Raw genomic sequence first — 461,373 nt, forward strand, 5'->3', positions numbered from 1 at the left:
TCTGTCCAGTTTTCTTCTACTTCTTCAGTCTGAACATCTTCTATTTCTGCTGTTTTCGCTTCGATAGATTCCCGTATCACTTCATTTATACGCGTGAAATTATTAGCTTTATATAGAGCATAAACAAATCTACCAATCCAATTGGGGCTTTTCCAAACTTCTTTGTATCCCCTTTCGAACCATTCAATTGCTTCTTTATAGCAATTCAACTCGACATATAAATCTGCTACATGAATTTCTCCTATAAGATCATCAGATTCCCTGTTAAAAGTATCTAACTTCTCTTTCGCTTCTGTCGTTCTCCCTAAATCAATTAAACATTTTACATAGCTATACATGATATAGTCCGAATCCCCTGCAACTCGCAAGAAAAATTCCGAAGTTTTTTCCAGCTCTCCAAGGTTATAATGAGCTACAGCTACATTGTGATATGCTTCATTGGATGGTTGAATGGAAATAGACTTTTGTAATACTTCTTTCGCTTCTTCCCACTTTTTTTATTTTATGTAAATTTCCCCTAAGATGTTATAAGGAAAGTATGAGGAAGGATTCAACTTAACAACTTCTTTTATTAATTCAAGAGCTCTAGCATCATCCTCTTCCTCATAAAAGTACATCCAAGCAAGATTATTGAGAGATTGCACACCTCTAGATTCATGTACCGCTCGTTGAAATAGTTCCATTGCTTTCTCATATTCATTTTGTTCAAACATTTCAATTGCCTTCTCGTTAATGTTCAAGTAACTACCTCCGAAGTGAATGAATTCATCTATTCCATATTATTATTTTAAAATGTAACAATTTTAATTTCCATAAAAAATAAGTTCACTTCGTATTAAGTTCTTTCTCCTATCTACATTTCATCATATATTTGGATATCCAATTCGTAATGATTTTAACAACACCGCTTTCGAAAGAAAATATATATCTACTGTAAAAATACTGATTTACAACAATAAGTAAACTTTTCAATCTCTCTTAAACTGGATATACACCCTGTTACATTTTACATATTATGGTACAATTGAAATGAGTACTAGCTAAACATTTACGCTCCACACTAGCAGTTTAGCAATGCCAAAATCAAAAATCACTTGAAATTGGGGGATGTTATGAAAAAGAAATTAATTGTTCTTCTATTCATCGGAATCATATTATCAGGATGTTCAACTATAGCAGAAAATTCTTTAGAAACCGGAAACGGAAGTATGGAATTATTAACACCAACGATTACAACAAAAGATAATGAATTAGAAATTAAGACGGAAGGTATTGATGAAAATAAAGTAACTTTTATTTATGTCGCTAATAAAAAAGTATTGGAACAAAAAATAAAGAATAGTGAATCCTACAAACTTGATATTACAGGTATCAATGATGCTCATAGGACAGACTATAAGCCAAAAGTTCAACTTTTGCAGACTAAGGATGATAATAAAGATGGAGAGATGATAACTTTTAAGCAAGTTAGATATACAGTTAAAAAAAATTAATTTTAGAGTTATTTCATTATAAATGTAACGTATGAAAATATACTTTTAACAGAGGGTAAATGTAAGGGGTGCTAACATGAAAAAACGATGGATTTCTTGGTGGATTGGTAACATATTTTGGATTATCCTTTTTGGAGTGTGGGCAGCTATTATTTGGCTACGAGATGTCGATGGTGCTGGTGTTACTCAAACATCCGAAATTAAATCAATATCACTTATTGTTTTATTAATCGCGTTTATCATACCGATATTTATTCAAGTTATATGGCTAATCATTAATTTGAGGGTTAGTAGAAAAAACAATTATACGATTTAGTTTTTTAAATTAACAGATACATACTTTTTATAAAAAAGAGAGGAATCTAATTCGATTCCTCTCTTTTACATATGTGATTATGCCGTGCTTTTAAAGCGGCACTATTCCCTTTTTACGATGCATGATCGTCTTTCTTCTTCTTCAACAACGCTCTCTTCTTCATCGCCTTCGTTAAATATCCGCCTTTAAACGAACGGATTTCATAAGAAGACATAAACGCTTTCGGTGCAATTTCATTAATAATTTCTAAAAGTTCTTTCTCTCTAGAGCGCTTTGCAACGATATCTAAGCGATAACGTATAGAATTAATTCCTTCACCTTCAAATACTGTAACGCCAAATCCACAGTGACGTAATTCATCTACTAATTCATTACAACGGTCTAGTAAACTAACTTGATACGTAATATATCCAATTGCTAATTTATTCTCTATATAACCGCCTAATAATAGTCCCGCACTAAAGCCGATGACATAGGCAACGATGTTCATCCAATTTGATAAATCTTGAAACACAATCCCTAAACTGACAATGTAAATAGCTCCTTCTAACAATCCTACACCAGCAGCGGATCTTGTTTGATTCTTTACAAGCAAAATCGTTCGGATTGTTAATACTGGAACATATATAATTTGAAGCACAAAAATAAGTAACGCTTGTAACATTGGTATCCACCTCTTTCAAAAAGTCTTTTGTCATGATAACATACATAAGCTTTAGAAATCGATGGGTTTTTAAATTTTTTAAAATTATTTTTCGTACTATTGAAAAACCGAAAAAAGAAGCGTATTATATTTGTCGTGAATTTGATTCCTGTCATTCACTCGCTTAAATAAAAAAAGGAACCCCCATTAGGCCCCTTTTATTATAGCTCTATGTTATTAGAAGCCTTTTCTCTTCGCTTCTCTTCTTCTTTTACTAACTGTATATTTGCATAAGCTAAATTCGCAATCATTAAAAAGTGACCACCTAAAATACCTGTACCAAATGCCCACATTTCCATTTCATGCTCAATTTCATACATAATGATAGCTCCTAAAATTGCAGCTGCAAATCGGTTTAAAACCCCTAATCCAGGAGCCTTTTCTTTCATTACAATACTTCTTCCTAGTTTCTCCACCCTGCGAGCTAATAACCAAAGACAGTATGCACTTACAGCTAATCCAATACCGAATCCTGTCACTTGTTTTCCAAACGGAGTAATCGTCCACATAAGTAGTAAACCACTAAAGATCGCATACAATTGTAATCGATATACACGTAAGGCTTCTTGAATCAAAATATCCGCTCCTAATTCCTCATTTTTTATGCTTTAGAAGAAAAGCAGCAACTTACACAGTTGCTGCTTTCTCTTCTTCTTGTTCTTGTTCCATTTTACGAATTTCAACACGTTTAATTTGGTAAGCGTCTTTTTCTAACACTTTAAATTCATAACCTTCTGCTTCAACATGTTGTCCTTCTTCAATTTCATGATTTTGCATCATAATCCATCCACCGATTGTATCCACATCTTCTTCTTCAATGTGTAATCCAAACAGATCTTTTACTTCTGAAATAAGCACTTTTCCATCAACAATTTTATGGTACTCGTTCACATGTTGAATTGGTGGTGCTTCATCTTCATCATATTCGTCACGAATTTCGCCGACGATTTCCTCCAAAATGTCTTCAAGCGTTACAATTCCAGCTGTTCCTCCGTACTCATCATATAAAACAGCCATCGGAATTCGCTTCTTCTGCATTTGCAGTAATAAATCGTGAATTGGAGTTGTTTCCATCACTTCAATAATCGGACGCATATACGAGCGAATTGACGATAAATCTTTTTGATCCTCGGTCATATATCGAATAAAGAAATCTTTTACATTGACCATACCGATAATATCATCTTTATCTTCTCCAAAAATCGGATAACGTGTATATCGCTCATTTTGGATTACTTTCATGTGTTGTTCTACTGAATCTTCAAGGTAGAAACCAACGATTTCTGTTCGCGGTACCATAATCTCTTTTGCAATGCGATTATCAAATTCAAATATATTATTTACATACTTGTATTCAGCTTGATTAATTTCGCCACTTTCATAGCTATCTGAAAGAATAAGACGCAATTCTTCTTCTGTATGAGCTACTTCATGTTCAGAAGCTGGTTTCAAACCGAATAAACCAGTTATAATACGAGCTGAACCGTTCAATACCCAAATAAATGGATACATGATTTTATAGAACATCATTAACGGCGTTGCCAATAACAACGTTACTTTTTCAGCCTTTTGAATTGCCAACGTTTTCGGAGCTAACTCCCCAACTACAACGTGTAAATATGTCATTAGCATAAAAGCAAGACCAAAAGTTAATACTGATGAGATAGAAGGGTTTATGTTCCATTTCTCAAATAACGGGTGTAATAACTTTTCGATTGTCGGTTCACCTAACCAACCTAATCCCATAGCTGTAACTGTAATACCTAATTGACAAGCAGATAAATATTCATCTAAATTTGTTGTTACCTTTTTCGCTGCTAAAGCACCGCGTTTCCCTTCCGCAACAAGCTGATCAATACGACTTGAACGTACTTTTACAATCGCAAACTCTGCTGCTACGAAAAATCCAGTAAATGCGATTAAAATCGCAACCATGACTAAATTAAATATTTCCAATGAATCCCCTTAGTTAAAAAACTAAGGTGTCCACCTCCTGTATACTATAATGTTTTCTTATTTGTTCGTTAGAAAACATAGCCCGATACAAAAATTAAAGAGGTCGGATTTCACTTATTCTATAATAATAGAGCAAGTGTCTGTATTAAAGCTGTCGTTTGACATGATAAAGATTTCGATATTTTTTCACGTTGTGAATCAGTCAATCCATCTAAAAGCGGCTTTAACTCTGTTAACTCTGCTTCTAATCGATGAATATGGTCTGTCACTTCATTCACTTGTTTCGAAACGTGTTCATTGATACCGAGCAGCTTCTTGTTCTCCTCGATTTTCTCTTTAATCTCACAAAGCGGCATATGCATTTCTTTGCACTTCTCAATAAATTGTAATGTCTCAAATGCTGTTTCGTCGTAATAGCGATAATTAGATTGAGATCGCTCCGCTTTCAAGATACCTAGATTCGTATAATAATCAATCGTTCGTTTCGACACGTGAGCCATGAGAGCCAACTGTCCGATTCGATACACCTTCCCAACGATCTTCCCCCCCTTGTTTATATTACTACCATCATACAACACATAAACTGTACAGTCAAACGTGATGGTTTGTTGTTCACAATTTATACAAACTTACAAGATCAACCTACTATTACACCCGTAATTTACGGCTATACAATAAAATTACTAAACTATTACCTAATCAATATATAGCCCACACCTTTTAACCTTTCTTATTTAAAAGCATATCCTACTAATAACGATTGCCTGTATAGGAGGAGATTGACATAAAAAGGACTATCATTTCTCATTTTTATAACGAAGAGTATTTACTCCCATGGTGGCTTATGCATCACACAAAAATATTCGATCACGGTATTTTAATTAATAGAGGTTCTACTGATCGTTCCGTAGAGATTTGTAAACTACTCGCACCCCACTGGGAAGTGCGAGACTCCAGATTTCTTGAGTTTGATCCAACTAATACTGATATTGAAGTGATGGAAATTGAAAGAGAAGTTTCAGGTTGGAAAATCGTTTTAAATACTACAGAGTTCTTTTGTTGTAATAATAAAGAAGAGTTTTTCTCATCTCTTCATACACTAGGACAAAACATGTATGCGATTAGAATGATTTTAATGATAGATAGTCATATTTACAATTATTCAAAGCCAAGATATTCTATCCCATTAGTAGAACAACGATACCACGGTGTCTTCCCTTATAACCCAAAACTCGGGTGTGCTTGGAGATTTATTCATAATCATCTAGATGGTGCATATTTACCTGGTAGACATTATTCACGGCACGGGAATATAGTTTATGACTACCCTTCATTTATTTTTAAATTTTATTTTAGCCCTTGGAATGAACAGTCCAAGGCAAGAAAATTACAAATTACACCTACCCTTTCAAAAATGGGTATTCAAATGGGACTTCAAACACATTACGGTCAATCTCCTGAAGAATTGGAAACCCGTTTTTTAGAACTTAGTAACGTAACACAAGACCTCCGTAATAATCCTGAATATCAAGAATTATTTCCAAAGTTCAAACCTTAATGTTTTCTGCCTTGCCATCACCTCACACAATTTCATCCGTTTAATCAAAAACAATCTCATTTGCATAAAATATGAATACTGTATATATAATAAATTTTTATTTTAGGAGGAAAAAATGAAAGCTGTTATTCTTGCTGGTGGGTACGGTACAAGAATTGGGGAAGAAACACATTTAAAACCAAAACCTATGATTGAAATTGGAACGAAACCTATTCTATGGCACATTATGAGTTTGTATAGTCATTACGGGATTACTGAGTTTATTATTTGCTTAGGCTATAAAGGATATGCAATTAAAGAGTTCTTTCTAAATTACAACTTACACATGTCCGATTTCACAATACATTTAAGCGATAACACAATTACTAGCCACTCTCATCGTGTAGAACCATGGAAAGTTACATTAATCGATACTGGTCTTAATACCGAAACGGGTGGACGAGTGAAAAAGATTCAAAACTATGTCGGAGATGAACCTTTCTGCCTCACTTATGGCGATGGATTAAGTAATGTAAATATAAAAGAACTGATTGCATTTCATAAAAAACATGGAAAAATGGCTACTGTTACTGCCGTACAACCTCCTGGTAGATTTGGTTCTCTCATATTAGATAAACAGTCTGTAACATCTTTTCAAGAGAAACCACTAGGTGATGGTGGATGGGTTAACGGTGGGTTTTTTGTTTTAAATCATGATATTTTCAATTACATTAGTGGAGATAAGTCTGTTTTTGAAACCGAAACTTTAGTTCAGTTAGTCAACAAAAATGAACTGGCAGCATTTCAACATACTGGTTTTTGGCATCCAATGGATACATTACGTGATAAGAATAAATTAGTCGAGTTATGGGAAAATAATAACGCTCCATGGAAGGTCTGGTAATATGACTTCATCATCTTTTTGGAATAAGAAAAAAGTATTTATTACAGGACATACTGGCTTTAAAGGCTCATGGCTCACCCTTTTTTTAACTTCTTTAGGCGCAGAAGTAATCGGCTATTCTTCTCATCCTCCATCCATCCCTAACCTTTTTGAACAATGTAACGTAGCGAAAGAGTGCACAACAATGAAAGGAGATATTACAGATTACGATTCTTTATTACATGCCATTGGGCACCATAAACCCGACATTATATTTCATTTAGCAGCTCAACCAATCGTCACCACTTCATACAAAGATCCTATTGAAACATTTAAAACGAATGTTTTAGGTACTGTTCATGTACTAGAAGTAGCAAAGTACGTCGAAAGCGTACGTCTCATTATTAATGTGACAAGCGATAAATGTTATGAGAATGATGGGAGCGGTAATCAAGCATTTGTAGAATCCGACCGTTTAGGGGGCTATGATCCATACAGTGCTAGTAAAGCTTGTGCTGAATTAGTTGCAACATCGTATCAAAAATCTTTTTTTCACACGAACACCCTTTCACTCGCCTCAGTAAGGGCAGGCAATGTCATCGGTGGTGGTGATTGGGCAGAAAATCGCTTATTCCCAGATATCATTCGTGCATATTTACAAGACCATCCTTTAAGTATTCGAAACAAAAATGCTATCCGACCGTGGCAACATGTTTTGGATCCTTTACATGGATATATCCTTTTAGCTGAGAAACTTTGGAAGCATAAAGAGTATGCAGAAGCATGGAATTTCGGACCAATTAACGAGGCTAACAGAACCGTCCATGATGTCATTCAATCTGTAATAAAATTATGGAATAAACCATTAACAATACTTTCTCCCACTATAAATACTCCTTATGAATCACCTATTTTAACACTCGATAGTACAAAAGCAGTAAATAAACTAGGCTGGACTCCTAAGCTATCAACAGAAACTGCTATCGCTTGGACCGTTGAATGGTACGAAAAACATGCATCCGGTGAAAATATAGAATCGTTCACACGACAACAAATCGAAGCATTCAAAAATTTATAAGGGGGCTATAAAATGGAACAGAAAAAATGCCGTTTTTGCCACTCATTACTAACAAATTCGTTTTTAGATTTAGGCGTCTCCCCTCTCGCCAACTCATTTATAGCTCCAAAAAACTCATATAAAATGGAACCTTTTTATCCGCTGCACACATTTGTTTGTAATTCTTGTTTACTTGTGCAATTAGATGAATTTGAATCACCTAATAATATTTTCCATGATTATTTATACTTCAGTTCTTATTCCTCAAGTTGGCTACAGCATGCCAAACAATACGTAGAAATGGCAATTGAGCGATTCCATTTAACGAAAAATTCGCAGGTAATTGAAATCGCAAGTAACGATGGGTATTTATTGCAATACTTTCTTAAAGAAAACATCAATACGTTAGGAATTGAGCCAGCAAAAAATGTAGCAGAAATCGCAATTCAAAAAGGAATTCCTACTGAAGTGAATTTTTTCAGTAACGACTTAGCAAACAATCTTCCACAAGCGGATTTAATCATTGCAAATAACGTATTAGCACACGTTCCGAACTTGCATGATTTTGTCGCTGGCCTAAAAACATTATTAAAACGAGATGGTACGATAACAATTGAATTCCCCCACCTATTAAACCTTATATCTTGTAAGCAGTTCGATACTATCTATCATGAGCACTTTTCCTACTTCTCACTTATAAGCCTTCAAAAAATTTTAGCTCATCATCATTTACAAATTGTTGATGTAGAAGAACTTTCAACTCACGGTGGTTCATTGCGTATTTTCATAAAACATCTAAGCGCCCAATCAACTATCCATTCCAATGTTACAAATTTAATCCAAAAAGAAATAGATCACGGGCTAGATACATTAGATTGCTATCTCCTTTTTTCTAAACGAGTGGAACAATTGAAAATAAATATTTTAAAGTTTTTTATTGAAGCGAAAGCTTTAAACAAACAAATTATCGGCTACGGCGCTCCAGCTAAAGGAAACACCCTTTTGAATTATTGCGGGATAGGTAAAGAATTTCTAGCATATACAGTAGATAAAAATCCTCACAAACAAAATCTCCTTTTACCAGGAACTCGTATTCCAATAAAGTCTCCAGAAGAAATTAAACGTACAAAACCAGATTACATTCTCATACTTCCTTGGAATTTGAAAGACGAAATTATGAAGGAATGCTCTTTCATTCGTGAATGGGGTGGCAAATTTTTAGTAACTGTTCCAGAAGTTGAGGTGATTGAACCATGAAGAAGATCCTTGTAACAGGTGGTAGTGGATGGATAGGTAAATATGTTGTACATTCCCTTATACAAAAAGGGTATGAAGTTCACGCCACATACAATAGAAATAAACCGTCTCACCTTTCCTGCCATTGGCATAAAGTAAACTTGCTTTGTGATGACGAAGTAAAACAATTTATTTCAGACATTAAGCCTAGCGACCTCATTCATTTAGCTTGGGAAGCGGTTCCTCCTGCATGCTACGTATCCATTAATAATTTCTATTGGCTAAAGTCCAGTATCTCATTGATTCAACACTTTACAGCATGCGGTGGAAAACGTATCGTTGTAGCAGGTACTGGCGCAGAGTACGAGTGGTTTAACGGTATTCTATTTGAAGATTCTCCGCTCCTTTCCTATAAAACCCCGTATTCATTATGTAAAAATGCACTACATTCCTGGTTACAGTCGTATGCACAACAAACCAGCCTCAGCGTATGTTGGGGACGAATTTTTCATATGTATGGCCCTCATGAGCACGGCAATCGACTCATTTCTAACATTATCACTTCTTTATTAAAAAACGAGGAAGCTCTATGTACACATGGAAAACAATCAAGAGATTTCCTCCATGTGGGTGACGTCGCTAACGCTCTTGTCACATTATTAAACTGCAACGTTACAGGCACAATCAATATCGCTTCTGGTCACTCTGTACAAATTAAAGAATTAGCTTCTATCATTGCTAAAAAAATAGGAAAAGAAAATTTAATTAAACTAGGCGCTATCCCTTTTCCTAAAGATGAACCTTTATTCGTCGGCGTGAATGTGGAACGTTTAACAACTGAAGTAAACTGGAAACCAACATACGATTTAAATACAGGAATTGAAGAAACAATTTTATGGTGGGAATCATCTATACAAAAACATACCGATATGCAGCACTAAAACGTAAATCTTGCGCTCCTCTCGCTAAATCCTTATACCATTCTTCTAATTTTTCCGGCGTAATAATATGGTGCGTACCCATTCCTCCATGCTTACTAGCTTCAGAAAGCGTCGGACCAATTTGTAACTTTCTCTTTCTCATCGCATCGTTCCACGGACTAAACCCAAACCATAATATACAAGCAAGAGGCGGATAGATCATAGATTCATGCGCTGATAAATGTCTTCCAACCGTATAACTTCCGTGTTCATGATTATGAATAAATCTACCTCTTCTCCATAACGGCCAATCTTCTGGTAAATAACCGTGAAATCGCTGTTTCATTAAAGGGATTCCAAAGTTAAGGTCCGGATAATTATAGTTAGGATCATCAACCATAATAAGCCCTTCCAGCCAATACATCCTCCCTCCCAATTCATTTAGCGATTTCCAAAACTGATTTTTATCTTGCACACAAAGAAACTCAGTCGTATTTAAAATCATTTTCCATCCTTTTACTTCTTGTTCTACCCTCATCACTTCATGATCTGTCGCAAATGCATCAAACTCTGGATTTACAGAATCTCGTACTTCCCAATGCGGTGCGAACTTCTTACAAATTTCGACTGAACGATCTGTAGAACCTTTATTAATTAAAATGCCATGATCAAACAGTTTCGTATGATGAATAAGCCACCATGGTAATAAATACTCTTCATTATAAAAATGAGAGATAACGGTTGTAGTAATGTAAATCTCCTCCTCTTTCTCTATCAATCTATTTTTTCATACTACTCTTAATATACTTACCAGTTATGTAATTGGTTTCTTTTATTTTAAAAATATGTTTTTCTACCATATACTATGCTTTCTTAGACAACCACCGTTTCCATTCTCTAAAGATTCCACTCCGTACAACAATAAACATCCAAATAAACTGAAAATTAAGTTATAATATCATTATAAAATATGAAGGAGGAATGCACTCATGTACTACAACACTTCATTCGAAAACGATCAACCTGTAGGCCGTCTATAAACTAAGACGGGCATTCATTTAACACATACACTTTGCCTCGTCTTAGGGAACTCATAATGCCCTAAAAATAGACGGAGGTACTTCAAATGAAACAAACAATTTTAGGAGCTATATGCTTATCACTAGCAGCAAGTATATGGGGCGGTATGTATGTTGTTAGCAAATACGTACTCGATTATATCCCACCGCTTACACTCGTTTGGCTACGCTTTATTATCGCTTTTGTTGTTTTGTATGGCATTTTGAAAATAGCAGAGAAAAAACAAAAGAAAAAAGTAACCATTCGCAAAAAAGATTGGCTATTATTCGCTTGGATTGGATTTATCGGATATTTCATTTCAATCACATGTCAATTCATCGGAACAAAATTATCCGACGCCCATACAGGCTCTTTAGTAACATCCGCAACACCTGCATTTATGGTTATATTTGCAGCAATTATTTTAAAAGAAAAGCTAACCGCTCGTAGACTTTTATCTACTATAATAGCGACAATCGGTGTCATTATCGTAATCGGATGGGATATTGAAATTGGCTCCTATTTTATCGGTACCATCATATTAGTGGGAGCCGCTATTACGTGGGCTTTACTATCCATTTATGTAAAAATTGCTTCAGCTCGGTTTTCATCTTTAGTTATTACAACGTACGCCATATTCTTTTCACTCTTTTTTATTACACCTTTTATGATATGGGAACTACAAGTAGCCTCTATCGGAACCGTAAATACGTACGTAATACTAGGCGTATTATATTTAGGAGTCATATCAACGGCAGGTGCCTTTTTCCTTTGGAATAAAGGATTAGAACTAATGGATGCAAGCATCGGTTCCTTATTTTTCTTCTTCCAACCTATCGTCGGATCATTACTTGGCTGGCTCTTATTAAATGAGACATTAAATAATAATTTTTTTATTGGTGGTATTCTTATTATATGTAGCGTTTTAATTACTACTTTTGAAAAGAAATAAAAAAACAGGCAGAGATTCTTAGTCTCTGCCTGTTCGTATAATTGGATCTTGGTCGTGAAAACCAATACAAATCGGTATATTACTTTTCACTTCACTACATACACTCATAAAACTACATACCGTTCTTGCAATTAAATATAAAGTTATGCCGATTGCTTTTTCGTTTGTATCAAAACCATTTTCAGCATACATATCCGCTAATTCTACAGACCTCGGTCCCTCTATATTATATGTCCATTCAGATGCCCAATCATCATCCTCTTCTTCAAGCGGAACATACTCCTCACAAATGTAAAACTGACTATCCCATTCATTATCGAGATTGTACTCAAAATAAATTGCCTTCGCTTCTTCACATTCAACAACTTCTAATGCTTCTCTCACACCTATTCTCATACTCTCTTCATATGTATCTAATGGAATTAATTTAATTCGCTCGGCGTGCATACCTGATGCTAACATGCTACACATATCATAATACTTCACTTCTATTTGCCCTACTGCTAACGAAAATATATCCTCTTGCATTTCATCTAAATACTGAAAAATATCCAAACTATTTCACTCCATACTCTTTACGCACTCCAATGCGCGGGACGGGATAACAATTCCGGCAATTTCGTATGTTTATCCCCTTTCGCCGCATTAATTTGAACTTGCGTAAGAAAAATACTATTTGTAAAGTCTGCACCGCGAATATCTGCATCTCTTAAATCTGCTCCGATGAGATCTGCTCCTCTTAAGTCTGCACCATTTAAGTTCGCTGCAATTAAATAAGCACCCCTTAAATTCGCGCCTTGTAAATTTTTCTTTTTCAGGTTTGCTCCCATAAGATCTGCTCCGCGGTGAATGATTCGTTTCTTACGTGCAGCATTCATTTCCTTCCAAACTAGCTCACTCGTTTCTAAAAGTAAAACATTTACTTCTGCACGGTGTAATGGAATATTTACTTTCATTAACTCGTCCGCATTTAAATTCGAAAGTCGCTCTGTCTCTTCAATCGCTTTACTTAGTTCTTTATGAATTGGCTGCGTCGCCTTTAATAGAATCGCCTCATTCAAATACCAAAGCATTTCATGGAGCTGATGCATAACCGGAAAAGCATCATACATTTTTCTCGCATGCTTAGCATCTTTCCGCCAATCAATCCCTTTAAAGATAACTTGAGAAATCTTCTGCCCAGCACCGAAACATTCAAATACTGTACAACCTTTATAACCTTTTCCTCTAAGATTTTTATGTATACTACATTTAAAATCTGATTGTAAATTGGAACATGGTTTACCACCATCTTTATTCACTGCAAAATCTACCGATGCTGCGAACGGTAACGCCACGCAACATAGACCGAAGCATTTTTCGCAGTTTGCTTTTAAATGATCGTTATGATTAGTCAAAATGTATACCCCCTGTTGTCTTTTGACTATTTCATAATATTCCAACTGCACAAAATAATCAATTTTAAAATAAATTGGCATCTTTCATTTCAAATCACAACTTTATCATTCGATTTCCTTTCAATTGAAAAAGACTAATTCTATCTAATGAATTATAATTAAATTATAAATTTTCAAACAAAAAGGAGAATTACTATGGCACTAGAAATGAAAACAAACTGTCAAATTTGTGATCAATTGCTGGAGCAAGATTCTGAAGCTTACATTTGCGTGTATGAATGTACGTTTTGTGCACCATGTACAGAAGAAAGACATAACGTTTGTCCAAATTGCGGCGGCGAGTTAGTACGTAGACCGAAAAAGAAACAGTAAAAAGCAAAGCGATATCGCTTTGCTTTTTTTATTTTCTTGATATATAAAATTATATCAGCGATTTTTCAAATATATCGAACATAACTTAAACATTTAAAAATTTAACACAAACAGGCTCTGGCACAACAGCATCAGATTGTAAAAGAGTTAACTTTCCTGTAGATTCATTTCTTGAAAATAACACAAGATTATGCGACTTTTCATTTGTAGCAACAAGGAACTTTTCAGTAGGATCTAATACAAAGTCTCTTGGCCAATTTCCTTCTGTAGATGTATGTTCAACAAATGTAAGCTCACCTGAATTTTGATCCACACTGAAAACAGCAATACTATTATGACCACGATTACCTGCATATACAAAGCTGCCGTCAGAAGAAATATGAATCGCACTTCCTTGACTATTTTCATCAAACTCTGCTGGAATAGTAGAAATATACTGTAATTCTGTAAAGGTCCCTTCTTCCGTATTATATGTTAATACGATAACCTCTGAACTCAGCTCAGTCATCACATACGCATACTTTCCATTCGGATGAAAAGTAATATGTCTCGGCCCACTTCCTGGATTTACAGATAAGCTATTCACTTCTGTTAATGCACTACCTTTTATTTCATACGTAATTATTTTATCTATCCCTAAATCAACGCCCACTACATATTTTTCATCAGGAGTATATCCCGCGTAATGTGCATGTGGTTTTTCTTGTCTTTCTTTATTCGGACCTGAACCTTCATGCGCCATAATAGATGAAGCAGGATTTACAGTTCCATTTTCTTCATTTATTTCAAAAGACTCAATCGTTCCTTTATGGTAATTTGCTGTAACTACCGTATGATTCCCACTATCAACGCTCACATGACAAGGAGAAGCCCCTTCTACTACTTGTCTGTTTTCTGCCTTTAACTCTCCAGTTTTACTATCAATTGAATAAGCAGCTACACCACCAGATTCTCCTTCCTTAACAACGGAATAGAGATATTCATTATTTCGGTTAATCGTTACATATGTAGGGTTATCCAGCTTAGCCGCAAGTGTTACATTACTAATTTTTTTTGCTTCTGTGTCTAAAGTAAACTTATATATTCCCTCACTATTTTCTTTCGTATAAGTTCCAACATATCCAATAAACTCTTTGTTATCCTTCATTTTCATAACCCTCTCTCCCTATATTTTTCATTCATCATACTTCTTAAAATATTTTATGTTGAAAGAGTATCCTAAAAAATCGGAGTATCTCTTTATACGTTACCATATTTTCTTAGTAAATAGCTTTTAAACCCACTTTTTTTGATACGCTGCTATACTTTCATATTCTTCTTCCAAGTGACGGGACAGACGAATATAGATTGGTGTTAAATCTTTATATTTTTCCACACTTTCAATGTTTGGTTCATGGTGGAAATTCGCACCTACCATTTCAGAAACTACATGTAACGTATCTACTTCACCTAAACTATATAAACCGAGGATTGCAGCTCCTAAGCAAGAGCTTTCAAAACTTTCAGGAACATATACGTCTTGATGAAAAATATCCGCCATCATCTGTCTCCAAAGTTCTGACCTTGCAAAACCGCCTGTTGCTTGAATTTTTTTCGGTTCGCCAATTAGCTCTTTTAAAGCGAGAAGAACGGTATATAAGTTATAAATTACTCCTTCTAATACAGCACGAATAAGATGTTCTTTCTTATGATGTAATCCGAGTCCAAAAAAAGATCCTCGCGCATTCGCATTCCATAAAGGAGCTCTTTCCCCTGCTAAATACGGATGAAATAATAAACCGTCAGATCCAGGATTTACTTTTGCTGCTATTTCAGTAAGCACTTCATATGGATCTTTCCCTAAACGCTTCGCAAGTTCAATCTCTGAAGTGCCTAATTGGTCACGAGCCCACCTAAAAATCATACCACCGTTATTAACTGGTCCACCGATTACCCAATGGTCTTCAGTTAAGGCATAACAAAAAATTCTACCTTTTGGATCTGTCACAGGACAATTTGTTACAGCACGTATCGCACCGCTTGTACCAATTGTAACAGCCACAACCCCAGGATCTATTGCATTTACGCCTAAATTCGATAGCACTCCATCACTCGCTCCTACTACAAAGGGCGTAGAAACAAGTACATTCATCTCTTTTGCAAGTTCTTCATCTAATCCTATTAAGCTGTGCGTCGTTGGAACAAGTTTAGAAAGCTTTTCATCTGAAATCCCTGCAACACGAAGAGCTTCCTCATCCCATTTTAAAGATTTCAAATTGAACATTCCTGTTGCTGATGCTATAGAATAATCAATTACATATTCTTTATATAACTTATAAAACACATATTCTTTAATAGAAATGAATTTATAACTTTTTGCAAACAATTCTGCCTGCTCATTCTGTAACCAAACTAATTTCGAAAGTGGTGACATCGGATGAATTGGTGTTCCAGTACGCAAATAAATTTCATGACCATTCATATCACTCTTTATTTTCTCTGCCCAGCTTGCACTTCTATTATCTGCCCAAGTGATACATCTCGTTAACGGTTTTCCCTTCTCATCTACAGCAATGATACTATGCATTGCCGAACTAAAAGAGACACAAAGAATATCATTTGGCTGTACACTACTTGATCGTACAGTTTCTTTAATCGTATTTATTACTGCATGAAAAATTTCTTCTGGGTCTTGTTCTGCTATTTCAGGCGTAGGAGAATATAAAGGATATTCAATTCCATGACTTGCAATAACAGATCCATCAGTAGAAAATAGAACTGATTTTGTACTAGTTGTCCCAATGTCTACACCAATCATATATTTTGAGCTCACCATTTCTTCCTCCTAACAAAAAATTGCGACAGTATCCCACCATAAAAATACATTCCTTTTATCTACTGATAACGTTGTATGCCACAATTATCTAAATAGAAACATCTTTATTTTAAACAAACATATCGAGTAGTAAAACGCCTCCAAAAGCGATAAATGAAAGTAACGTTTCTAATACCGTCCATGTTTTAAATGTTTCTTTCACTGTTAAACCTAGGTATTCTTTTACCATCCAGAACCCAGCATCGTTTACGTGTGAAAACATGAGTGCTCCTGCACCTGTTGCAATGACGAGTAACTCTAAATTTACACCTGTCGTATTTTCAACGATTGGCGAGACTATGCCCGCTGCTGTTGTTAAGGCGACTGTCGCTGACCCTGTCGCAATTCGAATTAATCCAGCTACTATAAATGCTAATACAATTGGAGATAGAGCTAAATGTTCAGACATTTGAGCAATAGCATTCCCTACGCCACTATCGATAAGAATTTGCTTAAATCCGCCGCCAGCACCAATAATCGCAACAATAGAACCGATTGGTAATAAGCTATCTTCTGTTACCTTCTTAATAGCCTTTTTATCGATACCTTGACGAAATCCAAGAAAATAGAAAGCTGCAAAACATGCAATCAAAAGCGCAATGATAGGACTACCGATTAATGTGACAATCTTCATTAGAGTATTAGAAAGCGGAACATAAGGAGCTGCTGCTGCTAACACCATTAACATAACGGGTAACAATATAACTAAAAATGAAACTCCTATTCCTGGTAATTTCGTTGATTTTGTATTTACACGTATCAATTCTGGTTCATTTTCAGGAATTACACGTTTGTGAATCCATTTAGCGAATATAGGACCTGCAATAAGCGCTGCAAAAAATGTAATAATGAGTGAATAAAGAAGTACCTTCCCAAGGTTCGCTTTATAAATACCAATTGCAACGATTGCCCCTGGATGCGGAGGAACAAGGCCGTGTACGACAGATAACCCAGCAATTGCTGGTAATGCTATCAATAAAATATTTTGTCTCGTTGTTTTATGAATAGAAATTACTAACGGCAATAATATTAAAATGCCTACTTCAAAAAACACCGGAATTCCAATAATAAAACCTGCAATTAACATCGCCCATGGTAAGTTTTTTATTTCAAAGGATTTAATAAAGAACTCTGCCACCTGCATTCCAGCACCTGACTCTGCCATCATTTTCCCTAGAATTAATTGTACCTAATACTAAAATACCTACTAAATGCCCGAGAACACTTCCGACTCCCGTTTCATAAGCGCTCACTATTTTATCCATTGGCATTCCAGACATAATTGCTAAAAACAAACTTGCAATCGTTAAACTAATAAACGCATGCCATCTCCACCACGATACTCCTAAAATAACAATTACAATTGATAATAATGTAATCATTAAAAGGTACATATTCATACTCAGTTCCACCCTTTTATGTAAACCCTTTCAAAATTACTATACAATTAAGAGAACTTATATAGTTCTTTCTTGAGTAAGAGATATTTTCACATAATAATGATTTATATAAAAAGAATCTCCCTTATCAGAGATACACGTTAACTACTCTCTCTAATAAGGGGATTTCTCTTTAATAATTATAATGTTATTATGATAAACGCTTCGTGCGAGCAATTTGTCCTTTTTTTAAAGTGCATGACGCTTTCTTCTCTTGCTGTATTCACGTAGTAAGACTCCAAAAAGTTAAACGATGAAGTTACCTAGGAATCTGTCCTCTCATGAAAAGTAATTTTCGGAAAGTCTCCTCCACTTTCATATATTATAATTTAGGCGCTTTCGCCCAATCTGCAGCAAACTTTTCCATACCTTGATCTGTTAATGGATGCATAGCAAGTTGTTCAATTACTTTATAAGGGATTGTAGCAATGTGAGCACCTGCCATCGCTACACGAGTTACATGATCTGGGTGTCTGACAGAAGCTGCAATAATTTGTGTATCTAATTGATGAATATCGAATAGCTCAGCAATTTTCGCAACTAAGAGCACACCATCTTCAGAAATATCATCTAAACGTCCTAAAAATGGAGAAACGTACGTTGCACCTGCTCGAGCAGCTAAAAGTGCTTGGTTCACCGTGAAGATAAGTGTAACGTTCGTTTTCACACCTTTTTCAGTAAGATAGCGACAAGCTTCTAATCCTGCTAGCGTCATTGGAAGTTTTATCGTGACGTTTTTATCGCCACCGTTAATTTTAATTAATTCTTCTGCTTGAGCAATCATTTCTTCAGCTGTAACAGCATCTGGCGTTACTTCTGCCGAAACAGACTCAACTTTAGGTACTGTCTGACAAATTTCTGCGATACGGTCTTCAAACTTAACACCCTCTTTTGCTACTAAAGAAGGATTCGTTGTAACACCAGCTAAAACTCCAAGTTTATATGCTTTTTTTATGTCCTCAAGATTTGCAGTATCAATAAAAAATTTCATGATCAATTCCCTCCAGTTTTTAAACGTTGATGAGTTACATGTTTAGGATGTTTATCCCGCTATTTGCCGGGCAGTAAGACCCCACCTCAACATTCAGCGAAGCAAAGAAGTTAAGTTGGGGGGCGTGCTTCCCGTAAAAGCCCGATTGGTAAAGGCTAATGTGGAGGATGAAGAACCCCCACTAATTAAAGTTTCACTTTATTTCTTTTCTACTGCATGTCCGCCAAATTCATTACGCAGAGCTGCTACAACTTTTCCTGTAAATGTATCATTGTCTAATGAGCGGTAGCGCATTAATAGAGACATTGCGATAACAGGAGTTGCTGTTTGAAGGTCTAATGCTGTTTCTACTGTCCATTTTCCTTCACCAGAAGAATGCATTACTCCCTTAATTTCATCTAGTTTCGCATCTTTAGAAAATGCATTTTCAGTTAATTCCATTAACCAAGAGCGAATGACTGAACCGTTATTCCATACTCTTGATACTTTTTCATAATCGTAGTCAAATTCACTTTTCTCTAGAATCTCAAATCCTTCACCAATAGCAGCCATCATACCGTATTCAATTCCGTTGTGAACCATTTTTAAGAAGTGACCACTACCAGCTTTTCCGGCATATAAGAATCCATTTTCTACAGCTGTATCCCGGAAGATAGGTTCAACGATGTCCCAAGCTTCTGGATCTCCTCCGATCATGTAACAAGCACCATTACGAGCGCCTTCCATTCCGCCAGAAGTTCCTGCATCCATAAAGTGAATGCCATCTTTCTTTAGTTGCTCATATCGGCGAATAGACTCTTTATAATGTGAATTACCCGCTTCAATTAAAATATCTCCTTTTGAAAGCAATGGTGTAACCTCATCAATAACAGAATCAACAACAGCGTGTGGTACCATTACCCAAAGAATTCTTGGTGATTGTAATGACTGAACAAGATCATTTAAACTAGATACACCTGTAGCCCCGTACTCTTTCATTTCTTCCACTGCGCTCGTATTTAAATCAAATGCTACTACTTCATGTTTATGATCCATTAAATTTTTCCCTAAATTTAATCCCATTTTACCTAAACCAATTAATCCTACTCGCATAATATAATTCCTCCTCAAATCATCTTTTATTAAAAATCCATATCACTAGAATCTGGAATACCTTTCAGCACCGATAAATTAGTATGTACAGAAAGGTATTCACAGTCATAACTTAAGAATTCAACACATTTTTTGTAATTTGAACAACGTTTTCTGTCGTAAATCCAAATAGATTCATGACTTCAGCTCCAGTTCCTGAAGCTCCAAATGTTTCAATTGATAGTACTTTTCCTTCTTGTCCTACATAACGTTCCCAACCGAGAGATACACCCATCTCAAGCGATACTCGTTTCGTTACAGAAGACGGAAGAACCGATTCTTTATATTCTTTCGATTGGCGATCGAATAATTCCCAGCTCGGCATTGCAACGATGCGAACAGAAACATGATCCTCTTCTAATTTTGCTTTCGCACTAGCAGCTAAGGATACTTCAGAACCTGTCGCAATTAAAATCACATCCGGATTTTCATTTGTTTGCGTTAATACGTAAGCTCCTTTAGAAAGATTCTCTATGTTCGCTTTCGTTTCCTCAAATACCGGTAAATTTTGACGACTAAGTACTAAAACGACTGGACCATCCGCTTGCTGTAAAGCATAAGCCCATGCACTCGCTGTTTCATTCGCATCTGACGGGCGGATAACTGTTAAACCAGGAATTGCCCGAAGAGCTGCTAAATGTTCAACTGGTTCATGCGTTGGACCATCTTCTCCTACAGCGATCGAATCATGCGTAAATACGTAAGTAACTGGTAACTTTTGCAATGCAGCCAGTCGAATAGATGGACGAAGGTAATCATTAAATACAAAGAATGTACTAACGAAAGGTTTTACTCCTCCATGAAGTGCCAGTCCATTCGCTGCGGCGCCCATTGCATGTTCACGTACACCGAAGTATATATTTCGGCCAGCATACGATTCTACTGCATACACTGCTTCACCTTTTATATCTGTCATCGTAGAATGAGAAAGATCTGCACTTCCACCGAAAATAGAAGGAATCGATTTCACATAATGGTTAATAGCTTCCCCACTTGCAACACGAGTTGAAATCGTTTTTTCAGTATCGAAGGATAAAATGTCTTTCTCTTCGATTAAAACTTCACCTGTAATCGCTTTTTCTAATTCATCTGCTAGTGCAGGGTTTGACTCTCTGTATAAGTTGAACTGCTCATTCCAGCCATGTTCTTTTTCAATGCCTTTTTGTTTCAGTTCATTAAAATGAGCTGTTACTTCTTCAGGTACAAAAAAGTCTTCTTCATAATGCCAACCATACACTTGTTTTGTCGCTGTCGCTTCTTCTAATCCAAGCGGGTTACCATGTGCTTTGTTCGTTCCAGCAACTTTTGGACTTCCGTAACCTATAATGGTTCTAATTTCTATAAGAGTAGGTTGGTCCGTATTGTTTTTCGCTAATTGAATCGCTTTTGTAATCGCATCAACATCGTTTCCATCTTCAACTCTTACATATTGCCAATGTGCAGATTCTACCCTTTTCTGCATATCTTCAGAGAAAGCAATGTTTAATTCACCATCAAGTGAAATTTCATTTGAATCATACAGCACAATTAACTTGCCAAGTTTCATATGTCCTGCCATTGACATCGCTTCATAAGCGACACCTTCCATTAAATCACCGTCTCCAACTAAAGCGTACGTATTGTGATCTATAATAGAGTGACCATCCTTATTAAACTTCGCTGCTAAATGCGCTTCTGCCATTGCCATTCCGACAGCATTGGCAATCCCTTGCCCTAACGGTCCTGTAGTTGCTTCAACTCCTGAAGTGTGACCAAACTCAGGATGTCCTGGCGTTTCACTATTTAATTTTCTGAAGTTTTTCAAGTCATCAATTGAAACGTCATATCCAGCTAAATGAAGTAGGCTATATAATAAGCTAGATCCATGTCCCGCCGATAAAACGAATCGATCACGGTTAAACCATTTTGGATGATTAGGATTATGATTTAAATGATTCGCCCATAATGCATAAGCCATTGGCGCTGCTCCCATCGGAAGACCTGGATGACCTGAATTTGCCGCATTAATAGCATCAATTGATAACGTACGAATTGTATTCACTGCTAATTGATTTATGTTTTGTGTCATAGTAATCGTCCCCCTAAATGCTTTCATGAAAGAAAGTACCTATTTTTTCGTTTCTTGATCTAACCACCATTTAAATTCACTTTCTTGCAATAGTTCATTAGACGCATCTGGACCATATGAACCCGACTCATATTCATGAAGTGGTAATAAGTTTTCTTCGAATGCTTCAAGAATTGGTTGTACCCATTCCCATGACAATTCAACTTCTCTCCAATGTGCAAAGAATGTAGCGTCTCCACTCACAGCATCATGAATGAGTCTTTCATACGCTTCAGGTACTCCCACATCCGCTTGCTCACAAGTAAAGTTAATACGCATCGGTTCAATTTCTCCATTTTTCAATGGATTTTTACTATTTAACTGTAATGAAACGTTCTCACCTGGGCTAATTTCAATTATTAACAAGTTAGGTGCTGCATTTGGATTACTATCTTGATATTGCTGTTTTAACGTATTTTTAAATTCGATTACGATACGAGTAGACTTTTCTTTCATTCGTTTGCCTGTTCGTATATAAAAGGGAACGCCAGTCCAAAATGGATTATCGATCCATAATCGAGCAGCAACAAATGTGTCTATGTTAGAAGAAGGATTTACTCCTGGCTCCTCTTTATATGCTACAACTTGTTGACCGTTTATGTCACCTGCACCATATTGTCCGCGAATGATATGGTTTTGAACGTCTTCTTTTTTCACTTTACGAAGCGTCTCCATTACCTTTCGCTTTTCCTCTCGAATTTCACATGCGTTAATTTTTTCCGGCAGATTCATAGCAGTCATCATTAATATTTGTAACATATGATTTTGAACCATATCACGAATGGCTCCTGCCTGATCATAATATCCTGCTCTTTCTTCAACCCCAACTGTTTCACTCGCTGTAATTTGTACATTCGCTATATGTTCTTTATTCCAAATCGATTGGAGAACAGGATTTGCAAATTCTAATGCTTCAAGGTTTTGAATCATCGGCTTCCCTAAATAATGATCAATACGGTATATCTCATCTTCTTCAAACGTGCGACTAAGCTTATCATTAAGCTCACGAGCAGATGTAAGATCGTGCCCGAACGGTTTCTCAATCATCAAACGTTTCCATCCATCCGTTTTATCGAGTCCGCTTTCCTTAATATTTAAAGCAATTGTCTCGAAAAATTCAGGAGCAACTGAAAGATAGAACATTCTATTACCTTTTATATGTAGTTCTTCTTCCCTTTCACGAACGACTTTTAATAACCTCTCATAGTCTTCCGGCTTACTCACATCTAATGGACAATAGCGAAAATTATCTAAAAAACCTTCGAGTTCCGGAGTACCTTCCTCTCTATGACGTGAAAACGTCTCTATTGATTCTTTTATTCTTTTTTGAAAATCTTCATGAGGTACTTGACGTCTCCCAAGTCCGATAACGGATATTTGCTTTGGAAGCTTTTGATCTCTATATAAGTTATATAGTGCGGGGTAAATTTTGCGTTTCGCTAAGTCCCCTGTCGCTCCAAATAAAACAAAGGTCATTGATTCCAATTTTAGTCCCCCTCTTGTTGTATAATCCTGGTCAATATATTCAAAATGAATTGTACAGAAGCTCATGTTTTATAAAAAACAAAGAGTTATCAAATTCCAATTCTTTTTATACCTTTCGCTTTCTAATTGTCCCCAATATTAATAGTGGCAATTCAAAGCATTTCTACCACAACTTACTTATTTATCGAATTTAACGAAATAATGTATATTTAATTACTTTTAGTAATTAAATAATCTTATGTTTATTATATTAACCACATAAATTATTATCGTCAATAAAAATGTCTTGAATTAAATACTATTTATTTCGTAATACTTTTCTAAGTGTATTCCTAGTTACCATTCATTTTCAAAGATAATGATCAATACAATAAATATCATTTTTATCGAAATATTCAATTAATCTTCCGTTAAACTCGCGAGCAGACGTTACATTATAATCAAAAGGCTTCTCTATAATAAGACGGTTCAATCCTTGTGTAGCCCACAATCCACTCTCCTTAATATTTAAAGCAATCACATCAAATACTTCTGGTACAACAGATAGATAAAACATACGGTTTCCAGAAATGTTTAATTCTGTTTCACGCTTTTTTACAAGGCTCAGTAAATCTTGATAGCCCACTATATTCGCTGTATCTAATTGACAATAACGAAATGTGCTAATAAATTCTTCTACTCCTGATTGGTCATCAGTAGATATTCTAGAAAATGTAGCAAGGGATTGTTCTACCTTTGTTTGAAATTCCACATCTGACATTACCCTTCTGCCAATACCGATAATCGAAATAGATTGCGGTATATGTTGATTACTAAATAGTTTGTATAAAGCAGGGTAAATTTTGCGTTTCGCTAAATCCCCTGTCGCTCCGAATAAAGTGAAACTTTAATCAGCCCTCACCAATCGGGCTTTTACGAGCAGCCCAACTCCCACCTAACTTCTTTGCTTTCGCTGAATTTTGAGGTGGGGGTCTTACTGCCTGTGAATGCGGGATAAACGTAATGAATAAATCATGCTGCAAAAATAACATCTACCCTTTCTTCAAAAAGCTTTACAGTAGTTTTTAGAAGTACGTTACATTATTTCATTTCATGCACTTTCCTCTTCTTTATATAAAATTCTCACTAACCAAATTCAAAATATTATACTTATTTTTCGTACTTTGCTATGCTATAACCACAAACAGGAGGTATAAACTATGAAAGCACAAATTATCCATTCTTTTGGGGATTCATCTGTATTTCAATTAGAAGAAGTTTCAAAACCAAAACTTTTACCAGGTCATGTTCTAATCGATGTAAAAGCAACAAGTGTAAATCCAATCGATACAAAAATGCGTAGTGGTGCCGTTTCAGCAGTCGCTCCTGAGTTTCCAGCTATATTACACGGCGATGTAGCTGGTATTGTTATTGAAGTAGGAGAAGGTGTTTCGAAATTCAAATCAGGGGATGAAGTATACGGATGTGCCGGAGGTTTTAAAGAAACTGGAGGTGCACTTGCAGAATTTATGCTTGCTGATGCACGATTAATTGCTCACAAACCTAACAATTTAACAATGGAAGAAGCTGCTGCTCTACCATTAGTTGCAATTACAGCTTGGGAATCTTTATTTGATCGTGCAAATATTAAACCTGGTCAAAATGTTCTCATTCATGGAGCTACTGGTGGCGTAGGACACGTAGCCATTCAACTAGCTAAATGGGCAGGCGCTAAAATTTTTACAACCGCTTCTCAGCAGAGCAAATTGGAAATAGCCCATCGTCTAGGAGCCGATATAGCTATTAATTATAAAGAAGTATCTGTTCAAGAATATGTGCAAAAACATACGAATGGAAACGGATTTGAAGTTATATTTGATACAGTAGGTGGCAAGAATCTTGATCATTCTTTTGAAGCTGCTGCGGTCAATGGCACTGTCGTAACAATTGCAGCTCGTTCAACCCATGACCTCTCTCCTTTACACGCAAAAGGACTCTCTCTGCACGTTACTTTTATGGCATTAAAAATATTACATACTGATAAGCGTAATGATTGCGGAGAAATCTTAACGAAAATAACGCAAATTGTAGAAGAAGGAAAACTTCGCCCATTGCTAGATTCGAAAACTTTCACGTTTGATGAAGTTGCCCAAGCACATGAATATTTGGAATCGAATAAAGCAATAGGAAAAATAGTGTTAAAAAACGTTTGGTAATTTTGACTCGATAAAAACAACTTATTAGTTATCCTAATTACCAATTAACATGAGATAATGATACATAAAATAAAATGCCATGCGTAACAAAAACCTTGCAGAGAAATTCTACAAGGTTTTTGTCTATATATTTAAATAAAGAATCATATTAAAATAAAAGGTTTACAATTCATCATAGTAGTCTTAAATATAAGCTGCTTTAAAGGCTTGTTGGACAGCTTGTACTTCTAATGAGTCTTTACCATATAAGTTCGTTGCTACACGAATACAAGCTTCTTTTAATTCTTTAAAGTCAGAAGTCATATTTAATTCATCCGTATTTGCATAATAGAAAATATCAAACATTTTATCTTCTCCAATGCCATGTACGTTTACTCCATTATGGTTTCCACCACTAGCAATCAAGTAAGCTACTTTATTAATAATGCTAGAGTTCGTGTGTACACCACCATGATCGTGGTCAGCATCAATAGGTAAGTTATTATAATGTCTATAGTCCTCCGGATATCTAGAAGAGATAGATGATGGGTTTTTCATATCTCTAAAAATAAGACCTGATTGTTCTCCCATTGTCCAATTGAACTTTCCGTTATTGGCATACTTTTCAACTGCTACTCCTAAAATATCAGATAGAGCCTCATTAATTGCACCAGCTTCTCCTGCATACTCAAGTCCAGACTCATTTCTTGTAACCGCGTGTGTAAATTCATGTCCTGCCACATCAAATGCTCTAACAATTGGATCTCCGTATACTAGCATAGCTCCATTACTAAATGCATTAAACCACTGCTCAGGATTTCCTTTATTCGTACCATTTGTGTTCCAACCATGAACGACAGAAATTACTTTTTGTCCGTTATTATCAAAGCTGTTACGGCCATATTTTTCTTGATAAAAATCATATACTTTCGTTGCTAAATAATGGGCACTAACTGCTTTAGGATCAGTAAAATTTGTAGAATTACTTGTTACTAAATCATCGAGATAACCCCATACATTTCTTCTATAATTATTATAATCTTTATAATTAGCAGTATATGTTTCAATTCCCTTACCACGAGAATAATCTGCAAGCATGTACGTTCCATCACTTCGCTGCGTAATTCCAAACGTACGATTAATACCTAAGTCATCTTTTCCTGTACCTGTTAATTTCGAAGGATCTTGTGATTTATTTGCTGTCGCAGATTGGACAATACTACTATCTACTTGTATACCAAATTTTTGAACGAGTTCTTTTAATAGATTCCCCCCAAAAGCATCAATTAATACCGTACCAGATACATATTCAGGTGTAGATGCACTAAAAGTAATTTGATATGCGTTTGTAGCTTTATTTGTATTTTCATCTACATATACCACTTGTTTAATTTCTGGTTCTTCAATAAATATAAGATCATTTCCATAGATGTTGAAAAGCTGTTTCTTTGCATCCTCTTCTGATAAAGTAATAGGTTGTTTCAAATCTTCCTGTTGTTGTAGATCTTGGGCACTATCCCCCGAAACGCTCGTAAGTACACCATCATCATTTATATGTGCTGTTAGTTGATATCCGTATACATCACGTCCTTCATACGTTTGTTGAAGACGTACCAATGTAGTACCATCATAAGATTTACGACTTTGCGTAACATTATAATTAACTTTGGATTCCGTATTAACTTGCTTTGATGATAATGCTTGTTCTGTTTTTCCTTTTAGTGCATCCTTTGCTACATTTTCTACCGAATTTTGAGAAGGTGCTGTTAAATTACCTGTTCGGAACGTATCTTCCTTTGTTTCCACTTTTAAATCTTCTGTTTCCGCATGCACTCCTCCATAGGGCATAATCGCCGATAACACCACTCCTGTAGTTAAACCTACCTTTACGAAATTATTCATATTCTTACCCCTTTATAATCTTATTATTAAGTTAAATAAATGTTTTTTCAGAATTGGAAACATAGATATTTCAAACTATCTATGTTTATCTACTGTTTATGAATTGTGCTTCCTCATAATATGGATAGATTCCATTCATTTCTCAAAAATTACTCATTATATAAACTATCTTTATATTTATTCATATACAGTATTTTTTGTGGTTCTGATAACATATTTATTGCCATCCACACATTCTTTTTCATTTCTAATTTTTGCATTGGTATCTCTTTTAAAACAGGATTACTTATAATTGCTTCCATTTCTTCATCAATTCTTTGCATAAGATTTTCTTCCGGATTATTTTGCAAATAAGTATTTTTCAATCCCCATTTTGTCATTATAAATTCATTTGTTTTATTCATAGGATTCATAATAGTAGCTTTACTAGTTAATCGTTTTTTAATTTCATCATGATAGATTTTAATTCTATATCCTTCTTTTAGTGGAACTGTATCTTTTACAATCGTTACATTTGTTCCTTCCATTTCCTTCGTATAAATTTTTCCCCCCTTATTATTAAACACCTCTATTGATGCGTATTTTTCACCTGCATAATAGCTATGAGGCGTTTTAGTAGTAACCGTAAAAACAGCTTGATCTTGCTCTAAGTCTGTATTTAATTCGGCAAACTGGTCATCTCCTAATCCTAGGAATTGAATCGTTTCATTTACCAACTTACTCACTTTCATTTCGTTAATATCAATGGTTAGACTATTATCTTTTTCCTTTATATAGGTATAATACGAACTGAAATGGTACATACTATCCGTTTTTCCACCTGAAATCTCAACTGTATAAACTCCATTTGGTACGTCTTGTAAATTGATATCTGTTGTTTCAATTGTTTTCTCTTGAATAACTTTATTCCCTTCTTTTAATTTAATTTTTCCTCCTTTCAATGTATCTATTTCATTTGTATTTAAATGGATATGCAAATTCCCTTTTAGCCCAAGTGAAGCAATTTGCTGATTTGTAACTATTTCAAAGTTGGAGTTTATCGGAATCTCAGGATCAACTAGTGCTCTTGCTTTAACTAATTGTGATTCAGGCACTATATAAGCTAAAGAAGTAACAGCCGGATAACCTTTCGCCCTATTAATCTCTATTTGTTTATTATTAAGTTTAAAGCCCCATCTTTCAAAGACAGGTGTAAAATCAACTTGTCCATTCTCACTATAATACTGATTCATTAAATCTGGTAAAGAATGGTCACCTTTTTTGAAAGCTGTATTGCTAGCTAGTTTTCGATAACCTTGATACATTTTCGCAAAAGCTTCATCGCCAGCTTTTTGTTTCGCCATCGTTAAAAGAATAAGTTTTTGTCGTAAATCTAAGTCATCATAATTTTTATTTTCTTTCATTAAAGAATTGTATAAATTCCGTTCTACTTGTTCCTTCTTCCCAAAATTAAACAACCAACCAACTTGATCTGCTTTTTTGCTGTATTTACTATATTGATATTGAACACCAAATAGATTATTAGAAACTTCTCCTGTAAATATTCCTTGATTATCAAAACCAGCTTGGTATCCATGAGCGATTTCATGTAAAGTTCCCCAACTTAGTTTATCTAACCACATCTTTGTACTATCTGTACTATTGGCTGTCCAATTTGCGCCATAATAGGCACCGCCAGCACCGGATATATCTGCTTTTAAGAAATAACGATTTTGACTTTTTTTATTTTCAACCGTTGAGCCATCTAAACCAATAATTGAATCATACATCGCAAAAATATCCTCATAATATGCAATTAACTCATCCAACGATTGAAAATCTTTTAAAGATCTTACTAACTCTTTATCTTTTTTAGGTACAAATAATTGAAAACTCTCCCCTTGAATTAACGCATACTCCCCATCAAATTGATCCCATGTACTAAAAAATTGAGATACACTTCCTTGTTGTTTATAAATGGGAAGAGGCTTAGTAGAACTTTCATTTCCTATTTGGTACTCAAGTGTAGCGTGCTCTTCACCATACGGAGTATCTATGAAAGGAACTAAAGGCGTATCGCCTTGAATCGTAATCCATTCATTTCCTACTTGTATGGATTTTTCATTTTTTGAGTCATTAGACAATAAACGTACTGTTAATTTGTCTTTAAAATTAGGATTCGTTTGTCTTACCTTTAATGGTGTATTTCTCTGCAAAATAAATCCTAAATCATGTCGATCATGATATTTCCCCTTACTTATGCCCGCCTGAAATATCCAAGTAGGCTCTTCTAAACTAGTAATTTCTTTTACATTTGTTCGTTCATCAGCATGTAAGTGTATATTTCCTATGAGGAAAAACATTGTATACATTATGCCTATAACAAGTAATCTTTTCATTTACATATCTCCTTTTCTATTTTTTATATACAAAATACAATAAAACAAATTCCTCCTTCGTTACTTAAAACTGTAGTCCATAAGTTATTTCCCAGTGTAATTATTATAGTTACATTAATTCATGATTATCAATCATTAGATATATGTAATTTTACATATACAAATATTTAACATTTAATAATAAAATATCTTTGCCTATACTCCTTTATCACTTTCAAAAATTAATCAAAAAAACACGAAGACTTAAATGTCTTCGTGTTTTTTTTAATATATATCGTTACACTTGTGATTGAATTAATAACTAGAATCTTTTTACTCATTCCTTATGAATAATGTTTATTATTTATGAAATTTCACACGCTCTTCAAGCGGTTGGAATTCTTTTTCACCTGGTGTAGCTGTTGGATTACCAAATGGCATTTGTGCAATTAGTTTCCAATTAGCAAGAACATTCCATTCTTGTTTTACCTCATCATCAATTAATGGATTATAATGTTGCAAAGATGCCCCTAATCCCTCAGCTTCTAAACCTGTCCACACGACTAATTGGTGCATACCTGATGCTTGGTGTGACCAAATTGGGAAGTTTTCAGCATATGCAGCAAATTTTTCTTGAAGCGATTTAACGATAGCCTCATCTTCAAAGAATAATACTGTTCCATAACCAGCTTTAAAAGAATCCATTTTTTGTTGCGTTCCTGAAAAATCTCCATCTCCAACTACTTTTCTTAATGTTTCAGTTGTAATATCCCATAATTTATCATGAGCTTCACCAAATAATACAACTAATCGCGCAGTTTGAGAATTGAAAGCTGATGGAGTATGTTTCACAGTAAACTCCACGATTTCTTTAATTTTTTCATCTGATACTTGTACCTCTTTATTAATTCCATAGTAAGTACGTCTTTCTTTCAGTGCGGTATAGAAATCTTTTGTCATAATTCATTTCCTCCTAATTTTTAATATTCTTCAAAATGATATATTGCGAAGATAATATGGGTTAAAATGAGTTCATTTTTGAATCATTGAACTCCATAACACCAATTGCTAGTCATTCTGAATCTAACTAAACTGCTTCATTTAAACCACTTTAGTTTACTAAAAAAACATTTTATAACATCGTTGAGACAATCTAGTGATCATTCGGTACTATTTTACCCATTCTCTATTCATGTATCCTGCTTGTTTCATATTTACACAAATATGAAAATAACCTTAAATTGCTGGTCAAAAAAGCCAGGTAGCATGAATAACACATTACCTGGCTTTTTACAGTTTTAATTTAAATTCAGCTAAACATTACCAATGAATAGTATTAAAAACTATACCCGTCACTTATTTAATGATTAACATCTTATAAATTACATGTCAAACTTTAATACTGTTTTAACATCCATACTCTTACAGCAAACAAACAATAAAAAACACAAAAACGAACAGGAATGTGTTCGTTTTTGTCTCTATATTTAACAATTGAATTTACTTTTATTATTGATTCAAATGATGTTTAACTGCTCTTATTACCAATTCGTGATCTTCTTCTGGCGGCAATCCTGAAACTGTTATCATTCCAATAACTCCTACGTTTTTTACTCTGATAGGAAAGCACCCACCAAACGCAGCATATTCCGAAGTATCTAAAAGATATTTTTCATTATATGAGATTCCAGTTATTTCACTTTGTATCTGCATATAATAAGAGCTATGATCATGCAGGGAAACAACTCGTTTTTTACGCTCAATCCATTTCGTATTTTCCGCATTTGTCCCTGTCATCTTAAAATGAAATAATTGCACACCGTTTTTTGTTATATCAACAGCAATCAATTTCCCCTCTCGCTTTGCTGTTTCAACGATAAATAAACCTAGTTGCAAGGCATCTTCATTTGTAAAAGAGGAAAATTGAAGTGTTTCCTCCTCTTTTAAAATTTGTTTACTAATTTCATTCAAATTTGAAGTACTCATATCTTTAACCTCCATAATCGTTTTATGCCACTCTGGCATTTTTTCGAAATTATTAGGCCATATAGTACAACCTTTTAATCAATCTGATTCTAAATAAACTGCTGTAACATCGTTGGTAAATAGTAGTACCGTAAAGCTTGTTTTCTTCTTACTGGTGCTATTATGAATGATATTCAAAGTTATAAAAAGTACTATTCTACTTATCCCTATCTTACAGAGACTATTATGAAATATATTTAACATCTTAAAAATGTATGTACTAAAGAATAATATTTTTAATCACTAACTTTTTTGATCAATCGTTAAAATCCAATTTCATCAAAATTTTTATCAATTATTACACTATCCAACAATAGGAGGAAACAAAGATGGATGAAAATGTATCCAAAAGCTGAAAAGCAGTTGAGTCCCTTGAGGGAATAGTTATAATTCACTACATATAGAAATAGACATACAAAAACGCCATCCTTTCCTATGATTCTACAGAAAGAATAGCGTATTTTTCAAAAATGAGTTCTTTTATTGAGAAACTTTGATTCTATATTATAGATAAAAGAGCAACTAGTGCTAAAACAGCTGGAAGTCCTTGTTTCACAATAATTGATTTATTAGATGTGAAACCTCCGAAAATAGCTGCTATCACCACACAAATCACGAAAAATAATTGGACCATATAACCAATTGGATTGAGCCCAAGTACAAGTCCCCAAATGAGACCAGCCGCTAAAAATCCATTATATAAGCCTTGGTTTGCAAACATAATGGCTACGTTTCGATCTCCTTCTAAATGCTTCCGTAATTTGAAAGCACGTTTCGCTACTTTTGAATCAATAAAAAACATTTCAAGGATCATGATAAACAAATGTTCTAATGCTACGATCCCGACTAAAATAGCTGCGATTATTTCCACACTATTCTGCCCCCTACACTCTCTATTCTTTAATATTCTCTACATTTTTTTGCATCTGTAATAGAACATGAATAAGTATTTTGCGTTCTTCTCCACTGATATTTACGAACATTTCCTTCATAAAATGTTCCTTTTCTTTCTTGTCAAAATATTAATTGATATATCAATTATTGATACATCAACTAATATACATCTCTCTTTTTATTTTTGCAAGTTCTTTTGTTCAATTGGTTTTATTTTGTTCCAGCAACTTTAAACCAATTCAAAACATCAGTTCGCATTTCTAGAAATCATAATTACTTTAAGTTCATTCTAACAATCATATTTAACTAAATATATAAAAGAATTGAGTTATATCTCCATCAATTTATAAAAATTAATTTTTTCTAAAAACAGATACTTTACGTTTTTTATAGTAATAAAAATCATTTTTTTTCAGAGGCAATCCATTTTGTTAGCTTGATGGGCATAGGATAGCACCATATGACGAACCAATTATCTTTCAAGAAGACGGCTAGAAATCTGGATTTGGTACAGGAGTTGCCTACTTCCCCGATCCAGATGGTACTAATTTAGAGCTAATTGCTCCAAAAGGGCCATTCAGACGTGAATAGTTAAAATAAATTAATACCGAAACAAGCCATCTTCTGCCTGGAAGATGGCTGTTTGTCGGCAAGTTGATGGAATTACTAAAAAAGGACAAACTCTCCAATGCGAGAAGTTTGTCCAAAAAGTTTTTCGTGTCCACTATTTTCACACTAAAATTAACAATCGTGAATTAGAATAATGACTTAATACTTGCTAAAACAGTAAGTACACCTACAATAATAACAAATACGTTACTCATTTTCCCTTTGTATTTAGCTAGTACTGGTACTTTATTGATTGCATACATCGGTAATAGACATAAGATAGCAGCAACTAATGGACCGCTTAGAGAATCAATAAGTCCAAGAATACTTGGATTTGTATAAGCAACAAACCAGCATGATAATACAACAAAAGTAAGGACGATTGTCTTAATTGTTTTTTCTTCTATATCTTTTCCACGTGATTTACCGAACTTAATAATCATGTCACGCATTACTTCAAATGCTCCGATATAATGGCCAAGGAAAGATTTTGTAATAGCCACAAAAGCAATGATTGGAGCTGCAATAGTGATTACAGGTGAATTAAGCTCATTAGCAAGATATGAAAGGATTGATAAGTTTTGCTCTTTTGCCATTTTTAAATCCTCTGGAGTCAAGCTTAATGTACTACTCCAAACGAAGAACATAACTACAGCGAATGTCATGATATAACAAACTTTTTGTATTTGCGCACATTTAGCATCAGTAGCTTCTATTCCATACGTAGCTCTCTGTTTCACAACAAATGATGAAATCATAGGTGAATGATTAAATGAGAATACGATGATTGGTAGAATCATTAATATCGTTCCAAAATAGCCTGTACCTGTTGAAGCAGTAGAAACAGCTGAAAAACTAAGCATTGACGTATTCCACTGTGGAATTAAAGATATTGCGATAAAAAGTAGAGAAGCTATGAAAGGATACACTAGCATACTCATTACCTTTACAGTAATATCTTGACCAAAATTCAGTATAGCGATAAGACCAAGAACTAATACAAGTGATAAAATAGCCCTTGGAGGTTCTGGCATGTGCAATTGATGCACGATAAAACTACTTGCAGTATTTGTAAGCGCAACCGAATACATTAGTACGATTGTATAAATTGAACCGAAATATACGATGTTAAAAATGATACTCGCTTTATTTCCGAAATACTCTCTAATTGTACCTGTGATCCCCTCATCAGCAGAATTAGAAGCGTATATCATTTTAGCAAGTGCCCTATGTGAGTAATACATAACTGGATATGCAAGCAATGTAATTAGTAGTAATGATAATAAACCACCTGAACCTGCATTAATCGGTAAAAAGAGCACCCCCGCTCCAATTGCAGTTCCAAATAGGCTCAATGCCCATGTAGTATCCTGCTTATGCCACTTTTTCGGATCTGCATATTGCTCATTTTTTAGTGCGGTATTTTCAGCTTGAACTTCTATTTTCTTTGCAGTATTCCCGTTCATATAATAACTCCCCCTTGTATCCTATTCTTACGTCTCTCTTTATAGCTAACGAATATCTTCCTTTTTTGGAAAATGAATTCCTTACAAGTTGCCCCACATTGCATGTCCTTCATCATAATGAATCCAAATTGAAACATTCGCTAGTTAGCGTCCTAATATAATTGTTAGCGTTAACAAAAAAGTTTACTCGTAGTATCCGCTCTTTATATAAAGAACCCTTAAGAGAACAATATAGAATAGACTTCATAAATACGTTGCAACATTTCTAATAACGGTGTATTACTTTAGTGGTTTCTCTTTTTTTACTTATAACAGTAATTTCAGCTAAACCGGCCTCTCTTCATTTATGAGGCATTTCTTTCTCAATTCTACACATCACTTTAATAACTTCGGCAGCATTTATGGTATTGATTACACAAGCCACTGAAGCACTTTACATACATTTCCGCCTCTAATCACACACCTTTCTTACTAGTAATCGCATTTTTTATATTTTCTCCAGAGATAATAAATTTTCTCTCGACGCCCTCATTATAACGTGTATATTTATAAAATTAATATTTTTATATTTTCAGATTTTTTTACCAGGAAAAATTTTCAATATATAATGAATTTCAGCCATAATGCAGTAATTTTTTCCATTATTTTAAGATATACCAGTTATTTAATGCATTCCACCTCATACGCTAAAACTATTGTAATAAATAATTAATGAATATATTTCCAAAATAGAAAAATAAATTTTCGGGATATATATTATTAATACCGAATTTATATACATTTATTGGAAAGTGATATCTCTTTTCCACCAAAGTTTTCTATAAGAATTGAACTCATTTTTCGGACAATACGTTTTTTAACTTGATGACAATAAGGAAACCCGCTAGCATTTTACAAAAACTACGCTAAGCCGAAAAATATAATAAGCCCCCCATATGGAAGGCTTATTTACAAAATAATCATTGTCTATTTTTATTGATTCTCTTCGTCTCTTTTATACTCCAAAATATCACCTGGTTGACAATTCAAAGTCTTACATATCGCTTCTAATGTTGAAAAACGAACCGCTTTTGCTTTCCCGTTTTTCAAAATAGAAAGATTTGCCATCGTAATCCCAACCCTCTCTGAAAGCTCCGTTACGCTCATTTTTCGTTTTGCTAACATCACATCAATATTAATAATGATTGCCATATCCTCCACCTCAGACCGTTAAATCATTTTCTGATTTTATATTAATAGCTTCTTGTAAAAGTCTTTGTAGAACAGCAGCAAAAACGGCAATTACCATAGAGGCGAAAATAATAACCAATCCAATTGGTATAAAACTTGGAGGGTCAACTCTTGCCGCCATAAGATAGTAGAGTGGCATACCTAGCAAGTACAAGGTACTAATCGTGATGGCACTGTATTTAATATTCTTTAAAGCCTTTACCGATAATTCCGAGAACGCTTCGTTCTTATCAATATAGCTTAAAAGTTTAAATGCTTGATACAGAGCAAGGTAAAAAGGTATCGCTGCCGCGTACATATCGATTAAAACGAGAGATTTCATATAAGCAATATTTGGATACAATTCTCCAGCAAAATCCCCAATCTTAGGCACTAAAAATATGCACAATACAAGGACTAGGATTCCTATAAAAATAATAGCTAGCTTTAAAAAGAGTGTCGTAACTTGTTTCATAAAAGCACCTCGCTTATTTAATAACAAAATGATTTTATCACACCATTTATTGTTTAACAATAAATATTAGTTGTTTTTTATTATATTATTATTGTTAATATAATATCCTTTTCATTTCAACAAAAATAAAAAGCATTTCTCATTACAAAGAAATGCTTTTACTTTAAAATATTAATTTTATAAATCATGTTATTGAATTTCTCCTGAACTCCCTGATTTAATGGGTTTTTTTCACACAAAACAATTGATTTTATCACAACTAAAGATTCCAAAAAAAATTATATTTAATATAATTTTTAAACTCCCCCATTCACTAGCTCGTTTATCGAATTTAATTTTGAAGAAAGCTTGATAAACCATTCTTCATCCCCTGTTAATAATGCAAGATCTATAAGATAAAGGATTTGTTCCTTGTTTATTGCTTTTGATTCAGGGAGTTTTTTTACGTGTTTACTTAAAAAGGACATTGTTCTACTTATTGTATCTCTGTTGTCACATTTAACAACATTAACCTTAACTACTTCCCCTACATGATCAAATGATTCAATATAACCAAGTATTAATTCACCCTCTACTGATATTCCTCGAACCCAATCTCCTACTTTTAAAACAGGATTATTTGACATCATACTTTTTCACCTTCCTACAAATGATTTTAGAATTAATTTATTAGGATTCGTTCCTCGTTTTTTAGAGACGACAAACAAGATAGACAAAACAACTCGAACTGTAATATTTTCCATTACATTTAGATATTAAGAACTCCACGGCCATATAGAAATTAAGCCGTTTATCGTTCTTGATTGATTAGATCGACTACTTCTTTCATCGTATAGTTCTTTAAATATTCACCTAGATGTTCTTCAGCACCTAAGAAAATAGTGAAAAGAACTTTTCGCATATTCGAACCTACAATACACTGGTCATTCGATTCTGGACATTTAGGTTGCAAAGCACCTTCTGAGGTTATTTGATAAATATGCCAGAGATTAACTTCACTTAAATCTCGAGCGAAAATAAAACCTCCACCAATTCCCTCTTTTGATTGTATAAACTTATGTTTTTTTAACAAACTTAGCACTTTACGAATGCGTACTGGATGAACACCTGCACTTTCTGAAATAGCATTGCTTGTTGACATCCGGTCTGGCTGTAGTGCTAAATAAGTTAAACTGTGAATGGCCAAGGTAAAGTCACTGTTCATGGTCTTCCTCCTACGATATAAATTGCTAATCACTTTCCAACTTACTGTAACTATAAATATTACAGATAGGTTTGTCAAACGTTAAGATTTATAAATAATTTTTACTATGAAGAAATACATTCATTTATATTCTATACGAGCTCACCGATGTCTATTAGTTACATTTATCTTTTTGAACTACCTATTATCATTTATGTTTTTTAAGTCTAAAAATAATTTTAAAAATCCCACTGTTTCTTGACTTGTTCTTCTGCCAACTGTTTAATTTTTGTCCAGATTGTATCTTTGCTCACAATAACATTTGTTTGATAATTTCTATTTTTATAATTCACTGTAACGCATACTTCAATCATCTCTTGCTTCCTCCTTTCAAAAAAATTTCACTTATTTATATTTAATCCCTGAAAAGTTTTGGATTTAGCTAGAATCTCTAACCTATAACTTCATTTTTTAAATAATCAAACTTAAAAACCCCACTGTTTCTTAACTTGATCTTCTGCCAATTGTTTAATTTTTGTCCAGATCGTATCTTTGCTCACAATAACATTTGTTTGATAGTTTCTATTTTTATAATTCACTGTAACGCATACTTCAATCATCTCTTGCTTCCTCCTTCCAAAAATTCCCTTTAAGAAATATTACTTATTAATTAGCCAACTTTTGCAATTCTATGTTCAGAACTGTTCGAACGCTACGTGGTAAAAATTTACGAATTTCTTCCTCGTTAAAACCAATCTGCAATCTTTTTTCATCCAACATTATTGGGCGGCGCAACATTTGAGGATACTCAATTATTAATTTATAAAATTCATTAAGCGATAGCGCCTCGATATTTATATTTAATTCCTGAAAAATTTTGGATCTAGTTGAAATAATTTCAGTAGCCCCTTCTTCAGTTAAACGAAGAATTGATTTAAGTTCATCGACTGTAAGAGAGTTTGATACGATATTTTTTTCGGTATAATCAATTTGATTCTCTTCAAGCCATGCTTTTGCTTTTCGGCATGAACCACAGCTTGCTGTCGTATATAAAATCACCATATTTTATTCACTCCTTTAATGTTCTTTATCAAACGTACAATTATTTTAAATATGGATTATTGAAATGTATTAAAAAAAATTACAGTTTAGAATCAAATTCACGTAATGTTATTTATTCGACAATGTTTAATTTATCTCAACTATCCGTTTCCTTTTAAAATGATGCTTTCATACAATTACTGTATCTACATTTTACAGACGATGACAACTTACTTCTTAAAACTATACTGTAATTTTAAACTTTACAGTTAGATTAATTAACTGTTAAGTCTTGGATTAAATCTATCAACGTAACAAATCGTTTTCTTTTGTGTGAATGTCCCCATAGTTATTATTCTCACCAATTTCAAATGCACTTCAAAGTATATTATACTCATTTCTTGCTTACATGTGCTATTATGGAATATATTTAGCACAATAAATAGTACGCACTTTAAAGTGTTATAGGCACTAAAAAGAAATAATTTTAGTATTCAAACGTATGTAGGCCCAAAACTGTCATCTAAATTCATCAAAGGAGTTTTTTTATGAAAACATATAATATTCCTGTAGAAGCGACTTTAGAAGTTATTGGTGGAAAGTGGAAAGTTGTTATCCTTTGTCATTTAAAAAAAGGAACAAAAAGAACGAGTGAATTAAAACGTTTAATGCCTGGTATTACACAAAAAATGTTAACACAGCAATTACGTGAACTGGAAGAAGACGATGTAATCCAAAGAAAAGTATATGATCAAGTACCACCGAAAGTAGAGTATTCTTTAACAGATTACGGTTCATCTTTAGGAGCCATACTCGATTCCCTCTGCGCTTGGGGAGAAGGTCATCTTGAAAAAAACGGGAACACATCCATGCTTATTACAGCTGATGAATAATAAAGTGAAACTTTAATCAGTGGGGGGTGTTCACCCCCCACTGATTATTAGCCTTCACCAATCGGGCTTTTATGGGCAGTGAGACTCCCACCTAACCTCTTTGCTTTCGCTGAATTTTGAGGTGGGAGTCTCACTGCCCTCAAATAGCGGGATACCTATTCCTCTATTTGTGTAAATTCTACCGAAGACATAAAAAAAGGTTGAGACACTACTTGCCTCAACCTTTTTTATGTCTCTTTATAACTTTTTGCGGTAATAACTGTTTCAAATTCAAAGGTTTCTGGTAGATGATCGGCATAAGAGTACTCGAATGTGCGTCCATCCGTTAAGTAGGCCACTTGTTCAACTCTCATTAGGAAATCTTGATTTGTTAAGTTCATAAACTGCTTTTCTCGATCATCTGGTCGAACTCCTTTAACCCTGACAACGGATGTCCCTACTTCAAAACCAAGTTTATTTTGAATGTGTGAGTATATCGATTCCTCTAAAACGGAAGCTTCAACACCTGGGATGACCGAAATCGGCATCCACGTATGCTCCATAATCGTCGGAATGCCGTGGATGATTCGAAGGCGGATGATTTTATAGACGAAATCACCGATTAAAACTCCCAATTTTTCAGCAACAATTTCATCGGCACCGACAATCGTAAACTCGATAATTTTACTTTCTACCTCACTGCCGTAAACAGCTTTCGTACCTGTTAAAGTTTGAATCATTCGTGCCTTTTCCTGTTGACGCCAATCTTGAACCACGGTTCCACTTCCACGCCTGCGGATGATGTAGCCATCTCTGACTAACAAATCCAGCGCTTTTTTAATAGTAAGTGCTGAAACGCTAAATTCTTCAGCAAGGACGGGGCTACTCGGGATTTTTTCGTTAATTTTATATTCGCTGTCTAAAATTTGCTGTTTAATTTTTTGGTAAATGCCGAGGTATTTTACTTGTGTTGATCCACTTGCCATTTCCATACCTCCTTTATACTGTATTCCCTCTTCTATTCATTCAAATGTAAAGCCTCAAGTTTGTAAACAGAAGGTGATGGAGCAGCAAATCCGTTTTCCAAGATTTCAATATTCGTTACTGCTTCTTCGTCTTTCACAAGTTTTGGTGCACCATTTACGATTGTTTCATACGCTGCATCATAGAAACGACCGTAATCACCAAGCGGCGTTTTAATTTGTTTTTCAATCCAATCACCGTTTGCGTTACGATATTTAGCAATTCCATAGTACATCGGCGAATCTTCACCAAATCCTGCACTCTCAGGCATAATACCCGCTTTCAGATCATTTTCCTGCTGATCTTCACCGTATTTAATAAATGAACCATTTGTTCCATGAACGATAAAGCGTGGATAATCTTTCGCTACGACATGGTTCGTTTTCAGCTTAATCTTCAACTGATTTCCGTAATGTAGACCAACATCGAAATAGTTATCAACCGCACCTTCCACTTCATTATTACGAATATCGTATGTCACCGTATTTGGACGGCCGAATAGTGAAATCATGCGGTCCATCGTATGAATACCTAAACTGTAAAATGAACCTTCTTCTTGTGGAGCTTCATGAGTGATTGAACCAGGACGGAAATAATCAATATGTGATTCAATCTCAATAATATCACCAAGGAATCCTTGTTCAACTACTTGCTTCACAGCTAAAAAATCACCATCAAAACGGCGGTTTTGATAAGGCATAACGACTACGCCTTTCTCTCGTCCTAATGCTAATAATTCTTTGGCGTGTTCTACTGTATCGCAAAATGGTTTTTCAACGATAACTGATTTTCCAGCTAATATAACTTTTTTTGCTAATTCATAATGCGTATGTGCTGGCGTACAAATTGTCACAACTTGAATTTCTTTGTCATTCAACAATTCGTCTAAATCAGTAGTGAAGTAAACACCTTTTTCCTCATATGGAGCCGCTAATTTTTCATTTATTTGACGTACAAAAATTGTTTTTACTTTTATATTATTACGTGTCTTTAGATAAGGTAGGTGATAACGGTTAGCTGATTTTCCAAATCCAATAAAGCCCATTGTTAATGTCATGTTCTTCAACTTCCTTGCTCATAAATTTTCGTTTCTATATTTATTATATATTTTTATGATAAAAAGTATATAGTTTTATTTTTGAAATTATATATTAAATAAAAAGTCAGGATAAAAATCATTTCGATTTTCATCCTGACTTTTTACTATTTTTGTGTAATACCAAACATTAATTTTTTTAATTCGCACGTTCTCTATTTGTCTTTCTTTAAATGACAAAGAATAACTACTTTCCACGAATAATTTCTAAAGTTTCCTCCACAGGAATAGTGTGTGTCTTCATGTAAAAACCCCTTTAATAATTTTATAAAACAAATAAGCTAAAATATTTTAATATTACTTTTAAGTATCTATAGCACTTTAAAGTACGTACTTTTCATTATGTAAAATACATTTCATAATAGCATTTGTAAGAGTTGCATAAGTAATTCAGTAGTAAATATTACCTATGTTATCTTTTAGGTATCCATCGTACTTTAAAGTACTTACTTTTTTAACTGTTTCAATACTTTTATCATGCATTTTGCCGGACGATGAAATGGCATGTTTTAATTTTCACATCCATTCACAATGATTAATTAATTTTTAAATACATTTTAGGAGGATATCTATAATGAGTAAATTACTAAAAGAAAAAATCGGTTTTGGTACAGCTCCACTAGGGAATATGTACCGTAATATCCCAGAAGAAGAAGCAATCGCTACAGTGGATGCTGCTTGGGAGAATGGCGTTCGTTACTTTGATACAGCTCCACTTTATGGATCTGGATTAGCGGAAATCCGTCTTGGTGAAGCACTATCAAAAAGAAATCGTGATGATTACTTTTTAAGCACGAAAGTGGGTCGAACTATTTCGGATGAGCTAGAAGATCCATCTGCACGTGATTTAGGTGAAAAAGGCGGACTTTTCGAATTTGGTCGTAAAAATAAAATGATCAATGATTATAGCGCAGATGCAACACTTCGTTCTATCGAGCAAAGTTTGAAACGTTTAAAAACAGATCGTCTAGACTTTGTTTTCATTCATGATTTAGCACAAGACTTTTATGGCGACGAGTGGATTTCACAATTTGAAACGGCTCGAACAGGGGCATTCCGTGCGCTAACACGTTTACGTGAAGAAGGAGTCATTAAAGGTTGGGGACTTGGAGTAAACAAAGTAGAATCAATTGAACTTATGCTTGATTTGGAAGAAGCGAAGCCAAATATCTCCTTGTTAGCTGGTCGTTATTCACTATTAGACCACGGGCGTGCCTTGCAACGAGTAATGCCTGCAGCTGTTAAGCATAATATGGATATTGTTGTTGGTGGCCCATACAGCTCAGGTATTCTTGCTGGAGGTGCTCACTTCGAATATCAAAAAGCATCACCAGAAATTATTGCAAAAGTTGAGAAAATCAAAGCTCTTGCAAATCGTCATGAAATCAGCATTAAAGCTGCTGCTTTACAGTTTTCATTGGCTAACCCAGCGGTTGCTGCCGTTGTTCCTGGTGCAAGTAAACCGGAACGAATTGTAGAAGACCAAAATGCATTAAACACAGTAATTCCCGCAGCATTCTGGGAAGAAATGCGCGAACAAAAACTAGTAGCACCTAATGCACCACTACCAATCAACGTAAAATAAAGTGAAACTTTAATCAGTGGGAGCATCCCCCACTGATTATTTCCCCGCAAATAGCGAGTTAAAAAGGAGCATAATAAATATGGCACATACTACTACATCTATGACAATTTTCGGTTCCCTTGAACAAGTATGGCAATTAATCGGAGGTTTCAACTCCCTTCCAGACTGGTTACCTTATATACCTAGCAGTAAATTAACTGAAGGCGGTCGTGTACGTCACCTAGCTAATCCAGATGGTGATACGATTATAGAACGCTTAGAAGTATTCAATGAGAAAGAACGCTACTACACGTATTCAATCATGAATGCACCATTCCCAGTCACTAATTATCTATCTACAATCCAGGTGAAAGAAGGTACTGAAAGTAACACATCGTTAGTAGAGTGGTCTGGCACTTTCACCCCTGTAGAGGTTAGTGATGAAGAGGCAATAAATCTGTTTCATAGCATCTACAGCGATGGACTGAAAGCATTGCAGCAAGCATTTCTAGATTGAGCTACTAAAAACAATGAAAAGCAAAGCGATATCGCTTTGCTTTTTTATAAAATCCCTTTTAACTTTTCACCAATCAACTTCGCTACATACTCATACCCTTCTGGTCCAAAGTGTAGCCCATCTCTTTCATCATTTTCTACAAATGTTTTATAATTCCGTTCTTGAATCATTTCAGCATACAAATTTAGAAAATAGCTTCCTGTTTCTTTCGCCACTTCCTCTACCACGTCTGCATACTGACCGAGCACTTTATTTGTTCTATTATGCTGTCTTTCTTCATCAACTGGTGCAGGACTAATAAGCAGTACTTTACCTGACGAAATATGGTTCACAATCTTCTCTAAATTTTCTTTGTATGTTTGTAATGACCCTTGTGAAAAAGAAACTGCATCATTCGTGCCAAGAAAAACTGTTACGAAATCTGGTTTATGTGATAATACATCTTCTTCAATCCTATTTAACGCATCGAATGTATTATCACCTGGAACACCTGCATTCACCACTTCCCAATTTGAGAATATCCTTTGTAACCTTGGTGTTAATCTAGGTGTACCATCAAAAAATACATCATCAGCTGTAATACTATCACCGAAGCATACTAACGTTTTCATTAGACTTGCTCTCCTTTTACGTATGAAATAACTTTCCTTCTACCGCCCTAATATATCTTTCAGCAGAACGTTCCACTGCCTCATTTGCATTCTCTTTTACTACGCGATGAAAAGCGTTGTATAAACGATTAAACTGTAACGGCTTCACTCGATTCACCATTTCTTCCACTTTTCTCGCTGGTAATGGAATTAAGTTTGGATAGCTGTACATAAAACTTACCCATCGCTCATCCGCTACAACTTGAATAATATCACCTGTTAACAAAATTCCTTTTCCATCATTACCTTCTTCCCAATGTAAGACAGATCCACCTTTAAAATGACCTCCTAGACGATGAATGACCAATCCATCAGCTAATTGTAAAGACTCACCAGACCAATAAATAATACGACTACTCGGGCGCATCACCCACTCTTTATCATCTTCGTGTATATAAATTGGTACATCAAATGTCTCTGCCCATTCTACTTGCGTTGAATAATAATGAGGATGAGACAATGCAATTGCATCTAATCCGCCAAGCTCTTTTATTTTCGCAATTGTCATTTCATCTAAATAAGTAATGCAGTCCCATAGTAATCGATATGATTCTATTTTCACTACAAATGCTGTTTGACCGATCGCAAACCCTGGTTTGGTCGTAATACTATAAAGCCCGTTTTCTTCTTCGATTATTTCATTTTTATATGTATCACTTATTTGCAAGTTTTCTAAAGTCGTCCAAGACTGCCCTTTCGGATTCACATATTGCCTTTCTTCATCACAAATATGACAACTCACCGGTTCCTCTACACTCGCTGCATACTGCACACCACACGTTGTACAAACGAAATTTTTCATCATAATTCCCCCTATCCCTATATTTTTATTAAGCTGATTTTTGTTGATACTGATCTGCTTTTTTATTTTCAATTAATAAACTTATATAAGTAAGTAAATAAACAGCTGTAACCGACAATGGAATCACCGTAAATCCTTTTTCTGCAAACAGAATCCCGCAAACTGACGTCACGAATACAGTCCCTACTGACAATAGACCATAACTTTTGCTTTCATAAATCCATACGTACGGGATAAAATGAACACCTATTAACATTGCTACTACAAAAGGTAACCATTCTGGAAATTGAAAATAGGCAAGTAATACAAGCGGAATATTCAATACATTTATCCCACCAATTAATCCTGCCAAAATCCCTAACGGATTTCCTTTCGCAAACATATCAATTTTCAATATAGCAGCTATCATTAAGCCGAAAGGAAACACACATCCCATACCGATTAAATATACCCACACCACTTGTTTTTCAGAAAGAACAAAGCCCGTTATACTCATAACCATCCAAAATAAAACACCAGCTAATATAATCGGTAATCCTCTCTTCGTTTTGATTGCTAAATCCTTTTTCGCTTCTGCAATATTCATCTCACCATCTCCCCAAAAATATTTGTGCTATAAAGTAGTCTCAACCTCGCCCATCCAATAACGCCAAGCTGCTAAATAATCTTCTAAATCTTTCGGGTGGTGTCTTAAACACGTATCTATCCGCAAATATAAACCTATGACCATTTCTTCATATAAATTACGGTCTTCTCTATGAAATACACTTTGTTTCATCACATAATCAATTGCTTCTTTCGTTAAATCTTCCGGAGTTGAACAAAACGCGTAAATTAAATCGTATATAGGATCTCCTAATACTGGTAAAGGATCAATTACTCCATGTAACCTATTCTCTTGAACTATAAAATTATGGAATCCGAAATCGCCATGTAATAAAAATGGCTCATCTATTCCAGCCCCTCTATTCGGACTATTTGCTAACTTAAAAACAAGTCTACATTCTTCATCACTTATGTACGACTTTACATTTTCGTGAGCTTCCATCACAGTTACTGTTAAAAATTCATTCCAAGATTGAACCGTACTGTCCTTCCATCCCCAGCCACTCACCTTTGGAACTTTTTCATACTTATTGATAACGTCCTTTACAAGTTTGCACAGTATACTTCGTTTATGGCCAGATTTGCACGAAGTAGTCCCCTCAAGAAATGAATAAACAATATATCGACTTAACGGATCCTTATATAAAAGCTTTGGAAACGCATCATTCTTTTTATAAAACTGAAGAAAATAAGCTTCTTCACGTATTACATCCGATTCATTCAGTTTTACAACGTATTGTTCATCCAACAAATATATTGTACTTGTCGTTCCCCCGTTCAAACCTTTCATGTTTTTTGGATAATGTAAAATAACCTTCTCTTTAACTAGTTGTGCAGCGATTATTGAAATGTCCATTCCCTCACCCTTACACTCTGAATATTCCCTTAATTCAAAAGGAAACTTTACTATTATTTGACAGACATAAGGGGATTCCTCCCACCCATCTTAATATAACAAATTACACTTTCATTACTTCATCATATAATTCATTCCATTTATGATATTGCGATGCGATTTCTTTATTCCAAATGATCTTCATTTAATCTAGTAATTTCTATTGCACGATCTCTCTCTTGTAATTTACGAGCCAAACTTTCTACACCAAACACTTCTGTAAATGTGTGGCTACCTACTATTAAGTTGATACCTTTAAATTTTGCATGTTGCACTGTATATAATGTTTTTTCTCCTGTTATATACGTATCACAACCTTTTTCTAATGCTCGCTCAATCAAATTTGTATTGTTACCTGCACCAGTTAAAATCGCAATCCGTTTTATTGGTTTATCGTGATTCCTCCAGCTCTTCACTTTCTCTTCCATTCTTTCTTCAAGTTTTTCAACCAAGTTTGAAAATGCAATCGCTTCTTCAAATTCTCCTATTCCAGGTAATTCCTCTTCCTCATACGTAGAGTATTCTAGAATTGTATCTATCCCCATTTCATTAAATAATGACGTACACGTACCAAATTCAATAAAATCTAACGGCAAATGAATCCAAAAATGATTCATTTCATATTGTTTTAATTTCTCAATACAAGCCTCTTCCATGCCAAACAAAAAATTCCAAGGAGCATGATGTGTAACTATCATATCGACTCCATTTTTATACGCTTCCTCAATCGTCTCTAGTGTCAAATTTGTTGTGTAACCGATTTTGTGAAACTCCTCTTTACTTATATGAGTATAACCATATTCATCATCGCCGTATTTATGAAGATGCTCTCCAAATAGCGATTTTATATGTTCGTTAAACTGCGTTATATTCATTTTCATTTCTCCTTTCATTTACTTTTATATTTCATAAATAAGGAAATACTAAATAACAACGTTACATACATATAGGAGGACAATATGAAACCTGAATTTTTAAAAGCTGTACATGATGCGATTGGAAATGTCGAACACATTCATATAGAAGAAAGCGGCGCAGACAGTTTACTTATTCACCACGATGATGCGCAGCAATTAAAACAAGTTGCTGAGACTTTAGAAAATAATAATTTTCGCTCCGCTTTAAGAACAACGGGAAATGCTTCATATATTGAAGTGTTGAATAGATAAGGAGAAGTCCCGGTTATATGCCGGGCTTTTTCTAACCCTCATTAAAAATTTTATAATAAAGCTCTATCTCCGTTTTAAACAAACAATTATTTCTCCAAAATATCCTCTGCATCTTTTCATTCGACGTATGTGTGCTCCCAATATAATAGGTAGCACCCATTTCCTTTAACATATGTAGAGATTGAAGATGCAGTTGGGAAGCAATTCCTTTCCCGCGACAATAAGGCATTACCCCAAAATAAAATAATCGTCCTTCACTTTCTGTTCCAGATTCTATATGCGGTATGGACATACCAATTGGCTCATTTTTATCATAAAAAACAATACATGACTTTTCCCTGCCCTTACCTAACTCTGTTTGCACTGAATAAAAATGCTCATCGATAGTTAAAATTGAAGTTTGATTTCCTGAATTCAACATACATTGCTTCCAAATGTATTTAAATTCTTTTTCTGATAAGGTTTCTTCTATTGAACAATATGTATATTGTTTTTCAAGCGCCTCTACATTGTTTAACCCTCTACACACTTCTATTTTTGCTGCGTGCAAAGAAAAACCTGCATCAAGTAACACTCTCGTACTTGAGTTATAACCATTAAACCTTTTGTTTAATACAATACTCGCTCTTTTTAACTCCCAGTTAAAACAAACCTCTTCAAATCTACATATCTTCTCTGTATAAGTTTGTACATCATAAAATACATCCTCTTCTATTTCTTCAATTGTGACTGCATTTGGTAAGCCATTTAATATTTTTTTAGAAGAGCCAAATAAATTTTTGATAACTGTAAGATCGTTCTTCACCACTTCGTTTCCCCTACCCCTGGTTCAATACATTCACCTGAAGTTTCATTTATATCTCACTCTCGGTTATTGATTGAATATTCTTTATTATCTTACACAAAATACAAAATTTAGTAAATTATTATGTTTTTTATAAACAAAAATCCAGTTATACATACTGCATAACTGGATTTCTCATTATTTAATACCCTTTTTATTTTGCAAAAAAAGCATCCCTTAATTCCCTCTTCAACACTTTCCCTAAAGCATTTTTCGGTAAGTCTTCCATAAATACAACTTCTGGTATTTTATAGCTTGCCAATTTTTCTTTACAATGCTGCATAATCTCTTCTTCTGTTAAAGATGTTTGAATGTCTTTTACAATATACGCTGTTGGAACCTCTCCCCAAAAATCATTGGGAACTCCAACTACTGCAACTTCTAAAACACCATTGATTTCATGAATAACATCTTCTACTTGATCTGGATATACGTTGTCACCACCGCGTACGATAACATCTTTATATCTTCCCATAATATGTAGGAATCCATCATCATCTATCATGCCAGCATCACCCATGTTAAACCAATTATCTTTTACTACCTTTTTCGTCGCCATTTCATTATTCCAATATCCTTTAAACATGTACGGGCTTCTTACGTGAATCTCTCCAACTTCATTTGTTGTTAGTTCATGTCCTGTTTCTGGGTGAACAATTTTTAACTCTACATGTTTTAGTGTTTTCCCTACAGAAGACATCTTTTCATTTCCCATCATTGGATGCCATGAAGTTACAACCCAACCTTCTGTACTACCATAGCCTTGCACCATATAGATTCCTATTTCCAAATATTTTTGAATGAGCGTTTCTGGCACTTTTGTTCCACCGCTTTGTGCTACTTTAAAGGTTGAAATATTACGTTCTTTTTTATTTAGTTCATCAAGCATGTAGCTATAAACAGCCGGGAATGCAAGCATCGTAGTAATTTTCTCTTCTTCAATCTTATCCCAAATAAGAGTAGGATTCGAATCAGCTAAGAAAATCATCGTAACACCATGATAAATGCAATTTAAAATAGAAAGCACGCCACTCATATGAAACAATGGATGCACGGATAAAAAGCGTTCACCTGCTGGAATTTCTCTTTGCCCCGCAATCTCAGTAAAATAGTGATGTAAGTTTTTATGACCAATTACACATGCTTTTGCCTGTCCAGTCGTTCCTGAAGTAAATAAGTAAATTGCATCATCATCTTCATGAACGTCTACGGTCGGCTCTGTAATTGGCTGTTCTTGTAATTTTAATTCAAATGAACCAAAGCCTTCTTTTGTCGTTTCAATTACATAAGGAATTTCTTTAACAGCATCAACCTTTAATAAAACTTCACTAAACTCTTCATCAATAACTAGCACTTTTAATTTCGCTTCTTTTACAATAATTTCCAATTCATAAACAGTAAGCTGATGATTTAGCGGGATAAATATCGCTCCAATTTTTAAGCTTGCCATCATAACGCTTGGAAACGGGTGATTATTTTTGCATAAGATTCCTATACGATCCCCTCTTTGCACACCGTTATGTAACAAATAATGCGCAAACTGATTTACTCGTTCATTATACTGCTGAAATGAATATCTTTTTTCTCCGCCTACAAGCGCTTCCAAATTTGGTGATTGCATTGCTCTCTTTTGTAATAATTGTCGCATCGTTCTCAAATAAAACTCCCCTTTATATATGTTAGGGTTTTTATTTTACCAGATTAACTATTAATTTACTAAAGATTACACTTAGTGAATTTAAAATGAATAAAGTGAAACTTTAATCAGCCCTCACCAATCGGGCTTTTACAGGCAGCCCAAATCTCACCTAACTCCCTCGTATTCGCTGATTTTTGAGGTAGGAGTCCTGCTGTCCACAAATAGCGGGATTTAAAAATAGCCATCTACTTATCAAGTAAATGGCTATTTCTCCTTATATATTAGAATACTTCTTATTCATCACATATTGCACATACTCAGGCGCACTATTATTAATCTCTTCATCACTTAGCTTATATTCTGCACCATATAAATAAAACGAAGGTATAAACTCCATTCCCGTGTATAAGCTTGTAGCGTGAAATGGTTTCGTCAACTCAGCCATTGTGATCCCGCTATTTTCATAGTCTATTTCTAATCCACCTATAGAAATAGCTACACCAAACTCTTTTCCCTTCACTTTATCCCCTTTAGATCCGTAAGCAAATCCATATGTTAATACATCATCGAACCATTTTTTTAATAATGGTGGTGAGCTATACCAGTAAAGTGGAAATTGGAATATATATCGGTCGTGCTCTACTAACAGCTTTTGTTCTTCTTCAATATTAAACTCCCAATTTGGTGCCACTTTATATAATTCATGCACCGTAATTTCATCCGAATATTTCTCAAGTTCTTCTACCCATCTTTTATTAATTCGAGACTTTTCAATATCAGGATGTGCTACAATTACAAGTGTTTTCATATATTTTCTTCCCCCTTATAAATAATTCAAACGCTTTAGTATTAGTATGAATGAGTCACATATAATTGAAAAGTACGTACTTTCAGGTACTATAGGAACCTTGAGGTACCTTTGGAGGTGTTATATGAATCAAAATGATGACTGCCCAATTGCAACGACACTCGATGTAATTGGCGGAAAGTGGAAAGTTTATATTTTATGTGTTTTGATGGATGGAAAAATGCGAACAAATGAAATTAAACGAGAAATTCCAAACCTTACACAAAAAGTTCTTACACAGCAACTTCGGCAACTTGAAGCTGATGGGATTATCCATCGTACCGTATATCAAGAAGTACCACCAAAGGTTGAGTACACGATAAGTGAACACGGAAAATCTTTAATGCATATTATGAATGAACTATTTGAATGGGGAAAAGATCATCAGATGAAAAGATTAAATGACTAAAAGAACACTATCAATTTTGTTCAATCTTCTATGTCAAGAATTTTTCTAAAATTTCATAATAGGGTACCGTAACATGTGATTAACCTAAGGTTGAAAATTCCCCCAAAAATGGTAATTTTGTATTTTTATCGTTTTTTTGGGATAACTTGTTTTCTTAAGTTAATGGACATGGGACGTACCCACCATCTATCAATCCAAGAAGATTTAATTAGGAAAATGAAATTTTATAAAGTTTCGTATATACTTACTACATTTCCCTTATTAAACGCTCGCTCTATTTTTTCTAATCTCAATTGTACGTAAGCTATAAAGGAGCACCCCTAAACCAAGAATTTTTTCATTATTAGACGCATTAGAACCTAATGTAATAGTAGGTACATTTAAACCCATAAACCTTTCACTCCATTCTATAGGCATATATCCTTGTTTACCGATTGCTAATGTACGTCCTTCTATTGTACGGAGAGTGCTTTGAATAAAATCAAACTCAACTTCTACATCTGACAATTTTGTAGCTTTATCAGTCATCAAAGTACCACGTATCATAGTAAATCCTTGTATCATTTTTTCTTTAAACATACCAATCTGGTTATAATTCGAATCATAAGTTACCCAATCATATCCGTCCACTTCAGTATGAAAATATGCTATAATTTCCCCGCTACTTGTTTCTAATCCATAAACATCTTTATTATGTAAAAAAGGTATCACTGAAAAAAGAATATTAGATGAAACTATCTTTGTTCCTGCAATATATCCACCATCAGGATGATATAAACCAAATTGCTTGTTTCGTTTAGGTAATTCTAATACGACAAAAGTATCAACATCCCAAAATGTTGCATTACTTTTTATAGTATTTTTTTGTATCAGCTTCCCTTTTCTTAACTGCCAAAATCCAATTCCAAAAAAGATAGAAGAAGCGATAACAAAAAAGATAATCTGCCCCCAATTAACATGTCCCCAATCGTCATATACAGCGCATAACGCAAGAATAAAAATACCCGTTCCAATTAACAGTTTAAACTTCCCTTTTCTCTTATAGTAATCAAATAATTCCATTTCTATATTTCCACCCCTTATTTGTGTTCCCTGACTATTAATATATCAAAAATACAGAATGCCCTCTATCCAAAAATATGGGTTCCACTGCCCATGTCATTTGTTACTCTTCATAATTATCAACTTAATAAATTTTATTGCTGTCAATTGAGTTTTCATAAACTTTGTACATAAAGAACAGATAACTTAATGAACATGAAAGCCTTTTACCAACAAACTAAGATGAAATGTTATAATATATGTAAAAATCAAATATTCTTTAAAAATTACGTAAAGTGCTGCTTAAGATTATTAGTATGTTAGAGATTCCAAATAATTATAACGTTACCAGTTCAAATATTAATAGAGGTGAAATCATTGAAGAATCAATATATAGCAACACTTGTCGAAATCGTGTTAAAGCATATACCCAATGCAGCTGAGAAATCGATGTTATTTGCATTTTACAATGGGGTCGTCACGACGTATAGTTACTTTCATTATGAATCTATGAAAGTATTTGAACATGGCTCAGAAGGACTTCCATCTAATGAAATTATGGACAATATTCAAAGAGTACGTCATACCGGGGAATCGAACTGGACTGCATTTGTTTTAACTGTCAAAACAAATGGTTTATATGAAGTTGATTATTATGACGATTTAAATCCTACTTTAGAGTGCAGTTCTGCACTACTTTTACTTGCATACAGCCATTATCATATTGAACCAACCTCTGATTTTGGTAAATCACAACTACAAAGCGCTATTAAAGCCGAAAGTTTTAAGAAAACGTTAAACTACGCGTGTATGAGAAATGACATAGAAACAGTTAAAGAAAAGTTAGTAAACATTAAATTATCTACATTAAATAAAAAAGGACCTGATAGAAAAACGCCACTTCACATCGCTTGTCTAAATGGCAATATTAAGATTGTTACATTACTAGTAGAAGCAGGAGCAGATTTGAAAATTAAATATCATGGAGAAACACCTTTTGCCCTAGCATGCGGAAAAGGTAACGTAGAAATTATTAAATATTTAATTTCTAAAGGTGAAAATGCAAATGATATCATGGTCGGAAAAGTCACTCCTCTTCATTTAATTAGTAGTTCTGGTAATCAAGAAATTGTTCAATATATTTTAGAGCGTATTACAAATATAAATGCGGTGACAAACAGGAAACGTTCAGCTCTCCACTACGCAGTGGAGGATAACAATCTTGAAGCAGCAAAGGTTTTAATAGACAACGGTATTGATATGGAATTACTAGAAGAATACAAAAGGGGTGCATTAAGCCTTGCTTGCGGCCGCAATAAACCAGAGATGGCAGCGCTGTTGTTAGAAAATGGAGCTAATATCCATAGTACAGGACAAGGAAAAATCACACCGTTACATAGTGCATGTGAACAAGGCTTTATTGAAGTAGTTCGAGTGTTACTACAACATCAACCGAACTTGCATGAGAAAGCAACATTATACAGTATGCCAAAGAATGAAAAATTAAAAGAAACCCCCATCGAAACAGCCGAACGCCTTGGATACGATGAGATAGTCGAACTTTTGAGCTCAAAATTATGAGAAAGAATGAAAGTAAAATCAATATTTTTGTATTTTAGAGATAATACCATATCACTATCAAGCTAATTAAAAAGATACTCCTTAAAAGTAAAAAACGCTATTCTCTCTGTAAAATCATAGAAAAGAATAGCGTTTTTCATTTTGAAATCGTTTCATTTTGCTACTTGCTAGCTTCACGTTAAGAGTAGCAAAAAAATTGTCCAACAGGATGCCTATATCATTTAAATAAATAGTGTTATGGATAGTTATATAATTTGTTACTGCGAAGTCTAGCAAGTCATCATTTATACTAAACATGCCAATATTGATTTTGTGCGATTGTCCGTTACCTCATAATAAATTTCTAATCCTTTTCGAGTACCTGTTACGATTTTAGCAGCCTTTAGTTTGGATAAATGTTGACTAATTGTACTTTGGGGCATTTGTAAATTTCCATACATTGTTGTTACATTTGTAGCGCCTTTTGCAAGCATTATTTTTACTAAGGATAAACGGACAGGATGTGCCAATACCTTTAATACTTCAGCGATTTCTACATACATTTCTTTTTTTTCTTTCATGTTTCTTTCTCCCCTTTTATATAAATATTAATGATATCCATATATATAATTCGTAAGCATATATGTTTTTGTGTCCGTCATTTTAAAAAAATATAAAAAAACTTTACCCCGAAAACAAAGGAGTGCCTTAACATAACGTTTCACTATCAGTAATGAATAGAAATTTCGTTATGGAAGCAGAAGGTTTTATGTTACTACTCTATATTCAACTAGCTAAAATCAATGAAAAAGAGAGCAGATAATCTGTTCTCTTATGATGCCTCCTTATGTTCCGTGGAATGTTTAACACTCCCCATTCTCTTTAGTTTATTCCACCCTACTGCTACTCCTCGAATCGATGAGAATATAGATTTAATGACAACATACGTCATAAATTGACGATAAATAAAGCGTTGTAAAATTAACCATGCTAATGGTTTTGGATTCTCTTTCTCTAATTTAAATGCAAATAGTGAAGCGAGAAGGTCTATGACAAAGAATACAAGATAAAATCCTAATACTTTTAGCGGATTGCTACCAAAAAGCCCCATAATCATTAATATATCTGCTAAAGGTGCAATAAATTGCAGAACATATTGGAATAACCACATATTGGGCAATGCAATAAATCCTAATGCTTTATGTTTGGAATGAAACAGCGCTTTTCGATGTTTCCAAAGACATTGGAGTGTACCGTATGACCAACGATATCGTTGTTTAATGAGACTTTTCACATCTTCAGGTGACTCCGTAAAAGCATATGCTTTTTCTTCATATACAATTCTATGTCCTTGACGTAAAAATGTAATAGTAAGATCCGTATCTTCTGCCAATGTGTCTTCGCTTAAATAACCAGATTCAACTACATTCTTTTTACGCCATGCTCCAATCGCTCCAGGAACAACTGTAATACAATTTAACTCATCAAAAGCTCTACGTTCTAAGTTAAATCCTGTAATATACTCAACATGTTGCCAAGTAGTCAATAAATTCCGTCTATTCCCAACTTTAACATTCCCTGAAACTGCCGCTACATTATGATCTTCAAAGTGTCTAATCATTAAAGAAATAGCATCTTGTGCAATAATAGTATCCGCATCTAACGTAACAATGATTTCTCCTCGTGATTGCTGAAACCCTAAATTCATTGCCGATGATTTTCCGCCGTTTTCTTTCTGAATTAAACGAACTTTAGGATGCTTATAAAATGTTTCTTCCATTACTTTTGACGTACCATCTTTCGATCCGTCATCCACAACAATAACTTCAAACTCTCTATAATCACTATCCAAAATGGAGCGAATCGTCTTAGCTATCACCTTTTCTTCATTATATGCTGCTATGACAACAGTAACGAAAGATTGATAAGAAGAATTAGTAAATAAGCGGGCGCTTACTGTCTTTTTCTGCTTGTATGCAAAATAAATTAAAAATAGGAATCGAAAAATACCTAATCCAATAGCAATATAAAAAATCGTTGTTAATATATGCTTTGCATATCCCGCTCCTGAAAAGACAGCTTTATTGTAAAGTAAATATTGCTTACCCTCAGAAGAAACAGGTGGCATAATTTCATCTCGTTCTTTATTCATTAAATCTGAAATTGTTACAAAACTATATCCATGCTTTTTTAGGTCTTTAATAATGATCGGGAGCGCCTCTACTGTATGGGTACGATTCCCTCCCGCATCATGGAGAAGAATAATATTTCCCTCTCCCTTATAAATAGGATTAAGAGCACGTCTTACTAATTCATTTGTTGATGGTGTTGCCCAGTCTTCGGGATCAACTTTTTCCCCTACCATTGTATAGTTCATATTTTGTGCACGTAAAATAGGCAATATTTCATTTGATGAATCCGGGTTAGCATCCGCTTCATATGGTGGTCTAAATAAAACCGTAGAATGTCCAGTTACTTCCTGAATTAAACGTTGCGTCGTATTAAGTTCTACTTTCGTTCGTAGTAAAGACGTATCAGCTATGTTAGGATGCTTGAAAGTATGATTGCCAATTTCATGCCCTTCATCGTATATTCTTTTTACAATATTAGTATTTAGTTGCGCGTTTTCACCAAGTACAAAAAAAGCAGCATTTATTTTATTCTCTTTTAATATATCTAATATTTCTGGCGTATATTTCGGGTCTGGTCCATCATCAAATGTTAATACTACTTGTTTTCCATTTGGTTTTCCATATCGTTGCACTTCATACGCAGATGGTAAGGAGTGATATACTTCATCTGTAAGGTAACCATCTTTGCCTACTTTAAAATCTCTCATTCCATTTTTTCTTTCATTCTCAATCTGTAACATTTCACCTTGTCCAGAATAATTTACTTCATCTAAACTATTGATTTTATGTAATACATTAGGACTTTTTTGTACCTCAATAGGATTTTTTAAAACCTTCCATATTGTAGGGTCTTCTGCTCCTAGTCTCCATAATGCAAACCCCTTTGCATTGTTGTCCATTGCGATTTTTACTTGATTATAGAGAGTAACACCGTCTAAGAACCAAGCAGTATGTTCTTTCTCTCCTGTTTTATATCTAAAATAAGGGTTTCCACTCATCTTATCCCATTGTATTTTCATATTTGAATCATGAGCCATTGCCATAACTTCTGAGAAAGTTAAAGACTTCGCAGCTACTTTACTATTTACTTCCCAATCATATCCATAGTTACCGAAAGCAACTATAAGCTTATTAGACGGAATATTCAGTTCTTTCAATGTATGTTGGAACCATTTATTTGAAGCAATTGGTCCTGGTTCCCCAGCTCCATAGTGCTCATCGTACATCATTACAATCATTCGATCTATTATTTTTGCTAACGCACTATAATCAAAAGCCTTATCATTAGCTGGAACATCTTGTGTAACGAGTAAATCATGTTCATGAAATTCCGTAGTAAGTTCTTTCATAAAATTTGTTAAGTTTTCTCTATCACTTTCAGGTACAGCCTCAAAGTCAATATTAATACCTGAAAACTGATTCTTTTTAACTTGGCTTACTAAATCATTAATAAACTTTGTCTTTACATCGTTTGAAGAATTCAGTAACTTATGAATTAGCCCACTATCAGGACCAGAAGCTTCCTCAGTATAGTTAGTAAGCAAAGGCATAATCTTCACTTGATTTTTTTCTGCCAACTTTACTATCTCAGGTTTTATCTCACTTCTAATCGTTAAATCTGCTTTTAAATGATACCACTCTGGTACTAACGTAGTTAATGAATCGATATTTTCTTTTAAAGAAGCGGTACTATTTTCATCCCAGTTTACATAAAAACCATACACTTCTTTAGGTTGTTTACTATCCTTCGGCGAATTCACCAAATTTTTATTATCCTTCGTTTCGGTATTTAGTTTAAATTCTTCCTTCTTTAACTGCTGATCACTAAGTTTTTGATTAATTGGTACAAGTTTAGTATCTTGTTGTACAGCGGTATTCATATTTGGAATTTCTGGTGTTGAAAAAATACTTTGAAAGAAAAAATAAAATACAACACTTACACTAACTATTGAGATACATAGAAACCAAATAAAGGCTATGTTTCTCCTTCCTTTCGGATCATAAAAAACAGGTTTTTCTTTATCTTTCTCTTGTTGAATGTTTTTCTCCATTATATTTTTCACATACTCCTTCTTAATAGAACTATAAAATAATAAAGTGCAACTTTAATCAGCCCTCACCAATTGTGCATTTACAAGCAGCCCAACTCCCACCTAACTTCTTTGCCCCAGCCAAATTTTGAGATGGGAGTTTTACTGCCCACAATAGCGAGATACATCCTTTTAGCTTTGAAATGACTCTCTCACTTCCAGATTCTATTGATTCTTCTTTTCATTCCCTTGCTGGTGGCCTCTATTTTCTTGTTGAGACCCCCTACTATTGTTCCCTTTCTCGTTTCCATCATTTTCTTTCTGGGATCCTCTTCCATTGTTCCCTTGCTGATTCTCATTATTTCCTTGTTGAGGATTTCTTCCATTGTTCCCTTGCTGATTTCCATTATTCTCTTGTTGAGATCCTCTTCCGTTGTTCCCTTGCTCATTTCCATTATCCCCTTGTTGGGATCCTCTTCCGTTGTTCCCTTGCTCATTCCCATTATTTCCTTGTTGAGATCCTCTTCCGTTGTTCCCTTGCCCATTTCCATTATTCCCTTGTTGTGATCCTCTTCCGTTGTTCCCTTGCCCATTTCCATTATTCCCTTGTTGTGACCCTCTTCCGTTGTTCCCTTGCTGATTCCCATTATTTCCTTGTTGAGATTTTCTACTGTTATTCTCCTGCTGATTCCCTCTATTTTCTTGCTGAGATCCTCTTCCATTGTTTTCTTTTATTTGCTTCGATGGCTGTTCCTCTGTTTTCTTTTGTTCTTTCTGCTCTTGCTTTTCATATTTTTTTTCGTCTACAGGAGACAAATCCAGTGATGCATTAGGAGATGACTCCGGCTGTGATTGCACCTCTTCTTCATTTTCCACCGGATTAGACGGCATGGCAGGGGGAGTAAGCGATTTGTTCTTTTCATTCTCTTGCTTTATATAGACACCTGTGCCAATTCCAGCTTTTCTAGCATTCTCTCGTACTTGCATCGTGCTACTTTGATATTCAACTGTAATATGTTTTAGCTCATATTCTTTCTTTAATTCTTTCATTGCCTTTTCCAACTGTGGTTCTAGTGCCTTGTCCTTTGCAACAGCTGTTAGCATAACTTGCTTATCATTCGTTAAATACTTATCCTCTTGGCTTTGCTTTATAATAGTACGTATTACTTCTTGCAATTGTTTATTTTCCCATTGCTTCAATTCTTTTAAAATACGCCTTCCATCATCATTACAAGCCTGTAAATCTATAACACGAAAATCCCTCGTTACGCTCACCTCTAAACTTGGATTTATATCAACTGAGACGTAAGCAAATACTTTTTCTTCTGGTTGGTTGTAGAAAAACAACACTGCAAATAGAAAACAAGCAACAAGTATTGATGCAGGCTTTAAAAAGGAAGGAATCGAAAAATGCGATGCTTTTTGTTCTTGCTCATCAAATGAGATTTCCTCCCCGATCATGCAAGAATCCCCTTTTCTTTTACACGTAATAAACTCTCCATTTGGTGTTAAAACAACTACGCTATGCTTTTTTATATCCATCACAATTCCTTTATTCATCATGCTTTTCCCCTCTTATGTAATCCAGAATATATGTATAGTTGTTTGCAAAAATAATACACATTGCAATAATGTATTTTCTATGTCGTTCCAACGTTTTACGACTTACCCTAACACGCGGTTCAATATGTTTAAGCGGTAACTTTTTCTTTCGGAACAGCTCTTCCATCATTTCCTCTTCTTTTATAATAATTTTCACAATTTCTATTAAGTGCTCACGCGTATCACGATGCTTAGGAGATTCTTTAGCAAGCTCTGAGAATGTGATTTTAAACTCAGCTAGCACACTTTGAAAATGAAGAATTTCCTCCTTACGGTTACTATTTTCCATCTCTTTCATATACTCCGTAAGCGACACTTGCATTTCTAACATTTCCTCTTGCTCATCTTCTTTTAAAAAGACAAAGTTATGTTTAGACTCTTTACGTATATAGTCAATTACATCTCTTTTTATAAGAAGATCAGCAAACGCTAAAAAGGATTTTCCTTTTGTATATGAATACTGTTCAATTGCTTCGTTAAACGCAAACAATCCAATGCTATATTCATCATCCTGTTCTGTAATATATCGGCGGCAGACAGATGAAATTGATTTTCTAATAAAAGGCTGATACTGTACGATAAATGCTTCTTTATCTGCTTCGTTGTTTTGTATGTTACATACGATATCTTCTATTTTCGGTTTTCTTAAGATCTTCATTACTAAACTCAACACTTGTAATCTCCCAGCCTCCTTCAAATAGCAAAATGGCCACTACACAAGTGACCATTTAACCAGATTTTCTTGGTACTTTTCTTCGGTCTTGTTTTCTTGCTGTTAGTTATATTTTTAGAGTCTAACTTTTTCCAACGTTTTCTTAATGATTTTCCTTTTCTCTCGGCACTAAAGTTAAGTTTGTATTTTTATCTACTTTCTTATTTTCTACCGTTCGTTTTGCTTATTCTTTTTCTATTTTATCTGCAATCCTTGAATAACTCTCCTCTATACCATTGGTAATTTCATCCTTTTATTTTAGATGCCCACCTAATCTAGTAATTTTATTAATACTTCTATATTCTTTCATAGTCATTTTTCTTCTAATTATTTTCTTCACTATACATATTCGGAGGAATACATAGTTTTATGGGGGTCAAAAAATATTTTTATAAAAAATACATATTTATTTCAAAAATAAAAAACCATCAATTTGAAAAAGGATAATCAAATTGATGGTTTTCTTATAATATCTATTAAATTAAGTTGGATTCTCATTATATCTAAAAAAGTACTAGCTATCCTCTGCCGATTTTCTCCATTTTTATCTTTCTTGGTTATCATAATATGTCTTATCTGCGTATTTTCTATCATTTCCTTTTAGATAAGCTAAAATTACTTTTGGATTTTTAAGTAAAGTCCAGTCTCCATATGTATCAAATCTTCTGCATGAAGTTATCATTCCATTTTTAATAGTACCGAATTTCTTATTATTTTTCTTTCCCCATTCTTTTAACCGTTTAGCGAAATCTGCATCTTCTGCCATAAGCATGTTTTCATTAAATCCGTTGATTGCCATAAAGTCTTTTCTATAGCACCAAAAAATCCCTACAGATATAGCTCCGTACTTAAAAAGTAAGGGAATTATTATTAACATTGCGGAGAGAAATATTCCTAAAGATATTCTTTCAAACTTCCCATTTACCCCACCACCAATGTATTTACCTGAAGTTAAATATTTATCTACATTAGACAACATAGACTCTGTCATTATGGTATCAGCGTCTATAGTGACGATTATTTCTCCATTAGCTATTTTAGCCCCTGCATTTCGAATTTTAGATAAGTTTTTATCGTTATTTTTCAATGTAACACAATTATAAGATTTTGCTATTTCCTCTGTTTTATCTGTGCAACGATTTAAAACAACTATAACTTCCGTTTGCTCTTTATATGCCTCTGATGCCTTTGCAATTGAATCTAAACATTTTCTAATGTACTTTTCTTCATTATGTGCAGGAATTATAATAGAAAATTTCACATCTTTTTTCAAATTGACTCCTGAAAATTCGTTTGTCTCAGTCATAATATTCCCCCCTTATTTTATAAGGTAAATATCTGCTATACATAACTTATATTAATATTTATTAGGTTATATTATAGAAACTGCAGATAAAGAGGCTCTTACTGTCGACGTTCAAAAGCAAGACGTACAGCAAGCCCCGTTAAAACACTTGCCATAAGCCAACGCTGTACTCGTAGCCACGTTGGGCGTGTGCCAAACCATTTTGCAATTTTACTTGCTGTACATACAATTACAAGGTTAACTATAAAGCTAACAGTGATTTGCGTAAGCCCCAAAACTGCACCTTGAAAAAGCAACGATCCCTTCTCTGGATCTTCAAATTGAGGTAGAAGTGATACATACAAAATAGCAATCTTTGGATTCAGAAGATTCGTCATGAGTCCCATCAGAAATAATTTCCTTGGTGGCTCATTAGAAATCATACGAGGTTCCATAATAGATGTAGCACCCGGTTTTATCGAATTCCAGGCGAGCCAGAGCAAGTAAGCAGCACCTGCCCACTTTACTGCTTCATATACAGCGGGAACAGCAACGAATAGAACTGTAAGTCCAAACATAGTTGCGATTATATAGATTACAAATCCGAGCATGATGCCCAATAAAGAAATAAATCCCGCCATACGTCCCTGCGTAACGGAACGGGAAATGAGGTAAATCATATTAGGCCCAGGTGAACAAACCATGCTAAGCGAAACAATTGCAAAAGCTACCAAGGTACTCAAGCTGACCATAAACCTTCCCCCTTTATGTTACATAAAATTTCCTATTGTACATTTTATCATGATTGAGGAGAGAAAAGATTCATACTTCTCGCTCCCTTAAGTAAAACTTTAAAATCTCCTTGAATAAATCTATTTTTTAAAATGAAATATCAACGGCATTTTATGTCTAATTCGTATAGGTGTTAGCAAGTTCGTTTGCAAACTTGTTAGCACTTTTTATTTGATCGAATACCAATGGTTATTTACTACACCGTTTAACTCATCCGCTAATGCATCCAATCTTCCCCCTTCCCCTTCACCAAGTTCTTTCAAATAATTTCCATGGTAATTTCTTTAAATCATTTTATTACATCCTATTCTTGTAAATCTAATTATTTGAATGTAAAATTATAAATAAGTTTTAACATTTTGAATCGAGGTGAAAATCATGAGAAGTTTTGGCTCATTAATGATCTCTACTGTTTGTTCAGTACTTCTTATAATTTGGAATGTCTATTCCTTCTATAACGGATTCACAACAGGACGCACATACTACTGGATTAATGGCATCGCAGCTGTTATCTTCCTTTTATTCTTTTTCCTCAACATGCGTGATTTTAAAAAGAAAAACTACAGAGCCTCATGACAATAAGAGTTGATACATATGTGGAAAAGAATTAAGAATTATAGATTGAGCTTAAAAGATTTAAAGTTCATGTTATGGTTGTTCAGTATAACTTGTTTTATATACAGCTACAATTTCATTACAGGATTAGCTTTTGACCACAAATTCCAAGTCTATTATTTAGGTGGTGCTATAGCTACATACGCCGCATTTATAGATACTAAAAATAGGATTAAAAATAAAATTTATAAGACAGCGTAATTTAAAAGGAATCCTTTATGGTTTCCTTTTTTCTATGCAAAATAAAAAAGAAGCGGATTCGCTACTTTTACTTGTTCCAATCTTTAAAATCGGTATATTTACTATAAGCTGTTTCGGTTGCATTTCCTTGCCAACGATTCTTAGCGTTTTCTCTTTTATCTTTCACATTAAGTTCGCTTATATCTTCATTTTCGCTTAGCCATTCTGGATTATCATAGCGTATTTATTGTTGAACATCCCTGTTTTAACGTTTTGAATCGTTCGCCTAAAATTTATTATACAAAATAAAAATAGCTACTCTTGAAAAGTTTCACATTTTATTTTAAATTAAATGCAATTTAATAAAATACACCTCTCATACATCACTGTTTTTTCGTTTATTGAGTCCGTTTGTTTTGTACAAAAAAAGCACCTAAATGGGCGCTTTTCACCGAATCATCTTTTTTTATATCTTTTTCTTCTGCTTCTTTTTACTTCCTTCATTTCTTCTTGCATAACTAGTTTTTCAAGGTATAAACGTACTAGCTTATAATCACTCTCTTTTCGCTGCTTTTCTTTCTCTTCTTTTTCTCTCTGCTCTCTTCTCTTTTCCTGCTCTTCCTGCTCTTCCTGTTCTTTCTCTTTCTGCTCTCTTCTCTTTTCTTCTTGCTCTTTTTTCTGTTCTTTCTCTTCAATACATATGTCAACCAGTTTACTAAAGAAAATAATCTTACTATGCTTCTTTTTACCAGGTCTCAATACGAAAAGAATAAAAGTTATGATTGTAAAAATCCAGAAACCTGTTACGGTAAATCCACTAATCTGCATAGAATTAGTGGATCCATTAATCATCTTTGCATTAACGAAAAATCCAGTCGCAAGTACAGAAAATAAAACCGTAACAGCTGGTAGAATCATTGAATCCATTTTAAGTGGATCATGGTACTCAGATAAACTTTCTATTCTTGCTTTCACATACTTTAAATCATTTTTTTCTAACTCCATTAATTTATCCTTATTAGATAAACTATCAGTATCATTAGAAAACTCCTTGGTATGTACATAACTATCCACGATAAATTCAACAAATTTCTTATCTTTTTTATAAAGCAGATTTTTTTTAAAATCCTCTTGGTCCTGTTGTGTAAATTTAGACACTAGCATTCACCCTCAATTTCGACATTTAAAATTAATCAAAAGTAATACTATCTTTTTATCTAAATTTTAAAGTAATATTCAAAAAATGAATAGCAAAATCTTCACTATTACACTATCCTTGTATCTAAAGTTAATGAGAAGTAACCTTTTTTATAAATTCCTTTATATCACTTATGAATCTAGTATAGAAAACACTAAACTCAATAAGAAACACAAAAGCCACGACACTCACGCACCGTGGCTAAATATTTAAATGTAATTGGTCTTTTAGTCCTTATTGCGGATTCTTACCGCCCATGCCAGTTCTCCAGTAACATTTTGATAAAGCGGCTATGATCATTGATTATGAGCGCATAGATACGTTATCCCCACGTTATGCTCTTTTCAAAGAACGAGTAACTGTAGGAATATCGTATCATCGATTCCAATGTAAAAAGGCACCTGATTTAGTGCCCAAAATAGTGCCCTAAAGGGCGATACTGGGCCGCCTGGCATTATTTCACTGACATTTAACCAAAGTGATAATACTGCAACTAGCCCAACTACCCTCGTATTACCAGCTATTAGTGTAGGCGTTAATGAAATAGTAAAGTTAGAAGGGGTTTTCCGAACTAATTATACTTCTCTAATTCCTCTCACAGAATTTAGTGTATCTTCAATTCTTATTCTGAAAAGAGATGCCTTTATTATTACGGTTCAGTCAGAATCTCAAGATAATATTCAAAAACCAGCGAATGTTTCAACTAATTGAACACACAATGTTTCAGTAGTCTGGATAGATACCCCTCCCCCGGCACTTATATATACAGTCTAAATCTGAATGCCTCGGGAATTGGTACATCAACTAACACTATTAATGAAAGTAATTTAACTGCTACAGTAATTAACATTTAAAGTTTAATTACAACGTTAATTTATTTTATCTTTTACGACTTTAAGTTGTACCCTTATGCTAGAAGAACTCCTAGCTTTTTTGTTCACCCAACACAATCTTACAGTAATTCCCTTTTATCAGAATATAGTGTGTAGCTGACTATAAATATTATGTTCACAGAAAAAAGGCCAACAATACAAGATCGTTAGCCTCTACTTTCCATATTCGCACCTTTTATCACTTTACTTCCTAACAACCGGAATCCACATTTCACCAAATAATAAGCCATTTCTCTGCCCCATCTCAACCGTTGTATTCGGTCCACCAACATAGGCAAAATCCTTTGCTTCTGGTAAAGCTTGACCGAAGGCGATGCCAGTAAGCTTATTACTTAGCTCTTCAGCCGTCTTACCTTCACCTTTCACTACTACATATTCCCCCTTAGGAAACTGAATCACTCTAGATTCTTCTTCTATTTGTGCTTCTGTCATGACACCCGCATAATACATCATTTTGTTATTCACCGCTTCGCTCACGGAAAAAATGTATTCATTTGTAGCTAAAGCTTTTAAAGTGTCCAGCCTTCCATCTTCTTTAACAGCCGACCAAAAGTCTTCCTTTTCTTTATTTATTCCAGCAAAGTCTGTGTATTCACTCTTAATTTCAGTTCCAATACCTAACACGATAAAGCTATCTTTTTCTTCTATAGTATAATTTTTCATATACAAAACCTGCCTCTTTTTTTATTAATCAAACGATTTATCTTTTCATCTGATACGTTTATAATACCTTTAAACCATGTCAAAAAATGATACTGTTTAGGAGACCAAAATGAAAAAAGTCGAACGGATTAATACAATTATGCGGTATATCAACAACCGCTCCCACTTTACAATTTCTGAAATCATACGAGAATTTAACATCTCACGATCGACAGCTATTAGAGACATTAGAGAAATTGAAGCTATGGGGATGCCACTTGTCGCTGAAGTTGGAAGGACCGGAGGATATTTTGTTATGCATAACTCTATCCTGCCCGTTGTTCGCTTTACTGATAATGAAGTGAAAGCTCTTTTTATTGCCTTTATGGCTACGAGGAATCAACAACTTCCCTATCTAAAAAGTCGTCAGTCATTAGCAGAAAAACTACTAGGACTCATTTCAGAAACCCAGCAAGATGACCTTGTTCTTTTAAATCAACTCTTGCTGTTTGAAGGGACTAACCCTCATAATCCCGATCTACTTGAGCTTTCTGACCTCCCCCATCCTATGTTAGAAAAACTCATTCAACTCCTTCTTTTGGATAACCATTTATTGATTACCATCAAAGAAGAAAAGGAAATCAAATCTTATCCAATTTATCTACTACACCTTTATCAAGAAAAAAGCCATTGGATCATTGAAGGGTTTGACTTAAAAGAAGAAAAGAAGATAATGTTTCCTGTCGATGACCTCACCAATATCGAACCATACACGACGAAAAAAAGGCTAAATAAGAAAAAGATTTTAGAAAAACTAAGTAAGAAGGACGAAATAATCAACTTGGTACTTGAACTTGGACCAAAAGCGATTGCCCAGTTCAAAAAATACCATCCTTTAAAAGGATCAATATCTTATACAAATCCTTACCAGTCTACAGCCATTTTAAAAACTTTTATCAATGTTAACAATCCCGATGAAGTGACGGAAATAACAAATTGGCTACTTTTCCTAGGGAAGGATATTAAAATCAGGGAAATACCCGATGAAGTATTAGCAGATTTACAAAAACGAGTGTGCTTATATATTCCATAAGCAGTGAGCCTCAAATATTAAGCTTTATCACTGGACAATCATCCTATTTTTAAATACCATTTCATTTACTACAATGAGAGCATGAAAAATAATAAAAGCACGGAAAATCTCCCGTGCTTTTCTAAACGTATATATTATTCCTGAAGGTTTCGTTTATCTCGTTTCTTACCCTAACTGACGTTTAAATGCTTTACTAGCAAAGAAGTAAGCAATAACCATGATTCCGACGCACCAAGCGAGGGCAATCCAAATATCGTTTCCAACAGTTCCTTCATATAATAGAGCACGAATCGCATTCACAATTGAAGTCACAGGCTGGTTCTCAGCGAACGCACGAACAATTTTTGGCATCGTTTCGGTAGGGACAAAGGCCGAACTAATAAATGGAAGAAAAACTAGCGGGTACGAGTAAGCAGTCGCCCCTTCCATAGACTTCGCTTTCAATCCTGGAATGATAGCTAGCCATGTTAGCGCCAACGTAAACATCCCTAGTATCCCAGCTACTGCAAGCCAATCTAGAATATTAGCGCTGGAACGAAAGCCCATTAAGAGTGCAACAAGAATAACCACCACGATAGTAAGTACATTAGCAACAAGAGAGGTTAAAACGTGGGCCCACAATATAGATGAGCGCTTAATAGGCATCGTAATGAAACGTGCCATCAGCCCACTCTTTACATCCGTAAATAGTCGCACGGAAGTGTAAGCTACACCGGATGCGATAGCCATTAGCAAAATTCCCGGCAATAAATAATTGACGTAATTTTCCGTTCCTGTTTTTATTGCGCCGCCAAACACGTAGACAAATAATAGCATCATCATAATCGGTGTAATCGCTACCGTAATAATTGTATCCGGACTGCGCATAATGTTACGCATTAAACGACCTAGTAATACACCAGTTTTACTTTTCATTTACATCTCCTCCTTTTTACCGATAATCGCAAGGAAGATTTCTTCCAATGTCGGTTGCTTTTCGATATACTCCACTTTTGCCGGTGGGAACATCTCTTTTAGTTCAGCAAGAGTACCTGTCGTAATAATTTTTCCGCCATGCAAAATAGCGATACGGTCTGCCAGTTGTTCTGCTTCCTCCAAGTACTGAGTCGTAAGCAAAATAGTTGTACCGCTACTGGCAAGTTCCTTAACTGTATCCCACACTTCGATTCGCGCTTCAGGATCAAGTCCAGTCGTTGGTTCGTCAAGAAAAATAATTGCTGGCGCTCCAATCAAACTCATCGCGATATCAAGCCGGCGCTTCATTCCGCCTGAATACTGATCTGCCCTTTGGTTTGCCGCATCAGTCAGGCTAAATCTTGCAAGTAGATTGTCAGCAACTTGAGCGGGATTGGAAACACCACGTAACTTGGCGATCATTATCAAGTTTTCCCTCCCAGTAAGCATACCGTCTAAAGCTGCGAACTGCCCTGTCAAACTGATACTTTGACGAACATGATCTGGTTGACGCTGTACATCAAATCCGCAAATGCTTACTTCACCGCCATCTTGCTTCATTAGCGTCGAAAGGATGTTGACCGTTGTTGTCTTTCCCGCTCCATTTGAGCCTAGCAGCGCGAAAATTTCTCCACGCTGCACCTCAAAATCTACCCCTTTTAAAACTTCCTTGTCTTTAAAGGATTTTTTCAAGCCTTTTATAGAAATCGCTGCATTACTCATACTTTTTTCCTCCCTATAAAGTGAAACTTTAATCAGTGGGGGTTTTGTTCATCCCCCACTGATTATTAGTTGAATCAATCGGGCTTTTACGGACAATTGATCCCCGACCTAACTTCTTTGCTTACGCTGAATTTTGAGGTGGGGGTCTTACTGCCCGTTAATGCGGGATAAAAATGTTTTGCGAAGATAATTTATTTACCTCTACCTATTTAGTATCACTGATATTCTGTATTACTTAGTACTGAGTTAAAAATATAACTGAATAGCTATGGTGGCAATTCATATGTGTAACCAGCTAATCAGTCGGTATTACTTATTCCATTTATTTTTTTCTCAATTTCGTCATAATACTTTCATTCAAATCTTCACGATACTTGGAGACGTAAGTTTTAGCGTTTGCCACTAGTTCGTCAGCAAAGGATGCCACGTCATCCCCAGTAATGTCAAGCACTTGTCTTCCTTCCGCTGCACCCGCTTCGAACAAATCGATTAATTCATACTGTATGTGTAACATATCCATCCCGTTACCCGCTGAGAAATTCCACATGTAGTTTTGAATTTTCTTAAATACAAATTGGTAGTCCTCTGGCAGAGCCTCAACTCGTGCCATCATCATTTTGTACTCTTTTTTATCACCAATTAACTTTTTAAACATTTCTAACATCTTATTTTCCTCCTTTTTTATAAAACCGAGCAAGAAATTCCCAAAGTATCGGCCGGAACATTTTATCTTATGAACCTATTTTGACTTCAAGACGTTAATTTTTGACGATACAAAATCCCATTTTTTCCAAAACAATTCAAGCTCCTGGCGGCCTTCTTCATTTAATGAATAAAACTTACGAGGCGGTCCCATATCTGATGGTTTCTTTTCAATATTCACAAGCTTTTTCTTCTCTAATCGTACGAGGATGGTATACACCGTACCTTCCACAACTTCGGTAAACCCAAGATCATTCAGGTGGCGGGTAATCTCATAGCCATACGTTTCACGGCGACTAATGATTTCCAGTACACACCCTTCCAGTGAACCTTTCAGCATTTCAGTTAAATTTTCCATGTCCTGATCCTCCTTTACCCCCTATTCTGTCTGACTTATATTCAGTATTACAGAGTACTAAGGCGAATTTTTTACTGAGTGGTTTTTTTGAATTCATACTATTCAGTATCACTTATTACATCTACATTGTATGACTAAGTAGTGATAGATGTCAACTGATTTTCAAATTTTTTCTAAAATCCGCTATTACCTATTGTCTACTGCAAATATTTTGAGAAACAACACTACTCAGTATTGCTTATTACAAGTACATTGTATGACTAAGTAGCGATGAATGTCAACTCGATTTTTATATTTTTTCTAAAATCAACTATTACCTATTCGATACAGCCTATTTTCTTTTTTTATTTTGCCCCATACCTATCCCACTAAGAAAAGAAAATACCCCAAAACAAAAATTCTACATTTTTATTTTGGGGCGCTATACTATACCAAAGTTAATGAATATGGCTAGCTCTTCTTATTAATAAGACAGATCATTTTTTATTACGATAACATCATAGCCATATCTTCTGCTGCATTTGTAATCAGTTTTAAACCGAATGTTTCTTGTAATACATCAAGTACGCCAGGTGAAATAAATTCAGGAGCCTTTGGACCGATGCGAATATCTTGAATTCCAAGACTAAATAGCCCGAGCAAAATGGCAACTGCTTTTTGTTCAAACCATGATAGGACAATACTTACTGGCAATTCGTTCACTTCACATTGAAAAGCATCTGCTAAAGCAGCCGCTATTTTCACTGTAGAAATGGAGTTGTTACATTGTCCTAAGTCAATGTAACGCGGAATTTCCGTGCCAGGTACAACACCGTAATCCACATCATTAAAGCGGAATTTCCCACAAGAAGTTGTTAAAATAACCGTTTCTGGCGGAAGTGACGTTGCTAATTCACGATAATATTCTCCGCCTTTTCCCGGTGCATCACAACCGGCGATAACAAAGAAACGCTTTATTTTCCCTTCTTTTACTGCATCAATAATTTCTGGAGCTAATGATAATACTGTATTATGATGAAACCCTGTAACTAACTGTTCATCCGACTCCATATGTACTTCTGGAAGTTCTAGCGTTTTTTGAATTAATGGTGTAAAATCATCATTTTCAATTTTTTGTATACCCTCTAAGCCTGCAATGTCATATGAAAAGAATCGATCAGAGTACGAGCCTTTAATTGGCATAACACAGTTCGTTGTAGCTAATATGGCACCAGTAAATTTTTCAAAAAGGCGTCTTTGATCATACCATGCCTTACCGATGTTTCCTTTTAAATGTTTATATTTTTTCAGCTGCGGGTATCCGTGTGCTGGTAGCATTTCAGAATGCGTATAAATATTAATGTCTTTTCCTTCTGTTTGCTTTAATAGTTCTTCTAATGCAAATAAATTATGACCCGTAACTACAATTGCTTTACCTTCTACACGATTTTGTGTAATTTGTACAGGCTCTGGCACACCAAAATGATTCGTATGTGCCTCATCCAATAACTCCATCACCCGTAAAGCTGATTTCCCAACTTTCATAGCCATATCAATATGCTCTTGTTCGTTAAAATTAGAATTTGTTAATGTCATATATAAAGCTTCTTGTGTTGTAGCATCTACAAATGCATCCGTATACCCTAGCTGAGCAGCATGAGTACGATAAGCCGCAATTCCTTTTAGCCCAAACACAATCGTGTCTTGTAAACTAGCAATCGTTTCATTCTTTCCACAAACACCCATTACTTTACATCCACCTGTTGGCGTTTGTTCACATTGATAACAAAACATATCATCCCACCCTCTCCCAATCATTCATTACACCTTAAGCATAATACCCATTGAAAAAAAGTGATGTGATATCAATCACAATAATATATAAAGATTTGTGACAGTTCATATTGTTGACATAATATTTTTATTGACACTAAAAAATATACATTAGTGTGTCCACATCTTTCGATACTTTTAAATAGCTAAATAATTAATTTGGAGAAATATATACAACGAAAAAAATTTTTGAATCCCTTGTACAAATAGTTGCAATTCATCACATATGAAAATAGATATAAAAATACGCTCTTCTTTCTATCATTCAATAGAAAGAAGAGCGTATTTTTAATTTTAAGGAACTGTCATTTTTTATTAAAGTCTTTATTGTAAACCTTTTTATTTACAATACATTTACACTATCTTAACATTATTTACATTATTTATATGATATATTTAAATAGAACCTACTTAAGAAATTTCATGTATATTGTATCTTTGTGATCTCTTATCTGATTGATAAAAAGATCATGTTATATTTTTATAGCAGGGGTGAATTAGGATGACTGAAACTTTAAAAACACTTATAATGCTTGATGCTACTTACGTTGTTATTGCAATTATGACGGTACTAGTATTTGTATACTTGGAATTAAAATCTCAGTAATATATGCTGGCATAATCGACAAATTCAGCATTTAAATATAGTTAGAAGAAAGAGAGGAGAAAATTATTTCTCCTCTCTTTCTTCTAACAATGTCTTATTTTAGTAAATCCAATGTATGTAAAAGTAACCCTTTGTCCCCTACATCACCATGACCAGGTACGACAGAATTCATATTTTTATATCGTTTCAATACATTTCCAATCGATACAGACCATTCATTTACGTACGCATCCGCCACATTTCCTAAATCTTTTGCTTCCGCAGATTTTACTAAACAGCCTCCAGCTAAAATTTGATATTGTGGCAACCAAACAACAATATTATCTTCTGTATGTCCTTTCCCTGGATAGAACGTTTCTACTTTTGTATTGCCAAACTTCAAACTCGTAATTGTTTGTAAATCTCCAAGTGGCTCTTCATATCCACTTTTCTTTGCTAGTTCCGCAGTTAATGCTGTACTATGTGCTTTAATGCCTCTTTCTTTCAACGTTGTTATTCCGCCAATTCGATCAGCGTGCGCATGTGTAATAATGACATCCGTTACCCGCTTCTTAAATTTCTTTTCTACCATCTCGATCAATTCCTTCGTTAATTTGTCATCCCAAGAAGAATCAACAAGTACTAATCCTTTAGAAGTAGTAAGAACTAGACCGTTCGAAGGAACCGCTTCTCCATTAAAATAACCTAACTCCGTATGAACCCATACATTTTTGTTTAACTGAGATATTGAAATAGTTCCCGTCTCATTTTTTATTACTTTTTGCTCTAGCTTTTGTTCTGCTTTCACAGAAGAAATTGTACTAATAAATTGAGTTATTCCTAGTAAACTAACACATACCCCTAATTTTAATAATGTATTCTTTTTCATTTTCTCCATCCTTCCTTTCAAACTAAATAGTTATTACCTATATGAGACAATTCATCTCCAATCTTTGTTCCATCATGTCTTACATATTTTTTTAGAAATAATAAAAAAGCGTACAAAATGTTGTACGCTTTAAAACTTAACCTTTCACTCCATAATTCTCAAACTCTTCCTCATTCCCATAAAATACATTCAAATCAATATACTTTTCTTTTCCATTATAACCGCTTAATTTCCCACGATTCGTGTATTGCCAAAACGTCCATTTTCTCTCATCAGATAAACTTGTTTTTGTAAGAACACTACGAATCCATATATCACATTTGGGATACCCATCCTTTATATACAAATCATATGCCTCTTGAGTTGCATACAATATTACTTTCTTACCGTAATGTTTTTCTAGCATTTCAATCATGACCGACAACTCTTTCGCAACATCTTCACGCTTAGGCGGATTATCTTTTTTGTTAGCGTAAAACTCAACATCAATTACGGGTGGCAGTGCTTGTTTATATTTTGGAACAGTTCGTATAAATTGCTCTGCTTGTGTTTCACCCTTACTATCGAAACTAAAAAAATGATACGCTCCGATGCGCATATCTGTCTTATTCGCATTCGTCCAATTTTTCGAAAAGTACTCATCCACAAACGAGCTTCCTTCAGTCGCCTTTATAAACGCAAACTTCATATTTTGCTTTTCCAACTCTCTCCAATCTATATCCCCTTGATACGATGCGACATCTACACCTTTTATTTCATACTTATCAGCACTTATTTGATTCGGAATGAATATGCCTTGAAAAACTAAGTAAACGACAACACTTATTACACTAATTAAAGTAAAGATTCCTCCTATAAAAAGATTCTTTTTCATTCATATCACCCATCTTTACAAATTAAAATTCTACTTACCATTCACGCTTTTTATTAATTTTCATTTTTTCTTCAAACGCCTTCTCTAAATCAACATTTAATTTATTTGCTAAATCACATACATTCCAAATTACATCAAACATTTCTAAACCGATCTCTCTTTTCGCATCTTGTATTGTATCACGCTTTAATATGACTTCCGCTAATTCACCTAATTCCGCCATCGTATATATGGTGCGCTCTTCAATTGTTGTATCTTGAAATCCTTTTTCTTTACTGAAATTTGATACATACCTCTGAAACTCCACAATATTCATACTTAATCTCCCCTCATTACCAATACTCCATTTTTCTATTACACTTAAAACCAAAATTATATTTTGTTAAATTATAACATTCGGACTATAATTTATTTATAGCCCATTAACGGAGGTGTTTGCAATGACTCTCTTCGCTTCCCCATCATTATTCATAGTGGCAATCCTTTCATTTGCACTAGCTTATTTCATTGGAGTAAAACAATACACTTGGCTCTTATCAGGATTCAACGAACGCCGCGTGCCTGATAAAGTGAAGTTATCAAAAATAGTTGGTCTTTATAATTTAGTTGCTGGTGTCATTGCCACAATCGGTAGTGTCTTCACTACTCCTAATGTCACGATCGTTATTCCTATCATTATAATTGGACACTTTATTATCGCCGCTTATGTAAATACACGCATGGTGCAGTGAAAAAAGATCACCCAAATGGATGATCTTTTTTATAATTTATCAACATATTGCTTCGCTTCTAGTAAGGAAAAACCAAAAGCTTCTCTTACTCTCTTAACTGCTGTAATTTTTTTGCCTTCTTCTACAAGCTGGCGTAGTTCTTTATTAATTTCAGGTTCTCTTTCTATAATTCCCATTTCTTTCGTAATTAATTGTAATCTATCTTCAATTCTCTTTAAACGCGCATCATTTTTCTTTTCAATTGTAGTTAATTTTTCAGCGATATAAATGAAACCAAAGGCTACTATCGGTATAACCATCCAGAATTCCATGAATGTTCCCCCTTACTAACTTTCATTTGTTTTATTTCACTAAATTATGTAAATTTTACCATATCAAACATTTAATGTATAATACTACTATATCAAACTGTTAATAAAACCTATTATTTTAGGGGGACACTTTATGAAAAGATTTTTAAATACGTTACTTCAATTTGTAGTTCTTTCAATCGTGCTACATTTATTATTTGATATAGTTGGTTGGCTTGTTTTCAATGCACCAATTAAAAACAAACAAATCATTATTTTTTTAATAACAATCTCATGGGTTATGTACATGTACCGAGACAAATTTTTTCAAAAGTTCACTTCAAACTAACTAAAAAAGAAAACACTTCATTGGTGAATGACGAAGTGTTTTCTTTTTTTTACTACTGTATAATAAAAATAATATTCTGTCTTTAAAGAAAGGAGTCACCATGAACTTAAAAAGTAGCAATATATACGAAAAAATGAATCAATATTCCGTTGCAGGTTTAAGCCTCGCTGTTATACGTAATGGCAAACTAGATGAAGCGACTGCCTTTGGAACACTTGAAGCTGGAACAACTAGAGCTGTTACTACAAATTCTCTCTTTAATTCTTGCTCTATCAGCAAATTCATCACTACAATGCTCGTACTAACATTATCAGAGCAAGGTATCGTATATTTAGATGAAGACGTAAATGATAAACTCACATCTTGGAACATTCCTACCAATCTATTTACTTCACAAAAAAGCATCACTTCGAGAAACTTATTAAGCCATCAATCTGGACTCATTGATCCACCTAATAGTTTTGAACATTATACACCTGCAAAAGGATTACCTAATATGTCTGAGCTCCTTTCCGGTAAAACACTATATTGCCCCGTACCTATAGAAGTAGCTTATAAACCAGAAAGTGAATTTCATTACTCGGACGCAAACTTTTGTATAATCGAGCTACTACTAGAAGATATTACAGGAAAATCATTTAATCAGTTATTAGAAGAACATATCTTCCAGCCACTACAAATGAAAAATAGTACACTCTTCTCTCCAAAAGACATAGATAAAACCGATGTTTTTGCTTGCGGCCATAATAAAGATGGAACTGTAGCAAATGAGAGATTTCCATTTTATCCATTCGCAGCTGCTTCAGGCATTTGGACAACACCAACTGACTTATCAGCTTTAGTTATTGAAATCATTCATTCCTTACAAGGAAAGGGCAAACTAAAACTTTCTCAAAAATTAGTAATAGACATGATTTCTCCTCAAGGTTGCTCAAAATGGACTGGATTAGGTGTTTTTCTAGATGATTCTAATGGAAAATTACAGGTTTATTCACTCGGATGGGGCGTTGGATTTCAATGTATGATGGTTTGTTATCCATACTGCGGGAATGGTGCTGTTATTATGACTAATTCCGATTTAGGTGTTCATCAAATGGAAGGGATCATTGGTGAGGTTGTAAAAACGTTATCCTTATAATGAAAATAAAGAAGCTGTTCCTTCCAGCTTCTTTATCTATATAACATTTTTCGCAACAATTTTTATATGTTCTGGTGCGATAATCTCCGTTATACTTTCTTGGAAATCTTCCCGCAACATTTCTTCCAAATGTTCTAACTGCACTTCAACATGTGTGCATTCTAAATTATGTATATTTAACAGTGCATAATGATCTTTTTTCTTAATTACTAAATATTGATTTTCCTCTGTCACAAGTACAGAACCTAATCGGACTCCTAGTAAGCGTTGATCATCAAACTTCATAATTACTTCTCCTTCCCTCATATAAACAAAACTACAATGAAAATAATTACATTTATGGAAAAACACGCTTATTTAGACTATATCATAATTTACTAAAATAGAAATATCTTTTTCTGTTTTAATAAAAATCCCTATTTTTTCATATATTTCGATACAAAAAACTTTCTCAACATTAAATTTGAATTTTCAGTTTTTAATTCTATGAAAATCTATTATAATAAAGTTAATAAATGTTTGACCTCTCCTAATTCATGTACATATGGATGATCAGTAGTTGCTGCTACTGATCTATTTTTTTGATTTCAGAAAGTACATACGCTGCATCCTTTCCTACACCACAAATAAGTGCGGACCCCCTTTGAGATTGCCATGGTAAACCGATATAATACAATCCTTTTACTGGACTGATTCCCTTTATATGATTAGGAAATCCTTTCTCATTCACTGCCTGTTCAATTTCAATCCAATTATAATTTTGTACAAAACCAGTTGACCATATAACGCTTTCTGCACTATAAGTATCACCATTCTGAAACATAATGTTATTTCCTGATGCACTTACTACTTTTTCTTGCAGTTTGATTGCTCCATTACGAATAAGTTTCTTACCTTCAAAACCGAAAATAGGGTCCTTTCTCTTCTGAAACCATCTTCCCCTCTTTGTATTTATTTCAGCGTACAATAAACCCACTTTTTCTAGCAGATTAAAAATACTTTTTCCAAAAAGTTGTAACGGTAAAAACGTTATAGGATGACTAATAGATACCGTAACTTCATGCGTTTTTGCAAGTTCTACTGCTATTTGCATTCCTGAATTTCCGCCACCTACTACAAGTGCCTTCCCCTGTGGAATTTGCGATGATGATCTATATTGTGATGAATGTATTTGAAAAATATGTGATGATAGATTTGCTGAAACTGAGGGAATAAATGGTTGCTGAAAACCACCTGATGCAATAATAACTTTTTTCGTTTGTAAAATTTCTGTAGGAGTATGTAATTCAAATATTTCTTTTTCTTTCTTTATTTTTAGAACTTCCGTTTGTAATTGTACCGGTAATTGAAAATGTCTTGCATATTCTTCTAAATAAGTTGCAATTTCATCTTTACATGGAAATTCATTTTTTTCACCTATTAACGTCATGCCCGGCAAGCTGCTGTAAGACCTTGAGGTAAAAAGCTGCAAAGAATCATATCGATTTCTCCATGAATCACCAACTCGTTTTCCTGCCTCAAGTAATAAAAAATTATACCCTTCTTGCTTCAAGTAATATCCCATTGTTAATCCAGCTTGACCCGCCCCAATAATAATTAGATCTTTCATTCTAATCCCTCCTCTTCTTAAACATATGAATACTTGTTCATATATTCATACGTTTCCATAATCATAACATTTTCTTTTTATATGATTCAATATCTACTCAAAATAAAAAAGAGCAGTTCACTGCTCTATGAACTACTCTTCATTCCATTTCTACAATTTTTCCTCGTACAGTGTAATTCTATTTGAAAACGGATCAATTACAGTTAATTCAATTGTACCCCAAGGTGTTTTTTCTATATTCGGCTTCGAATAAGCATATTCTTTACTTAATAATACAGAATGATAATCCTTTACATCATCTATTTTGATCCGAATCGCACCACCTGGTGAGGCATCACCATGATGTTCTGATAAATGTATCACAGCATCCTGTAACGAAATTTGCAAATATAATGGCCTATTTTCCTCATACCGATGTTCCCAATCCAGTTTAAATCCTAAAAAACCTAAGTAAAATAGTTTTGCTTTTTCAATATCAAAAATTCTAAATATAGGTGTTATCATTTATACTCTCCTCCTATTTATAAACATCTGCTGCCAATTCTCTCAAAACATCCACGTTTACTACTTCATAGCATCCATCGTTCTTCTTTATTATCTCTTTATCACAAAAAATATTTAATGTTCGCAACAAATGCCGATAGCTCGTTCCTAACAATTCCGCTATTTCCGTTAAATTCCCACTAAATACAATTCTATTTTCATGCTGAACTGCTCGTTCCCCTGCTGCTAACATGTAACTCGCAAGTCTATTTTCAAGCGGATACAATAAATTAATTGTACTGTTTTTTGAAAGTCGGTTTAATTTATGTGCTAATGATCCGCAAATACATCTTAAAAATTTCGCATCATGAAATAGCTTATTTCTCACTTTTCCTAAAGGTAACCCCACACAATACGAATCTGCCATCACTTGTACGTTTGAAGTGATTCTTTGAGAATGAATTAACTCCACATCTCCAAGTAACTGCAAACTATCGTAAAAACATAATAATACCGATTTCCCGTTACTTAATGTGTTAAACGCTTTTGCTTTTCCTTCAACAAAGAAATATAAATAATCTATCTCTTCATTTTCTCTACAAATAAACTCATTCTTTTTAAAAAATATAAGTTCCATATATGGCTTCATATCATGACTAAAAAATGAATCAATATTATTTTGCTTCATATACTCTGCTAATTTAATAGAATTACATACTTTCTTCATAGTCCCCCACCTTTACAACTCATCCCCATTGTAATCAAAATTTTCTTCTTCCACTATGACATATGTCATAACAATACACAATTTCAGCATGATACAGTCATTACAAATATGAAAATTAAAGGGGATATTACATTGTATAACTTTCTTTCTGTCTTTATTGGTGTGCTCATCGCCGTTATGCTTCCACTGAACGGGATTTTATCTGAATTAATTGGCAAGTACACAGCGAGCGTTGTCATTCACCTTGTCGGTTTAATTGCAGTTATCTTCATTTTAATCATAAACAAAAATAAAATTCATTTTAATAAAAGTATTCCACTTTTTTTATATAGTGCTGGAGCGATTGGGGTATTCACTGTTCTTTTTAATAATATAAGTTTCTCCGTCCTTGGTGCCTCTATTACGATCGCATTAAGTTTACTCGGTCAATCTATTGCTTCCATCGTTATTGACCATTTCGGTTTATTAGGAATGAAGGTTGCAAAGTTTGAAAAGAAAAAACTAATTGGATTATGCTTCATCTCTTCCGGAATTATAATCATGACAATTTATTAATGGAGGCAAGAAAATGTTATATATTACTATCGCTATTTTAGCTGGTGTTTCTATCGTTGTTGCTAGAATTATTAACGCGAATTTAGCAAAGGAAATTGGCAATTGGGAAGGCACGTTTTTTAATTATATTACTGGATTATTTTTCTCCGCTCTATTTTTAATTTTCAGTTCAGATTCATTTTATATTCCAATTCATACGTTGCAATCCATTCCTATCGCTGTATACTTAGGCGGATTAGTAGGCGTTATCGTTATTTCATTATCCAACTATATTACTCCTAAAATATCAGCCTTTTATTTAACATTACTCATCTTTATCGGACAATTATTTGCGGGGACTATTATTGATTTCTTCCTGACAAATGAACTCTCAATCGGTAAAGTTATCGGTGGCATTTTCGTATTAATTGGGCTCACTTACAATTTACTCATAGATCGCCCGATAAAAACTGTGAAGCATAACCAAGTTCAACTATAATACTTTACGCTTACCTATCATATATTAATAGAAAAGCTCTTCACACGAAATAATAGAGAGGAGAAAACCCTATTAAAAAAATTATTTTATTGCTAGGTAGCGTATTAATTATTTGTGGAATTGTATGGTTTATAAACTCGGGGAAATCTATTCAAGATCTCTATACTGCAAATAAACCGAAAAAGAAAGCTACTATCATTTCAACTCAAAGGGACCCAAATGAGCCCCCTGTCTTTTTAGGAAAACAGGAAATAAAAGATATACATGTCGAGTCAATTAAAACAAAAAAGGATATCTTTCTCACAAAAACAGATGAATTAAAAACGTTTATTAACAGTATGAATACCGCAAAAAAAGGCAAATTAACATTAGATGAAGAAGGATCAGACTTAATAGATTGTGATATGTGGATTACTTTCGAAGATGGAACTTATAAAAAATATTTCATATGGGTAGTTGATCATCACAGCAGCGAAGTGATGATTGCTCAGCAAGATACTCCTGATGATGTAAACCTTACGTACTATCAGTTAAACGAAGATAGTTCAAAAAAAGTTTATAATTTATTTAAAAAAATTATTTAAACGAAAAAGTCATGAGCACGCGAACTCATGACTTTTTGCACTATATATATTCCGGGAACACTTTACAGCTCTTTTCCTGCTCTATATCATGTCCAAAGAAAACAATTGGGTTCTCTTTCCTAACAATTTCTTTTAAACGCTTAATTGAAGATAAAGCTAATTCCGAATCAACCCCCGCGAACGGCACTTCATCTTCAAAATTCTCTTTCGTATACGATGCATCGATCGTTAATAACACTGGGCCAGAGTTTTCCGTCTCAATGAATAGTGACTGATGTCCTGGAGTATGTCCTGGTGTATACAATAATTGAACACCTGGTACGACTTCATAATCCCCTTCAATGATTTTGTAGTTTAAATTCGGCAATATACATTCTTTCAAATATTCTTCACTATGTTGTGCCGTCTCATATTCAGCACGCTGCACAAGAATCGGTGTATTTGTAAAAGTACCATTTCCCCCTGCATGATCAAAATGCAAGTGAGAACTAATAATATAAAGAAGGTCTTCCGGCTCATAACCAACGCGTTTTAAAATATTTACGATCCTATCTTCTTCAGTCATTTTCGGTAAAATCTGCCCTTCAACAAATGTACCGTCAAATAAATTTTCATTATTAACCGCACTTTCTGGCATACCTGTATCTACTAAAATTGGCCCTTCTTCTGTCTCCAATAAATAACACCATACTGGTAAGTTTAATAAATTCCCCGGTGCGAGCGTACTATTAACAGAAGAATGATCTAACATACAACGACCAGCTGGCACGAAATAAAGCTTCTTTACCGTCATTATGTATCCACCTTTACATTTCGTTTTGAATAAAACAATACAGTAAAAAATTCTACTTTTTAGAAATAAACTCCTTCTACTCTTTCATTCCAGCATACAAAAAAATGTACTTTTTACATAACAGCATTTCACCATCTATAATAAAGGAGTAAATGATTCTTACTTTAATGGAGGGACTACAAATGAAAGCAATTGGTTTACATGAATACTTACCTATTGAAGAAGAAAACAGTTTAATTGATATTGAAGTTGAAAGACCTGTTGCCGTAGGAAGAGATATACTTGTTAAAATTAACGCGATTTCCGTTAATCCAGTTGATGCAAAAGTTCGCTCTCCGAAAGATAAAAAAGAAGATGTAGCGAAAATACTTGGCTGGGATGCTAGTGGTGTTGTCGTACAAACTGGCGAAAGTTGTACGTTATTTAAAGAAGGCGATGAAGTGTTTTACGCTGGAAGTATTACGAGACAAGGTACATATAGTGAATACCACCTAGTTGATGAAAGAATCGTTGGTAAAAAATCTAAAACTTTAAGTGATACTGAATCTGCAGCAATTCCTTTAACAGCTATTACGGCGTGGGAAGGTTTATTCGAGCGTTTAGGCATTAATTACGCTAAGAAAAGCGAAAATACATTTAAAAACATTTTAATTATCGGCGGAGCTGGTGGTGTCGGTTCAATCGCAATTCAGCTTGCGAAATGGGCTGGATTAAATGTAATCGCAACTGCGTCTCGCGATGAAACGATAGCATGGGTGAAAAACTTTGGAGCTGACCATACAATTAACCATCATAAACCTTTAAAAGAGCAACTACAAAGCCTTGGATTCAACGATGTAGATTATATTTTCTGCTTAAATAATACAGATCAGCATTGGCATGGTATAGGTGAAGTAATTAAACCACAAGGTAAAATTTGCTCTATCGTAGAAAATGAACATCCTCTTGAAATGGGCATTCTAAAAAGTAAAAGTGCGACCTTTGTTTGGGAGTTTATGTTCACAAAGCCGATGTATGAAACTGGTGATATGATTACGCAGCATGAACTATTAAATAAAGTGAGCGAATTATTAGATGAAGGTATTTTAAAGACCACTTTAAATGAAACATTAGCACCAATTAACGCTGAAAACTTAAAGAAAGCACATGCATTACTTGAGAGTGGACGTACAATTGGGAAGATTGTATTAGAGAAGTTTTAATAAAAAAGTCCGATTTCTAAAGAAGAAATCGGACTTTTTTTACCTTTATTTACTTGAAATCTCTTGATCATTTTGAGTATCTAATGGCGCTCGCTTCCCTATTCCGAAAGCATAGAAACTAATTGTAACGATAGCTAAGAAAACAATACCTACAACTAGTGAGATACGAGTATCATCGTTAAACCACATTCCGATTAATACCATAATTAAAAAGGCAATCGTTAAATAGTTTGTAACAGGAGCAAATGGCATTTTGAACGGATGATCTTTCATCTCTGCCCCTTTTTCTTTTCTAAAACGAATTTGACTAATTAAAATGACGAACCATGGTACCATACCTGGAAGTACACTCGCACTATACACATATACAAATAAGTTTTTTGGCGCAATATAACTTAAAACTACACCAACCGCTAAACCAATTATTACACCAACTGTACCAAATAATGGAACACCGTTACTAGAAATTTTCGTAAAGTATTTCGGTGCTTGTCCATTTACACCTAACGTATACAGCATACGTCCAGCACTATAAATACCACTATTACAGCCAGACATCGCCGCTGTAATAACAACGAAGTTAATAAGTCCAGCCGCTGCCGTAATACCAACCTTCGCAAAAGTTGCCACGAACGGACTACCAATTGTACTTAATTGATCCCACGGATACACAGTTACAATAACGAAAATAGCACCAATATAGAATATTAAAATACGCCAAATTGTACTTTGAATCGCTCTTGTAAGTGTCTTCTTCGGATCTTTCGCTTCACCAGCAGTGATCCCAATTAATTCCACACCTTGATATGCTCCAACTACAAGTGATAATGCAAAGAAGAATCCTGAAAAACCACCTGTAAAGAAACCGCCATTTGACCAAAGATTAGATATGCCAATCGCTTCTCCGCCGTTACCAATTCCGAAGAAAATAAGGCCAAATCCAGCAATAATCATTAATAAAATCGTAACGATTTTAATCATCGCAAACCAAAATTCAAATTCACCAAATGACTTAACAGAAATTAAGTTAGCTGCACCAAGAATAACCATTGCAATCACACCTGGTATCCAAGCCGGTAGACCTGGGAACCAATATTGCATATACGCTCCAACTGCGATAATCTCTGACATCCCAACGATAACCCACTGGAACCAGTTACTCCACGCTGTCATATAACCAGCTAACGGGTGAATATACTTATGACCGAACGTCGCAAATGAACCTGTACTTGGCTCCATATACAACATTTCTCCCATGGCACGCATGATGAAGAAGATAAAAATACCTGCAATTGCATAGGCAAGCATTACTGACGGACCTGTCCACTTAATCGTGCTAGCTGAACCCATAAACAAACCAACACCAATTGTTCCGCCTAAAGCAATCATTTGAATATGACGTGCTTCTAAACCTCTTTTCAATTCTTTGTTTGCCACTTCACTTCCCCCTCTTAGATGATTCATAGCCGCATTTTAAAATAAGATGCTTTCCCCTAATTCCTTTTGGCCTGAAAATGATGAAGCAAACGTCATTTTACACTAGCTTTAAAGCTATCCTAAAATCGTTTTTTGCCTCTTACAAAATTCTCAAAACCTTTCATCTTCCAATATTCTATAAATCTTAAAATTACTTATTTTATATTAATTCATTTATCTGAAAAATTCAATTATTTTTTCAATAAATTAATATGCATAATTATGTTTAATTTTTAACTGAATTAGCAATAAAATACATCTATTCAAAATGGTTCCGATATGAATATTATTACAATATAAATAACCGAGGAGAGCATATCTTCCTCGGTTTCACATCTCATGTACTTCAATCTTTATAGTTGATAACGTATTTTAAAAGAATTTCATTCCTATTGCTACTACCATTTTCAAAATTTATTTTCATACTTTTTAAACACTCTATTAACATCTCAAACAAGAATATAATATATTAGTAAAGTTACATACCATATACACCCTTAGCAAGGATCTCCTTATCAAAGCGAACAAATTTACTCTGTACTTCCATTCCAGCTGCTTCATATACGCGAGGTGCGCCTGTAATATTTTCAGAATCTACATTCAGTTGAACTTTTAAAGTCCCTTCTTCGTACAATTGACTATATGCATGGTTTAATAGTGATAATCCTAACCCTTGTTTCCGCTTAGAACATCTTACACCTAGATGCGTAATTTCAGTTTTATTATCAGTACCCTTTTTACTAAATATAAAACCAACTACCTCATCCCCAGCCATTGCTAGTGACCATAATGTAGGATGAAACCCATCTCTTTCAGTACGTTGCAAAAACTCTTCTAACGTAGAAGGTTGCGAATTCCAGTGCTCCGCAAAGGCTTCATTAAAAGCTTGATGTAATCTCCCATCATCCACACCCGGTATGTAATGTCGCACTGTAACCCCATTTGGCCATATTGGTGATGGAACATTCCCCTGCAATTCAATCCCCATCCTCCACCAAATACGAGTTGGAATAAAACCAGCTTCTTCTAACATTTTTTCCTCATAGAAATTATTTGCTTGTGTTACAATCGTGCCATTCGAGCAAGACGAATTACTAACAAGCTCCTTAGCCCACCCTTCAAGCTTTGACCATATTATTTGTTCAATACCTTGATTCATATAATTAGAATGAATAAGTACAGCAGATGGAAACTGTCTTTCACTCCCTGTCAAAATACCATAAGCAATTATTTCTTCTTCTTTCATAACAACGTAAGAACTTTTACTAACATCAATACCTTTCCATGAGTTCGTAATATCCTCTACCGTTGTATCAACTTCACCGTAAATGGCTTGATCATAAATTGTACATAGTTTTAAAATTTGTTGTAAATCTTCTTGTGTAGTTGCTTTAACATTTAGACCGTTCATATTGTACCTTCTTTCTTTTTAATTAACTTAATTTCAAAACTATTCTAATGATTTATTAAAAAATAATAAAAAAGAGCCTCATTTTCCAATGAGACTCTTTTTCTAATACATAATTAAACTGCTTTTTCAACTCGTTTACCAACAATAAACACCTTAGTAAACACCAACATGATAGCTACAATAGCTAGAAAATAAAGTGGCATCACCAGTAACGAGCCCGTATGAAGTTGACTCATTCCCCAAATTGTCACCGTCACTATTATATAGTACCCTAAGCTAAACAATGCTCCAGCTGTACCAATGACATCTTGAAAATCTACTAATGCTAAACTTAAACAGTTAGGTAATGCTACCCCAATTCCTAATAGCAATATAAACATCGCTACTAAAAATCCAATCATATATATTATGTTTGGATTTGATCCAACTGAAGTAATAATAGATAAAGCGACTGCTCCACCTGTCATTACAAAACAACCGATATATATAATTTTCTCTGGTTTATAAGTGGTAAGTAACCGCTTTGAAAATTTCGCCCCAATAATAGAAGCGGAAGCAACAACAATTCCTAGAAATCCGTACATACTAGGCGATAACTTAAAGTATTCAATAAAGATAAACGGCGCTTCTGCATAATAGCTAAATAAAACGCCATTCGCTCCTCCAATTAATAGCCCATATGTTACTACTTTCGGATTTGTAATCAACCGTTTTAAAACAGAAAACACATTTATTTTATCCGTTACTGCACCCGTTTTTGTTTCTGGAAGAGAAACAAACGTATACAGCAAAATTCCGATACTCATAACTACTAAACTTAAAAATACTATTTTAAATCCAAACATTTGATCAAGAAAGCCACCAATTAACGGTCCTATTGCTGGTGTAAAAGCAATGACTGCCGAAATTTGAGCAAACATAACGTGACGTTTATGCCCTTCTACACTTTCACGAAGAATCGTTTGCGTCACAACTGATCCTGCACTTGCTCCAAACGCCTGAATAAAACGACTTAACAATAAAAATTCAATGGAACTTGCAATAAAGCATAAGAAGCTCCCCGCGCCATATATGACAATTCCAAGTAACATCGCCGGGCGACGACCAATTATATCGGATAACCATCCAATAAAAAATACACCTAAAGCAAATCCAGCAAAATAAACACTAAGCGTTAACTGCACCTCATTATTACTTACATGTAACGCCTTTGAAATGTCTGGTAAAGACGGTGTATAAATTGTTTCACTAATTTGCGGAAATGCCACAAGAATAATCATTAACCAAAGTGATGGTACTGAGACTTTTTTCATTTTTCATACCCTCCTATAACTTTGAAAATCTCAGAAATAAAAAGACTTTCCTAAGCTACGGAACAGGAGGGGCCATTATAGAAATTCGATCATAAAACAACAAAGAAAACACCTCAATTACGTATGTTAATACTTATAGGAGGGTAATATTAACATTGATTTTTAAATATACTTTTTCAATTATATTACATATTATCTCTACTTTTCTAGTGTTGATGCCTTGATTATTTGTTAGAAGATTATCATTTTTATATTATCTGAAAACTAATTCATTTCAAAAAACAGTAAAAAGAGCTGATTCAAAATATAGTTTAAGTCAGCTCTTTTCTCACTTTTTTAGTACTTTTATGCTGATCTATTTTGTTTTTCTCGTGTTGCAAATTGTTTTTCACTACGATTCCCCATAAATCTAAAACATAAAGATAGGTGCAATCAGAGAAAATTTAACAAAAATAATTTATGAAGCATTTGAAGATAAACTTTTATCTGGAGTAAGATCTTTCCGTTAAATATAGCGTTTATAAAAGGGATTAGCCGTACATAAGACGAGCGCCTAAAATACAATTCTGTTAGAAAATTTTGCGCTATATTCTCTTTTATTTTATTTATGATAGCTGATTAATAACACATTCTAAAAATTTGTCTACCTTTTCTTTTGATGTATCCGGCGCATGATAACCAATCGTAAATGTAAGTCTTCCATTATAAGTGCTTGCTCCCATTGAAAAGAATGGTGCATACATAATGGGTGATGTCATATACCCGTCCTCAGCTTGAATTTCACCAAACTGAATAGGTTCATCAGCGATCACCCCGAAATTTGTCATTAATGGCAATGCCATCCCCATCTGTACAGCCTGCTCGTATTGCTGATTATACATTTCCTTCACCGTAGATAGCTTCATACCTGCCAGTATCTCCATTCCTGCCGCTGAAGAAAGACCTGGATTTTGGCCCTTTATTTTATCCATTGATTGTTTAACTCGAACAAGAGTCTGATTAAATGATTCACCATCTTCCATTTTAATCACTGGCATTTCCATTCCGGATAAGTTGCAAATAGCACCAGTCGTATAATTAGGCAGATATCGACGTAAATCAATTGTCAAACCGATCATTTTTTCTGCGGTGCGAGGTTCTGCATACACAGTGAAATGTGATAAAGCACGGAAGTATGCAGTCATGATTACATCATTCAAGGTAGCCTGTTGTGCTTTTGTCCATTTGGTTAGACATAGAGTTTGTTCACGGCTCAACCGCCCTACAGACATTTTGGGGGATTTATTTTTGTTGGGTTGAGATGGAAAAGACCATAACGATGCCTGCTGTTCTTGGTTAGGACGATACGCACTTTTTACGTCCGATATTCCAGCATATTTGAATACATGTGATTGATCTCGAAAACTCTCATTTCCCTCACCAAATTCCTTTATAATTTGATCCTTAGATCCTCCTAAGGAAAGGTGCGTATAAATCGCTCCAAGCAAATTAATATATTCCTTGACTCCTGCACCATCTGAACATAGATGAGATAATTTCACAACTAACATATCTGTTGTAGTGCCTCGTAATAATATTGTTTGAACCATAGGCCCCTGAATACGATCACCAGGTTCCTTAATAAAATCTATTGCCATTATTTCAAGTTCTTGATCATTTCCTTCTGCAAAAAAGCAAATAGATGAGTTAGTGCCAGATGAATGTTCCTCCCAGTAAGGAGTATCATTTTCTACAAATCGACTATTCAAAACTGGCTGCAATTGTAATGTTATCCTTACTGATTGTTCAAGTATTTCCTTTGATAGACCTACAGGAAAATAAAGAACCGCATTAATTTGTTGATCTGCAGAATAAAGACCTAATAAATAATTCATTCGATCTTGAGGTGTTACTGAATACTTTCCTTGTTCCATAATTTTGTCCCCCTTTTAAGATTTTTTGTATAACCTTATGCTCCATCTAGTTGTAACTTTTCTAGTCATTTTTCTTCAAGAGCTAATACTGCTTATTTTTCGAATTTTTTCACGAAAGCACCTTTTCCATACTGCTTCCATTCCTTTTGCAGCTTTTTGTAGGTGATATACCCATTATTTTATTGTTATCGATATCCCCCATCTTTTAATATAATCAAACAAAAACACTTTTAGTCTACTCATATACAAACATATTATAATAATGTTTACGAATTATCAATAAAACAAATAAATCATTTTTTATATCTGTTAATTAAAAACAATAATATAATACGTTTAGGGATTACTTCATAAACAACAAACAAGACGCCACCCAAATCATGGGAACGCCTAGAATAATGCTACAAACTTAATGAAATCTATTTATCCTCACGTCATTTATTTCTTTGCTTCCATACCCCATTCTCTTTACGATAAGTATGCTTTCCATTCATGAATCCAGCTGTATTACCAGGAATGCTATATTTCTTATTTTTAGCCTTCTTCTTCATCCTCTTCTCTTCTTGAATAGCCTGTAAATCCACCTTCCATTGTTTCAACAAATCCTTTTTACGTCGCATCGAATTTGTACCCCTCAGATTCAAATATAAATCTATTAATTATATTATATACATTTTATTATTCCTTCGATAAAAAGAGAGCACCCTCGCCCAGGTGCCAAGAGATACATATATATTGAGATAACTAACACGCTAGAAAAGACTTCAACCGAATCACACGGCAACACCTATTGATAATTGCTATTAATTTAATCATTAACAAATATATCTGGCCCCTTCTTCAACATGTACGAGAAGCCCGAAATAAATACAACACTAAATATAATAATAGAAGACCACATATTAAAATGATACTCTTTACCTGCAACCAAATTATATATGTTATGGACCAAGAAATTAGCACCTATAATAATTCCACCTAACATTGAACTAATTAAAATGCTCATTAAATAAAACTTAAGCTTTTGAAACATTTCCCCTCTACCTCTTTTCTAAAATAAACTTTATTTAGGTTATCCTAGAAAATTATACCATTTAATTCCCAAATGTTATTAAAGCTATATTTTAATTAAGGTTATTTTAAGGAAGGCATCATTTATTCCAATATCTAGTTTGTTCAAATTTTCGTTTAACATGTACCAAATTATGTTTTTCCTTCTAAATAGACCAACAATATATTAAAATACTTTATATATCAAGGAGGTTTATCATGATCAACTTTCATAAAACATTCCCCATCTTAGGATTCTTTTTATTTTTATACAGTTTTATCAGCATCATTTTTTTATTACTATTCCTTAGCGTTTAGTAACAACACGTATAAATATATGTTTAATGTGTAATTTCTATATTAAAAAAGAAAAAACAATAGTTTTGGATGCTTTTCTAGTTTTATTTTAAGATACCTCTTTGTAATCTGTAATAATTTGCTGACTCTCATCATCATCATCATTATCAATTTCTTTTCTTAAGTATTCAAAGGTAATTTCGATTTCTTCCTTACTCTCATAATAAATCCCTTTTGTACTTTTAATTTCTTGGTCTAGTTGTTTTCCTCTGTCTTGAAGCGGGTTTATTTCTGCTCTTACGAAAAGGCTTTTTAGAATTTCAAAAGCCAGAAAAAAAGTTTTAGATTACACTCAAATCTTTAATTCTAATCGGAATAGCCTGAATGTTAATAGGACTTTTTATGTAACCTACATAATCAGTAAATCCCCTGAATAAAACTCCATATTCCGTCAACACTGTAGATGACATTAGATTTTTCTCCTTGCTCCCCCTTGGAGATGAGCAGTTAGCTTTTGCTAACTGCTCCTTTATTTATAACAAAAAGTAAGGTAAAAGTTACTCTTTACCATTTTAATTAAACAACTTACTATCAATCCCCCTTTCTTTAAACCCTTGTTGCTAATGTAGTCATTCTTTTCTTATAAATTAAGCTTGCCACTGTTAAGTAATATTTGGTCATTGAGAAAAAATAAAAAGATGATGAATCGTAATTTTTTTACAAATCATCATCTTTTATTTTCCGTATTTTAACATTCTGTAAATGCATTAGCCCCAAAATAACGTACTTTTATAATTTGCCGATGATGAAGCTCATGACCAGCAATAATGTTTGCTAATGCACGAACCGTGACTTCAGAATTGTTCGCAATTCCCCTTTGCAACCAGGCATCTTTATCTAAACTTTTAAGTAAATACACAGTAGATTGGCGAACAACTGTTAAATTCGTAAGAAGATCTTGCATAGATTGCTTATCAAAAGCTGCTCTAAGAACATACATATCGTCATTATAGCCAGGAAGTTCTGCTGTCTCACCTCTTGCTCTGGACAGCAAACGATATGCCATAATACGTTCAGTATCTGCAATATGACCGATTACTTCTTTTATACTCCATTTATTAGGGGCATATCGAAAATGTCCTTCACTATCAGAAATATCCTTCAATAAAAGATTCGTTTCCTTCATTTGTTGCTCTAGAATATGTATGATATCTCCATCTGGTACTAATTTTATGTACGTTGAGTAGTATGAATTATATTCATTTGTTCCTGGTCTCTTTTGCATACTTATCCTCCTCAGTATTTCATTTACACCCTACCTCAAAATGTTATCACATTAATCTAATTATTTAAATTACAAAACAAACGGTCTCCATATATGTTCATCAACTTAAGGTAAGCGGTTTGATTCTATTACAAAGTTTTCTACATGAGGCTACAATCTAGAACATTTTTCAATAGATCCATATTGTTCTAGTAGTAATTAAAAATTTTAAAACTAAAAAAGGACTCTATTTATGTAGGTCTATTTTTCAGTATTTATAATTGATTTGTATCTAAAAATAAACATTTTATACGTATACATGCATAGTATGTTTTATCTAACTGCTATATGCTTTGTGCCAAGTATAATGTGAAGGACCTAAATACTCTTTTCGTTGACAAATAATGCTCGGTTCTTATAGTATCCATTCCTAATTGGATTCAGTTTATAAAACTCGTTTAGCACATTGTTTCAGTTTTTTTGCAAAAAATAGGTTCGTCCTCCACCTTCATTTAACGCTTGGAGGAAAGCCATTTCTCATTCGTATAATAAAAAGAGGGAGAATTGCCCCTCTTTCGTTTATATTGAGCCATTTTACAAGGTTAAATAATCCCTTTTAATATCAATCCTAAAACTGACATTACTATCGCACTAATAATAATTCGCAAAATCCAAGTTGTGTTTGTACTTATTTTCTCTAATTGCTTATTGATTGTTGCTATGTCTTTCTCATTAATAGTGGTACGCGTTTCTAAAGTACGAATGTCTCTCATAATTTCTTTTTGCTCTGCTTTTAGGCTGTCAATTTTCGCGTAAACATCTTCCATATATTCACACCCTCTGTTCATCTTAATAGAAAAATCTATATATATATTATGAGACAACTCTTTTACCCGTGAATACATTCCGTATATTCGCGCACCAAATTATTTGTACAATCTAATTGAATTATTTACACATTTCCATTTTTCTGTATAAACAAGCATTTAAATAACATGCGATATGAATAAGCATTGAATTATTCTACTTTCATAACGTATCCTGAACACTCTTTATATGCCGTTTCATAAAGACTTTCATCTTATTTAAAGGCTTTTTTATTTCTTTAATAACAAACAAGGTGCAATCCAACATACGGGAGCACCTACAATAATTACTATTATTTAAATCACCATTCTCATATTTACAACTCATTATAGTCAGTATAATTTTCTGAAGAAATTCTCTTTTTTAGCTGCTTAATGTAAACTAATATTAATTTGAAATAACTGTAATGATAAACTTTCTAGAACAATAAATATACTAGCTGAAACGGACCTATAGCCGATATTTTTTCCAGTAACATTAATGGTGATTTCAGCTAAATTCGTTTGAATATTATTTCCCTCAAAAATCTTATCTTCAACCTTTACAATATCTGCTTCAAAATCTACTTCTTTAAAGGTTTTCAATAATTTTGTTTCTAATAAACTAAAATCAAAGTTTTCATCTTTTATTACGGCAAATTTAATCTTCATATTGATTTCCTCATTTTTAATAAATTAAAATCATTAAATCAATATAAATATATATTATTCTATTAGTTAATTCAAAATATACGCTTCATATGTATCATTACTAGATATCATTTCTAATGAATTAAGTGAAAAAGAAACGAAATAAACAAAGTCTCTCTTTCAACCACTTAACCAATTAATATAGAATCCCCCTTGTGTCCAATGACTAAAATTTTTTCATTTTAAACCCGTAAATTCTGAGAATTTCTTGTTTTAACATTACTAAACCACTTCACGCATTCTGTAGCATTGGTAATAACAATATAATGAAGCAGATTAATATTAGAAGTACCACTTATGTTTAATATAATGCGGCTCTAAATTATTTTGCTCATTGCTGCTTTTTTATTTCTCACTTGAAAATTATGTAATATATTTCAAATAAATTATCATCTTCCCCGTATTTTTATGATTGATTTTTTGTTCATAAATTCGTAACACATATACATGAGTTATCATGCTAAAATTAGTTTATTCGAAAAAGTTATTCTTAATGAATCGATAATTTTTAATACCCTGTTTAAAGCCTCGCCCCCCTGCGAGGCTTTTCCTATTTAACTAGAGTAGTAGTTGTGCTGTTACGCATTCCTATCTTTAGCTATATACTATAAATAACACTGCATGTTCATTTTAACTTTTCAGCATCAGCACACGTAAAATTCTCTCCTGCATCATTTGATTTACAAATTTTATTTATCGATTTTTCGGTTATTTTTTCATTTTCATTAGAAACTCGGTCTAAATCCATTCGAAATACTTGTTCCGGATTCTCCTTTGAATTTCCTTCAATATGAATTGTACGATCGAACATCTCAGCCGTGAAGCTGCTAGATGTATTTATCATTTCCACTCCATTATTTTCACCTACATAGCGTTCAACTACTTTTTCGGCTGCCTTTAATTGCTGAAATGTAGGATACGGTATAGATTCCGCTAAAATAACTACACCTACTAAATAAGTAATATACAAACCACCTGCAAACAAGATAACTTTTTTTACTGTTTTATTAATCATGCTCTAACTCCTTTTTCTTCTTTTGCTATTAAGATATATAACTTTCCTAATTTCTATCAATTTCTTTTTAGTACATAACATTCGTTTTACATTTTATAAAAAGCACCTCTCTTACTAATTTTCAATTTGATATTAACACGATATTTATCGTTTTTCAATAAATAATTATTATATAACATTTTATTTTTACTGTTTTTTTAGTTTTAGTTAATCTAAAAACAACCCATTTATTTAATTGCACTACATCATCAGCAAGTTTAAAAATTTGTTAATTACTAAAATAAAAAAGAGAAACTATATGTAAATACCCCTCGTTATATCTATGTAGGTTAGTCGTTAAACTTCAGCAGTCACTTTATTCGAGAATGCTTTACCGAATATTCAATCTAATGATAAAATTGACCCAATTAATATTTTCGTTCATCACTGTATAAAAAAGTACAATAAAGAAAAATTCAGTACTTTCACAGTTAAGTAAACGCGAACTTTTTCTTCTATCTACTTACTATTTAAGGTTAATAGTGACATAACCAGCTCAAAAAATTCGACTTAAATTCATTAATGAATGGAGAGGTTTATATGAAATTAAAAGACAAAGTAGCAATCATAACTGGTGGTGCAAGCGGGATTGGCGAATCCACCGTTCGTCTTTTTATTGAAGAAGGTGCAAAAGTAGTTATCGCTGACTTTTCTGAACGTGGAAAAGACCTATCAGATGAATTGAACGCAAATGGATATGATACGTTATTTATTAAAACTGATGTAACAAAAGAGGCAGATATTAAACAGCTCATTCATGAGACAGTAAGTACATACGGTAAATTAGATATTATGTATGCAAATGCCGGCGTTGCTGATGATGCACCGGCAAACGAATTATCCTATGAAAAGTGGAAAAGAACTATTGATATTAATTTGTCTGGGGTATTCCTTTCTGATAAATATTCGATTGAACAATTTCTTAAACAAGGTACAGGTGGTGTCATCGTTAACGCTGGTTCGATTCATAGTTTTGTTTCATTACCTACCCCAACAGCATACTCCTCTGCAAAAGGTGGTGTGAAACTATTAACTCAAAATTTATGTACTGCCTACGCTAAATATGGAATACGTATTAATGCGGTGTGCCCTGGTTATATTGACACCCCTTTACTAGGTAGTGTTAATCCTCAACAGAAAGAATATTTAGCTTCCCTTCATCCACAAGGCAGACTTGGAACACCAGAAGAAGTGGCTAAAGCTGTCTTATTTTTAGCAAGTGATGATGCTAGTTTTGTTAATGGTACAACACTTCTTGTTGACGGAGGCTATACTGCACGTTAATGAAAAAATTTCAATGCACATCTCTAAGAAATATAGTCTTTAACAAGAAAAAGCGCCATCACAAGTGACGGCGCTTTTTCTATGTAAGAGCAACTAGAAGATATACTTCTAGCCTACTCCCATTTATAGGTCCAAAATTGTTCAAGTTGCAGCCATTTCAATGTTGCTGCATCTTTGTTTTTTATTTTTGCATGTGTTTCTTCAAGCATTGCTTCTGTTTGTGAACGATGCGCGCCTAGTGCAGCTAATTTATGTTCAAATACTTCACTAATATTATTTACAACATCCGGTTCACCGAGCACTGCTTCACGATTTCTCGTAATCGCAACCGCATGAATAACTGGACGTTCTTCTTTTGGCATACGTGATACAGCGCGAACGACAGCGCGGCCAAATGCATCATGATCTGGATGTACGCCGTGTTCTGGATAAAATGTAATAATTCGAGATGGATTTACTTCTTGAATTATCGCTTCGATTTTATCTGCAACGAAATCAACATCTTCAAATTCTAACGTTTTATCATGGAAACCGAGCATTCTTAAATCTTGAATCCCCATCGCTTCACATGCATCTTTTAATTCTTTTTCACGGATATTTGGAATCGTTTCACGGTTAGCGAATACATTCTTCCCCATGTTACGTCCCATTTGTCCAAGAGTACCACATGCATACGTTACAGGTACTCCTTGATCTGTTAATAAGCGAATTGTCCCTCCCGCAGCAAATGCTTCATCATCTGGATGCGGAAATACAACAAGTACATGTCTCTCCATAAGTTTCCCTCCTTCTTACTTAAATGGCGTTAAGCTTAACTCAAGTGCTACCGCTAAGCGACCTTGGTTATCATGCCCTGCTAGTAATAAACGCTCTTTATCGTCTACTTCCCAGTGCGTAATACCTTCTGCATATACCCAGCCATGATCCATTTTCAAACCAACTCGGTATGGGTTTGTTCCAGTTATTTTCCCGCGCTCAAAGCGAATAATTGCATTTCGAATGAATGCTCCAACTGTCATCATCTTTTCATTAAAGTGTGACGCATACGCTCCGTTCGTTGTTTCTAAATGAATATATACATCTTTATTTACAAAACGTTCAATTTCATTTTGAATAAGAGAACTATCTTTTACTATTTCCATCGGAATTCACCTCTTTAAACCATTTTACGCAAAAATAATGTAAATTGCTATCTCTATATTAGAGGACAACGCTCACTTTTCCTAATAATTTGCACTGTGTTTTGTTATTTTTTTTATCATATGTGGAATTCAGAACTTTTCCTTCACTTCGTTAAATAGTTTTCTTTCTTTTTTGAATTTGCTACAATATATTTTATCCCGTATGAATGCATCGGGATACGTTTTGACGATTGAATACATATTTTAAAGAAGGTGACTCGCTTGGAACAATCAGCACATGAAGTAGCAAATTGGCAATATTATTTTGCAATTGCCGTATTTTTAGTCACGTATGGTTTTATTATTTCTGAAAAATTGAATCGTGCTGTAATTGCACTATTCGGTGCTGCTATTATGATTATTTTTGGAATTGTAGATTTACACACTGCTTTCACATCACATATTCAATGGGAAACGATCACCCTTTTAATCGGGATGATGATTCTCGTACATATTACGAGTCAATCAGGCGTATTTGAATTTGTAGCTATTAAAGCAGCAAAAGCAGCTGACGGAAAACCGATTCGCATTTTATTATTACTATCCTTATTAACCGCCGTCGGTTCTGCATTTTTGGATAATGTAACGACTGTTTTATTAATCGTTCCTGTTACACTATCCATTACACGTATTTTAAAAGTTAACCCTGTTCCTTATTTGATTTCAGAAGTACTGTTTTCAAATATAGGTGGAACAGCAACTTTAATCGGTGATCCACCTAACATTATGATTGGATCAGCTAATAAGCATTTAGACTTTAATGCCTTTTTACTAAATTTAGCTCCAATCGTAATTATTATTTCTATCGTTACACTTGGCATTATTTACTTCATGTATCGTAACAAACTAAAAACAACGCCTGAACAAATCGAAAAACTAATGGCGTTAAACGAAAAAGATTATATTAAAGATCAAAGCCTCCTTTTAAAATCGATTACAATTTTAGGACTAACTATTTTAGGCTTTGTACTTCATTCTATTATTCATGTAGATGCTGCCGTTATCGCAATGACAGGCGCTACACTTCTTATGTTAATCGGCGTAAAAGAACATGAAATAGAAGATATATTTGCCCACGTTGAATGGGTAACCATTTTCTTCTTCGCCGGACTATTCGTTCTCGTTGGCGGATTAATTGATATCGGACTTATTTCTTCACTCGCAAAAGAAGTAATCGACGTAACAAATGGTGATATCGGTTTCGCTGCGATACTTATTTTATGGGTATCTGGCATCGCATCTGCGACAATTGACAATATTCCATTTGTCGCAACGATGATTCCTCTTATTCAAGATTTAGCTACTGGCCTCGGATTATCTGTTGATTCGCCGCAAATCGAAGTGCTATGGTGGGCGTTATCTCTTGGAGCTTGCTTAGGAGGAAACGGAACATTAATCGGAGCATCAGCAAACGTAGTTGTTGCTGGTATTGCAAAACGTGAAGGACATGGATTTTCTTATATGGACTTCTTAAAAATCGGTTTACCGTTAACAATCATTGCACTATTGTTATCACATGCTTACATTTATTTACGTTATTTAATGTAGAAGTTGTACTGTATGAAATTCTATCGTCAAATACAAAAGGTTTGCAGCATAGTGCTGCAAACCTTTTTTCATCACCAAAATATACCGATAATTGCTAATCCACCTAAAATCATACCACCAATTTGCCCGACAATTGTCGGTGATAGTTGAACACCTTTTCTCACTTCAACAACTGGTCTTTCGTGCCTTAGTTGCTGCACCTCACTTTCAAGTTGGTGCACACTTCCGTGTAACTCTTTAATAAGTTCTTTTAATTCGGCGACCTCTTCATTTACTGGTTTTGCCTTTTCCAAATTCATTTTGCATGACTCCTTATAAATTCAATCAGTACACTGTAAATTTTCGCCAATTACAATTATATCTCCTGCATACTACATATATAATTTCGAATGTACTTTCTAACCTTGCAGCTCTATCCATTCATCCCGCAATATCCCCATAATGATACGATCAAAATACTTTCCATCTCTTTGAACCGCTTCTCTCATACAGCCTTCCATTTGAAAACCTATCTTTTTATACAATGCAATGGCAGGTTTATTATACGAAATAACATCGAGACCGATGCGGTGTAAATTCAATTCATAGAAAGCATACTTTAGAATAAGATGTATTGTTTCTTTTCCATATCCTTTTCCTCTATCATTCGCATCTCCTATACCAATAGCTAATACACCTGTTCTGTTATTCCACTCTATACCATGAATCGCCACAAAACCAATTAAGCGATCTTCTTGAACTGTCCTTACCATGAAAGAAACACTATTCGATCTCCGTCCTTTTAATAGCCCATCACTTGCTATTTCATTTAAAGATTGCGGGAATGCTACATCTGTATCTACATTTCTTAAATACTCACTATCTTCTTGCCACATAGCCATTACTTCAACATCTTTTTCTCTACTAGCTGATAATTTGATCGTTTTATTTTGAAAAAGATTCATTGTCATTTCAAACTCCCCCTTTTTAAGTAACGGGGATACTTATTTTAGCCTATTTATCCCCTTGTTCCATAAACAGCTTTATAAACGGGATACTTACAATAAGCGCTGACATTGGCACATCTCCTCTATACTAAATTAACTTCATTGTATAATTTTTCATTTATTCTAACAATAAGAATTACAAAAAGACCCTCCAAATTTAGAGGGTCTTCCCTAATAGCAAAACTGTATTATTTCGTAAACATTTCCTCCGCTTCATCCATCGCCATTTTGTTTCCTAAAGCAGAATAGTCAAGCCATGGTTGGTCATTAATAGTATATACGTGCTTACCTTTAACAGCTTTTAAGTCTTTCCAAATTGGTGTTTCTTGAAGTTGTTTAAATGCTTCTTTCGCTTTATCGTCTCTATTTACAACAACGAAAATAGCATCTGCATCAAAGTCAGGTAATACTTCTTGTGAAATCACTTCGAAAGGACGGTTTCCATCAATTTTCTCTACACCATTTGCAGGTTGTAATCCTAAGTCTTCGAATAAAATTGGTCCCATCGGTCTTTTCGTACTAAATACACGTAATTCTTTTGCAGTAACGCGAATTGCCATTACTTTTTCGTTATTACCCAGCTCTTTATCTATTAAATTTTTCACTCGTTTTGATTGTTCTTCATAGTCTTGAATATATTTATCTGCTTCTTTCTCACGGTTTACAAGTTTACCTACTTCTTTTAAATGATCTCTCCACGTACCTTCATCTAAATTAAAAGTATGTGTTTTTGCAATTTTTTCGTATTTCGCTAAATCTTTGCCAGCATATTTTTCATCCACATAAATTTCAGATGGCTTTAATTGTAGTAATGCTTCCATATTCGGATCTGTTACAACCCCAAGTTTCTTCGTATCTTTCAACTGCTCTTTTGCGTGTGGTAAGAAATCTTTTAAATCTCCACCAATTACAGAACCTACTGGTGTAATTCCTAATGCAAGTAAATTATTCGTTAAGTGAATAGACATAGAGGCGATTTTTGGCTCATTACTTTTTTTCGTTGCCTCTTCATTAGCTTTCGTTTGACCACATGCTGCTAGTACTAAAATACACATGATGCTAAATAAAATAGTAAGTTTCTTTTTCATATGTTCTCCTCTTTGAAGTAGTTATTTTGTTTTTGTAAGTAAATAAAGAAAATACGGTGCTCCTAAAGCCGCTACTACTACACCAGCCGGAATAGAATTCGGCTCAAATATAGAGCGTCCTATCGTATCTGCGAGCACTAAAATAATCATTCCGATTATGCCAGCTAACGGAAGGAAGTGTTGATAGGTAGTACCTACTAACTTTCTTGCGATATGCGGAGCAACTAAGCCGATAAAGCCAATCCCCCCTGCCATCGATACACTTGCGCAAGATAATCCAACCGCTGTAGCTAAAAGTAATAACCGTTCTTTTTGCACAGAAACACCAAGTCCTGCTGCTACACTATCACCTAGTGACAATGCATTTAACGTTTTAGATTTTAGCCACGCATAAGGGGTTAGTATGAAAATCCAAGGTAATAATGCCAGGACATGAATCCAATCCCTTCCCCACACGTTACCAACTAGCCATCTAGAAGCGAATGTATACGTCTCATCATTTAACTTGAGAGAGAAAAATAGCGAAATTGCACTAAAGCCAGCTGAAACTGCAATACCAATGAGAATAAGTCTAATGGGAAGTAAACCTTTTGACCGATCACTCGCAAGTAAAATAATAAGAAATGCAGCTAATACTCCTCCGCCAAATGTAAATAACGGTATTAAAATGGATGCACTCTCATTAATAGAATGAAAGAGAGTAACAAATACGATAAGACCGAAAGATGCACCTGAATGCAACCCTAAAATACCAGGATCTGCAAGTGCATTACGGGATAACCCTTGCAAAATCGCACCGGAAATACCAAGACCAATACCGGCTAACATCGTGATTATTATTCTTGGCATACGATAATCATATAGCACGGTTGCACTCTCAAAATCACCATAACCCAAAAGTGTTTCAATTACTCTAAGTGGCGCTATACTCAGTGTCCCTGTATTTAAACTAATTAAAATTACAGCGATACTTATACATCCGAAGATTGTAGTTACAGTAATAGCTCTCTTTTTATCCGTGTTAAAAAGATCCTTCACTTATAATTCCCTCCCAACTTTACGTGCTATATAGAGGAAGAACGGAACTCCAACAAGAGCTACCATAATCCCTATCGCAAGTTCCTTAGGAGGATTTACTGTTCTTGCCCCTAAATCAGCTACAACTAATAACATAGCTCCTAATAATGCTGACATAGGAATAATGAGTCTATAATTAACACCAACTAATTTTCTAGCAATGTGCGGGATAACTAGTCCTACAAATCCAATAGAACCAACAGCTGAAACAGAAACACCTGCCAGAATAACTACTATAATCATCCCTAGTATTCTCGTTCGGTTCGTTTTCACTCCTAAATTTGTAGCAACATCATCTCCCATTGATATGAGTGAAATAGATCTTCCTAACACTATCGCAAAAATAATCGTTATAAGAATAATAGGGACTAAAAATTTCAAGTGTTCCCACTTAACCCCTGCAACACCACCAGCATACCAAAACGCTAAATCTTGGCTTAAATCATAATAAATCGCAACACCTGAACTTAATGAATGTAAAAGCGCTGCCATAACCGCTCCAGCAATCGTTAACCTCATTGGTGTTAACCCGCCTGATGTTGCTGATCCAATAACAAAAATAAGTACTGTACTTAAGACAGCTCCAATAAAGGAAACAATCATTAAATAGGAATACGGCATATGTGGGAAAAAAGCAAAACTAAGTGCTACTACAAACATCGCACCTGCATTTATTCCGAGTACACCTGCATCAGCTAAAGGATTTCGTGTTACACCTTGCATAACAGCACCAGCAACCGCAAAAGCTGCCCCTACAACTGCTGCACCAATTACTCTCGGGAGCCTTAATTCATAAATAATTTGGTGCTGTGTTAGTTTCGGATTGTAATCCAAAACCGCTACCCACACCGTTTGTAAATGAATATCCTTTGCACCAAATGAAATGGCTAAAAATATAGATCCAATTAAACATAAAATTGTTAAGCTCATGAAACATATGAACTTAATATGTATCCAGCGGTTATTACCAGCATGTACAGTAGACTTATGTAACATGTTTCATTTCATCCTTTATATTCAGTTGTTTTTTATAATTATTTTTTATTTATAATTAATATTGATAATAATTATCATTTTCATTTAGATATTATATCCCCACTTTTTTTAAATAGCAAACTATTTTTTACTTTGTTAAAATATTAAAATACTTATTACAATTCCCTTCTAAAACTTACAAATACATGCAAAATAGACTACTAGCTTATTTTTAAAATCGTAGTATACTTAGTCATTATTTCGAGTTTTCTAACAAACTTATCAAAGGAGACCCAATGTTCTATATAAAACAATTACTACATTTCACTTACGAACAAGCATTATCTTGTTTATTCCCAGTCACTATTTTTTTAACACTAGCCCTTTCAAAAATCATTTCTATCCCAGGGTTATATCGCTATGATTTCATACTCATCGTATGCCTTCTTATGCAGTGGATTATGTACAAGACTGGTCTTGAAACAAAAGACGAACTAAAAGTAATTACCATCTTCCACCTCATCGGCCTTTTACTAGAAATATATAAAGTACATTTCGGTTCATGGAGTTATCCCGAAGAGGCATATTCGAAGGTTTTTGGAGTTCCGCTTTACAGCGGTTTTATGTATGCGAGTGTCGCGAGTTACATATGTCAAGCGTGGAGAAGGTTGCATTTAAAAATGCATCATTGGCCGAAAGCTATTTTTGCCGTGCCGTTAGGAGCTATGATTTACTTCAATTTTTTCACACACCACTTTACATACGATTTTAGATGGATATTAACTTTACTACTATTCATTGTTTTCTCTCGCACATTTGTACAATTTTCATTACAAGGCGTTACATATAAAATGCCACTCGTTCTCTCCTTTTTCCTTATCGGATTTTTCATTTGGATTGCAGAGAACATCGCAACATTTTTCGGAGCATGGCAATATCCAAATCAACGGGAAGCATGGAGTCTCGTTCACTTAAGCAAAATTAGTTCATGGTTTTTACTCGTTGTTATTAGCATTATGATTGTCACGCAGCTCAAACATTTGAAGGAATCAAAAAGATAATGCTGATTATGTAAAAACAGTTAGCCCATCACTCATTAGAGAGTGATGAGCTAACTGTTTTTAGTAATATTTTTTAAACCGTCCTTATCAAGGAAGTTATAATTTACAAGAGTATAAGCAATTACACATTATGAACTGCTACTAGCAGAAGATGTTGCTACAGATGAAGCGGCAATCGTTGCCATCATGGCTGCCTGTTGTGCTTGTATGAGGACTTCTATCATTGTTTGTAAACCTGTGTTAGTAGCTTTACTTTCCTCACCTTTCTGACTTACGAACAGTTGAATAGCAATAAGAATAGTTGTATCTGTATGCCAACGGAACAATTTATCCCCCTGCAATTTTTCAATAAATGCTCGAATAGAATGAATCTCTTTTTCTCCGTCCTCGAGTAACGCTAGTAGCCCGATAGCTGGGTAATGCATCTGTTTTACTTTTACCTTTTCTTGCTTTAACAAATTCCATATATTTGTACATTTTGCAACTAATAGTTCTTCCCTGACATCCTTCTTTAGTGAAAGAATATGACTCAAAAATTGAAGATCATTCCCTTTACGCAAACCAGCTGTCGCTAGTTTCTGATAAAGACGTTCCACTCGGTCCATAAGTGTTTCTACATGCTCTGATTGTCCTGCTAATAAAACTGCGAGCGGATAATCATTTGTACTTGTAAGAAAGAGGTGATCCTTTTTCATGCGTTTATATACTTGCATCGAACGCTGAATATGTGTGCCATGCTGTTCATTTTCTTCTGTTAAAAGCACAGCTGCTGCGAGATAAGTAAATATACTCCGGCTAAAGCCACCAGTGACCAATTGTTCATATAAATCTAAAAACTTCTGAAAAGCTTTCTTATAATCTGTAAAGTGAATATCTAATGTTGCGGCCACTACAAAACGATGATAAGACTTTAAGTATGAAAACATCCCTACCTGATTCTTAATATAACTACTAATTTCTAAAAAACGTCCGAGATCAAACAACTTATCACTACCTGCATACATAGCAGCAATCATCATTGCTGTTCGAGAATCACTCGTTTTCCATTTTAGTTCTCCCTTTAACTGTACATATGTATGTTTATATTGCTCCAACTTTTGCTCTAATGTAATCATAGTATTCACCCCTATTTCTAGTTCTTCTCTATCATTATACGTATATTCCATATTTAGGAATACTATAATTAATAATCACACTATAAAAATTATAAAATTCTCTTATCCTTCTTCATCAGCATCACGATGATAATCCCTAATCCTTCAAGAAGTTATACAAAAAAGGTAGATAATAATTTATCTACCTTTTTTGTATATATTATTTAACATTACACCTGTATTGCTTGTTATATGCAATTAAGACTAAAGAGCTTTAATAATACGTTCCATCGCTTTCATTTGCCCAATATGATCAGCTTCATGATAAAGCATCATACCGTAAAGCTCCCCTACTGTTTCCAATCCTAGGAATGGCTCTGGCAGTTTATTTTCAAATGCTTCTGCTGGAATTTCGTTAATACGTTTTGCTTGTTCTTTTAATTGAGCCGTTAACACTTCTAACGATGGTCCTTCTGTTTTCCATTTAGATGGTCGTGATCCATACCCAAACATACCTGGATATTCAGTTGGTAATTGTTTGAATTCTTTTCCAAACATGAAAACTTCTGCTGCTGTTAACACGTGACCGATATGCCAACGAATTGTATTGTTAAAACCCTCTGGCTGCGTATCCGCAGTTTTATCATCTAACGTTTCCATAAATTTAAGTAACGCCCCGCGCGTTATTTCAAATTGTTTTAAACCCACTAGTCTATTCATTTTATCGTTCTCCTTCTTGATGTACAATTTATTATGAACTAAGAATGTTCAACTTATTAATGTTTCACCTTGTTTAATCTATCAGAAACAAATAAGAAATACATCTAATATGCTTATTAAAAATAATAAAAAGGTTCACTCCTCGTAAATATAGAATTACTTACTATGTAAATAAAAGAGGAGTGTACTTGCATGTTGCATATTTTAAAACAACAATATAATCTTATTAGCTCTACAAGAGAAACTCTATTTTCGTTTTTGGAAGAAATCCCAGTAGAAAAATTACATAGCACAGTTCCTAATTTCGGAAGCGGTAGCATTATAAAGACTCATATTCATGTAGCCGATTGCTATCGATACTGGCTTGGATCATTCGCATTCAAGCAAAAAAGAGCAGATTTTTTATTTGCTAGCGATTACGAAATTGAGCATGCAGATGTGGAAAAAGTCCGTGCTAGATTTAAATTAGTAGATGAGACTGTACAACGTTTTTTAGATGAATACAATGATCGTTGGCTTGAAAACATAGCAAATGAAGTGAAATGGCAAAAAGAACCTTGGAGCACAACACCGCTATGGCTTTTAACTCATACGGAGACTCATGAGTTTCATCATAAAGGACAAATTGTATCAATGGCTCGTCACCTTGGATATACTCCTCCTGATACAGACCTTAGTTAATTCAATGGTTCATGATTACCAAAAAAATTAGAATGAATACAAATCGAGCATGTTTTGAAATCCAATCAAAACATGCTCTTAAAATATTCTATCTTACAATCTCTATATCCTCATCAATACCAAATAGTCTCAGCATAATTATATGCATCACTATTTGGTATTGCATGTTTCCCCTGCGCTTGCGCCTTTCTTGGATCTAAATCATATACCATTGGCGTATAGCATGATGTTTGCCCTTTATTTACAACACCATTTCCTCCAGCACTTCCGCAAGTGTAGGCCTTTCCATCTGTTTTTCTAACAATCCTTGCATCAGCTTCGTTATTATAAACTGCCGGGCGGGTTACAGTAACTTTTGCCCATGCTGTTTTACACGTCGTGCTAAATTTTAATTCTACATAAGAATTTGAATCAATCCACTTCTTTTCTTTCGTTACTGCGGATTGATCACAGCTGTTATAGTAAGGACTTTTCCCATCATATGAATGATCTTCTGCGTATACTTTATCGCTATTAGTCGTGCTAAACATACTAGTTACAATGAGTAAAGATAGCAATAAACATGCACTCGTCTTTTTTAAAAGTTTCATATAATTTCACTCCTTTCTTAATAACGTGCTGTTTTTCCGTAACCGTTATTAAACGTAACTGCTTCAGCATCTGCTGTGTATCCGAAATCAGCAGTTAAATCAAATACCATTCCTGTATAAGTGCTCGTTTGACCTGTTTTTATTGTGCCGTTCCCCTGATTAGAAGTAACTGATTTTTGGAATACACCATTTTTGTATTTATTCACAACAGCGTACGCGTACACTCCTCCCGAAACAGCTGGTGCTGGTTGATCTAAAACAAACTTAGCCCATGCTGCATGACATTTATTACTGTAACGTAAATACACTGTCCCTACTTTTTTACTACCTTCATATACAGCTGTAGATTTTGCATTAAATCCATCTGCATCACACGTTGTACTTCCCCCGTATACTTTCGTTGTTGCTGGATTTTTCCCGTCATAATAACTACTTAAATCAGTAGCTGCAAATGTACTTCCTTGAAAACTAAATAATACACCTATACTTGCCGCACTTAACACGCATACTTTCATTAACTTTTTAAACATTTTAAATTCCTCCTCACAATAAGTACGTATACTAAAGACAAGCTATACTGCTATGTAAGTCCTCCTTTCACGCTTCCTAGAGGCATCTTACAGAAACGAATAAACGTTGTAAATTCCCTTATGATTATTGGAATATACGAAAAATTTTACTTATCCTTTTAAGAAAAAAATTGAGAAATACACATTTTATAGCATTCTATATTTAAAACATAAAAGAACCGATACTTGTTATATTCAAGCATCGGTTCTTTATACAAAATTGCCATTTTTTCTTTTATATAAAATAAATATTTCTCCACTTAATCCGTTACAAAAAACTCCCTCGTTACATCAATAAATTGTCGCAGTGGCACTGTCATCCATTTATCTTTATGCCAAGCAATTTGTGTATAAATCGGAGCTATTGTTTCTTTTAACACTAACTCCTTTAACGTCCCTTCCCGTATATCTTTTTCTACTACTATTGCTGGCAAAACTGCTATACCTAAATCCGCAATGACACATTGTTTAATTGCCTCGACACTAACAAACTCAATCTTATTTGCTGGATATACGTCTTCCGCACGAAATAACTCTTCAAATAAAGTCCGATATGAGCACCCTAGTTCAGTTAACAAAAGTGTTTCACTCTCTAAATCTTTTATAGAAACGGAAGCCTGTTCGAGTAAACAATGCCCTGGAGCAGCTACTACTTTTAATTCTTCTTTCATAAGTGGATTCACATGCAAAGCATCTTCTGTTTTACATTCGTCCAAAATAAATGCAAGATCGACTTTCCCCTCCATCAATTGTTCCTTCGCATCTTTATTGGAATGCGCTGGTTTAAATATAAGCTTTATTTTGGGGAATTGTATTTTAAACCTCTTTAATATAGACGGAAGCCTATATGTACATTGACTTTCTTGTGCACCAATTATTAACGTACCTGCTATTTCCTCATCATCTTTCACAGCCGTCTTCGCTTCGTTACTAAGTGCGATTATCTTGTCCGCATATAGTTGAAACTTTCTTCCTGCTTCAGTTAAGAAAAGACGTTTCCCTAACCTCTCAAATAGTGGTGTACCGAGCTCAGCCTCTAACGTTTTAATTTGTGCTGTAACACTCGATTGGGCAAAGTTTAATTTCTTCGCAGTTTGTGTAAAGTTCAAAGTTTCCGCGGCTATTTTAAATGTAATTAATTGTTTTATCTCCATTTATCATCCCTCTTTTCAATCGATATTTTCGATTGATTCCATCGAAATAATCCTCTTTGCCTATCGATGTTTATATTGTATGATAAAGAGCATCGACAAACAATATAAATGGAGGTATTCCATATGAAAGCACTTTGTTTCGAACAGTTCGGAAATCCGGATGTACTACAATATAAAGAAATACATGATCCAATCATAAATTCAAATGAAATTCTTGTCCGCACGAAAGCAATCGGTTTAAACTTTGCTGATATTTATAGACGCCGCGGTGATTATCATCTCGCTGGTAACCCGCCATATATATTAGGTTATGAAGGGGCTGGTATTGTTGAACAAGTAGGAGCTGACGTTACTACTATCAATCCTGGAGACCGTATTGCATTTGCTGACGTCCCATTTGCAAATGCAGAATTAGTTGCCGTTCCATCAGAGAAAGCAATTCCACTTCCAGATTCTATCCCGTTTGAAACAGCCGCTTCTGTCTTATTGCAGGGCTTAACAGCACATTATTTAACGAAAGATAGCTATCAAATAAAACAAGGTGATGTTGCTTTAGTACATGCTTCGGCTGGTGGTGTTGGTCAACTTCTTATACAAATAATTAAACTACTGGGCGGAAAAGTAATCGGCCTCACATCATCAAAAGAAAAAGCAAAAGTAGCCACGTTAGCTGGTGCTGATCGCGTATTTTTATATACTGAAGAATGGCATACGAAAGTACTTGAAGTGACTAATGATGCCGGAGTAAATGTTGTATATGAATCAGTAGGTTCTACATTAGAGGAAAGTTTTAAAGTTACTAAAGTTGGTGGTACCGTTGTATTCTACGGAATGGCTGGTGGTAATCCCGTGCCTGTTGATCCGCGTATGCTTATGGATACTTCAAAAACTTTAACTGGCGGAGACCTTTGGAACGTGCTTACTACTTTTGAAGAACGTAAGCAGCGCTCTACTCAATTATTTGATTGGATCACTACTGGAAAATTAAACATTGCGAGTCCTACTACATTCTCTTTACAAAACGGTGCCCGCGCCCATGAATTATTAGAGAGCCGTAAAAGCACAGGGAAGATTTTATTGATACCATAATCGTTCATATTTAAAAAGGAAGCTAGATTTTCTAGCCTCCTTTTCTTATCTCTATTTGAGATTTAATTATATTTCCACACTTTCTTTCCCTTTTGCAACATACCTCATATCTCCAACCGACTCGACTGTGTATGTTCCACCTTGATATACAATCTTCGTCACACTAGCATTTTCCACTCCAAGTTTTGTTTTACTACTATCTATCATTTCTATTAAGGCAGTAATCAAAAGCCCATGAACGACAACTAAAACGGTACCGTCTCCATTTGCAGCAGCTTCTTCACTAATTTTATCAATCTCTGTTTTTATACGAGTAGAAAATAATTCCCAATCTTCCGCTTGTTTCGTAGGGTCTGCTGCTCTAATAAGATTAATTACTTCTTGAATAGAAAGCTTCATAAGTTCTTCTGGTGCTGCAACACCCGCAGCTTTTCCAACCGCATCCCACATATTTTCAAGTTTTTCACCTTCAAAAATACCAAAATTTAATTCTCGCAAATTTTTTCTTTTCTCAAGTTTCAATTTTGATTGCTCACTATATTTTAATACTAAATTAGCAGTTTCAATCGCTCGGCCGCTATCGCTACTATACACATTCGTAAAATGAACATCTTTTAATCCTGTTCCTAAATTTGAGGCAACTTCCACACCTTTTTCTACTAACGGAGAGTCTGCCCAACCTTGCGCGCGATGGTTCGTATTTAATATTGTTTTACCATGTCTTGTAACATATAACGTAACTACATTCTCATTGCTATTTGTTTCTCGCTTATTCATTCTATTCTCTCCCTTTACGTTTCTATATCAATTTTACCACCTCAATTATTCATTGAGCAAAATATACGTCAGTAGATCTGCTGAATAAAAAAAGCTATCTTTCTGTATATCTCTACAAAAAGATAGCATCTTTTATGATTACATTTCTTAGCCAATACTTCTACTCAGCAAAAGCACTCGAATATTGTACAATTCCTTCTACACCTTGAAGAGTGTTCTCTCTTAGCTCCATCACCATAAACACTTCATCTGGCACTTCAAATGGCGCTTTTATATTCCACTGACTTGCGCGTTCAAAACCGAATTTCGGATAGTACTCTGGATGCCCTAATACTACAACTGACCCGTATCCTAATTCTTTCGCTTTTTCTAAAGTAGCCGTGATAAGTTTTCCACCAATTCCTTTCTTCTGATGGCTTGGTGCTATTGACACTGGTGCAAGTGCTAATGAATCTACAGTAGTCCCACCTTGTTCTATTGTAATTTTCGATAACATAATGTGACCGACTATTTCCTTATCTACTGCAACGATGGATAACTCCGGAATAAATGCGTCACATTCTCTAATACGTTTTACAAGTTCATGCTCTTTTTTATCACTAAATTCTTCATTTAAAAATGCCTCTTTTACAACTTCTTCTGTCTTTCTATAATCATTTTTTTGTTCTTGTCTAATCGTTACCATTCTATATTATCCTCTATTCTTTCTTATTTCTTTTTGGATTTTACGAAGTGCTTTTTTCGATCCACGCTCTATATCATGTTGCATTTTTCTTTCTTTATAATCAACAAATAGTGTACTTAAATCGTACCCTTCTGGATATAATTCTTTCGCTGCTACCTCTAAAGTAATGCGTTTTACATTCACTTCAACGAATTCACCGTTATAATATACAACGACGTTATAGAAATTATCTTTTTCCTTATAAAGGATACCAAAATCATCATAATCCAATAAATTCACACGGTCGCCGACTTTGTACTCATAATGAGATTCTCTTTTCGCTTGCACAAATTTCGGTTTTCTAATTTTACTTTCATTCACTTTTTCTATAGCGTATTCTTTATTTCCCATATACTCTTTCGCTCTTTGCAGTACATGTTCTTTTACGTTCATTTTATTCGCAATCCAAAGCGCATTACTTTCACCTGATTTACCGATAACTAATTTATAAAGTGGCTCTAGTGTTTCACTATTAAATTGCATTGCTGCGTTCATAAAATCACCATGCATTTCTGAAAAGCGTTTAATTTCACCGTAATGCGTACTCGCAATTGTAATACATCCCGCAAGGTAAAATTCTTCTAAAATAGATATCGCAAGCGCCGCACCTTCATTCGGTTCTGTACCGCTCCCTATTTCGTCAAATAGTAGTAACGTATTATTATTTGACATCCTCATAATTTCAGACAGATTTTTCATATGAGATGAAAAAGTGCTTAGTGCATTTTCGATACTTTGATTATCACCAATGTCTACAAATACATTTTCGAAAATAGCAATTTCCGTTTCTTTATCTCCCGCAATATGAAAGCCTGACATTGTCGCTAATGTTAATAGTCCGATTGTTTTTAACACAATTGTTTTGCCGCCTGCATTTGGTCCTGTAATAATTAAACTACGGTACTCTTGACCAATTTCAAAGTTTAACGGTACAACTTGCCCCGTTAAAAGCGGATGCTTACAATTCATTAAATGAATGTTTCCGTGATCGTTTAGCTTCGGTTCTATTCCATCGATTGATTTACTAAACTTCGCTTTCGCAAATACCATGTCATATTGACTTATCAGTTCCATATTAATTTTTATACTATAAATATTTTCTACTACCATTCCTGATAGTGTCGCTAATATTTGATACTCTTCCATTGCTTCTTCTGCTTTCAAACTTGCTAGTTCCACATTTAGCTTTGTAACCGTATGTGGTTCTATAAATACAGTAGAACCTTTTGCAGAAGCTTCAACAATACTCCCAGCAACTTGATTTTTATAGGAAGATTTAATTGGAATCGTATAACGGTCATCCTTTTTACTAATAAAGAATTCCTGAATAAATTTCTTATTTGCACTACTATTTAAAAACTTCGTTAAACGCTCTTTTATTTTTCCATCTACAGAATCGATATTATTTCGAATTCGTTTTAACTCTTTACTTGCAGCTGCATCAATACTATTTCCTTTAATTGAAAAGTTAATTTCCTCTTCAATGCTTTTATATTCAGTCATTGAATTTGCATAGGAAGCTAATACTGGTGCAAAAAATCCTTTATCTAACATAAACTTTTTAATCTTTCTACATCCACGTAAAAAGTCTGAAACACTTACTAATTCCTCTGGATCTAAAATCATCCCTTTTTCTAATTTTTGAATTGTACTCGCGATATTTGAAATTCCGAAAAAAGGCACATGTCCTTCTGCATCTAATATAGTCCTTGCTTCTGTCGTTTCATTTAAACGATTTCTCACTACTTTTATACTTGTACTCGGCTCTAATTTATTTAATAATTCCTTACCTAATCCACTTACACAATAAGATTTCACTATTTCCTTTAATTCGTTATATTGTAACTTTTCAAAAGTCATCGTATTCATTTTGTTTCTCCTCACTATGATTGATGTTTATCATAAATGAAGATACCTACTCATTAGATCCCAATGAGTTTTACATTATTCAATTACCATTTTTATACATTTAAAACGTATACAAAAAAGCTGCGGGGGATACCGCAGCTTTTACATTTACAAGGCATGTGTAATAACATATGAGGAAATAAACCATAAAAAACGAATGGCAATCCTCTCATTACACGCTTTATAAAGTATTGTAGGTATCTTCATAGGTTTCGAAATAAACGCATGACAAAATTAGGGGTATGATATACATAAAAATCCCCTGGTCTTATCCGATTTATTTCATTAAATTTTTCCTATTTAATACCTACCGCACTCACAAAAAGCACCTCTCATTAATTTATATTTTATGGTCATTGAAATCTAATTTATTGAAATCATCATACTATATGTTTTGCAAGAAGTAAAGGTGTCATACTTTTATAACTATACAGAATGTAAAAAGAAGAGGAAACTTATATTTCAGTCTACCTCTTCTTTTTCATCACCAATTTACTGTTGAACATATATAGAAACAGAGCCTCCACTTACATGGAATTGCCCCGATCCATCTTTATTAATTGTTACAGTATTTGTTTGATTACCCGTAATATCGTACCATACTTCCCCAGCGTTATTCTTTCCAACATCCATCCACTTTGATCCTCCTGGTCCATCGGAGATTAATGCCGCTAAACCAGACTTAGCATGTACACTATCTCCTTCTCTTGTCCAGCCAATCACATCTGGATGGTCTAAATAATCACGCTGCGTACCATATGCAAAGTTTTTTCGTGCCGTCAAAATTGGATCAATTTTATCTTTTAACGCTGGAATTTCATAACTACTATTTCCGCTTGTCCCATAGTAATCACCATAAAAAACTGAAGGATAGCCCTCTGCACGAGTTAAAATAAATGCATATGCCAGCGGCTTAAACCACGGACTTACTACAGATTCCAATGATTGCCCAGGTTGAGAATCATGATTCTCAACGAGAGTAACTGCGAGTGCAGGATGATTTTTCATTACTGTTCCATTTAAAATATTTCTCATATCATAATTCCCATTTCCTGTTGAAGCATAATGAAAATTGTAATGAAGCGGTGCATCAAATACAGATTGATTATAATTGACTTTCGCCAAATAATTGTTTAAAGTCTGGATATCATTTTGCCAATATTCAGCCACTGTAAACATTTCTTTCCCCGTTTGCTGTCTGACATGATTTACCCAATCGCGTAAATATTCATGATCAATATGTTTAACAGCATCTAAACGAAATCCATCTAAATTTAATTCATTCGCATACCACGTTCCCCAACTTTTCATTTCATTCGCAACATCTGGATGATCAAAATCAAGATCTGCATACATCAAATAATCATAATTTCCATTTTCGCTAGACACTTCCCAGTCCCACGCTTTACCTATACCCCTAAATTTATAAATTCGGTTTAATTTCCTTCCTTCATCCCAATCCGTTCCGTCAAAATGATACCATTTCCATTTGAAATTAGAATAAGCATCTCTGCGCCCTGGAAAGTTAAAACCCGTCCACGCACTAATTTCATAATCACCTGATACTTCAATATTTCGATTGTTACGGTCTACCTCAACAGCTGTTACGGTTTCAGTATAATCAGCCCCACCTTTATGATTCATAACTACATCACCGTATACGTCGATGTTTTGCTTATGTAAAGCGTCAATTGCAGATTTCAACTGTGCCTTTGTCCCATATTTCGTCCGCACCGTTCCTTTTTGATTGAACTCCCCTAAATCGTATAAATCATAGGCCCCATACCCTACATCATTTTGCGAAGTCCCTTTATATGCAGGTGGTATCCATACAGATGTGATTCCCTTATGAGCTAAACTTTCAGCATCATAACGCAAACGATTCCAATGATTCCCATCATTCGGAGCGTACCACTCAAAATACTGCATTAATGTTCCATTATTTATCGTTGCTGCTTCCGCCTTATTCCTCCCATATATATTAGGAAAAAGCAAAATAAATAATAAACAGACTACCGTAATCCTTTTCAACATATTTACACCATCCCCTTTAAGAAAACGTTTGCATAACTCATTAAAATTATTATAATATTCGTTCTACAGTTAGTAAAGTAACAATCTTTTAATCTCTCACATTATTTTTCAAAATATGAATTTAACTATTCCACAAGTACCCCCACATAGTTTAAAATTCACATCGTATTCAAAATTGTATACAATTTATCTATAAAAGTATGACGGAGGGATTTCTATGACAGACTTTCAAAAACAATTTTTCGCACGTTTACATATAGAAGAAAAAGAAACCATATCATTTGAAGATTTATCTCAACTTATGTATGGAATGGCGCAAACTGTTCCATTTGAAAATTTAAATGTTCTCGAAAATAACTTTAAAGAAATATCAAAAGAGAATTTAAAAGAAAAAATTTTAGTAAACAACCGTGGCGGTCTTTGTTATGAACTAAATCCTACTATGTATTACTTTCTTAAAGACTTTGGATTGGATGTTTATTTAGTTTCAGGAACAGTTTACAATGCTGCGAACTCTATATGGGCTGTCGATTCCGGACATATCGCAACTGTTTTAAAACATCATCATGAACTTTATTTAATTGAAGTGGGGTTCGGATCATACTTACCTCTTGCACCTGTTCCTTTCTCAGGTGAAGTCGTTCACTCAGTAACAGGAGATTATCGTATTCGCAAAGAAACAACTGAAAAAGGAAATTACATTTTAGAAATGCGTAAAAACAATGAGTTTCTAGATCAATCTTCTGCTGATGATTGGACATTAGGCTATGCATTTTATATAGAAGAAGTGGATGAAACGAAAGCGAATACAGCACAAAAAATCATCGTTGAACATGAGGGCTCACCATTTAACAAAGTACCTCTTATTGTAAAACTTACACATGACGGACACGTTTCTTTAACAAAAGATCGTCTTACAATAACAAAGGACGGTACAAAATCTAAAGAAGAAGTTACAGACGAGCAATATACAAACCTTTTACATTCGAAGTTCGGAATTACACTATAACTGTTTAAGCCTTGCTATTTACAGCAGGGATTTTTTGCAATTTGTTGTATTTCATAGTTATATAGGAATATGACTACACGTTTAGAAAGGAAATGATTATGACAGAACTTAAAGATCGATTACAAGTACCCGATAATGAAAAATGGAAGTTAACAGATATTTACGATACGATTGATGATTGGGAAAATGATTATAAAAAAATAGAAATGTTAACAATTGAACTAAAAGAATTTAATGGAGATATTCACGATGGCAATCGTTTATTAGCTTATTTAACAAAGAGTGAAGAAATATCTAGCATATTATCTTTAATGTTCGCTTATGCGCGATTACAATCTGATCTTGATACACGCGATACTGACGCCCAATCCCTTGTCGATAAAGTATCACAATTACATGTAAAGGTAAGCGCAGCGAAATCATTCTTCTCCCCATTCTTACTTAGCGTAGAAGAAAACACTTTACACTCTTACATAGAAGAAACGGAAGGGTTACTATACTATAAAGAAGACTTATTTGAATTATACCGTTATAAAAAACACGTATTGAATACGGATCAAGAAGAAATTTTATCCCAAATGGGTGAAGCACTTTCCTCTCCGCAACATACATTTGGTATGCTAAATAATGCAGATATATCATTTGGTGAAGTGACGAATGATGATGGAAAGAAAGTGAACTTAACACGTGGAATGTATTCGAAGTTAATAGAAGATGAGAATCGTGAGAAACGTAAAGAAGCTTATAAGGCATATTACAAACCGTATGTTCAGTTAAAGAACTCAATCGCTTCTACATTATCTTCTGCTATTAAAAATAATGTTACTGTTTCAAAGCTAAGAAAATATCCATCAGCTTTAGAGAAATCATTATTTGGCGATATGGTTCCGAAAGAGGTATATGAAAACCTAATTGATACAACGAAAAAAAACATTCAAACATTACATACATACAATGAAATTCGTAAAGAAAAATTAAATGTAGACGAACTAAGACAATACGACTTAAGCGTCGATTTAGTACAAGGTGTAAAACAAGACATTCCATATGACGAAGCGTTTGATACTATGATTGCATCACTTGCTCCTTTAGGAGAAAAGTATATTGAAACATTAAAAGGTTTTAAAGATAAACGATATATAGATGTGAGAGAAACACCTGGAAAACGTTCGGGTGCTTATAACTTTGGGGTATATGGCGTTCACCCATTCATTCTTTTAAATCATCACGATGATCTAAATAGCCTTTTCACACTTACTCATGAGTGTGGTCACGGTATGCATACGCATTATTCACACGGATACCAACCAAGAATTTCTGCACACTATTCCATTTTTGTTGCAGAAGTCGCCTCTACAGTAAATGAAGTGTTATTAATTCACTACTTATTAAAAGAAGCGAAAGAAACGAACGTACGTAATCATTTAATTAACTACTTTATCGATAGCTTTAAAGGTACTTTCTTTACACAAATCATGTTTGCAGAATTTGAAAAAATCACACATGAAATGGCCGAACAAGGTAAACCATTAAACGCCCAAGTCTTTAGCGAAATTTATGAAAAGCTATTTAGAGAATATAACGGTGATTCACTTGTATTTGATGAAGAAGTAAAATATGGATGGTCTAGAATCCCTCATTTCTATCGTCCATTTTACGTGTACAAATACGCAACTGGATTCGCCTCTGCCATTCAAATTGCCGATAAATTATTAAGCGGTGATCCAAATGCACAAAAAAACTATATCGAATTCCTTAAAGGCGGAAGTTCTGACTATCCATTAAACCTACTGAAAAAAGCTGGTGTTGATTTAACTACGCCAGAACCGATTGAAAGTGCATTAAATCGCTTTACTCAACTTGTTGAAGAGTTTTCAGCATTATAAAAAAAGCATGCAGAGTATATACTCTGCATGCTTTTTTCATTCGAATCACTTTATTCTACATGTTGCTGCGTCACACAATGAATCATACCACCATACGCATACAGTGCATTTACATGAATACCAACGATTCTTCTTCCTGGAAACTGCCCTTCAATGATTTGCAGTCCTAACTTATCATGTTCATCACCGTATATAGGAACCAATACAACTTCATTTCCAATATAGAAATTCAAATACGAACCTTTACAGTCTGCCTCTTTTACCACTTTTCTTGTTACTGGTACTGGGAGGAGTTGAAATGGACTTCCATCTATATTTCTCGCTTGTCGCAATTCTTGATAATGCTTTTCTTGCGCATCCAAAAGGTACGCCTCTCCTTCCCCGAAAGGATCATATTCATAAAGAATCGTATTTTCATTTACAAAACGTGCTGCCCCATCAATATGATAATCCGTATCTTCATCATAATTATCTTCACCACGAATACCAGTTATCCATATAAAATTCGTTACCCCTAAATACTTCGTTAACTCCATTTCAATCTCTTCCTGACTTAGTGTAGGATTTCGATTTTCATTTATAATAGAAGTTTTTGCCGCCATTAAGGTCCCGTTTCCGTTTATCTCTATTCCTCCACCTTCTAGACAAACACTTGCTGCAACTTTTGGGATACTATACATTTCACTTATTTCGTCCGGAATAACAGCATCATTTTCATACGGATATTTATCCCCCCAACCATTAAAAATCCAGTGCGTTAAGCAGAGATTTTCTTCCTTATCTTTTACAAATATCGGTCCATTATCTCTTATCCATATATCATCAGTTTCTTGAACTAAAAAATCAATTTTATCCATATTTACGTTCTCTTCAATTAGCTTCGATTGGACATGTGTTTTTTCTTCTTCATCATATACAACAATATGCACATTCTCTCCGTAATGAAGCTCCTTCGCCATCGTTACCCAAATATCATCTAACTTAGCTCTGTAACCTTCACCTCTATGCGTTTTATCATGAGGCCATTGGAGCCATGTCCCCTCATGTTTCTCCCATTCTGCAGGCATATAAAACAAACTATTTTCTATATTTCTCATACATGTTCACCCCTTCTCTAAATGTAAGTCCAGTCCATACTTTGACATCGTGTTAAGGTCAACAACAATATATTCATTTGCTTGTAACTACTTCATAACGTTACTCTTTATTCTCCCTTGTGATACACTACTTCTCCTTGTAAAACTGTCATTAATACTTTCACACTCGGAATCTTATCGACACTCATTTTAGTAATATCCTCATTTAGTATTACGATATCAGCCGATTTTCCTACTTCAATTGAGCCAGTAATCTTATCAAGTCCTAGTGCCTTAGCTGGCTTAATTGTATAAGCATCAATAGCAGCCTGTACATTAGACAAGCCTTTCTCATCAATACTTAATGCGTTCGAAATCGTCACAAGTGGATTCAATTCATTTACATCCCAATCACTACTAAGTGATACATTTGCACCTGTTTTCCAAATTTGTCCTAACGGCATAATTCGTTTCATTTGCTGGTCTGTAAAATACGTACTTGCCCAGCTTTGTTTAGGATCTTCCGCAAAATCATGACCGACTTGAAAATCAGCGCTAACTCCTAAATGAGCAAAACGATTCATATCACTATCTTCTACCATTTCCACGTGCGTAAGCGTATACGGCTGTTTTGCCCCTTCTTTTTTCGCTGCTTCAATTGCATTTAAACTCTCTCTTACTCCACTATCTCCAATTGTGTGAATAAGTGCACCGTAACCAAGTTTATTAAGTTCAGTTAACCACCATTTCATTTTTTCTTCTGGAATATAGTTCAAACCATACGGGGTTCCTTTAAACCACTCAAATTTATATTTTTCAAGCGTTTTCGCTGTACTGTTAATACTAATTCCATCACTATACATCTTCACTTGATTAATAAGCATGCGTGACGACAAACCATCTCGCTTAATCTTTTGGAAATACTCGATTTGTTCTGCTTCATTTAAGTTCGGATACACCCACGGACGAAGTACTACCCGTGACGTTAACTTTTTCTCATCATTTACTTTATTCCAAACATCTAACCAGCCTCGTTTCCAATAGAGACGTCCATCCCCCACTGTAGTAATACCATTCTTCGCAACTTCATCTAAGCCGTCCAGCAAACCTTCATAATTTTTTTCGAACAAATTCGGTTGGGCATTCCATACTTTTTCCATTACGATATCTCCAGCTGTATCATAAAGAATACCAAACGGTTCTCCTGTTTCTGGATCCCGAATAATTCTTCCACCTTGTGGATCTTTCGTATCTTTATTTATCCCAGCCAACTCCAATGCTTTCGAGTTAACCCATACAGAATGAGAGGTTCTTTCCATAATTATTACTGGGTTATTAGGAAATAGCTCATCAAGAACTTGTAATGGCGTTTGTTGTTCTGACTTTTCATCCATATTTTTTAACAGCTCTTCCAAACTAAATCCTGTTCCACTTATCCATTCCCCATCTTTCACATCTTTTTTACAAGCATTTAAATACGAGCGTTGTTCTTGCAACGCAGCTTCTGGTGAGACACTACAATTCCCTGCTGCTGGTGATTTCGCTTCAAAAATATGATTATGATTATCCACAAAACCAGGAAGAAGTTGACGTCCTTGTAGATTTATCACTTTCGTATCTTTATTAATCAATTTTTCTACATCCTTATTTGAACCGACAAAAGTAATTTTCCCATCTTTAATCTCTATAGCTTCTGCCATTTCTTGCTTTTCATTAGAAGTGTAAATTGTACCATTTTTAAACACTACATTTTTGGGCAACTGACTAGGTAGAGCAGAGCTACCATTCTCACCTTCTCCTACTTCAGGCGTACACGCTGAAATCCATACCATACTTAGAATCAAACAAATAATCATGATTTTTCTTTTCATATTCTTTCTCCTTTTTATTATGATAAAATGAAACTTTAATCAGTGGTGGACTCCATCCCTCACTAATTATTTGCCCACATCCATCAGGCTTTTACGGACAGCCTGACTCCCAAAAAATAGCGGGATAAATTGCTTTCGTATATAGAATAAGGATTGACATAATGTTAATGTCAATCCTTATTCTCATTCTATTTTCGTAACTAAAAAACAAATTTGTGTCACATACTCTTCTGTTAAACAATCACATTCTGTTCCCTTTATATAGACTTCATATGGATGACTCTCTAGTATATAGCCATTCCTTTCAACCCACTCTTCTAACGCCATATAAGCATAACCTATATAGTCATAGCTGCCATAATGCAAAGTGGTAACAATTTGATGCTGCTTTAACCTTTTTATGTCGCACTCTTGTAATACACCTTTATTATCTTCATCCATAATCGGAATTCTTAATTCTATATAGCTGCGATTTGGAATATACTCTTCATCATAAAAAACTGTAGATGGAGAACCGACTATTTGAAAGCTATTTTTTTGTACTTGTTCATATAAGTCATAAAAATAATCATCCATATCGTCTATATCTATTTGTAACTTTTGAGCAATTACTGTTATTTCATTTCTCATTCCAATTAATATATCGTAACTTCTATGACGAGCAATATTTAGACCTTTATTCATATTTACTATTTCATTCATTTCTGAAATAACCTGTAAATTTTGTTTCACTTCATGAGATAACTCCATAATTTGAGATTGCATATGTTCAACAAACGAATCTTGATCTGCTGACTGGAGAATGATTTTAATTTTTGGTAAAGGAAACTTGTACTCCCTCAGCTTTTTAATTTTTAACGCTACTTCCAGCTGCCCTTGTTCATAATATCTATATCCATTTACCGGATTCACATATGCTGGTTTTAATATCTCTTCTTTGTCATAATGCCTTAGCATCCGTGTACTCATTTTACAAATTCGTGAAAATTCAGTAATTGTATACATATAAATACCCCTTGGATACATTTTCTTATAAACTTATTCATCCCGATTGGTATGGGCTAATAATTAGAGGGGATGGCCTCCTCTAATTAAAGTTTCACCTTATTAAAACCAATCAAAAATTTTTCTAATTGAAGAACTTTCACCCTGACTGCTCAATCTTTTCATTTTTGAAGGCAATAAATGACTCGGACAATACCACGTTAAACAATTCATTGCACCTCCCATAGTCGATATTTCTCCTACATGAATTTGAATGACTTGTTTTTCCGTATGCTGTTGAATATATCGTAAAACTTCCCCGTCTTTTGCTAATCCAAACTTAGGAACATAAAGGGCGTCACATGTTTCTAACATATTTATATATAAACCTTTTGCCGATGCAATTTCTTGATCATATTGCCCTTTCTCTGTATATGACGAAGGAACAACGATAAATTCAGCTTCTGGCATTTGCTCTTGAATAATCTCTTGCACATGATATCTAAATTCATTATCACCTAGAAAATCACTAATAAACATTGTGTGTTCATCAATAAATTTAACCATTCCGTCCGCGTGCGCAAGTACATCTCCTTCTTCAGCAGGAATAATAATAACCCGGCTTACATCTAAATCCCACTCTAATTGCTCAATTATTTCCTCTTCCGTCCAATCATCGTTGTCATCAAATATGCGTTCTGTTAATATAACAGTATCTTTTTTATTCCAAATGAGATTGCCACCATCCAATATTAATGGTGATTTCACATACTCAAATTCATTTTTCTTCAACCATTTATTAAATTGTTGATCTAAATATCGCCCTTGATCCTCTGGTAAATAGTTTGGGTAATATTTAAATTTAACAAGATGATTCGTTATAACTGGCGCAACATCTCTTAGCCAAATATCATCATACTCAAAGAAGTTTGTATGAAAGTCTTGCTCTTCAACAGATAAAGATATAAGTTGATCGGTAAATGATTTTTTTTCATTTAAGTATTCATTAAAGTAAATAATGTCTTCATACAATGGTTGATAATATTCATTCGATTCGTCTGGTATTGCAGTAAAAATAATGCCACTATGTTTTTGTTCCATTTTATTTACCTCGCTTTTTAATAATGATTACATAACTGATTTCAATCAGCCAACTATTCCCCAATCCATTTCTCTTTTCATTACAATTTTTGAAACGTGCACATTTCATGAATGGATTATAGCACGGAGAAATATTATATATTTATATAAAAAATATATAGCTGTCGTTAAGCCGTAAAGTAACTCTTGACAAGATTTGAAAATAACGCTTTTCATACAACATTAAAAATATAATCATCATACCCAATGAATGATTAGCTGATTTTTCTATCAAGATTCATATCCATTACTTCGAGCAAACCGTTTTGATTACATAAATCTAATACATGTGTTTCTACTCCTATACAAATCCCTTCTAATGGAAGATCGTTTGGGTCCTGGCCAAATGGATCTTCAATTTCAACCCCTATTGCTTCAATCCCTATAAATGCAAAACTTATAAACGTAGTTGCAAGTATTGTAAACCATCCAAGACTATCAACAAGCCCGATCGGTAAAGTCCCGCAAAATATGAGCAGTAAAATTTTAATATGAGCAAAATATGCAAATGGGATAGGCGTTGTTTTAATACGATCACATCCACCCACAGCCGTAAGCAAATTATTCAAATCAGCTTCCATATTAATTATTACATTTGGATGAATTCGACCCGTTTTTAAACCTTTTGATAGTATAGTTTTTAACATAAAAGCTATACTAATTGGTAAATGAATAGACTCCGCCAATATTTCCTTTTCCTTCTCGGAACAAATATTAAGCAATGCTTTTATTTCAGTTAGATCTTTATCGTCTCTCAAATGCCCTTTCGCTATCTTAGGAAAAGCAATTAATAAATGTAAAAATTTTAGCTTTTCCTGATCCGTCTTTTTCTCTTCAGACTCCCAATGACATAAAAAACTAACTGCTAAGTTTCTAGTAGAAGCACCAATCGTGCCAAATAACTTTCTACCTTCCCAGTACCGATCATAGGCAGTGTTCGTACGAAAAACTAACAGTAGACCTAAAGCTCCTCCAACAATTACCCAAGGAGTTTGATTAATTTTTATTTCTGCATAATAGTAATTAATCACAGTGATTACTGTTGAAATGCACATATATAATAAAATTTGTGGGAAAATATCTCTTATAACTGTTCTCTTTAATGTAAATATTCGATGTAAACTATTTTGATTATTGTAATGTACCATATTTACAAAAGCCTCTTCCCTTTTTAACTTTTTATCCTTAAAAATTACGAAAGTATACAATTAAATAGTAGAATCATAAACCCTATCATTACGAAACTGGTGAAAATTATTTCTTTCAATACTCTTACTCCTTTTTGAGCCAAAAGATATACCACTTTTAAAATTTAAACAACAAATGTTCACTATTCTAAATCACGACGCATTATTTTAGAGTTCGCAATGAATAAAGCACTAATTAATACAAGAATCGCGCAGGCGTATAACAATATATCTATTGGACTATCATGATTTATAATAATGAGACGAACGATAGCTGTTATACCTATATATATAAAATATCGTAATGGAAAATGAAAATTCATTTGAAAATACTTTATAATCATTACGATGAATTCAAAATACAAAAAGAATACGACGATACTATCGATCAAATGATAACTAGATTCCTCACCATTTAATTTCAGTTCTTGTATAAATTGAATGACTTCTTTCACAAGAAACACACTTAGAACAACCCCTAAACAAATCAAAGCTACATTTAAAATGTACTGTAGAACGATAGGGAAAAACGAAAATACTATTTTTAAGTTCTTTAACACAAACATTTTCTCCTTTTCCATATAAAGTAAAACTTTAATCAGTAGGGGGGTTGTTCACCCCCTACTGATTATTAGCCCACACTAATCGGGCGTTTATGGACAGCCCGACTCCCACCTAACTTCTTTTTTCGAGTCGAGTTTTAAGGTGAGAGTCTTACTACCCGCAAATAGCGGGATAAAACGAAAAGCGACAATACACTATACTCCGATTATCATTATATTAAAACGTTTTATTTTTACGAATAATAAAGCATGACAAAATAGGTAAAAATAGTATTTCATCTATTTTGTCTATACAGCAGTATAACGAAACTCCAAACGACTATTTCAATTGAATTGGTTGTTGTTGTGTCACACAATGAATCATACCGCCATTTTTATAAAGCTCTCTCACATCAATACCTACTACTTTACGATCCGGGTATAACTTCTGAATCGCGTCGTTTGCGATTTTATCATTTGGATCATTATAATTAGGCACCAATACCACTTTATTCCCAATATAATAATTGATATATGATCCCTTATAATCAAGAGTTTTCCCATTTTCTAAAGCAACCTTGTCTTTACTAAGTGGTAAGTATTCATACTTATACTTATTTCCTGAAGCATTTTTTGCATCTAACAATGTATCCATATCTTTGTTAGACAAACCCCATTCGGCTAGGTCGTCTTCTTTCATCGTTACAATAGTAGATTTATTATGGAATTTAGCAAATCCATCAATATGAAAGTCCGTAATATCTAAATTAGGTACTCCATCTAACCAAATAATGTTTGACACCCCAAGGTCACTTATATATTTTTCAATTTCCTTTTCCGATAAATCAGGATTTCTATTTTTATTCGTTACAGAACTTCGAGTTAATAAAGCAGTCCCATTGCTATCTAATTCAATTGCGCCACCTTCAAGGACAAATTTCCCCCAATCAATTCTTTCAATCCCTAATTGCTTACTAACGTTCTCACGAATACGAGCATCATTTTTGTAAGGTGTTTTATTCCCCCAACCATTAAATGCTGGATCTAATATTTTTAGATTTTTATCATTGTCATAAACAAAAATTGGTCCACTATCTCTTGCCCATACATCATCCGTAGGTGCTATAATGAAATCAATCTTCTCCATATTTAGCCCTTCATCTGTTAAAAGCTTATTGATTCTCTCTTTTTCTTCCTGGTCATATGCAACAATGTGGACTTTTTCACCCGTAGTTAAAGCACTTGCCATCTTAACCCAAATAGGTTCAACTTCTTTTTGATACTCTTGACCATATGTGTATTCATGTGGCCATTGTAGCCATGTACCTTCATGTTTATCTGTTTCATCCGGCATCGTGTATTTTCCAATCTTTTTCTGTACCTCTACCTTCTCATTCTCTTTCCCTTTTGCATTTTCATTTCCACCTTCATAAGAACATCCACTTATAATCGTTGTAGCTAATGTAGCTATCAAACAAAACTTCACTACTTTTTTCATTTTCTGCCCCTCCTGTTCTTGTCTTCAATAATGTAAAGCTTCACATAGTGTGAAGCTCAAGCTTTTTCATCGATGTAAAAATTACCAATTATTCTCCCACGTGATAATCGTAAAATTCCAATAAAAATAGAGGGCATTCACAAAGTAACCCCCTCTATTTAACATTACTATTTTTTAACTTCCTTCATAAATTTATTCTAATCTTACTCCCTTCTCATACTTGCTTGTTCACTAAATAAAACATTATTAAATAAAAAAATCGGTATTGATCATTTCATATCAATACCGATTTTTAAACATTTATTTTTCTTCTATTAAATCATTCGCCATTTTTCTAAACTCTTGATTAAACGTATCATTCATACCATTCTGTACGTTAGAGAATAATATAACAAACGTTCGTTTATCCCAGTTAAAATTATTAAATGTGTTCCAACCAGCTAATACCCCATGATTATGATAATAGTCTGGGTAAATATAGAAACTAAATCCATATTTTCTTGCAGGTGATACAGTAAACATATCAGATAAGCCTTGCTTAGAAAGCAATTTCCCATCCATAATAGCCTCATCTAATTTTTTCATATCTTCAACAGTCGTATACATTTCACCACAACCATATAGCCAGTTCATTTTTAAGCGAGGCGCATCTATTAATTCATTATCTTTTTTCGTATAACCTTCTGCTAAGAAAATATCTTCCGGTAGAGTTGCCCCCATTCCAGATTCATGCATTCCAACAGGATTAAAAATATTTTCTTTCACATATTCAGCAAGCGGTTTATTCGTAATCTTTTCGACAATATACGCTAACACCATATAATTATAATCTGTATATTTCCATCCTGTCCCTGCAGGAAATTGTAACGTTTGCGCACCAATCCACGTTACTAACTTTAAACGTGACGCTGCATCAACACTCCCTTGCCCCTGTTCTGGTAACCCGGACGTATGTGTTAACAAATTTCGTAACGTAATGTTTTTATCTGCCGGAAACGATGGAATATACTTATTGACATTGTCTTCAATATTTAATTTCCCTTTTTCTCTTAGTTGCATAATAGATATCGCAACGACTGTTTTCGTAATGGAACCGATACGATACTTCGTTCTTGGCGTTGTTAACATTTTATCTTTCACATTCGCATAGCCGTAACCTTTTCGTAAAATCACATGACCTTTGCTAGCTACTAGAACACTCCCATTAAACCCTTTATCTTTTAAATATTGATCTAGTTTTCCCGCTGCACTTTCATAGCGTTTTTTCTCGTTTATACTAACTTCTTGCTGCTCGTCCTTTTGCTTATCAATTATATTCGAAAATGCCTTTATATCATATTTTTTATCTTTCTTTGCATGTATTAGTGCAACGACACTCCCACAAAAAACAGCAAAAATAAAGAAAACGATTAACCATTTCTTTAACATAATAGGAACCCTCTTTTTCTAGTTTCACTTAACGTGCATCCATTCTATTCTATATCTTTTAATTTTCAGATATTTTATAATATTACTTGCTATTCTCTTTATTTAAATTAGATTCCTTTTTATCACATTCAACTTTCAACTACTCTCTATTGTATTTCTTTCTTAAAAAATATCCAGCATACAATCGGATGCGCCTGACTATAATTTCAATTTCTTATGTAACATTTATTACACATCATACAGAATGGAGATGTAATATGAAAAATACCGATAGACGCAATCGTTTAGATGATAGAATGTTTCATTATCGGATAACAAAGAACAATATAGTTTTCATTGAATATTACGGAAAACAAATTATGATTTTAAAAGGAAATGACGCTGAAAAATTTTTAAACAAAATAAATCATGCAAATAACGATAAAGAACAACAACTGATTATGGCTAAAATTACAGGTAATTTCAAAAGAGGAAATGAACGTAATTGAAAACGAATCTCATTTTCTTTTTTTGATTATACAGCATATTCAATAAGAAATGTCGCTCATATGGCATTTCTTTATATTTTCTTCACCAAAAATTCACATTGCTAACTTTCCTTTATTTTTTATTCTCCCTATATAAGCTGAGTACTGAAATACTTAGTAATACAACTATACACAACCACGCATACGTATACCCTTTCTGATCTACAATATACCCAAATAAGACAGGTGCAACAATAATAGCAATTTGATTTAATGTAAGAGCAAAACTCACTGTCATCCCTACAGATTCTTCACTTGCCGTTTCTGCAACTTCAATTATAAAAAGACTGAACCAGCCAATCGAAAAGAACCCTAACAATGCACTTACAACATACAAGAACTCACTCCTTATTGTATGTATATTCATTACTAACATAAGAATAAAACAGATAGAAGTACAGACCGATATAAATAAAGGGATGCGCCGGTTTCCCTTATAACACAAATCACTAACAGCTGCCAATGTAATACGGCCAATCATTCCAGAAAAGAACATAACTGAAAATACTTTTCCGGCTAAAATAGGTGTAATTGATTGTTCCATTACTAAAAAATTTATAAAATGTCCAACTAACAACATTTGTAATGAAATCATGCAAATACCAGTTATATAAATTGGATACAACGCTTTTTTATGCATCACTGATTTTAACTGCACCCAAAAAGAGGTTTTTATACGTTCTTCTTTCCCTTCCTTCCGAACACATGAATCTCGATAAAATATAGAAAATAAAAGACCACCTATTATACAAATGCTTCCTATTACATGTATCGCATAAGACAAATTATATTTTATTACAAGTAACGGAATTAATACTCCCGCTAGTACACCACCAATCGGTATACCGGCTTGCCTGATCCCCATTGCTAACCCACGATTTTCTTTTGAGAACCATTTTAGTATCACTTTACTTCCTCCCGGCTGGGAAACACTATAAAACATTCCTACTAACAAAAGGACAAAGAGTAACCCTTTAAATCCATTTACTATATTAGTCAGTAAGAGCGAACCACCGAGTAAAAATGAACTGATAGTAATTAACCACTTTTCATTATATTGATCAAGTAGCTTCCCAACAAAAAGCATGCAAAATAGCGGTCCAATATTTACAACACTTACTAATAACCCACTCTCCATATTCGTAAGTGCGTATTCTTCCTTCCAAAATAAAGCGAAAGCTCCGACACCATACGTTATAAGTGTCGCTGTCGTTTGAGCAATCGTCGCAAAAATTAACATCATCCACTTATAAGTACTGTTCACATTCTCTTTCATTAGCATTAAGATCCCTCCATCCCCTTCCATTGTATGAAATTTTTGATATCACATAAAATAAATATTAATCATATAATCCATCAAAAAAATTGATACCTTTTTCGGAGGGATGATACGTGGACATAAAAGATTTAACTGTTTTTTACGAAGTTGCAAAAGAAAGAAATATATCTCATGCAGCAAAAAATTTAAACTATGTGCAATCTGGCGTAACGATGCGTATGAAACAACTAGAAAACGAATTAGGTGTGCCTTTATTTTATCGAAATGGAAAAGGTGTTACTTTAACTTCTAACGGCGAGATTTTATTAACATACGCAAAACAAATCATCCACTTAATGGAGCAATCTGTTAAAGCGGTCCAAAGTAATGGAACCGAACCAAAAGGCACTTTAAAAATCGGATGTACAGAATCCACAACAGCTGTTCGGATTCCTTCCATATTAGCGAACTACTATGAGAATTACCCACAAGTCGAATTAGTTTTAGAAACAAATACGACGGAACAGCTAACCCATCTCGTATTAGACCGAAAACTAGACGGAGCATTTATCGCTGGAACTACTCAGCACGCTGAACTTCGTGCAAATGTATTTCGTGAAGAAGAATTAGTTCTCATTAGCAAAAATCCTTTATCCTCTTTCCAAGACATAGGAGACATGAATTTACTTACCTTTAGTCACGGGTGCTATTATAGAAGGTTATTAGAAGACTGGCTTCAAGAAGAAGGAATTTCACCTAAACGAGTTTTAGAGTTTGGAACGATTGAAGCGATACTCGCATGTGTAAAATCAGGTATGGGCATAGCAATTATGATGAAATCTATTTTAAATGGTCATAAACATGACGTATCATTCAACCCTTTACCAAATAGCTTCAAAAAAATCCCTACTACTTTTATTACTAGAAAAGATATTTTTCACTCAGCTGCATTACAAAAATTTATGGAGATGACCCACAATGCGTGAAAAGAAAATACGTGGTATGAAACGAAAAACAAACACTATGATAAAACGAATTGAGGAATATACGAATACATTCCCTTCTACTTTCTATCATGATGAATATTGGTATATGCCTTTACCTGTTTCACAAGCTTTTATTAACTCTCAAAAAAACACCTAGGAAAGTAAAGAGATTGTGTATTCAAACTTTATTAAATCAAGCAAACCAATTATTGAAAATGAAACCGAACGACACAAATACATATCGAGTTGTAGTTATGATTTCCATTGCAGATTTATGGCGCTCTCAAATTATCATATTTAAAAACGATGACTACTTTCATACTTTTTTCCATAGAAATAGTGAATTACAAAAATGGATTCCGCTTTCAAATGAATCTGTTTTTTTGGAAAAATGGGGAATTAAAATTTGGCATACCGTCAAAACATTGCACTTTCAAGAAATCATTCATGACGAAGATGAATGCTCTAAAAAAGAGATTTGGTTTATTGGAGAATTAGCGTGAAGAATGCACTGAACTCTATTATTTGAATCTACCCTGAAACAGTAACCACTCATTTTACATCATAGAAAAAGGTATACCTAAAATATTGGTATACCTTTTTCCCTATTTATTTTCCTTTTAAAACACTATGTAACCGATCCGGATAATTTGTAAACATTCCTGTAGCACCCCATTTAATTAACAATCTCATATCTGGTTTCTCATTAATTGTATACGGATGAATAAGCAGGTGATTTTCCCTAGCCTTTTTCATATATGACTCATCAATAATTAACTCTCCATTATCATTACGTAAGTTTGGCCCAATACCGACTGCATACTTTTTAATTTCTTGAAAATCATCATGCGTTACACTTTTCGGCTCATGTGTAATGCCAGACCATTCAACAATCTCGTTGTTATCATTTGGATAATACCAAAGTAGTTGGACTAACGGAATATTTTCATTCATACTATGAATCTTTTTTAAGCTATCTTTACTAAATGATTGAATCATAACACGACTAGAAGACATGTTCTGACCTATTAAATTATATTTTTTTAATAACGCTAATAATTTCTCTTCCATTCCTGGATACACATCTGGCGATTTTGTTTCAATATAATACTTCATACTTCTTCCGTACTTCTGAAAGATTTCTTCAAGAGTCGGAACTTTTTGACCAATATACTCTTGCTTAGCCTTTTCTGGATAAGCTTTATTGAACCATGACCCTGCATCTAAACTCTTTATTTCACTTAACGTTTTATCTCGTACTTCACCTGTACCATTTGTAGTTCGATCAACTGCTGTATCATGCATTGCAATTAATTGGCCATCCTTTGTTAATTGAATATCTAACTCCAAATAATCCGCTTTCATTTTTTTCACAAGATCATAAGAAGTAAAAGTATGCTCAGGTGCATGTCCACTTGCTCCGCGATGTGCAATATTTAAAAACTTATTCGTATTCCATTCATGCTTCCCTTCTGATTTCGCATGAACAGCTCCCCCAGCAAAGATACTTCCCGTCATAAAGAAAATAACTAAAACGCTAATAATTTTTCTCATCCTTCTAACCCTTCCTACGTTGCAAATTTCAACAAGCTAATGAGATTTACACGAAATAGAAGACATACTTTCATTATTTTTATAAGCCTATATTAAAATTCCAATCTTACAAATATATTTTCTCTATGTTATTAATAAAGAAAACTATTTCATTCCTATAGCCTCCTTTTCACATGTAACTCCCTATTGTGTACGGTTCATTCAATAAAAAAAGCCATAATTTATTTAGAGGACACTCCTGTATCCCTAAATAAATTTATGGCTTTTCTCAAATATCTCCGGCCTCTATTAACTTGTCGAAATTAATCATACCAAACCTATTAAATTTTGTGAATATGATTTTTTAATAAAGTAAAACTTCAATCAACCAAGTTTTATGCATCCTCCATTGAGTATTAGTCCACACTGATCAGACTTTTATGGACAATGATTAGCTATAATGTCTTTTTGTTTTTATCAACTATTTTATTTACATAATATTATTATCTTTTATAACAACTTTCATTTTTTACAATTCTTAGTTAAAAAGTGGATAATTTATATACAACCACACTTCCTTATTTATTTGAAAATTTCATAATAAATTGTTCATAACCTCTTCAAGTACTGTGTTTATTGGAGATATAACCTCTTTCCCTGAACGCCACCCTATAAAGCCATCAGGTCTAATCAATACAGCACCTCCATTCTCTATCCCATATAATTTGCTAAAAACATCTTCTTGAGCAATAAAGTCTCCACTTAGACCAACTCGATACACTTTTATATTTATTCCTAATTTAGATGAAGCATCATGTGCAGCTTCATCCCAAGAACAATTTTCTATTCCTGTAAGTAATACAAAATTGTTACCGAATAAGTCTAGTATAGAAGCTTCTTTCCCTTCATACACCCCAAAAAAATGTGGTGCTCGCGTGCCAGGTCTTCCGTTCAACTCTACTACATCCATTCTATGCGGAGTGTTGGAGTCATCTATAATCGCCTCTGAACAATACTGATACCCAACAGTTACAGCTAAACCATCCATATTATTCAAACTGCCTTCCTCTCTATTCGCAGCACGAAATAATAAACTACTCGCATAATCCGTCGTTAATTTTGCAACAGGGTATCTCTCATCATGGTATGTTTCTAACAATTTCGGTTTTGCTTTCCCTTTTATAACAGCAGCTAACTTCCAGGCTAAATTATGCGCATCTTGTATTCCCGTATTTGAACCAAATCCTCCTGTTGGCGGCATAATATGTGCAGAATCACCAACTAAAAAAATGCGATTATCTTGAAATTTTATTGCTGTACTTTCACTCGCTTCCCACGGTAGAACACTTAATATTTCTGATTCAACATTTGTACTTCCAATTGCTGTTTGAATAATTTGTTTACAACGTTCTATATTGAAATCCTCTGGCCCCTCTCCTTTTAATGGATCGTAGGCTACATGATAAATCCATTTTTTTACGTTATCAACCGGGATGAGTGCACCAAGAACCTCCGGATGAAGTACCATAGAAAAACCGAATGCGTCTCCTTGTATAAACTCACTTAAATCAGCTTCAAAATAAATATTCATATAATAGCCACCAATGGTTCCACGACCCTCAGTTTTAATCCCTAACTGCTCACGCATTTTACTTTTCGCCCCATCTGCTGCAATTACATAATCACAATGTATGACACTCTCTTTTTCTGTTTCACGATCTCGAATCGTTGCTTTTACCCCGTTCTCATTTTGTTCAAATAAAATTAATTCATGATAAAAAGATAGTTCTCCGCCTAATGTCTTCGCTTCTTGTAACATCATTTCTTCTAAAATAATTTGATAACAAGCAGTTTGTTTTGATGCGCTAATCTCTTCTATTTTTTGAAGTAACTTTTCATCGTTTCCATACTGAGTGGCTCTCATTTTTTCCAATTCTTCCTTATTCGCCTCAGCTATTGTACGGACCGCTATTCTTCCTCGGCAATTTTCTAGTGCTTTCCCCGCCAATTTAATTCTATTTTCTAAACCTAATTCTCGAAATAACTCCATTGTACGTAAAGTAAGCCCGCCTGCTTTCGGATGAATTGCAGTAGACGGATGTCTTTCAATAAGTAAGTACCTAATATTATGTTTTGCAAGAAATAACGCAGACGCTAATCCTGATAATCCCCCTCCAACAATTAAAACTGGTACATAATTTGGTTTCATATATTTATCCTCCACATCATTGTTCTGAGCTCAGTATCATAAATATAATTAAAAAAACCATTAAAATATAGACTTATATTTCATTTTGAATTATCATATAGATAGATTACGCCCCAAAATCCCTTTTACCTTTTCATACATCTATAATCCACCTGAATTGTGTGTGTATGAAAGAGTAAAACAAAAGAACTTACTTTACGTTGAGCCATGTTCTATCATAGAAATCAGAAATAATACAAAAATTATAAGCGATCATAACCTTATGGATTATATAAGGTTGCGATTGCTTATTTTATTGTTAAATCATTTTTCATTTTTAAAACTTCATCTATTGAGTTATGTAGTCCTTCCAATCCCTTTTCTATCCCTCTATAATTTTCAACAATAAAAAATTCATTCGTCTCGATTTTCTTTCCCAATATTGCAGCTCATACAACAATCATGTAGCATTACCGTATCGATGCAATGGTTCATCATCTTAAACCTTTCGACTAATTTATTGGAGGCAAAGTGATTGAAATGAATAAACAAGAACAATTAAATGTTATAAAAAAAGATTTTATTGACTCTCAAAAAGTATTATTAGCAATTGGCGATGAAACAAGGCAAGCTATTTTGTTAGTTCTCATGGAAACGGAATGTCAAACCGGATTACGTGTAGGAGAAATTACGAAGCAAACACACCTTTCCCGCCCAGCAGTATCACATCACCTTAAGATTTTACGAGAAGCTGGTATTATTTTAATGCGAAAAGAAGGCACAAAAAACTTTTATTATATTGATATACGTACAAAATTAGGTTTATTAAAAAATCTTGTGTTAGATATTGAAAAGCTTTTGCACAACTTTTATTGAAATAAAGATACGGTATTTGGAGGTATAAGAAATGAGAGCAATGATAATTGATAGATATGGAAAAGTCCCAATGCGTATGACAGAGGTACCTACTCCTAAAATAAATGAGTATGAAGTGCTCGCAGAAATTCATGCAGCTAGCATTAATCCAATTGATTTTAAAATACGCGACGGAAAAGTAAAAATGTTACTGAAATATGAAATGCCCCTAATACTTGGTAATGACTTTTCCGGTGTCATCGTAAAGGTTGGGGCAAAAGTGACTAACTTTAAAGTCGGTGATGAAATATATGCACGCCCAAGAAAAAATAAGATTGGTACTTTCGCGGAGTATATAGCCATTCATGAAAATGATATAGCTTTAAAACCTAATAATTTAAGTTTTGAGGAAGCTGCTTCGATTCCACTCGTTGGCTTAACATCATATCAAGCATTACATGACATCATACAATTACAAAAAGGACAAAAGATTTTAATTCACGCTGGATCCGGTGGTGTTGGTACTTTTGCTATTCAGTTAGCAAAAATAATGGGTGCCACTGTTACAACGACTGCTAGTGAAGCTGGTGTAAATTTAGTAACGTCTCTTGGCGCAGATGAAATTATTAATTATAAAACAGAGAAATTTGAAGATATACTAAAAAATTATGATGCGGTATTTGATACAATCGGCGGTGCAACACTTGAAAAATCATTCAATATTATAAAAAGCGGAGGAAACATTGTTTCCGTTTCAGGCATGCCGAATGCTCGCTTCGGTAAAGAATTTGGTTCAGGATTCTTTAAAACTCTCTTATTTTCATTAGCCAGCAAAAAACTTACCGCACTTGAAAAAAAGCATAATGCTCAATATTCATTTTTATTTATGAAGCCAAGCGGGGATCAATTACGTACTATTGCAAACTATATTAAAGCTGGACAAATCAAACCTGTAATCGATCGAGTTTTCCCTTTTGAAGATGCTCAAAAAGCAATGGAATATTCAGAGTCTGGAAGAGCAAAAGGAAAAATAATTGTAAAAATGAAATAATAATAAAACCTCCATTTTCTTAAAATGGAGGTTTTAAATTTGCTGTTAAATAGACATTGTGCAATGAAGTCCTTACAATAGATTGCAAGGGGAAATATTATATTATACTTTTAGTTAACTTTACAAAGAATACATACGTACAAATACATATCCTAATTACAAAAGAAGAGGAGATAAAATGACTAAAAATAATGAAGCTGGTTGGAATTTAGATAATAGTTATACGACTTTACCACAATCATTCTATACAGAAATCCCCCCTACTCCCGTAAGTTCACCGGAGCTAGTTAAACTAAATCATTCACTAGCAATATCTCTCGGCTTTAATCCTGAAGAATTGAAAAAAGAAGTTGAAATTGCTATTTTCGCTGGTAATGCATTCCCTGAAGGAGCTCATCCATTAGCTCAAGCGTATGCCGGTCATCAATTCGGACATTTTAATATGTTAGGCGACGGCCGTGCCCTTTTAATTGGCGAACAAATTACTCCTTCCGGTAAACGTTTTGACATTCAACTGAAAGGTTCTGGCCCTACTCCGTATTCACGCCGCGGTGATGGTCGTGCTGCACTCGGTCCGATGCTACGTGAGTATATTATTAGCGAAGCAATGTATGCACTTGATATTCCGACTACTCGAAGTTTAGCAGTTGTCTCAACTGGCGAACCAACATATCGTGAAACAAAGTTACCCGGAGCAATTTTAACTAGGGTTGCTAGTAGCCATATACGTGTTGGCACATTTCAATATGCTGCCGCTCGTGGTTCTACCGAGGATCTTCAATCACTAGCTGACTATACGATCAAAAGGCATTATCCAGAAATTGAATCTCATAAAAATCCATATACTGCATTACTACAAGAAGTCATTAAAAGACAAGCAAGTCTTATCGCTAAATGGCAACTTGTTGGATTTATCCATGGTGTAATGAACACTGACAATATAACGATTAGTGGGGAAACGATTGATTACGGTCCTTGTGCATTTATGGACAATTACGACCAAGGAACCGTATTTAGCTCTATTGACACACAAGGCCGTTATGCATATGGAAACCAACCATATATGGCTGCTTGGGATCTCGCTCGTTTAGCTGAATCTTTAATACCTATCCTACATGAAGATGAAGAAGCAGCATTAAAGATTGCACAAGACGAAATTTCAAAATTTAGCGTACAGTATGAAAACAATTGGTTCCTTGGAATGAAAAAGAAATTAGGACTATTTAGCAACGAGGAACAAGATCAATCACTTATTGAGCAACTTTTAAAAATGATGGAGAAATATAAAGCGGATTATACAAATACCTTCCGTTCTTTAACTCTTGATACTATCGAAAATACAGCTCTATTTGAAAGTCCTGCATTTAAAGAATGGTACAAACTGTGGCAATCTCGATTAGAAAAACAAGAAGAATCAAAAGAGAACGCCTATGAGATGATGAAAAATAATAACCCGTCGATCATCCCAAGGAACCACCGTGTGGAAGAAGCATTAGAAGCAGCTGTTACAGATGGAGATTATAGCGTAATGGAGAAACTTCTTGAAGCTTTATCAAATCCTTATGCTTATTCTGCAGAGCAAGAAGAATACTGCGTTCCACCTGCGCCGACGAATCGTCCTTATCGTACTTTTTGTGGGACTTGATTGTTTAATATGTAACAAGGTGTGTTCATACCAATTGTGTGAACGCACCCTTTTTATATCCCACCACTCAACTAAAACTTTAAAATGCACATCCCCCGATGCCATTTCTTTAATCCAAAACAAATTCTACACTATTCCAATAGACTTACTCGTAAGCTTGTTAAACAAATATTGAGAAATATAAAACATCATTTCTAAATATTTTTATTTTTGATACTATATTTTATAAGAATATTCAAAAAGTGAGGGGATTTCATGAACGTTCAACTACAAGGTAATGAACAAATTACAAAATTATTTAATGACTGGTATTTTGCTATGCTAAAACAAGATGTATCCCAAGCGACAAACTTAAAGCATGAAATTGAGGAAAAGGAACTAAACTTCGAGGAAGATGAAAATTTAGCATTATATCATTCCTTACTAGAGTTTCGACATAAAGTTTTGACAGATAGTTTAAGTATTTCAAAAGATAGCTTTGATAAAATAGATTCTTACGTAATCTCATCCAATCATCCACTGTCTTACTACTATCACTTCTTTAAAGGCATTTATGCAACTTTAACCACAGACTATAACATAGCTAGCGAACATTATAAACAGGCTAAGTTATTATTAGTAAATAACACTGATAATCTAGAGCATGCTGAATTTTATTATCGAATGGCGATTTTCCATTATCACTTTTACCAACCAATTGAATCCATTGAATATGCAACTAAAGCTAAAGAGATTTTCGATAAACAAACTGGCTACGAAGTTAAAGTTGGATTATGTAAAAATACATTAGGTGCCTCATTTGTATATTTAAAACAATATGAACAAGCGGAAGAACAATATAATTCAGCAATACACCTTTTACAAAAATCTAATGAAAAAGAATTAATTTTAAGTGTACGTAATAATTTGGGTTGGTTATATGCGAGTCAAAACCTCTCCACACTCGCAATCCGTCACCTATCAGAAGTAACTGAAAAGAAGCCTACACATTTCAAAGCTCTCTTCTTGCAAGCAAGAGAACACTCTAAACTAGATGAAACAATTATCGCTGAAGGATTAATCCAAAAAGGGTTAAAAATTTGTACGGAATTAAATAATGAAGAATATATATATCATTTTAAAATTCTAAACGAACTAAATAATAATGTTGGTTCTGAAGAATTAGAAACAATTATTCTTAAAGGAATTACGTTTTTCGACAAAGAATTATTATATAACTACACTCAAGAATACTCAGAAAAATTAGCTGTTAAATTTTATAGTGAAAATAACCACATTAAGGCAAGTGAATATTTTCATAAAGCGTTACAAGCAAAAGAAAAAACGTTTGAGAAAGGGGCATTGAAATGATAAAAAAAATTAGCTCTGTTTTTTTAGGACTATCTGTTTTCGGTATTTTGGCTACTGGTATTCATAGTTCATTTACATACCAAGCGGGTCATGCTGATCTTCCTACACCACAAAGACCTGACCTTGTTCAATCCGTTGGCGTAAGTACAGACTACAACTCAACAACAACTGAAAAAGCACTTTAAAAAATGAAAGACCTTCAATTAAGAAGGTCTTTTTAAATACGCTTATTTAGAATATTTCCCTTTCATGCAGGTTTTATTTTCTCATCAACTCCGCAATCCTCTTACTCCCCTCACTACCAACTTTCTCAAGTTTCTCCACAACTAAATTCCGTCTCTCTATAGAATGATTTTGACTTAACTTCGCTTTTCCTTCTATTTTATTTATCTTTATTTTAAACCCAACTATCCCCTTACTTAACCCTGCCATATAATCCGGGTCTACATCATCAAGTGAGTAGGTGCTCTGTGGATCTTCATATTTATGTACTAAGTCTTGAAGAGAATTTAATAATTCCTGTTTATCTTCAACAACTTCTAACTCTCCATATACATGTACTGCAACATAGTTCCATGTTGGTACAGCTTTGTTTGTTTCATACCATGACGGAGAGATGTAACTATGCGGCCCTTGAAATATAGCTAATACTTGCTGATTCTCACTATCTTTCCACTGTGCATTCGGACGTGCGAAGTGACCATATAACGTGAGCGTTTCCCTATTTAGCAACAACGGTAAATGCGTTGCATATGGTTCCCCGTTATGTTGAGAAAATAATGTCGCAAAGCTATTTTGTTCAATTGTTTCGTACTTCATCTCTTCATCTTGTATTGCAAAATATTTTGGTATGTACATTAGCTCCCTCTTTTCCGCTCTTTTCTATTTTCTTTCCTATTATATTTAGTAATCGCATCAATCAACAGGGCCAGTTTGTCATTATTTTATAGTGGCAGCATTCAATTTAATAAGAATAGGTCGCATGTACTTAATGCGACCTTAGTTTATTTTTCCAAATATATTTGTAATAAATGCTGTTTTACCTTCGCCATAGCTCGATCGATTTTTCGACTCTCTTGCTAACTCTTCCTTCAAGTTTCCATACTCATTAGCTACTTCAGTATGTTCACGCAGGTAATCTCGAAACGCTATATGCCTTCTCAACTCTTCACTATTTTTATCACACACATATAAATGATGTTCCATCCAAACTGTATTTCCCTCGTTCCATGGAACGAACGCATCCTTTCTTCCAAACGCTTCTCTTCCTTTAAAGCTCCATTCTAACTGATGATAGTACCCTATCTTCTCCAGTTTTTTTACTACCTCATGAAAAATTTCGTACTCTTCTATTACAACATCAATATCTAATATTGGTTTTGATGCAAGCCCTTTAACAGATGTACTCCCAACATGTTCAATAGATACAATGCTGTCTTCCATTACATTGTTAATAAGAGTGTGTATTTTATTAAATTCACTTTCCCATTTGACATCATATTCTTCGATAGCAATTCTCTGCTTCAACGTATCCCTCTTCTCAAAATAAATTATAAACGTTGAATATGAGTATCCTTAAAATCCGTCTCATATTTCAACCCATATCCAAACATTCGATCCATTCCAATATGTGCTATCCATATTAAACCAATCATAATAACTATATCTATCTTAAAATAAACACCTATGATAACAATTAATATCGATATGATATATGTGTGAAATAAATTATAAATGTTAGCACCAACGTGATTATTGATCCCATACGCTAACATGGATAAATCCGGCGCTAAAAGGAATACAAAAAATATAATCCAACTAAATTCATATATCGAATACATATAAATCGTGGCTAAAAATACAACCATTCCTTCAAAATGTACAATACGTTTTTGCATTATTTATCATTCCTCTATTTCAAATGAAATGCTTATCTCTTATTTTTCTATATTTATTGATAAATTTTCCCTTTGTATTTTTGACCAAACTGTCGCTAATATTGGCCCTGCAATGTTATGCCATACTGCCGCTAATACACTTGGGAGTGCAGCAGCCGGTCCAAAATGCAAAATACTTTCCAGCTATATTACTTATCGCTTCTAGTATTTTCATCCACTCAGCCCCTATCTTTTAATTGAAACACCTTATTCGGATTCAAAATATTTTGCGGATCAAGAGCTTTCTTTATTTTCTCCATTACAAATAATGCCGCCCCATGTTCTTCTTCTTGATACTTTCGTTTTCCGATTCCAACGCCATGTTCTCCTGTACACGTTCCTCCTCGTTTAAGAGCATACAGAACGATACTTTCGTTTATTTCGTCTGCCTTCTTCACTTCCTCTTTATCATTTGTGTCAATCATTAAGAGTACATGGAAATTCCCATCCCCAACATGACCGAGAATACCACCAATAAGGCCTACTTTATCTAATACCTCTTTCGCATGTTGAATTGCGCCAGCTAATTCCGAAATTGGCACACATACGTCTGTACTCATTAGCTTTTTACCAGGATAACTATGCACGTAAGAGTACGCTAAGTTATGTCTTGCATCCCACAGTTTATTTCTCGCTGCTGTTTCCGTCTCAAACGCAATTTCTATACATTTATGATCAAGAACGATTTCTTTCGTAAATTCAATATCTTGCTTTAACCCTGCTTCATTGCCGTGAAACTCTAAAAACAGCGTCGGTTCTTCTCTGTAACTTGTTTCATTGTAATGATTTACTTGTTTCATAGATAATTCATCAACGAGTTCAATTCTCGCGATTGGAATACCTGCTTGTAATATGTTAATTACAGCTTCTACTGCATCATTTATAGTTGGAAACGATGCCCTGGCAGCCATAACATGCTCTGGTATACCATATACTTTTAAAGTTAATTCTGTAAAACATCCAAGCGTCCCTTCTGAACCTACGAAAATACCATTTAAATGATAACCTGATGATGACTTCGCTGCTAAATTCCCCGTATGTATTATGCCTCCATCAGCTAGAACCACTTCTAAATCACGAACTTGATCACGCATTACGCCATACTTAACCGCTGTCGTTCCGCTTGCATTTGTAGCAGCCATTCCACCTAACGTTGCATCGGCTCCTGGGTCTACACTAAAAAACAAACCGTATTTCTTCAGTTCTTTATTGAGCTGAGAGCGGGTCACTCCTGGCTGTACTCTCACAAGAAAATCTTTCTCCATTATTTCAAGTATTTTATTCATAAGAGAAAAATCCATTGTGATTCCCTTTTCATACGGAATTACATGTCCTTCTAAACTAGAGCCTACCCCAAATGGAACGACAGATCTTTTATGCTCACTCGCTACTTTCATTATCCCGCTAACCTCTTCGGTCGTTTTTGGAAAAACAACTACATCAGGTAAACTACTAGTATGGTAAGATTCATCTTTACTATGTAACTCTCTTACTGTTTCATTTATTACTACTCGCTCTTCAGGAAGTATATCCTTTAATTCATTTACTAAATGCTCAATTGTTATTTCCATAACTAACTCTCCTTTTTTAATTTTAAAATAAGTATACCATTTTTATACAAAATAATTAGAAAAATGAGATTTTTTAACTTTAAGCATACAAAAAAGAACTTGTAGCACTCGCTACAAGTTCTTTTTAAACTACATTTTATATGACTTCTTTATTAACAACATAAACCAAATTAAAGTAACTGCCATCAATGAATGAGAGAAACCTACAATATACGTTAACTCTTTAAAATCCGCTCCATTTAATTGAAGAAGCCCTCTCGCTGCCAGCGAACCTAACATTAAAGTTAATGCAATGTTATGTAAAACAAACCATTTATTAAATCCTTTCACTTCATGAAACGCGAATACTTTTGCTAATCCTAAAGCAATTAAAAAGAAGAAAAAACCAAGTACAAGTGTATGTGTATGTAAAAGATTTAATAAAGTAGAGCCTAAAATCCCTTTATACTTCCCATACTCCCTAGCAAATATTCCTGACAATAAACCGATAATTAAATACGTAAACGATGCATTATATAATTTTTTCATTATATACCTCCTTGAGTAGAATGTGTAGTGTGTCATATTTAGTAATAATGATAGTTATATAGTAAAAACTCCTAGTCACCTAGGAGTTATTGTATAAGCATCTCACTCTTTACAATCAAATCTAATTATAAAATATCCTTTTATACAAAACAAACGAACTTTATGTGAACAAGTAGAGCGTAATTAAAATATGTTGCACTTTTGTATTACGCAATCCATACTAATTGTTATAACATTTAAAGGTGGTGCAATAGATTGATAGTTCTTGAAACTGAACGACTCACTCTTCGTTGGCTCGATATAAAAGATGCTCCGTTTATTCTTGAATTAGTAAACGATCCTGCATGGATTCAGTTTATTGGCGATAAAGGGGTTAGAAACTTAGAAGACGCAAAAAATTATATCGTAAACGGACCAGTCGATATGTATAACAAACTCGGATTTGGCCTTTACTTAGTAGAGAGAAAAGAAGACCTCACGCCACTTGGCATGTGCGGTCTTATTAAAAGAGATTCATTAGAAGATGTTGATATCGGCTTTGCCTTTTTAGAAAAATTCCGTTCAAAAGGATATGGCCACGAGTCTGCTTCTGCGGTAATCGAATACGGTGTACAAAAATTTGGACTGAAACGAATTGTAGCAATTACTTCAATAGATAACACCGCCTCAGGAAAGCTTTTAGAAAAAGTAGGATTGCAGTTCGAAAAGATAATTTCAGACTCAGGAGAAGATTTAAAATTATTCGGGTATAACGTATAATACTTAAGACGCAATTCATTGAACCTCTTCCTATAACTGAAGGTTTTGGCAAGGAAAAGAACAGCCAATTACTTAAAAAGTATTTCTGGCATTTGTTCCACGAGCAGACAACCAAAATGGTGTCCTATATTTTATTGCAAGAATTCCTAAATCTCCCCAAAATTCATTGTAAATTTATAATGAGTGAGTTCATTTGCATATAAAAAAGACAGGGATAATTAGAATATTACTTCATTGAAAAAAACAAAAAGGAACCCTTTACGGATTCCTTTTTGTTTTTCACTCTTTTTCAAACAGTGCATTTTTGCACCTAACTTTAGTATAACCTATAATTTCTATAAAATAAATATGATTTATTATTATGTCCAGGAATTATTTTAAGCCACTAGATACTGCTGTCCAGAATTGTTTATTCTCCTGTCCTATTGCATAAACGGAAACCCCTGCAAGATTCTTTGTGATTGTATAGTGAGTTTTTTGTTTAATACTTGTTTCATCCTCATACCAAACTTCATGCTTATGATTATTTTTATCCGTATACGTAAACACCATCGAACCAGACGCTCCATCACGACGCGGTTTTGCATTTGTTTTTTGAATAAGTTCATTTGTGTCCTTCCAAGCAAGCATTTTGCTATTACTTTTATCACTCAAATCCCAATCATTTCCGTATGCAGGGATACCCATAATAATTTTTTTATTATCTACCACTCTAGTAGTGTAATTTAGATTTTCTTCTAACCATGGCTTACTAATAGTAGATCCTGGTTGACTCCATGTACCATGTTCATCGTAAGTCATTACTTGAAGAAAATCTACATTTTCACCTAATTGAGCATAATCAAATGGCCATGTCCATGTATTCTCACGATCATCCTCATTCTTGGCAGGAACCGATACCACAACAGAATGACCTGAACCATGGAATTTTTTTGATGTCTCTTTTACAAAAGTAGTAAGTAAGTCCCGATCTTCTGGCTTAATATTTTCTAAATCAATATTTACGCCATCATACTTATATTTAACAACTATATTATATATTTGATTTATTAATTTTGTTCTTTTCCCTGAATTAGAAAGAACGTTATGAGCTAAATTCTCGTCAAAGTAATTAATATCATTATTAAAGTTAGATAAAGCTGCATAAATTTTTATTTTATTTTTTTGCGAATAGGACAATACTTCTTTAGGTGCTTCCCCTTGCACAGTACCATCTGCATAAAAGAAAAAGTTATCTGTTGATACTTGATTCATTGCTGGTTGTGTTACCTTTAGAGAATCAGTGGATGTACCATATAAGGTATACCCGAGAACAATAGGTTGTTCTGTGCTATCGGCAGAAACTAACATAGTATTGTATGCTAGAATTGCAGATAGGCTGAAAGCGATTATGTACGGTTTTAACTTCATTTTTCTATCTCTCCTTTTTTGAGTAATATATATTCACGAATATAAATCTGATTATCTTTATAAAAAGATTATATAGATACAATATAAATTACTCTATAGTAAATTACCTCAACTGAAAAATTCTCTCCCTTCATCACTCCAAGTGTTTACACCGTGTAAACACCACAAACAAATAGTAACCCTAAGTATTTTTAATGTCAACACTCATTTTTATTGTGTGCAATAGACAATACTAAAAATTCTAGACCAGATATATAATCTTGCTTAAAATTAAGAATTTCACAAAAAGATAGTTACAACGTGTTAACACACATATATAATTCAAATCGCTAGGGTATTTACACGATGTTAATACCTTTATCCTCTCTAAAAATGATAGTTTGTACACTATACAAAAGCTCTAAGGAACTTGTTGAATGAAAAAATTCAGGAAATAACAAACATTACTTAGCAAGTACTTTCAGTTTAAAAGAAGGTATAGTTTTTACATTAGTAAATACAGACGCAGCTGAGAATTTGAACACTAAAACGAACATACGCACAAAAACCAAAATCACAAACTCGTTACTAAATAAGCAATTTGTTTAGTAAGGTAATAATATAAACTGATACTATATGTTTTTATATAACCTGATTACCATATGACTAATATTGATTTGTAATTTATTTCATATTAAAATGGTGAGTAATATTAATAAATAAAAACTATTTACAATATGGAGTGCAAATTAATGGTCTCAACACGGAAACAAGAATTAGAACAGATGCGTAATGCTAGAAGAATACAAATTTTAGATGTTGCATTGGAGTTGGCCTTAGAAAAGGGATTAATGGATATCACTATTGTGGATATCGTTAATAAAGCAAAAATTAGTAGAGTTACCCTTTACAAATACTATAAATCCATTCATGAAATTTTATTTAATATTCAAATCCGAATCTTAACAGAGTTACTAGAAGCTGAAAAAGAAGAAGTACAAAACGGAACTAACGCTTTCGAAAAGATGGAATCTATGTTTAAATTTATTAGTCATCAATATCAAACAAACTCCTCCCAATTCCGCTTCATAGGCTTGTTTGATCAATTGTATTCTAAATCGTATCCTACACCAGAGTTAGAAGAAAAATATACATCTATTACAGGGCAAGCTTTATTCACATTACAAGAATTAATCGAAGAAGGAATACAAGATGGTTCATTCCGTAAAGATATAGATCCTCGATTACTTGCCTTAACCATTACCCATATCTTATTGGGTACCTTATATCGAATGGCTACGAGAAGTGATGTGTATGAAAAAGAAAGTATTGACTGCTCTGATGAACTGTTACAAACTTTAATTAACTTTTTAATTACTTCTGTTTCTCACAGATAACTATCTAGGCTTCTTCACATTTAGAAAAGCTATTTATATTTTAGGTTGAAGGTCTAACTAATTATCTATTGATAAATAAGTATAAAAAAGAAGTTCTACTCAATATAGATAGAACTTCTTTTCACTTTACTTCACATATACGGAGTTCTCACTTATTCATTCCACATCGTGTTTAAAAACATGAGAAACTCATCTTCATTTACAGGTTTACTGTAATAATAGCCCTGAATTAGATAGCATGCATTTTGTTGTAACACTGTTAACTGTCCCTTCGTTTCCACCCCTTCTGCTATCACTTTCATATTTAAAGTATGCGCTAGTGAAACAATGGTTTGTATAATTTCATCTCCATCAGTAGAAGTTTCGATCCTATTAACAAATTCTCTCGGAATTTTCAAAGTATCAATTGGATACAGTGGCAGATACGCTAATGAAGAATAACCTGTACCAAAATCGTCAATTGATAAATGTACACCATATGATTTTAATGCTTTTAACTTCGATAAAGTTTCTTTTTCATCTACCATTGCTATTCGCTCTGTTAATTCCAAATCAATAGAACTAGCAGGTACTCCTATTTCTTCTATGGTCGATATAATTATTTGGACAAAGTCTTTCTGTTCAAACTCTATAGCTGATAAATTTATCCCCATCTTTAGATTTGAATAGCCCGCAGAATGCCATTCTTTCAGCTGTCGACACGCTTTCTGTAATGTCCATTTCCCAATTGAAATAATCTGCGACGTTTCTTCTGCGATAGGTATAAACTCAAAAGGAGAAATCAGCCCGAGCTCTGGATGTTGCCAACGTAGTAAAGCCTCTGAACCAATAACCTTACCTGCCTTACTATCAATCTGTGGTTGATACAATAAAAACAACTCATTATTTTCAATTGCATTTGGTAAATCCTGTTCTAATCGTAATCGACGGGTTATTTTTCGAGATAATGTCTCGTCATACATACAAACAGCATTGTTACCTTTTTCCTTTGCACTATACATAGCAATATCAGCATGTTGTAAAAGTGTAGTAGTATTTATTCCTCCAAACGGATACACTGCTATTCCTATACTAAGAGATAAGTAAAAACTATGCTGATTTACTACAAATGGTTCTTCAGTTATACGAAATAAAGTTTCACACAAATCCAATAGCTGTTGCTCTGTTTGGTTATGGATAATGATCGCAAACTCATCTCCCCCTATTCTTGCTAGAGGAATAGTCGGTGACAGACATGTCCTAAAACGGTTGGCAACTTCTTTTAAAACCCTGTCACCAATCGAATGACCCAGTGTATCATTAATAGTCTTAAAGCGATTCAAATCAATATACAAGAGCCCAAGCTTATCCTGTGTTTTTTGTGCACGCTTAATAGATTTTTCTAATTCCTGCTGGAAGAATATACGATTTCCAATCTCCGTCACCGTATCATGGAATGCAAGATAATTTATCTCATCCTGCTGTTGTTTCATCCTCGTTATGTCTTTTACCATTACATAACTCCCAAAGGTTTGTCCTTCTATCATAATAGGAACTATAGTGACATACCAAAAGAGTATATCCTTCTCATTGTTATTTTTCACACGTAACTGTAACGAAGATGAACTACATCGTTTTCCTTTCTTTATAGCCGATTCCAATTCAGATTTATCCTCATCTAAAAAAATAGAGAAGCACTCTTTCCCTATTAATACAGCACTGTCTTTTCCTAATAACATACTTCCAGCCTGGTTTATATTTAATACGGTACCATTTGAATCAATCGTTAATATAGGATCCGGATGATACTCATATAGTGACTTAAATCTCTCTTGATTTTTTACCAAATCATTAGATTTGTTTATTAAATCCATTGTTCTTTGAGATACTGTTTGTTCTAATTGATTATTAAACACTTTTAATGTTTCAGTTAAATCTTTGTTTTGCATTCGTACGATTGTATGACGAATCAGTACAAATACAAAAGCAATACAATTTCCCATAATCAGTGTAGATGAAGAAGTTTGCTCTTTCAAAGTAAAGCCAATTAAAACTGTAACTGCAAGATAAGGGAAAATGACAAGAATTTTCTTTCCAAATGTCGGATTAATAATAAAATAATTTCTTTTAGAAGATGCATTCTTTGGAATTGTAGCAGCAATAGCGATAAATAATAGGAAAACTCTATACAAACACCTTAATAATATAACTGAACGATCTGATAAATCGTCTTGTAAATAAAAATACAAGTAGTCCGTAATAGCCAATCCGGTTAATACTAGGATAAAAATAAACAATTTACTTTTTGTATTGAAAATAGCTGGTCGAAAGATTAGGGTAACTCCAAGTAATAGAAGCAATAAATCTAAAATCGGAAAAATAAATGAGAGAAAAACATCTCCAATTGATAAAAATAAGATATTTGCAGAAGGTTTATTAAATAGGTACCACTCTAATGTAAAAATAGCAGTAACAACAATACATAAATCACAAAGTAAATACGCTTTCTCCCACTTGTTACATTCCATCATGATTTTATAAAAGAACGCAAAGAGAAAGAAAAATAAGAAAAACAACAAAAATACATCAGAGATATTAAAATTTTGTATTGGCAATTCCACATTAAGTACTTGAAAAGCGGATATGAAATTCCCTATCAAGAAACACCCTATTGCAATAATAATGCAAACCCAGAATACTTCTAACTTAATTTTTCTAGCTAATATAGAATACAGTAATGAGATAAACACAGTAGTTTCAATGACTAAAGATGATAGTCGGATATTAAAATCTGATACGAAATAATGATTCGGAAAAACAAATAAAAATATAAAGCAAAAGCTTATATAAGCTATTAAAGCCAATATCAATACATAAAATTGCACATATGCATGTTTACGCAATGGACTCACCTTCTTGAGTTTTTTCTATACTTTTATTAAAAAATGTCTTGATAGTGGCACAACTCCTACTAATTAAAATGTGTGCCACCTATTATCCATATTATGACCTTTTTAAAAGATTTCTTTCTACATACAACAGTCTTGTTAATTTTTTGTATATGTTTACAATTTTTAATACCGAGGATTCCAAAAAGGATAAGTTGAAAAATGTAGTTTTTTAAGTGTTGTGCATAGTAAATTTGGATGGTACAACTTAACTACTCTTTAAATATGAGATAGAATATAATCCTCTATTGGATTATATTTAGTTGCTAACTATCACACTTAAAAGAAATGAAAATATACTATCATTAACATGGAAATTCGAATTAATTTACGAAACTAACTGTAACTATTATAGTTACAACCAAGATTGATGTCAATTTCAAATCTCTCCCCTTTTAATGGACAAAAGGCATGAAATATTGAACAATAATACGATATTTATAAAAAGAAGGTAATGTTTTATTTCCTTACTCAAAGAATTATAAATGATTTAGGATTAGGTGAAGCTGATTCTGATATTGCATCTCAAAAAAGAATGTTACTTTAAAAATAGAATTATGAAAGGAATGATGGATGAATAATGATTAACTAATTTATATTTTAAGTTGAATTTTATAACTTCAAACTATAAAATATAGGGTTAGTCTATCCATTTTTAAAATTCAGTTCATACTTTATTTGTCATGATTCAAATAATTAATAAGTACTTATTAATTATAGACGAAAGACTAATCTCTCCGATTACAAATTGGGGGATTTTTTTATTCCCGTTTTATGTTAGTTGAAACTTATTAATTGTTACATACACCTAACAAATAAAGGAGCGAAAAAAATGAGTACTTCAGACACTATTATTACACATGTAATGCTCTATATAAGTCGTTAATATCCATCAAACTTATATAGAGGAATTAAAAAATGGATGGATGTTCCTCCTTTATATGAAACGTTTCGATATATAAAGGAGGAATTATTATGTCAATGATAAAAGTCCAAGACTTAACTTTTTCATACCCACGTAGCTTTGATACTATTTTTGAAGGTGTAAACTTCCAAATAGATACGGATTGGAAACTGAGATTTATCGGTAGAAACGGACGAGGTAAAACGACATTCTTTAATTTATTGTTAGGGAATTATGAGTATAGTGGGAAAATCCTTGCTTCAGTAGAATTCAATTACTTCCCCTATCCTGTTGCAGATAAGAACAAACTTACTCATGAAATCCTTGAAGAAATTTGTCCCCAAGCAGAAGATCGGGAATTTCTACGTGAAATATTCTATAAAAAACTCATTTATATATATGGGACGAACCACTAAATTTAATAGATATCTATTCGCGTATGCAGATTGAAGAGCTTATTCAACAATTTAATCCCACAATGGTTATTGTTGAGCATGATAAGGTATTTCAACAAACAGTTGCAACAAAAACTATATCTATGTAGCTCAAAGCGAACACTTGAAAATATAATCAGTACATCGAATCATTAACTGAAAAATACTTTGATAAAATGATGAAAAAGGCCTAGTTTCTCTATAATACATTGAGAAATTAGGCCTTTTAATAAGAAAAGTAGGATTCTTAAACATTAAATACAGTTTAACTTTTCAATTCTATTTTCACAGATTCATATATTCTTCTAAAGTCAGGTTTTTCTTATATATATTTTCAGCAATATGTCCTACATAGCGAATATGCCAAGGTTCATATGCATAACCTGTAATACTTTCCTTCCCCTTAGAATAACGAATGATAAATCCTGCACGATGCGCATTTTCTTTCAACCATTTGCCTTCCTTCGTGTTCGCAAACGCTAGCTCTAGTTCATTATTTGCACTTTTAGATGAAACGTCCATCGTTAATCCTGTTTGATGTTCACTATGTCCAGGCTTTGCCGAGAAACGATCCGTATGCTCTTGTCCTTTCTTTTTAACATTGTTGGCATACAGAGTTTTTTGATATTCATAGGAACGAAACCCTGAAACAGCATTCAACTGGATCCCCTCTTGCTTAGCTAGAAGGAATAACTTTTCTAGCGCTTCAGCTGCTTCTTTACGCAGATAACTCTTTTCTACCGTTCCACTAAATGAGAATGGTACATTCGGTACTACTAAATCCTTTGGCTTATAGTCTTCGGGCAATCCATATTCCTTATTTACTACAGCCTGTATACTAGCAAAAGAACTTGCTATCTTATTTGAAGTCCCATTTTGCTTACTATTATTCTCATTATTTATGGAGTTTTCACGAGTTTCATAATTTGTCTTTTCTGGTTCTTTACCAATAGATTGATTGGTGTAAACGATAAAGACACCTAGTATCACAATCATACAAGTGAAAATCCCTACTAATTTAATTCTCATTATTCATTTCCTTCCTAACACGCTTACTGTTTCTCGTTCATCATACTTGAACCATATCAAATCCATATTAATTTGACGTGAACTTTTCTTCATACAGTATTCCTTACTAAAATGACAGTATATCTTCCTATTTCTTTGCCACTCTTAAGATTCCAATATATAAAATCCATTCTATTCCTACATATAGAAAAACAATCTGAAAATTTGTATAATAAGATGAAAAGTGTAGCATTCTATTATAGAAAGGTCTTGGTATGATGCTAGGTATTCATGTAAAAAAAACAAAGGAAGAGTTAATTATTTCATGGCAGTTGGCGAAGGTTACGATTCCATTAGGTGATGTGATTGAGGTTATCGAAGATTCTACCTATGCTGGCGTTGAAGAATCAAATGTGATTCGTATTGGAACAGCATATGGTACAACGGATCGTATTTTAATTAAAACGGTAAAACAAAATTATGTATTATTTACTACGAATAAATTTTCGATTTTAAATGCTATTCACGCTTAAAATCGAATGTCCAAACTGACTCAAACAAAATCCGAGTTAAGTTCAAAAATGAAAGGTCTTCTAATTATTAGAAGACCTTCTTTGTAAAAATGATATAGTTATTATGCGTTTCTACGTTTGATAAATAATACAGTTCCAAGAGCTAATAATAAAAGGCCAACGCCCATTGAGATCCACATGGATAAATCTCCACCTGTAACTGGTAATATTCCTGATTTTAATGTCTTTTCTGCTTTTTGTTGTTCTGGTGTTGGAATGCTTTTATCTGGATGCGGCTGATCTGGTTTTGGTTGATTAGGTTTTGGTTGTTCCGGTTTTACTTCTTTAAATTTCACTGTTTGCCCCTTATCTTCGATGTCAACATGTATAGCTACCAAGACATTATCTTGATACAATTCTTCAAACACTACCACTTCTTTACCTTGTAATGCAGAAGCATTAAATGTGAAATCTAGTGTGATAGAACCATTTTTTTCTTTTGCTGTAAATTTAGATTCTACTGTTACTTCTTTACCATCAACTACTAATGGTTTTTTTGTTGCTTTATCCATTAGTTTGCCTTTTACAACGTACTCTTTACCTACGATTAAGTCTTTGTATTCCACTTTATCTTGGATTGTTACAGATTTAGAAGCATCTAACTCTTTAGAACCATCAGCTTTGTTTGTAGCTGTCGTTTTAATAGAAGGCTCTACAAATCGAACTGTTTGACCTACATCGTTAATGTCAGCGTGAGTTGCTATTACTTGACCTTCATGTAACAAGTCTTCAAACACGACTACTTCTCTTCCTTGCTGCTCAGCACCAACGAAAATAAAGTCTAATGTTACAAAACCATTCTTTTCTTTTGCAATAAATTTAGTCTCAGCTGTTACTTCTTTACCACCAATTAATAATGGTTCGTTAATAGCTTTGTTCATTAATTTCCCTTTTACAGTGTACTCTTTACCAACAACTAAGTTAGTATACTCCACTTTATCTTGGATAGTGATAGCATCCTTTGCATGAATCTCTTTTCCACCATCAGCTTTGTTTGTAGCAGTTGTTTTTACTAATGGCTTAACGAACTTAACTGTTTGACCTTTATCATTGATATCAGTATGTGTCGTAACAACTTTTCCGTCTTTCAGTAACTCTTCGAATACTACTACTTCCTTTTCTTCTAAACCAGTTGCATCAAAAGTGAAATCTAGTGTGATAGATCCGTTTGCTTCTTTTGATGTAAACTTAGTTTCAGCAGTTACTTCTTTACCATTTACAACTAATGGTTTATTAGTCTTTTTATCCATTAATTTACCTTTTAAAGTGTACTCTTTACCTACTTGTAGGTCTTTGTATTCCACTTTATCTTGGATTGTTACAGACTTAGAAGTGTGCATTTCTTTTGTGTCATCAGTTTTATCAGTAGCTGTTGTTTTTATTGAAGGAATCTTTTCATCTTTGACAATATGTTTAATGATTTGACCATTCTCTTTGATCTCAAAAGAGAACGTTTCTTCATTCAATACATAACCTTTTGGTGCAACAGTTTCTTTATATGTGTATTTTCCAAATGGTAACTTTTCAAACTTCGCGATACCTTTATCGTCTGTTTTTCCTTTTACTACTTCTTTTCCTGCTTCATTATAAATAGTAAACTCTGCATTTGGAAGTTTGTTGTTTCCATCAGCTACATCAACTTTTGTAATTTCTAGATCACCTTTGATAAGATGATTAACTGCTAATAACTCAATAATTTTCCCATGTTCCTTTATTTCGAACACAATTGGTTCTTTAATAAGAACATAACCATTTGGAGAAGCCTTTTCTACAAATGAATATTTACCATATGCTAAATTTTTGACGTTAACTTCACCATTTTTATCTGTCTTATATTCACCAATAACTTTCCCACTTGCATCTTTTAACTCGAATACTGCACCTTCTAATTTTTTGCTGATATCTTCATTATCTACTTTAAGTAATTTTACACTACCTTTTACTTCGGTATTTTCCACTGTAAAAGTAAGTGTTTTATTGTGCTCTTTAATTTCAAAAGGATACTTTGTTTTATTTTCAATATATCCATTAAGTGTTTTTGTCTCTAAGAAATAATACTTACCATACGTAAGACCTTCAACGTTTGCAATTCCATTTTCTTTTGTTACTACTTTTTTCACTTCTTTTCCATCTTCAGTGAAGACTGTGAATTCAACATTTGGTAAAACCTTTCCTGAATCACTAAGTTTTTTAATTTCGATGTTACCTTTTACTTTATTGTTTACTACTTGAACAGCTCCTGTTTCCCCTGTTTTAACTTCAATAGTTTGTGGTTTATCACCTGAAACATAACCTGTTGGTGCTTTAATTTCTTTTACTGTATATGTACCAATTTGTAGGTTATTTAATTCTGCAGTACCATCAGCACCAGTCGTGATTTTTCCAACTGATTCATTATTTGCATTAAAGACTTCAAATACTGCACCAGCTAGAACTTCCCCATTTTCTCCAACCTTTTTAATTTTTAAAGAACCAGTTGCTTCCCAATTTACTGCAAGATCACCACTAAGCTTTTCTTCATTTCTTTCTAATAATACTGTAGCATTCTGAACAGTATCCGTGCCGCGGTAAGCAATTGCTTGAACTTTAGTTAAATTAGCAGCAACACTTAAATTAAATTCACCTGTTTTTGTGTTCTTAGGAATTTGGATACGGAATTTTTCCCCAACTGAAAGCTGATCTCTCACTTCACCATTTTCACTAACAATTTTAACTCCATTAGGGGCATTTTTCGCTACTACCTTATAAGAACCACTCTTAGCATTTGTTTGCACTGTGTATAGATTCGTTTCAAAGAACTCACCCTTTAATTCTGCTTTTTGCTTTTCAGCAGGAATCACATTCATAAAAATATCTTGCGTCTCTTCACTATTATTAGCATTACTAATAATAGCCTTAGCTGCTTTTTCAACATTTTTATTCTCATGTTTTAATTCATTTACATCAAGTTGTCCTAATGCATTCCAGACCGCAAGCTGAGTTGCATAATGCGCTTCATTTTTATTAGCTACTCCCAGCTGTTCAGTACTTTTTTGTGGGAAACCATTTAATAAGACCTTATATACTACATTATCTGTTTTCCCCATTTCAGGAAGATCTTCACCATTTGGTGATTTTAATCCAAGAGTTAAGCAATAAGCAATTTGACCACTTGAATTTTTAATAATTTCAGTTCGAATGTACTTACCTAGACTATTACTATAACTCCAGTCCATTGAATATTTTTCATGCGTCATAACTTCTGCACTAGCCCTTGGTAAAAACACATTAAGGAATAATGCCAGTACTGATAATAATGTAAAAACTCTTATAATAACTCTCTTACTCAATTCTGAAACCTCCCTAAAATAAATTTATCTGAGTATATATCGCAATATCTAAAACATTCACGAGCAACCCGATTATCATTATAAAACAACAAATTACAAATATTAAACAAAATTGGCTAAATAGTCATAAAATTTACACATTTTAATATTTTTCAAGTTTTTAAATGAGTTTACTATATACAGATTCCAAAACACGACTGCAATTAACCAGATAAATATGTATGTTAAATATGTAACTAGTAGTTCTTTTGTTCAAGTTAGTAATCTTCTATTTTATCCAACCATTACTGTAAGAAAATCCACCCAATTGCTTTTACCTAATAAATAAAAAAAGGCATCAAAAGTTTCGCTTTGTAATCATATATTTTGGCATATTTAATTATCTTTAAAAGAGGCCACTATTTAAATTACTAGTTTACTTCTTTCCATTTTATTTATAAATATGTACAATTTGTTCAACAAAAAAAGTTCCCTATTTTATATGAGGAAACTTTTTACGTAGTATGAACCTAAAAACCTAAAATCCCTATAATCTGGCGGGCCTTAGCATTATCAATATAATAATGCATCTCTAATCCTCGTCTTTCTGCACGGAGTACGGTTCCCTTTAATTTTGATAGATGCTGTGAAACAGTGGATTGCGGGAGTTTTAATATTTTCGTTAACTGTGTAACATTACACATTTTATGGTGCATTAATTCATTTACAATTTGTAATCGAACGGGATGTGCCATTACCTTTAATACATCTACATCTTCTTCACTGATTTTAACTCGATTTCTATTAGATAGTAATGTTGTCATTTCACATTCTCCTTTATTATTTATTTCTATTTTCCTATTATCCTTATAAGTAGTACTTATAGATGATTACCATTTGTCCTGTTGAGAAAATATATTCTCTTTATTAAATAAAAAAAAGACCCCTATCCTGAAAAACAGTAATTACTACTTCATTGAATTAATGTCCTCTAATTTTCAGCCAAACTATATTTTAGAAAGATTATTTCATAGTCTATTACATGATTTTGAGCAAGGTTTAACATACTTTGTTAAGCGAAAAATCTATAAGAAATCTTCCTTCATTTCGCCTTATACAACTTATACTATTTATTTCTCAACACAAATAAACGAAATTAAATTCCCAATAACGATACCTTCAGCTGTTAATTCTCATTCCTTTGTGAAAGTCCCTCTCTTTAATAACAGGGACTTTTAACTTTCCCCAATTAAAAAATAGCCTTTTCATTTCATTTTCTTGTTACCTCGAATAATATGTACCCCTCTTTTAATCTATTAATTCCTTATTACACTCCTCCATTTAGATATAAGGGGAACTTCTCATTCAAAGAATAAATTATGCAACATTGCATTTGATAACCATTTTCATTGTAACTATAATGATTACAGGGTTGCTATTAATCCAAATATTCTACATGGAGGTTTTATTATGTTCAAAAAAATTATTGTATCTTCTATGGCGCTTACTATGTTCGGTGGAGCTACAACTATGCTAGAGGCACCTACTGCTCAAGCAGCTTCTTATAACTCAACATCATCCTCTTACTTTGATGTCACTCCTGAAGAGGCCGCGGCTTTCTATCAATCTCAAGACTATAAAAAATTAAAAGTATTTATGGATGACTTTGAAGCTAGAAATCCTTATACTCCTGGTGGGGGCTACGCTCAAGGTAGTGTACGTATGCAAAAATTCAACGATGCTCTTAGAAATGCTAAATTAACAAATGTCTACCAAGAATTTATTAGAATCTCATACTACAATCATTATCCAGAACCAAAATAATAACAACGAATAAAATATTTATTATTTCTATAACTTAGCCTAATTTTAAATGTATAGCCTAAAAATAATGATTAGAAACCACTCCTATAAGAGTGGTTTTTCTATTTCCCAATATAATTTAGCTGCATGTTAAGTCACCTTTATTTTGAAATCTTTCATAATGGATATTCTCTCGTTTACACAAACTAGTAGATTAGCGAAGAAAATATCAAAATGTCTTTATAAGTGGTTGGAAGTAATTCTTTTCTGTTTCATAACAAAAAACGAGCACCCTCTCACAATTACATAAGGATGCTCGTTTTTACTTTTATGGGGGACTCTCGGGTCAATATCATCTCTTTCCAGAAGGTAAAAATTAAATCAGCTCATAAACAAGTTTTTTTAAATTTAATTCATAGATCTTACTGCAACTTGGAATTGTCCCTTAGAACCATCATCATTTGAAACGTAAATTTTATATGTTCCAATCGGTAATGGAGATAAAGCATTCCGTACATTTGTAACATTAATTTGTTGTTCTCCAGGTTTTATATAACCACCAACAATTAACTCCGTATTTGGGCCTTTTACACTATACCCCATTGTATTTTGGCCATTATTTTTCATAAAGAAGCTTAAATCAGTACTCCCATTATATACAAAAGAAGTGACAGCCTCTCCACTATAATCCATTGTTTGAGTTAATAATATGTCTGCAGGAACGTGTTCAACTATATTAATTGCATCATTCGTTTTGTGCACTTCTTCAGCATAAGTATTATTCCCTAACACACCAAGTGTTAATGCCGAAATCACTCCACAACTAAGCACTAGTTTATTTAACTTCATTTTAAGTTCCCCCTTGATGTTTGTATTCTATTACCATCATACATTCTTTTTTAAGTGCGTTTTTATGTAATAATTCATATCCTTAAATATACATATAATAACTTTACGTATTAATATTTATTGAGTAACTCACATAGATAAAGCTACAGTATTATGTTTTATAAAAAAGAACATGTTAATTTCAAAGGTTTTTTCACACAAAATGTATACGATTCATTACCACAATACTCGAGTGAACAGTGTTTTCATTTCATATAAATTATATGAATAAAAAAATTTTAAATTTTCACTTTGTAATTCGGTAAATTCCATGTTAATATAACGAAAGCTACAAAACAATGGTCGTCATATATATTGTTTTCACAGAATATTCACACTCAGAAACCCATTATTTTACCAGTAATTCAATCCCAATTTTATCTATACAAAAGTTATTTTCTAATTTCATATGTACATAAATTCAAGTAGATTTTTTATCTATTATTTTTTCTATCTTCCTCATCAATTCTAATACGAGTAATATAATAACATTTTTTCAAGTACCCTTCCTTTTTTAGATAGAAAGTCTACTAATACTAAACATCTAGGTCCAACTTATACATAATCCTACTTACAAACTATCGGAGATGCAAAACTATGGGAATTTCTACTCTCTTATTAAATACCTTTATTATAATAATTTGTATCCTTAGCTATCACGTATTTTGGCTAGAATTTAGAGAAAAAATAACATGTAATAATATGTTAATTTCTACTCTCTCCTCTATTGCTATTATTTTTTGTATGACTTTTCCTTTTCATTTACATGCTGGCTTTATTTATGATTTACGTTTTATTCCTATCATATTAGTTTTTCTGTATGGAAATACAAAAAACATTGTTCTTATAGGAATTTTATATCTTTCTTATCGCTTTTACTTAGGTGGAAATGGCGTTCTTCCATCATTTATTATCTTTACAATTATTTCTGGTATAACAATGCTCTTCCGTTACTTATTACCTATGCATTTTAAAGAAAAAAAGATATTATTAAGCTTACTCCTTATTTTAGTATGTACAGCTTCACTTTCTATCTGCGGTATTGTAACTCAAATAAATACAGGAGGTAAAATAGACGCTACTCTCATAGAATTTTTATTAAATTATATAATCATTAATATTTTCACATTATTATTATCAGTTTATTTAATAGAGGGAATGATTGAGAAATATAAAATGAAAGAAAAACTGCAACGGGCTGAAAAATTTTATATAGCTAGCGAACTAGCGGCGTCAATTGCACACGAAATCCACAATCCACTAACCACGGTTCATGGATTCACTCAATTATTAAATGAAAAACATGCCTCTAAGCTATCTCAGGATCAGTACTTAGAAATCATGTTAATTGAAATGCAGCAAATACAATCTACTATCAATAACTATTTATCTTTAACCAAACCAAAGAACACCCTAAAAGAGAAAATAGATATTAATTACATATTAAATCAGGTGAAAGAAACTATTTCACCACTCGCTCTATCATACAAAGTTGACATAAAACAAAATAGTACAGATTCCTTTTATATAAATGGGGACCCCGAAAAATTCAGACTCTGTCTAAACAACATCATACAAAACGGAATTGAGGCTATGAAAAATGGTGGAGTATTACAAATAAATATACAAAAAATAAAAGGTAATATTATAGTTGATATTATTGATTCAGGTGTTGGAATGTCATCTCAACAAATAAAACGAATTGCTTTGCCGTTTTATTCAACAACAGAAAAAGGGACTGGACTTGGTACTATGATTGCTTACAGTATTATTAAAGAATTAAACGGAGATATAGAGATAGAGAGTGAATTAGGTAAAGGGACACGCTTTTCTATTAGTATCCCCTGCTAATGTAATGAAAGTTATTTAGATGATAAAAATTTTCTACTTAACTTTTTAAATAAATGAATTTTAAAAATCCCGCTACCTTACGTATCAATTATCTTACTTTCAAATAATAAGGATCAGAGTTTATCTGTAAAAACAGATAAACTCTGATCCTTTAATTAAACGTACTTAAAATTCACTACTTTTCTTACATTTTGATGAACTAATAATTTATCGATTTCATCTCATTTACTGTTCAGATTTGTTTAATTTAAATATAAGATCTCTCGACACTTAATCTGTTAATGCCATTAGAGTCATTGTCTACAGTTGTTTTTTCATTAAAAGCATAGATCTTTTTGCTATTCATCGAAAAAACAATTTCCCTTTTACTACTTCACTTCTACCGTATAATTCCCTGTTCCCCCACCATACTGATACACATGTAAATAATATTTCCCTGGATACGTATAGTAGCTACCTACTAGTTGATTTCCTTGTTGCTGGGCATACGTAACATAATTATTTAAATCTGCTTCTGAATAAAGAACCCAGTTTACTCCAATATTATTTTCTTTCGTTACATTGATTTGAAGGTTTTTAGCTGTTTCTACATTTATTTCAAAGAAATCACTTGTATCACCATTTCCTAAACTAGCACGTAAAATTTGATTCAACTGCAGTTTATTTGCGGTTTGGAATGAATTGTTTGGCTCTTTTTCTACACTGTTATCTTCTTTCTTTTTAACTGTCACACTCGTTGTAGCAGTATTAGTTGCTCCCTTATCGTCTGTTACTGTTAATTTCGCTGTATATGTTCCTTCTTTTGTATAAATGTGCGTTGAGTTTTGTTCATTACTTACAGTACCGTCTCCAAACTCCCATTTATAAGAAGCGATTTTTCCATCTTCATCTTTTGAACCATCGCTTTTAAAAGAGATTGCTTCGTTCACATTTCCGCTATACGGACCATTTATAACTGCGACCGGCGCTTTATTCACAGCTCCTTCTTCTGTATTCATACCATGGAACACAACGTCATACTCAAATTGTCCTGATGCATTCACACGATAATTCACAAAATAAGCTGTTACTGTTTTATAGCCTGTCCATTCTTTTGTACTTAAACGTTTTAACGTATCATTCACCTTTTGTGTAATTGTTTTCCAGTCTTCATATTCTCCTTTTGCAGCAGTACCTGTATATGTTCCTTGTAGTGTAAATGTATTAAAGAACTGTGATTTATTTTTCTTTACAGATACATTTTTTACATTTGCTTCCGCCGTAATTTCTGCTGCAATATCTGAAACTGGTTTCGATGCGTGCGTTGCTAAATAATCCTCTGATACTAACGGAACATTATATTTATCACGATTATCAACTAACATTTGCATATAGTCTTGATACTCTTTATTTAAATTCGTATCTTTACTTAACGCAGAGCGATATGCATCATATGCTGTCACATCATTTTTCCTAATAAGGTCATGAACTTTATCAAACATATCATACCTCTTATTGTACATGTACGATTGTAAAGCGAAGGAATAATTATAGAAATCCCACGTTCCATACTTTGCATTTAACGTTCGCTCGGCCGTATAACGCTCTGCTGGATTTGAAGATAATCCTCCTATAATGCTCTTTCTCGGTACAACATTATCCGTTCTCGTTGCTCCTGCAAAAAATTCAGCATTTCCTTCTTCAAACCAAGATAATCTTTCATTTTCATACATCTTACCTTGTCCCCATAGTCCTGGCACTTCATATCTACCTTGTAAATAATGCGTGAACTCATGTCGGAATAACTCTTCTAAACTATAAATACTTTCTTGTGGTGTACGTTCATAAGTAAAGAATGTACCTGTTCCTTCTATATAAAGACCACCATTATTCGTTTCATACCCGTACAATTGACGATTAAATTGATATTCTGCTGGACTATTATAAATAACCATCGTCAATACATCATCTGGATTCCCTTTTTCTAATGGCTGGTCACTTTCAACGGTACGATGGAATTGTGCCTTCACTTCTTTCGCTGCCCAATATAGACGTTTTACTTTTTCCTCAGTCACTTTATCTCCAGCTTTTAAAACAATTGCACCATCATCAAACGTATACGTTTTCGGTAAATATTTTTTCTTACCATCTTCTCGTATTTGATCTAAATTAACCATATTTCCATTTGCATCTTTTCCGCCATAATTTGTCGCGATTTGCTCAGCTGCTACGAAATATTGCTCCCCTAAGTACGGGTATATATTCATCGCATCTGTTACAACTTGTAACCCTTTCGTCCCTGTACTATGGAACGTACCGAGTCTACCTGTATAATAAATGCCATTGTTAATAAGCCATCCGTTTTTCGCTGTAATCGTTCCCATTAATGCAAAACGACTTAGCTCATTAATATAACTATCTATTTTCTGATACCATACTGTATCTTTCGGTACTTTTCTCGTATCGTACAAATATGATTGAATATCGTAATCCACACCTTGCATAATATCGTAAATCGCATTTCCAGCTGAAAGATTATCTACCAATGTAGAAAAACTATCATTATATTGTTTAAAAATCTTCGCAGCCGATGTTATCGTTTCCACATCACTCGAAGCGTTTCCTATTAATTTTCCGTATGATGATACAACTCTATTTTGTTCTAATGTACCGAGCTTAAAATTCGGGTTGCTCGCAATCGTTTTTAATGCAGGTAAGCATTTATCATGATAGCTTCGTTCATTCAGTTTACTTAATTCTGTATTATAAAATCCTAAATAAAACCCGGATCGCAATACCTCTACTAATGTCTCAATCCCTTTTGAATCATCTTGCGTATAAGTTTGCCCTTGCTGCTTTAATTTATCAATAATCGCCTGCATCCTACTATCATTTTGATAGAATGCTAGACTGTCTTTATTAAACTGAAGTAACCCCGTAATTTGCTCCCAGTCGATTGTTACAAGTAAATCTACTAATTGCTGATTGCTTAATTGATTTAATTCAGCAATTGTATAAGTTTTCGCTACAGCTAATTGTTTACTTTCTTTTTTGACTTCTGGCGGTCTTTGCGATAAATCAGCAAATTGTAGCCTTTTTTCAAAAGACTTATTTTCTAGCACTTTTGATGAATGAGCTAATTCTTGCACTGGAAATTGTACACCAACTGGCTCCATTTTGAGCACATTTCGATAAGAAACTTGCTCTTCCTTAGTATTTTCCGCCGATATGCTCCCTTGAAAACTCCCTAACAGTAAACTAGCAAAACTTACCCCTACTAAAACTTTTTTTGAATAGCCTTTCATACTCTCCCCTACCTTACATTTTTTAGTTTCCTACACTAATATCTTACTATTCTGACTTTTTGTTCTGTATTGAGAAAAAATAAGGTAACGTTCACATATGTATCCATTCATAGTAAAATTAACGCTTGACTCTCCATGCGATTTGTGTCAAAAAAGGATAGATAATAGCGAAATTTCTGCTACATCTAACCTCTTTTTCAACGCTATGAATTTAACTTTACAAATGTTATTTCTGGTAATGTTTGTATATATTGAATGAATGCATTCTTTTCTTCAGGTGATATATTTTTCAGCTGCATTCCTACCTTATAAACTACACCTGTATCTTGCTGTAAAGATTCCACTTCATATGAAAGTATTGGAATACCTTTCATATGAAGCTTCTCTAATATTTGTTGTATCGTTTCATGTTTATTCATACAAATTTGCACTGCTATATTTTGCGGAAATAAAAATCGCACTTTAAAAATACGACTTACAATCTCTAACCCAATTAAAACGAGAATCGTAGCTCCAATCCCTACTACGTACATACCCGCTCCAATTGCTAATCCAATTCCTGCTGTAGCCCATAAACCAGCCGCTGTCGTTAATCCTTTCACTACCTGTTTTTGAATAATAATTGTACCTGCACCTAAAAAACCTACTCCACTAACAACTTGCGCTGCAATACGACTTGGATCAAGGGACATATGATTTTCAAACATAATATCTGAAAAGGCATATTTCGAAACAACCATTAGTAAAGCGCTCCCTACCGCTACGAGGAAATGAGTCTTTAATCCAGCTTCTTTTGATCGAATTTCCCTTTCAATACCAATCATTGCTCCTAATAAACCAGCAATACCAATTCGTAAAATAAAATCAATATGTAAGCTCACGAACACTTCCCCCTTTCATTCATTATAGATGGATAAAACAAAAATTATCACACACATCCATTTATCGATATAAAAACATTCCATCAAAATTCACTTACTATTCCAACTCTTTTATGCTAATATTTTAAATATTAGCATAAACAAGATAACCTATTTCTCATAAAAAAAAAACCTTTAAGTTCAACACCTTACTTATCTTCAGTTAAAAATTGCATATGAAGTGCAAGAAATGAGGTTGAGAAAGTCGGAAAACGCCTTCATTTTCTACCTTGATTTTTGTGAAATAAAACATAAATAAAAGGAGCTTACTAGCAATGAATGTCTTTTTGATTACACCTACTACTGATTTACAAGAAGAATACTTAGATTTTTATAACGAATGGAAAGATAGCGGTGAAACGATGATTCCGTGGGTTATTTCAAAGGCCCCTTCTAACTTTCCGGCTATGATTCAAGAATTACTCGATGCACATAACGGAGTAAACCTTCCTGAATCTTGGGTACCAGACTCTACGTATTGGCTCGTTACAGATGAAAATAAAATTGTAGGAGTTGTTAATATACGTCATAGTTTAAACGAACATTTATTTAACGCTGGAGGTCATATCGGTTATGGCATTCGCCCTTCTGAAAGAAGAAAAGGTTATGCTACGAAGTTATTAGAGTTATCGCTAGAAAAAACGAAGGAATTAAACATCGAGAAAGTACTTGTCGTTTGTGACGAAGTGAATACAGGATCAGAAAAAACAATCTTACATAACGGCGGGCTTCGTGATGATGATTTCATTGAGGAAGATGGAAATATTGTAAGAAGGTATTGGATTGAACTATGAATAATTAAAAACAAGCCAGAAAGTGATTACACACTTTCTGGCTTGTTTTATGCTACTTCTATTTCAAACTGTACTGTAATACCACTTGGATCTACTACTGTAAATCCATTTGTAGTTTCATTTATTTCATGTTGTTTTTCTATTAATCTTTCTTTCACTTCATCTAACGCTTCTTTATGCGGTAGTACAATCGTATATACCTTTAGTCCAGTTGCATGTGTTGGTGGGTGCGGATTATTTACTCCGTTCCACGTATTTGCACCGATATGGTGATGATAGCCTCCTGCCGAAATAAATAAGCAATCCTCTTCACGCTGCTGTACCTCAAAGCCTACCGTCTTTACATAAAACTCATGTGACTTTTCTACATCAGCTATTCGTAAATGTACGTGTCCAACGACAGTATCAGCAGGTAAACCAGCAAACTCATAATCAACGAGCGTTGCCAATGCTTTTAAATCAAGCGGCGTACTTCCTCCTGGTCCTTCTCCCCATTGATCGCGCGGGCGGTCTGCATATATTTCAATTCCATTACCCTCTAAGTCTTGTAAATAAAACGCTTCGCTATACGTATGATCACTTGCACTATTAAACCTTGAAATTGGTAAAATTTCATTTGAATATGTATAACGCCCTTCTTGTTCAGCCGGGCTATCAATTACATTCTTATTACGAAGAACCCCAAATAGTGCCGAAGCAAAAGCTTCACGAGTCGGAACTAAAAAAGCAACATGATATATACCAGTCGTACGTGGTTCTTGTAGTGCCCCATCCTCCAACTTTTCAAGAACAAGCAGCGTATTCTTACCACCCTTTCCAGATAAATACGCTTTATTCCCCTCTTGTTTAATTACTTCTAAGCCTACTACATTCTCATAAAAAGCAATTTGACGTTCTAAATCTTTCACTTTAAATGCAACATGACCAATACGTGTTTTCGGATGAATTTGTACCATGGATAACTCCATCTCCTTATCCCAATATTTTTCCATTACATATAACCGTTACTATGAAGAATACAACCAAAATCACCCTATGTAAATAAGAAAAGTCAGAATTTATGCATATTTTTATTTTCTTAATAAAAAAGCCACCTCTTCTAACTTTCAGAAAAAGTGACTTTATAACTCTTATCTCATTTTATGTACTTCAGCAACTAACTTTCCGCCCTGAATGCCCATATAAAGCTTCACAGGTGCGTCGTTCGTATTTTCAAATACTAAGTCTAAGTATGGATATGCAATTGTAGCATCTCTTCCTTGTGGCACATAACCAACTGTTTTAGAATGCGTCGTTCTCTCTACCATTTTCAAACCAGCTTGATCTGCTGCATTGTATAAAGTCGAAGATGTTTGACAAACACCTCCACCATATCCATCTACTAATTTACCATCTACAATTTCTTTTCCTAATTGATATCCTTTATCTGGCGTTGTATCACCGATTAATGCATTAAAAGAGAAGCGGTCTCCTTTTGCTAATACAACTCCATCTATGCTCGCCGCTGACAAACGAATATTCTCAATACGGCCACCTGTTGATCCACCTAAATTCGTTTCATATCTACCAATTACCGTACCACTTCCTTGCGCATCACTTAATGTTGCCGTAGGCTTTTTCTCTGTGATTGGTAACTGATATGAAGAATCCCACATACCAACATTTAACAATTTATCTACTAATTCTTTTTCCATTAATTCATAAGAAGGTTTTCCTTCTTGCCAACTTCCATCAGGTGCTATACGTGATGGAACCATCTTTTTATCAACGGTTTTCCCAACCTCACTAGCAACCTTCGTTACCGATTTTTTAAATTTTGCTTCGTCTTCAAAATAGCCTAAACTAGACAAATCTATTTTTTTCACTTCAGTACCTGTTCGACTATCAACTAAACTAATAGAATCCTGCACTTCTGCTTTAGCCGCGACAGTGTGTCCACCAATATCACTTACTAATGCAACATCACTTACTTTTGTACCACAACCACTCACTACAGCTACGCATAGCACCCCAACTAAAATACCCTTTATTTTACGGAACAATATACTCTCTCCTTTTCCCCAACACTGCTTTTATGTATTATTTCATTTTTATGTATGTTTTGTTACAATCATTTTACAATATGTTTATAAAATGTTACAAGTTATTTTTTACTCTATTTAAATTACTCTTTTCTTTTGTAAATGTCTATACATATTTTTATGAAAATGTAAGTTTAGCAAATTTGTAACCTTTATGTAACCTCTCCCCTTCTATCCATTATATACCATTAAATAAATGAAAAACAAATGTAACAACTCCCTGTTCTTATTTATAAAAGTAAATCACGTAAATATATTTAGGTATTTGCCGTGCCACTGCTCCGCTTTTACACATACAGTATCGTGTATTTAACCTATTTTAAAGAAATGGAGGACGTTTTTATGTATCCCTACAATCCATATGATCCATATAACCAATACGGTTATCAGCCTCAATATGATTTACAAGCACAATACCAACAATATATAGATCAAACAGAACAAGTTAATCCATATGACCAAAATAGACAATTTCAACTTCCAATCTCTTTCCCTGGTACTGGAAACCGTCAACTAGAACGACGAGTAAATGAGCTTGAGCAAAGAGTACGTCAATTAGAAAATACTGTTGAGCGCCATACACGTAGACTAAATCGCTTAAACCAACGTTTACGTACAGTAGAAAACAGACTTAACATTCCATTTGCAGCGCTAGAAGACGGATTTTAATTTTGAAAATAAAAAATATATAAGGAAGGGTCTTCCCTTCCTTATATAAATTGACGAAAGTTTTCTCCATCTCTATACTGATAAGAGTTAATGAAATGAAACAAGGTGATAAATATGGATTTTGAAATAAATTATCTTTCTTTTTATGTTGTACAAGTAGAAGGAAAAGGTGAAGCAGTTGATAAACGCTATAAACATTTTCAAACATTAGACGCTGAAGAATATGAAGATAGCTCTTTAAAAGAATTTTTGAATGGTGAATTATTAAAAATTTCAAAGCGAAAAGTAGAACGTCATGCCAAAACGGAACAAGCCCCAACAAAGATTGGGCGCTTTATTGTAGAAGAAGGGCACGAACTCGATTCAAACCCTCATTACAACCTATTTAATCGTATTCGTTTTGCAGAAACAAAAGAAAACTTCAAAGATATGAGCGAGCCTCTCGTTTATACATATCTTGACACAAGCGCTGTTCGTGGTGGTGTATTTTTAATTGCTCAAGCAAAACTACGTAAATACTTTGATGACCCGTTCGTATTCGTTATGAAATGTGACTTTGAACCGAAAGTTGCCTCTATTTCAGATGAATCAACGCTTATTCGTAACGTTGAAATGGCCATCACAACGAAGAATATGAAATCTATCCAATATCCGTACATGCCTGAAGAAGGTATGGTTGAAGTAGGCGAACTAAAAATACACCAAGCATCACATGCCCGCTACTTCGAGGACTTCTTAAAATTCGTCGAATACGAACGCTCTATGCCTGAAATTATGAAAACACAAGTAATGGACATGGTATACGACCAAATTGAAGATGTATTTGAAGAAGGTACTGAAGAACGCGAACAATTCGACCAAGCAATGGAAGTATGGGCTGCCAGTCCGAAGCGGGAGATTATGGAACAATTTTCAACCGAAGAAGTAATGGAAGCTACCGCTCAAATCGTCGAGCACGCCCCAGAAGTGGAATTAAAGCTAAAAGCAGATCATATCTCTGTGAAGGCCCTGCTTGCTGATTTCGGAGATCAAATACATATCGCGAAGGTAAATGACCGATACGTATTAATGATTGAGGCTGATACACTTACGTTTGAAAAAGGCTTCTCTCCTATTGAGTTTCTGAAGCCAGATGAGTTGCAAGATGTGATTGAGCGGATTGAGAATAAGCAACAGTTTTCATATGATCCGAACGGGGTTGAATAAAGAAAATCAAGTAACCAATAAACATGTTTTAAATAACAACTATGTGTCTACAAATGAGACCACACAATACTAAAAATTTCGATTCTAACATTGAATAAATGCTTCCCTATAACTATTTTTTTACTGAGCGCTATTAACAAAGCGCTCTTTTATTTTGGACTTACTTGACGTTTACTTTAAAAACCGATTCTACTAAGAATCGGTTTCTCTGCTTTATAACAAGATGTGCTTATTTATTAAATTTTTTTGATTTAAGATACAATTTGTTGCAGTATCTAAATAAATTCGTTCCTTGTTGTACAAACATATTTCCAGTTGAAATATCCTTTTCAATATGTTCTTGTATACAACGTACTACAATTTTTTCACTTTTTACTAATAGACCCAGTCCTTCTATAAGTTTTTGATGTTTTTCCTTATAGTCACTATGTATGTTATTAAAATAAAAATTTCACTTTACTACCTCAAATTTATTGTACTCGTAAAAAGATAATTGAAAACGATATTCTGGATGCTCTCTCACCCAATCGTAGGCTTCTTCTAAAATATCCATTTTATTTTGTAGGTCATTAAGTTCACTGCATTCGTCCCTTCTCTGTTTGCACAGAGGGCAGAACCCATTCACTATCGTGGCACTCATCGCACAAATAGTTTTATTTTCTAAGTCAACTAATATATGAAGAATAAGAGAATGTTCTGCTGTTGTAGTCACCATCATTTCAGCAATCCTATCCTCATTCCAAAAGACACCGTTTAATTCCATCTTTACGTTAATATCTTTGATATCCAAATTTATCATCATCGCATCTCCCATATATATAACGCTTATCTTACTCTTCAATTTTAATCTTTAATCCACCGCGGTTTAAAGATATATTAAGCTTTTTCTAACTCCTTTTTACTATAAGAGGAAGTGTAATAAAAATAAAAAGTGATGTGAATATAATATAAAAAATAAAACAGTTAAAATGTTAAAGATTGCTTCCATTTAACTGTACCCTCTTTCATTTTTATGAGCTCTTATTTTATTAATATATTTTAAAATTCTTACGACGCCTTAATTTTCAAAGCAATTATAATAGCCAAATTACAACAACAAATTGATTCCTAATTAAATTTGAATACTTTACTCATCCGTCAATACGATGACTTTAAATTTATATAGCTAGAAATGGAGGAGAATGTCACCTAGACTGTGCATTCTCCTCCATCTCAGCCAAATATTTAAGCTGCCGCTCCGCTTTTCTCACCGCTGTAGGGAAATGTTTTTTCAGAAGTTCTATTGTATTTTCACTTATATAATACCTTTCCGTTATACTTTCCCACGTTTCACTACTTTCAAATGTACTCCACACAAATGGTCGTTCTGCATGTTTCTTCAGTTCTTTAAACACCCATTTTCGCATCTTTTTTTTCGCTTTTTCTGTTAGTTTTCCGTTCTTTACAAGTTCAAGCTCACCATGTCTCTTGTATCGCTTATTAATATCTCTCTCGCTATATATTTTAAGAAGTATATTTGCTGTATTCTCAGCATCTGCTAAAGCGCGGTGCTGCTTTCCTTCCCACGTTAAACCGAGTTGTTCTACTGCAGATTGTAAACTTGGTGTATGCTCAAATAATTCTTCATACGCTTGGAAAACAAATTTTTGCAAATCAAATCTACTGTCTTTTTCCATACACGGGCATTCTAGGCCATGTAATGTACAATCATGAGATAGAAAATGATAATCTTCTTTTCCCCATGAAATAAATACAGAATCTTCTCCAATGAACTGAATAAATTTCTCTATAATTTGAGGGAATTTCTCTACACCAATTAAATCTTTTTTTGTAATTCCCGTTAATTTTGTCGTATGACGAGTAAGTCGTGCACCCGGTTTTACTAACTCCGAAAATTCTCCAATTACCTTCATTGTACTTGCTTCTATTTTTACAGCTCCGATATCAACTATCTCTGACGGATCTTCTGATTTATACGGCCTAAAATTTCTCTCTATATCAAACACAATAAAATGTGTAGCGTTTTTCAATTTATTTACCTCTTTCTAAAATCCTTTTCACACACATACTTTATTTTCAGTATCTATTTATTCATACACTTTATGCATGAAATACCTCGTATAAAAAACAAAAATTCAGTCTTATTATCATATGTACATTGGAGGATATTCAATAAGAACGCAAAAAAAAGAAGGGCGAGCCCTTCTTTTTTTCAAAAATTACTTCTTGTTAACGTTAGTAGCTTGTGGTCCACGGTTACCTTGTTCTACTTCGAAAGTAACTTCTTGACCTTCTTCTAAAGTTTTGAAGCCGTCGCCTTGGATAGCTGAGAAATGAACGAATACGTCTTCTCCGCCTTCAACTTCGATGAAACCGAAACCTTTTTCTGAGTTAAACCATTTTACTTTACCGTTTTGCATGAAAAAAATCCTCCTACAATGTACCTATATGTACATATTCATTTTCAACCACCTTACAATAATAAACCAGACATTAAAAAACTGCAACCCCTGAGGAGATTTAACATTGCTATCCTCCTCGGAAGTTACAGCTCATTTAAATCTCTATATTATTAAAAGTAAAATGGTTTAAACATACTATATCATATCAATATAATAAAAGCAAAGTTTTTTTTGCTAAACAACTTTTTTCTTCCACTGCATCGCTTTTGATTCACCTGATCCAGCTACAACATAGCCTTCTTTTTGATTAACAATGCGCCAACCATGCCCTTTAACCGAGTCACATACTGTAACAATCCCTTCATTAAGATGCACACGGCAAACCGTGCTAACGCCCGCCTTATTTTGCGTTGAAGTCGTATATAGCACATGTTGATCTACACTTAAGTCTAAATAGCTACTAGCTTTCTGCTCACTTTGACATGTATGCCAATATAGTTTTTCATTCTCAATACTTTCATCTATTTTACAAAAAGAAATATTACCACCAATTCCTTTACACGATCCACTTGCTGCTACTAGATAAGAATTATGTAGAGTCAACGCAGAAATCATTTGATTCATCGCTATTTTAATTCTTTTTAATTTACGTTTCTCTAAATCAAAAAGCCAAACACCACCATATTTCGCATGTATTTTCGTACCAATAAATAAGTAATGTTTATATAAGAATAACGAACGAATAGACGGTGCATCACTGCCATAATCAAGAAATGGATGAATGGTCTCCCATGTAGAACCGAAATTATTAGAAAGATACAATGTTTTATCTCCATGAGCAATGACAGTTCCTTGTACATTACTACACACATTCCAACTCGTTGCTTTTGTTGGAAAACGCTGAATTGTCCAGTTCTCTCCACCATTCATGCTACGAATAAAAGTCCCTTCGTCGCCTACACCATAAACTATATTATCTACGCTATGTAAATCCCGAATTCGTTTTTGAAAGCCATTTAAAATCTGTTTCCATTCTCCGTCTTGTTCAATAAATAAGCCATCATATGTAGTAGCTAACATAAGTTTTCCATCTCTTAATTTTGTAATAGCAGTTGCACTTAACATTGTCTCCACGTTGACACTCCCATTCTTAGAACTTCTCAGCAAATGCAATTGCAAAATTACTGCATTTTTCAATATCCTCTTCATCTTCTGGAGATAATTCAATTTTCAATCCTTCTTGTACAAGTTCTGCACCGCGTTCTACAAGACGTTCTTCAAATATCGTCACCGCTTCACAAAACAGTTCATATGCCGTATCACCTGATCCAAATACAGCTGCTTTTTTTCCTGACAAATCTATATTTTCTAAATCCTCGTGGAAATCTTCTGCCTCAAACGGCAATTCACCATCGCCCCACGTATAAGATCCTAAAATAATTCCATCATAAGCTAGCAATTCTTCAGCATCCATGCCTTCCATCTCTTGCAATACTACTTCATGATCAAAAGCATCCAAACTTACTTTTATTAAATCAGCAATACTCTCTGTATTTCCTGACATACTCGCATACGCAATTAAAATTTTCGCCACTTTGGCATCCCCCTCTTGCAATGAATGATTCTCATCCTCATTATATTAATAATGAGAATCAATTTCAATTATATTTTTCATTTTTATTTATTCCATACAAAAAAGCACAGATGACTATACAATCACCTGTGCTTTTTTATTACTTTTTAAAAATACCAAATGGCTTTCCAACTGGTAAAACAACTTTTCCGAAGTGTGTATTTAACACTGCTGCGGCTGAACCATAGAAAGATAATAATGAAATACATAGTTCAGAATATGCTGCTAAATTATGCATTGCGTGCGGCATAACACCTAAAGTACTTAATGAAAGACCAATAAATAAGAAATCAATAAGTACGAAAATCATAAATAATACTTTATGTGTTTCCATTGCACCAATCGTCATAAAGATTGTGAAAATTAAATATCCGATAAAGGCTACACCAAGCTGTTTTGAATCTGCAGTTTGGGCTAATTTTTCGCCGAATACTCCAAGTTGAATTAACCAAGTCATTCCAACACCTAACCAAAACAGGCCGTACGCACCAAATGCTGTCGTACCGAACGTGTTGTTATGCTTTGCATCGTGAATGCATGCAAAGATTTGTGCAAATCCCCCTAAAAAGATTGCCCATGGTAATACAAGTGAAACGCCATCTGTTAAACCTAACTTTTGAGATGATGCTACAAGTGTTACCATTGCTAATCCAAATAGACCGATTCCAGATGGATCTGCTGTTGTCATTTTCACATGATGTGTAGTAGTTTGATTGCTCATATAAACCTCCTGATTATAAACATACTCGAATACAATACTTAAATCAGCAGGCTATGTCAATGGTTTTTTTTGTATGTTGTCAGACCTTACATCTTATAATAATCGAATATACTTTCGACCACTTCGTAAGGTTTTATATTCACATTTTTCAACTCATTTATCGGTATCCATAACGGAATATAACAACCTCTATCTTTCTGCTTAAACTCCTCACCTTTTCCGCTTCCGAATACTCCGTCCGTAATATAGGCTTCATAATAATATTCGGTACCTTTATACTTTATCTTTGTAATAAGGTGCTTTACTTCTATATGTAACCCTAATTCTTCGTATATCTCTCGCTTCGTTGCCTCTTCCGATGTTTCTCCTTCTTCTATTCCACCGCCTGGAAAAACGTAATATACTTCATCGTCTCGAACACGTTTTATTAGAGCAATTTTTCCATCCTGTACAATAATAGCCACGCCGCGATTTCTCATCATTTTATTACCTCAATACGAACCGCAACTGTTCCCCACTTTTCTTCTTGTTCTTTCGTATATATTTTGTATGTACTTTCTAACATTTCCTCTAAACTATCATTTTCACAATCCAATAACTTTTTATCAATTTGCTCGTACATTTCTTTAAAGCTTTCGTATCGCTTTACTTCCGTTACTTTTACAACCATCGTTTCTGCTGTCGTAAGGTTCGTAAATACAATTTCATCGCCTTGTTTTATAAGTTGACGTTTTTTATCGTATAAGCGTACTTCATATACCTTTTTTCCTGATTGAATTGACTGAAAAGGTTTATTATATAACCCCATTTCGTATCTCATCCACTCCACTCCCCGTTATTCATTTTCTCTACTAACATACTTACATCTTACTAATTCATACAACACAGTTCGCCTTACTCCACCTTGCATATAATGTTCCATATCCATTACTTGCTTTAGAAAGGATGCTAAATTTGTTATGTTATATTTAAATCAAAAACCTGAATATAGTAAATATGATATTGGTGATTATACTTATAGTAAAGTAGGTCCAACTATTTTTTCTTGGAATGATGAAACGAAATTGAAAATAGGTAAGTTTTGTTCATTAGGAGAAGAAGTCGTTTTCATACTTGGCGGCGAGCATCGTGCTGATTGGATAACGACTTACCCATTTAATGCTCTCTTCGATGAAGGAGCACATATTACTGGTCATCCTTCATCAAAAGGTGATATCGTAGTCGGCAATGATGTATGGATTGGTTATCAATCCTGCGTTTTATCTGGTGTTACAATTGGTAACGGGGCCATTATCGGCGCAAAGAGTGTAGTTACAAAAGACGTACCTCCATATGCAATTGTAGCTGGGAACCCTGCCAAACTAGTTCGCTATCGTTTTTCACAAGAAACCATTGAAAAACTAGAAAAACTTGCATGGTGGGACTGGGATATTTCTGTCATAAAAGGAGCTATTCCATTTCTACTCTCCAACAAAACCAATGAATTTTTCACCTCACCCGAAAAAGAATCTACATGATTGATACACATAAAAAAGAGCATCCTATTCTTACAGGATGCTCTTTTGGTATTTATTTTTTATTTATTTGTAAGTGATTACATGGAGAACATTGAAATGGAATTTTATCTAAGCAATTAAAGTTCGTTTCGCAAATTTGTTCTATCGTTGGAACAAATGGGATGACTACCATGTTACTTTCTATTATTTGTGTAACAGGTGGCAATACTGTACCTACTTGATGTTCAAAGCGAATACTCGCTTGGTTAATATAATTTCCTGAACCACTTGGTGCGCTCTGAACTACTACTTGAAACGAAACTGTCCGCGCTTCACCCGGATTTAAATTCCCTATAAGAAACCCTGATACTGGACTTACATTTCGTAATGGAACACTATCGACTATTACGCTCCCAGGGATAAATCGAACACTACTATCTAACATGTCTTGAAAACGAATATTTTGCATGACAGTATCACCTGTATTTGTAATGACTGTCGTAAACGTAATGACATCTCCAATTGTTGCTGTTTGAAGATTTGCCGTTTTTACGACTGTCGTTGAGACATTTTGAGGGATAAACGGGATAACAACTGTATTACTATCACCTTCAACTACTACAGGCGGCTCATTCGGATTTACAGTTGCGAGCCCAGTCGCTGTAGCAGTATTTGTAACTAAATTATTTATTTGTCCTCCCGTTATTACAACTTGGAAATTAATAATTGCCGCATCATTTGGCTGAAAATCACCTAACGGAATACCCGTATTCGGATTGGCAAATGGAAGAGGTACATCATTTACCGTTACCGTGCCATTTATAAATAACGTATTTGGATCAATGATATCTGTTAAAACAATATTCGTCACAGGAACTGTACTATCATTTATGACGGCAATGCCGTAAGTGACAACATCTCCTACCATTGCTACTTCAAAGTTTGCTCCTTTTGCAACAAATAAGATTGCAGTATTTACCGTTACAATAACTGTATTACTCGTGTCCATCACTGTAACTGGCGGTTCACCTGGTACTAAAATATATTCTGCTGATGCCCCAGCAACGTTCACTACTGTACCACCATCTGGAAAACTCGTAATCGTAGCTTCATATGTTACAATCGCCGTCTCACCGACTGGAATGTCCAAAATCGTAAATCCAACCTGCGGATTTACTCCCGGACGCGCTACTCCATTTACCGTTACACTATTTGGTACAAAAACAGCTTCCGGAGATAGCACATCAATAAATTGAACATTCATTGCGTCAGCCGTACCAGTATTTAATATACGAACACGATACGTTACCGTTTCTCCTACTCCAACAATTGAATGATCTACTTCTTTCAGCATATCTAAACTGCCTCTATTTACTGGTGTGACTGTCGTATTACTTGAATTGGTAATTGTAAACGGTGGTTCTCCTGGAATCAATTCGAAATTACCAGTTACTCTCGCTGTATTCATAATGCTACTAGAAGGCGGAATTGAAATTACATTTACTTCAAATGTGATTAATACGCTATCCCCTACTGCAAGATCCGGTAATGAAAAGCCTACAAAAGGATCTAAACCTACTTGCGGAATCCCATTTATTTGTACACTTCCAGGAACAAATTCTAAACTAGGTGATGGAACATCGATAAACTGAACATTCGTCGCTGTTACCGTTCCCGTATTTGTAACTTGCACACTATACGTTAACGTATCTCCTAAACGTGTCGCTTCTTTATTTACAGATTTTATAATGCTGAAACGTCCTCTATTTATTCTTGTTATAGTCGTATTACTCGGATCTGTCACTATAACCGGTGGTTCTCCTGGCACTAAAGTAAAACTTCCTGTTATATTTGCAACGTTCGTAATTGTTCCTGATGACGGGATGGTTGTAACTGTCGCTTGAAACGTCACTATAACCGTTTCACCAACTGGTATATCTCCAACTCCAAAGCCAGTAATCGGATTTAAGTTTAGTTGCGAAACTCCATTTACCGTTACACTATTTGGTACAAATGACGCTCCTGCTGAAATCGTATCAACAAACTGAACATCGTTAGCTATTACTGTTCCTGTATTCGTTATTTGAACCGTATACGTTAATACATCTCCAACGAGAGTAGCCGCTCTATTTACTTGTTTAATAACATTAAATTGTCCTCTATTGACAGTTGTGAGTGTTGTATTGCTCGGTTGGTTTACTATAACTGGTGGTTCTCCTGGTACTAATACAAAGCTACCTGTTACATTTGCCGTATTGACAATTGTTCCGTTTGATGGAACACTAACAACTGTTACTTGAAATGTTACTTCTACACTTTCACCTGGATTTATATCTGGAAGCGGGAATCCATTATTCGGATTGAATCCAGGTTGTAACACACCGTCTATCGTTACACTGTTCGGCACGAATGCTATAGAAGAAGGTAATACATCACTATATTGAACATTCGTTGCTGTCACTGTCCCTGTATTTTGAACTACTGTTGTATAGGTGATTGTATCCCCTACTGCAACAATCGGCTGACTCACTGATTTTAATACATTCAAACCAGATTCATTTATTTCTGTTAATGTCGTGTTACTTGTCGTCGTTTCAGTAATAGGTGGTTCTGTTTCACTTACAGCAAATGTCGCGGTAACGTCTACAAAGTTAACAACTGTACCACCTTCTGGTATGCTCGTTACCGTCTCCTGATATGTGACAAGTACAAAATCATCTACAGGTATATCTGGAACTGTAAAACCAATGAAAGGATCTAATCCTGGTGCCGGTACCCCGTTTATGCTCACACTTCCTGGTACAAATGCTACACCCGCGGAAGTAGTATCTATAAATTGAACATTCGTCGCTGCCACTGTTCCAAAATTAAAAATCAATACATCATACGTTAAAATTTCTCCTACAGTCGCTACTTCTTTATCTACTAGTTTTAACGGAAAAATAAACGCTATATTAATTGTCGTAACGACTAAATTCGTTAATATCGTTTCCGTAATCGGTGGTTCCTGCGGATTCGGTTGTGAAGTAAATGTAACGTCAGCATCGTTTAATATGACTTCATTATCTGGAATCTCTGTAATTGTCACTTGGAATGTTACCGTAATACTTCCACCAGCAATTAATAATGGAGTAACAGTAAATCCTATTTCTGGATTTAAACCAAATTGCTGAACCCCACCTATCGTTACACTATTTTCGACAAATGTCGTTCCTTCCGGAATGACATCTTGGAAGAGTACATCTGTAACAGGTATAATTCCTACGTTCGTAATTAGCACGCTATACGTTAATACATCTCCAACAGCCCCAGTCGCAACGTCAACTGCTTTTGTTGCTGTTACTTCACCAGGAGGAGGTAACGGTATTGTAACTACTGTCGTATTACTTGAATTTGTCGTTGTTACAGGTGGTTGTAAAGGATTTAATAAGAAAGTGGCTGTAGCAGATGCCGTATTTAATACTGCTCCGCGTGGGGATGGCGTAACTACTGTAACTTGGAACGTTACTGTCACTGATGCCCCAGCTGCAATATTAGGAAGCGGGAAACCAATATTCGGATCTAAACCAAGCTGTGAAATTCCATTTATCGTCACACTGTTTGCGACAAATGCTGTTTCTGGAGCAATTGGATCGATGAAAGAAACATTCGTCGCTGGTACTGTGCCGTTATTTCGAATGACAACAGAATACGTATAAGTTTCTCCAAATGCCGCTTGTTGTACAGATGAAGATTTTTGTATATTTAACTGTGCTGTGTTTACTTGTGTCACGACAAAATTGCTATTCGTAACAGTCGTTATTGGAGGGTTTGCTGGATTTATAAGAAAACTTGCAGTAACGTTCGATTGGTTTCTAATATTTCCACCGCTCGGAACACTCGTCACTGTAACTTGAAACGTAATCGTAGCCGTTTGTCCGACCGGAATATTTGGTACTGGGAAACCTGCCATAGGATCCGCGCCTTGCTGAACAACTCCATTTATCGTCACACTATTTGCTACAAACGCAGTTCCAACAGGAATCGGATCTTGAAAAATAATATTCGTTGCAGGAACAGTTCCTGTATTTTGAATAAGAATTGTATACGTTAACGTATCTCCTACGCCTGCTTGCGGTGTGTTTACACTCTTTATTACATTAATTGATCCTACATTTACTCGCGTCACAACAATATTACTAATCGTTACAATTGTAATTGGTGGCTGCAGAGGACTTACTTGGAAATCAGCAGTTACATTCGCATTATTCGGAAGAACTCTATTTGGTGGTACACTCGTGATCGTCACTTGAAAAGTAACTGTTACCATCCCTCCTACTGGAATATTAGCAAGTGGAAATCCAGTTGTTGGGTTTAAACCTGGCTGAGGCGTTCCATTTATTGTTACACTATTTGCTACAAACGTTGTTCCAGATGGAATTGGATCAAGGAATGATACATTTGTCGCTGCTACTGTTCCACTATTTTGTATACGAACTGTATACGTTAACGTATCTCCTACACCTGCTTCAGTAGCACTTACACTTTTCATTACATTTAACCCTGAAGAATTCACGACTGTCATAACAGTATTACTTGGTACTGTTACAGTAATCGGTGGCTCTGTCGGATTTACAAGGAAATCTCCAGTTACATTCGCATTATTTACGACATTATTTCCTTGGGGAATTTCATCAATTAATACTTCAAAAGTAACAATTACACTCGCACCAGTAGGCAAATTATTTAATGGGAATCCAAGTTCTGGATCTGCCCCTTCTTGTAAAACACCATTAACAACTACACTATTTTCAATAAATAATGTCCCTTGTGGAATTGAATCTTGGAAAAATACATTTGTAGCTGGTACACTACCTGCATTTATAACTTCGATTGTATATACTAAAACATCCCCTACCGTTGCAACATCTGTATTCACTGCTTTCACAACTTCAAAATTCCCTGATTGTACAGTTGTATTCACAATATTACTCGGTACATTGATTGTTACTGGCGGTTCACTCGGATTCACTTGAAAACTTGCTGTTACATTTGCTTGATTTAAAATATCTTCATTTTCTGGATCCTGTACAATTAATACGTCAAATGTGACTACAACTGTTTGAGCCGCAGGAATATTTGGAAGAGAAAATCCTGTATTCGGATTCAATCCACTTTGCGGTACTCCATTAATTGTTACAGAATTTGCAACGAAAGAAACAGCGGAAGAAATAATGTCTTGGAAAAGCACATTTGTTAACGGAACATTTCCTGTATTTTGGACGGCAATTGTGTATGTTAAAGTGTCCCCTACTGCCGCTTGCGTTGTATTCACTTCTTTTATTACATTTAAACCACCCGTATTAACTTGTGTCACTACAGTATTCGTTTGTCTATTAATCGTTACTGGCGGCTGATTTGGTTTAACGACGAAATTAGCAGATACATTTCCACGATTCGCAATCGTACCTCCTGATGGCGTAGATGTCACTCGTACTTGAAAAGTCACTGTCCTACTTCCGCCGGGAGATATATTTGCTACCGCAAACCCAGTCGCTGGATTTGCCCCAGGTTGCGAAACCCCATCTACAGTCACACTATTTGCAATAAAAGTCGTTCCAATTGGGATTGGATCTTGAAAAACAACATTCGTCGCAAGTACATTTCCTGTATTCTCAATTGTAACGGTGTACGTAAGAACGTCATTCACTGTCGCAAAAGCTCTATCCACTGTTTTTCTCGTTCTTATATCAGCTATATTAATTGTAGTAACTACGGTATTACTCGTCGCTTGACCTGAAATTGGTTGTTGACCAGGCACTGGGGTAAAGGTAAAGGTTGCACTTGCACGGTTCGGTATTGGATTGACAAGAGGGTTCGATGTCACTCGTACTTGAAAGCGTACTACAGTCGTTTGCGATGCATTAATACTTCCAAGATTAATACTACTTGATGGATTCGCTCCTGGACGTGCTACTCCATTAACCGTAACACTATTAGCTACAAATGTTGTTCCTGCAGGGATACTATCAACAAAAATAACATTGTTTGCAGCAACATTCCCATTATTCGTCACATTAACTGTGTACGTTAATACATCATTAAGAGTTGCCGTCTGTAGATCTACAGATTTTTGCATACTTATAGTCGCTTGATTCACTGTCGTTTGTACTGTGTTTGAAGAAGACGTACTTGTAATAGGGGCACTACCGACAAAAGGACGGAATTGATATGACACCATTGCACGATTTGGAATAGGATTTGGGTTCGGGAACGATGTTATTCGAACTTGAAATGTAACAATTCTTTGCGTGTTATTTGGGATTGTACCTAAATTAATTCCATTCGCGGGATTCGCACTCGGTTGCGTTACTCCACCTACCGTTACACTACCTGCTACGAATGTAGTTCCGTTCGGAATACTATCTTGTAATACAACGTTTTCTGCACTTCCTGTTCCTGTATTCGGGACCGTAATCGTATAGGTGAGAGTACCCCCTACCCCTGCAACGGTTCTATTTACCGATTTAACAGGATTAATGATTGGACCTGTTGCATCAATTTGAACACCAAAACCAGCTGCAGCGTATCCATCTCCATTTGTGACAAAGCGAACAGTTGCTGACGTCTGATTGTTTACTAAAGATGAGGAGGCATCTACATTCGTAATATCCCACCCTTGTCTTCGGATCGCTAAAGCTATTCCTAACGGCTGATTCAGATTTCCAAATGTTCCGCTCGTATCTAAATTTCCATTGTCATTACAAATTTGTGACTGAAAGAAATTATTTGCAGGATTTCTCGGTCCGAATAAAGTAACTGTAGCATTTGCATTCGGCCCAAAACGAAGTTGATCTCCAACAATGTTAGCATCACCTTCTTGGGCAGTTACAAGTACTCTTCCTGTAACTGTTCCCGTAGACGGCGTTGCAAAACCTGAAATAACAGCATCTACTGGTGGTGATGATGCCTCAATAATTTCTTGTCCTGCATACACCGATAAATTCCTTAGTGGTAAACTCACATTTTGATAAACTACCTCAAGCGTCCAGCCAACCGAACGACTAATTGTTGAATCAGCTGAAGTTCTTGCAGCTGGCACGGCACCTGTTGTATATGTGCCAGCCCCACCTGCACTAATAAGGTTCGTTACGTTAGCAGAACGACTATAATAAAACTGCTTCCCTACTGAACCTTGCTGGGCAGTTGCTGGGTCTGGTGTAACAGAAAATGTCCCCGCTGGTGTTGTAAAGGTAATATTATCATTTAAAAACGCAGTAACATCCTCCGTATCAGTCCGGTATGTGCCAGCCCACACAAGTTCTGCGTATAAGACACTACTCCCTGCTGGAAGGTTCAAAATTGCACTTGCAGAATTTAATCGCCAATCATTTGTCGTTCCTGCTGGGAATCCTGGCACTTGAAGCGATGTATTTACCGTAGTAAATACATCAATCGTACCGAAATTATTGCCTGGTGCAGGAGATGTAGGACTGAGTCCCAACGTGTTCCCAGTGAACGTGACGGCACCAGTAACTGTCGTTGTAAAGCGATTCATAAAAGGCACGTAATCATCTCATTTCATTTATAGTAAAAAGTGCTCTATACTATAAAATGTAGACAAACTATAGAGTGTACGTTGTCCAACAAAATTCCGCACATACGAGAGGAGTTTATAAAACTATGCGCTACGTTATCATAACAGGAACTTCACAAGGTTTAGGTGAGGCAATTGCCGCGCAATTATTAGAAGAAAGCACAACCATCATCTCTATTTCTAGAAGAGAAAACAAAGAGCTTACTAAACTTGCAGAACAATATAACAGCAATTGTATTTTCCATTCCTTAGATCTTCAAGATGTACATCATTTAGAAACTAACTTTAACGAAATCATTTCATCCATTAAAGAAGACAATGTATCTTCTATTCATTTAATTAATAATGCAGGTACAGTTGCACCTATGAAGCCGATTGAAAAAGCAGAAAGCGAACAATTCATTACGAACGTTCACATTAATTTACTTGCCCCTATGATTCTTACATCTATGTTCATGAAACATACGAAAGACTGGAAAGTAGATAAACGCGTTGTAAACATTTCATCTGGTGCAGGAAAAAAATCTTACTTTGGCTGGGGCGCTTATTGTACTACGAAAGCTGGTGTGAATATGTTTACACAATGCGTAGCGACTGAAGAAGAGGAAAAAGAATATCCAGTAAAAATCGTCGCTTTTGCACCTGGTGTTGTGGATACAAATATGCAAGTACAAATTCGTGAAACAAATAAAGAAGACTTCACAAATTTAGACCGATTCATCACACTAAAAGAAGAAGGAAAGCTATTATCACCTGAATATGTGGCAAAAGCTATTCGTAACTTACTAGAAACTGAGAACTTCCCGCAAGGCGAAGTTATTAGAATTGATGAATAATAAAAAGGCGTGCTAAAATAGCACGCCTTTTTATTCTACTTCTCTAAAAATATGAGCACAGACTCCGCAATTTGTTCATAACCAATTTCTTGATAAATTTTATTAGATGTCGGATTGGCTAAATCAGTATATAGTGTAGTCGTCTTGTACCCTTCGTCTAACATACGTTGACTGAGTGCCGCTACACAATTAGATGCGTACCCTTTTTTTCGTGCTTCTTTCGGGGTATAAACGAAATTTACTGTTATATTATTTGTAGTTGGTCTCGTTTTTGCAGCTACAGAAACGAGTTTCCCATCTACTTCTAGACCAAATAGACGATTATTAGTGATTAATGTATGTGCGGTTTGTTCCGCTTCTTCTTTCGTAGTTGGGAGCTTCACATCTTCACAAAATTGATATATCCATTTTTCTATTAATGGCAACTCATCATTAGTTATTTCTCGAAAAATTCCATCCTCGTTCCACTTCTTCTTAATTTGTTGTAATGCATATACACCTTGTTTCATTACAACATTCGTTTTCTTATTTTCTAACACCGCAAGCTCTTCAGCTAATTTCTGTACAATTTCCTTATTACCGATCAATCCAGGAATGTCCGGATATACTTTCGATAACTCTTTTGCAAGTTTCACTATATCTACTTCCGAATTTTCAGAAGTTGCAACAATCATTTGTATCTTCTCTTCTGTTTGAAGAAATACAACTGTAATTTCTTCTCCTCGTTTCGCTACCCCCATAAATGTCGGTTCTTGAGCTACTTGTAATATACCTAACATTAAATTATTTTCCTGCTCATTCTTTTCTAAAAATGGTGTAACATCTTCTTTAAAATGAAGAATCTCTTTATATACGTGTAATTGAATCATCGACAATCTCTTCTCTCCATTTATATTTTAATTAAGTATTGGCGATTAATTCATTAAATCCTTCTTTTACGATTCGATAATATTTGAAACTAATATGTTCAAATTATATTCAGCTCGTAATATTCTCCGTTTTTCCGTTTCAAATCGCTCTTCTTCATTTTTAAATGACTCTTTACGCTTTTGAATCATTCGTTCCATCTCTTTTTTACTCGGTCCTCCGTATACATTTCTTTTTTGAATAAAAGCTTCTGGCGATATAATTTCTTTCCACTCTTTTTCCAATAAATGTATTTTAAATTTTTCTTGTAAGTATATATTTACATCTTTGAAATGTAATTCATGAAGCTCCTTTTTCTGCACCAATGACATATTAGCAATCGTACTTGCTGCATGATGAGCATGCCGAAATGGAATTTTATAGTTTTTTGTTAAAACATCTGCAAAATCAGTTATCGTTATTGCATGTTTATAGGAACGACTTTTTAACGTTTCTTCTTCTACTTTCATCGTTCGAATGACTGCATTCATAATAGAAAATACGCGAATCGTCTTTTCGATTCCTTTATATAAATACGGCTGTAAGTCATCTTCCGTATCGACAATATCCCCAAATGGTGTATTATGAATCATTTGAAATACTGTAAATGCTTCTCCTAAAGCGCTACTCGTAATAGCACGAGCATGCTCAATTGAAACTGGATTTCGTTTTTGTGGCATAATACTACTAATTTGCACATATGGCTTCGCAACAGTAATACCATCATATTCTTTCGTCGCTAATAATAAGAAGTCATGAATCCATCTACTCGTATTTGTCATCATTATCATAAGTAACGAGCTAACATCTAATAAATAATCCGCTCCAGCGACAGCATCATATGAGTTCTCAATTACATTTGTAAATCCAAGTAAATGAGAAACTCGTTCTCGTTTAATAGGAAAACTTGTTGTTGAAAGTGCAGCTGCCCCCATCGGAGACTGATTTAAAATTTGGTACGTTTTTTTCATTCGTTCTAAGTCTCTTTGCATCGTATCATAAATTGCTAACATATAATGACCAAACGTTGTTGGCTGTGCTGGTTGTGTATGTGTATAAGCTGGCATAATTGTTCCCTTATGATCATCAGCAAGTTGCAATATACTTTCTTGCAATAATAAATGGTGTTCCATTAATCGTAATACATATCGTCTTAACCTCATACGATACATCGTTACTCCCATATCATTTCTACTTCGACCGATATGCATATTACTTACAAAATCACACTTTGCTTCCTGAGAAATTAAATGTTCAACTAAAAAAAAGAGATCTTCATGTTGTTCTGTATATCGCAATTGATCTTTGGGCATTCCTTCTACCTTTTTTAGTGCTTTTAATATAACTGTAGCTTCTTCTTTTTTTATTAAACTTTCTTCAGTCAGCATCATAATATGCGCTTTATGCACTTGAAACATATCTTTTAATAAGTGGTTATACTGAAAATTAAATACATGTTGTAATACACAATCCACATATGTTTTCCCAGGGAAATCAGCGCCTTCATTCTTTATAAATTCTTCTTTACTCTGTTTCATCACCTTTTCCCCTTTCACCTAAGTATTACTACCCATCATACCCAGAGATAGTAAAAAAGTGCTTATACATAAAGTGAAACTTTAATTAGCCCTTACCAATCGGCCTTTTACAGGCAATTGTACTCCCACCTAACTCTCTCGCATTCGCCCAATTTTGAGATGGGAGTCTTACTGTCCACAAATAGCGGGACAAAAATAAACTCGGTGCTTTATGCACCGAGTTTATTTAATAAAAGTCGCATCATACTTATCACTTTGCAACACTTGGAAATGTAAATTTGCTAAATGTTTACGTATTTCTGCACTGTCATCTTCATTTAAATTATTCGCTAAGAATACAATTTCTGTACAGTTCCCGCGCTTATCCATAGCATAAACCGCTTTTGTAACCGTCCATGGCGTATACCCATTCTTTTGTCCTGCGTGTCTGAATGTTTTACGATATTTCTTGGCACTCATATCTGTTTCAACGATACTCGCCCACACTTTTTCTTCAGCTTCTGTCAGGCCACCTTTATGGTTTGCCTTTTGCAGCAATACCATATAATCGTTTGCGGACGCAGCTGGTAATCTATCTGACCAAATTTTATCATAACGTTCCTCTAAATAAAGAGGAATTTCTTTCTGTAATAATGACCCCTTCTTTTTTAAGCGCTCATGAATAATCATCGCATATTCACGATATTGCTCTTGAGTCATTTCTTTTAATTTTTTCTCTATTTTATATTTTGGAACATGTAATTCTTTATGCAAATATCCTGGGATATATAAAGATGAAACAATCGGAAATAGTGGTTGATGTGCAGGGAGCGATAAACTTTGTAAATTTCGATTAATATTATCTAATCCTAACACTTCCATTAAATATTCCGCATTAGCATTCGAACTAAACTTAACCATTCCTTTTGCCACGTCTTCTAAAGTAACGGCTCCTTCAGTTATCTTGCCTGTCTTCTCCAAATACCTTTGCCATCTATCTTGTGCACCACCATCTGTATTCGGTACATAATATCGATTGACATCATTAATTGAAACGAAACTAGCCGGGTCAATTTTCCCTTCTGTAACTTGTTTCGTATATTCAAGCGCCACAATTAATTTCATCGTACTAGCAACTGGCAATACAACATTTGGATTTACAGAATAAACAACTTTATCATTTCTCTTTACTAGAAGCGCACTATTTTTTTCATCTTTATGTTCTTCAATAAAAGATGCAATATACTGTGCATCATCATTATTTGAACTCCATACTTTTTTCACTAAAAAGTTACCCGATATTAGCAAAACGAAAATACCCACAATTACTGCGCATACTATAGTTTTTTTCAAGTAAAATTCCTCTCCTATTGTATAACTCTTCTCTCTATCTTTAAAAAACAAAATAATGGAGATGGTCATTTAAATAACCATCTCCATTATTTTAACTTGTATACTCCTATTATGTCTACGTCATGATTTTCACAAAATCCTCAAGAAATTTTTTATAATGTAATGACCAACCAATTCGTACCCAATTTTTCAAGGCTTTTGCATCAGGTTGAGGACGGAAATCTGCAATACTTTCTCCTTTTGCAATTCCAGCTGTATCTACATCGACACGACGATATACATAATCTAAAAGGGATGGATTTGCCGCAACCATCATTGTAACGACGTCATGTACTGGACTTCCTTTTATTTTCGGATTTAACTTTCTATAAGCTTTATAATAATACGTAAATATCGGCTCGATTAACTTATTAAAACTCGTTTTAGAATGTTTCGTAATATATTTTACCATCTCTGGCGTTATAATTGCCTCGGATGTAACATTAAGCGGCACTAATGTTACATTCTTCGCATTTTGCATAACTAACTGTGACGCAATCGGATCGCCATGAAAATTCGCCTCCGCCACTGGTGTAACATTGCCAGGCATTAAAAAAGCACCGCCCATTATATAATATTCTTTTACATATTTCATCATCGGCTTTTCTAAAATAAACGCTGTCGCTAATGTCGTTGACCTACCAGTATCAACAATGATTAATTCTCCTTTATATTTTTCAAGAATATCGAAAAACTCACAAAAAGGCTTTATATTTGGAGAAAGGTTTTTCGGAGGACGAATTGGCCCTAAACCTTCCGTCCCGTGAATTTCTGGATAATACGTTGTAATATCTCCAGATAAAGGGATTTTCGCACCATTAATAACTGGTATATCTTCCCTACCTGCTAACTGTAATAAATACGCTGCATTACTTGTCGCTTTTTCTTGTGTTACATTCCCATATCCAGTTACTACGCCAACAATATCAATATCAGGATGCAACAATCCATACATAATTGCTAAAGAGTCATCTATTCCCGGGTCTCCTAAAAATAACACTTTTTTCATCGACCTCAACTCCATCCCCTCAGTTGTTATTAATTTATGAATAGCCCTACATATACAGAATAAAAAAGATGAAATTTATATAAAAAAACGCAGTCCTATACGGACTACGTTCCTCATCTAGCCTATGCTGTTTTTTTCACAGCAATCATACTTCCCACTATGTAAGCGATAAACGCAAAGCAAATTGGGAAGACAACTGTATGTATACCGAACGGATTTGGGTAGAAAAGATGAATACACATATATGAGCCTACCCCAACTAAAATGGAAGCAAGTGCTCCAGTTGCATTCCCTTTTCTCCAATATAACCCTAAGACGATTGGCCAAATGAATGCTGCTTCTAATCCACCGAAAGAAAATAAATTTAACCATATTAAAAAATCTGGTGGTTTAATCGCCGCTGCATAAACGAGCAGTCCTACAATACCCGTAATCCACAAACTTCCTTTTTTTATCGTACTGTCTGCTGCATCTTTATTTATGTAATTTACATATATATCTTTAATAATCGATGAACTTACAAGTAACAATAGCGAATTTACTGTAGACATAATCGCTGCCATTGGTGCCGCTAAGAAAACGCCAGCTAGCCAAGGTGGCAACACTTCCATCGCGAGTAGCGGCATGACTTTATCTGGTACCGTTATACCAGGAAGTACTACTCGTGCAAATACACCCGTTAAATGCATCCCGATCATAATTGTACCAACGACAACCGTTCCAATGATTAGAGCTTGATGCATAGCTTTTGAATTTTTATAAGACATAGCACGCACACTAATTTGTGGTAAACCGACAACGCCAATTCCAATTAAAATCCAAAACGATGTAACATATGATTTCGTTAAACTACCATCTGCTCCGAATGGTGTAATTAAATTCGGATTGATTTGAACAAGTTCCTGCATAATCTTTTCAATTCCACCACCAGCAATAACAGTAGCAACTAAAATGATTGTCGTTCCAACTAACATAATGATACCTAATAACGTATCTGATAACGCAACTGCGCGGAACCCACCAATTAATACGTACACAAGTACAGAAAAAGTAAATAAAAATAGTGCTGTTGTATAAGATAGACCTGTTAGCGACTCAATTAATCGTCCACCGCCGACCCACTGGGCTACTGTTGCTGAAAATAAAAAGATAATAATACATAACGCCGAAAGTATAACAACCGCTTTATTATTGTATCTTCCTTTTAAATAATCGATAAGCGTAATTGCTTCCATCTTCCTAGCAATAATTGCAAACTTTTTACCGATAACCGTTAAAACGATATACCCTGTTACAACTTGAATCGCAGATAATAATACCCATCCAAGTCCCATATTGTAAGCAATACCAGGGCCACCAATGAAACTACTTGCACTACCGTACGTAGCAATCATTGTCATCGCTAATAATAAACCGCCAAGCTCACGTCCACCAAGAAAATATTCTTGCAAAAATTTATTATGAGCAGTCGCTTGCACGCGTCTTGAAGCATATATACCAATTAAAAATACAACGATAAACGAAATTATCATTGGAATGATTACATACCAATTCATCTATTATTCCTCACTTTTTTCTTCCTCATCGAGTGAAATATCTTGAAATACAAAACGAACAACTAAACTAAGCAAAATAACCATTACGACAAATCCAACAATACAACTATAAAAAAACCATGCTGGAAAACCGAATACATATGTATATTCACTTGGATTTTTACTACCAAGCCCATAAGCAAATCCGTACCATATTATAAAATTGATAATAGCAAGTCCAAGACCAATTAACGCTTCTCTATGGGCGATTCGAAAGCGTGGATCATCATGATAATTCTTCATTTTCTCCCTCCTCTCACGATGTATTATTGTACCATTGTTCTTCTAGTTTTTCCTACTAGAAAGCAAAAACAAGCAGGATTTTTTATAATTATATAGAAGACTCTCTTACATTACATATTTTTTACAATTGTAACACAAATGAAATTTGAATTTTCAGTAATTGTTAATTATGATTTTAATTAGAGGCTTTCCATCTAGTTCCTACATCCTTGATTTCGGAATAAACGCCGTCTCGTACTGCGTTTACATTATATTTTCAAGGGGGTTATACAATGAGTCAACTAGCTGTAAATCTTCATGAAAAGGTAGAAAAGTTTCTTCAAGGCACGAAAAAGTTATATGTGAATGGATCTTTCATTGAAAGCGCTTCCGGTAAAACGTTTAAAACGCCTAACCCTGCAACTGGCGAAACGCTTGCCATCGTTTCTGAAGCTGGTCGCGAAGATATTCATAAAGCTGTAGTCGCAGCTCGCATGGCTTTTGACGAAGGTCCTTGGTCTCGCATGAGCACTGCTGAACGAAGCCGCCTTATGTACAAGCTTGCCGATTTAATGGAAGAACATAAAGAAGAGCTTGCACAACTCGAAACGTTAGATAACGGAAAGCCAATCCGTGAAACAATGGCAGCAGACATACCACTTGCAATTGAGCATATGCGCTATTATGCTGGCTGGGCGACGAAAATCGTTGGTCAAACAATTCCTGTTTCCGGTGATTACTTTAACTATACACGCCATGAAGCTGTTGGTGTCGTTGGTCAAATTATCCCTTGGAACTTCCCGCTTCTTATGGCAATGTGGAAAATGGGAGCGGCGCTTGCTACAGGATGTACAATCGTTTTAAAACCTGCAGAACAAACTCCACTATCCGCTCTATACTTAGCTGAATTAATTGAAGAAGCTGGATTCCCGAAAGGTGTTATTAATATCGTTCCTGGATTCGGTGAATCAGCTGGACAAGCTCTCGTTAATCATCCACTCGTTGATAAAATTGCATTTACTGGTTCTACTCCAGTTGGCAAACAAATTATGAGACAAGCATCCGAATCATTAAAACGTGTTACTTTAGAACTTGGTGGTAAATCACCAAATATTATTTTACCAGACGCCGACTTATCTCGCGCTATTCCTGGTGCACTTTCTGGTGTTATGTTTAACCAAGGACAAGTATGCTCTGCTGGATCACGCTTATTTATTCCGAAGAAAATGTATGATAATGTCATGGCTGATCTCGTCCTTTATTCTAAAAAATTAAATCAAGGTGCTGGTCTAAGTCCAGAAACTACAATCGGTCCTCTCGTTTCCGAAGAACAACAAAAACGTGTAATGGGCTTCATTGAAAAAGGGATTGAAGAAGGCGCTGAAGTACTTTGTGGAGGAAGTAATCCATTTGATCAAGGCTACTTCGTTTCTCCTACAGTATTCGCCGACGTCAATGATGAGATGACAATCGCAAAAGAAGAAATTTTCGGTCCAGTTATTTCTGCAATACCGTTTAACGATATTGATGAAGTAATTGAACGTGCGAATAAATCACAATTTGGCTTGGCAGCTGGTGTATGGACAGAAAATGTTAAGACAGCACACTATGTTGCAAGTAAAGTACGCGCAGGTACAGTATGGGTAAACTGTTATAACGTCTTTGATGCAGCATCTCCATTTGGAGGATTTAAACAATCTGGTCTTGGCCGTGAAATGGGATCTTACGCATTAAATAACTATACAGAAGTGAAGAGCGTTTGGTTAAACTTAAATTAAATCGAAAGAACCTGATCCACTCGGTCAGGTTCTTTTCATTATGTATTCCTTTAAACTTGCAGCCCTCCGCTCACATTTAATACTTCCCCTGTAATATAGGATGCGTATTCTGACGCTAAAAAGGCCGCCGCGTTCGCAATATCTTCTGGCGTTCCAATTCTACCAACCGGAATTGCTCCAACCATTTTTTCTTTTACTTTATCTGGTATTGTTTTTGTCATATCCGTATCCATAAATCCTGGACAAATTGCATTACAAGTAATACCGAAGCTTCCAACTTCTTTCGCTGCTGTTTTCGTTAAACCGACAACGCCAGCTTTCGTTGCCGCATAATTTGCTTGTCCAATATTCCCTTCTCTACTTATTGAAGAAATATTAATAATGCGCCCATATTGTTGTTGTCTCATATAAAGAAGAGCTGGCTGCATACAATAAAAAACGCCAGTTAAGTTTACTTGTAATACTTGTTCCCAAGCTGATTTCTCCATTTTATGTAACATTGCATCTTTTGTAATTCCAGCGTTATTTACTAAAATATGCAGTGTCCCAAATTTTTGAACTGCATACTCAATTAATGATTTCGCTTCATTTTGATTACTTACATCACATCGATATAAGCTTACTTCATATCCTTCGTCCGATAATTCACGTGTCGTTTTTTGTAGTTTTTCTTCATTTACATCACTAATTAAAACTTTAGCCCCAAGCCTAGCAAAAACTCGTGCAATTTCTTTTCCAATTCCTTGGGCGCCACCTGTTACAACAGCTGTTTTCCCATTTAAAAATCCCATCCCTATCCCCCATTTCTATTACTTATACTGTATATTTCGGCTTTTTGCTTTCCAAATCCTCTTTGTATAAAAAAGTCTATTTGTGTCAAACTAACTTTGCAACGTCGCATAAAGTGAAACTTTAATCAGTGGGAAGTTTGTTCATCCCCCACTGATTATCAGCCCTCACCAATCGGGCATTTACGGGCAGTTAATCTCCCACCTAGCTTCTTTGTTCCATCTGAATTTTGAGGTGGGAGTTTTACTACCCGCTATGCGGGATAAAGTGCAAGGAGATTGTGTCGAATGAACAAAAAAAATTTCAAACAAAGCAAAGCCACTGATGGTATTGATGTTGAGTTCTCTCGTGAACTCGCTGACCACAACGACTTAGAAGCAAACGCACGTGCAAATGCCGCTGATGCACGTCAAAAACGCCAGTCAACAGAAAAATAAGGGGAAATCATAACCTTATTCTTTTCAACAGGGACCTACTACCCAACAAAATAAACCGAGAAACATCTCTCGGTTTATTTTTTATATTTTTTTGCATAATGCGCCAAAGTAAGTAACGGATATATATGAGCGTAGCTATGGTAATGAATATAAAACCCACCTGGTAAAGCTGTTCCAGTAGGATATTTTTCATTTACATAAGGATTCGCAAGCAAATATGAAATACCTTTTCGAATAGCTGGTGTTTCTTTATCATAGTAAGAAATAAGAGCATCTAAAGCCCATGCTGTTTGCGATGGTGTACTAAATGGTAAAGTAGCAAATCTTTTTTCCACACTACTTTGACAAGATTCTCCCCAGCCACCATCTTCATGCTGTATATGTTCAAGCCATAAAGTTGCTCGTTTTAAAGAAGGGTGAGCAGAAGTAATTCCTAACGCCCGTAAGCCAGTCATCACTGCCCATGTACCATATATATAACAAATGCCCCATTTTCCATACCACGATCCATTTTCCTCCTGTTCATTCATTAACCAGTTGATTGCACTTTGTTTTTGTTTCTCGGGCAATTCATTTTGCGTATATGTCCCGAAAAACTCTAACACTCTGCCTGTAATATCTGGTGTAGAAGGATCCGTAATCATATCGCTTGCGTTTTCGATTGGTAAATTCGCTAATAACTTGCTTGTCACGCCTTTTTCAAATGCTCCCCAACCACCATCATTATTTTGTAATCCTTTAATCCAATTCGTCCCTTTCTTCCAAGCATCATCCACATTTCCGTTCCCTCTACTTTGTGCCAATGCTCTTAACACAGCTGTTGTATCATCAACATCAGGAACTGTCGTATTCACATCAGAAAAACCCCAACCGCCCGGAATAAGCGCGGGCGCATGCACACTCCAATCAGCTTTTTTCTTATGTTGTTTTTTTAATAAATATGCTGACGCATTTTGAATCATTTTACTTTCTTTCGAAACACGAGCCTCTTGCAACGCATAACTAAGTAATGCTGTATCCCATACAGTTGACGGGGAATTTTGTAAATGGTTCCCTCTTTCCATCTTCCATATATAAGATGTTATCCCCGTTATAGCCTTTTGAATCATTGGCGATTGAATAGAATGTCCTAGCGCAAGTAAAGCATAAATCATATAAAACGAAGCACTTGCGTAACTATATAACGTCCCATTCTCATCGATACGCTCTTTCATAAAACGTTCTACTTCCTCATTTCCTTTATGATGTAAGGAAAGCGGATAAGATATAATTTGTTTCACATTACCTAATAATGTTTGAAACATTGGAGATTGGTCCTCCCGAAACCATTCTCCGCCCCCGCCCGCAATATGATTTAAATTAGGCAGTAACTTTTTCACTACACGAAACCTTTTATTTAAACACAACATCATCGGAATTAAATGGATACGTGCCGAACTACTTAATTCAAATATACTGAGTGGGGAATCATTTTGCAGAAACATAATCGGTGTTGGCAAATGAAAGAGCGAAGGATATTCATACTCTCCATGAATTGCTAATAAAAACTTCGTCATAAAATGAGCACGCGCCACTCCCCCACGTTCTGTAATAAACATTTCCGCTCGCTTCATATTCGCATCTTCTTTTGTATACTTTTTCGAAGCAAGTAGGGCAGCATAAGATTGAATGGTAGCAGATAAATTGCCCCCCATTTCATCATCATACAATTTCCATGTCCCTTCATTCGTTTGGAGTGAAGCTAATCTTTTTACAAATGGTTCTACCTCTTTATCTCTACCTAATAATTTTAATAAAAATATCATATGGCAATCAGTTAATGGTGCTCCTTCAAAACAGAATCTCCACGTACCATCTTGCCTTTGCATCGTTTGAAGTGCAGTTGTCCTTCTCGCTATTTCTTCATGCACTTTTCCATATAATAACAAGGCATTCACCTACCCTTTCGAAATCCGTATAACGATATTCAAAAAAGCAACCGAATATGTGTAAAAACAAAGAAAAGCAGAACACATATTATGTTCTGCTCATAAGCAATATCCCACTCCGACAATAACCCCTAATAAAGCACCGACTACTACTTCATACGGTGTATGTCCGACAAGCTCATTTAACTTCTTATATTCTGTTTGTTTACCATGAAAAAATTCATTCAATATTTTCGCCTGTTTACTTACCGCAAGCCTTACTCCTGAAGCGTCATACATAACAATGATTGCAAAGATTGCAGCCACTGCAAATATGGTACTTTCCACACCTTCCACAACTCCAACACCTGTCGCAAGCGCTGTAACAGTTGAAGCATGAGAACTTGGCATCCCACCTGAAGCAAAAAATTTTGCAAAATCAAATTCACCCGTTTTAACTAATTTAAAGACTACTTTTGTTAACTGTGCTATAAACCACGAAATTACAGCAGCCATCAGCGGATCATTATGTAAAATTGTTTCCATGTTCTCAGCTCCCTACTAGCTATAATGGAAATTCTATATAGTATCAGTATAAAGAAAAATGCGTAGAAAATACTACGCATTATGATACTTTTGCTGATTTATTTTTTATAAATTTCGGTTGTTTCTGCACTAAAAATTTTGTCTTCGCTATTGAAAATACAAATAAAGCAACCCATATACAGAAAAATGCCATCATATGAGTAGTTGTAAAATGTTCACCAAATACAAATACACCTAAAATTAAACTAATCGTTGGCGCAATATATTGTAAAAAGCCTACCATATAAAGCGGAATAAGTTGTGCTCCTTTTGCAAAATAAAATAGTGGTAGCGCTGTAACAATACCTGCTCCTATTAAAAGTAACGTCGATAGCATTGAAATAGCTCCAAATGAACCGAAACCATGTACCCCTGTCATAACGAGATAAATGAACGCAAACGGCGTCACTAACATCGTTTCCATCGTAAGCCCAATCGTCGCATCATAGTTTAACAATTTTTTTGTTAATCCGTATAATCCAAATGAAAAGGCAAGTGATAAAGAAACCCACGGGATAGCCCCGAAACGTACTGTTAAAATGATAACCCCTACTCCAGCTAAACCTACTGCAACATATTGCCAAAAGTTTAACTTTTCCTTTAATACGACTGTACCAAGTAAAATACTAATAAGTGGATTAATATAATACCCAAGACTCGCTTCAATGACATGATTATGATTAACGGCCCATATGTAGACAAACCAGTTCCCACTAATCAAAATTGAAGCAATTGTTAATGACATTAATAATTTAGGTCGTTTAAAAAGATTCACAAATTCCCCAATAAACTGGCGAAACCTCTTCGTAACAGCTAATACGATTAACATAAAAACGAACGCCCAAACAATGCGGTGTGCTAATATTTCATCTGCTGGAACTTCCTCAACCCATTTCCAATAAATCGGTAGGATTCCCCACATCGTATAAGCACCAGCCGCATATATAATCCCTTTTTTTTGCTGTGCTGATTGACTCCCCATCTTCCTTTTTCTCCTCTTCTCATTTTTTCTCCATTATACGGTTTCTTATGCTCACTTTACCAATAATCAATCTGTAATTCTTTCGACATTTCTCATATAGCGAAAAATAAACATACCGTTATTACAACAAGTAACGGTATGCCGAAAACAAATTTCTTTTTATGCGTTTTATGGTGAAACATATACATACCGATCCAAGCTCCAACCGCTCCTCCAGCTGCCGCTGATAAAAACAACGTGCTTTCTGGCGTTCTCCACTGTTTCTTCTTTGCTTTTCGTTTATCAAGCCCCATAAGGCTAAAAGCTATAACATTAATAATAATAAAATAAATCCATTTCATCGCTTTCTCTCCCTATGAAAAATTCGCTTAATGGTAACATGAAAAAACGATAGAAACAACTGAAGAACACTTTTTAGCAAACTAGTTTCATTCCTTTATTTTAATTGATTATCTTTACATTTATATAATCAATATAAAGCGCGATTACAGCTATTAAAAAGAAAGATGTTATGAACAGAACTTTATATTTCACTTCCTTCACCCACCACAACCACATCATCAAAAAAACTTCTCTCAATCTCTTTCTCATCAAAATGAAGAACAACAATTAACCCTACATATAAAGAAACGAAATTCAAAAACCATTCCCCATTATCATCTTGCTTAGCTAAACATTTAAATATCTCTTGAAATTGCATACGTTCATCAGAAGCAACGATCGGACGCACACCAAAATATTTCAACACAAGATTTAACTTAAGATTTATAGATAAAGACAAACTATATTTTAAGAGCTCTGTATAATTTGTAACATTTTTTTCGCTATACAGTTTCACAAGCATTTGATGTAAAGTAGGAATCGATAATTCTATGTCAGTCACTTTTGTTGTTTCTATCGTTTCAATCATCTTTTTCATATCCATCACATTCACCCCTTCTGAAAAAACTTTAAAGCCAGAGAGTATTTAATTCATAATGTGCAATAATTGTGCATTTCTCTTCTCTCGTTCTTCTTCACTGACTAAGTCATACTTTTTTAATAAATGAAAGATGTCGTTTAATATTTCCTGTGAATGTTTATTTTGCAAAAATCCATTCAAATCTTTGAAAAGAATTTCAGATAAAAAATCCTTTTGACTTTCAAGCTTATTCATTACATCTTCAATAGAATGATCAATATTACATGCCATATTAAACTTCCTCCTCTATCCTCTATAAATAATATCTTCTGCTAATGCAGTAAATACTTCTCCAACGAGAGAGTCTTCATCATATACAGATGAATCGTTATTTTCTTCACGTTTTGCAAAAGGTATTTGTGCAATTACTTCCGTTTGCAATTGTTCTGCTAACATTTCGCCGCCCCCTTTTCCGAAGAGATAATTTTTAAATCCATCTTGCTCTTCGTAATAAGCCATATTTTCCACAATTCCTACAATCTCGTGTTTTGTATGTTTTGCCATTACACCTACTCTAGAAGCTACAAATGAAGCTACATTGTGCGGCGTTGTAACGATAATTTCTTTCGCTTGTGGGATCATCGCTGCAACATCAATGGCAACATCTCCTGTACCAGGTGGTAAATCGAGAAGTAAATAATCTAAATCTCCCCAGTGTGTATTCGCAAGGAAGTTTTGAATCCATTTATTTAACATCGGTCCACGCCACATGACTGGATTATTTCCTTCTGTAAAAAATCCCATTGACATAATTTTAACACCATGACTAACGACTGGAATTGCTGTTTGATCAATCATTGTTGGTTTTTGATTCGTTTCCATCATAGCCGGAATGCTAAAACCATATATGTCTGCATCTAAAATCCCAACCTTTTTACCCATTCTAGCTAAGGCAGTAGCAAGATTAATTGTCACCGTTGATTTTCCGACTCCGCCTTTCCCACTCGTTACAGTAATAAAATGTACACCTGAATCATGACGGAGCATGCTTGGCATACCTGTTTCTGTTCTACTATTTTTCTTTAATTTTTCTGTTAGCATAGCTCTTTCTTCTTGTGTCATCGAACCAAATGTTACATCCACTTTAGATGCACCAATTGCGTGAAGGGACTCTTCCACATCTTGTTGAATTTTCGCCTTTAACGGACAACCTTGAATGGTTAACACTACTTCAAGCTTAACCTCTGTTCCATGTATTTGTACATTTCTAACCATATTTAATTCTACAACACTTTTGTGTAACTCTGGATCCTCTACATGTTGTAATGCGTTCATTATTTGTTCTTGAGTAAGCATAGAGCTCATCCCTTCTCTTATTCTAATTTATATATAGCATCTTCTTATTACTTCAACTGATGAAAGTTTCCATCTATTTTTTAATGTCTTTAATAGTCATCGTTGCGAGAAAGCATTATTATCCCCCACTTACAGGCGGGATTAATGCGACGATATCTCCAGCTTTTATCATCTCTTCATTCGTTACAAACTCTTCATTAATTGCAACCATTACTGTATCCAAAGATTGCAAATGATAACTATCTTTCAACCATTCATTTAATTGTCCAACAGTCATTTCTTTTTTTTCTGAAATTATTAATTGATCCGATCCGACTTCCTCACGCAAATTTGCAAACAGTAAAATTGTAATCATTTTCTCATTCTTCCTTCTTCGGTTTTCCTTCTGGATATGATGTATTTTCAAGTTGATCTCCAATCCACATCGTTCCATCTTCCCAAAATTCTTTTTTCCAAATTGGAACGATGCGTTTTATGCGTTCAATCGCGTACTCATTCGCTTCATAAGCTACTTTACGATGCGGTGATGAAACTGCAATAACTACCGCAATATCCATTATTTCCAGCAGCCCTACACGGTGCGTAATGGCTACTTGTGCGTCCGGCCATTTCCCGTTAATTTCCTCACCAATTCTTGTAAGTTGTTTTACTGCCATCGGTTTATATGCTTCATACTTTAAATGTAGCGTTCGTTTTCCTTTTGTTAATTCTCTCACCGTACCAATAAATGTTGTAATCGCACCCGCTTCTCTTCTTGCGACTTTATTCGTTACTTCTTCCACTAAAATTGGTTTTTCTACAATCTCAAATAGTGATTGCCCCATTAGAAACACCTCTCTTATAAAATGTCCAAGGCCATTCACTACCTTCGTTATCTTCTAATAAAAGAACATCGACAAACATTTCTTTTTTATATCCTCTTGTCCCGCCTGGCAATACGATAAAAGCGTTCGATTCTGCTAATGAAGAAACCGAGCTAGACTTATCAAATCCTGATGGATATGCAATTAATTGCCCTTCATTACATGTCAGTTTTGCTCGTACAAATCTTGTAAATGGATTTGGTTTCAGAAAATCTTTTCCTAATAATGCTTTTTCTCTTTTCAAATGCGCTTTTTCACTAAACATATACGCACGAATACATGGTCTTACAAACAACTCAAATCCTACATAACATGCTGATGGATTTCCAGATAAACCAAATAATAGCTTGCCATTTAATTGTGCTACAGTCGTTACACTTCCTGGTCGCATTGCAACCTTATTGAAAAGAACGGATGCACCTAACCTTCCATATATAGCTGGTAAATAATCGTAATCTCCTACTGATACACCGCCCGTTGTAATGAGCATATCTACTTGACTTAACGCATCTTTCACAGCTGTAAAACACGTATCAAAATCATCACTAAACTTCCCAAAGTATTTTACTCTTCCGCCCACTCTTCGAATTTGAGACAGTATCATGTACGTATTACTATTTCGAATTTTCCCTGGCTCTAACGACTCATTTACATCAAGTAATTCACTACCAGTCGCTAATAGTCCAATTACTGGCTTTTTCGCAACTGGCACTTCACTATAACCGAATGTAGCAAGAAGAGCTGAAATACCTGGATTAATGTACGATCCTTTCTTTGCAAGCACCGTTCCTTTACGAGCATCTTCACCTTGAAAAGAAATATTATCACCCGTTTTGAATGAGCGTTTCACTTCCATATAATCGTTCCCATTATCCTCATATTGACGAGTCAGTTCTAACATAACAACCGCATCACAATCATTTGGAATTTGTGCTCCTGTCATAATTCGAACCGCTTGAAACGAACCTACTTTCTCATCGAATAGTGATCCTGCACCAATTTCACCAACTACTTCAAATACAATTGGCGTTTCATAACTTGCTAAATTCGTATCTTCTGCTCTAATAGCAAACCCATCATACGGTGAACGATTGAATGAAGGTACGTCATGATCAGCTACTAAATCCTCCGCTAACATACGTCCGTAAGCTAATTCAATAGGTAGTAGCTCTTTTAAGCCATTGTTAGCAAATCCCATCACTTTTCGAATAGCTTCTGCAACCGTAATTGGCACTCTTCTTCCCATTATTGACAATCCTTTCTATTAACCGAATAAGCGATAATATAGTTGTTTCGCTTTTGGAATTTCGTTTGTACCATGAATGAACACACGACCATCTTGAAAAATAACGACGCGATAATCCTCTAATTGACAAGATAGTAAATATGGATTCCGCTCTACTTCCCCAAGTTTTTTTAATACTTTTTCTACGTCATCAAAATTGTATTGCCTATTTTCTATTGATCTTATTTGAACTGTATTTCTTCCGCATAAAACAGCTACCTTCGTTTGGTTTTCGTATGATAAATAAGGATAAGCTCGATTTAAACCGCACGATGGACAATCGTCCGTTTTTATTTTTCCTAGTTTTATAAAATGATTTTGATTACTCCATATATCAAACATGAAAAACGTCTTTCTAATTACTGAGTAATCTTCCACTAAAATTTTGAGTGCTTCTGCCACTTGATATGCCGCAACGATTTGAACAGCTGGACTAATAATCCCAGCCGTGTCGCACGTCACACCTATAACGGGAACATTCTTCAGTACACAATGTAAACACGGCATTTTTTGCGGAATAATCGTATAACTCATACCGTACGATCCAACACAAGATCCATATACCCACGGAATATTATGTTTTTGTGATAAATCATTTATGATAAATCGAATATCAAAATTATCTGTAGCATCAATGATTACATCGACATTTTCTAATGGCCCTTCCATGTTTTCTACACTTGCATCCATTATGAAAGCATGTATTTGTACTTCTGAATTAATTTGTTCCAACCGTTTTTTAGCAGCAATTGCTTTCGGGATTTTCCCTCTTGCATCTTCTTCAGAGTAAAGTTGTTGTCTTTGTAAATTACTCCACTCTACGTAATCACGATCAATAATTGTCAACTTACCAATACCTGCACGCACGAGACTTTCTGCACTTGTACTTCCTAATGCACCTGCTCCTACAATTAACACATGCTTATTCCGAATTTTTTCTTGCCCTTTACTCCCGATTGGTTTGAACAACTGTTGCCGAGAATACCGCTCCTCCATTGCATACCCTTCCTTTCAAGAAATCTATTTCACATTAGAGTCTTGTTTTTGATAACAAGCAAAGTAAGCAAACCCTACAAATCCAGCTCCTCCAATGACATTTCCGATAAAAACAGGAACAAAGTTTTTAGCGAGGTCCAGCCACGTCAGATGACCTGCAAAAATAACCGCTGATATGACAAACATATTTGCTACTACTTGTTGAAATCCAATCACTACAAATGCCATAATTGGAATCCAAATCCCAATTATCTTTCCGACAAAATCACTCGTCCCGTAAGCGAGCCAAAGCGCAAGACAAACGAGCCAATTACAACCAATCGCCAAAATTAAAGTTCTCCCAAACGATTCGTGTAACTTTCCTTCCGCTATCGCTAACGTTTTATTTAAATAATCTCCCTCTGTTAATCCGCCAAGATGTCCAAAGCAATACGCAACGAAAATTGCACCAACAAAGTTCATTACAGTAATCCAAGCCCAATTATTCAGTACACTTATCAATGTAATTTTCTTTGCATAAAGCGCCATAGACAGTGACATCATATTTCCTGTAATCAATTCTCCTCCTGCTAACACTACGAGCATAAGCCCAATAGGAAACACTGCTCCTCCTAAAACATTCACTAAACTTCCCCAATGCTCCGGCAAATTACCTAATACTCGAATGTTAAGTAAAAACCCTAATGATATAAATGCTCCTCCTAAAAAACCGAGAATAAGCATTGCTGGCAGCGTCTGGCTTACTTTTTGAACACCGGCCTCGATTACGAGTTCAGCAATTTGTTCCGGTTTATGAAATGCCATTACCAATTCCTCCATTTTCTCCAAATAAAAAAGCAGCTTCAAAAAACCTCCTGAAAATAAAGGTTTTTGAATGCTGCTTAATGTCTCTGCACATCTTTTACAGAGAGATCAATCATCACTTTTACTATGAAATAGAAAGTCCACATCTCTTGCACACTTTCCATTTTCCACTATTATGTCAGCCTTATATATTAACCACCGATATGTGACATTTCAATTTTAGGCATTGTTTTCTTATTAGTATGACTTAAGCGTTCGTCTGAATATCGATCTTCTCGATTATTCCAAATGTCGTGAATTACAGCTGTAATTTCCTCATCCGTATCCCCCGATCGAAGCAATGCTCTCAAATCATTTCCTTTAGAAGCAAATAAACAAGTATACAATTTTCCTTCTGCAGAAATGCGAGCTCTCGTACATGATGAGCAGAAAGAATCAATTACAGATGAAATGATACCTATTTCCTCATCACTGCCTATATAACGGTACCTAGTAGCTACTTCACCTGGATAATTTGCTTCTATCCGTTCTAACGGCATAACTTCACGAATTGTATTTACTATTTCTTGTTTGGAAATAACTTCACCTAACTCCCAACCGTTATAATTTCCAACGTCCATATACTCAATAAAACGAAGAATATGCTTATTTTCCTTAAAGTATTGCGCCATCTGCAAGATGTCCTGTTCGTTTTTCCCCTTTTGAACGACCATGTTTATTTTAATTTTCATACCAACTTCAGCCGCAGCCTGTATACCCTCAAGAACCCTTTGCACTTTGCTTCTATTACCATTTAAATAGAAAAAGCGCTCTTCTTCTAAGGAATCCAGACTAACTGTCACACGTGATAACCCCGCTTTATATAAATCAGGTGCAAACTTTTTAAGTAACGATCCATTTGTTGTTAAACCGATATCCTCCACACCATCTATTTTATTAAGCCGCTCAATAAGCTCTGGAAGCCCTCTTCGAAGTAACGGCTCTCCGCCTGTAATCCGTAACTTTCTCACACCTAAAGAAACGAAAATACGTGTTATCCTTTCAATCTCATCAAAAGATAAAATTTTATCATTAGACAAAAACGAATAATCAGGACCAAATATTTCTTCTGGCATACAATATCGACAGCGAAAATTACAGCGATCAGTAACTGAAATACGTAAATCCTTTAACGGACGATGCAATTTGTCTAATGTAATTGATTTCATCTTCCTTGCCTCACTTTTACTTATTTTATATTTAAAACACGTTCTGGATGCGTATATATATTTAAAGACTGATTACGAATAAACCCTATCGTAGTAATCCCTAACTCTTCCGCTAACTGCAAAGCTAATTCAGTTGGCGCTGATTTTGACAGTATAATTTCACAGCCGATTTTTGCAACTTTCAATAATATTTCTGAAGAAATACGACCACTAAAAACAATGATTTTATCTTTTATAGAAATATTATTTTTTAAACAATAACCGTAAATTTTATCTAGCGCATTATGCCTACCAATATCCATTCGGCCTAAAATAATACCATTTACATCACATAAAGCTGCGTTATGCACTCCGCCAGTATGTCGAAATGTATCCGCAGATTGCTGCATTTCATTCATTAAACGAAAACAATCTTCGACAGCAACCTTTACATGGACACCATTCATTTTCTTTACGCTTAGTGCATCATTTGCAAAAACAAACCCTTGCCTACTCATACCACAGCACGAAGTAATATAACGTTTATTTTGCATTTGTTCGTAATACGGGTTTATTTTTGTTGTCGTCACATGTACAAATCCTTCTTTCTCCTGTACCCATATGTGATCAATATCTTCATACTTCCGAATAATTCCTTCAGATGCTAAGAAGCCTATTACCATATCTTCTATATATTCTGGAGTACTAACCATTGTAACAAACTCCTGTCCGTTCATTTTAATTGTGACTGGAAACTCTGTTACAATGCTGTCCTCTATATGCTTAAACACCCCTTGTTCATAACGGAAAACTTCTCTTTCTACCTGTATCGGTTTCACGATCAGCATCCTTCTCTCACGTTATATTTTTATCAAAAACAAATACCGAAACAGCAATATCTTCTTCTACTTTCATATCTGAAAATAAGTTCACTAATTTCGCTCCAACAAGTTCCTCCAAATGTTCACGAGAATTCGCAGCGTAAACTTCTTGAATCATTTTCGTTCTAGCCATATGAACCATTTCCGCGCCATCCATCGTACTTGAAATGAATTTCTCAGTAGGTGTTAAGTTCCCATACAGTGTTGCAATCGCCATATTTTCAGCAAATACAGTATGAATTCGTTCTGGTCCTTTTCCGAATAGTTCCTTTCGGAGTTTTCGTATCATATCATTAAATTCATGTACCTTTTTCGTCATAAAATCATACCTCCTAAAAGCCTCATTTTACTTTATTATATATTTTACCAAAATGATCTTTTCGCCCAAACTATTTCGTACAAATATTTAGACGAAAAGGTTAACTTCATGAAGTTTATTCGTCTTTTAATCCTTTACCCATACCTTTTAGGAAATGAAGACCAAACCCGATAGCACGGTTAATATTTGGATCTTTTAATACTTTCATAAGATCGAATATCCCCACTTTTTTATTACTTTCTAGATGCTCATTACCTTCTTCCAGTCCTACTAATAAACTACCTATAAGTTTTTTCGTAAGTTCTGGGTCAAGTTCTGTTAAAGCACCTGCAGCACCCATCATATTATTAATTAAATTTGTAACAGGTTTACGAGTTACTTGACCGAGAACGATCTTTGCGATTGGTTCTTTCGCTTTCAGCATAGAATTTGCTGCTTCTAGCATGCCAATATCATTTAATTCCCCGACAATATGAAACATTTGATTTAAAGCTTCTTCATTATTAGCTAGAAGCTCCTTTAAATCCTCTAACTTTTGCTGTTTTATTTCTTCCTCAGTTAATTCATGTTTTTGAATCGTTTTAATAGGTGCAGCCATATTTTTTCTCCTCCCTACTTATCCGTTAAATGTACATACCCTGGACGTGCCGACTTACGATCTACCTCAATACCAGCTTGAGGATGACGTTTTTTATTACGCGGGTTCGCTTTTGGCATCGGATTTTCGCCATTAACTTCTAACACTTCCATGCGCACTTTCGTCTGTTTATAAGCAGGTGTATTCGTACGTACGTCAACAGCAGGGCCTGTTAAGAAATTAATTGCCGATTCATTATCTGTAGAGTTCATCGGTACATATAACTCATTCGCTTTTACACGATCCGTTACAAGTGCCCGTAATTTTAGTGCTCCAAAAGGAGAAACAAGGCGCACTAATGAACCTGTTTTCACGCCACGTTCTTTTGCAAGTTCTGGAGAAACTTCAACAAAAACGCCAGGTACTTTCGTTTGAATACCTGTTGATTTATTTGTCATATTTCCTTCATGGAAATGTTCTAACATACGACCGTTGTTAATGTGAAGGTCGAACTCCGCTGGGAATTCAGCTGGACGTACCCAGTCAGCAATCGCAAAACGCGCTTTTTTATCTGGGAAATTAAATCCATCTTGGAAAAGTAGCGGTGTATTCGTTCCATCAAAACTTCCCCAATGGAAACTATTCCATCCTTCAAGTACTTCATAGTTTGCTTGTGAGAATAGCGGTGATAAGCTTGCCATTTCAGCAAAAATTTCACTTGGGTGACTATAATTCCAGTTTGCACCTAATTTATTCGCAATCTCCTGCACGATCCACCAGTCTGGCTTCGCATCACCAAGCGTAGGAAGAACTTGATACAATCTTTGCACACGTCTCTCTGTATTTGTGAAAGTACCTTCTTTCTCAAGAGATGGTGCTGCCGGTAATACAACATCTGCGTATTGAGCAGTTTTAGAAAGGAAAACATCTTGTACAACGAAGAAATCAAGGCTTGATAACACTTCATGTACATGATTTGCATTCGAGTCTACAAGAGCCATATCCTCTCCGACAAGATACATAGCTTTCATCTTTCCTTCTTCAATTGCGTGAAGCATTTCAATATTATTAAGACCTGGTTCACTATCAATTTCCACTCCGTAAGCCATTTCAAATTTCGTACGTTCCATATCGTTCGTAACGTGCTGATATCCAGGAAGCCATCCTGGTAAAGTTCCCATATCACAAGCACCTTGTACGTTATTATGACCTCGAAGTGGGTAGGCACCTGCACCTGAACGACGATAATTCCCTGTTGCAAGAAGTAAGTTTGAAATTGCAGCGGAAGTATCAGAACCACCTGTATTTTGCGTTACCCCCATACCCCAAAGGATACATGTACCATCTGCATCACGAATCATTTCAGCCATTTGGATAAGTGTTTCTGTTGAAATACCTGTTACTTCTTCTGCATATTCAAGTGTATATTCTTTTAAGCTCTCTTTAAAATCTTCAAAGAAGTTTACATTTTCATTAATAAACTCCTGATCATGCCAACCTTGATCAATCATATATTTCGCAACAGCCATTAACCATACTTGGTCTGTTCCTTGTTTTGGACTAATAAAGACATCTGATCGCTCTGCCATTTCTGTTTTACGAAGATCCGCTACAATTAACTTTTGTCCGTGTAATTTATGTGCCCGTTTAATACGTGTAGCTAAAACAGGATGACCTTCTGTCGGATTACATCCTACAATAATAACAAGACCAGATTGCGCAATATCTTTAATCGTTCCTGCATCACCGCCCATACCAATTGTACGGAATAAACCATCCGTTGCTGGTGATTGGCAATAACGTGAGCAATTATCAATATTATTCGTTCCAAATACTTGCCGAGCTAATTTTTGAATGGCATAATTGTCTTCATTCGTAATTTTAGAGGAAGAGATAAATCCGATAGAACCTTTGCCGTACTCTTCTTTAATAGCGCCTAATTTATTTGCAACTACATTCAGTGCTTCTTCCCATGTAGATTCAACAAACGTTCCATTTTTACGAATTAATGGTTTCGTAATTCGTTCTTTAGAATTTACGAAGTCCCAACCAAATTTCCCTTTTACACAAGTTGAAATTGCGTTAACTGGCGCATCTGAAGATGGTTGTACTTTAAGGATTTTACGCCCTTTCGTCCACACTTCAAATGAACAACCGACACCGCAAAATGTACATACTGTTTTCGTTTTCTTCGTACGAGTCTCACGCATGGCCGCTTCCACTTCTGATACCGCAAAAATACCGCTATATCCAGGCTCAACTTCTTTAATTAAATCTACCATCGGTTCAAGAATATCCGGCTTTAATCCCGTCATAAATCCAGCTTCACCAAGCATTGATTTCTCCATTAAAGCATTACAAGGACAAATCGTTACACATTGCCCACAGCTCACGCATGAAGAATCATTGATATCTACACCATTATCCCAAATAACACGAGGACGCTCGGCTTCCCAGTCGATAGATATCGTTTCATTTACTTGTAAGTTTTGGCACACCTCTACACATTGACCACATGCGATACATTGATTAGGGTCGTAGCGATAAAACGGATGAGTCATATCAACTTCACTTACATCTATTTTTGGTTCGTAAGGATATTTTTGATGTTCAATCTCCATTAATTCTGCAGTATTATGCAGTTTACAGTTCCCATTATTGTTGTCACATACCGTACAATATAATAAATGGTTTTCTAATAATCGATCCATCGCCTCTGTTTGTGCTTCTTTCGCACGACCAGAACCGAGTTCAATGTCCATACCTTCCGTCGCCACTGTCGAACAAGATCTCATCAACTTTCCATCAACTTCTACAATACAAGTGTCACACGTTTGAATAGGGTCTACTTCTGGTACATAACAAATTTGCGGATGTTCAATCCCGTTGTCATTAATGATGCCTAATATCGTTGAACCGGGCTCCGCTGTATACTTTTTTCCGTCAATTGTAATATGAACCATGTTGTCATTCATGGTCTTTCCCCCTTTTTGAGAATAAAAAAACTCCACCACGAAAATATACGCACCACATTTTGGGCACGTTATCATCATGGTGGAGTAGTGTATTAGCACATCTTGCTAAAATACCAATCCATTTATTCATAAATAAAACGATAGATTCATAACAGGTCATATCACGATTCCATCTTTAACACTATTATTATAGCGTTAAAGTTAAAAATATACAATATGTAATTTAAACTACGCATATGTCTGCATGCAACTATCCATAATAACCCATATAAAGTGAAACTTTAATCAGCCTTAACCAATCGGGCTTTTACGGGCAGCCCGTTAATCCGGGATAAAACATAACAAGGAGAAAGTGAACAAATGGGGTCTTTTAACAAATGGATACGCGGTGAAAAATCTTTTTCTGCACAAGAGCAAGCTGATCATACATTACATAAGCCTATTTCTTCTTCTCTTCCACTTAATTTAAAACACTTGTCCAAGTTATTTAGTGGTATTCCAGAATTAATTACACGTACTTTTCCGTTAAAAAACGGCCAAGAGGTTGCTCTTATATATATGGAAGGACTTGTAGATAAAACTGTTATTAATGTAGATATTCTTCGTCCTCTTTTATTTAAAGAGTGGAATGAGGACGATTTTTGGGAATCTTCCGTTTCTATCGGAAATATAAAAAAGGTTCAGAAGTGGACAGACATTGAACAATCCCTTTTACATGGTAAAAGTATTTTATTTATAGATGGGCAACTATCAGCTTTAGAACTAGATACGCAAGCGGCACCAAAAAGAAGCATTGAAGAACCTACAACAGAGACATCAATAAAAAGCTCACATGAAGGATTTAATGAAGTAGCGAGCGACAGTTTCGCTCTTATTCGCCGATATATCCCAAATCGCGAATTAAAGGTGAAGGAATTCACCGTTGGCGAGCGAGCAAGTTCTAAAGTTTTTTTACTTTACCTAGCAGACATCGCAAACGAAGATGTCATACAAGAAATGACATGCCGCATTGAATCAATAAAAGTGGATGCTATTCTTACTACCGGTGAATTAGAAGGTTTTGTTGAAGATAATTCATACACGCTCTTTCCACAATTATCAATAACCGAACGTCCTGATACGACGGCCCATCACATTTTGAATGGGCGAATCGCTGTTGTTGTAGATCGCTCACCCGGCGTATTAATTGGACCTATGACCTTTTCAGCTTTTTTTCAAACAATAGATGATTACAGCTTCAGGCCAATGATTCCATCTTTTATACGTCTCCTTCGTTTCACAGGGTTATTTATTGCAATTTTTGCTCCTGCTCTTTATATTGCTATGATTTCCTTTCATTATGAAGTGATTCCGCTTAAATTATTGTTAACAATCGGCGAGTCTCGTGCTAAAATTCCTTTTCCACCTATATTAGAAGCACTTTTGATGGAATTAGTACTTGAAATGCTCCGTGAAGCTGCGGTTCGGCTTCCGGGTCCCGTTGGACAAACGATCGGCGTCGTAGGAGGAATTGTAATTGGACAGGCTGCAGTGAAATCGTTATGAAAGCGCACTTCTTCTTCTATTACAAAAGAAGGCTAATACACCAGTTTCTCTTACAATGAAGATCCCTTCTACTCGAGTTGAAAGTAATAGTAATTTAAAAGATACAGAAGGCAACGATTTCGTAACTATAAATGTTCTTAGCATGAATCGTAACATTCGTTCAGGCTATAGCGATAACCGTTTCAAATTTAATATTAAAATGAATTTAAAAATTGCTATATCTGAGATTACATTCAATATGGATTTAGATAAAGATAAAAAGAAATTAACTTCATTTATCGCAAAACAACTAAACAAAGATTTAAACGAATTAATTCACAAAATTCAAAAACAGCAACTGGATCCATTCGGATTTGGTGATTATGCGAGGGCTTTTCAATATAAAGAATGGAAGAAGGTTGAAGACGATTGGCCTAATTCCTTTTCCAAAGCTAGCGCAAAAGTAACACCGACTATCAAAATTTTAGAAAATGGGATTATTAAATAAAAAACACGCTATCTGTTCTTATAAGTATAAAGAACAGATAGCGTGTTTTCATTTACATGACAAGTATTATTTCAACAGACTATACTCTATTTCCGTTTCTAACATTACTATGTTTTTTTGCGTATATAAAATATATAAAAACACCGATTATAATCCATGCCACAAAACTAATTAAAGTAAGCTTAGAAAGGTTCAAAGCTAAATATATACAACTTACTATTGAAACGATAGGTAAAAAAGGTACTAGGGGAGCACGGAATGGTCTTTTCATATTAGGATGTGTCTTTCTTAGTACAATGACAGCTATAGATACAAAAACAAATGCTGTTATCGTTCCCATATTCACTAAATTAGCCAATAAGTTCAAATCCACTAATCCCGCTAATAAAGCTGCTAGTATACCTGTAACCCATGTATTAAAAAATGGCGTTTGTAAACGTTTATGAACACTGGAAAGTCTGTTTGGTAACAACCCATCTCGACTCATCGAGTAAGATACACGAACAAATGCAAACATAGCTACTAACAGAACTGTCGTTAGCCCCGCTATTGCCCCCACCGATAACAAGCCAGCAATTCTATCTTCTCCTACAGTGCGCAACGCATATGCAACTGGATCAGCAACATTCAATTCCGTAAACGGAACCATTCCAGTCAACACGAATGAAACTCCTACATATAGAACGGTACAAATGAATAAAGAAACAAGTAGCCCAATCGGTACGTTACGCTGTGGACGCTTCACTTCCTCTGCAGCTGTTGCAACTGCATCAAATCCTAAAAAAGCAAAGAATACAGTGGCTGCTCCTCCTACCACACCGTGAAAACCAAACGGTAGAAATGGTTGCCAATTTTCTGGTTTTACATATTGTGTCCCTACAATAATAAATCCTACAATAACAGCCAGTTTAATAATAACCATTATATTATTAATTCGGGCACTTTCTTTTACACCACGACTTAATAAAAATGTTACAACTAAAATAATCAGAACTGCTGGTAAATCAATAATTCCACCCTTCCCCATGCCAGGTGCTGATGCAAAGATTGTAGGGATGTGAATATTAAACCCTAGTAGCAATGACTGAAAATAAGCTGACCATCCTGCTGCCACCGCAGAAGTTGCTAATAAGTACTCCAACATCACACACCAACCAACTATAAATGCAAAAATCTCACCTAATGTCATATATGTATACGAATATACACTTCCTGAAACTGGGACTGCAGATGCAAATTCAGCATAACAGAAAGCTACACATGCACATACAATGGCCGCTAATATAAATGATAATACAATCGCTGGACCAGCATGTTTCGCCGCTACGATACCAGTTAATACAAAAATCCCTGTACCAATAATCGCTCCAATTCCTAAAAGAGTTAAATCAATCGCTCCTAAAGTTTGATTCAATACTTTTTTCTTTTCTTCATCCATTGTTTTCTTTATTAAAAGACTCATTCATTGAAACCTCTTTTTCAAGTTTATCTCTTACTAATTACAATCTTTATTACTGTTCTGTTTAGAAAATAAAATTATACACAATTTACTCCTTTTCTCTTATAGACTTAGCAAACTTAAAAACAGAAAAATCAATCTTTTTAACTCATAGTAAATTTTAAAAATAATTATTGCGAAAATACATCTCTAAGAATGCTGATTGAATTTATCATACAATTAATTATATTGTCAACAATATAATTAATTAAACAAAGACGGTTAATTATGTATCAAATGTTATTTTTAAACATAATTATTTTCTCGAAAACATTGTTTTTTTCTGTTTTCATGTTCATATTCATTTTCCCTCACTGATTTTCATACAATTTTCATTACATAGAATTCAAATGAAATCATCATACCTTTAATCAAAATACTATCTTTAAATAATAATTCATTTGAAGTTATGCAACCTTTTTAAGCGAATAAAAAAGTGCAGATTTTCATCTGCACTTTTTTTATTCTTTCATTTCAGCTTCTGCACTACTATTTTCAAGATTCTCTTTCTGAGCTTCTTCTTCTATCTCAGCTGAAATCATTCCATAATAAAGTTCTGGATACAATCCAAATATTTGATATACACTTCCTAAAAACGGCATCAGAATCCCTCTTTTCTAAAGTTGTATTGCCACTTTTAAGGATTCCCTTTTCATTCATTATACATTCGTTTTTGGCGTTTCTTCTTCATCTTGAACACTTAATAAATTTTGCCACTTTTTATAAGGAGCGCTATTTGGATCCACATACCCTTTCGCATACGAACGATCCCACAATTGTTTAATAAACATTTCTTTCTCTTTCTTCGCAACCATATCTGCACCTGTACCGTAATAGTTTTGGAAGTATAGTTCGATTTCATCAAGGAATAATCTTAATAATTCATCTGACGTTTCTTCTAACGTCGGATCATACTTCGCCTCACGGTCATACATTAAAATCATATCTAAAAGATTGTGAACATGTTCTTTTCTAAGCCATCTTACATCTTGAGCTCCTAATACGAACGGATGTGTATATAAATGTCCACCTTGAATCATTGCCTTTTCTTGCTCTTCTTCAAATCTGGACAAGATGTTTTCATAAATAAACGGATTATGAAGTAATGCTCTGTGTAATTTATAACTTTCACTTGAAATATTTTTCCCCATCGACTGAATTAAGAAGCTACGTCCAACGCCGTTATATTGATACACAAACTGCCCATCAACAGCAACTAAACTAATCCAGCGATACATATACGCATATAGAAGGGCACGATTACATTTATCGTAGTCTAACTTCGTTTGAGTCGCATTCAAGTCGGGCATAAAGGCTGGTAAGTGCCAATACTTATCTAAATGCGGCGTTAAACTAGATTTTTTACTATTTAATTTGTTCACACGGCGATAATATGATTGGAAGTAGTCACCTTTATCATTCATAAAACCGTTCGCAATGTGTCCTGATGATAATTTAGGAAAATCTTGCAATGATAAACCGTAATGTGCCCGGTAACAGATCACTTCAAATGGTGAAAAAGCTTCATGTACTGTATCTTTTTCTTTAAACATTTCTTGAATTAATTCTTCTTGCAGTTCTTTCTTTAAAGTTGGATGTATACCCCAATATTGTAATTCCCTATGGTGAGAAACTTTCGGCACGAATGGACTAGCTAAATGGAACAGATCTTCAATTTTTTCACGAACGTATTCATCACGATCACGCTTCTTATAATCCGCTTCTTTTCGCAATGCCTCTATAATATTAAGTTCTAATTTATCACGATAACGTACTTGTAATTCATCATAACAATAGCTCAATATATGTTCACGATAAAAATCTTCTACCTTTTTCGATTGAATCTCTTCCGTTTTCGCATCCCGACAATATTCCCCATACAAACTCATATAAATTTCTGCTGATATATCTTTCGGCAATACACCTAAATTTAAATGTTGCTGCATATCTTGCCATATTTTTTCTTGCAACTTCTCTTCCGCTAATACGTATACATTCGTTGGGTTTGTTTTCCCTTCAAACTCCTTACTTCTTTTTTGAATTTCAAACAATAAATTTTCACGTGTTTCATGTAAATTATCAAAAAACCTTTCCCAATATTGAATCATTTTATTAACTGCTTGATATAACGATTGATAAACGAGTTCTAACAGCATTTCTTTTCTGTACTCATTTAATTTGTGTACATATTGCGTTACGATATCTTCAAATTCTTTTTTAAATAAACGTTGTTGATTATTCACCATTTTTCCAAACCAACCTTGTTGCTGAGCGATTTCAACGCGGCGTACAGCAGTTACCGTTCCATCTATATTACCTACATTAAATTTTTTATCATAATTTTGAATTACATTACGCTTCTGTTCATTATTTTCATGTAGTCGATTCATTTTTTCTACTAACTGCTTTCGAATTTCATATAACATAAAACGCGCTGCTACTGGATGAACAGGGTCTGTTTTCTTTAAAAACCATGTATTTAATTGATAGGACTGTCCTTCAGACCCACTTGGTGAAAAACGGTCTGATTCAATCATGTCATATAAAAGTGTCGTTACATGTTCATGTACACGGCTCGGAATCGCATACGCATATAAACGAACCGCATGATCTACTCTCGCTACTTCTCCTTTCATTTGTTCCATCATTTTTAGTTTCGCAGCTGAAATTTTACACTCGTGCTGCAAACGATTTAATTCCTCATCTTTTTGCACTGTGCGCTGTACATAGCTTTCTACAGCTTCTAAAAACAGTTTAGATTTCGCAACTCCGAGCTTACCGCCCTCTGCTCCTTCACGCGTTTCATTGTACATTTGTCTATAGAAAATATGGGCTTGTTCTGGACGGGTAGCAAGATGTTCTAAATCCTCTAAATAACTTTTGCCACGCTCTGGCTTTTCACGCTGCATACCACGTTTTACATCTTGGTCGTACCTTTGCTTCTTTTCTTGAAAGAGTTGATCCAAATGAAGCCACGATTCGTCTAAACCTTGCACAGCCCATTTTAAAGCACAATATTTTAACACATGTTCATATGGATAAATGAGCTTTGCTGTTCCTGCCCCGCAATATCGTCCTTTCCCGCTTGATTCTGCCAATTGCTGAATTTGATTATCTTCCTGTGCAAAATGACTTGTGGACATCGGACTAAATAACTGTAAATAAATCGTATTTGCCATCTGCTCCATATAATCCGATAAATTGTGTAAATGGTGTCCATGTAAGTTTTCGTAATCGTATAAGAAACAATAATTGTACGGTAAATGATGTTGTTTAATCGTATGATTCGTTCTTCCATCCTCATCTACTTGATCCGGACGGTATTCTAATTCAATCGTTACACCACCGCGTTTTGATAATTCTCCAGTTGAACCGAGCGTAATGGCATGCAATTCTTTTAAAGACGCATAACCATTTGCTTGCACCGTTTCAAATTCTTTCGCACTAACCGTTCTCGTCTTCACTAACACATCAGGCATTAAAAATGCACCGCGTATTAAAATGTTATGATGCTGCAGTTTTTTCCGAAGCATTTCACGTAAATATAATGCAATTTGCAGAAACATCCCCGAACCTGTTCCGCCTGCTAGTGATGTTACAATAATAACTCGCACACCATATTCCGTTTGATCACTTGTAACCGGAAAAATCTTCTCAATTTCTTGCCAAAAGGACGTCAATTTATCTTCTTTCATCGCAGCACGTAACGCTAAACGTGAAATGACGCGTAACTGTCCTGCTCCTTCTGTTAATGGTTTATCAAGTATAGTTGGATCCATTGGAAACCACTCTGGAATCGTTGGATCTCCTGCAATATACTCTCTAGGCGTTTTACTTGAACTCGTTTGTGTCTTAAACTTTCGAATATGATCAAATTTACTCAATGTATTCACATCTGTATCAAATACGTGCATCGCTACCTTTTTTCGGCGCTCTTCAGGCAGTTTTTCATATATTTGATGCGTCACAGTACTACCGATTCCACCTAATCCAATTAATATCGTTGGAACTTGTAATGTCATGTGAACCACCTTCCTATTCTTGCTTGTTTAAAAAGAAAGGGAAAGAAAGCTAAGACTCCCCTCTTATCCCTACCTACTATTCACATTCATATTTGTAAATCTCCTTACCATATCCTCTATCAATTAATAAAAGTTCATTTGGATATAGTGTCTTATGCTCCATTCCTACTTCTTCCTCTGTTATAAACATCCCATCAATAATCATTCCTACTACTTGTGACTCTTTCGCTACAAAGACAGATTTCGAACCTTTCTTCGCTATAAACGTAACGGATTGCACAGTTTTTCTTTCTGCTCGAAATGGGATACCAAAATAATGTTTCCACCATTTATTTCGAAGTAATTCTGGTTCAGATTGATATAACCAATCTTTCGCTACTTCTTGATCCCATTCGTAATACAATAGTGCTTTCCGGTGAAATCTTGGACGAACAATCCATCCTAAAACGATTATGCCTACTACTAGCAGCAATAAAGTGATAGGAATGACAAACTTAAAAATAAGCGCATACTTTTCATAAAACGGCGCACTTTGAATATGGAGTGATATTTGCTTCTTTACTTCTTGTAATTTCGCATCTTGTATAACGATGGTAGCTTCTACGGTGCCAGTATCTGTGAAATTGAATGTGTCGGAGTAATAAGGACGAGGATAAACGTAAATTTGATTACCACGTTGTTTTATTTCATAGTTGATTGATTGTTTAGATGTGACACCAGTAGATTTTAATAGTTTCTTTACAGCCCCTTCTGTCATCGGCTTACCATCTAACTTTGGTTGTAAAATAAACGGTTTACTATTCTCTAAATTCGTTACTTTTTCTTCATAATCTTTCGTAACAGTTTGAAGTGATAATTTTGGCTTTTCTGTTGTTTCAATTTTGAATTCTTTCGTCTGTCTGTAAAATCCCTTTATATTCATATGAACTTTTCCACGTACTAACCCTTTACCAATCTTCGTTTCGTAATAAAACACATGCCTCTTATCGTTCCACTTCATCGGATATTGTTTTCCGTCTATTTCTACTTCTGCTTGAAAGTAAGAAGACTGAATTGGTAACTCAGTAGGCTTTGCTTCAATAACAGCAGTAACACCTTCGTATATTTGTTCAACATTTTTTTGACTATTATCATCTTTGTCATAAGTAGAAACCGTATAGTTAAGCGCTGGTTCAACAAGTACTTGCAATCCTTCTTTCTCAATATCCCGATCCACTTCTATCGTATATGTTCCTGGTTTAATGACTTCCTGATTTTCCGTGCTTATATGAACTATATTTCCGAATAATTTCGCTTCTCCGGGTGCATGTATGGAAAAAGAAGACTGTAACTGTAATGGTTTCGAAATTTGTGTGACCTGATAATTAGACAGCGAAGGCGATTGTCGTACAAGTGTCATACGCTTTAATGGGAACGGCGTTGTAATCTCTACTTTCTTTCCTACTACTTTCGTTTTTACAATCGATTCAACGGAGGAGAATGGATCACGATTCGCAACTAATGCTGCCACTTGATTTACACTTTTTACAATACCATCCTCTCCGCTTGACGGCATTGTAACTCCGTTTATCTCTTTCTTCCATATTTCTTTAAACGTATTTAATTGTTCTTTTTCTTGCTGCCCTAAATCCTCTTCCATCGTAATTAAGATAGGATGTAAAGATATCTTTTTTACATCCATTTCTTTCTTAAAGTCTGTTAGTTTCTTTGTAATTTGTTCTTTTCCGCCAACTTTATCTTTTTCTAGATCATTAAATGCCCCGTCAGTTAATACAATAAGCCAAAATTCACGTTTTCCATCTATATCTGCTTCCTTTTTTATAGATTGCATCGCCGTCTCTACTGCGCTAAAAGGAGTATTTAAATACGTTTTCCACGCTCCAATTCCTTCAATTTCTGTTTGCCTTTTATCCTTCGTTAACGAAATGTTTAACGGATTATTCGGCTTACTCATTGGAACATAAGAAAATGTATCTTTTTCATCTAATAGCGCAACTAAACTTTGCAAAGCGTAATTGGCATATTTCCAGCGATCGTTATTTCTCATGCTGCCCGAATCATCATATACAAGTGAAACGACCCTTTCCTTTGCCTCCTCTCCTTTTGCAAAAGTCCAATAAGGATGTAACCATATAAATAGAAACAACATGAATGTGGCACAAATTCGAATTTTCATGATGAGGCTTCGCCACCTTTGTAGACAAATTCCTATGTTTAAATTTATGAGAGGAAACAAGATATATGACTTGTATTTTAGGACAACTAACCCACCATAACTTTATTATGTAAACATATATATACACTTGGTAATATTCTTTATAGCATTTTCTATCCAATTATATAGGCAAAAAAGCCTGTCTAAGCTTCATACTTAAAACAGACTTTTCCTACTTTTCATATTAAAAACACACAACAAAAAGTTTGATTTTTTAATTAGCACATTACTTCAATTGTAAATCCACCAGGCGCTTCAACATAAAACGTATACGCATGTGCATGTTTAGGAGGTTCAACCAAAAATCCATCTTCCTTCAATCTTTGATTCATTTTATTTATTAGTTCCTCATTTTCTTGCGGAAATCCTACATGAAATGTTTTAGGATACTGAACTTCTTTCCCTTTCATTAAATTTAGTATAAACCCATCCTTATCACGCATAACTGCAAAGCCATTTCCCCTCGTTCCACTTCAAATTAATCCAAAATATTTTTCTAAAAATTCTCTAGTAGCTACTACATCTGTAACCGTTAAATTAAGATGCCTAATTTTCTAATACTTTATCATATAAAGTAAAACTTTGATCAGTGGGGCGTTTACGGACAGTCTGGCTCCCCCTAACTTTTTTGCTCCAGCCAAATTTTTTGGTAGGAGTTTTACTGCCCAAAAATAGCGGAATAAATAAAAAACACGCCTTTCACAGCGTGTTTCATTGCTTCACATATACTTCAACAATTGGATTATCTTTGTTATCTGCATGTAAGCGTATATTCGCTTCACTCGTATTATAAATGCTGGCTAATAGCATAATCGTTAACAAATTAGGAGTCTTAGCATCACTTCCGTATTTTCTTTCAAGCGCTTCTTTATATTCAAACTCTAAATCCCCCTGTATATATGTATACACTTCAAATCCATCTTCTAAATTGCAAACTACTGTATCAATAATATCCGCTCCTACTTTTTTCTTCATTTCATCTCGCAATGCTTCTATAAATTCTTTCCACGGTACTTCGTATGTTTGAAACTGATCTGTAGATTTCATTGCCTTTCCCTCCTTACTATATCCTTTCTTTATATTTCCCCTTTCATATAACAATTATGATAGGTAGGTCATTCGTACAAGCCGCACTTGTCCCCCTTACATATCGTATTACTGTAAGGGGGAAGGAGGACAGAACATGCATAGACAAAGATGTTATGATACGTGCCGACGTTATTTCGGTAAAGTTGTTCGAATTGAAGATCGTGATGGTCGCATTCACTTAGGCAAAATAATCGATGTGACAAATGAATCTGTATGGATCGAACCAATGCAACAGCGCTCATCTTTTGATACAGGATTCGGATACTATGATGCATATACAAACGGTGGTTGTGATCTTTGCGGCGGCATTAGCAGATGTGATAGTTGCGGATTCGGTTGCGGTGGTGGATTCAGTAGCTGTGGATGTGGCGGTCGTGGTTGCGGTAATTGTGGTGGCGGCGGCTGGGGTGGCGGTTGTGGCTGGGGCGTTGAACTTGGATTTGGTTTCATCTTCGGAATTACTTTAGCTGCATTATTTTTCATTTAACATAGTAAAGAGTTGACTACCTTTAGCCAACTCTTTTTCTCTACTTTTCACATATAAATATACGGTGTCCTAAAACATGTTGGTACATACGTCGTACGTTTTCATGTTGTACCCATGCCTCATATAACTCATTCGGAATATATGTTGATACATTCCATTCCGGCTCTTCTATATAGCTAGATATCGTTTCTGCAATTGTACCACCGCCAGCAATTGTAATTCTTTTGAAATTTGCTTTCTGAAATAGTTGTACCCACTCATTCTCAGTTAATAATTCTTTCATGCCATATAATTGGGCAATTTTTTCTTCCTCACTCTTCTCAATATGTGTATTAATAATCATTTCAATGACAACAAGCTTACCATCCTTCTGTAATACACGATAGCACTCTGATATAACCCTTTCTTTATCTGTAAAAGCGAGTATCGATTCCCCAAGCACAAACTCAAATGAATCATTTAAACAAGGTAATCGCTCTGCATCACCTTGAATCAATTGTACATTCAATCTTTCAAACAACCATCTATCTTTCGCTTTTTGAATCATAATTTCATTCTTTTCAATCGCTGTTACTTTATAACCGAATTCTTTTGTCATGTAAGCCGCTGTTTTCCCCGTACCACAACCTATCTCAAGGACATCCGCTCCTTGTCTAAGAGGCAGTTGTGCTAGCAATTGTTTTGTTAACGTAAAACCACCAGGATGAGCACTTCCTATTCCGTAATAAGCTAAGAAATCGATGTAAGTATTTCGTTCCATGGGATTCTCCCTTTTTTATTTTATATATTCAAGGAAGAATGAAAAGTGCATAAAAAAAGGGCGCATCACGCGCCCCCTCAGCTTATTTTTCCTCACCGATATATGCCCATTTGTAGCTGTAATCTCCACCAACTGGGTGGTGAACAATTCCTTTTACTTTCGCTCTTTGAACAATTGCATCACCACGTTGATATAATGGTGCAATTGCTGCATCTTCAAGTAACATTTTCTCAGCTTTCAGTAAGCTATCCCAACGCTCTTTCGTTTTCGTTAATAGCTCACCTTTACCTTTTTCTACAATTTCATCATATTTCTTATTTGAGTAACCAGTTTGGTTATGAGGTCCATCTGTAACGAACATATCAATGAATGTCATTGGATCTAAGTAGTCAGGTCCCCAACCAGCGTAAGATAAATCATAATCTAGATCTGATTCTAATTTTAATTTTTGTTTAAACGGCTGGTTTTTCAAGTTCACTGTTAAGCCTGGTAAGTTTTTCTCAAGCTCTCCTTTTAAGAACTCCCCTACTTTTTTCGCATTATCGCTATCATAGTTTAGCAGCTCAATTGTTACTTGATCTTTTCCAAGCTCTTTTTTCGCTTTGTCCCAATGCTCTTTTGCCTTTTTCACATCCGTTTTTAAAATATCTCCATTTTCTTTACGGAAGTCTTTTCCATCCGGACTCTTAGCAAATTCTTTTGGTACTAAGTAATCTGCAGGTGTAGATCCGTCATTTAAAATAACATTCGTTAAACCTTTTTTATCATACGCCTTTGCAATTGCTAAACGTAAATCTTTGTTCTTTAACACCGTATCTTGACCACCACGTTTTTGATTTAAACGTAAGAAGAACGTTGATGGTGTTTTTTGTGTATAGAAATCTGGATTCGATTTATATTTGTCAACAAATTCAGATACTAATCCTGAACGGTCAATCTGTCCACTTTCATATAAGTTGACACGTGTACCGCTATCTTTTACTACGTTAAAGTTGATTTCTTCTAACTTAACTGTTTTATTATCCCAGTACTGTGCGTTTTTCTTTAATTTCCAACCTTCTTCATGTTTCCAGTCTGTTAATGTAAATGGTCCGTTGTATAATGTTGTATCTGCTTCTAAACCGAATTTTGCACCTTTTTCATTTACGAATTTTTCATTTTGTGGATAGAATGTTCCGAATGAAGTTAATTCAACAAAGTAAGGAACTGCATTTTCTAATTCTACTTCTAACGTATAGTCATCTACAGCTTTTACACCTAACGTATCAAGCGCTGCTTTTCCTTCATTAATTGCTTTTGCATTTTTTACATCGAACATAATGTATGCATATTCCGCTGCTGTATTTTTATCTACAGCACGTTTCCAAGAGAATACGAAATCTTTCGCTGTTACAGGCTCTCCATTTGACCATTTTGCATTTTTATTTAATGTAAATGTATACTTCTTACCATCTTCACTCTTTTTATATGATTCAGCAACACCTGGTGTTGCTTTATTATCTTTATCCAGGCGATATAAACCTTCCATTACGTTGTTTAAAGCAAGAAACGATACTTGGTCTGTTGCTTTAACCGAATCCATAGATGGAATCTCTTGAGCTTCTGTTAAATTCAGCACTTGCTTCGCTGCTAATTTTCCGCCTTCTTTTTCACCGCTTTTTGGTGTTGTGCTTGCCTTATCTTTTTCTCCTGATCCAGAGCAAGCTGTTAATGCCATACTCATTACTAAAACTGGTGCTACGACCGCTGTCAATTTTTTCATCTTTTTTCTCTTCATTTTCTTGTACCCTCCCCAATTATATGTACGATATTAACATTTAGAAATTCTCTATTAACTTTTGTTATCAGAAAATTCTTATTAATTAATATTCTACTATTTTTCTGAGTTTTGTAAAGTATTTTTGTAAATTTTCTAAATATTTATTTTTTTGTGATAGTAACTTGTTGTTTTAACTACTATATGAATTATCCCCCGTCTACTATATGTAAACATCCCTCCCCTTATTCCACTCTATTACTACGTTCTATATTTTTCTTATTAGCATGAGATCTCTTACTTTCATTCATTTGTCTTACTACTTACTGAACTCTCTAATTTCCTCCGATAGAATCTTCCTAACTACCTACCCGATTCTCACTAGGCTAACGAGATTTATTCCCTTATGCATACAAAAAAGCATTTCAAAAGCAGCTCAGCCACTTTTGAAATGCTTTCACTTTATTTTTTTCCGCCATCCTCAGTTACATACGCCCACTTAAAGCTATATTCTGGACTGATGTTATGTTTCACAATTCCTTTTACATTTGGCTTCATTACGTACGATCTTCCTGTTTGATATAAAGGAACTAATCCTGCATCTTCTTCAAGGAATAATTTTTCAGCTTTTCCTAACGTTTCCCAGCGTTTTTTCGCATCACCCATTAATTCATTACCTGCTTTTCCTACCATTTCATCGTATTTTGGATTTGAATAACTCATTTGGTTGTACGGGCTCTTCGATTCAAACATATCAATAAATGTCATTGGATCCGCATAATCTGGACTCCAACCTGCATAAGAGATTTCATAATCTTGTGCAGTCTCTAATTTTAATTTTTGTTTGAACGGCTGAATTTTCGTATTAATCGTTACACCTTTTAAATTTTTCTCAATTTGATCTTTAACATAATCAGCAATCTTTTTCGCAGTTCCATCATCATAGCTTAGTAATTCAATTGTAACTTGATCTTTTCCAAGTTCCTTTTTCGCTGCTTCCCAAGCTGCTGCACCTTTTTTCGGATCATATTTCAGACCATTTTTAAATGTATCTTGATAATCTTTTCCATCAGGTCCTGTCGCAAGCCCTTTCGGAACCAATTGATCCGTTGCTTTTGATCCATTATTTAAAATTACATTCGCCAATCCTTTTTTATCGACCGATAATGCAATTGCTTCACGAAGCTTTTTGCTCTTTAATGGCGTATCTTGTCCGTTACGTTTTTGATTTAAACGTAAGAAGAATGTACTTGATTCTGCATACTCACCGTACTCATCTTTATTCGATTTATATTTATCTACAAATTCTCCTGATAGTAATGTAAAGTCAATTGATCCTGTATCATATAAATTTACTTTTGTAGCTACTTCTTTTACAACACTATAATTAATTTCTTCTAATTTCACAGTCTTTTTATCCCAGTACTTATCATTTTTCTTCAGCTGCCAACCTTGTTCATGTTTCCATGAAGACATAACAAATGGTCCGTTATACACAGTTGTATCTGCTTCTAAACCGTACTTATCGCCTTTTTCTTTTACGAATTTTTCATTTAATGGATAGTATGATGGGAATGCTAATAAATTTAAGAAATACGGTACAGGTTTTTCTAATTCTACTTCTAGCGTGTAATCATCTACCGCCTTCGCTCCTAATTCAGTTATAGGTTTTTCTCCTTTATTAATCGCTTCTGCATTTTTAATATAGTAAGCAATAAATGCATATTCTGCAGCTGTGTTTTTATCAAGTAAGCGCTGCCATGCGAAAACGAAATCTTTCGCTGTTACAGGATCACCATTCGACCATTTTGCATCTTTTCGCAGTTTAAACGTATACTTTTTACCATCTTCACTTTTCGTACTAGATTCTGCCGCAGCAGGAATTGGCTTATTATCTTTATCAAGACGATATAGGCCTTCCATCGTATTCCCTAAAATTTGTGCCCCTAACGTATCAGTAGATTTAGAAGTATCCATCGTCGGAATTTCTTGATTTTCCGTACGATTTAACACTTGCTTCGCTGCATATTTAATATCAGATGTTTTTTCTTCCCCACTATTAGATGTAGTAGTCGTTTTCTTTTCCCCACCTGAACTAGAGCACGCTGTCAATGCAACACTCATCGCTAAAACTGGCACTACAACTGCTGTTAATTTTTTCATTTTTTTTCTCTTCATCTTTTTAACCCTCCCTAATTATATGTACATTACCACCCTCGAGAGATTCCTTGTTAAATATTTTTCAGAAAATTACAACTAATGTTATTCTACTCTTTTTTTCGTATTTGTAAATAGTTTTATTTTAAATATTCTGATTTTAACCTTCGTAATTTAGTATGATTTATCCCCCATCTACCATATGTGCATACTTTACTCCTTATTCTTCTCTATTTTGCTATACTACAAATTTACATTTTAATTTCCAATATACAAAAAAGCATTTCAAGGTAGCTAAGCTACTTTGAAATGCTTTTTCAATTCTTTTATTTTTCAGCAACATATGCCCATTTAAAGCTATATTCCGGACTGATATTATGTTTTACAATACCTTTAATATTTTGTTTTAGAACATATGCATCACCACGTTGGTATAAAGGTACAAGTGCTACATCTTGCTCAAGAAGTAATTTCTCAGCTTTCCCTAACTCTTCCCAACGTTTCTTCGCGTCACCCATTAATTCAGTGCCAGCTTTTTTGATCATATCATCATACTTCGGATCAGCGAAGCTCATTTGGTTATGAGAATGTTTAGACTGGAACATATCTAAGAATGTCATTGGGTCAGCATAGTCAGGTCCCCAACCAGCATATGATATATCATAATCTTGCTCTGTTTCTAGTTTTAGTTTTTGTTTGAATGGCTGAAGTTTAATATTAACTGTTACACCTTTTAAATTTTTCTCAATTTGGTCTTTTACATATTCCCCTACTTTTTTCGCATTACCAGTATCATAGTTTAATAGCTCAATTGTAACTTGGTCTTTACCAAGTTCTTTTTTCGCTTCTTCCCATGCAGCAGCAGCTTTTTTCGCATCTGGTTTGATACCATTTTTAAATGTTTCTTGGAAGTCTTTGCCGTCTGGTCCAGTCGCTAACCCTTTCGGTACTAAGAAGTCAGCTGGTTTAGATCCGTCATTTAAAATAACGTTTGCTAGGTTTTTCTTATCGATAGAAAGCGCGATTGCTTCACGTAATTTCTGACTCTTTAATGGTGTATCTTGTCCACCACGTTTTTGGTTCATACGTAAGAAGTATGTACTTACTTGTGAGTATGTGCCAAACTCCTCTTTGTTATTTCTATATTTATCAACGAATTCACCTGATAGAAGTGCGAAATCAATTGCACCTGTATCAAATAAGTTGACCTTTGTATTTATTTCTTTTACTACACTATAGTTGATTTCATCTAACTTTACAGTCTTTTTATCCCAATATTGATCATTTTTCTTTAGTTTCCAGCCTTGCTCGTGCTTCCAATCAGTAAGAACAAATGGTCCGTTATATACTGTTGTATCAGACTCTAAACCGAATTTATCCCCTTTTTCTTTTACAAACTTCTCATTTAATGGGTAGTACGATGGGAACGCAACTAAGTTTAAGAAGTATGGTACCGCTTGTTCTAATTCAACTTCTAATGTATAGTCATCTACCGCCTTAACTCCTAGTTCAGTTACTGGTTTTTCACCTTTATTAATTGCCTCTGCATTTTTAATCGGGAATGCGATAAACGCATATTCTGCAGTTGTTTTTGGATCTAATAATCGTTGCCAAGCGTACGCAAAGTCTTTTGCAGTTACAGGATCACCATTTGACCATTTTGCATCTTTACGTAGTTTAAATGTATATTTTTTACCATCTTCACTTTTTGTGCTAGATTCTGCTGCAGCTGGGATTGGTTTATTATCTTTATCTAATCGATATAACCCTTCCATTGTGTTCCCTAAAATTTGAGAACCTAATGTATCTGTATTTTTTGAAGTATCCATTGTTGGGATCTCATTTGTTTCTGTACGATTTAGCACTTGTTTCGCTGCTAGTTTTCCTTCAGATTTACTATCTCCACTAGAGCTAGAGTTTGTGCTTGTCTTCTTATCTCCACCTGATGTAGAACATGCTGTTAACGCCATGCTCATTGCTAAAACTGGTGCTACAACTGCTGTTAGTTTTTTCATTTGTTTCTTTTTCATTTTGTACCCTCCCTAATTCTTAACGATAGCTATTAAAGAATTTTCTGATAATTCTGTTTTTCTTTATATATTTATCAGACGATTCTTACTAATTCTTATTCTACTAATTTTTTAATTTTTGTAAAGTATTATTATTGAAAATTTTTAAAAAATTATTTTTTTACAGTAATATTCATAAAAATGCCATAAGTTGTTCAAACCTTATTTCTCCTTTATACACATTCATTGATTTAATCACTTTCATCTCATTTACCGCTTGAATACTTGTTAATTATTGCTAATAAATAATGCATATATCTAAAAACATCTTTTCTACAAAAATAAAAAAGTCAGCTAAACTGACTTTTTTACCCGGCAATTTTTTCTCTTTTCATTTCCTCTACCACTCTCTTATACTTCTCATCATCAAACTCATTTTCACTTTTTGCAACAACTACAGTCTCAATACCGTTACCAATTAAATTAACGATAGCACGTGCTTCTGACATGAAACGATCTCCCCCAAGTAGTAGCGCTAACCCTTCTAATGAGATAACATTCATTGCAGATAGAGTAGATGCTAATAAAAAAGCAGACATTTCGTCTGCTTTAATTCTCCTCAATCTGCTTCGCACTTAATCCTAGATGTGTTCTAAGAGTATCACTCAAACTTTGTAGGTCTTTTTTATTAGGATTATAGTAATAGACACGTTGTCCATTTGGGCCATTAGGTAAATAAAGATCATCACCAGCTAATTGAGTCTTTTCAACTGAACCATTTAAACCATATTTATAAAAAGATAAAATATCATCCATGGCTAAATTTGTTTTAAAATCACCATCAACCGCCTCAACCATTTTCTCTAGTTTTGTAATCGAACCCGCGCTTTTTAATTTATTTAACATCGCTTCAATAACAAGTTGTTGACGTTGCCCTCTCATTGCATCACTGTCAATATGACGCGTTCTTGCCAGCGCAAGTGCTTCTTCTCCTGTTAATTTTTGTAGTCCTTTTTTCAAATGAATCGCATCAGGTTCATCTTTACTATTTTGTTCTGTAAATTCAACTGGGACATCTATTTCAATACCATCTAATCCATCAACAATTTTAATAAATGAGCTAAAATTAAACTTCACAAAATAATCAACGGGGACTTGTAACAATTTTTCTACTGCTTCAACAGATGCTTGTGGCCCTCCATCTTTACCATTTTTAACAAGCCCTCTTCCATATGCATGCGTTATTTTATCCTTTTTCTTTTCAATCGGGACATATGTATACGTATCACGTGGTATACTTGTTAATTTCACTGTCTTATCATCTTTATTAAAAGTTGCCAGCAATAACGCATCTGTATGAAATGCACCACTATGCTCCTTTTGACGTTCTTGATTTTCATCAATGCCCATAATTAAAAGTGAAACATTGTTTGCAATTGGTTTTACTGCTTTCTCACGTAAATTTGATTTTTCACCACGCGCTAAATTCAAATTAGATTTTTGTACAAGATTAGAAGTTTTCATATATACATAGGTGCCATATCCACCCCCGCCAAATAGTAATACTCCTAGTAGTAAACTTATTATCGTTGTCTTTTTATATTTCCGCTTATTTTTCTCTTCTCTTGAAGACGAATGATTCCCCATTTATTCTCCTCCTGTTTCTATTCATCCAATATATTTTTCATTTTTTCATATTTCGTGCTATCCTTTTGAAACATACTTTCTTTCAGCCCTTTATCTATTTGTATCCATTCGGTAGTAACTGAATATTGAATCATACCTTCATGAAAACTAAGAAACTTTAACATAACCCCTGTGTTTTTCTCCACAACCATTTCAAATTTCCCTCTTACATCTTCAGAGGCGCTAATAGGCATCTCTATATTAATTACCCCTTCAATTTTGTAACAATCGAGTCCTAGATATTTCGTTTCTTTATAATTCCAATCTTTATATCGAATTAACAAATCTGCGAATTCTGATTGAATACTATGCTTAGCCAATCCCACATATTCGCCATCATACCGTTTCCTCTCACCTGATTTTCTCAACAATCTTTCCGTAGGATTTAGTTTTAATAGTTCATTATTTCTTTCCTCTGGGCTCCATTTTGACTCTTTATATGTATAGTTCTCATCATCAAACTCTTTTTTTCTACCCTCGTTATATATAATCGTTCTTTTTTTCAATCGTTTATCTTCTTGAGATGCAATGCCTCTTTGTTTCTCCGTATCAATCGCATACTTGTATGTTGTAGCCATTCTTGTAGAGCTAGAATATTCCTCAAATTGTCCTGAAATATTTTTAAAATGATCAATTGAATCCAACATCTTTATATGAATTTTTTCCTTATCTGGATAATTTACATTCAATTTTATTTCTTCTTCATTTTCATAATCAGAAAACGCCTTTTTCTTCACATATTCAAATACTCCACCATTTTGTGCAAAGCTTTGTATAGAAAATTCAGACATAGAAACAATAGAAAGCGCTAGAACCGCGGCACTAATTACCATCATATGAACTCTGTAACTCTTCTTTTTTACTGGAAGATTATGCAGTGTATCATTAATCTTTCCATTTAACTTTGGCGGTAAAATAACATTTTCATCTTTTATTCTCTTTTTTAATTTCTCATCAAATGATTTTTCACTATCCATTCTATACACCCCCTATTCCATCTTTAATCGCTCTTCTAATAGTTCCCTTGCACGTGACAACCTTGACTTAACCGTCCCTTTTGGAATTTCTAAAAGGGACGCAATACTCTCTTGATTCATATCTTCATAATAATAAAGTACAGTTACAGCTCTTAATTCTTCCGTTAAAGACTGAATGGCATTAAAAAGATCAATATCTTTATATCGGTCGAACGCTACCATACTACTATCATGATCCTCGATTATAATTAGTTTTTTATATGACTTAATTATATTGTTACACTCATTTATTAAAATTCGAATTAACCAAGTTTGAAAAAACGCTTCTTTTTTTAGTTTTTTTATATTTTCATAAGCTTTTAAAATTGTTGTCTGTATCGCATCCTCTATGTTTGTCTCATCATGTAACATCGCCTTTGCAATGCGATACATCTTCACTTTCTCCGTATGTATAAGCGCCATAAAGGCTTCATGATCACCTTTTTTCGCTAAGGAAACATCCGTTTCTTCTTTTACAATCATTTTATATAAAGGGATTACTTTCACAATTGCTCCTCCTGTTTCATCCTCACTTCAAATTTAACTTTACACGTATTAGACTGCGTAGCCTATAAAAAGGTTCATTTTTTCGAATATTTTTGTAAATAAAAAGATAAATATCCTTTTTATGGTGGCACACAATGAACATATCGGTTCAAATTTACAAACAAAAAAGTCCACTTTCACAGTGGACTTGCTACTTTATAACGGTAAATCTCTCTTTCTAAACATAACTATTGCTAACAAAAAGATGCAAACTGCCCCAACGGTTAAACCTAAACTTACCGGCCATATATTATATGTTCCTTCAGCAATTTCTTTCGGACGAAACAGCGTAAATAAAGATAGGCTTTTCATCCACTCTAACTTATCACTTAATTTCCCTACCATATCTAGTACGAAAAATAATATAGTTAAACTTGCTGAATAACTAAGTGCCTTTCTTTCATCATTACATATACAAGAAAAGAAAAATGAATATGCACTAACGACTAAAAATATGAGCCCTCCGACTACATTAATCTTCAAAAATAATTCTTTATTTAAATTATTATCTTTTAAAAACCATTCTGCTCCTACTATACCTGCTACATACGTGACAATTACAATGATAAGTAGCCCCAATATGAGAACAGTAGCTTGCGTAATAGCAATTTTCACTCTGGATACAGGCGTTGCTAGCAAGTATGCCATCGCTCCTTTATCTACATGACGCGCAATTAAATGTGTCGCAACTGTTACGCAAAAAATTGTTAAAATGATAATAAACAATAGACTGTAATACTCCCCAGCTAAAAAATCCATTACGTTTTGAATCGGACTTTCCATACCAACAATTTTTTTCACACTATCAGGCATAGCACTTATTAATTCATTTAATCCTTTCGCTGATACCATTGATGGGAATATCCAAATTAATAACCATAAATAGAGAGCCGCACCAATCGCATAACTAAAAATACTTTTTTGTGTTTCTTTCAAACTAGCTAAAAACAATTGCTTATTCATGCGTTACCCCTTCTTTCTTATCGTAATAATGCATAAATAAATGTTCTAAATCCATCGCTCTCGTTTGAAGTGCCGTTACATTATAGTTTGAAAGTGTTTGTAAAACAGTTTGATAGTTTCCTTGTACAATAATAGATGCCTCTCTGCCTTTTACCGCTTCAAATTGCAAATTACACTTTGTAAGAGATTCAATTTCTTCTTGCGATGATACAGTTACATCTATTACCTGTCGTCTCATACTTTGTAAATCATGAATATTTTCAACTGTTACGAGTCGACCATCTTTAATAATAGCTACTCTGTCACAAGTTCTCTCAATTTCAGTAAAAATATGTGAAGACATAAGAATCGTTTTTCCTCTTTGTTTTTCCTCTACTATTAGTTCTATAAATACTTGCTGCATCAGTGGATCAAGTCCAGATGTTGGTTCATCTAAAATTAACACCTCTGGATCGTGCATAAATGCAGCGACTATCCCTACTTTTTGCTTCATTCCTTTAGACATTTTGCGAATCGGTGTTTTCACATCAAATTGCAGACGATCTATCAGTTCATCTCGTCTTTTCGTATCCTTTAATCCACGCATTCCTTGCATTAATTTTAAAAACTCTAATCCGTTCATTCCGTCAATAAAAGAAATTTCACCCGGTAAATAACCAACTTCCCTTTGAATTTTCGCTGCTTCATTCCAACAATCTAATCCAAAAATTGTCGCTTTACCAGCTGTCGGTTTTATAAATCCCATTAAATTACGAATTGTCGTTGATTTTCCGGCACCATTCGGTCCTAAATAACCAAATACTTCTCCCTCTTTTACATCAAATGTAATATGAAACAAACCTTTTCCATTCGAAAACTGTTTTGTAACATCTTGAACTGAAATCATAAGTCCACCTCATTTTTTGAAATATTTAATATATGATATTTCAAAATTATTGTACTCCTCATCTTTCATATTCGCAACAACTTTTTGAAATATTTATTAGTCCATATTTCAAAAATATTGTTTTCCATTATTTTTTCTTGTATATTTTAAGTGAGGTGATTACATTGAACGGCTTTGAAAAAGTGAAAGAAAAGAAAAAACGCGCCATTAAAGAGGCGGCCTTCGTATTATTTTCAGAACGTGGATTTAATGAAGTAAAAATAGAACATATTGCAAAAGAAGCAAACGTTTCTCAAGTTACAATTTATAATCATTTCGGAAGTAAAGATGCGTTATTTAGGGAGCTTATACAAGAATTTATCATATCTGAATTTCAATATTATAAAGGGCTTGCAGAAGAAAAATTACCTTTTCATGATATGATGCAAAAAATGATTGTAAGAAAAATGAATACTGGCGGGTTATTTCAACCTGATATGTTACTACAAATGATGCAAAGGGACGAAGAACTCCGTAAGTTTATTTATAGTTATCAAAATGAAAAAATCCTTCCCTGGTATTTAGAAATATTAGAACGAGCTCAGCGTAAAAACGAAATTAATCCACACCTTACGAAAGAAATGATGTTACTTTACATTCAAATGTTTACTAAGTTAGGTGATGATTTCGGGGCACAGCTTCTTGAAGGAGATCGAGAAAAACATATACAAGATATCGTTACGATGTTCTTTTACGGCCTTTCTGTTCCAACAAAATAAAAAAGACACGAAATTCGTGTCTTTTTTATTTTACCGAAATGACTCTACCCGTTTCACTACTTTCAACCGCTAATTGAATTAGTTTAATAACATTTAAACCATCTTGCGCTGTTACAGGTAGTTTCTCACCATTTAATATACTATCTCTTACACCTTTATAGTACATGTCATAGCAACCGACTTCTGTTGAAATACGATTTAAAGTTTCTTCTGTTTCTAAAGTAGCAAAATTCTCTTCAGCATCTACCCCATAACCTATATCGCCTGGCTTCATTCCATTTTTTAATTGTTCTTCCTGCGAATCCATACCGTATTTCACGATAGAACCTTTGTCCCCATGTAATGTAAAATGCGGTCCTGCTTGTTTCACGTAACTGCTACTACGTAAAATGACACGCTTAACTCCATAATGAAGTATTACGTGGAAATAGTCATCAATCTCCGCACCTGGCCTTTGTTTTATTACATCTGCGCTTATCGCATCTGGTTTTCCGAATAATGATAGCGCTTGGTCAATTAAATGCGATCCTAAATCATATAATATACCTGAACCTGGTAAATTCTTTTCTCTCCATCGATCGCGTACATGTGGACGGAAACGATCAAAATGCGCTTCATATGCGTATACATTTCCTATTCTATTTTCTTCTAACAATTTCTTAATTGTTAGGAAATCATTATCAAAACGACGATTATGATATACACTTAACATCACATTATACTGCTTTGCTAATGAGATAAGTTCTTCCCCTTCTTCAATTGAAACAACAAATGGTTTTTCCACTACAACATGCTTACCATGTAAAATCGCTTCTTTTACATATGGAAAATGAGTTGTATTCGGTGAAGTAATGACAACTAGTTCAATATCAGATCGCTTTACTAATTCATCAATTGTGTCAACAACAGCAGCATTTGGTAAAGTTTGTTTCACTACTTCTTCTTTTGAAGATAAAATAGCTCGAATATCATATTCTTCTATCGTTTGTAATAGCGGGATGTGAAATGTTGTACTAGAAAATCCAAATCCTACAATCCCTACACCTATTTTTTTCATGTTGCCCCTCCAATTATCCCGCACTAACGGACAGTAAGATCCCTCCTCAAAATTCAGCGAAAACTAAAAAGTTAGGTGAGGGCCTTACTGTCCGTAAAAGCCCGATTAGTTCAACTAATAATCAGTAGGGAATAAAGCCCCTCACTGATTAAAGTTTCACTTTATGAGAACGATTTCATTTCACTATTATAACAAGATTATTTTCATATACATAATAATTCGCTTAGAAAAAAGCATCTCGCTATTATTCATAGCAAGATGCTTCCTTTATTCCGGTCTTTTCTTCGTCCACGTTTCTACTACTTCACCAGTATCATTAACATCTAGTACTAAACTACCATTACTATACCGGTCTTTGTTTCGATACGCTTTCGGATCAACCTCTTCTACAATATTTTTCTCTGTCTTCATGTAAACTAGTTCATCGTCTCGTACAATTTCAATACCTACAATACGGTATGGATTACGTTTTAACTCTTTGAAAATAACAAGACCTCGCTTCGCTCTCGTTGACTTTTCAATTTCTGATGCTTTTAAACGCTTTATAGCACCGCGTTGCGTTACGAGAATAAGTTGATCTTTGTCACCATTTAACGGTTTACCAGAAGCGACATAGTCATCTTCTTTTAAATTAATCGCTTTTACACCAGCAGCTCTTACACCAACTGGACTTACTTCATCTTCATGGAAAATCAGTGCATATGCACCATGTGTCGCAAGAACGATATCACTCGTTCCATCTGTCGCAAATATATCAACAACTTCATCATCTTTTTTCAAGTTTACAGCAACGAATGCCCTTGAATAGCGCTGAACTTTATATTGATTTAATTCCGTCTTCTTAATCATACCATTCCGCGTTACAAATACGATAAATCGTTTTTCTTCCTCAAAGTTCGGTATGACAGTTGCCCAAATAATTGTTTCATCTCGGTCAAGTGAAACAATATTTGCAACGTGCTGACCTAAATCTTTCCAACGAATTTCCGGCATTTCATATACAGGAAGATAAATATAATTTCCTTTGTTCGTAAATAAAAGAACGGTTTCTGTCGTGTTGGTATCGAAACGCTCAAGTAAGATGTCACCCTCTTTCATACCGAAGTCTTTCCCGTTCGATGCATTATGCGAACGCCAACCAGTTCGTTTCACATATCCTTCTTTCGTTACAGTAACGATGACATCTTCTTGCGGAATCATAACTTCCACATCGATTTTAATTTCTTCAATTTCCTCTTCAATTATCGCACGACGATCATCACTATATGTTTTCTTTACTCTCTTCAAATCTGTTTTAATAACTTGAAGAAGTCTTTTTTCACTTTGTAAAATCGCCTGTAACTCTATAATTTTCTTATTAAGTTCAGCTGCTTCTTGCTCTAGCGCAGTAATATCCGTATTCGTTAAACGATATAGTTGCAGTGAAACAATTGCTTCTGACTGAGCTTCTGTAAATCCAAATCGTGCGCTTAAATTATCTTTCGCATTACGTTTATCTTTAGACCCTCGAATCGTTTCAATCACTTCATCTAAAATTGATAATGCTTTCTTTAAACCTTCTACAATATGTTGGCGATTTTCTGCTTTTCTTAATTCATATTGTGAGCGTCTCGTAACAACTTCTTTTTGATGGCCAATATACGCATCCAAAATTTTAGGTAATGTCATAAGTGTTGGACGACGATTATTTATCGCTACCATATTAAAGTTATATGGAATTTGTAAATCTGTATTTTTATATAAATAGTTTAAAATACCTTCAGCATTTGCTTCTTTTTTTAATTCTACAACGATGCGGAGACCTGTACGATCTGTTTCATCACGCACTTCAGCAATGCCATCTAATTTTTTATCTAGACGTAATTCATCCATTTTTTTAACAAGATTTGCTTTATTTACTTCATACGGAATTTCTGTAATAACGATTTGTTGCTTTCCACCACGAATCGTTTCAACCTCTGCTTTTCCGCGAATAATAATTTTACCTTTACCTGTTTCATATGCTTTTTTAATGCCATCTATCCCTTGAATAATACCACCTGTAGGGAAATCTGGTCCTTTAATAACCGCTAACAAGTCATCCACAGAACTATTCGGTTGATCGATACGCATCATTGTAGCATCAATTACTTCTCCAAGATGATGCGGTGGAATTTCTGTTGCATAACCAGCAGAAATCCCTGTAGAACCGTTCACTAATAAGTTCGGGAACATTGCAGGTAATACAACTGGTTCTTCACTCGTATCATCAAAGTTTGAAACGAATTCTACTGTTTCTTTATCGAGATCACGTAATAACTCTGATGCGATTGGTGATAAACGGGCTTCTGTATAACGCATTGCCGCTGCTGGATCACCATCAACACTACCATTATTACCATGCATTTCAACTAAAACATTACGTACTTTCCAAGTTTGACTTAAACGTACCATCGCCTCATATACAGAGGAATCACCATGTGGATGGTAATTACCAATAACGTTACCAACTGTTTTAGCTGATTTACGAAACGCTTTATCATGTACGTTTCCTTCTACATACATAGAATATAATATACGTCTTTGTACTGGCTTTAAACCGTCACGCGCATCTGGAAGCGCGCGGTCTTGAATTATATATTTACTATAACGTGCAAAGCGGTCACCTAACACGTCTTCAAGCGGGAGGTCATGAAACTTCTCTGCCTGCATGTTATTCCACCTCCGTCTCCATAATCATTTCGTTTTCTAAAATATTTCCTTCTTCTTGCATACCAAATTGTACATTACGCTCAATCCATTTACGGCGCGGTTCTACTTTATCACCCATTAATGTCGTAACGCGGCGCTCTGCTCTTGCTGCATCATCAATTTTCACTCGGATTAATGTACGCGTTTCAGGGTTCATCGTCGTTTCCCATAACTGATCTGCATTCATTTCACCAAGTCCTTTATAGCGCTGCAACATGTAACCTTTACCGACCTTTTTCGTTACACCATCTAATTCTTCATCAGACCATGCATATTCAATTACTTCACTTTTCCCTTTCCCTTTACTTACTTTATATAAAGGTGGAAGTGCAATAAATACTTTACCAGCTTCGATAAGTGGTTTCATATATCTGTAGAAGAAAGTTAATAACAATACTTGAATATGAGCTCCATCCGTATCTGCATCGGTCATAATAACAACTTTATCGTAGTTAATATCTTCAACAGCGAATTCATTTCCTACTCCGCCGCCAATTGCATAAATAATTGTATTAATCTCTTCATTCTTAAAAATATCAGCAAGCTTTGCTTTCTCCGTGTTAATTACTTTACCACGCAACGGTAGTACCGCTTGAAAACGACGATCTCGCCCTTGCTTTGCTGAACCGCCGGCCGAGTCACCCTCTACTAAATACAATTCGTTTTTTTGAGGGTTACGTGATTGTGCAGGTGTTAACTTCCCGCTTAAAGTACCTTCTGATTTTTTCTTTTTCTTACCACTACGTGCTTCTTCTCTCGCTTTACGAGCAGCCTCACGTGCTTGCGCTGCTTTAACTGCCTTTCTTACAAGAAGTGTAGCTACATCCGGGTTTTCTTCTAAAAAGTAAGCTAAATGCTCTGATACAATTGCATCAATAGAAGAACGAGCTTCACTTGTACCCAGTTTCCCTTTCGTTTGTCCTTCAAACTGCAGTACTTCTTCTGGTACACGTACAGAAACGATAGCCGCTACACCTTCACGAATATCTGTACCTTCTAAGTTTTTATCTTTTTCTTTTAATAATGAAACTTTACGAGCATACTCATTAAACACACGTGTCATCGCTGTTTTAAATCCAGCTTCGTGTGTTCCACCATCTTTTGTACGTACGTTGTTTACAAACGAAAGAATATTTTCTGAGTAACCATCATTAAACTGGAATGCTAGTTCTGCTTCAATCCCATTTTGTTCACCAGTGAAATATACAACTGGATGAATTGAATCTTTTTCTTCGTTTAAGTATGAAACGAAAGCTTCAATTCCTGTTTCATAATGAAATATATCTTCTAAATCATTACGTTCGTCTTTTATCGAGATTTTCATTCCTTTTAATAAGAATGCAGATTCACGTAATCTCTCACATAATGTTTCATAATTGTAATTTGTCGTACTGAAAATCGTTGTATCTGGTTTGAAGTGCATTGTCGTACCAGACTCTTTTGTTTTCCCGATTTTCTCTAACGTCGTTGCAGGAACGCCACCATTTTCAAAGCGTTGTTCATAAATGTTACCATCACGTTTAATTGTTACTACTAACCATTCTGACAAGGCGTTTACAACTGATGCCCCAACACCATGTAAACCACCACTCGTTTTATAGCCACCTTGACCAAACTTACCACCTGCATGAAGTACAGTTAAAATAACTTCAGGTGTAGGTTTCCCAAGTTTATGCATTCCCGTAGGCATTCCTCGCCCTTTATCAATAACGCTAATACTATTATCTTTATGTATTACGACAGAAATTTCGTCGCCAAATCCCGCTAACGCTTCGTCAACGGAGTTATCTACTATTTCATATACTAAATGATGCAATCCACGGCTATCCGTACTCCCGATATACATACCCGGGCGTTTTCGAACGGCTTCAAGTCCTTCTAACACTTGAATTGCATCTTCATTGTATTGGAACTGATGCTTCGCCAAACTCCTTGCCCCTTTCCTAATCAAATCAGAACATATGTTTCTATTATAGAATAACGCCTCGACTATAGTTTTGGCAAGTTATCTTATCTCTTTTATATACCATTTTCAATAGAAAAATCCTTGTTTTTTCACAAGGATTCCTCTAGGCTACTATTTCAGAAAAATAATCGTTTGTCAACGAGAAATGGATATGTATTCCAAGATTACACATTCCAAACCTTTATCATGATCCAAATGATCAATATCCAAAACGGGATAACAAGTAACAATCCCCAAAAACAGCCTTTAAAAAATCTCATGATGAACACCTCGTTCATCGGCCCTACTTATCTATAACGAGGGCTGAATCAATCTTTCTATCTTTAAAATCTATACTATTTTGTCATCGCATGTTCTACTTTAATACAACGGTCCATTATTACAGTATAGTCTTTTTCTTTTAAAAGTTTATACGTATCTTCATCTTGTACTCCTAGTTGTGCCCAAAAAACATCTGCATCAATCTCTACAAACTCTTTCGCAACACCCATTAAAAATTCTGAACGGCGGAATACGTTTACGATATCAACATGTTCTTTAATATCCGCCAGTGAAGGAACTGCCTTTTCTCCAAGTACTTCATCAACTGTTGGATTTACCGGTATAATGCGGTACCCTGCATCTTGCATCGCTTTTGAAACCATATACGATGTACGTTCTGGTTTATCTGATAATCCAACAACCGCAATCGTTTTACTTTTCTTCAATACTTCACCAATTTCCGTACGAGTTGGGTTTTCAATTGTCATAATTAGTCCCTCCTATTCCTTTAGTATATCCGATAAAGAAAGTCTCTTTCAACATGAAAGAGACTTTCTTTTATTCCGATTATTGATTCTTAGTAGCTGAATTATCTGCTAACGTAGCTGATTTCGTCATTTTTTGACCATTGCGATAGAATGTAACTTCTACTTTCTCGCCAACTTTTTTCTTTTCATATAAATATTTACGGAATTGAAGAGCATTCTCTACCTTTTGATTATCTAATGCTACTACAAGATCATATTGCTCTAAACCTGCTTTTTCTGCCGGTGATATTGGATAGATTTTACCTAATACAACGCCATTTGTTACTTCTTTTGGCACTTTCAGCTGATTTACTGCATAAGTTTGCACATCTTCTAATGAAACGACACCTACTCCAAGCGCTGGACGTTTCACTACTCCATCTTTTTCAAGCGATTCGATGACTGGTTTTGCAATATTAATCGGAATTGCAAATCCGATTCCTTCAACTTCTTGCTGCGCAATTTTACTCGAATTAATACCGATTACTTCACCGTTTTGGTTAAATAATGCACCACCACTATTACCAGGGTTAATCGCTGCATCTGTTTGAATAACTTGTGCTTGCCAATCTGGGCGTTTGTCCCCATCAATATCAACTGGAATTTCGCGTTCTTTACTACTGATTATACCTTCCGTTACACTGCCATCAAATCCAAGTGGGTTTCCAATTGCAATCGCTTTTTCACCAGCACGAAGTTTACTGGAATCACCTAGACTTGCAACTTTATTTACATTAGATCCGTCAATTTCAACAACAGCTAAGTCTAACCAAGGATCCTTACCAACTAGTTTTGCATCAACTTGCTTTCCATCACTTAGTTTCACAGCAAGTTTATTCGCTCCATCTACTACGTGGTTGTTCGTTACGATATATGCTTTATTTCCTGCTTTTTTATAAATAACACCTGATCCTGAACCAGCTTGTTGTTCTTGACCTGTCGGTTGCATTGCAAATGGATCGACACTTTGTTGCATATTAATAACACCTACAACAACATCTTTCGCACCTTCAACCATACCTGGCAAATCAGTTTCGTTTTTTGATTTATTGACAACAGGAACTACAGTACCTTCTACTTGTTTATTAGAATTGAATGATGAAACTGCCGCTCCATTATTTTGCACCCATGGCATATAAGGTGCTGCAAAACTAATCGAAACCGCCCCGACTACAGCTCCCACTAAACCTGTGAAGAAATAACCTTTTTTACTTCCTGATTTTTTCACTTCTCTCGTTTCACTATGCTCTTCATTCAAATTTGGTCCGTCGTAATATCCCATTTTTATTTCCCCTCTCTGGTGAATTCGTATTTTCAGTATAGTCACGTTTTGTGTCCTTCTTGTGAACTCATCGTGAAATCCAATTAAAAAAATACTCCTATCTACCATTGTAGACAAGAAAATTATTTTTTGAACATTCTACCTTCAAAAAGAGGATATAAAATTGCTAAATTCCCAGGCTAAAGTGCACAAGTCATTCCAGATTATTCTTCGAATTTATAACCAACTCGAATAACAGTACCGATATGCTTCGCTTTATCTCCTAGCTTATTTCGCAATTTTTTAATATGCGTATCAACCGTTCGGTCATCACCGTAATAATCATATCCCCATAACTGATCTAATAAATGTTGACGTGACAACACAATTCCTTTGTTCTCCATTAAATAAACAAGAAGTTCAAACTCTTTATGCGTCAATATAATTTCTTCTCCATCTACTAAAACAGTTCTAGATAGACGATTCACTTCTATTCCAGCTAAAGACATAGCATTTTCCTCCGCTACTCCTACCGCACCATCCGCACGTTTCAATAACGTCTTCGCGCGAGCTACTAACACTTTCGGGCTAAATGGTTTCGTTACATACTCGTCTGCACCTAATTCGAAACCTAGCAATGTATCATCCTCATCCGAACGTGCTGTTAGCATAATAATTGGTACTGCTGATTCTTTTCTAATTCGTCTACAAACAGACCATCCATCTATTTCTGGTAACATAATATCTAACATAATTAAATCAATTTCATGCTCTGCAAATAACTCTAGCGCTTTTTTTCCATCTTCTGCTTCAATCACTTCAAAGCCTTCATTACGAAAATAATCACTAACAATTTCACGTAATCTTCTTTCGTCTTCAACAAGTAATACTGTTTTATTCATATAATCTATCCCGCCTTTTTACTCTTTCAATCGAATAATACGTTGATTGGAGCTTCCGCGAAATGGAAGTGTTAAATCTCTTTTCTCGATTTCAAATCTTCCATCGACTAAAACATCCCCATAGTGTAACAACTCTATCATATCATTATTTTGAGAACTCTGTATCTCTTCTAACGTATAACCTGTATACATCCATAGATTTTTTTTCAAATCTTTCACGGCTTTTGCTACTTTTTTCACTTCAACAGCTTGAAAAAACGGATCTCCACCTGAAAATGTTACATCAGTTAATGGATTACTTGCAATCTCTTTCACAACTTCTTCTACCGTCATTTCAGTTCCATTGCAAATATTCCAAGATTTCGGGTTATGACACCCGAAACAACGATGCGGACAGCCCGCAAAAAACACGACTGTCCGCAACCCTTCTCCATCTACTACACTATCATGAATGATATTCATCACTTTCATTTATGCTTCACCCGATCCATCTCTTCGCTACGTTTCGCACTATTCCACTTCGACATATCTCCCACAAGATAGCCAGTTATACGGCGAATTCTTTCTATATTGGTCTCGTCTTCATTTCCGCAGCTTGGACATTCATTTCCAATAACTCCGTGATAGCTGCAGCATGTACAACGATCAACAGGATGATTAATTGAACCGTACCCAACGCCATGCTCTGCCATCGCTTGTACAATTTGTTTTAACGCCTTTTGATTATGCATCGCTGCTCCGTCTAGCTCAATATACGTAATATGTCCCCCGTTACATAGAGCATGGAAAGGTCCTTCTAAACGAATTTTATTTATCGCTTGAATGCTATAGTAAACTGGGATATGGAATGAATTCGTATAATAATTATGGTTCGTTATACCGTTAATCACACCAAATTCTTCTCTATCTTTTTTCACAAACTTCCCTGATAACCCTTCTGCAGGAGTTGCAATTACTGAGAAATTCAGTTCATGTTCTTCCGTTGCTTTATCCATTCTATCTCTCATAAAGGAAATGATTTCATACCCGAGTTTCCATGATTCTTCATCTTCTCCATGATGCTTTCCTGTTAAAGCTACTAAGCACTCCGCAAGACCGATAAAACCAAGACTTAACGTCCCTTGCTTTAAAATGGATGCTACAGAATCTTCAGGCTGTAACTTCTCTCCACCGCGCCATACACCTTGTGAATATAAAAATCGAAAATCTCTTGCTCGCTTCGTACATTGATACTCAAATCTCTCTAATAATTGCTTAATCCCTAAATCTAAGTAATAATTTAACGCTTCAAAAAATGCTTCTTTTGAACCACTAATTAACGCTAATTTCACTAAGTTGATAGACGTAAATGATAAATTTCCTCTCCCAATCGCTGTTTCTTCTCCATGTATGTTAGACATGACACGGGTACGACATCCCATATAACATACTTCACTTTCCGGTCGTCCGTCATAATGCACTGCATTAAATGGCGCATCTAAAAATGAAAAGTTAGGGAATAATCGTTCAGCCGTTGTCTCTAACGCTAATTCAAATAAATCATGGTTCGGATCACATTCTTCAAAGTTCACACCTTTTTTCATTTTAAAAATTTGAATCGGAAAAATTGGTGTTTCTCCTTTACCAAGACCAGCTTGTGTCGCTTTTAAAAGTTGTCTAACTAATAACCGTCCCTCTTTTGATGTGTCTGTTCCATAATTAATAGAAATAAACGGTACTTGTCCCCCGCCCCTACTGTGCATACTATTTGAATTATGAACGAAAGCTTCACACGCCTGATACGTATCATTTTCTGTTTCTTTCCATGCAAATTCTTCTATTTGTTCTTTCGTAAGCGAATATGACTGTAATCGTTTCTTATGTCTCGCTACTGTTTTTCTCACATATGGAGCTAAATCAATATCAAAGAGTGCAAACGATTGACCACCGTGCTGCATATTTTGATTCGCCTGAAAAATAATAGACGAAAGAGCCAATGCACTTTTAATATCCTGCGGTTGTCTCATATGCCCATGTCCGGTATGAAAACCGTTCGCAAGCATTTGCGCTAACGGAATTTGCGAACAAGTCGTCGTTCCTGTCGCATAAAAATCTAAATCATGTGGATATAATATATTTTCATTTATCGCTTTTTTCACTTGGTCTGACAATAAATTTTCAACTGCATAATATTTTGCACTCTCAGATGCGAACGTTCCCATTACTCCCATCGGAGAGCGCCCATCTACATTTGCATTCTCTTGCATTAAATCTTGTTCATTGCCGTGGACAATTGTCCCAAACACTTTCATTAATTCTTCTCCACGTGTATTTCGTTGTAACATTTATAACCCTCCATCAATATGTTGTTATCTTTTGATTAAAATGTTACAACATATAGTCTTGTTGTTTCTGTGAGAAATGTAACATTCCTGTGAATTTTTTTTCACGAAATAATGAATTTTTCATTTACAAAAAAGAAATGTGCTCTTTACAAATGTATGGTACAATAAACGGGAAAAACTCTTTTTACCCTTTATCAACACATTTGAATAAAGGAGACTGAACTTATGGTTACTACATATCTTTTATTTATCGTTGCCTACTTACTTGGCTCGATTCCATTTGCATTAGTCGTTGGAAAAATCGGCTATGGAATCGACATTCGTGAGCACGGAAGCGGTAATTTAGGCGGAACAAATACATTCCGCACATTAGGGAAAAAAGCAGGTTTTACCGTTACAATTGCTGACATTTTAAAAGGGACATTAGCAACAGGTCTACCGATAATTTTCGGATTAGATATTCACCCACTATGGTTCGGATTAGCAGCTGTTCTTGGACATGTATATCCGATTTTTGCAAAATTCCGTGGTGGTAAAGCAGTTGCAACTTCTGCCGGGGTGCTATTATGCTACTCACCAGTTGTTTTTGCAATATTAGCTGTTGTATTTTTCACCCTTTTATTTACAACAAGATACGTATCACTTTCTTCTATGGTAACAGCTGTCGTTGCTGTTATTGCATCCATTGTTAGCGGGGATAAAATCTTCATTATTGCGATGTGTTTATTAGCAGGTATGGTTATTTATAAACACCGTGCAAATATCGGACGAATTATAAATAAAACTGAACCGAAAGCAAACTTCTCAAAAAAGCAAAAATAAGGTTGTAACCCACATAACGCAAAAAGAAAACGCGAAGCATATTAATAGCGTCTTTTTGCGTTATTTTTTATACTAAAGAAAAGGCAACATAATTTGGAGGAACTATACATGAATCTTTCCGTAACAAAAGAAGCAGCACAATGGTATAAAAACGAATTAAATTTACAATCAGGTGAAACACTACGCCTTTTCGTACAATACGGCGGTTGCAGTACTGTGCAAAAAGGACTTTCTTTAGGTATTCGTAAAGATGACCCTGCACATCCTGCTGTTCAAACTCAAGAAGAAGGTATTAACTTCTTTATTGAAGGCGATGATGAGTGGTTCTTCGATGGACATAATTTATCTGTTACACTTAACGACGGTGATGATTTCCCTCAATTTAATTATGAGAAATAAAAAAAGCGTGGCTTCTGCCACGCTTTTTTTATTTCTTTTTAATTTCCTCATATTTCGCATACCACTCAGGATATAATTTTTTAAATGATACAGGGCGGAACCCTTCTTTTTTCGCACAAATATTCGTTGTACTTGCAGTAATGCAAAGCTCACCATCACCGTTATATATTTCATAACCATATACAACACGAAGCGGGCTCACAGTATCAATCCACGTTTTCACAATTGCTTTTTCTCCGTAACGCATCGCTTTACGATATGAAATTTGCAAGTCTAATACAGGAGAAATAATTCCCTCTTTCTCCATTTCAACATATGAAAATCCTAATTCTTGTATAAGTTTCGTGCGCCCAAGTTCCAGCCACACTAAATAGTTTGAATGGTAAACAACACCCATCTGGTCTGTTTCCGCATAGCGGATTTCAACTTCATATTCTGCTACAAACATTTCTATTCGCCTTCTTTCACTTCTGCTACCTTGCATACATTTAATCATAATACAGTGGAATCAAAAATAAAATAAAAACAGTGAATCTTTTACCGAAAGGGGCAAACACATGATCCAAATTGTAACTGTTCGTAGCGGTGATAGTGTTTATGGTTTAGCATCAAAGTACGGATCTACACCTGAAGAAATTGTAAAAGACAATGGACTAAATCCTGCTGAAACACTCGTTGTTGGTCAGGCACTTATCGTTAATACAAAAGGAAATAATTATTATGTACAGCCTGGTGACAGCTTATATCGAATTTCTCAAACGTATAATGTTCCTCTCGCTAGCTTAGCTAAAGTTAATAATCTTTCATTAAAATCTATTCTCCATGTCGGACAACAATTATATATACCAAAAGGTACAAAACGAGCAGTAGAATCCATCGCTTATTTACAGCCTTCAACAATACCGATAAAAGAAAGTTTAGTAAATGCTACACGTGCTATTAATCCATTTTTAACATATTTAGCCTACTTCAGCTTTGAAGCAAAAAGAGACGGCACTTTAAAAGAACCAACGGAAACAGCGAAAATCGCTAATATTGCAACGCAAGGTAAAACCATCCCTATGCTCGTTATTACAAATATTGAAAATGGAAATTTCAGTGCCGATCTGACATCGGTTATTTTACGCGATGCAACAATCCAAAACAAGTTTATTACTAACATTTTGCAAACAGCTGAAAAATATGGCATGCGAGACATTCATTTCGATTTCGAGAGTGTGGCACCCGAAGACCGCGAGGCATACAATCGCTTTTTACGAAATGTGAAAACACGCTTACCTAGCGGGTACACATTAAGTACAACGCTTGTACCGAAAACAAGTTCCAATCAAAAAGGGAAATTTTTTGAGGCTCACGATTATAAAGCACAAGGACAAATTGTTGATTTCGTCGTCATTATGACATACGACTGGGGTTGGCAAGGCGGGCCACCGATGGCGATTTCTCCTATTGGTCCTGTGAAAGAAGTACTTCAATATGCGAAATCTCAAATGCCACCACAAAAAATTATGATGGGGCAAAATTTATATGGTTTCGATTGGAAACTTCCGTTCAAACAAGGAAATCCACCTGCAAAAGCAATCAGCTCTGTTGCAGCTGTTGCACTAGCTCGTAAATATAATGTTCCTATCCGCTATGATTTCACGGCTCAAGCTCCTCATTTCAATTACTTTGACGAAAACGGCGTACAACACGAAGTTTGGTTTGAAGATTCACGGTCCGTACAAAGTAAATTTAATTTAATGAAAGAACAGGGCATCGGTGGTATTAGTTATTGGAAGATTGGTTTACCATTCCCGCAAAATTGGCGTTTACTCGTTGAAAACTTTACGATTACAAAAAAGGGCTGACTTTTGTCAGCCCTTTTTTCATATTACTGTTACAAAACGTCTTTCATTCCCTCATAAAAAAGAAGAATGATAACATTCTCCTTTTAACCGTTATCAACAATCGGTTGTTTACCAGTTTGGTCTTGCATTTGTTTTCCTTTATTGCCACCAGCTTTTTTCGATTGCGTTCCAATATGATTCGGTGCAAAATCTTTTGAATTCTTTTTCGGATTACCCATTACTATCGCCTCCTTAACACTAGTATCGTACTAGTGTTAAGAATTATTCAGCTTGCTTAAAAAGTTTCATTTCATAACGTTTCTCAATACGCTCTTCAATGCGATCAATTGCATCACGATCGCTTAATAATTGTTGTTTATTTTCATTTACAAGTTCTTCAAACGATTTGCGGCGACTTCTTCTCATGCTGTTCACCCTCTCTCTTTCTCATTCTTACTACATAGTATGAGCAAACAAAAAACTCTTTAATCAGATTTGCAAGAAAATTTTATGTTTTAGTACTCCTAAAAAAAAAACGCTATGTACAATAATTTGTACATAGCGTTTTTTATACCATAACATTTAAATACTCTTTGAGCTTCTCATCTGCATTCGTTTCATTTTCTCTATACGTATCAAGTGCTTGTAATACAAAATCATACTGTTCTAAAATATAACTTTCTAATTTCAAGACATCCGCTAAGCTATTAAGCATAACTCTTGTATTACCAACTTCACTTTTTAGAGCTGGTTCACATATTAAGCTCGTACATATTTCTTTCACATCATCTTCTACTATTTCTGTTAATACGTATTTCTTTCGTCCTTTTACTTTTAATCTCATAACTGGATAAAAAGCTTTTATATCTAAATAACTTCCTACGTTCATACAACGCAGCCATTCTACATTGCGTTTATTGCGGACAAGTATTTCTTTCACCGCTTCGTATACCGCAGTTTCATCAAGCACAGCCTTATTTACTTTTCGTTTCCCTTTTTCTTCAATAGATGTACATTTTTGATAAACAGCTGCACACGTAATACAGTCGTCAAATGCATTATGAGAACTTAGACGAATTCCAAGCATTCGCTTTAACGTCTCAAGTTTATGATTAGGTGCGTGCTTCATATATTTTTTTGCTAAAAACACAGTGTCAATCACCTTATTTTTAGGTTCAGGAAACCCAAGCATATTTACATTACTTTTCAAAAAGCGCATGTCAAAAGAAGCATTATGAGCCACAATAACATTTGTATGTAAAAATGCTAAAAATAAAGGTAAAACTTCTTCAATCGTGGGTGCATCTGAAACACGATAATTTGTAATACCTGTTAAACTCGTAATTCGGCTCGGAATCGGACGCTCTGGATTCACGTATGAAACAAATTGATCTACCAGTTCATGATTACGATATTTCACAGCTGCAACTTGAATAATTTTATCATTATAAGGGTTAAATCCTGTTGTTTCAAAATCAATTACAACATAATCTAACGGTAAGGATACATTCCCCACTCCATACACTCCTTTATCTCTAAACGTTTATATTTCTTACATCATATCATGAAGTTATTACTACTTGAAAAAGAAAAGGCAGAAATGGGAACTCTCCACCTCTACCTTTTCACCGTTATTTTAATTTAGCAATTCGTTTTTCCATCTCTTTTTGCGTCATCGGTCCAATGAACTTATCCTGAATGACGCCTTTCGTATCTATAAAATACGAAGTTGGGATCGTAATTACTTTATAAGCTGTTGTCACATCAATGTTCTTGTCCAATAAAATAGGAAAAGTAATCCCTTTTTCCTTAGCAAAATTGCTTACTTTTTCTTCTCCCCCACCTTTTTCTGAAGGCGTATAATTTATTGCTAAAATTTCTACGTTTTCTTTATGTTCTTTATAGAAAGCCTCCATATCAGGCATTTCTTGCTGACAAGGCCCACACCACGTTGCCCAAAAATTTAAAATAACTTTCTTTCCTTTTAAATCCGATAGCTTTACATTCGTTCCATCTAACTTAGTTAATTCAAAGTTTGGTGCACTCTTTCCTACTTCAATACCATTACTTGCAATCATCTCTTTCATAGCAGCTTCACTTTTTTCTTGCTTCCCTTGTACCGCCTGATCTTTATTACCGAACTGTTCATAAGCTGCATATCCCGCTAAACAAAGTAACACTACAATAATCGTAAGCTTCCGCCACATTTTATATCACCCTAACGTGTTTATGTACTTTTAACAAATTCATCAAAATACTATATACCTTATTTTAGCTTATACGGACGAGCTTAGAAATATTCACAGTCAAAATAATTAGAATATTCTCATTTAAAGTGAGTTTTTTTCCTTTTTATCATATAATTAGAAAAACAGATGAGGTATTTTATCTTCTTATTGACCCACTTACCTATTTACTCTCGTAGTTATATAACCTTCAACAAAAGGGGGATTGTTTATGAATTCATTCGAAAAAATAACATTATATATTCTTAGTTTTCTTTTATACCCAATCGGCATTATTACATGGATCATTTCACTCTTTAGTAAAGATCTTAAAAAAAAGAAAGTAGGGCGTATTTGTCTCTACATCTCTCTAGTCTCATTCGTCCTTTTCGTAATCCTTGGAATTACAACTTTCCTTATGACTGCTACTTTTAACATTGATCTAAATCACTCCGAATCTATCGAGTATCAAATAAATGACGCTGAATAAAGATAAGGGCATTGCTCTTATCTTTATTCATATCTTTGTAAAAACGAATGACTATTTATTAATTTTTCAGGACTTCCACCTGCAACAATACGTCCTTCCTTCATTATGACAACACGATCTGCTAATATCGCTTTCTCGACATCATGTGTTACCACAATTCTCGTGACCTCTCTTCCTAATCCTTCTATCATATTCCAAACAGTTTCTTGGTTGCTCGGATCTAATCCCGCAGTTGGTTCATCTAAAATAATAAGATTCGGATTTGAAACAATGGCACGTAATAATGCAAGACGTTTTCTTTCCCCTCCAGAAAATTCTACACCGCTTTTATGTAGTTCAGTTTCAATCCCTTCTGATAAATCTCTAATAATCGGTTTCACATTTACAAGTTCAATATTTTTTTCTAATTGATTTTCTAAATACTCTTCTCCGAAATGCACATTCTCTTTTACTGTCGTCCGAAAGAAACGAGGTTCTTGCCACACTGTAGTCATACGAGCCTCATTACCATAATAAACAATGCTACCGTTAGATGGTTTATACAAACCTGTCATTAATTTTAAAAGCGTCGTCTTTCCTGCGCCACTTTCTCCCACAATAATAACAAGTTCACCAGGGTGAATTTGCAAATCAATATTATGAATTCTGCATTTCTCTCCATCACTTTCCTGAAATGAAACATTTGTTATCGTCATCCCCATCGCTCTTTCTACCTTACTATCTGCCCCTCGTTTATCTAAAAAAGAAAAAACTCTATTTGCCGAAGCAGCTGCAACTTGTGTCATCATTAATAAATCGCCAACGTAACGAACTGGAAAAAAGAGCATTTCAATTGTAGCTAACACGGCAACAAGTGCGCCAACTTCCATTTCCCCCTTCATTATTTTCTGCGCGCCTATAATGAGAACAACGATATATGCCCCTGTTTCAATCACTGTTCCAACTACTCCAATACAGTGTTGCATCATCGTCTTCTTTACTTCTGTTTTATAGGATTGTGCTGTTACTCCTTTAAATAAGCGAATGGCCCACTTTTCTTTTTGCAAACTACGTAAATCTTGTACGCCTTTTACAAACTGCGACACCATCTCTACAACACTTGATTGATTGTTTTGAGCGATGCTTGCGATATTCCTGACCTTTTTCCCCATCAACATCGGAACCATTGCACTAAAAAATAAAAACGGAGTTACCCACAATATAAACTTCATATCTATATGTTGTAGTGCTATGAACGCACCTATAAATTGCGCAATAGCGTGTATATATTCTATTAATATAGAACCATATAATCTGACCCAATTCGGAATATCAGACACAACTAGCGTCTCTAACTCTCCTTGCTTAATCTTCTCACTCTCTTCAAATGGTAATAAGAAAAAATGACGCAATACATATATACGCTTCTTTCGCAATATTCGTTGACTCGCTTTTGAGCTTACATAATCAAATGAAAGATTGTTCACCCACATCAACAAGCGGCTCCCCGCAAACAATGCAATATATACATACGCAGCTTTTAACTCCCGCTGAATCAGGTTATCTACAATTAGCCCCATGAATAGTGGACGGGATAAGTTTAAAATAGCAGCAAAGCATCCACTACATACAGCTGCTATTACTAATAATTTTTCTTTCTGTAACGGTAACAATATTCTTTTATATTCTTTCATGACGTTTCCTCCATTTTTTATAGTAAAAAGAAAGGGATGAAACCAAATGGTTTCATCCCTTTCCATAAAATAAGGAAGCTAACAGTTGTTAGCTTCCTTCTCGTTCATTTCAATTATTTAGTTCGACACTTTAGATTCTTCAATTTTCTCACGAAGAACCATTTGTAAGATACCACCGTGACGGTAGTAGTCAATTTCAACTTCACTATCGAAACGAGCTACTACTTCAAATTGTTTTTCGTTGCCATCTGCATCAGTTGCAACTACTTTTACAAGATCGCGTGGTCTAACTGTTTTGTCAATTTGAATTTCAAATGACTCGTTACCAACAAGACCTAACGTTTCAGCGCTTTCGCCATCTTTAAATTGAAGTGGTAACACACCCATTAACACTAAGTTACTACGGTGAATACGCTCGAAGCTTTCTGCGATTACTGCTTTAATACCTAATAAGTTTGTACCTTTCGCAGCCCAGTCACGAGAACTTCCCATACCGTAATCTTTACCAGCAACAACTAGAAGGCCTGTGCCATCTTCTTTATATTTCATAGCAGCATCATAGATAGATGTTACTTCACCAGTTGGCCAATATGTTGTATATCCGCCTTCTGTTCCTGGTGCGATTTGGTTTTTAATACGGATGTTCGCGAATGTACCACGCATCATAACTTCATGGTTACCACGACGAGAACCGTAAGAGTTAAAGTCAACTGGTTGTACGCCATTTTCTAATAAGTAGCGTCCAGCTGGTGTGTGCTTACCAATTGAACCTGCTGGTGAAATATGGTCTGTCGTTACAGAATCTCCAAATTTACCAACAATGCGTAAACCTGATAATGTTTCAACTTCACCTGGTTCTTTAGATAATCCTTCAAAGAATGGTGGGTTTTGAATGTATGTTGAATCATTATCCCAAGTATATAAAGCTTCATTTGAAGTTTGGATTTCATTCCAACGCTCATTGCTATTAAATACTTGTGCATATTCTTTCTTGAACAGTTCAGATGTAACAACACTTTGAACTACATCTTCAATTTCTTTAGCTGATGGCCAAATATCATTGAAGTATACAGCATTGCCATTTGCATCTTTACCAATTTCATCATTTTTCAGGTCAATATCAACAGTACCTGCAAGTGCATATGCCACAACAAGTGGTGGTGATGCTAAATAATTTGCTTTTACAAGCGGGTGAATACGACCTTCAAAGTTACGGTTACCAGATAAAACAGATGTTACTAATAAATCGTTTACTGCAATTGCTTCTTCTAATTCCTCTGCTAGTGGACCAGAGTTACCGATACAAGTCGTACAGCCGTAACCAACTGTTTGGAAACCTAATTGATCTAAATATGTTGTTAAACCTGATTTATCTAAGTACTCAGTAACAACTTTAGATCCTGGTGCTAATGATGTTTTTACGTACTCAGGTACTACAAGCCCTTTTTCAATTGCTTTCTTCGCAACTAGACCTGCCCCAATTAATACGTATGGGTTTGATGTATTTGTACAGCTTGTAATTGCAGCGATTGCAATTGCACCTGTTTTCATCGTTACTTCTTTATCTTCTAATGTAACCTTCACTTCTTTATCGAACTCTTGCGCATTAAATCCAAGTCCTTGTGTTCCAACTGGTGCTACAACAGCTTTGTGGAACGCATCTTTCATATCTGAAAGTGGAATTAAATCTTGTGGGCGTTTCGGTCCAGAAAGGTTAGATTCAATTGTATTTAAATCAATTTCAACAAGATCAGTGTAAATTGGATCTTTGCTGCCCGCTGTATAGAATAAGCCGTTCGCTTTACAATATTCTTCAACAACGCGAATTTGTTCTTCATCTCTACCTGTTAAACGTAAGTATTCTAATGAAATATCGTCAATTGGGAAGAATCCACAAGTTGCACCGTATTCTGGTGCCATGTTTGAAATTGTTGCACGGTCAGCTAAAGGCATGCTCTTTAGTCCATCACCGAAGAACTCAACGAATTTACCAACTACACCTTTTTGACGTAATACTTGTGTTACTTTTAATGCAACATCAGTTGCTGTAGTACCACTTGGAAGTGTGCCAGTTAATTTCACACCGATTACTTCAGGTACTGGGAAGTATGAAGGCTGTCCAAGCATTCCTGCTTCTGCTTCAATACCACCAACGCCCCATCCAAGAACGCCGATACCGTTAATCATCGTTGTATGTGAGTCTGTTCCAACTAATGAATCTGGGTATGCAACTAAATCGCCTTCAGCATTTTTCACCGCGTGAACAACTGGTGCTAAATATTCAAGGTTTACTTGGTGTACGATACCTGTTGCTGGTGGAACTGCACGATAGTTATCAAATGATTTTTGTGCCCAGCTTAAAAATTTATAACGTTCTTCATTACGTTTAAACTCTAAGTCCATGTTGAATGCAAGCGCATCTGCCGTACCCGCTCTATCAACCTGTACAGAGTGATCAATTACAAGGTCTACAGTAATTTCTGGATTAATTTTATCAGGATCTCCGCCCATGTCTGCCATTGCTTTACGAAGCGAAGCCAAATCTACAACAGCTGGAACACCTGTGAAGTCTTGTAAAATTACACGAGATGGTTTAAATGGAACATCGATATCTTGAACATCTTTCGTTCCCCATTTCGCTAAATTTGTAACATGTTCTTCTGTAATTACGCGTCCGTCTACTTGACGAAGTACAGATTCAAGTAAAACTTTCACGGAATATGGTAATTGAGATACGTTGCCAACCCCTGCGTTTTCAAGCGCTTTCAATTGATAATAATGATACGTTTTTCCATCTACTTCGAAAGTTGCGCGTGATTGAAATGGATTATGTTTGACCATTATGTTTCCCCCCTGTTAAACGTGACTAAGTTGTCTGAATATAAAATGTAGACAAACTTTTCAATACCTTACGATAATATCTTATTACAACTTTCTAAATAAGTAAATAATAAGAAACTTATGGATTATCATAAGTTTTCTTTATATTTCTAAATTTGAATAGTGTTCATGCTCCTTATGAATACTATTACCATAAAGTAAAGTACTCTTTCAGCGCTTTACTTTACGTTCATATATGTTATGAACAACTCATGTTTTATCTATAAAAAAACATTATAGAGGTGAGAAAAATGAGTAAACAAAAAGCAAATCATACTATTTCAGGAATGAATGTTGCATCCGCACAAGGACAAGGTGCTGGTTATAACGAAGAGTTTTCAAATGAGGCTTTAACTCCAGCAGAGCGACAAAATAATAAGAAACGTAAAAAGAATCAGTAACAAAAAAACCAAAAGGTATGTCTGCCTTTTGGTTTTTTTCTAATGCTTATAACGTAATAACTCCGAAACCGTTACAAATCGATATCCTTGCTTTTTAAGCTCAGGTAAAATTTTCGATAACGCTGCCACTGTTTGACTACGATCACTTCCTCCATCGTGCAACAGTACAATATCTCCACTTTTAGCATGTTTCACAACATGATTTACAATGGACTCAGTACCTGGATTCGCCCAATCACGAGGGTCTTGATGCCACGACCATAGAACAGTTTGATAACCAGCTTCTTTAGCTGTTTTAAATACAGCATCGTTAATATATCCGCCTGGAGGACGGAACAACAAAGGTTCTTTCACCCATTTTTTAAAGTATTTCTTTCCATCTAAAATATCATTTTCTAATTTTTCATCAGATGAATTACTCGCATACAAATGATTCATCGTATGATTTCCAATTTCATGCCCCTCTTTTAACACTTGCTTTACTAAATATGGATTACGCTGCACACGGAATCCAATCATAAAAAAAGTCGCTTCTGCTTTATATTGACGTAATAAATTTAATATTTGTGGTGTATAAGTTGGATCAGGTCCATCGTCAAATGTAATTGCGATAATTTTTTCACTATTAGGTACTTCCCACGTTACATAGCCAGTTGGTTCTAGCTCTTTTCTAAGCAACATTTTCGCTTCCACTTTTTCCACTTGAAATATATGTACTGCACATAGTAAAGAAAAAACTAATAGAAAAACCTTTTGTTTTAACATAGCGTTCGTTAAAGTAATAAGGTTGTCGAATACGCAACAACCTCTTTTACTTTTCTAGTTGATCTACATTTCGCATAATATTTTGAAGATTATTTTCGTATTGCTCAAGTTGTGGACGTTGTGTTTCCGAAGCTACTTCTAGTGCATTTTGAATTTGTTCATACGCTTCCTGAACCTCTTGACGTAACTCTTTTAAATCATGACCGTAGTTCGGATCATTTTTCACGATATTGTTAAATGAATTTTCTGCTTGTGTAACCCCTTGCTGCGCTGCTTGAAAAGCTTGTTGCTTATCTTTATGATATGGCATTATACAATCCCCTTTCCATAATAGTTAGTCCCATTTATCTTTACCCTTTTTTCTAAAAACATTCTCGTATAAATTTACAAACTTCTCTCATTCTAAATAGAAAGAGGAGGTGTCACATACAATGGGAAAAAACAATCGTGAATCGAAAGAAAAAAAAGGACAACCTGAACCATTAAGCGGATCTCATAAAGTAAAAAATCGTAACCATTCACGCCAAAAAAACCATGCGCATCATGATATGTAATAAGAAAATATTCACATACTGTGTATATTCGACATAAAATGTTTATATTTTGCCATTTATTCTTCACCTCTATTTCATTCATGCATAACATGATATGAATTGATATTTTACGGAGGGTGTCTTACATGGGCAAGAAAAAGAAGGATTGTCTTTTTCATGTTGATGGTTTCGAAGAATGGATGGATCAATTTTGTTCTGATACTTGTAGCAACTTTAGTTTTCCAAATGAAATTCATATCGATCTTTGTGAAACAGAGGAAGAATACATTTTGGAAACAGATGTACCAAATGTGACTGAACAAAATGTACGCATTAAAAAGATGGAGACAGGCCTAAATATATGCATACTTCATAAAAATACTTCTTTACAGCGAACAATCTCTTTACCTACTACTATCATTTATAAGAAGATGCTAGCCTGCTTAGAGAATGGATTTTTAGCCATTCATATTTCCAAAAATGAAGTTGCCAATAAGCATGAAAAGAAGGTTCTTTTTTCAAATTGAGAGTTAACGTAAATACAAAAATAAGCCCCAGCAAGTTGCTGGGGCTTATTTTATTTCACTTGTATTTCTATATTATAATTTCTATCGTACCTTTTTTTCAATAAACCTTTTGTAACTAAAAGTACAGGAAATGCCACAGTTGAAAATAGGGCTAGCGCTAAAAATACTACAAACCCATTTTGATACCCGTAATAATCGAGTAGTACTCCCCCAAACCAAGGACCAATTACTCCTCCAATTCCTGAAAAGCCCATCGCTCCGAAGTATGTTCCTTTCAGGTTGGAATCAGCGATCTCATCAATAAATACATCTGTCATTGAAAACATTAAAACTTCTCCAAATGTGAAAATAATGGTACAAATAGCTGCTCCTAACATAGATTCTACTAGTCCAAATCCAAATAATCCCCCACTCACAAATAACGTTCCAACCATAATTGATGCTAACGGTGTATACTTTTTACACATTTGAATGACAGGGTATTGAATAACCACTACTACAATTGCATTTAAAGCTAGCATATATGAGAACAACTTTACCCCATCCTGAAATATATGTGCATTAGCAAAATATTGAGATACTGTCGTCGTTAAATGTGAAAAACCACTATTACTCAAAATAATACCGACTAACGCAACTAAAAATACTACATCCTTTCGCAATATACGAATTGCATTTAGCATTGTAACAGGATTTTCTGTATTCATTTTCTTTTTATTAAGTGGATATTTCTTAAATTGCAGTGCTAATATAGCTGTATATAGAATGTAAACTCCAGCGGCTACTAAAAAAGGAATTGTTGATTTTGCACTTCCGAGCTGTAATCCAACAATTGGTCCAATCGCAACCCCAACATTTATTGCTCCATATCGTAAGTTATAGACGAGTAACCGATACTCTGGCTTTGTTAAATCTGATAATAACGCTCTTGATGTCGGTTCAAAAAAAGAACGACATAATCCATTCAAAGCGTTTAATAAAAAGAAACTCAAAACATGATCTGCAACTGAAAATCCGATAAATACAAACATCCAAACAATCATGGACCATATTATAATCATCTTCCGACCAAATCGATCCGATAAATTGCCCCCAATAAAACTAGCAAACACTCCAACAAGCGCACTCGTTCCAATAATAGCACCCGTCATTCCAGCTGAAACGTCTTTAACAGTTGTTAAATAAATTGCTAAAAAAGGAATACTCATTGAAGTTGCAAACCTCGCAAATAATGTCCCTATTATAATTGTCATGCCAAGTGGATGAATATTTTGTAACTTCCCCTTCATCTTTAAACCTACTCTCCCTTTTCTTACATAAAAAAAGAAAGCAAAGGATTTGCTTTCTTTTTCCTTTTTATACTTGAGATGTTTGCACCCGAGCCGCTCTCGATATGTCCATATCAATGCCATATGTAAACTGTAATTCTTTACAAATATCTTTAATTAAAATTGCTACGTTATACTTTTCATTAAATTGTAAAACAATACTTTCTACTTCTTCATATGTATACTTATATTCGCCAGTAATTACACTTTTTAAATCAAAGCATTCATTCATACAAAGCTGCACAAGTAATTGATCATACTTCTCTATCACATCTTCTTTTTTCCACAGTAACTCTTTTACATATAACCGATCAAATTTCACGCTTTCTCGATTACACTCCGTTAAAATCCGGGTCATTTCATTTAATTCTCGGTATAATTCAGAAATATTTCTGTTTAAACTAAGCAGTTTATCTACGCCGTTTTCATATAGCATTTCATTCCACCCCCGCATTTTCTTTTTCTTATTATAGCAAGAAAATTCTAAAAATAGTTTCTTTCTTCTGAAATATTAGGAAACTTATTTCAATTGTTTTACAATGAAACTAGTGAATACGAAAGGGGAAAGAAAATTGGAGCAAAAATTATATTACATCGACGCTTATACGAAAGACTTTACTACGAAAATTATAAAGCAAGATTATGATAAAGAAGATAACTTATATGTTGTTTTAAATGAAACGGCATTTTACCCAACAGGCGGTGGACAACCATATGATACTGGTACACTAAATGGTACCTTAGTCACTAATGTTGAAGAAGTAAATGGAGAAATCCGCCACTTCATTGCAGAACAATTAGAAACAGCAGAAGTAGAAGGTAAAATTAATTGGGAGCGCCGTTTTGATCATATGCAGCAACATGCAGCTCAGCACATTTTATCTGCTGCTTTTTGGGATCATTTTAACATACCCACTATCGGATTCCATCTTGGAAAAGAAACGGTGACAATTGATTTAGAAACAGAAAATCTTCCTGCAGAAACGATTGAAAAAGCAGTGCAAATTGCCAACAATATTGTTTTTGAAAACCACCCAATCCGTATTCAGTGGATGAACTTAGAGGAAGCGAAAACGTTACCTCTTCGTAAAGAACCGACTTTAACCGAAAATATACGCGTTGTTATTATCGAAAACTTTGATTATAACGGCTGTGGTGGAACTCATCCGAGACGTACAGGTGAAGTAGGTCTTATTCAAGTACTTAATTGGGAGCGCAATAAAGGTGGTATTCGATTAACGTTTATCGCTGGCTGGCGCACACTGAAATTAATGGGACAACAGCAACAAATTATGAAAGATGTTTCTAAACAATTAAATAGTAGCGAAACTGATATTCCAGCAAAAGTAGCACAACTTCTTATCTCTCAAAAAGAAAACGAAAAAGCGATACAGACAATAAATGAAAAATTATTATTTGCAGAGGCAAATGAACTATTACAACAGCCTGCAGAAATACATGCTGGATTCCTTATTTCTAAAGTATTTACAAATCGTTCTATGCAAGAAGTTGCCAAACTATCTGCTATCATTATAGAACAACAAGAGCATGCAATTACATATTTCGTCATTGAAAATGATGACAAACTACAATGCATCCTCGCTTGTGGAAAAACAGTAACGCTCGATATGAATGCTCTTTTAAAAGATGCACTTCCTGCAATTGAAGGAAAAGGTGGCGGAAATAAAAAGAGCGCTCGCGGTGGTGGGAAAGCGATTATGAGCGGTGATGAGTTTTTACATCAGCTTATTTCTTCTTTACAATCTGCAGTGTAAAACATTTCTTAAGGAGATGTCGTCTAGCGAAATTTCAAACTAGGGACATCTCCTTATTTTTTGCTTCATACATAGTAATACGATAAATGAAATTTCAGGAACGACATTTTGACTTTATCAATCATAACTTACCATATATCGACGATTCGACAAGAAATATCGATTTACCGAAAAAAGCAATATTCAAAGTAGTTTATATTTACAAGCCAATATTTTGTTTTAAACCTTGGTAACTTCCTGCATTCAGAAATTTTTCAGATGCAAGTTTAGTAAATTTCTCAGAAAAACCATAACTACTTAATTCTTCTATTCGCACCATTTGTACATCCTGAATTGGATTATGATCAAACTCGTTAGAAGGTAAAGTGATTTCACCTTCCATCCTTTCAAGCAGAAATGTAATATGTAATAAAGACGGGAGAGCATCTGGTTTATCACAAACATACAATAAATTCTTAACCTTAACATCTAATCCCGTTTCTTCTTTCATTTCTCGAATCATCGCTTCTTCTAACGTTTCACCATTCTCTACCCTTCCCCCAGGTAAAGACCAATCTCGATTAGCAACTTTTTGCTTTACTAGCAATACCTTTTCGCTTTCAATTAAAATTCCAGTAACACGAACTTGCATTACATTTTCCATATGTAATCTCCTCTTCCTATTACATTTACAAATTAATCCTTCCACAAAAAGAACGTACGTTTTATAATTAAAGAAAATTATGGAAGAAAGAAGTTGTTACATTCATGCGTCCACCTTTAACAAAGTCTATATCTCTTGAAGATTTCCAAAACTATTATTGGTTGAAAGCTGAACTACAAATATTTTGTCGTGAGTATGATTTACCAGCTAGTGGCTCTAAGATCGAAATAAGCGGTCGTATCTCACATTATTTAACTACAGGTAAAGTATTAAAAAACAGTTCTCATCAAAAGGTGAGTAAAGCTTCCCTATCCAATAAAGATCTTTCCCTGCAAACGATTATCACTGAAAATCATCGATGTAGCGAAGATGTACGTGCTTTTTTTAAAGAAAAAATTGGAGAAAACTTCCGCTTTACAGTAGCTCTTCAAAAGTTTTTTAAAGAAAATATCGGAAGAACATATGAAGACGCTATAACGTTTTGGTATGAGGAAAACGAACGTAAAAAAGACCCTGCGTATAAAACAACTATTGGTACACAGTTTGAATACAATCGTTTTATTCGCGATTTTTTTGAAGATCCAAATAACAAAGGAAAATCAAAAGCTGACGTTATCGTTGCTTGGAACGAAATAAAAGTAAAACCTGGTAGCAATGCTTATATTCCTCAAAAAGTAGAAAACTAGTTATCTTGCTAGTCTTCTACTTTCTCAAATAATAGAGCAAGTCCTATTCCGCCCCCAATTCCTAATGTCGCCATTCCATATTTCATAGAATCTCTTTTTGTCTGATAAAACAAACGTGTCACAAGCATAGCGCCAGATGCACCGTACGGATGCCCGAGCGCAATTGCACCACCATTCACATTGAGCTTCTCATATGGAATTTGTAATTCCTTTGCACAAGCAACAATTTTCGAAGCGAACGCTTCATTCATCTCAATACAATCAATATCTTCTATTGCTAAATTCATTTCTCTAAGTAGTTTTTGCACGGCAAATATCGGACCAGTTCCCGGGAGGTTTGGATCCACTCCAACTACAGCACTGCGAACGAAACGAAGAACTGGCTTATATCCTAATTTTCGAGCTTGCCCCTCTTCCATTACAAGTACAGCACACGCCCCATCATTTACACCACACGAATTCCCTGCCGTCACCGTTCCATTTTGTAAAAATGCAGGTTTTGTTCTCTTAATCATTCTTTCATACTGCATTTCTCGCTTTATTACTTCATCTAGTAATCCATTAAGTGACAATACTTCATCTTGTATATATCCATTTTCTAATGCTTGTAGCGTCCGCTTATAACTTAAGCAAGCGTACTCATCTTGCATTTCTCTCGTTATGTTATAACGCTCTGCAACAAATTCAGCCGCTACTCCCATATCAGGATCACCTATTGTTTCAGGTGAAAATCGCGCTCTATTTTGAAAAGGTGACGTACTTGTACTCTCTACTCCCCCGGCGATATAGCACTTACCTGCCCCACCTTGAATGAGATGACACGCGGTACGAATCGCTTCTAAACCAGCACCACATTGCCGATCAATCGTTACACCAGGAATATGATAACTAAGTCCTGCTTCTAAAACAGATAATCTTGCAATATTACCCCCTGGTCCAACAACATTCCCTAATATAACATCGTCTATTTCCCTCTCAATTCCTTTACCTAGAAATGAAAGAAGTGGTGCTACTAATTGCTGAACTTCATAGTCTTTCAATATCCCATTCTTCTTACCAATGGGCGTTCTTTTCGCCTCTACAATAACTGCTCTATTCATGTATCTTCTCCTGATTTCTAACTATACTTTCGGCTGCAATGCGGGCTACTTTCCCGCTATTTGTATAAGGTATTTCATCTACAAAATACCATTCTTTCGGTATTTTAAAAGAGGATAATCTCTGTAAGCAAAAGCTCTTTAATTGTTGCTTCGTAGCACTTCCTTTTACGATAGCGACAGGCTTTTCACCCCAATAACTATCTTTTACACCAACAACAACAATTTCTTCAACAGCTTGATGCGTATATAACACACTTTCTATCTCTTCTGGATAAATATTAATTCCACCAAATAGAATCATATTTTTCTCTCTACCAACTATATATATAAACCCTTCCTCATCTTGATAGCCTACATCATGTACTGTCATCCAGCCCTCTTCAGTTAGCTCTGGAACTAAAACACCATCTAATATGTATCCCATAAAAAACTGATCACTTTTCACATAAACTGTTCCTATCTCACCTAGCTGTACTTCTTCTCCTGCTTCATTACATATTCGAACTTGCACATTATGACAGGGTTTCCCTACTGAATTTGGCTTTTTTTCACTCTCATCATCGACTAATGCTGTTACAAAACTTAGTTCCGATGCACCGTAAAATTCGTATTTTTTTGCATAAGGAAATATACTCTTTATTTTTTCTTTCGCTTCAGCTTCCCATTTTGCTCCTGACGAAATAATTTTCATCTTATTTTCTATTATTCTATTTTCTTTATATAAAGACTCCAGCATTGTTGGTACTGTATACATGACCGAAATATTTTCAGTCTCTAACTTATCCAACACTTGATCTGGAATAAACTTTCTCATAACGTGCACCGTTTGTCCTTCATATAATGCACTTATTGCGCCGTATAAGAAAAGAGAGTGAACGAGCGTTCCAGCTATTAAAATAGAATCCTCCTTTCTCATATGAAAGTCATATACATTACAATCAAAACTATGAACCCACGATTGTTGTGCACGCAAAAATGCTTTTGCCTTTCCAGTCGATCCTGATGTAAACCCCATATAAAAAGGGGCATTTTGTACATTTTCTCCGAGATAATCTCTAGGAAGGTAGTTCTCTATTATTTGTTTCCATTCATCAATTGCAAATACTCTTCTTTCTTCATCTAAAATATCATTTAACTTATACCCTTCCGTCACAACCATATCCGAATTACTAATTGCTAGTCTTTCTTTTAGCTCATCCTTTTTCCATTTCACATCTAATGGTACACAAACCCACCCAGCCATAGCAGCACCCGCAAATAGTTGTAAAAACTCCATACGATTTTCTAATACAATTGCTATTGTTTTATTCTTCGATTCTGTTACGCGCAACCAGTTTGCTACTTTACAAACTGATTCAAACCACTCTTTATATGTTAAAGCTCTATCATTTTCCTTTATCGCTATTTTATTCGGTTGTAAAGAGGCATGCTTTTTATATTCTTTTATAATCCCCATTTGAGATGTCCTTTCTTTACAAAATAACAAAAAGAAACACGTAATGAACGTGTTTCTTCTCTTTATCATCCCGCATTTGTATATTTTCCATTCTTTAAAGCGGGCGTAATAATGTGTTTCAATGAACGATGTAATTTTGTCACGAGAATTGCTGCAATAATTGCTTTTATGCAATCCCCTGGTAAAAACACAGCACTCACTTTCATTGTCTCCCATACAGAAACATCCATTAAGAAAGCTTGTACAGTAATGCCAAATACGTAAACTACGAAAATACCACCAATTATATTAATACATAATACTTTTATAATAGAAACTTCACGTAAACGCTCAATTAAATATCCAATTACAAACGCTCCAACGATATAACCAAGTAAATATCCTGCACTTGGTCCAACAAATACACCTGGACCCCCACGTCCACCCGCAAGTAATGGTGCTCCAACTCCAACTATAAGTAAGAAAACGAGCTGACTTAATGCCCCAAGACGTGATCCTAACAGGCCACCTGCAAGCATAACACCAAGTGATTGTAATGTAATCGGAACTGGTGTGATAGAAAGAGCAATTGGAGGTATTAACCCTAACACTCCCATAATAGAACTAAATAAAGCGACGAAAACTAAATTTTTTGTATTCATATTTGCTTCTCCTATTTGTAAACTTAAAATCGTTTTTAGATAACATATTATAGGAGTTATATTATCTTCCTATTTTTCTTTTGTCAACCATAAATTAATATAAGTTTACAAATGACAATTCTGTTATTTCTCTTTATGCAAATGCTCAAGTTCTTTTCGAAGTGCCTGTTTTAAAAACTTTCCAACAGATGTTTTCGGTATTTCTTCCATAAATACAATATCATCTGGTAACCACCACTTCGCAAACTGCGGTTTTAAAAACTCATATATTTCTTCTTTTGTAACCGTACTATTTTTCTTTTGAACAACGCAGGCAACTGGGCGTTCTTGCCACTGCGGATGAGGAATTGCAACGACAGCCGCTTCAAATATAGCATCATGTGCCATTAAAGCATTTTCAAGATCGACTGAAGAAATCCACTCGCCCCCGCTTTTAATAACATCCTTCGTACGATCAACAATTTTCACGCAGCCTTCCTCATCAACTGTAACGACATCGCCAGTATATAACCAACCGTCACGGAATCCTTCGACAGTACGATCATCGTTATAATAGCTTTCAGCGATCCAAGGTGCTCGTAAACATAATTCTCCCATCTCCGTACCATCCCACTTCACTTCACCATTTGTACCGACTACTTTCATCTCTACACCAGGTACAAGATATCCTTGTTTGGAGCGGATTTCTAATTGCTCTTCATATGATAATTCTGTTTCATAACTTTTTAAACGTGCAAGCGTTACGAGTGGACTCGTTTCAGTCATACCATATGCATGTACGAAAGGAACATTATATTTTTGCTCAAATGCTTTAATAACGCTTTTCGGTGCAGCTGCACCACCGCATAATATTCTCGTTATACTAGATAAATCGTAACTATTATTTTCTAACTCTTGTAATACACCGAGCCAAATTGTCGGCACACCTGCTGCTATCGTTACTTTTTCAGCTTGAATCATTTCTAATAAAATTTTTGGCGTAAACATCGGTCCTGGGAGAACTTGTTTTGTTCCAAACCAAGTAGCAGCGAAAGGAAGCCCCCAAGCGTTCACATGGAACATCGGTACGATTGCCATCGCCGCATCACTTTCCGATAAAGCAGCTGTATCCGCTAAACCAAGTGCCATACAATGCAATACAGTACTACGATGCGTATATACAACACCTTTTGGGTTTCCTGTAGTCGCTGACGTATAACACATACCAGCAGGTGTATTTTCATCAATATCTTTTACAAATTGGAAATTTGGATCGCCTTCTTCTAATAACTTTTCATAATGATATACAGGTTCTAGCGTAGTATTTGGAAGTTCATCTTTATCAGTCATAATAATGTAGGCTTGTACAGTTGATAATTGTGATTGAATATTTTCAACGAGTGGTACGAGATCTTCATCTATAAGTAGAATGCGATCTTCTGCGTGCTGAATAATGTATGAAATATGTTGAGGAGATAAACGAATATTAATTGTGTGTAAAACGGAAGCAATACCTGGAATAGCAAAATACGCCTCCACATGTCGATGATGATTCCACGCTAACGTTCCTATACGCTCGCCTTCTTTTATTCCTAATTTTTTTAGCGCACTTGAAAGTCTTCTCGTCCTTTCCCCTAACTGCTTATACGTTAACGTTGTAACTGTATCATGTGTCCGTGAAACAATTTCTTTCTTCGAAAACAGTTTCTCTGCTCTTTCCATCATAGAACTAATTGTTAGCGGTACATTCATCATCATATTGTTTACAGCCTCCCTTTAAAGCGTTTTCATTTTCGTATATTATAACAGACTTCTACAAATAATTACGATATTTTTCTGTATTTTCTGAATTATTTCTTTGGAAATAATTCAGAACAATAAAAAACATGTTTTTCTCTTGCTTATAAACTATCTACCTTTTTTCTTACTTTCTTTTTGAGTTTAAAGATAAAACGATTACTATATTCTTTATTTTCTACTAAAATTCGATACGTCTCTAACACGCCTAACACACGAACAAAAAGATAAACTCCAATAGCAATAAGTACAACACAATAAGGGTAATACTGCACGAGCTCTCCTGACGTGATTCGTTTTTTCTCAAATAAAAATGGTATTGCTCCTGCTGCGATAAAACAAAATCCAACGATCACTACTGCTGCATACTTCTTCTTAATAGTCGCATATCTTTTTGTCAATTCTTTTAGAAAGTTTTGATCAAACAGTAATTCTTCCTTTTTTAATACATTGTATCGACTCTCTTCTAGTGTTACAGGTACCATCATTGCTCCAATTCCAAGGACCGCAATGATAATGACAAGAAATGTAGACAGTGTTGCATTTTCTTTAAATAATAAATACGGTATTGTAGATAAAATAAGCAAGCTAAATCCTAATGCGATATATTTAGAAATTTTTTGTCCATACACTACATACCCTTCCGCCATTTCCTTACTTACATAATAACCATTTTCCTTTTCATTACTTTGCTCGGCAGTTTCTTTTAATAAGTAATCAAGAGAGACTTCAAATACATTTCCAATCATTATTAACTTTTCAGTTTCAGGAAAACCTTGACCGTTTTCCCATTTACTAACTGCTTGCCTTGTCGTGTTTAGTTTCTCAGCTAACGCTTCTTGAGAAAGGCCCTTTTCCTTTCTTAATTTAAAAAGCTTTTCACCAAATCCCATATGTGTGTCCCCCTTTATTTTCTTAACTAAATTGTATGTAAACATTGTCTTTATCTCTATCTTCCTGCGGTTGCACTTTGTCAACTTACGGTTGCGATCATGTTATATAGAGGTTTTCTATACGATTTAGCTAGTTTTCTTCTATAATTGTGATATTAAGAAACACAATACCTTTCAATAACCAATTATAATAATTAAAGGTAATTATTGTTATAAAAAATAAAAACCCCCTTATTAAATTAAAGGAGTTTTCAATATAAAATATTTCATTGATTCATATATCTTTCCCTAGATATACAATATCTTTTCGTATCACGATACTTACCTTTAATGAACAAATCCTTTTGAATTGTACATTCGTATTCCATATTCAAACGTTTCATTAATTTTTCAGATGCTTCATTTTCTGAATTACATCCTGCTTCAATACTATTAAGACTTAACTCATTAAAACCATAGCTAAAAAAAGCTGACGCCGCCTCAGTAGCTAATCCTCTACCCCCATATTTTCGTGATAAGGCGTATGCAATTTCCGCTTTATGTTCAATTACATCATATTTTATAAATCCACAAGTCCCTATGAGTTTTTGTTCCTCTCTTAATACAATTCCAAGGGGGGATACTTTTTCTTTTTCATATTGACTCACAATTTCTTCTATATATTTTTGTGTGTCATGTAACGATTGATGAGCATCCCATACAGTATACGTTGACATTTCTTTATCTGAGGCATACTCATATATATGTAAAATATCACTCATATTAATTCCCCGTAATATAAGATGTTTCGTATACAACGCTGGATATGACCACCTCTCAACAATCATAACGGCTTCTGCTTAAACTTTTCATAATTCCGTACCTTCAATGAAAGGATATTCCCGCAATCTGTACAAATATAAGCATCTACTGGTGAAGATGTGAACATCGTTTCCTTTTTCCGTATTTGTGCATAACCGATAAACTCACCTTCTCCTATGTTTTGAGAGCCGCAATTAGGGCATGTCTGCACGTCTTTCTGTTTCATGAGAGCACCACCTTTAATCTGTTTCCACTTCCCTTCGACAGTTCACTTCCATTTCCCTTCCAAAAAACCTCTTATTCTCTTACATTTCAACAGGAATCTCAGAATAAAAATCGTATATGTACTATGAACTATATTAATTGACGGAGGAATCTTATGAGTATGATTATGACATTCAATGTAGCACAAGAAATTGAAAACGCAGAAATAGATATGCTCTCTTCTAGATTAGCGCTACTACAAGCAATAAGCGGAAATCCAATGCAAATACAAATGAAAAATTTCGGGAGTGCCACTGCCTTTTCATCAAAAGTAATTACTGGTCCTGCTTTTAATACAGTAAAAGGCATTACATATACAAATACAGATGCGATAGATGAAATCATCTCTTATTATGAATCACTACAAATCCCTTGCCGTTTTGAAATTACACCAGCGCAAGGTACAGCTGAACTATTTCAATACTTATCAAAAAAAGGGTTTTATCAATCTAGCTTCCATACCGCTTTATATAGTATACCGAAAGAAGATCCATCCCTTATTCCTTCTAACATTTCAGTGCGCCAACTAAAAAAAAATGAATTTGGTATTTTTGCAGACATATATGTACGCGGATTTAATATGCCTTCCTTTACAAAGGATGGTGTACGTCAAAATAACGAAATTCTTTACAATGAACCAGGCTGGTATTTTTTCATAGCAGAAGTTCAAAATATTCCTGCGGGCATTGGTGTCCTATATATAAATAAGGGAATTGCATCATTAGCTGCTTCTGCTACTTTGCCAGAATTTCAGCGTATAGGCTGTCACACTACATTAATTCAAAAAAGAATTGAGGCAGCTATTAAATCCGATTGTAATTTAATAATTGGACAAGCAAGGCTCGGTAGTAGTAGTCAAAATAATATGGAACGCGCTCATTTGAAAATCGCTTATACAAAATCAATATGGACTGCAAAAGACATGTAATTAACATTCTTTCTCTTTCCATTACAATTTTATACATTGTTTGACAATTCCTTTTCTATCCTATTAATCATTTGAATATTCAAACTAGATTTGTTACGCTATTATTAGATACATCATTCAACTTGCAATATGAAAAGAGAATTCTAATCAAACTACAAGGAGGAGAAATGTATGACAAAGCATGATCATGGTTTAAAAGAAAAAGTAGAAGGTGCCATTGATAAGGTAAAAGGTGAAGTAAAAGAAGTTGTCGGGAAAGTAACGGATAACAAAAAATTACAAGCCGAAGGAAAATGGGATAAAATAAAAGGCAATGCAAAAAGCACTGTCGGTAATGTAAAAGAAAAAGCACACGAGTATAAAGAACATAAAGAAGACAAATAAAAAAAGAGCCATTCGGCTCTTTTTTTATTTCCCTTCATTCTTCTCTAACACATACAAATCTTCTTCAATATTCGTTAATTTCTCGCTTACAAGCTTTCTTGCATCTCCAATTGCTTGATTATAGGCAAATGGACCAACTAATTTTATCATTTCTTCTATTAAACGTTCTGCTTGGAAACGTCCAATTTCATCTAAATCTTCTTCCATGAAGAATTGCTGAATTTGTGCTACAAGCTCTTCTTTTTTATCATTTGGTATTTTTATATTCATCATCATTTGTTACTCCTCTATATTTAAGATACTATTTTTCTTAACTCTACCATAGAAAAACGATTTCCAGGACAACTTTTTGTTACTCCTACTAGCTCCCTATGACCTAGTATATTTTCCTTCTTTATAGCAAACTGTTTCATAAACATTTTACATAAAGAATATAATGCATTCATTTGTGCAGTAGTTGGATCATACTTATCAAAATTACCCGTCATACATATTCCAATTGTATCTCGATTATTGTCTTTCGCATGTGCTCCAATATGTAACCCTCTTCCTTCAATTACCGTTCCGTCCTCTTCAATAAAATAATTGTAACCAATCCCGCTCCACCCTCTTACAGTTTGGTGAAATTCATGTGTTTTATACACATCCCATCCATCTTCTGACGTATGGTGAATAATAAGTTTATTTACTTTCCCTAAAGGAACTAACTCATCTTGAAATATTAAATTTACACATTTAATTTCCATATGAACTTCCTCCTCTTAAAAATCGATCATAATAATTGTCTTATCATCTGGCCTTATTCTCTTTTTCCCTTCTAACTCTTCAATGATTGCTACGTATTCGTTTATACTATTCTTTCTTATATATGCAACAGTTTGTTCGAGTGACCAATCTGGATGAAATAACCCATCTGAACAAATAAAAATCCCACTCACTTCATCTATATGTAATTCACCGTGTTGTAAATAATGGATGGCTTCTTTCATTCCGTTTGCAACGGAATACCCGCCCTCCATATTTGCAAGATAACGATTGTATTTTAACTGTTCTCGAACATCTTGAAAAACATGTTCTTCTGGCACAAATAAACCTTTTTTACGATCTTCTTCTCTCTTCTTTTTAGCTCGTTTACTAATTCCTTTAACTGTGTCTTTCGTTACTACTTGCATCGTTCCATTTTGAAGAATTGCAACGATCATACAGTCCCCTAACTGCGCATATTCAATTTTCTCACCATTTATTTGAACTGCTGCAATACATGTACACCACAAATGCTCTTTTTTTCTCGTATCAACCTTATATTCTAGCATCTTGTTCTGCAATAACTCATTTGCTCTTGCAACTGCGACTTGTAAACTAAGATTTTTCCGTAATGAAGTAAAATGTCTTGCAAATAAATGTGAAGCGATGTATGCTCCATTATGTTCCTTTTCGTCACGAAACGGAACGAGCGGTGTTGCACCATCACATACACCATAAATATTTTTGTCTTCATTACAAAAATAAGAATCCTCACACTCTTGCTTCAACGGGCTTTTTTGTTGATAAGTCGTTATCCTCATTTCTGTATCCCCTTTCAAATTACAAAACAATCAAATTGTTTCGATTAATCTAATTTTCCGAAATAAACTGTTTTTACCCAAAACTTTCAATATCATATATAATCTTGAAATAATATGAATTTTTTAGTGAAGGACGGGAAAAAGATGATCAGATTTCTCGGTGTTATTATTGGTTCTTTTGTTATTGCGATTGCCTTTAATCTTTTCCTTATCCCCCACAAAATTTTAAGTAGTGGAATTGGCGGAATTGCTATTATTTTAGGGATTGTAACTCCTGTAAACACAGGTATTATTAACTTCGTATTAAACTTACCTATCCTTATTTTAGGATACATAGGTCTTGGAAAAAAAGTAATTTTTAACACAGTTATCTCTGTAATTGTATTATCTGTTGCATTATACTACGTTCCAGTAAAAATCGTAGCAACAGATCCACTTTTATCATCTATCTTCGGAGGTGTTATTGCCGGAGCTGGTATTGGTCTTGTTTTTAATTGTAATGGATCCACTGGTGGATTTGATATTATCGGTATGTTGTTATCTCGTAAGCGTGACATTAAACTTGGTGGATTCCTTATTGTTTTAAATGCAGTCGTTGTAGTAATTGCAGGATTCTTCTTCACTTGGGATGTTGCACTTACAAGTTTACTTTCAATTTATGTAACTGGTAAAGTAATTGATGCTGTTCATACGAAACATCGTAAAGTTACACTTATGATTGTAACAAATGAAGCGGAAAAAATGAAAAAACAGCTTCTTTCAACTGTTGTACGTGGTATTACATTACTTGATGGAGAAGGTGCTTATTCAAGCGAGAAAAAACGTGTACTTATGACAGTCGTTTCTCGTGAAGAATTAGCAAGTATGAAACTAACAATTTCTGAAATTGATCCGCATGCGTTCGTTAATATTACAGAAACTGTAGAAGTATTAGGGCTTTTCAGAAGAGGTTAAAGACTAGGCGGGAAGCCACCTAGTCTTTATTTTGCATAAATTCAATTCTATTTCCAAATGGATCAGACACATAAAATCTAATCACATCTGGCCGGGCATGATCATCAATCACTTCAATCCCTTGTTCTATAAGCATTTGCTTAAATTCATTAATTTGAGTCACATAAAAAGCTGGATGTGCCTTTTTAGCTGGTGTAAAATTCTGTTCCACACCAATATGGATTTCTTGATTCCCACACTTAAACCAACATCCACCTCGTTTTTTTAACTCTTCTGGCTTTGGAATTTCTTCCATACCAATTTTTTTACCATAAAATGCACGTGCCTCTTCTTCACACCCTACAGGTGCAGCTACTTGTACATGATCGATTCCTTGAATAAAACTTTTCATTTTCTCTCCCCCTCTTCTATTCTAATATTATAAAGAAAACACACCCCTGTAACTTACAAAAACTTTATAAAACAATATAAGCTTCCCTTATTACCACCTTATATTCCTTTTGCAAAAAATAAAGAAAACAAATTTTTTCTGTAACTTCCATTTTTTATAGAAATACACATTACATCTATATTATAGTTATTATTAGACAAATCTTTTAGATGCTAGTTGTACGGAGGAAATATTATGAGTCGTAAAAAATATTCATCAACTCTAAGAAAACGTCATCCGAACATTTCTGGACGTTTGCGAAACCATATACAAGATCGTTCTTTAGCAGAAATGTACGCATCTCTGTTCGAACATAATCCTGATAGTATTATTTCATTGAATTTAGAGGGAACTATTCTACATATCAATCCTTCTGCAGAAAGAATACTAGGCTACACTTCTTTAGAATTAGAACGGAAAAACATTATCTCTATTTTAGAAGCTCATATTTCTGAGCAAGTATTACAGTATATAAAGAATACCGAAGCAGACAATCAGCAAGAGTATATCCTATCTATTTATCATAAAGAGGGCTATTTATTAGACGTCGTAACAAAACTAGTTCCTATTTTTGTCCAACATCGTCTAACAGGTGTCTATGCGATTATGAAACCTCTTGAAAAATCAGAAAGAATCGAAAAAATGTTACAAGAAAGCGAGAAAAGATTACGTACATTAATGAATGCAATGCCTGCGTTTGTTATATTTAAAGATCATGAAGGTCGCTGGCTTGAAGCAAATGACTATGCACTTTCCTGCTTTAATTTCCATCATGTACCTTATCACGGGAAAAAGGACAGTGAACTCATCCAATATAATGCAGCGTACCGAGAAGCTTTTTTACACTGTGAAGAAGTAGATGAACTAGCATGGCAACAAAGACAAATTCTTCACGGGGAGGAATTTATTATACACAGAGATGATTTCGACCTCATCTTAAGTATATCAAAAGTCCCTCTTTATCATCCTGACGGTTCCCGTAAAGGCCTTATCGTGATGGGAAGGGACGTTACCGAGCTAAAAGAGACTGAAAAATTATTACGGAAATCAGAAAAGCTCGCCGTAGTTGGACAACTGACAGCTGGAATTGCCCATGAAATTCGAAATCCACTCACTTCTCTAAAAGGTTTTTTAACATTGCTACTTCCTGAAATAAATGAGGAGAATAAATGGTATGTAGATGTGATGCTAAGTGAAATATCACAAATGGAATCCATTACGAGTCAATTTATGGCGATGTCTAAACCTCAAGTTTTATCCGTTCAAACTTACAACATACAAACTTTAATTGAAGAGGTAGTCACATTTCTTTTACCGACTGCCATCATGCATAGCGTCCATATTATTATGGATCATTTTAACCATAAACATGACATTCAATGCGACGGTAATCAATTAAAACAAGTTTTTATTAACATATTAAAAAACGCAATAGAAGCGATGCCAAATGGCGGTAATATTTTCATTCAAATCAAATCGTTAGACAATAATTTCATCGTAATTCGTATAATTGACGAAGGCTGTGGCATTCCAGAAGATCGTATATCACGTTTAGGTGAACCGTTTTATAGTTTAAAAGAAAAAGGTACCGGCCTAGGACTCATGATGTGTTACAAAATAATTGAAGAGCACCATGGTAAATTACACATTTCAAGTGAACTAAACAAAGGTACCATCGTTGATATTCAATTACCACTTTCTTCATCCCATCTTGCAATCCAGTCTTAAATAAAAAAGAAGCATCTGCTAACGATTAGCAAATGCTTCTTTTTTATTTCCTTCTATAATACTGTATTGTCATACCATTCTTTTGCTTTTTCTACTTCACCCATTGTTAATTGATGCCCTCTATTTTCCCAATGCATTGTTACATTAGCGTTTGCATTTTCTAATAACGTCTTCAATTCTTCTGACTCAGAAGGCGCACAAATTGGATCATTTGTCCCAGCTGCGATAAATACCGCTGTTTCTGCTAAATTAGGCAATTGGATTCCTCTTCTAGGCACCATTGGATGATGAAGAACAGCAGCTTTTAACGCATCTTCATAATGGAATAATAAGCTCGCTGCAATGTTCGCTCCATTTGAATAACCGATAGCTATAATGTTATTTCTATCAAATTCATATGTTTTTGCCGCTTCGTTTAAAAATTCATTTAACTCCTTCGTACGGAAAATTAAATCTTCTTCATCAAAAATACCTTCTGCTAATCTACGGAAGAAACGTGGCATCCCATTCTCTAATACATTTCCACGAACACTTAATACCGAAGCTCCCGGATCAATTATTTCTGCAAGTGGTAATAAATCTAGTTCATTACCGCCCGTACCATGAAGTAATAACAACACTGGTTTTGAAGTATCTTTTCCTTTTTGAAAAACATGTTTCATCATAATCCTTTTCCCCTTTCAATTACTTTAATCTAAATTTCTCACTTCAAATGGTAAAAGTGTTTGTTCAATCTGTTTTCTATTTGGTTCATATCGCTCCGGTAACTTTAATTCCTCACCCATCGTCTCTAACGATTCGTCATGAGCAAAACCAGGAGGATCTGTTGCAATTTCAAATAAAATTTCACCGTGTTCTCTAAAATAAATTGCATTAAAATAATTTCGATCTTGTACAGGAGTTACACCGTACCCAAAGCAAGATACATGTTCTCTCCAATCTAGTTGATCAGCATCGTCGCTCGCTCTCCAAGCAATATGATGAACTGTACCAACGCCCATCTGACCGCGTCCAATTGTTGATAATTTTAAATCAATAATATTTCCAATATCAGCAGAAGAACGGAATCGGACAAATTCACCCTCTTCTCCAATTTTCTCAAGACCCATAACGTGTTCTAACAATTCAGCTGTTTTTTGAGGTTGTGCAGATAAAAGAACAGCACCGCCAAATCCTTTAATTGCTACTTCTGGCGTAACTTCTCCAAAAGTCCAATTATTTAATTCGCCTTCTTCTCTTTCAACTAATTCTATATGCAAACCATGTGGATCATCAAATTCTAAATATTGCTCCCCAAATCGAGTCATCTTTGTATATGAAACATCAAACTTTTCTAGTCTACTTTCCCAAAACTCCATTGCACCTTTTGGTACGACATATGAAGTAATGCCTACTTGACCGTCTCCAATAATTCCTTGGCGAGCACCTGCCCATGGGAAAAACGTAATAATTGTTCCAGGTTTTCCTCCTTCATTACCAAAATAAAGATGGTACGTACCTGGATCATCAAAATTCACTGTTTGTTTCACTAAACGTAATCCTAATACACCAGCATAAAAGTCTACATTTTCTTGTGGATGCCCTACAATTGCTGTAATATGATGAATCCCCATTGTTTTCTTTTCCATTTCTGCCACTCCTTTTTTATTTCATTATAAAAATTTGTTTTACATTCAAATTCATTATTCATTTTGTCGATACTGCAAAGTAAAATCCGCTATTATAATTTTATCTCGAATCCGAGATAAACACTTTAAAATTACACATTAACATTCGATCCACTGGAATTATCTCGAATCCGAGATAATTCACAAAAATATATTTGTTCGATTTATAATCATAATAAGTCTTTATTTAGAATACGATTTATCTCGAACTCAAGATTTATTATAAGTTACTTATTTTCATTGTCAATCTGTTCCTTATTTAAATTATTGTTCTCTTGATTAACTTTATTATCGAATAAAAAAGTCATACAAATGTATGACTTTTAACACATATATTTTATCTCCTATTTACTATAGGGAACAATTCTGACAGCGGTACAATTCCTCCTCTTTCATCCTTAAATATAATATGCTCCCTCGTTAAATGGCGCGGGCTTTTCACCCCCGCTGCTGCCGCTAATGAAAACAGACTATATCTCATACTAATAATGTAATTCATCACTCGCCATTTCTTCTCATACGGATCTAACGCTTTTTGGTAGTGCGGATTCGTCGTTGCAACCCCAGATGGACACTGTCCGGAATTACATTGAAGCGCCATAATACAGCCGCTCGCCATCATAAATCCGCGGGCTGAATTTACAGCATCCGCTCCAATTGCTAAAGCAATTGCCACCTTATCCGGTGTTATTAACTTCCCAGAAGCAAACACTTTGAATTTATCACGGACACTATAATGATTCGCTGTATCAATAAATGTAAGTAATGCTGGAATAAGCGGCAGTCCCATACTATCTGCCATCGATTTATACGTTGCCCCTGATCCGCCTTCTGAACCGTCTATTGTAATAAAATCTGGATAAATGTTTAATTCTTTCATTGTTTTTATTAAATCTTCCAAAGGCTCCTGTTGACCAATTACAATTTTCATCCCGACTGGTTTACCACCACTTTCTTGCAACTGCTGAATAAAAGAAAGTGTATCCACTGCATTATTTAAAAATGAAAATCGATTCGGCGAATTAATTGTCTCTCCTTCTCGTACATTCCGAACAGAGGCAATTTTCTCATTTACTTTTTGTCCCTCTAGATGACCACCACGTATTTTCGCACCTTGCCCAAATTTTAATTCGAATGCCTTGATATTACTTTCTTTCGCTTTCTCCATAAATTTCTCCATTGAAAAATTGCCATTCTCATCACGGTATCCAAATAATCCAGGGCCAATTTGTGCAACGATATTCGCACCTGTATGTAAATGTTCTGGAATTACGCCACCTTCTCCAGTATTAATCCACGATCCGCCTGCCATTTTCGCACCAAAACCGCTCGCTAAAATATAATTCTCTCCAATCGCACCGTAAGATGTCGCTGATGCTCCAAACATTCCATGTAATTCCCATTGGTATTTGCGATTTTCACCGACTATAATTGCATCGTCATCTTCATATAACCAAAGATTTGTTGTATCCGCTGTCAATTTCTCTCTTCTTGAAAATAACCCTTCTTTATGAATCACATATTTTTTCCCCTCACGTTCTTGCCTAAGATTCACACTTAATTCATCTGTTAAAATTGGAAACAATGTATTCGCAATATAATAGCCCGATGCATCAAAATCTCGTTTCGATCCAAAACCAAGTATTTCAGAACGATATTTCGCTAAAAACATAACACTTTGAAAATCGTAACGTGAAAAAGGTTTTCCATCCGTATCATGATCAAACCAATATTGCCGAAATTCCGGCCCTATTTTTTCAAGTAAATAGCGCATTCTCCCTAAGTATGGATGAAGTTTTAATATAGAGTGATGCGTTCTTTTTTTTATAAAAAATGTAATAATAAAAAATACGATTAAAAGCAACATCAAAAAAAGCAATATACTAATAATAACGAGTAGCGTTTCACTCATCCCGCTTCCCCCTATGAAATTCCATAATAAAAGGAGAACACTTTATATGTTCTCCTTTTATCTTTATTCACACTAATGTAGCAAGATGCTCTTTCGCGTCATATTCAACTAAACTTTCAGCATGTTTAATTCGATGAACAAAATCTGGATTAGCGATCAATGGTCTTCCGAATGCCGCTACATCAATCGTTCCTTCTTGCAACGCTTCTTCAGCCTCTTTCGGATTTAAATTACCAACCCCAACAATCGTGCCATCCCAATATTTTCTTACTAATTGATGAAAATTTTTGCCATCAGCAATCACTTGCGTATAATTCATCGTTGAAGGGTGAATCATCGTTAATCCAACTTCTTTGAACATATTTACAAACGTTTCAATTGCAAGTTCTGGATTTCCCCACATATAAGTAGGATTATCACCTTTGAAAGCAGAGAAGCGCAGAAGTGTTTTATCAGCTCCAACTGCTTCTATTACAGCCTCAGTTACTTCTTTCATAAATGTTAACCTTTGCTTTAAATCACCGCCATATTTATCTGTTCGCTTATTCGCAAATTCATAAGTAAATTGATCTATTAAATATCCGTGCGCACCGTGAATCTCTACACCATCGAATCCTGCTTCAATCGCATTTTTCGCTGCTTGTGCGTATTGACCAATAACCTCTTTTATTTCTTCTATTGTCATTGCTTCTGGTGTATCAAACGGTTTACGGAAACGCGGAACATTTCCCTCTGCAGCGATTGCTGACGGTGCTTGTGGTAATTGACCGCCAATTATTTCGTGATGGCTCATACGTCCAACATGCCATATTTGAGCAATAATAGTCCCGCCTTCTTTATGTACTGCTTCCGTAACAGGTTTCCAAGAATCTATTTGTGCTTGTGTATACATACCTGGTACCCCTGGGTTCCCTTTTGCTCTTGGGCTAATGACAATTCCTTCTGTAATAATTAACCCAATGCTATCAGCAGCACGCTTGCGATAATACTCAACTACGTCAGCACCAACTACACCCGTTTCACTGTCTGCAAAGCATCTCGTCATCGGTGCCATCGCTATGCGATTACGAAGAGACCAAGACCCAATTTGTATCGGATTAAATAACTTCGTTTCTTCAACGTTTTCAAAAGTTCCACCAGCGTTTATATTCGTTCCTTCATAAATACTTGCGGTTTTATTATTTGAACTTGTCATTTTTCTTCCCCCTAAAAAATTCTTACTATAATTGCATCATACTTACTTTTAAATAGTAGCGTCAATTTATACGACTTTGCCATGAAACATTCGAATATCAAAAAAATAGAATGCTCTAAATAAAATTAAAAAGGTTTCCTTAGTAGGAAACCTTTTTAGTTGACCATATATGGCTATCAATTCGTCTATCTCCTTAACATAAAGAATCCCTTATCAATAGAAGTGAAAATGGTTCTGTATTCTTCTAAAAATAATAACTCATATACCTAAAACAATGAAAGCCCTACCTCTCTTTCATCCTTACGGCTCCTCGTCCGTGCCAGTGTGAATCAGGATTGCAAAAATCAAGTAACTATTTTATCGAAGTATTGAATTAAACTTCGAACATTCGTAAAAGAAATTTAAAATAAAAATGGATTTGATTGTAGTAATAACAAAAGAGGTTAATGCTTTAAAAGTGGTTTGAAAGAGTTGAATGTCTTTGAAATGATTAATTGCCTATAATTATGTTCCCAAAAAATTCAAGACCTTTTTTGGGATGCAATACATTATTTGTAATGAACCTTAACAAAAGCTTTTTATTTGATTTTCTGTGATACCTTCAATTAATCCAAGTTCACTAATCAAAAATTCATGTGCGTTATCTAACATTTTCTTTTCGCTTGCATTAAGTGCTTTTTCTTTTTGTATACGCATTAAATCACGCACAACTTCAGCACCTTCTTGCATTTTACCCGTTTTTATTTTATCAGTGTTCACTTTATACCTTTGTTTCCACGTAAGTAATCTATCTGATTCCCCATGCTGAAAAATATCTATTATGTGTATTAATGCCGTGATATCCGTAACTGGTCGTATATTTGAATTCAATATTTTCCCTTCAGGAATCATTATTTCCATATTATTAGCCGACATTTTTATAACATAATATTGTTGTTTTTTTCCTGCGATTTCTTTCTCTTCTATGGCTTTAATTATACCTGCTCCCTGCATTGGATACACAATGTTATCCCCAATTTGAAACAAATAATCCACCTCCATATATGGTAACCTTCTCAAGCTTAACATATATTCATTTTTTTAGCAAAATTTTTATTTTATCATAAAATTATTTCCCGTGTCAATTCATTCAAAACAATTTAATTAATCCACAAAATAACACTACAAAACCGCAATTCCTCCAACTTTTTCATAAGCACCCATTTTAATTTTACAAACCTCTTACAATACAAAAACACATTACTACAATATAAGTAGTAATGTGTTTTTATAAGACATAGCTAAAGATTCATTTTTAATTTCCAACCTATATACTAACTTGCTTACGAATCGTTTCTCGCGCTAAAAGAAAACTCATAATTACTTGCGCAGCTACTCTGCTCGTCATATCCCTGAAATCAAGAGTTGGATCAATTTCTACTATATCCATCCCTTGCACGAGGGGTTCTTTGCCAATAAATTCAATCGCATCAAGTAAAGTTGAGCTATCCATTCCTCCAGGGCCAATTGCTGGACAACCTGGCGCGAATGCTTGATCTAGTACATCCATATCAAGAGAAATGTAAATAGAAGTCACACCTTGTTTTCTTAATACTTCAATGCTTTCTGTCATAATATCTTTTATTTCTCGCTCTCGTACATCTTTCATTGTATACACTGTCACACCGTGCTCTTTTGCATATTCATGGTACGCACGTGCATTAGAAAAATTACGAATTCCAATTTGAACGAGTTGTTTTCCTGTAATGACACCATTTTCTAGTAAACTACGGAACGGTGTACCATTTGATGGACCACCATCATCTAAATTACGCAAATCATGATGAGCATCAAATTGAATAATACCGATCTTTCCTTTACTATTTGCAAATCCTGTTATACTCGGAAAACTAATCGAATGGTCCCCACCAAGAACGATTGGTATCATGTTTGGATTTACTTTCGTTAGATGCCCAACCGTTTTCGCAATTCGGTCATGACTTTCTTTTATATTTGTCACATGCATCGTAATATCACCGCAATCATATAAAACACTTTCTTTCATATCGTGTTCTTCTGTAATTGCATACGTGCTATATGCATCTAACATCGCACGAATTGTTTTTGGAGCAAAACTTGCTCCTGAATGACTAATAGATGGTTTAGAAAGGGGTGCTCCAATTAAGGCAGCACCGAATATTTCCACGCCTTCCTCCCAATCTTTAATCATCTCACTCCATTTCGTCACTTCACGATCAATAAACTTTGCATTTTTCTTTAAATAGTGGCCGTGCTCCACGATTGTTCACCTCTTGTATATGCGATATTACCATTCTTCCATACTGTATTCACATGACTTACGCCGTAATGATACGGTACGTAAGCAAAATTGTAAGCATCCCATAAAACTAAATCTGCCTTGCGACCAACTCTAATTTTCCCAGCTACATCACCTCGATTAATAGCATACGAAGAGTTAACTGTTACCGCGTTCCAAACTTCTTCTGGTGTCATTTTCAGTTTGAGCATTGCGATGCTCATAATAAGCTGAATGTTTTCAGTTGGACAGCTGCCTGGATTAAAGTCTGTAGCTAACGCAACTGCAACACCTTCATCAATCATTTTACGACCGCGAGCAAAGCTTTCTTTATTTAAATAGAAAGTTGTTCCTGGTAATAGCGTTGCTACTGTATTAGAGTTTGCAAGCATTTCAATTCCTTTATCAGAAGCGCCAACTAAATGGTCCGCTGATGCTGCACCAATTTCAGCTGATGCTTCCGCACCACCAAGAGGGTCGATTTCATCTGCATGAATTTTCACGTCAAAGCCAAGTTCTTTCGCTTTTAATAAAAACTCTTTTGATTCTTCTACAGAGAACACACCTGTTTCGCAGAAAATATCAACGAATTCCGCTAATTGCTTCTCTTTCATTTCTGGCAGTAGGTCTAGCATCCATTGTAAAAATTCTTTTGATCTTCCTTTATACTCTTTCGGAACTGCATGGGCACCTAAAAATGTTGAAACTAAATCGATTGGATGCTCTTTTTGTAATTGTGCAGTTGCCTCTAATTGTTTCCATTCCGTCTCATCATCTAATCCGTAACCACTCTTCGCTTCTACAGTTGTCACACCGAAAGATAGCATACGGTCTAAATGGAATTTCGCTTTTTGAACAAGTTCTTCTTTCGATGCTTGTTTCGTTGCATTTACAGTCGAAAGAATGCCTCCACCTTGTTCTAAAATTTCTAAGTACGGAACTCCTTGTAATTTTAGCGCGATTTCATTTTCACGAGATCCACCAAATACAAGATGAGTATGCGGGTCAACAAGACCAGGAGAAACCATTTTACCGCCGCAATCAATAACTTCTTTCGCTTGTATTCCTTTTGCTTCTTCCGCTGTTCCAACGAAAGTGATTACGCCATTTTCAATTCCAACCACACCGTTTTCAATAACAGGAAGCGTGTTCATCGCTTCCCGTCTTAACAAGCCATCTTCTTGATCCATTGTTAGTAATTGACCGATATTTATTAGTAAAGTGTCCAGCATGTTTTCTCCTCCTTATTTCATCATTGGAATGTTAACGCCTTTTTCTTTCGCTGTTTCAACAGCTAAGTCATATCCAGCATCTACGTGACGAACAACACCCATTCCAGGGTCAGAAGTTAATACGCGCTCAATACGTTTTGCTGCCGCCTCTGTTCCATCTGCAACGATAACCATTCCAGCGTGAAGTGAATACCCCATGCCAACGCCACCACCGTGGTGAACAGATACCCAGCTTGCACCGTTTACACTGTTAATTAATGCATTTAAAATTGGCCAATCTGCTACTGCATCACTACCGTCTTTCATCGATTCCGTTTCACGGTTTGGAGATGCTACTGATCCGCAATCTAAATGGTCACGGCCGATAACGATCGGTGCTGATAATTCACCATTCGCCACCATTTCATTAATAATGCGGCCAAACTTCGCACGCTCACCGTAACCTAACCAACAAATACGTGATGGAAGACCTTGGAACTCAACTTGCTGACGAGCCATACGAATCCAGTTACATAAATGTTCATTATCAGCGAACTCACGTAAAATTACTTCGTCTGTTTTATAAATATCTTCTGGATCACCAGAAAGTGCTACCCAGCGGAATGGTCCTTTTCCTTCACAGAATAATGGACGAATAAATGCTGGAACGAATCCCGGGAAATCAAAAGCATTTTTCAAACCTTCATCGAAAGCAACTTGGCGAATGTTATTTCCATAATCAAATGTAATTGCGCCTTTTTCTTGCATCGCAAGCATTGCTTCCACATGTTTTGTCATGCTTTCTTTTGATAATTGTACGTAACGTTCTGGATCTTCTTCACGAAGTTTCGCTGCTTCTTCTAATGTGTAACCTACTGGAATATAACCGTTTAATGGATCATGAGCAGATGTTTGATCCGTAACTAAATCTGGCGTAATATTACGCTTCACTAGTTCTGGTAAAATTTCTGCCGCATTTCCTAATAAACCAATAGAAATCGGTTCTTTCTTCTCTTTATACTCGTTCGCAACAGTTAACGCTTCTTCTAATGATTCTGTATACATATCACAGTATCTCTTTTCAATACGACGATCAATGCTGCGCTTATCAACATCAATAGCAATGACAACACCGCCGTTCATCGTTACAGCAAGAGGCTGTGCACCACCCATCCCACCTAAACCAGCAGTAAGTGTTAATGTACCTTTTAATGAACCACCGAAATGTTGACGAGCCGCTTCACCAAACGTTTCATATGTTCCTTGTAAAATCCCTTGAGTTCCAATGTAAATCCAACTACCCGCTGTCATTTGTCCGTACATCATAAGACCTTTTTTCTCTAATTCACGGAAGTGATCCCAGTTCGCCCATTTTGGTACTAAGTTTGAGTTCGCTAACAGAACGCGAGGTGCATCTTCATGTGATTTGAAGATTGCTACTGGTTTCCCTGATTGAACAAGTAACGTTTCATCGCTTTCTAACGTTTTTAATGAATCTACAATTGCCTGATAGCTTTCCCAGTTACGAGCTGCACGGCCAATTCCGCCATATACAACTAATTCTTCTGGTTTTTCAGCAACTTCAGGATCTAAATTGTTCATTAACATACGAAGTGCAGCTTCTTGAACCCACCCTTTCGCTTGTAACTCCGTACCTCTTGGCGCGCGAATTGTTTGTTTTACTTTTTCCATTTCAATCTCTCCCTTTTCTCATTTTATAGTGCTGCGTTTACATCTAATCTTTCTTTTATCAAATCATTCGTTTTTAACCAATGCGTAATATTTTCAATATCTGTTGAGAATATACGGTCATTTGTAATAGAAGGTACTTGCTGACGGCCTTGATGGTAGAAGCTCTTCGTCACTGTACTCATGTTTTCAATTCCGCGATATTCCGCTGCTTGCATCGCACAAATCATCTCAATTGAAAGAACACGTCTTACATTTTGAATAATTTGATGTGCATGGCGTGAAGCGATTGTTCCCATACTTACGTGATCTTCTTGGTTAGCTGATGACGGGATTGAATCAACACTCGCCGGATGTGCTAACGTTTTATTTTCAGAAACAAGTGACGCAGCTGCGTATTGCATAATCATTGCACCAGACTGCAGTCCTGGTTCTGGACTTAAAAATGGAGGTAAATCATTTAATTGCGGATTTACTAAACGCTCAATACGACGTTCTGAAATATTTGCAAGTTCCGCCATTCCTACTTTTAAGAAGTCCATCGCAAACGCAATCGGTTGACCATGGAAATTACCACCCGAAATTACTTTTTCTCCGCCATCAAAGATAAGCGGATTATCTGTTGCTGCATTCATTTCAATTTCTAATTTTTCTTTCACATAATTTAAAACTTGCCAAGAAGCACCGTGTACTTGCGGGATACAGCGAAGTGAATATGCATCCTGTACACGTAGTTCTCCTTGTTTTGTTGTTAACTTACTATCTTGAAGGATGTCACGAATTCTGCTCGCGACTTCCACTTGCTCTTTATAACCACGTGCTTTATGAACATTTTCATCAAATGCATCAATAATGCCTTGTAATCCTTCAATTGTCATCGAAGCAATTAATTCCGCTTGATATGCAGTTGCTTCTGCTTCTATATAAGAAAGAACTCCTTGCGCTGTCATCGCCTGTGTACCATTGATTAATGCAAGCCCTTCTTTCGCTTCAAGTTCAATCGGTTCAAGACCTTCTTCTGTAAGAGCAACCATTGCATGGACTCTTTTCCCTTTATAGAACACTTCACCTTCGCCTAATAATACGAGCGCAAGATGAGATAAAGGTGCTAAGTCTCCACTCGCACCAAGTGAACCTTGTTGCGGAACGACTGGGTGAATTTTGCGATTTACAAACTCAAGAAGCATATTTACAACAAGCGGTCTAACGCCAGATACTCCTTTAAGCATCGTGTTCGCTCGTAAAATTAACATACCGCGTGATACTTCTTCAGGGAATGGATCGCCTATCCCGCATGCATGTGACTGAATTAAATTGTGTTGAAGTGCCTTTACATCCTCCTTTTGAATAAACACATCACTAAACTTTCCAAATCCAGTTGTAATACCGTAAACAACTTTCCCGTCTTCTACGATTTTCTCAACTACTTCGCGGCACTCCGCCACCTTTTGCATACTAGTTGGGCAAGCTGTTACACCTTCCCCTTCAAGTAATAACTTCTTCATTTCTTCAACTGTCAATGTATGTCCTGTTAACGTAATCATTCTTTTTTCCTCCTTAAAAAGGCAAAAGGGGACCTTATCTTTTTAAGACAGACTTCTGTCCTAAAAAGTAAGGCCCCCTTCTAACTAATAGACTATGGGCAAATCATATGTGATTAATTCCTAAACCAATCGCCTCATGCTCAGATCCTTTTACAGGTGCACCAATCGTTCCATAAAGTGCAACAGCAACCCATTCGCCTTCTTTTTTTCCGTCGTATGGTGTACCGCGCACAATTGCAAAACGAAGTCCTACTGTACGAAGAACGTCTGCTAACTGAATTTGACCTCTCGTCACTCCGTACAAAGCTTCCATTATTGCATGATAAAGTGCATGTGTTTCTCTGTAAACATCCGTTTCAATAACTCGGTTGCTTTTAGCCGCTGTTTCCATTGCCGCTACGACCTTTTGCGAATTCATAGAACCCACTTTCCCTGTACAATATTTCCAACCTTTTGGAATAGATAATACAGGGCTTTCATTCTCATCCGCAAGTGCCAACAGCATGGCCATACGACCAATTCGATGTGTTCCTTGAAGAAGCATGTGACTCTCTCATTTCTTTTAATTATTTGAATATTTCTTAATTTAAGAATAAATGAAAACGGTTAAATCGTCAATAGTTTAAACTCATATTCAAACATTTTTTCACCTACCCTAATTTTGTGTACACAAATTATTTACACAAAATTTCCAGGCATGCTATATTTTCACTAACAGATGAAAAGAGGCGAGTTTTCAGTGGCGAAACGAAAAGATATTCATTTTCGAATTGAAGAAAATTTACTTGAAAGGTTTGAAGCAGCACTCCATTACGAAGGCTTAAAGAAGACAGATGTATTAACACATGCGATTCAGCAATTTTGCACGAAGGTGGAATCCGAAAAAATGAATGATGTAAAACGCCAATACAGCGTCAGCAACCATTTACAAACACGTATCCATACGCATAAACGTTTCGAAGAGAAACAAGTGAATTTAGATGAAGTCGTCCTTGAACATTTACAACTTCAAGGAAAAGAAAACATATTAGAAGTTGGGTGCGCGAGTGGAAAATTCCTTTCCCTTTTACAAACTAACGGTCATAAAGGCCAATTAACCGGATTTGATCAATCGAAAGCCATGCTTTCTGAAGCCGCTAAAAAAAGTAATAGAATTGAATGGAAACAGGGTGATGCTAGTAAACTTCCATTCGAAGATAATTGTTATGACTGGATAATCGCAAGACATATGTTATACCACGTGAAAGATGTAAAAAGAACCATTCAAGACTTTTATAAAGTCATTCGTCCTGGCGGTACACTTTTAGCTACAACAAATTCTAACGTTTCATTACCTCGTATAGTTGAAATGTGTAACAAGATGTTAGCCGCATTTGATTTACCGCAAACATCAGCAGCGGTTGCTCCATTTTGTTTAGAAAATGGTAAGGAGATATTACAATCTGTTTTTCCAACTGTTGCAGAAACAGTTATTCATAATGCACTCGTTTTTCATCACGCTACTCCGATCGTAAACTATATTTCTAGCATGTTCCCATCACTGAATATACCAGACAATATGTATCTTCACGCCGAAATGAAGGAATGGCTACAAAAAGAAATAGAAAATGAATTATCACTTCATAACGGTATATGGCATGATCCGAAAACGGTAGCGATTTATCGATGTAAAAAAGAAAAAAGCTAGCAAATGCTAGCTTTTACACGTTTTCTCATAAAAGTTTCTCCATCACTACATTGCCTTTACCACAATAAAAATTTGTATTATGTTCGTCTGCTACTCCAAAATAAGAAGCAATCGCTATTCCGAATGGTACAAATGCATGCCCTTGTGCTGTAATTATATTTGAGTGCTGCACAACTTCTTTATACACGAAATTTTCTACTGGAAAACAATCGAATCTTTTATAATCTATGGTCGCTGTATAAGATCCCCCTTTCAATAAGCCTGCCTTTGCCAACGCATACGGTCCAGCACAAATTGCTGCCACTAATTTTTCTTGTTCATAAAATTGATGAATGATTGAAAAAAGAGGTTTTGCATCTTTCAACTGTACTTCTTCTCCACCTGGAATAAGTATCCCTTCATACTCATCTACACGCACTTCACTTAATTCTATATGCGGCTGCACTTGCAACCCCGTTTCACTTATAACCAATTCCTTAGTTAAACCTGCTGTAATGATTTCATATTTATTTCTCAGCAATGCCGTTGCTACCGTTATTTCAAACTCCGCAAATGTTGGGTATACGAATAATACTATTTTCTTCATAGCCCTCTCTCCTTTAGCCATCGTATAAAATATGCTTCTAATTCGTCCACTGATAATGCATTCGTGTCCACATAAGTTACAGGAAATTGTTTATACCATTCTTTTTCAGTTTCTACTAATTTAAGTTGTTCTTCAAATGTACTTCGGTTTCTTACCCTATCATTATTTTTTCTATCATATACATTCTCTTTCGAAACGTCTAAATAAAAAATTGCATCCGAACGGCATTTTCTTAGTTCACATAAATCATCTTGCAATTCTGTTTCTATATCCCACTCTTTTCCTATTAATTTCGGATAAAAAAGTGTATAGAACTCAATATCTTCTGGCCCACGATCAAAAATCACCGTTGATTCCTGGATATTTTGAAACTCTTTTATTTTTGCTCCAATGAACATTTTTTGATTTGTTATAAAACCATCTTTTGAATTCATATCTAAATTTAATTCTATTCGCTTTTCTACAATTCGATATGGATTTTCATATATAACCGATAACCCATGTTGCTCTAGCCTTTTAGCTACTGTTGTTTTCCCACTTGCCATCGGTCCTTGTAGTGAAATTACATATGCCATCCCACTCATTCCCTTTCCATATAATATATTGATAATATACATAATTTTGAAAACTATCAACAAAATATATATCATCTTGTTTCTTATTCTTATGTAACTTATAATAAAAGATAGAGATTATGACGAACGCAAAAATAATGTAAGCTTGGAAATCCAAGCTTACATTATTTTTTGCTTTCCCTTTTCTAATAAAAAGAGTATACTAAATTAGAACGTATGTTCTTAACGATTACATACAGTAAGGAGATAGAACAATGGTATACGACACAAAAGCAATTTCTTGGAATGAATCTTTAAAACAACTTCAACGCCGCTATACAAACAAACAAGTTGACCGAAAAGAATTTGAAGATATTGAACTAATGGAATTCTTCCGCGATAACGACTACATTTCTTTACCTACACATATAAGCGGCCTATCAACAGCACGTTTTACTTCTTACTCTATTTTCACAACTGAAGATAAAGATCGTAAAGTTGGCACACTTATTATTGAGTATGTTGAAGACGATAATAATAATTTATGTGTTGAACAACTATACTTTGTTTAAATGATTACGCTTGGTCAAAATGACCAAGCGTTCTTGCTTTCTATGAATCTCAATGTTTATAATATGAATAAAAGAAAATCGAAATCATTTAAGGGGGGGATATACTTGCTCGAAGGATGGTTCAGTTGGTTCATTGTATTATGGACTGTCATTTTATTAGGACTTATGTCTATCGGTGGATACTTTATGTTCAGAAAATTTTTAAAACGATTACCAAAAGAAGATGGTATGTCCATTTTAGATTGGGAAGAACACTACATAAATAAAACGAGACATTTATGGGCTGACGAACAAAAACAATTGCTAGAAGAGCTTGTAAGTCCTGTTCCAGAACTATTTCGCGACGTTGCCAAATCCAAAATCGCTGGTAAAATTGGAGAACTTGCATTACAAGAAAATGCCTCTCAAATTACACAAGACTTAATTATTAAAGGATATATTATTGCCACACCAAAGCGTGATCATAAATTTTTAGTAAAAAAACTACAAGAAAAAGAGATTGATTATTCAAACTACAAGTCTTTACTCGCAAAATAACTTCACATTATTTTCGATAAAAAAGACAGCGCCTTTGACGCTGTCTTTTTTATTTTATACATATACAGTTTTAAGTTAGCTTCATATCTTTTTCATTATAAAAACCATCTTCTTTTTCCATTTCCTTCTGTAATTTCGTAAAGGAACGGTACATCGCAATTCTCCATGATACAATCATCGCAAACGCAAGTAAGAAGAACATGCCGCTAAGTTGTCCTAAATCAAGAGATTGACTTAAGTATGTTTTAAATACAATCCGTACTACAAGTAATCCAATTAATATAAAAACAAATGCTTTTGAACGCTTCAAGTAAATCTCTTGTCCTCTAATTTCAAATTTAGATGTTTTAATAAGAAAAATAGAGAAAATCAAACCAACACCAATTGCTTCTAACATTTCTGCTGGAGTTAATCGAAATTCAGGAAAAACATACATCAATGCTCCCGTACTCATAAAAAATGGCGGAAGTATAATTTTTTTCAATGTTGCAGGTTTCTTAGCTGCTTTTAAACGAATAAACATCGCACCGACAGCCATACAAACAGCAACGATACTTGATAAAAGAACTATGTTCATATTTTCTCATCCTTTTTTGTGGCTATATGCAAAATATACTTTCATTATATGCTTTTCCGTTAGTATTTCCAACATTTTCACAGAATAATACTAAAAACCGGTAAAACCACCAAATAAACTTGAGAAATATACGATAATTTTCGTCATCCAATTAAAGTATAAGAAGATACCCATGACAATCATAATGTATCCTCCGACTTTCATAAAGGCCATACTATTTCTTTTAATCCAAGACATTTTCGTAATAAAGAATGAAAGCACGAAAAATGGGATAGCAAATCCAAGTATGTAAGCAATCATATAAATCATTGCTGATTCTGGGTTTGTTGCTGCTAATCCAATTACGGACACTAAAATAGGTCCAGTACATGGCGTCCATCCTGCAGCAAAGGCCAATCCAATTAGAACTGATCCAAAATAGCCACTCGGACGATTTTTAAATGTAAATTTGCGATCTTGCATTAAAAACTTCGGTTTAAATACCCCAACAATAATAAGACCGAACACGATGATAAATATACCACCTAGCTGTCTAATTAAATCTTTATAATCTGTAAAGATTCCTCCAATAAAACTTGTACCAAATCCAATTGCAATAAATATAATTGAAAATCCAAGTAAGAAAAACGCTGTATGTATCATACTTCTTTTGCGAAGCATTGCATTTTCTTCTTTCAATTCAGAAACCGACATACCTGTTATGTACGATAAAAATGCCGGATAAAGCGGTAAGCAACATGGGGAAATAAATGATAAGAACCCAGCGCCAAACGCTAAAAAAATACTAATATCTTGCATAATTCCACTCCTCTCCTTACATATTGTAGCAAAAACACATAAAAATACTATGAACAATTCGTGAACTCACTTTTACAACGTGGTAATAAGAAAAACCACTCTTTCTCACAGTTTCTAATAAAACGTTTTCATTTCCTTCTATTATATAGAAAAATCTCAATTGGATTAGGAAACCCTTTAATTGTTATTAACATAACAAAGGTAACATAGTTTCTCAAATGATTAGCACGTATACGTACGTTTATATACATATTGATTTAAAAAATATTTTTTCAAATGCTGTCTTTATACAATACAAAGCTGATTTTACAATACTTTTATAATTAACAATTTCAAGATTATGCATAAATATCATACTTTTATTATTATTCTATAAAATGTCGCACTTTTCTTTTATTTGACCCTACATTTTTAATTTTGTATACTTCCCTCTAGATATATTTTCGTTACGGAACAACTTCACATAGATGGGAGGAATTTTTCATGCTTCGTTATTCTCTTTTAGTTTTATTAGGAGCGTGTAGTTATGGAATTTTAGCTATTTTTGTTAAACTTGCATATGCAGAAGGATTTTCACTTGGAGAGGTAATTGGCAGCCAATATTTGTTCGGTTGGATTATTTTGCTGGCTATTACACTTCTATTTTCTAGACACCGCGTTCCATTAAAACAAGCATTAATTTTATTCGTTGCAGGAACATCTGCAAGTTTTACTGGAATTTTTTATTATGCTTCATTAAAAACTGTACCAGCTTCTATCGCAATTATTCTTTTGTTCCAATTCGTTTGGGTCGGTATTATTATTGAAGCTATTGTAACAAAAACATTACCTTCAAGGGAAAAAGTTATTTCGGTTATTTTCTTACTTGTAGGTACATTTTTATCAAGTGGTTTACTGGAAAAATCGGCAGGTACTTTCGATACAACAGGAATCATTTTAGGGCTATTATCTGCTATTACATTTGCAACATACATTTTTGTGAGCGGAAAAGTTGCTGTTGAAGTACCTTCATTACCACGTGGTGTCCTGTTAATGGCTGGCGCTTTAACTTTAGTTATGATCGTATTCCCACCAACATTTATTATGAACGGTGCCATTTCTCAAGGACTTTGGAAATACGGCTTAGGATTAGGAATATTTAGTATCGTTATTCCGTCTATTGCCTTTACAATTGGTATTCCAAAAATCGGTTCTGGCTTAGCGACTATTCTTGGTGCAGCAGAGCTACCAGTTACAACAATTATGTCTGTATTCGTTTTAAAAGAAGCTGTACTATCTTCACAGTGGATAGGTGTATCACTTATTTTAATCGGTATTGCAATTCCGCAAATTGCATATGCAAGGCGTGGACGTTATCAAAAACATCATACACATAAAAAAGTGGCAGCATAAAGTAAAACTTTAATCAGTGGGGATTTTGTTCATCCCCACTGATTATTAGCTCACACCACTCGGGCATTAACGAGAGAGGATTTTCATTTGAGAATCCTCTCTTTTATTGTTGTATACTTATAGTAAATACTTCGCTTAAGAAAGAGGGCATAATACGTGGCATCTATTCCAAATCAACTAACAGAAAAACTTATTTCCATTCGCCGACATTTACATGAGTATCCAGAACTATCATATGAAGAGTTTGAAACAACAAAAGCGATAAAAACTTGGTTAGAAGAAGCAAATATTACTATTATTGATTCCAATTTAGAAACAGGAATTATCGCAGAAATTTCTGGTAATCAAAATGGTCCAATTATAGCAATTCGTGCTGATATTGATGCCCTTCCTATTCAAGAAGAAACAAACTTACCATACACTTCAAAAATTCAAGGTAAAATGCATGCTTGCGGACATGATTTTCATACAGCAGCTATTTTAGGTACAGCTTTCTTATTAAAAGAAAAGGAATCTTCCCTAAATGGAACGGTTCGCTTTATATTCCAACCAGCTGAAGAAAGTAGCAACGGTGCTTGCAAAGTTATTGAAGCTGGACATTTACATGATGTACAAGCTATTTTCGGTATGCATAATAAACCTGATTTACCAGTAGGTACAATTGGCATTAAAGATGGTCCACTAATGGCTGGAGTAGATCGATTTGAAATTGAAATTCACGGTGTCGGGACGCACGCAGCTGTACCAGATGCTGGTGTTGACCCTATCGTCGCATCCTCTCAAATTGTTATGGCACTACAAACAATTGTAAGTCGAAATATTAGCTCTTCACATAATGCCGTTGTAAGTGTTACAAACATTCATTCAGGAAATACGTGGAACGTTATTCCTGAAAAAGCAACATTAGAAGGAACAGTTCGTACATTCCAAAATGAAACACGAGAAAAGATACCAGCTTTAATGGAACGTATTATTAAAGGAGTTTCTGATGCATTAGGCGTAAAAACAGAATTCCGTTTTTATTCAGGTCCTCCTGCTGTTCATAACGATACATCTCTAACCGACTTATCTACTCAAGTTGCCGAAAAAATGAATTTAAATATTATTTCTCCTAACCCATCAATGGCCGGAGAAGACTTCTCCTTTTACCAACAAGAAATACCAGGTTCATTCGTCTTTATGGGAACGAGCGGTACACATGAGTGGCATCATCCTTCTTTTACAATTGATGAACGAGCACTCCCTATAAGTGCAAAATACTTTGCTTTGCTAGCTGAAAAAGCTCTTAAACAATTCTCATAGAAAAAAGCCGTTAAGGGGTACTTAACGGCTTTTCTTATTAAGTTAAATCGCGTTTTAAAAATACTGTATAGGAAATACTTAAAAATACAAATAAATACAGCAATAACATACATGAAGCAAATGGGAAGGTTACTCCTTCAATAAAACTTCCATTCTTGGCAATACCGTATAAATCTGTGTTTGCCGGCAATAAATATTTCACCCAATTATATCTAGTTGCTGCTAGTAACGCAATATTTCCTGATAAAGCAAGAAACAGTGAAATACCGATTGCGCCCCCACTAGATCTTGTTAACACAGAAATCATAAATGCAAACGCTGCGTACACAAGAGTTGGCAACCACGATAAAATGTAATATTTACTTACTTCCACAAAAATATTTTGTTTTATAATATTTCCATCTTGAAAAATAAATTCACTCCATGCAGGCTGTTGGAATTTATAAATAACAAGTCCACTTAAAGCGGAGAAAATCATATTAAATATAAACAATAAAGCTGCAAATATAACGATTGCTAAAAATTTTGCTGTTAAAATTTTAAATCGACTTGCCGGACGGATTGTTAAAAATTTATATGTTCCCCAGCTATATTCATTCGCAAAAATTGTACTTGCATACACGAGGATAAATGGAAGCAAAATTGGAAATACGATAAAACCTGTATCTCTCATGAAAGAAAGTGGAGAACTGCTTGCTGGTGCTATATCCGTATCTAAATGCTTCATTTTAAGCTGATATTCCTTTACAAGCTCGTCCCCCGACCTTTCTGCTAAAATAGCTTCTTTTTTCATACCAAGCTTTTTCTCAATTTCTACCGTACGTTCTGTATAATCTGCTTTCCAACCCTTTGTTTCTGGTTCTAAATACTTTACCGTAACCCATCCTAATCCAATTATTAATACTGCAATAACCGCAAAAGGAATAATCGTTCTTTTACGCTTATATATTTTATACAGCTCGTTATACACTAAATTAAACAATATCTTTTCCCCCTGTTAATTCTAAAAATTGCTCTTCTAACGTTTTTCTTTCTTCATATACACGATAAACTTGAATATTTTTCTCAAGCAAAGTACGAATAACATTTGGGATTTCTTCATCTTTTACATTGATAAGTAGATCATTACCTTTTATTACAACATCACATTCTAACATTTCCGCTGCTTTATTTGCATCATCTACACGTATACGGATCGTCTCCATCTCTTCACTATGACTATGCTGAATATTTTGCGTCGCTACATATTCTCCGTGTTGAATAATAATAACTCTGTCACACATTAATTCAACTTCTGAAAGTAAGTGACTAGATACAAGTACTGCTTTTCCTTGTTCATGTGCAATTTTCTTTATGTACATTCTCATTTCATGTATTCCACTTGGATCTAGTCCATTCGTTGGTTCATCTAGTACCAATACATCTGGATTATGAATAAGCGCCTGAGCAATCCCTAAACGTTGTCTCATACCGAGTGAATATGCTTTTACTTTACGGTCAATTACTTGTCCCATTCCTAACAATTTCACTACTTCATCGATACGTTCTTCTGTCACATTCCCATTCATTCGGCCGAAATATGTTAAATTTTCGTAGCCGCTCAAAAAAGGATAAAATTCCGGTGTCTCAATTACTGCACCAATTTTCGCAGCAGTTTTTTCAAATTGCTGTTTTACAGATTGACCATCAATCCATACTTCACCTTCTGTCATACGGATCATACCGACCATCATTCTCATTAAAGTCGTTTTTCCAGCACCATTTGGTCCTAGCAGGCCAACAACTTCACCTTTTTTAACTTCGAAACTAATATTTTCTACAAGTGTCTTTGAACCGATTCGCTTCGTTAACCGCTCAACTTTTACAATTGATTGTTCATTTGTCATTCTATACAACCTTTCCTTCCCATTCTTTGTCAGGTCTTTTCACTCTAACACGATTATTTTCATGTGTAAAATAGAAAAAGGCATGATTTCTCATGCCTTTTTCTCAAACTGAAACAAATTTCCGTCTTTTAAACTTCGAACAAATCGACAACATTGCATCATCGATAATACGACGACAGCCATCATAATTATACTAACAACTGCTATTGCATATATTGTAATTGGTGCACTATTTATCCCTTGTATCCCTGCTATTTTCATAAAGATAATCGTGAATAATTTCAAAAATAACATCCCATGAACTAGACCGAAAACAGACGCTGCTCCATAAATGAATAATTGCTCCTGACATAATAAACATAGTATTTCATTTTTTTTCATATTCCCTACTACATAAGATTTAAATTCCTCTCTCCTCACTTGCAGAAGAGAATTCGTCATTTTATACGCAATAAAAATACATATAAAAATCAATAAAATAAACAGCGTGTAAAAACACATTTGAAACAAAAATGTTGCCCCTACTTTCCCAGTCGCTAGTTCATTAAATTGTAGCGACATCATAAAAAACAAAATTGCAGTACACATGGCAATCCACATGAATTGCTTCATCCTTTTGACAGCAAATGTTCTTATATTTTTTCTCGCTAACCGACATAAAGACATAAATTTCTTCCCCTACCTTATAACATACGCATTCTATACTACTAGTGTATAAAAATATGACATTACAAACATCGCACTACAATCTGAATCTTTTCTAAGTCTTTAGTCCTAGAAAGGAAAATGGGAATTTATTCATATTATAATTGTAAAAAGAGGAGGGTTTATACTATGCGTATAAACGTATTATTTATCTTATCTTTACTTTTCTTTACTAGTTGTAACCAAATACAAAATAATGAAGTTGCTTCTGTAGAAGCTTACAAGTTAACAAAAGAACAGTCTTCTATTTTACAAATGACGCCTATTCAAGAAGGAAATAGTATGTTTTATAACGTTACACTTAATAATGATAAAGATGAAATAAATGCTACGATTGATTATTATCAAAATGGTAAAAAAGTAAAAGAGATTACTAACATCGCTTCATCACATTTTCTAGAAAAGAAAATAAAACTCTCTTTCATACCACCACATTTCCAATTTGATAAAGATGTAAAAGAAAAAGGTCAATGGTATATTAATATTGACGGTGGTTCAACGCTTGCTCCTGAAGAAGCACCTCTAGGTGTAAATAGTTCTGCAACTATTACAATTCAATCTGCAAAAAATTTAAGATATAATCAGAAAACAATTTTAGCTGCTGTAATCCAAACAAGTAAAGAAACTGTAAGCGTCCCTACAATTGATGAAGAAACAGGTATTGATCTACTCTTAAAAGAAAATGAACACGTTTATCTTTTCAGTATCGAGCTAAAAAAAGAAAAATAAAACAGAAATGCACTTAAGCTGCATTTCCGCTTTATTGTTTAATAAGGTGTACTTTTATATATTCGAATTAAATCTATTTACCGTTACTAATATTACTCATCTTCTACTTCTATTCGTTTCTTCTCTCTTGCAATTTTTAAAAACTCTAACAGCTCTGGATTACTATTCATTTTTTTATAAGCTACCGACATTTCTGCAACAAAATTAGAATCATATAATTCTTTATATACAACTTCTGTTTTATATAATTTATTTGCCGATACAGGGATTACTGTAATCCCAATCCCTGCTGCTACAAGCCCCATAACTGTTTGATATTCTGTTGCTTCTTGTACAATTTGAGGACTAAAGCCAACCTCTCGACAAAGAGATAAAATTGTATCATACAACGCCGGCCATACTGGTCTCGTAATAAAAACAAACGGTTCATCGCGTAAATCTTCTATATGTATTTCATCTTTCTCTGCAAGTGGATGTGCCTTTGGCAAACATAAAGTACAAGATAACCTTTGAATTGGTTCTAACTCTAATAATTGTGTTGAAATTGGCGGCCGTAAAAATCCAATATCAATACGATTATCATGAAGTGCATGCACTTGATCTGGTGTAGATAATTCATGTAATGCGACAGACACTCTCGGAAATTTCTTTCTATACTCCCTGACGATAGACGGTAAAATATCATATATCGCCGCACCTACAAAACCAATTGAGAGTGATCCAACTTCTCCCCTTTGCGCACTTTGTGCAACTTCTACTGCTTTTTCAATTTGCTCAAACGCTTTTTTTACTTCTTTTAAAAACATTTCTCCTGCTTCTGTTAATTCAACCTTTCTCTTCGTTCTTGAAAATAACAGAACTCCCATTTCTTTTTCTAATTGCTGAATTTGTTGACTAAGTGGCGGTTGTGTCATTTGTAAACGAGCAGCCGCTCGTCCAAAGTGTAACTCTTCTGCCACAACAACAAAATATTGCAAATGCCGTAATTCCATTTTGGACACCCTTTTCAATTTCAATTAATACGTCTAATATATTAATAACATATAATTTATATATTAGACAAATATTTTGAATGAACGTATAGTAGAAATTGTTAATTCTTTTTTACAATTTTTATGTAAAAAAAGAAAGAGGTGGTTACTGTATGAAATGGTGGAAGTTAAGTGGACAAATTTTATTATTATTTTGTTTCGCTTGGACAGGTGAATGGATCGCAAAACAGGCACACCTCCCAGTTCCAGGAAGTATAATCGGTATTTTTTTATTATTAATTTCATTAAAATTTAACCTAGTTAAAAAAGAGTGGATACAGGACGGAGCAGACTTTTTATTAAAAGAACTTATTTTATTTTTTATTCCTTCTGCAGTCGCTGTTATTCGTTACAAAGATACACTATCACAATATGGAATCGATCTCATTTTAATTATTATGATTAGTACACTTTGTGTTACTCTCGTAACAGGACTATTAACAGAATTGCTACTTAAGCGGAAAGGATCAACGCAATGATCGGCTTTCTTTGTTTACTATTAACACTATTGACATATTGGATATCTAAAAAAATATATCAACGTTGGAATTGGAGCTTACTTTCTCCTCTCCTTGTCTGTCCCATTATTTTAATCGCTTTATTGCTTGGACTAGACACACCTTATGAAACATATGAATCTGGTGGTCAATGGCTAACAGAATTATTAAAACCTGCAACAGTTGCTTTTGCATGGCCAATCTATAAATACTTTGATTTATTAAAGAAACACGGAATCGCCATCTTACTTAACGTCATCGTTGGTTCATTTTTATCAGTTATTACTTCGGCACTACTAGCAAATTATTTTCAAATTGATTCGTTACTAGAACATAGTTTAGCACCGCATATTGTAACGACACCAATCGCAATGGCTATTTCAGAAATGATTGGTGGCATGTCACAATTAACAGCTGTATTTGTCGTTTTAACTGCCTTAACAGGAGCATTACTCGGCCCTTCCCTTATACGTATTTGCCGCATTAAAACCGCGCTCGCAAAAGGTATTATGTTAGGAACGAGCGCAAATGGAACTGGTACATCAAAAGCATTCGAAATCGGCCCTGTTGAAGGAACAATCGCAAGTTTATCCATGCTTTTAACAGCGGGTGCTAGTTTAGTTATCGTTCCGCTTTTCTTATCTTGGATACATTAAAAAGCAAGTATTTACATACTTGCTTTTTCATTTATATATTGACATATTAACTCGTAATCCTCCGGAAAAGCTAGCGATAATTTTTCAACTTCCTGTATCCCTTTCCAGTCAATTTCATGTATTAACTCATCAGGATCTTGAATTTTCATACTACCGCCTATTTTTTTAACAAAGTAATAATGAACATACACTGGAATTCCGTATGTAATACCTTCTTTTTCGTATATTTTATTTACAACTTCCACATTGTAGCCTGTTTCCTCCCAAACTTCCCTGATACAACATTCTTCTAGTGTTTCTCCCTTTTCAAGTCCTCCACTTGGTACAGACCACCTTTTTTCTTCCCCTTCTTTGCCTTGCAGCACCATTAAAATTTCATTTCTGTCATTCATACATATAGCTGCCGTACCTATCCATCTCTCCATAAACATCCCTCCCCTACTAAAATTCGCCTTCTTTTTTATTTTCCCCTTGAAAAAAGAGGAAAAAAATAAACGGTGACGAAAGAATACATCAACTTCATAGGCAGTCCCTTCTTAGAAATTAAAAACGGAAGGATGAAATTATGATTTCTAAATATGTTGTGGAATGTGTCTTTTGTGAAGAAAATCGAAAACCTCGCCAAGCTACCGTCACAGTTCCCGCCACTTCTCAACTACTAGCTATTCAAAAAGTTCGGGCTGAATGTAAACGTCGCTTTGGAAAAACGTTATTATTGCAAACAGAGGTTAAAGAAGAAATAGTTTTGGAACAAAAAGAAAGCTGACCATCAATTGGCCAGCTTTCTTGTCCGATCATATTTTCACATGAAGATTAGGGGCATCCTCTTTAAGGATCGGGATTTTCCCATTATGTACGTTCCATAATGGTCATCGAACAATATATTTCTATGCAATTAAGTATTGAATAGAATAGGGCAAAACTTGTTCGCATTTTTAGAAAAGGGATAGGGATATAATTCAAGTAGTACTTCGAATACTCGAACTTTATACTCATAATATTAATGCAAATTCTTTTATATGGGAAATATGAATTACTTATATAATTCATTCGTAAAATATATTAATACCTTGCTATAGTAGTTTTATTCCATCAATAACATACATCCGGCTAAAACTGGCGTCATAATCATTGAAAATCTCAACAGCATGCGTGGTGCATAATTTGTAAACTTCGCACCGATATATGCTCCTAACATCGTCCCAATTAATACTTGCAATAACAATATATAATCTAAATACCCTTCCGAACTATATCCAATCCCGCCTCCAATTGCAATGGGTAATATAACAAGCATAGTCGTTCCTACAGATTGCTGTATCGTTAATCCTAAAAGAACCATTAGTCCAAGTTGTATAAAAGGGGCTGAACCAATCCCGAATGAACCAGCCAACATTCCAGTAACTAATCCTAAACATATACATTTCATCAAGTTGTTTTTTGAAAGTTTTTTCTGTCCACATAAGGGTGGCTGTTGCTTATTTAGAGACATAATCAATTTAATAAACATAAAAATTGCTGATAAAAATAACATCCCAGCTGTAAACCAATGGAGAAGATGTGCTGGTATAAGCGAACCAAACTTTGAACCGATATAAGAACCAAGCGCTCCAAATCCACCAACAATCCCGCCTATCATAAGTACAACATTTCCTTCACGATAATGACTTATAACTCCAGATAACGTCGTAAATGCCATAGCAGTTAAAGATGTTGCAAGTGCAACGTGAATAGGAATATGAAATACTAAAGTGAGTATCGCGATAATAAATCCAGCTCCCCCTGCTCCAACAAATCCTAATAAAATACCCATTAATAACATCGTTATAATAATTGCCACATACTCTCCCTCCAGTATCCCAATTATCTACTATACGCCCTCTTCCATACAAATAAAAAGCATCCTATCCGGATGCTTTCACTACTTTTCTATATTGAAAATATGTAATCAATCTTGATTAATTAAAATAACAGCAGGACCAGCAACGACTACTCCAGCTACTTCTATCTTTTCAAATTCCTTTACTGTAATAGATATAACACCTTCTCTTTCCATCAATTCTTTACTCAGGACTTCAGTCGGTATCGTCTTCACCGTCTTACCTCCTTTTCATTTATACAATATGATAAAGCGACACTTTAATCAGTGGGGGTTTTGGCCACCCCCACTGATTATTAGCCCTCATCAACCAGGCTTTTGCGAGATAAAAACAACCCAATACATCCATATATATGCATCACCTCCACTTTCATTCCATATTCCATCCAAAATTCATATTCCCTTTCTATAACATATTGAAAAATAAAAAGAAGCTATAACATATAGCTTCTCTCTAAGTTTCTTTACCCTCTCTGTACCTTATATGTCAAAACTCTACCATCTCTATCAAATTGGAAAATAAGCTGTTCACTATCTATTGGAATGAAGCCACGTTCTGTCCCAAGATAGTACAAAGTGATGACCCCTTCTTCCTCATTTCTCGTTTCAGTAGGCGTTCCTAACAATTGTGTAATTTCTTCATTTGATTTCCCTATTAATTTATATTTTTGCATGAAATCATCTACCATATGTACCCGTTTCTCTTCGTCATTTAACCACCGATCTCGATTAAAATTGGAAGTGTACTCATTCATACTTAATTGTACAGCACACACTATTAATGGAATGATCCCTACTATCATTACACGTAACATTTGTTTCTTTTCTTTATTACGACTTGTAGAAGCACGTAAGATGACTCTTTGAATCATGACTAATAAAATAAATGGCATAACTACTACAAAAATACTCTTTACACTTAATGACATATGAACTATATCGATAACGAAAATAAACGCAATGTACATGACTATATACAAACAAAAATAAACATACAAAATCCCATGTAATAGAGCACCCAGAAAAATCTCCCCCTTTTTAATTCACCTGGCAAAGCATTTCTCTTATCTTTTGTAACTCTTGCGCTGTATATATTACTTCCCCTGTTAAAACTTCATTTTTGAAAAACGCTACGATTTGCTCCCTATCTTTTAATCTAGGTGTGTCCTCATTAGAAAGATCTAGTACTTCTTTACCACTCTCATTATAAAAATATACAATTGGCTTTACGTTTTCTTTTACAATATCAACTTGCAATTCTTTCAAACAATTGTATAAAATTTGAGATTGTTTCTTCGCTTTATATACTGGATTCCCTTCATTTTTCACTTGTATAGTTAACGAATCTTCACCTGTAATACATTCAAGCGTCTCTTCTTTTTTAATTTCTTGTTGATACTTACCTATTTCATCAAGCATAAATGAATATATACTAGCATTCTCTTTCGTTACACCATGAATTAATTTTCCTGTCCACTCTCTCGTCTCAAGTAAATACATACCAGTTTTATATAAGATAAGATGATGGATTCGAATATCGTTTATTCCAAGTTTATCTCTAATAAAAACATTCGGCATAATATGAAATTCATCTTCTTGTATGATTTCTTGTTCTAAAAATCCTTGCTTCATATAATGTAATGTTTCATGCGTATTTACTTCAGCGCTATTTTTAGTATACTCTCGTAAATCTGCAATTAACTTTTGAAACATATGTATTTCATTACTATGTTTATCTTGCATTTCACTACGTTCTTTACTATGTTGCATAGCTAATTGATTTTTCATCATACGCATATTTTCAAGTTCTCTAGCTGTACTAACTTGTAAATCATTATACTTTTTCTGTTCCATATTTTTTAACGTATTTTGTTGCTCTTTATGTTCTGTAACCGTGGCTGCAATTTCACTTTCATACGTTTCAATCGCTTGCTTTTTTTCAAATTCCACCTGCTGGCTCTCTGATTCCAACTGTTTATTTTTATAAAACAGTACGAATACTGCAGCTAATAATATTAAAATTACACCTATTAGCACATAATCCATATTTTTACTCCTTTATTTCAATTTTTGATTATTTTTTATAAATATCCCCATTGTATTATACTATGCTTTTAATATACAACTTGTGAAAATTAATTTTTTCATAGAGTGACACTTTAATCAGTGTTTTGTTCTATCACCCACTCATTATTAGCCCTCACCAATCGGCCTTTTACGGGCAACTCCCACCTATCTTCCTCGCATTCGCCGAGATTCTTACTGCCTGCAAATCGCGGGATAAAAGGTATCTCAGGCGGGATAAAAGGTATCTCAGGCGAGATACCTTTTACGTTGACTTTATTATACACCATACTGAATATAACTCGAATCATAATATATCCATTCATTTCCACCTAATCCGAGCCAGCCATCTTGCTTACACCATACTCGATATGCCTCACCATGATGTAACTGTCTTATAACATTTCCACTTAATGATGGAGCATCCCGTAGATTCACATTGTCACCAGTAATAGTCGCCACATAATGTTTATACTGAATATAACTCGAATCATAGTATATCCATTCATTTCCACCCAAAGCAAGCCAACCATCTTGTTCGCTCAAAACTTCATATGATTCACCTCGATTTAGCTGGCGAATTACACTAGATTGTAAAGATGGTCCAGTCCGTAAATTTACATTATCGCCATTAATTACAGCAACACCGTAAACTGGAGTTGCATTATTAGGCGGAGAAACATTCCCTCCACCACTCGATCCATTCCCTTGCAAAGCTTCTAATGAAACTGCTGCTGATACATCACAATTTCCTACACCTGAAATTTGGCCAGAATCAGTGTATTGCCACGCTGTCCACTCTGTCCATCCACCAGCATCAGCAGGCGGTGTACTAGAATATCTAGCAATCCAAAGTGGAATATCACTTAACCCGTTAATTCCAAACTCATTAATATACCAAACTCCTGTATATAACATTACATTTTTTCCAGTAGCCTGTTTCACATAATTTATGAAACTTCTTGCCCAATTAGATATAGCGGTACCAGTTAAATTACTATTACTCGGATCTGTTGGTGACTCTAAATCTAGAACTGGCATTAAGTCTGTTTGATTGCTTTGTAATATACTCACAAAATATTTCGCTTCTGAAATTGCATCATTTTGTTCTGGATGTGCAAAATGGTATGCACCGATTAATACATTCGCATTTCGTGCCGCTTGTACATTTTGAACAAAAGTAGGATCAAGATAATTTACACCTTCTGTCGCTTTTGCATATGCTGCTGGAATGCCAGATGCCTTCACTGCATTCCAATCAATACTCCCTTCCCAATGAGACACATCGATAAACGTAACATTTGAACTCGATCTGTTTTGCATATAAAATCTCCTATCAAATTTTTTCATTCCGTATACATACAATATGTACAACTTTACTAAATGGACACGACATGTATGCTATAAAAACAAAGAGTAAATATATTTTATATACAAAGTAAAAAAGACCTTGTATATTACAAGGCCTTTTGCAAGCTTCCTTTATTTTGTAGTAAATACATATTATAATACAACCCTTGCTCACTCAGTAACTCTTGATGTGTTCCCCTTTCTACTATCTCTCCATCATGCATAACGAATATTTGATCTGCATCTTGAATTGTAGATAACCTGTGAGCAATCGCTATCGTCGTTCTACCTTTTCTCATTTGCTGCAACGCTGTTTGAATAGCCTCTTCTGTTTCTGTATCGATATTAGCTGTTGCCTCATCTAATACTAACACTTTCGGATTAGTTGCTATCGTTCTAGCAAAAGCAATTAATTGTCGTTGACCACTAGAAAATGCAGCTCCTCTTTCTACTACTTCTGTTTCATACTGCTTTGGTAATTTTTCAATAAACGTATTGGCTTGCACAAATTGCGCAGCTTCTTTTACTTCTTCATCTGTAATTTCTTCATTGTACATACGAATATTTTGCTTTACATTTCCTGCAAATAAAAATGCATCTTGCAATACGAGTCCTATTCTCTTTCTAATTTCTCGTTCTTCAAATTTCTCTAAATCTACACCGTCTATTACAATGTTTCCCGACTTAATATTATAAAATCGCATTAGTAAATTCATAATGGTACTTTTTCCGCTACCAGTATGCCCAACAAAAGCAACCGTTTGCCCTTGTTTCACATGAAAAGATACATTTTTTAAAACATCACGCTTTCCATCATACGAAAAAGTAACATTTTTAAATTCAATATCTCCATTAACTACTTGAGGATTCCCATCCCCTTTTTGAACCGGCGCTAAATCTTTCTCATCTATTAAATGAAATACACGTGATGATGAAACAAGTGCCTGTTGGAAAAATGATAATTTCATCATCATCTCATTTACAGGTTGGAAGAAACGATGAATATAGTTAACAAACGCATATAAAACTCCTACTTCAACGGGACTCTTTAAAGCGTCAATTCCGAATAAACCAAGTACTAATGCAATTGCTACAATATGAACTAAATCCGTTGCTGGACGTAAAAGTAATGCGTCTAACTTTAACGTGCGTCGTCCTGCACTATAATGTTTATTATTCACCTCTTCAAATTCTTTTCTCATACGTTTTTCTTGTCTGAATACTTGAACAATATTCATTCCTTGAATGGACTCATTTAACTTCGCATTTAATACGCTTAATTGATTACGTACTTCTAAATAAAAAGCTGCACTTTTCCGGCGATATAGCACCATAATAGCAAACATAATTGGAATTAATATAAGAGAAAATAGTGCTAATTTTACATCTAATAAAAACATCGCCACTAAAATCCCTACTAAAAACACTACATTTTTTACGAATGTTGATAGTACACTTACATAAAAATCCTTAATCGCTTCCGTATCATTTGTTATGCGAGATACGAGTGTACCTATCGGCGTACGATCAAAGAAACTTAATGACAATTTTTGAACGTGTTCATACACTTCAACTCGCATATCTTGAACAATCTTAAAAGCTATATTTTGAAAGTACAATAAATCTAAATACGTAAATAATACTTTTAATAAATGTGCAATTATATACACTACAAATAGAGTAACAAGTGCTGATTGATCAAAGTTACGCGGTACTAAATGTTCATCAAGAAATTGTTTAATTAAAAAAGGACCCATCATTTCAGTTACAGTTGCACCAACTAGGAATAAAAATGCTAATGCTAATAACCTTTTATATGGTCTCATATAAGAAAGTAATCTTCTTAAATCACTCCGCTTTTTCTCAGCCATCATACGCCTCCTTTCTCTACTAACGCCTCTAGTTGCTGGCTTTCGTACATTTCTTTATACCAACCATTTTCTCCCATCAATTGTTCATGTGTTCCTCGTTGCACTACCGCTCCTTCATCAATCACAAGAATAATGTTTGCATGCTGAATTGCACTTAAACGGTGTGCAGTAATAATCGTCGTTTTTTCTGCTCTTTCCCGTTTCAATGCGGATAATATAGTTTCTTCTGTTTTTGCATCGACAGCTGATAAACAATCATCTAAAATTAAAATTTCAGCATTCGTTAATAAAGCACGCGCAATTGAAATCCGCTGTTTTTGACCTCCCGATAGTGAAACACCTCTTTCACCTACTACCGTATCATACCCTTCTGAAAATTGAACGATATCATTATGAATACAAGCAATTTCAGCAGCACGCGCAATTTCTTTATATGTAGCATCGACCTTTCCGAATGCAATGTTCTCTCCAATACTCGCTGAAAATAAAAAATGATCTTGCGGCACGTATGAAATTGCAGAACGTACACCATGAAGTGTTACATCTCGAATATCCCGCTCACCAACTTTTAATTCACCATTAAAATGATCATATTCTCGAATTAAACATTTTAACAACGTCGTCTTCCCTGCACCGGTACGTCCCACAATACCTAGCGTTTCACCTTTTCTTAAATTAACATAAATATCTTTTAAGTTTAATAGTTCATTTTTCTTATAAGAAAATGAATCAATAGCAAATGAAACATCACCACTTGCTATAGTATTTATAGCGTTTTCCTTATTTACTACATCTGAAGTTTGTGAAAGTATTTTCTCCACACGATCATACGAAGCGCGTCCACGTTCCATAATATTAAACAACCATCCAAAAGCTAACATTGGCCATACAAGAGTCCCTAAGTATGTTGTAAACGTTACTAGCTCTCCTACAGTTAATTCGCCCCGTACTACTAATAAAGATCCGTAACAAACTGCGATTAAAAACGAAAACCCGACAATAAGTGCAATCGTTGGATCGAATAACGAGTCAATACGTGCGACTAACATATTTTTATGTACGACATCTTCTGATTTCTTCCGAAATGCTTCCAAATCCTCTTTCTCTTGTCCAAGCGAGCGAATCACCTTCATCCCACTCATACTTTCTTGTACTTTATCATTGATTTCAGAAAACGATTGCTGCGCTTTATGAAATCTTCTATGCAATAAAGTTCCATAATAATTTGTAGAAATCGCTACAATTGGCATCGGAATTAAACTTAATAATGTCAACTTCCAACTAATTGTAAACCCCATCGCCACAAGTACACATCCTCCAACTGCTAATGAGTCAACAAGTGTTAAAACACCCGATCCAGCAGTTTGCTGAATTGCCTGAATATCATTGGTCGCATGCGCCATCAAATCGCCTGTACGACGTGATTGATAGAAAGTTGGACTCATCTTTGTAAAATGTTCATATAAATTCTTTCGTAATTGACGGGCTAATTTTAAAGAAGATCCAAAAATCATAATACGCCACAAATAACGCAATATGTACATAGTAATTCCTACAACAACTAACAGAATAACCCACTTCAACAATTTTTCAGATGTTAATGTTCCATTATTAATTTCATCTACTACAATACCTAGTACTTTCGGGGCTACAAGTTCAAGAAGCGCGACACCAAATAACATAATAATCCCAATTATGTACGCTCGTTTTTCTTGTTTAAAAAACCAAGCTAAATTAAAAAATACTTTCATATTTATCCTCCTCCCTTAAAATGAGCGATGTTTTCAGTTTAACAAAAATACAGAATTTTTAAAAGTTTTAAATACTTTCAAAATCCAATAGGAAAGGGCACTCTTATCGAGTGCCCTTTAGCGCTTATTTTGTTTGTTGCTTGCTCATCGCGCTCATCATTTGATTGATTTTCTTTTGGGAAGGTTTTTGTCCCATTTGCATCATCATCATTTTTAACATTTGTTCATTAATTGGTGGATTTTTTTCTAAGTAGTTCATCATGTATTTGCGGGCAATGAAAAATCCTAACGCCACGCCTGCTACTAGTGCTACTACGCCCACTAGAATACCTAACCAAATTGGCATATATTTTCCTCCTTCATGTTGTCTACCTTACAGTGTACTAAAACCTTTTCAATAAGACAAGATAGAATTCGACATTTTTTACACATATGTTCGTACTTGTTTTAAAGGATTCAACCATCCGTACTTTGTATTTTCATAATCCATAGCTAAAAATGTTAGTTCACACTTTCTTAACACCTCAAAGAAAGTCGTTTCCATAGAGACATTTCCAGAGGTATCCATGCGAATATAGTGTGGTTTCACTATTATTTCGCCATATTCCGCTCCCGTAAAAAGTGTATGCGTATGATGTGTTCTATCATATTTACCAAGAACACGCAAAGCTTGCTCTAATTTATGATGAATTTTCATTACTTGTAATGGCATCGTTATATACATCATTTGTTTATATAACACTTTTTTCTCCGAAAGGGACCCAGATTCTGAAAATCGAGCAAATAAATCAAAAAACAAATATTCACGACCAAAATAAGCTTTCGCAATATCCTCTTGAATTAAATACAATTCATACGTTTTCATTTTCAGCCTCCCAATCTGGACAACCTTTTCTCTTCATTATATAGAAGAAAATTTGCAATGATTGTCTGACTGCGGAGAGATAAAAAACTTTTTCTGTCGAAAAAACTCATTTACATAGAAAAACCTCTCCATGCCGGAGAGATTTTTCTAAAATCATTAAAGCATTTCTTTTACTTTACGAACAACGTTCTCTACAGTAAATCCATACTCTTCCATAATCTTCTCACCAGGAGCAGAAGCACCGAATGTATCGATACCTAACACATCTCCTTCAAGACCTACGTAACGGTGCCATCCGAATGTAGCACCCATTTCGATTGCGAAACGTTTTGTTACTGCTTTTGGTAATACAGATTCTTTGTACTCAGCAGTTTGAGCTTCAAAGCGATCCATAGATGGCATGCTGACAACAGCTGCGTCAACGCCGTCTACTGCTAACGCTTTTTGTGCTTCAACAGCTAGACTTACTTCAGATCCAGATGCAAGTAAAATTACATCAGCTGTTTCTTTCTTGCTTGCAGAAACTACATATGCACCTTTTGCAACTTTTTCATACGTATCTTCTTTTGCGCCTTCTAATGTTGGAAGATCTTGACGAGTTAATACTAAAGCAGTTGGTGTTTTTGTAGATTCTAAAGCTAATCTCCAAGCCGCAACAGATTCGTTACCGTCAGCTGGACGAATAACAGATACATTTGGCATTGCACGAAGCGCTGCTAATTGCTCAACTGGCTCATGTGTTGGACCGTCTTCACCAACAGCGATACTGTCGTGTGTGAATACATACGTTACTGGCAATTGCATTAATGCTGCAAGACGAATTGCTGGACGTAAGTAGTCAGAGAATACGAAGAACGTACCACCGTAAGTTTTTAAACCACCATGTAGTGCAATACCGTTCATTGCTGCACCCATTGCGAATTCACGTACACCGTACCAAATGTTTTTACCGCTGTAATCTTCTCTTGTAAAGTCTTTTTCGTTATTCATATATGTTTTGTTAGAACCAGCAAGGTCAGCAGATCCACCGAAGAATGATGGTACAGACTCTGCAATTGCATTAATTACAGCACCTGAAGAATTACGTGTTGCTGCTTTTGATCCTAATTCATAAGTTGGTAAGCTTTGTTCCCAACCTTCTGGAAGAAGACCGTTCATTGCTGCTTGCAGTTCGTTTGCTAATTCTGGATATGCTTGTGCATATTCACCTAACATCGTGTTCCAAGCTGCTTGCGCTGTTTCACCAACATCTTGTACTGTTTTACGGAAGTTGTCATATACTTCTTCTGCTACATGGAAGTCTTGTTCAGCAGTCCAAGCGTATGCTTCTTTCGTTAATTTTGTTTCGTCTACACCAAGTGGAGAACCGTGTGAAGCTGATTTTCCTGATTTGTTTGGAGAACCGAAACCAATTGTCGTTCTTACTTCAATTAGCGTTGGGCGTTTTTCGTCAGCTTTCGCTTCTTCAATTGCTTTCGCGATTGCTTCAATATCGTTTCCATCCTCAACACGGATTACTTGCCATCCGTATGCTTTGTAACGATCTTCTACACTTTCAGAGAATGAACGATTTAAATCGCCATCTAATGAAATATCGTTTGAATCGTAAAGCACAACAAGACGCCCTAATTGTAAATGAGCAGCTAATGAAGATGCTTCAGCAGAAACGCCTTCCATTAAATCTCCATCACCACAAATAGCGTATGTATGATGATCTACTACATTATACGCATCACGGTTATATTTAGCCGCTAAATGTCTTTCAGCCATTGCCATACCTACAGCAGTTGCAATACCTTGTCCAAGTGGACCAGTAGTTGCGTCTACACCTGCAGTATGACCGTACTCAGGATGTCCTGGAGTTTTACTTCCCCATTGACGGAAGTTCTTTAAGTCATCCATTGTTACATCATAACCAGATAGGTGAAGTAGGCTGTATAATAACATTGAACCATGACCTGCAGATAATACGAAACGATCGCGGTTAAACCACGTTGGGTTATTTGGATTATGTTTCATAAATTGAGTCCATAATGTATAAGCCATTGGTGCTGCACCCATTGGCATTCCTGGGTGACCAGAGTTTGCTTTTTCAATCGCATCGATGGATAATGTGCGAATCGTGTTGATAGAAAGTTGTTCGATTGAATGTGACATGCTATTCTTCCCTTCGCTTATATTAGTAAACGTTTTATACATTTATATGATAGCTTCCCACGCAAGATTATACAACATGTATCGACAAATATGTTGATGTTTTTTTGATTTTTTATAAAAAAACCAATGATTTCGGGAATGTATGGGTATTCAATATGACATACTTTTTTATTGTTTTTATTTTAAAAAGAAAGGGAATTATCTGTATATTTATACAAACGTACAGACTTCTTTTAATAAACACTTAAAAAGACAAAAAAGCATCTGACTTCGATGCTTTTAAAATCCGTTAAACAATCCGTTTTCGAATCGAACTTGAAATAAAATCGATTATAATTACCATTAGAATGATGCCCAATAAAATAATTCCCACACGAGACCAATTCCGTGAACTTAATGCAAAAATTAATGGCGTACCAATACCACCTGCTCCAATTACACCTAAAATCGCAGCGGATCGCACATTAATTTCGAACCTGTATAACGTATACGATAGAAAATCTGGTAACACTTGTGGTAATACCGCATACCAAAGTATTTGAAACCGATTTGCACCTGTTGATATTAACGCCTCGGTCGGTCCCTTATCTATATTTTCAATTCCTTCCGAATATAGTTTCCCTAACATTCCGATAGAGTGTAACCCTAAAGCTAGAACTCCGGCAAAAGAGCCTGGCCCAACAGCTTTTATAAATAAAAGAGCCATAACTAATTCAGGAAATGTACGAACAAAACTAAGTACAAATTTCCCAGCACCTGAAGTTAATTTTCCACTACTCATATTCGTTGCCGCCCAAAAAGCAAATGGAACAGATAAAAAGGCAGAAATAAATGTACCTAATATTGCAATTGCCAACGTATCAATCAAACCATGTAATAAATCTTCACCATCAGGCAAAGATACATATGACCAATCTGGGTTCAACACGCCTGTCATAATTGCTTTTGTAATTTCTCCCGCTGTATTTTTTATTCCCTCGAGTGGGACACCTGAAAAGGCCCATACATATATAACTGTTAGTGCTATAAAAATAATCCAGCGATTTACACTCGGTTTCTTCGGTTTTGGTACGATTATCGTCGTTTTACTCATTATAATTTCTCCCGCAACAATGTACTTATATAATCAATTAACAATACAACAACAAGGGTATAAATAATAATGGAAGCAGTTTGTTGATATTGTAAAAATCCAAGTGTACGATCATAATATAAACCAATGCCACCTGCTCCTACTAAACCTAGAACGGCTGCGGCACGTACATTCACCTCAAATGTATAAAGTACGTAGGAAACAAAGTGCGCTTTCACTTGCGGAATGACCCCATAAACAATCCATTGCACCTTATTCGCTCCTACAGCTGTCATCGCTTCTAATGGACCTGGATCAATTGATTCAATTGACTCATACAATAATTTCGCTACGAGCCCAACCGAGAAACAAGTAAGAGCCAAAATACCTGGAAGTGGTCCTATTCCAAAAATCGCTACAAAAATAGCCGCTAATAATAAATCTGGTATCGTTCGTATAAAATTTAAAATCAATCGAGCTGGACCGTACAAAAATACACTAGTAAATACATTACTTGCTGCAAATAGTGCAAGTGGAATGGCTAAAATCGCTCCTAAAGTCGTTCCAATAATCGCCATGCGTATTGTATCTAACATTGCTGTTGTAATAACTTGAAAATAACTCCAATCTGGTGGCACCATTTCCTTCAATAAATCCATCATATTTGGAAAACCAACTACTAGTTTTGAAAATGATGCGTCGACCTGTACACTACTACCCCACAACAGTAAAATAACTAGAATAACCGTTAACATATGTTTCAATTTACTCGGCGGCTTCGGTATCGATTTCGAATATATCGTCACGTCATTCATTTAGCTGCCACCTCTAATAGTGAGCTTTTCTGAGCTACGTCCCCATAAATTTCAGCAAATTTTTCATCCGTTGCCTCATCTACTACACCATCAAAAACAATTTCACCTGCATGTAATCCAATAATGCGTGTAGCATATTGCCTCGCTAAATCAATAGAATGTAAGTTTACAATTGTCGTAATTCCAAAATCTTCATTAATTTTTTTCAAATCATCCATTACTTGCTTTGTTGTCAGTGGGTCTAACGAAGCAACAGGCTCATCTGCCAATATAATTTTCGCTTCTTGTGCCAATGCTCTAGCAATCGATACACGTTGCTGTTGTCCTCCTGATAATTCATCTGCTCGTGCATATGCTTTTTCTAAAATATTTACCCTGTTCAAAGCCTGAAATGCAAGTTCCAAATCTTCCTTCGGAAACAAGCCTAACGTTGTACGTAATGTCGAATGATATCCAACACGCCCGGCTAATACATTCTTCAGTACCGTGGATCGCTTTACAAGGTTAAAGCTTTGAAAAATCATACCAATATCTCGGCGCATGCGTCGTAACTCTTTGCCTTTTGCAGCAGTAATAGACTCACCTTCAATAATAATTTCTCCTTCTGTAATCTCATGAAGGCGATTTACTGATCTGAGGAGTGTAGATTTTCCAGCCCCAGATAGCCCGACCATTACAACAAATTCACCTTTTTGAATTTTTAAATTTATGTTTTTCAATCCTTTCGTACCATTTGGATACACTTTGGAGACATTTTGAAACTCTATCACACATCTTACCTACCTTCTATGTATTATCAATAACTGAAAAACGGCAAACTAACTGAAATCACACACTTTCCAGTTAGTCGCCATTTCCATATGTATTATTGTGTTTTCACTTTCTTTCCATAGTCACGAACGATATCAAATTTACTATCATCAGATTTCACATATCCTTCGTGTGAGTATACCTCTTTAATGATTTTGTGCCCTTCTTCATTCTTTCCTATTTCAATGAAAGCATCTTGTAATTTCTTGCTCCACTCCGCATCTAAATCAGAACGTACAGAAATCGTATCGTTTGGAATTTTCTCCGTAAATTTTACTATTTTCGTTTGATCGAATATATTCGGATAATCTTTTTTTACAATATTACGAGCATCTTGGAATACAACAGCTGCATCAACATCACCATTTAAAAGAGCAATAAGTGACTGATCATGACCTTTTAATGTAACAGGTTTCACATCCTTTAGCGGATCGACTCCCTCTTTTAACAATACAGCTGCAGGCCATACATACCCTGCTGATGATGTTACATCTTGATAACCAATTTTTTTACCCTTTAATTCTTTTACACTGTTAATATTAGAATCTTTATTAACAACAAACTCTGATTTATAAAAATCTACTAAGTCCTTTGTGGGAGCTCCAGTTTCATCATCTACCCCAAAACGTTGCGCCTGTAATATTACGTTTGCAGCCTTTTTCTCATGCGCTAACACATACGCTGTTGGAGGTAAAAATCCTACATCTACTTGTTTTGATGCCATAGCTTCTACAATTGTATTGTAATTCGTTGAAATACTAACTTTTACCGGAATGTTTAATTTATCACTTAATAGATTTTCCAATGGTTTTGCTTTTGCCTCTAACGTATCTGCATTTTGAGAAGGAACAAATTGAACATTTAACGTCTTCGGTACATAACCTTTTTTCGTATCCTCATTTTTACTTGCACTTGATTCCTTCGTTCCACAGCCACTTAATAACCCCGCTGCTAGTACAACTGTTGTGCTCATTGCAAAAACTTTTTTCAACATGTGAATGCCTCCATTTTTCGTTGTTATAAAATAACCTTCCGTAAACATGAAGAAATATATCACATATTTTTACAAACAATTACTTATTTACAGAATCTTTACACATTCTATACATTCTGATTAAAATTCTTTTCATATATTTGATATGATTAATTGAAAGATAACAATAGAAAAGGTGAATGGTATTGAATCAAAATCAAATTGTAACTTTAAATATTTTATTAACAAGCGATGTACATGGTACTGTGTATCCAATTCACTACCAAGATAACTCCAAAGCAGAAATTGGTTTAGCTAAAATTTCTACTCTTATAAAAAAAGAACGTTCCAAAAATACAAACGTTCTTTTAGTTGATAACGGTGATTTCATACAAGGAACACCTTTAACTTATCATTACGCTACATACGAAAAAGATAAGAAAAATCCAATGTCCTTATTGGCCAACTATTTAAATTATGATGCTGCAATTATCGGCAATCATGAATTTAATTATGGAATGGATATATTAAATCATGCTGTAGAAACTGCAAACTTCCCGTACTTATCAGCAAACATTTTAGATAAAAACATAAAAGAACCTTATTTCGGGAAACCCTATATAATAAAACATATTGAATCAAATATAAAAATTGCTATTTTAGGGGCAACAACACATTACATCCCGAATTGGGAACAGGCCCATCATATTAAAGATTTACTATTTGAAGATGCATTAGAAACAATAAAAAAGTGGGTTCCTTACATCCGTAAACATGAGCAGCCCGATTTACTAGTCGTAGCCTATCACGGGGGATTTGAACGCGATTTTCAAACAGGAGTACCGACTGAAGTTTTAACAGGTGAAAACCAAGGATACGCAATGTATGATGAAATTGATGGTATAGATATTTTACTAACAGGCCACCAACACCGAGAAATTGCTCAAACTTTAGATAATGGTGTAACAATTTTACAGACCGGATGCAATGGACACTCCGTTGGAAAGGTAAAAGTAATATTCGAAAAAACAGAACAAAAATGGGTAAAGAAAAATAGTTACGCACAATTATTGCCTGTGCAAGGAATCGAGGCCGACAAAGATGTTCTTTCCTTGGTCGCCGATTATGAAGAGAAAACACAAAAATGGCTTGATCAGCCTATTGGCATCATTCATGGAGACATGCGAATTTCAGATGCTATGCAAACTCGTTTGCAAGACCATCCTTTTATTGAATTCATAAATAAAATCCAGATGGATATAGCTAACGTTTCTATTTCTTGTACAAGTTTGTTTCATAATACATCTCCAGGATTCCCGAAACATGTCACAATGCGGGATATCGTTTCCAATTATATTTACCCAAACACATTAAAAGTTATTCGAGTGACTGGAGCCGATATAAAAGATGCTCTCGAACTTTCTGCTTCTTATTTCACATTAAATAAAGTTGGAGATATAATTGTTAATCCTGCATTCATAGAACCAAAACCTGCGCATTATAATTACGATATGTGGGAAGGGATTTCGTATGTATTAAACATTTCAAAACCAATTGGTGAAAGAGTAGAGTCTTTACAGTATAAAGGCGCTACACTCGATATAAATGAAGAATATGACGTTGTTATGAATAATTATCGAGCAAACGGCGGAGGGAACTTCTTCATGTTTCAAAATAAACCAGTAATAAAAGATATTCCAACAGATATGTCTGAACTTATTGCTAACTATATATTGAAGCATAAAAGAATAGAAGCAACGAGAAATAACAACTGGAAAGTTATTAAATAACAAATAAAAAAGATGGGCTTCGCCCATCTTTTAATTTAATTTTGCATTATCTTGCTTTTTTAAAGCTTTTAATTTCGCTGGTGTAACATCTGTACCTTCTTCGTTAACGACTTTAATTCCTTTAAGTTCGTTTAACATATTTTGACGAAATCCTTTTAAATATTGTTCTCGTAGCGATTGACGCTCACGTTGTTCTTCTTCAGTTAAACCTTCAGCTTTTGCTTTTTTCGCTAAGAAGTTAATGCGTTCAACGAGTTCGTGATTAAGCATCTCGAATCCCCCTTCTAATCAAAACTGATTATTATCATACAATAGTTACTCTTCTTTATCAAGCAATTGCTTTGTATACTCTACGTATCTACGATGTACAGTCGCTTTTGAAACATTATGACCAAATCCACGAAGCGTTGCCGCAATTTCTTCGAAAGTGAGTTCACTCTTGCGCAAACGTACAATTTCCTCAATTGGCACTTCTTTTTTCTCTCGCCCTACGCTTAAATGACGATTTTTCAAATTATTTTCTGGCCGATAGCCTTTTTCTACCGCGCGTTGCATACCACGTTTAATTTTCAAGTTATGAATCTTTCTTTGATATTCTTCAACAATACTAATTATATCTAATACCATCGAATCAGAATCCGACAATTGTAATTCACCATTATGCGTATGTGTATATACTTTTATTCCCTCTTTATGTAAACAATGCATTAACGCAATCTTCGCATTCCCTCTACCAAGACGTGTTTCATCTTGTATTAGAAGTGCATCAACTTGTTCATCTCGAATTGTATCTAATACTTCTAATATGCCATCACGTTCAATTGTATAGCCACTAGCCTGTTCCTCAATCACTTTTGTCACATTCATTTCATAGCGCTCAGCTAAATGCAATAATTCATCCTTTTGACGCAATAACGATGTTTCTTGTGCTTCTTTTGTTGTACTCACACGTGCATAAACAATTGCATTCATTTTGAACCCTTCTTTCTCGCTATATTTTCTCTCTAGTGTATCATAAATCTCCCTTTTGTTCGAACTTATGTTTGTAGAATGTTTTTTCGCATGTTATACTTATTAATAAGAAAAACGAAAGAAAACGAGGTGTTAGAAAACATGGAAAAGTTAACGAAACGCCAGCAAGACATTCTCGACTTTATTAAGCTAAAAGTACAAGAAAAAGGATATCCACCTTCCGTACGTGAAATCGGTCAAGCAGTCGGCCTCGCTTCTAGTTCTACAGTGCACGGACATTTATCACGACTAGAAGAAAAGGGCTATATCCGACGCGATCCAACAAAACCACGAGCAATCGAAATTTTAGGCGATGACCGAATGGATACAGAAACACAATCTGTTATTCAAGTTCCAATCGTCGGAAAAGTTACTGCCGGTTTACCGATTACAGCAGTCGAAAGTGTAGAAGAGCACTTCCCACTTCCAGCTAGTATCGTTTCTGGATCAGATCAAGTATTTATGTTACGTATTTCTGGAGATAGCATGATTGAAGCTGGTATCTTTGATGGAGATTTAGTTGTTGTCCGCCAACAACAATCTGCATACAACGGTGAAATTGTCGTTGCCTTAACAGAGGATAACGAAGCAACTGTTAAACGTTTCTATAAAGAAAAAGACCACTTCCGTCTACAGCCGGAAAACTCTTCATTAGAACCTATCATTTTAAAACAAGTGTCAGTTATTGGAAAAGTAATTGGCGTATATCGTGATTTACATTAAAAATAATAAAAGAAGATAATTCCCTTATTTATATAGGGAATTATCTTCTTTTATATATCGGTAGATTTTAATTCATTCCAAAAAACTCGAATGAATCTATCTTCTCATCTATTATTAACGTGTTTCTATAGTAACATCTCCAGCAGCCGTTTTGCCGCTAATCTTTTTACTCCCATTACCAATTGTTACGTTTTTATTTTCCTCATTAAAAATTGTCACATCTCCACCAGGAGTTTGCCCAGTTATTACTGCATCTTTTGGTTTTTCCGATAAAGTAATAGTTACATCTCCAGCAGTTGAGCTTGCCTCTACATCATACTTAGGATCATGATCCATAATATATACATCCCCACTAGTCGTTTTTGCTGTTACTTTCCCCATAACCTTTTTAAAGTTCACCTCACCAGCTTTTGTAGATCCCTCTACGTTCTTAGCTGTTACATACTTCAAATCCACTTCTCCTGCCAGCGTTCCAACATTTACGCGGTCACTTTTCACATCACTTATTTCTATTTGTCCAGCTGCTGAATTTACTTTGATCTCTTGGTAAGAACGTTCTGGTACAAATATAGTCAATGTAGACGTTTGAAATCCGAAATTGTAAAAGGAAAAATCAAACGAAACATCTTTTTTTCTTTCCCCAATAACTTTTAATGTGTCACCATCTTCAGTAATACGAATTTCTTGTTTACTTACATCTCCTGTTTGCTTTACATAAAAAGAGGCATCCGGAGATTTTTGGACGACAATATCCCCAGCCCCTAACTTAACTTCTATATTTTTTAACGTTTCGTTTTTAATTACGTCTTCTTTATCGCCTTTTTCTGCAGTTTGTACTGCTTTTTCATATGTTTGTGAAATCCCTATTACTCCAATAATGATACAAGCGATAGCTACTAACAATATTTTTTTCATCATCTACTCCCCTTTTATCATTTTGAAGTTCCATATCACATAACGTACGCACAATCTTTTAAACCACTTCGTACTATAATACGCTATCATACATAACAACAAACCTACTCCAACAAATGTTATACTAACGAAAAGATCCAACCATATAAAAGTGCCCATAAATACTTTTACGATAACGAAAAATGGTGTCACTACACTAGCAATCCCACCGACCCAAAAAGAAAATATAAAACCGATAATTGCAACTAAAGGGCCTAACACGATAATAAAATTAAATAAACTAAGTCCAATCGCCGCCATGACAGCTCTTGTAACATTTGAAGTCGATGGATCTTTTTTCATTTCATCGAAACGATACATCGCAAGTAATTCTTTTGCAATTACTTTAGGAGAACCAAGTCCTTTTATTATTTCTAATTCAGTTTTCCCTTCTTCTATCCCAAACTGAAAGTGCTCTTCATAATCAAATAAAATATCTTTCCTCTCTTCTTCCGGTAACTTTCTAAGCTGATTCGATAATTCTCTAAGGAATTGTTCTTTATTCATCCCAATTCACCCCTTCAATAATTTCTTGTACCCCTTTCGCAAAATCACTCCACTCTGTTACTAACAAATGAAGTTGCGTCTCTCCTTGCTCTGTTAGCTGATAATATTTACGAGGCGGTCCTTCCGTGGACTCTTTTAAATACGTTTGAAAATATCCCTCTTTCGTTAAACGACGTAATAATGGATATACTGAACCTTCCGATATTAAAAATTTATTTGAAATTTGCTGTACAAGTTCATAACCGTAACTATCTTTACGTTTCACAAGTGCCAAAACACATAGCTCTAACACACCTTTTTTAAACTGAACGTTCAAATGTAATCCTCCTTTCTTAGTTTAGTACTGTTCAATACACGGTACTAGATATATCCATAATATACCACTTGGTACTATTTATTGCAAGGTACTTGTTTATATGTATTCACTGACTTTAAAAACGCGCAAATAAAATCCCGAATAAGATTCTGTTGTAGTTCACCATTATTCGAGATTTTATTCGATTCGAACTGCATTCATACAAAGCTTCATTCAATTTTTCTCCTCTAAGAACCAACTTCCATTTGTGACCCTAGTAAATTTCGAAATACACCTTTTCTTTCTTTAGCTAGTTGATTAAATTCACCTTTTTGAACAATTTCACCTTTTCCTAAAACAATAACTTGATCTGCATTGCGTATAGTAGATAAGCGATGTGCAATAACAACAATAGTCATTGTTCCTTTCAATCTTTCTATTGCTGATTGGATTTTCACTTCATTTTCAGTATCTAACGCACTCGTAGCCTCATCTAATACTAAAATCGACGGTTTTCTTAAAATAGCTCGAGCCAATACAAGTCGCTGACGTTCACCACCTGAAAGCCTCACCCCACGATCTCCAATCAGTGTATCAAGTCCATTTGGAAGCATTCGTACAAATTCAGTTGCTGCCGCAAATTCTAATGCAGCCCAAATTTGTTCTTCATTTACATTCGAGTCAATCATCATTAAATTCTCTCTTATACTAGCATTAAATAAGAACGGATCTTGTGGTACATAGCTAATAGCCTGTCTTAATGATAATAAATTATCAGTTGTAAGAGGGGTACCATCTATTAACACTTGACCTTTTTCTGGTTGGATTAACCCCATTAACACATCAATTAATGTACTTTTCCCAGCACCAGAATGTCCTACAATTGCCGTCATACTATTTATTGGAATTTGTACATTAATGTTTTGAAGTGCATATAAAGCTTCTTGCTTATTATAACGAAAAGAAACATCCTTACACTCAATACCTTGTTTTATACAAATCGGCTTTATATGTTTTTGCATGTATATATCCTGCATTTCAACCGCTTCATTACACTCCTGTTGCAATTCCCATAATGACTTAAAGGCAGGAATGCTTGCAGCCAGTTGTTCTAAATTTGACTGAATCGTCATGAACCTTGGCCATAATCTTGAAAAAATGAGAATGATTAATAGTAACTGGGCCGTTTGCGCTTGAAACATATTTACTGACAAAAATATAAAAAATGCAATTAATATAGCCATTGAAATTTTATAAAACAATTGAGAGTTTGACCTTATTCTCATATACTCCATTTGTTCGCTACTCATCTTTTTTGTTATAGATTGAAACCACTCCAAACGTGATCCTTCCAAAGTATTGCTCTTTATATCTTTAATTCCATTGAAATGATCTGTTATACCAGAAAGATAGTCTTTTGCCAATTCTGAGGTCTTACCGCCTAGTATCCGTGCTTTTTTTATAAAAACACGAGAAGCTACCAAGAACAATAAGCCAAAGCCCAAAACAAATACAGTGACTTGGGGAGATAATAAAAACGCAAGCCCTACCTGTATGAATGTAAATAGAATAGTAGCTAGCAATTGTAAAATTAAATTAATCCCATAACTAACACGAGCTAATTCTGTAGTTAATATATTAATTAGATTTGTTTTCCTTTTTTCTAAAAAAAATCTCCACTTTGCTTTTAAAATCATACTATATGTTTCTACTCTTAACTTTCGTACAAAAACTTGTTGCGTTCTCGCATCTCTTAACGTTATATTTCTTTGCAGTATATTTTGACTTAACACTATTAATACATATATACCTAAAATAGAAATTAAACTTGTTGTTTTAGGGAAATTCTGCAAAATTCTATAGACAGGTGCAATAAAAGAAGTCTCCTCACCTGTATTAATTATTCCAGTCATACTTATCATAGGAAGTAATAAAATAATACCTATCCCTTCAAGTAAACTGATTAACACCATACCAAATAAATTCACATACAGTATTTTTCCTGCTGAAGAATATAATTTCTTCATAAAATATATAATATAATTCATCGATGTTCCCCCAATAACAAAGCAAACTTCTTCGTTTTTCTCCAAATACATAGAAACGGACGTAAAGGAAAATATAAAAAATGAAGAAATTTAGGTAACGGCAATGTTTTCGCATCAATTGGATAAGGATATAGTTGGCTCATAATAAATAAAGTTTTTTGCTGATTAGACATTAACGAAAATAAATGTCGACTATGATAAGCAAGTACTTCTTCAGGAACCGGATCGGTATGCAAGTTTATCATTTGCTTGAAATAAAACAAGGCTTCTTGCGCTAACTGTTTTGAATGTTTTTTAGCTACTAATTCCATCATTCTTTCATCCATCCGTACACCTAGCAATTGAGATGACAAAATTAATGCTTGTCCTCCTAAATGTAGCATTTGATATGTTTTCATTAGTTTATGAATCTCACTCCAATTAAGATCTTGATTGACAATTTTTTTTATATCTACTAACCAGCGTAATCTGGACCAACCATGTCTAGCACCATGAGATACAAGAAATAAAAATAAATCTTCCTTCCCTAGCATATATACGGAATTACTCGTAAGGGTGCTTTTTCTCTTTCGCTTCCAAAGCTCTTCAAACCCAGGTTCCTTACTAGGTCCGGGATTTAACCGCCAATGAATCTCAAGCTTAATCTGTTTTGTCGGATGAAAAAATGTTATATGATGATGCCTCCATTTCCAATCATTTAATATCGTTTGAATATAATCGTCTTTTACATACCCCTGCTCTAAAAGTAGCATTTCTACTTTTTCTAAATTTTGAATTGGAATAAGAACGTCCAAATCACAGGATGTTCGTAAAGAAATATCTCCATATAAATCCTGAGATAGTACAGGCCCTTTTAGAAAAATCATACGAATCTCATTTTCATTACATATTTTATTTATTCGTTCCATTTCAGCACTTAAATAAAGCATTTGAAATGTATTTTTTTTATATTTTCTATTCAAGGATTGTACAATATGTGAAGGAATTATTTCCTCATCTACCTGTTTAAGTTTTTGATATATCACCGGATAAACGCGATGATGCACAACCTGTTCAAGAAATAATTCCCAATCAATATCCGAAAACCATTCATTGCTGTAAGTTTGCATTGTTTCATCATCTTTTAACTTCAAAATTGCAAAAAGAAGTTTCAATTCCTTAGACATGAACTCTACATTAAGACCAAAATCTTTCTCCATTTTACTCTCCTTTAATAGTGTTCTCACTTAGCCTCTTTGCAAATGATCCAACGACAGTGAATTTCTCCATTCCTTCCGATCCAGTAACATAAAAAGAACCGCTACGTAACCATGCATGTGCAATTAGTGCCCCACTATTATCCTTAGCAGTTCCTAAATAAAGAGTACTCTCAATGTCACGTTTTTCAAGCATTTTCATCCCAGCTATCGCTTTAACGAGACATTGACTTTCCCAAAAAGTATAACGACTCATAATAGAAATTGCTTCGGACACCTCCTTTAGTGTATCCTCGTGTTGCTGAATTTGAGCAACTGATGTTTCGTTCATGTAATCCCCTAAAGAAGGTGCAACTTTGGAAAAGGTAATACTTTTTAGTACACGCGCCCATCCTAAAAAAATAAAAGCCTCTAAAAATAAAAGCTTTGTTTCCATGTTCAGCAATAAAAATACCCTTAACCTTTTCACAATATTCATTAATCCCTTCCTAACAGTTCTTTTGAAATTACAAATCTATCTATTAGGCTGATCTTTTATTTGAATTAACCCTTCTTGAAATAAACACTCTAAAAAGGAAAGAACTTGCTCTTCACAATCTTTTCGTTCAATATCATAGTTGGATACTAGCATAGTAACAAGCTGATTAATTATTATTGGCTTTTCAATAAGCTCCCATATTTCTCCGCCTATTTCACCTAAGTTATAGTACTTTCCTTTCTGGACATTTAACATAACTTTTTCTCCATCCATATCGCTTACTATATTACCTTTACTTTGGACAACGTTATGTTTTAATGATATTTTTCTCGAGTGGACAACCATCAACCATACTCCCTTTCTGTATAGTATTTAAAATAACTTCCACAAGCTCATGAGCTGTAAATCTTGAAGTCGGGCGACTTACTTGAAACATTTCCATTCCACTTGCAATATGAGTTGAAGTTTCAAAATGCCATTCCATTAATCCTAATTTAGAAATCAAAGAACTCCTAAAAGTATGACGGTATAATTTATACAAGCGTGCGAGCCCTTCTATACGGGTCGTCTCAATATCTTCTCCCTGTGTTTTTACTAATTCAATAACACCAGCAAGAGGTAATGGATCTGGAAAGAATTGAGAATTCACAGGAACAGCATACTTCGTTTCTCTTTCAAACAAAGGGCTCAATTGCGCTACTTCCATCCCCAACTCATTTATGCTCTCTTGCCATAATTTTTGTTGTGCGTAAGAAGGATGAACTATTGCAGTATTTTTATTCAAAAGAGACACAGCAACTACATCATCACTTAAAAGCTGATATCCTTTATTCAAAAAAGCCGAGGCTAACGTTGATTTTCCAGCTCCTGAATCACCAATTAATGCGTATGCTTTTCCATCTATGGCAATTACACTCCCATGCAATGGGAGTGTTTTACGTTGCATTAAAAGCGCCCCCATACAAGTTCCTAGAATATATAAGCGAATTTTATCTTCTTCTGCGTCTGCCATAGGTGAAAAGGTGATTTTCTCGCCGGCCTGTATAGAAAATATTGCAGTTTGAGGAACATGAAACATAACTACATTATCCTCCACTACAATTGTTTTTTGCTTTTCCGCGCTATATTTACACCACTGTTCTGACAAATCCGTTATTTCAACTTGAACATCTGCCACCTCTTTTTTTTCATTCAGCTGAGACAATTCGGGTAATGGAATTTCACTTACTATTTTTAACCCGAAAGCTTGATATAACACATTCCCCATAGAATCAAACATCCTATCCCCCACATTGTCAATTTTTTGAAAGCTCTTATATAATAAAGCTATATAAGAGCTTTATTTTTCCAATGACTTAACTGTACTTAACTGGATCATCTGGGTCAGGTTGAACAGCATCTGGATATTTATGCCCAGGCCCAGCCATAGTCATATTAATATTAAGTACTTCTAATACAGGTTGTTTCCATTCCTTTTTCATACGTATCACCTCCTTTCATATTGCTTTTTTTATAAATCGATAGAAGATTAAGCTGCGCATTAAAACTCTAAAATCTAAATCAAATGCATATTCTGGTCGAGGTTCTTTACAAATTTTTGAGATAGCTTTCTTAATTACCTCTACATTTAGAAATTCAGAGATTACTGGATCTACACTAAGTTCTTCAACTTCCTCAATAAATTCATTCCAAAAAGGAGCCATACGGTAAACACCATCTGCACCTTGAATACCGCGAACCCGTTGATTCAATCGTACTTTATCAGGAAGGAAGCTCTTTGTGGCTCTCCGGATCAGGGCTCTATCTAAACCATTTTGAACATACTGTTCTTCTGGGACTGACAAACAAAATTGAATCAATCGTAAGTCATTTGTGGGATCACGATCCCATAAGGCATAACGTAATGATAATTTCGTTTCATACGTGCCATTTATGCTCCAATAATATGGTTTTTCAAACTGTTCTCTTTTCATTTCATATGCATTAGAAATAGCGGTGCCTGTTATATCGATTTCTTGTTCTCTAAGTCTGTCAAAAACATTCATTTCCCTTGCAAATTCCGGATTAATTATTACGGAATTTGCATCTTGTTTTCCTGAAAAAAGTAACTGATGCAAAAATGGAAATGCCTTTCGTCTTACCACTTCAAAAACACGTGATTTTTTTACTCCTATATTTCTACTATATAAATATAGTTCACGATAAAAACGAATCCAATGTAGCTTTTTCAATAACATTGCCTGGTAATCTAAAATAGGTCCCCATGATACTGTCCAATTACCTCTTTGACCACTAAGAAGTACTCCTATTCCCTGCTGAGATGCTTTTTCATAAACTCCACTCAACCAAAAAGTATTCTCAAAAAATTTATATGGCATCTCCATTGTTTCCAGCCAATCATCAATTTCCGATAGTGGGCTTCTCTCTGGCAATTCTAAATAATAATCCTGTATATTCCCTACATGCTCTACAGTCGATTGAATAAATGGTCTTTCGTCAGCTATCCTACCTTTGTGTGTCCAATCTTCAAATCCTTCTACTGGAACATAACTATACGTATGTAATTTTTTATTTTCAGTCCGTAAATCCCTTGCAGCAAAACTAACGACAGAACCTGAGTCTAACCCTCCACTCAAATGGGCTCCGACTTGGTGGTGTGTTCGCAAACGTGCCTTCACTGCACTTTTATACACCTCTCGAAACGCCTCTTCATACTCTTCATTTGATTTTAAATTAAGCATTTTCCCAACAGTTGGTGTATAGTATCGTGAAAACTTTACTTCGCCTTCCTTTACCAAAATAGTGTGTGATGGAGGCACTTGTTCTATATATTTGTAAACTGTTAACTGTGGATCTACCGATTCGAAATTTACAGGTATAGCTAAAAATTCAGCAAGCCACTGCTCATTCAATTTTTTCTCAATATACGGTAGAGTAAATAACGGATTTATAATGGTACAAAAAGCAAGTTTTTCCTCACCACGATAAAAATAAAGGGTCCGACTTCCTGAAAAATCTCTGGCACCAAAAAGAATTTGTTTTTTCTCATCCCAAATCATAAAGGCAAAATCGCCTACCAAATATTTTGGAGCCGCTTCCCCCCATTTCTGATAAGAGAGTAAAATCAACTCACTATCTGTCATGTTTTTTCTATCCGAATAATCCACTTGTAATTTTTCAAATAACTCATTACGATTATCAATAATAGCATCTGCTGTAATTGCCAATTGCTTTTCATAATTATAAAAGGGTAATTGTTCACCAACTGACACTGGTGTAATCCATTGTGCATGACATCCTAGAAAAGCATTTTCTTTGTGCCATATTTGAATATCGTCAGCAGGGTACTTTTGTAATTCACTCATTAATCGTGTGCCATGTTCAATTGATATAGGTTCATTATTAAAGTGAATAATGCCAGTTATAGCGCTCATTTCTTCCTCCTAATATATGAAAAGTTACTACAATTACTATTTACATATTAAATTCGTTAAACATACCCCTTTATCATTCTTTTTAAAGAACGAAATTTTTTATTTTTATTACTTTCTCAATTACATGCTTTAATTTACTCTCAGACTTATATATTATAGACATTTCCAAATCTATACTCCTCCCTTTTTTTATGTAAATTGAAACTGAACACTAGAAAAGATTCATTATAAAGAACAATTAGTGGTACGTATACAAATCTAATTCAAATTCCATTTTCACTTACTTTTCTTTTAATTCTTCCATTCTACAGCTTTTAAAATGCTTTGAATTACCCTTTGTTGATCTTCTGCTAACATATTAGATCCTGAAGGCAAACAAATTCCACTTTGAAATAGGTACTGCGACACATCTTCATTTTTGCTATGCGGATAATACTTCATCTCTTTAAAGAGCGACTGCATATGAAGTGGCTTCCACATAGGACGCGCTTCAATGTTCTCTTCTGCTAAAATTCTCAACAATTTCCCAATAGAAATCCCAGATTCCTTTTCATCAATTGTCAATGTAGTAAGCCAACGATTTGGGCGAGTATGTTCTAATTCAGGCATAAAATAAAACCCTGGCATGTGAGATAGCGCTTCGTAATACCGTTTATATACAAATCTTCTAGCTCTCACCCTATCTTCTAACACTTCTAATTGTCCTCTACCAATACCAGCTAAAATATTACTCAGTCGATAATTATACCCTATCTCACTATGCTCATAATGTGGAGCTGGATCCTTTGCTTGTGTCGCTAAAAATCTCGCTCTTTCCAATGCTTCTACATCATTAGAAACTAGCATTCCACCACCTGAAGTTGTAATAATTTTATTTCCATTAAATGAATAAACACCAAATTTCCCGAATGTACCGCTTGCTTTTCCTTTATATGTAGAACCAAGAGATTCTGCTGCATCCTCAACTATAGGAACATTATATTGATGACAAAGTGAGAGAATTTCATCTAGTTTAGCACTCTGACCATATAAATGAACAAGAATGATAGCCTTAGGCAAATTCCCCATTTTATTAGCTTCATATAATGCATGTGCCAATGCACTCGGTGACATATTCCAGGTTTCCGGTTCTGAGTCAATAAATACCGGTTCCGCTCCCAAATAAACAATCGGATTTGCACTCGCTACAAAAGTAAAACTGGAACAAAATACTGTATCTCCCTTTTGAATACCTAATAACTGCAAAGCTAAATGAATAGCAGCAGTACCTGAACTAACTGCAGTACCTCCTCTAACTCCTACAAAAGATGCAAGTTCTCGTTCAAACCCATCGACATTTGGCCCAAGAGGAGCAACCCAGTTTGTATCAAATGCATTTTGGATATATTTTTGTTCATTCCCACTCATGTGCGGAGAGGAAAGGTAAATTCGCTTTTTATGCTGAACTGTGTGCATGTAAACACATCCTTTATACATATTTAAATACTATGTATCTAAAAACATATGCTTTAATACAGATATATCAGATAATCTCCTTAAATTATCAATTGTATAATGTGCTTTATAAGCTTGCTCAACTATAAGATTATGGTAAATTCCATCTTCTCTACTAATATGGATCGTTAACCATTTCAATTTCTTGGCCGTTATAAAATCCTTACTTAAATTATCTCCTATATAGACACATTGCTCATGAGGCACCTGTAATTCCTTACTTATTTTTTCATAAGGAATTTTGCTTGGTTTCCAACATTCTTTTCCTAGCTTATCAGTGAGAATTATTGAATGAACCCTCTCTTTTAACTTTAATGCATTTATTTTTCTTTTTTGAGCAACTAAATATCCATCTGAAATAAGTCCTATTTTAACGGTATTAACCAAATTATTTAGTACCCAATCCGCTTCATCCAACAATTGAATATCTGGTTTATGGAACCTATACTGTTCTATCAAATTACTAATCAATTTTTCATCATAATCAATGTCTAACTTTTTAAGTGTTTTATTAAACACAAACTTTCTTTCACCTGAATTGAATAATCGAATTGCGATATTATAAAAACCAATTTTTCCATAGTTATCTTTAATCCAATCATCCACTGCTTTAAAGCCACTTACGACATAATCTTTCTCTTTATATAAAGTATCATCCATATCAAAAACAATTGCTTGAATCACCATATTAAATACTCTCCATAAAAACCGCTTCGTCATATCTAAGCATTGTTAAATTTTCTCTCCAATTAAAGTCTTTATCTATAAAGACTTCCCCCTGACACATTTTAATTGTCCAAAGTGGAAAATTCGCTCCTGCTTCTATTGATAGTGGTATTCCTCCTCCAAAACGAGGGTTTATTTCAATAAACGTAATTTGCCCATCCTCCTTTTTAAAACATTGTAAAGTAATACATCCAATAGGATTAGGAAGAGCTTTTATTACAGTTTCTGCTGCTTGGATGATGTCAAAATCTTTCTTGGTCACACCTTTACTTACCTCACCTGCTCGTGTCTCTATACGCAATCTAGGAACGATCGTTTTTATATTCCCATAGAAATCTACCATGACATCTATAGTGTATTCCTCTCCTGAAACGTACTCTTGTATCATAGCGTTAGGTATATACTCCTTAAAAAATTCCAATTCCTTTTCATTCATTATTTTTGTTACACCTTTACTAGAACTGCCATCATAAGGTTTAATTAATAGTGGAAATTGATATTCCTTTCTTCCAATCTCTTCATCACTATACACTCTAGGAGTTGGTATATTATTAGAGACAAAAAAGTTATATGTGTATTTTTTGTTATTAGCAATTTTATTTAATTCCATACTAGAAACTAGTACTTTTACACCAATACCTTCAAAAACCTCCGAATTATTAGCCATAAGGATTAATTCCGTATCAATTAACGGAATTATTAGATTTATCATTTCAGATCTACATATTTTTAACAATTCATTTATATATCCTTCTTCATTTACACGCGGAACAATAAAATGCTTATCGCTAAAGTAAATGGTAGGAGCAGTTTCTTTTAAGTCTGCAGTAAAGATTTTCCCTTTGATTCCTACTTGTTCAAATACCTCCTTAAATTTTTTAATTAAAGTGACCCTCCTACCAGAGCTAGTAAACAAAATGTTCATTTTATTCCCCCCCATGCTCGATTCCCCCCTTAAAAACTGGCATAGTCACATGCTTATTATTTGTTATCCCTTCCGATTTTAAAACCTTACTAAAAGTTAGATATAAAATTTTCAAATCTAAAAGAAAACTTTGATTCTCAACATACCATACATCTAATTTAAATTTCTCATCCCATGAGATACTATTTCTTCCATTAATTTGAGCCCATCCAGTGATTCCGGGTTTAACATTATGCCTTTTAGCTTGCTCTTGCGAATATAAAGGCATATATTCCATTAATAATGGTCGAGGGCCCACCAAACTTAATTGACCTTTTAGCACATTTATTAATTGTGGTAATTCGTCCAAACTATATTTCCTCAGGAATTTTCCAACTTTAGTTAATCTAGCGTAATCTGGTAAGAGCTCCCCGCTATTATCTCGCTCATTGGTCATCGTACGAAATTTATAAAGATAAAAGGGTTTTCCATGTAACCCTGGACGTTGTTGTCTAAATAAAATAGGTGATCCTATCTGGGTTTTAACTATAATTGCTACTAAAAGAATAATGAAAAAAAAGCAAATTAATAATAATAAAGAAATAAAGATATCCAACAGTCTCTTCATTACCAATCATTCCCCCATCTTAAATTATTACAAATGCTTTTCCAAAGTGAAATAATATATAAAGTATTCATTACGGATTGAAATCAAGTATTTTCAAGTTGTAAGTAAAGAATTGTATTCAATTTTTCTTTACTTATCACCTGCAAACATTTTCTTTAGTACACAACTTTAAAACTTAATAAGTAGAAGAAAGCAATACACATAGGTGCAAAATATATTTTCCAAATGCTTATCCAAGAGACTATTACACACTGTAAAAATCTCAAAAAGTATATTCACAAAAACAATTTTATAAACAACGCTTAATAGTATAAAAAAACATTTATTATTAAAACATTCTCCTACTCACTATTTTTTAGTATGCAGCTAACGTAATAACAAAAAGCTATTATGTTTATAAAAAACATAATAGCTTTTCTCTTTTCTATAGTAGTAACTAAAAGTCAATAAGCATATTATCTATTAGGAATTAGACTATTTCGAATGATTACATTGGACAAAACCCTTCCATGTACCATTATATAATACTTTATAGACATATTTATTAAGAGCCACTCTACTTCATTTCTCATAACTTTTTGAAACTATTCAAATTTAATTATCACCATGCATTAATTTGAATCGATTACACCATTAACAATATTTCCTTGTAAAAATTCCCTCCCCGTAATTGTAATTTTCGCATTATTTAACACGTTATTTTGAATTACTACTTGAGGTGCACTACTCGTTGTTCTATTATCTATCCCAACTTGCATCAAATTTGTGGAATTTATAATATTATTTTGAATTATCACTTGCTTACCAGTAAACGCTGCATCCAAAACAATAATAGCTCTCTGAAGAGTATCATTTGTAATTTTTATAGTATTTCCCCTTAACACTATTTCATCAGATACATTTTGAATATTCAAGACCGTACCATTTGGTTTTTCTATATGACAATCTATCATCTTGAATGCTTTGAGGTTATTCACTGTAAATAACGTGTTATTTCTATCTATACTAAAGAACTTGCAACCTTTTAATTCTAAAGTGCTTCCTGTACTTGCTATCCCCAAAAAGATTACATCCTTAAAAAAGCAATTTGTATACGTCCCTGCAACTAGGGTTGGGGGTTTAACATTATTAAATATAATATTTTCAAATATCCATCCTGATTTAACTGTTCCTACTGGTACATAATTTAAATACAAAACGTCTTGTCCTTCAAATATACAATTTGAGATAGTTTGCGGTTCATTTTTCAGCTCTAATGTCCACTGATACAATGATGACAAGGAATTAAGTTTATCTGTATCGTTTATAAAACGACAGGAATCAACTTTAACCGCATATGGAAAGGGAGTATCAATAATCATTTTACTATTAGAAAAAACATTATCCGATATATTAATAGATCGATTTACATATACACCTTGAACATTTACTTGCGCTCCGTATACATAATTATTGGAAAAAATAACATCTCCTAACAAAGAGACCTTGGTTAATCGGATATTATTCCCTGTTACGATTACCCTATCTGCACCACCATTAATAGACAACCCAACATAAGCATTTGTAATGGTATTCATAATAGAATTATTCGATATATAGATAAATTTCCCATTTACAACAATAATATTATAATTTTTATTATCATGAAAATTATTTCTTTCAATATATATATATTGATTTAAATCATATCCATCTTCAATATCTAGTCCACTTTGTGGATTGGTACCTGCGATGTGATGAATATCATTATCTCGAATATATACATTCTTTGCCCCACATACACTAATCCCTTGTCTACGGCAATCATGTAAATTACATTTTTCTATATAAGTATATTGCGAAAAAGAAGGTACCCGAACATTTATTAAACAATTTGCAGGAGCAGGAACATTCCCTTGATGCAAAACAACTTTAGCATAACTTGCTCCATTAGGGACTTCTACTTCATCAAAGAATTGTACATTGGTTTTTGAAGATAAAAATATATTGTTTGAAGTGTAAAAAATGACATCATAATAATCGCATTTTATTTCAGAACCCAATGCTCCAAATCCATTTCCATATAATCCAAAGTAACCATACTTTACAATAGCCACTTGGTTCATATCAATTTGCAAATTGGAACGTATCTTTGTTGTACTACTTACCAATGAACCATCTGTTGTATTAATTGCTCCCTGTTCAAATGAACTTGCTAATGCTGTAGGAAAAGGTGAAATCTGCCCAAAAGTACTGTTCAGTGTAATGGCATCTCCTGTACAATCTAAAATATCTAGATTATCTAAAGATACAAACCGTGTATTGTTCCCCCCATCAGCAGGTGGAGTAAAACTCCCCAATTCAATGCCGTACCCTGCCTCATGTGTTCCCCCACTAGAGTAATCATGTGTATATCTATCTCCTTGGATAATACCATTTGTTATCCTAGAATATACTTGATTTCTACGAAAACTTATAATTGCATATCCAGTCAAATTATTTGTTTCCATTTTTAATGTCGAACCGTTTAGATTCAAAGTTAAATGACTTGGTGGTTCGATGGGTGTTTGTTTATCAATCAAATATATTCCTCTAGGTAACACAACTTCCGTATAACCTTGTTGAGCCGCCCATACTAGAGCATTATTAATACCTTGGGAAGTATTGATAGCATCAGTCCCATCATTCTTAACATCCCATCTATCTAATTCTAATACATATATACTTGTAGAATTTGTAGCTTCAAATGATTTTGGAATCCATTTTAATTGCGTACTATCATAAGTTAAAATGTCATTATGAAAAGGAGGCTTGGACACCAAATCTAAATCATTCAAATTCCCAAGATTATCCCTTCTTCTCCACATCAATTCACACCTCTTTTTTGCTTTTCTACATCTTATGTTTCATAAGGTAAATTGATTGGATATAAGAGAAGTAATATCACTTTTTATTGTTTTTAGAGATCCATTATTTAGAAAGTCTTTTTACAATTCCTTTCTAAAAAGGTCTATTCTTACTAGCTGTTTTCATTTCAATACTCTTTTATTTATAACTATTTAAACTTACAATATTATTAAAAAGACACTATACTCTTTATACCTAACGCCCCTATTATTACCTACTATTATTTTCAGAACAACCTAAAATCTCTTCCGTAAATAAAGCATTTTTTACTGTGATATGGAAAAAATAAAATTATAATTTATGGATAATTATCATTCGGAAATTTCCGAGTTAATATTTTCGGCTTTATTTTTTTTATTAATATCCGGGTTAAATTAAGGAAATATCTATACTCTTCCGCCTCTTTAAATACCATCCAAAAGATCAGATTCGGAATAATCAGACACAAAATACTACGTATTGCCATGTCCATAAATATATTTATGTGAAAAATATAACCAATAAAATCCGTTGCTATAATAGAAAATAATACAAGCACTACAAACAAAATATATCTAATAAAATATACTTTTACAGATTTTTTGAAAATCATTTTAAATATAATATAAGGGTCATACCAAAAGTAAGTACATAATCTACTAATAACAGTCCCTAAAAGCACTCCTGCTATTCCTATTTGTTTCGCAAGAATTATAGAAACTACAATATTTATAATTGCCGCTATAATAGGTCTGTACTTCCCTTTTTTAAATAAACCTGTGGTTTCTCTAAACATTGTAGTTGTATTTTGCATTCCTGAAGTGAAAAAATTAAGTAATATGAAAAATAATACATACTTATTAAACACATATTCCTCACCTAACCAGATTGTTATAAAAGGATTTATCAAATTCCAAAGGCAAACTGTACAAAATCCATATATCCAAAAATTTAAAAAGTTAATTACACGAAAAATAAAATATTTTTTTTCTGCATTTTCTTTCACATTCAAATTTCCAACACTAGCATTGATAGAATAAAACAAATAGCCTAATAAGGTATTTAATGTATTTAAGATCAACAAATAATTTGAATAAACCCCAACCCAAATAACCCCAATAAATTTCGATATAACTATATTATCTGTTGCATTAATTACTACACCACTAATTTTATATAGCAACAAGGAATACAAATTCTCAAAAAACTCACGTCTGTCTGTCTTAGATAATTTCGCATTATTTTTTTCTTTTAAAAATGGATATAATTTATTTGCCTTATTTGCAATATATACATTCTCAATTACTTTTAATGTTAATTGAGCTACCAGTACTACAATGTAATCACTAATAATTATTAATAAAACAATTTGTAATGCATTAGATATAATCATGAACAAAGTGTGTATTTTAGAAATAATATAGTTACTTTGATCAGCAATAATAATAGATTGCTTATATACAAAATAATATGATGACACTGAACTTATTAAAAATAAAAGATAGATAATGTTAATGTCTTTAATCGTAGTATCTGCATTCACTAAATGATCAAGAAATGGCAATAGAGATAACCCTATTAATAAAACTACTACTCCTATTAATCTGTATGCTTTTTGATATAAATTCATTAATGCCTGTATTTTATAAATATCCTTCTCAGCTAATGGCCTATATAAACTATATATTATAGCTGTATCAAATCCTAAATTAGCTAGGGAAAACATCAATAGTATACTTGTAAAAAGCCCATCCACACCTAAATATTCTATACCGAGTGTAAAAATAAAAACAGTTCGAACAACAAATCCCATACCAATACTAATTATTTGTCCAGACAAACCGAATAAAATATTTTTTAAGGAGTTTTGTATTCTCATCGTAATACCTTCTATATTTTAATTGTTTTGCGTACCCACTCTACTAAATTTGGCACTAATCTTCCTCTTTAAAATCGGGAAAAACTTTGTTATCCTGTATTTTAATAACGCTTTTCTTCGTTGCGCCTTGAAATCATAATCTAGAAACCAATTTAGTAAATTTTTATCTGTAATACAATCACAATTTTGTTTCATTCGCACTTGGATTAAATTCCAATACATTTCAATGAATGTATTAGTAAAAAACTTCACCTCATTATTTAAAGAAGTTTTAACGTACTGATAAAGATTACTTGGAATATTAAAACCATATTCACGAGGGTCTCTCCCTTCAGCAATAATTCCCATAATTGTTCTTAAACATTTTTCACATTTACAACAATTTTCTTCATTTTTAAAACATACCCTGATATTAACAGGTTCTTTACTAGCTGAATAATGGTCCACAACAACTTTAATCTTTTCTTGTCTAGTAAGTTCGTATCCATCATGAAAGACTGTTCCAGATGCATATTTTATTTCATTATCCACAGTTGGATCAGATGCACAAGTAACTTGATATAATGGGGAATTAGAACTTGCAATATATATACATTTTATCTTAAGTTTAAAAGCTATTGGAATAGCTGCAGATATTATTGCTAGACCATGATGCAATCCATGCCACCATGTATCGTTTAACTTTTCTCTAAAATCATGGTCAATGTTCCCTGCAATTATAAAGGTCCCATAGTTAGATTGTATAAAAATATTTTCTAGTCCATTATCCTTTACAAAATTTACGGCATTTTCTTTATCTGCCTCCCATACTTTACTACCCTCTATTTCATTTTCATGCCATCCATATTCAGTAACTAGCAAGGGGTGTTTATCTTTTATTCTTATAAATGTAGTAAGTGCATCCAATCCACCACTAAATAAAGATGCCGCTTCAAGTTCCGGAATGTAAACATTATCAATAATTTCTCCTACAACCATGGATCCTTTAAATTTCACACCAGGAAACATGTTTTGATATGCATTTTTTATATTATTTAAACAAATATAAAAAGATTTATCTAATTCATTTATTACTATTGTTGAATTAGTAATCCATACAAGAGGAACTACATTCGCAACAAACGGAATAGCCAAAATACTTAAAGAGATGTCAGATACATCATAGTTATATTCAAGAAACATATGATTACTTGTCTTAAAATACTTTTGTAAATCCCCCTTAATACTAAAATAATAATCAACTCTATTATTTCTTACGACAATTTTATCGAGAATTATACTATTCATTTGAGCCTCCTAATAAATCGCCATTTTTATCACAATACATTTGTTAATTAGAGAACTGTTTTAACCATTGATTTACTACATCAAAATTCACTTGAACATCCGTGATAAACTCTGCATTTATCATTTTTTCGAGATTATTTAAATCTTCTCTATCAATCAGATTTAAATTATACGTTTCCCCCATCCCCTTAGCTCTTTCATCTATAGAGATAATTATTGCACGTTTTTTATGACGCATAGCAAATATACCGCCATGTAAACGTGTTCCAATATAATCAACGGCTGTATTTAGGATTTTTTCATATGCCTCTATAGTAGGAGATATAATTTTTATACCTTGTATACCCTCTAAAGATTTTAAATATTCAAAATCATCAGCGTCTTGTATCCAAAAGTAGACATTTTCATAACTTTTGTTAAGTATATCTATCAGTAATTGATCTTTTTCACGATCTTTAGAATGATGAGTTAATGTAAAAACAACCGATTCCGATTTTCCACTCGGAATTCCCCTACAAAAATCAGGCGTAAAAGACCACAAAGTTGCACAACCAGTATTTAGAGCTTTAAACCCCATTTCTTCTAAAAATTTTTTTGTTCTTTCATCTCTAACGCTATGTATATATTCATGCGATAAAACTTTTCTATATAACATTTTTGTATAGGGATTTATTTTATTCCCTTTGCCTGCACCCACTCCAACCAGAATACTCCCCTTTAAAGGACCATAATTAAATATATTTATATTCCACTGTGGAAAATGAGTAAACATATCCATTGCTAGCAAATTCGAACCACCTACAAACTTATATTTCGCATCACTATAAATCTTTACCCTATTTGATTTTCTCGCTACTTGGTACCAATGAAAAGGTGAAACATGAGTAGGTAATGTTAAAACATATGCATTTTTAGTTATATCAGAAAGATGATGCTTTACACACTTCATTATTATATCGTCACCCTTGTTAAGAGAACCTACTGATGTATCTAATACTAAAACATTATCCATAAAAATAATTCCCCCAAGTATCTTTTATAAATAGTAAAAGATTTTTTAGTTTTATAGCTTAATCTATTCTAATTCAATTAACCTATATATCTTTTCCACTTCTATTTCATTACCATAATTTTTTTGGCTTACATTATTAACAATTTCATTTCTGAATTCAACATCATCAATCATTTTTTTTATTCCTTCGACAATTCCCTTTATACCCATTGGACAAATATATCCATCTACGCCGTTCTCTAACTGACTTTTGGCAGTTGAAAAATTAGTTATTAATACTGGTTTCTTAAGAATTTGCGCTTCCCGAACTGTTACTGCCTTCCCTTCGTATCTAGAAGGTTGTACATAAATATCACATGCTTTTATGTACGGGTACGGATTAATCTTCTTACCTAGTAAAACAAATTTATCTTGAAGTCCTAGTTTATCTATCAACAATTTAAGTTCCGCTTCTTGCGGCCCATATCCAACTATGTACCACTCGATATCATACCCTTGATCTAATAACTGTCTAAGCGCATATATAGCGTCATCAATTCCTTTAGCATGCGAAAGTCTAGCAACAGTAATTAACTTGATTCGCGCGCTATTTATTGATATTTCCTGAGTAATATCTCCTTCATTGGATTGTTCACAAACAAATTCAGAATCTATTATATTTTCTATCACTTGCACCTCTTTATTAATATAAGGTAGACTATTCAGGAATGTATCTCTACAACTTTCAGAAACCGCCACGATATCATCCATTTCCCTCCACATTTTACATTCCATTTCTTTGTTAAGTTGTATGTTCGAATAATCAGTATGAATCCACCCAATTTTTCTTTTCGCTCGAACTTTATCCCCTATAAAATAATGCGGCCATAAAAAACTTATCGCAACATCGTACTCTTCTCTCAATTTTGGAAGAAATGGAAGAGATATTCTCCATCCATATTGAATGACAAAGTATCCAGGTTCTTTACTATTTACAAACCTTCCATGCATAACACCCATAACTTTTCCTATCATCCTAGTAATTCCAATTGAGAAATGCCCTTCTTGTAATATCTGTTTAATTGATTTTCTAAAAGTAGTATATTGTTGCAATTCTTCTAATAAATTCGGCTCTTTGGGTAGTAAAGAGAAAAATCCTCCTTCATGTTTAAATAACATTAAATCTATATCATACTTACTGTAATCAATTGTATTTAATAAACCAATCAAACTTCTTTCTACTCCACCAATTTCCATATCAAAAGATGTAATTAATATTCTTTTCTTTTTCATAATAGGATACCTCACAAAATCTATTATTGATTTCTCTTCTTCATTTTATATTAGTATTTTGCTGTTACGCTTACCAATTTTCCTTATACATCAGACATATAAAATGAAAACAAATTAGATTACCCTACTTCTTCCTTGCACACAATTCCATATAACGATAGCCACTCGTAAATGTTATCGTTAATATCAAAGCCTAATTTCGATATATTGTTAATTATGAATTCCCTGTCTGGTCTTTCTTTTAACAAGGCTTTATAAATTTCTTTACACCATATTTCAATTTCTTCATCTAAGTCAACAAATGACATTATCCCTAACCCCATATCAGTATTATTAGGTAGTGTATCTGCTACAACACATGGTACACCTGCAGATTGCGCTTCTAAAGTTACAATACCAAACCCCTCAAACAAAGAAGGAAAAATAAAAACATCAAAGCTCTTCATGAGTCGTGGAATATCCTTCCTAACGCCCAAAAATCTAATGTTTTCAAAAATCCCTAATTGCTTTGCTTTTAATTCAATAGAAATCCTTAACGGACCATCTCCTACTAGAATAGCAACAAAATTTGAATCTCTTTTTAAAATTTGCTTTAAAACTTTTAGGATAAAAACATGATTCTTTGACTCTGAAAAACTTCCTATATGTCCTATTAATTTTGCTGTATTCGGTATATTAAGTTCCCCTCTTACGCTGACACTACTTCCAGCATCTATATCAGTAAATTGATTAATATCTATACCGTTTTTAATCAGTTCTATCCTCTGACTTTGAAGCATCCTTTCACCAAATAAAAAACGTGCTGCTTCAACGCTACACGCACAATAATTAGTTCCAGCATATTTAATAATAGATTGCAAAACCTTTAGGATAACTCTTGCTTTTATTCCAGAGTCTTGTGGCCAATTATTACTATGGGAATGACAAATCCTCTTTTTTATACCAGCTATTTTTGCCGCTACAGCAACGAAACCACCTTGATAATCCGTATGTGCATGTACAACTTCATATTGATTATCCGACATAATTTTCACAAGTTCTTTAACATAGGCAAAAGGTCCTATTTGTCCTAAACTAGGTACCTTATATATTCTCCCACCTAAGGCCATTATTTCATCTTCGTAATCATTTTTCTCATTTCGATGGGATACAAAATCAAACTGAAGCTGCTCCCTATCTATTTTCCTATATATATTCATTAATAATGTTTCAGCTCCCCCGCGATTCAGAGCGCTGACAATGTGTAAAACCTTCTTTTTATTTATAGGTTCAGGCTTAGAATCTATCCCCATTCAACAATCCTCTCCTAGCATTTTGCACTTTATTATCAAAGTAGATTACTCTTATAGATAATTCCCAAAGTAATTACATGTTCATATACAAAATAAATAAAATAGCACACTAGAACTGCATAATACATCAACTTTTGATCTTTATCTGTAAATGACTTCACAACCCAAGAAATTAATATTAACTGATACAATCCAAAATATATGGAGAATCTAGCAAATATCCAATTCTGTGTTGAAATAATCATAAAAACAAGACCTAATATAGACATATTTACAATATAATCACTTTCAGGGAATAACGCCCTCATTTTATCTTTCCCAAGGTAAGCCAGTATAATTGGCACTATATTCACAGCAACCCTAAGTATATTGGCACCACCTTCATGAAATTCCTTATATTGACCATATTGAGTATTTCCAATAGCCGAAAATAAAATTTCCGAAAACTGATTAAAACCTATTACTACACATACCGCTAAAAAAAGGAGCAAATATGTCGTTCCTGACCAGGCTTTTTTTCTTACAAAAAAGTATATTGGCATTAAAACTAATGCACTTGCATGAAATGTTGATGCACATAATACAATTAATGTATATTTTTTCCATTTTCCTTCGAAAATATATTTTGTAGCAGCAAAAATAATTGCAGCGGCTAAATATTGCCTAATCCCATTCATTGATGTTAAATACATACCCGACGTAATATAAACATATAAACTCAATTCAATTAGTCTTGAATATTTATATAGTGTTGCTACAATGAGTACATTTGTTATCAATGCTGTAGTAAAAACCATTACTTGAGGATTATCCGTATATTTTTTCAAAACCATTTGAAAAATATTAAAGCCCATGTCTTTATTAGTTTGAACATATTCCCAATTAAACTCCGTTATTTTATATGCATGCATATAAAAATAAGTATCCCCAATATTATTTCGAAGCCCCGCCACCAACACAAGAGATAAAGCCGCCATTATAATCAACAGCCTATTGGGCTTTATCAATGTAAGACTATTAGTCACTGGTATAGCAAAATACCTTGCAAAAAATGCGAGCATGAATACTATAGCAAGATTCATCCAAAGTATGGTCATTATTCTGTCCTCTCATTTAATTACTAAATAAGTCTCTACATGTTTACTTTCATTTTTGTTTTCATTGTAATATAACTATAAAGGATAGCCCCAAATGGCAGTGCACAAAGTGTCAGTCCTTTACATGGCGATTCTTGTATAAACTTTCTATTTCTCGATATGAAACTACTAGATACATAATGTATAGCTTGCCTATACTTAAATAGTCGATTAGTAAATGGTAATTTCATAAGTTCCTTGCGATAAAAAGCAAAACCTTTTGGGTTTCTACGATATTGGTTTAGCATATTCATTGATGATCCATCAGCCATGTATTCCACATAACAAAGCGCTTCGTTCATTAGTAACATCTCATACTGTTGATCTAACATGTAATATTTGTATGCTAACCCTACATATTTTTCATTGTTAAAAATTGGGTATGGATATTTCTTAGTCAATTCTGTGCGATAGACCAATTTTTTATCACCTGTGACACCATGTTTATTGTAAAGATCAAAAAGCGTGGAGTGTTTAAGGTTCTCTGGTAACTTTGAGCCAATTATTTGTCCATTTGTATACAAATCCAATCCAATTATCCCGCTAACTTCTTCATTTCCATAGCTACTCCAAAAAGAAAGGATTTTTTCTACCGCTTCATCGGGCATATAATCATCAGAATCAATACAAACATTTAACTCCGTATCAATCATTTCATATGCTGTATTATGAGCACCATGCATCCCTTGATTTTGTTGCCAATGATACTTAATTTTGATATGTTTTTCAGCAATCCAGCTATCCACCAATTCTTTTGTGTTATCACTAGATCCATCATCTATTATTAACCATACAAAATCCTTACATGTTTGATGTTTTAAACTCTCATAACAATTTGCAAGACAATATGCTCTATTATAAGTAGGGGTGAAAATCGTTAAATTCTTCAAATTACTCACCTCGAAAGTACAGAATAATAGTCTTGAGTTAATTCAGCCGTATGTTTTATATCGTATCCTTTTGCGAATACTACTTGAGTTGGTGTTTTCCTCGAAAAATTACTAGTTTCTATATTTTTCATTTTTTCTATCCAAGCAAATTTATCTGTTAGAGAAACATGTTCAACTAAATTCATTCCCAAGTCCACCTCTTTCGTAATAGTATCAGATATAATACAAGGTAAACCAACTCCTTGCGCCTCTATGAGAGTGAGTGGCAATCCCTCATGTATGGATGGAAAAACAAATACATCAAATGCTTGAAGTATCCTTTCTATATCGTCTCGTATCCCGAGAAACCGTATATGCTTCTCCATATTCAATTCCCTTACTTTATTTTCAATTCCCACGCGAAGCGGCCCTTCGCCAGCTAATAAAAGAATTGAATCCGGCTTAAATCGAGTTAACTGCGCGAATAATTCTATAAGGTAAGCATGATTTTTTTGATGAGCAAATCTTCCAACATGACCTACAACAAGAGTATCTTTCTCAATTTGTAATTCTTCTCTTACTTGTTTTCGTATGTCTGGACAGAACAAAAATCTATCACAATCAATTCCATTTTTTAAGATTCTAGCTACATCGGCTTTATCCGCAAATAGCCATCTGGCAGCAGCATTTGAACATGCTAACAAATGTGTTGCACATATGGCTATTGATTTTCCCGCATACCATTTATAGATTTTTGCAGCAATACCACCCTCACTACTAGTATTATGACTATGCGCAATCCTAACTGGCACCCTTGCTTTTTTAGCTGAACGAAGTACAAATCCGCTCATCTTATCTATATGTGAATGAACGATTTTATATTGCGTATGGGTACTAAAGAAATTATCTAGCGCCTTTATATAGCCCCTATGACCAACATCTGTAACATATGGAATTCTATGAATTTCCCCGCCTAACTTTACTATTTCTTCATCAAACACTCCTTCTTTACAAGTTAAAAAATCAAATTGTACTTTTGAGCGGTCTATATTACGATACAAATTCATAATTAAAGTTTCGGCTCCGCCTCTATTCATATTTACGACTACATGTAGTACTCTCAATGGAGTGCCCAATTTAAATCCTCCATTTCATCCATATATGTTGTATAAATTTCTTTTTTCTCTTTTAACACTTCGTTAACTGAATATTTACTTGTAATAATAGTACGCCCACACCGTCCAAACTGAGCTTGTAATTTAATACTTTTAGAAATAGAATTTATTCTTTCAGACATCGTCTTTATATCATCACGATCTATAATCCAACCATTTTTATTATGAATAATTAACTCCCTATGTCCCCGATTGTCAGTGGCGATAACTGGAAGTCCACAAGCCATAGCTTCCATAATATTAACTGGTAAACCTTCCCGGTAACTCGATGCAACAGCTAGGTCACACATCTGCAGCAAAGGGGCTATATCATTTCTATAACCAAGAAAATGCACCATACTACTCACACCTAGTTGAGCCGCTATATTTTTGCACTCCTTCATTAAAGGCCCTTCACCAGCAAGTAGTAGCTTCGCATGCGGAATTTCATTTTTTAATTGTGCCAATGATTGAATTAAGAAGCTTTGGTTTTTGTTCTTATTAAATTCAGCTGCATAAAACATTAAAAAATCTTCAGAATTATAACCATTTTTATGTCTTAATTGCTCCTTTTCACTTTCATTAACAGGAATATATCGTTCTATATCTACTCCTACACCATGAACGAGTTTAATACTTCCCGCCTGAAATCGATGCTTTACTGCTAAACTGTAATCTTCTTGATTAATTGTTAGAAGACAATCCGTAGTAGTAGCTAAAATTCTTTCGATTGGATAGTATAAGAGCCAATTTATGAATGATGATCCTTTACAAAAATGAAATCCATGCGCTGTATATATAACCTTTGTGCCTTCTCTCCGCACTTTTCTAGCAGCTAGACGAGCAATTGCTCCTCCCATAGGCGTATGACAATGAATGATATTATATTTATTTTGATGAATAATTGATGTAAGTTTTTTATATGCATGAAAGTTTTGTACGCTAATCGGTGATCTTTGAAGAGGAATATTATATTTTTGAGTTACGTACGGAAGATGTATATTCCCATTCGCTGCAACATGCACTTCCCATCCTTGGTCTGCAAACCATTTCAAATACGGTAAATGAAAAGCTTTAAAATGATAATCCACAGTTGCACAAAACAGAATTTTTTTAGACACCATCCCACGCACCCGTCTTATAATAATTTTTTGCTATTAACCTGATACTGGTATTAATAGTTTTAAAGTTTTTCGCTGATTCACTAAATTTAACAATCGCTTTCTTAATTCCATCTCATCTAACTCTGTATATTCCAAAATTAACTTTTCTATTTCTTCTATACGAACATTCATTTCTTGCCCTACATAAATTCTCGGGTGAACTTGCTTCTCATTCATTTCATCTTCTTTTAGTAATTCTTCAAAAAGCTTCTCTCCTGGGCGTATACCGGTAAATTCTATTCCTATTTCATCCAAAGAGTTTCCTGATAATCGAATGAGATTTTTAGCAAGATCAACTATTTTTACTGGTTCTCCCATATCCAGCACAAAAATTTCTCCTCCTTTAGCTAGCGCCCCAGCTTGCACTACGAGTCTTGATGCCTCCGGAATTGTCATAAAATAACGAACCATATCAGGATGAGTAACTGTAATTGGTCCACCATTTTGAATTTGTTTCTTAAATAAAGGTATGACGCTTCCGCGGCTACCTAATACATTTCCAAAACGTACTGTAACAAACTTTGTATGACTTATTTTATCTTTGTGCTGAATGACCATCTCAGCTAATTTCTTTGTTGCACCCATAACACTCGTCGGGTTCACCGCTTTATCGGAAGAAATCATAACAAACGTTCCTACTCCATGTGTTCTCGCTGCCTCTGCTATATTCATAGTTCCAATCAAATTATTTTTAACAGCCTCTTCAGGATTGTTCTCCATTAATGGTACATGTTTATGTGCGGCTGCATGATATACAACATTTGGAAGATGTTTATTCATTATTAAATGCATCTTCTTTTCATCTTGTATATCCGCGATTTCTGGAATAAACACGCCTCTCATATCGTTATATTTTTCATTTAATTCCATTTCTATGGAATAAATACTGTTTTCTCCATGCCCTAATAAAATCAATTTTTTCGGTTTAAATTTCGCAACTTGTCTACAAATTTCCGAACCAATTGATCCACCTGCACCAGTAACTAAAATGACTTTATCCGTTATATAATCTGAAATAATTTCCACATCTAACTCTACAGGATCTCGCCCTAATAAATCTTCTACTTGAACATCTCTAAATTCATTTACTGAAACCTTACCTGTTACTAAGTCTTCTAACATGGGAAGGATTTGAGTTTTTACTTTTGTTTTTAAACAATCTTTTAAAATAACATTTCTCTCTCTCTTGTTTAACGAAGGAATTGCCAAGATAACTATCTCAATATTCAGTTTTTTAATAACATAATCAATTTGATTCATACCACCTATTACTGGAATCCCCCAAATATCAAGATTATGCTTTTTGACATTATCATCAATAAACGCGACTGGCATTAATTCAGCAGTATTATTCTTCAACAACTGCCTTGCAACCATCGTCCCAGCTGATCCAGCACCAACAATTAACGTTCTTTTTTTATCACCCTTCTTTACATAATAAATATCTCTGTACATTCTCCAAATAAAGCGGGAACCACCAATTAATAAAATATGAATCATCCAAGTTACAACTAACAATCGAAAATACATTTTTTGCATAATGATTTGCTGTACAACCGCTGTAGTAAGTATTGAAAATGTAACGACCTTGCATATAATTAGCAACTCTCCTATACTTGCATATTCCAAAGCTTTTTTATACAATTTATAAACAAAAGCAAATAAATGATGACTAACTAATAGAGTGATAGAGCTAATAACTGATGATAAAGTGATAACACTAAAGCTAGCATTTACAAAAAAATAACTAAAAAAAACTGCACTTAATACAATCAGTGAATCCATTAAAAGCAATAACGATATCCTCCGGCGATACGTCATATAACTTCCTCCTTTAATCAATTCCTTACTGAACTCTTTCAAAGTTAAAGTTTCTAACTATATACTCTTTATTAAAAGTACATAGCTAGAAACTTTAATAAAATATGGGCATCTAACCCTCCCTCACATTACACTTTTGATGACTCGCATCTAAGGTTGCTTTCACAACCCACAGCATAATCGAGTGCCTCCATTGATAGCGGTCAGGAGACATCACCACATCACAATTCTATTATTCTTTCTTTATAACGAACATTTTTATGTAAGAAGGTTAAATTTATTATTCTAATCCCCTTTATACTTTCCCATTCAAAATTGCACCCAATATTCTGCTTTTCGTAAAACTTAGCGCTCTTTTCGTTTCAAGCGCATCTTCGCTCACAGTACGATTATATCGGATCACCAAAAGTACTCCTTCACACTTATCAACTAATACACTCGTATCTGTTACTTCTAATACAGGGGAAGAATCAAATAATATGATGTCATACCGTTCCATTGCCTTTTGAATTAACATATCCATCTCACCTGAACCAAGTACTTCAGATGGATTGAATGGTACTGGACCGCTAGTTAATATATCAAGACGTTCCATCTCTGTTTTTTTTACAGCGCCTTCTAAATTTGTTTTTCCGTTCAATATATCAGTTAATCCAACTGTATTTTCTACTCCAAACATTTCCTGAATCGTGGGTTTTCGTAAATTTGCATCTACTATCAATACTTTTTCACCTTTTTGTGCTATTGAGACTGCTAAATTAACTGTAATCGTTGATTTTCCTTCACCATACCTTGGAGAAGTAATAACTATAGTTCTGCTTTTATGAATAGACGAAGATAATTGAAGGTTTGTTCGAAGCGAACGATACTGCTCCGAAATTTTCGATCTTGGAGCTGTATAAGCAATTATACTTTCTCCTTTAACTTTATTTGTTTTTCGTCTATTTTTGTAGGCCACTCCGTTCCATCCCCCAGTACCACTGTATTTTTTTTACTGAATTTGTCTTCCGTATTTTTCCTATTCATTTTAGAAATCCCGCCCAAAACAGGGACATCTAACAATTGCTCAATTCGTCGTTCCGATTTGATTCTATCATCAAATGAATCCAATAAAAAAATAAAACCGATACTGAGCACCATACCTACAGAGAACGCAATTAGTATCGTCTTAAGGTGATTTATATTTATAGGCATCGAATGTTTTTGAACTGGGTCTTCTGGTAATATACTCACATTATTAAAATTTAGTATATTTGCTACTTCTTTCTTATAAACAGCCGCTGTCGTATTTGCAATTTTATGTGCAAGTACAGGATCAATATCCACTACATTTATTCTCATAATCTGAGAGCCTTGTACACTTTCTATACTTATTTGTCCACTTAATGCACCTGCAGATCTGTTAATATTTAATTCAGCCGCTACTTTTTCTAATATTACAGGCTCATTTACCATCGCTTTTAATGTATTCATCGTTTCAGCATTAGCTTGAACAATAACCCTTGCTGAGGAGGCATACAAAGGTGTTTTCATATACATACTATACATCGCTCCTCCTACGGTTGTGAGAGTCGTAAACAACAGTAGTATCCATACCCTTTTCCATATAACAGTAAATAGATTTTTTAAATTTATTTCCTTATTCATTACTTCTCCCCCTCATTTAATACCAATGAGATTCCAGTTGACATTCCCATAAAAAACAGAAATAAAAGTAATATGTTTTATTTTTTAAATATACAAACATTTCTAATTAATGCCATTTTAGTTCTTTATACAGAACGAGTCAACATAAATTATTCTTGTTAAATGACTTCTTAATTACACCTCATAAATTACGACAATATTCACTGCAATTCATTGTAGATAAATGACGAAAAAGCCCTGATATCGTAGTATCAGGGCTTTTTTTCTTAGTATAGAGATGTATTTCGATTACGTTCTCATTAGTGAACTTGCTTGCGGAATAAATAGTTTAACATGATGCTTTATTTCATATCACCATGTCCCAAAATTTTTTGTTTAACATCTGATAAATCCTTCGCCAACGAACTAAACGCTTTTGCTTGTTCTTCAATGACTTGTTGGTTTTTTTCAATAACTTTTTGATATTGTTCTTCGCGCTGTTCATTCTTTTTTTGTGTAGTAATAAGCATCCACACAAATAACGCTGCGAATGCTCCTTGTTGAATCATTGAATTTAAGATCTGCTCTTCTATTATTCTCACTCCTTTTCTAATCTAAATAATTACTCATTCGAGTGACTCTAATCTTTTATCATCTTTTAACACCAATATGTCCTTATAGCTATCTCTGTCTTATAATTCTTGCTAAAGCTATCTTTTATGTCATAACTTTATAAAATACAAAAACAGTTACTACTGGAATTTTTATCGAATATCTACAATGTCAAAGTGTTCCTCAGGTGTCCAACGATTCCCACCAATATCAATCCAGCCTTCTTTACGGAAGAATACTGTAAGGGGTTCTTTTGAAGTAATACGTCCTTTGTATGAGCCGTTAATTCCATCATAAAAGTTTACTCCATATCCTTCTGGGTATTTTGATATTGCTTTGAAAGGTCTCCAATAATAATGCTCCGCTTTTACCCAACGGCTTCTACCTAAATCTAACCACACATCATTATCTTCTCCCCAGTACGCATTCCAGTACAATACTTCTGCTGCTGTTGTAAAGTTCCCCTGATAGTTGCCATGTGGTCTATCATGATAGTTAATACCATAACCTTCCCAGTATATTGACTTTGCGAACCCAATCCCTTCTGGTTGCGGTGTACCAACAACGCCACCTTTACCTGTAAACCATTCAAGAGATTTTTCTCCGTTTAAGTAATTTAAATCTACATTACCAGATACGCCCGCAAGACTACCACTTTCCGTATACTGCCATAAATCACAGTTATAGGCTGGTTTATTTCCATAACGTGGAATCCAAAGGAAATCCGCATTCACAGTATTTAGTCCATAGCTTGTATACATGTGATGTGATACATATAGACCTATTTTCCAGCCAGCTGCACGGCATGTATCAATAAATGCCTGTGAAGCTTTCGCTAAGTTAACTGCTCCACAACTTGCTAATGTATCATCTTCCACATCTAATACTAAAAATTTCGCTTCTTTGTCAGCGCGCGCCATAAAATCATTCGCTTCTACAATAGCATCCTGAACACTTACATAACATCCATAAGCATAGTGTGCAAATGGGACACCATAGTCTTTACAACCTTGTACATACTCTTTATAACGTGTATCAATTGTCCTTGATCCATACTGTACACGTATAATAGCAAGTTCAAGCTCTTTACTAGCTGCCGCCCAATTTATTGAACCATTGTGATGAGATAAATCTGCAATTTTCTTCATTTCTATTCCTCTTCTTTCCTATATCAAAATTTATGAATAAAAAAACAACTCTTAATAGAGTTGTTTTTTTATCGAATATCTACAATGTCAAAGTGTTCCTCAGGTGCCCAACTATTCCCACCGATATCAATCCAGCCTTCTTTACGGAAGAATACTGTAAGAGGTTCTTTTGAAGTAATACGTCCTTTGTATGAGCCGTTAATTCCATCATAAAAGTTTACTCCATATCCTTCTGGATATTTTGATATTGCTTTGAAAGGTCTCCAATAATAATGCTCCGCTTTTACCCAACGGCTTCTACCTAAATCTAACCACACATCATTATCTTCTCCCCAGTACGCACCCCAGTATAATACTTCTGCTGCTGTTGTAAAGCTTCCCTGATAGTTGCCATGTGGTCTATCATGATAGTTAATACCATAACCTTCCCAGTATATTGACTTTGCGAACCCAATTCCTTCTGGTTGCGGTGTACCAACAGCGCCACCTTTCCCCAAGTAGTCTAATGGATTCACAGCATTACTCTTATTAATATTCCAGCCGCCTTTATGCATTTCAAAATGTAAGTGCTGACCATAAGCCTGTCCCGTTTCTCCCATAACCCCAATTGTTTGTCCTTGTGTAACAGAATCGCCTTCTTTAACTGTACGAGAACCACTTCGCATGTGAGCGTATACAGTTTCCCATGTAACTCCATTAATATTATGAACAATCATAATACATTCACCGTAACTAGATGAAAAATACGAACGACTAACTTTCCCACTAGCCGCTGCATAAATCGGATGATAGCCTGCTTCAGCAAGATCTACCCCATGATGATCTGGTCTGTCACCTCTAAAACCACTTGTTACTCTCGTTGTATTTGTTGGATAAATAAATGTTGCCATATGAATCTTCCTTTCTATTTTATATTGTCTATATTTATTATTTTTAGATATATTGTAGGTTTTCCAACCTTAAAACGAACAAAACAGAGAATTTCTCCATTGTTATCTACCATCAAAATATTATTCTTTTAACCATAAGTTAAATATTATTAAGATTACCAAAGACTCTTGAAAAACTATTATTTTATATGACTAATTCTTCTTTCCTACATTACAGTTTACGTATAAAAAACAACTCTTGGTAGAGTTGTTTTTTTATCGAATATCTACAATATCAAAGTGTTCCTCAGGTGCCCAACTATTCCCACCAATATCAATCCAGCCTTCTTTACGGAAGAATACTGTAAGGGGTTCTTTTGAAGTGATACGGCCTTTATATGAACCGTTAATTCCATCGTAAAAGTTTACTCCATATCCTTCTGGGTATTTTGATATTGCTTTGAAAGGTCTCCAATAATAATGCTCCGCTTTTACCCAACGGCTTCTACCTAAATCTAACCACACATCATTATCTTCTCCCCAGTACGCACCCCAGTATAATACTTCTGCTGCTGTTGTAAAGTTTCCCTGATAGTTGCCATGTGGTCTATCATGATAGTTAATACCATAGCCTTCCCAGTATATTGACTTCGCGAACCCAATTCCTTCTGGTTGTGGAACACCGCCTGCATTAAAATCTACATATTGTTTAACAATTTCAGCGTAGAAAAAATTACCGCCATTTTTATATCGATAACCACCATTGTACGCAACTGCGATAGGATGACTATATTTAACCATAGCACCAGTTGTATTTCCAAGTGATGGCGCAACAACCGTCTTAGAATACAGATCTGCCACCGGTAATGAATGTTGTTTATTGTTAGAAGCTAACCAGCGAAGATAAGCTCGTCCAAAATTATATGATTGAACAATGGCACTTAAATCTGTAATACCATTTTTCTTTGCATCATCAAAAGCTCCTTTTAAATGCTTTACTCCGTAATACACTGAATATTTAGGATTCTTGATTGTATTCATTGCCCATCCTTGTGATTCACTTGACTGCATAATATCCGGTGTTGTTTCAGAGTTCCCTCCACTTTCCACCATAATAATTCCAAGTACGTAAGGAACTAATTCCGAAACACCTTGTGCAGCACATTCACTTTCTACCATTGATTGCCAACGTAACACTTGTTGTGGCAGATTCTTTGTTTTAACTGAAGCAGCTAATATACTCATTACTAAACATCTCCTTATTTTCCTATTATTTTTGTCTAAAAAACTACTACCTCACTACATATGGTTATCAGCCAAATACCCATTAATCTATAAAATTACTTCATGTTGCTCACCTTCTTTCACACCAAAAAGAGCAACCATAAAAATAGTTGCTCTTTCGTCGAAATCTTATATTACTACTATAAATCACTTTTTCAATACTTTCTGTACACCGCATGTACCCTACAAAAAGGTAACATTAAAATCCATCTAAAAACTTGACAATTTTTCTTATTTCAGCGTGTTTGCGTCGAATATAGCCTGTACTATAATGCAATTCAAATGCTATTTGTTCTAAGGTCATTCCATCAACATATTTCATTTTAAGTATTTGATGATCCAGTCCTGCAAACTTATTCATCAAAAGCTTTAAATCAAATTCTTCATTCATCTTATGAGCTAATTCATATTCAATTGCTTCAATCCGGTCTTCTACCTTAGCCCCTTCCGACTCAGCGGTTAATCGTACATTTTGCAAGTCCCCACTAGTCCAGCGCTTTAATTCTGCTTTTGATTTGTCTAAGTTGTATTCTAAATAAGCGATTTCTTCTTCTAACTTCTTATAATCTTTGAGCCATTCAAACATCTGACGATTCACCTACTTCCTTTTTGTAAATTTAAATACTACTAATTTAATAAAACTTATATCCTTATTGGCTTTTTCAATCTTTGTTATTTGTAGAACATCTTTCATTTAATAAACACAACCATTTCCTACTATTTATAAATTCATTTTCTCTTTAGAATTCCAATACTGTAATTAACTCCTGAATAGATAATGAAAAACACCCTTCGAACAATCCTTGTAAGACATTAATAATCAAACAGAAATCACAAATTGTTAATACTTGCTCCAAACATTCACGAATATCTTCAAAGATGTTTAATATACATCAAACATTTTTGAAGAATATAATCATTTAATCTTAGCATTAAGATAATGCATTTTTAAACACCAAAGTCGTCGACCATTTTATCTTTTCTTAAGACTTATATTTATTTAATACCTCTTTTAATCTCTCACGCTCTTCCTCAGTGTACTGCGCGGGTTTTCTTTCCACTTCTTGATTCGTGTGTTCGTCATCTTTATATAACCAATCTGGGACAAGCTCTTTTCTAGTCGAATAATTTCTACCTGATTCATTAAATTTCTTATTCTTACTCATTTTGAAACGTCTATCTAGCGCGGTCACATCAGCAAATGTTTTAACTTTTTGCTCCTTCCAATTACTCAATATAGCTTTAACGTAGTTCCATCTTGGTGCATTCTCATCAATAGCTTTATTAGTTGCATACTGAATTAACTCACTACTAAACAAATCACAAAAATCGCCTAACTCCGTAAATGCAATTTCACTTAACGGAATGCCTCTCTCTTTTAAAAAATTATAATTTTTTTTAAACTCTCTACCGAATAATATATGAGATTCTAATTTATCCTTATCATCATGATTAGTATTTTGTATTTTAGTATTTAGTTTATTGATATTTAGTAGTGTCGGATTTTCCTCATATGGCTTTCCTACATCTTGCTTTTCCACTTGTGGAATTCTCTTTTGTGGTGTTTCATAAATTTCCGTATCCCATCTTTTAATTTTTTTTGTATGTTCATCACGAACGGGATAACGCTTTACATACCCTAATTCTTTTAGTTCTTTAAAACCTGTACGTAATGAATCTTCTCCATCCTTTGCATGTTGAGCTAATTCACTAATATGAAAAGTCCAATCATCTGGTAGTGTAAGTGTATAAGCCAAAATTCCTTTTGCCTTCCATGACAACCTTTTATCTTTTAAACCAGTATTATTTATGACGGAATAATTACTATCTTTTTTCACTCGAATAATCCCCATACTAGTCACCTCATAAATTCTCAAAATCGATATTCAATGTTATACTTATTCAGAGATATTTTTTTATAGAATCCGCTGCAACGGATTCTTTTTTTATGTACTCATTTAAATCCATCATGCTATCCATATTTTTTCTCCTAAATCTTTCTTATTCCTCAAATTCAACATCAACTTGAATTTCGATATTCATAGAAATTTCTTGTGTTATACGAATAACATTTGGACTTATTCCTTTTTGGATAAGCTTTTTAATCTGCTGTTTTGCGGCATCTTTTGTTTTAAATTCACTGACAGTTGGTAGACCTACTAAATTGCCAGTAATCACTAAAATTTTCCGTTGCATGTTTCTTCCTCCTATTGAAATTCTGCCATATTTATTTGTGAGTTTTTAACTTTAATTTCTTCATTTAAAACTGTTGGAATTGAATATTCTTCATTAATTATTTGTATAGCTCTATCCAAATGATTACGTTTAATAGCTTTATAACTATTCACACCAAACTCTCGATGTAATTGACTATAAATATCGCTATACAGCTTTTTTCTAAGACTGTTATCCTGATAAGAATTCGAATTTTTACCCCCCAATAACAAAAAACCTAACCTTTTTACAGCCTTTGTTATTTCGTCACATTCAATGGCGTATAGCGGAGCGTTTTCTCGTAACCCCTTCACTTCAGTCTTAATCTCTTGTATTTCTTGCGTATGTCCTTCTAAAGCTGCAAACGTTAACTTTAGGACTCCCATAGCATCCTTTGGTATTTTGTTCTGACTTTGTATATACCTCCTCATCCGTTTGAACTCTTCAATAAATTTAATTTTCGTTTGCACAGCTTCTCTAGAGTTATACCCCATAGCAAGTAATACGAAAGCTTCTTCAGTTAAATTGTATTTAGACATGCGCTCACCCTGTGAATTGATATAAGTGGACTCGTAAGAATTTCCTTGCGCAAATTCTTCACCCGCATATACAATATTTTTACAATATCCTCCAAAACGTAGTAATGATCTTTCCCGAACGTTTTCGCAATTACCAAACTATCCGTTACTACCTCACCATTAACTTCAAATACTAGTTCACTATGTACTAATACTTCGGTTAAGTGATCCATTCTGATCTCCTCCTCATCTATAATTTTCAATTACCTTCCTTACATTTACATACCCTTGCATCAAGCGTTATTATTTACCAATTTTCTTGGACATTAACCAATCCTCAACATTCAAATTATGTGATTTAATATAAAATATTTCCTTAACTCTCCAATAAAGCTTTGCTTAATAATTTCGTTATTGAGTTAAAAATTCAATATTTTATGTTCCAAAAAAGTAGGGTTTCTTTTCACACTACAATTCGGCTTGTTTTCTTCAAATTCAAAAAGATATTCTAAATTATGATCAGGAAAAAAGGTTTCCTTAATTTCAAGAGCCTCATCATAATAAAAACGAAATTTACCATTAATTTTGTCGCACACTGTTGCGTAGCGAAGATTCAGATGCGAAGAGATTTGGGTAATTACAATCCCTTTTCTCGCCATCTCTGCACGCAGATTCGGATACATTAGCTCACCTCCTTAATTTTTATACGAAATTGCGTTTATTTCCACTTTAATATATACGCATTTCCGTACAAAGTCAATGATATAATAGGAAAATACACTCAATATCGTACAAAACACTATTTACTTATAAATTCAGCTAAGTTATGATAGTAACAAACATACTCAATATCGTATACATTTTATAAGAAGGATGGTGAAGTTTATGGAAAAAGCAAAGATTGTAACACGCTTAATAAAAGAAGCTGGATATAGCAAAAGAGCTTTCGCAGAAAAAATCGGGCTCCCTCCCACAACACTGCAATCAATGTTATCAAGAGGAATCGGTAAAGCATCTGTTGATAATGTAATAAAAGTTTGTAAGGGATTAGGGATCACTACTGATGATTTAGAGGTGCTCACAACTAAAGGGGATAATACAGTTAAAGAAGAAGTTTCTATTTATGAAACCATTCAAAACGACCAATCAAACATTATCCATATCCCAATCATTGGTTCTGTCGCAGCCGGTACACCTATATTCGCCGAAGAAAATATCGAGGGTTATTTACCAATGCTAAGTACATTTTTAAATAAGCGTAAAAAGTATTTTTATCTTACTGTAAAAGGCACTAGCATGAATCTCGAATTCCCTGATGGTTCTTATGTTCTGGTAGAAGAAACTCCTTATGTTGAGAATGGGCAAATTGCTGTTGTAAAAGTCAATGGTTATGATGCAACTGTGAAAAAAATCTCAAAATCTGGAAGCATCATTACTTTAATACCATTGAGTAATCATCCTATCCATGAACCACAGACTTACGACCTTTCAGCTGAAGATGTAAAAATCATTGGTCGCGTTGTACAAGCAGTAAAAAATTATTAAATTTTTAGCGCTAGCAATTTATTGAAAAAAGAACCGATTCTAATAAAGGTTTATTGAAATTACCATCCCTATTATTAAGATACTCTTATACTGAAGATTTTTAGTGGCTGTTTTGTGGTTTCTTTTCATTTTGCGCCACTTGAAGTTAACTTTATAAAAAAGAAAAAAGCCCTGATACCGTAGTATCAGGGCTTTTTTCTCTCTTAGTATAGAGACATATATTGATCGCGTTCCCATTGGTGAACTTGTGTGCGGAAGATATCCCACTCAATCTCTTTTGCTTCGATGAAGTGCTCAAGTAAATGTTCTCCTAGTGCACTGCATACTACTTCATTAGATTGTAATGTAACTAACGCTTGCGCTAATGTTGCTGGTAAGTCAACGATACCTGCTTCTTCGCGCTCTTCTTTTGTCATTACATAGATGTTACGGTCTACTGCAGCTGGTGGAGTTAATTTATTTTTAATTCCGTCAAGACCTGCAGCTAATAATGTAGCCATTACTAAATATGGGTTTGCAGCTGGGTCAACACTACGTACTTCTACGCGTGTACTAATACCACGAGATGCAGGGATACGTACTAATGGGCTACGGTTTTGTGCAGACCATGCTACGTAACAAGGAGCTTCATATCCAGGTACTAAACGTTTGTAAGAGTTTACAGTTGGGTTTGCTACCGCTGTAAATGCTGGTGCATGTTTTAAAATACCTGCGATAAAGTGACGAGCATCATCACTTAATTGTAAATCACCGTTTTGATCGAAGAATACGTTCTCACCATTTTTAAATAGTGATAAGTTACAGTGCATACCTGAACCGTTCACACCGTATAATGGTTTTGGCATAAATGTTGCATGTAAACCATGTTTACGAGCAATTGTTTTTACAACAAGTTTGAATGTTTGAATGTCATCACATGAGCGAATTGCATTTGCATATTTAAAGTCAATTTCGTGTTGACCTGGTGCAACTTCATGGTGAGACGCTTCAATTTCAAAGCCCATTTCTTCAAGCTCAAGAACGATATCACGACGACAGTTTTCCCCTAGATCCATCGGCGCAAGGTCGAAGTATCCACCGTTATCGTTTAATTCTAATGTTGGATTTCCTTTTTCATCAACTTTGAATAGGAAGAATTCTGGCTCTGGTCCAAGATTGAAATCTGAGAATCCTAAAGCTTCCATTTCTTTTAATACACGTTTTAAATTGTTACGTGGATCTCCGTCAAATGGAGCACCATCTGCAGTATAAATATCACAGATTAAACGAGCTACTTTACCTTTTTCAGCTGTCCAAGGGAAAATTACCCAAGTATCTAAATCCGGATATAAATACATATCAGATTCTTCAATACGTACGAAACCTTCAATAGAAGATCCATCAAACATCATTTTGTTATCAAGAGCTTTTGTTAATTGGCTCACTGGAATTTCTACGTTTTTAATTACTCCTAAAAGGTCCGTAAATTGCAGACGGATATACTTTACATTCTCTTCTTTCGCCAAACGGAAAATATCTTCTTTTGTGTACCTAGCCATTATAAATTCCTCCTTAGTCCCTCTAAACACCTTCAGAATCAGTTATCTTTAGTGAAAAAACCTTGAAATGTCACCTTGTCGCAATGAAGTTCGATTAAATCTACCTGTATGTTGTAGTTCATCTCGAAGTATTTTGCGAAGCTCCGTTTTTGAAATTTCTTTCGTTTCTTCTTTTACTTTCACTGCTTCTGTTTGATTTTCTTTCATTAGTAACACTTGCTTAATACCAGCCATATTTAAGCCTTGATCTAATAAATCTTTAATCTCTAACAACTTATCTACATCGTTAAATGAAAATAATCTACGATTCCCCTTTGTACGGGTTGGAGAAACAAGATTGTGCTCTTCATAGTAGCGAATTTGACGTGCAGACAATTGTGTTAAATCCATAACAATACCAATAGGAAACAGCGGGGCAGAACGTCTATCTTCTTTCATTGTTTCAGTTCCTCCTTCGCCTTAACTGCTTCTCATTTTATATTATGTTATGTTTAGTGTCAATAGATGTTAGCTTTTCTTACATGATTTTTTAAAGTTTTTTTCATTCTTTTTTCTAATGGCACAAATCATTACTTTTACACGAAAAAAGCTGCCGAAATCGACAGCTTCCCTTTAAGAAATTGTTAATAATTTTTTTTCGATTAACGCATCAATCGCAGAACAAATTGCAATCTTCACATGAGAATACGTTAATCCACCCTGTACATAAGCAACGTAAGGCGGACGAATTGGGCCATCAGCCGACAATTCAATACTTGCACCTTGAATAAACGTTCCCGCAGCCATAATTACATCATCTTCATAACCCGGCATATAGTTTGCGTACGGAGTGAAATGAGAATTAATCGGAGATGCATATTGAATCGCTTGACAAAAGGCAATCATACGATCTTTATCATCGAATTGAACAGATTGAATTAAGTCCGTTCTTGGCGCATTCCACGCTGGTGACGTGTTCATTCCTAACTTTTCTAAAAATGCCGCTGTAAAGATTGCACCTTTTAGTGCTTGTCCCGCTACATGCGGCGCTAAGAAGAACCCTTGGTACATTTCTTGTAAACTGTATAAAGATGCCCCTGCTTCAGCACCAATCCCTGGAGATGTTAAACGATATGCACATGCTTCAACATATTGTTCTTTCCCAACAATGTAACCACCAGTTTTAACGATTCCACCGCCTGGGTTTTTAATAAGCGAGCCCGCCATTAAATCTGCACCTACATGGCACGGCTCTTGTTCTTCAATAAACTCGCCATAACAGTTGTCAACAAATACAACTACATCAGGTTTAATTTCCTTAACAAACGAAATCATCTCTTTAATTTGAGAAATAGTAAACGACGGACGAGTAGCATATCCCTTTGAGCGCTGAATACCAATCATCTTCGTATTACTATGAATCGCAGCCGCAACAGCTTCAAAGTCCACAAGCCCCTCTTCCGTTAACGAAACTGCGTTATAACCGATATTATATTCTTTAAATGACCCTACACCTTTTCCGCGTACACCAACGATTTCCTCTAACGTATCATACGGTTTCCCCGTTATGTATAGTAGCTCATCTCCCGGACGTAAAATACCAAATAAAGCTGTTGAAATCGCATGAGTCCCCGAAATAATTTGCGGACGAACAAGACCCGCTTCCGCTCCAAATACATCAGCATACACTTTTTCTAATGTGTCACGACCAATATCGTCATATCCATAGCCAGTCGTTGGAATAAAATGCGAGTCACTAATTTTATGTTTACGAAAACTTTCTAATACACGAAATTGATTACTTTCAATCACTTCATCTGCACGTTTATGCACTTCTGTAATTTGACTTTCTACTTCTTTTACAATAGGAGCCATTTTTTCTCCATTTTTTAAACGATCAAACATTATCATTTTCTCCTTCTTCCACTAAAAATCTCTTTAACTGCCCATTATATGGCGAATAGGCAAATATATATCCTGTACAACTATATACAAATTTATCTTCCAGAAATTCCATCTTTGTTAATAGAGTTTCCGTCTTTAATAACGTTAACAACTTACCTTCACTCGGAGGAATCTCCACTTGATATGGATCCATTTCTTCCTTCATTTTCGTTTCTATCGCTTCTTTTATATGTAATAAATCGATTTCTTCAAAAGCACTAGTCATTAAGAAGTCGCTTTTCGGAAACGGAATAAAATTTTGATGTAATGCATCTTTTTTATTGTATAACGTAATAATCGGAATATGATTAATTTCAAGTTCTGACAATAACTTCTTTACCGTTTTCTCATGCCCTACATAGTTTGGATCTGCAGAATCAACAACATGTAAAATAACATCTGCTTCACCAGCTTCTTCTAGTGTTGAACGAAAAGCTGCAATTAACGACGTAGGTAAATCTTGTATAAAACCAACCGTATCAGTTAGCAACACTGTATAACCAGAAGGTAACGGCATCTTCCTTGTTGTCGGATCTAACGTTGCAAACAATAAGTTTTCTTCAAACGTATCCGCTTCCGTTAATCTATTAAATAGCGTCGATTTCCCAGCATTTGTATATCCTATTAATGAAACTTGAAATACTTTATTGTCTTTTCTTCTCTCACGGTATCTTTTTCGATGTTCCACAACAACCGCAAGTTGTTTCTTTATTTCATCAATACGCGATCGAATATGACGACGATCCGTCTCAAGTTTCGTCTCACCCGGCCCTCTTGTTCCAATACCACCACCAAGACGTGATAAAGACAAACCTTGCCCCATTAGACGCGGCATTGTATATTGCAACTGGGCTAACTCCACTTGAAGCTTACCCTCTCTCGACTTCGCACGTTGCGCAAAAATATCTAATATGAGTTGCGTTCGATCGATTACTCTTGCATCTAATACTGAGGATAAATTCCGAATTTGACTCGGCGTTAACTCGTTATTAAATATAATAACATCCGGCTCTAATTCTTCTGTTAACATTGTAAGCTCTTCTAATTTACCTTTACCTATATAAGTCACTGGATGAAACTTCGGTCGTTTTTGCGTTGTTGACACTAACACTTTCGCTCGCGCAGTCTTTGCTAACGATGCAAGTTCTTTCATGGAATGCATAAACTGTTCATCGTCATCTTGCTGTAATTGACAGCCTACTAATATGACTTTTTCTTTTTCTTCCATCAAATATGTTCACTCATCCTTTTCGAAATTTAAACCTTCTAATATAATAGCAGAGGAAGCACATTTCATCTAGTTAGCGGGGGAGAAAATTCATGGCATGGGAGATTTTTAGCATCATAGGCACAATCGCATTCGCACTAAGCGGAGCCATTGTTGCAATGGAAGAGGATTATGACATTTTCGGGGTGTATATTTTAGGAATGGCAACCGCATTTGGGGGAGGTGCCCTTCGTAATTTACTAATCGGTTATCCGATTGTCGCGTTTTGGCAACAAGACATGTTATTCCAAATCGCACTTTTATCAATGACAATTATTTTTCTTTTTCCAAATAAATTAATTAAACATTGGAAAAAATGGGAAAACATTACTGACGCTATCGGCTTATCAGCATTCGCCATACAAGGGGCATTATATGCTCAAAAACTAAATTTACCCATTAGCGCTACAATCGTAGCAGCTGTTTTAACCGGTATTGGCGGCGGGATTATTCGCGATCTTTTAGCCCGTAGAAAACCTCTCGTCCTTCGAGCTGAAGTATATGCTTTTTGGACGATTCTAGCAGGCTTCTTAATTGGGGCTCAAATTATTGTTAGTGATTGGGCTCTTTACACCTTATTCATTTTAATTGTTTGCTTCCGCATGCTTTCTATTCATTACAAATGGCATTTACCGCATCGACGTATCGACACAAACGAACGTTCAATGCATAAATAGCAATTCTAACCTCTTTACATATCGTAAAGAGGTTTTTCTTTTCTAACGATTTTTTCTTTACTTAATGTTTATACTAATTTTTAAAGTGAGGTGAATACAAATGACAAACCACGTTAATAAAGGAGCTCAAAAAAGCTCAGTAAACCAATTTGGGCACGATTCTAATTCAGCACACGAAAAGAGCGCTAAAATGGAACGTTTCCATAAATCTCACCAAGAAAAAGAAAAAAAAGAATAAACGAACATATGCACAAAAAACAGACGCACAGTTTATGTACTGTGCGTCTCCTCTTCCAACATTAAATCAACACTTGATATTCCAATTAAATCATACTTATCATACGTATCTTCTTGCAACAACCGCATAGCCTGTGTACGAATCGATTTTTCAACAATATTCCGTACGTATCGGCCATTACTAAACGATGTAATTTGCGACGAATACTTTACAGCATGTAAATGATCTCTAAATTTCCATTCCGCTTCCTTTGATAACTGGTATTCACGCTCTTCATACATTCTCTTCCCAATTTCCAACAACTGATTTACCGAATAATCCGCAAACTCAATAATAAACGGAAAACGAGATTGCAGTCCTGGATTTAATGAAAGGAAGTGATTCATCTCTCTTGAATACCCAGCCAAAATCAATACAAAACCATGTTGTTTATCCTCCATATGCTTTACGAGCGTATCAATTGCTTCCTTTCCAAAATCCTTCTCTCCACCTCGAGCTAAAGAATACGCCTCATCAATAAACAAAATACCTCCCATTGCTTTTTTTATTAAATCTCTTGTTTTTTGAGCCGTATGGCCAATGTATTCTCCTACAAGATCAGCACGTTCCGCTTCAACTAAATGCCCTTTTGATAGAATATTCATCTCAAACAACAATTTCCCTATCATTCTAGCAACAGTTGTCTTTCCTGTACCTGGATTCCCTTTAAACAACATATGGAGTACTTGCTTCTCAGATTTCAATCCCATTTCTTGTCTTTTTTTATTTACATAAATCCAAGCATATATTTCTTTTATTATCTTTTTTATATCATCCATCCCAACGAGTTTCCCCATCTCTTCTTCAATTCTTTGCAGCATCTCATGTTTAATTGTAGTTTCATTTGAAATTTCCGTTTTATTTTCTGATGCTGGTAAAGAAATTTTCTTTCGATGGTTTAACACAATATTAATTTGATTATTATTTTTCTTTCGCATCGATTGTTCCATACAATCACCTCATTTTATCCCGCAATTTGCAGGCAGTAAGACTCCCACCTCAAAATTCAGCGAATGCGAGGAAGTTAGGCGGGGGATAACTGCCCGTAAATGCCCGATTGGTGTGGGCTGATAATCAGCGGAGGATGAACACCCCCCCACTGATTAAAGTTTCACTTTATCCACTCAACACATATTATTATTCCCGTCCTTCTTACAAATGCCTATTTTCAGAAAAATTTGCTATAATATAAGAAATAATTAAGGTGGTGGGACTATGGAGACAACGGAATTCCATGATACAATACAAGCCTTTTCTATTTTTTTATTGAATAAAGGCCGAAAAACCTCAACCATTAAACGTTATGTTTATGACATTGAAGATTTCGGACATTGGTTAGAAAAAAACAAAAAGCTCCCTTCCAGTAATATATGGGCTACACTTTGTACAAAAGACTACGAAGATTACTTTTCCGACTTAAAAACGAATCGAAACTACTCAGAAAAGACGATGCATCGTGTATTTATTGTACTAAATAGAATGAATCATTTCCTAAACATCCCTAATCCATTAAAGAATATGGAAATTTCCATTCAACCAGATCGCGCACTACGAAATGAAGATTTTATTTCATCTAATGAAGAAAAAAAATTAAAGCGTATCGTCACTTCATTGGAAGGACTATCAGAAAAACAACGTCCTGTACGACCTTTATTGATGGATCGTAATATCACTATTTTAAACCTATTAATTGACTATGGTTTATCCCTACAAGAGCTTACAGCATTAACTATGTATCATGTTCACTTTGAAACTAATACATTATCTATCCCAGCAACCGCAGGAGTAGAAAGAACGATTACATTAACAAAAGAAGACAAAAAGCAATTATACACATACTACAAAAGCATCCCTGAACCCGTTCGTCCAAAATACCATAGTAATGACCCACTGTTTGTCGCATTCGATTTTAACCGCGGAACATACAGATGGGTATACGAAAATGATTCACCGAAGGGATTAACAGAAATCGCTATCCAAAAAATGATTCGCCTTGAAGTAGCTAGAGCTAATTTACGCAAAGGAATCTCAGGGCAACACTTTCGTAACACCTATATTTTAAACTTAATAAAAAAAGAAACGCCGGAATCAGAAATTATAAAACTAGCTGGATTCAAATCAAAAGTTTCACTAAAACGATATTATAAATACGCAGAAAATAGAAAAAACGCCTTATTGTAAGGCGTTTTTTCTATTTTTTCTTTAAACAAACGATTTTATTATGACCATTTAACTAATTTTTGCATCTACTATGATGAGTTTCATTCACATTCTCATTAGAAAGGAGCGATTTAATGTCTCGTTATGACGACAGTCAAAACAAATTCTCCAAACCATGCTTTCCAAGTAGTGCCGGACGAATCTCAAACACACCATCCATCCCAATTTCTAAAGCACAAATTAGAACATTTCGAGCGATTATTAACGATTTAATTAAAATAATTCCAAAACTTTTCGCTAATCCATCCCCTAAAAACATCGAAGATTTAATTGATACATTAAACCTACTAAGTAAGTTCATCTGTTCGCTAGACGCTACTTCCTCCCTGAAAGCGCAAGGATTAGCTATTATAAAAAACTTAATAACTATATTAAGAAATCCAACCTTCGTAGCAAGTGCTGTATTTGTTGAACTCCAAATTTTAATTAATTATTTACTTTACATTACAAAGTTATTCCGAATCGATCATTGTACACTCCAAGAACTCCTTAAATTAATTGCAGAGTTACAAACTACTCTAGTTAATTCAGCTTCGTTCGGCAGAGGGCCTACTGGACCTCGAGGTAACACGGGCTCTACCGGTGCTACTGGACCTACTGGACCTCGAGGTAACACGGGCGCTACCGGTGCCACGGGCGCTACTGGACCTCAAGGTGTTCAAGGTAACACTGGGGCTACTGGGGCTACCGGTGCCACGGGACCTCAAGGTGCTCAAGGTAACACGGGTGCCACGGGTGCTACTGGACCTCAAGGTAACACAGGGGCTACTGGCGCTACTGGTGCCACTGGACCTCAAGGTGTTCAAGGTAACACTGGTGCCACGGGTGCTACTGGACCTCAAGGTAACACAGGGGCTACTGGCGCTACTGGTGCCACTGGACCTCAAGGTATTCAAGGTAACACGGGTGCCACGGGTGCTACTGGACCTCAAGGTGTTCAAGGTAACACAGGGGCTACTGGTGCCACGGGCGCTACCGGTGCCACTGGCGCTACTGGACCTCAAGGTGTTCAAGGTAACACAGGGGCCACGGGTGCTACTGGACCTCAAGGTGTTCAAGGTAACACAGGGGCCACGGGTGCTACTGGACCTCAAGGTGTTCAAGGTAACACAGGGGCTACTGGTGCCACTGGCGCTACTGGACCTCAAGGCGTTCAAGGTAACACAGGGGCCACGGGTGCTACTGGACCTCAAGGTGTTCAAGGTAACACAGGGGCTACTGGTGCCACTGGCGCTACTGGACCTCAAGGCGTTCAAGGTAACACAGGGGCTACTGGTGCCACTGGTGCTACTGGACCTCAAGGTGTTCAAGGTAACACAGGGGCTACTGGTGCCACTGGCGCTACTGGACCTCAAGGCGTTCAAGGTAACACAGGTGCTACTGGGGCTACTGGGGCTACTGGGGCTACTGGGGCTACCGGTGCCACTGGCGCTACTGGACCTCAAGGTGTTCAAGGTAACACAGGTGCCACGGGTGCTACTGGACCTCAAGGTGTTCAAGGTAACACAGGGGCTACTGGTGCCACTGGCGCTACTGGACCTCAAGGCGTTCAAGGTAACACAGGTGCTACTGGTGCTACTGGTGCCACTGGCGCTACTGGACCTCAAGGTGTTCAAGGTAACACAGGTGCCACGGGTGCTACTGGACCTCAAGGTAACACAGGTGCTACTGGTGCCACTGGCGCTACTGGACCTCAAGGCGTTCAAGGTAACACAGGTGCTACTGGTGCCACTGGCGCTACTGGACCTCAAGGTGTTCAAGGTAACACAGGTGCCACGGGTGCTACTGGACCTCAAGGTAACACAGGTGCTACTGGCGCTACTGGTGCCACTGGACCTCAAGGTAACACAGGTGCTACTGGCGCTACTGGTGCCACTGGACCTCAAGGTAACACAGGTGCTACTGGCGCTACTGGTGCCACTGGACCTCAAGGTAACACAGGTGCTACTGGCGCTACTGGTGCCACTGGACCTCAAGGTAACACAGGTGCTACTGGCGCTACTGGTGCCACTGGACCTCAAGGTAACACAGGTGCTACTGGCGCTACTGGTGCCACTGGACCTCAAGGTAACACAGGTGCTACTGGCGCTACTGGTATAGGAGTCTACTGGCGCTACTGGTGCCACTGGACCTCAAGGTAACACAGGTGCTACTGGCGCTACTGGTATAGGAGTTACCGGACCTACTGGACCTACTGGACCTCAAGGTGTTCAAGGTAACACGGGGGCTACCGGACCTCAAGGTGCTCAAGGTAACACAGGCGCTACCGGACCTCAAGGTGCTCAAGGTAACACAGGCGCTACCGGGCCTCAAGGTATTCAAGGTAACACGGGTGCTACTGGTGCCACGGGGCCTCAAGGCGCTCAAGGTAACACAGGCGCTACTGGCGCTACCGGACCTCAAGGCGTTCAAGGTAACACGGGCGCTACTGGACCTCAAGGCGCTCAAGGTAACACAGGCGCTACTGGCGCTACCGGACCTCAAGGCGTTCAAGGTAACACAGGTGCTACTGGTGCTACCGGACCTCAAGGCGTTCAAGGTAACACAGGTGCTACTGGTGCTACCGGACCTCAAGGTGTTCAAGGTATCCAAGGACCAACGGGTGCCACTGGCGCTACTGGTATAGGAGTTACTGGACCAACCGGACCTTCTGGCGGACCTACTGGGCCTACTGGACCTACTGGACCTAGCTTCCCTGTAGCAACAATTGTTGTAACAAATAACATTCAACAAACAGTACTGCAATTTAATAACTTTATTTTTAGTACTGCAATTAACGTAAACAATATGATCTTTAACGGCACAAATACAGTTACTGTTATTAACGCTGGCATTTATGTAATTAGCGTATCCATCGCTACAACTGCGCCAGGATGTGCTCCACTTGGAGTAGGAATTTCAATTAATGGAGCAGTCGCAACTGACAACTTCTCTTCAAGTTTAATAGGTGACTCACTTTCATTTACTACAATTGAAACGTTAGCAGCTGGTGCAAACATCTCTGTCCAATCTACTCTTAACGAGATTACGATCCCTGCAACAGGAAATACTAACATTCGCCTTACTGTATTTAGAATCGCTTAAATTTCACTATGTATTGTTTATGACAAATAAAAAAAGAGCGAGAAACTCGCTCTTTTTTTGTTATGTACAATAATTCATTACTACTCTAATTCAATCGAAACATTTTTTTGTGGTACGAATGTAGAAATTGCATGTTTATAAATAAGCTGTTGCTTACCTTCTGTTTCCAGTAGGACTGTAAAATTATCAAATCCTTTAATTAATCCACGAAGCTGGAAACCATTTAATAAGTACAGCGTAACAAACGTATTTTCTTTACGGAGTTGATTTAAAAACTGATCTTGAATATTGATTGATTGCTTCATGTCGAATCCTCCTCTTTTTCTCTACTTACTATTATTCGACTTTAGTTGTAACTTTCCTTCTATGTATCGTAAAATTTCTGACGTTTTTTCACCATCTGTAACATCAAACCATGTGACATCCATTTTATTACGGAACCACGTTAATTGACGTTTTGCATAACGACGTGAATTCGTCTTTAATTGTGATACCGCTTCTTCTAAAGAGACACGATTCTCAAAATAATCATATACCTCTTTATACCCAATCGCTTGAATAGATTGACAATCTCTTATCCCACGATTATACAGCCCTTCTACTTCCTCTAATAAACCTTGTTCCATCATTAAATCCACTCGTAAGTTAATGCGATCGTATAGCATTTCTCGATCCATTGTCAAGCCAATTAATGAAACATCATATAATAACTCGTTTTCTTGTTTTTCGAGTTGATCACTCATTTTTTCGCCCGTCGTGTGGAAAATTTCTAACGCCCGAATGACACGACGCACATTATTAGCATGAATACGCTCCGCGCTTTCTGGATCTACTTCTTGCAATTTTTCATGTACATATTCCACACCACGTTCTTGAGCTAGCTTTTCCATTTGCTCTCGGTATATAGCATCACCAGCATCATCTGTAAACTGATAATCGAATAAAACTGATTGTATATAAAGACCGGTTCCACCAACAATAATCGGTAATTTACCCCGCTCTGTAATTTCTCGAATATGTTTACGAACACGTTCTTGAAATTCTGCGACAGAAAATGAATCTTCCGGATCTTTTATATCGACCATATAATGTGGAATTCCGTCCATCTCTTCTTTTGTCACCTTTGCTGTTCCAATGTCCATCGTGCGATAAATCTGCATGGAATCTCCACTTATAATTTCACCATTCAACGCTTTGGCAAGGTCAATACTTAACTTCGTCTTTCCAACAGCAGTTGGTCCAATGATGACAGCAACCTTTTCGCGTTGCATTTCTCCCATATCATTCAACTCTCTTTATGTAATATACTCCATCTATTGATTATATCCAATCTTAACAATTTTAACGGTACGATTGCAAGTTCTTTCATTCTGGTACATGAAATTTCATATAAAAAAGAACATAGTTTGTCCAATTCTGCATACACATGATAAAAATAGCTTTGAGAGGATGAGTTGACTATGAAACAATCTACCATCAATTTTTCATCTTTAACAAAAGACCTTATTTTAGCCACTGCTACAAAAGAACAAAACTGTTCACAAGAAGAATTATACTTCGCTCTAAATTGTTTGCTACGTTCTTTTCATTCTATGCTCCAAGAAACAACATTACATCCAGAAAATAAAAATACAGAGTATATGCAGACTCAATTTTGCAGTGCATATAAAATTCTTACAGGTACAACTATTTATCCCTTTCAATAATCCATAAAAAGCGGTTGCTTGAAAATATGTAAGCAACCGCTTTTTAAATTAATACATATACACTATTGTATAACTTTCACTTTTACAGACTTACGGCCCCAGCTATTAGCACTACCATCTGAGCCCACTAATACATCAATACGATTTCCTTTAATAGCACCACCAGTATCTCCAGCAATCGCTTCTCCATATCCTTCTACCCATACTTTCGATCCAAGTGGAATTACCTTTGGATCAACAGCAATTACTTTCATATTTGGATTCGCTGTTAAATCATGCCCCATTGCAGTTAATACACGACCACCATACGTACCATTCTCACTTGGATTTGCTGTATACGCCGTCGCTTCTACTGTTATTTCACGTCCACCAGCAGGGGCACTTGTTTGAGTAGATTTCGCAACTTGTTTCGTAGTTGACTGCTGTTTTACCACAGGTTTATTTGATTCTACATTCTTAACAGACTCTTTGCTCTTAACTGCTTTATTATTTTTAACCGGCGTATTTACTCTTTCCGGCACTTCTTCTTGCGTTACAACTTCTTTCTTTTCAATTACCGGTGCCGTCCCTGTTAAAAATGGCACGTGAACATATGCAACTTTTCCATTGTAGTCGAATTGTAACCATTCATTTTGAACTTGATTTGTCGTTTCAATCAAATCATTTTTATTAAATTTACCAAGAATTTCAGAGTCAGTATTCGCTCCAGCACGAATATTTAATACATTCGCAGTTACATAATACGTACTTTTAGTAAATTCAGCACTTACAAATGCTTCTTTACCGTCTAATTTAATTTTCGACCATCCGTTTTCTGTATTTATAACATCTAATTTATTTCCACTTAACATTTTACCTACAAGCTTTGACTCTACATTTGGGTTTTCTCTCACATTTAATACGTCTGTTGTTACAATCGTTTCTGCTTTCGCAGAACCTGCAAAAATTCCAAGACCAAAAACTGCCGCTGTTGCTATACCTAATAATTTTTTCATGAATAGCCTCCATTTGCTTTGTTTTCGTATTTTCATTATAGCAACAGATTTTTTAGTTTTTTAGAAATCACACAATTACAAAGCATTCGTAATATACGATTAACGAGTTGTAACATAAATTTCCATATTAATAAAATGCCTTTTCAATAGAAACCCCAATATTTTTCATATATTTTCCACATACAAGCATGAAAATTTTTTTCCAAAAAAAATTACAGTATTACTGTTTTGTTACAAAAAAACCATATTCCATTACATCTTTACCATAAAACATCATTCTCCAATTATTAATCTCTTTTTTTGTAATAAAAAAGAGTAACTTATAGTAGCTACTCCTTTTTCATTTGTTATTTAACTTTCTTTTTCCAAATTCCCATCATAAGAGCAGAAATAGCTGTCCCTACTAGTATAGAGAAAATATATAGCAACGGTTTATTTACTAATGCTATAACAAATAACCCACCATGTGGTGCCGGTAATGTAATTTGGAATAACATAGATAACGCACCTGCAATACTTGAACCAACAACACAACTTACAATTACTCGAATCGGATCTGCAGCTGCAAATGGAATTGCACCTTCTGTAATAAACGATGCTCCCATAATATAATTTGTTAAACCAGATTTACGTTCCGCTTCTGTAAACTTTGTTTTAAAGAATGTAGTTGCAAATGCAATTGCAAGTGGCGGTACCATACCACCAGCCATAACAGCAGAGTGAACTCCAAAGTTCTGCGCTTCTATTGCAGCAATACCAAATGTAAATGCGGCTTTATTAATTGGACCACCCATATCGATTGCCATCATACCACCTAAAATAAGACCTAGTAATATAGCATTTGTACCGTTCAAACCATTTAACCATCCTGTTAACATTTCATTCAATGCTACTACAGGTGGATTTACTACTTTTTGCATTACAACTCCTGTAATTAACAATCCAAAGACTGGATATAACAAAACAGGTTTAATTCCTTCTAACTGCGCTGGTAATCCTGAAAATAATCTTTTCAATCCTAAAACAACATATCCAGCTAAGAAACCAGCAATTAATCCACCTAAAAACCCAGCATTCGCATGTGCCGCTAAAAATCCTCCGACAACACCAGGCATAAAACCAGGACGATCAGCAATAGAACTCGCAATAAATCCAGCTAAAATTGGTACAAGGAATAAAAACGCCCCTGTTTTTCCTCCACCAATAGACATGAACAATTCAGCTAATGGACCTTCCGCCTTTATACCACCAAACGAAAACGCTAGCGCTATTAAAATTCCACCGCCAACAACAAACGGAAGCATATTACTTACACCGCTCATTAAATGCTTATAAATTCCTAATCCTTTTTCCTTCTCTATACTCTCTGACTTCCCATTCTCTTTTACACCTTTAAAGATTGGTGCATCTTGTTTGACAGCTCGATTAAGAAGCTTTTCCGTTTTTCTAATCCCATCAGCTACTGGCACTTGAATGACATGTTTTCCAGCAAAACGATTCACTTCTACTTGTTTATCTGCCGCAACGATAATGGCCGTTGCACGTTCAATGTCCTCTTTCGTTAAACCGTTTTTTATACCTGTTGATCCGTTCGTTTCAACTTTAATCGCAATCCCTAACTCTGCCGCTTTCGCTTTCAAACTATCAGCAGCCATATATGTGTGAGCGATTCCAGTCGGACAAGCTGTAACAGCTAATACGTATGGTTCATCCCCTTCTGGTTTCGCTACTTCAACTTCTTCTTCTTTTTCATTCTCTTTTTCATCAAATAAGCGAAGAAGCTCCTCTTCATCCTTCGCTTCTAATAATTGCTTGCGAAAGCCTTCATCCATTAATAATGTAGAAAGACGGGACAACGTTTCTAAATGTGTATTATTCGCTCCTTCACTTGCAGCAATCATAAAGAATAAATGTGCAGGCTGTCCGTCAAGCGATTCATAATTGATACCGCTTACACTTCTACCAAAACAAATCGCCGGTTGCTTAACAGCCTTCGTCTTCGCATGAGGTATGGCAATGCCTTCCCCAATTCCAGTCGTACTTTGGGACTCCCGCTTTAAAATAGCTTCTTTAAATTCCGTTTTACTATTTAAACGATTTGCCCCACTTAATTTCTCAACTAATTCATCTATGACAGCTTCTTTATTTGAAGCTGTCAAATTCATAATGACTGTATCCCTTTTTAATAGTTCTGTAATTTTCATATGTTACTTCCCCCTATCGCTTAACTACAATTACTTGCGACAATAATTCTTCTACTTTTTCCTTTTTACATAAATCTGCCGAAAATGCTGTTGCACTCCCTGTTGCAACGCCATATTGGAATGCCTTTTCAATTTCTTTTGTCTGTTCGTATTTACCTACAAATCCAGCAACGAGAGAATCTCCTGCCCCAACTGAATTAATAACAACACCTTTTGGAACAGTTGCTTCATATATACCTTCTGCCGTAAATAATAAAGCTCCATCTCCGGCCATTGATACAATAACGTTCTCTACACCTTGTTCGACTAATTTTCTTCCATACGGTAAAATCTCTTCTACCGTTGAAAGCTCCACTCCAAATAACTCACCAAGTTCATGATGATTTGGCTTTATTAAAAATGGCTTATTTTTAATTACATGTTGCAGTGCACTTCCACTTGCATCTACTACTACACGAATACCTTTTTCAGCTCCAAACGCAGCAATTGATTCATAAAAGGTATTTTGAATAGAAGCCGGTATACTTCCAGCAAGTACAACACAATCTTCACGTTGCATACTTTCAATTTTTTTCACCAATTGTCCAAACTGTTCTTTTGTCACAATAGGACCTTGTCCATTTAATTCTGTTTCTTCTTCCCCTTTTATTTTTACATTAATTCTAGTATCTTCATCTACTTGGACGAAATTTGTTGTTACACCTTCATCATGTAATACATCTTGAATAAACTGACCAGTAAATCCACCAGTAAATCCAAGTGCAACATTTTCAACACCTAAACGATGAAGAACGCGAGAAACATTAATCCCTTTTCCTCCAGGGAACTTCATATCTTTCTCTGCCCGATTTACTGTGCCTAAATCGAAAGAATTAACTTGTACTACATAATCAATAGATGGGTTTAAAGTAACTGTATAGATCATTGTTTATCAGCCTCAATTACATTGGTTTGTCTTTTATATTTTTCTAAATCAATTTCTAAATGGTTTGTAATAATATTTGCATCTTCAACATTGGCAATTTTCGCAAACGCAACTTCTGAAAACTTACTTTCATCAATTAAGAAATACCCTTCGTTCGCTAATGTTAATGCCATTTGTTTTAAAAGCGCTTCTTCTGGATCTGGTGTTGTAAAACCAAACTGTTCATGTACGCCATTCGCTCCTAAAAAACATTTATCAAAGCGATACTTCTGCATACTTTCCTGTGCCATCGCACCAATTAAAGCCTTCGTCCTACTCTTCATCATTCCGCCTAGTAAATACGCACGAATATTATTTTCAACTAAAGCTTCAATATGCATAAGTCCATTCGTCACGACAGTAACATCTTTATTTATTAGAAATGGAATCATTTCAAATGTTGTACTTCCTGCATCTAAATAAATACAATCCCCTTGTTCCACAATAGTAGCTGCATACTTAGCAATTTGATGTTTTATTTGAATGTTTTTGGATGATTTTTCAGTCATCGTTGGCTCCTGTCCCTTTGCTGTTAAAACAGAGGCACCACCATGAACTCTTTTTAATAACCTTTGTTTTTCTAATTGTGCTAAATCACGACGAATTGTTGATTCAGAGCTTTCTGTTCTTTCAACTAATTGCTGTAATTTAACTACTTTCTGTTCTTTTACAAGTTGCAATATCATTTGATGACGTTCAGGAGTTAACATTTTACTCACCTCTTCTTTGATTACAGTATAATGAAAACGATCACAAAAATCAACCATATACATTCATAAATAATCAAAAACAATCAAAAACAGTTATAGACAACAAAAAAGAAACCCATTTGATTGTTATATCAAATGGGTTTCTTTTCTCGATTCACTTATAAAGAAGCTTTATATATGTTTAAAACATCATCTTTATTTAATTTTTTAAAGTTACCAAATTCACCATAAGCCATCGCTTTATCCGCCATTAAATCAATTTCATTTTCTCCAATAGTATAATCAGATAATGCTACTGGCGCCTCAATTGAAGTCCAAAATTGACGCAGTGCCTCAATTCCTTCTAACGCCACTTCTTTATCTGTTTTGCCATCTGTTTCTATATCAAATACACGAATAGCGAACTGTTTAAAACGACTTACATTTTCATCTATAACATGCTTCATCCAATTCGGGAATAGAATTGCAAGGCCGCCGCCGTGTGGTATGTCATGAACAGCAGAAACTGCATGCTCAATATTATGAGTTGCCCAGTCTCCTTTTACTCCCATTGCTAAAATGCCGTTTAACGCCATAGTACCGCAATATAAAATTGTTTCCCTATGCTCATAATTTTCTAGATCACTTAAAAGCTTAGGAGCTGTTTCAATTACTGTTCTTAAAACAGATTCACAATAACGATCTTGTAGTTCTGTATTTGTTCCATGATGGAAATATTGCTCTAATACGTGTGACATAATATCTACCATACCGTAAATTGTTTGATCTTTCGGTACAGACGCAGTATGAACTGGATCTAAGATTGAAAACTGCGGGAAAGTAACCGGGCTACCCCAGCCGTATTTTTCATTCGTTTCCCAGTTTGTAATTACCGAGCCTGCATTCATTTCAGATCCTGTTGCTGCAAGAGTAAGTACAGTACCAAATGGTAATGCCTCGCTAGCAAATGCTTTTTTCGTTACAATATCCCATACATCTCCATCGTACTTACTACCAGCGGCAATCGCTTTCGTACAGTCGATTACACTTCCTCCACCAACTGCTAAAATAAATTCGACACCATTTTCTTTACAAATTTGAATCCCTTTTTTTACTGTTGATACACGAGGATTCGGTTCAACACCAGTCAATTCAAATACTTCCGCATTTATATCTTTTAAAATAGAAATTACATTATCATATATACCGTTTCTTTTAATGCTGCCTCCTCCATATACGAGAAGAACTTTTTTACCGAACTGTGGAATTTCAGTTTTTAACTGCTCTAATTGTCCTTTACCGAAAATAAGTTTTGTCGGATTACGAAATACAAAATTTTGCATATCTTTTTACCATCCCTTCTATTTAAAAAGCAACTATACTTTTGTATACCATATTTTTTTCATTTCACAAAAATATTTGCTTAACAAAAAAATCCCAGCCTTTAGGGCTGAGATTTTTTATTGATAATAAGGTGAGATCATTAAGTAAACAATAACACCAGATAGACTTACATATAGCCAAATTGGCATCGTCCATCGTACAATTTTACGGTGACGTGTTAATTGATTCGTAAAACCAAATACAAGTGCGAACAATGCAAGTGGTACAATAATTGCCGCAAGGATAATATGTGTAATTAAAATGATGAAGTACACATATTTAATAAATCCTTCCCCGCCAAAATGTGTTGCTGGCGCCAAGTAATGATACGATAAATACGAAACACAGAATAGCAAAGTCGTCGTGAATGCCGCAAGAATGAAACCACGGTGCATTTTCACATTCTTTTTAATAATAGAGTATAAAGCTGCTAATAAGAATACGAACGTAAAGCTATTAAAAATTGCATTTAACATTGGTAAAATCGTTACATCAAAATGTACTTCTCCTTCATAGCCAACAGGTCCAAAGAACAAAAATAAAATAATCGCATTTACAATTACAGAAAGCGTTATCACAATAGGAGCATAGCTTTTCTGATTTGTTGATTGATCCACCAAAATGGTCACTCCCTCTTCCTTCAAATATGTATACGTAACCTCACTATTTTAACATATTATTCACAGTGTAAATGTGACAATAGTTTGACACAGTAAGACAAGACAAAGAAAAAAATCCTTCTTAATAAAACTTCTTAAGAAGGATTTTATCGCTTTATTATTCAAATAGCAATGCAATTAGTTTTTGTTAAAAAACGTATTGCTATATGCTTGAAAAATTTCAGATACTTGATATCCCATTAATGAAATTGCTGTTAATGAAAAGAAACCAATCATAAGAAATCGAAACCACATATAAATCTCCTCCTTGTATTTAGCTTAAAAAACGTTAGCTATATTACAAGTTACGTGGCACTCTTCATCATCACTTTCTTTCTTCTTTACAATTGCTGTTATAAATCGAATCATAAAGAATAGAACAAAAGGAATTTGTTCGTAATTCACCTTGGCATAGTTCAGCAACGGCTCGCGCTGCACATCGAACGGGGATGAGAAGGAATAGAACATACCTTGCTCTTCCATATATACAATTACAATTTTCATGCAAAATACTATTCCTAGAAACGAAACAATATCTTGCCATTCTGTCGTATATAACAGGTTATACAGCTCTAATACGTACTCTTCCATCATCATCCCCCCTTCCTTTTTTACCATTTTGCTCGCCTTCGTATAAAAAGTCAAGAAAAAAGTTTATATTCACTATGACAATAGTAATTACTCGTTTCTATGTTTATATATGATTCTTTTATAGCAATGATTGGGTGTAACTCTCTTCAAAAACAATAAATTAGAATCGAACGGATTCTTCATTTCTACTTTTAGGTTTCAAAACTGTGCTATTTTTATTTCTATTAAAAATAAAATAAGAAAGTATTATAAGAACAGTAACAAACATCGTTAAAAGTGCTTGTGGACGCAAAGATTCAATTGCAAGCATTGCAACTAAAACTGCTATAATAGCAGCAATTGTAACATACGTTACATATGGGAAAAGCCACATTTTCACTTTCAAATTTCTTTGTTCTACTTTTCCCATTTTTTTACGCATCTTTAAATGCGAAACTGCAATAACGAGATAAACGAGTAACGCGATCCCACCAGAAGCATTCACTAAAAATAAAAATACTTTATCTGGAGATATGTAACTAAAAACAACTCCAATATAAGCGAAGAAAGTTCCAAATAAAACTGCTCGAACTGGAACACCACTACTGTTCAATTTTAAAAACACCTTTGGAGCATCTCCTCTTTCTGCCATCGAAAAAAGCATTCTTGAGTTTGTATATAAGCCCGAATTTAAACAAGAGAGTACAGCTGTTAAAACGATAAAATTCATAATTTGTGCTGCCGCTGGTATTCCTATATGTTCAAGTACCGCTACAAATGGACTTTTTAGTATGTTTGCTGAATTCCACGGAAGGAGTGTAACGACTATAGCAATAGATCCAATGAAAAATACGAGAATACGCCAAATTACACTATTTGTTGCTGTTTTTACTGCTTTTACAGGCTCAGCAGACTCACCAGCCGCTACTGCTACAATCTCTGACCCCATAAATGAAAATATAACGACGGTAATTCCAAGCAGCACCGAACTTATCCCATTTGGCATAAATCCCCCTTGTCCTACTAAATTTGAAGTGCCAGGTGCTTCCGTTCCTGGTACAAATCCTAAAATAACAGCAAGTCCAAGACAAAAGAATAAGACGATACTTATTACTTTAATAAAAGAAAACCAATATTCAAACTCTCCAAATGATTTCACTGAAAAAACATTCGTCAACGTTAATAAAATCGTTAATATTAGGCTTAATAACCAGAGTGGGATGTCTGGAATCCAGTATTGAATAATACCAGCACCTGCTGTGGCTTCTATTGCAATAACAATTACCCAGAAAAACCAATATAGCCACCCAATTGTATACCCGGCCCATGGACCAATAGCTTCTCGTGCATATGTTGCAAATGAACCACTTGTCGGGTTAATAGCTGCCATTTCCCCCAACATTCTCATGACGAAAATGACTAAAAGTCCTGCTAATGCATATGAAACGATAGAACCTGGCCCGGCCGAATGTACAACTGCACCACTTCCAACAAACAAACCAGCCCCTATTACACCACCAATTGAGATCATCGTAATGTGGCGTATTTTTAGGTCTTTCTTAAGATTTTTATCCAAATCTTGTACATCCCCTTCCAAACTTTATTTTGAAATTTATGTAAGAGTATTATGCAAAAAACCTTGTCTTACACTTCTAAAAATATCAAAATATTATGAATTTTAAAAATGCACATCCACCTCCTTCATAAATTATTACATTAGGTTTAATAATTTTCCATACACAATTGTTGAGAAAATTATTAAACCTAACAAAAGATAGAATTTTCAGATATTATTAAAGAAACAAGATTATACATCTAGACAACTTTTTGTATAGGAGTGTTGATATGTTAAACAAGTTCAAATTTATTTGTTGTATGTTAGTAATTTTCTTACTGCTACCGCTAGCTCCCTTCCAAACAAAAGCAGCAAACAATTTAGGATCAAAATTACTCGTTGGATATTGGCATAACTTTGATAACGGTACTGGCATTATTAAATTAAAAGATGTTTCACCAAAATGGGATGTAATAAATGTATCTTTCGGTGAAACTGGTGGTGATCGTTCCACTGTTGAATTTTCCCCTGTGTATGGTACAGATGCAGAGTTCAAATCTGATATTTCCTATTTAAAAAGTAAAGGAAAAAAAGTAGTTCTTTCAATAGGTGGACAAAATGGAGTCGTTTTACTTCCTGACAATGCCGCTAAACAACGTTTTATTAATTCCATACAATCTCTAATCGATAAATACGGTTTTGATGGAATGGATATTGACCTTGAATCAGGTATTTACTTAAACGGCAATGACACTAATTTTAAAAACCCAACAACTCCTCAAATCGTGAATCTTATCTCAGCAATTCGAACGATTTCAGACCATTACGGCCCAGATTTCCTACTAAGCATGGCCCCTGAAACAGCTTATGTTCAAGGCGGGTATAGCGCATATGGAAGCATATGGGGTGCATATTTACCAATTATTTACGGAGTGAAAGACAAACTAACTTATATTCACGTTCAACACTATAATGCTGGTAGCGGCATTGGGATGGACGGTAATAATTATAATCAAGGAACCGCAGACTACGAGGTCGCGATGGCAGATATGCTCTTACATGGCTTTCCTGTAGGCGGTAATCCAAATAATATTTTCCCAGCTCTTCGTTCAGATCAAGTAATGATTGGACTTCCGGCGGCACCAGCAGCAGCTCCAAGTGGCGGGTATATTTCTCCAACTGAAATGAAAAAAGCTTTAGATTATATCATTAAAGGCGTTCCTTTCGGAGGAAAGTATAAGCTTTCTAACCAGAATAGCTACCCTGCATTTCGTGGTCTAATGTCTTGGTCCATTAATTGGGATGCAAAAAACAACTTTGAATTTTCCGATAACTACAGGACATATTTTGATGCTATTCCTTTGCAAAAATAATAAAAAACAGCAATAGGTTATATAACATATAACCTATTGCTGTTTTTTATTTATGTAAATTACTTTTTCACATCCATATCTACAGTACGAAGAGATTCATCTCCATTTCGTAAATAGCTATTTACGAGACTTAAAAGTAACTTCCCACCAACTAACATTGCACGTTCATCAAAATCAAATTGAGGATGATGATGCGGATATGTTGCTCCTATTTCTTCATTACCCGCACCTGTGAAGAAAAATGCTCCTGGAACATGTTCTAAGTAGTATGCAAAATCTTCACCACCCATAATAGGCGGCACTTCAATGACCCTTTCTCTTCCAAGATCACGTTCTGCAACCTCCATAAAATGACTCGTTTCCTCTACATGATTTATTAATATTGGATAGCCACGTTTATATTGAATATTAACTTCAGCCTGAAGAGACTGACAAATCCCCTCAACAACTCGTCTAAATTCCTTCTCCATATATTCTCTTACTTCAGGATCTAACGTTCGAATGGTTCCTGTAAACGTAGCAGTATCCGCAATAATATTATCCGCCTGACCAGCATGGAATGTACCAACTGTTAAAACTACGGATTGAAGTGGATCGACTTTTCTACTAACTAACAGTTGCAACTGGTTAATAATTTGTGTTGCAAAAATAATAGCATCTACAGTATGATGTGGCATACCTCCGTGACCACCTCGCCCTTGAACCTTCACCTCAAAAGAATCAGCTGCCGCCATCATTGCTCCTGCTTTCGCACCAACAATTCCTACAGGCATTTGAGAAGATACATGCGTACCAAAAACAACATCTACTCCTTCTAAACAACCATCCTCAATCATAGCGATAGCCCCGCCAGGCTCTTTCTCTTCTGCATGTTGGTGTATAAGAACTATTTTTCCAGAAAGTTGGTCTCTATGATCACTTAATATTTTTGCAACTCCTAAAAGTGTTGCTGTATGTCCATCATGGCCACAAGCGTGCATTACGCCCGGAACCTTTGATTTATATGAAACTTTCTTTTCATCTTGAATAGGTAGTGCATCAAAATCAGCACGCAACGCGATTGTCTTCCCAGATTTCCCACCTTCAATTACGCCGATGATTCCTCTTTCCCCGACATCTGTTTTCACATCAATATGAAAACTTTTTAAGATTGCAGCTATTTTTTTCGGTGTTTCTATTTCTTGAAACGATAGCTCTGGGTATTGATGAAAATCTCTTCGCCACGAAACCATTTGGTTATACAAACTTTCCAACTCTTTATGCCATGTTTCTATCATAGAAATTCCCCTTTCTTTTTTAACACTTTAAATTTAATTTACATAACATTCTGTATTTAATCAATAAAAAGGAGAACTTTCTCTGAAAGTCCTCCTACTATTCTAGAATCGTCTAATTACTATTTTGCTTCAACACAAATACTGAAAGTTCAGGTACACTCCAAAATCTAACCGGCATTCGGGTTGTCCCAATACCTCGATTTACATATAAATGTAACGGCTTATTCTTCCCTTCTAATTCATACATACCTTCAACATAGCTCTCAGCTAATTTTGTAGTAATTAATGGACCTATAAAAGGAATTTGAACTTGTCCTCCGTGACTATGCCCTGAAACTTGAAAATCAACTGGATAACAAGCTACTTTGTCTACAACATCCGGCTCATGTACTAATAGCATATTGAAATCTTGTTGCCTTACATGTTTTAAAGTCGCGTCTATTTGTGGCTTCCCTAATAAGAAATCATCCAAGCCTGATATTGTAATATATTTGCCGTTTCCCACTTTAATTTTCTGCACTTCATTTACTAATACAGAAAAACCAGCTTCCTCCATATACTTTTTATAAAACACACTACCACCCCCGCCCCTATCATGATTCCCAAACACAGCATATTTCCCTAAGGGAGCATTAATTTTCTGCAAAATAACCTTCGCTTCATCTTTTTCCGCACTATAAGATCCAAACTTATCTATTAAATCTCCTGTGAAAACAACTATATCTGGATGCAATTCATTCATCTTCTCCACCAAATTTTCTAGTTGTTTCAATGTAAACTCTGGTCCTAAATGTACATCTGAGAATTGCAATATTTTTTTATTATTAAACTCTTTAGGAATCGTCGGGGCTTCTATTTCATTCCACGTAACTGTTATTAGTTTTCGTTCTATTTCTGTCGCATAGAAATACAAGCTTACTGGAATCATTACTATACTTATGAAACTTATAATAAGTTTCTTTAAGATTGATTTTTTTTGTTCTTTTTTTACATGATGCGTATTCATGTTTTCACCTCTAGATGTAGTTTAAAATCCTTTTGTTACATTGATGTGACAACATGAAAAAAATTGGGGTTTCAACACGTTGTAGCAAATATGTTTGTTATCCCAGCTGCAATTTTTACCGGTCATTTAACTTGGATTGAATATTTCCCAAACTTCTTGTTTTCTTTGGGAATTTAGTAAGCGGTTTGTATTTTGTAGAACTACCTTATTTCATATCTTATAATAAGAAACTACCTACAAATAAAGAGAAGACTGAAATACAGAACAAATCTATATCCGCTTAAATGGAATGGTTATAAAGTAGGCTAAAAAATATTACAAATTTCATTTTTTTCGTGAATATATCTACGTACACTTGTTCTCGAATGTTTTATACGTTATAATAACAACTTAAATAGCATTATTTACATATGAGGTGAAAAACATGAATAAAACAGAATTAATTAAAAACGTAGCACAAAATGCTGAGATTTCTCAAAAAGAAGCTACTGTAGTTGTACAAACTGTAGTAGAATCAATCACTAACGCTTTAGCTGCTGGTGAAAAAGTACAACTTATCGGATTCGGTACATTCGAAGTTCGTGAAAGAGCTGCTCGTACAGGCCGTAACCCACAAACTGGTGAAGAAATGCAAATCGCAGCTTCTAAAGTACCTGCTTTCAAAGCTGGTAAAGAACTAAAAGAAGCTGTAAAATAATGAAAAAATAGCCTTCTCGTTTATGAGAAGGCTATTTTTTCATAACATAATTAATAAAAATCTGACCATTGTGCTGTTTTTTTTGTTCCTTTATGCAAATAAAACCTTTCCTTTCAAAGAAAGATTTTGCTGTAATACTCGCCTCTGTATATATATCCCCGTGCCCTAAGTTCACTGCTTCTTTTTCTAACTTCTGTAATATGTATGAAGCTACCCCTTTTCCTTGATAATCTTTATGCGTAAATAAGCGATCTATGTAATGCTCATCATTATAATCCCCAAACCCCACTATCACACCTCTATACTCAGCAACGTAACAAATATTCTTTTCTAAAGACTGTAGCCATCTTTCTCTATCTAGTCGCTTTGGCGCCCATGCCTGTAGCTGTAACTCGTTATAATCTCTTGCATTCACCGTATGAACTGTTTCATAGAACAATTGTAATACTGTTTCTAAATCCTCTTTCTGGAATGTCCTAATTATAATATCCGTTAACATATATGAGTCTCCTTACTAAACTAACACTCGGCTTTCTACTATAATAAGATTCAATATTGCTGCTTTATTATACCTTTTTTCTTTTTATACAAACAAAAAAACAACACTTATTCAAAGTATTGTTTTTTTGTATAAAAGCATTTTCAATTACTCTATAAATTAAAATTTTTATTATTTTAATTTCACTCTTTGCAATCTTAGTGCATTTAATACGACTGATACCGAGCTAAATGCCATCGCCGCCCCTGCAACCCAAGGTGCTAAGAAACCTAATGCTGCAATTGGGATCCCTAAGCCATTATAAGCTAACGCCCAGAATAGGTTTTGCTTAATATTTCTAATCGTCATTTTACTCATAAAAATTGCATCGGCAATACTATTTAAATCACCACGGATTAACGTAATATCCGCTGCTTCCATCGCTACATCCGTTCCTGTTCCAATTGCCATACCAATGTCTGCTGTAGCAAGAGCAGGAGCATCATTTATTCCATCTCCAACCATCGCTACTTTCTTACCTTGCGCTTGCAGTTTTTTCACTTCTTCTGCTTTTCCTTCTGGCAATACTTCTCCAATTACGTGATCAATACCAACTTGCCCTGCAATTGCCTGAGCAGTTTGTGTATTATCCCCTGTAATCATAACAACGTCTAGACCCATTTTCTTAAGTCGTGCGATAGCTGCTTTTGAAGTATCTTTTACAGTATCCGCAACAGCAACTATTCCAGCATACTCCTTATCTATCGCTATTAACATTGCTGTTTTTCCTTCTCGCTCTAGCTCTTCCATCGATTTAGAAACTTCTTCAATATCAATATTAAACTTCGTCATTAATCGACGTGTACCAATTAATAATTGTTTCCCTTCAACAATCGATTCAATACCGAACCCAGGAATTGCTTCAAATGTTTCCGAACTTGGTATATCAATTTTCTTTTCTTTAATTCCTTCTACTATCGCTTCTGCAAGTGGGTGTTCAGAATTTTTTTCTGCCGCTCCTACTAAACGTAGTATTTCTTCTTCATGGAATCCATCTGCTACAATTATATCTGTTAATACTGGCTTCCCATTTGTCACAGTACCCGTTTTGTCTAAAATAACCGTATCTAATCGGTGCGTTGCTTCTAAATGCTCTCCACCTTTAAATAAAATACCATACTCAGCTGATCTTCCTGATCCAGCCATAATAGATGTAGGTGTCGCAAGACCTAACGCACATGGGCAGGCGATAACAAGTACTGCTATCATTTTCTCAAGCGCTCCGCCAAAATCACCAGGTGTAACAAATATCATCCACACTGCAAATGTAATAATAGCAATCACAACTACAACCGGTACGAAAATACCAGAAATTTGATCAGCTACCCGTTGAATAGGCGCTTTCGATCCTTGCGCTTCTTCTACTACTTTAATAATTTGAGCTAATGCCGTATCTCTACCTACCTTAGTTGCTTTAACTTTTAAAAATCCATTTTTATTTATTGTAGAACCAATTACTACATCTCCAATTGTTTTATCAACTGGAATACTTTCACCCGTTAACATCGATTCATCAATCGCAGATTTTCCTTCTACAATTTCTCCATCAACTGGTATTTTTTCACCAGGTTTTACATAAACGATATCACCAGCTACCACTTCTTCGATTAAAATCTTCATTTCTGTTCCATCTCGTACAACTGTAGCTGTTTTCGCTTGTAATCCCATTAACTTTTTAATTGCTTCTGATGAACGTCCCTTTGCCTTTGCTTCAAATAATTTACCTAAAATAATTAATGTAATAAGTACCGCACTCGTTTCAAAATATAAATCTGTCATATGTTCCGAAGAACCAATAGATTGAATACTTAAATATACACTATAGAAATAAGCGGCCGACGTTCCAAGTGCCACGAGAACATCCATATTCGCACTTTTATTACGTAACGCTTTATAAGCTCCAATATAAAACTGTCCACCAATGATAAATTGAACAGGAGTTGCAAGAGCTAGCTGTACCCAAGGGTTCATTAGCATATCAGGTAAATAAATAAACGATGTAAATGAGAAATGACTCACCATTGCCCACAATAACGGGAATGATAAAATAAACGAAATAATAAATTTTTTCTTTTGTCGTTTAATTTCTTGTAAGCGATGATCTGTTGATCCATCTCGCTCATCTGATTTCACTTCTAATTTATATCCTAACTTTGTAATCGTACTCTTCATTTCATTTACACTGACTTCATCAGGATTAAAGTCTACCGTTGCCGACTCTAAAGCGAAATTAACCGTCGCTTTGTTCACACCATCTAACTTATTTAAACGCTTTTCAACTCTATTGGCACATGCTGCACATGTCATTCCTGAAACAGTAAATTCAGCTTTATCACTTACAATTCCATATCCTAACGATTCAACTTTTTCTTTAAAGTGTTGCGGAGTTGTTTTAGTTGGATCGTACATTATTTTTGTTTTTTCAAGTGCAAAATTTACATTTGCATCATGAACACCTTCTACTTTTTTCAGACCTTTTTCAATTCTATTGGCACATGCTGCACATGTCATTCCTGATATTTGAAGATTGGCCTCTTTTTGTTCATTCATGTCTCTCACCTCTATATACCCTTGTGAGGTATAATTATTAGCAAAATAAATCGTACTTCGTTTAAAGTACGATTTATTTCCATATCTAAAAATAATTATTGAACATCGTATCCTTGATCTTCAATTACAGCAACGATATCTTTTAATGTTATAGCAGACGAGTCGATAGTAACTTCAACAGTTCCTTCTGCTAATTGAACCTTCACTTTTTCAACACCGTTTAGCTCTTTCACACTGCTTTCGATAGAGTTTACACAATGTCCACAAGACATACCTTCAACTTTTAATGTTAACTGTTCCATTTAAAATCCTCCTCTTGTTTCTTCATTGTTTGTTAATCACAACTACATTTTACCATACCCCCCTAAGGTAATCAATGGTTTTGTATCATGATTTTTCAATTATTTTCTAAACGTTTATTTTACACACACTTTTTCACTACAATACACCTAAATCCAATATACGGGTAAACAAAAAAACAAGCCAGTTACATACTAGCTTGTTTTTACGCTTTTGAAAAACGTTCAAATACTGTCATTAATTCTTCAATTGCTTCGTCACCATTTCCATTTTTAATAGCTCCTGAAACACAATGACTCGTATGATTTTTTAAGACACCCATTCCTACTTTTTTCATCGCTGCATTAATCGCTGAAATTTGCACTAAAATATCAACGCAATAACGATCATTTTCAATCATATTTTGAATACCACGAACTTGTCCTTCGATTCTCTTCAATCTATTTATAATTTGCTCTTTCTCTTTTTCTGATCTATGTGTTACTGATTCATGCTCTTTATGATCCATATTATCACCTTCTTAAAATTTCTCTTCATCCAATAAAACAATTGCTTTTATGAGTATACCAATTATAGCATTAAATATCTATGTATGATACCCCATATGAGTATATTTCCACTTTATGATTATTCTTAACACATTATTAGCTTCTCAGTCTCAATTTTTATTATACCCTTTCCTTTTTGTAAAAAAATCATTATATCTCCAATCAAAATCCAATAAAGTGAAATTTTAATTAGCCCTCACCAATCGAGCTTTTATGGGCAGCCCGACCTTCACCTACCTTCTTTGCTTTCGCTGAATTTTGAGGTGGGGGTCTTACTGCCTGGCAAATAGCGGGATAAATTGAAACAATAATAAGCGGGGATTGTCCATCCCCGCTTATTATTCGCCTACAAATATAAAAGCCTCAATCTTCACACGTTTAAATTGAGACTTTTTTCTTCCTATATATAGTTATTGCTGATCACATACTTTTGTATCATTCACTACTGAAGTTCCTTCAACGGTCACCGTATGAAAACAATCATTCACTCGAACTGTCACAACATTATCTTGCCGATCAATGATATGATATTCATTAAAATTTTTATTCAGAGCACTGCGAATTTGTTCTCCTTCATAAATTGGGATGCCATGTGATAGAACCCAAATCAGTCCAGCGATAGCAAGAATAGTTTTCATACGATCTACCTCCTTGAGAATATAGTGAACTTTTAATCCGCGCTTTTTCAGCTCTATTCCTCTTGATTTGAATGAATCAAGCCTTTTTGGAAATAAGTTCATTTCGTCTATTTTATGTTTATGCTAATTGTGACGGAAATGTGACAACTTTTTGTCTCTTTAGACGAAAAGTTGAAACAAAACTTTCAAAAAGGACAATTCTACTTATGAAAAAAGGTTACGGAATGTTTCATCCATAACCTTTTTTCAGCCCTATTTTACAACTCAGCCACCGTACTTCATGTGATTTTAGTAGACTTGTTTTATTTTTATTTATCAACATCAAAGCAAAATCTCGAAAAAACTTCCCACACAAGTTCATTTCTACTACTTACCCCAGTCTTTTCAAAAATGGATTTTAAATGATCTTGTACTGTGTATATAGATATACACAGTTCTTGGGCTAATTCCTTTGTCGACATACCTGTAAGAATTTTACGTACTACTTGCTTCTCACGTGTTGTAAAACTATAAACTTCCATAATAAGCGGAAAGATTTCTTCTGGTCTTGCTCTTTCGAAAAGAACAACATAACCAGCCTGAAAACTACTTGTACATTCTAACTTACTGGCCCGAATGATTAGAAAATGTCCATAGGCTAAAGGTATACAAACTTTTTCTTCTCTCCGTATGCAATCTACATTATATTCGTTAGCCTTTACTTTCGAACAAACTGCTCGTATTGGTCTTGGTATTTCTTTTATATTTAACTGTTCATACTTTCTAAGATTTGAGAGCCAATCGCTGCCATCTTGATTCCAATATAATAAATTAAAATCCTCACTTAATATAATCGTGCCTGTCCCTATCACCTTCTCTTCTGAAAAAGGTATAGGAAATGCCTTTTTTAAAGCCTCTCCAGCAATTGGGACTATCGTTGCTAAGTACTTACAATCATCGATATGAAAAACGGGACTGGTACTCCCTCGAAATAAACTAAGATGCCCAAAACATTTCCCCTTACTTATACAAACGCCCCTTAATTCATCTCCAAAACTTGCTGGTTTTAAAATATTTCGGTATCTAGAACTTTTCTTTTGCTCACCATTTGTCGCCATACTAAGAGCAGCAACATGAGGTGAGTGTTCTGATAAATATTTAAATTTATTAAAATCATCATCTAGAAATTCATTCATAAACAATTGTGGATGAATCTTTTCAACACTTGCATCCGTAAATGCCCCAGTAGATAAAAAAGAAATTGGGTCTATAATTGTAAAACAAGCGGCTTCAAAATCAATAACTTTACGAATCAAGTGGAGAAATGACTTTTGAAATGTCCTTATAGAACTTATACGATTCGCTAGCATTGTAATTTCTTTCGTTGTTTTTTCATACATCCTCTTCCCCCCAGATTTATGGGATTGTTCACCTTCATACATTTATTTCATAATAAAGCTATAGTACATATACTTAGGAGGTCAAAAATGAATTGGAATGATACTACCGTAAGTTCATATGAACAAAGAATTCCATTAAAAATCCCAAGCTATTACACCCTATACGACATGATAAATCATTTCTTGTTTACTACACTCCCTAAAGAACATATCAATCCGAATTTACTAGTTATAGGTGCTGGAGGTGGACAAGAGATCCTCTCAATAGGTAAACAAAATAGCAATTTATCTTTTACAGGTGTTGATCCATCTGAAAGCATGCTACAGTTAGCTAAAAAAAGAATTGAAAACGAAGGCGTACAGAACCAAATTCACTTCGTACATGGAACTGTCCATTCATTATTACCAAATTCGTTATTTGACACCGCTACCTGTATGCTTGTTCTTCATTTCATCCCAACTATTGAGGAGAAAAAAGAGCTTCTTCATGAAATTAGTAGGCGCTTAAAACCTGACGCTCCATTCTTTCTCTCTACAATAAATGGTGTACCCCATACAAGTATGTTTTCTGCGCAATTGAATGCTTGGCAAAACTACATGATACAAAATCAAATTCCATTAGAAGATTGGGACCGGTTTGAAAATTCTTTTGAAACAGACATATTTCCTATTTCCGAAAATAATCTACTTGCTATTATGGAAGAATGTGGATTTAATCAAATCAATCGCTTTTTCACTAGCTTTTTAATTGATGGATACGTAGCAATAAAACAATAATGAAAAAAGGTAAGCAATCGCTTACCTTTTTTCATATACTTCTTCTACACTTGACTAATAAATCGCAATCCTTTACTTAAAGACGTTGGGACAACAGATGCGTGATTCTCCCCTTCCGCTTCATAAAACTTAAATTTAAGTTTATCATGTGTTACTTGGAGAAGTCGCTCTGATAATTCATTTGCACCTACAACCATATGCTCTCGTTCTAGTGACCCAACTGTAAGGAATACCCCTGTTTCAAACTTAGCATTGTTTAATTCATTTATAAGGTTCTCTTCTTTTTCAAGTACAGATCGGTTATTCCACCAAATAGATGGACTACTAATAAAATAATTTTGAAAGGCATTTACGTTTGTAAATAGTATGTGTAAAGCAAATAGGCCACCTAGCGAATGCCCAAATAACGTTTGTTTTCCTTTATCAATCGCAAAACTTTTTTCAATTTGCGGTTTAACTTCTTCTTCAATAAAAGTAAAGAAGTTATGTGCTCCTCCTGTTTTAGGCCACGGTTTACCGTCTGGTTTTAAAGGAGCATCTTTTGAAATTACGCTAGGTGTAAAATCATAGCATCTTTCTTCTCCTGAAAATGCTCCTTCAATTGGATAACCGATACCTACTATAACGGCTGGTGAAACACCTGTTTTTTCAGCCCTTACTGATTGTATTTTAACCGCTTCATGAAATGTTTGAAAAAAGGCATTGCCATCTAATACGTATATGACAGGGTATCCTGAATCCGGTGCTGGTTGCCTCGGCTTTGAAATATGAATTTGATATTCCTTACCCTCTACTTTTGAATACATTTTCCACTGTTCTGTATTAGATGTAATAATCTGCTGTTTTTCAATAGTAGTATTCACCCTATCTCCCCCTTTTAACTCGTTACATATATTTCTACTTTTTCTTCTTGAGATACAACACTATCATAACCGAAACAAACAGGAGCCCCATTATACGGGTCAATCATGACACGCGCATCAATATGAAATACTTCTTTTAATACTTCATTTGTAATAATTTCTTCTGGACTACCAGTTGTAACAATTTCCCCATCTTTCATTGCAATAATTTCATCGGAAAACCTTGCTGCGTGGTTAATATCATGCAATACCATTACAATCGTACAATTATGTTCTCTATTTAACTTTTCTACAATTTGCAATACATCTAATTGGTGAGACATATCAAGATATGTAGTCGGTTCATCTAATAGCAACACTTCTGTCTCTTGCGCTAAAGCCATCGCTAGCCATACCTTTTGTCGTTGACCACCTGATAAATTTGCAATTTGTCTCGTTCTAAATTCTGAAGTTTTCGTTATATCTAATGCCCAATCAATCATTTCTTTATCTTTTGAGGTTAACTTGTTTACGTTATTTCGATGTGGATAGCGTCCATAAGAAATTAATTCTTCTACTTTAAGCTCTCCTGGTGCAATCGGAGTTTGCGGAAGTAAGGCTAACAGCTTGGCAATTTCTTTCGTTGGAATTGTATTTAAATCCTGTCCTTGCAAATAAACTTTTCCGCTTTTTTGCTTTAAAATTCGTCCCATCGTTTTTAATAGTGTTGATTTACCGCACCCGTTTGGCCCTATAATTGTCGTTACTTTTCCTTCTTGTATTTCCACATTTAAATCGCGAAACACTGTAAGTTTTTCATAACTCGTTTCTAAATTTTTTGCACTTAAAATACTCACTTTTATTCCTCCTCTTACGCTTTCGCCTTATAAAGTAAATATAAGAAATACGGTACACCGACAATAGAAATAACGATTCCAACTGGTAACTCTACAGGTGTGAAAACTGTTTTTGCAATAAAGTCTGAAGCAATTACAAGAAACATTCCGATTACTCCGCACGTAGGAATGATATGCTTATGCTGAATACCAACAAGTCTTTTCGCTATATGCGGTGCCATTAGTCCGATGAAACCAATACTTCCTGAAACAGCAACACATGCGCTCACAAGTCCGATACTACTTAATAGTAAAATTGATTTCTCTCTTTCTACTGAAACACCTAAACTCGTAATACTCGTTTCTTCCAATTGAAATAAATCTAATAAATAAGCTTTCTTCTGTATAAGTGGAATTAAAATGATAAGCCACGGTAACATAGCAATAATATACTTCCAGTTTGCACTATATATGCTTCCAGACACCCAAACTGCAGCCATCTCAAAATCAGATGATTTCATTTTGAGTGATAAATACATAGAGAATGCGCCAAACCCTGAACCGATTGCAATCCCTGTTAACAAAAGTCGCTGCGAATCTAACTTACCGTTTTTCCAAGAAAACAGATAGATTATAATGGCTGCACCTAATCCACCAACTAGGCCAAACATCGGCATCATCATTATAGAAATCCAGTCTGTGCTCTTTAATTGTCCTTGAAAGAAAAACATAAAAATGACGATAGCTGTACCTGCTCCGGCATTTACTCCTAAAATACCTGGGTCCGCCAAACCATTTCTCGTAATCCCTTGAATTACAGCACCCGCAACGCCTAATCCTAATCCTACTAATCCAGCAATTACAATGCGCGGAAGACGAAACTCAAAAATAACTAAATCATGCTCTGGTAACGGATCTATTCTAAAAAGTGTTTTAAATACATCTGTAATCGTAATATCAAACGTTCCATTCGTTAAACTAATATAAATGGCACATAGTATTAAAAATATAATAATCCCCATCGTCATTCCAAAACGTTGACTTGAACTTTTAAGCATGTCTCTCTCCTCCTCTTGTACGGATTAAATAAAGGAAGAAAGGAATCCCAATTAAAGATGTAACGACTCCAATTGGCGTTTCAAATGGATAGTTTACAAATCTACTTAATACATCACATAAAGCTAAGAAAACTCCACCAATAACACCCGCACATGGTAAAATCCACTTATAATCTACCCCAATAATAAAGCGAGTAATGTGTGGAATAATTAAGCCTACAAAACCAACTTTTCCTACTAAAGCAACTGCTGTTCCTGTTAAAAAAATTACTGATAAAATTGCCATCGCTTTTACTAGTTTTGTACGCTGCCCTAGATTAATAGAAACTTCTTCTCCTAAAGAAAGAATGGTAATAGATTTCGCTATTAACAGCGCTAAAACTATCCCAATTATCCCAAAAGGTATCGTGATTTTAATTATATTAGGGTCCACTTGGTCTAACTTTGCATTAAACCAAAAACTAACATTTTGAGAGATTTGGAAATACGAAGCCATCGCAGCTGATACACTGCTTAAAAATGTTCCAATAACTGTCCCTATAATTGCTAACCTAACAGGAGATAAGCCATTTTGAAGAAGTGAGCCAAAACCAAACACGATACCGGCCCCTAGTGCAGAACCAATCATTGAACATAAAACCATACCAATTGATGACATTCCTGGAAGAAAAATCATACATAGTGTAATAACAAAGGCTGCACCATCCGTCACACCCATAATAGAAGGGGATGCAAGATAGTTTCTTGTCATCCCCTGCATAAGTGCTCCTGATATGGCTAGAAATGCTCCGACTAAAAGAGCTGCAACTACCCTTGGTAAACGTGAAGTAATAATAATATTATGATTTACATCGCTTGAATCAAAATGAAATAATGCGTTCCACACTGTTTCAGCATCAATACTTTTCGCACCATACAAAATAGAAAGTATAACTGTAGCTAAGATGAGTATGGGTGCTATACATAATATAGTTACTGGTACTGCATTTGTTTTCTGCATATCATTCAACGCACCTTACTTATTGTATTATTTAGATAAATTTTTCACTGCTTCTTTTAAGAATGCTGTTTTACTCCAAGCTGTACCACCTTGTGCCATTGGATCCACAACGTTTACAAATACTTTCTTTTCTTTCGCAGCATTCATACTTTGCCAAATTGGATTGCTTTCAATTTCTTCTAGTACTTTCGGGTTTTTATTTTCACTTGCCTCGTATTGTAAGAAAATATAATCCGGGTTAAGTTCAGCAAGTTTTTCAAATGAAATTTTCTCTTGTGCTTTTACAGTTTTCAATTGTTCTGGAGCAGTTAGTCCAAGATCTTTATAAATGACAGGGTTAAAGTATACACCTTCAGGATATAGGAATAATTCGTTTGCTCTTAGTCTAACGACAAGTACTTTTTTGTCTTTTAACTTATCTCCTAGTTTTGCTTTTGCTTTTTCAGCGTCCGCATTGTAATCTTTAATAATCTTTTCTGCTTTATCTTTTTTACCAGTTAATTCTCCCATTAACTTTAAGTTATCCTCCCAATTTGTTGAAACGTGTGATACCGGGAACGTCGGAGCTACTTTTGTAAACTTTTCAGCTGTTTCTGCTGGGAATTTCGTACTTGATGTAATAACATCTGGTTTTAATTGAAGTAATGTTTCAAAATTCGGTTGCATTTTCTCACCAACAGATTTTGCACCCTCTAAATCTTTTTCAAGATACTTTGGTAATTTACCACCTACAGTAATCGCACCAACTGGTTTAATTCCAAGTACGGCCGCATCTTCCATTGACTCTAAACTAGCTGTCGCAATTTTATCTACTTTTGCTGGCACTGTATATTCTTTACCTAAATATGTAATTTTTCGCTTTTCGTCTTTTTTCGTTTCCGTAGCTTTTGTCTGTTGCTTTTGCTCCCCTGAAGTTTTATCCGCACTATTACATGCCGCTAACCCTACACTTAAAACTGTAACCATCCCTAACGTAAATAACTTCTTGTTCATCTTTATATATCTCCTCTCGAAACCTGTAAATAGATTATTTTTATATAAAAACTTAACTACATGAAACTTGTTCCATGCATATAATTCATTAGATTAATAATTTTATCCGGAACTCATTCTCGTTCACTTCCCCTAAACTATAATTCTTTCACACTTCATCCATTGATAACCCTTTTCACTGATAATGATTATCGTTACTAAGTATATATTTAATATGCAATTATTTCAAGAATGATTTGAAAAATTTTAACAAACTGAATTAAAAAGAAGTATCCGCCTATTATTAGCGAGATACTTCTTTTTTTAGAAATTTATATGTAATTCAACTGGGCAATGGTCTGATCCCATTATTTCACTGTTAATTTTCGCATCTGTTATTTGCCCTTTTATTCTTTCAGAGACAACAAAATAATCTAAACGCCATCCGATATTTTTCGCTCTTGCTCCCATACGATAGGACCACCAAGAGTATGCGCCTTCCTGATTAGGATAAAGGTGACGATACGTATCAACAAATCCTTCTTCTAAAATACGTGTAAACTTCTCCCTTTCCTCATCAGAAAATCCAGGGTTTTTACGGTTACTTTTTGGATTTTTTAAATCTATTTCTTTATGAGCAACATTTAAATCTCCACAGAAAACAACTGGTTTCTTTTCATCTAATTGCTTTATATAAGTCCTGAAATCATCTTCCCATTCCATTCTGTAATCTAAACGCTCTAATCCTCGTTTTGAGTTTGGCGTGTATAACGTTATCATGTAAAAATCTTCGAATTCTAAAGTAATGACTCTTCCTTCTTGATCATGCTCTTCAATGCCTAAACCGTACGTAACAGAAAGCGGTTCTTTTTTCGTAAAAATTGCCGTTCCTGAATAGCCTTTTTTCACAGCATAATTCCAATATGTATAATATCCCTCTGGATTTAAATCAATTTGTCCACTCTGTAATTTAATTTCTTGTAGACAAAATATATCTGCATTAGATTCCTCAAGGTATTCTAAAAATCCACCTTTTGCGATAACTGCACGTAAACCATTTACATTCCATGAAATTAACTTCACTTATAATCCTCCTCTTGCTGTTCACTTTCAAAGTTCATGCTATCACAAAATAGAAAAACAATCATATTTTCATCTTTGTAATCTTGCTCTTACATTTTTGAATACGTACATACGCACTTTATTCAGGTTATACTAATTTCAGAGGTGATGTTCTTTGCACAATGAAGGATTTACGTTAACAAGTGAGTATTGGCAAGCAATTATTCATAATGATTCTTCCTATGACAACAAATTCTTTTATGCTGTGAAATCAACTGGTATCTTTTGCCGACCATCGTGTAAATCAAGAATACCGAATCAAAACAATGTACGAATTTTTCTTCATGCAGAACAAGCATTGCATGAAAATTTTCGTCCGTGCAAACGTTGTAAACCAAATGGGATCACTTTACCAAATGAAGAGTGGGTAGTACAAATTAAAGAGTATATTGCAAAGCATTTTGACGAAGCATTAACTCTCGACATACTGGCGGAAATGTGCCACGGTAGTCCCTTTCATTTACAACGCACTTTCAAAAGAATAACAGGAATTAGCCCAATGGAATATATACAGCAATTCAGGATTGTGAAAGCGACGGAATATCTTTCACATACAAAGCAATCCGTTAAGGAAATTAGTACTGCTGTCGGGATAGAAAACCAAGAGTATTTCGCAACTTTATTTAAAACGAAAACTGGATTTACTCCTACTGAATATCGAAAAAAGAACGTAATGAAAGAGGGAGACAATAATGAATTCCTACAAAAATAAATCTATATATTGGACGCTACTTACACATAAAAATTGGTGCTTTCATATTGCGGCAACTGAAAATGGAATTTGTTTTATTGGATCACAAGACGCAAACTTTGAAGAACTAAATATATGGGCTAGAAAAAAAAAGCCCCAACATATATTGACTTGCAATCCAGATTACATGCAAACATATACGAAAGAAATTATCGAGTATTTAGAAAACAAGCGTGAAACTTTTACTTTCCCTATCGATGCTTACGGAACTGCTTTTCAATTATCCGTTTGGAATACGGTACGTGAAATTCCTTACGGGAAGACCTATTCTTATTCAGAAATTGCAGAAAGAATTCAAAAACCTACAGCTGTGCGTGCCGTTGCTTCTGCTATTGCCGCCAACCCTCTTCTCATTACGATTCCTTGCCATCGCGTTATAGGAAAAGATGGAAAACTAACTGGTTTTAGAGGCGGATTAGAAATGAAAAAAGAATTGCTCACATTAGAAAAATTACAGGTGGAATTCATATGACAGCAGAATATAATAACGCATTGACTTTAGCAGCTCCAAAAGAATTTAATTTCCAAGAAAACTTACGCTATCTATCACGTTCTAACAATGAATGTATGTTTCACATTGAAGATAACAAAATTTATAAAGTCATTCCTGTTGAACATGTAAACCCTTTAGTTGAAATTAGTATAAATACTGACGGAAATATTCAAATACGTTTTTTAGGAGAATCCTATAACTCTGAAAAATGGGTATGTGATGCTGTAGCTAACTATGTAATAGAGTGGTTTGATTTCACTACCGATTTAGCTCCTTTTTATACATTAGCTAAACATGATCCACTCCTTCAAGGCCCTATTCAAGATTATTATGGGCTTCGCACATTAGGTATTCCAGATTTATTTGAAGCACTTTCCTGGGGAATTATCGGTCAACAAATTAACCTCGCATATGCTTATACGCTAAAAAGAAGATTAGTTGAACAATTTGGAAGTTACGTAGAATGGAACGATAGAAAACATAGGATATTCCCATCACCTGAAACAATTGCAAATTTACATGTAGAGGATCTTAAAAAATTAAAAATGACGACTAGAAAATGTGAATATTTAATCGGTATTGCGAAGCTTATTACAGAAGGGAAACTATCAAAAGAATCGTTACTACAAACACAAGATGTAAAAATTGCTGAAAAACAATTAACCGCTATCCATGGTATAGGACCGTGGACTGCCCACTATGTTTTAATGCGCTGTTTACGCTTCCCTTCAGCCTTTCCAATTGATGATGTTGGTCTGCATAATGCAATTAAATTTATTACAGGTTCCCAAAATAAACCGACTAAAAATGAAATAAAAGACTTTGCGGCAAACTGGACAAATTGGGAATCTTATGCAACTTTTTATTTGTGGCGAGTGCTATATTAAAAAGAACCAAGTAGCACATTCGTACTACTTGGTTCTTTTCTAAGCTTGTTCTTCAAATCGTCTTGCGATTTCTACAATAACTTGAACAGCTTTTTCCATAGTATCTACCGAAACGTACTCAAATTTACCATGGTAGTTTTCACCACCAGTGAAAATATTTGGCGTCGGTAATCCCATATATGATAATTGTGATCCATCTGTTCCACCGCGAATCGGGTGAATGTTCGGTTCGATATTTAAACTTTTCATCGCTTCATATGCAATATCAACAATTTCTCTTACCGGTTCAATTTTTTCAAGCATGTTATAATATTGATCATTCATTTCTAAAACGACCGCATCTTGCCCATACTTCTCTTGCATTTGCTTCACAATATTTTCAACGTTATTTTTACGTGTCTCAAAATTTTCACGATCAAAATCTCGAATAATGTAATACGCCTTACTTTGCTCAACATCACCATTTAAAGAAAGTAAATGATAGAACCCTTCATAACCTTCCGTATATTCTGGTGCATCTTCTACCGGTAGATGCCCATTAAACTCCATAGCAAGTTTAGTTGCGTTACGCATTTTATTTTTCGCTGTTCCAGGATGTGTATTCGTTCCGTTAAACGTTAACTTAGCACCTGCAGCATTAAAACTTTCATACTCTAAACCACCTAATGGACCTCCATCCATCGTGTAAGCAAATGATGCACCAAACGCTTCTACATCAAAATGCGCTGGCCCACGACCAATTTCTTCATCCGGTGTAAATGCTACTCTTATTTTCCCGTGCTTAATTTGCGGATTATGTATTAAATAGTTCATTGCAACCATAATTTCTGTAAGACCAGCTTTATCATCTGCTCCTAGAAGTGTTGTACCATCAGTTGTAATAATCGTATGACCTTTATATGATGGTAATTCCGGGAACTGCTCTGGTGTTAATACAACATTTAACTCTTCATTTAACGTAATTGCATGACCATCAAAATTTTCATGAATTTGTGGTTTTACGTTTTTCCCTGTAAAGTCTGTTGCCGTATCTAAATGGGCTAAAAATCCGATTACAGGCACATCCTTGTCCGTATTAGCGGGAAGTGTTGCCATCACATAACCATTGTCATCCATCGTTACTTCTGTTAACCCAATTTCTTTTAACTCTTCAACTAATAACTTACCAAATTCAATTTGTCCGGGTGTTGTTGGTACTGTATGGCTTTCTTCATTTGATTGGGTATCAATTTTTACATATCTCGTAAATCTTTCAATAAGTTCTTGTTTCAAGTTCGTTCACTCCCTTTTCTGTTTCTTTCTCCATTATAATCCTTAAAACGAAATATTTTAACTTTTTTGACTGTGAAGATGTATATTTCATTTACATTGTTAACAATTTTAAACGAATGATAAAAAGACATAATATTTGTACATTAAAACCGTAACAGGTAACATACATAATTATAAAATATGGGAGGTTTTAAAGATGAGGCTAACTCTCTTTCGCTATTTTCTTTTTTTCTTAGGATTAATTTTCTTTGGCCTTGGAAACGCTCTTGCAGTCAAAGTTAAATTTCTCGGTTTGCATCCGTGGGAAGTTTTAAATATGGCCCTCTACCAAAGATTTGGATGGACCATTGGTACGTGGAGTGTCATATGTGGATTATGTCTCGTTCTCATTTCTTTACTAGTAGATCGAAAATATATAAACGTGGGCACATTTTTAAATGCACTACTTATCGGTCCTATTATGGACTTTTTCTTACAATCAAATATCCTTCCAAACGCTACTCATTATTTATGGATAAACTTACTCATCTTATTTTCCGGTATTGCAATCACAGGTATTGGGGGAGGTATGTATGTTGCGGCTGGAATTGGCGCTGGACCTCGCGATGGATTCATGCTTACTATTTCCGACAAAACGGGACTGTCTATTAGTCGTGCTAGAATCATAGTAGAATGCGTTGTATTAGTTATTGGATATATGCTAGGAGGTCCTGTTTTCATCGTAACGTTTCTATACACTTTTATTCAAAGTCCAATCTTTCAGCAATCATTTACAGTATTTCAAACACTTTTACATACTTTACATAACAAAAATAAAGAGCAAATTAATGAAAATATATAAAATACAACTGAATACCTATTGCTCTTTTCATTAACTTTCTAACAAATAATTCACCCTATTTACGATTCCCACCGCAAATAGGGTGTTTCTTTTTTTATCTCACAATATAAAAATATATACTACTCACTCACAGTAAAAGTATAGATATCGTCATAAACACAACCATTTACCCTAATCACATACTCGCCAGGTTTACTAAAACTAATTGTATATTTATTTAGCTGAATTGCTTCTTTATCTCCCGAAAGAACATCAATACTTCTACCACTCAATAAATAATGCTCACTTTGATTCATCTTTACATGAATCGCATTAACATTCTCCTCTTGCACTTGCGATGTTTCTGCAGCACTTATACTCGGTTCTAAAAAAAGTAGTCCGCTTAATCCAATTGTCCCCGCTAAAGCTACTCCCGCAAATTTCTTCATCTTTTTCATCACAATGACCTCCTTCTAAATTTAGCGCAAAGGCGATGTCTCCCCCTTACACCACAAAGCCTATATGTAACGGAATAAAAAGTAAACACGTACAACAAGACAAAATTCTACATCTTTTTCTCCTAATGCATATAAATCCAACGTTTGGAGTTTTGACACATTTAAAATTGTTTCCCTAAACCAATTCCCCCATAATTTATTCAAACACTGAATAATTACTTATTGATGTAACATTCTAAAAATAGTTGATAAAGATGCTTTCTATTCAAATAAAAAAGATTTTGCTATAAAAGTAACTTTTACAGCAAAATCCATGCAACCAATTTTATTCAGCTTTCCATAATCTCTCTACATTCATTAATTGTTCTTCTTTAAATTCCATCTTATATATATCCGGTTTTGCTGTATTCATTAAAAATTCAAGCCCATATTGCTTATCAAAATAGTTCATCATCAATGTCATGACAAGCCCATGTGTACCAATTACAATTTTGCGCCCTTGAAAACCCATTAAGATTTCTTTTAATACTTTCACTACTCTTCTCTGGCAATCCGCATATGACTCTCCTTCCGTTCGTGCAAAGTCCGGATTAGAGAACATCTTCTTTACAAGTGGATACACCTCTTTGTCTAATATAATCTGATCCTCACTTGCAAATCGACACTCTTTAAGATTTTCATATACTACTATTTCTTTTTCATAGAAATTAGCTGCCTCTTCTATCGTTAACATAGCTCTCTTATACGGACTTGAAATGAAAGTATCAATTCCCTCTGTTTTTAATATCTCAGTTACTCTATGAGTATCTAAATTTCCTTTCTCAGTTAATCCACGTGTTCTTTCATTCCCCTCTATTTTAAGTGATTCACCATGTCTAACCATGTAAATAAATGTACTCATAATTCCTCCTTAAGATTGTTTATACATCACGTTAATCTGTCCCATCCAAAAACTTAGGCGTAATCGCAATATTAATTTATTCTCCTTTAATATACTTTATACACTTTGCTAAGTTGTTCTTCTAATCCACTCTCCTACTAAACTCTCAAATAGTTCAGGCTGTTCAATTTGCAAATTATGTCCTGCCGTGTCTAACACAGCTAATGTCGCTCTTGGATAATTTTCAATCATTCCTATAATATCTTGATACCCTACTGTTATATCTTGTCTTCCAGCTAATAAAAGAACGGGTTTCTCATATTTCTTACGGTGAAAATCTATAGTAAGAGGGTAATTCTTTTGCAACCTTTCAATAAATTCATAATTAGCAACATCTAATCCTGGCTTAATTTCTTCTTTGAATCGTGTATATGTATATTCATTTGCTACCACTGCCAAATCGCAAAATTCTTCTCTTTCGATAGAAGTGAGCGTATTTAAAAACTCCTCGTCTCGTACAAGTACCTGTTTATCCGGTAAAAGTCTTTCTTTTGGTTGTGCTACAACAACAGGACATACTAACAATAATCCATTCACCTTCTCAGACATCTTTGAGAGTATCCCTCTAGCCAAATATCCTCCGTACGATTCTCCTACCAATAAGAATTTTTCAGTAGAAATAATCTCCTCAATAAATGCAATAAGTACTTCTAATATATGGTCTGAACTATTTATCCAATCTGGAGCGTTCGATTTTCCCATGCCAGGTAAATCAATATAAATTTTTTGATATCCTTCATATTTCTGAAATACTGATTCCATACATCTTTGCATTAACCTATGATCAGGGGCACACCCATGTATAATAAGGACTGGTTTCCCCTCTCCAACAATTTCGTAGTATATTTCTGCATCTTTAATTCGACATAACATTAAAAGTTCACCCTCTTTTTATAGTTTTAATGGCAACACTATCAAACCCACAAAATCATACTTTCTTATCATATTACTTCCCGGAACTTATTTTCAATTATAAATTTTCAGATTTTAAAACAGAAAGTCTTCCCTTTCGTTTTATAACTTAGAAGGAAGTCCCTTGTCATTTTATATGTAATGTTGCATCTCTGCTTGCAAATCACTAAAAAACCTTTAAAATCTAAAGGATGACTAAATATACAAATTCTATCTATATTCCTTATAGACTAAAAATTATTGAACGCAATACTTTTTCAATTTTAAGAAGTATTACACTCTTCAATTCTTTTCTTATTAGCATGCTTTTTATATGGAAATCTGATACAATCCTTAAGTAATATTATTATGTATAGATATTACGAATATGGTGCGTAATTAAAGAAGGTGATTTTATTGAAATTAAATAAAAATTTACAACTATGCATATTAATTACAACATTAGTATGCTATTCAATCTATTTTATGTTTTTCTTTCTGTTCCCTACTCATTTTTCAAATTTCAATGTACGCTTCGCTTCACTCATCATTGAAGCCATTACATTTGTATCACTAATTTACTCTATATATTCTAAAAAAGTTAGTTCAAATCCTTTTTGGATATGTATCACAATAGCAATTGGTAGTTTTTTATTAGGAAAAATAGTATATACGTATCAAGATAAGTTTTTTGAGATTCCAATACATCGTTTTACTGTTTCTGATGTGTTTTACATGTTTTTTCTAGTCTTCTGCCTTATCGCTTTCTGCTATAAAATCTTAAAAGAATGCAACAAATGGGAAAAGGCATTCTTTATTTGTGATCTATGCATAGTACTCATTTCCGTATTCACATTAGAATGGTATTTATTTAATCAGCCAGATTTAAATATATTTTCCCTTTCACTGGGAGATATTTTTCTTTCCTTTCTATATCCAATTGCAGACCTATTACTTCTTCTACTAAGTGTTAGTCTCTTTTTCCGCCCAACTGTTTTTAATTCCAAACGGAAAATTTATATTTTTATTTTTGTATTAATAAGTTCTGCAACTTTTAACTATATTTACTTCTACCTATATAGCCATTTAGCAAATGATACTATAACGCTATTACGTCTTTTATATAGAGTACCTATATTACTTATCGCAATAGCTGGTTCCATTTCAGACGATTATAATAGCAATAAAAATTATTTTACTGTACACCCTAAATTAGGGAAAAAAGTTTTAGTCGTATTCCCCTACCTTGCCGTCGCAATACTAATCGGGTTTACGTTAAAAGAACAAACATCATCTTCCACTCTCATTACAGGAAATTGTATCGCTTTTGTTTTTGTACTTATTCGACATTCTATTGTGGGTATGCAAAATGCTACTCTAACAAAACGTCTACAAGCATTTAATGCTCAACTTGAAGATAAAGTTACTTTAAGGACTTCTGATTTAGTCCATAAGTCAGAGGCTCTATCTGAGAAACAGCAAAAATTCGAATCATTATATGAATATCACCCTGACCCTATTTTTACAATTGATTTAAATGGAGTATTCTTAAATGTAAATAAGGCAGGAAGCGTCCTACTCGGAGCACCAACAAACGAGTTACTCGGTGAGACATGTTTCTCGATCATTTTAGATGAAGATAAACACAAACTGTTAACTGCATTAGAAAAAGTTAAACAACAAAAATCGGCATCCTTACAACTTAGTTCTCAATATAAAGATGGTTTTATTTATTTTTTATACGTTACCATCGTCCCTATTATGATAAATGGACAAATTTCAGGAAGCTATATTATGGTAAAGGATATTACCGCACAAAAAAAACAACAAGAAGAAATAAAATATTTAGCATTCCACGATGCTGTAACGAAAATTGGGAATCGAGCCTATTTCCATAAGAAATTAAGAAAAGTTATAAAGAATGCTCAAACAATAAATAGTGAGTTCGCATTATTATATTTAGATTTAGACCGCTTTAAAGCAATTAACGATACACTTGGGCATTCGTCAGGTGATTACATATTAGAAGAAGTGGCACAGCGATTCCAATCATGTCTTCCATCACATACTTATGTATCAAGAATCGGTGGCGATGAATTCACAATCTTAATTGAAAACTATACTGACCATGATTCCTTATTCCAGTTATGTAACGAATTATTTGAAAGTATGAAAAAACCATTTGTCATACATGAACAAAAATTAAATGTATCACTTAGTATTGGTATCGCTATTTATCCACATTCTGGAATCGATGCCTCTACACTTTTGAAAAATGCTAATGTCGCAATGTATGATGCGAAAGAAAAAGAGCTTAATTCAGTCTCTATTTATGACGATGTAATCGCTAAAAAAATTGAAAGACGATTACGATTAGAGAAAGATTTACCAAATGCACTTCAAAATGAAGAATTATTCCTTTTATATCAACCTCAAGTTGACAGTGAATCTAACAAAATTATCGGTGCTGAAGCTTTGATCAGATGGAACCATCCCGAATTAGGTGTTATTTCTCCATACGAATTTATTCCTATTGCTGAAGAAACACTACAAATTATTCCAATAGGAAAATGGACATTACAACAAGCTTGTGAGCAAATGAAACGTTGGCATGTACTCGGGTATTCTCATTTAAAAATAGGAGTAAATTTATCTGCTAAAGAATTTGAACAAGAAGATTTTGTAAAGTCTATTTCATTTACTTTAGCAACTACAGGCTTACCAGCAAGTTCTCTCGATCTTGAATTAACAGAACGAATTGCAATGATGGATGAAAGAGAAACATTAATAAAACTGCGTACACTAAAAAATTTAGGAATTCACATTTCAATCGACGACTTTGGTACAGGCTATTCTTCGCTTGCTTACTTACCTTTATATCCAATCGATACTTTAAAAATCCCGAGGGAATTTATGACAATGTCTGAAACGTGTGAAGATGGAATGGAAATCATTAAAACAATCATCACATTAGCACATACATTAGAGATGTCGGTTATCGCTGAAGGTGTAGAAACGAAAGAACACGTGAATTTCCTTCAAAAAAATAAATGTCAGTTTATTCAAGGTTACTATTACAGTAAACCTATTTATTCTAATGCATTTACTAAGCTGTTAAAAAACGGTATTCGTCTATAGTATATAGCTCTATACAGAATATAATAGGCTACATAATAATGAATTTGAAAAACAAAAGGAAAGAAGATACCTTCTTTCCTTTTGTTTTTCTATTTAACTTTCTATTATTTCACCACTTCATTTATTAAATCTATTAATTGATGAATCCCCTCATCATTTGTTTTCTTATATCCATTCATGTTTTGAACATATCTCTCCTTATTTGCATATAGCCGGTTTACTGCATGTGTAAATGCACTATTACTTGCTCTGTCTTGAAGTAAGACTTCCGCATACCCTTGCCTAGAAAAATAGTCAGCATTTAAAACTTGATCCCCTCTACTGGAACCGTTAGTTAACGGGATAAGCAACATCGGTTTCTTCAAAAATAACAATTCAGAAATAGCAGTAGAACCCGCTCTGGAAACGACAACACTTGCCATATTCAATATATGCGGCAATTCTTCCCCTATATATTCAAATTGCATATAACCTTCCATGCCAATAGATGAATCTACCTTTCCTTTACCGCACATATGAACAATATTAAAACTTAATAATAATGTATCTAAACTTTTCCTTACCATATCATTTATCCACTTAGCCCCTTGACTCCCACCCATAATTAACAATACTGGCTTATCTTGCTGAAATTCACAATAACTTCTTCCTCGTAATACGCTACCTCTCTCAATTTCTTCCCTTACAATTGGTCCTACATAAACTTTTTTCTCGTTACTTACATTCTCCCCTGTATGAGGAAATGTTGTGCATAGTTTTGTAGCAAAAGGCAATGCTATTTTATTTGCTAACCCTAACGTACTGTCTGGCTCACGTATTACGATTGGTACATGATTTAACCATGCCCCTATAACTACAGGAACTGAAACAAATCCTCCTGCCGAAAAGATAACGTCTGGCTTCACTTTCTTAATTAATTTATAACTTTGTAAGCAGCCTTTTATAATTTTAAAAGGATCTTTAAAGTTCTCCCAATCCCAATATCTCCGAAGCTTCCCCGTTGAAATACTATTGTACTTAACATTTTGAACTAATAACTTTTCAATTCCATTTTGAGATCCAATATACTCAACTCCCCATCCTTTTTCCATAAATTTAGGAATCAATACCATATTAATCATAACGTGTCCTGCTGTACCGCCCCCAGTAAAGAGAATCTTTTTATTCATAACTTATATCCACCTTTATCATTAAAAATCTTGCTTTATATCAATCTATTACATGTAAGTAAACTTACTATTATTTATATAAATATTTAACTCAAATCCTATATCTTGCAAAAGATCTTTGATGAGTTCATAAAAATCATTTCCATACTCACTACATTCACACTGAGTAAAGACTTGGATTACAGGCCTAATTCCCGTCTCTACTGCTGGATTTTTCCGATTAACCTTTTCCACGTATGCTCGACATTTATTTATCGCCTCATAGATGTGCAAAACATGCGCTTCTTCATCTTTCCAATCCAGCGTATCGACAATCGAAAGAAATAGTGTATTTTGATTATTTATTGCTTCATAACCATTCACATTCATATACTTCTTACACCCTTTTTTATTTTTCATTGCATGCAGATGTCACTGCACTTCGCATATTCAAGTACATCTTTTAATGATTGATGAAATTGAATTTCTGGGATCCAACCTAACTTTTTTATATCCTCTATTACTAAGCTCTCATTTAAGCTGCTTCCACTATTCTCTGTTTCTTTTATAGTAAAATGGAGCTGTGTTAATCTTTTATATTGTTCTAGTACATCTAATAAAGATCGTCTCACTCCTGATCCAATATTATATTGTTTCCCATTTATACCATTACGTAATAACACATGATACGCTTTAACCGCATCACGTACATCTAGAAAATCCCTACTATCTTTCAAACTGCTTACTTCAATAATCGCTTTACTCCTACCCGATTCTATATCTATCATTTTTTTTGCGAGAATCGAACAAATGCCATTCGATTCTCCTGGACCAATTAAGTTTGAGGGCTTTGCAATGATAATATTTGAATCCATTAATCCGCCCCAAGCCTCTGCAATAATGACTTGCATCGTTTTACTTAAACTATATGGATTTGAAACTTTTATGTTATTCATACTATCTGCTTGCAATGCAGATCCTATAACTAATGTTTTACAATGCGAAGCTTCCTGCTTAATCGCTTCTAATAAATACAAAGTCCCTATTACATTAATCTCCATGTATTCAAGAGAAGCTGTCCAAGACTCTATAACTGAATTTCTTCCTGCTAAATGCAATACATAGTCTGGTTTTATTTGTTTCATTACCTTCATTACTTCGCTCTTATTAGTTAAATCACAAGTAATACTATTTCCGATGTTTTCTCTATGTGGACGGTTTTGAAACATAGGAATTACATGAAAGCCCTGCTCTAAAAAATATTGGCAAGCATGTCTACCTGTGAAACCATTTGCACCAGTTATTAAAAGGCTTGCATTTTTTTTCATCGTAGAAATCCTCCCTTTAATAGCATTTGTCTCACCTCATCTTTTGCAAGTAAGTCTTGTTGAGAACTAAAACTCTTCACATCCACAAGCGGATAACTAGCATAATATTCTTGAAGTCCCTCTATAGGAATAGTCGGTAGTACCACAAAATAATTTTGATCAAAACTTATACTTGTTTTACTCTCTACTTCAGATAAAAGCATTTCACTTAATTTTTCACCTGGCCTTATCCCTACTTCTTTTATCTTCACGTATTCTTTTTTCGAATCTTCGATCAACACCTTTGCTAAATCTGTAATTTTACATGCCGGCATTTTCATGACAAAGATTTCCCCTCCTCTTCCGTCAAATGCTGCTTTAAATAACAACCGAACAGCATCTTCAATCGTTAAGAAAAATCTAGTCATATTTACATCGGTAATTCCTATTTGTGAAGACTTCTTAATTTGCTTTTTAAAAAGCGGCACTACACTTCCGCTCGTCCCTAAAACATTTCCACCACGAACACAAATGAATTTTGTTTTCTGCGTTTGCACATTCGCATGAACCATTAATTTTTCACCAATTGCTTTTGTCATCCCATACGTATTTGATGGATCCGCCGCTTTATCTGTTGAAACATATATAACTTTCTCAACTTGCATCTGGATAGATGCTTCAATTACATTTTGCGTACCATGTATATTTGTTTTTATAGCTTCATAAGGATAATACTCACATACTGGAACATGTTTTAAAGCTGCAAGATGGAATACATAATGTACATCTTGGCAAGCATAGACGAGTTGGTCTTTATCACGAATATCTCCAATGATAAATTTTAATCTAGTTTCATTTATAAACTGTTGCTGCATTTCAAACTGAACCGTTTCATTCCTTGAAAAAACTCTAATTTCTTTCGGTGATTTTTCTAATAATTGTTTTATAAGTTCATGTCCCCACGAACCTGTACCACCAGTAATTAAAATTATTTTATTAAGCATTTCTTTTCCTCCTGCTGTACATTTCATAAAAATTGTATTTATTAAAAGCTATTGAATTATTTTCAATTGATTCAAATCATAATTGTCATTTGTTACATTAAATTGACAAAATAAAAAAACAGAAACTATTAAGCATAGTTTCTGTTTTTTATTTCACTTCATAACGGTAAGATTTTTTATACTATTTGCATGATAAATAAATTCCTTGTAAAAAACACCGCTCATTTATTTCTTATACTCGTAATAAAATAAAGTGAAACTTTATTTAGTGGGGGGACAGCCCGACCTCCACTGAACTTCTTTGCTTCCGCTGAATTTTGAGGTGGGGATCTTACTGCCCGGCAAATAGCGGGATAAATAGAATGATTCATAGCCAATAATCACGTTTAAACTTATGAAAAAGGGAGGTAACGGAATGGACCGAAGCAATTCAAATCATACATATAACGGACCTTCCAAAGCACTGCCTCTCTCCCTATTTGATGTAAAAAATTAATTGAAACAAAAAAGCAAACTCATTCATTCTGACACCATGTATACATTAACGAAAGAAGAGCAATTCATCATCAACAATATAAAAATACAGACAGAACAACTAAATAAAAATAATGTTACGAGAACACGCGCGTACTACCAATTTTACATTCGATATCCAGAAATACATTGGGCACTACTTGGACATATGGTATCACGTAACGGTGGTTGGAATATGACTGATTTAAAAGGAGACTTATATACGAAACTTTTATCAGAGCAAGATCAAATTACATTTTTTTCTTTTTTAGAAAGAGGGAATTGGCTCATTTTTCAAGATGTATATCCTCAATTTTTACTTTATGAACAAAGTGTTAAAAAAGCAAAAAAGCTATTTCATCTTCTCCCTCACCTAAATGTTTCTACATTTATGGAAACGATGTGGAACGATTTTTGGAAAACTGGGAACAAAAAAACATTAGCAATCGCAACTATTATTAATGAGCAAAACTACTTAGAAAAAAGAGTGATTCAAAATGCACACTTTCAAAAGACCGTACTCAATAGTATCGGATTTAAACTCTTTGATTTCTTTCAGTTTAATCATATCCTTTTCCCTTTCTACGAAAATAATACAAATCAAAAAACTTTATTAATTGGCGATACAATGAAACATTTTACTTCCTTGCATGAACGAATCTTAATTGGAAAAAGGTTGTATTCATTATTATTTCGAGATACACATATTTTATCTCAAATCATATATTGGGCCGAGCATCATCCACATACAGGCTCAAGGAAAGATTACTGGCCTCATTTATTTTCAAGTGTAAATGAATCTTTTTCCCGTGAGTTTTATAAACGCCGAATAAAGAAATGCCAGTTGCGTAGTGGCGCATATCGTATATACAGCCCTGCACTCATCTATGCATGGCGAGATATGAAGCATGAAGAAGTTGAAAGTGAAGATTGGTTTACGGACTGGCAAGTTGTAAATTACTTAGTGGATAAGGAGGAAAATATGAATGGAAAAATTACAGAAGACTACTGCAAAACACTCGAAAAAATTGAACTGGCAATTCTCGCAAAGAAAAATGTCCTCCTTCGAGAAGAAGAATAATTTTCTAGCATTAACAGTTACAATCTTACTCTCTTCAATTATCGGAACTTACTTAGATGCTTTCTTTGTCCATAAGCACATATATTTCTTTCCAGTTAGGCCCTTCCCATCCATATTTTCAGTTAACATTGGCTTTACGTTGTTTGTACTACCGATTTTAACAATCATTTTCATACAAATTTCAAAAACATTATCTGCCGTTTCTAGAACTATATTTATTATTTCCATAGGTATTTGTGCTAGCATTTTTGAACAAGTTGCTGAAGGTTTAGGTTTATTTATACATAGTGCAGACTGGAACCATACATATTCTTTATTTGGTTATATGGTGTTCCTTTCTTTTATTTGGAAAGTATATAATTGGATACAAAAATAAAGAGACCATTATAGGTCTCTTCTTAAGCATACTCTTCAGTTACTGCTAATGGTGCAAACGTTTGAAGACTTTTAGAACGTAAACGATAGGCAACAACTTTCTTCTTATATTGCCTTATTACATCAACATGTTCTTCATAACTATATATCGATAACGTAATTACTCTTTTTCCTTTTTTCGTTTCAATGATTATCGGCGTGCCTTCACCTTGTGGCGGAAAATAATGTTTATCTAAAAATAAAGCCTCGTTAAAATCATTTATAACTTGCAGTTTCATTTCGCCCTCTATATTCTTTCCATCTAGCGATACAGTCGTATGTTCTTCATCAAGTTTTTGATGTAATTCAAATCTACTAATAATGGATTCTACAACAGAAGTTGGCATACTAGAAACTAGAACTTTAATGGCACCAAAAATAAATAATGTAACTATAAACCATGTTGTCACTTTTATCATCTCCATACATTTTAAAATAAGTAGCATTATACTTCTTATTACAACTTTTAAAATATAAATTTCGTTCCATAAGGTATTAATATACTAATGAGTATTCCTGTTACAATCATCGTTACTGAACCGATAGTCGCTTCTTTCTCGCCTTCCTTCACGAGTCGACTCACACCGATAATATGTGATGCGCAACCCATCCCCACTCCTTTTCCAATCGTACTTGTTATCCGGAAAAACTTAAGTACTGTCGGTCCGATAATAGCACCTGTTATTCCTGCAACAACTACAAAACTAGAAGTCATAGTTGGAATACCACCAATTTGATCCGCTAATGAAATGGCAATTGGCATTGTCGCTAATTGCGGAAGAGTGGTTAGTATAAATTCCTTATCTATATTCAAAATCCCACCAATCACTACATTCATACTCGTTAAAGCCACTATACCTATCAATACGCCAATAAGTATCGATAAAAAGTTTTTCATAAGTATCTTTCGTTCTTTAAATAGAGGTATGGCTAACGCTACAATTGCAGGACTCAAAAAGCCTGAAAGAACGTCCCCACCATTTTCCTTATACTCATGATGAGAAATGCCAAACATCAGAAATAAGCAAATCATAGTTGCTGTAACTGTTAATACTGGTAACATAAATGGAAACGTATATTTTTTATACAGCTTTGTCGCAAATAAATATATGACTACAGTAATAAGTATTAAGACCATTTGAATCGTGCACCTTGTCGATTTTATTTTTTGAATGTTACTAATAATTGACTTACATACCCTGAAACAATCAATGTTACTACCGTACTTGCAACAACTAAAAGGAATATAATACTTCCTTTACTTAAAAGAAAAGATCCATATTCCATTAATCCTGTTGTCGAAGGAATTAAAAATAACGGTAAAAATACGATTAACTTTTCTGCCCCTAACTCAAACCACTTTAATGGAAAAATACGAGTAGAAAGGAGTAGAAACAGCATTAACATTCCTATTAAACTTCCTGGCATCGATAGATGGAATATTCCCTGAATCCACGTACCAGCTAAGCTAAACACATATAGCACGCCTACTTGAAGTAAAAGCGTCACATACTTCATTTCTTCCCCTCATTCCAATATTACGCATCACTATTATGAAATTTCGTTTAGCGTTTCCGCAAACCTCGTAATTCCAAGTTGGATTTGTTCTACATTTACTCTCCCAAAAGTAAAACGAATATATTCACTTTTAGAACCTAAAACACTTCCAGGGACAAATGCTACACCATTCCGTATAGATTCACCTAATAAATGATATTCATCAAACGTTCCTTGTACTTTGCACCATACATGTATTCCACCCTCTGGAACAAAAAATTCAACGCGGTCCCCTAATATTTCTTCAAGCTTTCTAATTAACTCATCTCTTCTTTGTTTCAATTGTCCACGAAGCATTGTAATATGCGTATGAAAATCTTCTGATTCTAAAAATTGATTTGCTACCCACTGTGTAAATACACTATGACCAAAATCAACTTGTTGCTTCGCATCTGCTAAACGTTCTATTACGCGCGTAGGACCAATTACCCAGCCAATACGTAATCCTGACGCAACAATTTTTGATAATGAACTTATATAAAGAACATTCCCATTCTGATCCATTGATTTTAATGTTGGATTCACTTCTCCATTAAAAGAAGTTAAACTATATGGATCATCCTCTACAATCGGTATACCGAATTCAGAAGACAGTTCTAAAATCTTTTTACGCCTCGCTAACGAAAGCACAGTGCCCGTCGGATTTTGATAATCCGGATTCAAAAACACCATACGAATACGATGCTTTTTGTGCAAATCGATTAAGTCATCTGGATTCATTCCATGCTCATCAACAGGTAAATGGAATATATTTAAACCGGCCGATTTAAACATGGGAAGCGAGAAACAATACGAAGGATCTTCAATTGCAATGGCATCGCCCGGTTTTAATAAGCATTGAACGATAAGATTAAGTGCCTGTTGTGCTCCAGATGTAATCAGAATCGAGCTTGATTCTGATTCAATTTGTTTGTATTGCTGAACATGTACTGCAATTGTTTTTCTCAACATCTCATTTCCAAGTGGATGGTCATAACCGAGGTTTTCCATAAATGTTTTCTCCGACAAAATCGTTCGAAATCTATCGCTCGGAATTAATTCTGGTGACAATTCTCCACTCGCTAAATTAATTAAGTCATCTTTTTGTGTTTCCGTTCGAATTTGTTGAACAAGTGGTACGTTAGGTAAGAACGATCCATCCTCAACGTACCTCCCCCAGTTCGGTATTCGTTTATGTGACACACCCCATATGTCTGTATTCACCCGAGTTCCGCTTCCTTTTTGCCGTTCTACTACTCCAAGTGATTTTAACTCTTCATATGCAGCTACTATTGTGCTCCGGTTCACTTGTAATTCCTTTGCTAGCATACGCTCAGAAGGTAACTTGCTATCAGAAGGAAATTCACCTGAAGAAATACCCCTTTCAATATAATCAGCAATTTGTTTATATACGGGTGTCTTATCTGCACGATTTGGTTTCCATTCCATCTAGTTCCCTCCTCTCAAAACGAACTATCCTTTACTCATTAATAACAGTATTTACTGTAACAATCGTATTAATTAAGCGCATGATTTAAAAATGTTTCTACCGTCATATTAAAGCTAGTTGGCTGCTCTAAATAAGGTAAATGTCCACTATTTTCAAACTCAATGAAAGTCGTATTTTTTAAATGTATTTCAAACTCTCTTACATATTTCTCAGGGACAAAATCATCATTTCCCCCTCTTATTATTAAAACAGGACATGAAACATTTGCAAGAAACGGTCTCTGATCATAATCAACTAATTCAGCAAATAATCTTTGAATATGCAATGGGTTAATAGACTGTAAAGATTGATAAAATCCCCGGACAATCCCTTCATTATCTGCTACTCCCATCGCCTTCAATAATGTATCCGCCCATGTTTTTCCGTTATCCTGTAAGCTAAGTAAATCATATACTTCAAGTCGCTCTTTACGATCCTTTAGTTCCAAATAAGGAAATGCATTTACAACAATTAAGCTAGAAACAAAGCTTGGATATTGTATAGCAAAATCAATTCCTACTCTAGCCCCTTTTGAAAGACCACAAATGACTACTTTTTGTAGCTTTAAATAATTGCATAACTCATACAAAACATTTGCGTATTCTTTAAAGTTAATTTCTAGTCCTTCAGATTTCCCATGCCCAGGTAAATCTATTGAAATCACTGTCCAATTCCCCTTGAAATATCGCCTTTGATATAACCAATTATTTGCGTTTCCTCCAAGACCGTGTAAAAACAATATGACGGGACCCGATCCTTCTATATTATAAAAAACCTTTCGATTCTTATATTCAAAATACATATTCATCACCTTCAGCTATAGCATCACTTATTTTTATCTTTGAACGGGTATATCCAAAACGGTTCTCTCTCTAACCACTCGACTGTTTCCGGAACACCATCTTCATACTCTCTTTTCAGTTCCGCTACCTTAGTCGCAAATTGTGATGCATGTGCTTGCAATGCGTCCAACTTTTTTGGAACATATTCTTTTACTCCATTTTTAAAACTTGGTGGCCCTATTTCTGCTTCATGATTATTTGAAAAAGCTACAGCATAAAATGTTGGCCTCTTATTTTCCGGAATATTAGCTAACGCCCTGGCTACTGCTTCTCCTGTTGCATTATGATCTGGATGAACTGCATATCCCGGATAAAAAGAAATGACTAACGAAGGATTCAATTCTTCCACACAATTTTGTATTACACTTCTTAATTCTCCAGGAGTTTCAAATTCAAGCGTCTTATCACGATATCCCATCATACGTAAATCTTTAATCCCTAAAATATTAGTTGCGCTCTTTAGTTCTTTCTCTCTTATAGCATATAATGATTCACGTGTTGCAAAAGGAGGGTTTCCCATCGCTCTCCCCATTTCGCCAAGCGTTAAACAAACATACGTAAGAGAAACATTCTGCTGAGCATAAGCTAAAATTGTTCCAGCCACGCAATATGATTCATCATCTGGATGCGGAAAAACAATTAAAACGTGGCGCTCATTTTTTATCAAAGTGCTACTCCTCCATCATACACAATGTAAATGTGTTCCTTTAAAAAGTTATTAAATCACTACCGCATACCACGTTACCCCAACAAGTAGAACGAAAAGAAGGATAATATAGATAGTCGATAAGTTTTTCACATTTCTCTTTGTAGACTTGCCGTAATTCTCCTCCACATTTCGTGCAACTAGTACGGTCCCAAACAGCGATACAATTACAATAATAACTACTAGTGAAATTGCAAAACTCATTGTATTTTCACCTCTCTAAGGCTAGTCTATTTTAATTAAGAACTTCAATAAAAAACTTCCTCTTTAAAGCATCAATAAAATACTACCTTTCTTCTCCTATCATAATGGATGTTTGTAAAAAACGGACCAACCACTTTTATGTTTTTTTGCTCATCCACTTCAAAATAAAAAGCAACTAATCACTTAGATCAGTCGCTTTTTCAAAAGGTTATTTGTATTCATTTTTCACTTGAAATGAATTCGATTTAAAAGTTTCGTCTTTTCATAATGAAACATTGATTGCGATAGCTCGAAAATTGTTCCATTTACAAGAAAAACTGTATTTTCAATAAGAAGTGACGTATTTCACCGCTTCTTACTATGACCATATTTACTATTTTACAAGTGACTTATTCGCTCTTATAACTTCTTGATAAAGTAATGGTGACCATTTTTCATTTATATAATCTTGTATTATCCAGCCCACTCTCGTAGGATTCTTTTGCTTCATATAATTTGCAATTTCAGGATTTATGTAGGACGCATAATAATATGGACTATTCCATGCTGTACCACCAGAAGACAAGCTTATAAAATTAATATATAGATGATTAACATCTTCACTATTGTTAATCGTTTCATTTAATGTATCTTTAATAGCGTTTACTTTCTCATCATAACTCACTTTATATTTATCTTGTACTGTGACATTTACATTTTGATTTATAGTTGAGGTAAACGTCTCATTGTCTGGCCAATAGAAATTATTATATCCCCCAGATTCATTACTACCACTATATCGTTTTAGTAATATAATTTTCCCACGAGCATCTCCAAGCTTTATATTCCCTTCTGTTTTTAAAAAGATTGGATCACGAAAATAATTTTTCTCAAACGTACTACTAAATGAGCTTTCCGCCCCTTTCATATCCTCATACTCTTTTTTTAAAGACATAATAATCGTTTCACTTGGATTATCTTTTAAAAATTGTTTCGCTTCGTTTATAAATTCGTGCAGTGTTACATAAAGATATAATGGCCCATGATGAAGAACTATCGTATTATCATCTGTTAAACGCCCTCTTATATCAAAAATTCTAGCTCCATGATCCATTTGATAACGAAAATCATATTCTTGCGTCATTCCCCACACTTGCTTTATCGGATTTTGCAACTTGAACGTTCCACTATCATGTGTTCCTGGAATTGAAATTCGTGCTAACGGTATGTCATCATTTATAGGTTTCATCCATCTAGACCAATTTTCAAGCTCATTAATAGAGCTAGCTGCAACGGTTTTCTTATCATTGAAAGCAAATACAAAGGCGCTAAGTACCATACTACATATGAATAACTTCAAAATAAACTTCTTATTGTTCATTATTATTCCTCCCTTTTCTGTTTTACATCAGACTTATTGAATATAATATAATCTGGTGAGTAAAAAATAAATGACATTTCATAAATATGAAATATTGCATAGAAGTAACGTTTAACTAATTGGACGAATACGAGGTGGAATTCTTACTGCCGACAAATTGCGAGATAAAGTAAAAAAACATTCACGTATCCTGAATTAAAATAATCGAAAGGAACTTCATCTGAAGTTCCTTTCGATTATTTTATATTTAATACATATGAACCATCTTTATTTTCATACTTATAGACATATAAATAATATTTACCTGGCTTTGCATTATAGGTTCCTTTAACTACATTTCCCTCATTTTCACCATATGCTACATAGTTATTTACATCCGATTCATGATGAAGTACCCATGTCATTCCAATATTTTTTTCATTTAGTAGAGAGATATTAATAGTTTCTGGCGAGTCAATTTGGAAAGTAAATACATCTACGTTATCACGATTATGTAGTGTCCCTTTCATTGGTGTATGAAAGTTAATTTTATTTGCCTGTTTAGGTTCATTATTTGGTTCATTTTCTGTTACTTGTAACTCATTCCCACCGTTTAGTTCTCTTCGTTCATACCCTAAATTTACTAGGATAGACTTCAAATCCGGTAAAATACCAATCTTATCTGAATATGGATCTTTAGACTTCGTTCCAGTGTTATGGTTACTTAATATCGTTCTCAATTCACTTGGTCTATATGGTTGTCCTACATTTTCTTTAGCAATACTTTGTACTAAAGTCGCTGCTCCAGCAATAATAGGCGAAGCACTAGACGTACCACTAAAGCTGGATGTATAAAGATTTACAGCACTTCTACTTTGCTCAGCTGTAGTTGTATCTACGTTTTCTCCCCAGCCATACACATCAATACGGCTTCCATAATTCGAAAACCACATACGTTCATGAGGGAAAGATGAAGAGCCCGCTCCTACCATAATTGCACCCGAATCTTTAAAATCTTTACTATTACGATTTAAAATTTGTTTACCATTTCTATCTTTAAATTGATCTAGATCATTCCAACCATTTGCTCCAGCCTCTATAATTACAACACCCTTATCTGTACCCGCACGAATTGCATCAAAGATATCTGGTTGTACTTCAACAGGTAAATATTTATCACCATATCCATCAAAAGAAGCTTGTGCCTCTAATAATAAAACATCCCCAGCTTCTAAATGATTTACAGCACTTAATATTGCATCAGCTGTATTATACTGTCCGTTATCTCTTATTTGAGAAATCACTTTTGCTTTCGCTTTTGGTGCAATCCCAATATTCCCTACTTCATTATCTTCAGATGATACAATTCCTAGTACAGACGTCCCATGACCGACATGTTGATCTATATTTCTTCCAGACATCAATTCAATATTTCGATGTACTAAATCCTCATGATTTAATAACCAACCATATTCCATATCAACAAAGGTTACATCATTTCCATTACCGCCTTGAACGCCCCAGGCGAAGGGTGCATTAATACCGTATGGTGCTGCTTCAAGATAACCTTGTTTATTAAATCTAGGATTATTATTAGGAGTAAGAGATACACTTAATTGTTTCACTTCAGGTGGTATTATTTTTTCTTGTTTCTTCATATACACATCTTCTATTAAAGAAGATGCTTTTAACTTATCTACTAGTGTTTCTTCACGCCCATCATTTTTGGTTTGAAGAATATAGTAGTTTAATAAGCTTGTAGATACATTATTAGGTGCTTTCACTTCAAGATTTTGTATTTCTTCCGGACTTACAGATGTGAATAGACGAGTAAATGTTACATCTGGATATTCTGCCAAAAAATCTTCTAATACTTTATCGTTCGTTTCAGATTGTATCTGCTTTTCAATACCATCTTCATATGGTAATTTCAAATCTGCACTGAATTTTACAATGATTTGTTTATCTGTTTCTTGTTCTATCCCTAATTTACTCTGCTGTTCTATAGAATCAGCAGTTACAATATTAACATTGTCCCCTATTCCTAAAAATGTTGAGACGATCACAGCTGAAACACCTATTCTTTGAAACATTTTCATTACATAAATCCTCCTAACTCATAACAATTAATAATCAATATATTAATCTATAATGATTTTATTTCTATAACATATTACCTTTCTACTAAATAGATTATAGTAAGCAGCAATATGAACTTCAATGTATTTTCATATGCAATATTTCATATTTGAATCCTATATGGATGTAAATAAAAAACTTATAATGATTATTTATTTTATATGTGCTAATATATTTACATTAAAATATTTATATTTTCATATTCTGAATTACATTACGCAACAGTTATACCTTACTTTTTTAGGAGGATTTACAATGAAATTATTAAAACTAAAACATATAATTCCTTTATCTGCAGTAGCACTTACATTCGTATGTAATCAAAGTACAGCTGAAGCTTCCACCATTCATACAGTAAAAAAGAATGATACACTTTGGGGCATTAGTAAACAATATGGAGTTTCCATACAAGCCATTAAACAAGCGAATAATAAAGGAAACGATCAAGCTTTTATTGGAGAACAGTTACATATTCCAAGATCTATGAAATCAAATGCGATTACAGTTCATCAAAACGAAAAAACTACGAACACTTCTGGACAAATTATTTACCAAGTACAACCGGGAGATTCATTAGAAACGATAGCAAAGCGCTACAACGTAACCGTTCAATCTATAAAACAAATTAACAACACAATCGGTAACAAGCTTTATACAGGGCAACATTTGAAAATTAATTCCAGTATTTCCGAAATAGAAAAAGACTTAATGGCACGCTTAGTTACCGCTGAAGCTGGTGGCGAATCATATAAAGGAAAAGTAGCTGTAGCAAAAGTTATCCTAAATCGAGTAAATGCAAAAGGGTTTCCAAATACAATAACAGGCGTTATTTATGAACCTATTAAATACGGATATGCATTTACTCCTGTTACAGATGGAAGAATTAATCAGCCTGCAAGCGCTGAAGCAAAAATGGCTGTAGAAGAGGCTATCTCCACAAAGGGAATACATTCTGATTGGCTTTATTTCTACAACCCAAAAACATCAACAGACAAATGGATTACGACACGTCAAACAGTAGCAGTAATCGGTAACCATGCCTTCGCTAAATAAAACTATACTTCCCTTCTAATTTATGCACTTAACAACTTTTTCAAATGATGAACAGACCTTTTTACTGAAAAGGTCTGTTCTTTTTATATGTAGACTTTTATGAATCATACGAAAAAGTGATTATTTAAAACGATATCTCCGTTCAAATAAAAACATTTATACTTCATCCACCACTTAGAGAAATTGAAAAAGTATAAAGTTCAAAAACTTTTTCTTTATTCATAAAAGCTATTTCTTAACTTCATAAAAGTGTTATACACTAGGAAAATAGTAAACAAACTATTCGTTAGCAGGTGAAAGAATATGTATGATGTTACAATTATCGGCGCTGGAGTAAGTAGCATTTTTATGGCTTATTCATTAGCCAAAAGTAACAAAAACATTTTAATTCTTGATAAAGGTAAACCGCTAGAACATCGAAATTGTCCTTTAGATCAAGGAAAAACGTGTGACTGTAACATATGTGATAAATATTTCGGTTTTGGTGGCTTAGGAAAGTCTGAAGGAAAATTTAATTATACAAATGGATTTGGAGGAGAACTCGAACAAAAAGTAGGTAAAGAAGGTTTTATGCAACTCATGGCTGAAGTAGATGAAATTCTATGTCAGTTTGGTGGAAATTCAGTTTCAAAATATTCTACAGAAAATGTAAATCTCACTAAGAAAGCTGCAACTTGTGGTTTACAAATGTTAACAACAGAAGTAAGGCATCTTGGTACTACAATTTCCAGTACCATTTTTCAGCAACTCTATGAATTTTTACTTACGAAAATAAATATCCAATTTCATATAGATGTAGAGCATATTATGAAACAGAAAGATCATTTTAATATAACTACAAATCAAGGAACAGTTCAATCTAAGCAACTCGTATTTGCAACGGGGCGCTCTGGGGCAGATTGGTTAAAAGAAATGTGCACTTCTCTAAATATTTCTCAGGAACAAACACGTGTAGACTTAGGGATTAGAGTAGAAATGAAAGAACATCAATTACGTTCTATATTAAAAGATACTTTTGAAACGAAACTTTCTTATCAAGGTGAAAATTTCACAGCAACTACTTACTGTATGAATCCAAAAGGACGCATTATTCGAAAGTACGAAGAAGGTTTAGTTATGCCTGACGGTCAAAATTTTCGAGAGCAAGGAACTGGCACTCCTAACTTAAATTTCACTTTGTTTATCCCGCGCTATTTCCCAACTCTTAAAGACGCCAATATATATGCAAACTCAATTATTAAAGGCATTAATCAAGGACGAGATCGGATTGTTATACAGCGCTTAGAGGACTTATTAAAGAAACAACCTACAATGGAAAAAGATATGAAACATAATCGTATACAACCTACACTACACGGAGATTATGGAGATTTGCATAAAGAAATTCCTCCATTATATATTGAAGGACTCAAAGAATTTTTATTACGCTTAGAACATTTTATCCAAGAACCTATCGATAAAGATACTTTATTATATGGAATAGATGGAAAGTTCTATGCCCCTACGATAAAAATCAATAACCATTTTGAAACAAGTATGAATGGGCTATTTTTAGTTGGAGATTGTTCAGGTGTTACTCATTCATTATCTCAAGCAGCTGCAAGTGGTCTATATGTTGGAAAATATTTATCTGATATGTGAACTCTTTCATTACACTACTAGTCAAACGTTTTACGTTTCACCACCACTTTACTTAATGAAATGATTATCCTACAAAGAAGCATGATTTTACAGAATATATGAAAAACTACATTCTATGTAGAATGTAGTTTTCTACTCATTCATATAACCGTTTACTTTAAACTCACCTTTTATTCAAATTCCAACTCATTGAATGTCAATAGTTTAAAAAGCGTCTATTCCTTTTCACTTTCATTTGTTCGATATTTTGTAACATCATCATAGTGTTTAATATGTTAGGATGTCTATAAGTCACTTTCACTACAAATATGACTTTTTCTGCTTCGCATTTAAATTCCCCATTGTATGTATAGGAACACTGCAAATTATTACCATTAGAAAACATCATTTAAATGGTTCACCCTACTATAATAGTTATAAAAATATAACATATAACCTTAGTTAAATAAATTTTATAAAGAAGGTGTAAAAATGAAGAATAAAATAAATTTACAAATGCAAAATATAAGCTTTGTTATCATAATTGCTTTAGCAGTATGGTTAAAAACATATCTTATTACGCGATTCAGTTTTGATTTAAAAATTGAGTCTTCTACACAAGAGCTTATTTTGTTTATTAGTCCTCTCGCTGCATCGTTAGCATTTGTTGGATTAGCATTATTTGCAACTGGTGAAAAGCGCAATTATATAGCGCTATGTATTAATTTCTTATTAACGATCGTACTTGTCGGAAATGTAATGTTCTATGATTTTTATAGTGATTTCGTTACGTTACCAGTACTCGGACAAACATCAAACTTTGGCCAATTAGGCGGTAGTATTATAGAAATATTGAACTACAAAATTATACTCGCATTCGTAGACATTATTTTCTTCTTTATTTTATTAAAAAAGAAGACATTGGTCTTTAAAACAGAACGTGTAGCACATTCTACACGCTTACTATATTTCGTCTTAACAATTGCTGTATTTTCTGCAAATCTGCATCTTGCAGAAAAAGAACGCCCTGAATTATTAACGAGATCCTTCGACCGAGTAATGCTTGTCAAAAATTTAGGACTATACACTCACCAAATATATGATTTAACGCTGCAAGCAAAAGCAGGATCACAAAAGGCACTCGCTGATAGTAGTAAATTACAAGAAACTGAAAACTACGTAAAAGCAACCCAAAGTGAACCAAATCCTAATATGTTTGGCGCAGCGAAAGGAAAAAATGTAATTGTCGTTACTCTTGAATCCTTGCAAACCTTTTTAATAGGAGCATCCGTCAATGGTCAAGAAGTTACACCTTTCTTGAATGAATTCATAAATGAAAGCTATTACTTTGATAACTTTTTCCACCAAACTGGACAAGGAAAAACATCCGATTCTGAATTTCTAATAGATACATCGTTGTATCCATTAAACCGTGGAGCTGTATTCTTCACACACGGAAACAATGATTATACTGCAACTCCAGAAATTTTACGTGAACAAGGTTATTTCACTTCTGTATTCCATGCGAATAACGCAACATTTTGGAATCGTAACATTATGTACTCAGCTCTTGGTTATGATCGTTACTATAATGAACTTGATTACAAAATCACGCCCGAAACAAATTTAAATTGGGGATTAAAAGATATAGAATACTTTGATCAATCAGTAGATATGTTAAAAACGATTGATCAACCATTTTACGCTCGTTTCCTTACTTTAACAAACCATTATCCATTTACGTATGATGAAGACACAAAATTCATTGAACCATATAACTCTGGTAATGGCGTATTTGATCGTTACATCGTAACATCACGTTACTTAGACGAATCCATTAAAAACTTTATTGAGCGTTTAAAGGCCGAAGGGCTTTATGATGATTCTATTATTGTATTATACGGTGATCATTATGGCATTTCTGAAAAACATAACCGTGCAATGGCGCAGTTTTTAGAAAAAGATCAAATAACAGAATTTGATACTTTACATTTACAACGTACACCTTTATATATTCATATCCCTGGACAAACAAAAGGTCAAACGATTTCAAAGCCTACGGGACAAATTGATGTGAAACCTACTATTCTAAATTTATTAGGGATTGATACTACGAACGATATCCGTTTTGGTCACGATATGTTTTCAGATGAATATACAGGATTTGTTGTTTTACGTGATGGTAGCTTCGTTACAGACAAATATGCATACAAAAACAACACTTTTTATGACCGGATAACAGGTGAAATTTTAGATTTACCAAAAAAAGAAGCTCAAGCACTCATTAACCGTGCACAAAATGAATTACGTATGTCTGACAAAATTATTGAAGGCGATTTATTACGTTTCTCAGAAAGTAATAAAATTAAAACTGGCGAAGTAAAAACTAAAATTAAAGAAACTGAAAAATAATCTATATATGCGAAAGGAGCAACTCATTACGGTTGCTCCCTTTTTCCCCTCTTATAACAACGGATATAAACAAAAAAACAACTCCAAAATCCACTTTTGGAGTTGTTTTACGTTTATTCTATGCTTGTTTCTAAATTTAAATCTGTATAGGCATTATACTCACCTATATTTAAGATTACTTCACATTGACGTAATCTCAATTCAAAGAGCGTTATAGAATCATGATACACTTCAGGATTTGATTTCATTTTATGTAATATCTCTTGTTTTTCTTGTATTTCTAACTGCGTATTTTCTACAGCTTGTTTCAAGGAGTTAAATGGATTTCTAAAGAACATATTAATATCCCGCTCTTGTGTATTTTCAAACAGCTCAAATTGCAAGAAAAATTTCTTCATAATAGAAGCCGTTACTTCTGTATAATCTTCATTTTCTATATACTGTTTATATTTGTTATATAGCATAGATCTATTCTTTGGAAGAACCCCAAATAATTTACCGGCACTTTTCAGTAAAAATTGCGCTGGCGTAAATCGGCGTAAAATATTTACTTCTTCCATTTGTATTCTAGTCGTCATTCTATCAGTATCTCTGCGCCAGTCATCAAGCACTTTAAAGTCACATTCTAATTGTATTCGATTTTCTCCAAATAAAGAATTAAGTCCTTCACTGAGTTCTTCTAAGTGCGATTGACTTTGAAGTAACTCATTATTAGAAGTTTCAATCCAATTTTGCATAGAACGAGCAAAGTTAGGTAATACAGTTTGTTCTAAATATTTGTGTACTCTTTCGTTCATTGCTGTATTTAGTTCCATTTCAATGTTTCCAAAATCGCTTTCTTCACTGATTAAATCAGAACAACTCTGCAGTAGCTTCGGAATATGTTCAGTAAGACCATTCGTAATTTCTGTTTTCATTGTACGATACGATTGTGTAATGATATGAATTTTTTCCCTCTCAAAAGCAGTAAGGTTATTAATACTACCATTTAATTTAACTAACATATCTTCATTCCAATTCATAGCATCCACTAGATTGTTTTCCTTCTCAACGCGTTTATCTAAAAGGTATGTAATTGTTTTTCGAATGAAAAACAATAGCTTTTCAGTACGATCTGCATCGATATTTTTATAGTTAAAATTAAAACGAATAAACTCAGTTAAATCATTTAGTTGTTGATTACTTGTATATAACGAAGAGTAAGGGAAAAGTCTCGCTTGCGGGAAATACGCGTTTATTCTCGCTTGCGTATCATGTAAAACTCTTTTTACTTCTGCTTCACTGTAAATGTTATCGATTTTATTTAATAAGAAATGAATTTGTAGATTTGGTGTATGTTCTTGAATACTTAATAGAATGTCACGTTCTTTGTCAGTAAAAGGTGAATCCGCATTCAATACGAACAATAATTCGTCTACAGAATTCAGGTATTCAAATATCTCATCTCTAGTATCGTTATTTCTATTAAAGCCAGGTGTAACTACAAATGTAAGTTTATTTTCACTTAAAAATTTGCATGGTAGTTTAAATTCAACACACGCTCTATCTCTATACGTTTGGTGGTGTAAAGACATCATATCATGGTAATCAGAGAAATTCTCAGTTGTTGTAATTGCTGAGTCTGTTATAGCGTTAATTTCTGTATGAGCATCATTTTTTAAAACCACTACATTTGAAATTGAGTTTTCTAATATATTTTCTCCTACTATAGAGTTAATAAATGCAGTTTTTCCATTTCCTGAAGTGCCCGTTACTAAAATACGATTTGTTCTTAAATCTGCAAGTTCGCTAACTAACCATCTAAATCGGTGACCCATTTCTATATCATGCTTTTGTGCCCACTGTGTAATAGATTCAAAAAGATGTAAACTATACTCTAAGCCATCCACATGATTAATAGAATACAACAGTAGGTTTTCTGCATTTTTTATATTTGCTGCATCTATTTTGGAAGGGAAAATCTCATCCCATGCCAATACAGCTGCTGATGGAAATACAGCATAAGAAGAATTGACTACCTTTAACCAATTTGTTAACAGATTTGGAATGATATCATGTAATTGTCTAAGCGTATATTGGCCTTGAATTAATTCAAAATACGTTTCTTCGTAAAGAGAAGAAATTTTGTCCCATATATCGGACGAATGTATTTCGATATGTAAGAAAAACTCATTTATTGTGTTAAGCCATAATAAGTAATTTTGTTCATTTTTATAACTGTTCCAAAGTGATGATACAATTTGTGTAAATTGCACTTGATCTACATGATTTAATGTAACTAATACTTCATGAAAATAGTCTGGTGAAATATTTTTAGTAAATCCTTTATCGATATACCCTTTTAGCACCTCAAACCAAGGATAAGATTCTGTTCGAACCAGCTCATTCACAGCAAGCTCTACTGCACTATCAAAATCTTGCTGTTCTTCATAAAAAGAACGGGCAATTTTGGTGACATTCGGATAATCGGGATTTAAAGAAACCGCCTCTTTAATTACAGCGAAAGCTGAGTCAAAATTATTTTGCTCGATGTAAAGAGAAAGTAATTGCAGTCCAATTTCAGTCATCAATATTTTGTTATCAGTAGTAATGGAAGTATAAACCTCTTCAGCAACTGATAGTCGGTTTAGTTCAAAGTAAGCATCCGCAATGTTTTTTTGTGCCCATGGTGCTAGTTCGTTGCCAACTTTCTCCCATTTGAAAATAGCTGATTCAAAATCTTGATGGTGATAATAAAATTCACCTTGTGCAAAACGAATATAAGACCCATCGGAAATTTCATGTTTTTCTTCGTTTACATAAACTTCCCCAAGTACGTCAAGAGGTGGTTTTGTTTCATTCTCCATTAGGAATGTTTCATAATACATCTTTTTTATTAATTGTTTTTCTATTCTCATCTTTTCCCCCACTATATCTTGAAAACACACTTTTAAGATATGTCAATACTTTTTTTATGTATGCTTTTTATCTTAACAAAGAATTTCTTTTGGAAAATTTCATTTTCCTTTCATTTTTCAAGTAAGATTGAATTTTTATGAGAAAAGTTTCAGTTCTTTTTCAATTCGCTTTCAGTTGTGAAACAACATTAAGTGTTCCTAATAACCTAATAACACTATAATATTCCGCATTATATTATCAGGAAAACTATATATATATTACATTATAAAAACAATCTATAACGAATATATATGCATTGTTTGTTTCACCGATAAATAAAAAAACTCACCACATAATGGTTATTAGATAGACCAATATGCTACGTCCTTTCAGAATTTCAAACACACCACGATAACTTAAACAACAATAATAGTGAACGGCTATCATTACAATACCTCTCTCAAATTGTTTTCCTTTAAAATATTTCAGTAGTTATGTAATTAAATTGTTCTAACCTATATAAATAACTAGTCCAAAAAAACTCTATATGCATATCATGTTATAGTAAAGAATTCAGGAAATCCTAAAAAGGAGGCATTTTCATGTTTGAAGATAAATCTAAAATAAATTACCCATATGAATTTACTGAAACTACAACAGTCCCTCTAAAGAACCCCATTGATAAAAAATTCAAGAACGGCACAGGTACACATAACTTCCCAATTAAAAAGCATTATAAAGAGCAGGTTTTATATACTGAAAAAATTAATAATAATAATAAAAACAAATAATCCTATAAATCCTTATAACAATTAACCAAATAAGAATCAATATTTGGCCATGCATAGTTATATGTTTAATAATGTAGAAATCTTTATTATACAATTTACGTACCTTTAAAAAGTGCTGATATACGGCGCTTTTTTATACATAGATAAATTAAAGCTTACTTAGTCTAGAAATAAACTGTAAAATCAATCCACCTTATTTTCGTTTAACAATTAACTCTACATATTAAAAGGGAGCAACATTTACTGTTGCTCCCTTTTAATATCTAATTTTAGTATCCCTACATAACCCTCTTAAACATCTTCTCCAACTCATAAGTAGAATGATGTACAAGAATCGGTCTCCCGTGCGGGCATGTGTATGGATTTGTTGTTGTACGAAGTTCTTCAAGTAAAGCAAATATTTGATCGTTCGTTAAATATTGATTTGCCTTGATAGATGCTTTACAGCTCATCATAATGGCTGCTTCTTCACGCAACTTTTTAATATCAACTTTTTTTAGTTTGACAACTTGCTCCATCATCTCATCAATGATTTCTGTTTCTTGTCCTTTCGGGAACCACGTTGGATGCGAGCGAACAATAAAAGATTGATGGCCGAATTGTTCCAAAAATAGGCCGACTTTTTTAAGTTCTTCTAGTTGCTCTTCGACACGTAAAAATTCAGTAAGAGATAGGTCAATACGGTACGGTACAAGTAGTTCTTGTACTTCTTGCGCTACTCGTCCTACTTTATCACGGAAGTACTCATAATTAATACGTTCCTGTGCGGCATGTTGATCAATCATATATAACCCATTATCATTTTGAGCGAAAATATATGTTCCGTGCATTTGTCCAATTGGATAAAGCGGTGGTAAATCGTTACCGTTCATTTCAATCTCTTTTATTTCCCCGACCTCTTCTTCCAATTCCTCTAATTCAAAGTCGTCATCGTTACTGTTCCACGATTTCTCTTCTCGAATCGGTTCTTCGATTATCGGTTTAGAGGATGGCTGCCAACTTTGCTCTTCTCTTACGAGCGACTGTGGTGGTTGCCATTCTCGCTTCGCCGGTTGCCAAAGCTGCGCTGGTTGTTTCACAGTTGTTCGTTCTTCTTGTTTTTCATCCATGTCAGTCGGTAAAACGATGTTTGGCATCTGTGGTTCTTTCGGCTTTGTATGCTCAAACTGGAACTGTTCTTGCACACTTTCGTCTTTTTCTTTTTTCTTCGTTGTTACGCCTGCATCTGGAATGAGCTGTATTTTTTTAAATGCTGCTTGCAATGTTTCTTCGATAAGCTTTAGCAATTCTTGTTCTTTACTAAATCGAACTTCTAATTTTGCTGGATGTACGTTAACATCAACAAGCATTGGGTCCATTTCAATCGATAAGAAGCCGATTGGATATCGTCCAACTGGCAGTAATGTATGGTATCCTTGCTGAACTGCTTTCATTAATACGAAATTTCGCACGTAACGGCCATTTACGATCGTTGACATATAGTTACGAGACGCTCGCGTTACTTCTGGTAATGTTACATACCCTTTAATTGTGAAATCTAAAGATTCAGCTTCAATTGGAATAAGCTTCTTGGCAACTTGAATGCTATAAATTGATGCAAGTACTTGCCTTACATCACCATTTCCGGATGTATGAAGCAATTTCTTTTCATTATGAAACAGTTTTAACGATACTTCTGGATGTGACATTGCAATACGATACACGATATCTGTAATATTCCCAAGCTCTGTATGAATTGTTTTCATATATTTAAGACGCGCTGGTGTATTAAAGAATAAGTTTTGTACTGTAATATCCGTTCCTTTTCGGCTCGCTGTTTTTTCTTGTTTTATAATGTCTCCACCTTTAATGATAAGGTGGGTACCCGGCGCATCACCTGTGCTAGTGATTAATTCCAATTCACTAACTGAGGCAATACTTGGCAATGCCTCACCGCGGAATCCGAGCGTTCTTATACGGAACAGATCGTTTTCATCTTTAATTTTGCTCGTTGCGTGGCGTTCAAATGCAACGATACAATCTTCTTCGGCAATGCCATCTCCATTATCAATGATGCGAATTTTTGATAAACCAGCTTCTTCTAAGTGGATTTCAATAGATGTACTATTCGCATCGATAGAATTTTCCACAAGTTCTTTTACGACTGAGGCAGGGCGCTCTACTACTTCCCCTGCCGCAATTAAGTTAGAGAGTTGATCATCGAGTTTGCGAATTTTTCCCATCTACTTACTCATCCTTTCTTTAACTTTTTCTGTAAGCGATACAGTTCGTTCATCGCTTCTAAAGGCGTCATATCTAGTAAATCAATTTTTTTAATTTGTGCAAGTACTGCGCTTTCTTTTTGATCAAGCACAGGCTTGTCTTGTTTTTTTGAAGATTGGTCTCCTCCAAAGAAAGATAGTTGTGACTCTTCTTCAGTCTCTTCTTTCTTTTCTTGTATTTCTGCCGGTTCTTCTTTTACAACTACAGGTTCTGGAACAACTTCTTGCACCTTTACTTCTACACGCTTTGGAATAATAATTTCTTCTTGTCCTTCTAGTTGCGCTAACACTTCTTTTGCACGAGCGATTAAGCTATCTGGAAGCTCAGCAAGTTGCGCAACGTGAATTCCGTAACTTTTATCGGCTGCTCCATCTTGAATTTTATGAAGGAAGACTACTTTTCCATTCTCTTCAATAGCTGAAACATGTACATTTTTCAGTTGATCTAAACTTTCTTCTAGCACCGTTAATTCATGATAATGCGTAGAGAATAATGTTTTTGCACCAATTTGGTCATGAATATGTTCAATGATTGCTTGTGCAAGCGCCATACCATCATACGTTGATGTACCGCGTCCAATTTCATCAAATAAAATTAAACTTCTTTCTGACGCATTTGCAATCGCATTTTTCGCTTCTAACATTTCAACCATAAATGTACTTTGACCTGAAATTAAATCATCCGCTGCACCAATTCTCGTAAAGATTTGATCGAATACAGGTAATACCGCTTCTGTCGCTGGTACGAAACAACCAATTTGTGACATAACAGTAACAAGTGCTAATTGTCTCATATACGTACTTTTACCAGACATGTTCGGTCCTGTAATTAAAAAGACATCCATCTTCTCTGGCATAATACAATCATTTGGTACATACAATTTCCCGTTCAATACTTTTTCAACGACAGGATGGCGACCATCTTTAATAAAGATTTCACGCTTCGTTGTTAGCACGGGTTTTACAAACTGCTCTTCTTCACTTACAGTCGCAAAGCTTTGTAGTACATCTAATTCACTAATTACTTTCGCTAAATGTTGTAATTTCGGAATGAATACTTTTACTTCTTCACGAAGTGCTGTAAATAAATCATATTCCAGTTGTACAATTTTCTCTTCTGCTTCTAAAATTAACGTTTCTTTTTCTTTCAGTTCATCTGTAATGAAACGCTCAGCATTAGCAAGCGTCTGTTTTCGCTCATAGCGCCCTTCTGGAAGCGCTGCAAGATTCGCCTTCGTCACTTCAATGTAGTAGCCGAAAATACGGTTGTATCCAATTTTTAATGATTTAACCCCTGTAATATCACGCTCTCGTTTTTCAAGCTCCGCGATCCACGTTTTCCCATTTTTGCTCACGTAACGATATTGATCAAGCTTGTCATTATAACCGTCTTTAATAATATCTCCATCTTTAATAGAAAGTGGTGGGTTTTCCTGAATACTTCTTCCTAGTAATTCAGTTAAGCTCTCACATGGATCCGCACCTTGAATTAACCTTGCTGCATAAGCATTATCTAAAAGACTAATCGCTTCTAAAATAGCTGGTACTTGAAGTAAAGAACGTCTTAACTGTAATAAGTCCCGTGCATTTACATTACCAAATGCAACTTTCCCTGCTAAACGCTCTAAATCATATACTTCTTTTAGCTTTTCTTTTAAATCTTCACGTAAGAAGTAATCATTTACAAATGTTTCTACCATTTCTAAACGTTCTTCCACTTTCTCTTTCTGAATAAGCGGACGTTCCATCCACTGTTTTAACATACGGCCACCCATAGCTGTTTTCGTTTTATCTAATAGCCATAATAGTGAGCCTGTTTTTTCTTTCGTACGAAGAGTCTCAGTTAACTCTAAATTACGTTTTGAGTGCACATCAATTTTCATAAATTGATTTGTATAATAAATTTCTACTGGTTGCAAATGATCTAATGAACGTTTTTGTGTTCTTATCACATAGTTAAATAAGCGTCCAATCGCTTTAAGTAACTTTGCTTGTGAAACATTTTTCACAAGATGTTCTAACCCTTCCGGAATCGTTGTTGCATCTTCATACGAAATCGTCATTTTTAATGTTTCAGTCAATTTATTTAATTCATCTTTTGAAAATGTAGAATCTACAACAATTTCTTTCGAACCAGTTGCATACACCTCTAATAAAATATCTTCTACTGAACCTGTTAACAACGTCACTGTATTTTGTCCAGTCGTTAAGTCATTACAAGCTAGCGCATAAGATCCATCTTCGAAATGTGTTAATGCTGCTAAAAAGTTATTCTCTTTCTCGTCTATTGTACGCCCTTCCATCATCGTTCCTGGCGTAATTAGTTGTACTACTTCACGACGTACTACACCTTTAGCTGTTTTTGGATCTTCCACTTGCTCACAAACAGCTACTTTATATCCTTTTTCAACAAGTTGTTCAATATAATTTTTAGCTGCATGATGCGGTACACCGCACATCGGTATACGATCACTACTACCACCATCTCGGCTCGTTAATGTAATTTCAAGTTCATGAGCTGCTTTAACCGCATCTTCAAAGAACATTTCATAAAAATCACCTAATCGGAAAAATAAAAAGGCATCTTCATAGTCTGCCTTAACCTTTAAGTATTGCTGTATCATAGGCGTATATTGCGTCATGTCTTTCCTCCATAATTTTTACATAATAATCTATATTCATCCCGCATTAACGGGCAGTAAGATTCCCACCTCAAAAATCGGCTGGAACAAAGAAGTTAGGTGGGAGATCAACTGCCCGTAAAAGCCCGATTGGTTCAACTAATAATCAGTGGGGATGCCCCCCACTGATTATTAGTTGAACTTTATATATGTCACACTTCACGGACATCCATCTCTCCTATTTCAGGAGTCTTTCTTCATTATAACATATTTCATAAAGATTCATGTTCATTCAGCACCACTTATGTAAAGTAAAAAGCTAGGAAGAACTTCTCCCTAGCTTTCTATTACTCTTCTTCTGCGTCAACGATAAAGTTCGGATCTAATTCTTCAAACTCATCATCATCGACTTGGAAATCCTCATCTGATTCTACACAACCTTCAGGATTTACACTTACACAAATTTTTGTTTCCCCAACTACTTCTGTTACAAATTCACGTTCTACAGTTACAACAATTTTATTCCCATTTGGCGATACAAGAGCTTCTAAACAATTTGGCGGTTGAATGACACGAGCAATAATTTCTAAATCGTCACCAGAGAAGTTCTTATCACGATAACCAATGCTTACTTCGTCAGTGTAGTTCACACGTTCTGTTACAACTTCAGTCTTTGTATTGCCATCAAACGAATACCAAGTGTTCACATCATAGAAACCTTCAATTTCTACATGTTTTCCATTCTTTCTCGCTTCGTACGAGTGGTTAATTACCCAGCACCCTAAAATACTTGTTGGCTCATTATTCGATTCACATGTATGCGTTGACTTTGTATACTTACGTCCTTTTCCAACCACTGCTTTTGTAATAATCTCTCTAAATTCGGACATTCGTAACCCTCCTCAATCACTATTCACTTAATCATATGCGTGACAATAGCGGAATGTGTCATTCTTTTTTTGAGAAGAACTTACGTTTAATCCACTAAAAAAAAGAGATGTCAATATGACATCTCTTTAACAACCACAATTTCCTTTTTTACTTTCTACCGCCGCACCAGTTTCACCCTTAAGTACATCGCCGCCAGTTGAAACTAATATTTCATCTGTAACATTATTAGAAATGGTACTCGCAACTAACTGTAGTAAGTCATTTACATATGTTTGTGAAGATTTAAACTCCTGCACAACTGGAATATTGTCTAACTTATCTTGAAGTGCGTCAATTTCAGCTTCTACTTTTTTCAAAGCTTCCCACTTCCCGTAATGTTGCAAGTTAACTGCTTGTTTTTGCAATGCTTTAATTTCATCAATTGCGTGCTTTACATTTTCATTTTTATGAATTTGCGCCTCTGCTTTCTTAAAAAAATCAACTTCTTCTGTTTCAGAAATCATTTTCGCTAATTCTTTCGCTTGCTCTACAATTTCGTCTTTCGTATATACTTTCATCTATTATTTCACCTCAATCGGTTCCTCAACTAATTCCCCGTTAAGAGACCAAGTTTTTGCTTCCGTTATTTTTACTTTCACAAGCTGACCAATTAAAGATTTTGAAGCGACGAAGTTTACAAGTTTATTCGTACGAGTATAACCTGCAAGTACTTCCGGATTATTTTTACTTTCCCCATCAACTAACACTTCTACAACTTGACCTTTATAACGATTATTCTTTTCAACTGCCAACCCATTTACGAGTGTGTTTAATCGTTGTAATCGTTCTTTCTTTACTTCCATAGGCACATTATCTTTCATTTTTGCAGCTGGTGTACCTTCTCGCGGGGAATAAATAAATGTAAATGCAGTATCAAATCCTACTTCACGATATAACGACATCGTTTCTTCAAATTGCTCATCTGTTTCATTTGGGAAACCGACGATAATATCAGTTGTTAATACTGCGCTTGGAATTGTTTCTTTAATTTTTCTTACAAGTTCTAAATAATGTTCACGTGAATATTTACGTGCCATAATTTTCAACATATCTGTGCTTCCAGATTGAACTGGTAAGTGAATATGTTCCACTAGATTTCCACCTTTTCCAAGCACTTCAATTAAGTGGTCATTGAAATCACGTGGATGACTCGTTGTAAAACGAATACGGGCAATATCAACTTTACGAAGTTCGTCCATTAAATCGCCAAGACCGTATTCTGAATCTTCAAAGTCTTTACCATATGCATTTACGTTCTGTCCAAGTAGCGTAATTTCTTTATAACCATTCGCAGCTAAATGACGAATCTCTTGAATAATATCTTCTGGACGCCTGCTTCGCTCTTTTCCGCGTGTATACGGTACAATACAATATGTACAGAATTTATCACAGCCATACATAATATTTACCCAAGCTTTAATATCGCCACGACGTACTTTCGGAAGGTTTTCAATTACGTCTCCTTCTTTTGACCAAACTTCAACTACCGTCTCCTTCGAGAACATTGCATCTTTTAGAATGTACGGTAATCTATGAATATTATGCGTGCCAAATACCATATCTACATGCTGATTTTTTTGCATGATTTTATTTACAACAGATTCCTCTTGAGACATACAACCACATACACCAATTAAAAGGTCCGGATTTCTACGTTTTAATGATTTTAAATGACCAAGTTCACCAAACACTTTATTTTCAGCGTTTTCACGAATTGCACAAGTGTTTAATAAAACTACATCTGCATCTTCAGTTGAAAATGTCGGTTCATATCCAAGTGTTGTGAAAATACCTGCCATTACTTCCGTATCATGCTCATTCATTTGACACCCATATGTACGAATATAAAACTTTCTTCTTGCACCAAAATTACGAAACTCTTCAGGTAAGCCAAAATCCCGTTCAATTTTAACTTCTTCTTTTCCACGCTTTTTGGCATCTTTTAAGGAAGGTGGTTGATATACGCTTTCAAAGTATTTGCTATAATCTTTCTCTTCTTTTTTCGTAGAGGAATTTGCTTGTTGACTTGCTAATCGTTGTTGCTCGTTCATCGGTAATCTCCTTTCACCCTTAACTATACACACTCTGTAGTCTATTTTAATGCGCTTAGACCCACCTTAAAAATGGTTAGATAGCTTGATTGAGAGATAACTTGTCCTTTGAAACTTGAGTAATCGATCTAATCATCCGTAAGAATGAAGTCTTCCCCACACAAATAGACATTCCCTTTTTATTATTTCATCTTGTACTACCCAAAAGCATATTGCTTTATCCCTATACACATTACCATAGTATGAAGCGTTTAGCCAATTTTGACAAGGAATAGGACCTGCCTTATCTTACATTTCATAAGCAATGAACTTGCCATTTCCATACAACGATCCTTATATTATTTTACCATTCTGAATTTTCTAAGTAAACAAAGCTATCCTATATTTTTTATTCAGTAAAAAAAGGTTGCCAAATGGCAACCTTTTAATCGTTACATAAATTCAGCAACAAGCTCATCAAACATTTTCTGATCCATATTTAAATCAGCTTGTACTAATGGCTTTTCACTATAGCCTTTTACAAGTTCTTGATATGATGGTTGCGCAGTATTTTGATAAATTAAACCTGTTACTAATCCGTTATTTTCCATTAATGTTTGCATAGCCATCATGCGATTAGATGGATCATATCCCTCTACTGTACTTAGTTTCGTTAAGTTCTCTTTGAACCAATCGTACGTATTTACTTTATTATAAGTAACACATGGACTAAATACATTAATTAATGAGAACCCTTTATGGTTAATACCAGCTTCAATAATTTGCGTTAATTCTTTTAAATCACTTGAAAAGCTTTGCGCCACAAATGTTGCACCAGCTGTTAATGCCATTTCCATAACATTTAATGATGGTTCAATCGAACCTTGTGGTGTACTTTTCGTTTTAAATCCAGCTTCACTACGTGGTGAAGTTTGGCCTTTTGTTAATCCGTAAATTTGGTTATCCATTACTATATACGTAATGTCAATGTTTCTACGAATAGAATGGATTGTATGTCCCATACCAATCGCAAATCCATCACCGTCACCACCTGATGCGATAACTGTTAAATCACGATTTGCCATTTTCACACCTTGTGCAATCGGAAGGGCACGTCCATGAATACTATGCACACCATATGAATTAATATAACCTGATATACGACCTGAACAACCAATACCAGAAACAACAGCAAGTTCATCTGGATTTAAGCCAACGTTAGCTGCCGCACGCTGAATTGCAGCTTGCACCGAAAAGTCTCCGCAACCTGGGCACCAGTTTGGTTTTACACTGTTACGAAAGTCCTTAAATGTTGCCATTTAATACAACCCCTTTTTTGCATTCGTTGTAAATCTCTTTTGGCAAGAATGGGTTTCCATCATATTTTAAAAGACTAGAAATTTTCTCACCACTACCAAGATTCATTTTCATAATGTTAGCAAGCTGACCAGTCGCGTTGTTTTCTACAACTACAACACGTTTTGCATTTTTCACAAGTGGATCGATTTCAGCTTTCGGGAACGGGTGAATTAAACGGATTTGAGCATGGTTTACTTTCATACCCTCTTGTTCTAAACGCTCCATTGCCTCTTCGATCGCACCACGAGTTGAGTTAAATCCAACAAGCAATACATCTGCTTCCTCATGCTTAACATTTTTATAAACAGGGGTATTAAACTTCAAGTTCTCCATTTTACGGAAACGTTTGTCCATTTGATCTTTACGGTTTATTGCCGATTCAGATGGTTTACCAGTTTCATCATGTTCTACACCTGTAACATGGTGAATACCATTTTTCATACCAGGTAAAACACGTGGTGAAACGCCATCTTCTGTTACTTCATAACGCTTGAAGTATGCTTTATTTTCACGTTCTGGTAATTCTGCTTCTAAATCCAGCTTACCGCGACGAATTTCCACTTTATCTAACGTAAGCGGTTCTACAGTTTGTTTACCTAAAGAAAGCTGTAAATCCGTTAAGAAAATAACAGGCACTTGATATTCTTCAGCTAAGTTAAACGCTTCTACAATATCATAGAAAGCTTCTTCCACTGTACTTGGCGCCATTACGATTTTTGGAATTTCACCATGCGTACCGTAAATCATCGCCATTAAATCAGACTGCTCTTGTTTCGTTGGTAACCCCGTACTTGGACCACCACGTTGCGTATCAACAATTACTAGCGGTGTTTCTGTAATACCTGCTAACCCAATCGCTTCCATCATTAAAGAAAGACCAGGCCCTGCAGATGCTGTTAATGTACGAACACCAGCATAGTTTGCGCCAATTGCCATTGTACAAGCTGCGATTTCATCCTCAGTTTGGATTACTGTTCCGCCGACTTTAGGCAATTTTTTAATTAAGTATTCCATAATTTCAGATGCAGGTGTGATTGGATATGCTGACATAAAACGAGCGCCACCAGCTACCGCACCAAATGCGATTGCATCGTTTCCAATCATAAACATGCGTTTCTTACCATCAGCTTTTTCAAGCTGCATCATGTTAACTTTCTCACCTAGCAATTCTTTCATATATTGAGAGCCGCGTTTAATTGCGTCCATATTCTTTTGAACGACTTGCTCTCCTTTACGACCAAAGATTTCTTCAACAACATCCAAATAAGCTGTTTCGTCTAAACCTAATACCGCACTTGATGCTCCAACAGCAACCATGTTTTTCATTAATGATGTGCCTAATTCTGAAGCAATATCTGTAAACGGTATCACATATAAATTTACATCTGTATTGTCAGGTATTGTTGGATTAAATTTCGCATCCGCAACGACAATTCCGCCTGGACGTAGTTCGTGGAAGTTAAAATCAATTGTTTCTTGATCAAAAGCAATTAAAATATCTAAGTCATCTGAGATCGCACGTACTTCTGTTGTACTTACGCGAATTTTATTATTTGTATGGCCGCCTTTTATACGTGATGAGAAGTGGCGGTAACCGTATAGGTAATATCCTAATCGGTTTAATGCTATACAGAAGATTTCCCCTGTACTTTCAATTCCTTCACCTTGTTGGCCTCCAACTTTCCATGAAAGTTGACTAATCATCTCCTACACCCCTTTTGGCTGCATTCATTGTAGTGTATTTTTTTACAGTATTAGTTTAGCATTTTTTATGCAAATAAACTACAACGGACGCAAATTATGCCTCTTCTGATTTCCCTGAATCTTAAGTATAAAGCTATTTCGTTTTTCATTCTAGTATTAGGTCCTAAAAAAAGCAATAATATCAATTGAATTTATTTTAATTTTTCTGAATTTTTAAAACAAAACACTTAAAAACTTATATGTTCAACAAAGTTATCATACAAAAATCGTTCTACAGTTGATGCAGCATAGTGTTTATATAGTTCATTAATTACATTTTCATAATCTTCATACACCGATACATTTGCAACTGTTTCTAAAATCCCATCAAAATCTGAACCAAACCCTATGTTGTTTTCTCCACCTAGCGAACAAATATAATCGATATGTTTTATTATATCTGTAATATTCGCTTGTTTTTCATTTGTAAGAAACTGAGGTACAAAAGTGACACCAATCATGCCATTTCGCTTTATAAGGAATTGAATTTGTTCCTCATTTAAATTACGTGGATGGTCACACAGTTTATAGCAATTTGAGTGAGATGCAATAGGATTATTTGCAATTTCTACCACATCCCAAAAACTTCTCTCATTTAAATGGGACAGATCGGTCCATAAATGCAACGTATTAAGTTCTTGTACAACTTGTCTACCGAAAGTAGTTAAGCCTGCTCCACGTGTCTCTAGCGCCCCATCAGCTAACAAATTCGCATAGTTCCATGTTAATCCAAAGGAACGTAAACCTAATTGATAAAACAAACGTAATTTCATCGCTTCTTTTCCAATTGCTTCGCATCCTTCTAATGTTAAAAGAGCTCCAATCTCGTCCTGTTTTAACATACTTATATCAGCTTTCGTTCGGATCAACTTCACACCTGGTAGCGATAAAATTTCATTATAAAAAATATCTATCATTTGTAATGCCGCTTCAAAACGTTTTTCATATGCTACTGTTTCTGGCACATATATAGCAAAACATTGTATACTTCCTTTTCTTTTCTTTAATTGTTCAAATGTAATATGTAATTGTGAATCATTTTTAAAATTCTTTTTCCCCTTTGCAATCCATAACTGTAAGAGTACATCACAATGAGCATCAAAAATTTTCATTTTCATTCCTCCACTATAAAAATAACCTGTTTGCATACTGCAAACAGGTTGTTTAAACTTAACGAGGTTCTACAATTAATTTTATTGCTGTACGCTCTTCCCCATCAATCATAATATCTGTAAACGCTGGGATACAAATCAGGTCCAAACCACTAGGCGCTACAAACCCTCTTGCAATTGCTACTGCCTTTACCGCTTGGTTCAATGCACCTGCACCAATAGCTTGAATTTCTGCTGTTCCGCGTTCGCGAATAACACCTGCAAGTGCACCAGCTACAGAATTAGGGACCGACGTTGCTTTAACTTTTAATATTTCCATTCCGCGTTTCCTCCTCGTTTCTTTAAAAAGTATTAGCAATTATATCACTTTAACTTATATTCACGAGGAATGGCGCGTATTCCTGCTAAATTTTCGTAATTTTTCTAAAAAATTAAAATATAATAACTTATCTAAATCTTTACGGAGATTTACTCAAAAAATGGTTGATCGTCATTAATTAAAATGCGCTCAATTTTCTTTGCTTTTCCTGTATTCGGATCCACATCAATTAGCACTGCACTTAATTGTGTTCTACCATTCGTCACTTCAAATCTTACCGGTAAGTTTGTTAAAAACTTCTTCAAGACCGCTTCTCTATCCATACCTAAAATTCCGTCATACGGGCCTGTCATACCAACATCTGTAATGTATGCTGTTCCGCTTGGTAAAATACGATTATCTGCTGTAGGAACATGAGTATGTGTACCTACTACCGCTGTAGCACGACCATCTACATACCAACCTAGCGCTTGTTTTTCACTTGTAGTTTCCGCATGAAAATCAACAAAGATAATATTCGTACGTTTTTTCGCAATGTTAATTAATTCATCCACTTTTCGAAATGGACAATCAATCGGAGGAAGGAACGTACGCCCTTGTAAGTTAATAACTGCAACTTCTGTTCCATTACAATTCACAAATATAAGACCTTTTCCCGGTGTTCCTTCTGGGAAGTTAGCTGGTCTTGCAAGATATTTTGCATCATCAATAAATTCAAATACCTCACGATTATCCCAAGCATGGTTTCCAAGTGTAACCGCTTGTGCGCCGCACTCTAAAAAGTTTCGATAAATTTTTTCTGTAATACCACGCCCACCTGCTGCGTTTTCTCCATTAATGATTGTTACTGTAGGTGTATATTTTTTCTTTAACGCCGGTACGTATTGTTGAATCATACTTCTACCAGGAGATCCTACTACATCCCCAACAAATAATATTCTCATATGTCTTACCCTTTCTATGTACTACATTTTTTATTACTATAACTTCAAGCAATTTCCTTACAACAAATTTATTATAAGTTTGTTTCACTTGATTTTCTTTATTTTATCCAATTCCAACACAAAAAAATAAAGTGGTGTTTCACCACTTTATTTTGCGTATTCCACTGCACGTGTTTCACGAATAACAGTTACTTTAATATGTCCTGGGTAATCCAGTTCATTTTCAATACGTTTTCGAATATCACGAGCTAAACGATGAGCTTCTAAGTCATCGATTGTATCTGGTTTTACCAGAATACGAACTTCACGTCCTGCTTGAATTGCGAATGATTTTTCAACGCCTTCATAAGACTCTGAAATCTCTTCTAACTTTTCAAGACGACGAATGTAGTTTTCAAGCGTTTCACTACGAGCTCCCGGTCTTGCAGCTGATAATGCATCTGCTGCTGCAACTAAAACTGCAATGATAGAAGTTGGTTCTGTGTCACCATGGTGAGATGCAATACTGTTTATAACTACAGGATGCTCTTTATATTTCGTCGCGAGTTCAACACCAATTTCAACGTGACTACCTTCTACTTCATGATCAATAGCTTTCCCGATATCATGTAATAGACCTGCACGTCTTGCTAGTTTTTCATCCTCACCAAGCTCTGCTGCCATAAGTCCAGTTAAATATGCAACTTCCATAGAGTGTTTTAAGACGTTTTGTCCGTAACTTGTACGGTATTTCAAACGACCTAAAATCTTAATTAAATCTGGATGTAATCCGTGAACACCCACTTCAAACGTTGTTTGCTCTCCGACTTCGCGAATATACTCGTCCACTTCACGTCTTGATTTTTCGACCATCTCTTCAATACGCGCTGGGTGAATACGTCCGTCCTGTACTAGTTTATCAAGAGCGATACGAGCTGTTTCACGACGAATTGGGTCGAATCCAGAAAGGATTACCGCCTCTGGTGTATCATCGATAATTAAGTCAATACCCGTTAACGTTTCTAACGTACGAATATTACGACCTTCACGCCCGATAATACGTCCCTTCATTTCGTCATTTGGAAGATTTACAACCGAAACGGTTGTTTCAGCAACATGATCAGCTGCACATCTTTGCATTGCAAGAGATAAAATCTCTTTTGCTTTCTTATCCGCTTCTTCTTTCGCGCGAATTTCACTTTCTTTTACCATAACGGCAATTTCATGAGAAACTTCACTTTCCACTTTACCAAGAATAATTGCTTTCGCTTGTTCGCGTGTCAGATTGGAAATGCGCTCTAATTCTGTTTGTTGCTTTTGAACTAACTCTCCCACTTTGCTTTCCAACTCTTCAATCTGTTGTTGTTTCGCTACAAGAGAATCCTCTTTCTTCTCTAACTGTTGCTCGCGCTTATCGAGCGTTTCGTCTTTACGATCAAGGTTCTCTTCTTTTTGCATTAAACGATTTTCTTGTTTTTGTAATTCGCTTCTACGGTCACGAATTTCTAATTCAGCTTCTGTACGAAGTGTATGAATTTCATCCTTTGCTTCTAAAAGCGCTTCTTTCTTAAGTGCTTCTGCATCACGATTCGCTTCGTCTAAAATACGTCTCGCTTCATTAGCTGCACCATTAATCTTCGCTTCAGCAATAGACTTTCGAACAAAAAAGCCAACAACTGCACCGACTGCTGTTGCAAGCAAAATGGAGATGAGTATCCAAAATGTACTCGTCATGATTTCACCTCCCCTTGCTATGAATGAAAAAAGACTGTCGGCATGTACATTGAATTACAACATACAGCAAAGACCGTCGTCCCGCTTTTTTAAGGGACTTTCTTCATTTCACAATTAAAATGTCATATTATTATTTCGGCAAGATTTAAACCTTACTCCGAATATTACTTCTCTTCTTGAGAAGAGTATATCGTATATAAGAAAAAATATACATTCTCATTGTATCTATCGGAATTTTCATTGTCAAGCGTTGTCTACTTTTACTTTCTTTACCTTCAGTCCTGAATGTTATCTGAACTTGAAAAATTGATAGCATATTATCCTGGAAAACCTTAGTAAATACCATTTTATTCCCTTAAAACATATGAATATCCCTCTTTACACATCCCGTTTGAGTCAAAAAAAATTTTTTTAACTACTGCGATATACACGATTTTAATAGAAGGTAAAAAAATAAAAGACACGGGACCGTGTCTTTTATTTTTTAATCTTGAAGAGTTGAATCTTCCGTGTCTTCCACACCTGAGTCTTCACCAATTCCGTGATGATCACGAACAAAGAAGGCAATTTCCTCTCTTAAATCCGTATTCTCTTTTAAGAATTGTTTTGAATTTTCACGACCTTGTCCTAAACGTTCTTCATTATACGAGTACCAAGCACCACTCTTTTGAACGATATCAAGTTCAGAAGCCATATCTAAGATTTCACCTTCTCTTGAAATACCTTCTCCGTACATAATATCAACTTCAGCAACACGGAATGGTGGTGCTACTTTATTTTTCACTACTTTTACTTTCGTTTTATTACCAACGATGTCGTTACCTTGTTTTAATTGCTCAGCACGACGTACTTCAAGACGAACTGTTGAATAGAATTTCAACGCACGACCACCTGGAGTTGTTTCTGGCACTATCTATAGATTTTCCATCTCTATAGTCCGGACTATCTCTTCATCTCTTTACAGAGAGCCTTGCACTTCCAGCAGTAGCCTATCATCTGCCGTACCCTACTCAGTTAACTAAAAGTCCTTTTCGGTAGTCTCTACACCTTCCCCATATCACTATGGAGCTTGGCACGGTATTACCCTAAATAATGGTGGGCTTCACCGTTAGCAACTATATGGATAGTTACACCCTTAGGCAATAAGGTTCACAAGGTTTTTTTACATGCTATCACTAGCAAGGGAAACCCATGGTAAACTCCTTAATCTTTTGCAAGACTTTTTCTTTATTTGCTAACTCTTCTTCATGTATAACAAGATATTTATAGCAGCCCTCTTCCATAAATAAAAGTTTTCTTTTATCTCGTTCTTTTATCTTTTTGAGTGAGTGTGCCCATTTCCCATGGACATCTAAACAATATTTTCTACCTAAGTAGAAATCAATAGACCACTTATCGATTCTTTTTTGCTTAATGAACGCCAGATCTAAACTTAACAACATCTGTTCAACCTGTTGTTCCAGTAAAGTATCATAATTTTTCTTTCTGACCTTTACATTAAGCTCTTTTCTCCTTTTAGCAACACATGTATCGGATACGCCATACTTAATAGCAATTTCAACATGTGATAAATATGGATTTTTCAATTCTTGTTCAACTTCTGCGGTTTTAGGCAAGTAAATCTTTCTATATCTGGTTCTTTTAATTCCGAGTAACTTTAATATTTCACCTACTCGCCTTTCATCAAGATTAATTTCTTTACCTATATCTTTCAATTTGCTATCCGCATGTGTCACAATAAAATCCACTTGCCATTGTTCTATGTTTCGATAAGTTCTATTTCCAATTGTCACTGCCACTTTAATCTCTCCCTATAAGAAATCCCTTATAAAGACTTAGTCGAAGAAGACAAATAAAGACTCAAGTACATTACTTTGATTAAGCAACTTGTAGTTGATTTCCGAACATAACCCCAACTTTTTCACGAATTTGGTTGATAAAGATTGCGATTGTTTTTGATTTATTGATTGCACCTGAAAGCTTACGAAGTGCTTGTGACATTAAACGTGCTTGTAAACCTACGTGTGAGTCACCCATGTCTCCTTCGATCTCTGCTTTCGGTACAAGAGCTGCTACAGAGTCAATTACGATAATGTCAACCGCGCCACTTCGTACAAGTGCTTCTGCGATTTCTAGTCCTTGTTCCCCTGTATCAGGCTGTGATAATAGTAATTCATCTATGTTAACGCCTAATTTTTGTGCATATACAGGATCCATTGCATGCTCCGCATCAATAAACGCTGCTTGTCCACCTTGACGCTGTACTTCAGCGATTGCATGTAATGAAACTGTTGTTTTACCTGAACTTTCAGGTCCGTAAATTTCAATAATACGGCCACGTGGGTATCCGCCTACCCCTAGTGCCACATCAAGTGCTAAAGAACCACTTGAAATTGTAGAAATTCTACGCTCAGCTTGTTCTCCTAATTTCATAATTGAACCTTTACCGAATTGCTTCTCTATTTGTTTTAACGCCATATCTAATGCCGCTTGACGATCACTCATTCAAAATTCCTCCTTAACTGAATTGCTAATCTTATTATACCTATTTTCAATTCAATTTGCCAACAAAAATCGAACATTTATTCGATTTTTTTATTTTCCATTACATAAAACTGCATTTAACCATTAAAAAAAGCTAAAAGAGACTTATATCTCTTCTAGCTTTTTATACAAATGATAAAACCCATATTTTGCTGAGCGTTCCCTAATTTGTTGACGACTTCCGCTTAAATTTAGAGGAAAGACTACAGTTGGTTCATCTTTAATCGCCAATCCAACAAATACTGTTCCCGGCTCTTTATGTTCTGAAGCATCTGGTCCTGCTACCCCAGTGAAACTAATTCCGATATCCGCTTTTAATAATTCTTTAACATTCTCAGCAAGATAACGAGCACATTCTTTACTAACTGCACCGTCAGTAGACAACACTTCCTCAGGTACATGTAAAACATGTTGCTTCACATCATTATGATAACAAATGACACCGCCTTTAAATACTGAAGACACACCAGCACTTTCTGTTACTTGATTACCGAAGAGACCACCTGATAAACTTTCTGCACACGCTAAAGTTAATCCTTTTTTCTTCAATAACTCTATCACCTTATAGTGCAGAAACTCTTGGTCATACCCGTAGAAAAATTCTCCTACTCTTTCTAAAATCAAATCTTCCATATGCTGAATGAGTTTCTCCGCTTCATGAGCATTTTGATGCTTCGCAGTTAAACGTAATGTCACTTCTCCATCATTCGCAAGCGGGGCGATTGTCGGGTTCGTTTGTCCATCAATTAAATCTTGAACTTTCACCTCTAATTGAGATTCCCCAATTCCGAAGAAGCGAAGCACGCGAGAATAAATGTTTTCTCCTGTTGTAAAGTTACGTAAAAAAGGCTCTACATAACTTACATACATTGGCCTCATTTCTTTCGGTGGTCCTGGTAATAAAATATAAACTTTTCCGTTCTTATTTAGACCCATACCAGGTGCCATACCGTGATCATTTGCAAATACAGTTGCTCCATTCAAAACGAGTGCCTGCTTTTTATTATTTTCAGTGAACTCACGACCTGTACGCTTAAAATAATCGCTTATTAATGCTAATGCATTTTTGTCATATACAAGCTCTTCCCCTAAGCTAGACGCAATTGTTTCCTTCGTCAAATCATCTTTTGTCGGGCCTAATCCACCTGTAAAAATAAGCATGTCCGCACGTTCTTCTGCAACTTCAATCGCCTGCTGTAATCGTTTGTTATTATCTCCAACTACAGTATGGTAGTACACATTAATGCCAATTGAAGCTAACTTTTCAGATAAAAACTGGGCGTTTGTATTTGCAATTTGTCCAAGTAATAATTCCGTTCCAACCGCAATAATTTCAGCATTCATCCCAATTCCCCCATAAACTTCTATTTTGAGTTTACAAAAGCAGCTCTATTTTTCCAGAAATAATCCCATCCTGAAATAACAGTAAAAATTAATGCAATCCATATAAAGATATCAGCAACTGGAATATGGATTAAATTTAACGGTACATCGTGTAATAAATACGCTGCAATCGCAATAATTTGTGTCCATGTTTTAATTTTCCCTAATTGATTCGCTGCAACGACTTCCCCTGTTCCAGCAAGTACAAGTCGTAAACCTGTCACAGCAAACTCACGACTTATAATTACTATAACGATCCAAGCTGGTACAGATCCCATCTCGACTAATGTGATAAGTGCTGCCGAAACAAGTAATTTATCTGCTAACGGGTCAAGGAATTTCCCTAAGTTTGTTACAAGATTATACTTTCTTGCGTAATGTCCATCAATCCAATCTGTAGCTGAGGCAATAATAAAGATAAGCGCCCCTACTAAGTGTTGAATTGGTAGATCTACATCACCAATTGTGTATGAACCCCAATCAAAGGGTGCTAACATAATTACCATAAAAACTGGGATTAAGAAGATTCTAGATATTGTAATTTTATTTGGTAAATTCACAGCTATTCCTCCATCATATCAAAAACATTTGTTCATTGAAAAAAGTCATCGAAGCGATGACTGTTATTGTGCAGGTTGCTCTACCCCTTGGTTTTTTATCACCAATCTTTGGTGAAGTTCTTTTTCTGGATCCAATGGGTAAGCGACCACTTGGCCATTCAGTTTAACTTCAACATTCGTTGCATTTCCAATATTAAGTCGCACTTCTTTTGCTGTTGATAAATCACGTTTTTCTGTTTGACCACTTTGTACTGTAGTGTTTAGAATTTCATTACCCGCATCGTCCTTAACATCTACATAACTTGTACCCTTCGCTGAAATTTCCAGTTCTAATGTTTTATTATTATGAATTTCCAAAGTAGATACCTTACCACTTGTTCCAACTACTTTTACTTCTTGTTGTCCAGTTGGTTCCTCTTTCTTTGGTTCTTCCGCTTTCGCTTCATCTTTCTTCGTATCTAGCGGAGAATTTTCTGCTTTTTTAACTTCAATTTTCTCACTTTGAGTAGCCGGAACTCGTCCGTCATCTTTACCAGTCAGTGCTTGAATAACAAACCAAACTACGACTCCAAATGCGATTACTAACAATGCAATTAAGATTTTCGGCATATGATCTGCCATTGGCAATGATGAAGATTTTTGCATTGTTTCTTGTGTTTTTTGTCCAGTTGATACTTGTGGAACATCACGATTTTCAGATTGTGGTATCGTACTCTGATATTCTACAAGCAGTTCCTCTCCATTTAATCCAGCCGCATCTGCGTATTGTTTAATGAATGCACGTGCATAAAAAGCTCCTGGCAATACGTCATAATTGCCTTCTTCAATCGCTACTAAATGGCGTTTTTGAATTTTTGTAATCTCATGCAGCTGATCAATAGACAAGCCTTTTGCTTCTCTTGCTTCTTTCAGCTTTTGTCCTAATTCTGTCACTACTAACACCTCAATATTTCTTTAAAAGTCGAACATAGAGAAATTATTTTGCGTACCTTGCTCAATTTCATCTACTAAATTATATTGAATTTCTTCATCATAATCGTTACGTAACTCGATAATATAATCAAAATCATCCAATGTGTATTCTGACTGACTCACAAATACATCAGGATGTTCCACAACTTTCGTTGCAGGCAATCTCATAATTTCACGAACGAGTTGCCAATGCCTTTCATTGGCACGCTTTGTTGACACAATTCCATCTAGGATGAAAATATTGTCATCGCTATACTCATCTTCAATCAATTGACTACGAACAGTTTGCTTAATGAGAGTAGATGATACAAATAACCATCGTTTATTTGCACAAACACTTGCGGCAACAATGGATTCTGTTTTTCCGACACGAGGCATTCCTCGTATCCCAATTAGTTTATGGCCTTCTTTTTTCATGATTTCCGCCATAAAGTCTACAAGTAATCCTAATTCATCACGCACAAAACGAAATGTTTTCTTGTCATCTGCATCTCGTTGTATGTACCTACCATGTCTAACCGCTAATTTATCCCTTAGCTTTGGCGGACGATATTTCGTTACCGTTATGTTATCCATCGTATTTAAAATTGATTCAAGTCTAGAGATCTGCTCTTGATTATCACACATAAGGAGTAACCCACGTCGTGCATTATCAACACCATTAATTGTGACAATATTAATGCCGAGCATACCGATTAACGAAGAAACGTCACCAAGCAAGCCAGGTCGGTTTTTATGTATTTCATATTCAAAATACCATTCAATCATCCAAGATCACTCCCCTTGCTTACTTTACACCTACGTACTATATTATATGATTTCACCTTAATAGGGAAGCTAAATGTACAATCTCTCCCGTGTAATTATTATACAAAAAAAGTAGAGAGGAGAATCTCCTCTCTACTTTTACTTATGTTGTACAAACTTAACCATTAAATTTGCGATTGTATGCTGCTCTTGTTCATCAGCAACTTTCCAAAGCTCAGACAATAATTTTTCTTGATCGTTACGCGCTTCTACTTCATTTGCTAAATAATCGCCAACACGAAATGCCATATCTGATACGGCACCATTATTAAGCCCTTTTCCTTCCGCTTGTTCTAAACGTTCTCCTAAAAAGCTCTTCCACTGATCAAAATTATCTAACACTGACATAATTAAGCACCTCACTATTGAGTAATAAAATCATGCTTAATTTGTGCAACTTTTCATTTTTTATGTAAGAATTTTTTAACAATGCCAGCCACCATTCACACCGACAATTTGTCCAGTTATGTAAGATGCTCCTGGTGATACGAGAAATGAAACTGTCTTTGCTACCTCTTCTGGTAAACCTATTCTGCCTAATGGTATCTCTTCAGCAATGCCAATCTTATCTTCTTCAGAAAAGACACTTAACATTTCCGTTTCAATTGCACCTGGTGCTACTGCATTCACACGCAATCCACTTAAAGAAACCTCTTTTGCTAAAGCTTTCACATATGAATTTTGTGCTCCCTTTACCATTGAATATAACACTTCACAAGAAGCCCCTATTTGCCCCCATATAGATGAAACAACTACAATATTTCCACTTCTCCGCCCAATCATAGGTGGAAGTGCCTTTGATAGTAATTTATATACACTCTTAACTTGAAGTTCTACCATATAATTCAACTCATCATTTGTTACATCTGTCACTAATCCAAAGATACTCTTCCCAGCTGCGTATACGATAACATCAATAGGATGTTCAATTTGTCCCCACAACTGCTCTGCCCCATCATTAGAAGCTAAATCCGCTTGAACAGGAATCACTTCACCCCATTCCTTCTGTAACTCATTTACCTTGTCTTCACTGTTATTGTAATGAACATATACAGTATATCCATCTTGAATTAATTGTTTTGAAATAGCAGAGCCAATCCCTCCGCTCCCTCCAGTTACTAATGCATACTTTTTCATAATTACCCTCTCTTATCTCTACAAGCTCATTTTTCATATAACTAAATAATACCCTCATCTTACAATTTATCAATGATAAGATGAGGGTATCTTTTAAATTTTATTTTTTCGGTAAAACTTGACAAACGCTCATTTTTTCTTCTGATAATAATTTCGCTACTTCTTGTAAATCTTGAACAGTTAGACTTTCTAATTCAGTCAATGCATCAAACAAGCTAGATTCATTAAACGCATATCGCGTAAATTGATTTGCAATATATTCCGGTGAATTCAACGAGCGTAAAAAGCCACCAATTTTCTTTTTCTTTACTCGTTCTAATGCTGCCTCATCTAATTGATCATAATTTGTGTTTAATAAAATATCTTTCAAACGCTTTTCCAATTCATCCGGTTGCTTCGTATCACCGCCAACCATTGCAAAACCGAAGTTATTCTCTTCCGTATAATCATACGAGAACGAATCATCAATAAGCCCTTCATTATATAACGATTCGTAATGAACCGAGCTTTTTCCAAATAAATAATCTAAAAGTAACGTAAGCGCGATTTCTTGTTTTAAAAGAGCTTTCCCTTTTCCTTTTAAATTTGTCGCTTTAATACCGACTAAACATTTCGGTGTTTGTACAGGCATTGAAATGATTTTCTTCTTTTCATTTACCTCATTTGGTTCATCTTCAAATGAACGTACAATTTCCGGCTGATTTTTATAATCTTTTTTCGCTTGATTTTCACGCACTAAGTCCATTGTTTCCTCTGGATCAATTGCACCAACAACAAATAGTAACATATTGCTCGGATGATAAAATGTTTCGTAGCATTCATATAATAGGTCTTTCGTAATTTTACTAATAGACTCGATTGTCCCTGCAATATCAATTTTAATGGGGTGCTTTACAAACAAGCTATCAATTAATCCAAAGTATAAGCGCCAATCTGGATTATCTTGATACATTTGAATTTCCTGTCCGATAATCCCCTTTTCTTTTTCAACAGTTTTTTCAGAGAAGTAAGGCTCTTGTACGAAATTTAACAACGTATTTAAATTTTGTTCTACATTTGATGTGCATGAAAAAAGATAAGCTGTTCTTGTAAAGGATGTGAAAGCATTTGCCGATGCTCCTTGTTTACTAAACAATTGAAAAGCATCGTGATCTTCTTTTTCAAATAATTTATGCTCAAGAAAATGCGCAATTCCGTCAGGTACACGAATCATTTCTTCTTTACCTAATGGTACGAATGTATTATCCATAGAACCATACTTTGTCGTAAACGTTGCAAATGTTTTATTAAATCCTTGCTTCGGTAAAACATATACATCTAATCCATTCGGAAGTTTTTCATAATAGAGCGTCTCTTTTAATTGCTCATAAACAATCTTCTCCATTTATTCTCCCTCCGTTCCTTGTAAAAAGTAAATTGTATCTAGTTCAATATTTTTAGCAACTTTCACAATCTCTTCTTTCGTCACACTTTCTATACCTGTTAGCCATTCTTCAACTGGACGTGTACGATCTGAAATAATACCATGATATAGCATTTCCACAAATCCACGTGGCGTATCAATTGCTTCTAATATTTGATTTTGAATGACACTTTTCGTTTGATGCATCTCTTCTTCAGAAAAATCACCATTTTGCATCGCAAGCATTTGTTCTTTAATAATTTCAACTGCTTTTTCATAATTTTTTGCTTCAATCCCTGACATAACAAACAACAAGCCTTTATGACTTTCAAATCTTGATGCTGCATAGTACGCTAAACTATTCTTTTCGCGGACATTTACGAATAACTTCGAATGAGAAAAACCTCCAAATAGCCCATTGAACAATTGCAGTGCAAAATAATCTTCATCTTTATATGTGACAAACGTACGATAACCAATGTGTAATTTACTTTGTTTTAATTCTTGTTTTTCAACAACTTCTTTTTCTTCATTATTTCGCTTATGAAGGAGTACGTTTCTTTCTCTCACAGGACGCGCTGTAATAGAAAAATACTTACTTACAAGATCAACTGCGTTTTCTGAAATATCACCAATAATATATAGATCCATTTCATCTTCCGCTAACACCTTTTGATAATATTGATACAAACTTTCATTTGTAATAGAAGTAACACTCTCTTTTTTTCCATTTGCACTTAATCGATACGGTTCTACTTTGCACATTTCTTCGATTAAACGCTCATTTGCATAGCGCATTTTATCATCATAAGTAGCTTCAATTCTCTGCAAAAGCGCTCTTTTTTCACTTTCTACAATAGAAGGTAGGAAACTATTTCCCTCTGTTGCTGGATGTAAAACAATATCCGATAACATAGAAAGCGCTTTTTCAAATAACGGTGGTGCATCGTGTAAATATACTTCATTTGCAATGTCTACATAAATGGAGATGATATGGTCTTCCCCTTTTTTACTTACATCTACTCCCAAAGAAGATCCGTATAATTCTTCTAAATATTGACGTAGACGAATTACAGAAGGAAGTTTTTCTGTCGCACTTTGCAATACGTATGGCAATAGGGCACGCTCTGTCACCGTCTCCTCATTTAAAGGTGCTTTAAAACGAAATACAAAGGTATTTGTTTTATATTTATCAGTCGGAATAATATGTACTCGCAAACCACCTAACTCATGTAATTGTTGTTCCATTAGTTTCATTTATAGCCCTCCTTTACGTATATAGGAATATTCCTCTTCAATATACAGTTTTTAGAAATAAAAAACCAATTTTTCTTCCTTATTATGCTTACAAATGACTTTTTCTAAAAACTATAATATGTAAGGAACATAGTAAAATTTCGTATTACATATATTCTATGTAAAAAAGCTCACACTAATGTGCGAGCTTTTTTCTACTTACAAATTACTTATCGTTTTCCTTTTTCATAAGGAGTTCCTAATGCTTTCGGAGCTTCAGAACGACCTACAAAACCGACAAGTGCTAATATTGTGAATACATACGGTAATATCGTTAATAAAACACTTGGAATCTGGTCTAATACAGGAATTGTTCCACCCGTTACACTAAGAGACTGAGCAAAGCCAAAGAATAGAGCTGCACCCAGTGCGCCTAGCGGATTCCACTTCCCAAAGATCATAGCAGCTAAAGCTAAGAAACCTTGTCCTGTAATAGTTGCTCCTGAGAAGTTATTAGAAATGGACATTGCAAAAATCGCCCCACCAATTCCGGCAAACACCCCTGATATACAAACGCCGATATAGCGCATTTTATATACGTTAATCCCCATCGTATCCGCTGCCATTGGGTGTTCACCAACAGCACGCAATCGAAGACCAAACGGTGTTTTATAAATAACATACCAAACAACAAATGCTAAAACAATCGCAATATACGACGTTATTGGTACATTTGAAAAGAATATTTTCCCTATAACCGGAATATCCGAAAGACCTGGAATATCAATCTTTTCAATACGGTACTGAATAAAGTCAGTCTGCCCTTTATCAAAGATCTTCTTAATTGCAAATACCGTTAAACCAAGAGATAAGAAGTTAATTGCTACACCACTTACAACTTGATCCGCTCGGAATGTAATAGATGCTACTGCATGAAGTAATGCAAATAAACCACTACCAATTGCCGCAAACAATAACGCAATCCACGGAGTCATCGTTCCCCAAGTATCACCCATTAATAAGTTTGTAACAACTCCAATAAATGCACCAAATAGCATTAGTCCTTCTAATCCGATATTTACAACACCCGATCGTTCACTAAATACACCACCTAGTGCTGTGAAAATTATAGGTGCCGATGTATATAACGTACCCGTCACAAGAATGGCTAATATATCTAAAAAGCTCATTTATTTCCCCTCCTTGCTCATGCGTGTAAGCGCCCATCTTAACACATAACTACATGCAACAAAGAAGATGATACATGCAATAATTACGTTTATAAGCTCTGATGGCACATCTGCCTCAAAGTTCATTTGAGGGGAAGCACTTTTCAAACCACCAAATAATAAAGCTGAAAGGATAATACCAAACGGATTATTTCCTCCAAGTAAGGCTACGGCAATCCCGTCAAACCCTACCCCTGTAAAGGAGGACATCGCTGTCATGCTTTGGAATGTTCCTAATCCTTCCATCGCTCCACCAATCCCTGCGAACGCACCAGCAATTGTCATGGAAAATACTACATTACGAGAAACTTTCATCCCTGCATATTGAGAAGCATGTTGATTAAATCCTACTGACTTTAATTCATAACCTAAAGTTGTTCGATCTAATAAGAACCACATTAAAATAGCGATTAAAATTGCTACAATAATTCCCCAGTGAAGGCGTGAACCGTCAGTAATGGATGCAAGCCAGTCTGAAGATAATGACGCACTCTCTTTAATGTCGTACGTTTTATCATTACCCTCGTGTAAAAAGCGCTTAATAATATCATATGTTACATATAACGCGATATAGTTCATCATAATTGTTACAATAACTTCATTAACTTGAAACTTTCCCTTTAAATATCCAGGGATGAAACCCCAGATTCCGCCTACTAACGCTGCGAATAAAATAGATAATGGAATGTGAAGAACAGCTGGTAGCGAGACTGCATAACCGAACCAAACCGCTGCAAGCCAACCAACTAACAATTGACCCTCTACCCCGATATTAAATAAACCTGTACGAAATGCAAACGCCACCGATAAACCAGCAAGAATAAGCGGTATCATTGTACGAAGTGTTTCACCAATCGCACTTGGACTGCCGAACATGCCTGTCCAAAGTGCACTATAACCAACAATTGGGTCATAGCCACTAACTAGCATTACAATCGCTCCTACAAGTAAGCCAAAAATAACGGATAGTACTGGGACTAAAATATTTATCGTTCGTTCTGTTAAAAGTTTTTTAGCCATTTGTACCCACCTGCTCCTTCTTTGTTCCTCCAGCCATTAACAATCCAAGCTGTTGTTCATTCGTTTCTTTCGCATCAACTATTGCTACAATTGTTCCTTCATAAATAACAGCAATTCGATCGCTAACATTTAAAATTTCCTCTAACTCTAGTGATAAAAGTAATACACCTTTTCCTTTATCTCTTTGCTCTATTAATCTCTTATGAATAAATTCAATTGCCCCTACATCTAAACCACGTGTCGGCTGTGCTGCAATTAATAAATCTGGATCACGGTCTACTTCACGTGCAATAATTGCCTTTTGCTGATTTCCCCCAGATAGTGCACGAGCTAACGTTTGCTCACTAGGTGTACGTACATCAAACTGTTCAATAAGTGCCTTTGCTTTTTCTGTAATTTTGCTGAAATTTAAAATCCCTTTCTTTGAAAACGGATTTTTATAGTACGTTTGCAAAACTATATTATCTCTAACAGAAAAATCAAGAACGAGTCCGTGTTTATGACGATCTTCTGGAATATGACCAATTCCTTCTTCTGTTATTTTTCTAACAGGCCAATTTGTTATTTCTTTCCCTTTAATTGCAATAGAACCTGACTCAACTTTTCGTAAACCAGTAATTGCTTCTATTAATTCACTTTGTCCGTTTCCATCAATTCCTGCAATACCGACAATTTCCCCCGCACGAACAGTTAAGTCAAGGCCTTTTACAGCAGGTAGTTGACGTGCATCGTGAACAACAAGGTTTGCAATTGAAAGTACCTCTTCTTTTGGCTTCGCGTCTATTTTTTCTGTTTTAAAATTCACTTGACGTCCGACCATTAATTCTGCAAGTTTATTTTCATCCGTATTTGCAACGTCAACCGTTCCAATCCCTTTTCCTTTACGAATAATCGTACAACGATCGCAAACTTCCATAATTTCTTTCAACTTATGTGTAATAAGAACAATAGATTTCCCTTCTTGCACAAGCTTTTTCATAATTTGAATTAGCTCATGAATTTCTTGTAGTGTTAACACAGCTGTCGGTTCATCAAATATTAAAATTTCTGCCCCGCGGTAAAGTGTTTTTAAAATCTCAACACGCTGTTGCATACCGACAGAAATATCTTGTATTTTCGCATATGGATCTACAGCTAAACCGTATTGTTCAGACAGTTTTTGAATTTCTTTAGCAGCTTCCTCAACAGCAATTTTCCCTTTTTTCTTCGGTTCGTTTCCGAGAATAATATTCTCTGTAACTGTAAAATTATGAACAAGCATAAAGTGCTGATGTACCATTCCAATACCAAGGTCATTTGCTATATTCGGATTTGTAATCTTTACAGTTTTTCCTTTAATTTTAATTTCACCTTGTTCTGGCTGGTACAAACCAAATAGTACATTCATCAATGTGGATTTCCCTGCACCATTTTCTCCAAGTAAAGCATGTATTTCTCCCTGCTTTACTTGCAGCGTAATATCATCATTCGCTACAATGCCTGGGAATACTTTCGTAATGTTATTCATCTCAATTACGTATTCCATTGTGTTCCTCCTTTTAACAGGGAACATTCCCCTATTACACTATTAACTTATTAAGCAATTCGGAAGTTTTATACATACAAAGGTTAGTTCTATGAACTAACCTTTGCTATTTCTCTATTTATTTTTTTAGAGAAGCTTCATATTCTTTATACTCTTTATCTGTAGCTGGTACTTTAATTGCACCATCTGTAATTTTCTTTTCAAACTCTTCTACTTTTGTTAAAATTTCAGGGTTAACTTTTTTCACGTTGTCAGTTGTTTTTGCAATACCAACGCCGTCATCTTTTAAGCCAAACGCTTCTATTTTACCGCCTTTTAATTTACCGTCTTTCGCTTCTTGTGCTACTTTTTCAACAGCGATATCTACACGTTTTACCATTGAAGTTAATGTTACATTTTCAGGCATACCTTCTTGGTTTTGGTCACGGTCAACACCGATTACCCAAACGTTTTCACCTTTTTTCTTACGGTTTTTCGCTTCAGTGAATACACCATTACCTGTACCACCAGCAGCATGATAAATTACATCTACGCCTTGACCATACATTGCTGAAGCAAGAACTGTACCTTTTTCAGGTTTATCAAATGCTTCTGCATATTCAGATACGATTTCAATATTTGGATTTACTGCCTTTGCACCAGCTTTAAATCCATTTTCGAATTTACTAATTAAATCACTCTTCATTCCACCAACAAATCCTACTTTATTCGATTTCGTTGACATAGCTGCTACCGCACCTACAAGGAATGAGCCTTCATGATCTTTAAATGTAATGCTTGTTACGTTTGGTGCATCTACAACAGTATCAACGATTGCGAATTGTTGTTTTGGAGATTCTTTTGCTACTTCTTTAATTGCACCTTCTAATTTATAACCAATTCCGAAAGATAAATCATACTTATCTTTTGAAAATTTCTTTAAGTTCGGAATATAATCTGCTTCTTTTTCAGACTGTAGGTAACGATAATTTGTCTTTTCCTTTAAATCGTTATCTTTACCAAACTTTTTTAGCCCTTCCCAAGAAGATTGGTTGAATGATTTATCATCAACGCCTCCAACATCTGTTACCATACCGACTTTGAAATCTTTATTGTCTTTACTGTCTTTCTTGTCACTGCTCGCTTTATCCGAGTTACCACATGCACCTAAAACTGTACTTGCTGCTAATGTTAATGATAATAAAAGACCTGCTTTTTTCTTCATACTAGAAACCCCTCCTAAAATGATATATATTTCTTCTTACGCTGCTGTCCCTTACTTCTTGCTGTCACCTCCCTAAAAAGGAACTTACTTACATACGTTTTCTTAATACGTGGAAGCTAAACTTATCAGCTCTAAAGTAATTAATAGAATATAAGATTGGCTCATCATTTTGATCATAGTGCATTTGTTTTAATACAAGCAGTGCTGTTTCAGGCTCACATTCTAAAATCGGTGAGATTTTCGGATGGTAACCAATCGGCTCAATATGAGCAACCGCATACGTTATGCGCTTATGCGTGTTATTATGTATCACTGTAAGTAATGATTCTTCATTGTAGCCCGATAAATCCGGCAATATTTCTTTTGCAAGTTTATCAATGCAATATACAACAGGTTCCCCATCCGCTGTACGCACACGCTCAATCATCACTGCATTAAAACCATCTTCACTATTAAACTTCTCTTTTTCTTCTTCGGTTAAAGTTGTTGTAGATGATGATAAAAAGATTGTTCCTGGTGTTTTCCCCACACTAGAAATCATATCTGTAATACTAGAAAGTTGTTCTATTCCAGAAGAAAATAATGGCTTTGCATTTACAAACGTCCCTACACCATGTCTACGAATGACAACATTTTCTTCTTCTAAAATACGCAATGCTTCCCTTAAAGTAGCTCTACTTACGCCAAGTTCTTTCGCTAAATCAAACTCTGATGGCAGCTTTTGTCTTTCTTTGTAAGCCCCATCTTTAATTTTTTCTTTGATGTGATCAATCACCCGTAAATATAGGTGACGACTATCGGATTTTACTGACATAAGACTCCCCCGCATTTCAATTATTCGACCTCTGATGTAAGACTTCTTTTCTCTTTTTTCAACTTACAACATAGTAAACATGACTAATCACTAAAAATAAACACAATTGTCGAATAAATATTAATAATTTTTTTAGATAAAATTTTCACTCTTTACTGCATAAAAAAAACTTTGCACCATAAACATTCCTCTTTTCGAGAAAAAGTTCGGCACAAAGATCCCTTACATCCTTTGTTACACACTTTTCCCCTCATAGTCTAGCAATTCATGGTTGCCAGGTAGAAACTTATGGACCTTATCTCCAAGATTATATGAGGCAGTGATTCTTTTCGAAGTAATCTTACCACTTGCTCTCATACGTGTCAACAAAATTTAACATTTTTCTACAATGAATATCGAACATTTATAAAAAGGCACACTCATAGCATTCGTATTCTAAAGAACCGACTTGAATGTAAGCCCTTTCTTTCTTGTTGAATATAGTATATAACAAAAACAGTATATAAAAAAGCCTAATTGCAAAAACAATTAGGCTTTTTTTAAGAACTTTTTTCTTGTACATCATTAATGAGCACTTCTCTCGGTTTACTACCCTCATATGGACCTACTACACCGTTCATTTCCATTGCATCAATTAGACGAGCAGCTCGCGTATAACCTACTCTAAATCTACGTTGCAACATAGAAACAGACGCTGTTTGCATTTCCACTACGAGCTGAACTGCTTCATCGTATAATTCATCTTCAACTTGCTGCTTTGTCTCAGGGACATCTTGTGGAATCATATCCTCTTGATATTGTGCTTTTTGCTGCCCAATAACATATTCTACAACTCTCTCAACTTCATCATCTGATAAAAATGCACCTTGTACACGAACAGGCTTTGATGCACCAATTGGTATAAATAGCATATCTCCACGACCTAGCAGCTTCTCTGCGCCACCACCATCAAGAATTGTACGAGAATCCGTTTGAGAAGATACAGCGAATGCAATACGTGATGGAATATTCGCTTTAATAACACCTGTAATAACGTCAACCGATGGGCGCTGCGTTGCAATAATTAAATGAATACCAGCCGCACGAGCCATTTGTGCCAAGCGCATTATCGCATCCTCTACATCCGACGAAGCAACCATCATTAAATCTGCTAACTCATCCACAATTACTACAATATACGGTAATTCAGGTTGTTTCGCTTCCGATTGATTATTATGCGCTTTAATATAATCGTTATACCCTTCAATATTCCGCGTACCACTATGAGCAAACAACTCATAACGGCGTTCCATCTCACTTACAACCTTTTTCAAAGCTTGCGATGCTTTTTTCGGATCAGTTACAACTGGTGTTAATAAATGGGGCACACCATTATATACATTTAACTCTACCATTTTCGGATCGATCATCATTAATTTTACTTCATGCGGTTTTGCACGCATTAAAATACTAACTATAATCCCGTTAATACACACACTTTTCCCACTACCTGTCGCACCGGCTACTAGTAAATGGGGCATTTTATTTAAACGGGCCAATACAGCTTCACCTGTAATATCTCGTCCAAGACCAATTAACAACTTCTCTTCTGGATGATTATTAGCCTTAGAGTCCAGCACTTCCCTAAGTGTTACCATAGAAACTTCTGAGTTCGGAACTTCAATCCCTACAGCTGATTTCCCGGGAATAGGCGCTTCAATACGAATGTCTTTCGCAGCTAAAGCAAGCGCTAAATCATCACTTAAACTAACAATTTTACTTACCTTTACTCCCATATCAGGATACACTTCATACTTCGTAACTGCAGGACCTCTGTGTACTTTTGTCACTTTCGCTTTCACACCAAAACTTTGGAATGTACGTTCCAATTTACGAGCATTTTCATAAATTTCCGCATTTTCATTTGTAACTTGCTTATTTTTTGGGAACTTTAATATATCAAGCGAAGGAAGCTTATAATCTTTATTTTCAACATTTGAAAATTGCATCGGTGGGGCACTTGTTTCCGCCTCTAAAGATTCCACAATTTTTTCTCCACGCTTTTTCTTAGGCTCTTCAATAGGTGGAGCTTCTTCAATAAACGGTGAAGTAATTGGATCTGTTACATGTTCTTCTTCCATCCGTTTATCCTCTTCTTCATTTACAGGATAATTCTCAGTGAAATTTGAAATAATGGGGGGATCAATTTGCATCTCTTCCATCGGCTCAATCACTTCTTCTTGCTCCACAGCACGTGCGTGTCTTGAACTTCTGGTTGTTTTTTTCTTTTCTGTTTGTTCAGCAATCCTTTTTGATCGCCAATCTTTATAATCCCCTTGCATAACTTGAAATTGACTTCTAAGAATTCTACCCACCGGGGCAAGAACTTCTCCAATATGCTTATTTGTTATACAAAGTATTCCAAGAATAACTAAAATAATTCCAATGATATAGGCTCCTACTTCATCAAATAAGAAGTAACATGTTGCGAACATGAGCGCACCAAACATCCCACCGCCTAAGTGAACGCTATCTGGCCCTTTTTTCATTTCAAGAAAGAAGTTATCTTTCGTACTCACAATAACAGAAGTATTTTGCACTGCTCCATCTTTCGTAAGAAGGTTAAATAATGTAATATGACTGAACATTAATATCGCCAATACAATTAAATAAAAACCGATTAACCGTTTATTTAAAAAGTTCGGCCATCCACGTTTTATAACAAACGAAACCGATAAAGCTATTACACCTAACACACCAATTATGTACCACTCACCAA

434 protein-coding genes, 17 pseudogenes and 1 riboswitch (2 of these 452 cut by a window edge) are annotated in these 461,373 nt (G+C 34.7%); of the genes and pseudogenes, 106 read left to right on the plus strand and 345 right to left on the minus strand.

Annotated features, from left to right (window positions below; translation table 11 throughout):
• A pseudogene (locus MHB70_RS15010) lies at positions 1-740 on the minus strand (tetratricopeptide repeat protein) (it extends 173 nt beyond the left edge of the window).
• 372 nt (positions 741-1,112) lie between these two features.
• Here MHB70_RS15010 and MHB70_RS15015 point away from each other — a divergent pair.
• Together MHB70_RS15015 and MHB70_RS15020 are read left to right on the plus strand one after the other, a co-directional pair.
• Positions 1,113-1,493: a hypothetical protein gene (locus MHB70_RS15015; protein ID WP_000727885.1), complete on the plus strand. Its 381-nt coding sequence runs from the start codon at positions 1,113-1,115 to the stop codon at positions 1,491-1,493.
• A 76-nt stretch (positions 1,494-1,569) separates the two neighbouring features.
• Positions 1,570-1,809 carry a DUF3923 family protein gene (locus tag MHB70_RS15020; protein ID WP_000747675.1) on the plus strand — a complete coding sequence of 80 codons (240 nt, stop codon included), beginning with the start codon at positions 1,570-1,572 and terminating at the stop codon, positions 1,807-1,809.
• Between the two features lie 112 nt (positions 1,810-1,921).
• Here MHB70_RS15020 and MHB70_RS15025 read toward each other — a convergent pair whose 3' ends face one another.
• The 4 genes from MHB70_RS15025 to MHB70_RS15040 all read right to left on the minus strand — a co-directional run bounded on the left by MHB70_RS15025 (position 1,922) and on the right by MHB70_RS15040 (position 4,995).
• Positions 1,922-2,473 carry a DUF2179 domain-containing protein gene (locus MHB70_RS15025; RefSeq protein WP_000938448.1) on the minus strand — a complete coding sequence of 184 codons (552 nt, stop codon included), beginning with the start codon at positions 2,471-2,473 and terminating at the stop codon, positions 1,922-1,924.
• A gap of 200 nt (positions 2,474-2,673) precedes the next feature.
• On the minus strand, positions 2,674-3,087 hold the full coding sequence (locus MHB70_RS15030; protein WP_000613866.1) for an ATP synthase subunit I: 414 nt from the start codon (positions 3,085-3,087) through the stop codon (positions 2,674-2,676).
• Positions 3,088-3,139: 52 nt separating this feature from the next.
• Positions 3,140-4,468, minus strand: a complete 1,329-nt coding sequence (locus tag MHB70_RS15035) for a hemolysin family protein (protein WP_000402262.1) — start codon at positions 4,466-4,468, stop codon at positions 3,140-3,142.
• A 119-nt stretch (positions 4,469-4,587) separates the two neighbouring features.
• Positions 4,588-4,995: a MerR family transcriptional regulator gene (locus MHB70_RS15040; RefSeq protein ID WP_000285643.1), complete on the minus strand. Its 408-nt coding sequence runs from the start codon at positions 4,993-4,995 to the stop codon at positions 4,588-4,590.
• 317 nt (positions 4,996-5,312) lie between these two features.
• On the opposite strand from MHB70_RS15040, the gene MHB70_RS15045 reads away from it, so the two are divergent.
• The 5 genes from MHB70_RS15045 to MHB70_RS15065 all read left to right on the plus strand — a co-directional run bounded on the left by MHB70_RS15045 (position 5,313) and on the right by MHB70_RS15065 (position 10,122).
• A complete protein-coding gene (locus tag MHB70_RS15045) occupies positions 5,313-6,026 on the plus strand; it encodes a hypothetical protein (RefSeq protein ID WP_061529492.1) in 714 nt (237 codons plus the stop codon).
• A gap of 115 nt (positions 6,027-6,141) precedes the next feature.
• Complete coding sequence (gene rfbF / locus MHB70_RS15050) at positions 6,142-6,909, plus strand: glucose-1-phosphate cytidylyltransferase (RefSeq protein ID WP_000648794.1); 768 nt, start codon at positions 6,142-6,144, stop codon at positions 6,907-6,909.
• Between the two features lies 1 nt (position 6,910).
• Positions 6,911-7,966: a CDP-glucose 4,6-dehydratase gene (rfbG, locus tag MHB70_RS15055; RefSeq protein ID WP_000204568.1), complete on the plus strand. Its 1,056-nt coding sequence runs from the start codon at positions 6,911-6,913 to the stop codon at positions 7,964-7,966.
• A gap of 12 nt (positions 7,967-7,978) precedes the next feature.
• The gene (locus MHB70_RS15060; protein WP_000435756.1) at positions 7,979-9,202 is read left to right on the plus strand and encodes a class I SAM-dependent methyltransferase; all 1,224 of its coding nucleotides are present in this window, start codon (positions 7,979-7,981) and stop codon (positions 9,200-9,202) included.
• On the plus strand, positions 9,199-10,122 hold the full coding sequence (locus tag MHB70_RS15065) for an NAD-dependent epimerase/dehydratase family protein (RefSeq protein ID WP_000723096.1): 924 nt from the start codon (positions 9,199-9,201) through the stop codon (positions 10,120-10,122). Before MHB70_RS15060 ends, MHB70_RS15065 begins: the two co-directional genes overlap by 4 nt.
• Here MHB70_RS15065 and MHB70_RS15070 read toward each other — a convergent pair.
• A complete protein-coding gene (locus MHB70_RS15070) occupies positions 10,091-10,879 on the minus strand; it encodes a glycosyltransferase family 2 protein (protein ID WP_000570311.1) in 789 nt (262 codons plus the stop codon). The two genes, MHB70_RS15065 and MHB70_RS15070, sit on opposite strands and share 32 nt — an antisense overlap.
• Positions 10,880-11,227: 348 nt before the next feature.
• On the opposite strand from MHB70_RS15070, the gene MHB70_RS15075 reads away from it, so the two are divergent.
• Positions 11,228-12,112 (plus strand): DMT family transporter, encoded by an 885-nt coding sequence (locus tag MHB70_RS15075; protein WP_000814753.1) that lies wholly within the window; start codon positions 11,228-11,230, stop codon positions 12,110-12,112.
• Positions 12,113-12,130: 18 nt separating this feature from the next.
• Here the strand turns inward: MHB70_RS15075 and MHB70_RS15080 are convergent, their stop codons facing one another.
• Positions 12,131-12,667: a hypothetical protein gene (locus tag MHB70_RS15080; RefSeq protein WP_000350925.1), complete on the minus strand. Its 537-nt coding sequence runs from the start codon at positions 12,665-12,667 to the stop codon at positions 12,131-12,133.
• Positions 12,668-12,687: 20 nt separating this feature from the next.
• On the minus strand, positions 12,688-13,509 hold the full coding sequence (locus MHB70_RS15085; RefSeq protein WP_061529493.1) for a pentapeptide repeat-containing protein: 822 nt from the start codon (positions 13,507-13,509) through the stop codon (positions 12,688-12,690).
• Between the two features lie 195 nt (positions 13,510-13,704).
• On the opposite strand from MHB70_RS15085, the gene MHB70_RS15090 reads away from it, so the two are divergent.
• Complete coding sequence (locus tag MHB70_RS15090) at positions 13,705-13,881, plus strand: DUF1272 domain-containing protein (RefSeq protein WP_001162784.1); 177 nt, start codon at positions 13,705-13,707, stop codon at positions 13,879-13,881.
• Positions 13,882-13,966: 85 nt separating this feature from the next.
• Here the strand turns inward: MHB70_RS15090 and MHB70_RS15095 are convergent, their stop codons facing one another.
• The 9 genes and pseudogenes from MHB70_RS15095 to MHB70_RS15135 form a co-directional block, all read right to left on the minus strand.
• Positions 13,967-15,034 (minus strand): lactonase family protein, encoded by a 1,068-nt coding sequence (locus MHB70_RS15095; protein WP_000782234.1) that lies wholly within the window; start codon positions 15,032-15,034, stop codon positions 13,967-13,969.
• Positions 15,035-15,154: 120 nt separating this feature from the next.
• Positions 15,155-16,696, minus strand: a complete 1,542-nt coding sequence (gntK, locus tag MHB70_RS15100) for a gluconokinase (protein ID WP_000254925.1) — start codon at positions 16,694-16,696, stop codon at positions 15,155-15,157.
• 109 nt (positions 16,697-16,805) lie between these two features.
• Positions 16,806-18,135: pseudogene (gntP, locus tag MHB70_RS15105) on the minus strand (gluconate permease GntP).
• A gap of 361 nt (positions 18,136-18,496) precedes the next feature.
• Positions 18,497-19,165, minus strand: coding sequence for a fructose-6-phosphate aldolase (gene fsa, locus MHB70_RS15110; RefSeq protein ID WP_000667695.1), 669 nt, complete (start codon positions 19,163-19,165; stop codon positions 18,497-18,499).
• A gap of 198 nt (positions 19,166-19,363) precedes the next feature.
• Positions 19,364-20,257 carry a phosphogluconate dehydrogenase (NAD(+)-dependent, decarboxylating) gene (gnd, locus tag MHB70_RS15115; protein ID WP_001263674.1) on the minus strand — a complete coding sequence of 298 codons (894 nt, stop codon included), beginning with the start codon at positions 20,255-20,257 and terminating at the stop codon, positions 19,364-19,366.
• Between the two features lie 112 nt (positions 20,258-20,369).
• The gene (gene tkt, locus MHB70_RS15120) at positions 20,370-22,364 is read right to left on the minus strand and encodes a transketolase (protein ID WP_000193008.1); all 1,995 of its coding nucleotides are present in this window, start codon (positions 22,362-22,364) and stop codon (positions 20,370-20,372) included.
• 39 nt (positions 22,365-22,403) lie between these two features.
• The gene (zwf, locus tag MHB70_RS15125; protein ID WP_000445351.1) at positions 22,404-23,888 is read right to left on the minus strand and encodes a glucose-6-phosphate dehydrogenase; all 1,485 of its coding nucleotides are present in this window, start codon (positions 23,886-23,888) and stop codon (positions 22,404-22,406) included.
• A 349-nt stretch (positions 23,889-24,237) separates the two neighbouring features.
• A pseudogene (locus MHB70_RS15130) lies at positions 24,238-24,753 on the minus strand (glucose-6-phosphate dehydrogenase); the annotation flags it as partial.
• Positions 24,754-24,778: 25 nt separating this feature from the next.
• Entirely contained in the window at positions 24,779-24,919 is a 141-nt protein-coding gene (locus MHB70_RS15135) for a hypothetical protein (protein ID WP_000898185.1), read from the minus strand.
• A gap of 168 nt (positions 24,920-25,087) precedes the next feature.
• On the opposite strand from MHB70_RS15135, the gene MHB70_RS15140 reads away from it, so the two are divergent.
• Positions 25,088-26,083: a zinc-dependent alcohol dehydrogenase family protein gene (locus MHB70_RS15140; protein WP_000647250.1), complete on the plus strand. Its 996-nt coding sequence runs from the start codon at positions 25,088-25,090 to the stop codon at positions 26,081-26,083.
• A gap of 183 nt (positions 26,084-26,266) precedes the next feature.
• On the opposite strand, the gene MHB70_RS15145 is transcribed toward MHB70_RS15140, so the two are convergent.
• The 5 genes from MHB70_RS15145 to MHB70_RS15165 all read right to left on the minus strand — a co-directional run bounded on the left by MHB70_RS15145 (position 26,267) and on the right by MHB70_RS15165 (position 33,217).
• On the minus strand, positions 26,267-27,964 hold the full coding sequence (locus tag MHB70_RS15145) for a M4 family metallopeptidase (protein ID WP_001058958.1): 1,698 nt from the start codon (positions 27,962-27,964) through the stop codon (positions 26,267-26,269).
• A 149-nt stretch (positions 27,965-28,113) separates the two neighbouring features.
• Entirely contained in the window at positions 28,114-30,342 is a 2,229-nt protein-coding gene (locus tag MHB70_RS15150; protein ID WP_000826219.1) for a putative mucin/carbohydrate-binding domain-containing protein, read from the minus strand.
• A 339-nt stretch (positions 30,343-30,681) separates the two neighbouring features.
• Positions 30,682-31,281 (minus strand): nitroreductase family protein, encoded by a 600-nt coding sequence (locus tag MHB70_RS15155; RefSeq protein ID WP_061529495.1) that lies wholly within the window; start codon positions 31,279-31,281, stop codon positions 30,682-30,684.
• Positions 31,282-31,830: 549 nt separating this feature from the next.
• Complete coding sequence (locus MHB70_RS15160; protein ID WP_002039094.1) at positions 31,831-32,346, minus strand: heme-degrading domain-containing protein; 516 nt, start codon at positions 32,344-32,346, stop codon at positions 31,831-31,833.
• 499 nt (positions 32,347-32,845) lie between these two features.
• Entirely contained in the window at positions 32,846-33,217 is a 372-nt protein-coding gene (locus tag MHB70_RS15165) for a DUF1304 domain-containing protein (protein ID WP_000402475.1), read from the minus strand.
• Between the two features lie 485 nt (positions 33,218-33,702).
• On the opposite strand from MHB70_RS15165, the pseudogene MHB70_RS15170 reads away from it, so the two are divergent.
• Positions 33,703-33,831, plus strand: a pseudogene (locus MHB70_RS15170) (VOC family protein); the annotation flags it as partial.
• 164 nt (positions 33,832-33,995) lie between these two features.
• On the opposite strand, the gene MHB70_RS15175 reads toward MHB70_RS15170, so the two are convergent.
• The 8 genes from MHB70_RS15175 to spxA form a co-directional block, all read right to left on the minus strand.
• A complete protein-coding gene (locus MHB70_RS15175) occupies positions 33,996-35,315 on the minus strand; it encodes an aromatic amino acid transport family protein (RefSeq protein ID WP_001014167.1) in 1,320 nt (439 codons plus the stop codon).
• Between the two features lie 972 nt (positions 35,316-36,287).
• Positions 36,288-36,506 carry a helix-turn-helix domain-containing protein gene (locus MHB70_RS15180; protein ID WP_000974630.1) on the minus strand — a complete coding sequence of 73 codons (219 nt, stop codon included), beginning with the start codon at positions 36,504-36,506 and terminating at the stop codon, positions 36,288-36,290.
• Positions 36,507-36,516: 10 nt separating this feature from the next.
• Positions 36,517-36,999, minus strand: a complete 483-nt coding sequence (locus MHB70_RS15185) for a DUF2975 domain-containing protein (RefSeq protein ID WP_000815889.1) — start codon at positions 36,997-36,999, stop codon at positions 36,517-36,519.
• A gap of 296 nt (positions 37,000-37,295) precedes the next feature.
• Complete coding sequence (locus tag MHB70_RS15190; RefSeq protein WP_000987479.1) at positions 37,296-37,628, minus strand: IDEAL domain-containing protein; 333 nt, start codon at positions 37,626-37,628, stop codon at positions 37,296-37,298.
• A gap of 161 nt (positions 37,629-37,789) precedes the next feature.
• Entirely contained in the window at positions 37,790-38,203 is a 414-nt protein-coding gene (saiR, locus tag MHB70_RS15195; protein ID WP_001083461.1) for an Rrf2-family transcriptional regulator SaiR, read from the minus strand.
• 218 nt (positions 38,204-38,421) lie between these two features.
• Positions 38,422-38,556: a BA3454 family stress response protein gene (locus MHB70_RS15200; RefSeq protein ID WP_000573526.1), complete on the minus strand. Its 135-nt coding sequence runs from the start codon at positions 38,554-38,556 to the stop codon at positions 38,422-38,424.
• 111 nt (positions 38,557-38,667) lie between these two features.
• On the minus strand, positions 38,668-38,802 hold the full coding sequence (locus MHB70_RS15205; protein ID WP_000573525.1) for a BA3454 family stress response protein: 135 nt from the start codon (positions 38,800-38,802) through the stop codon (positions 38,668-38,670).
• Positions 38,803-38,848: 46 nt separating this feature from the next.
• Positions 38,849-39,244: a transcriptional regulator SpxA gene (gene spxA, locus MHB70_RS15210; protein ID WP_000236192.1), complete on the minus strand. Its 396-nt coding sequence runs from the start codon at positions 39,242-39,244 to the stop codon at positions 38,849-38,851.
• A gap of 527 nt (positions 39,245-39,771) precedes the next feature.
• Between spxA and MHB70_RS15215 the strand changes: the two genes are divergently transcribed.
• The gene (locus MHB70_RS15215; RefSeq protein WP_000860824.1) at positions 39,772-40,116 is read left to right on the plus strand and encodes a winged helix-turn-helix transcriptional regulator; all 345 of its coding nucleotides are present in this window, start codon (positions 39,772-39,774) and stop codon (positions 40,114-40,116) included.
• A gap of 227 nt (positions 40,117-40,343) precedes the next feature.
• On the opposite strand, the gene MHB70_RS15220 is transcribed toward MHB70_RS15215, so the two are convergent.
• Positions 40,344-41,081, minus strand: coding sequence for a GntR family transcriptional regulator (locus tag MHB70_RS15220; RefSeq protein WP_000146293.1), 738 nt, complete (start codon positions 41,079-41,081; stop codon positions 40,344-40,346).
• A 32-nt stretch (positions 41,082-41,113) separates the two neighbouring features.
• Positions 41,114-42,175 (minus strand): oxidoreductase, encoded by a 1,062-nt coding sequence (locus MHB70_RS15225; RefSeq protein ID WP_000176604.1) that lies wholly within the window; start codon positions 42,173-42,175, stop codon positions 41,114-41,116.
• A 613-nt stretch (positions 42,176-42,788) separates the two neighbouring features.
• On the opposite strand from MHB70_RS15225, the gene MHB70_RS15230 reads away from it, so the two are divergent.
• Together MHB70_RS15230 and MHB70_RS15235 are read left to right on the plus strand one after the other, a co-directional pair.
• Entirely contained in the window at positions 42,789-43,799 is a 1,011-nt protein-coding gene (locus tag MHB70_RS15230) for an aldo/keto reductase (protein WP_000040531.1), read from the plus strand.
• A gap of 79 nt (positions 43,800-43,878) precedes the next feature.
• Positions 43,879-44,295: an SRPBCC family protein gene (locus tag MHB70_RS15235; protein WP_000951541.1), complete on the plus strand. Its 417-nt coding sequence runs from the start codon at positions 43,879-43,881 to the stop codon at positions 44,293-44,295.
• Between the two features lie 44 nt (positions 44,296-44,339).
• Here the strand turns inward: MHB70_RS15235 and MHB70_RS15240 are convergent, their stop codons facing one another.
• From MHB70_RS15240 to MHB70_RS15260, 5 genes are all read right to left on the minus strand, one after another.
• The gene (locus MHB70_RS15240; protein WP_000855189.1) at positions 44,340-44,906 is read right to left on the minus strand and encodes an SGNH/GDSL hydrolase family protein; all 567 of its coding nucleotides are present in this window, start codon (positions 44,904-44,906) and stop codon (positions 44,340-44,342) included.
• Between the two features lie 16 nt (positions 44,907-44,922).
• Positions 44,923-45,750 (minus strand): MBL fold metallo-hydrolase, encoded by an 828-nt coding sequence (locus tag MHB70_RS15245; protein WP_002048673.1) that lies wholly within the window; start codon positions 45,748-45,750, stop codon positions 44,923-44,925.
• A 25-nt stretch (positions 45,751-45,775) separates the two neighbouring features.
• Entirely contained in the window at positions 45,776-46,333 is a 558-nt protein-coding gene (locus MHB70_RS15250; RefSeq protein ID WP_001017279.1) for a DUF7010 family protein, read from the minus strand.
• Positions 46,334-46,360: 27 nt separating this feature from the next.
• Positions 46,361-47,209, minus strand: coding sequence for a phosphotransferase (locus MHB70_RS15255; protein ID WP_000355231.1), 849 nt, complete (start codon positions 47,207-47,209; stop codon positions 46,361-46,363).
• A 164-nt stretch (positions 47,210-47,373) separates the two neighbouring features.
• Entirely contained in the window at positions 47,374-48,123 is a 750-nt protein-coding gene (locus MHB70_RS15260; protein WP_001027988.1) for a Nif3-like dinuclear metal center hexameric protein, read from the minus strand.
• 84 nt (positions 48,124-48,207) lie between these two features.
• Between MHB70_RS15260 and MHB70_RS15265 the strand changes: the two genes are divergently transcribed.
• Positions 48,208-48,417, plus strand: coding sequence for a hypothetical protein (locus MHB70_RS15265; protein ID WP_000801649.1), 210 nt, complete (start codon positions 48,208-48,210; stop codon positions 48,415-48,417).
• Between the two features lie 31 nt (positions 48,418-48,448).
• Here the strand turns inward: MHB70_RS15265 and MHB70_RS15270 are convergent, their stop codons facing one another.
• The 3 genes from MHB70_RS15270 to MHB70_RS15280 all read right to left on the minus strand — a co-directional run bounded on the left by MHB70_RS15270 (position 48,449) and on the right by MHB70_RS15280 (position 51,708).
• Positions 48,449-49,225 (minus strand): GNAT family N-acetyltransferase, encoded by a 777-nt coding sequence (locus MHB70_RS15270; RefSeq protein ID WP_000240317.1) that lies wholly within the window; start codon positions 49,223-49,225, stop codon positions 48,449-48,451.
• Between the two features lie 190 nt (positions 49,226-49,415).
• Positions 49,416-50,918 carry a class I adenylate-forming enzyme family protein gene (locus MHB70_RS15275; protein WP_061530092.1) on the minus strand — a complete coding sequence of 501 codons (1,503 nt, stop codon included), beginning with the start codon at positions 50,916-50,918 and terminating at the stop codon, positions 49,416-49,418.
• Positions 50,919-51,174: 256 nt separating this feature from the next.
• Positions 51,175-51,708 (minus strand): NAD(P)H-dependent oxidoreductase, encoded by a 534-nt coding sequence (locus MHB70_RS15280; RefSeq protein ID WP_000855237.1) that lies wholly within the window; start codon positions 51,706-51,708, stop codon positions 51,175-51,177.
• A 124-nt stretch (positions 51,709-51,832) separates the two neighbouring features.
• Between MHB70_RS15280 and MHB70_RS15285 the strand changes: the two genes are divergently transcribed.
• The gene (locus MHB70_RS15285) at positions 51,833-52,156 is read left to right on the plus strand and encodes a winged helix-turn-helix transcriptional regulator (RefSeq protein ID WP_001072967.1); all 324 of its coding nucleotides are present in this window, start codon (positions 51,833-51,835) and stop codon (positions 52,154-52,156) included.
• A 261-nt stretch (positions 52,157-52,417) separates the two neighbouring features.
• Here MHB70_RS15285 and MHB70_RS15290 read toward each other — a convergent pair whose 3' ends face one another.
• Entirely contained in the window at positions 52,418-53,218 is an 801-nt protein-coding gene (locus MHB70_RS15290) for a hypothetical protein (protein WP_000418467.1), read from the minus strand.
• Between the two features lie 357 nt (positions 53,219-53,575).
• Between MHB70_RS15290 and MHB70_RS15295 the strand changes: the two genes are divergently transcribed.
• The gene (locus MHB70_RS15295; RefSeq protein ID WP_061530091.1) at positions 53,576-54,778 is read left to right on the plus strand and encodes an ankyrin repeat domain-containing protein; all 1,203 of its coding nucleotides are present in this window, start codon (positions 53,576-53,578) and stop codon (positions 54,776-54,778) included.
• A gap of 284 nt (positions 54,779-55,062) precedes the next feature.
• Here MHB70_RS15295 and MHB70_RS15300 read toward each other — a convergent pair whose 3' ends face one another.
• The 6 genes from MHB70_RS15300 to MHB70_RS15325 all read right to left on the minus strand — a co-directional run bounded on the left by MHB70_RS15300 (position 55,063) and on the right by MHB70_RS15325 (position 63,270).
• Positions 55,063-55,338: an ArsR/SmtB family transcription factor gene (locus MHB70_RS15300; RefSeq protein ID WP_000660069.1), complete on the minus strand. Its 276-nt coding sequence runs from the start codon at positions 55,336-55,338 to the stop codon at positions 55,063-55,065.
• Positions 55,339-55,589: 251 nt separating this feature from the next.
• Complete coding sequence (locus MHB70_RS15305) at positions 55,590-58,940, minus strand: glycosyltransferase (protein WP_033660272.1); 3,351 nt, start codon at positions 58,938-58,940, stop codon at positions 55,590-55,592.
• Positions 58,941-59,144: 204 nt separating this feature from the next.
• Positions 59,145-60,482 carry an anti-sigma factor domain-containing protein gene (locus tag MHB70_RS15310; protein ID WP_061530090.1) on the minus strand — a complete coding sequence of 446 codons (1,338 nt, stop codon included), beginning with the start codon at positions 60,480-60,482 and terminating at the stop codon, positions 59,145-59,147.
• Positions 60,472-61,194 (minus strand): RNA polymerase sigma factor SigI, encoded by a 723-nt coding sequence (gene sigI, locus MHB70_RS15315; protein ID WP_002093524.1) that lies wholly within the window; start codon positions 61,192-61,194, stop codon positions 60,472-60,474. The genes MHB70_RS15310 and sigI overlap by 11 nt, the downstream gene beginning before the upstream one ends.
• Positions 61,195-61,777: 583 nt before the next feature.
• Entirely contained in the window at positions 61,778-62,539 is a 762-nt protein-coding gene (locus MHB70_RS15320) for a glycosyltransferase (RefSeq protein ID WP_000140994.1), read from the minus strand.
• Between the two features lie 98 nt (positions 62,540-62,637).
• Complete coding sequence (locus tag MHB70_RS15325) at positions 62,638-63,270, minus strand: LysE family translocator (protein WP_000254117.1); 633 nt, start codon at positions 63,268-63,270, stop codon at positions 62,638-62,640.
• A 418-nt stretch (positions 63,271-63,688) separates the two neighbouring features.
• On the opposite strand from MHB70_RS15325, the gene MHB70_RS15330 reads away from it, so the two are divergent.
• The gene (locus MHB70_RS15330; protein ID WP_002104975.1) at positions 63,689-63,886 is read left to right on the plus strand and encodes a hypothetical protein; all 198 of its coding nucleotides are present in this window, start codon (positions 63,689-63,691) and stop codon (positions 63,884-63,886) included.
• A gap of 18 nt (positions 63,887-63,904) precedes the next feature.
• Positions 63,905-64,126, plus strand: coding sequence for a hypothetical protein (locus MHB70_RS15335; protein ID WP_000265911.1), 222 nt, complete (start codon positions 63,905-63,907; stop codon positions 64,124-64,126).
• Positions 64,127-64,561: 435 nt separating this feature from the next.
• Here MHB70_RS15335 and MHB70_RS15340 read toward each other — a convergent pair whose 3' ends face one another.
• The gene (locus MHB70_RS15340; RefSeq protein ID WP_000033277.1) at positions 64,562-65,263 is read right to left on the minus strand and encodes a hypothetical protein; all 702 of its coding nucleotides are present in this window, start codon (positions 65,261-65,263) and stop codon (positions 64,562-64,564) included.
• 1,116 nt (positions 65,264-66,379) lie between these two features.
• Positions 66,380-66,859, minus strand: a complete 480-nt coding sequence (locus MHB70_RS15345; RefSeq protein WP_000801034.1) for a GyrI-like domain-containing protein — start codon at positions 66,857-66,859, stop codon at positions 66,380-66,382.
• A gap of 109 nt (positions 66,860-66,968) precedes the next feature.
• Here MHB70_RS15345 and MHB70_RS15350 point away from each other — a divergent pair, with 109 nt between their 5' ends.
• Positions 66,969-67,931, plus strand: a complete 963-nt coding sequence (locus tag MHB70_RS15350; RefSeq protein ID WP_000755055.1) for a helix-turn-helix transcriptional regulator — start codon at positions 66,969-66,971, stop codon at positions 67,929-67,931.
• Between the two features lie 165 nt (positions 67,932-68,096).
• On the opposite strand, the gene MHB70_RS15355 is transcribed toward MHB70_RS15350, so the two are convergent.
• The 8 genes from MHB70_RS15355 to MHB70_RS15390 form a co-directional block, all read right to left on the minus strand.
• Positions 68,097-68,846, minus strand: coding sequence for an ABC transporter permease (locus MHB70_RS15355; protein ID WP_000837814.1), 750 nt, complete (start codon positions 68,844-68,846; stop codon positions 68,097-68,099).
• On the minus strand, positions 68,847-69,608 hold the full coding sequence (locus MHB70_RS15360) for an ABC transporter ATP-binding protein (RefSeq protein WP_000063311.1): 762 nt from the start codon (positions 69,606-69,608) through the stop codon (positions 68,847-68,849). It lies immediately after the preceding gene.
• A gap of 322 nt (positions 69,609-69,930) precedes the next feature.
• Entirely contained in the window at positions 69,931-70,272 is a 342-nt protein-coding gene (locus MHB70_RS15365; RefSeq protein ID WP_000891987.1) for a DUF1048 domain-containing protein, read from the minus strand.
• Between the two features lie 75 nt (positions 70,273-70,347).
• Positions 70,348-70,668 (minus strand): PadR family transcriptional regulator, encoded by a 321-nt coding sequence (locus MHB70_RS15370; RefSeq protein WP_000429488.1) that lies wholly within the window; start codon positions 70,666-70,668, stop codon positions 70,348-70,350.
• 486 nt (positions 70,669-71,154) lie between these two features.
• Entirely contained in the window at positions 71,155-72,441 is a 1,287-nt protein-coding gene (gene hcp / locus MHB70_RS15375; protein ID WP_002093521.1) for a hydroxylamine reductase, read from the minus strand.
• Between the two features lie 740 nt (positions 72,442-73,181).
• Complete coding sequence (gene bla2 / locus MHB70_RS15380; protein WP_000742460.1) at positions 73,182-73,955, minus strand: BcII family subclass B1 metallo-beta-lactamase; 774 nt, start codon at positions 73,953-73,955, stop codon at positions 73,182-73,184.
• 136 nt (positions 73,956-74,091) lie between these two features.
• Positions 74,092-74,829 (minus strand): glycoside hydrolase family 25 protein, encoded by a 738-nt coding sequence (locus MHB70_RS15385; RefSeq protein WP_000739854.1) that lies wholly within the window; start codon positions 74,827-74,829, stop codon positions 74,092-74,094.
• A 34-nt stretch (positions 74,830-74,863) separates the two neighbouring features.
• Positions 74,864-75,145: a MazG nucleotide pyrophosphohydrolase domain-containing protein gene (locus MHB70_RS15390; protein ID WP_001028133.1), complete on the minus strand. Its 282-nt coding sequence runs from the start codon at positions 75,143-75,145 to the stop codon at positions 74,864-74,866.
• A 124-nt stretch (positions 75,146-75,269) separates the two neighbouring features.
• Between MHB70_RS15390 and MHB70_RS15395 the strand changes: the two genes are divergently transcribed.
• A complete protein-coding gene (locus MHB70_RS15395; RefSeq protein ID WP_000171769.1) occupies positions 75,270-75,560 on the plus strand; it encodes a DUF3784 domain-containing protein in 291 nt (96 codons plus the stop codon).
• 29 nt (positions 75,561-75,589) lie between these two features.
• Here MHB70_RS15395 and MHB70_RS15400 read toward each other — a convergent pair whose 3' ends face one another.
• A complete protein-coding gene (locus tag MHB70_RS15400; RefSeq protein WP_000397728.1) occupies positions 75,590-75,871 on the minus strand; it encodes a hypothetical protein in 282 nt (93 codons plus the stop codon).
• 133 nt (positions 75,872-76,004) lie between these two features.
• Between MHB70_RS15400 and MHB70_RS15405 the strand changes: the two genes are divergently transcribed.
• The gene (locus MHB70_RS15405) at positions 76,005-76,199 is read left to right on the plus strand and encodes a hypothetical protein (RefSeq protein WP_000819659.1); all 195 of its coding nucleotides are present in this window, start codon (positions 76,005-76,007) and stop codon (positions 76,197-76,199) included.
• A gap of 100 nt (positions 76,200-76,299) precedes the next feature.
• The gene (locus MHB70_RS15410; protein ID WP_001050191.1) at positions 76,300-77,337 is read left to right on the plus strand and encodes a serine hydrolase domain-containing protein; all 1,038 of its coding nucleotides are present in this window, start codon (positions 76,300-76,302) and stop codon (positions 77,335-77,337) included.
• A gap of 36 nt (positions 77,338-77,373) precedes the next feature.
• On the opposite strand, the gene MHB70_RS15415 is transcribed toward MHB70_RS15410, so the two are convergent.
• From MHB70_RS15415 to yeiL, 4 genes are all read right to left on the minus strand, one after another.
• Positions 77,374-77,622: a hypothetical protein gene (locus MHB70_RS15415; RefSeq protein ID WP_000666948.1), complete on the minus strand. Its 249-nt coding sequence runs from the start codon at positions 77,620-77,622 to the stop codon at positions 77,374-77,376.
• A gap of 280 nt (positions 77,623-77,902) precedes the next feature.
• Complete coding sequence (locus MHB70_RS15420) at positions 77,903-78,946, minus strand: flavin-containing monooxygenase (RefSeq protein WP_000653874.1); 1,044 nt, start codon at positions 78,944-78,946, stop codon at positions 77,903-77,905.
• A 150-nt stretch (positions 78,947-79,096) separates the two neighbouring features.
• Positions 79,097-79,450, minus strand: coding sequence for a glyoxalase superfamily protein (locus MHB70_RS15425; protein ID WP_000632408.1), 354 nt, complete (start codon positions 79,448-79,450; stop codon positions 79,097-79,099).
• A gap of 13 nt (positions 79,451-79,463) precedes the next feature.
• On the minus strand, positions 79,464-80,156 hold the full coding sequence (gene yeiL / locus MHB70_RS15430) for a transcriptional regulator YeiL (RefSeq protein ID WP_016091224.1): 693 nt from the start codon (positions 80,154-80,156) through the stop codon (positions 79,464-79,466).
• 108 nt (positions 80,157-80,264) lie between these two features.
• On the opposite strand from yeiL, the gene MHB70_RS15435 reads away from it, so the two are divergent.
• The 3 genes from MHB70_RS15435 (at position 80,265) to MHB70_RS15445 (ending at position 81,773) form a co-directional block, all read left to right on the plus strand.
• Entirely contained in the window at positions 80,265-80,711 is a 447-nt protein-coding gene (locus MHB70_RS15435) for a DMT family transporter (RefSeq protein ID WP_002155830.1), read from the plus strand.
• A gap of 13 nt (positions 80,712-80,724) precedes the next feature.
• Complete coding sequence (locus tag MHB70_RS15440; RefSeq protein ID WP_000965810.1) at positions 80,725-81,189, plus strand: DMT family transporter; 465 nt, start codon at positions 80,725-80,727, stop codon at positions 81,187-81,189.
• Positions 81,190-81,278: 89 nt separating this feature from the next.
• Complete coding sequence (locus tag MHB70_RS15445) at positions 81,279-81,773, plus strand: hypothetical protein (RefSeq protein ID WP_061530504.1); 495 nt, start codon at positions 81,279-81,281, stop codon at positions 81,771-81,773.
• 40 nt (positions 81,774-81,813) lie between these two features.
• Here the strand turns inward: MHB70_RS15445 and aiiA are convergent, their stop codons facing one another.
• Positions 81,814-82,566 carry a quorum-quenching N-acyl homoserine lactonase AiiA gene (gene aiiA, locus MHB70_RS15450; protein ID WP_061530505.1) on the minus strand — a complete coding sequence of 251 codons (753 nt, stop codon included), beginning with the start codon at positions 82,564-82,566 and terminating at the stop codon, positions 81,814-81,816.
• A gap of 182 nt (positions 82,567-82,748) precedes the next feature.
• Between aiiA and MHB70_RS15455 the strand changes: the two genes are divergently transcribed.
• Entirely contained in the window at positions 82,749-83,768 is a 1,020-nt protein-coding gene (locus tag MHB70_RS15455) for a zinc-binding alcohol dehydrogenase family protein (RefSeq protein WP_061530506.1), read from the plus strand.
• Between the two features lie 45 nt (positions 83,769-83,813).
• Here the strand turns inward: MHB70_RS15455 and MHB70_RS15460 are convergent, their stop codons facing one another.
• The 10 genes from MHB70_RS15460 to MHB70_RS15505 form a co-directional block, all read right to left on the minus strand.
• On the minus strand, positions 83,814-85,205 hold the full coding sequence (locus tag MHB70_RS15460; RefSeq protein WP_001284434.1) for an amino acid permease: 1,392 nt from the start codon (positions 85,203-85,205) through the stop codon (positions 83,814-83,816).
• 517 nt (positions 85,206-85,722) lie between these two features.
• A complete protein-coding gene (locus MHB70_RS15465) occupies positions 85,723-86,655 on the minus strand; it encodes a GNAT family N-acetyltransferase (protein ID WP_061530507.1) in 933 nt (310 codons plus the stop codon).
• Between the two features lie 113 nt (positions 86,656-86,768).
• Positions 86,769-87,968: a multidrug effflux MFS transporter gene (locus MHB70_RS15470; protein ID WP_000758026.1), complete on the minus strand. Its 1,200-nt coding sequence runs from the start codon at positions 87,966-87,968 to the stop codon at positions 86,769-86,771.
• A 605-nt stretch (positions 87,969-88,573) separates the two neighbouring features.
• A complete protein-coding gene (locus MHB70_RS15475; protein WP_000434824.1) occupies positions 88,574-89,881 on the minus strand; it encodes a condensation domain-containing protein in 1,308 nt (435 codons plus the stop codon).
• A 434-nt stretch (positions 89,882-90,315) separates the two neighbouring features.
• Positions 90,316-90,501: a hypothetical protein gene (locus MHB70_RS15480; protein WP_001253134.1), complete on the minus strand. Its 186-nt coding sequence runs from the start codon at positions 90,499-90,501 to the stop codon at positions 90,316-90,318.
• A 188-nt stretch (positions 90,502-90,689) separates the two neighbouring features.
• The gene (locus MHB70_RS15485) at positions 90,690-90,914 is read right to left on the minus strand and encodes a hypothetical protein (protein WP_000486799.1); all 225 of its coding nucleotides are present in this window, start codon (positions 90,912-90,914) and stop codon (positions 90,690-90,692) included.
• A 1,062-nt stretch (positions 90,915-91,976) separates the two neighbouring features.
• Positions 91,977-92,513, minus strand: coding sequence for a DinB family protein (locus MHB70_RS15490; RefSeq protein WP_061530508.1), 537 nt, complete (start codon positions 92,511-92,513; stop codon positions 91,977-91,979).
• 581 nt (positions 92,514-93,094) lie between these two features.
• Entirely contained in the window at positions 93,095-93,319 is a 225-nt protein-coding gene (locus MHB70_RS15495) for a hemolysin XhlA family protein (protein WP_000390465.1), read from the minus strand.
• A 411-nt stretch (positions 93,320-93,730) separates the two neighbouring features.
• Positions 93,731-94,009: a hypothetical protein gene (locus tag MHB70_RS15500; RefSeq protein ID WP_000693588.1), complete on the minus strand. Its 279-nt coding sequence runs from the start codon at positions 94,007-94,009 to the stop codon at positions 93,731-93,733.
• Positions 94,010-94,673: 664 nt separating this feature from the next.
• Positions 94,674-95,063, minus strand: a complete 390-nt coding sequence (locus MHB70_RS15505) for a hypothetical protein (protein ID WP_000608943.1) — start codon at positions 95,061-95,063, stop codon at positions 94,674-94,676.
• A 579-nt stretch (positions 95,064-95,642) separates the two neighbouring features.
• Between MHB70_RS15505 and MHB70_RS15510 the strand changes: the two genes are divergently transcribed.
• Positions 95,643-96,386, plus strand: a complete 744-nt coding sequence (locus MHB70_RS15510; protein ID WP_000768009.1) for an SDR family NAD(P)-dependent oxidoreductase — start codon at positions 95,643-95,645, stop codon at positions 96,384-96,386.
• A 113-nt stretch (positions 96,387-96,499) separates the two neighbouring features.
• On the opposite strand, the gene bshB2 (MHB70_RS15515) is transcribed toward MHB70_RS15510, so the two are convergent.
• Positions 96,500-97,162: a bacillithiol biosynthesis deacetylase BshB2 gene (gene bshB2, locus MHB70_RS15515; protein WP_000439466.1), complete on the minus strand. Its 663-nt coding sequence runs from the start codon at positions 97,160-97,162 to the stop codon at positions 96,500-96,502.
• Positions 97,163-97,177: 15 nt separating this feature from the next.
• Positions 97,178-97,528 (minus strand): YojF family protein, encoded by a 351-nt coding sequence (locus tag MHB70_RS15520; protein WP_000407039.1) that lies wholly within the window; start codon positions 97,526-97,528, stop codon positions 97,178-97,180.
• 261 nt (positions 97,529-97,789) lie between these two features.
• Between MHB70_RS15520 and MHB70_RS15525 the strand changes: the two genes are divergently transcribed.
• A complete protein-coding gene (locus MHB70_RS15525; protein WP_000438005.1) occupies positions 97,790-99,115 on the plus strand; it encodes an ArsB/NhaD family transporter in 1,326 nt (441 codons plus the stop codon).
• Positions 99,116-99,186: 71 nt separating this feature from the next.
• Here the strand turns inward: MHB70_RS15525 and MHB70_RS15530 are convergent, their stop codons facing one another.
• The 5 genes from MHB70_RS15530 to MHB70_RS15550 form a co-directional block, all read right to left on the minus strand.
• Positions 99,187-99,414, minus strand: a complete 228-nt coding sequence (locus tag MHB70_RS15530; RefSeq protein ID WP_001047296.1) for a hypothetical protein — start codon at positions 99,412-99,414, stop codon at positions 99,187-99,189.
• Positions 99,415-99,513: 99 nt separating this feature from the next.
• Positions 99,514-100,065, minus strand: a complete 552-nt coding sequence (locus MHB70_RS15535) for a GNAT family N-acetyltransferase (RefSeq protein WP_000178481.1) — start codon at positions 100,063-100,065, stop codon at positions 99,514-99,516.
• Between the two features lie 224 nt (positions 100,066-100,289).
• The gene (locus MHB70_RS15540) at positions 100,290-101,189 is read right to left on the minus strand and encodes an iron-hydroxamate ABC transporter substrate-binding protein (protein ID WP_061530509.1); all 900 of its coding nucleotides are present in this window, start codon (positions 101,187-101,189) and stop codon (positions 100,290-100,292) included.
• A gap of 21 nt (positions 101,190-101,210) precedes the next feature.
• Positions 101,211-102,227, minus strand: coding sequence for a FecCD family ABC transporter permease (locus MHB70_RS15545; protein WP_000653816.1), 1,017 nt, complete (start codon positions 102,225-102,227; stop codon positions 101,211-101,213).
• Positions 102,228-103,262 (minus strand): FecCD family ABC transporter permease, encoded by a 1,035-nt coding sequence (locus MHB70_RS15550; protein ID WP_000902729.1) that lies wholly within the window; start codon positions 103,260-103,262, stop codon positions 102,228-102,230.
• 275 nt (positions 103,263-103,537) lie between these two features.
• Between MHB70_RS15550 and MHB70_RS15555 the strand changes: the two genes are divergently transcribed.
• Positions 103,538-104,302, plus strand: a complete 765-nt coding sequence (locus MHB70_RS15555; RefSeq protein WP_000499378.1) for a DUF817 domain-containing protein — start codon at positions 103,538-103,540, stop codon at positions 104,300-104,302.
• Positions 104,303-104,430: 128 nt separating this feature from the next.
• On the opposite strand, the gene MHB70_RS15560 is transcribed toward MHB70_RS15555, so the two are convergent.
• Together MHB70_RS15560 and MHB70_RS15565 are read right to left on the minus strand one after the other, a co-directional pair.
• The gene (locus MHB70_RS15560) at positions 104,431-105,468 is read right to left on the minus strand and encodes a DUF4003 domain-containing protein (RefSeq protein WP_002039050.1); all 1,038 of its coding nucleotides are present in this window, start codon (positions 105,466-105,468) and stop codon (positions 104,431-104,433) included.
• 192 nt (positions 105,469-105,660) lie between these two features.
• A complete protein-coding gene (locus tag MHB70_RS15565; RefSeq protein WP_001081119.1) occupies positions 105,661-106,116 on the minus strand; it encodes a DinB family protein in 456 nt (151 codons plus the stop codon).
• 192 nt (positions 106,117-106,308) lie between these two features.
• On the opposite strand from MHB70_RS15565, the gene MHB70_RS15570 reads away from it, so the two are divergent.
• A complete protein-coding gene (locus MHB70_RS15570; protein WP_000902402.1) occupies positions 106,309-106,797 on the plus strand; it encodes a DinB family protein in 489 nt (162 codons plus the stop codon).
• Positions 106,798-106,910: 113 nt separating this feature from the next.
• On the opposite strand, the gene MHB70_RS15575 is transcribed toward MHB70_RS15570, so the two are convergent.
• The 3 genes from MHB70_RS15575 to MHB70_RS15585 all read right to left on the minus strand — a co-directional run bounded on the left by MHB70_RS15575 (position 106,911) and on the right by MHB70_RS15585 (position 109,110).
• Positions 106,911-107,387, minus strand: a complete 477-nt coding sequence (locus MHB70_RS15575; protein WP_000771157.1) for a DUF2690 domain-containing protein — start codon at positions 107,385-107,387, stop codon at positions 106,911-106,913.
• A 17-nt stretch (positions 107,388-107,404) separates the two neighbouring features.
• Positions 107,405-107,917, minus strand: a complete 513-nt coding sequence (locus tag MHB70_RS15580; protein ID WP_000473732.1) for a YjfA family protein — start codon at positions 107,915-107,917, stop codon at positions 107,405-107,407.
• Positions 107,918-108,216: 299 nt separating this feature from the next.
• On the minus strand, positions 108,217-109,110 hold the full coding sequence (locus MHB70_RS15585) for a LysR family transcriptional regulator (protein ID WP_000403868.1): 894 nt from the start codon (positions 109,108-109,110) through the stop codon (positions 108,217-108,219).
• Positions 109,111-109,233: 123 nt separating this feature from the next.
• Between MHB70_RS15585 and MHB70_RS15590 the strand changes: the two genes are divergently transcribed.
• Positions 109,234-110,199 carry a quinone oxidoreductase family protein gene (locus MHB70_RS15590; RefSeq protein ID WP_000645240.1) on the plus strand — a complete coding sequence of 322 codons (966 nt, stop codon included), beginning with the start codon at positions 109,234-109,236 and terminating at the stop codon, positions 110,197-110,199.
• A 66-nt stretch (positions 110,200-110,265) separates the two neighbouring features.
• Here MHB70_RS15590 and MHB70_RS15595 read toward each other — a convergent pair whose 3' ends face one another.
• From MHB70_RS15595 to amyS, 4 genes are all read right to left on the minus strand, one after another.
• Positions 110,266-110,976, minus strand: coding sequence for a histidine phosphatase family protein (locus tag MHB70_RS15595; protein WP_001042060.1), 711 nt, complete (start codon positions 110,974-110,976; stop codon positions 110,266-110,268).
• A gap of 160 nt (positions 110,977-111,136) precedes the next feature.
• The gene (locus tag MHB70_RS15600) at positions 111,137-111,661 is read right to left on the minus strand and encodes a GNAT family N-acetyltransferase (RefSeq protein ID WP_061530510.1); all 525 of its coding nucleotides are present in this window, start codon (positions 111,659-111,661) and stop codon (positions 111,137-111,139) included.
• 6 nt (positions 111,662-111,667) lie between these two features.
• Positions 111,668-113,569: an endonuclease MutS2 gene (locus MHB70_RS15605; protein ID WP_061530511.1), complete on the minus strand. Its 1,902-nt coding sequence runs from the start codon at positions 113,567-113,569 to the stop codon at positions 111,668-111,670.
• Positions 113,570-114,100: 531 nt separating this feature from the next.
• Positions 114,101-115,642, minus strand: a complete 1,542-nt coding sequence (amyS, locus tag MHB70_RS15610; RefSeq protein WP_000919644.1) for an alpha-amylase — start codon at positions 115,640-115,642, stop codon at positions 114,101-114,103.
• 217 nt (positions 115,643-115,859) lie between these two features.
• Between amyS and MHB70_RS15615 the strand changes: the two genes are divergently transcribed.
• Together MHB70_RS15615 and pepF are read left to right on the plus strand one after the other, a co-directional pair.
• Positions 115,860-116,651, plus strand: a complete 792-nt coding sequence (locus MHB70_RS15615) for an arylamine N-acetyltransferase family protein (RefSeq protein WP_000129201.1) — start codon at positions 115,860-115,862, stop codon at positions 116,649-116,651.
• A gap of 98 nt (positions 116,652-116,749) precedes the next feature.
• Entirely contained in the window at positions 116,750-118,537 is a 1,788-nt protein-coding gene (gene pepF, locus MHB70_RS15620; RefSeq protein WP_000137587.1) for an oligoendopeptidase F, read from the plus strand.
• A 50-nt stretch (positions 118,538-118,587) separates the two neighbouring features.
• Here the strand turns inward: pepF and MHB70_RS15625 are convergent, their stop codons facing one another.
• The 8 genes from MHB70_RS15625 to MHB70_RS15660 all read right to left on the minus strand — a co-directional run bounded on the left by MHB70_RS15625 (position 118,588) and on the right by MHB70_RS15660 (position 128,263).
• Positions 118,588-119,634 (minus strand): agmatine deiminase family protein, encoded by a 1,047-nt coding sequence (locus tag MHB70_RS15625; protein ID WP_001244196.1) that lies wholly within the window; start codon positions 119,632-119,634, stop codon positions 118,588-118,590.
• A gap of 107 nt (positions 119,635-119,741) precedes the next feature.
• Complete coding sequence (locus tag MHB70_RS15630; RefSeq protein WP_061530512.1) at positions 119,742-121,484, minus strand: amidohydrolase; 1,743 nt, start codon at positions 121,482-121,484, stop codon at positions 119,742-119,744.
• 183 nt (positions 121,485-121,667) lie between these two features.
• Positions 121,668-122,489, minus strand: a complete 822-nt coding sequence (locus tag MHB70_RS15635; RefSeq protein WP_061530513.1) for a MerR family transcriptional regulator — start codon at positions 122,487-122,489, stop codon at positions 121,668-121,670.
• A gap of 102 nt (positions 122,490-122,591) precedes the next feature.
• On the minus strand, positions 122,592-123,569 hold the full coding sequence (locus MHB70_RS15640; protein WP_000435610.1) for an agmatine deiminase family protein: 978 nt from the start codon (positions 123,567-123,569) through the stop codon (positions 122,592-122,594).
• 254 nt (positions 123,570-123,823) lie between these two features.
• Positions 123,824-124,756, minus strand: coding sequence for a bestrophin family protein (locus MHB70_RS15645; protein WP_000233832.1), 933 nt, complete (start codon positions 124,754-124,756; stop codon positions 123,824-123,826).
• Between the two features lie 182 nt (positions 124,757-124,938).
• The gene (gene psiE, locus MHB70_RS15650; RefSeq protein WP_000916784.1) at positions 124,939-125,355 is read right to left on the minus strand and encodes a phosphate-starvation-inducible protein PsiE; all 417 of its coding nucleotides are present in this window, start codon (positions 125,353-125,355) and stop codon (positions 124,939-124,941) included.
• A 322-nt stretch (positions 125,356-125,677) separates the two neighbouring features.
• Complete coding sequence (locus MHB70_RS15655; RefSeq protein ID WP_000758193.1) at positions 125,678-126,835, minus strand: agmatine deiminase family protein; 1,158 nt, start codon at positions 126,833-126,835, stop codon at positions 125,678-125,680.
• 300 nt (positions 126,836-127,135) lie between these two features.
• Positions 127,136-128,263: a serine hydrolase domain-containing protein gene (locus MHB70_RS15660; protein WP_000915198.1), complete on the minus strand. Its 1,128-nt coding sequence runs from the start codon at positions 128,261-128,263 to the stop codon at positions 127,136-127,138.
• Positions 128,264-128,520: 257 nt separating this feature from the next.
• On the opposite strand from MHB70_RS15660, the gene MHB70_RS15665 reads away from it, so the two are divergent.
• Positions 128,521-128,751 carry a hypothetical protein gene (locus tag MHB70_RS15665; protein ID WP_000798811.1) on the plus strand — a complete coding sequence of 77 codons (231 nt, stop codon included), beginning with the start codon at positions 128,521-128,523 and terminating at the stop codon, positions 128,749-128,751.
• A 112-nt stretch (positions 128,752-128,863) separates the two neighbouring features.
• Here MHB70_RS15665 and MHB70_RS15670 read toward each other — a convergent pair whose 3' ends face one another.
• Positions 128,864-130,096 (minus strand): MFS transporter, encoded by a 1,233-nt coding sequence (locus MHB70_RS15670; RefSeq protein WP_002039244.1) that lies wholly within the window; start codon positions 130,094-130,096, stop codon positions 128,864-128,866.
• An 86-nt stretch (positions 130,097-130,182) separates the two neighbouring features.
• Between MHB70_RS15670 and MHB70_RS15675 the strand changes: the two genes are divergently transcribed.
• Both MHB70_RS15675 and MHB70_RS15680 read left to right on the plus strand, forming a co-directional pair.
• Positions 130,183-131,034: a LysR family transcriptional regulator gene (locus tag MHB70_RS15675; protein WP_000351717.1), complete on the plus strand. Its 852-nt coding sequence runs from the start codon at positions 130,183-130,185 to the stop codon at positions 131,032-131,034.
• Positions 131,027-131,537, plus strand: a pseudogene (locus MHB70_RS15680) (DUF3916 domain-containing protein). The gene MHB70_RS15675 and the pseudogene MHB70_RS15680 overlap by 8 nt, the downstream one beginning before the upstream one ends.
• A 106-nt stretch (positions 131,538-131,643) precedes the next feature.
• Here the strand turns inward: MHB70_RS15680 and MHB70_RS15685 are convergent.
• Together MHB70_RS15685 and MHB70_RS15690 are read right to left on the minus strand one after the other, a co-directional pair.
• On the minus strand, positions 131,644-132,588 hold the full coding sequence (locus MHB70_RS15685) for a glycerophosphodiester phosphodiesterase (RefSeq protein WP_001226355.1): 945 nt from the start codon (positions 132,586-132,588) through the stop codon (positions 131,644-131,646).
• 574 nt (positions 132,589-133,162) lie between these two features.
• The gene (locus tag MHB70_RS15690; protein WP_000804118.1) at positions 133,163-134,776 is read right to left on the minus strand and encodes an FAD-dependent oxidoreductase; all 1,614 of its coding nucleotides are present in this window, start codon (positions 134,774-134,776) and stop codon (positions 133,163-133,165) included.
• 510 nt (positions 134,777-135,286) lie between these two features.
• Here MHB70_RS15690 and MHB70_RS15695 point away from each other — a divergent pair.
• From MHB70_RS15695 to MHB70_RS15715, 5 genes are all read left to right on the plus strand, one after another.
• Positions 135,287-135,631: an ArsR/SmtB family transcription factor gene (locus MHB70_RS15695; RefSeq protein WP_000571879.1), complete on the plus strand. Its 345-nt coding sequence runs from the start codon at positions 135,287-135,289 to the stop codon at positions 135,629-135,631.
• A gap of 31 nt (positions 135,632-135,662) precedes the next feature.
• The gene (locus MHB70_RS15700; RefSeq protein WP_001202456.1) at positions 135,663-136,661 is read left to right on the plus strand and encodes an NADP-dependent oxidoreductase; all 999 of its coding nucleotides are present in this window, start codon (positions 135,663-135,665) and stop codon (positions 136,659-136,661) included.
• Positions 136,662-136,839: 178 nt separating this feature from the next.
• Positions 136,840-138,306: a protein adenylyltransferase SelO gene (locus MHB70_RS15705; RefSeq protein ID WP_000164898.1), complete on the plus strand. Its 1,467-nt coding sequence runs from the start codon at positions 136,840-136,842 to the stop codon at positions 138,304-138,306.
• 255 nt (positions 138,307-138,561) lie between these two features.
• On the plus strand, positions 138,562-139,656 hold the full coding sequence (locus MHB70_RS15710) for a response regulator aspartate phosphatase (RefSeq protein WP_061530514.1): 1,095 nt from the start codon (positions 138,562-138,564) through the stop codon (positions 139,654-139,656).
• Positions 139,653-139,841 (plus strand): Phr family secreted Rap phosphatase inhibitor, encoded by a 189-nt coding sequence (locus MHB70_RS15715; protein WP_000592019.1) that lies wholly within the window; start codon positions 139,653-139,655, stop codon positions 139,839-139,841. The genes MHB70_RS15710 and MHB70_RS15715 overlap by 4 nt, the downstream gene beginning before the upstream one ends.
• Before the next feature lie 73 nt (positions 139,842-139,914).
• On the opposite strand, the gene MHB70_RS15720 is transcribed toward MHB70_RS15715, so the two are convergent.
• The 6 genes and pseudogenes from MHB70_RS15720 to MHB70_RS15745 all read right to left on the minus strand — a co-directional run bounded on the left by MHB70_RS15720 (position 139,915) and on the right by MHB70_RS15745 (position 143,692).
• The gene (locus tag MHB70_RS15720) at positions 139,915-140,514 is read right to left on the minus strand and encodes an FMN-binding negative transcriptional regulator (protein WP_000275802.1); all 600 of its coding nucleotides are present in this window, start codon (positions 140,512-140,514) and stop codon (positions 139,915-139,917) included.
• A gap of 141 nt (positions 140,515-140,655) precedes the next feature.
• Positions 140,656-141,183, minus strand: a complete 528-nt coding sequence (locus MHB70_RS15725; RefSeq protein WP_000813515.1) for a GrpB family protein — start codon at positions 141,181-141,183, stop codon at positions 140,656-140,658.
• Positions 141,184-141,206: 23 nt separating this feature from the next.
• Positions 141,207-141,554, minus strand: a complete 348-nt coding sequence (locus tag MHB70_RS15730; RefSeq protein ID WP_001172067.1) for a DUF4260 domain-containing protein — start codon at positions 141,552-141,554, stop codon at positions 141,207-141,209.
• A gap of 39 nt (positions 141,555-141,593) precedes the next feature.
• Positions 141,594-141,722, minus strand: a pseudogene (locus MHB70_RS15735) (transporter); the annotation flags it as partial.
• 50 nt (positions 141,723-141,772) lie between these two features.
• Complete coding sequence (locus MHB70_RS15740) at positions 141,773-143,164, minus strand: FAD-binding oxidoreductase (RefSeq protein ID WP_061530515.1); 1,392 nt, start codon at positions 143,162-143,164, stop codon at positions 141,773-141,775.
• A 129-nt stretch (positions 143,165-143,293) separates the two neighbouring features.
• Entirely contained in the window at positions 143,294-143,692 is a 399-nt protein-coding gene (locus tag MHB70_RS15745) for a DUF2871 family protein (protein WP_000737890.1), read from the minus strand.
• A gap of 255 nt (positions 143,693-143,947) precedes the next feature.
• Between MHB70_RS15745 and MHB70_RS15750 the strand changes: the two genes are divergently transcribed.
• Positions 143,948-144,451, plus strand: a complete 504-nt coding sequence (locus MHB70_RS15750; protein ID WP_000636222.1) for a GNAT family N-acetyltransferase — start codon at positions 143,948-143,950, stop codon at positions 144,449-144,451.
• Positions 144,452-144,823: 372 nt separating this feature from the next.
• Here the strand turns inward: MHB70_RS15750 and MHB70_RS15755 are convergent, their stop codons facing one another.
• Positions 144,824-145,861 carry a glycosyl hydrolase family 18 protein gene (locus MHB70_RS15755; RefSeq protein WP_000769449.1) on the minus strand — a complete coding sequence of 346 codons (1,038 nt, stop codon included), beginning with the start codon at positions 145,859-145,861 and terminating at the stop codon, positions 144,824-144,826.
• Positions 145,862-146,592: 731 nt separating this feature from the next.
• On the opposite strand from MHB70_RS15755, the gene MHB70_RS15760 reads away from it, so the two are divergent.
• Positions 146,593-147,237 (plus strand): TetR/AcrR family transcriptional regulator, encoded by a 645-nt coding sequence (locus tag MHB70_RS15760; RefSeq protein WP_000255295.1) that lies wholly within the window; start codon positions 146,593-146,595, stop codon positions 147,235-147,237.
• 152 nt (positions 147,238-147,389) lie between these two features.
• On the opposite strand, the gene MHB70_RS15765 is transcribed toward MHB70_RS15760, so the two are convergent.
• The gene (locus MHB70_RS15765) at positions 147,390-150,119 is read right to left on the minus strand and encodes a sensor domain-containing protein (RefSeq protein ID WP_001225482.1); all 2,730 of its coding nucleotides are present in this window, start codon (positions 150,117-150,119) and stop codon (positions 147,390-147,392) included.
• A 1,020-nt stretch (positions 150,120-151,139) separates the two neighbouring features.
• Here MHB70_RS15765 and MHB70_RS15770 point away from each other — a divergent pair.
• Positions 151,140-151,484 carry an ATP-binding cassette domain-containing protein gene (locus MHB70_RS15770; protein WP_002104930.1) on the plus strand — a complete coding sequence of 115 codons (345 nt, stop codon included), beginning with the start codon at positions 151,140-151,142 and terminating at the stop codon, positions 151,482-151,484.
• 303 nt (positions 151,485-151,787) lie between these two features.
• Here MHB70_RS15770 and MHB70_RS15775 read toward each other — a convergent pair whose 3' ends face one another.
• Positions 151,788-152,531: a M15 family metallopeptidase gene (locus MHB70_RS15775; protein WP_001220647.1), complete on the minus strand. Its 744-nt coding sequence runs from the start codon at positions 152,529-152,531 to the stop codon at positions 151,788-151,790.
• Positions 152,532-152,788: 257 nt separating this feature from the next.
• Here MHB70_RS15775 and MHB70_RS15780 point away from each other — a divergent pair, with 257 nt between their 5' ends.
• Positions 152,789-153,043, plus strand: a complete 255-nt coding sequence (locus MHB70_RS15780; protein WP_002104927.1) for a SunI/YnzG family protein — start codon at positions 152,789-152,791, stop codon at positions 153,041-153,043.
• Positions 153,044-153,144: 101 nt separating this feature from the next.
• Here the strand turns inward: MHB70_RS15780 and MHB70_RS15785 are convergent, their stop codons facing one another.
• Together MHB70_RS15785 and MHB70_RS15790 are read right to left on the minus strand one after the other, a co-directional pair.
• Positions 153,145-156,411, minus strand: a complete 3,267-nt coding sequence (locus MHB70_RS15785; RefSeq protein WP_000044814.1) for a VaFE repeat-containing surface-anchored protein — start codon at positions 156,409-156,411, stop codon at positions 153,145-153,147.
• A 509-nt stretch (positions 156,412-156,920) separates the two neighbouring features.
• On the minus strand, positions 156,921-157,214 hold the full coding sequence (locus tag MHB70_RS15790; RefSeq protein ID WP_000209596.1) for an ArsR/SmtB family transcription factor: 294 nt from the start codon (positions 157,212-157,214) through the stop codon (positions 156,921-156,923).
• A 646-nt stretch (positions 157,215-157,860) separates the two neighbouring features.
• Here MHB70_RS15790 and MHB70_RS15795 point away from each other — a divergent pair.
• Positions 157,861-158,214, plus strand: a complete 354-nt coding sequence (locus MHB70_RS15795; RefSeq protein WP_000473492.1) for a hypothetical protein — start codon at positions 157,861-157,863, stop codon at positions 158,212-158,214.
• 387 nt (positions 158,215-158,601) lie between these two features.
• On the opposite strand, the gene MHB70_RS15800 is transcribed toward MHB70_RS15795, so the two are convergent.
• Complete coding sequence (locus MHB70_RS15800) at positions 158,602-159,042, minus strand: hypothetical protein (protein WP_000773514.1); 441 nt, start codon at positions 159,040-159,042, stop codon at positions 158,602-158,604.
• Between the two features lie 636 nt (positions 159,043-159,678).
• Here MHB70_RS15800 and MHB70_RS15805 point away from each other — a divergent pair.
• The gene (locus MHB70_RS15805; RefSeq protein ID WP_000513030.1) at positions 159,679-160,932 is read left to right on the plus strand and encodes an ATP-binding protein; all 1,254 of its coding nucleotides are present in this window, start codon (positions 159,679-159,681) and stop codon (positions 160,930-160,932) included.
• A 368-nt stretch (positions 160,933-161,300) separates the two neighbouring features.
• On the opposite strand, the gene colA is transcribed toward MHB70_RS15805, so the two are convergent.
• Together colA and MHB70_RS15815 are read right to left on the minus strand one after the other, a co-directional pair.
• Complete coding sequence (colA, locus tag MHB70_RS15810; protein WP_061530516.1) at positions 161,301-164,216, minus strand: collagenase ColA; 2,916 nt, start codon at positions 164,214-164,216, stop codon at positions 161,301-161,303.
• A gap of 203 nt (positions 164,217-164,419) precedes the next feature.
• Complete coding sequence (locus tag MHB70_RS15815; RefSeq protein ID WP_000052098.1) at positions 164,420-165,097, minus strand: MgtC/SapB family protein; 678 nt, start codon at positions 165,095-165,097, stop codon at positions 164,420-164,422.
• A gap of 314 nt (positions 165,098-165,411) precedes the next feature.
• Here MHB70_RS15815 and MHB70_RS15820 point away from each other — a divergent pair, with 314 nt between their 5' ends.
• Positions 165,412-165,930 (plus strand): GNAT family N-acetyltransferase, encoded by a 519-nt coding sequence (locus tag MHB70_RS15820; RefSeq protein ID WP_001100446.1) that lies wholly within the window; start codon positions 165,412-165,414, stop codon positions 165,928-165,930.
• A 47-nt stretch (positions 165,931-165,977) separates the two neighbouring features.
• On the opposite strand, the gene MHB70_RS15825 is transcribed toward MHB70_RS15820, so the two are convergent.
• Positions 165,978-166,886 carry a VOC family protein gene (locus MHB70_RS15825; RefSeq protein ID WP_000249862.1) on the minus strand — a complete coding sequence of 303 codons (909 nt, stop codon included), beginning with the start codon at positions 166,884-166,886 and terminating at the stop codon, positions 165,978-165,980.
• A 174-nt stretch (positions 166,887-167,060) separates the two neighbouring features.
• Entirely contained in the window at positions 167,061-167,972 is a 912-nt protein-coding gene (locus MHB70_RS15830) for a VanW family protein (protein ID WP_000488649.1), read from the minus strand.
• 381 nt (positions 167,973-168,353) lie between these two features.
• On the opposite strand from MHB70_RS15830, the gene MHB70_RS15835 reads away from it, so the two are divergent.
• Positions 168,354-168,680 carry a hypothetical protein gene (locus MHB70_RS15835; protein WP_000283716.1) on the plus strand — a complete coding sequence of 109 codons (327 nt, stop codon included), beginning with the start codon at positions 168,354-168,356 and terminating at the stop codon, positions 168,678-168,680.
• Positions 168,681-168,794: 114 nt separating this feature from the next.
• Positions 168,795-169,886, plus strand: coding sequence for a DUF3900 domain-containing protein (locus MHB70_RS15840; RefSeq protein ID WP_000345043.1), 1,092 nt, complete (start codon positions 168,795-168,797; stop codon positions 169,884-169,886).
• Positions 169,887-170,337: 451 nt separating this feature from the next.
• Here MHB70_RS15840 and MHB70_RS15845 read toward each other — a convergent pair whose 3' ends face one another.
• The 8 genes from MHB70_RS15845 to MHB70_RS15880 all read right to left on the minus strand — a co-directional run bounded on the left by MHB70_RS15845 (position 170,338) and on the right by MHB70_RS15880 (position 175,462).
• Positions 170,338-170,685 (minus strand): hypothetical protein, encoded by a 348-nt coding sequence (locus MHB70_RS15845; protein ID WP_000609017.1) that lies wholly within the window; start codon positions 170,683-170,685, stop codon positions 170,338-170,340.
• A gap of 385 nt (positions 170,686-171,070) precedes the next feature.
• On the minus strand, positions 171,071-171,916 hold the full coding sequence (locus tag MHB70_RS15850) for an exonuclease (protein WP_061530517.1): 846 nt from the start codon (positions 171,914-171,916) through the stop codon (positions 171,071-171,073).
• 189 nt (positions 171,917-172,105) lie between these two features.
• Positions 172,106-172,306 carry a cold shock-like protein CspB gene (cspB, locus tag MHB70_RS15855; RefSeq protein WP_001179148.1) on the minus strand — a complete coding sequence of 67 codons (201 nt, stop codon included), beginning with the start codon at positions 172,304-172,306 and terminating at the stop codon, positions 172,106-172,108.
• Between the two features lie 216 nt (positions 172,307-172,522).
• Entirely contained in the window at positions 172,523-173,422 is a 900-nt protein-coding gene (locus MHB70_RS15860; protein WP_000449503.1) for a WD40/YVTN/BNR-like repeat-containing protein, read from the minus strand.
• A gap of 16 nt (positions 173,423-173,438) precedes the next feature.
• Positions 173,439-173,882, minus strand: coding sequence for a flavodoxin (locus MHB70_RS15865; protein WP_001062761.1), 444 nt, complete (start codon positions 173,880-173,882; stop codon positions 173,439-173,441).
• Between the two features lie 139 nt (positions 173,883-174,021).
• Positions 174,022-174,642 (minus strand): acetate uptake transporter, encoded by a 621-nt coding sequence (locus MHB70_RS15870; RefSeq protein WP_000070943.1) that lies wholly within the window; start codon positions 174,640-174,642, stop codon positions 174,022-174,024.
• Positions 174,643-174,728: 86 nt separating this feature from the next.
• Positions 174,729-175,124: an NUDIX hydrolase gene (locus tag MHB70_RS15875; RefSeq protein ID WP_000986157.1), complete on the minus strand. Its 396-nt coding sequence runs from the start codon at positions 175,122-175,124 to the stop codon at positions 174,729-174,731.
• The gene (locus tag MHB70_RS15880) at positions 175,121-175,462 is read right to left on the minus strand and encodes an ASCH domain-containing protein (RefSeq protein WP_001268354.1); all 342 of its coding nucleotides are present in this window, start codon (positions 175,460-175,462) and stop codon (positions 175,121-175,123) included. The genes MHB70_RS15875 and MHB70_RS15880 overlap by 4 nt, the downstream gene beginning before the upstream one ends.
• 139 nt (positions 175,463-175,601) lie before the next feature.
• Between MHB70_RS15880 and MHB70_RS15885 the strand changes: the two genes are divergently transcribed.
• On the plus strand, positions 175,602-176,159 hold the full coding sequence (locus tag MHB70_RS15885) for a CatB-related O-acetyltransferase (protein ID WP_000966319.1): 558 nt from the start codon (positions 175,602-175,604) through the stop codon (positions 176,157-176,159).
• A gap of 52 nt (positions 176,160-176,211) precedes the next feature.
• Here the strand turns inward: MHB70_RS15885 and MHB70_RS15890 are convergent, their stop codons facing one another.
• Entirely contained in the window at positions 176,212-183,684 is a 7,473-nt protein-coding gene (locus MHB70_RS15890; RefSeq protein ID WP_061530518.1) for a DUF7507 domain-containing protein, read from the minus strand.
• A gap of 116 nt (positions 183,685-183,800) precedes the next feature.
• On the opposite strand from MHB70_RS15890, the gene MHB70_RS15895 reads away from it, so the two are divergent.
• Positions 183,801-184,550: a (S)-benzoin forming benzil reductase gene (locus MHB70_RS15895; RefSeq protein WP_061530519.1), complete on the plus strand. Its 750-nt coding sequence runs from the start codon at positions 183,801-183,803 to the stop codon at positions 184,548-184,550.
• A gap of 35 nt (positions 184,551-184,585) precedes the next feature.
• On the opposite strand, the gene MHB70_RS15900 is transcribed toward MHB70_RS15895, so the two are convergent.
• The 6 genes from MHB70_RS15900 to MHB70_RS15925 form a co-directional block, all read right to left on the minus strand.
• Entirely contained in the window at positions 184,586-185,425 is an 840-nt protein-coding gene (locus MHB70_RS15900; protein WP_002093485.1) for a GNAT family N-acetyltransferase, read from the minus strand.
• A 60-nt stretch (positions 185,426-185,485) separates the two neighbouring features.
• Positions 185,486-186,994, minus strand: a complete 1,509-nt coding sequence (gene argH / locus MHB70_RS15905; protein ID WP_061530520.1) for an argininosuccinate lyase — start codon at positions 186,992-186,994, stop codon at positions 185,486-185,488.
• A 222-nt stretch (positions 186,995-187,216) separates the two neighbouring features.
• A complete protein-coding gene (locus MHB70_RS15910; protein WP_000751360.1) occupies positions 187,217-188,326 on the minus strand; it encodes a serine hydrolase in 1,110 nt (369 codons plus the stop codon).
• Positions 188,327-188,441: 115 nt separating this feature from the next.
• Complete coding sequence (locus MHB70_RS15915) at positions 188,442-189,389, minus strand: nucleoside hydrolase (protein WP_141555841.1); 948 nt, start codon at positions 189,387-189,389, stop codon at positions 188,442-188,444.
• 107 nt (positions 189,390-189,496) lie between these two features.
• A complete protein-coding gene (gene panF, locus MHB70_RS15920) occupies positions 189,497-190,930 on the minus strand; it encodes a sodium/pantothenate symporter (RefSeq protein ID WP_001104810.1) in 1,434 nt (477 codons plus the stop codon).
• Between the two features lie 3 nt (positions 190,931-190,933).
• Positions 190,934-191,212, minus strand: coding sequence for a YhdT family protein (locus MHB70_RS15925; protein WP_000800723.1), 279 nt, complete (start codon positions 191,210-191,212; stop codon positions 190,934-190,936).
• A gap of 272 nt (positions 191,213-191,484) precedes the next feature.
• Here MHB70_RS15925 and dhaS point away from each other — a divergent pair, with 272 nt between their 5' ends.
• Entirely contained in the window at positions 191,485-192,969 is a 1,485-nt protein-coding gene (gene dhaS / locus MHB70_RS15930; protein WP_000080271.1) for an aldehyde dehydrogenase DhaS, read from the plus strand.
• A 50-nt stretch (positions 192,970-193,019) separates the two neighbouring features.
• On the opposite strand, the gene fabG is transcribed toward dhaS, so the two are convergent.
• Positions 193,020-193,760, minus strand: coding sequence for a 3-oxoacyl-ACP reductase FabG (gene fabG, locus MHB70_RS15935; protein ID WP_000506443.1), 741 nt, complete (start codon positions 193,758-193,760; stop codon positions 193,020-193,022).
• Positions 193,761-194,045: 285 nt separating this feature from the next.
• Between fabG and MHB70_RS15940 the strand changes: the two genes are divergently transcribed.
• Positions 194,046-194,195: a YfhD family protein gene (locus tag MHB70_RS15940; protein ID WP_001035815.1), complete on the plus strand. Its 150-nt coding sequence runs from the start codon at positions 194,046-194,048 to the stop codon at positions 194,193-194,195.
• A gap of 74 nt (positions 194,196-194,269) precedes the next feature.
• Here MHB70_RS15940 and MHB70_RS15945 read toward each other — a convergent pair whose 3' ends face one another.
• The 17 genes from MHB70_RS15945 to fdhF form a co-directional block, all read right to left on the minus strand.
• On the minus strand, positions 194,270-196,123 hold the full coding sequence (locus MHB70_RS15945; protein WP_000928185.1) for a terpene cyclase/mutase family protein: 1,854 nt from the start codon (positions 196,121-196,123) through the stop codon (positions 194,270-194,272).
• Between the two features lie 99 nt (positions 196,124-196,222).
• Entirely contained in the window at positions 196,223-196,648 is a 426-nt protein-coding gene (locus MHB70_RS15950; RefSeq protein ID WP_000447810.1) for a divergent PAP2 family protein, read from the minus strand.
• Between the two features lie 79 nt (positions 196,649-196,727).
• Positions 196,728-197,669 carry an EamA family transporter RarD gene (gene rarD / locus MHB70_RS15955; RefSeq protein WP_000535544.1) on the minus strand — a complete coding sequence of 314 codons (942 nt, stop codon included), beginning with the start codon at positions 197,667-197,669 and terminating at the stop codon, positions 196,728-196,730.
• A gap of 92 nt (positions 197,670-197,761) precedes the next feature.
• Positions 197,762-198,010, minus strand: coding sequence for a DUF1294 domain-containing protein (locus MHB70_RS15960; RefSeq protein WP_000871326.1), 249 nt, complete (start codon positions 198,008-198,010; stop codon positions 197,762-197,764).
• Positions 198,011-198,192: 182 nt separating this feature from the next.
• The gene (locus tag MHB70_RS15965) at positions 198,193-198,594 is read right to left on the minus strand and encodes a hypothetical protein (RefSeq protein WP_061530522.1); all 402 of its coding nucleotides are present in this window, start codon (positions 198,592-198,594) and stop codon (positions 198,193-198,195) included.
• Between the two features lie 42 nt (positions 198,595-198,636).
• Complete coding sequence (locus MHB70_RS15970; protein ID WP_000752368.1) at positions 198,637-198,861, minus strand: hypothetical protein; 225 nt, start codon at positions 198,859-198,861, stop codon at positions 198,637-198,639.
• 15 nt (positions 198,862-198,876) lie between these two features.
• Entirely contained in the window at positions 198,877-199,926 is a 1,050-nt protein-coding gene (locus tag MHB70_RS15975) for a P-loop NTPase (protein WP_000957522.1), read from the minus strand.
• Positions 199,927-200,044: 118 nt separating this feature from the next.
• Positions 200,045-200,281 carry a molybdopterin converting factor subunit 1 gene (gene moaD / locus MHB70_RS15980; protein WP_000628491.1) on the minus strand — a complete coding sequence of 79 codons (237 nt, stop codon included), beginning with the start codon at positions 200,279-200,281 and terminating at the stop codon, positions 200,045-200,047.
• A 4-nt stretch (positions 200,282-200,285) separates the two neighbouring features.
• Positions 200,286-200,750, minus strand: a complete 465-nt coding sequence (locus tag MHB70_RS15985) for a molybdenum cofactor biosynthesis protein MoaE (RefSeq protein WP_000531609.1) — start codon at positions 200,748-200,750, stop codon at positions 200,286-200,288.
• Positions 200,731-202,035, minus strand: coding sequence for a molybdopterin molybdotransferase MoeA (locus MHB70_RS15990; RefSeq protein ID WP_000533690.1), 1,305 nt, complete (start codon positions 202,033-202,035; stop codon positions 200,731-200,733). The genes MHB70_RS15985 and MHB70_RS15990 overlap by 20 nt, the downstream gene beginning before the upstream one ends.
• 18 nt (positions 202,036-202,053) lie before the next feature.
• Complete coding sequence (locus MHB70_RS15995) at positions 202,054-203,070, minus strand: molybdopterin-synthase adenylyltransferase MoeB (RefSeq protein ID WP_000392759.1); 1,017 nt, start codon at positions 203,068-203,070, stop codon at positions 202,054-202,056.
• A gap of 24 nt (positions 203,071-203,094) precedes the next feature.
• The gene (locus tag MHB70_RS16000; RefSeq protein ID WP_000863999.1) at positions 203,095-203,874 is read right to left on the minus strand and encodes a formate/nitrite transporter family protein; all 780 of its coding nucleotides are present in this window, start codon (positions 203,872-203,874) and stop codon (positions 203,095-203,097) included.
• 191 nt (positions 203,875-204,065) lie between these two features.
• Positions 204,066-205,082: a GTP 3',8-cyclase MoaA gene (moaA, locus tag MHB70_RS16005; protein WP_061530523.1), complete on the minus strand. Its 1,017-nt coding sequence runs from the start codon at positions 205,080-205,082 to the stop codon at positions 204,066-204,068.
• 20 nt (positions 205,083-205,102) lie between these two features.
• Complete coding sequence (gene fdhD / locus MHB70_RS16010) at positions 205,103-205,900, minus strand: formate dehydrogenase accessory sulfurtransferase FdhD (protein WP_000802702.1); 798 nt, start codon at positions 205,898-205,900, stop codon at positions 205,103-205,105.
• Positions 205,901-205,916: 16 nt separating this feature from the next.
• Complete coding sequence (locus MHB70_RS16015) at positions 205,917-206,261, minus strand: DUF2294 domain-containing protein (protein ID WP_000163331.1); 345 nt, start codon at positions 206,259-206,261, stop codon at positions 205,917-205,919.
• A gap of 115 nt (positions 206,262-206,376) precedes the next feature.
• Complete coding sequence (locus tag MHB70_RS16020; RefSeq protein ID WP_000729912.1) at positions 206,377-206,859, minus strand: DUF1641 domain-containing protein; 483 nt, start codon at positions 206,857-206,859, stop codon at positions 206,377-206,379.
• Positions 206,860-206,873: 14 nt separating this feature from the next.
• Positions 206,874-209,813, minus strand: coding sequence for a formate dehydrogenase subunit alpha (fdhF, locus tag MHB70_RS16025; protein ID WP_061530524.1), 2,940 nt, complete (start codon positions 209,811-209,813; stop codon positions 206,874-206,876).
• 360 nt (positions 209,814-210,173) lie between these two features.
• Here fdhF and MHB70_RS16030 point away from each other — a divergent pair.
• Together MHB70_RS16030 and MHB70_RS16035 are read left to right on the plus strand one after the other, a co-directional pair.
• A pseudogene (locus MHB70_RS16030) lies at positions 210,174-211,352 on the plus strand (spore germination protein); the annotation flags it as partial.
• Positions 211,348-211,845: pseudogene (locus MHB70_RS16035) on the plus strand (Ger(x)C family spore germination C-terminal domain-containing protein); the annotation flags it as partial. The pseudogenes MHB70_RS16030 and MHB70_RS16035, both read left to right, overlap by 5 nt.
• A gap of 79 nt (positions 211,846-211,924) precedes the next feature.
• On the opposite strand, the gene MHB70_RS16040 reads toward MHB70_RS16035, so the two are convergent.
• The 6 genes and pseudogenes from MHB70_RS16040 to MHB70_RS16065 form a co-directional block, all read right to left on the minus strand.
• Positions 211,925-213,307, minus strand: coding sequence for an APC family permease (locus tag MHB70_RS16040; protein WP_000054729.1), 1,383 nt, complete (start codon positions 213,305-213,307; stop codon positions 211,925-211,927).
• A 497-nt stretch (positions 213,308-213,804) separates the two neighbouring features.
• A complete protein-coding gene (locus MHB70_RS16045) occupies positions 213,805-213,945 on the minus strand; it encodes a hypothetical protein (RefSeq protein ID WP_001116187.1) in 141 nt (46 codons plus the stop codon).
• A 57-nt stretch (positions 213,946-214,002) separates the two neighbouring features.
• Positions 214,003-217,365: a tubulin-like doman-containing protein gene (locus MHB70_RS16050; protein WP_000175115.1), complete on the minus strand. Its 3,363-nt coding sequence runs from the start codon at positions 217,363-217,365 to the stop codon at positions 214,003-214,005.
• 76 nt (positions 217,366-217,441) lie between these two features.
• A complete protein-coding gene (locus tag MHB70_RS16055; RefSeq protein WP_061530525.1) occupies positions 217,442-219,541 on the minus strand; it encodes a vWA domain-containing protein in 2,100 nt (699 codons plus the stop codon).
• A 257-nt stretch (positions 219,542-219,798) separates the two neighbouring features.
• Positions 219,799-220,131, minus strand: a pseudogene (locus tag MHB70_RS16060) (VOC family protein).
• Between the two features lie 160 nt (positions 220,132-220,291).
• Positions 220,292-220,627 (minus strand): hypothetical protein, encoded by a 336-nt coding sequence (locus MHB70_RS16065; protein WP_000842915.1) that lies wholly within the window; start codon positions 220,625-220,627, stop codon positions 220,292-220,294.
• A 136-nt stretch (positions 220,628-220,763) separates the two neighbouring features.
• On the opposite strand from MHB70_RS16065, the gene MHB70_RS16070 reads away from it, so the two are divergent.
• On the plus strand, positions 220,764-221,156 hold the full coding sequence (locus MHB70_RS16070; RefSeq protein ID WP_000555013.1) for a hypothetical protein: 393 nt from the start codon (positions 220,764-220,766) through the stop codon (positions 221,154-221,156).
• 40 nt (positions 221,157-221,196) lie between these two features.
• On the opposite strand, the gene MHB70_RS16075 is transcribed toward MHB70_RS16070, so the two are convergent.
• The 10 genes and pseudogenes from MHB70_RS16075 to MHB70_RS16120 all read right to left on the minus strand — a co-directional run bounded on the left by MHB70_RS16075 (position 221,197) and on the right by MHB70_RS16120 (position 232,935).
• A complete protein-coding gene (locus MHB70_RS16075; protein WP_000440863.1) occupies positions 221,197-221,916 on the minus strand; it encodes a class I SAM-dependent methyltransferase in 720 nt (239 codons plus the stop codon).
• 82 nt (positions 221,917-221,998) lie between these two features.
• Positions 221,999-223,693 (minus strand): peptide ABC transporter substrate-binding protein, encoded by a 1,695-nt coding sequence (locus MHB70_RS16080; RefSeq protein WP_000823453.1) that lies wholly within the window; start codon positions 223,691-223,693, stop codon positions 221,999-222,001.
• Positions 223,694-224,134: 441 nt separating this feature from the next.
• Positions 224,135-225,850 carry a peptide ABC transporter substrate-binding protein gene (locus tag MHB70_RS16085; RefSeq protein WP_061530526.1) on the minus strand — a complete coding sequence of 572 codons (1,716 nt, stop codon included), beginning with the start codon at positions 225,848-225,850 and terminating at the stop codon, positions 224,135-224,137.
• 305 nt (positions 225,851-226,155) lie between these two features.
• Positions 226,156-227,859, minus strand: coding sequence for a peptide ABC transporter substrate-binding protein (locus tag MHB70_RS16090; RefSeq protein ID WP_000730158.1), 1,704 nt, complete (start codon positions 227,857-227,859; stop codon positions 226,156-226,158).
• 347 nt (positions 227,860-228,206) lie between these two features.
• Positions 228,207-228,425, minus strand: a pseudogene (locus MHB70_RS16095) (C4-dicarboxylate ABC transporter); the annotation flags it as partial.
• A 22-nt stretch (positions 228,426-228,447) separates the two neighbouring features.
• Positions 228,448-229,485: an LCP family protein gene (locus MHB70_RS16100; RefSeq protein ID WP_061530528.1), complete on the minus strand. Its 1,038-nt coding sequence runs from the start codon at positions 229,483-229,485 to the stop codon at positions 228,448-228,450.
• Between the two features lie 17 nt (positions 229,486-229,502).
• Positions 229,503-230,501 carry an ECF-type sigma factor negative effector gene (locus MHB70_RS16105; protein WP_000376642.1) on the minus strand — a complete coding sequence of 333 codons (999 nt, stop codon included), beginning with the start codon at positions 230,499-230,501 and terminating at the stop codon, positions 229,503-229,505.
• Between the two features lie 12 nt (positions 230,502-230,513).
• Positions 230,514-231,047, minus strand: coding sequence for an RNA polymerase sigma factor (locus MHB70_RS16110; protein WP_061530529.1), 534 nt, complete (start codon positions 231,045-231,047; stop codon positions 230,514-230,516).
• A 195-nt stretch (positions 231,048-231,242) separates the two neighbouring features.
• Positions 231,243-232,049 carry an ABC transporter permease subunit gene (locus MHB70_RS16115; protein WP_001041420.1) on the minus strand — a complete coding sequence of 269 codons (807 nt, stop codon included), beginning with the start codon at positions 232,047-232,049 and terminating at the stop codon, positions 231,243-231,245.
• Positions 232,042-232,935, minus strand: a complete 894-nt coding sequence (locus MHB70_RS16120) for an ABC transporter ATP-binding protein (RefSeq protein ID WP_000626560.1) — start codon at positions 232,933-232,935, stop codon at positions 232,042-232,044. The genes MHB70_RS16115 and MHB70_RS16120 overlap by 8 nt, the downstream gene beginning before the upstream one ends.
• 164 nt (positions 232,936-233,099) lie before the next feature.
• Here MHB70_RS16120 and MHB70_RS16125 point away from each other — a divergent pair, with 164 nt between their 5' ends.
• Positions 233,100-233,693 carry a TetR/AcrR family transcriptional regulator gene (locus tag MHB70_RS16125; RefSeq protein WP_001013009.1) on the plus strand — a complete coding sequence of 198 codons (594 nt, stop codon included), beginning with the start codon at positions 233,100-233,102 and terminating at the stop codon, positions 233,691-233,693.
• 25 nt (positions 233,694-233,718) lie between these two features.
• Here the strand turns inward: MHB70_RS16125 and MHB70_RS16130 are convergent, their stop codons facing one another.
• The 8 genes from MHB70_RS16130 to MHB70_RS16165 form a co-directional block, all read right to left on the minus strand.
• Positions 233,719-234,750 carry an oxidoreductase gene (locus MHB70_RS16130; RefSeq protein ID WP_000719742.1) on the minus strand — a complete coding sequence of 344 codons (1,032 nt, stop codon included), beginning with the start codon at positions 234,748-234,750 and terminating at the stop codon, positions 233,719-233,721.
• Between the two features lie 267 nt (positions 234,751-235,017).
• Positions 235,018-237,441, minus strand: a complete 2,424-nt coding sequence (gene parC, locus MHB70_RS16135; protein WP_001147488.1) for a DNA topoisomerase IV subunit A — start codon at positions 237,439-237,441, stop codon at positions 235,018-235,020.
• Position 237,442: 1 nt separating this feature from the next.
• Positions 237,443-239,407, minus strand: a complete 1,965-nt coding sequence (gene parE, locus MHB70_RS16140) for a DNA topoisomerase IV subunit B (protein ID WP_001062195.1) — start codon at positions 239,405-239,407, stop codon at positions 237,443-237,445.
• A 374-nt stretch (positions 239,408-239,781) separates the two neighbouring features.
• Positions 239,782-240,195 carry a CoA-binding protein gene (locus MHB70_RS16145; protein WP_000151385.1) on the minus strand — a complete coding sequence of 138 codons (414 nt, stop codon included), beginning with the start codon at positions 240,193-240,195 and terminating at the stop codon, positions 239,782-239,784.
• Positions 240,196-240,274: 79 nt separating this feature from the next.
• Positions 240,275-241,516 carry a S1C family serine protease gene (locus MHB70_RS16150; protein WP_000542629.1) on the minus strand — a complete coding sequence of 414 codons (1,242 nt, stop codon included), beginning with the start codon at positions 241,514-241,516 and terminating at the stop codon, positions 240,275-240,277.
• A gap of 203 nt (positions 241,517-241,719) precedes the next feature.
• On the minus strand, positions 241,720-242,397 hold the full coding sequence (locus MHB70_RS16155; protein WP_001044679.1) for a response regulator transcription factor: 678 nt from the start codon (positions 242,395-242,397) through the stop codon (positions 241,720-241,722).
• 18 nt (positions 242,398-242,415) lie between these two features.
• Positions 242,416-242,868 (minus strand): anaerobic ribonucleoside-triphosphate reductase activating protein, encoded by a 453-nt coding sequence (nrdG, locus tag MHB70_RS16160; RefSeq protein WP_000867069.1) that lies wholly within the window; start codon positions 242,866-242,868, stop codon positions 242,416-242,418.
• Positions 242,865-244,721, minus strand: coding sequence for an anaerobic ribonucleoside triphosphate reductase (locus tag MHB70_RS16165; RefSeq protein WP_061530530.1), 1,857 nt, complete (start codon positions 244,719-244,721; stop codon positions 242,865-242,867). The genes nrdG and MHB70_RS16165 overlap by 4 nt, the downstream gene beginning before the upstream one ends.
• Positions 244,722-244,946: 225 nt before the next feature.
• Here MHB70_RS16165 and plsY point away from each other — a divergent pair, with 225 nt between their 5' ends.
• Positions 244,947-245,543, plus strand: coding sequence for a glycerol-3-phosphate 1-O-acyltransferase PlsY (gene plsY / locus MHB70_RS16170; RefSeq protein WP_000258971.1), 597 nt, complete (start codon positions 244,947-244,949; stop codon positions 245,541-245,543).
• A 108-nt stretch (positions 245,544-245,651) separates the two neighbouring features.
• Entirely contained in the window at positions 245,652-245,942 is a 291-nt protein-coding gene (locus MHB70_RS16175) for a HesB/YadR/YfhF family protein (protein WP_001054451.1), read from the plus strand.
• Positions 245,943-245,970: 28 nt separating this feature from the next.
• On the opposite strand, the gene MHB70_RS16180 is transcribed toward MHB70_RS16175, so the two are convergent.
• Entirely contained in the window at positions 245,971-246,390 is a 420-nt protein-coding gene (locus MHB70_RS16180) for an acyl-CoA thioesterase (RefSeq protein ID WP_000495823.1), read from the minus strand.
• A 109-nt stretch (positions 246,391-246,499) separates the two neighbouring features.
• On the opposite strand from MHB70_RS16180, the gene MHB70_RS16185 reads away from it, so the two are divergent.
• Complete coding sequence (locus MHB70_RS16185; protein ID WP_000614830.1) at positions 246,500-247,792, plus strand: glycosyl hydrolase family 18 protein; 1,293 nt, start codon at positions 246,500-246,502, stop codon at positions 247,790-247,792.
• An 83-nt stretch (positions 247,793-247,875) separates the two neighbouring features.
• Here MHB70_RS16185 and sspN read toward each other — a convergent pair whose 3' ends face one another.
• The 4 genes from sspN to MHB70_RS16205 all read right to left on the minus strand — a co-directional run bounded on the left by sspN (position 247,876) and on the right by MHB70_RS16205 (position 249,978).
• Positions 247,876-248,010 carry an acid-soluble spore protein SspN gene (gene sspN / locus MHB70_RS16190; RefSeq protein WP_000527987.1) on the minus strand — a complete coding sequence of 45 codons (135 nt, stop codon included), beginning with the start codon at positions 248,008-248,010 and terminating at the stop codon, positions 247,876-247,878.
• 43 nt (positions 248,011-248,053) lie between these two features.
• Complete coding sequence (locus MHB70_RS16195; protein WP_001254699.1) at positions 248,054-248,197, minus strand: FbpB family small basic protein; 144 nt, start codon at positions 248,195-248,197, stop codon at positions 248,054-248,056.
• Positions 248,198-248,339: 142 nt separating this feature from the next.
• Complete coding sequence (locus tag MHB70_RS16200; RefSeq protein ID WP_000528769.1) at positions 248,340-249,287, minus strand: 3'-5' exonuclease; 948 nt, start codon at positions 249,285-249,287, stop codon at positions 248,340-248,342.
• Between the two features lie 115 nt (positions 249,288-249,402).
• On the minus strand, positions 249,403-249,978 hold the full coding sequence (locus MHB70_RS16205; protein WP_000269081.1) for a redoxin domain-containing protein: 576 nt from the start codon (positions 249,976-249,978) through the stop codon (positions 249,403-249,405).
• A 250-nt stretch (positions 249,979-250,228) separates the two neighbouring features.
• Between MHB70_RS16205 and MHB70_RS16210 the strand changes: the two genes are divergently transcribed.
• A complete protein-coding gene (locus MHB70_RS16210; RefSeq protein WP_001083872.1) occupies positions 250,229-250,486 on the plus strand; it encodes a hypothetical protein in 258 nt (85 codons plus the stop codon).
• A gap of 23 nt (positions 250,487-250,509) precedes the next feature.
• On the opposite strand, the gene MHB70_RS16215 is transcribed toward MHB70_RS16210, so the two are convergent.
• Together MHB70_RS16215 and acnA are read right to left on the minus strand one after the other, a co-directional pair.
• Positions 250,510-252,159: an ABC transporter ATP-binding protein gene (locus MHB70_RS16215; protein WP_000666373.1), complete on the minus strand. Its 1,650-nt coding sequence runs from the start codon at positions 252,157-252,159 to the stop codon at positions 250,510-250,512.
• Positions 252,160-252,276: 117 nt separating this feature from the next.
• Positions 252,277-255,000: an aconitate hydratase AcnA gene (acnA, locus tag MHB70_RS16220; RefSeq protein WP_061530531.1), complete on the minus strand. Its 2,724-nt coding sequence runs from the start codon at positions 254,998-255,000 to the stop codon at positions 252,277-252,279.
• 290 nt (positions 255,001-255,290) lie between these two features.
• On the opposite strand from acnA, the gene sspO reads away from it, so the two are divergent.
• Positions 255,291-255,440, plus strand: coding sequence for a small acid-soluble spore protein O (sspO, locus tag MHB70_RS16225; RefSeq protein ID WP_000043210.1), 150 nt, complete (start codon positions 255,291-255,293; stop codon positions 255,438-255,440).
• Positions 255,441-255,479: 39 nt separating this feature from the next.
• Here sspO and pdaB read toward each other — a convergent pair whose 3' ends face one another.
• Together pdaB and MHB70_RS16235 are read right to left on the minus strand one after the other, a co-directional pair.
• Positions 255,480-256,205: a polysaccharide deacetylase family sporulation protein PdaB gene (gene pdaB, locus MHB70_RS16230; RefSeq protein WP_002039311.1), complete on the minus strand. Its 726-nt coding sequence runs from the start codon at positions 256,203-256,205 to the stop codon at positions 255,480-255,482.
• A 46-nt stretch (positions 256,206-256,251) separates the two neighbouring features.
• Positions 256,252-256,515 carry a hypothetical protein gene (locus tag MHB70_RS16235; RefSeq protein WP_001146300.1) on the minus strand — a complete coding sequence of 88 codons (264 nt, stop codon included), beginning with the start codon at positions 256,513-256,515 and terminating at the stop codon, positions 256,252-256,254.
• A gap of 121 nt (positions 256,516-256,636) precedes the next feature.
• Here MHB70_RS16235 and MHB70_RS16240 point away from each other — a divergent pair, with 121 nt between their 5' ends.
• Positions 256,637-256,759 (plus strand): small acid-soluble spore protein P, encoded by a 123-nt coding sequence (locus MHB70_RS16240; protein ID WP_000517651.1) that lies wholly within the window; start codon positions 256,637-256,639, stop codon positions 256,757-256,759.
• Between the two features lie 125 nt (positions 256,760-256,884).
• Entirely contained in the window at positions 256,885-257,265 is a 381-nt protein-coding gene (locus tag MHB70_RS16245; protein ID WP_000516750.1) for an Hsp20 family protein, read from the plus strand.
• A 50-nt stretch (positions 257,266-257,315) separates the two neighbouring features.
• On the opposite strand, the gene MHB70_RS16250 is transcribed toward MHB70_RS16245, so the two are convergent.
• On the minus strand, positions 257,316-258,554 hold the full coding sequence (locus MHB70_RS16250; RefSeq protein WP_061530532.1) for an MDR family MFS transporter: 1,239 nt from the start codon (positions 258,552-258,554) through the stop codon (positions 257,316-257,318).
• A gap of 67 nt (positions 258,555-258,621) precedes the next feature.
• Positions 258,622-259,029: a hypothetical protein gene (locus MHB70_RS16255; RefSeq protein ID WP_000965132.1), complete on the minus strand. Its 408-nt coding sequence runs from the start codon at positions 259,027-259,029 to the stop codon at positions 258,622-258,624.
• Positions 259,030-259,165: 136 nt separating this feature from the next.
• Between MHB70_RS16255 and MHB70_RS16260 the strand changes: the two genes are divergently transcribed.
• Positions 259,166-260,368 (plus strand): serine-tRNA(Ala) deacylase AlaX, encoded by a 1,203-nt coding sequence (locus MHB70_RS16260; RefSeq protein ID WP_000435882.1) that lies wholly within the window; start codon positions 259,166-259,168, stop codon positions 260,366-260,368.
• Between the two features lie 199 nt (positions 260,369-260,567).
• Here the strand turns inward: MHB70_RS16260 and MHB70_RS16265 are convergent, their stop codons facing one another.
• On the minus strand, positions 260,568-261,011 hold the full coding sequence (locus MHB70_RS16265) for an NUDIX hydrolase (RefSeq protein ID WP_000432590.1): 444 nt from the start codon (positions 261,009-261,011) through the stop codon (positions 260,568-260,570).
• A gap of 104 nt (positions 261,012-261,115) precedes the next feature.
• Here MHB70_RS16265 and MHB70_RS16270 point away from each other — a divergent pair, with 104 nt between their 5' ends.
• Complete coding sequence (locus MHB70_RS16270) at positions 261,116-261,697, plus strand: DUF6434 domain-containing protein (protein ID WP_001247737.1); 582 nt, start codon at positions 261,116-261,118, stop codon at positions 261,695-261,697.
• 8 nt (positions 261,698-261,705) lie between these two features.
• Here the strand turns inward: MHB70_RS16270 and MHB70_RS16275 are convergent, their stop codons facing one another.
• The 7 genes from MHB70_RS16275 to MHB70_RS16305 form a co-directional block, all read right to left on the minus strand.
• Positions 261,706-262,797 carry an acetyl-CoA C-acyltransferase gene (locus tag MHB70_RS16275; RefSeq protein WP_001077971.1) on the minus strand — a complete coding sequence of 364 codons (1,092 nt, stop codon included), beginning with the start codon at positions 262,795-262,797 and terminating at the stop codon, positions 261,706-261,708.
• Positions 262,790-264,253: an acyl-CoA synthetase gene (locus MHB70_RS16280; protein ID WP_000511382.1), complete on the minus strand. Its 1,464-nt coding sequence runs from the start codon at positions 264,251-264,253 to the stop codon at positions 262,790-262,792. The genes MHB70_RS16275 and MHB70_RS16280 overlap by 8 nt, the downstream gene beginning before the upstream one ends.
• 65 nt (positions 264,254-264,318) lie before the next feature.
• Positions 264,319-264,894, minus strand: a complete 576-nt coding sequence (locus MHB70_RS16285) for a biotin transporter BioY (RefSeq protein WP_001093347.1) — start codon at positions 264,892-264,894, stop codon at positions 264,319-264,321.
• Between the two features lie 123 nt (positions 264,895-265,017).
• Entirely contained in the window at positions 265,018-266,631 is a 1,614-nt protein-coding gene (locus tag MHB70_RS16290) for a long-chain fatty acid--CoA ligase (protein ID WP_000980193.1), read from the minus strand.
• A 143-nt stretch (positions 266,632-266,774) separates the two neighbouring features.
• Entirely contained in the window at positions 266,775-267,563 is a 789-nt protein-coding gene (locus MHB70_RS16295) for a helix-turn-helix domain-containing protein (protein ID WP_000505607.1), read from the minus strand.
• Positions 267,564-267,829: 266 nt separating this feature from the next.
• Complete coding sequence (locus MHB70_RS16300; protein ID WP_061530533.1) at positions 267,830-268,390, minus strand: GNAT family N-acetyltransferase; 561 nt, start codon at positions 268,388-268,390, stop codon at positions 267,830-267,832.
• On the minus strand, positions 268,387-268,590 hold the full coding sequence (locus MHB70_RS16305) for a hypothetical protein (RefSeq protein ID WP_000810202.1): 204 nt from the start codon (positions 268,588-268,590) through the stop codon (positions 268,387-268,389). Before MHB70_RS16305 ends, MHB70_RS16300 begins: the two co-directional genes overlap by 4 nt.
• 153 nt (positions 268,591-268,743) lie before the next feature.
• On the opposite strand from MHB70_RS16305, the gene MHB70_RS16310 reads away from it, so the two are divergent.
• Together MHB70_RS16310 and MHB70_RS16315 are read left to right on the plus strand one after the other, a co-directional pair.
• Positions 268,744-269,556: a hypothetical protein gene (locus tag MHB70_RS16310; RefSeq protein WP_061530534.1), complete on the plus strand. Its 813-nt coding sequence runs from the start codon at positions 268,744-268,746 to the stop codon at positions 269,554-269,556.
• Between the two features lie 171 nt (positions 269,557-269,727).
• The gene (locus MHB70_RS16315; protein WP_000160404.1) at positions 269,728-269,940 is read left to right on the plus strand and encodes a CsbD family protein; all 213 of its coding nucleotides are present in this window, start codon (positions 269,728-269,730) and stop codon (positions 269,938-269,940) included.
• 24 nt (positions 269,941-269,964) lie between these two features.
• On the opposite strand, the gene MHB70_RS16320 is transcribed toward MHB70_RS16315, so the two are convergent.
• From MHB70_RS16320 to MHB70_RS16330, 3 genes are read right to left on the minus strand one after another with little or no spacing between them, the layout of a single operon-like run.
• Positions 269,965-270,216, minus strand: coding sequence for a DUF2164 domain-containing protein (locus tag MHB70_RS16320; RefSeq protein WP_002039315.1), 252 nt, complete (start codon positions 270,214-270,216; stop codon positions 269,965-269,967).
• A 17-nt stretch (positions 270,217-270,233) separates the two neighbouring features.
• On the minus strand, positions 270,234-270,686 hold the full coding sequence (locus tag MHB70_RS16325; RefSeq protein ID WP_000402959.1) for a peptidoglycan recognition protein family protein: 453 nt from the start codon (positions 270,684-270,686) through the stop codon (positions 270,234-270,236).
• Positions 270,687-270,701: 15 nt separating this feature from the next.
• The gene (locus tag MHB70_RS16330) at positions 270,702-271,505 is read right to left on the minus strand and encodes a protein phosphatase 2C domain-containing protein (protein ID WP_061530535.1); all 804 of its coding nucleotides are present in this window, start codon (positions 271,503-271,505) and stop codon (positions 270,702-270,704) included.
• 144 nt (positions 271,506-271,649) lie between these two features.
• Here MHB70_RS16330 and MHB70_RS16335 point away from each other — a divergent pair, with 144 nt between their 5' ends.
• The gene (locus MHB70_RS16335; RefSeq protein WP_061530536.1) at positions 271,650-272,459 is read left to right on the plus strand and encodes a YitT family protein; all 810 of its coding nucleotides are present in this window, start codon (positions 271,650-271,652) and stop codon (positions 272,457-272,459) included.
• A gap of 19 nt (positions 272,460-272,478) precedes the next feature.
• Here MHB70_RS16335 and MHB70_RS16340 read toward each other — a convergent pair whose 3' ends face one another.
• Positions 272,479-272,850, minus strand: coding sequence for a VOC family protein (locus MHB70_RS16340; protein ID WP_000834553.1), 372 nt, complete (start codon positions 272,848-272,850; stop codon positions 272,479-272,481).
• A 234-nt stretch (positions 272,851-273,084) separates the two neighbouring features.
• Here MHB70_RS16340 and MHB70_RS16345 point away from each other — a divergent pair, with 234 nt between their 5' ends.
• The gene (locus MHB70_RS16345) at positions 273,085-274,617 is read left to right on the plus strand and encodes a BA3702 family sensor histidine kinase (protein ID WP_000087665.1); all 1,533 of its coding nucleotides are present in this window, start codon (positions 273,085-273,087) and stop codon (positions 274,615-274,617) included.
• Positions 274,618-274,670: 53 nt separating this feature from the next.
• Here the strand turns inward: MHB70_RS16345 and MHB70_RS16350 are convergent, their stop codons facing one another.
• The 10 genes from MHB70_RS16350 to hutP all read right to left on the minus strand — a co-directional run bounded on the left by MHB70_RS16350 (position 274,671) and on the right by hutP (position 286,675).
• Positions 274,671-275,282: an alpha/beta hydrolase gene (locus tag MHB70_RS16350; protein ID WP_000975464.1), complete on the minus strand. Its 612-nt coding sequence runs from the start codon at positions 275,280-275,282 to the stop codon at positions 274,671-274,673.
• Between the two features lie 24 nt (positions 275,283-275,306).
• A complete protein-coding gene (locus MHB70_RS16355; protein ID WP_061530537.1) occupies positions 275,307-276,245 on the minus strand; it encodes a ring-cleaving dioxygenase in 939 nt (312 codons plus the stop codon).
• A gap of 376 nt (positions 276,246-276,621) precedes the next feature.
• Complete coding sequence (locus MHB70_RS16360; RefSeq protein WP_000005149.1) at positions 276,622-278,196, minus strand: FMN-binding glutamate synthase family protein; 1,575 nt, start codon at positions 278,194-278,196, stop codon at positions 276,622-276,624.
• Positions 278,197-278,263: 67 nt separating this feature from the next.
• The gene (locus MHB70_RS16365; protein WP_061530538.1) at positions 278,264-279,391 is read right to left on the minus strand and encodes an alkene reductase; all 1,128 of its coding nucleotides are present in this window, start codon (positions 279,389-279,391) and stop codon (positions 278,264-278,266) included.
• 564 nt (positions 279,392-279,955) lie between these two features.
• Entirely contained in the window at positions 279,956-280,417 is a 462-nt protein-coding gene (locus MHB70_RS16370; RefSeq protein ID WP_000486323.1) for a CarD family transcriptional regulator, read from the minus strand.
• A 280-nt stretch (positions 280,418-280,697) separates the two neighbouring features.
• Positions 280,698-281,669, minus strand: a complete 972-nt coding sequence (hutG, locus tag MHB70_RS16375; RefSeq protein ID WP_000399847.1) for a formimidoylglutamase — start codon at positions 281,667-281,669, stop codon at positions 280,698-280,700.
• Positions 281,648-282,919, minus strand: coding sequence for an imidazolonepropionase (hutI, locus tag MHB70_RS16380; RefSeq protein WP_000887554.1), 1,272 nt, complete (start codon positions 282,917-282,919; stop codon positions 281,648-281,650). Before hutI ends, hutG begins: the two co-directional genes overlap by 22 nt.
• A gap of 12 nt (positions 282,920-282,931) precedes the next feature.
• Positions 282,932-284,590, minus strand: a complete 1,659-nt coding sequence (hutU, locus tag MHB70_RS16385) for a urocanate hydratase (protein WP_000416699.1) — start codon at positions 284,588-284,590, stop codon at positions 282,932-282,934.
• Between the two features lie 23 nt (positions 284,591-284,613).
• Positions 284,614-286,131, minus strand: a complete 1,518-nt coding sequence (gene hutH, locus MHB70_RS16390) for a histidine ammonia-lyase (RefSeq protein ID WP_000631856.1) — start codon at positions 286,129-286,131, stop codon at positions 284,614-284,616.
• 103 nt (positions 286,132-286,234) lie between these two features.
• Entirely contained in the window at positions 286,235-286,675 is a 441-nt protein-coding gene (hutP, locus tag MHB70_RS16395; protein ID WP_000926519.1) for a hut operon transcriptional regulator HutP, read from the minus strand.
• Between the two features lie 195 nt (positions 286,676-286,870).
• Here hutP and MHB70_RS16400 point away from each other — a divergent pair, with 195 nt between their 5' ends.
• Positions 286,871-287,818 (plus strand): class I SAM-dependent methyltransferase, encoded by a 948-nt coding sequence (locus MHB70_RS16400; protein ID WP_001129129.1) that lies wholly within the window; start codon positions 286,871-286,873, stop codon positions 287,816-287,818.
• 25 nt (positions 287,819-287,843) lie between these two features.
• On the opposite strand, the gene MHB70_RS16405 is transcribed toward MHB70_RS16400, so the two are convergent.
• The gene (locus tag MHB70_RS16405) at positions 287,844-288,404 is read right to left on the minus strand and encodes a DJ-1/PfpI family protein (protein ID WP_000725025.1); all 561 of its coding nucleotides are present in this window, start codon (positions 288,402-288,404) and stop codon (positions 287,844-287,846) included.
• Positions 288,401-288,988, minus strand: a complete 588-nt coding sequence (locus tag MHB70_RS16410) for an AAA family ATPase (RefSeq protein ID WP_002093451.1) — start codon at positions 288,986-288,988, stop codon at positions 288,401-288,403. The genes MHB70_RS16405 and MHB70_RS16410 overlap by 4 nt, the downstream gene beginning before the upstream one ends.
• A gap of 245 nt (positions 288,989-289,233) precedes the next feature.
• On the opposite strand from MHB70_RS16410, the gene MHB70_RS16415 reads away from it, so the two are divergent.
• On the plus strand, positions 289,234-289,530 hold the full coding sequence (locus tag MHB70_RS16415) for a hypothetical protein (protein ID WP_000262403.1): 297 nt from the start codon (positions 289,234-289,236) through the stop codon (positions 289,528-289,530).
• 105 nt (positions 289,531-289,635) lie between these two features.
• Positions 289,636-290,067, plus strand: a complete 432-nt coding sequence (locus MHB70_RS16420) for a DUF2621 domain-containing protein (RefSeq protein WP_000889376.1) — start codon at positions 289,636-289,638, stop codon at positions 290,065-290,067.
• Between the two features lie 70 nt (positions 290,068-290,137).
• Here the strand turns inward: MHB70_RS16420 and MHB70_RS16425 are convergent, their stop codons facing one another.
• The 3 genes from MHB70_RS16425 to MHB70_RS16435 form a co-directional block, all read right to left on the minus strand.
• Complete coding sequence (locus MHB70_RS16425) at positions 290,138-290,644, minus strand: CcdC family protein (protein WP_001028440.1); 507 nt, start codon at positions 290,642-290,644, stop codon at positions 290,138-290,140.
• Between the two features lie 90 nt (positions 290,645-290,734).
• A complete protein-coding gene (gene ccdA / locus MHB70_RS16430) occupies positions 290,735-291,442 on the minus strand; it encodes a cytochrome c-type biogenesis protein CcdA (protein WP_001152675.1) in 708 nt (235 codons plus the stop codon).
• A gap of 16 nt (positions 291,443-291,458) precedes the next feature.
• Positions 291,459-291,608 carry a peptidase T gene (locus MHB70_RS16435; protein ID WP_073990665.1) on the minus strand — a complete coding sequence of 50 codons (150 nt, stop codon included), beginning with the start codon at positions 291,606-291,608 and terminating at the stop codon, positions 291,459-291,461.
• A 317-nt stretch (positions 291,609-291,925) separates the two neighbouring features.
• Between MHB70_RS16435 and MHB70_RS16440 the strand changes: the two genes are divergently transcribed.
• Both MHB70_RS16440 and MHB70_RS16445 read left to right on the plus strand, forming a co-directional pair.
• Complete coding sequence (locus MHB70_RS16440; RefSeq protein WP_000947022.1) at positions 291,926-292,834, plus strand: EamA family transporter; 909 nt, start codon at positions 291,926-291,928, stop codon at positions 292,832-292,834.
• A 156-nt stretch (positions 292,835-292,990) separates the two neighbouring features.
• Positions 292,991-294,136 carry a M20 peptidase aminoacylase family protein gene (locus tag MHB70_RS16445; protein WP_000146709.1) on the plus strand — a complete coding sequence of 382 codons (1,146 nt, stop codon included), beginning with the start codon at positions 292,991-292,993 and terminating at the stop codon, positions 294,134-294,136.
• Positions 294,137-294,173: 37 nt separating this feature from the next.
• On the opposite strand, the gene MHB70_RS16450 is transcribed toward MHB70_RS16445, so the two are convergent.
• The 3 genes from MHB70_RS16450 to MHB70_RS16460 form a co-directional block, all read right to left on the minus strand.
• Positions 294,174-295,118 carry an ABC transporter permease gene (locus MHB70_RS16450; protein WP_061530539.1) on the minus strand — a complete coding sequence of 315 codons (945 nt, stop codon included), beginning with the start codon at positions 295,116-295,118 and terminating at the stop codon, positions 294,174-294,176.
• Positions 295,111-296,022: an ABC transporter ATP-binding protein gene (locus MHB70_RS16455; protein ID WP_000180632.1), complete on the minus strand. Its 912-nt coding sequence runs from the start codon at positions 296,020-296,022 to the stop codon at positions 295,111-295,113. Before MHB70_RS16455 ends, MHB70_RS16450 begins: the two co-directional genes overlap by 8 nt.
• 90 nt (positions 296,023-296,112) lie before the next feature.
• Entirely contained in the window at positions 296,113-296,688 is a 576-nt protein-coding gene (locus MHB70_RS16460) for an FtsX-like permease family protein (RefSeq protein WP_000050640.1), read from the minus strand.
• A gap of 168 nt (positions 296,689-296,856) precedes the next feature.
• Between MHB70_RS16460 and MHB70_RS16465 the strand changes: the two genes are divergently transcribed.
• Positions 296,857-297,456, plus strand: coding sequence for a hypothetical protein (locus MHB70_RS16465; protein ID WP_001222411.1), 600 nt, complete (start codon positions 296,857-296,859; stop codon positions 297,454-297,456).
• 92 nt (positions 297,457-297,548) lie between these two features.
• On the opposite strand, the gene alsR is transcribed toward MHB70_RS16465, so the two are convergent.
• On the minus strand, positions 297,549-298,448 hold the full coding sequence (gene alsR / locus MHB70_RS16470; RefSeq protein WP_000423218.1) for an acetoin biosynthesis transcriptional regulator AlsR: 900 nt from the start codon (positions 298,446-298,448) through the stop codon (positions 297,549-297,551).
• A gap of 152 nt (positions 298,449-298,600) precedes the next feature.
• Between alsR and MHB70_RS16475 the strand changes: the two genes are divergently transcribed.
• On the plus strand, positions 298,601-298,966 hold the full coding sequence (locus tag MHB70_RS16475; protein ID WP_000872363.1) for a CidA/LrgA family holin-like protein: 366 nt from the start codon (positions 298,601-298,603) through the stop codon (positions 298,964-298,966).
• Positions 298,963-299,640: an LrgB family protein gene (locus MHB70_RS16480; RefSeq protein ID WP_061530540.1), complete on the plus strand. Its 678-nt coding sequence runs from the start codon at positions 298,963-298,965 to the stop codon at positions 299,638-299,640. Before MHB70_RS16475 ends, MHB70_RS16480 begins: the two co-directional genes overlap by 4 nt.
• 11 nt (positions 299,641-299,651) lie before the next feature.
• Here the strand turns inward: MHB70_RS16480 and MHB70_RS16485 are convergent, their stop codons facing one another.
• On the minus strand, positions 299,652-300,065 hold the full coding sequence (locus MHB70_RS16485) for an NUDIX hydrolase (RefSeq protein WP_000442987.1): 414 nt from the start codon (positions 300,063-300,065) through the stop codon (positions 299,652-299,654).
• Between the two features lie 140 nt (positions 300,066-300,205).
• Between MHB70_RS16485 and MHB70_RS16490 the strand changes: the two genes are divergently transcribed.
• The gene (locus MHB70_RS16490) at positions 300,206-300,406 is read left to right on the plus strand and encodes a DUF3903 domain-containing protein (RefSeq protein WP_000624210.1); all 201 of its coding nucleotides are present in this window, start codon (positions 300,206-300,208) and stop codon (positions 300,404-300,406) included.
• A gap of 318 nt (positions 300,407-300,724) precedes the next feature.
• Here the strand turns inward: MHB70_RS16490 and MHB70_RS16495 are convergent, their stop codons facing one another.
• From MHB70_RS16495 to MHB70_RS16560, 14 genes are all read right to left on the minus strand, one after another.
• The gene (locus MHB70_RS16495) at positions 300,725-301,480 is read right to left on the minus strand and encodes a sulfite exporter TauE/SafE family protein (RefSeq protein ID WP_000974639.1); all 756 of its coding nucleotides are present in this window, start codon (positions 301,478-301,480) and stop codon (positions 300,725-300,727) included.
• 108 nt (positions 301,481-301,588) lie between these two features.
• Positions 301,589-301,735, minus strand: a complete 147-nt coding sequence (locus tag MHB70_RS16500) for a BC1881 family protein (protein ID WP_000849372.1) — start codon at positions 301,733-301,735, stop codon at positions 301,589-301,591.
• Between the two features lie 248 nt (positions 301,736-301,983).
• Entirely contained in the window at positions 301,984-302,487 is a 504-nt protein-coding gene (locus tag MHB70_RS16505; RefSeq protein ID WP_002109353.1) for a hypothetical protein, read from the minus strand.
• Positions 302,488-302,557: 70 nt separating this feature from the next.
• Positions 302,558-303,565, minus strand: coding sequence for a nuclease-related domain-containing protein (locus MHB70_RS16510; RefSeq protein ID WP_000386795.1), 1,008 nt, complete (start codon positions 303,563-303,565; stop codon positions 302,558-302,560).
• Between the two features lie 297 nt (positions 303,566-303,862).
• Positions 303,863-304,906 carry a GH25 family lysozyme gene (locus tag MHB70_RS16515; protein ID WP_001181410.1) on the minus strand — a complete coding sequence of 348 codons (1,044 nt, stop codon included), beginning with the start codon at positions 304,904-304,906 and terminating at the stop codon, positions 303,863-303,865.
• Between the two features lie 134 nt (positions 304,907-305,040).
• On the minus strand, positions 305,041-306,804 hold the full coding sequence (locus tag MHB70_RS16520) for an ABC transporter ATP-binding protein (protein WP_000818434.1): 1,764 nt from the start codon (positions 306,802-306,804) through the stop codon (positions 305,041-305,043).
• A complete protein-coding gene (locus tag MHB70_RS16525) occupies positions 306,804-308,555 on the minus strand; it encodes an ABC transporter transmembrane domain-containing protein (RefSeq protein ID WP_000862305.1) in 1,752 nt (583 codons plus the stop codon). The genes MHB70_RS16520 and MHB70_RS16525 overlap by 1 nt, the downstream gene beginning before the upstream one ends.
• Before the next feature lie 124 nt (positions 308,556-308,679).
• Positions 308,680-308,901, minus strand: coding sequence for a YneF family protein (locus MHB70_RS16530; RefSeq protein ID WP_001123316.1), 222 nt, complete (start codon positions 308,899-308,901; stop codon positions 308,680-308,682).
• Between the two features lie 78 nt (positions 308,902-308,979).
• Positions 308,980-309,420, minus strand: a complete 441-nt coding sequence (gene sirA / locus MHB70_RS16535) for a sporulation inhibitor of replication protein SirA (protein ID WP_000860637.1) — start codon at positions 309,418-309,420, stop codon at positions 308,980-308,982.
• Positions 309,421-309,576: 156 nt separating this feature from the next.
• The gene (tkt, locus tag MHB70_RS16540; RefSeq protein WP_000019759.1) at positions 309,577-311,577 is read right to left on the minus strand and encodes a transketolase; all 2,001 of its coding nucleotides are present in this window, start codon (positions 311,575-311,577) and stop codon (positions 309,577-309,579) included.
• Positions 311,578-311,866: 289 nt separating this feature from the next.
• Complete coding sequence (gene phnE, locus MHB70_RS16545) at positions 311,867-312,670, minus strand: phosphonate ABC transporter, permease protein PhnE (RefSeq protein ID WP_000047884.1); 804 nt, start codon at positions 312,668-312,670, stop codon at positions 311,867-311,869.
• Positions 312,670-313,464, minus strand: a complete 795-nt coding sequence (gene phnE, locus MHB70_RS16550; RefSeq protein ID WP_001000771.1) for a phosphonate ABC transporter, permease protein PhnE — start codon at positions 313,462-313,464, stop codon at positions 312,670-312,672. Before phnE (MHB70_RS16550) ends, phnE (MHB70_RS16545) begins: the two co-directional genes overlap by 1 nt.
• Positions 313,461-314,234 (minus strand): phosphonate ABC transporter ATP-binding protein, encoded by a 774-nt coding sequence (phnC, locus tag MHB70_RS16555; protein ID WP_000569223.1) that lies wholly within the window; start codon positions 314,232-314,234, stop codon positions 313,461-313,463. Before phnC ends, phnE (MHB70_RS16550) begins: the two co-directional genes overlap by 4 nt.
• A gap of 95 nt (positions 314,235-314,329) precedes the next feature.
• Positions 314,330-315,268, minus strand: coding sequence for a phosphate/phosphite/phosphonate ABC transporter substrate-binding protein (locus MHB70_RS16560; RefSeq protein ID WP_061530542.1), 939 nt, complete (start codon positions 315,266-315,268; stop codon positions 314,330-314,332).
• A gap of 185 nt (positions 315,269-315,453) precedes the next feature.
• On the opposite strand from MHB70_RS16560, the gene MHB70_RS16565 reads away from it, so the two are divergent.
• Positions 315,454-317,037 (plus strand): bifunctional metallophosphatase/5'-nucleotidase, encoded by a 1,584-nt coding sequence (locus MHB70_RS16565; protein WP_001075251.1) that lies wholly within the window; start codon positions 315,454-315,456, stop codon positions 317,035-317,037.
• A gap of 30 nt (positions 317,038-317,067) precedes the next feature.
• Here MHB70_RS16565 and MHB70_RS16570 read toward each other — a convergent pair whose 3' ends face one another.
• Positions 317,068-317,307, minus strand: a complete 240-nt coding sequence (locus tag MHB70_RS16570; protein WP_000931861.1) for a DUF896 domain-containing protein — start codon at positions 317,305-317,307, stop codon at positions 317,068-317,070.
• 45 nt (positions 317,308-317,352) lie between these two features.
• Positions 317,353-318,009, minus strand: coding sequence for a YneB family resolvase-like protein (locus MHB70_RS16575; RefSeq protein WP_000991792.1), 657 nt, complete (start codon positions 318,007-318,009; stop codon positions 317,353-317,355).
• Between the two features lie 141 nt (positions 318,010-318,150).
• On the opposite strand from MHB70_RS16575, the gene lexA reads away from it, so the two are divergent.
• Entirely contained in the window at positions 318,151-318,771 is a 621-nt protein-coding gene (gene lexA, locus MHB70_RS16580) for a transcriptional repressor LexA (protein ID WP_000413736.1), read from the plus strand.
• A gap of 114 nt (positions 318,772-318,885) precedes the next feature.
• On the opposite strand, the gene MHB70_RS16585 is transcribed toward lexA, so the two are convergent.
• The 36 genes and pseudogenes from MHB70_RS16585 to MHB70_RS16760 form a co-directional block, all read right to left on the minus strand.
• A complete protein-coding gene (locus MHB70_RS16585) occupies positions 318,886-319,689 on the minus strand; it encodes a DUF4097 family beta strand repeat-containing protein (protein ID WP_000976110.1) in 804 nt (267 codons plus the stop codon).
• Positions 319,690-320,232: a DUF1700 domain-containing protein gene (locus MHB70_RS16590; RefSeq protein ID WP_001031393.1), complete on the minus strand. Its 543-nt coding sequence runs from the start codon at positions 320,230-320,232 to the stop codon at positions 319,690-319,692.
• The gene (locus MHB70_RS16595) at positions 320,225-320,548 is read right to left on the minus strand and encodes a PadR family transcriptional regulator (RefSeq protein WP_001102631.1); all 324 of its coding nucleotides are present in this window, start codon (positions 320,546-320,548) and stop codon (positions 320,225-320,227) included. Before MHB70_RS16595 ends, MHB70_RS16590 begins: the two co-directional genes overlap by 8 nt.
• A gap of 227 nt (positions 320,549-320,775) precedes the next feature.
• Positions 320,776-322,575, minus strand: a complete 1,800-nt coding sequence (locus tag MHB70_RS16600) for an ABC transporter ATP-binding protein (protein ID WP_001106590.1) — start codon at positions 322,573-322,575, stop codon at positions 320,776-320,778.
• Positions 322,572-323,774, minus strand: coding sequence for a nucleotidyltransferase domain-containing protein (locus MHB70_RS16605; protein WP_000409751.1), 1,203 nt, complete (start codon positions 323,772-323,774; stop codon positions 322,572-322,574). Before MHB70_RS16605 ends, MHB70_RS16600 begins: the two co-directional genes overlap by 4 nt.
• Before the next feature lies 1 nt (position 323,775).
• Positions 323,776-324,249 carry a lasso peptide biosynthesis B2 protein gene (locus MHB70_RS16610; RefSeq protein WP_001028388.1) on the minus strand — a complete coding sequence of 158 codons (474 nt, stop codon included), beginning with the start codon at positions 324,247-324,249 and terminating at the stop codon, positions 323,776-323,778.
• A gap of 36 nt (positions 324,250-324,285) precedes the next feature.
• Positions 324,286-324,594, minus strand: coding sequence for a lasso peptide biosynthesis PqqD family chaperone (locus MHB70_RS16615; RefSeq protein ID WP_000260275.1), 309 nt, complete (start codon positions 324,592-324,594; stop codon positions 324,286-324,288).
• Complete coding sequence (locus MHB70_RS16620) at positions 324,557-325,528, minus strand: aldolase (protein ID WP_000460441.1); 972 nt, start codon at positions 325,526-325,528, stop codon at positions 324,557-324,559. The genes MHB70_RS16615 and MHB70_RS16620 overlap by 38 nt, the downstream gene beginning before the upstream one ends.
• A gap of 76 nt (positions 325,529-325,604) precedes the next feature.
• Positions 325,605-325,730, minus strand: a complete 126-nt coding sequence (locus MHB70_RS16625; RefSeq protein WP_000712621.1) for a paeninodin family lasso peptide — start codon at positions 325,728-325,730, stop codon at positions 325,605-325,607.
• A gap of 15 nt (positions 325,731-325,745) precedes the next feature.
• Entirely contained in the window at positions 325,746-327,683 is a 1,938-nt protein-coding gene (locus MHB70_RS16630) for a lasso peptide isopeptide bond-forming cyclase (protein WP_061530543.1), read from the minus strand.
• 291 nt (positions 327,684-327,974) lie between these two features.
• Positions 327,975-329,138, minus strand: coding sequence for an aminotransferase class I/II-fold pyridoxal phosphate-dependent enzyme (locus MHB70_RS16635; protein WP_000557691.1), 1,164 nt, complete (start codon positions 329,136-329,138; stop codon positions 327,975-327,977).
• A 30-nt stretch (positions 329,139-329,168) separates the two neighbouring features.
• The gene (locus MHB70_RS16640) at positions 329,169-329,864 is read right to left on the minus strand and encodes an HAD family hydrolase (RefSeq protein WP_000236583.1); all 696 of its coding nucleotides are present in this window, start codon (positions 329,862-329,864) and stop codon (positions 329,169-329,171) included.
• A 1-nt stretch (position 329,865) separates the two neighbouring features.
• Positions 329,866-330,843 (minus strand): ATP-grasp domain-containing protein, encoded by a 978-nt coding sequence (locus tag MHB70_RS16645; protein WP_000509383.1) that lies wholly within the window; start codon positions 330,841-330,843, stop codon positions 329,866-329,868.
• Positions 330,830-331,435, minus strand: coding sequence for a sugar transferase (locus tag MHB70_RS16650; protein ID WP_000825901.1), 606 nt, complete (start codon positions 331,433-331,435; stop codon positions 330,830-330,832). Before MHB70_RS16650 ends, MHB70_RS16645 begins: the two co-directional genes overlap by 14 nt.
• Before the next feature lie 611 nt (positions 331,436-332,046).
• Positions 332,047-334,281: a right-handed parallel beta-helix repeat-containing protein gene (locus MHB70_RS16655; protein WP_061530544.1), complete on the minus strand. Its 2,235-nt coding sequence runs from the start codon at positions 334,279-334,281 to the stop codon at positions 332,047-332,049.
• Between the two features lie 338 nt (positions 334,282-334,619).
• Complete coding sequence (locus tag MHB70_RS16660; RefSeq protein ID WP_061530545.1) at positions 334,620-336,179, minus strand: lipopolysaccharide biosynthesis protein; 1,560 nt, start codon at positions 336,177-336,179, stop codon at positions 334,620-334,622.
• A gap of 18 nt (positions 336,180-336,197) precedes the next feature.
• On the minus strand, positions 336,198-337,466 hold the full coding sequence (locus MHB70_RS16665) for a hypothetical protein (protein ID WP_001084457.1): 1,269 nt from the start codon (positions 337,464-337,466) through the stop codon (positions 336,198-336,200).
• Positions 337,467-337,509: 43 nt separating this feature from the next.
• Positions 337,510-338,478: a polysaccharide pyruvyl transferase family protein gene (locus tag MHB70_RS16670; protein WP_000370972.1), complete on the minus strand. Its 969-nt coding sequence runs from the start codon at positions 338,476-338,478 to the stop codon at positions 337,510-337,512.
• A 63-nt stretch (positions 338,479-338,541) separates the two neighbouring features.
• Positions 338,542-339,750 (minus strand): glycosyltransferase, encoded by a 1,209-nt coding sequence (locus MHB70_RS16675; protein WP_000730211.1) that lies wholly within the window; start codon positions 339,748-339,750, stop codon positions 338,542-338,544.
• Positions 339,751-339,869: 119 nt separating this feature from the next.
• Complete coding sequence (locus MHB70_RS16680; protein WP_000510526.1) at positions 339,870-341,042, minus strand: glycosyltransferase family 1 protein; 1,173 nt, start codon at positions 341,040-341,042, stop codon at positions 339,870-339,872.
• A gap of 35 nt (positions 341,043-341,077) precedes the next feature.
• Positions 341,078-342,139 (minus strand): EpsG family protein, encoded by a 1,062-nt coding sequence (locus tag MHB70_RS16685; RefSeq protein WP_000154273.1) that lies wholly within the window; start codon positions 342,137-342,139, stop codon positions 341,078-341,080.
• A gap of 35 nt (positions 342,140-342,174) precedes the next feature.
• A complete protein-coding gene (locus MHB70_RS16690; protein ID WP_000793795.1) occupies positions 342,175-343,068 on the minus strand; it encodes a glycosyltransferase family 2 protein in 894 nt (297 codons plus the stop codon).
• 5 nt (positions 343,069-343,073) lie between these two features.
• Positions 343,074-344,183 carry a glycosyltransferase family 1 protein gene (locus MHB70_RS16695; protein WP_000537132.1) on the minus strand — a complete coding sequence of 370 codons (1,110 nt, stop codon included), beginning with the start codon at positions 344,181-344,183 and terminating at the stop codon, positions 343,074-343,076.
• The gene (locus MHB70_RS16700) at positions 344,168-345,325 is read right to left on the minus strand and encodes a glycosyltransferase family 4 protein (protein WP_000253762.1); all 1,158 of its coding nucleotides are present in this window, start codon (positions 345,323-345,325) and stop codon (positions 344,168-344,170) included. Before MHB70_RS16700 ends, MHB70_RS16695 begins: the two co-directional genes overlap by 16 nt.
• 33 nt (positions 345,326-345,358) lie before the next feature.
• Complete coding sequence (locus MHB70_RS16705) at positions 345,359-347,185, minus strand: polysaccharide biosynthesis protein (RefSeq protein ID WP_000222377.1); 1,827 nt, start codon at positions 347,183-347,185, stop codon at positions 345,359-345,361.
• Between the two features lie 295 nt (positions 347,186-347,480).
• Positions 347,481-348,143 carry a CpsD/CapB family tyrosine-protein kinase gene (locus tag MHB70_RS16710; RefSeq protein ID WP_000323603.1) on the minus strand — a complete coding sequence of 221 codons (663 nt, stop codon included), beginning with the start codon at positions 348,141-348,143 and terminating at the stop codon, positions 347,481-347,483.
• Entirely contained in the window at positions 348,092-348,832 is a 741-nt protein-coding gene (locus MHB70_RS16715; RefSeq protein WP_001031073.1) for a YveK family protein, read from the minus strand. The genes MHB70_RS16710 and MHB70_RS16715 overlap by 52 nt, the downstream gene beginning before the upstream one ends.
• A 341-nt stretch (positions 348,833-349,173) precedes the next feature.
• On the minus strand, positions 349,174-349,404 hold the full coding sequence (locus MHB70_RS16720) for a BhlA/UviB family holin-like peptide (RefSeq protein ID WP_073990767.1): 231 nt from the start codon (positions 349,402-349,404) through the stop codon (positions 349,174-349,176).
• Between the two features lie 171 nt (positions 349,405-349,575).
• The gene (locus MHB70_RS16725; RefSeq protein WP_000716771.1) at positions 349,576-350,571 is read right to left on the minus strand and encodes a GH25 family lysozyme; all 996 of its coding nucleotides are present in this window, start codon (positions 350,569-350,571) and stop codon (positions 349,576-349,578) included.
• 68 nt (positions 350,572-350,639) lie between these two features.
• Positions 350,640-351,461, minus strand: a complete 822-nt coding sequence (locus MHB70_RS16730) for a M23 family metallopeptidase (RefSeq protein WP_000190134.1) — start codon at positions 351,459-351,461, stop codon at positions 350,640-350,642.
• Between the two features lie 255 nt (positions 351,462-351,716).
• Positions 351,717-352,685: a lysozyme family protein gene (locus MHB70_RS16735; protein ID WP_341343689.1), complete on the minus strand. Its 969-nt coding sequence runs from the start codon at positions 352,683-352,685 to the stop codon at positions 351,717-351,719.
• Positions 352,686-352,923: 238 nt separating this feature from the next.
• Positions 352,924-353,310 (minus strand): hypothetical protein, encoded by a 387-nt coding sequence (locus tag MHB70_RS16740; protein ID WP_000464429.1) that lies wholly within the window; start codon positions 353,308-353,310, stop codon positions 352,924-352,926.
• Between the two features lie 397 nt (positions 353,311-353,707).
• On the minus strand, positions 353,708-354,577 hold the full coding sequence (locus MHB70_RS16745; RefSeq protein WP_000511428.1) for a DnaD domain protein: 870 nt from the start codon (positions 354,575-354,577) through the stop codon (positions 353,708-353,710).
• A gap of 148 nt (positions 354,578-354,725) precedes the next feature.
• Complete coding sequence (locus tag MHB70_RS16750) at positions 354,726-354,920, minus strand: hypothetical protein (RefSeq protein ID WP_001189063.1); 195 nt, start codon at positions 354,918-354,920, stop codon at positions 354,726-354,728.
• An 11-nt stretch (positions 354,921-354,931) separates the two neighbouring features.
• A pseudogene (locus tag MHB70_RS16755) lies at positions 354,932-355,689 on the minus strand (ORF6C domain-containing protein).
• Between the two features lie 186 nt (positions 355,690-355,875).
• Positions 355,876-356,139 (minus strand): hypothetical protein, encoded by a 264-nt coding sequence (locus MHB70_RS16760; RefSeq protein WP_000283429.1) that lies wholly within the window; start codon positions 356,137-356,139, stop codon positions 355,876-355,878.
• A gap of 202 nt (positions 356,140-356,341) precedes the next feature.
• Here MHB70_RS16760 and MHB70_RS16765 point away from each other — a divergent pair, with 202 nt between their 5' ends.
• Entirely contained in the window at positions 356,342-357,001 is a 660-nt protein-coding gene (locus MHB70_RS16765) for a LexA family protein (RefSeq protein WP_002104824.1), read from the plus strand.
• Positions 357,002-357,204: 203 nt separating this feature from the next.
• Here MHB70_RS16765 and glnA read toward each other — a convergent pair whose 3' ends face one another.
• The 4 genes from glnA to hflX form a co-directional block, all read right to left on the minus strand.
• Complete coding sequence (glnA, locus tag MHB70_RS16770; RefSeq protein ID WP_000135333.1) at positions 357,205-358,539, minus strand: type I glutamate--ammonia ligase; 1,335 nt, start codon at positions 358,537-358,539, stop codon at positions 357,205-357,207.
• 48 nt (positions 358,540-358,587) lie between these two features.
• On the minus strand, positions 358,588-358,977 hold the full coding sequence (gene glnR, locus MHB70_RS16775) for a transcriptional repressor GlnR (protein WP_000656783.1): 390 nt from the start codon (positions 358,975-358,977) through the stop codon (positions 358,588-358,590).
• Positions 358,978-359,151: 174 nt separating this feature from the next.
• Complete coding sequence (locus tag MHB70_RS16780) at positions 359,152-360,423, minus strand: methionine gamma-lyase family protein (protein WP_000460315.1); 1,272 nt, start codon at positions 360,421-360,423, stop codon at positions 359,152-359,154.
• Positions 360,416-361,690 (minus strand): GTPase HflX, encoded by a 1,275-nt coding sequence (gene hflX / locus MHB70_RS16785; protein ID WP_000391423.1) that lies wholly within the window; start codon positions 361,688-361,690, stop codon positions 360,416-360,418. The genes MHB70_RS16780 and hflX overlap by 8 nt, the downstream gene beginning before the upstream one ends.
• 92 nt (positions 361,691-361,782) lie before the next feature.
• Here hflX and MHB70_RS16790 point away from each other — a divergent pair, with 92 nt between their 5' ends.
• Together MHB70_RS16790 and MHB70_RS16795 are read left to right on the plus strand one after the other, a co-directional pair.
• Positions 361,783-362,406, plus strand: a complete 624-nt coding sequence (locus tag MHB70_RS16790) for a trimeric intracellular cation channel family protein (protein WP_000312260.1) — start codon at positions 361,783-361,785, stop codon at positions 362,404-362,406.
• A 100-nt stretch (positions 362,407-362,506) separates the two neighbouring features.
• A complete protein-coding gene (locus MHB70_RS16795; protein WP_000181509.1) occupies positions 362,507-362,644 on the plus strand; it encodes a hypothetical protein in 138 nt (45 codons plus the stop codon).
• A gap of 32 nt (positions 362,645-362,676) precedes the next feature.
• Here MHB70_RS16795 and spoVK read toward each other — a convergent pair whose 3' ends face one another.
• A complete protein-coding gene (gene spoVK / locus MHB70_RS16800; protein ID WP_000438193.1) occupies positions 362,677-363,633 on the minus strand; it encodes a stage V sporulation protein K in 957 nt (318 codons plus the stop codon).
• Between the two features lie 265 nt (positions 363,634-363,898).
• On the opposite strand from spoVK, the gene MHB70_RS16805 reads away from it, so the two are divergent.
• From MHB70_RS16805 to MHB70_RS16820, 4 genes are all read left to right on the plus strand, one after another.
• A complete protein-coding gene (locus tag MHB70_RS16805; protein ID WP_000450335.1) occupies positions 363,899-364,864 on the plus strand; it encodes a tyrosine-type recombinase/integrase in 966 nt (321 codons plus the stop codon).
• A gap of 113 nt (positions 364,865-364,977) precedes the next feature.
• Complete coding sequence (locus MHB70_RS16810) at positions 364,978-367,044, plus strand: collagen-like repeat preface domain-containing protein (RefSeq protein ID WP_341343690.1); 2,067 nt, start codon at positions 364,978-364,980, stop codon at positions 367,042-367,044.
• A gap of 65 nt (positions 367,045-367,109) precedes the next feature.
• On the plus strand, positions 367,110-367,529 hold the full coding sequence (locus tag MHB70_RS16815) for a hypothetical protein (RefSeq protein WP_341343691.1): 420 nt from the start codon (positions 367,110-367,112) through the stop codon (positions 367,527-367,529).
• 113 nt (positions 367,530-367,642) lie between these two features.
• Positions 367,643-367,987 (plus strand): Gly-Xaa-Xaa repeat protein, encoded by a 345-nt coding sequence (locus MHB70_RS16820; RefSeq protein ID WP_234392459.1) that lies wholly within the window; start codon positions 367,643-367,645, stop codon positions 367,985-367,987.
• A gap of 80 nt (positions 367,988-368,067) precedes the next feature.
• Here MHB70_RS16820 and hfq read toward each other — a convergent pair whose 3' ends face one another.
• A complete protein-coding gene (hfq, locus tag MHB70_RS16825; protein ID WP_000813896.1) occupies positions 368,068-368,292 on the minus strand; it encodes an RNA chaperone Hfq in 225 nt (74 codons plus the stop codon).
• Between the two features lie 21 nt (positions 368,293-368,313).
• Positions 368,314-369,267 carry a tRNA (adenosine(37)-N6)-dimethylallyltransferase MiaA gene (gene miaA / locus MHB70_RS16830; protein ID WP_000504365.1) on the minus strand — a complete coding sequence of 318 codons (954 nt, stop codon included), beginning with the start codon at positions 369,265-369,267 and terminating at the stop codon, positions 368,314-368,316.
• A 180-nt stretch (positions 369,268-369,447) separates the two neighbouring features.
• Here miaA and MHB70_RS16835 point away from each other — a divergent pair, with 180 nt between their 5' ends.
• Positions 369,448-369,693 (plus strand): hypothetical protein, encoded by a 246-nt coding sequence (locus MHB70_RS16835; protein ID WP_000814417.1) that lies wholly within the window; start codon positions 369,448-369,450, stop codon positions 369,691-369,693.
• A 62-nt stretch (positions 369,694-369,755) separates the two neighbouring features.
• Here MHB70_RS16835 and entD read toward each other — a convergent pair whose 3' ends face one another.
• The 8 genes from entD to gabP form a co-directional block, all read right to left on the minus strand.
• Positions 369,756-370,688 carry a cell wall-binding protein EntD gene (gene entD, locus MHB70_RS16840; RefSeq protein WP_000734608.1) on the minus strand — a complete coding sequence of 311 codons (933 nt, stop codon included), beginning with the start codon at positions 370,686-370,688 and terminating at the stop codon, positions 369,756-369,758.
• A 347-nt stretch (positions 370,689-371,035) separates the two neighbouring features.
• Positions 371,036-372,892 carry a PTS fructose transporter subunit IIABC gene (locus tag MHB70_RS16845; RefSeq protein ID WP_000704651.1) on the minus strand — a complete coding sequence of 619 codons (1,857 nt, stop codon included), beginning with the start codon at positions 372,890-372,892 and terminating at the stop codon, positions 371,036-371,038.
• Positions 372,893-372,905: 13 nt separating this feature from the next.
• Entirely contained in the window at positions 372,906-373,817 is a 912-nt protein-coding gene (gene pfkB / locus MHB70_RS16850) for a 1-phosphofructokinase (protein WP_061529794.1), read from the minus strand.
• Entirely contained in the window at positions 373,814-374,566 is a 753-nt protein-coding gene (locus MHB70_RS16855; RefSeq protein WP_000957291.1) for a DeoR/GlpR family DNA-binding transcription regulator, read from the minus strand. Before MHB70_RS16855 ends, pfkB begins: the two co-directional genes overlap by 4 nt.
• 158 nt (positions 374,567-374,724) lie before the next feature.
• Entirely contained in the window at positions 374,725-375,888 is a 1,164-nt protein-coding gene (locus tag MHB70_RS16860) for an iron-containing alcohol dehydrogenase (RefSeq protein ID WP_001179084.1), read from the minus strand.
• A 117-nt stretch (positions 375,889-376,005) separates the two neighbouring features.
• Positions 376,006-376,548, minus strand: coding sequence for a DUF420 domain-containing protein (locus tag MHB70_RS16865; RefSeq protein WP_000228316.1), 543 nt, complete (start codon positions 376,546-376,548; stop codon positions 376,006-376,008).
• 318 nt (positions 376,549-376,866) lie between these two features.
• The gene (locus tag MHB70_RS16870) at positions 376,867-377,205 is read right to left on the minus strand and encodes a hypothetical protein (protein WP_002039366.1); all 339 of its coding nucleotides are present in this window, start codon (positions 377,203-377,205) and stop codon (positions 376,867-376,869) included.
• 133 nt (positions 377,206-377,338) lie between these two features.
• Positions 377,339-378,733: a GABA permease gene (gene gabP, locus MHB70_RS16875; RefSeq protein WP_061529795.1), complete on the minus strand. Its 1,395-nt coding sequence runs from the start codon at positions 378,731-378,733 to the stop codon at positions 377,339-377,341.
• 269 nt (positions 378,734-379,002) lie between these two features.
• Between gabP and MHB70_RS16880 the strand changes: the two genes are divergently transcribed.
• Positions 379,003-380,085, plus strand: coding sequence for a chitinase (locus MHB70_RS16880; protein WP_061529796.1), 1,083 nt, complete (start codon positions 379,003-379,005; stop codon positions 380,083-380,085).
• Between the two features lie 59 nt (positions 380,086-380,144).
• Here MHB70_RS16880 and MHB70_RS16885 read toward each other — a convergent pair whose 3' ends face one another.
• Positions 380,145-381,362: a M20 metallopeptidase family protein gene (locus tag MHB70_RS16885; protein ID WP_061529797.1), complete on the minus strand. Its 1,218-nt coding sequence runs from the start codon at positions 381,360-381,362 to the stop codon at positions 380,145-380,147.
• 112 nt (positions 381,363-381,474) lie between these two features.
• Positions 381,475-382,368 (minus strand): metallophosphoesterase, encoded by an 894-nt coding sequence (locus MHB70_RS16890; protein WP_001091710.1) that lies wholly within the window; start codon positions 382,366-382,368, stop codon positions 381,475-381,477.
• Between the two features lie 63 nt (positions 382,369-382,431).
• Here MHB70_RS16890 and MHB70_RS16895 point away from each other — a divergent pair.
• Positions 382,432-382,652, plus strand: a pseudogene (locus MHB70_RS16895) (formate/nitrite transporter family protein); the annotation flags it as partial.
• A 140-nt stretch (positions 382,653-382,792) separates the two neighbouring features.
• Entirely contained in the window at positions 382,793-383,065 is a 273-nt protein-coding gene (locus MHB70_RS16900) for an HU family DNA-binding protein (protein WP_001043903.1), read from the plus strand.
• A 31-nt stretch (positions 383,066-383,096) separates the two neighbouring features.
• Here MHB70_RS16900 and MHB70_RS16905 read toward each other — a convergent pair whose 3' ends face one another.
• The 6 genes from MHB70_RS16905 to MHB70_RS16930 all read right to left on the minus strand — a co-directional run bounded on the left by MHB70_RS16905 (position 383,097) and on the right by MHB70_RS16930 (position 389,018).
• Positions 383,097-383,564, minus strand: a complete 468-nt coding sequence (locus MHB70_RS16905) for a GNAT family N-acetyltransferase (protein WP_000954491.1) — start codon at positions 383,562-383,564, stop codon at positions 383,097-383,099.
• A 171-nt stretch (positions 383,565-383,735) separates the two neighbouring features.
• Positions 383,736-386,153, minus strand: a complete 2,418-nt coding sequence (locus tag MHB70_RS16910; RefSeq protein WP_061529798.1) for a heavy metal translocating P-type ATPase — start codon at positions 386,151-386,153, stop codon at positions 383,736-383,738.
• Between the two features lie 95 nt (positions 386,154-386,248).
• Positions 386,249-386,455, minus strand: a complete 207-nt coding sequence (gene copZ, locus MHB70_RS16915; protein ID WP_000436967.1) for a copper chaperone CopZ — start codon at positions 386,453-386,455, stop codon at positions 386,249-386,251.
• A gap of 203 nt (positions 386,456-386,658) precedes the next feature.
• Entirely contained in the window at positions 386,659-386,961 is a 303-nt protein-coding gene (locus tag MHB70_RS16920) for a metal-sensing transcriptional repressor (RefSeq protein ID WP_000349642.1), read from the minus strand.
• Positions 386,962-387,411: 450 nt separating this feature from the next.
• The gene (locus MHB70_RS16925; protein WP_000849103.1) at positions 387,412-387,639 is read right to left on the minus strand and encodes a hypothetical protein; all 228 of its coding nucleotides are present in this window, start codon (positions 387,637-387,639) and stop codon (positions 387,412-387,414) included.
• A 308-nt stretch (positions 387,640-387,947) separates the two neighbouring features.
• A complete protein-coding gene (locus tag MHB70_RS16930; RefSeq protein WP_000273065.1) occupies positions 387,948-389,018 on the minus strand; it encodes a helix-turn-helix transcriptional regulator in 1,071 nt (356 codons plus the stop codon).
• An 87-nt stretch (positions 389,019-389,105) separates the two neighbouring features.
• Between MHB70_RS16930 and MHB70_RS16935 the strand changes: the two genes are divergently transcribed.
• Complete coding sequence (locus MHB70_RS16935; RefSeq protein WP_061529799.1) at positions 389,106-389,795, plus strand: class I SAM-dependent methyltransferase; 690 nt, start codon at positions 389,106-389,108, stop codon at positions 389,793-389,795.
• Positions 389,796-389,839: 44 nt separating this feature from the next.
• Here the strand turns inward: MHB70_RS16935 and MHB70_RS16940 are convergent, their stop codons facing one another.
• The 6 genes from MHB70_RS16940 to MHB70_RS16965 form a co-directional block, all read right to left on the minus strand.
• On the minus strand, positions 389,840-390,658 hold the full coding sequence (locus MHB70_RS16940) for an alpha/beta hydrolase (RefSeq protein ID WP_001098325.1): 819 nt from the start codon (positions 390,656-390,658) through the stop codon (positions 389,840-389,842).
• A 14-nt stretch (positions 390,659-390,672) separates the two neighbouring features.
• Complete coding sequence (locus MHB70_RS16945; RefSeq protein WP_000025775.1) at positions 390,673-391,494, minus strand: ABC transporter ATP-binding protein; 822 nt, start codon at positions 391,492-391,494, stop codon at positions 390,673-390,675.
• Between the two features lie 14 nt (positions 391,495-391,508).
• Positions 391,509-392,531 (minus strand): FecCD family ABC transporter permease, encoded by a 1,023-nt coding sequence (locus tag MHB70_RS16950; RefSeq protein ID WP_000920443.1) that lies wholly within the window; start codon positions 392,529-392,531, stop codon positions 391,509-391,511.
• Entirely contained in the window at positions 392,524-393,531 is a 1,008-nt protein-coding gene (locus MHB70_RS16955; protein ID WP_001173039.1) for a FecCD family ABC transporter permease, read from the minus strand. Before MHB70_RS16955 ends, MHB70_RS16950 begins: the two co-directional genes overlap by 8 nt.
• 27 nt (positions 393,532-393,558) lie before the next feature.
• Positions 393,559-394,524 (minus strand): iron-hydroxamate ABC transporter substrate-binding protein, encoded by a 966-nt coding sequence (locus MHB70_RS16960; RefSeq protein ID WP_001035500.1) that lies wholly within the window; start codon positions 394,522-394,524, stop codon positions 393,559-393,561.
• Positions 394,525-394,827: 303 nt separating this feature from the next.
• Positions 394,828-395,586, minus strand: a complete 759-nt coding sequence (locus tag MHB70_RS16965; protein ID WP_000767610.1) for an exodeoxyribonuclease III — start codon at positions 395,584-395,586, stop codon at positions 394,828-394,830.
• Positions 395,587-395,740: 154 nt separating this feature from the next.
• On the opposite strand from MHB70_RS16965, the gene MHB70_RS16970 reads away from it, so the two are divergent.
• From MHB70_RS16970 to MHB70_RS16980, 3 genes are read left to right on the plus strand one after another with little or no spacing between them, the layout of a single operon-like run.
• The gene (locus tag MHB70_RS16970; RefSeq protein ID WP_000551292.1) at positions 395,741-396,337 is read left to right on the plus strand and encodes a bifunctional transcriptional activator/DNA repair enzyme AdaA; all 597 of its coding nucleotides are present in this window, start codon (positions 395,741-395,743) and stop codon (positions 396,335-396,337) included.
• Positions 396,318-396,848: a methylated-DNA--[protein]-cysteine S-methyltransferase gene (locus MHB70_RS16975; RefSeq protein ID WP_001089819.1), complete on the plus strand. Its 531-nt coding sequence runs from the start codon at positions 396,318-396,320 to the stop codon at positions 396,846-396,848. The genes MHB70_RS16970 and MHB70_RS16975 overlap by 20 nt, the downstream gene beginning before the upstream one ends.
• A complete protein-coding gene (locus MHB70_RS16980) occupies positions 396,845-397,756 on the plus strand; it encodes a DNA-3-methyladenine glycosylase 2 (protein WP_000123491.1) in 912 nt (303 codons plus the stop codon). The genes MHB70_RS16975 and MHB70_RS16980 overlap by 4 nt, the downstream gene beginning before the upstream one ends.
• A gap of 39 nt (positions 397,757-397,795) precedes the next feature.
• Here MHB70_RS16980 and pepT read toward each other — a convergent pair whose 3' ends face one another.
• Positions 397,796-399,028, minus strand: coding sequence for a peptidase T (gene pepT / locus MHB70_RS16985; protein WP_000807008.1), 1,233 nt, complete (start codon positions 399,026-399,028; stop codon positions 397,796-397,798).
• Between the two features lie 196 nt (positions 399,029-399,224).
• Between pepT and MHB70_RS16990 the strand changes: the two genes are divergently transcribed.
• On the plus strand, positions 399,225-399,869 hold the full coding sequence (locus MHB70_RS16990) for a YczE/YyaS/YitT family protein (protein ID WP_001241268.1): 645 nt from the start codon (positions 399,225-399,227) through the stop codon (positions 399,867-399,869).
• A gap of 119 nt (positions 399,870-399,988) precedes the next feature.
• Here the strand turns inward: MHB70_RS16990 and MHB70_RS16995 are convergent, their stop codons facing one another.
• The 3 genes from MHB70_RS16995 to MHB70_RS17005 all read right to left on the minus strand — a co-directional run bounded on the left by MHB70_RS16995 (position 399,989) and on the right by MHB70_RS17005 (position 402,119).
• Positions 399,989-400,306 (minus strand): hypothetical protein, encoded by a 318-nt coding sequence (locus MHB70_RS16995; protein WP_000738320.1) that lies wholly within the window; start codon positions 400,304-400,306, stop codon positions 399,989-399,991.
• A gap of 325 nt (positions 400,307-400,631) precedes the next feature.
• Entirely contained in the window at positions 400,632-401,207 is a 576-nt protein-coding gene (locus MHB70_RS17000) for a histidine phosphatase family protein (RefSeq protein ID WP_000102868.1), read from the minus strand.
• A gap of 108 nt (positions 401,208-401,315) precedes the next feature.
• Entirely contained in the window at positions 401,316-402,119 is an 804-nt protein-coding gene (locus MHB70_RS17005; protein WP_000882567.1) for an alpha/beta fold hydrolase, read from the minus strand.
• A gap of 435 nt (positions 402,120-402,554) precedes the next feature.
• Here MHB70_RS17005 and MHB70_RS17010 point away from each other — a divergent pair, with 435 nt between their 5' ends.
• The gene (locus MHB70_RS17010; protein WP_000773578.1) at positions 402,555-405,275 is read left to right on the plus strand and encodes a sensor domain-containing protein; all 2,721 of its coding nucleotides are present in this window, start codon (positions 402,555-402,557) and stop codon (positions 405,273-405,275) included.
• A 104-nt stretch (positions 405,276-405,379) separates the two neighbouring features.
• On the opposite strand, the gene MHB70_RS17015 is transcribed toward MHB70_RS17010, so the two are convergent.
• Genes MHB70_RS17015 through MHB70_RS17030 form a run of 4 tightly spaced genes read right to left on the minus strand, consistent with a single transcriptional unit; the run spans position 405,380 to position 408,734 of the window.
• The gene (locus MHB70_RS17015; protein ID WP_001035077.1) at positions 405,380-406,444 is read right to left on the minus strand and encodes an undecaprenyldiphospho-muramoylpentapeptide beta-N-acetylglucosaminyltransferase; all 1,065 of its coding nucleotides are present in this window, start codon (positions 406,442-406,444) and stop codon (positions 405,380-405,382) included.
• Between the two features lie 48 nt (positions 406,445-406,492).
• Complete coding sequence (locus tag MHB70_RS17020; protein ID WP_002093408.1) at positions 406,493-406,843, minus strand: DUF6572 domain-containing protein; 351 nt, start codon at positions 406,841-406,843, stop codon at positions 406,493-406,495.
• The gene (locus tag MHB70_RS17025; protein WP_061529800.1) at positions 406,840-407,751 is read right to left on the minus strand and encodes an NAD-dependent epimerase/dehydratase family protein; all 912 of its coding nucleotides are present in this window, start codon (positions 407,749-407,751) and stop codon (positions 406,840-406,842) included. Before MHB70_RS17025 ends, MHB70_RS17020 begins: the two co-directional genes overlap by 4 nt.
• A complete protein-coding gene (locus MHB70_RS17030) occupies positions 407,748-408,734 on the minus strand; it encodes a UDP-N-acetylglucosamine 4,6-dehydratase family protein (RefSeq protein WP_061529801.1) in 987 nt (328 codons plus the stop codon). Before MHB70_RS17030 ends, MHB70_RS17025 begins: the two co-directional genes overlap by 4 nt.
• Before the next feature lie 415 nt (positions 408,735-409,149).
• On the opposite strand from MHB70_RS17030, the pseudogene MHB70_RS17035 reads away from it, so the two are divergent.
• Together MHB70_RS17035 and MHB70_RS17040 are read left to right on the plus strand one after the other, a co-directional pair.
• A pseudogene (locus MHB70_RS17035) lies at positions 409,150-410,328 on the plus strand (DUF2515 domain-containing protein).
• Positions 410,303-410,704 (plus strand): CBO0543 family protein, encoded by a 402-nt coding sequence (locus MHB70_RS17040; protein WP_033661972.1) that lies wholly within the window; start codon positions 410,303-410,305, stop codon positions 410,702-410,704. Before MHB70_RS17035 ends, MHB70_RS17040 begins: the two are co-directional and overlap by 26 nt.
• 22 nt (positions 410,705-410,726) lie before the next feature.
• Here MHB70_RS17040 and MHB70_RS17045 read toward each other — a convergent pair whose 3' ends face one another.
• The 10 genes and pseudogenes from MHB70_RS17045 to MHB70_RS17090 form a co-directional block, all read right to left on the minus strand.
• Positions 410,727-411,152 (minus strand): YfmQ family protein, encoded by a 426-nt coding sequence (locus MHB70_RS17045; RefSeq protein WP_000214609.1) that lies wholly within the window; start codon positions 411,150-411,152, stop codon positions 410,727-410,729.
• 56 nt (positions 411,153-411,208) lie between these two features.
• On the minus strand, positions 411,209-411,880 hold the full coding sequence (locus MHB70_RS17050) for an LrgB family protein (protein ID WP_000242990.1): 672 nt from the start codon (positions 411,878-411,880) through the stop codon (positions 411,209-411,211).
• A gap of 23 nt (positions 411,881-411,903) precedes the next feature.
• Positions 411,904-412,260, minus strand: coding sequence for a CidA/LrgA family holin-like protein (locus tag MHB70_RS17055; protein WP_000878481.1), 357 nt, complete (start codon positions 412,258-412,260; stop codon positions 411,904-411,906).
• A 33-nt stretch (positions 412,261-412,293) separates the two neighbouring features.
• Complete coding sequence (gene pdxR, locus MHB70_RS17060) at positions 412,294-413,727, minus strand: MocR-like pyridoxine biosynthesis transcription factor PdxR (protein ID WP_000454969.1); 1,434 nt, start codon at positions 413,725-413,727, stop codon at positions 412,294-412,296.
• A gap of 68 nt (positions 413,728-413,795) precedes the next feature.
• Positions 413,796-414,569: an alpha/beta fold hydrolase gene (locus MHB70_RS17065; protein WP_002048821.1), complete on the minus strand. Its 774-nt coding sequence runs from the start codon at positions 414,567-414,569 to the stop codon at positions 413,796-413,798.
• A 23-nt stretch (positions 414,570-414,592) separates the two neighbouring features.
• Positions 414,593-415,273, minus strand: coding sequence for a bacillithiol biosynthesis deacetylase BshB2 (gene bshB2, locus MHB70_RS17070; RefSeq protein ID WP_033658421.1), 681 nt, complete (start codon positions 415,271-415,273; stop codon positions 414,593-414,595).
• Positions 415,274-415,327: 54 nt separating this feature from the next.
• The gene (locus tag MHB70_RS17075) at positions 415,328-415,519 is read right to left on the minus strand and encodes a hypothetical protein (protein WP_000006467.1); all 192 of its coding nucleotides are present in this window, start codon (positions 415,517-415,519) and stop codon (positions 415,328-415,330) included.
• A gap of 225 nt (positions 415,520-415,744) precedes the next feature.
• Positions 415,745-415,858 (minus strand): annotated as a pseudogene (locus MHB70_RS17080) (GntR family transcriptional regulator); the annotation flags it as partial.
• 34 nt (positions 415,859-415,892) lie between these two features.
• Positions 415,893-416,879: a phosphatidylinositol-specific phospholipase C gene (locus tag MHB70_RS17085; RefSeq protein ID WP_001060367.1), complete on the minus strand. Its 987-nt coding sequence runs from the start codon at positions 416,877-416,879 to the stop codon at positions 415,893-415,895.
• 236 nt (positions 416,880-417,115) lie between these two features.
• Positions 417,116-418,957 carry a S8 family peptidase gene (locus tag MHB70_RS17090; RefSeq protein WP_000781565.1) on the minus strand — a complete coding sequence of 614 codons (1,842 nt, stop codon included), beginning with the start codon at positions 418,955-418,957 and terminating at the stop codon, positions 417,116-417,118.
• Positions 418,958-419,252: 295 nt separating this feature from the next.
• On the opposite strand from MHB70_RS17090, the gene MHB70_RS17095 reads away from it, so the two are divergent.
• The 3 genes from MHB70_RS17095 to MHB70_RS17105 all read left to right on the plus strand — a co-directional run bounded on the left by MHB70_RS17095 (position 419,253) and on the right by MHB70_RS17105 (position 424,082).
• Positions 419,253-420,050: a cell wall hydrolase gene (locus MHB70_RS17095; RefSeq protein ID WP_000771182.1), complete on the plus strand. Its 798-nt coding sequence runs from the start codon at positions 419,253-419,255 to the stop codon at positions 420,048-420,050.
• Positions 420,051-420,353: 303 nt separating this feature from the next.
• A complete protein-coding gene (locus tag MHB70_RS17100; protein ID WP_000272424.1) occupies positions 420,354-421,691 on the plus strand; it encodes an NAD(FAD)-utilizing dehydrogenase in 1,338 nt (445 codons plus the stop codon).
• Positions 421,692-422,162: 471 nt separating this feature from the next.
• Complete coding sequence (locus tag MHB70_RS17105) at positions 422,163-424,082, plus strand: LTA synthase family protein (RefSeq protein ID WP_000791015.1); 1,920 nt, start codon at positions 422,163-422,165, stop codon at positions 424,080-424,082.
• 113 nt (positions 424,083-424,195) lie between these two features.
• Here MHB70_RS17105 and MHB70_RS17110 read toward each other — a convergent pair whose 3' ends face one another.
• Both MHB70_RS17110 and MHB70_RS17115 read right to left on the minus strand, forming a co-directional pair.
• Complete coding sequence (locus MHB70_RS17110; protein ID WP_001217642.1) at positions 424,196-426,979, minus strand: dynamin family protein; 2,784 nt, start codon at positions 426,977-426,979, stop codon at positions 424,196-424,198.
• A gap of 331 nt (positions 426,980-427,310) precedes the next feature.
• Positions 427,311-427,448 (minus strand): annotated as a pseudogene (locus tag MHB70_RS17115) (IS6 family transposase); the annotation flags it as partial.
• Positions 427,449-427,561: 113 nt separating this feature from the next.
• Between MHB70_RS17115 and MHB70_RS17120 the strand changes: the two are divergent.
• A complete protein-coding gene (locus MHB70_RS17120; protein WP_000461139.1) occupies positions 427,562-427,750 on the plus strand; it encodes a hypothetical protein in 189 nt (62 codons plus the stop codon).
• Positions 427,751-428,028: 278 nt separating this feature from the next.
• Here MHB70_RS17120 and mutL read toward each other — a convergent pair whose 3' ends face one another.
• The 28 genes and pseudogenes from mutL to MHB70_RS17260 form a co-directional block, all read right to left on the minus strand.
• Positions 428,029-429,972 (minus strand): DNA mismatch repair endonuclease MutL, encoded by a 1,944-nt coding sequence (gene mutL / locus MHB70_RS17125; RefSeq protein ID WP_000516451.1) that lies wholly within the window; start codon positions 429,970-429,972, stop codon positions 428,029-428,031.
• Positions 429,973-429,980: 8 nt separating this feature from the next.
• Complete coding sequence (gene mutS, locus MHB70_RS17130; RefSeq protein WP_000195987.1) at positions 429,981-432,653, minus strand: DNA mismatch repair protein MutS; 2,673 nt, start codon at positions 432,651-432,653, stop codon at positions 429,981-429,983.
• A gap of 326 nt (positions 432,654-432,979) precedes the next feature.
• Positions 432,980-433,522 (minus strand): outer spore coat protein CotE, encoded by a 543-nt coding sequence (gene cotE / locus MHB70_RS17135; RefSeq protein WP_001288802.1) that lies wholly within the window; start codon positions 433,520-433,522, stop codon positions 432,980-432,982.
• Positions 433,523-433,648: 126 nt separating this feature from the next.
• The gene (locus MHB70_RS17140; protein WP_000870465.1) at positions 433,649-434,080 is read right to left on the minus strand and encodes a RicAFT regulatory complex protein RicA family protein; all 432 of its coding nucleotides are present in this window, start codon (positions 434,078-434,080) and stop codon (positions 433,649-433,651) included.
• A 3-nt stretch (positions 434,081-434,083) separates the two neighbouring features.
• Entirely contained in the window at positions 434,084-435,613 is a 1,530-nt protein-coding gene (gene miaB, locus MHB70_RS17145) for a tRNA (N6-isopentenyl adenosine(37)-C2)-methylthiotransferase MiaB (RefSeq protein ID WP_061529560.1), read from the minus strand.
• A gap of 431 nt (positions 435,614-436,044) precedes the next feature.
• Positions 436,045-436,911, minus strand: coding sequence for a 2-oxoacid:ferredoxin oxidoreductase subunit beta (locus MHB70_RS17150; protein WP_000190161.1), 867 nt, complete (start codon positions 436,909-436,911; stop codon positions 436,045-436,047).
• Positions 436,898-438,655, minus strand: a complete 1,758-nt coding sequence (locus MHB70_RS17155) for a 2-oxoacid:acceptor oxidoreductase subunit alpha (protein WP_000625412.1) — start codon at positions 438,653-438,655, stop codon at positions 436,898-436,900. Before MHB70_RS17155 ends, MHB70_RS17150 begins: the two co-directional genes overlap by 14 nt.
• Positions 438,656-438,882: 227 nt before the next feature.
• Positions 438,883-439,806 (minus strand): dipeptidase, encoded by a 924-nt coding sequence (locus MHB70_RS17160; RefSeq protein ID WP_000688026.1) that lies wholly within the window; start codon positions 439,804-439,806, stop codon positions 438,883-438,885.
• 58 nt (positions 439,807-439,864) lie between these two features.
• On the minus strand, positions 439,865-440,125 hold the full coding sequence (spoVS, locus tag MHB70_RS17165) for a stage V sporulation protein SpoVS (RefSeq protein ID WP_000404341.1): 261 nt from the start codon (positions 440,123-440,125) through the stop codon (positions 439,865-439,867).
• Positions 440,126-440,274: 149 nt separating this feature from the next.
• Positions 440,275-441,069 carry a TIGR00282 family metallophosphoesterase gene (locus MHB70_RS17170; RefSeq protein ID WP_001221099.1) on the minus strand — a complete coding sequence of 265 codons (795 nt, stop codon included), beginning with the start codon at positions 441,067-441,069 and terminating at the stop codon, positions 440,275-440,277.
• 147 nt (positions 441,070-441,216) lie between these two features.
• Positions 441,217-442,782: a ribonuclease Y gene (rny, locus tag MHB70_RS17175; protein WP_000204713.1), complete on the minus strand. Its 1,566-nt coding sequence runs from the start codon at positions 442,780-442,782 to the stop codon at positions 441,217-441,219.
• 484 nt (positions 442,783-443,266) lie between these two features.
• A pseudogene (locus MHB70_RS17180) lies at positions 443,267-443,689 on the minus strand (recombinase RecA); the annotation flags it as partial.
• A 268-nt stretch (positions 443,690-443,957) separates the two neighbouring features.
• Complete coding sequence (locus MHB70_RS17185) at positions 443,958-444,581, minus strand: hypothetical protein (RefSeq protein ID WP_000301533.1); 624 nt, start codon at positions 444,579-444,581, stop codon at positions 443,958-443,960.
• 97 nt (positions 444,582-444,678) lie between these two features.
• Positions 444,679-445,287, minus strand: a pseudogene (recA, locus tag MHB70_RS17190) (recombinase RecA); the annotation flags it as partial.
• A gap of 144 nt (positions 445,288-445,431) precedes the next feature.
• The gene (gene cinA / locus MHB70_RS17195; RefSeq protein ID WP_000990726.1) at positions 445,432-446,670 is read right to left on the minus strand and encodes a competence/damage-inducible protein CinA; all 1,239 of its coding nucleotides are present in this window, start codon (positions 446,668-446,670) and stop codon (positions 445,432-445,434) included.
• 20 nt (positions 446,671-446,690) lie between these two features.
• Positions 446,691-447,269 carry a CDP-diacylglycerol--glycerol-3-phosphate 3-phosphatidyltransferase gene (pgsA, locus tag MHB70_RS17200; protein ID WP_001052980.1) on the minus strand — a complete coding sequence of 193 codons (579 nt, stop codon included), beginning with the start codon at positions 447,267-447,269 and terminating at the stop codon, positions 446,691-446,693.
• Between the two features lie 63 nt (positions 447,270-447,332).
• A complete protein-coding gene (locus MHB70_RS17205; RefSeq protein WP_061529561.1) occupies positions 447,333-448,202 on the minus strand; it encodes a helix-turn-helix domain-containing protein in 870 nt (289 codons plus the stop codon).
• A gap of 21 nt (positions 448,203-448,223) precedes the next feature.
• A complete protein-coding gene (locus MHB70_RS17210) occupies positions 448,224-449,009 on the minus strand; it encodes a DUF3388 domain-containing protein (protein WP_000574107.1) in 786 nt (261 codons plus the stop codon).
• A gap of 138 nt (positions 449,010-449,147) precedes the next feature.
• Entirely contained in the window at positions 449,148-449,396 is a 249-nt protein-coding gene (locus MHB70_RS17215) for a DUF3243 domain-containing protein (RefSeq protein WP_000114447.1), read from the minus strand.
• A 75-nt stretch (positions 449,397-449,471) separates the two neighbouring features.
• Positions 449,472-450,185, minus strand: a complete 714-nt coding sequence (ymfI, locus tag MHB70_RS17220) for an elongation factor P 5-aminopentanone reductase (RefSeq protein ID WP_000759599.1) — start codon at positions 450,183-450,185, stop codon at positions 449,472-449,474.
• A gap of 100 nt (positions 450,186-450,285) precedes the next feature.
• Positions 450,286-451,569, minus strand: coding sequence for an EF-P 5-aminopentanol modification-associated protein YfmH (gene yfmH, locus MHB70_RS17225; RefSeq protein WP_061529562.1), 1,284 nt, complete (start codon positions 451,567-451,569; stop codon positions 450,286-450,288).
• The gene (gene yfmF / locus MHB70_RS17230; RefSeq protein WP_000772425.1) at positions 451,570-452,844 is read right to left on the minus strand and encodes an EF-P 5-aminopentanol modification-associated protein YfmF; all 1,275 of its coding nucleotides are present in this window, start codon (positions 452,842-452,844) and stop codon (positions 451,570-451,572) included.
• A 209-nt stretch (positions 452,845-453,053) separates the two neighbouring features.
• Entirely contained in the window at positions 453,054-454,013 is a 960-nt protein-coding gene (locus tag MHB70_RS17235; RefSeq protein WP_000008853.1) for an ABC transporter permease, read from the minus strand.
• Positions 454,014-455,072, minus strand: a complete 1,059-nt coding sequence (locus tag MHB70_RS17240; RefSeq protein ID WP_001085263.1) for an ABC transporter permease — start codon at positions 455,070-455,072, stop codon at positions 454,014-454,016.
• Positions 455,065-456,597: an ABC transporter ATP-binding protein gene (locus tag MHB70_RS17245; protein WP_061529563.1), complete on the minus strand. Its 1,533-nt coding sequence runs from the start codon at positions 456,595-456,597 to the stop codon at positions 455,065-455,067. Before MHB70_RS17245 ends, MHB70_RS17240 begins: the two co-directional genes overlap by 8 nt.
• A gap of 118 nt (positions 456,598-456,715) precedes the next feature.
• Entirely contained in the window at positions 456,716-457,801 is a 1,086-nt protein-coding gene (locus tag MHB70_RS17250) for a BMP family lipoprotein (RefSeq protein WP_000725766.1), read from the minus strand.
• Positions 457,802-457,889: 88 nt separating this feature from the next.
• The gene (locus tag MHB70_RS17255; RefSeq protein ID WP_000114182.1) at positions 457,890-458,615 is read right to left on the minus strand and encodes a GntR family transcriptional regulator; all 726 of its coding nucleotides are present in this window, start codon (positions 458,613-458,615) and stop codon (positions 457,890-457,892) included.
• Between the two features lie 233 nt (positions 458,616-458,848).
• Positions 458,849-458,950, minus strand: a riboswitch (purine riboswitch).
• Between the two features lie 204 nt (positions 458,951-459,154).
• Positions 459,155-461,373, minus strand: the 3' portion of a protein-coding gene (locus MHB70_RS17260; RefSeq protein ID WP_061529564.1) for a DNA translocase FtsK. The gene runs 166 nt beyond the window's last position; only the last 2,219 of its 2,385 coding nucleotides appear in the window; the start codon falls outside the window, past its right edge; it ends in the stop codon at positions 459,155-459,157.

Source organism: Bacillus sp. FSL M7-1020 (assembly GCF_038050415.1).
In the GTDB taxonomy this organism is placed as follows: Bacteria; Bacillota; Bacilli; order Bacillales; family Bacillaceae_G; genus Bacillus_A; species Bacillus_A toyonensis.

What these genes read in the sequence shown, in the direction of transcription:
- MHB70_RS15015 (WP_000727885.1), top strand. Translation starts at nt 1,113, where the DNA reads ATGAAAAAGAAATTAATTGTTCTTCTATTCATCGGAATCATATTATCA.
- MHB70_RS15020 (WP_000747675.1), top strand. Translation starts at nt 1,570, where the DNA reads ATGAAAAAACGATGGATTTCTTGGTGGATTGGTAACATATTTTGGATT.
- MHB70_RS15025 (WP_000938448.1), bottom strand. Translation starts at nt 2,473, where the DNA reads ATGTTACAAGCGTTACTTATTTTTGTGCTTCAAATTATATATGTTCCA.
- MHB70_RS15045 (WP_061529492.1), top strand. Translation starts at nt 5,313, where the DNA reads ATGCATCACACAAAAATATTCGATCACGGTATTTTAATTAATAGAGGT.
- rfbF (WP_000648794.1), top strand. Translation starts at nt 6,142, where the DNA reads ATGAAAGCTGTTATTCTTGCTGGTGGGTACGGTACAAGAATTGGGGAA.
- rfbG (WP_000204568.1), top strand. Translation starts at nt 6,911, where the DNA reads ATGACTTCATCATCTTTTTGGAATAAGAAAAAAGTATTTATTACAGGA.
- MHB70_RS15060 (WP_000435756.1), top strand. Translation starts at nt 7,979, where the DNA reads ATGGAACAGAAAAAATGCCGTTTTTGCCACTCATTACTAACAAATTCG.
- MHB70_RS15065 (WP_000723096.1), top strand. Translation starts at nt 9,199, where the DNA reads ATGAAGAAGATCCTTGTAACAGGTGGTAGTGGATGGATAGGTAAATAT.
- MHB70_RS15075 (WP_000814753.1), top strand. Translation starts at nt 11,228, where the DNA reads ATGAAACAAACAATTTTAGGAGCTATATGCTTATCACTAGCAGCAAGT.
- MHB70_RS15090 (WP_001162784.1), top strand. Translation starts at nt 13,705, where the DNA reads ATGGCACTAGAAATGAAAACAAACTGTCAAATTTGTGATCAATTGCTG.
- MHB70_RS15095 (WP_000782234.1), bottom strand. Translation starts at nt 15,034, where the DNA reads ATGAAAATGAAGGATAACAAAGAGTTTATTGGATATGTTGGAACTTAT.
- gntK (WP_000254925.1), bottom strand. Translation starts at nt 16,696, where the DNA reads ATGGTGAGCTCAAAATATATGATTGGTGTAGACATTGGGACAACTAGT.
- fsa (WP_000667695.1), bottom strand. Translation starts at nt 19,165, where the DNA reads ATGAAATTTTTTATTGATACTGCAAATCTTGAGGACATAAAAAAAGCA.
- gnd (WP_001263674.1), bottom strand. Translation starts at nt 20,257, where the DNA reads ATGCGAGTAGGATTAATTGGTTTAGGTAAAATGGGATTAAATTTAGGG.
- tkt (WP_000193008.1), bottom strand. Translation starts at nt 22,364, where the DNA reads ATGACACAAAACATAAATCAATTAGCAGTGAATACAATTCGTACGTTA.
- MHB70_RS15135 (WP_000898185.1), bottom strand. Translation starts at nt 24,919, where the DNA reads ATGTTATTTTTGCAGCATGATTTATTCATTACGTTTATCCCGCATTCA.
- MHB70_RS15140 (WP_000647250.1), top strand. Translation starts at nt 25,088, where the DNA reads ATGAAAGCACAAATTATCCATTCTTTTGGGGATTCATCTGTATTTCAA.
- MHB70_RS15145 (WP_001058958.1), bottom strand. Translation starts at nt 27,964, where the DNA reads ATGAATAATTTCGTAAAGGTAGGTTTAACTACAGGAGTGGTGTTATCG.
- MHB70_RS15150 (WP_000826219.1), bottom strand. Translation starts at nt 30,342, where the DNA reads ATGAAAAGATTACTTGTTATAGGCATAATGTATACAATGTTTTTCCTC.
- MHB70_RS15155 (WP_061529495.1), bottom strand. Translation starts at nt 31,281, where the DNA reads ATGACAAAAGATTTCTATACCGCACTGAAAGAAAGACGTACTTACTAT.
- MHB70_RS15160 (WP_002039094.1), bottom strand. Translation starts at nt 32,346, where the DNA reads ATGCCAGAGTGGCATAAAACGATTATGGAGGTTAAAGATATGAGTACT.
- MHB70_RS15175 (WP_001014167.1), bottom strand. Translation starts at nt 35,315, where the DNA reads ATGAACGGGAATACTGCAAAGAAAATAGAAGTTCAAGCTGAAAATACC.
- MHB70_RS15180 (WP_000974630.1), bottom strand. Translation starts at nt 36,506, where the DNA reads ATGGCAATCATTATTAATATTGATGTGATGTTAGCAAAACGAAAAATG.
- MHB70_RS15185 (WP_000815889.1), bottom strand. Translation starts at nt 36,999, where the DNA reads ATGAAACAAGTTACGACACTCTTTTTAAAGCTAGCTATTATTTTTATA.
- MHB70_RS15190 (WP_000987479.1), bottom strand. Translation starts at nt 37,628, where the DNA reads ATGATGTCAAATAATCCTGTTTTAAAAGTAGGAGATTGGGTTCGAGGA.
- saiR (WP_001083461.1), bottom strand. Translation starts at nt 38,203, where the DNA reads ATGAACAGTGACTTTACCTTGGCCATTCACAGTTTAACTTATTTAGCA.
- MHB70_RS15200 (WP_000573526.1), bottom strand. Translation starts at nt 38,556, where the DNA reads ATGATTGAAGTATGCGTTACAGTGAATTATAAAAATAGAAATTATCAA.
- MHB70_RS15205 (WP_000573525.1), bottom strand. Translation starts at nt 38,802, where the DNA reads ATGATTGAAGTATGCGTTACAGTGAATTATAAAAATAGAAACTATCAA.
- spxA (WP_000236192.1), bottom strand. Translation starts at nt 39,244, where the DNA reads ATGGTGATTTTATATACGACAGCAAGCTGTGGTTCATGCCGAAAAGCA.
- MHB70_RS15215 (WP_000860824.1), top strand. Translation starts at nt 39,772, where the DNA reads ATGAAAACATATAATATTCCTGTAGAAGCGACTTTAGAAGTTATTGGT.
- MHB70_RS15220 (WP_000146293.1), bottom strand. Translation starts at nt 41,081, where the DNA reads ATGGCAAGTGGATCAACACAAGTAAAATACCTCGGCATTTACCAAAAA.
- MHB70_RS15225 (WP_000176604.1), bottom strand. Translation starts at nt 42,175, where the DNA reads ATGACATTAACAATGGGCTTTATTGGATTTGGAAAATCAGCTAACCGT.
- MHB70_RS15230 (WP_000040531.1), top strand. Translation starts at nt 42,789, where the DNA reads ATGAGTAAATTACTAAAAGAAAAAATCGGTTTTGGTACAGCTCCACTA.
- MHB70_RS15235 (WP_000951541.1), top strand. Translation starts at nt 43,879, where the DNA reads ATGGCACATACTACTACATCTATGACAATTTTCGGTTCCCTTGAACAA.
- MHB70_RS15240 (WP_000855189.1), bottom strand. Translation starts at nt 44,906, where the DNA reads ATGAAAACGTTAGTATGCTTCGGTGATAGTATTACAGCTGATGATGTA.
- MHB70_RS15245 (WP_002048673.1), bottom strand. Translation starts at nt 45,750, where the DNA reads ATGATGAAAAATTTCGTTTGTACAACGTGTGGTGTGCAGTATGCAGCG.
- MHB70_RS15250 (WP_001017279.1), bottom strand. Translation starts at nt 46,333, where the DNA reads ATGAATATTGCAGAAGCGAAAAAGGATTTAGCAATCAAAACGAAGAGA.
- MHB70_RS15255 (WP_000355231.1), bottom strand. Translation starts at nt 47,209, where the DNA reads ATGGACATTTCAATAATCGCTGCACAACTAGTTAAAGAGAAGGTTATT.
- MHB70_RS15260 (WP_001027988.1), bottom strand. Translation starts at nt 48,123, where the DNA reads ATGAATATAACGCAGTTTAACGAACATATAAAATCGCTATTTGGAGAG.
- MHB70_RS15265 (WP_000801649.1), top strand. Translation starts at nt 48,208, where the DNA reads ATGAAACCTGAATTTTTAAAAGCTGTACATGATGCGATTGGAAATGTC.
- MHB70_RS15280 (WP_000855237.1), bottom strand. Translation starts at nt 51,708, where the DNA reads ATGAAAACACTTGTAATTGTAGCACATCCTGATATTGAAAAGTCTCGA.
- MHB70_RS15285 (WP_001072967.1), top strand. Translation starts at nt 51,833, where the DNA reads ATGAATCAAAATGATGACTGCCCAATTGCAACGACACTCGATGTAATT.
- MHB70_RS15290 (WP_000418467.1), bottom strand. Translation starts at nt 53,218, where the DNA reads ATGGAATTATTTGATTACTATAAGAGAAAAGGGAAGTTTAAACTGTTA.
- MHB70_RS15300 (WP_000660069.1), bottom strand. Translation starts at nt 55,338, where the DNA reads ATGAAAGAAAAAAAAGAAATGTATGTAGAAATCGCTGAAGTATTAAAG.
- MHB70_RS15305 (WP_033660272.1), bottom strand. Translation starts at nt 58,940, where the DNA reads ATGGAGAAAAACATTCAACAAGAGAAAGATAAAGAAAAACCTGTTTTT.
- MHB70_RS15310 (WP_061530090.1), bottom strand. Translation starts at nt 60,482, where the DNA reads ATGATGAATAAAGGAATTGTGATGGATATAAAAAAGCATAGCGTAGTT.
- MHB70_RS15320 (WP_000140994.1), bottom strand. Translation starts at nt 62,539, where the DNA reads ATGACTGAGACAAACGAATTTTCAGGAGTCAATTTGAAAAAAGATGTG.
- MHB70_RS15325 (WP_000254117.1), bottom strand. Translation starts at nt 63,270, where the DNA reads ATGGTCAGCTTGAGTACCTTGGTAGCTTTTGCAATTGTTTCGCTTAGC.
- MHB70_RS15330 (WP_002104975.1), top strand. Translation starts at nt 63,689, where the DNA reads ATGAGAAGTTTTGGCTCATTAATGATCTCTACTGTTTGTTCAGTACTT.
- MHB70_RS15335 (WP_000265911.1), top strand. Translation starts at nt 63,905, where the DNA reads ATGTGGAAAAGAATTAAGAATTATAGATTGAGCTTAAAAGATTTAAAG.
- MHB70_RS15345 (WP_000801034.1), bottom strand. Translation starts at nt 66,859, where the DNA reads ATGAAAAATTATACTATAGAAGAAAAAGATAGCTTTATCGTGTTAGGT.
- MHB70_RS15350 (WP_000755055.1), top strand. Translation starts at nt 66,969, where the DNA reads ATGAAAAAAGTCGAACGGATTAATACAATTATGCGGTATATCAACAAC.
- MHB70_RS15355 (WP_000837814.1), bottom strand. Translation starts at nt 68,846, where the DNA reads ATGAAAAGTAAAACTGGTGTATTACTAGGTCGTTTAATGCGTAACATT.
- MHB70_RS15360 (WP_000063311.1), bottom strand. Translation starts at nt 69,608, where the DNA reads ATGAGTAATGCAGCGATTTCTATAAAAGGCTTGAAAAAATCCTTTAAA.
- MHB70_RS15365 (WP_000891987.1), bottom strand. Translation starts at nt 70,272, where the DNA reads ATGTTAGAAATGTTTAAAAAGTTAATTGGTGATAAAAAAGAGTACAAA.
- MHB70_RS15370 (WP_000429488.1), bottom strand. Translation starts at nt 70,668, where the DNA reads ATGGAAAATTTAACTGAAATGCTGAAAGGTTCACTGGAAGGGTGTGTA.
- hcp (WP_002093521.1), bottom strand. Translation starts at nt 72,441, where the DNA reads ATGTTTTGTTATCAATGTGAACAAACGCCAACAGGTGGATGTAAAGTA.
- bla2 (WP_000742460.1), bottom strand. Translation starts at nt 73,955, where the DNA reads ATGAAAAAGAATACATTATTAAAATTAGGGGTATGTGTTAGTTTACTA.
- MHB70_RS15385 (WP_000739854.1), bottom strand. Translation starts at nt 74,829, where the DNA reads ATGAAAAAGAATCTTTTTATAGGAGGAATCTTTACTTTAATTAGTGTA.
- MHB70_RS15390 (WP_001028133.1), bottom strand. Translation starts at nt 75,145, where the DNA reads ATGAATATTGTGGAGTTTCAGAGGTATGTATCAAATTTCAGTAAAGAA.
- MHB70_RS15395 (WP_000171769.1), top strand. Translation starts at nt 75,270, where the DNA reads ATGACTCTCTTCGCTTCCCCATCATTATTCATAGTGGCAATCCTTTCA.
- MHB70_RS15400 (WP_000397728.1), bottom strand. Translation starts at nt 75,871, where the DNA reads ATGGAATTCTGGATGGTTATACCGATAGTAGCCTTTGGTTTCATTTAT.
- MHB70_RS15405 (WP_000819659.1), top strand. Translation starts at nt 76,005, where the DNA reads ATGAAAAGATTTTTAAATACGTTACTTCAATTTGTAGTTCTTTCAATC.
- MHB70_RS15410 (WP_001050191.1), top strand. Translation starts at nt 76,300, where the DNA reads ATGAACTTAAAAAGTAGCAATATATACGAAAAAATGAATCAATATTCC.
- MHB70_RS15415 (WP_000666948.1), bottom strand. Translation starts at nt 77,622, where the DNA reads ATGAAGTTTGATGATCAACGCTTACTAGGAGTCCGATTAGGTTCTGTA.
- MHB70_RS15420 (WP_000653874.1), bottom strand. Translation starts at nt 78,946, where the DNA reads ATGAAAGATCTAATTATTATTGGGGCGGGTCAAGCTGGATTAACAATG.
- MHB70_RS15425 (WP_000632408.1), bottom strand. Translation starts at nt 79,450, where the DNA reads ATGATAACACCTATATTTAGAATTTTTGATATTGAAAAAGCAAAACTA.
- yeiL (WP_016091224.1), bottom strand. Translation starts at nt 80,156, where the DNA reads ATGAAGAAAGTATGTAATTCTATTAAATTAGCAGAGTATATGAAGCAA.
- MHB70_RS15435 (WP_002155830.1), top strand. Translation starts at nt 80,265, where the DNA reads ATGAAAATTAAAGGGGATATTACATTGTATAACTTTCTTTCTGTCTTT.
- MHB70_RS15440 (WP_000965810.1), top strand. Translation starts at nt 80,725, where the DNA reads ATGTTATATATTACTATCGCTATTTTAGCTGGTGTTTCTATCGTTGTT.
- aiiA (WP_061530505.1), bottom strand. Translation starts at nt 82,566, where the DNA reads ATGACGGTAAAGAAGCTTTATTTCGTGCCAGCTGGTCGTTGTATGTTA.
- MHB70_RS15455 (WP_061530506.1), top strand. Translation starts at nt 82,749, where the DNA reads ATGAAAGCAATTGGTTTACATGAATACTTACCTATTGAAGAAGAAAAC.
- MHB70_RS15465 (WP_061530507.1), bottom strand. Translation starts at nt 86,655, where the DNA reads ATGAACGGTCTAAATGTTAAAGCAACTACACAAGAAGATTTACAACAA.
- MHB70_RS15470 (WP_000758026.1), bottom strand. Translation starts at nt 87,968, where the DNA reads ATGAAAAAAGTCTCAGTACCATCACTTTGGTTAATGATTATTCTTGTG.
- MHB70_RS15475 (WP_000434824.1), bottom strand. Translation starts at nt 89,881, where the DNA reads ATGGAACAAGGAAAGTATTCAGTAACACCTCAAGATCGAATGAATTAT.
- MHB70_RS15480 (WP_001253134.1), bottom strand. Translation starts at nt 90,501, where the DNA reads ATGCGACGTAAAAAGGATTTGTTGAAACAATGGAAGGTGGATTTACAG.
- MHB70_RS15485 (WP_000486799.1), bottom strand. Translation starts at nt 90,914, where the DNA reads ATGTTTCAAAAGCTTAAGTTTTATTTAATGAGCATTTTAATTAGTTCA.
- MHB70_RS15490 (WP_061530508.1), bottom strand. Translation starts at nt 92,513, where the DNA reads ATGCAAAAGAGACCAGGAACAAATGAATATAATTCATACTACTCAACG.
- MHB70_RS15495 (WP_000390465.1), bottom strand. Translation starts at nt 93,319, where the DNA reads ATGGAAGATGTTTACGCGAAAATTGACAGCCTAAAAGCAGAGCAAAAA.
- MHB70_RS15500 (WP_000693588.1), bottom strand. Translation starts at nt 94,009, where the DNA reads ATGAAGATTAAATTTGCCGTAATAAAAGATGAAAACTTTGATTTTAGT.
- MHB70_RS15505 (WP_000608943.1), bottom strand. Translation starts at nt 95,063, where the DNA reads ATGATTAATAAAACAGTAAAAAAAGTTATCTTGTTTGCAGGTGGTTTG.
- MHB70_RS15510 (WP_000768009.1), top strand. Translation starts at nt 95,643, where the DNA reads ATGAAATTAAAAGACAAAGTAGCAATCATAACTGGTGGTGCAAGCGGG.
- bshB2 (WP_000439466.1), bottom strand. Translation starts at nt 97,162, where the DNA reads ATGGAGAGACATGTACTTGTTGTATTTCCGCATCCAGATGATGAAGCA.
- MHB70_RS15520 (WP_000407039.1), bottom strand. Translation starts at nt 97,528, where the DNA reads ATGGAAATAGTAAAAGATAGTTCTCTTATTCAAAATGAAATTGAACGT.
- MHB70_RS15530 (WP_001047296.1), bottom strand. Translation starts at nt 99,414, where the DNA reads ATGAATTTGGAAAAGGCAAAACCAGTAAATGAAGAGGTCGCCGAATTA.
- MHB70_RS15535 (WP_000178481.1), bottom strand. Translation starts at nt 100,065, where the DNA reads ATGACAATGAATCTTTTTCAAAATAAAACGATCAAATTATCAGCTAGT.
- MHB70_RS15540 (WP_061530509.1), bottom strand. Translation starts at nt 101,189, where the DNA reads ATGAAAAAGAAACTTACTATTTTATTTAGCATCATGTGTATTTTAGTA.
- MHB70_RS15550 (WP_000902729.1), bottom strand. Translation starts at nt 103,262, where the DNA reads ATGTTACATAAGTCTACTGTACATGCTGGTAATAACCGCTGGATACAT.
- MHB70_RS15555 (WP_000499378.1), top strand. Translation starts at nt 103,538, where the DNA reads ATGTTCTATATAAAACAATTACTACATTTCACTTACGAACAAGCATTA.
- MHB70_RS15560 (WP_002039050.1), bottom strand. Translation starts at nt 105,468, where the DNA reads ATGGAATATACGTATAATGATAGAGAAGAACTAGAAATAGGGGTGAAT.
- MHB70_RS15565 (WP_001081119.1), bottom strand. Translation starts at nt 106,116, where the DNA reads ATGAATAGACTAGTGGGTTTAAAACAATTTGAAATAACGCGCGGGGCG.
- MHB70_RS15570 (WP_000902402.1), top strand. Translation starts at nt 106,309, where the DNA reads ATGTTGCATATTTTAAAACAACAATATAATCTTATTAGCTCTACAAGA.
- MHB70_RS15575 (WP_000771157.1), bottom strand. Translation starts at nt 107,387, where the DNA reads ATGAAACTTTTAAAAAAGACGAGTGCATGTTTATTGCTATCTTTACTC.
- MHB70_RS15580 (WP_000473732.1), bottom strand. Translation starts at nt 107,917, where the DNA reads ATGTTTAAAAAGTTAATGAAAGTATGCGTGTTAAGTGCGGCAAGTATA.
- MHB70_RS15585 (WP_000403868.1), bottom strand. Translation starts at nt 109,110, where the DNA reads ATGGAGATAAAACAATTAATTACATTTAAAATAGCCGCGGAAACTTTG.
- MHB70_RS15590 (WP_000645240.1), top strand. Translation starts at nt 109,234, where the DNA reads ATGAAAGCACTTTGTTTCGAACAGTTCGGAAATCCGGATGTACTACAA.
- MHB70_RS15595 (WP_001042060.1), bottom strand. Translation starts at nt 110,976, where the DNA reads ATGAATAAGCGAGAAACAAATAGCAATGAGAATGTAGTTACGTTATAT.
- MHB70_RS15600 (WP_061530510.1), bottom strand. Translation starts at nt 111,661, where the DNA reads ATGGTAACGATTAGACAAGAACAAAAAAATGATTATAGAAAGACAGAA.
- MHB70_RS15605 (WP_061530511.1), bottom strand. Translation starts at nt 113,569, where the DNA reads ATGAATACGATGACTTTTGAAAAGTTACAATATAACGAATTAAAGGAA.
- amyS (WP_000919644.1), bottom strand. Translation starts at nt 115,642, where the DNA reads ATGTTGAAAAGGATTACGGTAGTCTGTTTATTATTTATTTTGCTTTTT.
- MHB70_RS15615 (WP_000129201.1), top strand. Translation starts at nt 115,860, where the DNA reads ATGACAGACTTTCAAAAACAATTTTTCGCACGTTTACATATAGAAGAA.
- pepF (WP_000137587.1), top strand. Translation starts at nt 116,750, where the DNA reads ATGACAGAACTTAAAGATCGATTACAAGTACCCGATAATGAAAAATGG.
- MHB70_RS15625 (WP_001244196.1), bottom strand. Translation starts at nt 119,634, where the DNA reads ATGAGAAATATAGAAAATAGTTTGTTTTATATGCCTGCAGAATGGGAG.
- MHB70_RS15630 (WP_061530512.1), bottom strand. Translation starts at nt 121,484, where the DNA reads ATGAAAAGAAAAATCATGATTATTTGTTTGATTCTAAGTATGGTATGG.
- MHB70_RS15635 (WP_061530513.1), bottom strand. Translation starts at nt 122,489, where the DNA reads ATGTATACAATTACTGAATTTTCACGAATTTGTAAAATGAGTACACGG.
- MHB70_RS15640 (WP_000435610.1), bottom strand. Translation starts at nt 123,569, where the DNA reads ATGGAACAAAAACATAGTGGCATTATTTTTACTGCAATACCAGACGAA.
- MHB70_RS15645 (WP_000233832.1), bottom strand. Translation starts at nt 124,756, where the DNA reads ATGGTACATTACAATAATCAAAATAGTTTACATCGAATATTTACATTA.
- MHB70_RS15655 (WP_000758193.1), bottom strand. Translation starts at nt 126,835, where the DNA reads ATGAAAAAAGTAGTGAAGTTTTGTTTGATAGCTACATTAGCTACAACG.
- MHB70_RS15660 (WP_000915198.1), bottom strand. Translation starts at nt 128,263, where the DNA reads ATGTTAAAGAAATGGTTAATCGTTTTCTTTATTTTTGCTGTTTTTTGT.
- MHB70_RS15665 (WP_000798811.1), top strand. Translation starts at nt 128,521, where the DNA reads ATGAAAAATACCGATAGACGCAATCGTTTAGATGATAGAATGTTTCAT.
- MHB70_RS15670 (WP_002039244.1), bottom strand. Translation starts at nt 130,096, where the DNA reads ATGGAAGGGGATGGAGGGATCTTAATGCTAATGAAAGAGAATGTGAAC.
- MHB70_RS15685 (WP_001226355.1), bottom strand. Translation starts at nt 132,588, where the DNA reads ATGAGAAAAATTATTAGCGTTTTAGTTATTTTCTTTATGACGGGAAGT.
- MHB70_RS15690 (WP_000804118.1), bottom strand. Translation starts at nt 134,776, where the DNA reads ATGAAACCAAATTATGTACCAGTTTTAATTGTTGGAGGGGGATTATCA.
- MHB70_RS15700 (WP_001202456.1), top strand. Translation starts at nt 135,663, where the DNA reads ATGAGAGCAATGATAATTGATAGATATGGAAAAGTCCCAATGCGTATG.
- MHB70_RS15705 (WP_000164898.1), top strand. Translation starts at nt 136,840, where the DNA reads ATGACTAAAAATAATGAAGCTGGTTGGAATTTAGATAATAGTTATACG.
- MHB70_RS15710 (WP_061530514.1), top strand. Translation starts at nt 138,562, where the DNA reads ATGAACGTTCAACTACAAGGTAATGAACAAATTACAAAATTATTTAAT.
- MHB70_RS15715 (WP_000592019.1), top strand. Translation starts at nt 139,653, where the DNA reads ATGATAAAAAAAATTAGCTCTGTTTTTTTAGGACTATCTGTTTTCGGT.
- MHB70_RS15720 (WP_000275802.1), bottom strand. Translation starts at nt 140,514, where the DNA reads ATGTACATACCAAAATATTTTGCAATACAAGATGAAGAGATGAAGTAC.
- MHB70_RS15730 (WP_001172067.1), bottom strand. Translation starts at nt 141,554, where the DNA reads ATGCAAAAACGTATTGTACATTTTGAAGGAATGGTTGTATTTTTAGCC.
- MHB70_RS15740 (WP_061530515.1), bottom strand. Translation starts at nt 143,164, where the DNA reads ATGGAAATAACAATTGAGCATTTAGTAAATGAATTAAAGGATATACTT.
- MHB70_RS15745 (WP_000737890.1), bottom strand. Translation starts at nt 143,692, where the DNA reads ATGAAAAAATTATATAATGCATCGTTTACGTATTTAATTATCGGTTTA.
- MHB70_RS15755 (WP_000769449.1), bottom strand. Translation starts at nt 145,861, where the DNA reads ATGAAGTTAAAACCGTACATAATCGCTTTCAGCCTATCTGCAATTCTA.
- MHB70_RS15760 (WP_000255295.1), top strand. Translation starts at nt 146,593, where the DNA reads ATGGTCTCAACACGGAAACAAGAATTAGAACAGATGCGTAATGCTAGA.
- MHB70_RS15770 (WP_002104930.1), top strand. Translation starts at nt 151,140, where the DNA reads ATGTCAATGATAAAAGTCCAAGACTTAACTTTTTCATACCCACGTAGC.
- MHB70_RS15775 (WP_001220647.1), bottom strand. Translation starts at nt 152,531, where the DNA reads ATGAGAATTAAATTAGTAGGGATTTTCACTTGTATGATTGTGATACTA.
- MHB70_RS15780 (WP_002104927.1), top strand. Translation starts at nt 152,789, where the DNA reads ATGCTAGGTATTCATGTAAAAAAAACAAAGGAAGAGTTAATTATTTCA.
- MHB70_RS15790 (WP_000209596.1), bottom strand. Translation starts at nt 157,214, where the DNA reads ATGACAACATTACTATCTAATAGAAATCGAGTTAAAATCAGTGAAGAA.
- MHB70_RS15795 (WP_000473492.1), top strand. Translation starts at nt 157,861, where the DNA reads ATGTTCAAAAAAATTATTGTATCTTCTATGGCGCTTACTATGTTCGGT.
- MHB70_RS15800 (WP_000773514.1), bottom strand. Translation starts at nt 159,042, where the DNA reads ATGAAGTTAAATAAACTAGTGCTTAGTTGTGGAGTGATTTCGGCATTA.
- MHB70_RS15805 (WP_000513030.1), top strand. Translation starts at nt 159,679, where the DNA reads ATGGGAATTTCTACTCTCTTATTAAATACCTTTATTATAATAATTTGT.
- colA (WP_061530516.1), bottom strand. Translation starts at nt 164,216, where the DNA reads ATGAAAGGCTATTCAAAAAAAGTTTTAGTAGGGGTAAGTTTTGCTAGT.
- MHB70_RS15820 (WP_001100446.1), top strand. Translation starts at nt 165,412, where the DNA reads ATGAATGTCTTTTTGATTACACCTACTACTGATTTACAAGAAGAATAC.
- MHB70_RS15825 (WP_000249862.1), bottom strand. Translation starts at nt 166,886, where the DNA reads ATGGTACAAATTCATCCGAAAACACGTATTGGTCATGTTGCATTTAAA.
- MHB70_RS15835 (WP_000283716.1), top strand. Translation starts at nt 168,354, where the DNA reads ATGTATCCCTACAATCCATATGATCCATATAACCAATACGGTTATCAG.
- MHB70_RS15840 (WP_000345043.1), top strand. Translation starts at nt 168,795, where the DNA reads ATGGATTTTGAAATAAATTATCTTTCTTTTTATGTTGTACAAGTAGAA.
- MHB70_RS15845 (WP_000609017.1), bottom strand. Translation starts at nt 170,685, where the DNA reads ATGATAAATTTGGATATCAAAGATATTAACGTAAAGATGGAATTAAAC.
- cspB (WP_001179148.1), bottom strand. Translation starts at nt 172,306, where the DNA reads ATGCAAAACGGTAAAGTAAAATGGTTTAACTCAGAAAAAGGTTTCGGT.
- MHB70_RS15870 (WP_000070943.1), bottom strand. Translation starts at nt 174,642, where the DNA reads ATGAGCAATCAAACTACTACACATCATGTGAAAATGACAACAGCAGAT.
- MHB70_RS15875 (WP_000986157.1), bottom strand. Translation starts at nt 175,124, where the DNA reads ATGATGAGAAATCGCGGCGTGGCTATTATTGTACAGGATGGAAAAATT.
- MHB70_RS15880 (WP_001268354.1), bottom strand. Translation starts at nt 175,462, where the DNA reads ATGAGATACGAAATGGGGTTATATAATAAACCTTTTCAGTCAATTCAA.
- MHB70_RS15885 (WP_000966319.1), top strand. Translation starts at nt 175,602, where the DNA reads ATGTTATATTTAAATCAAAAACCTGAATATAGTAAATATGATATTGGT.
- MHB70_RS15895 (WP_061530519.1), top strand. Translation starts at nt 183,801, where the DNA reads ATGCGCTACGTTATCATAACAGGAACTTCACAAGGTTTAGGTGAGGCA.
- argH (WP_061530520.1), bottom strand. Translation starts at nt 186,994, where the DNA reads ATGAAACAGAGTAAAGAAGAATTTATAAAGAATGAAGGCGCTGATTTC.
- MHB70_RS15915 (WP_141555841.1), bottom strand. Translation starts at nt 189,389, where the DNA reads ATGGAGTTGAGGTCGATGAAAAAAGTGTTATTTTTAGGAGACCCGGGA.
- panF (WP_001104810.1), bottom strand. Translation starts at nt 190,930, where the DNA reads ATGAATTGGTATGTAATCATTCCAATGATAATTTCGTTTATCGTTGTA.
- MHB70_RS15925 (WP_000800723.1), bottom strand. Translation starts at nt 191,212, where the DNA reads ATGAAGAATTATCATGATGATCCACGCTTTCGAATCGCCCATAGAGAA.
- dhaS (WP_000080271.1), top strand. Translation starts at nt 191,485, where the DNA reads ATGAGTCAACTAGCTGTAAATCTTCATGAAAAGGTAGAAAAGTTTCTT.
- fabG (WP_000506443.1), bottom strand. Translation starts at nt 193,760, where the DNA reads ATGGGATTTTTAAATGGGAAAACAGCTGTTGTAACAGGTGGCGCCCAA.
- MHB70_RS15940 (WP_001035815.1), top strand. Translation starts at nt 194,046, where the DNA reads ATGAACAAAAAAAATTTCAAACAAAGCAAAGCCACTGATGGTATTGAT.
- MHB70_RS15950 (WP_000447810.1), bottom strand. Translation starts at nt 196,648, where the DNA reads ATGGAAACAATTTTACATAATGATCCGCTGATGGCTGCTGTAATTTCG.
- rarD (WP_000535544.1), bottom strand. Translation starts at nt 197,669, where the DNA reads ATGGGGAGTCAATCAGCACAGCAAAAAAAAGGGATTATATATGCGGCT.
- MHB70_RS15960 (WP_000871326.1), bottom strand. Translation starts at nt 198,010, where the DNA reads ATGAAATGGATTTATTTTATTATTATTAATGTTATAGCTTTTAGCCTT.
- MHB70_RS15965 (WP_061530522.1), bottom strand. Translation starts at nt 198,594, where the DNA reads ATGGATATGAAAAAGATGATTGAAACGATAGAAACAACAAAAGTGACT.
- MHB70_RS15970 (WP_000752368.1), bottom strand. Translation starts at nt 198,861, where the DNA reads ATGGCATGTAATATTGATCATTCTATTGAAGATGTAATGAATAAGCTT.
- MHB70_RS15975 (WP_000957522.1), bottom strand. Translation starts at nt 199,926, where the DNA reads ATGCTTACTCAAGAACAAATAATGAACGCATTACAACATGTAGAGGAT.
- moaD (WP_000628491.1), bottom strand. Translation starts at nt 200,281, where the DNA reads ATGATTACAATTTTACTGTTTGCAAATTTGCGTGAGGAAGTCGGATCG.
- MHB70_RS15985 (WP_000531609.1), bottom strand. Translation starts at nt 200,750, where the DNA reads ATGGGGCAATCACTATTTGAGATTGTAGAAAAACCAATTTTAGTGGAA.
- MHB70_RS15990 (WP_000533690.1), bottom strand. Translation starts at nt 202,035, where the DNA reads ATGGGAAGAAGAGTGCCAATTACGGTTGCAGAAGCTATTCGAAAAGTG.
- MHB70_RS15995 (WP_000392759.1), bottom strand. Translation starts at nt 203,070, where the DNA reads ATGGAGGAGCGGTATTCTCGGCAACAGTTGTTCAAACCAATCGGGAGT.
- MHB70_RS16000 (WP_000863999.1), bottom strand. Translation starts at nt 203,874, where the DNA reads ATGGCATTTCATAAACCGGAACAAATTGCTGAACTCGTAATCGAGGCC.
- moaA (WP_061530523.1), bottom strand. Translation starts at nt 205,082, where the DNA reads ATGAAATCAATTACATTAGACAAATTGCATCGTCCGTTAAAGGATTTA.
- MHB70_RS16015 (WP_000163331.1), bottom strand. Translation starts at nt 206,261, where the DNA reads ATGACGAAAAAGGTACATGAATTTAATGATATGATACGAAAACTCCGA.
- MHB70_RS16020 (WP_000729912.1), bottom strand. Translation starts at nt 206,859, where the DNA reads ATGGCTGCACCTATTAAAACGATTCAAAAACATGAATTAACTGAGGAA.
- fdhF (WP_061530524.1), bottom strand. Translation starts at nt 209,813, where the DNA reads ATGAATGACAACATGGTTCATATTACAATTGACGGAAAAAAGTATACA.
- MHB70_RS16040 (WP_000054729.1), bottom strand. Translation starts at nt 213,307, where the DNA reads ATGAGTCTTTTAATAAAGAAAACAATGGATGAAGAAAAGAAAAAAGTA.
- MHB70_RS16045 (WP_001116187.1), bottom strand. Translation starts at nt 213,945, where the DNA reads ATGCCGTTTTTAGGAAGTGTATATCAAATATTTGGATTGTATCCAGAA.
- MHB70_RS16050 (WP_000175115.1), bottom strand. Translation starts at nt 217,365, where the DNA reads ATGACATTACAAGTTCCAACGATATTAATTGGATTAGGTGGAATCGGT.
- MHB70_RS16055 (WP_061530525.1), bottom strand. Translation starts at nt 219,541, where the DNA reads ATGAAAATTCGAATTTGTGCCACATTCATGTTGTTTCTATTTATATGG.
- MHB70_RS16065 (WP_000842915.1), bottom strand. Translation starts at nt 220,627, where the DNA reads ATGAAATCTACAGATCAGTTTCAAACATACGAAGTACCGTGGAAAGAA.
- MHB70_RS16070 (WP_000555013.1), top strand. Translation starts at nt 220,764, where the DNA reads ATGCATAGACAAAGATGTTATGATACGTGCCGACGTTATTTCGGTAAA.
- MHB70_RS16075 (WP_000440863.1), bottom strand. Translation starts at nt 221,916, where the DNA reads ATGGAACGAAATACTTACATCGATTTCTTAGCTTATTACGGAATAGGA.
- MHB70_RS16080 (WP_000823453.1), bottom strand. Translation starts at nt 223,693, where the DNA reads ATGAAGAGAAAAAAGATGAAAAAATTGACAGCGGTCGTAGCACCAGTT.
- MHB70_RS16085 (WP_061530526.1), bottom strand. Translation starts at nt 225,850, where the DNA reads ATGAAGAGAAAAAAAATGAAAAAATTAACAGCAGTTGTAGTGCCAGTT.
- MHB70_RS16090 (WP_000730158.1), bottom strand. Translation starts at nt 227,859, where the DNA reads ATGAAAAAGAAACAAATGAAAAAACTAACAGCAGTTGTAGCACCAGTT.
- MHB70_RS16100 (WP_061530528.1), bottom strand. Translation starts at nt 229,485, where the DNA reads ATGGGGAATCATTCGTCTTCAAGAGAAGAGAAAAATAAGCGGAAATAT.
- MHB70_RS16105 (WP_000376642.1), bottom strand. Translation starts at nt 230,501, where the DNA reads ATGGATAGTGAAAAATCATTTGATGAGAAATTAAAAAAGAGAATAAAA.
- MHB70_RS16115 (WP_001041420.1), bottom strand. Translation starts at nt 232,049, where the DNA reads ATGAATAAGCAATTGTTTTTAGCTAGTTTGAAAGAAACACAAAAAAGT.
- MHB70_RS16120 (WP_000626560.1), bottom strand. Translation starts at nt 232,935, where the DNA reads ATGATTTCAGTTCAAGATGTTACAAAACAGTTTTCGAATGGAAAAGGT.
- MHB70_RS16130 (WP_000719742.1), bottom strand. Translation starts at nt 234,750, where the DNA reads ATGAAAAAAATAGGTGTAGGGATTGTAGGATTTGGATTTTCTAGTACA.
- parC (WP_001147488.1), bottom strand. Translation starts at nt 237,441, where the DNA reads ATGCAGGCAGAGAAGTTTCATGACCTCCCGCTTGAAGACGTGTTAGGT.
- MHB70_RS16145 (WP_000151385.1), bottom strand. Translation starts at nt 240,195, where the DNA reads ATGACAATTGAAAACCCAACTCGTACGGAAATTGGTGAAGTATTGAAG.
- MHB70_RS16150 (WP_000542629.1), bottom strand. Translation starts at nt 241,516, where the DNA reads ATGGGATATTACGACGGACCAAATTTGAATGAAGAGCATAGTGAAACG.
- MHB70_RS16155 (WP_001044679.1), bottom strand. Translation starts at nt 242,397, where the DNA reads ATGAATAAAACAGTATTACTTGTTGAAGACGAAAGAAGATTACGTGAA.
- nrdG (WP_000867069.1), bottom strand. Translation starts at nt 242,868, where the DNA reads ATGAAAGTGATGAATATCATTCATGATAGTGTAGTAGATGGAGAAGGG.
- MHB70_RS16165 (WP_061530530.1), bottom strand. Translation starts at nt 244,721, where the DNA reads ATGTTACAACGAAATACACGTGGAGAAGAATTAATGAAAGTGTTTGGG.
- plsY (WP_000258971.1), top strand. Translation starts at nt 244,947, where the DNA reads ATGGTTACTACATATCTTTTATTTATCGTTGCCTACTTACTTGGCTCG.
- MHB70_RS16175 (WP_001054451.1), top strand. Translation starts at nt 245,652, where the DNA reads ATGAATCTTTCCGTAACAAAAGAAGCAGCACAATGGTATAAAAACGAA.
- MHB70_RS16180 (WP_000495823.1), bottom strand. Translation starts at nt 246,390, where the DNA reads ATGTTTGTAGCAGAATATGAAGTTGAAATCCGCTATGCGGAAACAGAC.
- MHB70_RS16185 (WP_000614830.1), top strand. Translation starts at nt 246,500, where the DNA reads ATGATCCAAATTGTAACTGTTCGTAGCGGTGATAGTGTTTATGGTTTA.
- sspN (WP_000527987.1), bottom strand. Translation starts at nt 248,010, where the DNA reads ATGGGTAATCCGAAAAAGAATTCAAAAGATTTTGCACCGAATCATATT.
- MHB70_RS16195 (WP_001254699.1), bottom strand. Translation starts at nt 248,197, where the DNA reads ATGAGAAGAAGTCGCCGCAAATCGTTTGAAGAACTTGTAAATGAAAAT.
- MHB70_RS16205 (WP_000269081.1), bottom strand. Translation starts at nt 249,978, where the DNA reads ATGTGGCGGAAGCTTACGATTATTGTAGTGTTACTTTGTTTAGCGGGA.
- MHB70_RS16210 (WP_001083872.1), top strand. Translation starts at nt 250,229, where the DNA reads ATGAATTCATTCGAAAAAATAACATTATATATTCTTAGTTTTCTTTTA.
- MHB70_RS16215 (WP_000666373.1), bottom strand. Translation starts at nt 252,159, where the DNA reads ATGAAAGAATATAAAAGAATATTGTTACCGTTACAGAAAGAAAAATTA.
- acnA (WP_061530531.1), bottom strand. Translation starts at nt 255,000, where the DNA reads ATGGTCAAACATAATCCATTTCAATCACGCGCAACTTTCGAAGTAGAT.
- sspO (WP_000043210.1), top strand. Translation starts at nt 255,291, where the DNA reads ATGAGTAAACAAAAAGCAAATCATACTATTTCAGGAATGAATGTTGCA.
- pdaB (WP_002039311.1), bottom strand. Translation starts at nt 256,205, where the DNA reads ATGTTAAAACAAAAGGTTTTTCTATTAGTTTTTTCTTTACTATGTGCA.
- MHB70_RS16235 (WP_001146300.1), bottom strand. Translation starts at nt 256,515, where the DNA reads ATGCCATATCATAAAGATAAGCAACAAGCTTTTCAAGCAGCGCAGCAA.
- MHB70_RS16240 (WP_000517651.1), top strand. Translation starts at nt 256,637, where the DNA reads ATGGGAAAAAACAATCGTGAATCGAAAGAAAAAAAAGGACAACCTGAA.
- MHB70_RS16245 (WP_000516750.1), top strand. Translation starts at nt 256,885, where the DNA reads ATGGGCAAGAAAAAGAAGGATTGTCTTTTTCATGTTGATGGTTTCGAA.
- MHB70_RS16250 (WP_061530532.1), bottom strand. Translation starts at nt 258,554, where the DNA reads ATGAAGGGGAAGTTACAAAATATTCATCCACTTGGCATGACAATTATA.
- MHB70_RS16255 (WP_000965132.1), bottom strand. Translation starts at nt 259,029, where the DNA reads ATGCTATATGAAAACGGCGTAGATAAACTGCTTAGTTTAAACAGAAAT.
- MHB70_RS16265 (WP_000432590.1), bottom strand. Translation starts at nt 261,011, where the DNA reads ATGGAAAATGTAATGCAAGTTCGTGTTACTGGAATTTTAATTGAAAGC.
- MHB70_RS16270 (WP_001247737.1), top strand. Translation starts at nt 261,116, where the DNA reads ATGCGTCCACCTTTAACAAAGTCTATATCTCTTGAAGATTTCCAAAAC.
- MHB70_RS16275 (WP_001077971.1), bottom strand. Translation starts at nt 262,797, where the DNA reads ATGAATAGAGCAGTTATTGTAGAGGCGAAAAGAACGCCCATTGGTAAG.
- MHB70_RS16280 (WP_000511382.1), bottom strand. Translation starts at nt 264,253, where the DNA reads ATGGGGATTATAAAAGAATATAAAAAGCATGCCTCTTTACAACCGAAT.
- MHB70_RS16285 (WP_001093347.1), bottom strand. Translation starts at nt 264,894, where the DNA reads ATGAATACAAAAAATTTAGTTTTCGTCGCTTTATTTAGTTCTATTATG.
- MHB70_RS16290 (WP_000980193.1), bottom strand. Translation starts at nt 266,631, where the DNA reads ATGATGATGAATGTACCGCTAACAATTAGTTCTATGATGGAAAGAGCA.
- MHB70_RS16295 (WP_000505607.1), bottom strand. Translation starts at nt 267,563, where the DNA reads ATGGGATTTGGTGAAAAGCTTTTTAAATTAAGAAAGGAAAAGGGCCTT.
- MHB70_RS16300 (WP_061530533.1), bottom strand. Translation starts at nt 268,390, where the DNA reads ATGATTGTTGAGAGGTGGTCATATCCAGCGTTGTATACGAAACATCTT.
- MHB70_RS16305 (WP_000810202.1), bottom strand. Translation starts at nt 268,590, where the DNA reads ATGAAACAGAAAGACGTGCAGACATGCCCTAATTGCGGCTCTCAAAAC.
- MHB70_RS16310 (WP_061530534.1), top strand. Translation starts at nt 268,744, where the DNA reads ATGAGTATGATTATGACATTCAATGTAGCACAAGAAATTGAAAACGCA.
- MHB70_RS16315 (WP_000160404.1), top strand. Translation starts at nt 269,728, where the DNA reads ATGACAAAGCATGATCATGGTTTAAAAGAAAAAGTAGAAGGTGCCATT.
- MHB70_RS16320 (WP_002039315.1), bottom strand. Translation starts at nt 270,216, where the DNA reads ATGATGATGAATATAAAAATACCAAATGATAAAAAAGAAGAGCTTGTA.
- MHB70_RS16325 (WP_000402959.1), bottom strand. Translation starts at nt 270,686, where the DNA reads ATGGAAATTAAATGTGTAAATTTAATATTTCAAGATGAGTTAGTTCCT.
- MHB70_RS16330 (WP_061530535.1), bottom strand. Translation starts at nt 271,505, where the DNA reads ATGAGGATAACGACTTATCAACAAAAAAGCCCGTTGAAGCAAGAGTGT.
- MHB70_RS16335 (WP_061530536.1), top strand. Translation starts at nt 271,650, where the DNA reads ATGATCAGATTTCTCGGTGTTATTATTGGTTCTTTTGTTATTGCGATT.
- MHB70_RS16340 (WP_000834553.1), bottom strand. Translation starts at nt 272,850, where the DNA reads ATGAAAAGTTTTATTCAAGGAATCGATCATGTACAAGTAGCTGCACCT.
- MHB70_RS16345 (WP_000087665.1), top strand. Translation starts at nt 273,085, where the DNA reads ATGAGTCGTAAAAAATATTCATCAACTCTAAGAAAACGTCATCCGAAC.
- MHB70_RS16350 (WP_000975464.1), bottom strand. Translation starts at nt 275,282, where the DNA reads ATGATGAAACATGTTTTTCAAAAAGGAAAAGATACTTCAAAACCAGTG.
- MHB70_RS16355 (WP_061530537.1), bottom strand. Translation starts at nt 276,245, where the DNA reads ATGGAAAAGAAAACAATGGGGATTCATCATATTACAGCAATTGTAGGG.
- MHB70_RS16360 (WP_000005149.1), bottom strand. Translation starts at nt 278,196, where the DNA reads ATGAGTGAAACGCTACTCGTTATTATTAGTATATTGCTTTTTTTGATG.
- MHB70_RS16365 (WP_061530538.1), bottom strand. Translation starts at nt 279,391, where the DNA reads ATGACAAGTTCAAATAATAAAACCGCAAGTATTTATGAAGGAACGAAT.
- hutI (WP_000887554.1), bottom strand. Translation starts at nt 282,919, where the DNA reads ATGCTGGACACTTTACTAATAAATATCGGTCAATTACTAACAATGGAT.
- hutU (WP_000416699.1), bottom strand. Translation starts at nt 284,590, where the DNA reads ATGGAAAAAGTAAAACAAACAATTCGCGCGCCAAGAGGTACGGAGTTA.
- hutH (WP_000631856.1), bottom strand. Translation starts at nt 286,131, where the DNA reads ATGATTACGTTAACAGGACATACATTGACAGTTGAAGAAATGAAGAAG.
- hutP (WP_000926519.1), bottom strand. Translation starts at nt 286,675, where the DNA reads ATGCTTCTTCAAGGAACACATCGAATTGGTCGTATGGCCATGCTGTTG.
- MHB70_RS16405 (WP_000725025.1), bottom strand. Translation starts at nt 288,404, where the DNA reads ATGAAGAAAATAGTATTATTCGTATACCCAACATTTGCGGAGTTTGAA.
- MHB70_RS16410 (WP_002093451.1), bottom strand. Translation starts at nt 288,988, where the DNA reads ATGAGTGGGATGGCATATGTAATTTCACTACAAGGACCGATGGCAAGT.
- MHB70_RS16415 (WP_000262403.1), top strand. Translation starts at nt 289,234, where the DNA reads ATGGTATACGACACAAAAGCAATTTCTTGGAATGAATCTTTAAAACAA.
- MHB70_RS16425 (WP_001028440.1), bottom strand. Translation starts at nt 290,644, where the DNA reads ATGAACATAGTTCTTTTATCAAGTATCGTTGCTGTTTGTATGGCTGTC.
- ccdA (WP_001152675.1), bottom strand. Translation starts at nt 291,442, where the DNA reads ATGCAAGATATTAGTATTTTTTTAGCGTTTGGCGCTGGGTTCTTATCA.
- MHB70_RS16440 (WP_000947022.1), top strand. Translation starts at nt 291,926, where the DNA reads ATGCTTCGTTATTCTCTTTTAGTTTTATTAGGAGCGTGTAGTTATGGA.
- MHB70_RS16455 (WP_000180632.1), bottom strand. Translation starts at nt 296,022, where the DNA reads ATGACAAATGAACAATCAATTGTAAAAGTTGAGCGGTTAACGAAGCGA.
- MHB70_RS16460 (WP_000050640.1), bottom strand. Translation starts at nt 296,688, where the DNA reads ATGTCTTTATGTCGGTTAGCGAGAAAAAATATAAGAACATTTGCTGTC.
- MHB70_RS16465 (WP_001222411.1), top strand. Translation starts at nt 296,857, where the DNA reads ATGCGTATAAACGTATTATTTATCTTATCTTTACTTTTCTTTACTAGT.
- alsR (WP_000423218.1), bottom strand. Translation starts at nt 298,448, where the DNA reads ATGGAATTACGGCATTTGCAATATTTTGTTGTTGTGGCAGAAGAGTTA.
- MHB70_RS16475 (WP_000872363.1), top strand. Translation starts at nt 298,601, where the DNA reads ATGAAATGGTGGAAGTTAAGTGGACAAATTTTATTATTATTTTGTTTC.
- MHB70_RS16480 (WP_061530540.1), top strand. Translation starts at nt 298,963, where the DNA reads ATGATCGGCTTTCTTTGTTTACTATTAACACTATTGACATATTGGATA.
- MHB70_RS16485 (WP_000442987.1), bottom strand. Translation starts at nt 300,065, where the DNA reads ATGGAGAGATGGATAGGTACGGCAGCTATATGTATGAATGACAGAAAT.
- MHB70_RS16490 (WP_000624210.1), top strand. Translation starts at nt 300,206, where the DNA reads ATGATTTCTAAATATGTTGTGGAATGTGTCTTTTGTGAAGAAAATCGA.
- MHB70_RS16505 (WP_002109353.1), bottom strand. Translation starts at nt 302,487, where the DNA reads ATGTACATTGCGTTTATTTTCGTTATCGATATAGTTCATATGTCATTA.
- MHB70_RS16510 (WP_000386795.1), bottom strand. Translation starts at nt 303,565, where the DNA reads ATGGATTATGTGCTAATAGGTGTAATTTTAATATTATTAGCTGCAGTA.
- MHB70_RS16515 (WP_001181410.1), bottom strand. Translation starts at nt 304,906, where the DNA reads ATGCAAAACAGATCGAGTTCAAATGTTACGTTTATCGATGTGTCTCAT.
- MHB70_RS16520 (WP_000818434.1), bottom strand. Translation starts at nt 306,804, where the DNA reads ATGGCTGAGAAAAAGCGGAGTGATTTAAGAAGATTACTTTCTTATATG.
- MHB70_RS16525 (WP_000862305.1), bottom strand. Translation starts at nt 308,555, where the DNA reads ATGAAAGTATTTTTTAATTTAGCTTGGTTTTTTAAACAAGAAAAACGA.
- MHB70_RS16530 (WP_001123316.1), bottom strand. Translation starts at nt 308,901, where the DNA reads ATGCCAATTTGGTTAGGTATTCTAGTGGGCGTAGTAGCACTAGTAGCA.
- sirA (WP_000860637.1), bottom strand. Translation starts at nt 309,420, where the DNA reads ATGAAAACGTATGAATTGTATTTAATTCAAGAGGATATTGCGAAAGCT.
- tkt (WP_000019759.1), bottom strand. Translation starts at nt 311,577, where the DNA reads ATGTCACATTCAATCGAACAACTTTCTATCAACACGATTCGCACATTA.
- phnE (WP_000047884.1), bottom strand. Translation starts at nt 312,670, where the DNA reads ATGAGTAAAACGACGATAATCGTACCAAAACCGAAGAAACCGAGTGTA.
- phnE (WP_001000771.1), bottom strand. Translation starts at nt 313,464, where the DNA reads ATGAATGACGTGACGATATATTCGAAATCGATACCGAAGCCGCCGAGT.
- MHB70_RS16560 (WP_061530542.1), bottom strand. Translation starts at nt 315,268, where the DNA reads ATGTTGAAAAAAGTTTTTGCAATGAGCACAACAGTTGTACTAGCAGCG.
- MHB70_RS16570 (WP_000931861.1), bottom strand. Translation starts at nt 317,307, where the DNA reads ATGCTTAATCACGAACTCGTTGAACGCATTAACTTCTTAGCGAAAAAA.
- MHB70_RS16575 (WP_000991792.1), bottom strand. Translation starts at nt 318,009, where the DNA reads ATGAATGCAATTGTTTATGCACGTGTGAGTACAACAAAAGAAGCACAA.
- lexA (WP_000413736.1), top strand. Translation starts at nt 318,151, where the DNA reads ATGGAAAAGTTAACGAAACGCCAGCAAGACATTCTCGACTTTATTAAG.
- MHB70_RS16585 (WP_000976110.1), bottom strand. Translation starts at nt 319,689, where the DNA reads ATGATGAAAAAAATATTGTTAGTAGCTATCGCTTGTATCATTATTGGA.
- MHB70_RS16590 (WP_001031393.1), bottom strand. Translation starts at nt 320,232, where the DNA reads ATGAATAAAGAACAATTCCTTAGAGAATTATCGAATCAGCTTAGAAAG.
- MHB70_RS16600 (WP_001106590.1), bottom strand. Translation starts at nt 322,575, where the DNA reads ATGAATTATATTATATATTTTATGAAGAAATTATATTCTTCAGCAGGA.
- MHB70_RS16605 (WP_000409751.1), bottom strand. Translation starts at nt 323,774, where the DNA reads ATGGAGAAAGATTTTGGTCTTAATGTAGAGTTCATGTCTAAGGAATTG.
- MHB70_RS16610 (WP_001028388.1), bottom strand. Translation starts at nt 324,249, where the DNA reads ATGAATATTGTGAAAAGGTTAAGGGTATTTTTATTGCTGAACATGGAA.
- MHB70_RS16615 (WP_000260275.1), bottom strand. Translation starts at nt 324,594, where the DNA reads ATGGTTGTCCACTCGAGAAAAATATCATTAAAACATAACGTTGTCCAA.
- MHB70_RS16620 (WP_000460441.1), bottom strand. Translation starts at nt 325,528, where the DNA reads ATGTTTGATTCTATGGGGAATGTGTTATATCAAGCTTTCGGGTTAAAA.
- MHB70_RS16625 (WP_000712621.1), bottom strand. Translation starts at nt 325,730, where the DNA reads ATGAAAAAGGAATGGAAACAACCTGTATTAGAAGTACTTAATATTAAT.
- MHB70_RS16630 (WP_061530543.1), bottom strand. Translation starts at nt 327,683, where the DNA reads ATGAGCGCTATAACTGGCATTATTCACTTTAATAATGAACCTATATCA.
- MHB70_RS16635 (WP_000557691.1), bottom strand. Translation starts at nt 329,138, where the DNA reads ATGCACACAGTTCAGCATAAAAAGCGAATTTACCTTTCCTCTCCGCAC.
- MHB70_RS16640 (WP_000236583.1), bottom strand. Translation starts at nt 329,864, where the DNA reads ATGGTGATTCAAGCAATTGTTTTTGATATGGATGATACTTTATATAAA.
- MHB70_RS16645 (WP_000509383.1), bottom strand. Translation starts at nt 330,843, where the DNA reads ATGGGGGGGAATAAAATGAACATTTTGTTTACTAGCTCTGGTAGGAGG.
- MHB70_RS16650 (WP_000825901.1), bottom strand. Translation starts at nt 331,435, where the DNA reads ATGAAGAGACTGTTGGATATCTTTATTTCTTTATTATTATTAATTTGC.
- MHB70_RS16655 (WP_061530544.1), bottom strand. Translation starts at nt 334,281, where the DNA reads ATGTGGAGAAGAAGGGATAATCTTGGGAATTTGAATGATTTAGATTTG.
- MHB70_RS16660 (WP_061530545.1), bottom strand. Translation starts at nt 336,179, where the DNA reads ATGAGAATACAAAACTCCTTAAAAAATATTTTATTCGGTTTGTCTGGA.
- MHB70_RS16665 (WP_001084457.1), bottom strand. Translation starts at nt 337,466, where the DNA reads ATGAATAGTATAATTCTCGATAAAATTGTCGTAAGAAATAATAGAGTT.
- MHB70_RS16670 (WP_000370972.1), bottom strand. Translation starts at nt 338,478, where the DNA reads ATGGATAATGTTTTAGTATTAGATACATCAGTAGGTTCTCTTAACAAG.
- MHB70_RS16675 (WP_000730211.1), bottom strand. Translation starts at nt 339,750, where the DNA reads ATGAAAAAGAAAAGAATATTAATTACATCTTTTGATATGGAAATTGGT.
- MHB70_RS16680 (WP_000510526.1), bottom strand. Translation starts at nt 341,042, where the DNA reads ATGGGGATAGATTCTAAGCCTGAACCTATAAATAAAAAGAAGGTTTTA.
- MHB70_RS16685 (WP_000154273.1), bottom strand. Translation starts at nt 342,139, where the DNA reads ATGACCATACTTTGGATGAATCTTGCTATAGTATTCATGCTCGCATTT.
- MHB70_RS16700 (WP_000253762.1), bottom strand. Translation starts at nt 345,325, where the DNA reads ATGGTGTCTAAAAAAATTCTGTTTTGTGCAACTGTGGATTATCATTTT.
- MHB70_RS16705 (WP_000222377.1), bottom strand. Translation starts at nt 347,185, where the DNA reads ATGACGTATCGCCGGAGGATATCGTTATTGCTTTTAATGGATTCACTG.
- MHB70_RS16715 (WP_001031073.1), bottom strand. Translation starts at nt 348,832, where the DNA reads ATGAATAAGGAAATAAATTTAAAAAATCTATTTACTGTTATATGGAAA.
- MHB70_RS16725 (WP_000716771.1), bottom strand. Translation starts at nt 350,571, where the DNA reads ATGAAGAAAATTGCAGATTTATCTCATCACAATGGTTCAATAAATTGG.
- MHB70_RS16730 (WP_000190134.1), bottom strand. Translation starts at nt 351,461, where the DNA reads ATGGCAACATTTATTTATCCAACAAATACAACGAGAGTAACAAGTGGT.
- MHB70_RS16735 (WP_341343689.1), bottom strand. Translation starts at nt 352,685, where the DNA reads ATGAGTATATTAGCTGCTTCAGTTAAAACAAAGAATCTGCCACAACAA.
- MHB70_RS16740 (WP_000464429.1), bottom strand. Translation starts at nt 353,310, where the DNA reads ATGTTTGAATGGCTCAAAGATTATAAGAAGTTAGAAGAAGAAATCGCT.
- MHB70_RS16745 (WP_000511428.1), bottom strand. Translation starts at nt 354,577, where the DNA reads ATGGGGATTATTCGAGTGAAAAAAGATAGTAATTATTCCGTCATAAAT.
- MHB70_RS16750 (WP_001189063.1), bottom strand. Translation starts at nt 354,920, where the DNA reads ATGCAACGGAAAATTTTAGTGATTACTGGCAATTTAGTAGGTCTACCA.
- MHB70_RS16760 (WP_000283429.1), bottom strand. Translation starts at nt 356,139, where the DNA reads ATGTATCCGAATCTGCGTGCAGAGATGGCGAGAAAAGGGATTGTAATT.
- MHB70_RS16765 (WP_002104824.1), top strand. Translation starts at nt 356,342, where the DNA reads ATGGAAAAAGCAAAGATTGTAACACGCTTAATAAAAGAAGCTGGATAT.
- glnA (WP_000135333.1), bottom strand. Translation starts at nt 358,539, where the DNA reads ATGGCTAGGTACACAAAAGAAGATATTTTCCGTTTGGCGAAAGAAGAG.
- glnR (WP_000656783.1), bottom strand. Translation starts at nt 358,977, where the DNA reads ATGAAAGAAGATAGACGTTCTGCCCCGCTGTTTCCTATTGGTATTGTT.
- MHB70_RS16780 (WP_000460315.1), bottom strand. Translation starts at nt 360,423, where the DNA reads ATGTTTGATCGTTTAAAAAATGGAGAAAAAATGGCTCCTATTGTAAAA.
- hflX (WP_000391423.1), bottom strand. Translation starts at nt 361,690, where the DNA reads ATGGAAGAAAAAGAAAAAGTCATATTAGTAGGCTGTCAATTACAGCAA.
- MHB70_RS16790 (WP_000312260.1), top strand. Translation starts at nt 361,783, where the DNA reads ATGGCATGGGAGATTTTTAGCATCATAGGCACAATCGCATTCGCACTA.
- MHB70_RS16795 (WP_000181509.1), top strand. Translation starts at nt 362,507, where the DNA reads ATGACAAACCACGTTAATAAAGGAGCTCAAAAAAGCTCAGTAAACCAA.
- spoVK (WP_000438193.1), bottom strand. Translation starts at nt 363,633, where the DNA reads ATGGAACAATCGATGCGAAAGAAAAATAATAATCAAATTAATATTGTG.
- MHB70_RS16805 (WP_000450335.1), top strand. Translation starts at nt 363,899, where the DNA reads ATGGAGACAACGGAATTCCATGATACAATACAAGCCTTTTCTATTTTT.
- MHB70_RS16810 (WP_341343690.1), top strand. Translation starts at nt 364,978, where the DNA reads ATGTCTCGTTATGACGACAGTCAAAACAAATTCTCCAAACCATGCTTT.
- hfq (WP_000813896.1), bottom strand. Translation starts at nt 368,292, where the DNA reads ATGAAGCAATCAATCAATATTCAAGATCAGTTTTTAAATCAACTCCGT.
- miaA (WP_000504365.1), bottom strand. Translation starts at nt 369,267, where the DNA reads ATGGGAGAAATGCAACGCGAAAAGGTTGCTGTCATCATTGGACCAACT.
- MHB70_RS16835 (WP_000814417.1), top strand. Translation starts at nt 369,448, where the DNA reads ATGAAACAATCTACCATCAATTTTTCATCTTTAACAAAAGACCTTATT.
- entD (WP_000734608.1), bottom strand. Translation starts at nt 370,688, where the DNA reads ATGAAAAAATTATTAGGTATAGCAACAGCGGCAGTTTTTGGTCTTGGA.
- MHB70_RS16845 (WP_000704651.1), bottom strand. Translation starts at nt 372,892, where the DNA reads ATGAAAATTACAGAACTATTAAAAAGGGATACAGTCATTATGAATTTG.
- pfkB (WP_061529794.1), bottom strand. Translation starts at nt 373,817, where the DNA reads ATGATCTATACAGTTACTTTAAACCCATCTATTGATTATGTAGTACAA.
- MHB70_RS16855 (WP_000957291.1), bottom strand. Translation starts at nt 374,566, where the DNA reads ATGTTAACTCCTGAACGTCATCAAATGATATTGCAACTTGTAAAAGAA.
- MHB70_RS16860 (WP_001179084.1), bottom strand. Translation starts at nt 375,888, where the DNA reads ATGCAAAATTTTGTATTTCGTAATCCGACAAAACTTATTTTCGGTAAA.
- MHB70_RS16870 (WP_002039366.1), bottom strand. Translation starts at nt 377,205, where the DNA reads ATGGTAAAAAAGGAAGGGGGGATGATGATGGAAGAGTACGTATTAGAG.
- MHB70_RS16880 (WP_061529796.1), top strand. Translation starts at nt 379,003, where the DNA reads ATGTTAAACAAGTTCAAATTTATTTGTTGTATGTTAGTAATTTTCTTA.
- MHB70_RS16885 (WP_061529797.1), bottom strand. Translation starts at nt 381,362, where the DNA reads ATGATAGAAACATGGCATAAAGAGTTGGAAAGTTTGTATAACCAAATG.
- MHB70_RS16890 (WP_001091710.1), bottom strand. Translation starts at nt 382,368, where the DNA reads ATGAATACGCATCATGTAAAAAAAGAACAAAAAAAATCAATCTTAAAG.
- MHB70_RS16900 (WP_001043903.1), top strand. Translation starts at nt 382,793, where the DNA reads ATGAATAAAACAGAATTAATTAAAAACGTAGCACAAAATGCTGAGATT.
- MHB70_RS16905 (WP_000954491.1), bottom strand. Translation starts at nt 383,564, where the DNA reads ATGTTAACGGATATTATAATTAGGACATTCCAGAAAGAGGATTTAGAA.
- MHB70_RS16910 (WP_061529798.1), bottom strand. Translation starts at nt 386,153, where the DNA reads ATGAATGAACAAAAAGAGGCCAATCTTCAAATATCAGGAATGACATGT.
- copZ (WP_000436967.1), bottom strand. Translation starts at nt 386,455, where the DNA reads ATGGAACAGTTAACATTAAAAGTTGAAGGTATGTCTTGTGGACATTGT.
- MHB70_RS16920 (WP_000349642.1), bottom strand. Translation starts at nt 386,961, where the DNA reads ATGGATCATAAAGAGCATGAATCAGTAACACATAGATCAGAAAAAGAG.
- MHB70_RS16925 (WP_000849103.1), bottom strand. Translation starts at nt 387,639, where the DNA reads ATGAAAACTATTCTTGCTATCGCTGGACTGATTTGGGTTCTATCACAT.
- MHB70_RS16930 (WP_000273065.1), bottom strand. Translation starts at nt 389,018, where the DNA reads ATGTATGAAAAAACAACGAAAGAAATTACAATGCTAGCGAATCGTATA.
- MHB70_RS16935 (WP_061529799.1), top strand. Translation starts at nt 389,106, where the DNA reads ATGAATTGGAATGATACTACCGTAAGTTCATATGAACAAAGAATTCCA.
- MHB70_RS16950 (WP_000920443.1), bottom strand. Translation starts at nt 392,531, where the DNA reads ATGCTTAAAAGTTCAAGTCAACGTTTTGGAATGACGATGGGGATTATT.
- MHB70_RS16955 (WP_001173039.1), bottom strand. Translation starts at nt 393,531, where the DNA reads ATGCAGAAAACAAATGCAGTACCAGTAACTATATTATGTATAGCACCC.
- MHB70_RS16960 (WP_001035500.1), bottom strand. Translation starts at nt 394,524, where the DNA reads ATGAACAAGAAGTTATTTACGTTAGGGATGGTTACAGTTTTAAGTGTA.
- MHB70_RS16975 (WP_001089819.1), top strand. Translation starts at nt 396,318, where the DNA reads ATGAATTCCTACAAAAATAAATCTATATATTGGACGCTACTTACACAT.
- MHB70_RS16980 (WP_000123491.1), top strand. Translation starts at nt 396,845, where the DNA reads ATGACAGCAGAATATAATAACGCATTGACTTTAGCAGCTCCAAAAGAA.
- MHB70_RS16990 (WP_001241268.1), top strand. Translation starts at nt 399,225, where the DNA reads ATGAGGCTAACTCTCTTTCGCTATTTTCTTTTTTTCTTAGGATTAATT.
- MHB70_RS16995 (WP_000738320.1), bottom strand. Translation starts at nt 400,306, where the DNA reads ATGAAAAAGATGAAGAAATTTGCGGGAGTAGCTTTAGCGGGGACAATT.
- MHB70_RS17000 (WP_000102868.1), bottom strand. Translation starts at nt 401,207, where the DNA reads ATGAGTACATTTATTTACATGGTTAGACATGGTGAATCACTTAAAATA.
- MHB70_RS17005 (WP_000882567.1), bottom strand. Translation starts at nt 402,119, where the DNA reads ATGTTATGTCGAATTAAAGATGCAGAAATATACTACGAAATTGTTGGA.
- MHB70_RS17015 (WP_001035077.1), bottom strand. Translation starts at nt 406,444, where the DNA reads ATGAATAAAAAGATTCTCTTTACTGGGGGCGGTACAGCAGGACACGTT.
- MHB70_RS17020 (WP_002093408.1), bottom strand. Translation starts at nt 406,843, where the DNA reads ATGAAAAATAAAAAAGGGTGTAAGAAGTATATGAATGTGAATGGTTAT.
- MHB70_RS17025 (WP_061529800.1), bottom strand. Translation starts at nt 407,751, where the DNA reads ATGAAAAAAAATGCAAGCCTTTTAATAACTGGTGCAAATGGTTTCACA.
- MHB70_RS17030 (WP_061529801.1), bottom strand. Translation starts at nt 408,734, where the DNA reads ATGCTTAATAAAATAATTTTAATTACTGGTGGTACAGGTTCGTGGGGA.
- MHB70_RS17040 (WP_033661972.1), top strand. Translation starts at nt 410,303, where the DNA reads ATGTCCTCCTTCGAGAAGAAGAATAATTTTCTAGCATTAACAGTTACA.
- MHB70_RS17050 (WP_000242990.1), bottom strand. Translation starts at nt 411,880, where the DNA reads ATGGTCTTAATACTTATTACTGTAGTCATATATTTATTTGCGACAAAG.
- MHB70_RS17055 (WP_000878481.1), bottom strand. Translation starts at nt 412,260, where the DNA reads ATGAAGTATGTGACGCTTTTACTTCAAGTAGGCGTGCTATATGTGTTT.
- pdxR (WP_000454969.1), bottom strand. Translation starts at nt 413,727, where the DNA reads ATGGAATGGAAACCAAATCGTGCAGATAAGACACCCGTATATAAACAA.
- MHB70_RS17065 (WP_002048821.1), bottom strand. Translation starts at nt 414,569, where the DNA reads ATGTATTTTGAATATAAGAATCGAAAGGTTTTTTATAATATAGAAGGA.
- MHB70_RS17075 (WP_000006467.1), bottom strand. Translation starts at nt 415,519, where the DNA reads ATGAGTTTTGCAATTTCACTAGTAGTTATTATTGTAATTGTATCGCTG.
- MHB70_RS17085 (WP_001060367.1), bottom strand. Translation starts at nt 416,879, where the DNA reads ATGAACAATAAGAAGTTTATTTTGAAGTTATTCATATGTAGTATGGTA.
- MHB70_RS17090 (WP_000781565.1), bottom strand. Translation starts at nt 418,957, where the DNA reads ATGAAAATGTTTCAAAGAATAGGTGTTTCAGCTGTGATCGTCTCAACA.
- MHB70_RS17095 (WP_000771182.1), top strand. Translation starts at nt 419,253, where the DNA reads ATGAAATTATTAAAACTAAAACATATAATTCCTTTATCTGCAGTAGCA.
- MHB70_RS17100 (WP_000272424.1), top strand. Translation starts at nt 420,354, where the DNA reads ATGTATGATGTTACAATTATCGGCGCTGGAGTAAGTAGCATTTTTATG.
- MHB70_RS17105 (WP_000791015.1), top strand. Translation starts at nt 422,163, where the DNA reads ATGAAGAATAAAATAAATTTACAAATGCAAAATATAAGCTTTGTTATC.
- MHB70_RS17110 (WP_001217642.1), bottom strand. Translation starts at nt 426,979, where the DNA reads ATGAGAATAGAAAAACAATTAATAAAAAAGATGTATTATGAAACATTC.
- MHB70_RS17120 (WP_000461139.1), top strand. Translation starts at nt 427,562, where the DNA reads ATGTTTGAAGATAAATCTAAAATAAATTACCCATATGAATTTACTGAA.
- mutL (WP_000516451.1), bottom strand. Translation starts at nt 429,972, where the DNA reads ATGGGAAAAATTCGCAAACTCGATGATCAACTCTCTAACTTAATTGCG.
- mutS (WP_000195987.1), bottom strand. Translation starts at nt 432,653, where the DNA reads ATGACGCAATATACGCCTATGATACAGCAATACTTAAAGGTTAAGGCA.
- cotE (WP_001288802.1), bottom strand. Translation starts at nt 433,522, where the DNA reads ATGTCCGAATTTAGAGAGATTATTACAAAAGCAGTGGTTGGAAAAGGA.
- MHB70_RS17140 (WP_000870465.1), bottom strand. Translation starts at nt 434,080, where the DNA reads ATGAAAGTATATACGAAAGACGAAATTGTAGAGCAAGCGAAAGAATTA.
- miaB (WP_061529560.1), bottom strand. Translation starts at nt 435,613, where the DNA reads ATGAACGAGCAACAACGATTAGCAAGTCAACAAGCAAATTCCTCTACG.
- MHB70_RS17150 (WP_000190161.1), bottom strand. Translation starts at nt 436,911, where the DNA reads ATGGCAACATTTAAGGACTTTCGTAACAGTGTAAAACCAAACTGGTGC.
- MHB70_RS17155 (WP_000625412.1), bottom strand. Translation starts at nt 438,655, where the DNA reads ATGATTAGTCAACTTTCATGGAAAGTTGGAGGCCAACAAGGTGAAGGA.
- MHB70_RS17160 (WP_000688026.1), bottom strand. Translation starts at nt 439,806, where the DNA reads ATGAAAATTTTTGATGCTCATTGTGATGTACTCTTACAGTTATGGATT.
- spoVS (WP_000404341.1), bottom strand. Translation starts at nt 440,125, where the DNA reads ATGGAAATATTAAAAGTTAAAGCAACGTCGGTCCCTAATTCTGTAGCT.
- MHB70_RS17170 (WP_001221099.1), bottom strand. Translation starts at nt 441,069, where the DNA reads ATGAGAATATTATTTGTTGGGGATGTAGTAGGATCTCCTGGTAGAAGT.
- rny (WP_000204713.1), bottom strand. Translation starts at nt 442,782, where the DNA reads ATGACGAGTACATTTTGGATACTCATCTCCATTTTGCTTGCAACAGCA.
- cinA (WP_000990726.1), bottom strand. Translation starts at nt 446,670, where the DNA reads ATGAATGCTGAAATTATTGCGGTTGGAACGGAATTATTACTTGGACAA.
- MHB70_RS17210 (WP_000574107.1), bottom strand. Translation starts at nt 449,009, where the DNA reads ATGATTGAATGGTATTTTGAATATGAAATACATAAAAACCGACCTGGC.
- MHB70_RS17215 (WP_000114447.1), bottom strand. Translation starts at nt 449,396, where the DNA reads ATGTCAGTGTTAGATAATTTTGATCAGTGGAAGAGCTTTTTAGGAGAA.
- ymfI (WP_000759599.1), bottom strand. Translation starts at nt 450,185, where the DNA reads ATGAAAAAGTATGCATTAGTAACTGGAGGGAGCGGAGGGATTGGCTCT.
- yfmH (WP_061529562.1), bottom strand. Translation starts at nt 451,569, where the DNA reads ATGGAGAAGATTGTTTATGAGCAATTAAAAGAGACGCTCTATTATGAA.
- yfmF (WP_000772425.1), bottom strand. Translation starts at nt 452,844, where the DNA reads ATGAAACTAATGGAACAACAATTACATGAGTTAGGTGGTTTGCGAGTA.
- MHB70_RS17235 (WP_000008853.1), bottom strand. Translation starts at nt 454,013, where the DNA reads ATGAGCTTTTTAGATATATTAGCCATTCTTGTGACGGGTACGTTATAT.
- MHB70_RS17240 (WP_001085263.1), bottom strand. Translation starts at nt 455,072, where the DNA reads ATGGCTAAAAAACTTTTAACAGAACGAACGATAAATATTTTAGTCCCA.
- MHB70_RS17245 (WP_061529563.1), bottom strand. Translation starts at nt 456,597, where the DNA reads ATGGAATACGTAATTGAGATGAATAACATTACGAAAGTATTCCCAGGC.
- MHB70_RS17250 (WP_000725766.1), bottom strand. Translation starts at nt 457,801, where the DNA reads ATGAAGAAAAAAGCAGGTCTTTTATTATCATTAACATTAGCAGCAAGT.
- MHB70_RS17255 (WP_000114182.1), bottom strand. Translation starts at nt 458,615, where the DNA reads ATGTCAGTAAAATCCGATAGTCGTCACCTATATTTACGGGTGATTGAT.